Source organism: Enterobacter sp. 301B (assembly GCF_003850715.1).
GTDB lineage: Bacteria > Pseudomonadota > Gammaproteobacteria > Enterobacterales > Enterobacteriaceae > Enterobacter > Enterobacter intestinihominis.
Window position 1 is genome coordinate 114831 of the sequence record NZ_PQTC01000001.1, and the last position, 389774, is coordinate 504604.

Genomic DNA, 389774 nt, shown 5'->3' on the forward strand with positions numbered 1-389774 from the left:
AGTTTGCCGTGGCGAGCGTGGATGATGGCGAACTCCGGGCAACGGGCGGGATCCGTATTCTGGCCGATGGCGATCTGGGTCTGCTGGAGACGGCGGATCTGGTTGTCGTTCCCGGCTGGCGAGGGCTGGACGAACCCGTACCCGAAGCGCTCTGCCAGGCGCTCCGCGCGGCGCATGCCCGCGGCTGCCAGCTACTCTCGATCTGTTCTGGCGTTTTCGTTCTGGCAGCCTCAGGCCTGCTTGACGGGCGGAAGGCGACCACCCACTGGCGCTATACGCAAGCGCTGAAAACACGCTATCCCGCCATTACCGTGGTCGAAGATGTGCTCTACCAGGACGAAGGCGATATTCTCACTTCCGCCGGAAGCGCCGCGGGGATTGATCTGTGCCTGCACGTGGTGCGCCGGAATTACGGTATGGAAGTGGCAAACCGCGTGGCGCGTCGGCTGGTGATCCCGCCCCATCGGGACGGCTCGCAAACCCAGCAGCTTAGCCGACCGGTGGCTCAGTTGCGGGAGAGCCAGCGCCTCGGCCAGCTGTTTGATTATCTTCACCAGCATCCGGCTGTTTCCCATACCGTCGAATCGCTGGCCCTGCGGGTGGGTATGAGTCAGCGCACCTTTCTGCGCCGTTTCCAGGACGCGACCGGAACAACGCCCGCGCGCTGGTTATTGACTGCGCGATTGCAGCGGGCAAAAGATTATCTCGAAAACAGTCGGCTCAGCATCGACAATATTGCGGAACAAACCGGATTTGGACAAAGTGCCACGCTGCGCCACCATTTCCGGCAGCAATATGCGCTTTCACCCGCGCAATATCGCAAACAATTTTTACCGGTACGATAAACGGGCAAAAAAAAACCGCCATAATCTGGCGGTAAATGCTTGCATGGATAGATTTGTATTTTGGTATCTACGCTCCGGTATTCCATACCGGGATGTGGATCACCTGCAATCTACCACTGTGAGCCTCAACGAAGCATAAACGAATCGATTAACCCGCTTTGGTATTAATTTGCAGATAACGCATCAGCCCCTGCTCTGCACTCTGGCGGGCATCATCATTAATCGCTTCGAGATAAAACGCACGAGAGACCCCATACGGCGCCTGCTCGGATGGGTAAACAGCGAACTGGAAGGTTTTGCCCCTCGCCTTATTGGTACAGCCCAGCTCCCAGCGATCTTCACTTACCTGGGTGCTATTACATTCGACACGTCCGTAATCGCTGGTTAAATACGATCCGACACGGCTTTTTGCTGACTGAATATATTCTGGTTCTTCATTTGAATAGATGCTGGCCGCAGCACCCACCGCAACCACTACGCCCAGAAGTGATAGCACGATTATTTTTTTCATTTATTCGATCCAATCCTTAGCCAGAAAAATCTTATTGTAAATGATTTCCCAATAAATCTAGCTTCTCTTTTCATACCAGAAATGGGAGTTTACAACGGCGATATTGCTTTTAAGAATAGTCTTAAGTGAGTTTTATGGCGACCACAATTTTTGACAGTCTATTTTCTCAAATTTAAAGAGTCGAATAATTACTCTATGAAATTATCCCTACGATGACCGTAGCGTATTTTCGGGGGTAAAAGATGTTCAGAAAAGGCTTTTCGCTACTGCTGCTGATTAGTGCACTGTTCTCGGGGCAGATTATGGCGGAGCACAAAGGGCATGAATTTGTGTATGTGAAAAACGCCGACCATCAGCTTCGTCATGAAGCTGACAGCGACGAGTTACGCAGCGCGGCAGAGGAGTCTGCGGAGGGGTTGCGCGAGCACCATGCCTGGCAGAAATCGCGCAAACCGGATACCCACTCTGCGGGTTAGCTGCCTTTACGCTTCGGCAGGGTCTTCATCAAATCGTCAGGGCTGACGGAGGCCACAATGCTGCCCGGAGACGGCATTTTGAAGATGTGATTCTTCATCTTGCCGATAACGTGCATTTCACACGGACGGCAGTCAAACTTCAGCGTCAGTACTTCATCGCCATTCACCAGCTGCATCGGCGTCGCTTTCCAGCTTTTAATATTCCCTTTCGCCTGTTTCGGACAAAGGTTAAAGGCAAACCGCAGGCAGTGTTTGGTGATCATCACCGGCACATCGCCCTTCTCTTCATGCGCTTCATACGCGGCGTCAATCAACTGCACGCCGTGACGATGGTAAAACGCACGCGCTTTGTGGTTGTAAACGTTCGCAAGGAAAGAGAGATGCGTGTCCGGGTAGACCGGCGCAGGCACCGCTTCGGCCTTACGACTGCCGCGCGGATAGTTTGCCAGGCGTGCTTCATCCAGCATCTCAGCCGTTTCACGGCGGAACTGGTTCAGCAGGCTGTTCGGCACGAACAGCGCATCCGGCAGATTCACCTCAATATTGCGCGCATAATAAATGGTCTGCCCGAGCTTCGCTACGCCATCCTTGAGGTTGCTGAGCGCTTTCTCCGCATTGTTCGCCACCTCGAACAGGCCGTCGAGCGTATGCGTCACGCTGATGCCGTCTTCGCAGGTCATGGTCAGGATCAGCTGCTCTTCCCAGCCACCCAGCGCGATATCCACCGCAATGCGACGCTCGCTGGAGGTCTTGAGCAAGGCCTGCTGCCAGTTGTGATCCAGGTTACGGTTCAGCGCCGCATTCGGGCGGGCTTTGTAAAGGTCGGCAGGCATTTCGTTCGGCCAGACGCGATAACGATTTTCGCCGGTTTTCTCCACCGTATTGGCGCGAAAACCAACCACTTCACGTTTGATCATCACGTTGAGGCCATCGCCGTTCGCCAGCGGCTCTGTAACCTGAACGTCAAGATGATCCTTCGCCACTTTCAGCACTTCACCCACCGGCAGACCAATAAACTTCGGTGAATCGAACGCGCCAATATCCCCTTTGCGCGCATTAACGAAATAATCCGTACTGCCGCGGTGGAACGTTTTGTCCGTCGATGGAATAAAGAAATGCTCTGTACGACCGGCGGACGCGCGCGCCAGGTCACCGCGATCCTCGATGATGGCATCCAGCATCTGACGATAATGGGCGGTGATATTTTTCACGTAGCTCATGTCCTTGTAGCGGCCTTCAATTTTGAAGGAGCGTACGCCGGCATCGATCAGCGCGCCGAGGTTTGCCGTCTGATCGTTATCTTTCATCGACAGCAGGTGTTTTTCGAATGCCACCACGCGGCCCTGATCGTCTTTCAGGGTATACGGCAGACGGCAGGCCTGAGAGCAGTCGCCGCGGTTAGCGCTGCGCCCCGTCTGGGCGTGAGAGATATTACACTGCCCGGAATAGGCCACGCAAAGCGCACCGTGGATAAAGAATTCAATGGTCGCGTCGGTGGCCTGGTGGATATCGCGGATCTGGTTCAGGTTCAGCTCGCGCGCCAGAACAATCTGCGTAAACCCGACGTCTGAAAGAAACTTCGCCTTCTCAACGGTGCGGATATCGCACTGGGTGCTGGCGTGCAGCTCAATTGGCGGGATATCCAGTTCCAGAACACCCATATCCTGAACGATCAGAGCGTCAACGCCGGTCTGGTAAAGATCGGTAATTAGACGCTGCGCGGGCTCCAGCTCATCATCATGAAGAATGGTGTTCAGGGTCACGAACACCTTCGCCCCGAAACGGTGGGCGAACGGTACCAGTTCGGCAATGTCGCGCAGGCTATTGCTGGCGTTATGACGGGCACCAAAGCCTGGGCCGCCAATGTAGACGGCATCCGCACCGTGAAGAATGGCTTCACGGGCAATGGCGGCGTCGCGGGCCGGGCTTAGCAGTTCAAGATGATGGGGGTGCAGGCGCATACTTCGTCGTTATCCGTTATGGTCAAAATGGCGGCTATTGTAGTCAGAAGTCTGTGCCAGTGAAACCGTTTTGCAACGCTTTAGCGGGGATAATGGATCAGAGAGTGAAAATGCACCGTCCGAGTGCTGCTGTTACGGTACGCGTGCGGTTTATCGCCGACAAAACGCACGCCTGAATCAGCGTATAGAGTGCGCCAGACACCGTCGATATGCATATCCAGCTCACCGCTTATCACCACCACGTGTTCAATCACCCCGGCTTCGTGCGGCGTGGACTCACTCAGCGCGCCGGGCGACAGGGTGATGGAGAAATGGTCGAACTTAAGCTGTTCATCCCAGGGGAAAAGCGGTTTCACCACCATCGCCTGCTGCTGCGGATCGAACACCGCCTGCGGTTCGCTCTCTGGAGTGATAAACGCCGAAAAAGGTACGTTCAGCCCGGTGGCAATTTTCCACAAGGTTGAGACCGTCGGGCTGGACTCATTGCGTTCGATTTGCCCAAGCATCGCTTTCGACACGCCCGTCTCTTCCGCCAGTTTCGACAGGCTCCAGCCCCGCGCCTGACGCAGCGCTTTCAGTGTGGTTGCCAGGTGTTGAGTGATATCCATAGTTCCTCCCGTTGCAGCAAAGCATACCACTTGTACGCTATAGCGCACAGTGATACCTTATCCCGGACGTTATAACGCACAACGGAGTTCACATGCGATCGACTGCCTCTCTCTTTCCTGCCGTGCTGGCTGGTTTTGTTGCCGTTCTGGTGGGCTACGCCAGCTCTGCCGCCATTATCTGGCAGGCGGCTGCGGCGGCGGGCGCCAGTACACAGCAAATCGCCGGATGGATGACCGCGCTGGGGCTCGGGATGGGGATCAGCACGCTTGCATTGTCGTGGTGGTATAAAGCCCCGGTGCTGACCGCCTGGTCGACTCCTGGCGCGGCGCTGCTCGCCACCAGCCTGCAAGGCGTGACGCTGGCGGAAACCATAGGGGTATTTATATTTGCGAATGCGCTGATTCTGCTGTGCGGCATCACTGGCCTGTTTGCCCGGTTGATGAAACTGATCCCGCACTCGCTTGCCGCCGCTATGCTGGCAGGCGTGCTTTTACAGTTTGGCCTGAAGGCATTTAGCAATCTTGAGGGACACGTGCTTCTTTGCGGCAGTATGCTGGTCGCCTGGCTGGTGGCTAAAGCCGTAGCGCCCCGGTACGCCATTGTCGCCACGCTGCTGGTGGGGGTGTTCGTGGCCTGGGCTGGAGGTGACGTTGTCACGAATAAAATGACGTTATCGGTGATCATGCCGGAATTCATTGCCCCTGCGTTCACCTTCACCAGCCTGATCAGCGTCGGCTTACCCTTCTTCCTGGTGACCATGGCATCGCAGAATGCGCCCGGCTTCGCCACCATGCAGGCATCGGGCTATCCGCTGGCGGTCTCACCGCTGATCGTTGCCACCGGCGGGCTGGCGCTTCTGTTGTCCCCCTTCGGCGTCTATTCCATCTGTATCGCCGCCATCACCGCCGCCATCTGCCAGAGTCCGGACGCCCACCCGGATGCCAGTAAACGCTGGCTGGCAGCGGCGGCCGCAGGCGGGTTTTATCTGCTGGCGGGGGTGTTCGGCGGGTCGATTTCGGGGCTGATGGCCGCCCTGCCGCTGAGCGGCATCCAGACGCTGGCCGGGCTGGCCCTGCTCGGCACTATCAGCGGGAGTTTGTATCAGGCACTGAATCATGAAGCAGAGCGCGACGCGGCGATCGTCACCTTCCTGATGACCGCCAGCGGCGTCACGCTCCTGGGAATTGGCTCCGCTTTCTGGGGGCTGGTGCTGGGTGGGATCTGTTACGCTGTCTTCTCACGCCTTCGCCGCGCGTAGCTGTGACGGCGTGATGCCGGTCATGCTGCGAAAACGGTTACTGAAATGGCTGGCGGAGTTAAATCCGCAGGCCAGCGCGATGTCGGTGAGCGGCGTGGTCGTGTGCTGAATCAGCGCTTTGGCCTTCTCCATTCGGCGCTGCATGACGTACTGATGCGGCGCCAGCCCCATCGACTGGCGGAACATCCGCGCAAAGTGATACTCACTGAGTGCGGCCTGGCCCGCCAGTTCCGCCAGCGTTAAGGGTTGCGCCAGATTTTCCTCGATAAAGGCCAGCACGTTGCGCAGCACAAACGGCGATAGCCCGCCGGTCACCACCGGTAACTTCCACTGGACGCTGGAATAGTGCTGGACCAAATGCGTCAGCAATAAGGTCGACGCAGTGCTCAGGTTGAGCTGATTGGCGTTTTGCTGCCAGTCGCAGCCGAGCAAAAACTGGCGATAAAGGGCGGTGATTTTCGGATCGCTGCCGAAGATTTTTTCCTCCAGCGTCAGCGATAGCGGTCGTTTATCCCAGATTTTCTCCCCCACGTCCCGCAGGTGTTCATCGGTGCAGTAGAGGTGCACGAACGACAGGTCATCACGAATATCCCATGTGGATTCGCTCTCTTCCGGCATCAGACAAAAACGGTCCGGCCCGCCGCCATTTTTCCAGCCACCCGGCGTTTTTTGATAGCTTTCATAGCCATCCGCCACGTACAGGCTAAGGGTGTGATGGTTGCTTTTCACGGTGATCGTGTCGTGCTTGTTGTACCACGCCGCCAGTTGAATGCCAGTATTGAGCGCGACGGTTTCCCGCAGCACTGCATTTTTTTGGCGTAACGTTTCAAAGGTGTCGTAAACGAGAGACATGGCCGTAAACAGGTGATTAATCAGACTGTCAGTCTAAGAAGTGTTGCAGCCTGTTACCAGCCATTGTGCGAGAAAAAAGCGCAAGAATTTGCAAGTCCGGCGCAAGGCGATGAAAGCCGGGGCCCCCTTCTTTCGCCACACTGTTGTTTTTCGCGGTATGAGAAGAGAGACACCATGAACGCATTACTCTATGGGCTGGTTGTTGTTATCTGGGGCACGACCTGGATCGCCATTTTTTTACAACAGGGGCCGGTTGCAGCGCCGGTCTCCATTTTCTGGCGCTTCGCCGTGGCCAGCGCCACGATGATGATCGTCCTGGTCGCCCTTCGTCGCCTGCGCAGGCTGGCGCTGCGGGATCATCTCTATTGCATGCTTCAGGGTTGCTGCGTTTTCTGTTTCAACTTCTGGTGCTTTTATACCGCCGCCGCCCATATCAATACCGGACTTGAGTCGGTGATTTTCTCGATGGCCGTACTGTATAACGCCATCAACAGCTTTATCTTCTTCGGCCAGCGTCCCCCCGCGCGCTTCTGGACAGCGGCAGCGCTGGGGCTTATCGGGATCATTACCCTGTTCTGGAACGATCTGCTCGCCAGCGGCTGGAACGCGTCATTGCCTACGGGCATCGGGCTTTCCGCCCTTGGCACCTACGGCTTCTCGCTGGGGAATATGATCAGCATGCGTCATCAGCGAAACGGGCTGGAAACCATGACCACCAACGCCTGGGCGATGCTGTATGGCACCGTCGTGATGGGCCTTATCGCTCTCTTCAGGGGCGAAAGCTTTATGCCGGAATGGACGGTGAGCTATATGGGGGCGCTGCTCTATCTTGCTCTGTTTGGCTCGGTGATTGCCTTCGGCGCCTACTTTACGCTGGTAGGCCGCATTGGTCCCGGTAAGGCCGCGTACAGCACCCTGCTGTTCCCGCTGGTGGCGCTGTCGATTTCAACGGTGTACGAGGGTTACGTGTGGCATATCAACGGGATCGTCGGCCTGCTGTTGATATTGGGGGGAAATATGGTGATGTTTACGAAACCGGAAACCTGGTTCCGCCGCCTGCTGACGGCATAAAATAACGGCCTGCGTAGATGCAGGCCGTTTTTATTATTTTGCTGTCTGATGGACATCAAACATGGTGGCATCGGTCGCCATATCATCCACAACCTGTTTCAGTGTGGCGAATCCCAACGGCGTGTTCTCGTTGGCAAGCTCTTTACCTTCACCTTTACGAACAACTTTAACTACCGGTTTGTTCGTGGCGGCATCAATCAGCTCACCTTCAAAGAAAAGATGCGTATCCATGGTGCGATGGCCAGTTGCCATCTGCGTACCCGCAACCAGCAGCGCGACGGGCACCACTTCATAGAACTGCAAACCTTCTTTCTCTGAGCTCACACCCGTGATGGCGCCGCGGAAGATCAGGCTATGTTTGCCCGGCGTCGTCACAATTGGCTTACGCTGGCCAATCGCGTTTTTTAGTGTGTTATTGGTGTAACTCAACAATTCATCAAGCGTTTTTTGCCCAAGCTGTGTGGTTGGCTTTGGTGTCGGATAATAGGTTATCGGGGTCCAGATAATACTGTCGTAGTTCGCCGGATCATAGGAAGGATCGACCCAACGCAAGGTTGGTTTCCCGGTTGCTGATGTCATCTCCTGCAAGTCAGAGTAATCTTTTAAAAAGCCTGAATATTGATCGGGGGCTGCGACTTTTGACGCACAGCCAGAAAGGGCCAACAGGCCAGAAAGCACTGCAACTTTAAAAAAAGTGGAAGTACGCATGATGGAGTTCCGAGTTATCTGCAAGTATGCACTTGAAGTTATAACAAAAAACAGAGGGAAATGTTGTGGCAAAAAATGACGGGGAAGGCACAAATTGTGAAAATAGTGCCCGGACCGGATCCGGGCAGAAAAATATTACTGTTTTATATCTACCTGCCAGAACAGATGTTTGCCGAAGGGATCGATTTCATAGCCCGTGACCTCTTTTCTGACTGGCTCAAAAATGGTCGAGTGGGCAATCATAACCGCCGGCATTTGATCGTGCATCATCTGCTGCGCCTGCTTGTACAGCGCCACGCGTTTTTCGCGATCGGTTATCGATTTTGCTTCGGCAATCAGGTTATCAAACGGCTTATAGCACCATTTGGCCGAGTTCGACCCGCCGTTGGCGGACGTACAGGTAAACAGTGGTCCGAAGAAGTTATCCGGATCGCCCGTCGCCGTTGTCCAGCCCATCAGCGCAGCCTGATGCTCCCCGCCCTTCACGCGCTTCAGGTATTCGCCCCATTCGTAGGTCACGATTTTGGTCTGCACGCCTACTTTCGCCCAGTCCGCCTGGATCATTTCAGCCATACGCTTCGCGTTCGGGTTATACGGCCGCTGCACGGGCATAGCCCACAGATCGATGCTTACGCCGTTGGCAAATCCCGCCTCCTTTAACAGCGTTTTCGCTTTTTCTGGATCGTAATCGTAGTCTTTCAGCTCGCTGTCGGCACTCCAGACGCCAGGCGGCAGCAGGTTTTTCGCCGCCGTGCCGGTGCCGTGGAAGACCGCCTCAATGATGGCCGGTTTGTTAATCGCCATCGCCAGCGCCTGGCGCACTTTTACGTTATCCAGCGGCGGCTTTTGCGTGTTAAATGCCAGGAAACCGGTATTCAGACCGTCCTTGCTCATCAGGTTGATGTCTTTGTTAGCCTTCATACGCGGCAGATCCGCCGGGTTTGGGAACGGCATCACTTGGCACTCATTCTTCTCGACTTTGGCAAAACGCACCGAGGCGTCCGGCGTGATGGTGAACACCAGACGATCCAGCTTCGATTTTCCCTGCCAGTAGTCCAGGAAGGCGGTAAAAAGGATGCGGGAATCCTTCTGATATTGCGCCAGCTTAAACGGCCCGGTGCCAATCGGCTGCATATCGACCTTTTCAGGCGTGCCCGCTTTAAGCATGGCATCGGCATACTCCGCCGACAGGATGGAGGCAAAATACCACGCCAGATCGGCAACAAACGGCGCTTCCGGGTGCGCCAGGGTGAAGCGCACGGTGCGATCGTCAACCTTATCAATGGCGGTAATCAGGCTGCCGAACTCCAGACTTTCGAAGTTGGAATAACTGCCGTTGGAGACGTTATGGTAGGGATGATTCACATCCTTCTGGCGCATAAACGAGAAAATCACGTCATCCGCGTTGAAGTCGCGCGTCGGCGTGAACAGTTTATTACTGTGGAATTTCACCCCTTTGCGCAGGTGGAAGGTGTAGACCTTACCATCCTCGCTCACCTCCCAGCTTTCCGCCAGGCTCGGCACCAGTTCGGTAGTGCCCGGTTTGAAATCGACCAGACGGTTATAAACCGGTACGGCGCTGGCGTCCACGCTGGTTCCCGACGTGTAGAGCTGAGGATTGAAGTTTTCCGGCGATCCTTCGGAGCAATACACCAGCGTTTTTGCCGCGACGGTGGAACTGACCGTCAGCGCAGCAAGCGCCAGCGTTATCATTGTGAATGTGCTTTTCATCATTTATTCCTGTCTTTTTAATTCGACGGCTAATTACTTCTTTTGCCATTTCATAAATAACATTAAAGTGATGGCGCAAACACATGAAAAATAAATACAGAAGGAAACACTATGGGCTCAGAACTCTCCAGACAATTAACCCAACGCTTTTTCCGCTATCTCGCCATCACCAGCCAGAGCGACCCGAAAGTCAAAACCCTGCCCTCCACCCCGGGCCAGCACGACATGGCGCGGGAGCTGGCGAAGGAGCTGGAAACGCTGGGGTTAGACGATATTGTGATTGATGAGTTCGCCACCGTTACCGCCGTGAAAAAAGGCAATATTCCCGGCGCGCCGCGGATTGGTTTTATTACCCATATCGATACCGTTGAAGTCGGTTTATCCCCGGATATTCATCCACAAATATTAACCTTTACGGGAGATGATCTCTGCCTGAATAAAGAAAAAGATATTTGGTTGCGCGTAAATGAGCACCCGGAAATTCTGGCTTATCCTGATGAGGAGATTATTTTCAGCGACGGAACCAGCGTATTAGGCGCAGATAATAAAGCGGCCGTCACCGTGGTCATGACGGTGCTGGAAAACCTCACCGCTGAACATAAGCATGGCGATATTGTGGTGGCGTTTGTGCCCGATGAAGAGATTGGTCTCTGTGGCGCGAAAGCGCTGGATTTGAAGCGCTTCGACGTCGATTTTGCCTGGACCATCGACTGCTGCGAGCTGGGGGAAATTGTTTACGAGAACTTTAACGCGGCTGCGGCTGAAATTCGCTTTACCGGCGTCACGGCGCACCCGATGTCCGCCAAAGGGGTGCTGGTCAACCCGCTGCTGATGGCAACGGATTTCATCAGCCATTTCGATCGCCAGCAAACCCCGGAATGCACCGAGGGGCGCGAAGGTTATATCTGGTTTAACGGCATCCATGCCGGGCAAAACGAAGCGGTGCTGAATGCCAACATTCGTGATTTTGACAAAGAGGGTTTTGCCGCCCGCAAGCAGCAAATTGCCGATGTGGCAGCGCGGATTGCTGCGCAGCATCCCACGGCAAACGTGGAGTATCGCATTGAAGATACCTACAGCAATATCAGCAATGCGATTGGCGAAGACCGCCGCGCGATCGACCTGATGTTCGAGGCGATGGAATCGCTCGGTATCACCCCAAAACCGATCCCCATGCGCGGTGGCACGGACGGGGCGGCCCTGTCAGCCAAAGGCTTGCTCACCCCGAACTTCTTCACCGGCGCCCATAACTTCCACTCGAAGTTTGAGTTTTTACCGCTGTCGTCGTTCGAGGCCTCCTGTCGCACGGCCCTGCAACTCTGTCTGCTGGCCGCGCGTTAAGCGGGCTTGCGTGCGAGCATGGTGGCGAAGCGCAGCTTGATTCGGTTCCCGTTGGCATCGGTACGGTGGAGTTCCCCCACCTCTTCGTTGTACTTGATCAGCTCCCAGCCTTCGTAGTAGTGGCTCAGTTCACCGGTTTTGAAGGCAAACGGGAAGCCGACGGTGCACGGATAATCCTCCGTATCCATGGCGGCAACGATCAGGTTATAGCCGCCTGGTTTAGTGCAACGCTGCATATTGGCGATAAGACCAGGGATGGTTTTCGCTTCGAGAAACATCAACACGACGGTGGAAAGAATAAAGTCGTATTCGCCGTCAAAGGTCAGGTTGTTCAGGTCCTTTATCGCCGTTTGCAGATTCGCGATCCCTTCCGCCGCCTTAATGCGCTCGATGTTATCGATGCTCATCGGGTTTTTATCCCACGCCGTCACGTCATAGCCGTTGGCAGCGAGGTAGAGGCTGTTACGGCCATTTCCGCAACCGAGATCGAGCGTTTTTCCCGGCTTAACAATGTCCGCGCTGAGCAGCACCTCTGAGTGCGTGCGGGTCAGCCCATATTTCTCAGTAAAGTAGTTTTCATCGACAGTCATTATTTTTCCTCAGATTGCATAAGCAGTGCCTTATCAGCGCGCACCAGAAGTTTGCCCTGCATCAGCAAGATAAAAGTACGGACCAGCAGCATCGCGATGATGACGTTGGTGAAAATAAACAGGGGAACCGCGAGGGCATGAAAGAACCCTGACGGACTGCTCTGCCCCAGATGTAAACCGGTGGTCGCCAACGCCGACACCCCGAACGAGAAGCTCCAGAACGACACGTTGAACGGCTGCGACAGATACCACGGCATCAGACGCAGCATAAACAGGAGTTGCAACAGACCATAGCCGAAAAGCATTTTGGCGAAGGTGTCCGCTTCGCCGCCGTTGACGCTAAACCAGGCGCTACAGGCCACCAGGGCAGGCGCAAGCTGGATCCCGAGCGAAGTACGAAGCGCCGCGGGCAGTTCGCCCACGCTGCGCAGGCGTTGCAGAATGACCGGCTCGAGGCTCAGCCAGGAAAAGACCCCGGCACCAAGGAACACCAGCCCCGCATCGTGGAAACCCAGCGCACCGCAGGCCATGGCGCTGATAAAATTGTTCGCTACCGTCGGCAGATACAGTCCCGGCGTCGTGGCCTCTTCCGGATGCTTACCGCGCCACAGCCCGGCGCTTTGCCAGGCGGCATACGCAAGCTGGATCACCACGCCTACGCTAAACAGCACCAGCGACACCGGTCGGCACCACGGCACAAAGCCAATGGCCACCAGTAGCGTTGTGGCAGGAAACAGGCTGACAAAACTGCTCATTACCGGATGCCGCATCTCGGCCAGCACGCTATGTGGAAACCGTACCGCACGGGTAAGAAACGCCACGCTCAGCAGGAACCAGATCGCCACCGCCAGCGCCACCAGGATCTCGCCCGGCCAGCGGGTCACAGGCCAGATAGTACCGGCATAACGCCAGGCGAACCCCATACCTATGGTACCCAGAACCATACCGAAATAACCGGCGGGTAAGTTAAGAACGCGTTGGTTTTGGTTATGCATTTTTTTTAAACTTTAAAATGTATTTTAAATGCCATTTTAAGGGGTTTACCGTGCAGACGCCAGCACTTCGAAACGCCAAAAGTTTGCTACGTTTAGTGAATGGCTTTTCAGGGAAAACACGATGACAAAATACAGGCTTGGCAATGAAACGTGTCTCTGGCGCTGGCAGGATGGATCAACGCCGTGCACAACCCTACTCAGACAGATTATTGCCGCAAAGGATTTTAACGATGTGACCAGCGGGACAAAAGGTGGTTGGGTTGAGGATGAACACGCGCTCGCCCAGGACGGGGATTGCTGGGTTTATGATGAAAACAGCGTGGTGTTTGCCGGGGCCAGGATATCCGGCAACGCCCGCCTCACCCAACCCTGCATCGTAAGCCACCGCGCACACATAGGCGGCAACAGCTGGCTTGACGCGGCAGAGGTGAGTCATGGCGCGGCAATAAGTGACAACGTCACTATCCAGCACTCCACCGTACGCGGGGAATGCCGTATCGCGGGTGACGCGCGGGTGCTGCATAACAGCATGGTGATTGCAGCCAAAGGGCTGACACCCGACCGTGAGCAGATCCTGCAGATTTACGACAGAGCCACGGTCAGCCAGTCGCGTATTGTGCATCAGGCGCAAATCTACGGCGATGCCATGGTGACCTGGGCCTTTGTTGAGCACCGCGCGGAGGTGTTCGACCGCGCCATTCTTGAGGGCAACGCGCTTAATAACGTCTGGGTGTGCGACTGCGCCAAAGTGTACGGCAACGCCCGCCTGCTGGCCGGTTTAGAGGATGATGCGATCCCGACCGTGCGGTACAGTTCACAGGTCGCGGAAAACGCCCTCGTCGAAGGTAACTGCGTGATTAAACACCACGTATTGATTGGTGGCGAGGCGTGGTTACGCGGCGGGCCGATCCTGATTGATGACAAGGTCGTTATTCAGGGGCGCGCGCGTATCAGCGGTGATGTCCTGATTGAGCATCAGGTGGAGATGACAGACGATGCGGCGATCGAGGCGCTGGAGGGTGAAAGCATTCACGTCCGGGGAGCCAAAGTGATCAACGGTGACACGCGGATCACCCGGACGCCGCTGCTGGGGGCGCTATAGCGGGAATAACCTGGCGTACAGGTTTACGTCATCGAAGCGGCCGTTGAGCATTTCCGCTTCCCGCAAACAACCTTCCAGCGTAAAACCGTTGCGCTGCGCCACGCGGTTACTGTTATGGTTAGCCACGCGACACTTGATCACAAAGCGGCGGATCTCGCCGCGCTCAACATAATAGCGCATAAACGCCTGTAGCGCCTGAGAGAGAATGCCCTGTCCCTGATGCGCTTTGTCAAGCCAGTAGCCGATGTACCCGGCCTTATTCGCAGGCTCTATCGCGTTAAAAGAAAGCACGCCCACCAGCTCGTCCTTCATGAAAATCAGGAACATTTTGGCGTAGCCGCGCTGGTGCAGCATCTGGTTGCTCTGCACGTTACGGCGCGTGTCCTCTTCAGTGCCGACATGCTGCGCCCAGTCGAAGGCGGTTTGCAGCCAGGTTTTGTTTTTAATAACGAGGTTGTGCAGATCGGTGGTATAGCGCTCTTCGACGGCGCGAAGCTCGATTTCCTGGGTTACGGGGATAATTTCTGAAGACATAGTGCCTCTTAATTGCCGGGTGGCGCTAACGCTTACCCGGCCTACAAATGCGTCCGAATCAGGCCGGGTAAGGCGAAGCCGCCACCCGGCACAAACCCATAAGGACTAACGCATGATCCGATCGTCAACGTAGTTACGTTTGTCCGGCGCGGGCGGGAAATACTGGTACAGCCAGGTCTCGCTGATGGCGTCGCCCTGACAGCGCAGGAACAGACGCATATCGACCGGCTCGGTGGAGTCAGAGGTTGGGTACCAGTCAAACAGAATGCGATACCCGTCGAACGGCTCGACGTAGAGGATCTCCACCTGCTTCGCTTCACCGCTGGACAGGGTGATCACCGGCTCAATGCCCTTCGGTGCGGCGGCCTTCAAATCGCCCCCGACGAAGTCGATGGCAAAGCGACGGGCCCACACTTTCGGGTAATTTTCACCCGGCGCCCAGCCCTCCGGGAAGCCGCCCATACCGGTACGGGTAGCGTAGACGTTTGCCAGCGGTGAACGCACCGGTGGCTGCGCGCTCCAGTAGAGACGGTATTTGAAGTCCAGCTCATCACCCGCCTGCACCGGTTTTTCCGGCTGCCAGAAGCAGACCACGTTATCGAGCGTCTCGCCGGTTGTCGGGATCTCCATCAGAGCGATGGATCCTTTACCCCAGTTGTTGCGCGGCTCGACCCACAGGCTTGGTCGCTTGTTATACCAGCCCATGACGTCCTGGTAATGGGAGAAGTCCCGATCAAGCTGCAACAAACCGAAGCCTTTCGGGTTTTTATCCAGATAAGCGTTAAATTGCAGCTTTTGCGGGTTGTTCAGCGGTCGGCAGATCCACTCTCCGTTACCGCGCCACATTGCCAGGCGGTCTGAATCGTGGATCTGCGGATGAATGGTGTCGCACATGCGGCGTTCGTTGTTGCCGCAGCTGAACATGCTGGTCATCGGCGCGATGCCGAGCTGCTTGATGTCTTTGCGCGCATAGAGATGGTTTTCGACGTCCATGATCACCTGGCTCTTCTCACAGTGGATCACAAACTTATAGGCACCGGTAATGCTCGGGCTGTCCAGCAGCGCATAGACGGTAAAGGTGGTATCGCCCGGCTTAACGGTTTCAAACCAGAAGGAGGTGAAATCCGGGAACTCTTCCGGGGTGTCAGTAAAGGTATCCACCGCCAGCCCGCGCGCGGAAAGGCCGTACTGGTAGGTATCATCCACTGCGCGGAAGTAACTCGCGCCCAGGAACGAAACGATATCGCGTCGCGCCAGTTCGGGCGCTTTAAAGACGCGGAATCCGGCGAAGCCGAGGTCGCTCTGACCTTCAAGCTGTTTGGTATCCACGCCCGTATCGCCGTAGCTGAACAACTCTGGACGGAAGTGGATCTCACGCGCCTGAGAGGTGCTTTGATCCAGCGAGAACATGCGCACGCGGCGGCGGAATCCCATCCCCATATGGAAGAACTGGGCGTCCAGCTGGCGACCTTCAATGTTATTCCACAGCGACTGTTTCTCATCGTAACGGATGGCGTTGTACGCCTGCGGCGTCATGGTGGCCAGCGTTTCCGGCAGCGGACGCGGCGCACCACCCCACGGGGTTTTCGCCAGATCGTGCGCCATGGATTGCAGAACAGAGAAGTCAAAGCGACGGCTCTGACCGTCGGCAATGTCGGAGTCAGCAGCATACGCCGCCTGGGAAAACAGAGAAGCAAGGCCAGAAGTGCTGCTCAGGGCAGCCATTGCCAGGGAACCTTTGAGAAAACGTCTGCGATTCATGCCTGAGAAAACGTCCTTATGGTCGTGTGAATGAGTTTCGCGCGCAGCGAAATGACGGCAAGAAAGAACGCACAGCCTAAACAAAAACGGTTAAGAATCCAATTGTTGGCGGGTGATTATCTGAACAAACCGAGAAATATTTTCTGTCGACCAGAACGGCCTGAAAAAGGGGTAAAGTTATGTATAAAAGAGTCCCGGCTGGACATCAACAGCCGGGACCAACGAGGCGGTTATTTTACGCTGACATCGATACCCGGGAAGTACTTATCAGCCAATTTAGCGATCGTGCCGTCGGCACGTACTTTATCAATTGCGGCATCAAGCTGCTTTTTGGTGGCCTCATCCCCCTTACGCAGCCCAAAGCCGATCCCACTGCCGAGGATGGTGTCGTCCGACACCGGTTTGCCGATAAAGCCAAACCCTTTGCCCTGCGGCTTGCTGAGGAAACCTGCCTGCCCGGCCGCTGACATGACCAGCGAGGCATCGATGCGGCCATTCAGCAAATCCCCCCAGGCCATATTCTGATCTTTATAAGACACCACGGTGACACCGTGCTTTTCCCAGTGCTCTTTGGCGTAGGTTTCCTGAATTGAACCCTGGAGAACGCCGATGGTTTTGCCCTTCAGCCCTTCCGGCGTGGCCTCTACCGCAGAACCAGCTTTACCCACAAGCTGGGAGGGAATACGGTAGATGGGCTGGGTAAAATCAATGCTCTTATGACGCTGTTCGGTGATGTTCATCGCCGAGTTTATGGCGTCGAACTTTTTCGCCAGCAGACCGGGAATCAACGCATCAAACGAGGTTTCTACCCAGCTGCACTTCAGCGCGGCGGCTTTACAGATGGCATTTCCCAGTTCTACGTCAAATCCTTCCAGCTCCCCTGAGGCATTGCGGCTTTCAAACGGCGGATATTCCGCTTCCAGCCCGTATCGCAACTCGGTAGCAGCAAACGACGAGAATGAACACAGCAGTCCTATGCCGACAACTAACGCGCGTAATTTCATCTCAAATTCCTTAACGTGGTGTAACCCGACAAAGGGCCTGGGCACCTGCCCGTAACGTCGCCTCATCTTTCGCAAAAGAGAGACGGATCAGTTTATTGTCCGTGCCATCGGCATAAAACGCTGACAGCGGAATGGTGGCAACCCCGTACTCGACAATCAGCCTTTTCACCATCTCGCTGTCGCGCTCGTCGCTAAAGCCGCTGTAATCCGCAAGCAGGAAAAACGAACCGGCACTCGGAAGCAGCCTGAACGGTGAGTCGGCGAGCAAACTTTGCAGCAGATCGCGCTTGCGCTGATAAAACGCCGCCAGCGACAGCCAGGTTTGCGGATCGGTCATGTGTTCGGCAAACGCGTACTGCATCGGCGTATCGGCCGAGAACATTAAAAATTGATGGACCTTACATATTTCATCCATCAGCTCCGCGGGCGCCACACAATAACCCACGCGCCAGCCGGTGACGTGATAGGTTTTTCCGAAAGAAGAAATAATCACGCTGCGCTCCGCCAGTTGCGGGTGCGTCGCCATCCCGTGATGCGGTTCGCCATCAAAAACGACGTGCTCGTACACTTCGTCAGACAAAATGATGATGTCGGTGTGGCGCGTCAGCACTGCCAGCTGGTGCAGATCGGCGGCTGAAAACACCTGTCCGCTCGGGTTGTGCGGCGTATTGACGATGATCATACGCGTGCGTGGGGTAATAGCCGCGCGTACTTCATCCCAGTTCACGGCAAAATCCGGTACCGTCAGCTTAATAGCGATCGGCGTCGCCCCCTGCAGACGGACAATCGGCGCATAGCTGTCAAAGGAGGGCTCGAAATAGATCACCTCATCGCCAGGATGAACCAGCCCGCTGATGGCTGAGTAAAGCCCTTCGCTGGCGCTGGCGGTCACCAGTACCTCACTCGCCGGGTCATAGCGGGTGCCATAGAGCGTGGCAATTTTGTCCGCGATGCGCTCTCTGAGCGGTTGCAGCCCGGTCATGGAGGCATACTGGTTATGCCCTGACTCCATGGCGCGAGTGACGCCGGAGATAAGTTTTGGGTCGCAGGAAAAATTCGGCGCACCCTGAGAAAGGTTGATGGCGTTATGCCGGGCTGAAAGCTGGCCGATAACGGTAAAAATGGTGGTTCCTACATCGGGCAATTTGGAGCGGGTCTGCACCGGCGTTTTCAAAGTCATCCTCTGTCCCTTCTCGTGGTGAATGCATAACTATTCAAACAATAACTTGATTGCCGGGACAATCGAATTGTTGTCATAATAGCCATGACAAAAACGCATAGCTAAGGTGAGATATGTCGCGTCGTTCATTTCCGCTTAATGCCGTAGAGACGTTTATCGTGACCGCGCGTCACCTGAATCTTACCCATGCCGCGAAGGAGCTTTGTCTGACGCAGGGGGCGGTAAGCCGCAAAATTGCCTCGCTGGAAAGCTGGTTCGGCTTCCCGCTGTTCGAACGCCATGCTCGCGGCCTGCGTCTTTCTTCACAGGGAAGCGCCCTGCTGCCGGAACTGCAATCTGCGTTTGAGCACCTGCTTAACGTTGCTGAACAGGCGCGGACGCACCAGACCGTAATTCGTCTGAAAGCGCCTACCTGCGCGATGCGCTGGCTGGTACCGCGTCTGTTACAGGTCGAGCGCGAACAGCCGGAACTCCAGATTGCGCTGACCACTACCACCGATCATAACGTCAATTTCAAAACCGAATCCTATGACGCGGCGATTGTGTTTGGAACGCACATGAGCGCCGGCGTTCTGCTGTTCGAAGAGGCCTTAACCCCGGTGATGAGCCCGCTGCGGGCCGGTTCTGCGCTGGAAACACTCACCTTCCTTCACCCCACGCGGGACAAAACGGACTGGACGCTGTGGCTTGCGAAACAGCCGCGTCCGGCGCCAGCTATGCTCAAAAATCAACACTTCGAAACCATGGATCTGGCCATTACCGCCGCCATTCAGGGGCTGGGCATCGCCATTGCGGATGAAACGCTGGTGGAGGAGGACGTGCGCGCCGGACGGCTGATGCGGCCTTATGATACGAGCATAAAGACGGGGGCGAGCTACCGGCTGGTGTTACGCGACGCACCCGACCCGGGGAACGGGCTGGATGCGTTTCGTGCCTGTCTGCTCAGTCGAGGCTGACGTGGTGTTTCATTACCCGTTTGAAGAGGCTCATACGGGCACGCATAAAACGGTTTTCAAGCCAAAAACCTGCATGTTTATTCACACCGATGCGTAACAACACGTCCCGCCCTTTCCGGCAGGCGGGCCAGCGTATGGGCCCCACCAGGCTATCGCGTGCTCCCGCATCCCGGGCGAAGCTCACCCAGTAGTCCGCCACCTGAGCGGCGAAGGCCAGATCGCGTTCATTTACATACTGCCGCGAGGGTTCCACCTGCCCAAGGGTATCGAACACGTAGGGCACTTCGTTACCGTGCCAGGCGCCGTTGGTATACGTCGCGTGCTCCGCTTCGGCCACATAATCAAACCAGTATCGCCAGCACAGGCCGCCTGCCCGCTGCTGCGCCTGCATCACTACGTATCCCATGGTGGTAAAGGCCATGTCGCGGCAAACCTGCCTGCCGAGTTCCTCATCGCCCTTCACGCCCGGATAAAGCAGCTTGATCAGCCCCAGGCCAAAGCGCCGCTCGCGACGGAGCTTCTGGATCTGCCCGGCAAGATCGACCCCGAACACCGACATCACGCTGGCTTCGTCGCTGTTTGACCCAATCATCACCGGTACTGAATGCTGACGGGCAGCGAAAAAGACATCGAGCATGGCCTCAGGCAAAACGCAGTCACCCACGATGGGCGCAGGGGCGATATTCAGTGGCGAGGTCAGCGGCCAGAACGCCTCAGGCGGGATCGCGCGCAACTGTTCCGCGGTGGCATTTTGCAGGCCAAAATGGGCAGCAATCACTTCGCCTTTATGCATGGCCTGCTCGCGCGGGGTGTCGGGCAGCGTGTATCCGCTTTGCACAATGGCTTTATGGAACAGTCCTCCCGCAAGCGGAGAAGCCATCAGCGACAGCACGCTGCGCGCACCGGCCGACTCGCCAAATACGGTGATGTTCTCAGGATCGCCGCCGAACGCGGCAATGTTATCGCGCACCCATTCCAGGGCCTGGATCTGATCGAGCAGAGCAAAGTTATGCACCACGCGTTCTTCTTCCCCCTCAAGCGCCGGATGGGCAAAAAAGCCGAGGTGGCCGAGACGGTAATTAATTGTCACCACCACCGTGCCGCGCTTCGCCAGCGCCCTGCCGTTATACGGAGGCAGACCGCCAGCGCCGAGGGTAAATCCTCCGCCGTGCAGCCAGACCATCACCGGAAGCGGATCGGCGCGTGCGACTGGCAACCAGACGTTAAGGTACAGGCAGTCTTCAGAGAATTGGCCAGGATCGCCGCCGCCCAGCTCCTGACAGCTTTCGCTGCTCTGCCAGCTGGAGGCGGAGAACGCCGTCGCCGGACGCACGCCATCCCAGCGTGCAGGGGGGCGTGGGGAGCGCCAGCGCCACGGGCCAACCGGCGGTGCCGCATAAGGAATGCCACACCACACATGGGTATCGCCTTCAGTAGAACCAATTAGTGCGCCCTGGCGCGTTTCAACCACAGGGGCGGAGGGATTTTCCATACCAACCTTCTTTTTCCATCACACCCCTGCAGAGTAACGGTTTCAGAGCAAACCGCAACGCTGTTTGCTGCGCGCTTCCGCCTCCTCGTAAAGCGTAAACTCGTCGTACACCGCACAGCCGAGCGCGGCTTCGAAGGCATTGCGGCTGGCATTGCCGTGGCTGCGCGCCTGCGTTTCATTGCCAAGATTCGACTGGAAAATCCCCGCCGCGCTGACGGGCAGAAAATCCTCATAGGTGATCGGCTGCGCCACAACCCAGCCGCGTTCGATCAGCGGCTGCGGATCGTCGCCGGGACGAAACGCGTGGCGATGCGCCTCACCTGTCGGAGTCAGACGGTAGCGGAAATAAGCCAGCCCCTGACGGCGCAGGAACATTTCGCTGTCCGGGAAGGTGCTGAAGATCTCGCGCAGGTGAAGCTGATGGGTCAGGTTGTCTTTGCCGGTCCCGGCCTGATTTAACAGACGGTCGTACAGCTCGCGCCCTTTCGGCGTAAGGGCCACGCCCCGCTGCTCAATCTCACCGAAACGCGCGGTATGCGTACCCTTGTGTTCTCCCGCGAAAAGCACCGGCTCTTCCAGCGCCTTAAAGCTGGTCTGGCGCAGGAGGATCGGCACCTCGCGGCGCGGCGGGCCTTCAATCAGGATTTTCGGCTCAATGCCGTACTTCGGCATCAGCTCCTGTACCCGGTCGATATCCAGCGTGCGCGGCGTGAGATGGTTGATATGGCACCCCGGGAAACAGACCACGTCGGCTATCAGGCGATGTTCGTTGCTAAGCGCCAGATAGGTTTCCTGATCGACCGTCGCATGGCGATGCCAGCGGAAGGTTTCTAAGGCTTCCTGCACAAATTCGCGCGCCTGTGCCTCGGTAAAGTGTCCCTGCGCATCATGCAGGTCGATCAGATCCAGGCAGCGCGGCGTAAAGATGTTGCGCCGGGAGAGGATCTCTGCCGCCCTTTCGCGCAGCGCAACGTTTTCAATCAGCTCCAGGCGCAGCAGCGAGGTAAAAATGCGAAACGGATTACGGCAGAGCGCCGCATCGTCAGTCGGACGAAACGCCGTCGAGTGGACGGGCACGCCCGCCTGGGAGAGATCGTAGTAGCTGACCGGGTACATGCCCATAATGGCGAAGATCCGGCGCAGGGTGGAAAGCTCCTGCGCGGTGCCAACGCGGATCGCACCGTGACGTTCAACATTCAGGCGCGCCAGTTCGTCTGCATTTGCCAGTTGTTCATGTAAAAGTGGGTTATTTTCCAGAACCGCCAGGTTAACGTCCGCCACCAGTTCCAGCAAGGTGCCGTACTGCGGAACTTCCTGCTGGTACATCGCCGACATAGCCTGCGAAAAGTGTTCCCGAATATCATCAGCCGTGATGGTGTTCGCCATGATGTCATGCCTCCAGTGAATACTACCTGGAGTGTAGAGAAGCCCGTTCTTTTCGTTGGGAAGAATTTACAAATTGTGATCCAGGCAGACGAGTGGTCAAAGCATGGGCGTTTTCGAAAAACAGTTGTAACTCAAACAGATCAAATGTTAAAAATATTTTGCTATCAGGTTATCAAATTCAAACAACTTAACTTGTCACCCGCGTCGCTCTGTTTTTAACATCGCCTATGGAAAAAAATGGTCTGTTCAGTCAGCGCATACGCTTGCGCCATTTGCATACATTTGTGGCCGTCGCTCAACAGGGAACGCTGGGGCGAGCGGCTGAAACCCTTAACCTTAGTCAGCCTGCACTATCCAAAACGCTGAACGAACTGGAACAGCTTACCGGAACCCGTCTGTTCGACCGCGGCCGTCTGGGCGCTCAGCTTACGCTCGTAGGCGAACAGTTCCTGACGCATGCCGTTAAAGTTCTTGATGCCCTCAATACCGCCGGTCAGGCCTTAAACCGTAAAGAAGAGCAGGCCAGCGACATCGTGCGCGTGGGGGCACTGCCAACGGCGGCGCTGGGCATATTGCCTGCGGCGATCGGCCAGTTCCACCGCCAGCAAAAGCACGCCACGCTTCAGGTCGCGACCATGAATAACACCATGCTGCTGGCGGGCCTGAAGTCAGGGGAGCTCGATCTGGGCATTGGCCGGATGTCCGATCCGGAACTGATGAGCGGCCTGAATTACGAGCTGCTGTTCCTGGAATCACTGAAGCTGGTCGTGCGTCCGAATCATCCCCTGCTGCAGGATACCGTCACCTTAAGCCGCGTAATGGAGTGGCCGGTGGTAGTTTCCCCGAAAGGAACGGTTCCGCGTCAGAATGCGGAAGCGTTGCTGCAAATGCAGGGCTGCACGCTGCCTTCAGGGTGTATTGAAACGCTCTCGGCGTCTCTTTCGCGCCAGCTGACGGTGGATTATGACTACGTGTGGTTTGTGCCGTCCGGCGCGGTGAAGGACGATCTGCGACGCGGCGTGCTCACCGCGCTGCCGGTAACCTCACCCGGCGCAGGAGAACCCATTGGGATCCTGACGCGGGTAGATGCCCCGCTCTCTGAAGGCGCCCAAACGCTGTTAAGCGCCATTCGTAAGTCAATGCCTCTCTGATCCTAAACGCAGAACCCGCCGCGAGGGCGGGTCTGTCTTACTCAGAACGTTTCCCAGTTATCACCTGAGACGGCCGCCGCCGGGGTTAAAGGCGCGGGTTTTGCTGCGGTTGCGGCGGCTGTAGTCCGTCCTGCGCGCGCCCCGTTGAGACGAAACGCGCCAACGGCTTCCGTCAGACGCGCGCCCTGCTCTTCCAGCGAGGCCGCCGCCGCAGAGGCTTCTTCCACCAGCGAGGCATTCTGCTGCGTCACCTTATCCATCTCGGAAATCGCCTGGCTCACCTGAACAATGCCGCGGCTCTGCTCATCAGACGCGGCCGCAATCTCCAGCATAATATCGGTGACGCGTTTAACCGCCTCGACGATCTCATTCATGGTATTGCCCGCCGCAACCACCTCCCCGGAACCCTGATCGATAAGCGACACCGATTCATTAATCAGGCTTTCAATCTCTTTCGCCGCGTTCGCGCTGCGGCTTGCCAGGGTGCGGACTTCACTCGCCACGACCGCAAAGCCGCGTCCCTGTTCACCCGCACGCGCCGCCTCGACCGCCGCATTGAGCGCGAGAATATTGGTCTGGAACGCGATGCTGTTAATCACGGCGGTAATTTCAGAGATCTTCTTCGAGCTGGTGGAAATATTACCCATGGTTTTCACCACGCCGGAGACCATCTGCCCCCCGCGGCTGGCCTTACCGGAGGCATCTTCTGCAAGTTTACTCGCATGATGCGCGTTATCGGCGTTTTGCTTCACCGTCGCGGTGAGCTGCTCCATGCTGGCCGCCGTCTGTTCGATGGCCGCCGCCTGCTGTTCGGTTCGGGATGAGAGATCGGTATTACCCGCGGAGATCTCGCTGGTTCCACGGTAAATCTCCTCCGCCCCCTGCCGCACCGTGCCCACGGTTGTCACCAGCGCGTGCTGCATTGTTTGCAGATCGCGCGTCAGGCGGCCAATTTCGCTGCGCCCGGTCGGTTCGTCCGGCATGGTTAAATCGCCTTTCGCGATATTTTCGATACGCGTAGCGGCTCGCTGAAGCGGGTTTATCACCGTACGGCGCAGCACCACAAAGGTGATCACCGCCAGCGCCAGCGCCAGGCCAAACGCGCCGAACATAAACATCAGCCCCAGCCGGGTGCGGGTGTGAGCCTGCGCCGTCAGTGCGTTGGCGCGTTCGGTGCGGATTTTTATCGCCTTCAGCAGCACCGCGTTATAGGCATCATCCAGCGGACGCGCGGTCTCATTTTCATGGTTGATAATGGCTTCAAACATGCCGTTTTTGGCATATTTCAGCATCGGCTGCATACCGGCGATGTAGGCGTCATAGCGTGCTTTCAGATCGCCATCCAGCGCTTCATCAGCCTGAGTGCGAACGGTGCGCTTCATATAGGCGGCAAATCCATCCTGCGACTGCCTGATGCGGGTCTCAGCCTCAGCGATGTTTTGCTTCATCGCCTCCATCTCCGCGATGCGGCTCGCCGCCCCCGCGTGGATCATGTTGATACGGGCGGTGCGTAAATGGTTGGAACTGTTTGACAGACCGGTGCGCACCTGGATTTCTGCTGTGACATCCTGCTGATCGTTATCGGCCTGGAGCAGGAAATAGCCTGCCAGACCCGAGCTCAAGGCAAACAGGAGAATAATGCCACCGAGAATGGAGGAAAACAGCGGAACCAGCCGGATGTGATGCAAGAAACTCAGCTTGTGCTGCGCCTGCATCGATGTTGTGTTGTCCATGACCGTCGACTCTCTTATAGGTAAGATGCGTAAAAACACGCCTGTAAAAGAGTCATCGGCACAGCGGGGAATTAGATTACGCCTAAAAGCGCCAGACAGGTCACACTTTAGAGAAGATCAGGGAAGAAATGCCAGCGGGAAAAACCGCTGGCAGAATAATCAGTTGTCGCCGAAATGGATGACGGTACGAATGGATTTTCCTTCGTGCATCAGATCGAAAGCTTCGTTGATCTGCTCCAGCGGCAGGCGGTGCGTAATGAACGGGTCGAGCTGAATTTTGCCGACCATCGCATCTTCAACCATGCCCGGCAGCTGTGTACGGCCTTTCACGCCGCCAAATGCCGACCCGCGCCATACGCGCCCTGTCACCAGCTGGAAGGGACGGGTTTTAATCTCCTGACCCGCGCCGGCCACACCGATAATGATGCTCTCACCCCAGCCTTTGTGGCAGCACTCCAGCGCTGAGCGCATCACGTTGACGTTGCCGATACATTCGAAGCTGAAGTCCACGCCGCCGTCGGTCAGCTCAACGATCACGTCCTGAACCGGTTTGTCGTAGTCTTTCGGGTTGATGAAGTCGGTCGCACCCATCTCACCTGCGAGCTTAAATTTCTCCGGGTTGGTATCCACAGCAATGATACGCCCAGCTTTCGCCTGTACCGCGCCCTGGATGACCGCCAGACCGATCCCGCCCAGGCCGAACACCGCCACGGTATCACCCTCTTTCACTTTCGCCGTGTTATGCACCGCGCCGATACCGGTGGTGACACCGCAGCCGAGCAGACAGACTTTATCCAGCGGGGCCTGCGGATTCACTTTCGCCAGTGAGATCTCGGCGCACACCGTGTATTCGCTGAAGGTGCTGGTCCCCATGTAGTGATAGATTGGCTCGCCGTTATAGGAGAAGCGGGTTGTGCCGTCCGGCATAAGACCTTTGCCCTGCGTGGCGCGCACGGCCTGACAGAGATTAGTTTTGCCGGATTTGCAGAACTTACACTCGCCGCATTCTGCGGTGTAGAGCGGGATCACATGGTCGCCGGGCTTCAGGCTGGTAACGCCTTCACCCACTTCCACCACCACACCGCCCCCTTCGTGGCCGAGCACCGCCGGGAATACGCCTTCCGGATCGTCACCGGAGAGGGTAAACGCATCGGTATGGCAGACGCCGGTGTGAGTAATTTTGATCAGCACTTCGCCTTTCTTCGGCGGAGCAACATCAATTTCAACGATTTTCAGCGGCTGGCCTGGGCCGAACGCGACAGCTGCGCGAGATTTCATGATGTCTTTCCCTTGTTGTGAGGTGTGTGGGTTTATTTTAGATAAGAGCGCAGCAAATGGCCGACTTCCGCCATCCGCACTGCCCGCTGATCCGGGGTGGTCTCCCCCGTCACCAGCTCATCTTTGAGGTGAATTTCAACCATTTCACCCATCAGGCCATTGGCAGCACCCCGCACGGCGGCAATTTGCTGCAGAATGGCGAGACAGGGATCGCCCGACTCCAGGGCGCGTTCAAGGGCATCAACCTGGCCTCGAATGCGGCGGACGCGGGTCAGAATACGTTTTTTATCTTCGGGTGAATGCGGCATACGCCCTCCTGATACTATAGGGGGGTATGGTACCTCGTATGTTATTGCCCTGTAAACCACAAGAAAGAGACGCTGCAATGAGCACATCGCCGGCAAGGAACAAAAGATATTTAGGGTTTATTCTGGCCGCTACGAATCCTATTTAGCTCGTAATGTTAAAATTCAGCACTTATATGGCACGATGTGAACAGAAATAACATTCTCGTCACCTAACATACTGCTACAAACAAAATGGTGGTGTTAATGATTGTACTAAAGAGCTTTTTATTCTTTGTTGGCGCGGCGGTCGCATGCGCGCTTATTATACTTTGTCTTTGGGTTGATATGCGGTTTGTCGGCCATGATATTCCGGAATTATCACTGACCGAAATCATGCAGGAAACGGTATTAGCGACTATCGTGTTTCTCCATTTTCGTCTGGCGAAAATGGATGAATCCATGCGTTACTGTAATATACTGGTTGGCGGTTTTTTCCTGACGATGTTAATTCGTGAACTGGACGCGCTTTTTGACCTCATTTCTCATGGGAGTTGGGTGTGGTTCGCGCTGATTACCGCTCTGCTGGCTATAATTCGCCCCGTTATGCATTTTCGCACTACCCTGGAACAGCTGGCAAAATACACGCAATCCCCCTGGTACGGTATTCTGTTGAGCGGCCTGCTGGCTGTACTGGTCTTCTCCCGTCTCTTTGGAATGCAAGTGCTGTGGCACGCCATTCTGGAGCATGGCTATATGCGTGTCGTGAAAAACGCCGTGGAGGAAGGTTCGGAATCGTTCGGCTATATGCTGTGCCTGGCCGCATCCCTTGGCTATTACATTACCTTTCGCGCTAACGCACGAGAGAAATAGTCTCTTCCCGCTACGTAGACAGAGACGGCGAGGGAAATATTTATCCACTCCATCCTTAGGGCGTTATGGTGGACATGTAAGAAAGACATATCCTAAAAAGAGGTAATCAGGCGTCGATTTTAGCGAATTCTCTCTCACTCTTGCCATCAGCGTCTATCCTTAGACTATCAACAAAAGGAGGCTGGAATGTCTGATTTCGACACTGATAAAAATGCACAATACGCTGGCGATAAAGCCAAAAACAAACTTGATGAATTATCCGGCTCTGCACAGCAGCAGTTTGGTGAATTCGTTGATTCCCCTAAACATCAGGTGAAAGGTGCAGCGAAAAAATATGCTGCCCAGGCCAGTGATGCCGTCTCGGATGTTACTGAAGCCGTCAGAAATAACCCGTTAACGGGCTTAATCGCTGCGGGTGCGGTAGGCATCGTTCTGGGACTTCTGCTGGGACGGAAATAATTTCAGGCCCTCCGGGGCCTTTTCTTTTCCCCACGTTTTTCTCCCTCTCTTACCCCCTAATTTTGATAGTTCTTCTGAGAAATCCCCGAACTGCACGAAAAACTTGTACAATTTAGATGTACAGATTTGACCGGATAGTATAAATTCGATGCCAGTGATGTTACAAAATTGTTTGTCAACGGTGGAAAATTATGCGTCGCAACCATGCTCCCTCTACAGCAGAAAGCGCTATAACCTTGTATTTTAACAAGGATAACGTCCCAACACAGCAGGAAACCCTTGGTGCCATCGTCAGTGAGATCATCAAAGAAAATGTACAACTGAGCAGAATGACAATTTGTACAAAGCTGTTGCGCAGAATTGAAGAATCAACGTCTGACGTAGAGAAAGCGCACTATAACGGTTTGATAGCCCTCTTCTTCGAGCGTTAACCTGAACACTGTTTTTAACTTACTAAGTTAGTCATGCTGAGTGAGAATAGAGCATCTGGATGCGATGACTAACCCCATGCTACAGCCGCGTGTAGCAGAGTGAGATTAAGCTATGCATAGAACTAAATTTGAACGACTTAAGGATGACCTTATCGGTGAGGCCGTATTATCCATACTGAAAGAGAACGGACCTATTACCTTTGCGTCTCTTGCTAATCGCCTGCAGGCGATGGCTAACGTTGAATCAAATGATGAGCGTAAAAATGCATTGATTGCCGCTGAAGATGAAGTGCGCCAGCGTGTAACCGGCGTATCGCACGACCGGGGAAGAGTGATGGGCGATTATGATATTGGCCGCATGCGCTCTCTCTTTACTCACAACACGCTTCTGAGCCCAAATAAGAAACACTAATTTTAACCGAGACGGTGACCACCATGAGTAAAGCGACTATGCACCAGACGTATAATTTTGAAGCCCTGCACGATAAAGGACTGGCGGAACACTTTCTTAATGCTGGAAAGCATCTCAGTGGTGAAGTTGAAGTGTTAGGCTCGGCAATACGCTGTATTATGCTGACCGGTGACAACCTTTCGAATAAAGAGATCATCCTGCAACTGATTCACGCCCTTGAAATTACCGAGGAGCCTGAAGCCTGCGATGTCATTCGCAACACACTTGAAATTGTTGTCGGCTTTACGCGTGATGATATCTGAGAATACACTATTGCGACGGTGATTGAGTGTTTTTTACTGGTGGTCGAATACTGTAGTCTGTCGTACCACCAGCATAGCGAAGCCGTTAACTAAATAGCCGTACCATTCGATCCAACTCTTCTTCTTTAACCGCGTGGGAAAGATAATAACCCTGGAATCGCTTAACCCCTAACGCGACAAGTTTTTCAAATTTTTCTTCGCTATCGACGCCTTCCGCAACGCATTCGGTCCCCGTCATGTCGCTGTAAACCTGTATCGCTTTAATAATGCTATAGTCTTTGTCGTTAGCCACAAAGTGCTCAACAATATCGCGATCAAGCTTTAGTCCATCAACATTAATCAGTCTGATGGGCAACATAGCATGATATTTTGAAAAACAGTCATCCAGAAAAAGCCGACATCCCTCGGCGCGTAAACGCTGGAGTGTTTCGGGAATATTTTTATCCTTTGTTACGTCAATCGTTTCAGCTAGTTCAAAGACTAGTTTCCCGGCCCACTGCGGTTTGAGTAACATTTCGACGGCCTTTTTGGCCATCCCCGGCAGCGCGTTTCCCGAAGCAAGTTGAGGAGGAATGTTAACTGAAAAATAATATTTTCCATTGTATTTATTGATACCTGATACGGCCGCATGGATGACTAACGCTGTTAGCTTGAGCCATATTTCACTATTTTTTATCCCTCCCAGAAAATAGGCTGGCTTCAGGATCTCACCTTTTTTATGCCAGCGCAGCAGGATTTCAAATCCAACTCCTTTTTTATCACTATCAGTGATAATTTGATAAACCGCAAAGATTTCCCGTTTATGTAACGCTTGTAATATATCTATTTCCGTTTCCGAAAACACTTTTGTTTTATTTTTTACTGCACAAACCTCATCTCTGAAAACGCGAGAGTCGCTAAACCATACTCTGATAATATATAATTTACCCAAACCCACCTTGCGATGGGTATAAATAGTTTTATCTGACAGCCCTAACCTCTTACTCTGCTCTTTTATGGAAATACCCCGATAGAAATTCAGTAGCACGGTTAACTCGCGATGTGTTAACCCATGCAAATTTTCTTTACCCTCCTTGTCCGGTACGTTACGCAACAAGCGTGAAGGGCCAGCACGCTCATCTGTCTCATTTTTTACAAAGCCCATTATTTCTGTAATATTCTCTACCCTGATCGTGGAAAGCTTTTTTGTATTATTAACGAGACTTCTCAACGTTGCATTAAGCCATCGCTCAGGTAGTGCACCATACAGGGTGACCCTGCAAATAACTGGCAGTGCATTCAGAACGGATACCAAGCGCTTCAGGCTTTCAAGAAAAGTAGCAACGTCACGACCAAGGAAAACCGAAACCTCGGGCGATTGATTTTCCATCATTTTTTCAACGTCAACGGAACATATTTCATCCTCTTCAAAATGGAGTCGCGTGGCGTGTACGCCTCGAGATTTCAGAAGCAGGCTATACCCTTCAAAGGTGAAACCGCAGGCTGAAATAACAAACCGTTGCTTGTAGCAAGTACCTTGCACAGAAGGTAAATTTTGAGACATAACCTGCTCCTGAGAATACAAACATCATTCCCATATGTAATTAAAGCCAATATTCCTTGTCGCATTGAATAATTTTACCGCACCCCATTTGGTTAATAAACCGTTATCAATGTTATGCACATGAACATCTTTGCGTTAATCAACCGACTCATCCATATGCAGCATAAATATCATTTTCTTTTCATATAACAACAGTAACCAGGACTTTCTCAAGGTATAATGAAAATTCCGAAAAAGAAGTCCGGACACTTCTTCTCATCGGCTCAGACAAAAAAGAGAAAATGCTATGGATAATCACATCTCATCCAGAGCTTTGCTACATCGACGGGATGTCATTAAAAACAACCCGCGATTTAGTGAAGCTATAACAGAACATTACAGAATCAATGACGCCATTTATAAAAAACAACCCCTGTTCTACAAAACGATGCTTCAGGAATCACGGTTCAATATAATACTCTCAATATGTTGTTTTGTTTTTGGCAATCAGGCTGAGTCGGTCTCGGAGATTAAGGCACTGTGCTCACGCTATAATATCGCCAGCCCTAACAGCGTTATTGCAATCATCACCATACTTAAAACCACCGGGCGAATTAAGACCTGGCGCTGTACCGAAGATCGGCGAAAAACAAAAATCGCGCCTACGGAAAAAGGACTGGATGAGCTTAAACGCTATATGTCCGGGGCGTTCACGCCTGTTAGCATTCTTTATCCGACATTCAACATTAATGTTAATCTTCTGGACAATGGCACACTCAGGCACAACTTTTTCCGGCGCGCCGCAGAATACCTTTTCCGCGGATTAACATTCAGTAAAGTACTTCCGGAGGTGGGTTTATTTATTGATAAGGATGGTGGCCGGATGATTATGCTCTATCTCTATTTGCAGGCCATTAAAAACAAAACAGCATACGGTGCCATAATAGCTTATTCAGCCAGCACACTTGCAAAAGAATTTTTCGTCTCGCGTATTCACGTCAACCGCATTATCAAATCGGCACAGGAGGCTGGTTATCTTAAAGATCGCGGCGATGGCCGGATGTCCATTTACCCGGCATTTATCGAACTTGTCGAAAATTATGCCGGTTTATATTTTGCCTATGTCACACATTACATCAATGTGGTGCCAAAAGAACGACGCCATGCTGCCAACATGACGTCTACACTCTGATCTGACGGGCGTTCGGCTTGCTGAACGCCTTTTTTATCGCTCGCGCAGCGCCTCTTTTGCCTTATTTAACGGTTTCAGCAGATAATCAATGACGGATTTACTGCCGGTTTTGATATCAACCGTAGCTATCATGCCCGGAAACACCGGGAATTCCTTGCCCTGCCGGTTAGTCAGATGGTTACTGTCTGTACGGATATAAACGCGATAATAATAAACATCCCGTTTCACCTCGTCCTGAAGGGTATCCGGTGAAATCATCGTCACCTCCCCCTCCAGCCCGCCGTAAATGGAGTAGTCATAAGCGGTGATTTTCACCAGCGCTTTTTGCCCGGGATGGATAAACGCGACATCGCGCGGCGAGATTTTTGCTTCTATCACCATCTGGTCATCAAGCGGTACCAGGCTCATCAGTTTGCCGTTCGGCGGGATCACCCCGCCAACCGTCGTCACGTCAATGTCTTTCACGATGCCACGTACCGGCGCATTAAACGTTAAGCGGGTGAGTGAGTCTTCGCGCCCTTTCATCACCGAACGCTGCGCTTCGATTTCCGCGTTCGCTTTCGCCAGTTCTTCGCGGGCGCGAACGTAGTACTGGTTTTTCATCTCGGTGATTTTGCTCTCCAGCTCATTTTTTTGGCGTTCAAGGCGTAAGACTTCGACCTTACTGGCCGCCCCCTGCGTCACCAGCGGGCGCGTTAATGCCAGTTCACGCTGCACGAGATCCGCTCCCTGGCGTAAACCCGCCAGCCCTTTTTCAAGGCTTTCGCGACGAGACTGGTAAAGCGCCGTTTCCTGTTTAACCAGCTCAACGTCGTCATCCAGCTCTGCCGGGAATGTCAGCCCGGTGTCGTTCACTTCAGCATTCAGACGCGCGGCTGTCGCCATCGCAGCATTTAATCGAGACTCGCTCTCAAGCACGCTGGACTCGGTTTTCGTCCGGTCCAGTTGGGCAAGCTGTTGACCACGCTCGACGATATCGCCTTCGCGCACCATCAGACTGTGGATAATCCCCCCTTCCAGGGACTGGATCACCTGCTCGTGGGAGGACGGGATCACCTTGCCACTGCCCGTAGTGACCTCATCCAGCTGGAACAGGCTGGCCCAGGTAATAAACACCACCAGCAGGGCAAACAGCGACCATGCCACCAGCGACGATCGCGGCAGGCGGGGCTCCTTCAGTCGGCTATTAAAGCGGGAGAAATCATTCATGCCACGCCCTCCGTTTTCAGTTTAACCGTGCGCTGCGGCGCCTGCTGCGGGGCCATCCCGTGCTGGCGTAAAATGGCATCACGAGGGCCATCCATCACCACTTTGCCGTTTTCCAGCACGATGATGCGGTCAACCAGGTCCAGAATCGGCAGACGATGCGTCGCCACCACCAGCGTCCGGCGCTTACCGAGCCACTGGTGCAGATGCTGGATAAACTGCTTCTCGCTGACCTCATCCAGCCAGGCGGTGGGTTCATCCAGCAGCAGAATATTCGGCGAGGTGATCAGCGCGCGGGCCAGCAGCAGCGCCTGACGTTGCCCGCCGGAAAGCCCCATTCCGCCCTCGTTGATGATGGTGTTCAGCCCCATTTTCTGCTTGCGCACAAACTCCAGCGCGCCGCTATTGACCAGCGCCTGATGGATTTCCTCGTCTGTCGCCAGCGGATTACCCATCAGGATGTTGTCGCGTACGGAGCCGAAGAACAGCCTCGCCTGCTGACTGAGCAGCTGCATATCGCGGCGTACGTCAGCCGGGTCAAGATGATTGAGAGCAATATCGTCCAGCAAAATGCTGCCCTGCTGTGGCTCCTGCATTCCCGCCAGCAGGTGCAGCAAAGTGCTTTTCCCCGAGCCATTCCGCCCGAGCACCGCCACGCGCTCCCCGGCGCGAATGCGCAGTTTGCTGACGTTCAGCACGGTGAGCTTCTCTTCTTCGTCGTAATAAAACCCGACGTCGTCCAGCTGATAATCACCGCGCAGGTGGGCTTTATGCACTTTTTTGCCGTGCTGGGGATCGTCAATCGGACGCTGCATCAGGTCATCCAGTCCCTTGCGGGCCACCTTTGCTGACTGCCAGCGGGAGAGCACGCCGGAAATCTGCGACAGCGGCGCAATGGTGCGGGACGCCAGAATCGAGGTGCCCACCAGCGCACCGGTGGTCATGTCGCCGCTGATGACCAGGTAACAGCCCACCAGCAGCACCACGGCGTAGACGATAGATTGCACCTCCTGGGTCCAGGTCAGCAGCAGCCCCGTCAGCCAGCGCTGTTTCATGCCGACGCTGGCGGCAACGTCATTGGTGTTATTCCACTGGTTCTGGAACCGCTGCTCGGCGCGCATCAGCTTGATGTCCTCAAGCCCCTGCACCGCTTCCACCAGCGTGGCGTTACGAATCGCCGATTCACGCATCCCTTCGCTGGAGAGTTTTCCCAGCGGGCGCTGCACCAGCAGGCCGGGAATGAGCAGCAGCGGCACGGCCAGCAGCACCACCAGCACCAGCGGGCCGCCAATCATCCACAGAATGAAGACGAACAGCAGGAAGAACGGCAGATCGGAGATGGCTGCAATGGTGGTGGAGGTGATCAGCTCCCGCACCGACTCCAGCTCGCGGATCTGGGCGATAAACGACCCGGTCGATTTCGACCGTGCGCCGTTTTTAATCCGCAGGGCGTGGGCAAACACGCGCTCGGAAATACGCAGGTCGGCGCGTTTCCCTACCACATCCGAAATATGCACCCGCAGCATGCGCATGATGAATTCAAACACGATAGCGATCATCACGCCCCCAAACAGCACCCACAGCGTGGCCTCCGACTGGGACGGCACCACCCTGTCATACACCTGCATGGAAAAGACCATGCCGGAGAGCGCCAGCACGTTGGCGACCAGCGCCACCAGCATAATGTCGCTGTAGCGACGCCAGTCTTTCAGCGCCAACTGCCAGAACCAGTTTTTCTCATAGGGTTTGATGTAATCATCCACGCGCGCATCCGGCGTGGACTCCAGGGGACGCAGCACCATCAGCCCTTTTAACCGCGAACCGAGTTCGTCACGCGTCAGCGTCGTCTCCAGGCCGCCGTCGCCGCTGAACTGCACGCTGATGTTCCCTTCGTTGTCCATACGGTTGATGACCGCGATTTGCCCGCCGGTGAACTCCGCCAGCAGCGGTAAGCGCCACGGGTCGAGCGATACGGCTTCCGCCGCTACCCAACGCATCCCCAGCCCAAGCTGGCGCGCCATCTCCTCCAGCACCAGCTGGCGCGAAGACTGGCTTTCATGTTTAATCGTGACCCGAACATGCTCCGCCGAAAAATCCAGCCGATAATATTTCGCGATGATGAGCATGCCCTGCAACCAGGGTTCGTACTGTGGATGTGTCTTCATAATGCTACGTCCTGTTCAGGGCGATGATTTCGCACTGAAATGATACATTTGCGAGATGATTAGAAATCGAACGTTGCCTAAACGAGCCCGCAAAATAATCTTGTGAAATAGAGGGTTATGGCTATTAATGTAAAGAAACGCAAAAAGCCGCGAGGATCGCTCCCCGCGGCGTTGTTTTACGCAATTAACAGTTGATGATTTGCCAGCAGCGTCGCCAGATCCGTCTGCACGCCGTTCAGCGTCACCAGGGTGGTTGGCGAGAACTGGCCGCCCGTCCCGTCGAGGTCAACCTGGATCTCGGTGTTGCTGCCGTTCTGCACCACGCGGATGTAGTCAGCAATGTTGCCCGCGCTACTGTCCAGCGTCGCCACGCCGTTCACGTAGCTCGCCGAGCCGGTGCCGGTATAGCCGCTGTCGGAAAGCAGGTCGCGCAGATCGATGCGGTCCGTGTCTGCCGTCCCTTCCCAGGTACCGACGGTAAAGCCGTTCACCACATCGCTACCGTTGCCGCCCGTCGCGTCAGACGCGTTGATCAGCTTATAGAGCAGCGTGTCCTGACCGCCGCTGCCGATGTTGAAGGTGTCGTTACCGCCGCGGCCTTCAAAGAAGTTATCCGCGGTATTGCCTGTAAAGACATCGTCACCATTTCCACCAGCCAGCCCTTCAATGTTGACAAACCGTGCAGAACCAAAACCTGTATCTTGCATACCGGTCTTACTGAGATCGATATTCAGCGCTGTCGAACCAGCGAGCTTGTAATCGACAATATCCATTCCCCCTTCGGCGGTCCAGACGTTCACATCGGATACCACGCGGCTACCGCCGCCACCGTTATAAATATGCGTACCGGCCGTTGCGTATAGCGTGTCGTTGTAACCTGTTCCTACAATACCTACTGAATTGCTTCCATCCGTTGCGGCCTGGGCGCTATCAACGACTGCATCCCCATTTTCTGCGGTCAATACATAGGCATGGTTCTTCTCTACCGCTTTGAGTCCCGCCCAGGAAGCGTTGACGTTCTCGATGGTATTCGTTGTCCCGGAAGAGTCGAAACTGACGGACGAAACACCGCCAAAGTCATTAGCATTAGAAAGCAGTACAGCGCTGTAAGACTTGCTCGCATCAAGACCATAGAAATACACCAGCCCTGTCGAATCGTTCATGTTCACGCCGCCCTGCGGGTTAAGGACCTGTGAACTAACAACTTTACCGGTACTCTCGTCTACCAGCAGTACCGTATTACCATAGAAGGCGTTAATACCGTTGGCGTCAGAAATACGCAGAATGATGCTGGTTCCATCGTTGATGGTACTGGTATTTTCGATGTACTCCGTCTTGCCACCCGCCGCGCGGAACACGACTAAATCGCGATCGCCATCATAATCAAGGTCGAGCGCTAGTGCTCCCGTGGTGACGTTAGTGCTGCCCTGATTTGCGCCCGTTAACAGCGTTTGCGATGACCAGTTAACCTGCCCTGTACCGGCGTTCACACCATTGTTGAGCCAGAGCATGCCGATATTGTTGGCGTTAGTGGCAACTGTGCTGCCCGCTGCGCCCGCAATCTCGATCAGATCCATCTTGCCATCACCGTTCCAGTCCACCGCCAGCGAGGTCATGCTGTTTACGCTGTCGCCAAAGGTCTGAACATTCGACCCGGTTCCCACACCGTTAGCCGCCGCGGTTAAATTCCCGGCACCATCGTTGTAGAAAACGGCACTGGTGGCGTTACCCTGACCGGTTAGCCCTCCCACAAAGAGATCCATATAGCCATCGCCGTTAAGGTCGGCCCAGGTCATAGTGGTGTAATAATTACTCGTCGTCCCCTGATTTCCATAGAAAACCCCCGTCACAATCTGGGTATTGGTCAGCGTATAATTACCGTTTGCATCCACGCCATTGGTCGCGACCACCAGTCGGGTATTCGCACTGCTGGAGCCTCCGCCTGAGGTATAGTTGGTGCCTACCGTCCCGTGATACACAATGTCGACATAGCCATCATTGTTGAGATCCACGCCAGAGAGATCGCGGCTCATTTGCGCATTGTTATTGTTGGTCGATGCCACCCCATCCTGGGTTGTAGCGGTTTCAACATAAGCACCACTTTTGTCAAAGCCGATAATAGTGCCGTCCGTGTTCATTACGATTTGCGTATCATAGCCACCCGGTGCGTTGGAATCGTTTGGAGATCCATCGCCGTATACCATGTCGACAAATCCATCCCCATCAATATCAATGCCCATTACGCCGCCGTACCAACTCCATGTGTTGCCATTGACATCATTTGTCTGTCCCGCAACGCCATTAGAACCCACCTGGAAGGTGGTGTAGGTGCCGTCCGCATTGTATTTGAAAGACTGCTGGCCATTTGCATAACTGGTATCTGCACCGAGGATATCCATCAGGCCATCACGGTCAAAGTCGACAAATGTTGATTGCTGCTGTCTGTCCGGACCACTGATTGCGACGGAGCTGAATGAACCTAACGTCGTCGAACTGGTTGCGTTCTGGGTAAAGACCGTAGAATTGCTGAGGATCCTCCATGAGCCATCTTCAGCCAGAGTCAGTGCCGTGCCCGTATCCTGCGAAGAGGCTGCGGTCGAGGTAAAACTTATTTCCGGCGTCGGTGATACCGTCAGCTCGTTCGTGGAGTCATCCGGCGTGATCTGCGTGCCGTCAGCTTTGTAAAGTGCAGCCTTGACATCATATGTGCCTAGCGCCAGGGCGTCTGCGTCAGGGATCTGCACGTACCAGGTACTGTTCTTAGGATCAACAACGACAACGCCATTGCGAGAACTGTAAACCACATTGTTGACCGTCACTTCAACGTATTCACCATCGAGGATCTCGAAGTCAACGCGGCCGGTGATAATCGGCGTGGTATCCAGGGTATCCTGCACCTCTACATACATTTGCAAATCAACGGTGAAATCAAACACAGGTGAAGGTGTGGTTTCATTTCCAGCGGCATCGACAACGACCGCATAAAATTCCCCTTTTTCTCCATCTACCAGCGGATCCGTCAAGGCGAAGGACCAGGAAGTACCGTTTACGTCAGCCTCGCCAAGCAAGGTGCCGTCGGCGCGATACACACGCACCAGCTCGCCGGTCAAAAGCGAGGAAGACAACGTGCCGTTTAGCACAGGCAAACGATCGTCTGTTGTCGTGCCAGCACTAAACTCACCGCGTGATGAGCCTACCTCATCCGTATAGCTAATAATTGTCGCTGCGGTGTTAGACGGCGTCAGATCGACGGTAACCACCTGCTCAGCCGTTGCGCCTGTATTCCCCGCTAAATCTACAACCCGAACTTGATAGGTATGTTCCCCTTCAGGCAAATCGCGGATATCGATGAAGCTCCAGCGGTTGCCATTCATCGTGACATACTGCCAGGTCAAACCGTTATCGACGCTGATCTGCACATATTCACCGCTGGAAAGCGGCGCACCAATCGAACCATTAATAGTCAGTGACGTATCATTAGTCAGGAAGTCGCTGTCGCTATAGCCCGTATCGGTTGAAATACTGTCAATGCTGACGGTAATCGCACTATCAGGCGCCACCAGGTCCACGGTCACCTTCTGATATGCCGACCCACCAATGTTACCCGCGATGTCTATTACCCGCACATAGTAGTCATAGGTGCCGTTACCCAGCGTGCGGCCGTCCACGTAGTACCAGCTGTTGCCGGTAACGTTAACGTTCTGCCATGTGACACCGCCGTCGATGCTAATCTGGGCATATTCGCCGTCGGCCAGCGTTGCGCCGAGCGAGCCATGCAGCGTCAGGGAGGTATCATTGGTGATAAAGTCGCTGCTGCTCAGGCCGGTATCGTCGCTTATGCTGTCGATAGCGATCGTTTTGCTGGCGTCCGGCGCGACGGTATCAATGGTCACCACCTGGCTGGTGGTGGCGCTGATATTCCCCGCGTCGTCAATCACCCGCAGCTGGTAGTTGTAGTCTCCGTCGGCCAGCGTGCGGCCATCAACGTAGGTCCAGCTCAGACCGCTGACGCTCACGTCAGTCCAGGTCGCGCCACCGTCCAGGCTGATCTGCGCGTGGTCGCCGCTGCCCAGGGCCGCGCCGAGCGTCCCTTTCAGGCTAATCTGGTTGTCGCTGGTAATGAAGTCGCTGTCGGACAGGCCGGTATCCTGCGAGACGGTATCCACGGTAATGCTCGTCGCCGCAGGCTTCGTCAGATCGATTACCACGTCCTGGCTGTCCGTTGCCCCAACGTTCCCCGCGTTATCAATGACGCGCACCTGGTACGGGTACGTCCCGTCCGTCAGGGTACGCCCATCGGTGTAGCGCCAGGTGGTGCCGGTCACGGTCAGGTCAATCCAGGTTGAACCACCGTCCAGGCTGATCTGCGCCTTCTCGTTATTGCCGAGCTGCGCCGATAGCGAACCGTTCACCACCACCTGCTTATCGTTGGTGATGAAGTCACTCGCGCTCAGGCCGGTATCGTTTTGCAGGGAATCAATGCTGATCCCCATTGACGGTGCGGTGAGATCCACGGTGACGCTGTGGTTATCGCTGGCGCTGTTGCCGATGGCGTTGCTCACCTGCGCATTGATCACGTACGAACCGCCGTCCGCCAGCGCGGTCACGTCTGCGCTGCCGACCGTATAGCTCCAGGTGCCGTCATTTTGAACGGTAGCCGTGTAGGTTTTACCGTTAAGCGTAATGGTCACCGTCTGGCCCGCAGGCGCGTCGGTGGTGCCGCTGACAATTAGCGGCGTGCCGTGCTCGGCGGCGTTGACGATATCGTCCTGGGCAAAGGTGTTAATGACGATGGTCGGCACGTCGCCGTTCAGCGTCACGTCGTGTGTTGCGCTGCCCGGGTTACCCGCCTTATCGCTCACCGTAGCCGTAATGGTGTAATCCCCATCGCTCAGGCCGAGGAAGTCGCGGCCCGGCACGAAGACCGACCACGAACCGTCTGATCCAACGGTCGCCTGATAGCTGTGCCCGTTGAAGGAGACGGTCACCGTCTGGCCCTGCTCCGCGGTGGTGGTCCCGCTAATAGTCTGCCCCGCCAGCTGCTCGGCGTTGTTGACGATATCGTCATCGGCCACGGTGCTGATGGTGACGGCTGGTGCGACGGTATCGACCGTTAAGGTATGGGTCGTCTGGCCGCTGTTACCGGCTTTATCGTTGACCACGGCGGTCACCGTCAGCGCACCCAGGCTCAGTGCGGCCCGGTCTGCCGCCGGAACGTCCAGCGTCCAGGTGCCATCGCTGCCGACAAGCGCAGTGTAGGTTTTTCCGCCCAGCGTGACGGTCACCGTCTGGCCTGCTTCCGCGCTGGAAGAGCCGTGTACGGTGAGCGGCTGCTGAGCTTCCGCCGCATTCAGCACGTCGTCGCCCGACAACGTGTTCACGCTAATCACCGGCGCGGTGGTGTCCACGCTGATGGTATGCGTCGCCGAGGCGCTGTTCCCGGCGCTGTCCTGCGCCGAAGCAGAAACCTGGTAGCTCGCGCCGTCGGCCAGAGCGCCCACGTCGGCGGCCGGAACGGTGGTCTGCCAGGCGCCGTCGCTCTGAATGGTGGCCGTATAGCTCTTACCATTCAGGGTGATAGTGACCTGCGTACCGCTGGCGAACTGCGCACTGGAACCGTTGATAACCAGCGACGCGCCCGCTTCTGCCGCATTGATCACGTCATCACCGCTGAGGGTGTTGACGGTCAGCGCGACCGATGCGGTATTTACCACCACGTCATGGGTCTGAGTGCTGCTGTTGCCTGCGCTGTCGGTGATAGTCGCGCTGAGGGTTACGGTGCCGTCGGCCAGTGCGGAAATCACGCTGGCCGGAACGCCCACGCTCCAGTAACCGCTGGCGTCAACGGTGGTGGTGTACTGATTCGAACCGATGGTGATAATCAGCTTATCGCCGACGCTGGCGCCGGTTGCGGTGCCGCTGACGATCTGCGCCTGCCCGTGCTCCACGCTGTTGATGACGTCATCACCCGCTACGACGTTAAAGCTGACGGTCGGCGGCGTGGTATCAAGCGTAATCGCTTTACCCGCGCTGCCCGGGTTACCCGCGGCGTCACTCACGCTCACCTGCACGGTGTAGCCGTTATCCGCCAGGGCGGACAGGTCTGTGCCCGGCACGTTAACGCTCCAGACGCCGCCCTGCTGAACCTGCGCGGTGTAGCTGTTCCCGCCGAAGGTTACGGTTACCGTCTGACCGACTTCCGCCGTGGTGGTGCCGGAAATGGCCACGCCCGCAGCCGCTTCGCTGCCGTTGATCACGTTGTCGCCTGCGACCGTGTCAATCGTCACGGTTGGCGCGGTGGCATCTACACTGTATTCGCGGCCCGCCGAAGCGCTGTTGCCGTGCGCGTTGGTGATGCTCACCTGCACGCTGGCGTCGCCGTCTTTCAGACCCGCAAGATCCGAGGAAGGCACGTTCGCCGTCCAGTTGCCGTCGGCATCGACTTTGGCGGTGTAAGACTTGCCGCCAAAGGTGATGGTAACGATCTGGTTCTCTTCCACATTGGATGTGCTGCCGGAAAGCACCAGATCCGCGCCTTTCTCCGCCGCATTAATCACGTCGTCGGTGGCGATGGCATCGATGCTGATTGCCACGGCTGCCAGATCGACGGTGACGTCGTGGCTGATGGAGACCGGATTGCCCGCCGCGCTCTGGCCCGCTACGGTGACGGTCATCGTGCCTGCGGCCAGAGCGCCCACGTCTGCCGCCGGGATCGCCGCGGTCTAGGAGCCGTCTGCCAGTACCGACGCGGCATAGGTCTTGCCATTCAGGGTCACGGTGAGCGTAGTGCCCGCCGCCAGCCCATCGCTTGAGCCAGTGACGATAAGATTCTGACCATGCTCAATGCTGTTGATCACGTCATCGCCCGCCACGGTATCCACGCGCAGCCCCGGCAGGCTGGCGTCGATAGTGATATCGCGCTCGCCCGTTCCCGAATTGCCATGGTCATTAGTGACGGTCGCTGACACCGTTAAATCGCCGTTGCCCAGCGCCGTCAGAACCGACTCAGGCACGTTCACGGACCAGGTCAGATCGCTCTGCACCGTCGCGGTGTAGCTGTTGCCGCCGATGGTCACCGTCACGGTGTTGCCCGCCTCAGCGTTCGTTACCGTGCCGCTGAGGGTCTGCCCCGCAGCCACTTCCGCCGCGTTAATCACGTTGTCGCCCGCCACTGTGTTGATGGTGACGGTTGGCAGCGCGGTGTCGACAAGCAGGTTCGCGGTATTGCTCACGCTGTTGCCCACGCCGTTGGTGGCGGTCGCGCTCAGGGTGTAGTTGGCTTCGCCCAGGCTCGCCAGATCCGCCGCCGGAACGGTCAGGCTCCAGGTGCCGTCTGCCGCAGTTGTCGCCGTGTAGTTTTTACCGTTCAGAATTACGGTCACCACGGTGCCTTCCGCCAGGTTGGCGCTGGTGCCGCTGACGCTCAGGTCCTGCCCTTTTTCTACCGCGTTCAGTACGTTGTCATCGCTGATGGCGTTGAAGCTGACCGACGGCAGACCGGTATCGACGGTCACATTATGCGTGCCGCTGCCGGTGTTGCCCGCCGCGTCGGTGACAGACGCAGTGACGGTCACGGTGCCGTCGCTGAGGACTGAAATGACGCTGGCCGGAACGCCCACGCTCCAGTTACCCGCCGCGTCCAGCACGGTGGTATAAGTCTGGCCGCCAATCGTGACGGTGACCTTATCGCCCGCTGCCGCGCCGGTGGCGGAGCCGCTGACGATCTGCGCCTGATTGTGTTCAGCCGCGTTAATCACATCGTCACCTGCAACGGTGTGGATGGTCACCCCAGGAACGGTCACATCCACCGTCAGAGTGTGATCAACCGATGCCGGGTTACCCGCCTTGTCGCTGACTGAGGCAGTGACCGTCACGCTGCCGTCGGTTAATCCTGCCAGATCCGCCGCCGGAACGTTCAGCGTCCAGCTGCCGTTCGCGCTGACGGTTGTGGTGTAATCTTTGCCGTTCAGCGATACGGTCAGCGTCTGGCCTGCTTCGGCGGTGCTGGTGCCGGAGATTGCCAGGTCAGACTGCGCTTCCGTGGCGTTCAGGATATCGTCTGTGGCAATCGTGTTGATGGTCACGGACGGCGCGGTAGCATCCACGCTGTACTCGTGGCCCGCAGACGCGCTGTTGCCGTTCACGTTGGTGACGCTCACCTGCACGCTGGCGTCGCCATCCTTCAGGCCAGCCAGATCCGCTGACGGCACGGTGTAAGTCCAGTTGCCGCTGTCGTCCACGGTGGTGGTGTAGATCCTGCCGTTCAGACTGATGGTCACGGTCTGCCCGGCTTCCACGTTGGTGGTCGCACCGGACAGCACCAGATCCGCGCCCTTCTCCGCCGCGTTAATCACGTCGTCGGTGGCAAGCGCATTGATGCTGATGGCAACGGTAGCCAGATCCACGGTCACATCGTGGCTGATGGTGATCGGGTTACCCGCCGCGCTGTCGCCGGTAACGCTGATTTTCACGGTGCCTTCCGGCCACGCGCTCACGTCGGTGGACGGGATCGCCGCGCGCCAGGTGCCGTCTGCCAGTACCGTTGCCGCGTAATCTTTACCGTTGACGGTAACCGTCAGCGCCGTGCCCGGCGCCAGCCCGTCGCTGGAGCCTGAAACAATCAGGTTCTGCGCGTGCTCAATAGTGTTGATCACGTCATCACCCGCCACGGTATTCACGCGCAGGCCCGGCAGGTTAGCGTCGATAGCGATCTCGCGTTCGCCGGTGCCGGTGTTGCCGTGGCCGTTGGTGACGGTTGCCGTCACGCTCAGGCTGCCGTTGCCGAGTGCGGTCAGCACGTCAGACGGCACATTCACGGACCAGGACAGATTGTTCTGCACCGTTGCGGTGTAGCTGTGACCGCCGATAGTCACGGTCACGGTGTTGCCCGCTTCGGCATTCGCCACGGTGCCGCTCAGGGTCTGACCTGCCGCCACTTCCGCCGCGTTAATCACGTTGTCGCCCGCCACGGTGTTGATGGTGACGGTTGGCAGCGCGGTGTCCACCAGCAGGTTCGCGGTGTTGCTCACGCTGTTGCCCACGCCGTTGGTGGCGGTCGCGTTCAGGGTGTAACTGGCCTGACCGAGACCGGCCAGATCCGCCGCCGGAACCGTCAGGCTCCAGGTGCCGTCTGCCGCAGTTGTCGCCGTGTAGTTTTTGCCGTTCAGAATTACGGTCACCACGGTGCCTTCCGCCAGGTTGGCGCTGGTGCCGCTGACGCTCAGGTCCTGCCCTTTTTCAACGGCGTTCAGGACGTTGTCATCACTGATGGCGTTGAAGCTGACCGACGGCAGACCGGTATCGACGGTCACGTTATGGGTGCCGCTGCCGGTGTTGCCCGCCGCGTCGGTGACAGACGCAGAGACGGTCACCGTACCGTCGCTGAGGCCTGAAATCACATTTGCCGGAACGCCCACGCTCCAGTTACCCGCCGCGTCCAGCACGGTGGTGTAAGTCTGGCCGCCGATCGTGACGGTGACCTTATCGCCCGCCGCCGCGCCGGTGGCGGAGCCGCTGATAATCTGTGCCTGCTTGTGTTCAGCCACGTTAATCACGTCGTCGCCTGCCACGGTGTGGATGGTCACAGTCGGAACGGTGACGTCCACCGTCAGGTTGTGGTCCACCGACGCCGGGTTACCCGCCTTGTCGCTGACTGAGGCAGTGACCGTCACGCTGCCGTCGGTTAATCCTGCCAGATCCGCCGCCGGAACATTCAGCGTCCAGCTGCCGTTCGCGCTGACGGTTGTGGTGTAATCTTTGCCGTTCAGCGATACGGTCAGCGTCTGGCCCGCTTCGGCGGTGCTGGTGCCGGAGATTGCCAGGTCAGACTGCGCTTCCGTGGCGTTCAGGATATCGTCTGTGGCAATCGTGTTGATGGTCACGGACGGCGCGGTAGCATCCACGCTGTACTCGCGGCCCGCCGAGGCGCTGTTGCCGTTCACGTTGGTGACGCTTACCTGCACGCTGGCATCACCCTCTTTCAGACCGGTCAGATCCGAAGATGGCACAGTGGCGGTCCATTTACCCTCAGCGTCCACCGTGGCGGTGTAGTTCTTGCCGCCGAAGGCGATGGTGACGGTTTGATTTTCCTCCACGTTCGCAGTGGTGCCGGAGAGCACCAGATCTTCGCCCTTCTCGGCGGCGTTGATCACGTCATCGGAAGCGATGGCGTCAATGCTGATGGCGACGTTTGCCAGATCCACCGTCACATCATGGTTGATAGTCACCGGATTGCCCGCGCTGCTCTGGCCTTCAACGGTCACGGTGACCGTGCCTGCGGCAAGGGCACTCACGTCCGCAGAAGGGATCGCCGCACTCCAGGTGCCGTCTGCCAGCACGGTAGCCGCATAGGTTTTACCGTTTACGGTGACGGTCAGCGCCGTACCCGCCGTCAGGCCGTCGCTTGAACCCGTGATAATCAGATTCTGCCCGTGTTCGATGCTGTTAATCACGTCATCGCCCGCCACGGTGTCCACGCGCAGGCCCGGCAGATTCGCGTCTATCACGATTTCGCGCTCGCCCGTTCCGCTATTGCCCACGCCGTTGGTGACACTGGCTGACACGGTTAAATCGCCGTTGCCCAGTGCGGTCAGCACCGACTCCGGCACGCTCACGGACCAGGTGAGATCGCTCTGCACCGTTGCGGTGTAGCTGTTGCCGCCAATGGTCACGGTCACGGTGTTGCCTGCTTCGGCATTCACCACCTTACCGCTGATGGTCTGGCCGGTTGCCAGCTCCGCCGCGTTAATGACGTCGTCACCTGCCACGGTGTTGATAATCACGCCCGGCAGAACGGATTCCACGTTCACGGTGTGCGAGGTGCTGGTGCTGTTGCCGACGCTGTCCGTCGCGGAGGCCGACACGGTGTAAAGCGCTTCACCCAGTTGCCCCACCTCGTTCGCCGGAACGGTGGTGGTCCATTGGCCATTGGTAGCTACCGTGGCGCTGTACGCTTTGCCGTTCAGTATCACGGTCACCACCGCGCCTGTCGCCAGGCCGGAAGCCGTACCGGAGATCGTCAGATCCTGGTTTTTGTCGGTGTTGTTGATCACATCGTCACCGGACACAGTGTCAATGGTCAGCACCGGCGCGGTGAGGTTGACTTCAACCTCGTGCGTTGTGCTGTTGCTGTTTCCGGCTTTATCGGTCAGCGCCGCGGTGATGGTGTAATCCCCGGCGGCCAGAGCACTCACGTCCGCCGCAGGCACGCCCACGCTCCACCTGCCGGAAGTGTCCAGGGTCGCGGTGTAATCTTTGTTATTGATGGTGACGGTCACCACGTCGCCCGCCGCCGCACCGGTCACGGAACCGGTGACAATCAGCGCCTGCGCATGCTCGGCGCTGTTGATCACGTCGTCGTCGGAAACGGTGTTAATGGTCAGCTGTGGCACCGTGGTATCCACCAGCACATCGCGGTCCGCCGAGGCCGGGTTACCCGCCTTATCCGCGACGGCTGCCGTGATGGTGTAATCGCCGTCGGAAATCGCGCCGACATCCGCAGACGGTACGGTGACGCTCCAGCTGCCGTTCGCCTGTACGGTGGTGGTGTAGTCCACGCCGTTCAGCGTCACGGTCACGGTCTGGCCCGCTTCGGCGTTGGAGACACCGTTAACGACCAGATCCTGCTGCGCTTCGGCCGCGTTGATGATGTTGTTGTCGCTGACGATCTCGATGGACACCGTCGGCGCGGTGGCGTCCACGCTGTACTCGCGGCCCGCCGAGGCGCTGTTGCCGTTCACGTTGGTGACGCTGACCTGCACGCTGGCGTCGCCGTCTTTCAGGCTACCTAAATCGGCAGACGGTACGGTCGCCGTCCAGTTGCCGCTGGCATCCACCGTCGCGGTGTACAACTTGCCGCCGAAGGTGATGGTAACGGTCTGGTTTTCTTCCACGTTGGTGGTCGAGCCAGACAGCACCAGGTCCGCGCCTTTCTCAGCCGCGTTGATTACGTCGTCCGAGGCTATCGGGTTAATGCTGATGGCGACTGCCGCCAGATCCACCTTCACGTCATGGCTGATGGAAACCGGATTACCCGCCGCGCTCTGGCCGTCAACGGTCACGGTGACTGTACCTGCGCTCAGCGCGCCGACGTCAGCCGCCGGAATAGCCGCCGTCCAGGTGCCGTCCGCCAGCACGGTTGCCGCGTAGGTTTTGCCGTTGACGGTGACCGTCAGCGCCGATCCGCTCGCCAGCCCGTCGCTGGAGCCGGTGATAATCAGGTTTTGAGTATGCTCGATGCTGTTGATCACATTGTCGCCTGCCACGGTATCCACGCGCAGGCCCGGCAGGCTGGCATCAATCGTGATGTCGCGCTCGCCGGTGCCGGTGTTGCCGTGGCCGTTGGTCACGCTCGCTGTTACGGTGAGATCGCCGTTACCGATAGCGGTTAAGACGTCAGATGCCACGTTAACCGACCAGCTCAGATCGTCCTGAACCGTCGCGGTATAGGTGTTGCCCCCGATACCGATCGTGACAGTGTCACCGCTCGCCGCGCCGCTCACTTTCCCGCTCAGGGTTTGTCCGGAAGCCACTTCCGCTGCGTTAATCACGTCGTCGGTGGCAACTGCATTAATGGTGACCTGCGGCAGCGCGCTGTCGACCAGCACGCTATGGCTGGTGTTCGTGCTATTACCCGCGGTATCGGTCACGCTGGCCGTCACGCTGTAGCTCGCTTCGCCCAGTGCCGAGACGTTTGCCGCCGGAACGGTGACGCTCCAGTTACCGCTGGCATCGGTGGTGGCGGCGTAACTGATACCGTTCAGGGTTACGGTGATGCGGGTCCCGTCCGGCTGGTTGCTGGTGCCGGAGACCAGCAGATCCTGACCTTTCTCGGTCGCGTTGATCACGTCGTCAACCGCCAGGGTAGTGATGGCAATCACCGGCGCGGTCAGGGAGACGTCAAACGCGTGCGTCGCGCTGGTGCTGTTGCCCGCTTTATCGGTGAGCGTGGCGGAGATCGTTTGATCGCCGTTAGCCAGCGCGCCCACGTCCGCCGCCGGAACGCCCACGCTCCAGTTACCGGCACCGTCCAGCATGGCGGTGTAGTCTTTGCCGTTCAGGGTCAGGGTAATCACATCGCCCGCCTGCGCGCCCGTCACCTTGCCGGTGACAATCAGCGCCTGGCCGTGCTCGGCAATATTAACAATGTCGTCGCCCGCCACAATGTTGAAGGTAATCTGCGGCACGGTAGTGTCGACCAGCACGGACGCCCCCGCGCTGGCCGGGTTGCCCGCTTTATCGGACACGGTCGCCGTGACCGCCGCGCTACCGTCTGCGATCCCCGCCAGATCCGCCGCCGGTACATCCAGCGTCCAGCTGCCGTTTGCCTGCACCTGGGCGGTGTACTGATTGCCGTTGAAGGTCACGGTGACCGTCTGGCCTGCTTCGGCAGTAGACGTCCCGCTCAGGGTCAGGTCCTGCGCCGCCTCTGCCGCATTTAGCATGTTGTCGCCGCTGATGGTGTTGATGGTGACCGCTGGCGCGGCGGTATCGACGCTGAATGCCTGCGAGGAAGAGGCCGCGTTGCCGTTCATGTTGGTTACGCTGACCTGTACGCTGGCGTCGCCATCCTTCAGGCCGCTCAGATCGGCAGCCGGTACGGTGCAGGTCCAGTCGCCGTTGGCATCGACCATCGTGGTCCAGGTTTTACCCGCAAAGATAATGGTAACGGTCTGGCCCGCTTCAACGTTCGAGGAGGAGCCGGACAGCACCAGATCCTGGCCTTTTTCTGCCGCGTTCAGCACGTTGTCGTCCGTCACGCTGTTGATGCTTATCGCCACCGGGGCGAGATCGACATCCACCACGGTACCGATGTTCACCGGGTTGCCGGAGGTATCCTGCGCGCTGGCGCTGATGGTGAGCGACCCGTCCTCCCACCGGGAGACGTCCGCGGCCGGAACCGCAGCCTGCCAGGTGCCGTCCGCCAGTACCGAGGCGGAATAACTCTTGCCGTTGATGGTCACGGTGACGGTGCTACCCGCCGCCAGGTCGGTGCTGGTGCCGGAGATAACCAGGTTCTGCGCGTGTTCAATAACGTTAATGACGTCGTCACCGGCGACGGTATCAATGCGCAGGCCGGGCAACTGGGCGTCAATGGTGACATCCAGGGAAGACGATCCGGTATTACCGTGCGCGTTCGTCACGCTGGCCGAGACGGTCAGGTCGCCGTTGCCGAGCGCGGTTAACTGACTCTGGGTTAACGGCAGGCTCCAGGTGAGATCGTCCTGTACGGTAGCCGTGTATGTCTGCCCGCCGATGATAATGGTGACGGTATCGCCCGATGCCGCGTTCGATACTTTCCCGGTCAGGGTTTGCCCTGCGGCCACTTCCGCCGCGTTAACGATATTGTCGCCCGCGACGTTGTTGAGGGTAACAACCGGCAGCGAGCTGTCCACCAGCACATCGTGCGTGGCAGAGGCGCTGTTGCCCACAATATCGGTGACGCTCGCCGTCACGGTGTAATTGGCTTCACCCAGCGCGCTCACCGCAGAGGCGGGTACGGTAACGCTCCAGTTGCCACTGGCGTCGGTGGTGGCTGCATAGTTGATACCGTTCAGATTAACGGTGATGGTGGTTCCTTCCGGCTGGTTGCTGGTACCGGAAAGCAGCAGATCTTCGCCCTTCTCTGCCGCATTGATCACGTCATCCGCTGCCAGCGTATTAATACCGATTACAGGCGTGACTGTATTGACCACCACATCCACTGAACTGCTGCCGGTGTTGCCGGACCGATCGGTCACGGAGACGTTAATGGTCCAGGTGCCGTCCGTCAGCCCCTGAACGACGGACGCAGGCAGGCCGAGGCTCCAGTTGCCCGCCGCATCCACCACGGTGGTGTAGTCCACGTTATTGATGGTGATGATGACCAAATCACCCGCCGCCGCGCCGGTGACGGAGCCGCTCAGGATCTGCGCCTGTGAATGGGCCAGCTGGTTAACGGTGTTGGTGTCGGTGACGAAATCGTTGATGGTCACCTGCGGCACGGTGGCATCCACCAGCCCAACGCGGTCCGCGCTGCTGCTGTTGCCCGCCACGTCACTGACGGTGGCCGTGACGGTGACATTGCCATCGGTCAGCGCGCCAACGTCGGCGGCAGGCACGTTCAACTGCCAGCGACCGTCCGCCTGGACCGTGGTCTGGTAAGATTTACCGTTCAGCGTCACGGTGACCGTCTGGCCCGCTTCAGCGGTTGTGCTGCCGCTGAGCACCAGATCCTGCTGCGCTTCTGCCGCATTAATGATGTTGTCGTCGGTCAGGTTATCAAGCGTAATGGCTGGCGGCTGTGTATCGACAATCACCACGCGTGAGGCGTCCGCGCTGTTGCCGTTGACGTTAGTCACGCTGACGCTCACCTGCGCCCGCCCGTCGATCAGCGTTTCCATCGCGCTCGCCGGAACGGTCAGGCGCCAGGAGCCGTCCTGCTGCACCTTTGCGGTAAAGGTTTGATCCGCGAATTTCACCACCACGGTTTGCCCGGCCTCTACGCCCTGCGTCTGACCGGAAAGCGTGACATCCGCGCCTTTTTCCGCCGCGTTGAGCCTATCGTCAGTGGTTACGGTATCGATGGTGACGGCCACCGCGTTCAGGTCAAGCTCGATCGGGTGTTCAGCCGCCACGGTGTTGCCCCAGGCATCTTCCGCACTGACGCTGACGGTCATGCCTCCCGCCGTCCATGCCTGAAGGTCCGCCGACGGCACGCCAATCTGCCAGCTGCCGCTGGCGTTAACCGTGGTGACGTATTCAACATTATTGATGGTGACGGTGATCTGTGTGCCTTCGGCCAGATGAGTGCTGGAGCCGGTCACGGCCAGATCCTGCTGCTGTTCAATGGCGTTAATCACGTCATCGCCAGAGATCGTGTTCACGCGCAGGCCCGGCAGTTCGGCGTTGATGTTGATATCACGTTCGCCGGTGCCGGTGTTGCCGTGCGCATTGGTGACAGAGGCGCTGAAGGTTAACTCGCCGTCGCCAAACGCCTGAAGGTCGGCCGATGGGATGGTCACGCCCCATTTCAGGTCGCTGCCAACCGTCGCGGTGTAGCTCTTGCCGCCCACGGTGACAGAGACGGTATCGCCCGCCGCCGCGCCGGTGACGCGTCCGCTGAGGGTTTGGTCAACCGCCGCTTCGGCGTTATTGACCAGGTTATCCCCGGCAAAGGTGTTGAGGATCACCTGCGGCAGCGCGGTATCGACCAGCAGATTCGCCTCGGCGGAGCCGCTGTTACCCACGCTGTCGGTGCCGCTGACGCTCACGGTGTAAAGGGTATTCGCCAGATCCAGCACGTCGGAAACTGGCACCTGAACGGACCAGCTACCATTCTCAACGGTGGCCTGGTAGTTAACGTTGTTCAGCGTCACGGTGACAGCGCTGCCGTTCGGCAGATTACTGGTCCCGCTCAGGCTCAGAGGCTGCATGGCCTCCAGCGCATTCAGGACGTTATCCTGGCTGATGGGGTCAAGGGTAAATTCCGGCGGGTTGCCGCTGAGCGTAATGCCGTGCGTCGCGCTGCCGGTGTTGCCCGCCGCATCGGTCACGGAGACCGAAATGCTGTGGCTACCTTCACCCAGCGCGCCAATGACAGAGGCTGGCACGCCGACGCTCCAGCTGCCGTCCGCCTGGACGACACCGGTAAAGGTCTTGCCGCCAACGGTCACGGTGACAACGTCGCCCGCCGCCGCGCCGTTCGCCTGGCCGGAAATAATCTGAGCCTGCCCCTGCTCGCTGGTGTTCAGAATGTCGTCGCCCGCGACAGTGTAGATAGTGACCACTGGCGCTACGGTATCGACCGTGAAATCGGCGGTGGTGGAGGCCCCGTTACCCGCTTTGTCGCTGACGTTTGCCGTCAGGGTGTGCTCGCCGTTAGCCATCGCCTGTACTTCACTGGCCGAAAGCGTAACGGACCAGGTGCCGTCGCTGCCCACGGTCGCCGTGTGATTTTTGCCGTTCAGCGTGACCGTCACAATCTGGCCCGCTTCCGCATCGGTTTTTCCGGTCAGCGTCAGCGGCTGATTATGTTCAGCCGCGTTGATGATGTTGTCCTGGGCGATCGTGTCGACAGAAATCGCTGGCGCAGCGGTATCGACGCCAATCGTCTGGCTGCCGGTCACGGTGTTGCCCGCCGCGTCTTTGCCGCTGACGTTGACCGTCCAGGTACCATCGCCCAGCGCCTGCGCGTCAGCAGCAGGCACCTTCACGCTCCATGCGCCGTTTGCCCCCACTTCTGCGGAATAGGTTTTACCGTTCAGCGTGACGGTAAGCGCCGTTCCCTGCGCCAGGTTTTTGCTGGTGCCGGACAGCGTAAAGCCAGCGGCCTGCTCGCTGGCGTTGATCACGTTATCGCCCGCCGTGGTGGCGAGCGTCACGCTGGTATCCGCTGTAGAAACGGTTACGGTAATACTGCCCGCAGAGGTCGTTTTACTGCCGTCGATCTGGACGACGGACCAGGTATGTTCCCCCTCCGCCTGGGTCGGAAGTGTTACCGTCCAGGTGCCGTCCTTTGCGACCATGGTGCTGGCGATGGTGCTGCCGCTGCTGTCTTTAACCTGAATGGTCGCGCCCGGCTGCCCGGTACCGCTGAAGGTTGGGGTGTTATCATCCGTGACCTCTTTTGCACTCAGCACCCCCTGCTTGTCACCCGCGTTATCCGTCAGCAAAAATGTTGGCGTGGCGCTTTCGACTTCTTTCGTATTATCAATAACTTTTGTTTTGGTTTCGCCGTCACCGCCGTGAGCCAGCAGTGCGCCAATCGCACCGCCTCCCAACGCCGCTCCGGCAATCCAGCCCCACGGCGCATCGCTTAAGACGCTTCCCTGCTCCAGAAAAGGTTCAATGCTGCTAATGGGTGCAGCCTGGGCGGTTAATTCGGTGGCGGCAACGCCTGATGCTTCCCCGGCATCGGCAAATGAAATATGCGTCAACTCCTGGTTATCGTTAAATACCAGTTCGGAATGATTATGGGTTTCCGTGTCTTCGACAAAATAATTATTGCAGCGGATCACGCTGCCATCTTTCATATAAATGAGGAGGTCATTCCCCTGGCGGACATAACGCACCACGTCCTGAGCAGAACCCTGAATTTCAATCACGCTCGGCGATGAAATAGAGACCGAGAGATTCCCTTCACCGGTTAATTTCGTTTTTTCTGCCGTTTTTCGAATGATAACATCAACAACTTTTGCGTTACTCATATTCTTCTCCTTGCAGGTGCGCGTATTCCTGTGGTTATGTCCACCAGAGGGATGTAACTATCCCTGGGAAAAACCACCCATTATTGTCTGACTTATTTCGCGCAGAAAGGCGCGCCTTTTTTTAACTCAAATCAGGTAATTTCGCGGCAGCGTTTTTCTCTATTCCGATAAGCGGCATGAGATTATCCACCGCGGAGGCGTAATTAATCGCCGCGCTCCAGCCATCGTATTCAGCCATTATTTTCGCTGAGGTGGCAGACCAGACATCCTGCTCCACGCTGAGCAGATCGTTAATGCTGCGCTTGCTCAGGGTATATTCATTTTTGTAGACGTCGCGGGCGCGCAACGCATTTTCCAGCTGACGTTTTCCGGCCTCCATACGTCCTTGCGCCCCGGTCCAGTCGGCCTGTGCGACGGAGGCTTTTTGCAGGACATCAAAACGGGCCTGATCGACCTGAGACGATGCCATTGCCCTTGCGCCCTCGGCCTGACGGACGCGCGCCGAGACCGCGCCGCCCTGATAAAGCGGTGCATCAATATTGAGCTGGATCTGATCATCCCAGTACGCGCGATTATCAGACTCGTACCGGGTGCGGCCCCCTTTCAGGCTTAAGGTTGGCCAGTGCTGTGACTTCGCGGTTTCTACGCCGTACTGGGCTGAACGCTCCATGTTCTGCGCGGCCATCACCGTTGGGATCAGTGAATAATCAATTCGATTGAGAGAATCCGGCTCCACGGCCAGACCTCCCGGAACCGGTGAATAGCGTTCAGTCTGTATGCCAGTCAATACCGCCAGCCGCGCGCGGGCGCTGTTCAGTGACGCATTGTACTGCTCTACCGTCGCCTGCATTCCGGCAATACGGGTGCGGGTCTGAAGCTCATCAGAGGTGGAGCTTACGCCTGCATCGGCGCGGAGTTTTGCCAGCTGCTCAACGTTTTTAAGCGCCTGCACATTCTCTGTTGCCGCCTGTAGCAGATCGCTGTAGCGTTTCACTTCCACATAGCTGAGGGCCGTTTTTTCCGCGACGGCAGACATCGTGCTCATCAGCTGGTAGCGATAGCTGTCACGCTGAGCTGAAGACTGGCTGATGCTGTTATTGGTCTTGCCAAAATCGTACACAAGCTGCGTCAGGCTCAGCCCCCAGGCTGCGGAATTTCGCAACGAGCCGCTCGAATCGGTGGTCTGGCTGTGACCCGTACTCCCGTTCAAGGCTATTTGTGGCATCCAGCCACTACGCGCTTCGTCTATTTGTGCCTGGCCAATCCCCAGCTGTGCAGCCTGCTGACTCACCGACGGGTCGCGGTCAAGAGCGAAAAGAATACTTTCTTTCATCGTCACTGCCGCAACGGGAGATATTCCTACCAGACCGTTAGTTGCATGAGCCGCTGTCACCACCAGTGAAATTAAGGTCAGGGAAGCAGATAATCTGAGCATCCTGTTATTGCATTTCATCTTTATAATACCCCCGGACTTCAGGTGATGGCTAAATAATTACCAGGAAGAGGTACAAATAATTCACCCTATTTGCCCCACTCCTGTTTGATAAATTCCGCCAATAGTCGCCCACACCCATTTCAATTGAGATGAGAGCCGTTCAATCTCTTTTTTTCTTTTAAGAATTTACTTAAATATTTATTGATTCGCAGCATAACAAAATGTGATATGAGCGACCACATCCGTAATGTTAATGCGGTGTTACAAATAAGAAAAAAGATGGGGTTTCTGGACAAATGGCTATTAGATGCGTTTACGCTGAAACATATAAACCCTCTGTAATTTAAGGAAAATTCTGAAACACCCTGATGTACATTTTTGCGTTTATTTCATCTCGAATCAGACACAAAGATTTTCAAAGAACTGTCAATTTAAGTCATTCGCTGATTAATATTAAATTATTTTACTTTAAAAAGAATATCTAATAGATATAAGCACCAATTTATATTTATAATCTGGTTTTATATTCTTATTCGAACTCCTTATTCGGTAGCTTTAACCAAATTTCTATGTAAAACATAGCGTTAACATCAGGTCTAAACGATACATACATGTTTTTGATGACTGATTAATGCTAATTCAATATTCACCTTATTAAACTGTTTTTGGACAACATCCCCCTCCTGTTACGATTCCCTTTCCTGTAAAATGCTGTAAACTGCATAGTATTGCGACATTTTGCAGGATACTGCACCCATGCATAAAACCGCCAGACAGAAATATGTACTTGAAATTATTACTGAACAAGGCCAGGCCAGCATCACTGAGCTGGCAGAAAAGTTGCAGGTTTCGGCGGATACCATCCGTCGCGATCTGACCGATCTGGAAAAACAGGGACTGGCGCAAAAAAACCATGGCGGCGCCATCGCGCTGAATCTCTCGACGATGAACCGAGTTAGCAGGAATACCTTACTGCCTGAAATCAAGCAGCGGCTGGGTAAACAGGTTGCGCAGTGCGTACCTGCGGGCTCGACGCTTTTTCTGGACGCCGGAAGCACACTTCTGGCCGTTGCCTCTTTCCTGCAGGGACCGCTCACCATAATCACCCCTTCTCTTGATATCGCCCAGCAGGTTAGCGATCGGGAAGATATCGATCTGATCCTGCTTGGTGGAAAGTGGGATCAGAAACAGCGCCTGTTTGCCGGAAGCGCCACCCTTTCGCTGCTCTCTCGCTACCGGGCGGATATCGCCATCCTTGGCGCATGCGCCATTCATGCCGAGCTCGGATTGAGCGCCAGTCAGGAGGCGGATGCCGAGGTGAAGCGTGCCATGCTGGCCGCAAGCCAGGCGCACTGGGTAGTCGCCGACCATCTTAAACTCAACCAGTGCGAACCTTATCTGGTTTCAGGGTTATCCCAGATTCATCAACTGTTTTTAGATCGTCCCTGGGCAGAGCTCGGGGACCATAGCGCCGTGCAGGTTACCGTTTGCGCGCATTAACGTGGAGAAGGTCATGAATAAAGTGAAGACAATGAATATTGCGCTGATCGGGTATGGTTTTGTGGGTAAGACGTTTCATGCCCCGCTGATCCAGTCCGTCGACGGCCTGAAGCTGGCGGTGGTCTCATCCCGGGATGAAGAAAAGGTCAAACGCGATCTGCCGGACGTCCTCGTTGTTGCCACCCCTGAAGAGGCTATTCAGCACCCGGATATCGACCTGGTGGTTATCGCCTCCCCTAACGCGACCCATGCGCCGCTGGCCACCTTGGCGCTCAACGCCGGCAAGCACGTAGTGGTGGATAAGCCATTTACGCTGGATATGCAGGAAGCGCGAGACCTGATTGCGCTTGCGCAAGAAAAACAACGCCTGCTCTCTGTCTTCCATAACCGCCGCTGGGACAGCGATTTTCTCGGCATTAAGCAGGTGATTGAGCAAGGCAGTATCGGCAAGGTAAAACACTTTGAATCGCATATCGATCGTTTCCGCCCGGAGGTTCGCGTGCGCTGGAGAGAGCAAAATGTTCCCGGCAGTGGCCTGTGGTTCGACTTAGGCCCGCACATGATTGACCAGACGCTACAGCTTTTTGGTCTGCCGCTGTCGGTACAGGGCAACATCGCCACCCTGCGTGACGGTGCGGAAATTAACGACTGGGCGCACGTGGTGCTGAACTATCCTGAACACAAAGTGGTCCTCCATTGCAGCATGCTGGTGGCAGGCGGCGTTGCCCGCTTTACCGTCCACGGCGATAAGGCCAGCGTGGTGAAAGCGCGCATCGATCAGCAGGAAGCCCAGCTTCTGGCAGGCGTCATTCCGGGTAGCGAAAGCTGGGGTGAGGACAGCGACGCTATGGTGCTGTTTAATGCCCAGGGTGAAGCCAGCGCTATCCCTGCGCCAAAAGGCGACCAGCGGCAGTACTATATAAACGTGCGCGATGCCCTGAACGGCAAGATTGACAATCCGGTCCATCCGGTGGAAGCCCTGGCGGTGATGGCGGTGCTGGAAGCGGCGGTAAAATCTTCAGAAACGGGTACAACTCAGGAACTGGATTTAACGGCGCAGGAGCGCGCGCAACTGCAATAAGCCGCAAAAAAAATGCCCTGCGGGTTGGCAGGGCATTATCGGTCACTGACGCTTTTTCGGCATCATGCGCAGCAGCGTATTGTCTTTCCAGAAATAGTGATGCATCAGCGCGGCAAAGGCGTGCAAACCAATCACAAAATACCCCAGATTCGCCAGCGTTACGTGCCACGCTTTTAGCGTATCCACCAGGTCAAAATTCCCCTCCGCCGCATGCGGCATCGTCAGGCCAAACGCAAACCAGTCATTTCCCCGGTTATACATCATCACCATGCCGATCAGCGGCAGCGCAATAAACAGCAGGTAGATAACCAGATGCCCCAGATGGGACAGCCCGGTGATCATCGCTTTTGGTTTCGGTTGAATGGGCGGAGCCGGGAATTTCAGGCGGATAAACAGGCGCGCCACCATCAGCACCAGGATGCTGATCCCGCAGGAAACGTGGATCATATTAATAAGCGGACGATCGGTTCGCGGGAACCAGCCTCTGAATTCCATGGCGCAATAGGCCATAATAACTAACAGAAAAACCAGCCAGTGAATGCTGATTTGCAGACCCGTATATTTTGTGCGCATGTTGTTTCCCGATAAATAACAGTTATCGCGCCAACATAACCACCTTTCCTGAAAATGTGAACCCCCTTTTACGGAGGGCCGAGTATTCCCAGTTATTTGAAATCAGAAGCATTAACGTGCCTTCAGAATAACGGAGGGATTACAGCGATGCCCAGGTCCGGCTGTAAATCGCTGAGGCGTTTGCCTTCCGGCCGGGGCGAGGCGCAGGGATGCGCCGAGAGGGCGGGCTTTACAGGGATGTTACCTCCGCCCGTCCCCGATAAGCCGGAAGGAATAAGCCGAAGGGACCGCGAAGCGGCGATTTACCGCCGGGAGCACGGGTCGCCAGGGTGGTGGCGACTGAGCCACCCTGGCACGTTCACCGGTCATGTCGTTACAGAGTAGCAAGGAACATAAAGTGAACGGAATGACCACCAGAGCCGTATGTTCCCCTCACCCTAACCCTCTCCCCAAAGGGGCGAGGGAACTGCTCCGTGCACACATTATCTCGCATGGAGGGGGCTCCTGATTACGACTGTAAATAGACTACCTGCGTCTGCAAATACTCATTCAGACCGTGTTTGCCATCCGCCCCGCCGATCCCGGATTTCCGCCAGCCCGCATGGAAGCCCTGCATCGCTTCAAAGTTTTCACGGTTAATGTAGGTCTCGCCGAACTTAAGCCCTTTAATGGCTTTCATGGCGACATTCAGATCCTGCGTATATACAGACGAGGTTAAACCGTAGTCGCTGTCGTTGGCCATTTTCAGGGCCTCTTCCAGGGTGTCAAAAGCCACCACCGGCAGCACCGGGCCAAAGGTCTCTTCGTGCATGATGGCCATGTCCTGACGTACGTCCAGCAGCAGCGTTGGGGGATAAAAATACCCTTTACCCTCTGCCGCTTTACCGCCAAGGACCACTTTAGCCCCTTCCTGCACCGCGCGCGCCACCTTCTGCTCCACACGCTCCAGCGCGGCGGCGTTGATCAGCGGCCCCATGGCAATATCCGTTCGCTCAGCCGGATTGCCAAACTGGACGGCTTTCATTGCCTCGCCCAGACGATTCACAAAGCGGTCATAGATCCCCTTCTGAACATAGACACGTTCCGCGCAGTTACACACCTGTCCGGTATTGATGACGCGTGAATCCACAATGGCCTTCACGGCCAGCTCGAGGTCGGCATCGTCCATCACGATGGCCGGGGCTTTACCACCCAGCTCAAGCCCCACTTTGGTGATGTTTTTCGCAGCCGCAGCCATGATCTTTTCACCCGCCCCGACGCTGCCGGTCATGCTGACCATCGCCACTTTCGGGTTCCCGGCCAGCTCCTGTCCGACGGTTTCACCGCGGCCCAGCACCAGGTTGAAGACGCCTTTCGGCAGGCCAATCTCGTCGACGATTTTGGCAAACACAATGGCGTTGTTTGGGGTAAATTCGCTCGGTTTGATAACGATGGTGTTGCCGGTGATTAGCGCAGGAGCGAGCTTACGGGCAATCAGGAAGAAGGGAAAGTTCCACGGCAGAATGCCGGTGGTGACGCCAAGGGCGCGCTTAAACACCAGAATATTCTCGCCCGGACGGTCGCTCTGAATGATTTCCCCTTCATAACGGCGCGCCCACTCGGCCATATAGTCGATATAGTCAGCTGTAAAGTTAACTTCCACTTCCGCCAGCTGCTGGATCTTGCCCCCTTCGGCCACGATCAGCGCGCTGATTTCGCTGACGCGCTCGCGGATCCCGGCGGAAATTTTGCGTAGCCAGCTGGCGCGTTCAATGGCAGGCAGCGCCTCCCAGCCAGCCTGCGCGCGCTCTGCCGCGTCAATGGCCTTGCGGGCGTCCTCGGCGGTGCCATCGGGAATACGGGAAATGACCTCTTCCGTGGCCGGATTGATCACGTCAATCCAGGCATCACCCTGCCAGGCAACAAACTGTCCATCAATATACATAGGATGTTGTACGGGTACTGTCATAACCTGCTCCTGTAATCACACTGTTTTTAACAAGTAAACTTAATGTTAAAAACTATAATTACCGGGGCAATTGCCTACTCTATGAGTCTGTTTTTGTGAGATATCTCATAAAAGAAACGGGTCAGCCCGTTTCAAAAATCACAAATCGGCAACAAAGGCTGCCCGTTTGCGTAAAAGATGGCGCAAACGGGCAAGAGCATTACAGCAGAGAACGGCTCACCAGCGCGTCGGTGAGAATGACGTCGTTTCGCAGGATCTGCCACGCGGCGTCCACGTCGGCAGGGATATCGACATGGGCAATGAAATCACGTCCCGCCGGACCGTAGCCGTTGATGTCGTCCCTGAGTCGCGGAAATTCACCCAGCACCAGCGACAGGTAACGTTCTACCGGCCATAACCCCTCGACCGGGCCGCTGAACGCCAGACCGTCGTCACTGTTTTGCAGCACGGGCGTCAGGCCGGGATGACTCATCCATGCGGGCGCAGCCTCGTCGCGGCAAACGCGGGCAAACGTAGCCATTGTGCGACGCTGCATCGTCGGGTCCTGCACTACCAGCACCCGGGCGGCGTTCAGTCCGGACTGTTTCATCAACGCCCGGCTGAAGCGGGCGTTTTCGCCACAGTTGGTCGACTGATCCTCAACGTGAAGATGCTCAGCCGGAATGTTCCAGAATTCACGGGCGATGTCGGCCAGAATAGCCGCCTCAGCCCGCCCGGTGGTGGGTATCCTGTTATAGCGGGGGTGCTTAGCAATCGCGGCGTAGAGGAAGGTCGTCGAGTGACCGATCCCGCCGCTGATGATCAGAGGAACCCCCTGTTCAGCCGCGATTTTACAGGCAGCATCAATCGCGGGGATCACCGCGTTACCCGCCAGAATCACCAGATCAACGGGCTGGTTGTCCTGATAGTCGTCCTGAGCAAGCCACGCCCCAACGGTATTCACGGCGTCGAGTGTTGTGCCAGGCAGACAGGGGAAAAGTGCCATTGTCATCGTTACCTCCTTACAGCATTAATCTTTAGAGTACTTCACACAACGGGGTTGAAAAGGAGATCACTCTGAAAGCCGAGGTGCTCATTACGCTGCATATTTGTCATTTTGATGAAATAACCAGAAACATCCAAAAACAATTGGGTTGCACCCTGAGTTTGTGCTTTTGATTATCTGCCCTTCAACACATCCTGCCACAACAGCGTGCTGAAAAAGCACCAGTTGCTGCTTAACCCATCGTGTTCTGACCCGTTTTAGTTCTGGCTGACTTGCCAAACGTAACATCCAACCCTAAGTTGCTTAACAATTTCACAACCATTACACACCGACAGGTTGCACCTGAAGCGCGCCAGGTAACACCTCTATTATCATCCACGTGGCGGAGTTTTGAGTCATGACACAACATGAGAGCACGACAACGGTATTGCGGAAAAACAAAAAGGTATTAATTGCCAGTCTTACGGGAAGTTCTATTGAATGGTTTGATTATTTTCTCTATGGCACCGCTGCCGCGCTGGTGTTTAACAAGATTTTCTTTCCGATGGTCGACCCGGTAATCGGGCTGATCCTCTCCTATCTCTCCTTCTCGTTGACCTTTTTTATTCGCCCCATTGGCGGCGTTCTCTTTGCACATATCGGGGATCGTATCGGTCGCAAAAAAACGCTTGTCCTCACCCTTTCATTGATGGGAGGTGCAACCGTGATGATTGGCCTGCTGCCCACCTACGACATGATCGGGATGTGGGCGCCCGCGTTGCTGATCCTGATGCGTATTATTCAGGGGATGGGTATCGGCGGTGAATGGGGTGGCGCGCTGCTGCTGGCTTACGAGTATGCTCCAGAAAAACGCAAAGGCTTCTTCGGCAGTATTCCGCAGGCGGGCGTTACCATCGGCATGTTGATGGCGACATTTATCGTCTCGCTAATGACGCTGTTCAGCGAAGAGGATTTTCTCTCCTGGGGCTGGCGCATTCCGTTCCTGCTCAGTTCCGTGCTGGTAATATTGGGGCTTTGGATCCGGAAAGATATTGACGAAACGCCTGATTTCCAGAAAGTGAAAAAATCCGGTCAGGTTGCGAAAGCTCCGCTGCGCGACACCATAAAACACCACTGGCGTGAAGTGCTAATTGCCGCCGGGCTTAAGGTTGTTGAGACAGCACCGTTCTATATTTTCTCCACGTTTGTGGTGAGCTACGCCACTACCACCCTGACCTATCAGAAATCCCAGGCGCTGGAGGCAGTAACTCTTGGCGCACTGGTCGCCACTATTATGATCCCGCTGATGGGGCTGCTCTCAGACAGGGTTGGCCGCCAGCGTATGTACGCCGTCAGTGTCTTCGTGCTCGGCCTGTTTATCGTGCCCTGGTTTATGCTGCTGAATACCGGCACCACCTGGGGAATTGTGCTCGCGACCGTTATCGCTTTTGGCGTACTGTGGGCACCGGTGACGGCGGTTCTCGGCACGCTCTGCTCTGAAATTTTCAGTGCCAACGTTCGCTACACCGGTATCACGCTGGGTTATCAACTTGGGGCCGCGCTGGCGGGCGGAACGGCACCGCTAATAGCTACCGGACTGCTGGCGAAATACGACGGCGACTGGGTACCCGTGGCCTGGTATCTGGGCGTGACGGTCGCTATCTCCCTCATTGCAATTTTTTGTGCCAGCCGCATCAACCGTGAACGCCACCTTCAGGCGCAGCCGGAACAGCGATAATATTATTGCGGCTCCGTTCGCGAGCCGCACTTTTTCTTCATCATTCCCTCTACATTTGATTAACATACAATATTCGTATTCACTTGAATTATGATTTGCGTCAGCCGTAGAATCATTAGCCCGCTCACAATTCAACATTTTTAAAGGTAAACCCCGTTATGCGCCTGCCCCAACGCGATCCTTATGCTCCTCGCGAGTGGCAGCCACACGAGAAACCCGCTCTGCTGGGTTCCCCTTCCACCCCGGAACATCCGACGTCGAAACGGATCGCCTATGGCGTGGTCGGCCTGCTGGTGTGTCTGACCGGGGCGCTGGGTAACGCGGTCGTCACCGCCAATCTGCAAAATCTGCAAGGCACCTTCGGCGCCTGGTCGACTGAAATCGCCTGGCTGCCTGCCGTCTATGTCATGACCAACGTCTCCATCAACCTGCTGCTGGTAAAGTTTCGCCAGCAGTACGGTTTGCGCGCGTTTACGGAAGGCTTCCTGGTGCTGTATGTGCTGGTCACCTTTTTTCACCTGTTTGTGAACGATCTCAGCTCGGCGCTGATGGTACGGGCGGCACACGGGATGGTCGCCGCCGCGCTCAGCTCGCTCGGCATTTATTACCAGATACAGGCCTGGCCCGCGAAGCACCGACTCAAGGCGCTGACCATCGGCATTACCGGTTCGTCGCTGGCGATACCGCTGGCGCGGCTGTTCTCCACCGAGCTGTTGCAGCTTGATGAGTGGCGTGGGCTGTACTTCTTCGAGCTGGGTTTGGCCCTGATCTCACTGGCCTGCGTGATGGTGCTGAAACTGCCCCCGGGCGATCGACGCAAAGTTTTCGAGAAAAAAGATTTCATCACCTTCTTTTTGCTTGCGCCCGGTATGGCGCTGTTGTGCGCGGTTCTGTCGCTAGGGCGTCTGGAATGGTGGTTTGAAACACCGTGGATCGGCTGGGCGTTGGCTCTCTCGCTGGTGCTAATTGTCTGTGCAATCGTCTTTGAACATAACCGCAGCAACCCGCTGCTCAATACCCGCTGGCTGTCCAGCGGCAGCATCGTACGCCTGGGATTGATTATGCTGCTGATCCGCATCGTACTGGCGGAACAGAACACCGGCGTCATCGGCTGGCTGCAATATGCGGGCCTACAGAATGAACAGATGACCCATCTGGCGTGGTCTATTTTCGCCGGAATCGTCTGCGGTATCGTCACCAGCTGTCTGACGATCAAACCCACTAAGCTGGCCTGGCCGATTATCACCTCGCTGGCGCTGATGATTGTTGCTTCGCTGCTGGACAGCCAGTCCAACAACCTGACCCGGCCGGATCAGCTGATGTTCAGCCAGTTCCTGCTTGGTTTCGGCAGCGCTTTCTTCCTCGCCCCTGCGATGCTGGCCGCCATTGGCGGGGTGATCGCCGAACCACGCAATCTGGTCAGCTTTTCCGTGATGTTTGGCATGAGTCAGAACCTTGGTGGCCTGCTGGGTTCTGCAATCCTTGGTACCTTCCAGACCTGGCGCGAGAAGTACCATTCCAGCCTGCTGGCTGACCAGCTCACCACCCTCAACCCGCTGGTGAACGAACGCATTCAGCTTTACACCCAGATGTATAAAAGCCTGGTTGGCGACAGTTCCCTGTTGGGAACCCAGGCCATTATTCAGCTTCAGACGGTGACGACGCTTGAGGCAAACATTCTGGCTTACAACGATACTTATCTCCTGACGGCGAGCATTGCCACAGCCACGCTGGTCTGGATTTTATGGCGCTTGCTGCGCCTGCGCATCACCGCCCGTATGGCCCTTAAGAACGCCACTGGCAATAAGTAATGACTATTTTTCAGGAGAAGTTATGAGTCAGCAGGATGCCGCCAAAGAGCAGGCCAACACCCGCAAAAATGTACGCGTCGTTTCCATTTTCACCGCCGCGGCTATCGGCATTGTCGGGGTGCTGGTGATCCTTTATGCCTGGCAGTTGCCCCCGTTCACGCGTCATACCCAGTTTACTGATAACGCCTACGTGCGCGGCCAGACCACGTTCATCAGTCCGCAAGTCAACGGCTACATTACTGAGGTCCATGTTCAGGATTTTGTGCAGGTTAAAAAAGGCGACCTGCTGTTGCAGATTGATGACCGGATCTATCGCCAGCGTGTCCATCAGGCCGAGGCGCAGCTGGCAATGAAAATTGCTGCGCTGAACAACAACCTGCAACAGCGTAAAAGCGCGGAAGCGGTGATTGCCAAAAACGAAGCGGCACTGAAAAACGCCCGTGCCCAAAGTCTGAAAACCCAGGCGGATCTGAAACGCGTGAAGGATCTGACCGCAGACGGCTCCCTGTCCATTCGCGAGCGCGATGCGGCGCTGGCCAGTGCCGCCCAGGGGAGCGCCGATATCGACCAGGCGAAAGCAACGCTTGAGATGTCGCGCCAGGATCTACAAACGGTTATCGTCAATCGCGCTTCGCTGGAAGCGGACGTTGAAAATGCGAAAGCCGCGCTGGAGCTTGCGCAGATCGATCTGCAAAACACCCGCATTGTCGCGCCGCGTGACGGTCAGCTCGGGCAGATTGCGGTGCGTCTGGGAGCGTACGTCACCGCCGGGACGCACCTTACCACGCTGGTCCCGCCGCAGCACTGGGTGATCGCCAATATCAAAGAGACGCAGCTGGCGAATTTACGCGTCGGACAGCCAGTGAAATTCACCGTCGATGCGTTAAACGATAAAGCCTATCAGGGCCGCGTGGAGAGCATATCCCCGGCCACAGGCGTCGAGTTCAGCGCTATCACCCCGGATAACGCCACGGGCAACTTTGTTAAAATCGCCCAGCGCATCCCGGTACGCATTGAGGTACTCGGTGAGCCGGAGGCGTACCGGCTGCTGCGCCCTGGCATGTCGGTGCAGGTCACCATAGACACGCGGGAGGCGAAACAATGACGCTTCGCCCAATAGCCGGCCTGCTGATGATGGCTATCCTTGCGGGTTGCCAGTCGGTTGACGTAGAGCCCGCCAAATCGTCCCTGCACATCCCGGCCCAGTGGCGCGCGACGTCGGGGCCAACCAGCCCGACAGAGCAGCTCTGGTGGCGTAATTTCCACGACAGCAATCTGAATCACTATGTGGATCAGGCGCTGAAGAACAACAGCGACGTGCTGATTGCCCGCGAGCGGATTAATGAGTATCAGGCCCGGGTATACGCCGCCGACGGCAGCCTGTTCCCGTCGCTTGACGCGGGCGTGACCGGGACGCGCGCGCGCTCGCAGTCCGCCGCCACAGGCCTTCCGGTATACGGTACGTTGTACAAAGGCAGCCTGACCGCCAGCTACGACGTGGATATCTGGGGGGTAAACCGTAGCACCTCCCGTGCCGCCGAAGCGTCGCTGGAGGCACAAAAGGCGGCGGCCGCGGCGGCAGATCTCACGGTCGCAACGTCGGTGGCCTCCGGGTACGTCACTCTCCTGTCGCTGGATGAACAGCTTCACGTTACCCAGTCCACGCTGAAATCGCGTGAAGAGGCGTTCAACCTTGCTAAACGACAGTTTGAGACGGGATACAGCTCTCGCCTTGAGCTGATGCAATCGGATTCTGAGCTGCGCGCCACCCGCGCTCAGGTTCCACTGCTTCAGCACCAGATTGCGCAGCAGGAGAATGCGCTTAGCCTGCTGCTGGGCAGCAACCCGGGTAACGTTGCGCGCGGTGAAAGCTTTGATGCCCTGACGCCGCTGAAACTGCCCACCCAGTTGCCGTCGACGTTACTGAACCGGCGTCCGGATATCGTCCAGGCTGAACGTCAGCTGATTGCGGCGGACGCGACGCTGGCGGCATCGCGTGCCAGCCTGCTGCCGTCGATCAACCTCACGGCCACAGGATCGGTGCAGGATCGCACGCTGTCGGGATTGCTGGATAACCCCCTCCAGCTCTGGAGCGTGGGCGGCAGTATTCTTGCGCCGCTGCTGAACCGACAGGCGCTGAATGCACAGGTGGATATCTCTCAGTCTCAGCGTAATCAGGCGTTGTACAGCTACGAAAAAACCGTACGTAATGCGTTTGCCGAGGTGAATGACAGCCTTGATGCCATCACCCGTTATCAGGAACAGCTTAACGAGCTGCTGGCTCAGCAGGCGGTCGCGCAGGAGACGCTGCGGATAGCGCAAAACCGCTACCGCAACGGGTACTCTTCTTATCTGGATGTGCTCGATGCACAGCGCACGCTGTTCTCGGTGCAGACCAGCGTGGTACAGGTGAAAAACAACCTGCTGCTGGCGCAAATTGATTTGTATAAAGCGCTGGGCGGCGGTTGGGTCAGTGCGTGAAAACATGCCGGGTGGCGGCTACGCCTTACCCGGCCTACATTTCGCCTCTGGCGATACCCCCAAGGAGTCAATCTATGCAACAGCAGTGGTGTTCAGTAGATAATTACATGATTTCGTCGCTTATTCCTGAAGATGAAGTTCTCCAGAACGTTCTTGAAAACAACAAACGCGCCGGTTTACCCGAGCACGACGTTGCCGCAAATCAGGGGCAACTGCTGGCGCTGTTTGTCCGCATGACGCAGGCGCGTCGAATACTGGAAATCGGTACGCTGGGCGCGTATAGCTCAATCTGGATGGCGCGCGCCCTGCCGCCGGATGGAAAGCTGATTACGCTTGAAGCGGACCCGAAACATGCCGCTGTTGCACGCCAGAACATTCACCTTGCGGGACTCAGCGATCGTATCGAACTGATTACAGGCCCGGCGCTAAAGTCGCTCGAGAATTTCGGTGACGTCCCGCCCTTTGACCTGATCTTTATTGATGCCGATAAGCCAAACAATCCCGGCTACCTGGAGTGGGCGCTGCACTACTCCCGTCCCGGCACGGTCATAATCGGCGATAACGTGGTGCGCGACGGCGAGGTGGTTAACGGGCAAAGCGACGATGCACGCGTGCAGGGGGTACGGAAGTTTATCGAGATGACTGGAGATAACCCACGCTTAACCGCCACCGCGCTGCAAACGGTGGGCGTTAAGGGGTGGGATGGGTTTACGCTAGCGATGGTGGAACGATAAAAAAGCCGGGTGGCGGCTACGCCTTACCCGGCCTACATGTTCTCCCGTAGGCCCGGTAAGCGCAGCGCCACCGGGCAATGGTTTTAGCCGGAGATCTGCTCCATCGCCTGCAAGATACGCTTATCCGAAATGGGATACGGCGTACCGAGCTGCTGGGCGAAGAAGCTGACGCGCAGCTCCTCGATCATCCAGCGGATCTCCCGCACATCGTCATCATCGCGACGCGCTGGCGGCAGTTTGTTGAGCCACTGCTGCCACGCCTGCTGCACGTTTTCGACTTTCAGCATCTGCGCTCGATCGCGATGCGGATCGACCGCCATTTTCTCCAGACGCTTCTCAATCGCCTGCAAATAACGCAGCGTATCACCCAGACGCTTAAAGCCGTTGCCGGTGACAAAGCCGCGATACACCAGCCCCGCCATCTGCGCCTTCACGTCCGACAGACCCAGGGCCATGGTCATATCCACCCGCCCCTTCAGGCGCTTGTTGATATTGAACACGGCGGTGAGGATCTGCTCGACCTGTTTCGCAATCTCTACCACGGTGTCGTTCAGCTCCGCGCGCACCTTTTCATGAAGCTGAGCAAAGCCCTCTTCCGTCCAGACCGGACCGCCCGCCTCGTGGATCAGTTTGTCCACACCGCAGGAGATGCAGTCGTCGATCAGATCCAGCACCTTACCGTACGGGTTAAAGTAGAGCCCCAGCTTGGCTTTGTTCGGCAGCTTCTCGTGCAGATACTTAATCGGCGACGGGATGTTAAGCAGCAGCAGGCGACGCAGCCCGCGCCACATCATCTGCTGTTGCTCCTGCGGATTGTCAAAGAGCTTAATCGCCACGCTGTCGCGCTCATCCACCAGCGCGGGCCAGGCTTTCACCTTGTAGTTCCCGCGCTTCTGCTCATAGCTTTCCGGAAGCTGACCAAAGCTCCAGATGTGCAGCCCGCTCTGCTCAATACCGTCATCGGCCACCGCAGAGAGCGTCTCCTGGACTTTACCTTTCAGCGCTTCTTTCAGCTCCGTCAGAGAACGGCCTTCGAGCAGCTTTTTGTTTTTATCGTCCACCACGCGGAATGTGATTTTCAGGTGATCGGGCACCTGATCCCAGTTCCAGTCGTCGCGGTCAATGGTGGTCCCGGTCATGCGTCGGAACTCACGCTCCAGTGCGTCCAGCAGCGGCAGTTCCAGCGGCGTGACGCGGCCTAAAAACGCTTCGGCGTAGTTCGGCGCCGGTACAAAGTTGCGCCGCACTGGTTTAGGCAGGGATTTGATTAATGCAATGACCAGTTCGCGGCGCAGGCCGGGAATTTGCCACTCAAACCCGCTCTCATCCACCTGGTTTAACAGCGGCAGCGGAATGTGCACCGTCACGCCATCGGCATCCGCGCCCGGCTCAAACTGATAGGTCAGACGCAGCTTCAGGTTGCCCTGATGCCAGAAGTTCGGGTAGTCGAGCTTGCTGACCGACTCCGCGCCCTCTTTGATCAGCATGCTCTTTTCAAAGTTGAGCAGGTCCGGGGTCTCTTTGCTGGCTTTCTTCCACCAGCTGTCGAAATGGCGCGCCGAGATCACATCGTGGCTGATGCGCTGGTCGTAAAACTCAAACAGCGTCTCGTCGTCCACCAGAATGTCGCGACGGCGGGACTTGTGCTCAAGCTCTTCCACCTCGGCGCGCAGCTTGAGGTTTTCGCGGAAGAACGCATGGCGCGTCTGCCAGTCGCCTTCCACCAGCGCATGGCGGATAAACAGCTCGCGACTCAGCGCCGGGTCAATCTGGCTGTAGTTAACCTTACGCGCTGCAACCACCGGCAGGCCGTAAACGGTGACTTTTTCCGTCGCCATCACCGCGCCCTGCCCGCGCTCCCAGTGCGGCTCACTGTACGAGCGTTTCAGCAGGTGCTGCGCCACCGGTTCAACCCACTCAGGATCGATGCGTGCGGCAATTCGCCCCCACAGACGGCTGGTTTCCACCAGCTCGGCGACCATGGTCCACTTCGGCGGCTTCTTGAACAAACCGGAGCCCGGGAAGATGGAGAAACGCGCGTTGCGTGCGCCGGTAAATTCCTGTTTATCCGCATCCTTCATCCCGATATGAGACAGCAGGCCGGTCAGCAGGGCGATATGAATTTCGCGGTACTCCGCCGGTTCACTGTTCACCGGGATGCCAAGCTCTTTCACCACCTGGCGCAGTTGGGTGTAGATATCCTGCCACTCGCGCACGCGCAGGTAGTTCAGGAAATCCACCCGGCACTGACGGCGGAACTGATTCGAAGAGAGCGCTTTTTGCTGCTCGCCGAGGTAGTTCCACAGGTTGACGAATGCGAGGAAATCGGACTCTTTATCGTGGAAGCGACGGTGTTTTTCATCCGACGCCTGCTGTTTGTCCATCGGACGCTCGCGCGGATCCTGAATGGAGAGTGCCGAGGTGATGATCATCGCCTCGCGCACGCAGCCGTGCTTTTGCGCCTCCAGCACCATGCGCGCCAGACGCGGGTCGACCGGCAGCTGGCTAAGCTGGCGGCCCAACGGCGTTAGCTTGTAGGCCGTCGCCTGCTCGTCGGTAGTAATGGCCCCCAGCTCTTCCAGCAGCCGAACCCCGTCCTGAATATTGCGCTTATCCGGCGCTTCCACAAACGGGAAGGCGGCGATATCGCCCAGCCCCAGCGCGGTCATTTGCAGGATAACGGATGCCAGGTTGGTTCGCAGGATCTCCGGATCGGTAAACTCCGGGCGCGACAGGAAATCGTCTTCCGAATAGAGACGAATACAGATCCCTTCCGACACGCGGCCGCAGCGGCCCTTACGCTGATTAGCTGACGCCTGCGAAACCGGCTCGATCGGCAGACGCTGAACTTTGGTTCTGTAGCTGTAGCGGCTGATGCGCGCCGTACCCGGGTCGATCACGTATTTAATGCCCGGTACGGTCAGCGAGGTTTCGGCCACGTTGGTCGCCAGCACGATGCGGCGCCCGCTGTGCGGCTGGAACACGCGGTTCTGCTCGCTGTTGGACAGGCGCGCGTACAGCGGCAGGATCTCGGTATGGCGCAGATCGCGCTTGCTGAGCGCATCGGCGGTATCGCGGATCTCACGCTCGCCGCTCATGAAGATCAGAATGTCGCCAGAACTCTCGGTGCCCAGCTCGTCGACGGCATCGAAGATGGCCTGAAGCTGGTCGCGCTCGGTATCGTCCGCCTCTTCAACAATCGGGCGATAGCGCACTTCAACCGGGTAGGTTCGGCCTGAGACTTCAATGATCGGCGCATTATTGAAATGTTTTGAGAAGCGCTCCGGGTCGATGGTCGCGGAGGTGATGATGATTTTCAGATCCGGACGCCGGGGCAGCAGCTCTTTCAGGTAGCCGAGCAGGAAGTCAATGTTCAGGCTACGCTCGTGCGCTTCATCGATAATGATGGTGTCGTACTGCATCAGCAGACGATCCTGCTGGATTTCCGCCAGCAGGATACCGTCGGTCATCAGCTTAACCATGGTGTTATCGCTGACGTGGTCGCTGAATCGCACCTTGTAGCCGATGCAGCCGCCCGGCTCCGTTTGCAGCTCGTCAGCAATACGGTTCGCCACGGTGCGCGCCGCCAGACGACGCGGCTGGGTGTGACCGATCAAACCTTTCACCCCGCGGCCTAATTCCATGCAGATCTTCGGCAGCTGAGTGGTTTTACCTGAACCGGTTTCCCCCGCGACGATCACCACCTGGTGATCGCGCACGGCCTCAAGAATGTCCTGTTTTTTCTGGCTGACGGGCAGGTTTTCCGGATAGGTAATCTCCGGGCGTGCGGCTTCACGCAGCACAACTTTCCCTGCCGCCTGTTCAATCTCTTTGGCCATCTCCTGGTAAATGGCCTGTTGTGCATCAGGATTTTTAACCTTCTTAACGCCGTGCAGACGGCGCGCAAACCGCTGTTTATCGCGCAGCATCAGCGAATCAAGCTGTTGCATCAGCATCGGGAAGGATAATTTCTGTTGTTCTGTCATAGCGTTAACGGGCAGTGCACTGCCGGATAAAATCTCTTTTTAATGATTGCTATAGAGTACCACATCAGCGCTTTTCGCGCCTTATTCAAAAAATTCGAACATAGGCTTCGATATATTGCGCTATCCCTGTGGCAGGATTGTGAATAAAGTGTCAACAAGCAACGGGGCAACCCCCTCAATCAAATACAAAACAGGAATTTCCCATGAGCAAAGTATTAGTGTTGAAATCCAGTATTCTGGCAGGGTATTCACAGTCTGGTCAGCTGTCTGACTATTTCGTTGAACAGTGGCGTGAACAGCACAGCGCGGATGAAATCACCGTGCGTGACCTGGCGGCAAACCCAATTCCTGTGCTGGACGGCGAGCTGGTTGGCGCGCTGCGTCCGAGCGATGCGCCTCTTACCCCGCGTCAGCAGGAAGCCCTGGCGCTCTCCGACGAGCTGATTGCTGAGTTGCAGGCGCACGACGTTATCGTGATCAACGCCCCAATGTATAACTTCAACATTCCTACGCAGCTGAAGAACTACTTCGACCTGGTGGCGCGCGCTGGCGTAACCTTCCGTTACACCGAGAACGGCCCGGAAGGTCTGGTGAAAGGTAAACGCGCTATCGTCCTGACCAGCCGCGGCGGTATTCACAAAGATACCCCGACCGATCTGGTCGCACCGTACATGACGCTGTTCCTGGGCTTCATCGGCATTACCGACGTGAACTTCGTGTTCGCTGAAGGTATCGCTTACGGCCCGGAAGTAGCCACCAAAGCGCAGACCGACGCGAAAGCCGCTATCGACAGCCTGGTCGCAGCCTAAATTTTCCCCCTCTCACCGCCCGGTGGGAGGGTTTTTCTTTCCCCCGTATTTCGTTATCATCCGCACCCACTCTCCAGCCCGGCGGCCTGATGTCTGTCATAATCGATACGTTTATTGCACCACCCTGTCACGACGACATTGAGATCCTCTGGCAGGACGAGCATCTGCTGCTGATCAACAAACCCTCTGGTCTGCTCAGCCTGTCCGGGAAAAATCCGCAAAACCGCGATTCCGTCCACCACCGTCTGGTGCAAACCTTTCCCGGCTGCACGCTGGTGCATCGTCTTGATTTTGGCACTTCGGGCCTGATGGTGATTGCACGTAACAAAGCGATTAACGCCGCGCTTTGCCACCAGTTCAGCCAGCGCGCCGTGACCAAGGTTTACACCGCCCTGTTGTGCGGACATGTGGAACAGGACGAAGGGACCGTGGATGCCCCGATTGCCAAAGATCCGGCGCTGTTTCCGCTGATGACGATCTGTGCGCGCACTGGTAAGCCCGCTCGCTCCCGCTATCGGGTGATGGAACGTATTTACCAGGATACGACAATGCCGTTGACGCGGGTTGAGCTTACCCCGGAGACCGGGCGCACCCACCAGCTGCGCATTCACTGCCAGCAGTTAGGCCACCCTATTTTGGGGTGCGATCTGTATGGGGGTCTGGAATGGCCGGGGGCGGAAGAAACGCCCCGGCTGATGCTGCATGCAAGCGTTCTGAGTTTTATGCATCCGCTGAGCGGCGAGACCATGAATGCCCGTCACGCCGCGCCATTCTGAACGAGGTTTACCACATTAAATCGTCAGGGATTTTGAAGTCTGCGTACGGATCGTCTTCGTCCTGCTCTTCCTGACTCAGCGCGCTGTTTAGCACAATGCTGTCCGCATCGCGCTGGGCAATTTTATCCGCCACCACCGCCGGGATAATCGCGTAATCACAGTCGCCATTCGCGTTAATCACCAGTCGGGCAATCGCCAGACGACCGTTGATCAGCTGGGTTTGCGTCTGCTTATCGACGTCGATTTTTTTGATCAGGCTGCCATCGGTAAAGTTAAAGGTAATGTTGCCCTTCGCCACGGTGATGCGGTTCATCTCAATCAGCTGCTTCACCTGCGCCCTGAACTCTTTTGCCAGCACCGCCTGTTTTTGCTGTTCGCTCAGCTGCTTATCACGCTCCAGCTGGGCTTTCTTGTTCTCTTCAACAGCCTCTCTCGCCTCGCGAGCCTGGACGCGGGATTTTTTCGCCGTGCGCTGAACCTTCGCCATCTTTTTACTGCTGACTAAGCCCGCTTTCAGCATCTGCTCTTGTAGGGTGAGTTTTGTCATGATCGTTTAAACCGGTTGGAAATGTCGGGGGATTATACCTGAATCGCGCAGTTCATGAAGAACCCTCATGACGCAGTGAAATTAAGTCACTTCCCCTGCGCCAGTGGCTCAGGCATAAATTATGCATCGATAACGTTTAGGCAACATGAACTTAGGATGCATAACCAAATGAGTCAGGCTTTCACATTTACCCTTAAGCGCAGTTGCTTTGATGAAAATTATAACCCGTCAGAAAACACGCGCACCACCACCAACTTCGCCAACCTGGCGCGTGGCGAGAAGCGTCAGGAGAACCTGCGCAATACGCTGATGATGATCAACAACCGCTTTAACGCGCTGGCGAGCTGGGATAACCCGAAAGCCGACCGCTATGCCGTCGAGCTGGAGATTATTTCAGTCGATATGAATATTGGCGGCGATTTTACTTTCCCGGCCATCGAAATTCTGCAAACGACGATTGTGGATAAAAAGACCCACGAGCGCATCGAAGGCATCGTCGGGAATAACTTCTCATCCTATGTTCGTGACTATGATTTCAGCGTCCTGCTGCTGGAACATAATAAAGATCAGCCCCGTTTTACCCTCCCCGAGAATTTTGGCGAGCTGCACGGCAATATCTTTAAAAGCTTCATTCATTCTGCGGAATATCAGGCGAACTTTAAAAAAGCGCCGGTGATCTGCCTGAGCGTCTCCAGCAAAGACACCTATCGTCGTACCGGTAACCACCACCCGGTGCTGGGGTATGAGTACCAGCCGGACGGCGAGTCGCTAACGGAACAGTACTTCGCGAAGATGGGCCTCAAGGTTCGCTATTTCATGCCGGAAAACAGCGTCGCGCCATTTGCCTTCTTCTTCACCGGCGATTTACTGCGTGATTACACCAATCTGGAACTGATCGGCACCATCAGCACCATGGAGACGTTCCAGAAGATCTATCGACCAGAAATTTACAATGCCAATTCCGCTGCGGGACAGTGCTATCAGCCCGACCTGAATCAGCAGGATCACTCATTAACAAAAATCGTCTATGACCGTGAAGAGCGCAGCCGGCTGGCCATTGAACAGGGTAAATATACCGAAGAGCGGTTCATCAAACCCTATAAAACCCTTCTTGAGCAGTGGTCTCATCACTTCACGCTTTAATTTAATACGAATAAAAGGTTCTTCTTATGAAAACATTGCTCCCGACATCGACGGCTGGCAGCCTGCCGAAACCCACCTGGCTTGCGCAGCCGGAAACGCTCTGGTCGCCGTGGAAACTCCAGGATGAGGAATTACTGGCAGGGAAACAGGATGCGCTGCGTTTGTCTCTGGATGAACAGATTCGCGCCGGGATTGATATCGTCAGCGACGGGGAACAAACCCGCCAGCATTTCGTCACCACCTTTATTGAACATCTCAGCGGCGTGGATTTTGAAAATCGTCAGACGGTGCGGATCCGTAACCGTTACGATGCCAGCGTGCCGACCGTGGTAGACGCGGTGGCGCGCCAGAAACCGGTGTTTGTAGACGACGCGAAATACCTTCGCCAGCTGACGGACAAGCCGATCAAGTGGGCGCTGCCCGGCCCGATGACCATGATCGACACGCTATACGATGCTCACTATAAAAGCCGCGAAAAGCTGGCCTGGGAGTTCGCAAAAATTCTCAATCAGGAAGCCCGCGAGCTGGAAGCGGCCGGCGTTGACATTATTCAGTTCGACGAACCTGCCTTTAACGTCTTTTTCGACGAAGTGAATGACTGGGGCATCGCCGCGCTGGAGCGCGCCATTGAAGGGCTGAAATGCGAAACCGCAGTACATATCTGCTACGGGTACGGCATCAAAGCCAATACGGACTGGAAAAAAACGCTCGGCTCCGAGTGGCGCCAGTATGAAGAGGCGTTTCCAAAGTTGCAGACCTCAAAGATCGATATCATCTCGCTGGAGTGCCACAACTCGCGCGTGCCGATGGATCTACTGGAGCTGATCCGCGGTAAAAAAGTGATGGTCGGGGCAATTGATGTTGCCACCCAGATCATCGAAACGCCGGAAGAGGTTGCCGATACGCTGCGCAAGGCGTTGCAGTTTGTGGATGCAGACAAGCTCTATCCGTCCACCAACTGCGGCATGGCTCCCCTTTCCCGCCAGGTCGCCAACGGTAAGCTGAAGGCATTAAGCGCCGGGGCTGACATTATCCGTCGCGAGCTTGCCCGCTAACCTTCAGGTTTGCCAGTACAGCGGCGTACCGAACCGCTCTATATAGTAGTCAATCACCGCCCTGACGTTCAGGGGCGGATGACGCGCGTTCGGGTAAATCGCCGCAATCGTCAGTGGCTCCGTATTAATAGAACACTCCATTTCCGGCAGCAGTGCCACCAGCTCACCGCTTTTGAGCCGTTCGCTCACCATCCAGTCCGGGAATAGCACAACGCCCATGCCGCCCAGCGCCGCAATCAGGAGCGTTTCCGCGTTATTGGAAGTCATCAGCGGTACGATGGGATAGTGAACCCACGCCTCGCCCGGCTGCCGGATTAGCCAGCGGTTAGGCCCGGACGAGCCGCGGTAAACCAGACAGTGGTGACGGCTGAGATCGTCCGGCCCCTCGGGTGCGCCATGTTTTTGCAGATAGTCCGGCGAGGCCGCCAGATGGTAGAACTGCTGACCGAACACCCGGGCGTGAAACGAGGAGTCCGTCAGCACGCCGATGCGGAAGATAACGTCCGCGGCGTCGCGGTGCGGATCGATAAAATCGTCGGTGAGGGTCAGTTCAATGGAGAGACGAGGATAACGCGCCAGAAGCCCCGGCAGGCCCGGCGCGATGTGCCGTTGTCCGAAAAAGACCGGGCCATTGATACGCAGCGTGCCCGACGGCTCGCAGGCGCGTTCATCCAGCTCGCGTCGCGCATCCTCCAGATTTCCGGCCATCGCCCGGGCATAGCGCACAAAAAGATGCCCGCTCTCTGTGGGCATAATCGCCCGCGTGTTGCGGTAGAAAAGCTGTTGCCCGAGGGCGTCCTCAAGCTGGTGGATCATGCGGGAAACCTGCGACGCAGAAATTCCTTCCCGCCTCGCCACCACGGAAAAATTCTGCGTTTCATAAACGTCGATGAAGATCAGCAGCGCGCGAATGCTGATATGTCCGGCATCCATCATTAATGCATTTCCTGCACAGGTGTTTCCTGCATTATGGCATTTTTCTCAATGATGTTCAGACGTAATCTTCTCCGCCTGGAAAAAGGAGAAAAAGCGTTATGCACATTATTTTAATTTTACTGGTGATTGCCGGCGGCATGGGGCTGTCCGTGGAAGCCGGGCTGCTGGGGCCGCTGGGCGCGGAGGTGGGCGACCTGTGGGCGGCGTTCAGCATATTTAGCGTGGGAACCGGGCTGACGTTTCTGCTGATGCTGTTTTTCAGCCCCCGCAACAGTCCCTCATTTTTTGCGCAGCCGTCATGGCACCTGCTGGGCGGCGTGCTCGGCCCGGTCTACGTCATCATTCTCACCATTGCCACGCCAGCGATCGGTATTGCTATGACGATGATCGGCATTCTGGCAGGCCAGGTCTTTAAAAGCCTGATTATTGACCACTATGGCCTGCTGGGTACGCCGCACCGCAGGATCGATACAAAACGCATTATTGCGCTGGGATTTATCATCGCCGCGCTCATTCTCGTGGCTCAGGGGTAACGTTATGACAGTGATTATGATTATTCTGGCGGTGATTGGCGGCGCGACGCTGAGCATTCAGGCTGCCATTAACGGGCAATTAGGCAGCAGCGTGGGGGTATTCAAAAGCGCGTTTCTGACCTTTTCCGTCGGCGCGCTGGTAACCGCCCTGCTCATCTTCTTTTTTGAGCCGAAACAGGCGGTCAGCTTGATGGATGTGCCCAAGTGGCAGCTTCTGGGCGCCCTGTGCGGCGTGCCCTATATAGTGATTATGGTGCTCGCGGTGCAACGTATCGGCACCGCCGTTGCCACGGTAGCGGTGATCCTGGGTCAGCTGGCCATGAGCATGCTGATTGATAACTTCGGCTGGCTGAACAATGAAGCCATTCCGTTTTCAGCGAGCCGTTTCGGGGCCGTGGTCTGCCTGAGTATCGCGCTCTTCTTCATCTACTCAAGCAGTAAACCTCAGCCCGAAGAGGATTAACCGCCCTCTTTGCGGGTAAAGAACAGCGTCACCGTGGCGACGGTGACGCCAAATTTCTTCATCTCGGTTTTATTGAATAGGCGGGTGCTGTCCTGCAAATACATCCAGTCATCAAAGTGCAGCAACCAGGTTTTGCCGTCCGCCTTCACGTTCATGCTGTAGCGCCAGTTAAGGGCGTTGCCCGAAACCTGACCTGTCGCGACACCTTCTATGTCACCCGCCGTGCCTTCGTAACGATCGTGGCCAATGCGGCGGATATGCCAGACGCGCTTTTGCTTCTCGCCGTCGTCATAGACAAAATGCTCGTTCAGCGTCAGCGTATCGCCGATAACATCTCCGGCGATCTCGACGTGAAAACGGCGGATCTGCTTACCGCTGCGGTCCTGCACCATCCCCCACGCCTCGGTTTTGCCCTGGAAGTAGTGGAAAATATCAAGCCTTGGCTGCTGCTGACGATACTCGGTCACTTCTGTGCTGCACCCGGCCACCAGCATTGTCAGTGTAAGCGCCATTAACAGGAATCGTTTCATTGTGGTCCTCCGATTAACTGCTGACGCAGTTCAGGATACTCGGTGCGGGGATCGAGCCAGATCGCCAGAAAGCGCGAGCTAAACGCTGCCGACTGGCGCGGCCCGAGGGGCGTAAATTTTTTCTGCAAAGCCGTGGGGCGATACCAGAATTGCCCCTGACCGTTATTAACCACAAACGCGAGCTGCGTGCCGGGCGTGACGTCGGGCCAGAGCGCTTTTAGCATCCGCAGCCAGGCTTCACTCTGCGGCTCCTGCTGCAAAATGCCCTGCGCCTGCCACTGGTCACGGGTCGCCTCGACCAGGTCGTCGCCATCGATATCCCGGGCATAAGTGATAATCAGCGCGTTATCGCTGTCTGTTCCCGTATAGCTGCCGTCGGGCGTCAGCAGTTGAGAGGTATAAACGGTAAACGGCCCCCAGGTGAGGGTGGCATCGCCTACCTTGCGCCAGCTCAGCCAGTCAGTCGCCTGCGCGTTATAGGCCATAACGGTAAGCGCGAGCGCGAGTAACAGATGTCTCATTGTTGTCTCCCCATCAGCAGGTGGAAAAACAGCATCAGCACCAGCCAGCCCGGGATCATCCAGCTGACGACGATAAAAGTCGGCTCCAGGAACGTGATGGCCCCCAGACGCTCGCCAAACAGGTAGGCCAGCGGCCCCCCCAGGGTCGCCAGCGCCGTCAGCAGCCAGCCCGGCAAGGTGGTCGTGCGGGTCAGTTGCGTCCAGACGGTGGCAAACATCAGCCACAGCGCCACCATCCATAGCGGCATCAGAGACGTGCCAGTGAATGAAATCAGCCCCGTCAGCGCCCAGAGGGCGTCCAGCATCGCGCCCGACGCCGCCAGCACAAGGGCGTATACCCGGTGTGATGGCGGTAACAACAGCCAGGCAATCAGCGCCAGCGCGATCCAGATGACCAGCCCCTGCTCGCGAAACAGCACCACCAGCGTCCAGTAGAGATCAAACCCGATGGCCAGCAGAAAGACCTGCCCGTAGCGCTTCATACGCGTTCCGCAGTCAGTTGCACCACGCTGATGGTGCGGGCGTTAAACCCGGCTTCACAGTAGCCGAGGTAGTACAGCCACATCCTACGGAAACGGTCATCAAATCCGAGCTTTTCAATCTCCTGCCAGGCGTGAACGAAGCGCTGACGCCAGTGCGCCAGCGTGCGGGCGTAGTCCGGCCCCATATCGAAGAGGTTACGCACGACAAAATCGGTATGGCGGGTCATCAGTTCATTCATGGCGGTGATGCTGGGCAAAAAGCCGCCGGGGAAGATGTAGCGCTGAATAAAATCGACGCTTTTGCTGTAGTCGCGATAGCGCTGATCCTGAATGGTGATGGCCTGAATCGCCATCCGCCCGCCCGGACGCAGACGCGCCTGGCAGGTGCGGAAAAACGTTGGCAGGTAGCGTTGGCCGACGGCTTCAATCATCTCAACCGACACCAGCTTATCGTACACTCCGGTCAGATCGCGGTAGTCACAGAGCAGCACCTCAACGCGATCCTGTAAACCTGCCCGCGCGATCCGCGCGGTGGCCCACTGGTACTGCTCCTGCGATAGCGTGGTAGTTGTTACCCGGCAGCCATAATGACGGGCGGCATATTCCGCCATCGCCCCCCAGCCGGTACCAATCTCAAGCAGATGATCGTTTGCGGTGAGCGCCAGTTGGTCGCACAGCCTGGCCATTTTTGCCTGCTGAGCCGCTGCCAGATCCTGCTCTTCCCCGGTAAACAGCGCGCTGGAGTAAAGGAGTTGTTCATCAAGGAAATGGGCGTAAAAGGTGTTGCCCAAATCGTAATGGGCGGCAATATTTTCCCGTGCCTGCGCGCGGGAGTTGCGCCGCATCCAGTGCCGTAGCCGCTCTACCGGTTTCCCGAGCAGGCGAAACCCTTTTTCCAGTTCCCCGAGGATCTGGCTATTGCGCGCTATCAGCTCCAGCAGCGGCGTCAGGTGGGCCGTCTCCCAGTCGCCATCCATCCACGCTTGTGCCGCGGCGAGGCTGCCCCCGGTTAGAATGCGCCAGTAGACGCCCGGCGCGAGTACCTGCACCTCAGCGTGAAGCGCGGTGGAGGCATCGCCGAACTGGAATGTCTGCGCGCCTTCACGCAGCGTCAGCGAGCCGCCGCGCAGCCCGTTCAGCAGGCGAAAAAGCAGCCATCGCGCGACGCGGACGTTGCGCGGGATATCGGGTTCAAGCGCAAAGACGGGATCGGTCATGAGCGTTCACTCCTGCTTAGGGGATGGTTATGCAGCGGCACGCGCTTCAGCCACAGCCTGAGCGCCTGCCAGTAAATGGCGAAAACGGTTTTGAGGGTCATCAACGGGATCCGCGCCAGCAGCGACCGCAGCGCTGCGCGCGTCAGCGGCTCCCGGCGCAGCGTCAGAGTGGCATCAAACACCTTCGTCTCCTGATGGTTTTCGATATGCATGCGCAGCGTGCTGGCCGGACTGTTGAAGCGCCAGTGGTAGACCATGTCCATCGGATTAAAGGGCGAGACGTGAAACGCTTTTTCCGTCGGCGGGGCGTCCCGCCCCGCTACCGCGTAGTAGTGTCGTTCATTCCACGGCGTGTTGCGGACTTCGGCGAGAACCCAGCGCAGGGTGTCTTCCCTGTCATAGCAGTAGTAAAAATTGACCGGGTTAAAATGAAAGCCAAAATAACGCAGTTGGGTTAGAAGCATGACCCGCCCCGCCGGGCGTTCGCCGATCAGATTTTCCAGACGCTCAAGGACGCACTCTTTGAGCGGCGTGCCCAGCGGGTAGTCCGCATCATAAAATGCCGCGGGCGCAACGCGGTTACGGCGCACACCGACGGAGGGCAGCGCGTCCAGCTCATCGAGATCGAGCCAGGCCATAAAGACGCTATAGGTAAAGTGGTGCGCTTTTGGCGAAAGACGGCGATGGCGCAATGTGCCGTGGTAAAGGCAGCTGTTCATCTCAGTTGCCCTCCCCGGCCGCGATGGCGTTTACCACATCCAGCGCACTGCGTACCCCATCTTCGTGGAAGCCGTTGTACCAGTACGCGCCGCAGAACCAGCTCCGCTGGCGACCGTTTATTTCTCCGCGTCGGGCCTGGGCTTGCCAGCTTTGCGGGTTAAAAAGCGGATGCTCATAGACAAAGCGGCGCAGCACATAGCGTTCTTCCACCGGCGTTTCCGGGTTGAGGGTGACGCAAAACAGCGGGCTACCCGGCGGCAGTCCCTGCAAGATATTCATGTTGTAGGTGACGCAGGCGCTGGCCCGATCCTGCTCGCTGAGGCGGTAGTTCCAGCTCGCCCACGCGCGCTTGCGCACCGGCAGCCAGCGCGGATCGCTGTGAAGCACCACCTCGTTACGCTGCCAGCCGATATCACCCAGCACCTCACGTTCAGCCTGCGTTGGGCTGGCGAGCATCGCCAGCGCCTGAGCGGAGTGGCAGGCGAAGATCACCTGATCAAAGTTATCTGTTACGCCCTCACGCGTTATATCAACCCCGCGAACGTGGCGAATAACCTGCTGCACCGGCGCATTGAGGTGCAGCGTCAGGCGATCGCCAAGCTTGTCCATCATCGCGCGGATGTACTCCCGGGAGCCGCCCGGCACCACGTACCACTGCGGACGATGGGTAATGTCCAGCAGACCGTGGTTCTCGAAAAAGCGTAAAAAGAGCGGCAGCGGGAAGCGTTTCATCTCCTGTAGCGAGGATGACCAGATAGCCGCCCCCATTGGCAGAATGTAGTGACGGGCAAAAAAAGGCGTGAAGCGGTGCTGGTGCAGGAACGTCTCCAGCGTGGCGGACTCGCTGACGTCACCCCGGAGCGTCTGTTTCGCCAGCCGGTTAAAGCGCACGATCTCCTTCAGCAGCGTCCAGAAGGCAGGGTTTAACAGATTACGACGCTGGGCGAACAGCGACGTCAGCGTGTGGCCGTTGTACTCCAGCCCGCTCTGCGGGTTATGTACCGAAAAACTCATCTGCGTTTTTTGCCCGCTGATGCCCAGTTCGCTCAGCAGCCCCATGAAGCGCGGATAGGTGCGGTCGTTGTAGACAATAAAACCGGTGTCGATGGCAAAGTTGCCCTGCGGCGTGTCGACATCCACCGTTGCGGTATGCCCGCCCGGCGTAGCCTGCGCTTCAAACAGCGTGACCTGATGATGTCCGGCGAGCCGCCAGGCACAGGTTAACCCGGCGATACCGCTGCCGATAATCGCGATCTTCATGGTCGCACCATCCTGCGCAGCAGTGCGCGCTGAAGTATATCGGGCAGACCGGAGAGCAGGCGCAGCGCCAGGCTAAACCCGGCGGGAAACGCGATATGATCCTTCCCTTTTGCCAGACCGCGACGAATGGCATGGACGGCGTCCTCCACGCTGACCCGGCCCGGCATCGGGAAATCATTTTTTCGGGTCAGCGGCGTGTCGACAAAACCAGGTGAAACGACCGTGACGGCGATCCCTTTCGGCTCCCAGTCGAGGCGCAGCGTGTCGGCAAACCAGGTTAACGCCACTTTAGAGGCGCCATAGGCTTCGGCTCGCGGGAAGTGAAGCCAGTGCGCCATCGAACTGATCAGCACCACGCGGTTGCCGGATATCAGCTGCGGCTGCAACGCCGCAAGGCAGTTTACCGGCCCCATGAAATTGGTGGTCATGACCCGCGCCACCAACGCGGCATCCACCTCGCCGCGATCGAGATACTCGCAGGTTCCGGCGCAAAGAATCACCGTGTCGGCAGCACAGTCCGCCAGCGCCTGGCGACAGGCGTCCCTGTCTGTCATATCGAACAGGCGCACCGTAATGTTGGGGCTGTGCTGATGCACGGCTGCCAGACGTTGCGCATCGCGCCCGCAGGCAATCACCCGGTAGCCATCGTCGGCAAAAGATTTCGCCAGCCCGGCCCCGATGCCCGAGCTTGCGCCGGTGATCAGAACCGTTTTCATGATTTCACTCTCCGCTTCACGCCGCGTACGGCCCAGCCGAGCACCGGAAGATGTTCGTAAATCATCTCTCCGGCATCGTAGTAATCCCGCTGGCGAACAATGCGATCGTCGCGCATGTCTACCACAGAGCAGCCCGGCAGCTGGCGCATTGCCCCCCGGGCAATACGCGGGTGCGACCAGTGCATCATCCAGGTAACAACAAAGCGATCGCCCTGCTGCAACGGTGCATCGACGGTAAAGCGGCACCGCTGGACGTTAGCCAGCAGGTGAGTGAAATAGCGCTGAATCGCGAACAACCCGCTGTGTTCGCCAAAGGGATCGATAAGCGTGGCATCGGCGCGATAAATCTTTGCCAGAGCCGAAGGTGGCTGGGTATCCAGCGTGGCGTAATAATCAACGAATCGACTGATGACGGGCGGCAACGTGCTCATGGGTCACATCCTGGCTGTAAACAACGTAGCGAAATCGCATAATTAAAACTTACACAATTAGCGTTATTTGTCCAAGTTTGTGCAGATATATTTTTTATACCTCTTTTAATTCAGTATTTTAAAAACTTTCCCTGAGGTGCCAATTTGAGTCAAAAGCAGATTCTCACCGCCGTGCCGTTATTTTTTAGGGATAACCTTAAGGCAAAGGTGCCATTTATCTTCCAGACTTATCCTTTTAATTCATAAGGATGTCACGCGATGAAAAATTTACTGATGGCGCTCTTTTCCAGCCCGGAATCCTTGTTGCAGGTTATGAGTCACCAGGAAATTATCGAAGCCGTAGAGGATGGCGACCGCATCATCATCGATCAGGATGGAAACGCCTCGGTTAACTACAAAAGTAACGAGGTTCGGCAGGACTTTCTGCGCCATGTCAACGCGCTGAAGAGGGCCTGAAATGGGAACGGCAATATTCATGGTATTGATGGTATGCGGCTACTGGTACACCAGCCGCGATCTCTCAACACGGTTCAAAATTAAGCGTTCATTCGGCTGGGATGTCTATTTCCTTGTGGCGCTGTATGGCTGCATTTTCGTTTTACAGGGCGTGATCGCCACCGGCCTGCTCTGGCTGCTGTTGTTCGCCCTCTCGGCCGCCGACAACACGTTCCATTTCACGTCCGCAAAATACGCCGACTGGCAAATTGATTTTATGAACTGGAGCTTTTTAGGGATTCAGGCTCCGGTCGTGGTGATGCTGGCCTTTGCGATCCTGTTTTGTCTCTATCGTTCTAACTGGGCCGGCAGCGCGCGGCTGGACGGCGAAGGCCGGAAAAAGCTCTACAAGCGGCTGGCGCAATCGAGCGGGATTGAACAACTGCTCTATCAGTGCATGGAGGAAGGTGAACTTGCGCACGTCACGCTGAAGTCGCGGCGGATTTATATTGGCATGATCCATACCGCCACGCTGGAGTATGAAAAAACCGCCAATATCGTGCTTATCCCGATGCTGAGCGGCTACCGCGACGGGGAGAACATGCAGCTGTGTATTGAGCACAACTACAGCAAATGGTACGCCGAGCATGAGGTTACGCTCGACTCAGAGCCAAAAAGCGCTATGGATTTCCGTAAGGTGATCATGCTTGATCAGATCGAGAGTATTTCGCTGTTCGATCCGGCAAGTGCCAGCGCGCTGGCGATGCGTGAATAAAAAAATGGCGCCTTATTTCTAAGGCGCCAGGATTATGTGGATGAAACCTGAACTTATGGCGTTACGATATTGAACCAGAAGTCAAATTTGTCCATGTAGCTCAGCATCTCTTCCAGCTTCGCCCCGTTTCCGCTCACCTTCACGTCACCTTTATCCATCGCCTGCTTCAGCGTCTCTTTCTTAAGGATGATGTTGTTCAGCGTGGTGCGATCAAACGCGATAGTTGCGTCGGCATCCTTCGCCTGCGCGTTGGCGGTATGGTTCAGCACGCCGTTTTCCAGCTCCAGCTTGTATTTGCCGCCATCCTTACCGAGATCGACATTGAAGACCGCCTTCGCGTTACCGGCCCGCACCCCGTTGATGTGCACACCCAGGTAGTCGAAGAACATTTCCGGGGTCATCGCTCGCACGGTATCCGGGCTGGCGGTGTTCGGCGTCGGCAGCTTCTTCACGCCATTACGCAGTTCTTGCGCGCCGGTCAGGTAGAAGTTACGCCAGGTGCCCGCTTCCGCCTGGTAACCTAACTGCTCAAGCGCGTCGGCTTCCAGATTACGGGCAGCCTGGTTGTTAGGATCGGCAAAGACCACTTTGCTGACCACCTGAGCAACCCAACGGTAATTACCCTGCTGATAATCCGCTTTGGCTTTCTGCATGATGGCATCAGCGCCGCCCATGTACTGCACGAACTTCTTCGCAGCCTGTTCAGGCGGCAGCTCGTCGAGGGTTGCCGGGTTGCCGTCGAACCAGCCGAGATAAAACACGTAAGTGGCTTTGACGTCGTGGCTAACGGAGCCGTAGTAACCGCGGCTTGCCCACTGTTTCTCGAGCGATTCCGGCAGCTTAAATTCTGCGGCGATCTCATCGCGAGTCAGGCCTTTGTTGGCCATACGCAGGGTCTGGTCGTTGATGTAGCGGTACATATCGCGCTGGCCTTTCATCAGCTTGACGATATTCTCGTTACCCCAGGTCGGCCAGTGGTGCTGCGCAATAATCACTTCCGCGTCCGCGCCCCAGCGCTCAATGGCGGCGTTAATGTACTTAGACCAGGCCAGCGGGTCGCGGATTTTCGCGCCGCGCAGGGAGTAGGTATTGTGCAGAGTATGGGTCACGTCCTCTGCGGCCTCGATCATTTTCTTCTCTTTGACGTACCACAGCATCTCCGACGGAGCTTCTGAACCCGGCGCCATCATAAAGTCGTAGGTCAAACCGTCGATCACTTCTTCCTGACCGGTATGGGTAATGTAGTCGGTCGGCGGGATGAGGGTGACAGTACCCGCAGAGGTGGTGGTGCCAAGGCCTGCACCCACCTGGCCTTTTGCATCCGGCTTCAGCAGGTTGCCGTACATATAGCTCGCACGGCGGCTCATCGCGTTTCCGGCCATAATGTTTTCGGAAACCGCCTCTTTCATAAAGCCATCCGGCGCGTAGATTTTCACTTTGCCAGACTTGACGTCAGCTTCGTCAACCACGCCGCGCAGGCCGCCATAGTGGTCAACGTGGCTGTGGGTGATCACCACAGCGACGACCGGTTTCTTGCCGCGGTTTGCATAGTAGAGATCCAGCGCTTCTTTCGCCGGTTCAGCGCTTAACAGCGGGTCGATAACGGTAATGCCCTTCTCGCCCTCAATGATGGTCATGTTGGAGAGATCGAGATTACGGATCTGATACACGCCGTCGGTGACCTTAAACAGCCCGCCAATGTTGATCAGCTGTGACTGACGCCACAGGCTCGGGTTTACCGTATCCGGGGCTTTTTCACCCTCTTTGACGAAATCATATTTCGCCGGGTTCCAGATAACGTTCCCCTGCTCGCCTTTGATCATGTTTTGCGGCAGCGGGGCGATAAAGCCTTTATGGGCATTTTCAAAGTCGGTTTTATCGGCAAACGGTAATTTGTTATACAGGGCGTTATTAGCCTGCTGGGTTGTAGGAGTGGCATCCTGCGGCTGTACTTCCGCAAACGCGGAAAGCGACAGCGACGTCAACACACCGGCCAGCGCCAGATGTTTAGCGATTATCGTTAATTTCATTAAATGGCCTCATAGATTAATTGCGCCGCCAGCGATATTTAATTGTGGCGGATAATTTTAATGCGAACTCATTGAGGACCATTCTAACCAGAATACCTTCCCTTCATAGTCCCATATGGGACTGGTTATTTATCGATTCGTAATCCGTGGGCTATTGCTGCTATACTCGCTACCATAGCAGACGTTGCGGGGAGAGGCTTAGCGTGAATTTTCAGGATATCCATACCTATTATCAGCAACTCAATATTGGGCAATTTTTTCCGCAAATGCTTTGTGAAGGCGAGGTCTTAACCGTTGCCGCAAATAAAAAACTCACCGTTGAACCTGGCTATATTTATTTCTGTACTGAAGGGTCGCTGACGATATTAATGCCTGATGATGGGCTGAATATTGGCAATACTATTGAGTGTATGCCGATCGGGTTAATGGAAAGGTATTGTCCACTGGCGAAGTATGAATATCGCAGCAGTGCCAGGGTGAAACTGGTGAGAATATCCTGGGCCGACTTCGACCAGATATTTTTCCAGGGTGGGCCTGAGCGCATGCAGGCGCTGGCCACCATACTGACCTACATGTCGATATTCACCATCGACCTGCATAACGAACGCAGGCAGGTCACCAGCTACCAGACCATTAAACCCATGCTCTATCGCTATCTTTATCGGCAGGAAACCCACACGGGCGAGAATGAGGGTCTGGCGCTGTTTATCATCAAGCGCACTAACCTGTCGCGAACGCATGTCTTTCGCGTGCTGGCGGATCTTAAAGCCGGGGGCTATATCACCATGAAGCGCGGAAAGCTGGTGTCGATAGACCGTCCGCTGCCGGAGGCGTATTAAATTACGCCCCTGAAGCGAATGCTTCAGGGGCTGGCTGATTAACGCACCAGGTGCAGGAAGTGCAGATGTTTTTCATACTGGTCCAGAATATCGTTAATTAACTGCTCCTGGTTCCAGCCCATCACATCGTAATTTTGCCCACCTTCCTTGAGGTAGATTTCTGCCCGATAGTACCGGTGCTGTTCTGCCTGATTCTCATCATTCTCCATGGCCGCTAGCGCGAAGGTCGGCGAGTTATAGCCACGCAGCCTGACTTCATAAATGAAATTCAGCTCATTGCCTAAATCCACCTCAAGGCGAATACGATCGTCCGACGCGTCGCTGATATGGCTCTGCGTTCCCTGCTTATTCAGTTCATCCTGCACCAGCACCATGGCCGGTTTGATCACCTCTTCCATAAAGCGTTTCACCAGGGAGCGTTTAGGTAAGTAGGCGATGTTACGCAGTCTGCGCTGCCACGGAATGGGGTTACGGGCCGCTGTCGGCGCGATCGTGGCCATACTCAGGCTCTCGCGTTTGGTCAAATCGCGTCGGAGCGCCTTCAGCAACCCATAGATTGAGACCAGCAGGATCATCGAGAACGGTAGCGCGCTGGCGATAGTCACGGTTTGCAGCGCACTCAGTCCGCCCGCGAGCAGCAGCGCGATAGCGACTACGCCCATCAGCGCGGCCCAGAAGATGCGCTGCCAGACGGGTGTATTGGCCTCGCCGCCGGACGCGAGGGTATCCACCACCATCGCCCCGGAGTCAGCGGAGGTTACAAAGAAGACAATAACCATCGCCATGGCGATAAATGACAGCACGGAAGAGAACGGGAAATGCTCAAGGAAATTAAACAGCGCCAGCGCCACGTCCTGCTGGACGGTATTCGCCAGATCGGACGCTCCCTTGTTCATGATGAGGTAAATGGCGCTATTGCCGAACACCGTCATCCACATCAGGGTAAAGCCCGCCGGGACAAACAGCACGCCGGTCACGAACTCGCGGATGGTTCTGCCGCGGGACACACGGGCAATGAACATCCCGACAAACGGCGACCAGGACAGCCACCAGCCCCAGTACAGCAGCGTCCAGCCTCCCAGCCAGTTGCTGGATTTCGGTTCATAAGCGTACAGGTTAAACGTCTTGCTCACCAGCTCGGACAGGTATCCGCCGGTATTTTCCACAAAGGATTTCAGCAGGAGTACGGTTGGCCCCAGGCACAACACCAGCACCAGCAGCAGTACCGCCAGCCCCAGATTGAGCTCTGATAAAATGCGAATGCCTTTGTCCAGACCGGACACCACAGAAATGGTCGCCAGCCCGGTAATCAGGACGATCAGGATCACCTGCACGGTATCGTTGATGGGCACGCCAAAAAGGTGGTTCAGCCCGGCATTGACCTGTAAAACGCCGTAACCTAACGAGGTCGCCACGCCAAATACGGTGCCGATTACCGCGAAGATATCCACCGCATGACCTAGCGGGCCGTAAATACGGTCCCCGATAATCGGATAAAGCGCCGAACGAAGCGTCAAAGGCAGGCCGTGGCGGTAGCTGAAGAACGCCAGAATCAACGCAACGATGGCGTAGATAGCCCAGGCGTGCAGCCCCCAGTGGAAGAATGTCAGCCGCATGGCCTCTTTGGCCGCAGCGACCGTTTCAGGTGTCCCCACCGGCGGGGAAAGGTAGTGCATGACCGGCTCCGCCACGCCGAAGAACATCAGGCCGATCCCCATCCCCGCCGAGAACAGCATGGCGAACCACGAGTGGTAGCTGAAGTCAGGCTGGGAGTGGTCGGGCCCGAGTTTAATATCGCCGTAGCGGGACAAGCCGAGGAACGTCACGCTCATTAAAATCAGCGCGACGGCAAGAATGTAAAACCAGCTGGCGTTGGTGAATATTTGCTGTTGCAGTAGCTTAAAGTTTTTATCGGCAACGTCAGGGAAAATCGCGGCAAAGGCGACAAGAAGGAAAATTAACAAAGCAGATGTGTAAAATACCGCTTTGTTAATCTGGCTTTTGGACTGCTTTGGGATAGTGTCGTTTTCACTCATATAGTGTCTTCCATAAACGCATTGACCGCTCTGAATGAGAGGCGTGATCTGCGTCAGGGTAACAAAATCCCTTTATGAATGCAGGTCTGAAACGTTCAATTATACACTATCCCCAAAGGGTATTTGTTGCGCGTTAACGCATCCCTATGCCATTGCATTATTTCGCAGGCAAGAAATGGTTAATTATCCCGGCCAGCCGACTTGGGCCGTAAGTTCTCATCGAATACCAGCCGTTTGCGGCCGGGCTCTTCTTCCCGCAGCGGCTCTACCTGATGCAGCGTCTGCTTACAGCGATCCACCAGCACCTGATACTCCCGCGTGCCCTGCTTTTTCCACTCTATTTCCTGCGCGCTTAGCTCACGAATCGCTTTCGCCGGACTGCCAAGAATTAAGTGATTCGCAGGCATTTCCGCTTTGGCCTTCACAAACGCCGCCGCCCCGACGATGCTGTTTTCGCCGATCGTCGCTCCGTCCATCACCACCGCATTCATCCCCACCAGCGCATTACGACGGATAATGCAGCCATGCAGGATCGCGCTGTGGCCGATATGCCCGTCCTCTTCCACCACCGTGTCCTGCTCCGGAAAACCGTGCATCACACAGTTATCCTGAATGTTCGCGCCGTCTTTCACCACGATCCGGCCAAAATCACCGCGCAGGCTGGCGTTGGGGCCTACGTAAACACCTTTGCCGAGGATCACGTCGCCAATCAGCACCGCGGTCGGGTGAACATAGCTCTCTTCAGGCACGACCGGCGTCAGACCATCAATTTGATAAACAGGCATACCCTCTCCTTATGTGATATTCAGACCACCAAAACGCTGGTGATAAAGCGTGCCGGGCGCGGGCAGCTCGCCGACGGAGGTTTCCCCCTTCTCACTGACAAACGCCAGGGCTCCCGCTGCCACGCGCTGGTAGATGTTAATGCACAGCTGTCGCGCGCTCTGTCCCGCCCAGTGCGCCGGGAGTAACTCCTCCGGCAACAGCGGATCTTTCAGCACCACGCGACGATAAAAATGAATGAGTAACAGCTGGATCTGGAAGCAGCGTTCCGGGGTTAAATCCTCGGGCGACGCCTCTTTCAGCAGCGGCAGCAGCGGACGGAACGAGTTGATAAACGTTTCGTACATCGCGTTTTGTTCGGTCAGCTGCCAGCACTCTTCCACGCGGGATCGTAACGCCGCGCGTGACAAAGCCAGCGGCGAATGAGCTTCAAAGAAAATGACGTTTTCCGCCACGCCCGCGTCATGCAACAGCGACTGCACGTCCGCGAGGTTCTGCGACGGCGAGGCCATCAGGCTCGGCGCCAGCGTGCCGAACCCTTGCCAGATGAGCTGTTTTTTCACGTCCGCGAGCGTGGTTTTATCCAGCCCCTCGGAAAGCAGTAGCAGCCATTTACCATCCCACGCCGGCAATTCTGCACGGTAGATTTTATTTTCCGCGCGTCGGGTCAAACGCAGCCCCTTGTCGCTGAGACGGTAAAAGCTGCGGCGGCCAATGCGGGACACGTCCAGCCAGCCCTCTTTGTTGAGGCGAAACAGCGCGGTGCGCACAAAGCGCTCCCCGAATCCCATCCCTTCCAGCAGGGCCGCCAGGCTGCCGAGCCAGATCTCTCCGCCGCGATGGGAAAGCGCGTCGCCATACAGCGAGGAGATAAGCGACGTTCCGCTGACGGGAACAGAGCTGACTGCGTGCTGGATAAAGGCATCAAGTTTATTCATGTGATTCATTCTGTTGTTATTTTTTTCCTGGATGAATCATAGCATAGGAATTTGGGGTTTCCCCCTCACCCTAACCCTCTCCCAAAGGGAGAGGGAACTTAATACACCCTCTCCCTTTGGGCTGAGGGATCCCCAGTAATTTTTTTATGCAGAAGCAATAAAGTTGCTTTCTAAATGACTGAGGGCTGTCAGCGATGCCCTGGTCCGGCTGTAAATCGCTGAGGCGTTTCCTGCAGGCCGGGGCGAGGCGCAGGGATGCGCCGAGAGGGCGGCTTTACAGGGACGTTGCCTCCGCCCGTACCCGATAAGCCGGAAGGAATAAGCCGAGGGCACCGCGAAGCGGCGATTTACCGCCGGGAGCCCGGGTCGCCAGGGTGGTGGCGACTGAGCCACCCTGGCACGTTCACCGGTCATGTCGTTACAGAGTAGCAAGGAACATAAAGTGAACGGAATGACCACCACCTCCGTATATTCCCCTCACCCTAACCCTCTCCCCGGAGGGGCGAGGGGATTGCTCAGTGCTCGCATTAATTTGTGGGGAACCCTCAGCCCTTTGGGAGAGGGCTGGAGTAAGGGAAATTCAACCGTTGGCTGCTACTTTACGCAAATCAAACACCCGGCAGGCTTTACCCTCGGATCGCGGTATGCTGCCGCAGTTAACGATCATCACATCGGTTGAAATCCCCACCATCGATTTAATCCGATGACGCAGCTGATGGCAGACCTGACAACGCTGTTCATGCGTCAGCGTTAAGCTACTCTGTTTCAGCTCGACCTTCACCGAAAGTGAATCAAGATGCCCGCGGCGGTTCACCTCCAGCTGATAGTGCGGCGAAAGATGTTCGAACTTGACGATCTCCTCTTCAAGCTGTGACGGGAAGACGTTAACGCCGCGAATGATGAGCATGTCGTCGCTACGCCCGCTGATGCGATCCATCCGGCGCATGGTGCGTGCGGTACCCGGCAGCAGGCGCGTCAGGTCGCGGGTGCGGTAGCGGATCACCGGCAGCGCCTCTTTGGTCAGCGTGGTGAACAGCAGTTCGCCCTGCTCGCCGTCGGCCAGCGGCGAGCCGTCATTCGGGTTGACGATCTCCGGGTAGAAGTGATCTTCCCAGATGGTCGGGCCGTCAGCGGTTTCAAGACACTCCATCGCCACGCCCGGCCCCATCACCTCGGAGAGACCATAGATATCCAGCGCGGTAATGCCCAGCCGTTTCTCGATTTCGCGGCGCATCGCCTGCGTCCACGGCTCGGCGCCAAACACGCCGACGCGCAGGGAACAGGCGCTGGCATCACCGCCCATCTGACGCTCCAGCTCTTCGATCAGGTTCAGGCAGTAAGAGGGCGTCACCATGATCATATCCGGCTGGAAATCGCGGATCAGCTGCGCCTGCTTCTCCGTCTGGCCGCCGGACATCGGGATCACCGTCGCCCCCAGACGCTCTGCACCGTAGTGCGCCCCCAGCCCGCCGGTGAAGAGCCCGTAACCGTAGGCGACGTGAATTTTATCCTTCGCGCTGCCCCCGGCGGCGCGCAGGGAACGGGCGACGATATTGGCCCAGTTGTCGATATCATTCTGGGTATACCCCACCACGGTCGGCTTTCCGGTGGTGCCCGACGAGGCGTGAATACGCACCACCTGCTCCATCGGCACCGCAAAGGTATCGAACGGGTAGTTGTCGCGCAGATCCTGCTTGGTGGTGCACGGGAATTTTTGCAGGTCCGCCAGCTCGTTGAAATCGTCAGGGTGAACGCCCGCGGCATCAAACTTGCGTTTGTACATCGGAACGTTGTTGTAGGCGTGGTTCAGCGTCCACTTCAGGCGCGCGGTCTGCAACGCCTGCAATTCATCAATGGACGCGGTTTCGATCGGATCAAGCTTTGTTGTATTTATCATCGCAGGGTACTCACATTATTGTTCGCTCAAACACGCTCAAGGATCATGGCAATGCCCTGACCCACACCGATGCACATCGTACACAGCGCGTAGCGCCCGCCGCGTCGGTGCAATTCATTGCTCGCGGCCAGCGCCAGTCTGGCACCGCTCATTCCCAGCGGATGACCTAGCGCGATCGCTCCGCCGTTCGGGTTGACATGCTCCGCGTCATCCGGCAAGCCCAGCTGACGCAGCACCCCCAGCGCCTGTGCGGCGAAGGCTTCGTTAAGCTCAATGACGTCCATATCGGTGATACTGAGTCCGGCACGTTCCAGCACCTTACGGGTGGCGGGAACCGGGCCTAATCCCATCAGACGCGGCTCGACGCCCGCGGTCGACATGGCCACAATGCGGGTGCGCGGGGTTAACCCCTGGGCAAGCGCCATCGGCTCGCTGGCGATAATCAGCGCCGCCGCCCCGTCGTTGACGCCAGAGGCGTTCCCCGCCGTCACCACACCGTTCTTGCGAAACGGGGCTTTCAGCGCGGCAAGATGTTCAAGGGTGGTTTCGGCGCGCGGATGCTCGTCTACGCTCACTTCCGTTACCGCGCCTTTTTTCCCCGTTATCTGTACCGGGATTATCTCCTGCGCCAGAACGCCATTCTGCTGCGCCAGCGCGGTGCGCTGCTGGCTGCGCAAGGCAAATGCGTCCTGATCGGCACGGCTTATATTTAACAATTCCGCTACATTCTCTGCCGTTTCCGGCATGCTGTCAGTTCCGTATTGCTGATGCATGAGCGGATTCACAAATCGCCAGCCGATGGTGGTATCGAATATCTCCGCCTGACGCTGAAACGCCGCGGTGGCTTTACCCATCACGAACGGCGCACGGGACATGGATTCGACGCCACCGGCGATCAGCAGATCGCCATCCCCGGCCTTAATGGCGCGCGCCGCAAAGCCAAGGGCATCCAGACCGGAGCCGCACAGGCGGTTAATGGTGGTACCGGAAACGGTCTGCGGCAGCCCGGCCAGCAGCGACGACATGCGCGCCACGTTGCGGTTATCCTCTCCGGCCTGATTTGCGCAGCCGAAGATCACGTCATCTATGCGCTCCAGATCGAGCTGCGGGTAACGCGCCAGCAGCGCACGCAGCGGAACGGCCCCTAAGTCATCGGCACGCAGGCTGGATAATCCTCCACCGTAGCGACCGACCGGGGTACGCACACCCTCACAAATAAATGCGTTACGCATCAGGCTTCTCCTGTCACACTGCCGCCGGTGCGGTGGGATTTCCCGCGAAAAAGAGCGACGGTTTTCTGTTGTTGATTCTGAATTTCGATGTCGTAGACGCCGGTCAGTTTGCCCTGATGCTTCACCCGCGCGGTAGCGGTCAGCTTATCGCCGGCAAAGCCCGGACGCAGAAAATCGATGGCGCAGCCTGAGGCCACCGCCGCCAGCCCCTGACTGTTGCAGGCGTAGGCAAAGGCGGTATCGGCCAGCGAGAATAGCTGTCCGCCGTGGCAGGTTTTATGCCCGTTAAGCATCTGCGGGGTGATGGTCATGGTCACCACCGCGTAGCCCTCGCCCATCTCGATAATGTCCATCCCCATCGCCTGCGCGCAGGCGTCCCGTTCGTACATCGCGCGGGCGTTATGCCAGGCGTTATGACTCATAACTACTCTCCAGAAGCGCACGCTGGCGCAGCAGTGAACAGGGGCGATAACGTTCCTCGCCGTAGTGACGTTGCAGGTTCTCCAGCAGCGTTAACAGACGCTGCCAGCCAAGGCGCTCGCCCCAGGCGATGGGGCCGCAGGGATAGTTGACCCCTAAGCGCATGGCGGTATCGATGTCTTGCTCACTGGCGACCCCTTTTTGCAGGGCATCCAGCGCTTCGTTGGCAATCATCGCCACCGTGCGCCAGATCAGCAGGCCGGGGTAATCCGCAATCTGGACCACCCGTTTCTCCTGGTGCTGCAACCAGTAAATGGCTTTCTGCGTGGCGGCGTGCGGGTTGCCGGGCGCGGCGGCTATAACGGCCACATCACGCTCGATGCGGTCGACCACCACCACCGGACAGCCGTGGCGCAGCGCCAGCGACTGCGCGGTTTCACCCTGCGTTTCGATCAGCAACAGATCGTCAATTTCCGTGACACCGTCACTTCTTCGCTGTGCGCGCATCGGGCTGAAGCTGTGGCTGACCGGGGCGAGCCAGCTGACGGCGGGTTTGTCCTCCTGCCAGCGGTAAACGCCCTGCCCGCTTTTCTTACCCAGACGCCCCGCCAGCACCAGCTCCTGCTGCACCAGCGACGGCAAAAAACGACGCTCCTGCCAGAAGGCGTTAAATACGGAGCAGGTCACGGCAAAGTTGACGTCCTGACCAATCATGTCCGTCAGCTCAAGCGGCCCCATCGGGAAACCCCCGCTGTCTCGCAGGGCGGCGTCGATCACCTCGGGCGCTGCCACCTGCTCTTCCAGCGCGCGCCAGGCTTCCGAGTAGAAAGGACGCGCTACGCGGTTGACGATAAACCCCGGTGTGGACTGGCAGCGTACCGGCTGCTTTCCCCAGCTCAGCGCCAGCTCGCACAGCGCATCGGCCACTTCGGGTGAGGTCGCCAGCCCGCTGACCACCTCCACCAGCTTCATCACCGGGGCAGGATTGAAGAAGTGCAGCCCGGCGACGCGTTCAGGGTGGTTTACCTCCGCCGCAATCGCGGTAACGGAAATGGACGAGGTATTGCTGGCGAGTAGCGTCTGCGGCGGACAAACCTCTGCCAGCTGGGTAAACAGCGCCTTTTTCACTTCAAGCCGCTCGGAGGCCGCCTCGATCACCAGTTCGGCTTTCGCCAGAGCACCGATATTCGTCACCGGCGTCAGGCGGGCGAGGATCTGTTCCCCGGCGTCGGCAGAGAGTTTTCCGCGCGCAACGCGAGAGGACAGCCGCTGGCGAATGCCGTCGACGGCGCGGGAAATCGCCGCAGCGTCAATGTCGTACACCAGAACCGGATGACCGTGGCTGGCTGCCACTTCGGCAATCCCGGCGCCCATGGTGCCGCTGCCAATGACGGCGACCGTATGGATATTCACCATCTTATTTCCCCGTAAAGTTCGGCGCGCGTTTTGCCAGGAACGCGCTGACGCCTTCCCGGTAGTCGTCGCTGCGTCCGGCCAGACGTTGATAGTCGCGCTCCAGATCAAGCTGGGCGTCGAGGGTGTTGGTTTCGGCGGCGTTGATTGCCTGCTTGATCAAGCCCAGGCCATAGGTCGGCTGCGAGGCAAAATGCAGCGCCATCTGCTGTGCGGTGGCGGAGAGCTGCTCGTCGTCCACCACCTGCCAGATCATTCCCCAGGCCTGTGCCTGCTCGGCGCTGAGCTTGTCGCCCAGCAATGCCAGCCCCATGGCGCGGGCGCGTCCGGTCACGCGCGGCAGCAGCCAGGTTCCGCCGCAGTCCGGTACCAGCCCGAGCTTGCTGAAGGCCATCACAAAGCTGGCTGAACGGGCCGCAATCACCATGTCACAGCCGAGGGCCAGCGTGGCACCTGCCCCCGCCGCCACGCCGTTAACCGCGCAAATCACCGGCTTCGGCAGTTTTGCCAGGCGACGCACTAGCGGGTTGTAAAAAGTCTCAACGGACATGCCCAGATCCGGCGCGGGGCCGGTCGGGTCCACGTTACGGTCGTTGAGATCCTGCCCGGCGCAGAAACCGCGTCCTGCCCCGGTGATCAGCAGGCAGCGGATGGCGTCATCGCGCTCGGCCTGCTTCAGGCATTCGGAAAGCTGCTGGTGCATGACGTCGTTAAAGCTGTTCAGGCGCTCCGGGCGGTTCAGCGTAATGGTCATTACGCCCTGCTCAACATGGCTCAGAATAAATTCCACAATTAGCGTCCTTTAAAGTCTGGGGTGCGTTTTTGTAAAAAGGCGTTGATACCTTCCCGGCGATCGTCTGTGGCCGCGAGCAGCGCAAACAGCTGACGCTCCTGCGCCAGCCCGGCCTGAAGCGGCACTTCCTGCGACTGGCGAAGCGCCTGCTTCGCCGCCTGTAACGCCAGCGGCGAGTGGCGCGCCATCAGCGCCGCCTGCTTCAGGGCGTACTCCAGCGTCAGCGAGGCCGGGTAAACGTCACTGACCAGCCCGGCGCTGTGCGCCTGAACCGCCGTGATGCTTTCGCCCGTCAGCACCATTTTGCTGGCCAGCGATTTGCCCACGCTGCGGATTAGCCGCTGTGTGCCGCCTGCGCCCGGCATGATCCCGAGGGTGATTTCCGGCAGGCCAAAGCGGGCGTTATCACCGGCAATCACCACGTCGCAGAGCAGCGCCAGCTCACAGCCTGCCCCCAGCGCGTAGCCGTTCACGGCGGCAATCAGCGGTTTGGTGAAGGCGTTTATCCGCGCCCACAGCTGAGGGCGGATGTCGTTCAGGGTGGCGGGCAGGTCTTTCTCCGCCATTTCGTTGAGATCGGCCCCGGCGGCAAAGCAGCGTTCGTTGCCGTAAATCACACAGACGGCGATCTCCGCATCCGCGGCGGCGGCTTCAAGCTGCTCCGCAATTTGCGTGAGCAGCGCATTGTTGAGCGCATTGCGCGCCACCGGACGGTTAAGCGTCAGCTGCAACACGCGGCCATGACGGGTGACAATCAGTTCGCTCATGCCATCCCCTTCGCATCAAAATCGACGATAACGTCAGCGGTTAACGGCAGCGCCTGACAGCTCAGCACATAGCCTGCGGCCAGCTCGTCCGGCTCCAGGCTGTAGTTGGTCGCCATGTCCACCTCCCCGCGAAGCACTTTGCATTTGCAGGTGGCGCACACGCCGCCCTTGCAGGCGTAAGGCAGATCCGCCCCCTGACGCAGGGCCGCGTCAAGAATGCTCTCGTCGTCCGCCGTCAGGGTGATCTCCCTGTCGCGCCCGTCCTGACGGACGGTGACCTTCTGCCCGTCGGCCTGCACGCTGACTGTCCGTTTAACGGGGGTTCCCGGCGTGTTAAAGCGTTCAAGATGGATCGCTTTTTCCGGCATACCCAGCGCTTTCAGCGCCGCCTCAGCCTCGTCCATCATCGCCGACGGGCCGCAGATGAAGGCTTCATCGTACTGGCGGAAATTCACCAGCGTTTTTGCCAGCGCATGGAGCTTTTCCCCGTCAATACGGCCATGGAGCAGATCGCTGTCGAGCGTCTCCTGGCTGAAGATAGAGATCAGCTGCAAACGCTGCGGGTATTTATCTTTCAGGTCCGCCAGCGCCCGGCGGAACATCATGCTCTGGCTGCTGCGGTTACCGTAAATCAGGGTGAAGTGGCTGTGGGCTTCAGTGGCCAGCGTAGCGGACATAATCGCCAGCATCGGGGTGATCCCGGACCCGGCGGCAATCGCCAGATAGTGGCCTTCGCGTTCGGCCTGCGGCTGGTAGCCAAAATGCCCCTGGGGAACCATCACCTCCAGCGCCATGCCAGGTTTGATCTCGTCCCGGGCATAGCGGGAAAAACGTCCGCCCTCGATGGCTTTGACCGCCACGCTGATCTCACCGCACGCGGTGCTCCGGCAGATGGAGTAGCAGCGGCGCAGTTCATCCCCGCCAGGACTGGCTTTCAGGGTCAAATGCTGACCGGGACGGAAGCGGTACGCCTCCTGTAACGCCTGCGGCACCGCGAAGGTAATGGTCACCGCGTCGCGGGTTTCGGGTTCCACTTTTGCCACTGTTAATGAATGAAACGTTGTCATGGCAGCCTCAAATACATTTGAAATAGTCGAAGGGCTCACGGCAGGTATTGCAGCGGTAGAGCGCTTTGCAGGCCGTGGAACCAAATTCACTGATGAGCGAGGTATCGGTGCTCGCACAGCGCGGGCAGCTCACCTCCGCGGGAACGTGGGCATGGCAGCTATGGCCGACAGGCGGGCTGATGCCATATTCCCGCAGGCGCCTTCGGGCATCGTCGGTCATCCAGTCGGTGGTCCAGGCGGGCTCCAGTTGCAGCACAATATGTATCGGGGAAAAGCCGTTCCCGGTCAGAGTTTCGCGGATCGCCCCCAGCAGATGCTCCGTTGCCGGACAGCCCGAATAGGTTGGCGTGAAGCCGATGATCCAGCCTTCCCCCTGCGCCTTCACGCTGCGCACCATGCCTAAGTCGGTGATGGTCAGCACCGGCACTTCCGGGTCGGGGATCTGGCTTAACAGCGCCCAAATCTGCGGGATTTGGGCAGGCGCAATGTCGACGAGGCGTTGCATAGCGTTCTCCTTTACCACTGCTGGTCGGGGTAAACGCGCTGGAGATACTGCATCTCAGCCAGCATCGGTCCGAGGTGTTCAGTATGTAGCCCCTTCTTGCCGCCCGTGCGATACGCCACTTCCTCGGGCACGCGGAGGGTAGCTTCCGCCATCCCGGCAAATACTTCGCGCTCCCACGGTTCCCGCAGGGCGCGCGGATCAACCGCCACGTCGGTGTCAACCAGCGCCAGCTCGACGTCGTCGGCGTCGAACAATTCAGCCGTAAAGCGCCACAGGCTATCCACCGCCTCCTGCATTTTTTGTGCGGAGGTTTCTGTCCCGTCCCCCAGCCGCACCAGCCAGCCGCGGCTAAAACGCAGGTGATAGCGCGCCTCTTTAATGGCTTTTGCCGCGATGGCGGCAAGCTGACTGTCGCTGCTGTGGATCAACCGTTCGTACAGCGCTACGTTCCACGCATCCATCAGATACTGACGGGCAATGGTGTCGGCGAAGCTGCCGTTTGGCTGTTCCACCAGCAGCAGATTGCGGAACTGACGCTCATCGCGGCCATAGGCCAGGATGTCTTCATCACCCTTACCCTCCCGTTCAGCGGCGTAGGTCAGGAAATTGCGCGCCTGCCCGAGCAGATCAAGGCCGATATTGGCGAGCGCCAGGTCAATTTCCAGCTCCGGCGCATGGCCGCACCAGGCGCCCAGACGCTGTGAGAGCACCAGACCGTTGTCGCCCAGACGCAGGGCATAAGCAGATACGTTGTTCATCCCCAACCTCACATATGCTCAATGCCATCAGGGATGGTGTAAAACGTCGGATGGCGGTAGACCTTGCTTTCCGCCGGATCGAAAAACTCCCCGCTCTCTTCCGGCTGGGAAGCGACGATTTCACTCGCCTTCACCACCCAGATGGAACAGCCTTCGCTGCGGCGGGTATAGGCATCGCGCGCGTTTTCCAGCGCCATGCGGTCGTCGGCAGCGTGAAGGCTGCCCACATGGCGGTGCGACAGCCCCTGCTTCGAACGGACAAAAACTTCGTATAACGGCCAGTAAACATTGCTCATGGTTGATTCCTCTTATGCGGCCTGGCGGGCGCGTTGTTTTTCCGCGTGGGCCAGAGCGGCTTCACGCACCCATGCGCCGTCATCCCAGGCTTTACGTTTTGCGGCCAGACGTTCGTGGTTGCAGATCCCGCGCCCGTTGATCACCTCGTCAAATTCGTGCCAGTCGATTTCGCCGAAGCGGTAGTGGCCGCTCTCTTCATCGAAACGCAGGTCGGGATCCGGCACGGTCATGCCGAGCATCTCCACCTGAGGCACCGTGTTGTCCACGAAGCGCTGGCGAAGCTCATCGTTGCCAAAGCGTTTGATCTTCCAGGCGAGACTGCGGGCGCTGTTTGGGGAGTTGTCGTCGTTGGGTCCGAACATCATCAGCGCGGGCCACCAGAAACGGTTGATGGCGTCCTGCAACATCTGCCGCTGTGCTTCGCTGCCCTGCGCCAGCACCATACAGGCCTCAAAACCCTGACGCTGGTGGAAGCTCTCTTCTTTACAGATTTTCACCATCGCCCGGGCGTACGGGCCGTAAGACGTACGGCACAGCGCCACCTGGTTCACGATGGCCGCCCCGTCCACCAGCCAGCCAATGACGCCGATATCGGCCCAACTCAGGGTCGGATAGTTGAAGATGGAGGAGTATTTCATCTTGCCGTCGAGCATCTTTTGATAGATGTCCTCCCGGGCGCAGCCCAGCGTTTCCGCCGCGCTGTAGAGGTACAGGCCGTGTCCGGCTTCGTCCTGAACCTTCGCCAGCAGAATGGCTTTCCGGCGCAGCGTCGGCGCGCGGGTGATCCAGTTTCCTTCCGGCAGCATGCCGACAATCTCAGAGTGGGCGTGCTGTCCAATCTGGCGGATCAGCGTCTTGCGATAGGCATCCGGCATCCAGTCCTGCGGCTCGATCGCCGTCTCCTGTGCGATGCGTTGCTCAAAGCGTTGTTCTTGCGTCACATAACCACCTTTGTGATTCGTTAAATCACCACAAACAGCAAAATGGTGAATCATTTGGTTTCTTAAAAGTTACACAAAGGTTAAATATAACCCCAAGAAGCGTTTGTTTATTTTGTGACGATGCTCGCAAGCCTTTTCATGAAAGGCCGATTATACAAGGCTTTCGGGTGGTCAGGCTAAGCAATAGAGATCACAACGTTAACAATTCATTAAAACTCAGCTTGCTTTTTATGATTCGCGATCAAACTATTTATAGTGAAATCACGAAACACCTGGAGAGAAGAAATGCAGCAGTTAGCCAGCTTCTTGTCCGGCACCTGGCAATCAGGCCGGGGCCGCGAGCGCACCATCACCCACGCCATCAGCGGGGAAACGCTATTTGAAGTCACCAGCGAAGGGCTGGATATGGCGGCCGCGCGCCGTTACGCCATTGAACACGGCGGAGAAGCGCTCCGCGCAATGAGCTTTATCGAGCGCGCCGCCATGCTGAAGGCGGTGGCCAAACATCTGCTGAGCCAGAAGGATCGGTTTTATGCCCTGTCAGCCCAGACCGGCGCGACGAAGGCCGACAGCTGGGTGGATATTGAAGGCGGTATCGGCACCCTCTTCACCTACGCAAGTCTCGGCAGCCGTGAGCTGCCGGACGATACCCTGTGGCCGGAGGATGAGCTGATCCCGCTGTCGAAGGAAGGCGGCTTTGCGGCACGTCACGTGTTAACGTCGAAATCCGGCGTGGCGGTGCATATCAACGCGTTCAACTTCCCGTGCTGGGGGATGCTGGAAAAGCTCGCACCCACCTGGCTTGCCGGGATGCCCGCCATCATCAAGCCCGCCACCGCCACCGCGCAGGTGACTCAGGCAATGGTGAAAGCGATCGTCGAGAGCGGACTGGTGCCGGACGGCGTCATCAGCCTGATCTGTGGTGGCGCGGGCGATCTGCTGAACCAGCTCGACAGCCAGGACGTGGTGACGTTTACCGGGTCGGCCAGCATCGGGCAGAGCCTGCGCGTACATTCGAATATCGTCGCGCATTCCATTCCGTTTACCATGGAAGCAGATTCCCTTAACTGCTGCGTGCTGGGTGAGGACGTGACGCCGGAGCAGCCGGAGTTTGCGCTGTTTATTCGCGAAGTGGTGCGCGAGATGACTGCCAAAGCCGGGCAAAAATGTACCGCCATCCGCCGCATCATCGTGCCGGAAGCGCAGGTTGAAGCCGTCAGCCAGGCGCTGATTGCGCGGCTGGAGAACGTGGTCGTCGGCGATCCGGCCCAGGAAGGGGTGAAGATGGGGGCTCTCGTCAACAGTGAGCAACGTGCTGACGTGCAGGAAAAAGTCGAACATCTGCTTGCCTCGGGCTGCCAGATCCGTCTGGGTGGTAAAGCCGATATGCAGGCGGCTGGCGCATTCTTCCCGCCCACCCTGCTGTTCTGCCCGCAGCCGGACGAAACTCCGGCCGTTCACGCCACCGAAGCCTTTGGCCCCGTCGCCACCCTGATGCGCTGCCGCAACAGTGAACACGCCATGCAGCTGGCGCGGGCGGGCGGCGGCAGCCTGGCGGGAACGCTGGTCACGGCAGATTCAAACGTGGCGCGGCAATTTATTGCCGGTGCCGCGCGCGCCCACGGACGCATTCAGATCCTCAACCAGGAATCTTCGAAAGAATCCACCGGCCACGGTTCACCGCTACCGCAGCTGGTGCACGGCGGCCCAGGACGTGCGGGCGGCGGCGAGGAGCTGGGCGGCCTGCGTGCGGTGAAGCACTATCTCCAGCGCACGGCAATTCAGGGCAGCCCGTCCATGCTCGCCGCCATCGGCAAACAGTGGGTCCGTGGCGCGGAGGTGCAGGAAGATCGCGTTCATCCTTTCCGTAAATACTTCGAGGAGTTACAGCCGGGCGACAGCCTGCTGACCCCGCGTCGTACCCTGACGGAAGCGGATATCGTGAATTTTGCCTGCCTGAGCGGGGATCATTTCTACGCCCATATGGACAAAATTGGCGCGGCGGAGTCGATTTTTGGCGAGCGCGTGGTACACGGTTATTTCCTGATTTCCGCCGCGGCGGGGCTGTTTGTCGATGCCGGGGTTGGGCCGGTCATTGCCAACTACGGCATGGAAAACCTGCGCTTTATCGAGCCGGTCAAGCCGGGCGATACCATTCAGGTGCGCCTGACCTGTAAACGTAAAACGCTGAAGAAACAGCGCACTGCCGAGGAAAAACCGACTGGCGTGGTGGAATGGGCGGTGGATATCTTCAACCAGCATCAGCAGGCCGTGGCGCTTTACTCCATTCTGACGCTGGTGGCGCGCCAGCAGGGTGACTTCTGACGCACCTCTTTCATGCCGGGTGTCGCTCCGCTTACCCGGCCTACAACTACCTGACCGGGGTGTGATATCCCCCGGTCTTTTTTTAACCTGGCAAGACTGACAAACAACCTGGCAGATGCAGGCAAACGCTTTTCGTGCGCGCCTGTCAGGATAAGGCTGACACAACACAATAAACACAACAAGATGAGGTCTGCGATGGGAAGCAATTCTTCTTTTTTTGCCCGTAGAACGGCACTGGCCATGGCCGTTGCGCTCTGTTGCGCCTGGCAATCCCCTGTTTACGCTCACGGCAACGAGGCGCATATGGTCCCGATGGACAAAACGCTTCAGGCGTTTGGCGCGGACGTGCAGTGGGATGATTACGCCCAGATGTTCACCATCGCTAAAGACGGAGCCTTTGTGAAGGTCAAACCCGGCGCCAACACCGCCATCGTTAACGGCAAACCGCTGACGCTCCAGGTACCCGTGGTGATGAAGAACAATAAGGCCTATATCCCGGAGACTTTTATCAACGATGTCTTTCAGTCCGGTCTTGATCAGACATTCCAGGTTGAAAAACGCCCCCATCCGTTAAACGCGCTGACGGCTGATGAAATCAACCAGGCCGTAGCCATTGTGAAAGCCTCTGCGGATTTTAAACCCAATACCCGCTTTACCCAGATTGCGCTGGCGGAGCCAGAAAAAGCCAAAGTCTGGGACTTCGTGCTTAACGGCACGGCGGTGGATGCGCCCCGCCAGGCCAATATCATTATGCTTAACGGCAAACGCATCATCGAAAGCCGGGTGGATCTGAAGGACAAAAAGATCCTCCGCTGGGAGCCGATCAAAGACGCGCACGGCATGGTGCTGCTGGATGACTTCAATACCGTGCAGCAGATCATCAATGAAAGCCCGGAGTTTGCCGCCGTGCTGAAAAAGCGCGGCATTACCGATCCGAAGAAAGTGATCACCACCCCGCTTACCGTCGGCTTTTTTGACGGCAAGGATGGGCTGAAACAGGAAGACCGCCTGTTGAAAGTGATCAGCTATCTCGACGTGGGCGACGGTAACTACTGGGCGCACCCGATCGAAAACCTGGTTGCGGTGGTGGATCTTGAGCAGAAGAAAATCCAGAACATTGAGGAAGGCCCGGTCGTGCCGGTGCCGCTCACCCCGCGTCCTTATGATGGCCGTGACCGCGTTGAAACGGTGAAAAAACCGCTGGAGATTATCGAGCCGGAAGGCAAGAACTACACCATTACCGGGGATATGGTGCACTGGCAGAACTGGGATTTTCATCTGAGCCTGGACTCGCGCGTCGGCCCGATGATCTCCACCGTGACCTATAACGACAACGGCAAAAAGCGACAGGTGATGTATCAGGGATCGCTCGGGGGCATGATTGTGCCGTACGGCGACCCGGATATCGGCTGGTACTTTAAGGCCTACCTGGACTCCGGTGATTACGGCATGGGTACCCTGACCTCCCCGCTGGTGCGCGGCAAGGATGTTCCGTCTAACGCCGTGATGCTCAACGAAACCATCCCGGACTATACCGGTGCGCCAATGGAGATCCCCCGGGCGATCGCCATTTTCGAGCGTTACGCCGGGCCGGAGTATAAGCATCAGGAGTTAGGTAAACCCAACGTCAGCACCGAGCGCCGCGAGCTGGTGGTGCGCTGGGTCAGCACCGTGGGTAACTACGATTATATCTTCGACTGGGTATTCCACGAAAACGGCACCATCGGCATTGATGCAGGGGCCACGGGCATTGAAGCGGTGAAAGGCGTGCAGACGAAAACCATGCATGATGCCACCGCGAAGGATGACACCCGATACGGTACGCTGATCGACCATAATATTGTCGGCACCACCCACCAGCACATCTACAACTTCCGTCTGGATATGGACGTGGACGGCATCAACAACAAGCTGGTGGCCATGGATCCGGACGTCAAACCGAACACCGCTGGCGGACCGCGCACCAGCACCATGCAGGTGAATCAGTATGATATTGATACCGAACAGCAGGCGGCGCAAAAGTTTGATCCGGGCACCATCCGCCTGCTGAGCAACACCAGCAAAGAGAACCGCATGGGCAACCCGGTCTCGTATCAGATCATCCCTTACGCGGGGGGCACACACCCGGTGGCGACGGGCGCGAGGTTTGCCCCGGACGAGTGGATTTATCACCGCCTGAGCTTTATGGATAAACAGCTGTGGGTGACGCTTTACCATCCCGACGAGATGTACCCGGAGGGAAAATACCCGAACCGTTCCACGCATGATACGGGCCTCGGCCAGTACAGCAAAGATAACGAGTCGCTGAACGACCAGGATAACGTCATCTGGATGACCACCGGCACCACCCATGTCGCCCGCGCCGAGGAGTGGCCGATAATGCCGACGGAATGGGTGCACACGTTACTCAAGCCGTGGAACTTCTTTGACGAGACGCCAACGCTCGGTAAGAAAAAAGAGCAGAAATAACACGTTGACCGGGCACGATGCCCGGTTTTTCATTCGCTTTCTTGCTGAATACCACTCCCCGATTATAGTTAATGTTACTTCGCTTAATGCTTTTGCAACATCTGAAACATTTTGTAGATATCGAAGTATCCATGAACAACGCTATACATAACCGAGAGGTTTTAGGATGAAAGTCAATGAGATAGTAAGAAGCCTTGCGCTGGCCGGTTTTTTCATTTCCGCCAGTTCAGCCTGGGCCGCAGAAGCCCCTAAGGATGCAACCGCAGCAACTCAGCAGGCCAACAACGCACTCTTCAACCAGCTTCCTTTCTCCGATAACACCGATTTTACCAATGCCCACAAAGGGTTTATCGCCCCGCTACCTCAGGAAATTATCAAAGGGGAGCAAGGCAACACCGTCTGGGATCCACAGCAGTACGCCTTTATCAAGGAAGGCGATAAAGCGCCCGATTCGGTTAACCCGAGCTTATGGCGTCAGTCCCAGCTGATTAACATCAGCGGCCTGTTTGAAGTCACCGAGGGCGTGTACCAGATCCGTAACCTCGACCTGTCAAACATGACCATTATTGAAGGTAAAGAAGGCATTACCGTGGTCGACCCGCTGGTGTCGGCGGAGACGGCCAAAGTCGGGATGGATCTTTACTATTAAAATCGCGGCAAGAAACCTGTCGTCGCTGTTATTTACACCCACAGCCACGTTGACCACTATGGCGGCGTGCGCGGCGTGGTGGACGAAGCCGACGTGAAGTCCGGCAAGGTTAAAGTCTACGCGCCAGCCGGATTTATGGAGGCCGCCGTCGCGGAAAATATCATGGCGGGTAACGTCATGAGCCGCCGCGCCAGCTATATGTACGGCAACCTGCTGAAGCCGGATGCGAAAGGCCAGGTGGGTGCGGGTCTCGGCACCACCACCTCCGCCGGGACGGTGACCCTGATTGCCCCGACCAATATCATCGAGAAAGATGGTCAGAAAGAGGTGATCGATGGCCTGACCTATGATTTTATGCTCGCGCCGGGCTCCGAAGCGCCTTCTGAGATGCTCTGGTATATCGAAGAGAAAAAGCTGATCGAATCTGCGGAAGATGTTACCCATACCCTGCATAACACCTACTCCCTGCGCGGTGCGAAAATTCGTGAACCGCTGCCATGGTCGAAATACATCAACCAGGCAATTGTACGCTGGGGTGATAAGGCCGAAGTTATCATGGCGCAGCACCACTGGCCGACCTGGGGCAACGAGAATGTGGTTAACCTGCTGAAAAGCCAGCGCGACCTCTACCGCTACATCAACGACCAGACCCTGCGCATGGCGAATGAAGGGCTGACGCGTGACGAGATCGCCGCCAACTTCAAGCTGCCGAACTCCCTGGCCAATACCTGGGCCAACCGAGGCTATTACGGTTCAGTCAGTCATGACGTCAAAGCCACCTACGTGCTCTATTTAGGCTGGTTTGACGGCAACCCCGCGACCCTGGATGAACTGCCGCCTGAAGAAGCCGCGAAGAAATTTGTGGAGTATATGGGAGGCGCGGATGCCATCCTGAGTAAAGCTAAAACCGATTTTGACCAGGGCAACTATCGCTGGGTGGCTCAGGTGGTCAGCAAAGTGGTATTCGCCGATCCAAACAACCAGGCCGCACGTAACCTTGAAGCGGATGCCCTGGAACAGTTGGGTTATCAGGCTGAATCCGGCCCATGGCGTAACTTCTACCTGACCGGCGCGCAGGAGTTGCGTAACGGCGTGGTGAAAGGTCCGACCCCGAATACCGCCAGCCCGGATACCGTGCGCGCAATGACGCCAGAAATGTTCTTTGACTATCTGGCGGTGCATATCAACGGTGAAAAAGCAGCGGATGCAAAATCGGTGTTTAACATCGACCTCGGCAGCGACGGCGGCAAATACAAGCTGGAGCTGGAAAATGGCGTGCTGAACCACACGGCGAACGCCGAAGCGAAGGATGCTGACGCGACCGTGACCCTCAACCGCGATACGCTGAATAAAATCATCCTGAAAGAAGTGACGCTTAAACAGGCTCAGGATAATGGCGATATCAAAGTGACGGGCGATGCCGCAAAACTCGATGCCATGCTCGGTTACATGGATAAATTTGAATTCTGGTTTAACATTGTGACCCCGTAAAGGCATGCACTCGCGGGCGGTCTTTCCGCCCGCCACAGGGACATTCTCTCTCATGGAAAAAAGACACAACGCCACTCCGGAGCCCGCGACCTGGCCGACCCGTAACGCCATGGTTGTCCACGGGCTGGCCATGAACCTGCCGTGGCTCGCCTTCGTCAACGCGAGTTTTGCGCTAATGATCCTGCTGCGCAATTCCCTGTTCGGCCAAATTGATACCCTCTTACACGTCAGCCCACCTCTCACACAGATGATTGACGCTTCCATGCTGGGGGTAGTCATCCTTTCCGTGGCGTTGGTAATAATGGCCTGGCGCCACATCCGCGGCGTCAGCGCCGTGCTGTTAATGAGTAGCCTGCTATGGTCGATAAGTTGTTACTGGTTTATCAACGTGATACAGCTTCCTCATCCCTGGCCGATATTCGTTACCCTGCTGATGGCCGGTATGACCGCGCTCTATTTTCATCCGGTGGGGCTGGTGTGCTTTATCGCGCCGCTGTGGATCACCATGCCCGTTGCCAGCATGCTGCTGAATCAGGAGATGAACCTTCGCTTTGCCGGGCTGTGGGTGGTGTTCACGTTCATTCTCGTTTGCGGACGCTACATCCTCTTGAGCTGGTTTGAAGAGGCCTGGCGTCGCAACCAGCAGAATCAGCGTTTAATTTCGCGGCTGGATGCGCTGGCCCATCAGGATCCGCTGACGAAAACGGCCAACCGCCGGGCGATGGAGCTGGTGCTGGAAAACGCGGTGGAGCAAGGCAAACGCTTCACGGTACTGATGCTGGATGTCGACTACTTCAAACTGTATAACGACACCTATGGTCACCAGGCGGGGGACGCGTGTCTCGCGCGGGTCGCGGAGGTGCTGAACACCTCGGTGCGCACGCCAGAGGATGTGGTTTCGCGCTACGGTGGTGAGGAGTTCGTCGTGATCCTCTTTGACTGTGAAGAAAGCGTTGCTGAGAAAGTCGCCGCGCGGATCCAGGCTGGCCTGCGCACCGCAGCCATTGCGCACAGCGCGTCGAAGGTGAGTGAATGTGTGACGGTGAGTATGGGCATTGCCGGCTATACCCCAGGACTGGCCGGCCCGGAAATCATCGCCCGCGCCGATGCGGCGTTGTATCGGGCGAAGGAGTCCGGGCGGGATAGGTGGTCGCTGTAAGTTACGCCGGGTGGCGCTGCGCTTACCCGGCCTACAAAACCAACCTTTTCCTTGCTCCCGTAGGCCGGGTAAGGCGTAGCCGCCACCCGGCGTTTTTTTAATACCGCACACACACCGACTTAGTTTCGCACCAGCCGTCCAGCCAGTCGGGGCGGAAATCATTGCCCGCGCCGATGCGGCGCTGTACAGGGCGAAGGAGGCCGGGCGGAATCGGTGGTCGCTGTAAGTTACGCCGGGTGGCGCTGCGCTTACCCGGCCTACAAAACCAACTTTTTTCCTCGATCCCGTAGGCCGGGTAAGGCGTAGCCGCCACCCGGCGTTTTTTTAATACCGCACACACACCGACTTGGTTTCACACCAGCCGTCCAGCCAGTCGGGGCGGAAATCATCGCCCGCGCCGATGCGGCGCTGTACAGGGCGAAGGAGGCCGGGCGGAATCGGTGGTCGCTGTAAGTTACGCCGGGTGGCGCTGCGCTTACCCTGCCTACAAAACCAACCTTTTTCCTCGATCCCGTAGGCCGGGTAAGGCGTAGCCGCCACCCGGCGTTTTTTTAATACCGCACACACACCGACTTGGTTTCACACCAGCCGTCCAGCCAGTCGGGGCCGAAATCGCGCCCGGTGCCAGACTGCTTCATGCCGCCGAACGGCAGGTTGGCGTCTATCAGCGTGTGGCTGTTCACCCACACGGTTCCGGCCTGTAGCCTGTCGGTGTACTCCAGCGCTTTACTGATGTTCTGCGTCCAGACGCTGGCCGTTAAGCCGTATTCAGTGTCGTTCGCCAGCTGAAGCGCCTCTTCCCCGTCAGCTACACGGACCAGATTCACCACCGGCCCGAAGACCTCTTCACGCGTCAGTCGCAGATGATTATCCGGGTTGACCACCAGCGTTGGCGAAACGTAATAGCCTTTGCCGTCTGGCCCCCGGTTCCCGGCGATCAGCTCCGCATTGTGCGCCTTCGCCTCATCCAGAAACGCCTGGACCTTATCGCAGTGGGCGCGCGACACCAGCGGGTTGATAAACGCATCCGGCGACATGCCCGGCCCGACGCTCAGGGATTTCACGGCCTGTTCAAAGCCGCTGACCAGCGTGTCGAACAGCGGAGCTTCAATATATATACGTGAACTGGCCGCGCAGACCTGCCCCTGATTCAGGAAGCTGCCGGTCATCAGCCCTTCAATCACCCACGCCGGATCGGCATCTTTCAGCACGATGGCCGGGTTTTTGCCGCCCAGTTCCAGCGTCACGCCCGTTAGCGTATCCGCCGCCGCGCGGGCAATCTGCTTGCCCGTCGCCGTCGATCCGGTAAAGCTCACTTTGGCAATGCGCGGGTGCGAGGTCAGTGCCGCGCCACAGACGGCGCCACTGCCGGTCACCACGTTGAATACGCCATCCGGGATCCCCGCCTCGCTCGCCAGTTCCGCCACCCGTAACAGGGTGAGCGGCGTGGTTTCCGAGGGTTTGATCACGATGGAGCAACCTGCCGCCAGCGCGGGCATCACTTTCCACATGCCAATCATCAGCGGGAAGTTCCATGGCACAATCCCCGCCACGACCCCAACCGGCTCTTTACGCGTCCACGCCTGATAACGCGCGCCCTGCGGCAGTGGAATCGAGAGATCGAGGGTTTTACCGGCAATTTTGGTGGTCAGCCCTGCCGTGTAGCGCATCCAGTTCAGGGTGCAGCCCACCTCGAAGGCGCGGGAAATGTTAATCGATTTCCCCTGCTCCAGGGTTTCGAGCTGTGCCAGCTCTTCGCCATGCTGTTCCACCAGATCCGCAAACCGCAGCAGGATGCGTTCCCGCTCTGCCGGAAGCCGCCCGGCCCAGCTTCGGGCGACAAAGGCGCGCCAGCCAGACATCACCGCACGATCGACATCATCAACGCTGGCATCGGCGGTGGAGGCAATGACCTCTCCGGTCGCCGGGTTGTAGACGTTCAGACGCTTTTCGCTATCGGATGCCGCCTGACGCCCTTCGATCCACAGGCCGTGCTGGCGATCTAAAAACTGCTGCACGCCAGGCAGGACGGCGACGTGTGACTCGGACATAGGATACTCCTTCGTTATGCTTCGCAGGGTGTGTATGCAGTCTAAGAGGGGATTCGCATTCCTGCTTTTGTCTGTGTGACATTCGCTTTGCCAGCTGTGACAGGCTCCGCAAATCGTGATAATTCCCGCTTATATCGCTGTAACCGTTGAGTGTTCTTTCCTATAGTCAGCCTCGTAGCCCTGACAAAATGCAACATAAATGCAACAATGCGAAAACAGTGACGGTGCAGCGAGAAAATCAATGGCATGTGCAAGCGAACAGGACAATTTTCAGCAGTGGCTGGCGCAAATTAACCAGGTTTGTGGGCGCTTTGCGGCACGTCCGTTAGAGGGGGCGTTTCTCGGCGAACTGGAAACCAGCTACACCCAAAGTCTGAAGCTGAGCACGGTGACCGCCGCAGGCGTTAACCTGTTTCGCACCCGTCAGGAGATCAAAAACGGCAACGATGCCTGGTTCTACACCGTGTTTCAGCTGGAAGGCAGCGCCGGAATCGAACAGGACGACCAGCGCGCGCTGCTGAAAGCCGGGGATATCACGCTGATTGACGCCTCCCGCCCGTGCTCCATTTACTGGCAGGAGCGTTCCCGCCAGATTTCGCTGCTGCTCCCGCGACAAATCATTGAGCAACACGCGCGTTTTCAGGAAGTGAGGTGCGCGTTGCCCCTCTCCCGCAGTCTGCCTACCGTACAGCTGAGCTACCGACTGTTACAGGAGAGCATGGGCAATGCCGATCTCAGCGCCAGTGAAAGCGAAGCGGCGCTGGAGGCGATGGTGTGTCTGCTGCGTCCGGCCTTCCAGCAGCATGACGAGGTGCTGCCGCGCAAGGAGCGTCAGTTCCGCCACGTTCTGTCCCTGATTGACGATCATATTCAGTCGGAGGCGTTAAGACCGGAGTGGATAGCCTCAGAGAGCGGCATGTCCGTGCGTAGCTTGTACCGCATGTTTGCCGGGAAAGGGCTGGTGGTGGCGCAGTATATTAAGAACCGTCGCCTCGATTTATGCGCTCAGGCGCTGCGTTCCATCGGCGATGACGAAAAGCTGGCGGGCATTGGCTACAGCTGGGGCTTTACCGACCATAGCCATTTTTCCACCGCCTTTAAGCAGCGTTTCGGGGTTTCGCCGGGCGAATACCGTAAGCGTTACCGCTAGTTACTTTTTCAGCCATTTGCCGTTAATCCCCTTCACGTACTCACCCGGCTGCGCGCGGGCCACCAGCTTTTGCCCCGCCATTTTCGCCACCTCGTCGACGGGCAAATTATTGCTGTCAGCAAGCTGCTGGTAACTTTCCGTGCGTGCGGCGTTGATACGGTTCACCAGCGCCAGGGTTTCAGCGTCGTGCTGAACGGGCGCAAGATAGCCGCTCAGGGTTTCCCCTACGCGCCCCTGGGTGCGCGCATCGTTGAGCGTAAGCGTGGCGGCGTGAACGTTCATCCCCAGCGCCAGTAACATCAGAGCTAATCGTTTCATGGCATCCTCAGAACAGATCGCTGCGGGATTTCAGCAGGGCTTCGACGTCTTTATCCACCTTGATATGGATTTCATGCTCGATTTTCACGTTCATGTTGATGGTGATCGGCTCTTTGGGCGCCGCCACTTCAATGCGCGGCGTGCAGCCTGACAGCAGCGCGACGACGGCCACGGTGAGTACACCAGCCCTCTTTTTCATTGTTGTTCCTCACTTTCCTTGCCTGTCGAACCGCGGAGAAGGGGTATCGCCGCATGTTGCTCAAACCATGTTTGCAGATTGTCCCCAAAGCGCAGGCTGCGCCAGAGGGTAAAAATGTTCTCTTCATGGGTGTAATTCAGGTTAACGAAACTGCTTTTGCCCTCGACGCGGCTGGTGCCTTTAATGGCCGCCTGCATGGTTAACACACCCAGATTATCCACATTGAGTTTTGTCCACGACTGCGAAATTTCCATATAGCGGAGCCAGTTGATCGCCGCCCCGGCAACCACGTTGTCTTTCACAATGGCATCCGCCGTGTCCTGGTCGATGCGCAGCGTCATCGGCCCCGGGTTGGTCAGCCAGCCATCTTTAATGATCCATTTCTCATTGTCCAGCCAGAACGGCAGCGCGCCGCTCACCGGGCCGGACATGGCAAACTGCTTCGGATTTACCGCGCTTATCAGTTCGCTGGAGGAAATATTATCCACGCGCAGTAAAGCCGGATCGTGCTGCGGCATTCTCAACTGCTGCATGGTGATTTTCCCGCCGAGTGCTTCCACCTTCACGTTGGTGAGCAGGAGCGGGTTCGCTTCGGTCCAGGGATAATCGCCCTGAAGATCCGCGGTGATATTTCGGGCTGTGACCAGGTTTTTCACCTCGTCAATTCGTAACGTTACCGGTCCGCGCGTGCCCAGTGACCAGGTGCCCTGGCTTAAGCGGAACGGCAGAACAAAATCAACGCCGTTGATTTCGTTATCCGGCATCCACGCGCTGCCCGCTTTCAGCACCCCGTGCCCCCCGGCCTCAAACCCCTGGTCGGGGGCCGCTGAGAAAGCCACCTGCGCGTACATTTCGCCGCCGCGCAGGGTCATTTTCCAGTCTGGCGGGATCAGCGGCTGGAACACTGTAAGAGACTGTTTTGGCCACCAGGCCTGACCGCGGAGGCGTTCGCCGTCCCAGCGTCCATTCACCTGGACCGGGCCGATGTCATCCGCATGAAGATTCCCTTTAAACTGGAACACCGTCGGGTCTGTCCCGTCAACGCTGAAGGTCAAAACGGACGGCGGCAGCACGCTTCCGCCTGAAAAGCTTGTTTGCCCGGCATTGAGCGCGAGCGCGCCGCTAAAGGTGGGGTTATCCGGGTCCCGCGACCAGCGCACCGGGTGATCCAGCACCAGGCGTGGCTTGCTGACCAGCATCGTGCCGTACTGCAATTTGTCGAACCCCGTGGAAAGATCGGTCAGTTCGATAACGTTGTCGCGCCACTCCCCGGTTCCCCGGACATCCCAGCGCGCGTTCATCGGCGTGAAGTTCCCTTTACCCCAGTAGCGCCACTGCCACAAACCGTTGTCCGGTAAAAAGTCGTTAGCCTGGCCGTCCAGATGCAGCTCAAAATTGCCCATCTCGTTTTCATGCGCCCGCAGAATGGCTTGCAGGCGGCCGTCCACGCCCTTTTGCGTGAGCTTCACGCCCGCCAGCGGCCAGCGGATCTCATCGATATCCAGCGAGTCAATGATGCGTCCGCGCGAGCGCAATAGTGCGCCGGGTTCAAACGTAAGCTGCGGATCGTAAAGGCTGCCGGTCAGCTTCGCCGGGAGTCTGGCATACAGGATCAGATCGTTTTGCTTGGCTTCCCCGCTCAGGTGTAGCGGCATAGCGCTGTTTTCCATACTGAGCGAGCCGGGACCGATATTCAGTACCGCGTTGCCCTTACCCGCATCTCCCTGGGTCAGCACGTTTAGCCGCCCCGTGAAGGTGGCTTTTTCCAGCCCCTGCTGCCAGTTATCCACCTTCAGGCCGATGCGACCGCTCATCGGCATACCGGAGGCTGACCAGTTCCAGCGCCCGTCGCTGATGGTCAACTGCTGAGCGGTGATCTGCCACGGTAAATCGAGCAGCGGATCGGGGTTGTCCCGCGCCATAACCACCAGCTGGCCCTGTTTATCCTCCCAGTCCAGATCGGCATCGACCAGCGAGGATAACTGTGGCACGTTAAAGGTCGCGACCGTATGCCCTTTCACCGGTACGCCGTCCGGCACCAGCGGCAGGGTAAATTCACCGACCAGCTTCACGGGCTGCGACTGGTCCGGCAGCTGCACATCGAACTGGGTGATGGAGAGCGTCTGGCCGCGCAACTGCCCCTTAATGCTCACCTGCTCGCCTTTATAGGTGATGTCCTGGCGGGCTGGCGTGAGTGAGGCATGCAGCTCACCTTCCCACTGCTGCCAGGGAGAAAGGGTAAAACGGTGGATGGTCAGCCAGGTGTTGGGCAGGATGGCCTGCCACTGCGCCAGCGTTTTCGGCGCCACCGTAGACGGCGCCGATTGCGGTAATTTGCTCAGGCAGACAGAGTTAAGTTCAAGTGCGCCAATATCCAGATGCCAGCGGCTGGGGTGTGACAGGGTCACGTTTTCCACGCGGGCAATTTCGCACTCTTCTACCAGATAACGGAGATCGGGGATGATCAGGGCGTGGCGCGTGAGCCGAGGGCTTTTTTCAAACGCGATGCGTGCTCCAACGGGAAGCCAGATCCCGGCGAGCGTGGGCACCCACTGGGCGAGCGTCATCAGCAGCGTCAGCGGCACAAGAAATAGCAGCAGTAATAGCGCGATTGCGGCTTTGTATTTACCCTTCATGGGCAGTTAATATCCTGATTTTGCGAAATAAATAAGCCGTTCTTGCCGCTCATTGTCGCATGTTTAGCCAGTCAGTTGAAGGTAATGCCATTTTTAAGAGTAGATGCTCTACAATAATTCATAGAACTTATTGATTTCAATGAATTTTGAAAAATTGTAAGATAATTTTAAACATGCTAACGTGGTTCCAAAATCACTGGAGAAAGTCTTATGAAACTCGCGGTATATAGCACAAAGCAGTACGACAAAAAGTATCTGCAACATGTTAACGAGACGTACGGTTTCGATCTTGAATTTTTCGACTTTCTGCTGACTGAAAAGACGGCTAAAACCGCCCACGGCTGCGAAGGCGTGTGTATCTTCGTTAACGATGACGGTAGCCGACCGGTACTGGAAGAGTTGAAAAAACAGGGCGTGAAATACATTGCCCTGCGCTGCGCGGGCTTTAACAACGTCGATCTCGATGCCGCCAAAGAGCTGGGTCTGAAGGTTGTTCGCGTTCCGGCCTATTCTCCGGAAGCCGTGGCAGAACATGCCGTCGGGATGATGATGTCGCTCAACCGTCGTATTCACCGTGCCTATCAGCGTACCCGTGATGCCAACTTCTCTCTGGAAGGGCTGACCGGCTTTACCATGTACGGTAAAACCGCAGGCGTGATCGGTACCGGCAAAATTGGTGTGGCCGCCCTACGCATCCTGAAAGGATTTGGCATGCGCCTGCTGGCATTTGATCCGTATCCAAGCGCCGCTGCGCTGGAGCTGGGCGTGGAGTATGTCGATCTGAAAACGCTCTTCTCGCAGTCTGATGTTATCTCCCTGCACTGTCCGTTGACCCCGGAAAACTATCACCTGCTTAACCAGTCGGCGTTCGACCAGATGAAAGACGGCGTGATGATCATTAATACCAGCCGCGGCGGACTGATCGACTCTCAGGCCGCTATCGAAGCGTTGAAAACGCAAAAAATCGGCGCGTTGGGTATGGACGTGTATGAGAACGAACGCGATCTGTTCTTTGAGGATAAATCTAACGACGTGATTCAGGACGACGTGTTCCGTCGCCTGTCGGCCTGCCACAACGTGTTGTTCACCGGCCACCAGGCGTTTCTGACCGCCGAAGCGCTGATCAGTATTTCGGAAACCACGCTGGGGAATTTACAGCAGCTTGATAAGGGCGAAGCGTGCCCTAACGCGATCGTTTAAGACCGTCAGGCCGGGTGGCGGTAACCTCTGCCCGGCCAATAATAAGCCCATCAGAAAAATAAGCACAGGTTAACTATTAAGATGGCTAACGTTCATCGTAAATATAACAATCAAGGATATGACTGTTCCGGTGTGACCATATCAGAATGAGGCTCTGCTGAAGGCTGCGTGATTTGCTGCACTATCGTAACCAGTTGTTCAAAAACAGCTCTCATTTGCGTCGGGTAGGTTAAAGACAACCAGGTTGCCAGCACTGCTCCAGCCAAAAAGCCCAACTTCATACACCATCCCTAATAAATTCAGCGAGATACAAGCTTTAACGTATGTGTGGTGCCGGGTGCCTCCCGGTGAGTCGTTGGTCAGCCACCTTGACCCGCTACTGATTGCCTAAGCTACACGTGCTGTTTAGCCCCTCCGCACAGGGGGATTCACCACGCGAGAAAAATAACACAGTGCCCCGGCTGGTTTAGGGGATATTTCGTTTAAAAATAAATAATGACCATACAAAATTAATCTATAACTGTTTTCAGGAACCCTTCTACACTTTAAGCGGATATATCAGTAATAAGATTAATATAAGTCAGTTTTATTACGTCCCTAAATGCTGGGCTATTTACTTAGCCTTCACACATGTTGCCATTAGCAGAGGAGTCTGAAATATGGCATTCGTAACAACGAAAGATGGTGTCAGTATTTATTACAAAGACTGGGGTCCGAAGGATGCGCAGCCGATCGTTTTCCATCACGGCTGGCCGCTGAGCGCCGATGACTGGGATAACCAGATGCTCTTTTTCCTTGCAGAAGGCTTCCGCGTCATCGCCCTCGACCGTCGTGGTCATGGTCGTTCCGATCAGGTGAGTGAAGGTCATGATATGGATCATTATGCCTCCGACGCATCAGCCGTGGTCGAAAGCCTTGATTTGCGTAATGCCGTGCACGTCGGCCACTCCACCGGCGGAGGCCAGGTCGCCAGATACGTTGCGAAGTACGGCCAGCCTCAGGGGCGGGTGGCCAAAGCGGTACTGGTCAGCGCCGTTCCTCCGCTGATGGTAAAATCAGACACGAACCCCGGCGGTACGCCCATTGAGGTGTTCGACGGCTTCCGCCAGGCGCTGGCCGCTAACCGCGCCCAGTTTTACCTCGACGTCGCCAGCGGTCCTTTCTATGGATTTAACCGAGACGGAGCAGAGGTTTCGCAGGGAACAATCCAGAACTGGTGGCGTCAGGGTATGATCGGTAGCGCCAAAGCCCACTATGATGGCATTAAGGCATTTTCAGAAACCGACCAGACGGACGATCTCAAAGCTATCACCGTTCCCGTCCTGGTGTTGCAGGGTGATGACGATCAGGTCGTCCCGTATAAAAATGCCTCCCTTCTTCAGGATAAGCTGCTCGCAAACAGCGAGCTTAAAATCTATCCAGGCTTCCCGCATGGGATGCATACCACGCATGCAGATACCATAAATGCCGATATCCTGACGTTTATTCGCTCATAAAGACGTCGATTATCCATAAAACAACCGGGCACCACGCCCGGTTCTCTTTTGCGGCAAGAATTGAGCGACCATTTCAGGAAGAAACGCTTACAGGAGTTTGATTTTTACTTCATACCCCTCCAGACCTGTCATGGCCTCACGAGCGATAAACTCAATTTCAGATACTTCCTGCCCTGTTTTTTTTCGTAATTCTGCAATTTTTTTGGCTATAAGCGCTGAAATTTCTTCCTCTGCCTTTTGCGTCATTGCGTCAACTTTCATATTTACCTCTTGCGGCCGTTTACTGTTTCCAGTATCTAACTGGTTTTAACCATAACCCTATGTAAAGCGTAGACTATCTGCGTTACGTATGCTGCCTTCACCTTGAGATGAGGGGCAGATGGGGCCATTGCATTTAAATATGCATTTAGATTGCATTATTTGAATAAGCTGTTATTGTGCCAACGCCTTAGAGCACATAAACATAAGAAAAGATTTGACTCAAACTCGCCCCGCACCAGGGGCATTTTTTTTGCTCTCTATAAGCAAAAAACCCGCCATGAGCGGGTTTCTGCGTTATTCGGAAAGATTATTTGAAGACTTCTGCTACGGCCTGGAAGTTAGGGCCATGCTCTCGAGCAGCGATGATGACATAGTATTTCCCGCCCTTCTCATCTGCCAGTTTCGAGAGTTTTTGATGAAGATCTGAAGGTGAAGAAATTTGTCCACCTGAAGCCCCTACAGATACATTGCCCAGGTATTCAAGTTTGAAGTGGTGCGCTTCATCTTTGGAAATCATATCTGCCGCAGATGCGCCAAAGCTTGCAACTGTTAAAGCCAATACACTCCCTAATAGTGCTTTTTTCATATCATTCCTCCTGTTAATAAATCTATCTATTTAACATTAGCATCAAATATGGGAATGATCCGTGCCAATGTCGTAGATAGACTGAGCGATAAGCGTCGCCTTATTGAGCATTATTACCTGCCCTCTCTGACGCAACCTGCGATTACAGCAGGTTCATCTACTATACTGACCTGTGCAGTTAGCATTTATCTGCCCGGTTGCGCGTTAGGTAACCGAAACTTACCTGTACCATGACCATCAGGAGAACAATATGCACACGAGTAAAACCCTGAAAAGGCTGCTAGCCGTATCAGCAGTTGCAGCAATGTTCAGCACCGTTGGCGTACAAGCCCAGACGACAAGCGCCGCGCAAACTAACGCTGCGGGCCAGGCTCAACCGGACGCCAGACTCAGCTCCGGCGACGAGAAAGCGTTGAAGGACATGGCGCAGGCCAATATCAACGAAGTCGCCGCCGCCAGGCTCGCCCTGGACAAGGCCCAGACCAGTGAAGTGAAAACATTCGCCCAGAAAATGGTCGACGACCACGGCGCCGCCCTGACCAAAGTGCAGGCCGTTGCCCAGAAAAAGGGCGTAGAGCTGCCGACCGAGCCAGACGCCGCCCATAAAGCCCTGAACTCAAGGCTTGAAAACCAGCGCGGTGACGCTTTTGACAAAATGTATATGGAATATGCTGGCGTGAAGGACCACGAGAAGGTGCTGTCGAAGCTTAAGAGCGACGCCAGTAAAATCGACGATCCGGATGTGAAGGCTCTGGCCAACGAGCACACGCCAGTCGTTGAGCAGCATCTGAAGTCCGCCGAGCAGATGTCAACGCGTGCTGGCGCATCAGCCGATAAATAAGCGCGTCGGTGAAACGACTACTGCAAAATAAAGTGGGGCCCGCAGGCCCCACGCTTATTTCACCTTCCTGATGAATTATTCCGGCAACGCGTAGACAACCACCTGATCGCCTACCTGATCCTTCAGGATCGTGTTCCCGCCAGCCACGAAGGCCACATACTGCCGACCCTTATATTCATACACGGACGGGTTCGCTACCGCTGGAGCTTCTGCCTGATCGGACCACAGCTCTTCACCGCTCTCTACCGAGTAGGCACGCACTTTGGCATCCATTGAAGCACCGATGAAGATCACGCCACCCGCCGTCACTGCCGGGCCACCAATGGTAGGCGAACCCCAGCTTTCCGGCATGAAGAAGCCATACTGCTGTGAGGCGCCAACCGGACGACGCCATTTCACATCGCCCGTGTGCATGTCTATCGCCACGATTTCGCCAAATGGCGGCTGCCAGCACGGCATGCCCAGCCAGTTGCTCGCCACCAGCAGACGCATACCGTACGGGGCGCCTTCCTGTGGGGCAAAGCCGCTTTCGTTGCCGGAGTCTTTGTCCGCGTTATCGTAATCCTCACGGCTGTAGAGCTTCACGTACTGAACGATATGCGAGGTGTTGACGATGGCGATCTGTTTTTGCGGATCGAACGCCACCCCGCCCCACTGCACGCCGCCGGCGCTATCGGGATAGGTGAGCGTGCCTTCGCCTTTGGTGGTAGGCGGAGTATACATTCCCTCATAGGTCAGGTTATCCCACAGGCGAGAGCACTGGCCGCCACCGACGATATCCGCCAGCTTCCAGATTTCCGGCTTTTTCGACTGGTCGAGCAGCGGCGCAGGTTTGGTCGGGAACGGCTGTGTAGGCGAGAGAACTTCGCCCTGGACCGAACCATCACCCTGCGGAACCGGACGCTCTTCGATTGGCCATACGTCCTCCCCGGTCAGGCGGTTAACCACAAACAGGAAGCCCTGCTTGGTGGCCTGAACCAGCGCCGGGATCTGCTTGCCGTCTACGGTGATATCCATCAGCGTCGGGGCAGAGTTGATGTCGTAATCCCAGACGTCGTGGTGTACCCACTGACGGGACCAGACCACTTTACCGGTGTTGATGTCCAGCGCGGTGGTGGAGGTGCCAAGCGGAATTGCGTCGACGCGGTTGCCGCCCCAATAGTTGGGAGACGGCGATGAGACCGGGAGATAGACCAGCCCATTGGCCTCATCGGCGGACATGTGCGTCCAGACGTTGGCGGTACCGGTACGCTTGCGGATCTCTGCCGGTATCGCCTCAAAGGTCCATTCAAGCTTGCCGGTCTGGGCGTTGACAGAAAATACGGTACCCGGAGGCGCTTCGGCATAGGCCCAGTCTTTCCCGGCCCAACCCACCAGCAGATGGTTGCCGACGACGGTTGGCGGTTGCAGAACAGAGAGCGGATACTTGGCGTTAACGGTGTTCCACTGATTCAGATCCAGCACCCCGTTGTCCGCAAAGCCGCTGCACGGTTTGCCTGAATCGGCGTCCAGCGCAAAGAGCTTGCCGTCAACGGTGCCCATATAGACCATCTTCTGGCACGCCTCTCCCTTCACCGGATTTTTGGCCTGCCAGTAGGAAACGCCGCGGTTTTTCAGCACCGGCTGGGTCAGTGCCTTGCGCGACGATTTGGTGTCATAGTGCCACTTCTCTTTACCCGTGCCCGGATCCAGCGCAATCAGGCGATCGAAAGGGGTACCGATGTAGAGCGTGTCGTTAGCGAAAATGGGCGTTGCGGACCACACGGTCGCTGGCGTATCACCTTTACCATCCGAGACGTCGCCGGTATGGAACTCCCAGACTTTCGTTAATTTACTGACGTTATCCGCCGTGATCTGGGTAAGCGGGCTGTATTTCTGCGCGTTAAGCTGGCCGTGGAAGCTGTCCCAGGTTGGCGTGCCGGGCACCAGCGGCGTCGCTGGCTGGCTGGCCGAGGCGACTTTCTTTCCGTCACCGCTACCGGTTGAGGCATCGTCTGTGGTTTTTGTGGTTCCAGGCGCCTGCTGATCGGCCGCATCAATATTCAGTGATTCCTGGGTCCCCTGAGAGGCCTCAGCGGCTTTATCCTGCGCCTGCAGCGCGAACGGGGTGACCAGTAGCGCCAGCGCCGTCATGCTGACTTTTATGAAGGGATAATGCTTATCGTTATGCACGGGCGGCTCCTCAGGTTCTGACGGAATGGTTGTAACGGGCGGAATGTCTGCTCAGCATAATCAGACCAATCAGGCCGACCACCATGGCTGCCGTTATGATGTACTGGTGCAGCAGCGCGGCGGCAAAACCAATACCCGCCAACACCACCAGGGTGACAATAATCAGGAAAACACGCGCCCCGCGCCCCGATGCCGCACGTAACACAAAGATCAGTATCGCCAGCACCGCGCTGGCAATGGCCACGCCCAGTGCGCCAATGGTGTCTGTGACGCCGGTAAGCGGCGTCCACCAGGCGTATAGCGCCACCGCGAAGCCTATAACCGCGGCCAACAGCAGCAAAATAGTGCCGACGCGCGAAGATTGAGAATGCAACATACCAGGAATCCCCCTCTAAAAAATGCAAAATGGACCAACATTAAGGCGTTTTCGTGGATATATGTCCCTGCTGTTCGCGCGTGCAATGGCTATTAAAACAACGCGACGTGAAAAACGGCGGCATATTTCCCTAAACGTAACTGAGTATAGAAGAGGATTTTTTAAAGGGGCGTTTATCCGGAGAGTACCCTTCCTCACGTTGAGCCCATAAGGCAGTGTGTTTCGCTAAAAACGCTCGGGCGAGGTTTATTGTCTGCTTTGAGCGAGGGACAAACGCTGGGGTGTAAAAAAAATCGCCAGATGGGGTAGTAAAGGCTAGATTTAATTCAGGCATAACTGGTATGACCACATAAATAAGGCTCTATGAATGCGTTCAGTCATAATACCCGTAAATGAAGGTGGATTTCTGGCAGCCACAATTTGGGAAAGAAGCGATGCCAAAGCGATAGTGCTCCTTCATCCGGCAACGGCGGTTGTACAGGGGTTTTATAAGGGATTCGCAGAATATCTTTTTAACAGAGGATTCAACGTCCTCACATACGATTATCGCGGCACCGGCCTCTCTAAATCCGGGCTGGTCCGTACTTACCGCGTTTCGATGTCTGACTGGATCGACCAGGACGTCGGATGTATAACCGCCTGGGCTAAAGCACATTTTCCAGGGCTTAGCCTGTTGGCGGTAGGACACAGTGTGGGCGGGCATGCCGTTCTGCTTTCAACAGCCACCCACGCCCTGCAAGCTGCGGTCATTGTAGCCTCACATGCCGGGGTGACGAGCACCATCAAACGCACCACTGAAAAGGTGCGTGTCTGGTGCGTATTACGTGTTCTGGCTCCGATTCTGTGCCGTATTTTCGGTTACATGCCTGCCAGGCGCCTGGGGCTGGGTGAAGATTTACCGGCGCCAGTCATGCTTCAATGGGGGCGCTGGAGCGCAATGCCTGGATATTTTTACGATGATCCACACTGGAATGCACGCCAACGGGCTAGTGAGATCACCCTACCCGTGCTGGTAATGGGATTTGATGACGATCCCTGGGCTAACCGTGAAGCTATTGCGCGGCTGATGGAGCCGGTGCAACAAGCAAAAATAGAACGCTGCGAGATACGGCACGCAGAGTTTGGTCTTTCGTCCATTGGGCATATGGGATTTTTTCGTACGCGATGTGCGGAGAAATTATGGCCCGTCGTCGGTCAATGGCTGGAGAGTCAGTGCCCGGATTGAACGACGCGTGAACATGACCTTTCTGAGTATTCAACATATTAAAACCTGCCGGCATAAAAATTTGGAAATTTAACGGAAATGGTTAAGCTTCTTAGACACATGCTTAAGGGATAGTCAGGAAATGATTGTTAACTGTATGGTCTACCGTTCAGGCCACCCCGCCGAAACCGTAGATATTGAGGATATCAGCGAAATCATCCAGGATACCGATGCGTTTATCTGGCTGGGGCTTTGGCAGCCTGAACCTGCTTTTATGTACAAAGTCCAGGAGGAGTTCGGTCTGCACGATCTGGCCGTTGAGGATGCGCTTAATGCACATCAGCGGCCTAAAATAGAGCGTTATGGCAGCTCGGCATTTATCGTTGTAAAAACCGTCAGTGGACAGGACGACAATATTGAGTTTGGCGAAACGCATTTGTTTGTGGGCCGAAACTTCCTTATTACGGTGCGCCATGGTGCTTCAGTGAGCTATGCACCTATACGCGCCCGTGCTGCTGAGGCCCCGGACATGCTTTCGTACGGTCCGGCTTATCCTCTTTACTGTATTCTGGATTTTATTGTTGACAGTTATGCAGAGCTGACTGCGCGCCTCAACACCAAAATTGGTGATATAGAAGCGACACTTTTTCACAGTGAATTTGACCGTGAAGCTATTCAGGACGTGTATTCCCTCCGCCGTAATCTACTCGGGCTTCGCAACGCCGCTCAGCCAGTAGAAGAAATCTGTACAGAGCTTATCCGCATTCATGAAGAACTTATTCCAAAACCCCTCAGGGCGTATTTCAGAGATATTCAGGATCACGCAAGCCATGTAGTAACGGATGTAAATGACATGCGTGAGCTGCTAAGCAGCGCGATGCACGTTAACCTGGCACTGGTTTCAGTGCAGCAAAACGAAGTCGTGAAGAAACTGGCCGGTTGGGGGGCCATCCTCGTGATCCCGACGGTAGTCTTTAGCATGTATGGTATGAACTTCGAACATATGCCGGAACTGAAGACGCTCTTTGGTTATCCGGCTACGGTCGCTGTCACGCTGGGAGCCTGTGTATTACTGTGGCTTCGGCTCAAACGCTCTCGCTGGCTTTGATTGATAAGCGATCTGATAGTTTTTGGTGTCGTGAAGTACAGTAAAGCCTCACGCTTATGTCGATTATGCCACGACACCATACCCTATCCGTTATTTCCCCTGCATATGTCGGTACATTCCTGTTCACCGGGACCCGGTTGCTCAATCCGGGATCGCTCGCTCCACCGTTTATAAAATCCTGAAAAACGAGGCTATCACAGGGCAAGGTGACTCGTTATTCTAAATTATCAAACCACATCGATAATTATTATATTTGTTTATGATTCATTGAGCTCAGATGTGAATTTATATTGACGGACGTAAACATTATTTTTTCACACAAGGATGGTTAATATGAAAAGGGTTTTTATGACGGCTGCATTAACGGGTTTATTTGTCAGTAATAATCCGTATGCAGGAGAAAGCTATCTGGTCTATAACCCACATAATATTGCGGTATTTGAAGTGCGTTTCTTTAATGTTGGCGACGGCCCCTTTATGCCGGACTGGCCGAATGCGTCTGAGTCAACCTGGGATCTTGGCCAGCAACAAAAAGAAAAAATACTCGATGCTATGCGTTACTGGGCTGAGGTTATTACCCCCAGCCCAGGGCAACTGCCTGCCATTATCAATGTGGGGACGTTTAACGACGAGAATGCCGCAGGTTCCAGCGATTCAGTTACCGACGGCATTATAAGTCTGACGCAGTTGCAAGGCGCATTGAACGGTATTGATACCGGAGAGCTGACCTTTGGCTCCCACGCCCAGTTCATCATGGGCAAACTGGATTTTGATAACGTTCCCTATGTGCCCGCGCAATTGCCGCGCACTGGAAAGGCCGATCTGGTCAGCGTCGCTGTTCATGAGCTGGCCCATGGACTGGGAATATCCAATATGGTTACCGATCTGCAAGGAAGTGGCACATTCACGCCCGCTTTCGATACCGTGCCTTTTGGCTCCTGGACCAGCCATCTGCGCGATGACCGTGGCAATCCTGCCCGACCAGGGCAAGTAATATTGTGTAATGGATGCAATAACAGATGGGATCCACAAGGCTTTGATGTACGGCTTGATAAAGGCTATTTCACCGGCAGGCATGTGGATGAAGTCCTTGCAGGCGCCATGCCTGGCGTGCCGGTGAAAATGTTAGCAGACGACGGCTCGGTCGATGATAACTACATGAGCCATATCGAGCTGAAAAACAGCATGATGAGCCATCAGAACTACCGCAATTACACCACGTTTATGGAAGCGGAACTGGCGTTGCTGCAGGATATGGGATATCAGATTGACCGGCGTAACTTTTTCGGTTTTTCGCTATATGGCAACGGGCAAACGCTCGTTAACCGCAATGGCTATTTTCAGCGTAATCAGCAGGCGGATGGCTATCTGGCTGGTCAATACAATACCGCTAATCTGGGAGTTGGCCTGCATGTGTATGGCAGTAATAACCATATCTTTCAACAAGCGGACCTGTTGACGTCAGGGGCTGGCGGCGCGGGCATCCGTATAGATGGGCAAAATAACACCCTGAGCATCGATCCCGGTGTACGGATATACGCCGATGGCGTTAATGGCCGTGGGGTGATGTTTGCCTACGGTAAACAGCACAGCCTTATTCAACGTGGCGACGTTCAGGCACTGGGAGCCAGTGGCGTCGGTATCAGTTTTGATTTTGGCAATAACCTCCTGGGTAACGAGGTGGACTATCGCGGATCCTGGCTTCATATCGTGGACGGCTATTACGATGCGTTATTACCCGAGTTGCAGGGAGCGCTGGTAGACAATGCCGACATCAGCGGACGGGTTGCCGGTAAAGGCGCGGCGATTTATATATCACCGAACGCGCTGGTCGGTAATATAAATATATTAACGGGTGCCCGGCTGGAGGGTGATATTTATTCGGACTACGCCCAGCGGGATGACTATGGCCAACAGCGGTTAACGCTGCTTACCTTCGGTCGGAAGGCCAATGCGTACGGGCAAGCGACGGAAGCTGCCGATGCTGATTTCAGCTTTACGTACCGCGGAAACATTGAAGGTATCAATAATCTGGCACTGGACGCGCACGGAGGGAAAACCTCGCTTAATGGCGATTTCCAGATTTACAGCATGACTATCGCGCCAGGTGCCAGCCTGTCCGGCAACGCCAGCTATACGCTTAATGAGGAAGGCCGCTTTGTAAATAACGGGATCCTTGCGCCGGGTAATTCACTTGGGCAAATCAATATATCCGGTGCTTATCAACAGGGGAATACCGGGCAGTTGTTGTTGGAAGTCGACGGGCGCGGCAGGCATGATACTCTGCGAGTGGACGGTCACGCACAATTTGACGGTCAACTGACGTTTGCGCCGCAGCCGGACTGGTACGCAACAAACTGGCGTCTGAATACGCAAGATTTGCTAAAAACGGACGCTTCCGACGGCAATTTCAGTGCGGTGAACAGCGTGCTCCGTTCACCCACGCTAACGCTGCAAACAACGCCACAGGGAAAGAATGGCTGGCAGCTCTCAATGCTGCGCGCTTCAAACGCATACAGCCGGTATGCGCAGGACGCTAATGCGCGTCAGGTAGGGCAAGCGCTGGATAAAATTGTGGCGGAAGCTAAGTCGGATATACAACCGCTGTACCGTACTCTGGATTTCTCAGCCACTGATGGCGGGAGTATCAGCAATGCCTTGCCGCAACTTTCTGCGGGCGCCTACAGCGCCATGTTCGCAAGTTCCCTGCAGCGTGAACAGCAGATAGCGCGGATCGTTGGCGGGCCAAATCCTGTGGTTATGCCGAAGCAACTGACGGAAGGCGAATGGCGCAGCTTTGCCATACCCTTTGGCGGCGGCTTCTGGCAACAGCGTCAGGGTGACAGTGTAGGGTACGACGCCAGCAGTTATGGCATTGTATTCGGTGCTGAAAAACAAAACGATGAGAATCACAACTGGATTTATGGCTTTCATGGTGCGGTCAGCGGTCAGTCGGTGACGGTGAAATCACCAGAAACCGCAACCGGGAAAACCACTGCTTTCGATCTGGGTGTTCATGCTCGTTACGGCGCTGAAAGGTCCGAAGGAATGTATTTATTCGGCACTGGCCGATTGGGTATTGAAGACAGCTGGCTGGACAGAAACATTAATGTAGAAACTTACGGAGCAAGCCACCATGCCACCTGGACCGGATTGTCAGGTTCTGTTACGGCCGGCGGAGGCTATCGATGGGCGCTGAATAATAATGTGAACGCCGGACCGGTAACGTCATTGAATTACACCACATTACATCGTCCCGGCGTGAAGGAAAGCGGCAATGACGGCAGCCGACTGATGCTGGGTTCGCAGACCTTCGATTCTCTGAGATCAAGTATCGGGGTGAATGGTAACTGGAATGTACCCCTCGCTTCAGGGGCATCGTTCGCAGCTGAGCTGCAGCTCAGCTGGGATCATGAACTGCTTGATGGCAACGTAGTGCAACAAGCCTCTTTCGCCAACTATCGAAGCACAGGGTTTAGTTCCAGGAATCAGGTGACTGGTCGTGACACTCTGGGTGTTAAGGCAGGTATGAGCTATAAAATCAACGCTGATGTCGAATTGGGCATCGGGGTTGAAAGCGAAATGTTTCGTTCTGGCTATGACTCGATTGCAGGTAATCTTTCAGCCACCTGGCGTTTCTGATGTCTGAGGACGAGAAAATAATAGGACTGGCCCTGTCCCCGGCGTTGCCGGGGTATTCCTGAAGGCTTTTGATATCAAAAATGGCTTGTGTCGCCCTGGCCATGCTCACCTGAACCTTTAACCCGCTTAAGCTGGATCTCTTCACCACGTTGCCAGGCATCCGCTCCCTTAGCAACTGGGTGCGCCACAATATCCTTACGTTCTTCTTTGATGGCTTGCGTGCTCACGTCAAAGCGTCGATCTCTGTCCGCCAGAAGTTTAGGGTCTAACTGCCCTTCCCCGGTAAAGCCAATCATCAGTGCCGGAATGCCGAGCGGCAGCTTTTTATCGCGGTCGGTGTGCCAGGTATGCCAGGTCTTGCCGTAGGTATTCACAATTTTGCTCATCAATGCTTTGTCAGCCACTGCAGGTAAACCTGGAGCAATCAGGCTGCCGGATTTCACTTCATATTGATGGCTGTGCCACAATTTTTTTTCTTCCGGCGGCAGTGTGTTAAACAAACGCTCACTAATGATGTACTCAACGCCCATTAAACGGGCATCTTTGGTGTTACCGTCGTAGATCACCGCCTGCATCACGTCTTCATTCAACACGGTTACATAATGATGGGCTTCCATCTGGCCATTTTTATCCCCGCTATAAAAATGGAAACCGTCAAGGTAGGCACTCATTGCATCAATGGGCGGACGGGACTGGATAAGCTGAGCACCGGCTTCAAGCGTGCTCGTCCCGACGGAGGTTTTTACACCCGGAACAGGCGTATTTGAAGGGGTATTGTTCGCGCCACAACCCACTAACGTCAGGCTCGACAATAATAAAAGCGATAATGGTTTCATTGACCCTCCCTGTAAAAGTCACTTTACTGAAAGTAGTACATTCGCGCAGACACGCCAGGAGAGTTTTTATTAAACCATCCGGCAAACTGGCGTACGTTCCGTTTAAGAACACCATTTAAATACTGGCAGAAAGAGCATCAGAGATTTGTTTGATCAATTGCCATTTATATCAATGTCCGCTTCTGGCACAAAACAGCCATTAACATTCATCGAATTCTCAGTAAATCTGAATACCGGGTCGTATACCGCGGCGAAAGCATTTCACGCTTCATCTGCCATTGCTGCTGTATGCCCTGCCCGGCAAAATAAAGCGTACCCTTTCCATCTTTCGCGTTCAGACGATCCAGCACTTCCATCAGCTTTTCACTTCCGGCACGCGGCGCGCTGTTGTCAAACAAATTGAGCTGGGCAACGCCCTGGCTGAAGAAGTCCCCGAGCATAATGCCGGCTTTCTGGTAGCGGTGACCCTCCTTCCAGATTTTGTCGAGGCACTTTACCGCGGCGTTGATAATGTCGCGGGAGTCCTGAGTGGGTGTGAGAAGCGTCATTGAGGCACTGTTGCCGTAATAGGGTTCGTTCAGAGCGAACGGAGAGGTCTTTACGAACGCCGAGATAAAGCGGCAATACTGGTGCTCGCCACGTAACTTCTCAGCGCCACGGGCCGCATAGCTGCATATAGCCTGGCGCACCTGCTCGTATTCTGTCACGCGCTCACCGAATGACCGACTACAGACGATCTCCTGCTTTGTCGGTGCAAACTCTTCCAGATCGAGGCACGGCTCGCCGCGCAGCTCCCGGACCGTTCGCTCCAGCACTACATTGAAGTGCTTGCGGATAATCCACGTGCTCTGCTCTGAGAGATCCAGCGCCGTTTTGATACCCATCGCATTGAGCTTCTTGCTGATGCGCCTGCCCACGCCCCATACGTCCTCTACAGGCACGATAGCCAACAACCGGCGCTGGCGGTCGATATTGGATAAATCAACCACCCCACCCGTCTGCTGCTGCCATTTCTTCGCCGCGTGATTTGCCAGCTTCGCCAGCGTCTTCGTCTGGGCTATGCCAACGCCGACCCTCAGGTGCGTACGCTTCAAAACCGTTTCGCGGATCTCCTTGCCAAAATCAGTCAGGTCCCGGCAATTACGAACCCCGGTGAGATCACAAAAGGCCTCATCAATGGAATATATTTCGACGCGAGGGCTTATTTCTTCCAGCGTGGTCATTACCCGGCTGGACATGTCAGCGTAAAGTTCGTAGTTACTGCTGAAGCAAACCACGCCGGCGCGCCGGAACAGGTCTTTCTGCTTAAAGTATGGCGCCCCCATGGTAACGCCAGCGGCTTTGGCCTCTGCGCTGCGCGCTATCACGCAACCGTCGTTATTTGAGAGGACAACCACCGGTCGGCCTCTCAAATCTGGCCTGAATACCGTCTCGCATGATGCATAGAATGAATTCACATCACAGAGCGCAAACATATCAGCTGGCCGATTTAACAATAAAAGTGACCACACCAAAAATGTCCAGCGTGTCTTCACTGCCAACGATAATCGGTGAATAAGCGCTGTTCATCGGATTGAGTTGAACATTAGGCCGCAGTTGCAGGCGCTTAACGGTGAATTCCCCTTCCACCGCGGCGATGACGATATCGCCGTGCTCAGCCGTTCGGGAACTATCGACCACCAGTAAATCGCCGTCGCTTATTCCCCCTTCAATCATTGAATCACCCGCGGCTTTAACGAAATACGTCGAGCTGGGGTGGGCAACCAGAAGTTCATTAAGATCAATGCGCTGCTCCACATAATCGGCAGCCGGGCTTGGGAATCCGCACTGAACTAAATCACTGAAAAGTGGAAGCGCGATAATCTCACGCAGTTCTGTAGGTCTGATAAATTCCATTACGCATACCTCTAATACTGTTTTTATATACAGTAGTTTTGTTTTGAAGCACGCGCAAGGCAGCTGAACCGTAGCGACTGTTTAAACCTTCACCGTTTCGTTTGTAAGTTTCTCTCTGGCTTCAAATTATGGTTTTTGTAAATTTTACGATTAAACGCTTCGACTGCTCGTTTTAAAGGCTAAATGAATAGATTGTCATCAACATAAACAAGGTGAAGGGCGGCATGGCATTTCTTTAGCCGGAATGCCGTTTGACTGTACCCATATACAGTAGTATTTTTACGTGCAGACAGAATCGCACAATTAATATTCATAGGGAAAAAATAATGTTTGTTGAACTGGTTTATGACAAGCGAAACGTACAGGGGCTGGAGGGAGCCAGGGAGATAATTCTGGCTGAACTGACAAAACGTGTGCACCGGATTTTTCCTGATGCCAGCGTGACGGTTAAGCCAATGCAGGCGAATGGCCTGAATAGCGATGCCAGCAAAAGCGACCGGGAAAAGCTGAACCGTATGCTTGAGGAAATGTTTGAAGAGTCGGACATGTGGCTGACGCAAGAGTAACAAGGTTAACAAATACCAGCCCACCGGGGAAAAACCGGGCGCAATGCCCGGTTCTGTTTTCAGCCAGTAATGCCTTTAATCACTCACCCGCGGTTCTCCAGCATCGGTTCATTTCTCGGATCGTGCCCGCAAGATAAAAATGCCTCCCGGAATTTCTGCCCATTTTCTCGCGTTATCTTGTACAAGATACAGCTTTTGCATGTCGATCAAGTCATCTTATCCCTGCCCTATACTTTGAGTATGACATCCGACTGGAGGTTTCTATGTGTGGACGCTTTGCACAAGCCCAAACCCGTGAAGAATACCTGGCCTACCTTGCCGACGAAGGCGATCGCGACATCGCGTATGACCCGGCCCCCATTGGCCGGTACAACGTCGCGCCCGGTACCAAAGTCCTGCTGCTGAGCGAACGCGACGAACTACTGCACCTCGATCCGGTGTTCTGGGGCTACGCACCTGGATGGTGGGACAAAGCACCACTGATTAACGCACGTGTAGAAACCGCGGCCACCAGCAGAATGTTTAAACCTCTGTGGCAACATGGCCGGGCGATTTGTTTTGCCGATGGATGGTTCGAATGGAAGAAGTCAGGTGACAAAAAACAACCCTACTTCATCCACCGGGCCGACGGTCAGCCAATCTTTATGGCGGCGATCGGAAGCACACCGTTTGAGCGCGGCGATGAAGCCGAGGGATTTCTGATTGTGACGTCTGCGGCTGATAAAGGCCTCGTCGACATTCATGACCGCAGGCCACTGGTTTTGTCACCAGAAGCGGCACGCGAGTGGATGCGCCAGCATGTTGGCGGGAAAGAAGCTGAAGAGATAGCTTCAGATGGTGCAGTGCCCGCCGATAAGTTCGTCTGGCATGCGGTAACGCGTACAGTAGGAAATGTAAAAAACCAGGGGAGGAATTTGATAGAGCAAATAGAAATCAAATCTGATCTTAGTTAGACCTGCACTTTTTAGATGGGATAATAAAACCCTTCTCTCTATTGAAGTCAAAACCTTTGACAACTCCTGTCATTTTACGGGACAAATTATTTCCTTGCTGTAAATCAAATTCGACGACACAGGAAAAATTTGGATTGGCTAATCTAATCTGTATGGCCTCCCAGATGGCTAAAATAAGATTTGCTTAAAAGATCTACACGTGCCTTAATGATGCGGTTGGTTCGATGCAATGTGAATCTGACTTTTCCAAAGTAGTCCTCATAACCAGGTGCTATCTCTGATATCCCCTCCTCTTGAGTCCATACGTATGCCATCATGCGTTTCTTTTCATGAACTTGTAACTTTTAAGTGTTCAAGTGGAGTTTTTATGTCATCAAAAATGATAGGTCTTGTTAAGTGGTTTAACGATGATAAGGGCTTTGGCTTCATCTCCCCACTCGATGGAAGTAAAGATATCCTTGTTCACTCTTCTTCTCTACAGGGAGAGACATTCAAAACTCTTTTTGAAGGCCAAAAAGTTAAATTTGCTGTCATTGCCGGTACCAAAGGTCCGACAGCTGCAAATGTTACGCTTTGCGATAAATAACCCCCTCAATGACCGCTTAAGCTTCTGTGAATTAAATAATCAGAAGCGTCATTTATCGTTTGCGAATATCATTACAACAGGCCAGCATATTTACAGCACCGTCAAATTTGCTGACCGATGTGATGAAATGCAGGACTGCTGCATGAATAGTCTCAAAGCAGAAACTAACTGCTTATAAAATATTAAAGTGCGTAAGAGGTTAGGCAGCCTCCAAAAGCATCACTTCTTAGTTATTATATGAGATTTTTTAGTAATGTTGAGGGGATTTGAACAACGCGTTGCAGTAAGGGCAAACCAGTTGAGCTCCCTTTTGTACACGATTGTAACTATGCTCCGAGTCTCTTGTGCAGTTTGGACAAGGGCATTTGACTAAATAATTTCGGCGGAATTGCGTGTTTTTACGTGCAGACATAAGCTTCTCCAGTACAAATGGACTGCTACAGTACACGTTAAGGCAGAATATTGCTTGTTTTAATTTCGAAAGAGGTAACTAAACGTCAATAAATCAACCCCTTTCGAACAACCCCGGGCCATAAAACCCCCTGAAATACATGGTGATACATGAAAAAAGTAATTATTTTCTTTAATGGTAAACCAGGTAAAGTAATCACCGTACTTAAGGGCGTGACATCAATACGCGAACAATACCCTAATGGAGAAGGGATAAACCTTCCGATAATGTCAGCCGGTTTTCCCTCTTTAACAGGTGACCATGAAGTTGTCTATGTTGCATCAGATCGAGAGCTTACATCTCAGGAAATATTAGATGCAGCAAGGAAGTATCTATAAGCTTCAATATCTTCTACCAACACTGCAGATAACCTTTAGTAACAAGCATTATTAAAACAATTAGGAATTATCAGTATTGCCTACCTGGCGTAGGCTTTTTTTTCATTTAGCAGACGATACATTCCTGTCTAATGTCATATATTTTTTAGGACTCGGAACATTTTTTGATTCAAACAGTCTAAAAGATATACTCACAAAGGGGGCCTTTATGACAACGCTTATCATCTCTACTATCGTGGCAATGGTACTGGCATTGATGATTTTAAGTCTGATCAAGATCGGGATCAGCGTATCGAACAATCCTGATGAACTGTAATGTATTCAAGTTTCCATAACCTCTTTATTTACTGGGCAGCCTATTCACCTTTCCTCGCAGGCAGCGCCACTCCAGCCCCGGGTACGTTCCACAATTAATTCCCTCTCCATTGGCGCAGCAGGAAGCTGCCCAGTCGTTCGCCCTGATATATAAGGTCAGCCATAAGAAAGTTATCCTGCAAATTTCGCAGAATTTAAGGATTCATTTTGGGGAGGAATTTGGAGGAGTTTCGGGGAAGAAAAAATCGAACAAAAAACCGGGCATCGCGCCCGGTTCTGTTTCCACACTAAAAAGCCCTTAAACACTCAATCCACGATTCTCCAGCATCGGTTCGATCCTCGGATCGTGCCCGCGCCAGTTCCGGTAAAGTTCAGCTAAATCAGTGCTGTTGCCGCGCGACAAAATCGCCTCGCGGAATGTCTGTCCGTTTTCGCGCGTCAAACCACCCTGCTCGACAAACCACTGGTAGCCATCGTCCGCCAGCATCTGCGTCCAGAGATAGGCGTAATAGCCCGCCGCGTAGCCGCCGCCGAAGATATGGGCAAAATAGCTGCTGCGATAGCGCGGCGGTACGGCTGGAAGATCCAGCCCTTCTTTTTTCAACGCGGCGGCTTCAAAGGCTTCCACGTCTTCAATGGGCTCATGAATGCCGTGCCAGTTCATATCCAGCAGCGCGGCGCTCAGCAGTTCCGTCATGTCATAACCCTTATTAAACTGGGTCGCATTGAGCATTTTTTCCCGCAGCGCATCCGGCATCGGCTCGCCGGTTTGATAATGGCGGGCAAAGTGCGCAAACACCTGCGGATGGCTGGCCCAGTGTTCATTGATCTGCGACGGGAATTCAACGAAATCACGTGGCGTGTTGGTGCCTGAAAGCGTGGCATAGCGCTGGCTGGCAAACAGGCCATGTAGCGTATGGCCAAACTCGTGGAACAGGGTAATCACATCATCCCAGGAGATCAGCGCGGTCTGCCCGTTCGCTGGTTTTTGATAGTTGCAGACGTTATAAATCACCGGACGCGCGGCAAACTCGTAAGACTGCTCAACAAAATTCCCCATCCACGCCCCGCCCGCTTTGGAATCACGCGCGAAAAAGTCGCCGTAGAACAACGCCATGCCTTCACCCGTGTGGTCGAAAATCTCCCACACGCGAACGTCCGGGTGATAAACCGGAATATCGAAACGCTCGACAAAGCGGATACCGAACAACTGCGTGGCGGTCCAGAATACGCCATCTTCCAGCACGGTATTGAGCGCGAAATAGGGTTTGATCTGCGACTCATCCAGCGCGTATTTCGCTGAACGCACGCGTTCGGCATAAAACGCCCAGTCCCAGGCCTGTACCGTAAAACCGCCCTGCTCGTCGTCAATGACCTTCTGAATATCCGCCTGCTCCAGCGCGGCCCTGCTGCGCGCCGCAGGAACTATCCCGCGCATGAATTCGAGCGCGGCATCCGGCGTTTTCGCCATTTGATCGGCAATGCTCCAGCTGGCATAGTTGTCAAAGCCGAGCAGCTGCGCCTGTCTTGCCCGCAACGCGGTAAGCCGACGGATCAGGTCGCGCGTATCGTTTTCGTCGCCTTTTTGAGTGCGTTCCCAGCCCGCGCTAAACAGCTTTTTACGGGTCTCGCGCAAAGACAGCGCCGCCAGCGCGGGCTGTTGCGTGGTATTCAGAAGCGGGATCAGCCAGCGATCCGTCAGCCCTTTTTCTGCGGCAGCATGAGCCGCGGCAGCCATCTCCTCCACACTGAGTCCGTCAAGCTGGTGAACATCATCCACCACCAGCCCTCCCGCCTTATTCGCCGCCAGCAGGCGCTGGTTGAACTGGCTGGTCAGGGTGGCGGCTTCGGTATTCAGGGCTTTCAGCTCGGCTTTTTCATCGGCGTTCAGACGCGCGCCCGCAAGAACAAAGTGCTGATACGTCTCCTCCGTCAGCCGGCGGGATTCGGCATCCAGCGTGTCGCGATCCTGCCAGACGGCTTCCACGCGAGCGAAAAGCGTATCGTTTAGCCAGATATCGTTCGCCAGCCCGGCCAGTTCGGTGGAGAACTGCTCGTCCAGTGCCTGAAGATAATCGTTGGTGTGTGCGGACGTCATGGCGAAGAACACGCTGCTGACGCGCGACAGCATGGCCCCGCTCTTTTCCAGCGCCAGCACGGTGTTGTTGAAGTCCGGCACGGCGCTCTGCGCGATAATCGCGTCAATATCTGCACGCTTGAGGCGCATTGCTTCATCAAACGCCGGGCGATAGTGGCTGTCTTCTATCACATCAAAACGCGGAGCCTGATAAGGCAGCAGGCTAACGTCAAAGAAAGGGTTGTTGACCGACATCGTTTACTCCTGAGCACGGTATTTCTCACCAGAGTAGGCCAGCCTGCTCCGGCCTGCAATGGCGTCATACAAATGTTGCCTTAACGATGTGCCCGAGTGCGTGCTATGGTAGTACAACACAAAAAGCGTTGAGGAACAGTGAGATGATTATATTAGTTACCGGGGCGACAGCAGGTTTTGGTGAAAGCATCACGCGTCGCTTCGTCGCCAACGGACATAAGGTGATTGCAACGGGTCGTCGTCAGGAGCGTCTCCAGGAGCTGAAAGACGAGCTGGGCGACAGCATCCTGACCGCACAGCTGGACGTGCGCAACCGCGCCGCCATTGAAGAGATGATTGCCAACCTGCCTGCCGAATGGCGTGAAATCGACGTGCTGGTCAATAACGCTGGCCTGGCGCTGGGCATGGAGCCTGCCCACAAAGCCAGCGTGGAAGACTGGGAGAACATGATCGACACCAACAACAAAGGCCTGGTGTACATGACCCGCGCCGTGCTGCCGGGCATGGTTGAACGTAACCGTGGTCATATCATTAATATCGGTTCCACCGCAGGCAGCTGGCCTTACGCGGGCGGCAACGTCTATGGCGCAACCAAGGCCTTTGTACGCCAGTTTAGCCTGAACCTGCGCACCGACCTGCACGGTACCGCGATTCGCGTGACCGATGTTGAGCCGGGCCTGGTCGGTGGAACGGAATTCTCCAACGTGCGTTTCAAAGGCGATGACGCGAAAGCGGATAAAACCTATGAAAATGCGAATGCGCTGACGCCGGAAGATATCACCGAAACCGTCTGGTGGGTCGCGACGCTGCCGAAGCATGTCAACATCAACACGGTTGAGATGATGCCCGTCAGCCAGACCTATGCCGGACTCAGCGTGCATCGCGGGTAATTCACCCTTCCCGGCCTGCGGGCCGGGTATGTGATGACGGGTAAAAGAATGGTAGTATGTTCAGGTTAACTCTCTGAGAAATCACAACCCATGGCCGTTGAATCGCAACTTAATCCTACCCAGCCTGTAAATCAGCAAATTTATCGCATCTTACGCCGTGATATCGTTCGCTGCCTGATCCCACCGGGAACGCCACTCTCAGAAAAAGAGGTTTCGGTACGTTTTGACGTTTCCCGTCAGCCCGTGCGCGAGGCGTTTATTAAGCTCGCAGAAAACGGCCTTATCCAGATCCGCCCTCAGCGCGGCAGCTATGTAAATAAAATTTCGCTTTCGCAGGTACGGAATGGCTGTTTTGTTCGCCAGGCCATTGAGTGCGCCGTTGTGCGTCGCGCCGCGTCGCTCATCAACGATAACCAGTGCTACCTGCTGGAGCAAAACCTGCATCAGCAACGCATTGCCATCGACCGCAAACAGTTAAACGACTTTTTCCAGCTGGACGACGAATTTCACCAGAAACTGGCGCAGATCGCCGAGTGCCAGCTCGCGTGGGATACCGTCGAAAACATCAAAGCTACCATCGACCGCGTGCGCTACATGAGCCTCGACCATGTTTCTCCGCCAGAGATGTTGCTGCGCCAGCATCACGATATTTTCAGCGCACTGGAAAAACGCGACGTGGAAGCCGTAGATAAAGCGATGACGCTTCACCTCCAGGAAATTAGCGAGTCAGTTCAGTTAATTCGTCAGGAAAACCGCGAGTGGTTCAGCGAAGAATAAAACCTCGCCGCCCCCTTTCGGTTGCGGCGAAGTGATTAGCGGACCACTAACACCGGAATAGTGGCGTAGCGCAGGATAGTTTCAGCATTCGAGCCCAGCAGATGTGTTGTCATGCTCGGGTTTCTTGATCCAATAACAATAACGTCATATTTCCCCTCTTTGCTGAGCTGGATGATTTCATCGCGTACGTTGCCGAAACGTACTTCACAATCAATATTTTCTGGGGACATATCAAAGAGCCGTTTCAGTGCCTTCATCTTCTTATCCGACTCGGCGGTCATATACTCTTCGAACTTCTTAATATCGGCATTGAACCCCCGCAGTAACGAACGGCTGCTGTTAGGGAGAATATTGACCAGGGTGATCGTTGCGCCTTCCGATTTCGCGAGGTTGACCGCGTGGCGTACCGCTTTATCGCTTAGATCCATTTCAAACACGTCAACAGGCATCAAAATTTTCTTATACATAAGCCTGACTCCTTTTCCGATGAAGGGTTATTTTCTGCCTCCAGAATGGCATTGTGGATATAAACAAAGCCTAAACAATTGCGTCTGGAAACTATCAATTAAGGAAAATAACTGTCCGCTTTGTAAAGCGGTGTCCTGAACCGTCAACGCCATCAGGAAATAAGAAAAAAGTGTGAGCTTGATCAAAAGCAAATAATTTCGTTTAAGAGAGGCGTATTAATAGTGCCCCGTGAACGGCAGCCGTCGAATTAGCGCCGTAACGGATAAGTGCGAGAGGAGAAAATACCATGATGACATACGACCGTAACCGAAATGCAATCACCACTGGCAGCCGCGTCATGATTAGCGGCACAGGTCAGTTTGGCGTGATTAAAGCGATCCACAGCGACGGCCTTAATGCCGAGCAGGTGCGTCGTGGTAAAACGGTTGAAGTGGAAGGATGCGAAGGTAAGTTCGAACCGATTGAGCTGATTCGCCTGGGGATGCACTAAGCTGTGCCCCGACATGCCGCCGCGAACGGCGGCATGTCAAAGCGTTAAAGCCGGGCTGCGTACTCAGCAACCGTGGCCTTCGCGCCTTTTTGCAGCAACGTTTGATAGGCCTGCATGACGGCAGCCACGAATACCGTGTCTTTCGGCAGCTCGTTACCGAAAATAGCCTCAATGCCCAACAGCGCGCTAACGCGGCTTTCACCTTCAGCGCTACCGTTTACCGCCGCCTGAATCACCGCCAGCTGCGGATCGCTCACCTCAATCGCGTTACCCTGCTCATCCACACCGCCGACATAACGCATCCAGCCCGCCACGCCGAGGGCCAGCAGCGGGAAGGGTTTCTGGTGGACAAGGTGCCAGCGCACGGAATCGAGCATGCGCTGCGGCAATTTCTGGCTACCGTCCATGGCGATTTGCCAGGTGCGGTGACGCAGGGCCGGATTGCTGTAACGCGCAATCAGCTGGTCGGCATAACGACCCAAATCCACGCCCCGCACTTTCAACGTCGGCGCCTGCTCTATCAGCATCAGCGCATGCGCGGCTGCGCGATAATGTTCATCTTCCATGCAGTCGTTAATGTGCTGATAACCGGCCAGATAGCCGAGATAGGCCAGGAACGAGTGGCTGCCGTTAAGCATTCGCAGCTTCATCTCTTCAAACGGAATGACATCAGAAACCAGCTCCGCACCGGCCTTTTCCCACTGGGGACGTCCGGCAACAAAATTATCTTCCACCACCCACTGGCGGAACGGCTCGCAGGCGACACCTGCCGGATCGCGTACGCCAGTCAGCTGTTCGATTTTATCCAGCGCATCAGCCGTGACGGCGGGCACAATGCGGTCCACCATCGTTGACGGGAAGGTGACGTTCGCTTCGATCCAGTCCGCCAGTTCGCCGTCTACGGCGCGCGCGTAGGCACAGGTCACATTGCGCATCACGTGGCCGTTCTCCGGCATGTTATCGCATGACATCACGCTGAATGCCGGTAGCCCCGCCGCCTTGCGACGCGCCAGCGCCTCAACCACCACGCCCGGCGCAGATTTAGGCTGATTCGGGTTTTGCAGGTCTGCAACGATTAACGGATGATCGAACATCAGTTGTCCGGTTGCCGGGGAGTGGCAATATCCTTTCTCGGTGATGGTCAGGGAAACAATGGCGACCTGCGGCTCGCACAGCGCCGCCAGCACGCTTTCCAGCCCGTCGATCTGCGCATGCAGCGCGTTTTTGACGACGCCGACCACGCGCGCCGTCCACGCATCGGCAGACATCTCTGCCACGGTATAAAGGTTATCCTGTGCCTTCAGATCGGCGATCTGCTGTTCGCCGCCAATCAGGTTAACTTCGCAGTAACCCCAGTCGCTGCCCTGTTCTGCGGCGAGTATATCGGTGTACACCGCCTGGTGCGCACGGTGAAACGCGCCAAACCCTAAATGAACAATGCGTGCCTTGAGGCTGTCGCGATCGTATTGAGGATGCGTTGCCTTCGCCTGTAATAACCGGTTTTCCATGATTGAGACTCGTTAATTAATGAAAGCTGTGATCCACTGCCGCTTCCTTTTAAGAGCGGCAGCGCCTGCCGACTACACCAACTAGAATGGCAGTCGGAGTCAAAAAACGCTGCCATTAACCATACTGATACATCGTTTTCAGATCTTGATTTACATTAACTTTTCGCCATGTGGTGTGACATCAGTAAAAAGTTGTGTGACAGGTAACGCAAGATGTAAACCACTAGCGGCGTGAAGAGAGCGCGCCGTACGCTACCGAGTCCTTATGAGGAGCCTCCGCAGCATCTTCGGCTTCACTCAAATCGCGGTCGCGCACTTCCGGCATCAGCAACGCGGAGACCAGCCCAATCAGCGAGTACGCCACCAGCATCACCACAATCGGCCACCAGGACCCGGTCATGTTGCAGAAGATCCCCGCCAGCACCGGACCAAAGCCTACGGCTACCAGCCCGCCCGCCTCTTTCGAAATGGCCATGCGGGTAAAGCGGTTCCGCGAACCAAACATCTCTGCCATGGTGATGTTTTCCAGCGCGAACAGCCCGAGCACCGCAAAGTTATGAATAACGATGATAGAGAGCATAATCACGCCCGGCGCATAACTCTTATCGACGATAATCGACAGCATCGGGTAAGCCAGAATAATGGCTGAAATGTTAAGGAGGATATACGGCAGACGGCGCCCCACTTTATCGGACAGCCAGCCCAGCAGCGGGATGGAGAGGAAGCCGAGAATCGAACTGATCATCAGCGCATCGGTTGGGATCGCCTTATCAAACAACAGCGTCTGCACCAGATATCCGGCAAGGAAAGTCTGAATCAAACCTGAGTTGCCGGCCTGACCAAAGCGCAGCCCCGTCGCCAGCCAGAACGATTTACTCTTAAACATCGCGCCTAATGAGGTATCCTGCGCAGCAACCGGCGCAATGGTTTCAGCGTCGTTAACCTTCTCAAACACCGGGCTCTCTTTAAGGTTCATACGCAGCCAGATGGCGAAGATCATCACCACCACGCTGGCGAGGAACGGCACGCGCCAGCCCCAGGCAATAAGTTCTTCACGATCGAGGGCAAAGAACATCACGGCCCAGATCGCCGTGGCGCTCAGCGTCCCGCAGTTGGTTCCCATGGCCACCAGCGAGGAGATGATGCCGCGTTTACCCTTCGGCGCGTACTCCGCCAGCATGGTACCTGCGCCGGAGATTTCTGCCCCCGCGCCCAGCCCCTGAATAATGCGCAGCGTCACCAGCAGCACCGGTGCGAAAATCCCGATCTGCGCGTAGGTTGGCAGGACGCCGATTAAGGTGGTGCAGATCCCCATCATGGTGATGGTGATAAACAGCACCTTTTTGCGGCCAATTCTGTCGCCCATTCTGCCGAAGATAAATGCCCCGACGATACGCGCGATGTAGCCTGCCCCATAGGTCCCCATCGCCAGGATCAGCGCCATGGCCGCGGATTGTTCAGGGAAGAAAATTTCATGGAATACCAGCGCGGCGCCAAGGGAGTAAAGCTGAAAATCCATAAACTCCAGGGCGGTGCCCAGCCAGCCGGATACGGCGGCTTTCACCAGGTCTGACGTACTTCTTTGAGGTTGTGCTTGAGTCATAATGGCTATCTCTGCAAGGTAAGATGCGTACCACTGAGAGCCTGTCTTCGCAGGCTCTTAACCGCGTGAATTATTATTGGTCGAACGTGAGCAAGACTTTGCAGCACTGCCGCTGGTCTTTTTCAAACAGTTCGATGGCGTCTGTAACGTGGTGATAGTCAAATGTATGGGTGACCAGTTTTTCAGGGTCGATCAGCCCTTTTTCCAGCCAGTCAATGACCACCGGAAATTTGTTGGCATTCAGGCGCGAAGAGAAGATCGACAGCTCTTTGCCGGTGATCCCCTGTTGCACGATCTGGCTCGGGTCGCTGGAGAAGCCCATCAGCACGATGCGCGCCGCCGGAGACGCCAGCGTAATCGCTTCCTGCAAAATGGATGGATGACAGGCAGCATCGATGATTAACGTCGGCTTGATGCCTTTTTCATCCAGCGCGGCCTGTAACGAATGCTCGCTGTTGTTGAAGACCCAGTCTGCGCCGCTGCGTTGCGCCATCCCCAGCCGCTCATCAATGCGATCCACCACGATGACCTGCTTCACCTTGTAAACGCCCTTCAGCGCCTGCACGGTGACCAGCCCCATCGGGCCTGCGCCGTAGATCAGCGCCACGTCCTGTTCGGTGGGTTTCGCCTGCCCCGTCACGTTGGCGGCAATGGTGAAGGGTTCAACCATCACCGCGTGTTTGTCAGGGATCGCATCCGGAATGTGCCAGGCATTTTTCGCCGGCACGACGGCGTATTCGCTGAAGCCGCCGTCACGGTGGACGCCCAGCACCACCAGCGAGGTACAAACGTTCGGTTTTCCGACGGAACACGGGTAGCAGTGCCCGCAGCTGATCACCGGATCAACAGACACGCGCTGGCCCAGTCGGGTGCTCTCCACGCCTTCGCCAACCGCGTCTATTTCGCCAAAGAACTCGTGACCGATTACCCGCGGGTATTTCGCAAACGGGTTATGCCCGCGATAGATATGGCTGTCTGAACCGCAGATACCGGCGAGTTTAATTCTGACGCGGACGTCGCCTGCGCCCGGCAACGGGAGAGGACGCTCCTCAATCACCAGCGCATTCGGCTGTTGGATCACTACGCTTTTCATTATTCGCTCCTCGTTTACCAGTTCCAGAGGGTGCCGTCTTCCAGACGGGCCACCGGCAGACAGGCCGGTTCGTACGGGTATTTCGCTGCCAGCTTCTCATCAAACTCAATGCCCAGCCCTGGCTTGTCGCCCGGGTGCATATAGCCGTTATCGAAGCGCCAGCTGTGCGGGAACACTTCCAGCATCTGCTCTGAATACCCCATATACTCCTGCACGCCAAAGTTCGGTACCCACAGGTCAAAATGCAGTGCCGCGGCGTGGCAAATCGGCGACAGATCCGACGGGCCGTGTGAGCCGGTGCGCACCTGGTAGAGTGAGGCAAAGTCAGCAATGCGACGCATCCCGGTGATGCCGCCCGCATGGGTTATGGTGGCGCGAATATAGTCAATGAGCTGCTCTTCAATCAGCTGCTTGCAGTCCCAGATGCTGTTGAACACTTCCCCCACCGCAATGGGCGTGACGGTGTGCTGGCGGATCAGGCGGAAACACTCCTGGTTTTCAGCGGGAGTCGGATCTTCCATCCAGAACAGGCGGTACTCTTCAATACTTTTGCCGAACCGCGCCGCTTCGATGGGCGTCAGACGGTGGTGCATGTCGTGAAGGAGATGTTCACTGAAACCGAACTGGCTGCGCACTGCGTCGAACAGTTTGGGCGTGAAGTCGAGGTATTTCTCGGTGGACCACAGCTGCTCTTCCGGCCAGGCGCCCTTGGTCGCAGGCTCATACGCCAGCCCTTTGCCTTTAGCCATGCCGTAGGTGGTTTTCATTCCCGGCACGCCGCACTGCACGCGAATTGCCTTGAAGCCCATCTCTTTATGACGGGCATAATCTTCCAGCACGTCGTCAATGGTGTGCCCGGTGGTGTGACAATAAACCATCACCCCTTCCCGGGAAGCCCCGCCCAGAAGCTGATAGAGCGGCATGTTCGCGGCTTTCGCCTTAATGTCCCATAGCGCCATATCCACGGCAGAAATCGCTGACATGGTGACCGGACCACGACGCCAGTAAGCGCCTTTATAGAAGAACTGCCAGATATCTTCGATGCGGTGCGCATCGCGGCCAATCAGCTGAGGGCACAGGTGATCTTTCAGGTAGGAGGCAACGGAAAGTTCACGTCCGTTAAGCGTGGCATCACCCAGACCGACAATGCCCTCATCGGTGGTGATTTTAAGGGTGACAAAGTTACGCCCCGGGCAGGTGACAAATACTTCAGCCCCGACAATCTTCATAATCCATTTCCTTACATCGCTCGTTGTGATGCAGGAAATTTACGCAACTACACTACTACCATACAAGTATAATGATCGAAAAATCAGCGGATGATCACACTATGAGGACGACTATGCGCGTCCCCAGCCAGCCACGATGATCAACATGCCGCACAGGGCAATCAGCGCGCCTGCCCAGTCATACAGGCTTAGCCTGACGCCATCGACAACGCGCAGCCACAGCAGCGCGGTACAGACGTACACTCCGCCGTAGGCCGCATATACCCTCCCGCTGGCGGCCGGATGCAGGGTGAGCAGCCAGACAAAAAGGACCAGGGACACACCCGCCGGGATCAGCAGCAGCGCGGAAGCGCCCCGCTTTAGCCAGAGCCACGGCAAAAAGCATCCGATGATTTCACACAGCGCGGTCGCGAAAAAAAGCAGCGTCGTTTTGAACATTTTTCTCGTTTCGTGAGGATTGATTTAGACATCATACGCGATAATGCTCTCATCGTTCCCATACCTGCCGCGCGGGTATGACACCCTTTCGGATTGGTGTAGAATCCAACGGGGTAATCCGATTGTCTGCACCCGTTTAAAGGAAACGCTATGACTACATTAAGCAAACGCCTTTGTCTGACAGCCGCACTGGCGCTGTCCTCGTTCGCCTTCGCCGCAACGGCATCAGCCGAAACCAGCAAACTCATCATTGAGTCTGGTGACAGCGCGCAAAGCCGTCAGAACGCCGCCATGGACAAAGAACAATGGAATGACACCCGCAGCCTGCGTCAGAAAGTGAATAAGCGCGTGGAAAAAGAGTGGGATAAAGAAGACGTCGCGTTTGATGCCCGCGACAAATGCCAGCAAAGTGCCGACGTCAACGCTTACTGGGAGCCTAACACCCTGCGCTGTCTGGATCGTCGCACTGGCCGCACGGTAGCACCGTAATGTCGATGCCGTGTGACGTAAAGCTCCGTCCGCTGGAGCGCGAAGATTTACGCTTTGTCCACCAGCTCGACAACAATGCCAGCGTGATGCGCTACTGGTTTGAAGAGCCTTACGAGGCCTTCGTCGAGCTGTCCGATCTCTACGATAAGCATATCCACGATCAGAGTGAACGCCGGTTTGTGGTGGAGTGCGAAGGTGAGAAAGCCGGGCTGGTTGAGCTGGTTGAGATCAACCATGTTCACCGTCGGGCGGAATTTCAGATCATTATTTCACCGGAGCACCAGGGGAAAGGTCTTGCGTCGCGGGCGGCAAAGCTGGCGATGGATTATGGGTTTAACGTCCTGAATCTCTACAAGCTTTACCTCATCGTCGATAAAGAGAACGAAAAAGCGATTCATATCTACCGTAAGCTCGGCTTTATGGTGGAAGGTGAACTGATCCATGAGTTCTTTATTAATGGCGAATACCGTAACACCATCCGCATGTGCATTTTCCAGCATCAGCATCTGGCCGGGCATAAATCCTCCTCCGCCAACCTGCTTAAACCCACCGCGCAGTAACCTGCGCGGTTTTATTCTTAATAATATTCAATGCTGTTTTTGATGGTGTACTTGCGCTCAATGGCAGGTTTAACGCTGTCATCGGTGATCACCAGCTCACAGCTCACCGGGTTGTTGTGGCGATCGTAATCGCAACTCTGCTTTACATTGCCCATCGGTTTATCGTTCAACAGGCTTACCGCCGTATAATCCATGCGCTTACGCAGATCTTTCGACGGCATCGATTTGACCGATAAACGCTGGTCGCCGGAGACCGTGGTTTTACCGAGCGGGTAGCCGTCGGTATCATACTGGTACTTCACTTCCATCTCTTTGCTGTGCGCGGCAACCACAAACCCGTTATCGTCGGTGTCCCACGTCAGGCCGGCAGACGGCAGTTCCGCCAGCTGACATTTTCCCTGCAACTTCACCTTCTGCTGCTGGGTTTCCGCATCGACGTAGTAGTTAGCATCCAGCACCAGCGCAACGCCCGTGTTAGCCTCCAGATCGTGCAGTTCAAGGGTATCGAAACACCCCTCCGACGACATCGTTCCGGTCACGCGTTTAGAGACTTCACCCTTATCGTTCAACAGCGTCTGGGTAAAATCTTTCACCGGCCCGCGCAGAGGGTCAAAGTCAAACTCGTTCGAAAAGCTCGCCATCTCCGGCGTAAATGACAGCGGCGCGGTGTTGTTGTCACATCCCACCAGTACCGTTGCCAGTAGCGTTATCGCTGCGTATTTATTCACATCATTTACCGTTCAGAGAGAGATACAATCATATTAGCAAATACAGCAACTTACATAACAGCTCTTCATTTGACTCTTTACGCTGTATAAATCCGTCGTTTGCATTGACGAGACCTGCCAAAGTGGCTACTTTGGGCGCGGAAGATTCCACATTATTATAAAATTAGATTCTTAACTTTTCAGGTTAACATCATGATTTACGACTGTTTTTTGTACTATGACGAAGATATGTTGCTCGACATCAGATTACATACGCTCGCTGATGTCGTTGACCGTTTTGTCATTGTAGAAGCAACACACTCTTTTACGGGCATACCGCGAGAATTACATTTCGATATTACGAAGTTTGGCAAATTCAGAGACAAAATTATTTACGTGCCTTTTGACGCGCAGCCTATTTTAAACAGTGCTGACAATAACCAGGTTGATGCCTGGGCAAATGAAGCAGCGCTTCGCAACTCCATTATGAATGGGTTAAAAGACGCGGCAGACGACGATCTGATTCTGGTGTCAGACGTTGATGAAATTTTCTCTCCCGAGACGGTCAGGGCCATTAATCCACGCGCGCTCTGCACGACTATTCATCAAAACGTGTTCAACTATCAGTTTAATCTTCAGGTTCACAACATGGATGGTACGCCGAGAAAATGTACCTTGCCCCGCGCGACGTCCTATTACAACCTTAAGCATTTCTTCCACGGTGAGCCTGAATCTTTCAGAAACTGGAAGCGTGCACGCAAAGATAAAAACTGGTCATGGTTTAAATGGAACTGGCTAAAAATCAATAATAAGGTTGTGAAAGATGGCGGCTGGCATTTCTCCTGGGTAATGACCCCAGAAAGAATTTCCGAAAAAATGTCTACCATTTCTCATACCGAATACGATCTGCCGGAATTTAATAACCCGGAACATATTATGAAGGTTATCACCAACGCCGAAGATATCTGGGGACGAGACCGAAAACTGGTCAGGCAAGAGGTATCAAAACGCACCCTGCCTTCTTATCTGGTAGACAATCAGCACCATTATTCGCAATTTATTTTATGACGCAGGCGGGGCTCCAGGACAATTCAGAAAGACAGACCCAAAAACAAAAGCTTACCCTAACCCTGCTATGCTTACAGTCTACACAGTGAAAAGGAGCTACAGATGAAACGGTTACCCTGGATTACCGCCCTGCTGTTAATGAGTGCTTCACCCGCTATTCTTGCGGCCCCGGATTCCTGCGAGCGCGTGAAAAGCGACATTCAGCAGAAGATTATCAACAACGGCGTGCCGGAGTCTGGCTTTACCCTGAACATCGTCCCGAACGATCAGGCCGATCAGCCGGATGCGCAGGTCGTTGGGCATTGTGCCAACGATACTTTCAAAATTTTGTACACCCGCACCAGTAGCGGCAACTACCCGGTGAGCGGCGCAGGTACGCAGGAGAATGCGCCAACTGAGCCGCAATGATTTTCCTATTCAATTCCCCTGATTTGACGAGGATTAATATTTAATACCTCTAAATAAGTAACACTCCCCCCATCATTAGCCCGGTTGTAGTCACGGGTAAAAATAATTATTAACAATGATGGGGTGAGTCATGTCCGAAGTTGAACATCACGGCGGGATAAGCCGTCGAACTCTGGTTAAATCTACTGCCATAGGATCTCTGGCACTTGCCGCCGGTGGGATCGCATTACCTTTTGGTCTGAAAAGCGCCGCCGCCGCAGTGCAGACCGCTATTCAGCCAGCGGAAGATAAAGTCGTCTGGGGCGCCTGCTCGGTAAACTGCGGTAGCCGCTGCGCGCTACGTCTGCACGTTCGCGATGACGAAGTCTATTGGGTTGAAACGGATAATACCGGCGAGGATGTTTAAGGCAACCATCAGGTTCGCGCCTGCCTGCGAGGCCGTTCAATTCGCCGTCGCATTAATCATCCAGACCGTCTGAACTATCCGATGAAACGCGTGGGCAAACGCGGAGAAGGCAAGTTTGAACGTATCACCTGGGAAGAAGCGCTGGACACCATCGCCGCGAGCCTGAAAAGCGTGGTCGAAAAATACGGCAACGAAGCGGTCTACATTAACTACTCCTCCGGAATTGTCGGCGGCAATATCACCCGCTCCTCCCCTTACGCCTCGCTGGTGGCACGCCTGATGAACTGCTACGGCGGCTTCCTCAGCCACTACGGCACCTACAGCACCGCGCAGATCGCCTGCGCAATGCCCTACACCTACGGCAGCAACGACGGCAACAGTACATCAGATATCGAAAACACCAAACTGGTGGTGATGTTCGGCAATAATCCGGCAGAAACGCGCATGAGCGGCGGCGGGATCACTTACTACCTTGAACAGGCACGTGAACGGTCTAACGCACGGATGATCGTTATCGATCCGCGCTACACCGACACCGCCGCAGGCCGCGAAGACGAGTGGATCCCGATTCGTCCGGGCACCGATGCCGCACTGGTGGCAGGTATTGCGTGGGTGCTGATTAATGAAAACCTCGTCGATCAGCCCTTCCTCGATAAATACTGCGTAGGTTATGACGAAAAAACCCTGCCGGAAGGCGCACCTGCTAATGGTCATTACAAAGCCTATATTCTCGGCCAGGGTGATGACAGAACCGCGAAAACCCCGGAATGGGCGTCGCGCATTACAGGCATTCCTGCCGATCGCATTATTAAGCTGGCCCGTGAAATCGGTTCGGCAAAACCGGCCTACATTTGCCAGGGTTGGGGCCCGCAGCGTCAGGCCAACGGCGAGCAGACATCCCGCGCCATCGCCATGCTGCCGATCCTGACTGGCAACGTCGGCATTAACGGCGGCAACAGCGGCGCGCGCGAATCGACCTACACCATCACCATCGAACGTATGCCGCTGCCGGAAAATCCTGTGAAAACGCAAATCTCCTGCTTCAGCTGGACGGATGCCATCGTGCGTGGACCGGAGATGACCGCCCTGCGCGACGGCGTACGCGGCAAGGATAAGCTGGATGTGCCGATCAAGTTCATCTGGAACTATGCGGGTAATACCATCATCAACCAGCACTCTGATATCAACAAAACTCACGACATTTTGCAGGATGAGAGTAAGTGCGAAACGATCGTCGTTATCGACAACTTCATGACCTCGTCCGCGAAGTATGCCGATATTGTCCTGCCGGACCTGATGACCGTTGAGCAGGAAGATATCATCCCCAACGATTACGCTGGCAACATGGGATACCTGATTTTCCTCCAGCCGGTAACCGCCCCGAAGTTTGAGCGCAAACCCATCTACTGGATCATGAGCGAAGTGGCGAAACGTCTCGGACCGGATGTCTATCAGAAATTCACCGAAGGCCGTACGCAGGAGCAGTGGCTGCGCTACCTTTACGCCAAAATGGTTGCCAGAGATCCGCTGCTGCCGTCCTACGACGCGCTGAAAAAAATGGGTATTTATAAGCGCAAAGATCCAAATGGACATTTTGTGGCCTATAAAAAATTCCGTGACGATCCGGATGCCAATCCGCTGAAAACCCCGTCGGGGAAAATCGAGATCTACTCCAGCAAGCTGGCGGATATTGCGGCAACCTGGGAACTGCAAAAAGACGAAACCATCACCCCGCTACCGGTCTATACCTCAACCTTTGAAGGCTGGGACGCGCCCGAGCGCAGCAAATTCCCGCTGCAACTGTTCGGTTTCCACTTTAAAGCCCGTACCCACTCCAGCTACGGCAACGTGGATGTGCTCCAGGCCGCCTGTCGCCAGGAGGTGTGGCTTAACCCTGTAGACGCCGAGAAGCGCGGCATTAAAAACGGTGACACGGTGCGCGTGTTTAACGATCGCGGCGAAGTGCGCATTGCCGCCAAAGTCACCCCGCGCATCATGCCTGGTGTGAGCGCGATGGGCCAGGGCGCCTGGCATGACGCCAACATGAACGGCGATCGTGTCGATCACGGCTCCTGCATCAATACCCTGACCACACACCGCCCGTCACCGCTGGCGAAAGGCAATCCGCAGCACACGAACCTGGTGCAGATCGAGAAGGCATAAGGATTAACCGATGACAACCCAGTATGGATTTTTTATTGATTCCAGCCGCTGCACCGGGTGTAAAACCTGCGAGCTGGCCTGCAAGGATTACAAAGATCTGACCCCGGACGTCAGCTTCCGTCGTATTTATGAATACGCGGGCGGCGACTGGCAGGAGGATAACGGCGTCTGGCATCAGAACGTCTTCGCCTATTACCTGTCGATTGCCTGCAACCACTGCGAAGATCCGGCCTGCACTAAGGTCTGCCCGAGCGGGGCAATGCACAAGCGCGACGACGGTTTTGTGGTGGTGAACGAGGATGTCTGCATCGGCTGTCGCTACTGCCACATGGCCTGCCCGTACGGTGCGCCGCAGTATAACGCGGCTAAAGGCCACATGACCAAGTGCGACGGCTGCCACAGCCGCGTGGCGGACGGCAAAAAGCCCATCTGCGTCGAGTCCTGCCCGCTGCGCGCGCTGGACTTTGGCCCGATTGAAGAGCTGCGCAAAAAACACGGCCAGCTTGCTGCGGTCGCGCCGCTGCCGTCTGCGCACTTCACGAAGCCGAGTATTGTGATTAAACCTAACGCCAACAGCCGTCCGACGGGTGACACCACCGGCTACCTGGCAAACCCGAAGGAGGTGTGAGATGGGAAGTGGATGGCATGAATGGCCGCTGGTGATCTTCACCGTTTTCGGGCAGTGCGTGGCTGGCGCATTAATCGTGATGGGCTTCGCCTGGCTGAATGAACATGATGACAAGGCCAGAATACGCATCGTGCGCAGCCTGTTTTTTCTCTGGCTAGTAATGGGTATTGGGTTTATGGCCTCGGTACTGCATCTTGGCTCCCCGCTGCGCGCCTTCAACTCGCTTAACCGCGTGGGAGCGTCAGCGCTGAGTAATGAGATCGCGGCGGGTTCGATCTTCTTTGCCGTGGGCGGTTTCTGGTGGCTGGTGTCGGTTATCGGTAAAATGCCCCCAGCTCTGGGCAAAATCTGGCTGGTTGTCAGCCAGCTCCTGGGTGTCGTTTTTGTCTGGGCGATGACCCGGGTCTATCAGATCGATACCGTTCCGACCTGGTATACGGGCTACACCACGTTGGCCTTCTTCCTGACGATGGCTCTTACTGGCCCGATGCTGGCCGCGCTGCTTCTGCGGGTCGCAAACGTGACATACAAAAGTACCCTTGCCGCGTCTGTCAGCGTACTGGCACTCATCGCCTGCGTGGCGGTCGTCGTGTTGCAAAGCAATACGCTGGGGACGATCCAGAGTTCTATCCAGCAGGCTAACGCCCTGCTGCCGGATTATGGTTCGCTTCAGGTATGGCGCATCGCGCTGCTGGCGGCGGGTTTAGGCTGCTGGATCTGTCCACTTATTCGTCGTCAGGAACCGAAAACGCTCGGCCTGTTTGCAGGTTTCGTGCTGGTGGCGGTGGGTGAAATGATTGGCCGTGGGCTATTTTATGGTTTGCATATGACCGCAGGGTTAGCAATTGCAGGTTAACACAGGTGCGCGGGCTGCCCCCGCGCACAAGTAAGGAAAGTTGTAATGAATGACGTCTCACACCGCGAATCGTTCGCGTTCAGCGCCCGGGTACTGGGCGCGCTGTTTTATTTTGCCCCGGACAGCGAGCAGACCGCACCGCTGGTGAGTGCCCTGACCGCAGGTGACTGGGTGCAGGACTGGCCGCTGGCGCAGGAAAGCCTGCAGCCCGTGGCCAGTATGTTTAAGAACCCGTCGGACGAAGCGTTGAAAGACGCCTGGCAGCGTCTGTTTATTGGCCCGTATGCTCTGCCCGCCCCCCCGTGGGGCTCCGTCTGGCTCGATCGCGAGTCCGTGCTGTTTGGCGATTCGACCCTTGCATTGCGCCAGTGGATGCGTGAAAACCATATCGCCTTTGAGATGCAGCAGAATGAGCCGGAAGATCACTTCGGAACGTTGCTGATGCTGGCGGCATGGCTTGCCGAGAACGGTCGCGACACAGAACGCGACCAGCTTATGGCCTGGCATCTGCTGCCGTGGAGCACGCGTTTCCTTAGCGTATTCGTTGAAAACGCGGCCCATCCGTTCTATACGGCGCTGGGTAAACTTGCCCAGCTGACGCTGGCAGAATGGCAGTCCACTTTGCTGATCCCGATTGCAGAAAAAACGCTGTACCGATAACAGCTCCTGGCTTGTACATCCGTTGTGTAAGCCAGGTTCGGACATTTTTGCTGCAACGCAGATCCGGAACTGCTATACTGTATATAATTACAGTACTGGAGGTGCAAAATGGCTGTTGAAACAAAATTCGTGGTCGTAAGAAAAGGTGAAGAGAAAATGACTTTTGCCAGTAAGAAAGAGGCTGACGCTCACGACAAACTGCTCGACATGGCAGAAGCGTTCACCGACTGGCTGCTGCAAAGCGGAATGCAGATGGATGAAACGCAGGCGGAAAACCTTGGTCTGTATCTTGCCGAGCAGAAAGAGTCCGTGCAGCATATCCTGCGTACCAGCAAGCTTCCCGAGCTCAATGCTGCAACGGATAAAACAGCGCCAGAGGCGGATAGCAGCAAAAAAATCCGGGCCGTCAAAGCCGCCTGATCGTCAGAACGACTCATCACCTGTCCTGCTGCCGCGGGCCGGAAACGGCTCGCGGCTTAATAGTGCGGTAAATTATCACACAACTCTTGCAACTCGTTGATTAGTCTGGCCACATGGAAACCATCACAGACAGAATGATGAACCTGAACGGCGAAAGGCAACAAGACTTTTCCATCCTGGTTAAAGTATTTTCCAAACGTGAACATGGGCGCAAAAAAGTTCTGCATGTTAGCCACGTTGATATTAAAACTGGTAAAACTGACCCACGGAATATCCGATATGAAGAATATATTTTCCCGGTACTCTTCTTTGGGCCAGTAAGCAAGATTATCACCATAGCGAGAAACGTCTTCTGCATAAACGTTCTGAAAGTGATGAATATTCCCGTCGAAGTGACTCCATAATGATGAAAACGTCTCCGTCTCTTTATGGAAAAGGGTATAGCTGGGATGCACCTCATTCCATATTACAAGCTCATTATCCTTCATAGCCATACGGAACTCAGAATGGCGGTTAACGACTGTCGAAATAAGGGAAATAATCGAAGGATAAAATTTCCAGCCAACCTGTTTGATATGTTTCAGCAGCGCAGTGATATCCAGCTGAACCGTTTGGTTAATCGTGCATTGAGCAAAGCTCTGAAAGACTTCAAAATGTTCTTTCCTTGCCCAACTCGATAAGTTTACAGCCGTATATTCTGGCGTTATTTTTGTCATTTCTTTGCCTTAATTAAGCAGCGCTATATAAAATAGTAGCGTACCACAAACCCAGGAGCTGTATAGACCGTCGAGCAGAGGCTGCCTTAAATTTTCAACGTATCAATAACCGCTCTCAGCGCCGGGGACACGTTGCGGTGCGGGTAATAGAGGTAAAGCCCGTCCATCCGCAGGCTGTAGCGCTGTAAGACGCGTATAAGCGTGCCACGCTCCAGATCGTCAGCCACCAGCTCAACCGGGACATAGGCCAGCCCGAGTTCCAGCCGGGCCGCTTCAGCCTCCATGTAGCTGTCGGAAAAGGCCCATTGCCCCTCAGGCCGGTGCGTAACTCGCTTCCCGTCCTGAACAAGCTCCCATTGATAGTGGTTACCGTCGGCAAACTGGTAGGCAATGCAGGGATGAGCATCCAGATCGGCGGGCGTCTGCGGGAAACCATAGCGCCGAAAATGCGCCGGGGCGGCAACCACAGCCATCTCCATATCGGGCGTGATGCGCACCGCAATCATTCCTTGTCCCACCTCCGGTCCCAGCCGGACGCCCGCGTCGAATCGCTCGGCAATGATATCCACGAACCGGCTCTCATTCATCAATTCCAGACGGATATCCGGGTAACGCTGTTTGAAGATAGCGAGCTTTGGCAGCAGACATTTCTCGATGGCGTGCTGGCTGGCATTAATGCGCACCGTGCCGGACGGCGTCTGGCGGTAATGCGCCAGTCTGGTCAACCCGGTATCAAGCGCATCAAAGGCGGAGCCGGCGGTCTGGTAAAGCTGTTCCCCGGCGTGTGTCAGCGACAGCTTGCGCGTAGTGCGCACCAGAAGCTGAACGCCCAGCCGCTCCTCCAGCTCGCGAACCGATCGGCTGATCCCGGATTGCGCCAGCCCGAGCCGCTGTGCGGCTGCCGTGAAGCTTCCCTCCCGCACCACCTGGATAAAGAGATACAGCTCATTATAGTTTTCCCGCTTCGCCATCATGCCTCGTCAATTCATAACAAAATGATATTAATCCTAGCAGCTTTCGGCCTCTAATCAGCATTATTTCTGCTAACTATAATGGCCTCATTACAACAACACACGGTACCTCTTATGAAAACATTCACCCAAAAACTGTCCGTTGCGCTGCTGTTATGCGCATCATTAAGTGGAGTGACAACAATGAGTTATGCAGAAACGCTAAATCCTAACGCCCCCGTTTCGATGGTGACAACCTGGGATAAAACCTTCGCCGAGAGCAATAAAGTCAACCACCGCAAAGTGACGTTCCAGAACCGGTACGGGATCACCCTGGTGGGCGATCTGTACATTCCCAGGAACCACGGCGACCAGAAACTGGCGGCGATAGCCGTCAGTGGGCCGTTCGGTGCGGTTAAAGAACAATCCAGCGGTCTGTACGCCCAGACTCTGGCTGAGCAGGGGTTCGTGGCCCTGGCCTTCGACCCATCCTACACGGGGGAAAGTGGCGGCCAGCCGCGTAACGTTGCCTCCCCTGACATCAACACCGAAGACTTTAGCGCCGCTGTGGATTTCCTGGGGTTACAGAAAGAAGTCGACCGTAACCGTATCGGCATTCTTGGTATCTGCGGCTGGGGCGGTATGGCGCTGAACGCGGCATCCATGGATACCCGCGTGAAGGCGGTCGCCACCAGCGTAATGTACGATATGAGCCGCGCGATGGGTCACGGCGTGGGCAACGGGAAAGATCGCTATTCAGCGGCCGATCGTCGGGCCGTGTTGCAGTATCTGAACGCGCAGCGCTGGAAAGATGCTGAAAGCGGCACTTTCGCCCATGGCGGCCACGATATTAATGTCGATGAGAATGGCAAGGTGACGGCGGCCGAGCGCATTCTGCCGGAAGCACTGCCCACCGATCCGCATCCGGTACTGAAAGAGTTCTATGATTACTACCGTATGCCGCGCGGTTTCCATGCCCGTTCCGTAAACTCCACCGGCGCGTGGACTGCGACCATGCCGTTATCCTTTATGAATATGCCGCTGCTGAGCTATGCCGGGGAGATCACTATCCCAACGCTGATTGTGACCGGTGAAAACGCACACTCTCGTTATTTTGCGGAGGATGCGTTCAAGGCCGTCGGTAGCAAAGAGAAAGAGCTGGTGATTGTTCCCGGTGCAAACCATGTTGATCTCTACGATAACGTCGCAGGAAAAATCCCGTTCGCGCAGTTTGAGCAGTTCTTCAAAACCAGTCTGAAATAACACTTTAAGCCCCCGGAAATCACGGGGGCATCTCTTCTCATCGTCGTGAATGACACCTATGTCTACACTGAACCAAATCCCATCCCGCTACAGCGGGCGTGCACATTGGGACGGTATTTTTGCCCGTCAGTCTGCTCGTGGCATCTGTAATAAGGCATTATATTAACAGGGTTATTTTATTTAATTACAAAACCTCGAATATCTCCCGTTGAAATAATAATTAAGCAATATCCTGGTCAGTCGGCGACATCGCTTTGTTAGCTTGAGAAGTCAGGCAAAGCTCAAACTGGAGGTATTCTTTGCTGATTAAATTAAAGAAAGAACGAACGCATCAGGAGGATCGTCGTCTTGCACTCTGGCTGGCGACCTCCGCGGGACTGCTGAATGCCATTGCGCTGGGCGCGTTCGGCTTTTTCCCCTCTCATATGACGGGTAATACATCGCAGTTATCCAGCGAAGTTTCCTCCACCGATCTCAGTGATATTCTTTTTTTTGGCGCCATTATTCTGTCGTTTGTCACTGGCGCCATTGTTGCGCGGATTATTGTTATCTGGGGAATTATCCATAACGTCAGGCTGATATTCAGCCAGGTTTTATTTGTTGAAGGGCTATTACTTGCCGGGGTATCCCTTTATGAAATGTATTTTCACTCCTTCGCCACGAATCAGGAGATTATTCTTTTCCTGTGCGGTTTGATGGGAATTCATAACTCCACCTCAACTCAGCTTTCCGGCGGTCGGGTGAGATCCACGCACATTACCGGCACGCTGACCGATGCCGGCATTTCGCTGGCCTCCGTTATGGTCGCCATGCTGCGCCGGGATTATTCCAAAGACACGGCCGCGCAAAAGAGCCAGCTCAAAACCCATTTAACCACCCTTTTCTCGTTTATTACCGGCGGGATTGCGGGGCTGATCCTCTTCAGAGAGTTTGGATTCCACGCGATGCTGGCACTGGGCCTGATGCTGGTGTTTATCGCCGCCTTTTCAATCGTTCGTATCTCGTGGCGCGTTCGAAAGGTACGCGCCGCGCTTAGTCGATAGGGTGATCAGCACGCCTCAAGTGACGTTGTCACTTGAGGCGTGCTTCTTTAAGACTATTCTGCCTTCCCACTGACAGCCCTTACGCCATAAGGCTTAACTCAGGTTGTCACTAATTTCATAGGGTTACTGTTTTACCCCCTTTGCTGGAACCCTTCCGTTTCGCTTGCTATAGGTGAAGTACCCCTGCCGAAACATGGCATAACAACAGGCAACCGCAACAGGTGGTTGCTATAACGCATGCGCACAGGGAGACACACCGCAATGCACCCATTACTTAAACGTTCGCTGCTTTTTGTCGGCGCGATTATCGTGGTCCTCGCTCTCCTCACCTGGGGAATTGGACTGGAGACGATTAAGGCGCGCCAGGTTGACCTGCTCTACCTCGGTCAACAGCACCTGATTCTGGTCTTTTCATCAATGTTCTTTGCCCTGCTGGTGGGCATTCCAAGCGGTATTCTGCTGAGCCGTCCGGCGGCACGGGGTATCGCCGAATACGTGATGCAAATCTTTAACGTGGGCAACACCCTGCCGCCGCTGGCCGTTCTGGCGCTGGCGATGGTGGTGATTGGCATCGGTGATAAACCGGCCATTATCGCCCTCTTTCTCGCTTCTTTGCTGCCAATTGTGCGTAACACCTATGCCGGGCTGTGCTCTGTTCCCGCGTCGTTGCTGGAAGCGGCAAACGGCATCGGCATGACCAAATGGCAGCGCCTGCATCAGGTCGAAATTCCTAACGCCTGGCCGGTGATGCTTTCCGGTATTCGCATTGCCACTGCGATTAACGTCGGTACCGCACCGCTGGCATTCCTGATTGGCGCCAGCAGCTACGGCGAGCTGATTTTCCCGGGGATCTATCTGAATGACTTCCCGACGCTGATCCTGGGCGCGGCGGCCACCGCCCTGTTCGCCCTGATTCTGGATACGCTGCTGGCGGCACTGGGTCGACTACTGAGCCCGCATCTCGCGCGATAATTATAACAAGGAGCTTCTATGAGACTGTTTTCCGGCCTGACGGCGCTGTGCGCCGCCGCGCTCTTCACCAGCCAGGCGCTCGCCGCGCCGCTGATCCTGGCAACAAAGAGCTTTACCGAGCAGCACATTCTCTCGGCCATGACCGTACAGTATCTGCAAAAGAAAGGATTTCAGGTGCAGCCGCAGACTAATATTGCGACGGTGATTTCCCGTAACGCGATGATTAACAAGCAGATTGATATGACCTGGGAGTACACCGGCACGTCGCTGATCATCTTCAACCATATCAACAAACGCATGTCGCCGCAGGAGTCATACGAGACGGTGAAACGCCTCGACGCAAAGCACGGTCTGGTGTGGCTTAAACCTGCCGATATGAACAATACCTATGCCTTTGCCATGCAGCGCAAGCGCGCCGAGGCTGAACATATCAATACCATGTCTGAGATGGTGGCAAAGATTGAGCAGATCCGTAAAACCGATCCAGATAACAACTGGCTGCTGGGCCTTGACCTGGAATTTGCCGGGCGTAGCGACGGGATGAAACCGTTGCAGGCGGCCTACAACATGGAGCTGGACCGCCCGCAGATCCGCCAGATGGATCCGGGGCTGGTCTATAACGCGGTGCGCGACGGGTTTGTCGATGCCGGGCTGATCTACACCACCGACGGGCGCGTGAAGGGCTTCGATCTTAAAGTGCTGGAAGACGATAAAGGCTTCTTCCCGAGTTACGCCGTGACGCCAGTTGTTCGAAAAGACACGCTGGAGGCTAACCCGGGGCTGGAGGAGGCGCTGAACACCCTCTCAGCCCAGCTCAACAACGACGTTATCACCGAACTGAATAAGAAGGTGGATATCGACCATCAGTCACCGCAGCAGGTCGCCCGTGATTTCCTGCGTAGCAAACAGTTGCTGTAGGAGGCGCTATGGAGACGATTCACTATATTCTCGACAACTGGGACTATCTCTTAACCCTGACGCTGCAACACCTCTGGCTGGTGGCACTTGCCGTGGGCCTGGCGATTGTTATTGGCGTGCCGCTGGGTATTTTAATTGTCCGCCATAAATGGCTGGCAACGCCGGTGCTGGGGATTGCCACCATTGTGCTCACCATCCCGTCAATTGCGCTTTTCGGCCTGATGATCCCGCTCTTTTCGCTGATCGGTCAGGGCATTGGCGCCCTGCCCGCGATTACGGCGGTGTTCCTCTATTCACTGCTGCCGATTGTGCGCAACACCCACACAGCGCTCGACAGCCTGCCACCCGGCCTGCGCGAAGCGGGACGCGGCATCGGCATGACCTTCTGGCAGCGTCTGCGCTGGGTGGAAATCCCAATGGCGCTGCCGGTCATTTTTGGCGGCATCCGCACCGCCGTGGTGATGAACATCGGCGTCATGGCGATTGCTGCCGTGATTGGCGCGGGCGGTCTGGGCCTGCTGCTGCTTAACGGTATTGGCGGGAGTGATATTCGTATGTTAATTGCGGGCGCGCTGATGATTTGTCTTTTAGCGATTGTGCTCGACTGGTTGCTGCACCGTTTGCAGGTGGTACTGACTCCGAAGGGGATTCGATAATGATAAAACTGGAAAACCTCACCAAACAATTTTCACAGAAGCACGGCCAGACGTTTAAGGCCGTCGACAACGTCAACCTGAACGTGCCTGAAGGGGAAATGTGCGTGCTGCTCGGCCCGTCCGGCTGCGGGAAAACCACTACCCTGAAGATGATTAACCGTCTCATTACGCCAAGCAGCGGGACGATCCTGATTAACGGCGAAGACACCAGCGGGATGGACACCGTGACCCTGCGCCGCAACATTGGCTACGTGATCCAACAGATTGGCCTGTTCCCGAACATGACTATCGAAGAGAACATTACCGTCGTGCCGCGCATGCTGGGCTGGGACAAAGCGCGCTGTAAATCCCGTGCCGAGGAGCTGATGGATATGGTGGCAATGGATCCACATAAATTCCTTCACCGCTATCCGCGCGAAATGTCCGGCGGTCAGCAGCAACGTATCGGCGTCATCCGCGCGCTGGCAGCGGATCCTCCGGTCCTGCTGATGGATGAACCATTCGGCGCGGTTGACCCGATTAACCGTGAGGTGATCCAGAACCAGTTCCTGGAGATGCAGCGCAAGCTGAAAAAGACCGTGATGCTGGTGAGCCACGATATTGACGAAGCGCTGAAGCTGGGCGACCGTATTGCCGTCTTCCGTCAGGGGCGTATTGTTCAGTGCGCCAGCCCGGACGAGCTGCTGGCGAAACCCGCCAATGAGTTTGTCGGCTCGTTTGTTGGTCAGGACCGGACGTTGAAACGCCTGCTGCTGGTATCCGCGGGCGACGTCACCGACCAGCAGCCGACGATTACGGTACGCGAATCGACGCCGCTGCCAGAGGCCTTCGCCACCATGGATGACAACGATATTCGCGCCATTACCGTGGTTGATGATCTCGGCAAACCGCTGGGCTTTGTGAAGCGCCGCGAAGCGCGTAATGCCAGCGGCAGCTGCGGTGATATTCTGCATCCGTTCCGCATGACAGGTAAGGCCGAGGATAACCTGCGCGTGGTGCTTTCTCGCCTGTATGAGAGCAACACCAGCTGGATGCCGATTGTGGACGAGGACGGACGCTATAACGGCGAGATATCCCAGGATTATATTGCGGAGTATTTGAGCTCAGGGCGTACGCGCCGGGCGTTGAATATTCATAGCGAGAGTTAAGCATTCAGGCCGGGTACTGCCCGGCCTTTTTCCGCACGCATACCTTTTGCTAACCTCACGTTTTCCCGCCACAATATCGTATCGTCCCCGTTAATCACGACTTCATGCAACGTCTTCACGCATACCCCGACATCCGCGCGATGTTTCGCCGTCTCCTGATTGCTACCGTCACCGGCGTGCTGGCAGCGCTGGCCGTTGCGGTGTTCCGCCACAGCATGTATCTGCTGGAGTGGTTGTTTCTCAGCAACGAAAGCGGAAGCCTGGTGAACGCCGCTGCCGCGTTATCGCCCTGGCGGCGGGCGCTCACGCCTGCGCTGGGTGGTCTGGCCGCGGGAGTGCTACTGTGGGGATGGCAGCGCATGACGGCACAACGTCCCCACGCCCCGACCGATTATATGGAGGCGCTGGAGACGGGTGATGGCCAGTTTGATTACGGCGCCAGCCTGGTGAAATTCCTCGCCTCGTGGCTGGTGGTCGCCAGCGGCAGCGCCATCGGCCGGGAAGGCGCCATGATCCTGCTTGCCGCCCTCGCTGCCTCCTTTTTTGCACAACGTTGTACGCCGAAGTCCGAATGGAAACTGTGGATCGCCTGCGGTGCCGCCGCCGGGATGGCCAGCGCCTATCATGCGCCGCTGGCGGGCAGCCTGTTTATCGCAGAGATCCTGTTTGGCACACTTATGCTGGCCTCCCTCGGCCCGGTGGTGATTGCCGCTGTGGTGGCTCTGCTGACCACGCGCCTGTTAAGTCCCGGCGCGAATACACTTTATGATGTCCATCTCAGCGAGATGCTTACGGCGGTGGATTATTTCCTGATCGTTGGCGTGGGTCTGCTGGCTGGGCTGTGCGGCCCGCTTTTGATGTGGCTAATGGCTTTCAGCCATTCTCTGTTTCTGCGTCTCAAACTTTCACCGCCTTGGCAGCTGGCGCTGGGTGGTCTGATCGTCGGGCTGCTGTCGCTGCTGACGCCGAAGGTATGGGGGAATGGCTATAGCGTGGTTCAGGCGTTTTTGCAGTCGCCGCCGCTGCTGTCGGTAATTGCCGGCGTCTTTATCTGCAAGCTCCTGGCGGTGCTGGCAAGCAGCGGGTCCGGCGCACCGGGAGGCGTGTTTACGCCAACCTTGTTCGTTGGTATGGCAACGGGAATGCTGTTTGCGCAGATCTTTGCGCTGTGGTTTCCTGGCTCTGAGACGGCGATCCTGCTTGGGCTGGCAGGAATGGCGACGCTGCTCGCCGCCACAACGCATGCGCCAATCATGTCGGCCTTGATGGTATGTGAGATGACCGGGCAGTATTTTTTACTTCCCGGTTTGCTGGTTGCCTGTGTTGTGGCGTCGGTATTGTCGAGAACGCTACGCCACGACTCGATCTACGGCCAGCATACCGCCGAAAGCCGAGAGATCGATATAGTGCGCTAAATCGCGCTGCTCGGCGCGGGGCAGATAAGGCAGTTCGCCTACCAACGGGCCAGGCAGCTTTTTGCTCAGCACGTCGATGATTTCTGCGTAGTGCGCAAGGCCCGGGTTAATACGGTTCGCCACCCAACCAATCAGTGGCAGGCCGTCATTAGCGATAGCCTGCGCCGTCAGCAAGGCATGGTTGATGCACCCTTCCTGAATGCCCACGACCATAATCACCGGCAGCTGCTCCTGCACCACCCACTCGGAAAGGAGACGTAAATCGTTCATCAGGCTGCGCCAGCCACCGGTCCCTTCAACGACAACGTGGTCAACCTTTTCACTCAGATTTGCCAGGCCATCAGAAAGCAGACTGTAGTTGATAAGCCCGCTGTGAGCGACGCTGCTTTCCTCTTCGCTTAACGCGATAGGATTGACGGCATCATAAGGCAGTTCCAGAGACGAGACGCTTTGCAGAACCAGGGCGTCCTTATTGCGCAGCCCTTCTGGCGTCTCTTTACTGCCTTTTGCTACCGGCTTGTATCCTGCAACGCGTTTACCGCTTGCCGCCAGGGCCTGAAGTAACGCGCGGGATACGACGGTCTTCCCGACAGACGTATCCGTACCAGTAATAAAGAAACGCTTAAGCATGACTCATTCCACCTCTTGGGTATGCTTCAAAAAATATAAACCAGGTAAATAATTCAGTGGGGAAAGTCTACGGGAAGCGTGCGCTACCCGGCTTGAGATAGCGCAATTTTTCGTACATCTATGGAAAAGAGTTAGCCCTGAAGCAAACGAATCAGTAACGAGCCGTTGTACATCGCATCTTTTACCAGCGCGGCGCCAGCCATCGTACCCTGGTTGGAAAATTGCGTACTTTCGACCACGATGTTTTTACTGTACGCGGGAAGTGCCTGCTGGTTGATGCAGGCGGAAATTGCCGGAAAGAGGATATCCGCCGCCTGGCTGAGCGGGGAGCCGATCAGTATTTTTTGCGGGTTAAACAGGTTCACCATAATGGCCAGAATGCGCCCGACATTATTGCCCACGCCGGTAATGATGTCCTTCGCCAGCAGATCGCCCTGCCTTGCCGCAGTGCACAATGCCTCGACGCTCAACGGTTGACCGTGCAGCGTGGAGCTCATTGACTGGCTGAGCCGCACCTGCGCCAGCTCCAGCACGCTTTCGACGCTGGCAATCGTCTCCAGACAACCATGATTACCGCAATAGCAGCGTTTTCCGTACGGATCGACCTGCGTATGGCCAATCTCCACCAGGCTACTGCTGCCAGCATGCAACAGACGCCCGTCGGTGATCACACCTGCGCCAACGTTATGATCAATCACCACCTGAATCACGTCGCGCGCGCCCCGGGAGGCGCCAAACAACGCCTCCGCCATCGTCCAGGCGCTGATATCATGCTGAATGTAGACCGGCACACCGGTGTGGTTTTCCAGCACGTCGCCCAGCGGCATCTCTTTGACGTTTTCATAAAACGGCATGCGGTGCACAATGCCATTTTCGGTATCAATAATTCCCGGCAGGGTGATCGCAATCGCCGTTAAACGTTCAAGGCGCTGCTGGTGACGAATAAAGAACTGGTCGATGTGGGTCAGAATGGCATCGAGGAGTGGTTGCTCTGCATCGAGCGGGAGCTCCAGCCGGTCTTCCACCACCAGCTTGCTGCTGAGGTCGCGCAGCGCGAGGAAGATTTCCCCGCGGCTAATTCGCAGCGACAGGTAGTGCCAGGCTTCCGTTTCCACCACCAGCCCTACCGCCGGACGGCCACGGCTGCCCGGCTCCTGAATTTCTGTCTCCTGAACCAGATGGGCTTCCAGCATTTCGCGGACAATCTTGGTAATACTGGCGGGTGCCAGTTGTGCCAGGCGCGAAAGATCGATACGCGAAACCGGACCCAGCTGATCAATCAGGCGATAAACGGCGCCCGCGTTGGTCTGCTTGATCTGATCGATATGCCCTGGCTGACTATCAGCAACCACCTCGTACTCCCTTATTTTCGAGCTTCGAAATAAACTGAGGGCTATGGTGAAGCACTTCAATGGCTGACGTCAAATTTTTACTTAGCCATGTGATTTACTGCACATTTTCGCCTGCTTTTCCCTATAAATAACGCCCGTGAGAAGCGGTAATTAATTGTTCTTTGAAACGCTGTGCCGCATGGCTCTGTTCATGATGTTTAGACCACACCAGCCACATCTCCGAGACCGCATCCTGCTCGGCAATATTCACCCAGCGCATTTCCGGCAGTTGTACCCGTTTAAACGAGGCCGGAAGAATCGACACGCCAAGTCCTGCGGCAACGAGACCAATGATCGTCATGGCTTCCCCCACTTCCTGCGCGATAGTCGGGACAAGGCCATATCGCCGCATCAGACCAAGAATATCGTCATACAATCCGGTACCCACCTGTGGGTCAAAAAAGACAAAGGGTTCTTTCGCCAGTTCAGCCAGCGTGACGCTATGCTGCGCGGCGAGCGGGTGATCCCGGGGGATCATCGCCATCAGCGGTTCGCGGAGGATCACCTGCCACGCCAGGGTATCAGGCAACTGCGTGTTACGCATTAGCCCCAGGTCGAGCGATCCTTCATTAAGCGGCGATATTTGCTCCCGGGTATTTATTTCGCGCGTCTGAATATGCACATCCGGAAAGTTACTGCGAAACGAGGATAGCGTTTGTGAAACAGCGCTGATGAAGGGGGCCGACGAGGTAAACCCGATGCGCAGCTCTCCCGTCTCCCCGAGATGAAGCCGTTCCGCTCTGGCGGCGGCGTCCACCACCATACTCAGGATCTGTCGGCTATCGGCGAGAAACTGTTTTCCAGCCGCCGTCAGGCTCACGCTGCGGTTGGTTCGCGCCAGCAGACGCGCCCCAACCTGCTGTTCAAGGATCTGGATCTGTTGGCTCAGCGGTGGCTGAGAGATATTCAGCCTTGCCGCAGCCCGACCAAAATGGAGCTCTTCGGCGACGGCGACAAAATAGCGCAGATGGCGCAGCTCGATATTCATATTTTTAAAGTATCATTTGAGATTATTAATATATTAGACAGAATATTTACATTTTCCTACCCTAATCTTGTGGTCATACCCGTCACCAGAAACCACGGGGAAGTTTAAGCAAGGATTATGTGTGAGCCGTACAACGACCGTTGATATCGCGCCGGCCAGCGACATTGATGATTTACCCGCAGTACCGCAGCCGGTTCAGTTTATAAAACGTGGTACCCCCCAGTTTATGCGCGTCACGCTGGCGCTCTTCTCAGCGGGTCTCGCCACTTTCGCCCTGCTCTACTGCGTTCAGCCGATCCTGCCGGTCCTGTCGCATGAATTTGGCGTGTCGCCAGCCAGCAGCAGTATTTCGCTCTCCATTTCAACCGGGATGCTGGCGATCGGTCTGCTGTTCACCGGGCCACTTTCAGATGCCATCGGGCGTAAGCAGGTCATGGTAACGGCGTTAATGCTGGCCTCCGTGTGTACCTTGCTGTCCACCATGATGACCAGCTGGCACGGCATTCTGATCATGCGCGCGCTGATTGGGTTATCCCTCAGCGGCGTGGCGGCGGTCGGGATGACCTATCTCAGCGAGGAGATCCACCCGAGTTTCGTGGCCTTCTCCATGGGGCTGTACATTAGCGGGAACTCTATCGGCGGGATGAGCGGACGCCTGCTCAGCGGTGTGTTTACCGATTTCTTTAACTGGCGCATTGCGCTGGCCGTAATCGGCTGCTTCGCCCTCGCTTCGGCGCTAATGTTCTGGAAAATCCTGCCGGAATCGCGCCATTTCCGCCCGACTTCCCTGCGTCCGAAAACACTGTTTATCAACTTCCGTCTGCACTGGCGCGACAAAGGTTTGCCGCGACTGTTTCTGATGGGATTCCTGCTGATGGGGTCATTTGTCACGCTGTTTAACTATATTGGCTACCGGCTGATGCTCTCGCCGTGGCATCTTAACCAGGCATTGGTGGGTTTGCTCTCTGTGGCGTATCTCACCGGGACGTGGAGTTCGCCAAAAGCAGGCGCCATGACCGCGCGCTTCGGCCGTGGTCCGGTGATGCTGGTGTCCACAGCCGTGATGCTTTTCGGGCTGCTGATGACGCTTGTCTCTTCCCTGTGGCTGATTTTTGCCGGAATGCTGCTCTTCTCTGCGGGATTCTTTGCCGCGCATTCTGTTGCCAGCAGCTGGATTGGCCCACGCGCGCGCCGCGCTAAAGGTCAGGCTTCGTCTCTGTATCTGTTCAGTTACTATCTCGGTTCCAGCATTGCCGGGACTCTCGGCGGGGTGTTCTGGCATAACTACGGCTGGAACGGCGTGGGCGGATTTATCGCGCTGATGCTGTGCGCGGCACTGCTGGTGGGCGCGAGCCTGCATAAACGACTGCATTAACATTCAGCCCTCTTCGTGTTTAAATCGAGCCGATGCTAATTTTTGTCATCGGCTGATTCAGACACGAGGACTTCATGAAAAACAATAACTATCAACAACTCACCCGCACCTTCCAGCGTCTCTCCCGCTTCTCTCACCTCTCCTCCATCGCCAGCTGGGACATGTTTACCATGATGCCGCCCGGCGGCAGCGCCGCGCGCGGTGAAGCGCTGGCGGAGATGAGCGTCCTGCAACATCAGATCCTGACCGATAAAAAAGTGGGTGAATGGCTGGCGGCGGCGGCAGAAGAAGATCTGAACGACGTTGAGCAGGCCAACCTGCGTGAAATGACGCGCCACTACCAGCAGGCCACTTTACTGCCGGAATCGCTGGTAGAGGCCAAATCGCTGGCGGGCAGCAGGTGTGAACACGCCTGGCGTACTCAGCGTCCGGCCAACGACTGGCAGGGCTTTTCAGCCAACCTGAAAGAGGTGGTGAAACTCAGTCGTGAAGAGGCCCGCCTGCGCGCTGAGGCTAAAGACTGCACGCCTTACGACGCGCTGCTGGATATCTTTGAACCCGACATGACCAGCGCTCGCCTGGATGTGCTGTTCGGCGATCTGAAGTCCTGGCTGCCGGAGCTGCTGGCAAAGGTTGTGGAAAAACAGGCTCAACGATCGTTCGTTCCGCCACAGGGTCCCTTCCCCACCGCCACCCAGCGCGAGCTGGGCCTGGAAGCGATGAAAATGCTTGGCTTCGATTTTAACGGCGGTCGTCTGGACGTTAGCGCCCACCCGTTCTGCGGCGGCGTGCCGGAAGATGTGCGTATCACCACGCGTTACGATGAAGATGAACTGCTCAGCGCGCTTTTCGGCGTGATCCACGAAACCGGACATGCCCGCTACGAGCAAAACCTTCCGCGAGCGTGGGCCGGCCAGCCCGTTGCGCTGGCGCGCTCTACGGCGATCCATGAATCCCAGAGTCTGTTTTTTGAAATGCAGCTGGGCCGCAGTGAGGCTTTCCTGAAGCATCTGCTTCCGGCGGTCCATGCCCGTTTCGGCAGCCAGGCGGCATTCAGTGAAGAGAATTTTATTGCCTGGAATCAGCGCGTGAAGCCGGGCTACATCCGCGTTGATGCAGATGAAGTGAGCTATCCGGCGCATGTGGTGTTGCGCTATGAGATTGAGCGCGCGCTGATCAATGGCGAAATTGAAGTGGATGATATCCCCGCGTTATGGGATGAGAAAATGCAGGCCTGGCTTGGATTATCCACCAAAGATAACTACCGCAACGGCTGTATGCAGGACATCCACTGGACCGACGGCGGTTTTGGCTACTTCCCGTCTTACACGCTGGGGGCAATGTATGCGGCACAGCTGTTTCATGCCGCCAAAACTGCGCTGCCCGGGTTGCAGGCATCCATTGCCGGGGGCGATTTCTCGGCGCTGTTTGACTGGCTGCGTCAGAATATCTGGCAGCACGGCAGCCGTTTCAGCACGTCGCAGCTCATCACCCAGGCCACAGGTGAAGATCTGAATATCCGCTACTTCCGCGAACACCTGACGTCCCGCTACCTGTAAACGAACGCGCCGGGGGCCACCCCGGCGTTGTACATATGGTTACACGCCGATACCAATCACTCACGGAAACCCCGAATTTACAGGGATATAGTTATTTCAACGGCCCCGCAGTGGGGTTAAATGAAAAACCAAATTCGAGGGTATGAAAATGAAAAAAGTATTAGCTCTGGTTGTTGCCGCTGCTATGGGTCTTTCTTCCGCTGCATTCGCGGCTGAAACTACCGCCACCGCAGCGCCTGCGGCATCCACCGCTGCTCCGGCCAAAACGGTTCACCATAAAAAACATCACAAAGCGGCTAAACCAGCGGCAGCACAGAAAGCGCAGGCCGCGAAAAAGCACCACAAAAAAGCGGCAAAACCTGCGGTAGAGCAGAAAGCCCAGGCGGCTAAAAAGCATCACAAAAAAGCGGCAAAACACGAAGCGGCTAAACCTGCTGCACAGCCAGCAGCGTAAGAGTACAAGCTTAACCGTGCCCTTCGGGGCACGTTGGTAAACCGGCGCTGAACGGGATTGCGGTCAGCGCCGTTTTTTTATCCGGAGGGCGTATGCTGCGGCGCTATCGGTTTGAGTTCATTCTTATCCTGCTAATTTTATGCGCGCTCATCGCCAGCCACTTTTATCTTTCCTGAATGTAGCACGCTGATTTTACTCCCACTTTCTCGCCGTCGCGTCTATAGTATTTTCATAGGGTTCACTTTTAATAATCATAATTACCCCCACCAGAGTGTGATATGCGTAAATCTGTTGTGTTGTTACTGGGAACGTTTAGCCTTTTTGCAGGCTTTTCACATGCGGATGAGGGCGACGATGAGGCCATCAGCGCCAAAGAGGTAAAGACGCTGTTTTTTGGTCATGACGATCGTACGCGTGTCACCGATCCTACCGAAGCGCCCTGGGATGCCATCGGGCAACTGGAAACCGCCAGCGGCAATCTATGTACCGCAACTCTCATAACGCCACGCCTTGCGCTGACGGCGGGTCATTGCCTGTTAATGCCGCCCGAAGGCAAACCGGATAAAGCGATCGCCCTGCGCTTTGTCTCGCAGAAAGGGATTTGGCGCTACGAAATTCACGGTATTGAGGGGCGGGTGGATCCGTCGCTCGGGAAACGCCTGAAACCGGATGGCGATGGATGGATTGTGCCGCCCGGGGCGGCATCCTGGGATTTCGGGCTGATCGTTTTACGTTATCCGCCGTCCGGGATCGCTCCGCTACCGCTCTTTGATGGTGACAAAGACGCGCTCACCGCCGCCCTGAAAGCCGCCGATCGAAAAGTGACGCAGTCAGGCTACCCTGTTGATCACCTCGATTCGCTGTACACCCATACGGACTGCGTGGTGACGGGCTGGGCGCAAAACAGCGTGCTTTCGCATCAGTGCGATACGCTACCGGGTGATAGCGGATCGCCCCTGATGTTAAAAACCGTTAACGGCTGGCAACTGATTGGCGTTCAGAGTTCTGCTCCGGCAGCGAAAGACCGCTGGCGCGCCGATAACCGAGCGTTAGCGGTGACCGGTTTTCGCGACCGGCTGGAAGCCCTGGCGCAGCAGTAGGTCACTCAGGCCAGTTTAATCATGATCATGCCAGCGAGCAGTAATACCAGCCCTATCCAGCCTTTATGGTTTAAACGCTGCCCGAACATAATCCAGCCTGCCGCCAGGGTGGCGGCAATACCGAAGCCGCCCCACAGCGCGTAGGCCACGGAAAGATCGATGCCTTTCACCGCCTGCGACAGGGCGCTAAACGCCCCCAGAACCGCGGCAATCGATAACAAGCCGTAGGCTTTGCGACGAAAGCCGTCGGAGAACTTCAGAAAGACGTTCGCAATAATTTCCAGAACGATGGCGAAAGCCAGCCAGGCCGCGTGGATCCATTCAAACTGCTGCATGGGTCTGCTCCTTCTGCTGTTTGGCTGGTTTGCGCGTACCCGATTTAATCAGCACGATACCTGCGACCAGGGTCGTCAGCCCGGCAATTTTCATTGTCGTCAGGGTTTCATCAAATATCATGACGCTGAACAGCGTAATCAATAAAATACCAACACCTTCCCACAAAGCGTATGCCACGCCCAGCGCGATTTTTTTAACCGCGAAAGAGAGGAATATATAGGAAAGCGTAATCATGACCAGCATCAAAATAAATCCGGTGCTGCCGTCACTCACGCTCGCCCATTTCATCGACAAGGTGCCGGTAATTTCAGCAACGATAGCCAGAGCTAATAAAATCCAGTAAAACATGTTTTTCTCCTGCTTGAGAATATAATCCATCGAGGCTCGCTGCGAACAGCAAACCAAAAAAGTGGGAATTAAATCAGTTAGCTAAGCGCATAGCGCCAGCTCAGGCAGAAGACGTGACTATAGCGCGGAACGCCAGTGTTGTTCACCGGAAAGCGTGCAGAGGGAGGTAGAAAACAGAGCAGAGTTGTTTGAAAAATACGTCCTGAACAAATTGTCCATAAAATTACAATTATCCGCGGTGTTGCTTCTCGTCTTTGCGGATGAAAATTGTCCTCAGTAGTTGAACACGCCTGATTTGTATCATAAGCCAGGAATTTACTCAAAGCCTTTTCATTTCTTTACCCAGTCTGTTTGATTTTGGTTAGTTTTTTTAATCCGCTTTCCCCTCTATTATAAATAAAAAACTGTTCAGGAACGTCCATGGCCAAACCCATTATCACCCTCAACGGGCTTAAGATCGTCATCATGCTGGGCATGCTGGTGATCATTCTGACCGGCGTTCGTTTTGCGGCCGATATCATCGTGCCCTTTATCCTGGCGCTTTTTATCGCGGTGATCCTCAATCCACTGGTGCAGCGAATGGTGCGGCTACGCATCCCGCGTGTGCTGGCGATAAGCCTGCTTATCAGTATTATTATCGTTGCGATGGTGCTGTTAGTCGCCTATCTGGGAACCTCCCTGAACGAGCTGGCGCGGACGCTGCCGACATACCGCTCTTCCCTGGCGACCCCGCTGCTGCAAATTGAACCCTGGCTGCAACGCGCGGGTATCGAAGTCTCGGTTGAGGAACTGCTTAAATACATCGATCCGAATGCCGCCATGACGATTGTCACCAGCCTGCTGGCACAGCTCTCCAACGCCATGACCTCGATTTTCCTGCTGTTCCTGACGGTTGTGTTTATGCTGCTGGAAGTTCCACAGCTGCCTGCAAAACTCCAGCACATCATGGTGCGTCCGGTTGAGGGAATGGGTGCCATTCAGCGCGCGCTCGACAGCGTTTCACGCTATCTGGTGCTGAAAACGGCCATCAGCCTGGTGACGGGATTAGTGGTCTGGGGGATGCTCGCCGCGCTGGATGTGCGTTTTGCCTTCGTCTGGGGGCTGCTGGCCTTTGCGCTCAACTATATTCCTAACATTGGCTCCGTGCTGGCGGCGATCCCCCCTATCCTTCAGGTGCTGGTTTTCAGCGGTTTGTATGATGCCCTGATTCTGCTGGCAGGCTATCTGGTGATTAACCTTGTCTTCGGGAACATTCTCGAACCACGGATAATGGGACGCGGGCTGGGGCTTTCAACTCTTGTTGTGTTCCTGTCCCTGATTTTCTGGGGCTGGCTGCTCGGGCCTGTCGGCATGCTGCTCTCCGTTCCGCTGACAATTATTGTCAAAATTGGCCTGGAGCAGACCGCCGGTGGACAAAGTATCGCTGTACTGCTGAGCGACATGAGCCATAAGGCCGATTAATTGTCCATCGACAGCATAGGCTTGCCCGTTCTTCCCGCTTCGCGGTAGTTGCCCACTGCCCGCTGCCATTCCGACAGCGGGTAGAGGGTAACATCGCTGCACTGGCTGGCGCGCAGTTTAGGCCAGATGCGCCGAAACTCCGCCTGCCACGCCTCAGCGCTCAGCGCGTCCAGATAGTTACGAATGTGAAACCACGCCACGCGCGGCAACGGCCGCTGCTGCCGGAAGGTCTGCCCGGAGAGTAGCCCGTAGCAGACAAAGGTACCGGTTTCGGGCATCACGCTCAGGATCGCCTCCGCCAGGCTGCCGCCCGTGGCGTCGTACACCACCTCCGCTTGCGCGGCGGCAGCGTTGACGGCGGCCGTATCATCTTGCGCAATCGGGACGATCCCCATTTCAGCCAGACGTTGAGCGTGCACGGGCGAGCGATGGATCCCGTAAACCGCCTCTGCACCCGCCTGGCGTGCCCATTGCCCGAGCAGAACGGCGCAGTCAGAACCGGCAGCGGTGAGCAGCACCGTTTTCCCAATCGGAGGATAGCGGTCCAGCATCATCTGAGCGGCAAGCGGGTTGATATACGCCCGCGCGGCAAGAAGCGAGTCGATGTCGTCCGGGACGGGAACCGCATACGCCACCGGGCAGTCGACATAGCGCTGCCAGGTTCCCTGCCCCCGTAACGGCAGGACCCGCTTGCCCAGCAGCGCCGGGTAAGCGGCGGGCGTTTCGGTCACTATTCCGACCCCTTCATAACCGGCTATTGCGGGCAGCGGCGTGCGATGGCGATATGCCCCGGTGATGGGGATGAGATCGGAGGCGTTCACCGGAGAAAAAAGCATGCGCACACGTATCTCTCCCGGCTGTCGCGGTGACAATGGTGTGGTTTCCGCTTGCAGTACCGATTCAGGCTCACCAAACCGGCGATACCAGAGGGCCAGATTACGCATTGCGATCGCGCCATCCCATTTCCGGTGCGACATGTTTCAGGATGGACTCGATCACATGTGCGTTGTATTCCACGCCCAGCTGATTCGGCACGGTAAGCAACAGCGTATCCGCTTCCGCGATCGCTTCATCCTTTTTCAACTGTTCAATCAGCTTGTCTGGCTCTGCGGCATAGCTGCGTCCGAAAATGGCCCGCGTTTTCTCATCCAGATAGCCAACGCTGTCGCTCTCATTGCGGCTTGAACCGAAATACATCCGGTCGCGATCGTCCATCAGGGCAAAAATACTGCGGCTGACCGAAACGCGTGGCTGACGGGTATGCCCTGCCTCGGCCCAGGCCTGTCGGTAGGCACGGATCTGTTTTGCCTGCTGAATATGGAACGGCTCGCCGGTTTCATCATCTTTCAGCGTTGAGCTTTGCAGGTTCATCCCCAGTTTTGCCGCCCATACTGCCGTTGCATTGGAGCCAGCCCCCCACCAGATACGATCGCGTAAGCCCTCTGAATGCGGCTCCAGACGCAACAATCCCGGCGGGTTTGGGAACATCGGCTGTGGGTTAGGCTTCGCAAACCCTTCACCGCGTAATACATCAAGCAGTACCTCAGTGTGACGGCGCGCCATATCAGATTCGTTTTCCCCGTCCTGCGGCACGTAACCAAAATAACGCCAACCATCAATCACCTGCTCCGGGGAGCCCCGGCTGATACCAAGCTGTAATCGCCCGCCGGAGATGAGATCTGCCGCGCCAGCATCTTCCGCCATATACAGCGGATTCTCGTACCGCATGTCGATCACGCCCGTACCGATTTCGATGCGTTTGGTTTTCGCGCCTATCGCAGCCAGCAAGGGGAATGGCGAACTGAGCTGGCGGGCAAAGTGGTGCACGCGGAAATAAGCCCCGTCCGCGCCCAGCTCTTCAGCGGCGACAGCCAGATCGATGGACTGTAGCAGCGTGTCAGCTGCGGTTTGCGTGCCGGACTGGGAAGACGGCGTCCAGTGACCAAACGACAAAAATCCGATCTTTTTCATAGTGGGGTATCCTGATAAAGCATTGCGTTATCCCTACTCTACGCATTAACCGATGAGAATAAATGGTGATTATTTAACGGAATGCTTCAAATAAACTGACAGAAATACGCAAATCGCACGCTGCCTTCCCGCAGAGGAGGCATTCTCCTGGCATCTCAAAATGGGATATAGTGTGAACTGTTCTCTTTTTTAACAGGTAACATCAGCAATGGCTCTGATCCCCAAAAACTACGCACGGCTGGAAAGCGGCTACCGTGAAAAAGCGCTAAAAATTTACCCGTGGGTCTGTGGACGCTGCTCGCGGGAGTTTGTGTATTCGAATCTTCGTGAACTCACGGTCCACCATATCGACCACGATCACACCAATAATCCGGAAGATGGCAGTAACTGGGAGTTGTTGTGCCTGTTTTGCCATGACCACGAACACTCAAAGTACACCGAAGCGGATCAGTATGGCACCACCGTTGTCGCAGGTGAGGATGCGCAAAAAGACGTGGGTGTCGCCACGTTTAACCCCTTTGCCGATCTCAAGGCGATGATGAACAAGAAGACGTAATATCTGCAGCTTTACTGCCCATACCTGCCGTATGGGCAGTCAGAAAGATAAAGGTAATGTATTCCTGTCACAGATTGAACAAGGAGACGGCCTTAATATCGGCTTCAGGATTCACGCGTTTTACAACCTCTAAAAACGCAGCAAAGTTTTGATTAAACACCGTCAGATTATTATAAAACTGCACCTGTTTTTCACGGGTTCCCTCAAGATAGCTCACAGACCAGATCCGCCTGTTATTTACCACTGTCGAGCCCGGCTTAATTTTTACGATAGCCGCCAGCTCAATTTTACGGGTGACGCTATTTATGACCTCGTATAAATACTGCTCATCATAAAAGTAGGTTTTACCTGACGATCCGCCAAACCAGGAAGGATGGGTAGAGATTTTTTTCATTCCCCGGCTGTCGGCAACGATGCGCGTTGGATGCCGAATACGCCTGATGAAAAAGCGCATCAGCATAATCAGTGCCGTGAAAGACAGCACTACGAAAAGAAAATTAATGCTCTCCCGCATATTTCGTTACCTGCCACGCATAACTCAAAGTGGCGAAGTATAGCGTAGCCCTGTAGCTCAGGGAACGTACGCGATGCAATCGCAGATGGAACGGGAAATGCTCTTATCTCGCCACGCAATATGATGTGCGGATCTCCTCAGGGTTAAGTGATATTAACAATTGCTGCTAAGTTGTAAGTTTCTCCTTGCCGGACAGGACAAATCGGTTATCGTGCCTGGCAACTTTTTCAGCAATAAAAAACAGTGGGATGCGCTATGGCGATTTTTGATGGTCACAATGACCTGTTGCTTAATTTATGGCTTCATCATCGCCAGGATCCGGTAACGGCCTTCTTTTCCGGCATTGAGAACGGACACCTCGATTATCCGCGCATGCAGCAAGGCGGATTTTCCGGCGGGCTGTTCGCGCTGTTCGTGCCGCCGCAGGAGAATATCGCCCGCATGGCGCCGCACTACGCCAGCGAGCCGTGGCAACCGATCGACATTCTCTGGCAGCAGTTGACGATCCTCAAGCAGCTTATCGCACACTCCGATGGACGGGCGCGATTGTGCCTGAGCGCGGCAGATATCGAACGCTGCCGTCAGGATAAAGTGCTGGCGATGGTGGCGCATATTGAGGGTGCGGGCGGTTTTGACGGCGAGGGTGGCGATCTACAGGCTTTCTATGCCGCTGGCGTGCGCAGCATTGGGCTTTTCTGGAACATTGCTAACCGTTTTGGCACTGGCGTTAACGGGACGTTTCCCGGCAGCCCGGACAGCGGCCCAGGGCTTACCGCAGAGGGTATCGCCCTCATTAAGCACGCTAACGCCCTGAACATGCTGATTGACGTTTCTCATATGAATGAAAAGGCGTTCTGGGATACTGCTCGTCATTCCTCTTCACCGCTGGTCGCCACCCATTCCAACGCCCATACGCTGTGCCCGCAACCGCGTAATCTGACCGATCGGCAACTGCTGGCTATCCGCGACAGCGGCGGCGTGGCAGGGGTCAATTTCGGTAACGCCTTTCTGCGCGCCGACGGTAAACGCGATAGCGATACCCCGCTGAGCACAATCGTTCGCCATATCGACTATCTTATTAACATCATGGGCGAAGATCATGTTGCGCTGGGCTCCGATTTTGACGGCATCACGTTACCTGATGATTTGCATGATGTGAGTGGTTTACCGCGGCTAATCAGCGCGTTGCGTGACAGCGGCTATGATCAATTTGTGCTGAATAAGCTGCTGTGGGGCAACTGGCAAAAGGTATTGCAAAATGTTTGGCAACAATAGGTTACGTTGTAAACATTACGTTAATTCCTTACATCTTTCGGGTTGAGCTTTGCCCCACTGTGACGCATTATTTGATGACCATCACAAAACTGGCACAAACAATGGTGTTGGTGCTGCATTTTTAAAGAGGAAAAAACGATGTGGAAGAAACCTGCTTTTATTGATTTACGTCTTGGCCTGGAAGTGACGCTGTACATTTCCAACCGCTAATCGCTCAGCCCGCCATCCGTGCGGGCATTTTTGTTTTACTACCTGGCCTATCTTCATGTTTATTAAAGTCCTCGGTTCCGCCGCCGGCGGCGGTTTCCCTCAGTGGAACTGTAATTGCGCCAACTGTCAGGGTTTGCGCAACGGTACCCTTCAGGCGACCCCCCGCACCCAGTCGTCGATCATCGTCAGCGATAACGGCGAAGAGTGGATACTGTGTAACGCCTCGCCCGATATCAGCCAGCAAATTGCCCATACGCCAGAACTGAATAAGAAAGAGGTTCTGCGCGGCACGCATATTGGCGGCATTATTCTCACCGACAGCCAGATTGACCACACCACCGGGCTGCTCAGCCTGCGCGAGGGGTGTCCGCATCAGGTATGGTGTACGCCGGAGGTGCATGAAGACCTTTCCAGCGGATTCCCGATTTTTACCATGCTCCGGCACTGGAACGGCGGCCTGATTCATCATCCGATCGCACCGCTCACCGCCTTTAGCGTGGAAGCCTGCCCTGATTTGCAGTTTACCGCTGTCCCCATCGCCAGTAACGCACCGCCCTATTCGCCGTGGCGCGACCGCCCGCTACCGGGGCATAACGTGGCGCTGTTTATCGAAAACCGCCGCAACGGTCAGACGCTGTTCTACGCGCCGGGTCTCGGTGAACCCGATGACGACATCCTGCCGTGGCTTAAAAAAGCGGACTGTCTGCTGATTGACGGCACCGTCTGGCAGGACGATGAACTGCAGGCCGCTGGCGTCGGGCGCAATACCGGCCGCGATATGGGCCATCTGGCGCTCGGCGATGAACACGGCATGATGGCGCTGCTGGCCTCACTGCCGGCAAAGCGCAAGATTCTGATTCACATTAATAACACTAACCCGATCCTTAACGAGCAGTCGCCGCAGCGTCACGCCCTCACGCAGCAGGGAATTGAAGTGAGCTGGGACGGGATGACCATCACGCTTCAGGACTAACTATGCACATTCGTGAAACGCTCTCGCCGCAAGAGTTTGAACACGCCCTCCGGGCGAAAGGCGCCTACTATCATATTCACCATCCGTACCATATCGCGATGCATAACGGCGAGGCCAGCCGCGAGCAGATCCAGGGCTGGGTGGCGAACCGGTTTTACTACCAGACGACGATCCCGCTGAAAGATGCGGCCATTATGGCGAACTGCCCGGATCCGCACACGCGTCGAAAATGGGTGCAGCGGATCCTCGATCACGACGGCAGCAACGGTCATGACGGCGGGATCGAAGCCTGGCTACAGCTGGGGGAAGCCGTAGGGCTTAGCCGCGACGACTTAATCAGCGAACGCCACGTGCTGCCCGGCGTCCGTTTCGCCGTGGACGCTTACGTTAACTTCGCCCGCCGCGCCAACTGGCAGGAGGCGGCATGCAGTTCGCTCACCGAACTGTTTGCCCCGCAAATTCATCAGTCGCGTCTCGACAGCTGGCCGCAGCACTATCCGTGGATCAAAGAGGAAGGCTATTTTTATTTTCGTAGCCGCCTCAGCCAGGCCAGCCGCGACGTTGAACACGGTCTGGAGCTGGCGAAGAGTTACTGCGATAGCGCAGAAAAGCAGAATCGGATGCTGGAGATCCTTCAGTTCAAACTCGATATCCTGTGGTCGATGCTCGACGCGATGACCATGGCCTACGCGCTACAGCGTCCGCCTTATCACACGGTCACCGACAAAGCGGCCTGGCACACAACCCGACTGGTATAAGCATGCAAAAAAACTCCATCGTCGCCTTTCGTCGCGGCTATCGCCTGCAATGGGAAGCCGCTCAGGACAGCCATGTCATCCTTTATCCGGAAGGCATGGCTAAACTCAATGAGACCGCGGCCGCAATCCTCGAACTGGTCGATGGCCAACGCGACGCGGCGGCCATCATTGCCATACTCAACGAACGGTTCCCGGAAGCCGGCGGCGTGGATGACGACGTCGTAGAATTCCTGCAAATCGCTTATCAACAGAAGTGGATTATTTTCCGTGAGCCAGAATAAACCCACCGTCAATCCACCGCTGTGGCTGCTGGCGGAGCTGACCTATCGCTGTCCGCTACAGTGTCCTTACTGCTCTAACCCGCTGGACTTTGCCCGGCAGGATCAGGAGCTGACCACTGAACAGTGGATTGAGGTTTTCCGCCAGGCGCGGGCGATGGGCAGCGTGCAGATAGGTTTTTCCGGCGGCGAACCGTTGACGCGTAAAGATCTGCCGGAGCTGATCCGCGCCGCCCGCGATCTCGGTTTTTATACCAACCTGATCACCTCGGGAATTGGCCTGACGGAAAGCAAGCTCGACGCGTTCAGCGAGGCCGGTCTGGACCATATCCAGATTAGCTTCCAGGCTAGCGATGAAGTGCTCAACGCCGCGCTGGCGGGGAATAAAAAAGCCTTCCAGCAGAAGCTGGCGATGGCCAAAGCGGTCAAAGCGCGCGATTACCCGATGGTGCTGAATTTCGTCCTGCACCGGCACAACATCGACCAGATCGATAAAATCATCGAGCTGTGCATCGAACTGGACGCCGACGACGTCGAACTTGCCACCTGCCAGTTCTACGGTTGGGCGTTCCTTAATCGTCAGGGCCTTTTGCCGACGCGAGAACAGATCGCCCGCGCGGAACGCGTGGTTGCCGACTATCGGCAAAAAATGGCCGCCAGCGGCAATCTGACCAACCTGCTGTTCGTCACCCCTGATTATTACGAAGAGCGACCAAAAGGCTGTATGGGCGGCTGGGGGTCGATTTTCCTCAGCGTGACCCCGGAAGGCACGGCGCTGCCCTGCCACAGCGCGCGCCAGCTGCCGGTGGAGTTCCCCTCGGTGCTTGAGCAGAGTCTGGAATCCATCTGGTATGACTCTTTCGGCTTCAATCGCTATCGCGGGTTTGACTGGATGCCGGAGCCGTGCCGCTCCTGCGATGAAAAGGAGAAGGACTTCGGCGGCTGCCGCTGCCAGGCCTTTATGCTCACCGGGAATGCGGATAACGCCGATCCGGTGTGCAGCAAATCGCCGCATCATCATAAAATTCTGGACGCGCGACGCGAAGCAGCCTGTAGCGACATGAAAATCGGCCAGCTTCAGTTCCGCAACCGTACACGTTCGCAGCTTATCTATAAAACCCGGGAACTGTAGCGATAATGACCACCCGCATCGTGGAGCTGGCAGGCGGTTTACGCGCAACGCTGGTGCATCAGCCGCAGGCGACACGCGCGGCGGCGCTGGCGCGCGTGAGTGCCGGAAGCCATCACGAGCCACCGCGCTTCGCCGGTCTTGCGCATTTACTTGAGCACCTGCTGTTCCGCGGTAGCCAGCGCTATCAGGGCGACGATCGACTCATGGCCTGGGTCCAGCGTCAGGGCGGTAGCGTCAATGCCACCACGCTGGCTCGCCACAGCGCATTTTTCTTCGATGTGGCCGCCGATAACCTGTCCGACGGCATCGCACGACTGCGGGATATGTTGCAGGCGCCGCTGCTTTCATGCGATGACATACAGAGCGAAGTGGCGGTCATTGATGCGGAAAACCGGCTCATCCAGCAGCATGATTCCGCCAGGCGCGAAGCGGCGGCACGCCACGCGATGGAAGAACCCACAGTTTTTCGCCGTTTTCAGGTAGGTAGCCAGGATTCTCTGGGGCAGGACACGGGATCGCTGCAAACCGCGTTGCGCGACTTTCATCGGCGCTATTATGTGGCCGGACACCTGCAATTGTGGCTGCAAGGGCCGCAAACGCTGGATGCGCTGGCCGAGCTTGCCCATACGTTTGCGTCCGGTTTTGCTTCTGGTGGCATGCCTGAAACCGCTCCCCCGTTGCGTCTTAGCGCTGAGGGAGATTTTCAGCTGGCAGTGACAGAGCGACCCGCACTGTGGCGTTGTCCGTTAATTCGAAAAAGTGACAGCGTCACCTTATTTCGGGAGTTTTTACTGGACGACGCCCCCGGAAGCCTGATTGCCGGGCTGCGGGCGCGAGGGCTGGCAGAAGATGTCGCCCTGAACTGGCTTTATCAGGATAACGATAACGGCTGGCTGGCGCTAACGGTTGATAGCGAACGACCCGAGGAGATTGACCCGCATATTACCCACTGGCTACGGGCGCTACAGCAAACGACGGATGAGCAGCAGCGGCATTATTATCGGCTGGCACAGCAGCGTTTTAGCGCCCTGCCGACGCTGGAGCAGCTGCGCCAGCGGGCGTTCGGTTTTGCGCCCGGTGCGGCGCCCGTAAGTTTTTCCGCCTTTTGTGCCGATTTACTGGCGGCGCCCACCTCGTATCTGGCCTGCAAAAAAATTGAAACCGCTGAAATTATCGCCAGCCAGGGGTTTGCTCTGCCGCTTAGCCATTGGCGTCGCCAGCCGGTTGCAGATGATAGCCCCATCGCGTTTTCCTTCTACCCGCAGACTGCCAGGTATGTTACGCCAGCCCCGACGTCAGAAGCCGCTCCGCTGCTGCATTTGTCGGCGCAGACACAACCGCCAACGCTGATCCTGCGCAGGCCTTTTTATTCGTGCCTGGAACGGGCGCAGGGGGTGGCGATGGGCAAACAGTTACGCCCTCTTCTTGCTGAACTGCGCCATATTGACGGCAGCGGCGAGTGGCAAACGGTTGACGGTAGCTGGCAGCTCACCCTGCGGCTTCCTGACGCCGTAGCTACGGCGGAACACATCATCGGGGCGATAATCGATCGCCTCTCCCACCCCGCCCCGGCTCTTACGCCAGTGCCAGAAGGCATTGCCATCCGTGAGCTGCTTCAGCAATTGCCTGAACGTCTGGCATCGGATCCGCCACGGGACGGCTGGCTGGCGGCGCTAGTTGGCGGCAGCGTCGCACACGCGCACGGGTTAGCCCGGCAGCTTGGCCTGCTCCGGGCGCCGGTTAACGCTAAGCCGCCGCCATTAAGCGGTTGTCCCGGCGGGATCGAACACATTCCGCACGCCAGCGCGGATTCGGCGCTGCTGGTGTTTATTCCCCTGCCGCCGGGCGCGTCGCTCGCCGCGCTGCGGCTGCTGGCATTATGCTGCGAACCGCAATTTTTCCAGCGCCTGCGCGTGGAACAGCAGATTGGCTACGTGGTCAGCTGTCGTTATCAGCGTATTGCCGATCGCGATGGCCTGCTGCTGGCGTTACAGTCGCCTGACCGCTCTCCCGTGAACCTGTTGGGTTGCTGCAAACAATTTTTGCGTGAGCTGACGCTGTGCGATGTGACGGCGTTCAGCGTATTGCGACAGCAGCTGGCGACGCAAATCCGGTCACCGATGAATGCCAGCGCCACGGCAGTAGCCGCCCTGCGCCAGCGCTATGGTTTACCGGTGTTAACGCCGCAGGCTGTTGATGCCCTGCAACATGACGAGATAATCGCACTATGGCGCGAGATGACTCGCCATCGCCGTCGCTGGCGGGTGCTTTTCACGGGCTGACCGGACCCGCCGCTTTCTTCATATCCGTGGTTTTTAGTCAAAAAAAAGCCCCGTACTACGACGGGGCCAGGTTGCTTATTTCGCTGTTATTTATCCAGCGCGTAGGCAATCACGTAGTCACCACGATCCGGCGACTGGCGTGCACCGCCAGCAGAGATCAGAATGTACTGTTTGCCGGTTTTCGGTGATACATAGCTGATAGGTCCGCCCTGGCTACCCACCGGAAGACGCGCTTTCCACACTTCTTCCCCCGTAGAGGAATCAAAGGCGCGCAGGTAGTAATCCTGGGTTCCCGCAATGAAGACCAGACCGCCCTGCGTGGCCAGCGTACCGCCCAGCGTCGGCATACCGACAGGCATTGGCATACGCATTTTTACCCCAAACGGACCGGTATCCTGTACGGTACCGACCGGCACCTGCCAGACGATTTTCTGCGTTTTCAGGTCAATGGCGGAGAGAGAGCCAAACGGTGGTTTCTGGCACGGAATGCCCAGCGGTGACATGAAACGGTTTTTGTTGACCGAATACGGCGTTCCTTTCATCGGAACGGCGCCCATCCCGGCGTTCACGGCTTCACCGCCCGTGTTTGCCACCGCGCTCTGCGGATCTTGCTTAATCAGCTGAACCCACAGGCCCAGACGCATGTCATTGACGAAGTTATACTGGTTGTTCGGATCGGTGGACAAACTGCCCCAGTTCATTCCCCCCAGCGAGCCCGGGAAGCTCAGGGAAATATCGGTTCCCGGCATCGTGTACAGACCGTCATAACGCATTGATTTGAAGCTGATACGACAGGCCAGCTGGTCAAACGGCGTCGCCCCCCACATATCAGATTCTTTCAGGGTTTCTGCGCCAATCTGCGGCATCCCCACAGAGCGAGGCTGCGTTGCCGGGTACTGTTCACGTGGAATATCCGCTGGTTTTACCGGAACCTCTTTCACTTCAGTGAGCGGTTTACCCGTCAGGCGATCGAGAACGTAAATTTGCCCCGCTTTAGTGCCCACTACCACCGCGGGCTTGTTGCCCTCTTTCGTTGGGAAATCAACCAGGCTCGGCTGCATCGGGATATCGAAATCCCAGAGGTCGTTATGCACGGTCTGGTATACCCACTTCTCTTTCCCGGTAGTCGCATCCAGCGCGAGAATTGAGGTGGCGTATTTGTGATCTTCCGGAATACGGTCAGCGCCCCACAGGTCGACAGAGGAACTTCCCATCGGGATAAACACGGTATTCATCGACGCATCCCAGGACATAGGGGCCCAGGAGTTTGCGGAGCTGCGTTTGTAGTGTTCGCCGGGCTTCAGAACATAGTTCGGATCCGGATTACGCGGATCGAACGCCCAGCGCAGCTGGCCGGTGATCACGTCATAACCACGTATTACGCCGCCCGGCATATCGGTGCTGACGTTATCCGCAACGCGGCCGCCAACCACGACCGTGGTACCCGCCAGCGTCGGGGCCGACGTCAACACATAGGTTGGATCTGACGCGTCGCCCATTCCTTCATGCAGGTTAACGCTGCCGTTAGTACCGAAGTCCGGGCAGAATTTGCCGTTATCGGCGTCTAACGCGATCAGCTTACCGTCAATGGTATTCATCAGGATACGGCGCTGGCATGCCGCGCCCGGTGCGACCTGCGCTGGCAGAACCGGTGTGGAGCCGGCTACCGTTGGCTGTGCCAGCGGTTTGGTGGCATCAAAGTACGCCAGGCCACGGCAGCGCATCCAGATGGCAGACTTAGCGTTGATTTCCGCTTTCCAGATCTCTTTCCCGCTATCGGCATCCACGGCGATCACGTTGTTATGCGGCGTACAGAGGAAGACACGATCGCCTACCTGTAGCGGCGTTTGCTGATCTTCTGCGCCATTGCCATCCGGACTTTGCGGAATATCACCGGTATGGTAGGTCCAGACCGGTTTCAGGTTTTTCACGTTGTCACGGGTTATCTGGTCCAGCGCCACAAAGCGACTACCGCCAGCCGTATTACCGTAGTGATCCCAGTTCTGCTGTTTCGCCTCTTCTTTTACCGGCACCAGCGGGAGCTTTTCGCCGCTAAACGGCACGGTCGGATGGGGTTGAAACATCTGAACAAAGGTGACGCCCATGCCGATAATAAGGACCGCGCAGACCGCCATCGCCCCTTTCGTGGAGGACGGTTTTCCTTCACGCTTACGCAATGCAGGCCAGGTGGCTGCTGCCAGCACCATCAGCCCGGCGGGTACCATTAATCGGGAAACCAGCGGCCAGAAGTCGAGTCCGGCATCGAAAAATGCCCAAATCAGGGTGCCAAGAAACACCAGAGCAAACAGCCCTACGGCAGAGGATTTGCGGCGGAAAAACTGAATTGCAGAGAGCAGCGTGAAAACCCCGGCAATGAGAAAGTACCAACTCCCCCCCAGGGAAGCCAGTTTAAAACCGCCGATGGCAAAAAACAGCCCCGTCACAAGAAGTACCACACCCACCAGCAGGCACCACGGGCCTAACCAGCCCAATGGGCGGGGATTATTGTCTGACATAAAAATGAATCTCCTGATTACTTTATATAAAGCAGGGTTTTATTAACTGCCACGATGTTAAAACCCTGCACAACGCTAATTGTTCGTATGCGAAGCATAAATTAAAAAGAGACCGTAGACAAAATCTATTATGTCGGAAGAAATGAAAACCAGCGCAATTGCATGGGTTTAACAGGGTTAAAATAGCGAATATCGCTAACTACGTCACCGATGCTGGAATATATGACCAGCCGGAAGTTGCTTAAAGGATTAATATCAGGATTCCCCCAAGGCCGGTCTTATAGCGTCAGATTTTTACAGCTGAGCCTTCAAACAGAAGATTTAATTAAGCAATAACCATGAATAAGCACAGGGATAAACCTGAGTTCAGTTTCAGGAAGAAATTATCAATAATTTTAGAGCGTCTGGTGCGTTGAACATTCCGTCATTATCAGCACTGAAAATGTGACTTTCCGCATCAAAGCGGACTCACAGCGTGACAATACAAACACTATCAAATCACTTAATGAAGTCTTGAATCTCAGAAAAGCCAAACAGTAATTCACTGTGCTTTCACTACACGTTGACTTTACACCAAGACTAGCGCATATTTTACAGCACAAATTAACAAGACAATTTTTGGAGGACGTTTTCTATGCCAGCCCGTGATTATCCCGACAAGCGTGTTGCTCGCGGTGTAGCAAAGGAGGCCGATCTCAGGATGTTAAGTGCGCGCATCGATCCAGCGCTGATGGAGTACATCCGCATTACTGCGTATGAAACACGGAAAAGTAAGCAGGAAATCGTGGCGGAAGCGTTAGCACTTCACCGCCAAAGGAATCAGATTGCGTCATAAACACCAAAAGCCCGAAAAATCCCCCGGGCTTTTGCTGCTGTCTGGATTACTCCACCAGCGTATTTAACGTCTCCAGCGCCTCAGGCGGCAATACCAGATCGGCTGCCGCCAGGTTTTCACGCAGATGCGCCACCGAAGAAGTACCCGGGATCAAGAGGATATTTGGCGAGCGTTGTAGCAGCCATGCCAGCGCCACCTGCATAGGCGTCGCATCCAGTGAATCTGCCACCGCCTGTAGCCCGGAAGATTGCAGTGGCGTGAAACCACCCAGTGGGAAGAACGGCACCCAGGCAATCCCCTGCTGTGCCAGCGAATCTACCAGCGCATCGTCACCGCGATTCACCACGTTGTACATGTTCTGTACGCATACCACGGAAACCATCTTCTGCGCTTCAGCCACCTGCGAAGCGGTGACGTTGCTCAGCCCAATATGGCGAACCAGCCCCTGCTGTTGCAGCTCCGCGAGGGTGCTTAGCGGCGCGGCAATCGAGCCTTCCGCTGGTCCGTGGGCGCTAAACATGATCCGCAGGTTAACCACGTCCAGCACATCTCGCTTCAGGTTGCGCAGGTTGTCATGCACCGCCTGCGTCAGCTCCTGGGCGGAAAACGCCGGCAGCCAGGAGGCGTCCTCGCCGCGTCGGGCTCCGATCTTGGTCACAATCGTAAGGTCATCCCGGTACGGATGAAGCGCCTCGCAGATAAGCTGGTTGGTCACATGGGGGCCGTAAAAATCGCTGGTATCAATGTGATTTACCCCCGACTCTACCGCTTCACGCAACACCGCCAGCGCCGCATTTTTGTCTTTTGGCGGACCAAAAACGCCAGGTCCGGCAAGCTGCATCGCGCCATAGCCAAACCGTTTAACCGTACGCGTTCCGAGCGTGAATGTTCCGCATTTATCTATGCTGCTCATGCTGACCTTCCTCATTAAAATGATCCGGGTTTACAACAGGTTCCGCAACGAAACCATTAGTTAAGCAATAGTAAAATTAAAGTTTAAATTCGCTACGACGATAGTATTGATGTAACCCTGCCTCTTCTATTACGGATGACCGCCATGCTGAAAAATCTGCACGTGATTACCGGTATTATCTTTGCCCTCACCATATTCTGTCTGCTGCAAGTTGTCACGGGAGGGTTGTTCTACTCTGCCGTTAACAACGATCGTCACAACTTTCAGAACTCCGGGTTGCTTAATGCCCAGCAGGAGAGCCTGAGCGACAGTGTGAACACCCTGGTGAAAACGCGCGTTACCGTCACCCGCGTGGCGATCCGCTACCTGAAAAACCAGCGCGACCCGGCCTCTCTCGCGGCAATCAATACGCTGCTGGGCACCGCGAACGGTTCGCTGGCCAAAGCCGAAGACTATTACAAAAACTGGCAGGTGATTCCGCAGGTGAAGGGGCAAAATGCCGCGCTCACCGAAGAGATGCAGAAAGCCTGGAAGAACATGCACGAGGTAATGCGCTTGTCCATTGCGTACTTGCGCGCCGATAACTATCAGGCCTATGGCGACCTGGACGCCCAGCAGGCACAGGATGAGATGGAGGCGGTCTATACCCGCTGGCGCGCGGAAAACAACGTCCTGCTGAAAGCCGCCGCCGAAGAGAACCAGAACAGCTTTACCCAGATGCAGTGGACGCTGGCGGCGATCTTCCTGACCGTTATCGCCGTGCTGGTGGTGATCTGGCAGGGTTTACAGCACCTGCTCCTGAGACCGCTCAACGCCATCATGAACCATATTCGCACCATCGCGAGCGGCGATCTGACGCAAAACGTCGCGATTACCGGGCGCAACGAAATGGGCCAGCTGGCCGCCGGTCTGCATGAGATGCAACAGTCGCTGGTCAGCACCGTCAGCGCCGTGCGCGGCAGCACAGATTCTATCTACACGGGCGCAGGAGAAATTGCCGCCGGGAGTAACGACCTTTCCGCCCGAACCGAGCAGCAGGCAGCCTCGCTGGAAGAGACCGCCGCCAGCATGGAAGAGCTGACGGCCACGGTGAAACAGAACTCGGATAACGCTCGTCAGGCGACGCTGCTGGCAAAGAATGCGTCTGAAACCGCCGCACGCGGCGGCCAGGTGGTGAATAATGTAGTGCGTACCATGAATGACATTGCCGACAGTTCTCAGCAAATTGCTCATATCACCGGCGTTATCGATAGCATTGCCTTCCAGACCAACATTCTGGCGCTCAACGCGGCGGTTGAAGCCGCCCGTGCCGGCGAACAAGGCCGCGGCTTTGCGGTGGTGGCAGGCGAAGTACGGACGCTGGCCAGCCGCAGCGCGCAGGCGGCAAAAGAGATCAAAGGGCTTATTGAAAACTCCGTCAGCCGGGTGAATACCGGCTCGGAACAGGTGAGCGAGGCGGGTGCGACCATGAAAGAGATCGTCGCGGCCGTGACACGCGTAACCGATATTATGGCTGAAATCTCGTCGGCGTCTGACGAGCAAAGCCGCGGTATTGAACAGGTCAGCCTGGCGGTATCGCAGATGGACAGCGTAACGCAGCAAAACGCCGCGCTGGTACAGGAGTCGGCAACGGCGGCGGCGGCGCTGGAAGATCAGTCTGAACAGCTGCGCCAGGCCGTGGCGGCTTTCCGGCTGAACATGCAGGAAAACACCGCTCCGCGGTCAAAAAATACAAAAGCACCGCAATTGTTGCGTCCCGCCACGGTCAGTGCCTCAGGTGACACAAACTGGGAGACGTTCTAGGCCTTACTGTTAACGGCTGCGCTTGGCGTGACGTTCCCAGTTTTCCTGTTTCGCCTCATCGGATTTTCGGAGTGAAACATAACATGCCCCGCTGCCGCCGTGATGCGGCAGCGCCACGCAGAAAGCCTGCACGTCCTCGAACTCAGTTAACCAGCGGGCAAGATAACTGCGCACCACGTTCGGGTGCGAATTCTGCTCGCGGCCCTTCCCGTGAATGATAATCAGGTTACGTAAACCGTCGCGGCTGGCCTGGCGAATGAAGGCGTACAGCATCTGGCGGCAGCGTTCGGCGGGCTGACGCAACAGATTTAAGCTGGCCTGTCGGGCGTATTTACCCGAGCGCAGCTTGTCAATAACGCCCTGCTGAACGCCCTCGCGCTGGAACATCAGCGGCTCTTCAAGCGGCAAGAGTTCCAGGAAACCCAGTGTGAGAAAGTTGTCGAGCTGCTCGGTATCGATCTCCTGGCGAACCCGGGTATTACGGCTTTGCTGCCAGTGGATATCGGTGCAGCGTTTCAGGGGCTGGACATCCTCCATGGCGTCAAGAAAAAGTGATTTGTCGTCAGGGTTCATGGAAATCCTCCGGGCACATCGGGGCTTGTACTATACCTGCACCGGGCAGGGGCCTCAATAACCCTTACCGCAAGGGGCAAGATAAATATTAATCTGATGAATATATATAGCTACCATTAAAGTTATTTAAATATTACTTAACTAAAACTACAGCAGAGTTAAAATAAGTGATTTGCGTTGAAATTTTGTAAAACCAATGACGTGCCGCCTTTCTTTTTTCAGGAAAAATGTTATACCTAAATATACCTGCCTCATGGATATAATACCCAAGATTTACGAAAGGACGCACTGCTGTGTGTACTGTAGGGTCTGTCTGATGTCGGACAGGCTCTATTTTTTCTTTGGCAATTTCACGATAAAACTATTTTTCTCGCTTCCCTTCTGAATTGTGTAATTAATGATTCAGCCAGGGGCGTCTGGCGTGCATCACGGCGCTGAATTAAATAATAGGCCGCTCTGGGAAGTGTTTCCACAACCGGCAGCATGACCAGCCGGTGCGCCAGCAGCGGGTCGCAGCCCAGCTCCTGCGGCAGCACGCTCAGGAAGTCACTTTGTGCGACAAGGCTAATACAGGACGAAAAGGTTTCGCAAACGACGCCAATACGCGGTATCTGCGAGCGATGATGAAATATATCCTCAAGCTGCTTATAATAACTTCCCCGCGGCGTTGGCATTGTCCAGTTATAATGAAGAAGTTCATTAATAGAGGTAGCCCCCAACGCCGGATGTCCTTCCCGACAAAATACCGCAAAAGGTTTCTCAAAGAGTTTTTCAAACGTAAATTCGTGATCGTAAGGCCCCTGATAATAGGTGTTGATGGTAAAGTCCAGCTCACCCTGGCGTAATTCATTGATCATTGATACCAGCTGACCTTCCATAATCCGCACCTTGATCTGAGGATGCTGCGCATGAAAACGGGAGATAACGGCAGGCATCAGGCTGCGCGCCACGCTGGCACCCATCCCAATATTGATCTGCCCGGTCAGCTCCCCCTGACGCTGACGGATATCATCCTGCGCTGCGCGAAGCTCTTCCAGAATCAAATTAGCGCGGTGATAAAACCCTTCCCCGCACTCGGTCAGGGCGACACCTTTACTCCGGCGCACAAACAGCTGTGCCGCCATGCCCTCTTCCAGCTCTTTAATGGATTTAGTCAGCGCGGGCTGCGAAAGATTCAGCACCCGGCTGGCTCCGCGAATACTGCCCTGACGCGCCACTTCGACAAAAGTCCTAATTTGATGAAATTTAATCTGAAATGACATAGCCCGACCGATAACCGTTGTTTATCAGAGTAAAGAAACTGTCATCTACTTTAATGGAATTGGATGTGCGAGGGTAATTCTTGAACGGTTAAAACTGTGAAAAATCGCTTAGTGATAAGTAAAAACTATCACAGCGTGAAGCAGTTCACATATTTTAATGATGACAGGAAAAGATATGAACGCACTGGCGCAGTACATCCATACATTAGCCCCCCAACTGAGCGCATGGCGTCGCGATTTTCACCATTTCGCGGAATCCGGCTGGGTGGAGTTTCGCACAGCCGCGAAAGTCTCGGAGACCCTGGACTCGCTGGGTTACGAGCTGGCGATGGGTCGCGATGTCGTGGATGCCGAAAGCCGGATGGGGTTGCCCGACGACGCAACCCTGGCGCGGGAATTTGCCCGCGCCCGCGCGCAAGGCGCACCGGAAAAATGGCTCGCGCCGTTCGAAGGCGGGTTCACCGGCATTGTCGCGAACCTGAATACTGGTCGCCCCGGCCCGACGCTGGCCTTTCGCGTGGACATGGATGCGCTTGATCTGAGCGAAGCGCATGACGACAGCCACCGGCCGTACCGCGACGGTTTTGCCTCCTGCAACCCGGGCATGATGCACGCCTGCGCGCACGACGGCCACACCACCATTGGTCTGGGGCTGGCGCAGGTGCTTAAGCAGCATGAAGCCCAGCTCAACGGCACCATCAAACTGATCTTCCAGCCTGCCGAAGAGGGTACGCGCGGCGCCCGCGCTATGGTCGCTGCAGGGGCGCTGGACGACGTGGACTACTTTACCGCCATTCATATTGGAACCGGCGTTCCGGAAGGGACGGTGATCTGCGGCAGCGATAACTTCATGGCGACCACCAAATTTGACGTGCGCTTTACCGGCGTTGCCGCACACGCTGGCGGTAAACCGGAAGAGGGCCGTAACGCCCTGCTCGCGGCGGCCCAGGCCGCTATCGCGCTGCATGGCATCGCGCCACACAGCGAAGGCGCGTCCCGGGTTAACGTCGGAGTCATGCAGGCGGGCAGCGGACGCAACGTGGTTCCGGCTGATGCGTTGCTTAAGGTTGAAACCCGCGGTGAAAGCGAGGCCATTAATCAGTATGTCTTCGATCGCGCGCAGGCGGTGATTACCGGCGCGGCCGCACTCTACGGCGTAACAGCCGGGATAAACCTGATGGGGGCGGCGACCTCCAGTGCCCCCTCCCCGGCCTGGGTCGATTATCTGCGCGAACAGGCAAGCCAGGTGCCCGGCGTGACTCATGCCATTAATAAGGTCAAAGCGCCTGCGGGCTCCGAAGATGCCACGCTAATGATGGCCCGCGTGCAGCAGAACGGCGGCATGGCCTCGTATATGGTCTTCGGCACCGAACTGAGCGCCGGACATCACAACGAAAAATTCGATTTTGATGAGCAGGTGATGAACGTTGCCATCGAAACACTGGCGCGAACTGCGCTTAATTTCCCGTGGACGCGAGGTGTGTAATGCAGGAGAACTACGCTTTTATCGCTGATGCCATCGACACGCGATGTCAGACGTTTACCGATATTGCCGACGACATCTGGGATCATCCCGAAACGCGCTTTGAAGAGTTCTGGTCCGCCGAACGGCTTGCCAGCGCGCTGGAAGCCGAGGGCTTTACCCTGATGCGGGAAGCCGGAGGCATTCCCAACGCCTTTATTGCCAGCTACGGTAGCGGCAAGCCCGTTATCGCCCTTCTGGGCGAATACGACGCCCTGGCCGGGTTGAGCCAGCAGGCGCACTGCGCGACGGCGCAATCCGCCACCCCGGGGGCTAACGGCCATGGCTGCGGGCATAACCTGTTGGGTACTGCTGCCTTTGCCGGTGCGGTGGCGGTGAAAAGCTGGCTGGAACAGCACGGCGGCAGCGGAACGGTACGATTTTACGGCTGCCCCGGCGAGGAAGGCGGCTCCGGTAAAACCTTTATGGTGCGTGAAGGATTATTTGACGACGTGGACGCTGCCGTGACCTGGCATCCGGAAGCCTTTGCCGGAATGTTTAACGTCAGCACGCTGGCCAATATTCAGGCCGCCTGGCGGTTTAAGGGGATCGCCGCCCACGCCGCAAACTCCCCACATCTGGGACGTAGCGCGCTGGATGCCGTGACGTTGATGACTACCGGCACAAACTTCCTCAACGAACACATCATTGAAAAAGCGCGCGTTCATTACGCCATCACCGATACCGGCGGAATTTCGCCTAACGTGGTGCAGGCCCAGGCCGAAGTGCTGTACCTGATCCGCGCCCCGGAGATGGCCGATGCGCAGCAGATCTACGCGCGCATCGAGAAAATCGCCCAGGGCGCGGCGATGATGACCGAAACCACTGTCGAGTGTCGCTTTGATAAAGCCTGCTCCAGCTATCTGCCGAACCGTACGCTCGAAGCGGCCATGTACCGCGCATTGCAGCATTACGGCACGCCGGACTGGACGGAAGAAGAACGCGAATTTGCCCGTGAAATCCGCGCCACGCTCACGGCAAACGACCTGCAAAACAGCCTGAAAAACATTGCCGCAACGGGAGCCGAAGAGGGAAAAGCCTTTGCCCGACGCCATCACGAAACGCTACTGGTTGATGAAGTTGCCCCTTACGCCATCACCGATAACGTGCTGGCAGGCTCCACCGACGTGGGGGATGTCAGCTGGAAGATGCCTGTCGCACAGTGCTTTAGCCCCTGTTTTACCGTCGGCACCCCGCTGCATACCTGGCAATTGGTGGCGCAGGGGCGTACCTCTATTGCCCATAAAGGCATGCTGCTGGCCGGAAAAGTGATGGGCGCGACCGCGCTGCATCTGCTTCAGGATGCCGACCTGCTGCGAAAATGTCGGGAAGAATTCGAACAACACATAACAGAAAAACCGTACGAGTGTCCGATCCCGCAGGACGTGACACCGTCACCTTTAAAATAAAAAAAACACAACACAACACAACACAACACAACAACAGTCCCGAGGAACGCCCATGAGTATGTCATCCATACCTTCGCATTCCCCATCCGGTAAGCTCTATGGCTGGGTTGAAAGGATCGGCAATAAAGTGCCGCACCCTTTCCTGCTTTTTATCTATTTAATTGTCATCCTGATGGTCGCGACAGCCGTGCTGTCCGCCTTTGATGTGAGCGTGCGCAGCCCGGCCGACGGCAGCATGGTGGCCGTAAAAAATCTGCTCAGCGTGGAGGGGTTGCACTGGTTTTTGCCGAACGTGATTAAAAACTTCAGCGGTTTTGCGCCGCTGGGCGCCATCCTGGCGCTGGTGTTAGGCGCGGGTCTGGCCGAACGCGTGGGTCTGCTGCCCGCGCTGATGGTGAAAATGGCCTCGCACGTCAGCGCGCGTTATGCCAGCTATATGGTGCTGTTTATTGCCTTCTTCAGCCATATCTCGTCCGACGCGGCGCTGGTGATCATGCCGCCGATGGGGGCGCTGATTTTCCTCGCCGTTGGCCGTCATCCTGTTGCGGGCCTGCTGTCGGCGATCGCGGGCGTCGGCTGTGGGTTTACTGCTAACCTGCTTATCGTGACCACCGATGTGCTGCTCTCCGGCATCAGCACGGAGGCAGCAAGCACCATCGATGCGGCCATGCACGTCAGCGTGATCGACAACTGGTACTTTATGGCCAGTTCGGTGATTGTCCTGACGATTGTCGGGGGGTTGATTACCGATAAGATCGTTGAGCCGCGCTTGGGTAAATGGGAAGGCCGGAGCGATGAAAAGCTGGAGACGCTGAGCAAAGAGCAGCAGTTCGGCCTGCGCGTCGCCGGGATCGTCTCGCTGGCGTTCATTGCGGCTGTGGCGCTGATGGTGGTGCCGGAGAATGGCGTGTTGCGCGATCCGATCAAACACACCGTACTTCCCTCGCCGTTTATTCAGGGTATTGTGCCGCTGATAATTCTCTTCTTCTTCGTCGTTTCGCTCGCCTACGGCATCGCTACCGGTAAAATCCGCCGTCAGGGAGATCTGCCGCACCTGATGATCGAGCCGATGAAGGAGATGGCGGGTTTTATCGTGATGGTGTTCCCGCTGGCGCAGTTTGTGGCCATGTTTAACTGGAGCAACATGGGCAAGTTTATGGCCGTGAGCCTGACGGACGCGCTGGAGGCGGCGGGGTTGAGCGGGGTTCCGGCGTTTGTCGGCCTGGCGCTGCTGTCGTCCCTGCTGTGCATGTTTATTGCCAGCGGGTCGGCCATCTGGTCGATTCTGGCCCCCATTTTTGTCCCCATGTTTATGATGCTCGGCTTTCATCCGGCATTCGCCCAGATCCTGTTCCGTGTCGCCGATTCCTCAGTGATCCCGCTGGCGCCCGTGTCACCCTTCGTTCCGCTGTTTTTAGGCTTCCTGCAACGCTACAGACCGGAGGCTAAGCTGGGTACCTACTATTCGCTGGTTCTGCCCTATCCGCTTATCTTCTTAGGGGTATGGCTGGTGATGCTGGTGGCGTGGTATCTTGTCGGCCTGCCGATTGGACCGGGTGTTTACCCGAGGCTGAACTAAGGAGTACTGATGCTGAGATTACTCGAAGATAAGATTGCGACGCCGCTGGGGCCGCTGTGGGTTATCGCGGATGAAGCGTTCAATCTGCGCGCGGTTGAATGGGAAGAGCACAGCGACCGGATGGTTGAGCTGCTCAACATCCATTATCGCGCTGAGGGTTACGAGCGTATTACTGCCCATAATCCTGGCGGGCTGAGCGATAAACTGACGGCCTACTTCGAGGGCGATCTCAGCATTATTAATACCCTGCCAACCGCCACGGCGGGTACCCCTTTCCAGCGCGAGGTGTGGCAGGCGCTGCGTAATATTCCCTGCGGACAGGTAATGCACTACGGTCAGCTGGCAGAACAGCTTGGCCGTGCCGGTGCGGCGCGCGCGGTCGGTGCGGCAAATGGCTCTAACCCCGTCAGCATTGTGGTGCCTTGCCATCGCGTGATTGGGCGCAACGGCACCCTCACCGGCTATGCCGGGGGCGTACAGCGCAAAGAGTGGCTGCTGCGTCACGAAGGGTATTTTCTGCTGTAATTCCTAGGCTTTTTGTGCTTAATTTTCTTCCTGTTAGGTTCATAATCCTTAATCATTCTGTGGAATTTCAAGGAGATGGCAACACGCTGCCGTCTCTTGTCTTTATTGGGGGTTTGCCAGACTTACGTCCTTACCAAAAAGATGTTAAAATTGACCAATATCAATTAAGGCTTGAGCAAACCTATGATCCCGGAAAAGCGAATTATACGACGCATTCAGTCTGGCGGTTGTGCTATCCATTGCCAGGATTGCAGCATCAGCCAGCTCTGTATCCCGTTTACTCTGAATGAGCATGAACTCGATCAGCTTGACAATATCATCGAGCGCAAAAAGCCTATTCAGAAAGGGCAGACGCTGTTTAAAGCGGGAGACGAACTGAAATCGCTCTATGCTATCCGTTCTGGCACCATCAAAAGCTACACCATTACCGAACAGGGCGACGAGCAGATCACTGGCTTCCATCTGGCGGGCGATTTAGTCGGCTTTGACGCCATCGGCAGTGGCCATCACCCGAGCTTTGCTCAGGCGCTGGAAACCTCTATGGTTTGTGAAATCCCGTTTGAAACGCTGGACGATCTGTCCGGTAAGATGCCGAACCTGCGTCAGCAGATGATGCGTCTGATGAGCGGTGAGATCAAAGGCGATCAGGATATGATCCTGCTGCTTTCCAAAAAGAATGCCGAAGAGCGTCTGGCCGCCTTTATCTATAACCTCTCCCGCCGTTTCGCGGAACGTGGCTTCTCCCCACGCGAATTCCGTCTGACCATGACGCGTGGCGATATTGGTAACTATCTGGGCCTGACCGTGGAAACCATCAGCCGTCTGCTGGGTCGTTTCCAGAAGAGCGGAATGCTGGCGGTTAAAGGTAAGTACATCACCATTGAAAACGGTGAAGCGCTGGCCATTCTGGCGGGTCACTCACGTCACGTGGCATAACTCTCCCGGATATCTTATGCCAGGTCGATAAATTTTCATGATTATTGATCTGGCAAAAACTTCCCCCCTGTTTCATTCAAGATATATAGGTTACTCTTTTACTTACAGACTGTGGTGACAGTAGTAAGGAGACCTGTATGGCAAAGTATCAAAATATGCTGGTGGCTATCGATCCGAATCAGGACGATCAGCCAGCATTACGACGTGCTGTGTATTTACATCAACGGATTGGTGGCAAAATTAAAGCCTTTTTGCCGATTTATGACTTCTCATACGAGATGACCACCCTTCTGTCGCCTGACGAGCGCACCGCTATGCGTCAGGGAGTGATCAGCCAGCGTACCGCGTGGATCCGCGAGCAGGCGAAGTATTATCTGGAAGCGGGCGTACCTATCGATATCAAGGTGGTCTGGCACAACCGTCCTTTCGAAGCCATTATTCAGGAAGTGGTGGCCGGTGGGCATGACCTGCTGCTGAAAATGGCGCACCAGCATGACAAACTGGAATCCGTGATTTTCACCCCGACCGACTGGCACCTGCTGCGCAAATGCCCTTGTCCGGTATGGATGGTGAAAGATCAGCCGTGGCCTGAGGGCGGGAAAGCCGTCGTGGCGGTCAATCTGGCCAGCGAAGAGGATTATCACAATTCGCTGAACGAGAAGCTGGTGAAGGAGACCCTTCAGCTTGCCGACCAGGTTAACCACACTGAAGTCCATCTGGTGGGTGCCTATCCGGTTACGCCAATCAATATCGCCATCGAACTGCCTGAATTTGACCCGAGCGTGTATAACGACGCGATTCGCGGTCAGCATCTGCTGGCCATGAAAGCGCTGCGCCAGAAATTCAGTATCGATGAGAACATGACCCACGTAGAAAAAGGGTTACCGGAAGAGGTTATTCCGGATCTGGCGGAGCATTTGCAGGCCGGGATTGTGGTGCTGGGCACCATTGGCCGGACCGGTATTTCTGCCGCGTTCCTGGGTAATACCGCCGAGCAGGTGATCGACCATCTTCGCTGCGACCTTCTGGTTATCAAGCCGGATCAGTATCAGACGCCGGTTGAACTGGACGATGAGGAAGACGATTGACCCCAAAATGAAAGCCCGCCGGTAACGGCGGGCTTTTTTTATTGCGCTTCGCTCAACCGTTGCGCCGGTGCCTCGTCGCCAGCATTCATCCAGGGCGCGTGCAGAACCATGCTCGGCAGCGCCAGCTTGATCTCTTGCTGGTTCAGCCCCTCCAGAATACGAATATTGATCTCCTGCTGAATATCCATGTACTTGTTGTAATCAGCCGTATTAACAATATGGACCACCTCGAAGGTCAGGCGATCGCGATCGAAGCCCAGGAAATGGGCGCGGTCAAACTTCGTTTCCCCGACGTCGGTAATGATCTGTTTGACCATATCACCCACTGAACGCAGTTTTTCCGGCGCCGTGTCGCTGGCGACCCCGAAGGTAAAGACGATCCGGCGCGTTTGCATCCGCTTGTAGTTATGCAGCGTCTGTTGCAGCAGGATGGCGTTCCCGCAGACAATCTGCTCCCCGCTCAGGCTACGGATACGGGTGGTTTTCAGGCCGATGTGCTCTACCGTCCCGGCGACATCGTTAAACACCACAAAATCGCCGATTTCGAACGGCTTATCAAAACCGATGGAGAGCGATGCAAACACGTCGCTCAGGATCGTTTGCACCGCGAGGGCGATAGCAATACCCCCTACCCCAAGGCTGGCAACCAGAGCAGTGATGTTGACGCCCGCGTTAGCAAGGATAGACAGCAGCATCACTGACCAGACAATGGCACGGAGGATAAGCCCCGTGATCACCAGCGTCACCGGGTTTTTATGGCTTCCCGGCGCCAGCATGACGTGACGAAGCCACGACACCACCCCCTGATCCATCCACAGCGCCACCTGGATAGCGAAGACCAGGAACCAGGCGTGGCTCACGGTACCAAAGAGATGATCCGGTAAGTCGACGAAACGCAGGCTGAACAGCAGCGCCACGACAAAAAGCAGGAAGCGGCTGGTGCGGTTAAGCATATCCGTCAGGATAAAACGCATCCGGTTGGTGGTGGGATGCTTGTCGCCCCAGGTGGTGATCCCCTTCTTAACAAAGGCGATCAGGCGCGTCAGCAGCCAGTACACCAGCAAAGTTACAAAGACTACCGTGGCGACGCCAATCCAGAATGATGGCGTCATCATCAGCGCGATGATGTCAAAGCGGGACAGAAATTGCATTACACCTCCTCGTATTACACAAAGGGTAAAGTATAGACAGAGGAGAATGGCTGACCGCAGAAATAAGAAAACCGCCCCCAGGGGCGGTTTGACAGGATGAAGCGGAATTAAAGAGATTTCAGAATCGCATCCACGCTGGCCTTGGCGTCGCCAAACAGCATGTGGGTGTTATCTTTGAAGAACAGCGGGTTCTGCACGCCAGCATAGCCGGTGTTCATAGAGCGTTTGAAGACAATGACGTTCTGCGCCTTCCACACTTCGAGAACAGGCATACCCGCAATCGGGCTGCGCGGATCGTCCTGCGCCGCCGGGTTAACGGTGTCGTTGGCGCCAATCACCAGCACGGTGTCGGTGTCGGCGAAATCATCGTTGATCTCGTCCATTTCCAGCACGATGTCGTAAGGCACCTTCGCTTCCGCCAGCAGCACGTTCATGTGGCCTGGCAGACGCCCCGCCACCGGGTGAATACCAAAGCGAACCTTGATACCGCGCGCGCGCAGTTTCTCGGTGATTTCCGCCACCGGATACTGCGCCTGCGCCACCGCCATGCCATAGCCCGGGGTGATGATAACGGAATGCGAGTTTTTCAGCATCTCTGCGGTGTCTTCCGCACTGATTTCACGGTGTTCACCCACTTCCTCATCAGAACCGGTTGATGAACCGTCAGAACCGAAGCCACCCGCGATGACGCTGATAAACGAGCGGTTCATCGCCTTACACATGATGTAAGACAGGATCGCACCGGAAGAACCGACCAGCGCACCGGTGACAATCAGCAGGTCGTTGCTCAGCATAAAGCCTGCTGCTGCCGCTGCCCAACCGGAGTAGGAGTTCAGCATGGAGACGACTACCGGCATATCTGCCCCGCCGATAGACGCCACCAGATGCCAGCCGAAGGCTAGCGCGATGATGGTCATCACCAGTAACGCCAGCACCTGCAAGCCTACGCTTTCGGTACGCACGAAGACCACCAGCAGCACAAAGGAAACGACCAGCGCCGCCAGATTCAGCTTATGGCGGTTAGGCAGCATCAGCGGTTTGGAAGAGATCTTCCCGCGCAGTTTGCCGAACGCCACGATTGAGCCGGTGAAGGTCACCGCACCAATGAAGATGCCGAGGAACACTTCGGTCAGGTGGATGTTCACCAGAATCGGTTCCAGACCCGGTTCGTGGTACAGATAGCTGTTGAAGCCCACCAGCACCGCGGCCAGACCCACGAAGCTGTGCAGAATAGCAACCAGCTCCGGCATCTCGGTCATTTCAACGCGTTTCGCCAGACGAATACCAATCGCACCACCGATGATCATCGCCACCAGGATCCACGCCACGTTGCCGGTGTCCGGCCCAAAGATGGTGGCAATCAGCGCAATCGCCATCCCGGCGATACCAAAGTTATTTCCCTGCTGAGACGTTTCGTGTTTGGAAAGCCCCGCCAGACTGAAAATAAACAGGATTGCAGCAACAATGTATGCGGCTGTAACTAATCCTCCAGACATATGCTACCCCTTAGCCTTTACGAAACATTTTCAGCATGCGCTGAGTCACGGTGAAACCACCGAAAATATTGATACTGGCGATCAGCACTGCAATGAAGCTCAGGAAGCTGATCCAGCCGCCATGACCAATTTGCAGCAATGCCCCAACCACGATAATCCCGGAGATGGCATTGGTAACCGACATCAGCGGGGTATGCAGCGCATGGGAAACGTTCCACACGACGTAGTAACCCACCACGCAGGAGAGCGCGAAGACGGTGAAGTGGCCAAGGAACTCTTTTGGCGCGACGTCCGCCAGCCAGCCAAACAGGATAATGACCAGCGCCATGATGGCGTATTTGCGCCACGGCGACGCAGGTTTCGCTGGTTCTGCAGGCTCAGGCGCCGCTTTCGGCGCAGCCTGAGGCTGAGCGGAAACCTGTATCGGCGGTGCAGGCCAGGTGATTTCCCCTTCACGCACCACGGTCACGCCGCGCACCACCACATCATCAAAATCAACGGTGATGTTGCCGTCTTTCTCTTTGCAGAGCAGCTTCAGCAGATTAACGAGGTTCGTGCCGTACAGCTGAGAGGACTGGGTTGGCAGACGGCCTGGCAGGTCGGTATAACCGATCACCTTCACGCCGTTCGCGGTCGTCGTGACCTGATTTGGCACGGTATACTCACAGTTACCGCCGTTTTGCGCCGCCAGATCGACAATCACGCTGCCCGGCTGCATGGAATCCACCATCTCACGGGTGATCAGCTTCGGCGCCGGTTTACCTGGAATAAGCGCGGTGGTGACAATGATGTCCACCTCTTTTGCCTGCGCCGCAAAGAGCGCCATTTCCGCCTTAATAAAGGCTTCAGACATGACCTTCGCGTAACCATCACCGCTGCCCGCTTCTTCCTTGAAGTCCAGCTCAAGGAATTCGGCGCCCATACTCTGCACCTGCTCCTTCACTTCCGGCCGGGTATCAAACGCACGAACAATAGCGCCCAGGCTGTTTGCGGCCCCAATAGCGGCAAGACCTGCCACACCGGCACCAATTACCATCACCTTCGCGGGTGGTACTTTGCCTGCGGCCGTAATTTGACCCGTAAAGAAGCGACCAAACTCATGCGCAGCTTCGACAATGGCGCGATAGCCGGCAATGTTTGCCATAGAACTCAGCGCATCCAGAGACTGCGCGCGCGAAATACGCGGCACGGAATCCATCGCCATCACGGTGACACCGCGTGCCGCCAGCTTCTCCATCAGCTCCGGGTTTTGGGCTGGCCAGACAAAGCTCACAAGCGTGGTGCCCGCGTTCAGCAGTTCAATTTCACTCTCTTCCGGTGCGTTTACCTTCAGAATAATGGGTGATTGCCAGACCTCAGCACCGTCCACTACGTCCGCGCCAGCCTGAATAAAGGCCTCGTCATCGAAACTCGCCAGTTTGCCCGCGCCGCTTTCAATCGCGACGGTAAAACCCAGTTTAAGCAGTTGCTCCACCGTTTTTGGTGTTGCCGCTACGCGGGTTTCATTGGCTAACCGTTCTTTTGGTACCCCAATACGCATAGTTTTCCCTTCCATCGGTTTGTGATGATGGTTTGTCGATAATTGCCCGCGGTTCGTATCAATTTTCACCATCGCGATAACGACGGAGAATGATTAACCCCGGAAAATAAAACAGTAACAAACTTTCTATAACCTACTGAAAATAGCGCCCGTGATCTACCGCCAGAAAACACTATTTCTTATTTTATCTGTGAAAAATAAGCGATCGGGGTCACTGACAGAGATATTTACCTTAAATTCGCCTTCAGGACCGATAAATCGCGCAAGCGAAGCGGTAAAAACATGATATAGCGCCATAAAAGAACAACTCATTAACATTAAATTAACTTGTAAAAGTCATATGCTTAATCAGTTTTTCTTGTGAAACGCCTGTTTTTTCCACATATCACAAAATGTTATCGAATCAGGTCCTTTGCTGAGCACAGGCTGTGAAAAATGCCGCAGACAGCGACGGGTGTTAAATGCCATAATCGGGACCGTCTCAAATTAACAACAACACCAGTACATGGTTTGCGCAAGGCGAAGGATTATTTTTATGAAGCTTAAGAACACACTCCTGGCGTCCGCACTTCTTTCCGCGACCGCCCTGTCAGCGAATGCTGCGACAGAGTTGACGCCGGAGCAAGCGGCAGCGTTAAAACCTTTTGACCATACGGTCATTGTGGGTCGGTATAATTCCATTGGCGATGCCGTCGCCGCCGCATCAAAAGCCGCCGATAAAAACGGCGCTGCCTCGTTTTACGTTGTTGACCAGTCCGATCAGGGCAACAGCGGTAACCAGCGCGTGACTGTTGCGCTGTACAAAGAGAATGCCCCAAAGGCAGATGAACAGAAAAACCGCGTGATTAACGGCATTGTTGAACTGCCGAAAGATCAGGCTGTTCAGCTGGAACCGTATGACACCGTGACCGTTCAGGGCTTCTACCGCAGCCAGCCTGAAGTTAACGATGCCATCACCAAAGCCGCGAGAGAAAAAGGCGCTTACGCGTTTTATATCGTGCGTCAGGTTGATGCCAACCAGGGCGGAAACCAGCGCATTACCGCCTTCATCTATAAGCAAGATGCGAAAAAACGCGTAGTGCAAAGCCCGGATGCGATTCCAGCGGATTCAGAAGCCGGTCGTGCTGCGTTAGCAAAAGGCGGTGAAGAAGCGAAGAAAGTTGAAATTCCGGGCGTAGCAACGTCTGCGGCACCAAGCGCAGAAGTGGGTCGTTTCTTTGAAACCCAATCCACCAAAGGCGGTCGTTATACCGTTACGTTACCAGACGGCACGAAAATTGAAGAGCTGAACAAAGCCACTGCCGCGCAGATGGTGCCGTTCGACAGCATCAAGTTTACGGGCAACTATGGCAACATGACAGAAATCTCCTATCAAGTGGCGAAGCGTGCTGCGAAGAAAGGCGCGAAGTATTACCACATCACCCGCCAGTGGCAGGAACGTGGCAACAACCTGACCATCAGTGCCGATCTGTACAAGTAACAAAACGGTTTCATAAAGGCGGCGCAGTGCCGCCTTTTTTGTTACTTTTTTTCTGATTTCTGCCCCATGTCATTGCATGCATCCGTCACACTCCGTAAAATCCCGCGCCTTAGCGTGATCCACCATTTTTATGCGCCTTAGCGAAATAATTATTCTGGATTTGGACTTTTCATAACAGGAAGCCAATGGAAAAGAAACTTGGCCTGAGTGCGTTAACTGCACTTGTATTGAGCTCAATGCTGGGCGCGGGCGTATTCAGTTTGCCGCAGAACATGGCGGCCGTCGCCAGCCCGGCCGCATTATTGATTGGCTGGGGCATCACCGGCGTCGGGATTTTGTTGCTGGCGTTCGCCATGCTGCTGCTGACGCGTATCCGACCGGATCTGGACGGCGGAATATTCACTTACGCCCGTGAAGGTTTTGGCGAGCTGATTGGCTTCTGCTCCGCCTGGGGCTACTGGCTGTGCGCGGTGATCGCCAACGTCTCCTATCTGGTTATCGTCTTCTCGGCGCTCAGTTTCTTTACCGATACGCCCGAACTGCGCCAGTTTGGTGACGGCAATACCTGGCAGTCCATCGTCGGCGCCTCGGTGCTGCTGTGGATTGTTCACTGGTTGATTTTGCGCGGTGTTCAGACCGCGGCCAGCATTAACCTGGTGGCGACGCTGGCCAAGCTGGTGCCGCTTGGCCTGTTCGTCGTGCTGGCCTTCCTCGCCTTCCGTCTCGATGTCTTTACGCTCGATTTCAGCGGTATTGCGTTGGGCGTTCCCGTCTGGGAGCAGGTGAAAAATACCATGCTGATTACCCTGTGGGTGTTCATCGGTGTTGAAGGTGCCGTCGTGGTCTCTGCCCGCGCGCGTAACAAACGCGACGTGGGACGCGCCACACTGCTGGCCGTCCTGGCGGCGCTGGGCGTTTATCTGCTGGTGACGCTGCTGTCGCTCGGTGTGGTGGCCCGCCCTGAACTGGCGGAGATGCGTAATCCGTCCATGGCCGGGCTGATGGTGAAAATGCTCGGTCCCTGGGGTGATGTGGTTATCGCGGCAGGTTTGATTGTCTCCGTCTGCGGCGCGTACCTGAGCTGGACCATTATGGCGGCGGAAGTTCCGTTCCTGGCCGCCACGCACAAAGCGTTCCCGCGCCTGTTTGCCCGTCAGAATAAAAACAGTGCGCCATCGGCTTCTCTGTGGCTCACCAACATCAGCGTGCAGGTCTGTCTGGTGCTGATCTGGCTCACAGGTTCGGACTATAACACGCTGCTGACCATCGCCTCCGAGATGATTCTGGTACCCTATTTCTTAGTGGGCGCATATCTGTTAAAAATTGCGACCCGCCCGGCACACTATGCGGTAGGCGTAGGTGCCTGTATTTACGGTCTATGGTTATTGTATGCTTCCGGCCCGATGCATCTGCTGCTGTCCGTGGTGCTCTACGCGCCAGGCCTGCTGGTATTTATCTACGCTCGCCGTACGCATCAGCTTGATAATGCCCTTAAGCGCCGCGAAATGGCGTTGATAGGTTTGCTGTTAGTCGCTGCCGTACCGGCAACGTGGATGTTAATGGGATAGCGCCGCCTGTCCCATTGTTGAACTGAAAAGGAGATTACGATGGGACACACGCAGCAACGCCCAATATTGATCACTGGCGCAGGCCGTCGCATCGGCCTCGCCCTCGCCCATCACTTTCTCAATCTTCGCCATCCGGTTATCGTCAGTTACCGCACGGAATATCCCTCCATTGAAGGGCTACGACATGCCGGAGCCGTCTGCATTCAGGCGGATTTCTCCACGGATGAAGGTATTCTTGCTTTCGCGGAAAAAGTGAAATCGACCACCCCCGGGCTGCGGGCGGTTATTCACAACGCCAGTACCTGGCTTCCTGAAAAAGCAGGACATTCGCTCAGCGAAACGCTCGCCTGCATGATGCAGATCCACGTTAATGCGCCTTATCTGCTCAACCATGCCCTACAGGATCTGCTACGCGGACACGGCCATGCCGCAGGCGACATTATCCATTTCACCGATTACGTGGTGGAGCGAGGCAGCGATAAACACATTGCCTACGCGGCCAGCAAAGCCGCGCTGGATAATATGACTCGCTCGTTCGCGCGCAAGCTGGCCCCCGAGGTAAAAGTCAACGCGATTGCCCCGGCGATGATTTTATTTAACGAGGGCGATGATGCCGAGTATCGTCAGCAGGCGCTTAACAAATCGTTGATGAAAATTGCGCCCGGCGAGAAAGAGGTGATCGACCTGATCGATTATCTGCTGACCAGCTGTTACGTCACGGGAAGGACGTTTGCCGTGGACGGTGGCCGCCCGCTGCGCTAGTGAAAGCGGCTCCAGAAGAAGATGAGCACCCAGGCGCTGAGGCTCCAGCAGACCACCGCCCCGCCCAGCGCCAGGGGCAGACGCAGAAAACCGGTGAAGTACCACAGCGACAGCAGATAGATGAAATACGGGATGATTGACCACATCCCGAATACAATGGTGGCACGCAGCGCCTCTATACCCCGCTCAGAGGCCACAATATAGTGCGCGATTAACGCAAAGGTGGGAAACAGCGGGATAAGCCCGGCAATGTAGTAGTTCTTCGTTTTAGCCAGCACCCCAATCAGCAGCACGACCAGCGCACCCAGCGCGGCTTTGATCAACAGCCCCATTCTTTTCCCTTAACAATCAAATAACATTCCCGTGCAGGATAACGGAACTCCGGCTAATTATGAAAGATTAATGGAAGGTTAAGGTTGTGCGGTGTATGTTGACGTTTTTCGCGATGACAGACGTAGTATGAATAAGATTGTTTATGTTGAAGATGAACCCGAAGTGGGTCAATTGATCGCCGCTTATCTGGGTAAACATGATATTGAAGTGGTTGTCGAACCTCGTGGCGATCGCGCTGAAGACGTCGTCACCCGCGAAAATCCGGACCTGGTGTTGCTGGACATTATGCTGCCCGGAAAAGATGGCATGACGCTTTGCCGGGATCTGCGCGCGAAATGGGACGGCCCGATCGTGCTGCTGACCTCTCTCGACAGCGATATGAATCATATTCTGTCCCTTGAGATGGGCGCGAATGACTACATCCTGAAAACCACGCCGCCGGCGGTCCTGCTTGCCCGTTTGCGCCTTCATCTGCGTCAGCGTGCCAGCGCTGAGCGTGAAGCGCCTGCGCCCTCTTTAACGCCGCATAAGGCGATGCGGTTCGGCACGCTTTCTATCGACCCGGTCAACCGACAGGTTATGCTTTCCGGGGAGCTGATTGCGCTCTCAACCGCAGATTTTGACCTGCTGTGGGAGCTGGCAACTCATGCCGGGCAAATTATGGACCGGGATGCATTGCTGAAAAATCTGCGCGGCGTAAGTTACGACGGAATGGATCGTAGCGTTGATGTGGCGATTTCTCGCCTGCGAAAAAAACTGCAGGACAGCGCCACCGAGCCCTACCGCATTAAAACCGTACGTAATAAGGGCTACCTGTTTGCCCCGCACGCATGGGAAACCTGAAAAAAAACTACACAGTAAATTTCGAAAAATAACTTGCGATGCATAAGGATTGTTATCGGTATACGTCGTAAGTTTTCGATTATATGCATCGTTAGTCATGAAATATCCCTTGATCACATTCCTCTTACCTGTTCAATTTCGATGTGCATTTTTCGCGTAAACAAAAGTAGCTCTAATGTATTTCATTGCTATAGTACAATATATATTCAGCAGTTCAGGAACCATTATCGATCAAAAATCCGTCACTTAAATGCACATTGTGTTAAAAATGAACTTTACAATTGACTAAATTATTATCTTATCCTTATGAAAACAAAGGGGATATAGTTTGCATATAAATAATATCGATCTTTTTCAATAGCTTACGCGTTTGCAGAAATCTAATTCTCATGCTAAACCTTATACTCTCTCAATTATTTAATGAACGAGGTATAGCAATGTCATGGAGAGTCATTAGCTCGGTAATTTGTCCTAACACGGGAATCGTTTATTCAAGCATCTTGGGACTCAAGTTCTTGAAACTCATCATTTGGTATGAAAGCGATGTCTATTTGTACCCCGGCGATAGGATATATCCGACAAAGAATGGCGTCTTCATTAATGGCGTTTTCAAGCCAATATCGATATACAACATCTCCCCTTACAACGAGATGTTATGGAGTGAAATTAAAAACAAGATGGCCTGCCCATACAATCGAAACCAGGAAGAGGAGATATGTACCTACGCGGTGCATTGCAACGCGCGTAAGTGTCCGCATGGGTTTATCACGAATCCACTGATTGTCAGCACAGTCAAATCCAGACATTAACGAATGTTGGTAATGTTCAGGTTACAAAGATAAGTATCTTTGTCGCACCGTTTGCGCCGGATACCTCTCACTGGTAAACGCCATAAATAAAGCCACCCGCAGGTGGCCTTTGTCATTGTTATTCTGATTCACAAATACTCTCAATCGCAAATAAACTCGTATAGCGAAGCGTAAACGGATTACCCGGGCATTGATGGAATAAAGCGATGCCGTGTTTTATTACCTTTCGACGATTACCCCTTTTCAACGCATCATGCCTGACTTGCGCCCATAGCGACCCTGCTGGTAAAAGACGTGTAGTGAAGCCCCTGTTTCGGTGAAATTAATGAAGAAGCTGTTTGTTCAGTTTTATTTACTGCTGTTTGTCTGCTTTCTGGTGATGACCATGCTGGTCGGGCTGGTCTATAAGTTCACCGCAGAGCGTGCGGGCAGACAATCCCTGGACGATCTGATGAAAAGCTCGCTCTACCTGATGCGTAGCGAGCTGCGCGAAATTCCTCCGCATGACTGGGCACGTACGTTAAAAGAGCTGGATCTGAATCTGTCGTTTGATCTGCGTATCGAACCCATGAAGGATTTTGATTTAGCGCCGCCGGCGATGCAGCGTTTGCGCGACGGAGACATCGTCGCACTGGACGAGAAATATACCTTCATTCAGCGTATTCCGCGCAGCCACTATGTCCTGGCCGTCGGGCCAGTGCCCTATCTCTATTACCTGCACCAGATGCGCCTGCTGGATCTCGCCCTGCTGGGCTTTATTGCCATCTCGCTCGCTTTCCCTGTGTTCATCTGGATGCGACCGCACTGGCAGGACATGCTGAAACTGGAATCCGCCGCACAGCGTTTTGGGGAGGGTCATTTAACTGAACGCATACATTTCGACAGTGGTTCCAGTTTTGACCGTCTCGGTATTGCCTTTAACCAGATGGCCGATAACATCAACGCCCTGATTGCCAGCAAGAAGCAGCTTATCGACGGCATTGCGCATGAACTGCGCACTCCGCTGGTACGCCTGCGTTATCGCCTGGAGATGAGCGAGAACCTCACCGCCGCGGAATCGCAGGCCCTCAATCGGGATATTGGCCAGCTTGAAGCGCTGATTGAAGAGCTGCTGACCTATGCCCGCCTCGATCGGCCTCAGACGGAGTTGCACCTCAGTACGCCGGATCTTCCCGTCTGGCTACAGACGCATATTAACGATGTGCAGAGCGTTAACCCTCAGCGAAAACTGCTGACAGCCATTACCCCCGGCGCGTACGGCGCGCTGGACATGCGCCTGATGGAACGCGTGCTGGATAATCTGATGAACAACGCCATGCGCTACAGCGAAACCACGCTGCGCATAGGTTTAGATTTGCAGAGGAGCCAGGCAATTCTGTGCGTGGAAGACGATGGCCCCGGTATTGAGCCAGCGGAGCGTGAAAAAGTTTTCGAGCCGTTTGTGCGCCTCGACCCCAGCCGCGACCGTGCTACCGGCGGCTGTGGTCTGGGGCTGGCTATTGTCCGTTCTATTGCCCAGGCGATGGGCGGTTCGGTTCGCTGCGAAGCGAGCGAGCTGGGCGGGGCCCGGTTCGTCTTTAGCTGGCCGATCTATCACAACATTCCTCTTCCCGTACCTGCCTGAACTAAACCGCACGCTGGCCTGACCCGGCGTGTTGTGCTATATCAGTAGTATGTTGTAACTAATTAAGGACTATTATGGCGACTTACGATCTCATCGAAAGGCTTAACACCACATTTCGGGAAATAGAGCAGGCGTTACTGACCCTGACGGCGCAACTACAGGGCTGCCGCCTGTTGGCCGCCCGCGTCTTTTCCCTGCCCGAGGTGGCGAAAGGCGCGGAACACGACCCGCTGAACACCATTGAGGTAACGCAGCATATCGGTAAAGTGGCGCTGGAACTGACGTTGCAGCACTATCGCCGCCTTTTCATCCAGCAGCAGTCCGAAAATCGCAGCAGTAAGGCCGCCGTTCGCCTGCCCGGCGTCATCTGTCTGCAAACGGATACCGCAACGCGTGAAGCCATTGAGGCGCAAATTACGCATATTAATACGCTGAAAGCCGCCTTCGAGAAAATCGTGACCGTTGAGTCCGGGCTGGCACCGGCTGCCCGTTTTGAATGGGTGCATCGCCAGCTTCCGGGGCTGATCACCCTGAATGCTTACCGCACGCTGACGGTACTGCGCCACCCCGCCACGCTGCGCTTCGGCTGGGCCAACAAGCACATCATTAAAAACTTCACGCGCGACGAGATCCTGGCTCAGCTGGAGAAAAGTCTGAAATCGCCGCGAACGGTCGCCCCGTGGTCGCGGGAACAGTGGATTGAACGGCTGGAGCAGGAGTACCACAGCATTGCCTCCCTGCCGGCTGATACCCGTCTTAAAATAAAGCGTCCGGTGAAGGTGCAGCCTATCGCTCGTGTCTGGTATGCCGGACAGCAAAAGCAGGTGCAATACGCCTGCCCGACACCGCTGATTGCGCTCTACGATGCCGATCAGGGTGCGGTGGTGCCGGATATCGGAGAACTGCTAAACTACGATGCTGAAAACGTTCAGCATCGCTATAAACCCCAGGCACAGCCGCTACAGCTGATTATCCCGCGGCTGCACCTGTATGTGGCGCAGTGATTACCTGATGCTGCCCACCATCGCTTCCGGGCGGACCCAGGCATCAAACTCGGCGTCCGTCAGGTAGCCCAGCGCCAGCGCAGAGGCTTTCAGGGTAAGCCCCTCTTTGTGCGCTTTTTTAGCGATTTCGGCCGCTTTGTCATAACCAATATGGGTGTTTAGCGCCGTGACCAGCATCAGGGACTCATTCAGCAGCTGGCTGATTCGCTCGCGATTAGGCTCAATGCCCACCGCGCAGTGCTCGTTAAAGCTCTCCATGCCATCGGCCAGCAGACGAATCGATTGCAGTACGTTGTGGATCACCATCGGGCGATAGACGTTAAGCTCGAAGTTACCCGACGCGCCGCCCATGTTGACCGCAACGTCATTACCCATCACCTGACAGCACAGCATGGTCATGGCTTCGCACTGCGTCGGGTTTACTTTACCCGGCATAATGGAGCTACCCGGCTCGTTTTCCGGAATGCTGATTTCGCCGATGCCGCAGCGCGGGCCGGAGGCCAGCCAGCGCACGTCGTTGGCGATTTTCATCAGCGAGGCTGCCAGCCCTTTCAGCGCGCCATGGGTATGGACCAGCGCATCACAGGTCGCCAGCGCTTCGAATTTATTCGGGGCGGTAACAAACGGCTGCCCGGTGATCTTCGCCAGCTCTTCGGCCACGCGCACCGCGTACTCGGGATGGGTGTTTAACCCGGTGCCAACCGCCGTTCCGCCGAGCGCCAGCTCCGCCAGATGCGGCAGGCTGTTGTCTATATGCTTAAGATTGTGCTCCAGCATCGCCACCCAGCCGGAGATCTCCTGGCCAAGCGTCAGCGGCGTGGCGTCCTGCAGGTGCGTACGACCAATTTTTACAATGTCGCTGAAAGCCTGCGCTTTCTCGTTAAGCGTAGATTTGAGCACGTTGAGTTGCGGGATAAGCTGCTCGCGGATAGCGATGACGGCCGCCACGTGCATGGCCGTCGGGAACACGTCGTTGGAACTCTGGCTTTTATTCACGTCATCGTTCGGGTGAACCTTCCGCTCCATGCCGCGCACGCCGCCAAGCAGCTCGCTTGCGCGGTTCGCCAGCACCTCGTTCATGTTCATGTTGCTCTGGGTGCCTGAGCCGGTCTGCCAGATGGCAAGGGGGAATTCGTCGGGATGTTTGCCCGCCAGCACTTCGTCGGCGGCATTGATGATGGCGGAGGCTTTATCGGCATCCAGCAGGCCCAGATCCTGATTAACTTTGGCGGCAGCACGTTTGGTCAACGCCAGCGCCTGGATTAGCGAGACGGGCATTTTCTCTGTCGAAATGCGGAAATGCTCCAGCGAACGCTGGGTTTGCGCGCCCCATAGCTTGTCGGCCGGGACGTCGATGGCGCCCATGGAGTCTTTCTCGCGGCGATGCATTGTCATTACTTACTCCTTGATAACAAAGATGGGATTGCTCACATGCTTAAGAGATAAGTATTGATGACTTCTGAGAAACGTTATGGCGCTTTGTGCGCTCTTTTTGATGTCGGGTGGCGGCTGCGCCTTACCCGACCTACGAGAATGTAGGCCGGGTAAGCGTCAGCGCCACCCGGCAATTTACAGAATTACTTCACACACGCCGAACACTGGGAAGACTGGATCTGTTTGAAGAAGTCGTTACCTTTGTCATCCACAAGAATGAACGCCGGGAAGTCTTCCACTTCAATTTTCCAGATCGCTTCCATACCCAGTTCCGGGTACTCCACGCACTCCAGGCTCTTGATACTGCCCTGTGCCAGCACCGCTGCCGGGCCGCCGATGCTGCCGAGGTAGAAGCCGCCGTGCTTGTGGCACGCGTCCGTCACCTGCTGGCTGCGGTTGCCTTTCGCCAGCATGATCATGCTGCCACCGTTGGCCTGCAACTGGTCGACGTAGGAGTCCATACGGCCCGCCGTGGTTGGGCCTAACGAGCCGGAAGCATACCCATCAGGCGTTTTTGCCGGGCCTGCGTAGTAGATCGGGTGATCTTTAATGTACTGCGGCAGCCCTTCACCGTTGTCCAGGCGCTCTTTCAGCTTCGCATGGGCGATGTCGCGGCCCACGATAATCGTCCCGTTCAGGGAAAGGCGCGTTGAAACCGGATACTGCGAAAGCTGCGCCAGGATCTCCTTCATCGGACGATTCAGGTCAACGCGTACCGCTTCGCCCTCACCCGCTTTACGCAGTTCTTCAGGGATGTATTTGCCCGGGTTGTTCTCCAGCTTTTCGATCCAGATGCCGTCGCGGTTGATCTTCGCTTTGATGTTACGATCCGCAGAGCACGACACGCCCATCCCCACTGGACAGGATGCACCGTGGCGCGGGAGGCGGATCACGCGAATGTCATGCGCGAAGTATTTGCCGCCAAACTGCGCGCCCAGCCCCAGATTCTGCGCTTCGGCCAGCAATTCCTGCTCAAGCTGCACGTCGCGGAACGCCTGACCATGTTCGTTACCTTCCGTTGGCAGGCCATCGTAGTATTTGGTTGAGGCCAGCTTAACGGTTTTCAGGGTGCTTTCAGCAGACGTACCGCCAATCACAAACGCGATATGGTACGGCGGGCAGGCCGCAGTGCCAAGGGTGCGCATCTTCTCAACCAGATAGTTCTTCAGCTTGCCCGGGGTAAGCAGCGCTTTGGTTTCCTGGTAAAGATAGGTTTTGTTGGCTGAACCGCCGCCTTTGGCGATGCAGAGGAATTTGTACTCGTCACCGTCGACACTATAGAGGTCAATCTGCGCAGGCAGGTTGGTGCCGGTGTTCACCTCTTTGTACATATCCAGCGCCGCGTTTTGCGAATAGCGCAGGTTATCTTCGGTGTAGGTATTGTAGACGCCGCGCGCCAGCGCCGCTTCGTCACCGCCGCCGGTCCAGACGCGCTGGCCTTTTTTACCGGTGATAATCGCCGTGCCGGTGTCCTGGCAGGTCGGCAGAATGCCTTTCGCCGCGATATCAGAGTTACGCAGGAATTGCAGGGCAACGTACTTGTCGTTCTCGCTGGCTTCCGGGTCGCTCAGAATATCGGCAACCTGCTGCTGATGCGCCGGACGGAGCATAAAGGAAGCATCGTGGAAGGCTTGCTGCGCCAGCAGCGTCAGCGCCTGCGGGTCAACTTTGAGGATCTCCTGCCCTTCAAACTCAGAGACAGAAACGTAATCGCGGGTTAACAGGTAATACTCGGTCCGATCCTGACTGAGGGGGAAAGGATCCTGATAATGGAAGGGTTTATTCGACATTGTTCTCTCACTTACTGCTTCGGTCTGTTTATTCAGGGCAGATGTTCCGCTGCCCGGCTTAAAAGCGAGTCAGCTTATCCTACACAATTTTTTAACAAAAACTGAGACTAGTACGACTTTTTACATCCGCAGGTTACTTCCATTCGGTTTATTGCTTTAATACGCGAAGTTAATTCCACATATGAATCAGGGCTTGATAATGCAAAAACTCATCAACTCAGTGCAAAACTACGCCTGGGGAAGTAAAACTGCGTTAACGGATCTCTACGGTATCGCCAACCCGGACAACCTGCCGATGGCAGAGCTGTGGATGGGCGCGCACCCGAAGAGCAGCTCAAAAATTGAAGATGCCAGCGGCCAGGTGCGCAGCCTGCGTGATGTCATCGATGCCGACAAAGCCGCGCTGCTCGGCGATAAAGTGGCGAATCGTTTTGGTGAGCTGCCTTTTCTGTTCAAGGTATTGTGCGCCGACCAGCCGCTCTCCATTCAGGTTCACCCGAACAAAAAAGCCTCTGAGCTGGGCTTTGCCAAAGAAAATGCCGCCGGTATTCCGTTAGACGCCGCAGAGCGTAACTACAAAGATCCTAACCACAAGCCGGAACTGGTTTTCGCCCTTACCCCTTTCCTGGCGATGAATGCCTTCCGCGAGTTTTCCGAGATCATCTCCCTGCTGCAACCGGTCGCTGGGGCTCACAACGCGATCGCCCACTTCCTGGAAAACCCGAACGCAGAAGCCCTGAGCGCGCTGTTTGCCAGCCTGTTGAATATGCAGGGCGAGGAAAAATCCCACGCGCTGGCGGTGCTGAAAGCCGCGCTGAACGACCAGCAGGGTGAGCCATGGGACACCATTCGCGTAATTTCCGCGTTTTATCCGGACGACAGCGGCCTCTTCTCTCCGCTGCTGCTGAACGTGGTGAAGCTCAACCCGGGCGAAGCAATGTTCCTGTTCGCTGAAACCCCGCACGCCTACCTGAATGGCGTGGCACTGGAGGTGATGGCTAACTCCGATAACGTACTGCGCGCGGGCCTGACGCCAAAATACATCGACATCCCTGAGCTGGTTGCCAACGTGAAGTTCGTGGCGAAACCTGCTGCGGAGCTGCTTACTCAGCCGGTGAAAAACGGCGCAGAACTGGACTTCCCGATTCCGGTTGACGATTTTGCCTTCTCCCTGCATGACCTCAGCGCAGACGAAACCGCCATTGCACAGGAGAGCGCCGCGATCCTGTTCTGTGTGGAAGGCGAAGCGACGTTGCATAACGGTAGCGAGCGTCTGCTGCTTAAACCGGGGGAGTCCGCTTTTGTCCCGGCAAACGAGTCGCCTGTCTTCGTGAGCGGCACTGGTCGCCTGGCGCGCGTTTTTAATAAGCTTTAGGGACTTACTGAATTTTTTAACAACTCTTGCTAAGCTAGTAACAGGCGTTGTAACACTAGGCGGTTTTAACCGCCTGGTTTCATTTTAGGGATAATCGCAATGAAAAAATCGGTCGTAGCGGTAGGAGTGATTGTTGCTTTAGGCGTGATCTGGACGGGTGCTTCCTGGTATACCGGGAAACAGCTGGAAAGCCGTCTGGCAGAGATGATGGCACAGGCAAACAGCGAAATTAAGCGCAGCGCGCCTGAAGCAGGTCTGGAGCTGAGCTACCAGAACTACCAGCGTGGCGTCTTTACCAGCCATATGCAGGTGGTGGTGAAGCCGGTAGCGGGCAATCAGAACGCCTGGCTGAAACCGGGCCAGAGCGTGGTACTGGATGAAGTGGTCAGCCACGGTCCGTTCCCGCTGGCACAGTTGAAAAAGTTTAACCTGATCCCCTCTATGGCATCCGCCAGAACCGTACTGGTAAATAACGAGGTGACGAAGCCAATTTTCGATATGGCGAAAAATGAGTCGCCGTTCGAGATCAATACCCGCATCAGCTATGCCGGTGATACGCGTTCCGACATCGACCTGAAAGCGCTGAATTACGAACAAGGCACCGATAAAGTCGCCTTCAGCGGCGGTAATTTCCAGCTTGATGCCGATCGCGACGGCAAGAATGTCTCTCTGACCGGCGATGCCGCCAGCGGCCTGGTGAATTCAGTCAATGAATATAACCAGAAGGTCCAGCTTACCTTCAACAACCTGAAAGCCAGCGGCAATAGCCGTATGACCGATTTTGACGAGCGTATTGGCGATCAGAAGCTGAGCCTCGATAAGATCGCCATTGCGATTGAAGGTAAAGAGATGGCAGTGCTGGAAGGCATGGATCTGGACGGCAAGTCTGACGTTTCCAAAGACGGTAAAAGCATCAACACCCAGCTGGATTACAGCCTGAAAAGCCTGAAAGTACAGAATCAGGACCTGGGTACCGGCAAGCTGTCACTGAAAATTGGCAACATTGACGGTCAGGCATGGCACGAATTTAGCCAGAAATACAGCAAAGAGAGTCAGGCTCTGCTGACCGATGCCGCCCTGCAACAGAACCCGCAGGCGTACCAGCAGCAGGCGATGGCCGTGCTGTTTAATAACCTGCCGATCCTGCTGAAAGGCGAGCCGGTAATTACCGTTGCGCCACTGAGCTGGAAAAACGACAAAGGCGAAACCAACTTCAACCTGTCGCTGTTCCTGAAGGATCCGGCGGCCGCGACCGGCGAGCCGCAGACCCTGGCGCAGGAAGTTGACCGCAGCGTGAAATCGCTCGACAGCAAGCTGACCATCCCGATGGATATGGCAACCGAGTTCATGACGCAGATTGCGAAACTCGAAGGGTATGGTGAAGAAGATGCAGGTAAACTGGCAAACCAACAGGTGAAAGGCCTGGCGGCGATGGGCCAGATGTTCCGCATCACGAAGGTGGAAGACAACACCATTTCCACCAGCCTGCAATATGCTAATGGCCAGGTAACGCTCAACGGCGACAAAATGCCGCTGGAAGATTTTGTCGGCATGTTTGGTATGCCGACGCTGGGCATTCCGGCACCGGCTGAACCGGCAGCGCCGCCAGCAGTACCGCAGCAGTAAACGAAAAACCCCTCGCATGAGGGGTTTTTTATTGCCGGGCGATGTGCAGCAGAGATTACTTCACCGTCACTAACCGCGCCGCCACAATCTGATGGCCGGCCTGCACGTCCGTATTTTCAATACGCTGCATAATTCGGTCTGCCAGGGTGTACCCCATTTCACGAGCCGGCGTCGTCGCCCAGACGATGGGGAGATCGTCTAGCGCATTTTCACCGACATCCGCAAATGCCCCCAGCGCTACCTGATGGCCGAAGAACGTTTCTACCCCGCCCTCACCGCTCTGGCGTCCGGCGCGGATCAAGCCGAACCACGCCCCCATCGCAATCACATCGTTATAGCAAATCACCGCGCTGATTGTCGGGCTGTTGCGAAGCAACGTGCCGATGGCTTCGGCGGCTTTTTTCTGGCTGGATTCACACTCCACCACCCATTCGCTGTGAAACGGCAAGCCGGATTTGATGAGCGTGGAGCAGTAACCGCCCACCCGCTCGGCACGCGTCAGGGACGAGCTTTTACCGCCGAGCCAGGCGATGCGCTGATGGCCGCGATGAATAAGATGCTCGGTCAGCATTTGCGCGGCCTGCATGTTATCCGGCCGAAGGGTATCGGCTTCGTCGAGATAGCTGGCGCGTGACGCAACCACCAGCGGTACGCCTTTCTGCGCCGCGCGCTCACACAATTCACTGCCCACACCGGACGCGCCGGCCACGATCACCCCATCCACCCCTTGCGTCAGCAGCATATCCAGCCTGGAGAGCAGCTGCTCCGGTTCGCGCCCACCGTGGAGCAGGAAAACCATTCGCCCCTGCGCTTCAAGCGCCTCGGTAAGCCCGGCGGTCAGTTCTGCATAAAACGGCGACGCGAGGTCGCGAACAATCAGCCCTATCACCCCGCTTTGCCCACCGCGCAGCGCCGACGCCTGGCGATTACGCACAAAGCCCAGTTGCTCAACGGCCTCGTTGACGCGCTGACCCGTAGCAGGAGAGATGCGCCCCTTCCCGCTCAATACCAGCGAAACGGTGCTGACGGAAACCCCCGCCGCCAGCGCGACATCGTTGATGGTGATCTTTTTCGCTACAGCCATGTGGTGGCGTGACTCCTTGATAATGAGATCGCTAAAACGTTTTATCAATACGTTATCTTTATACTACCAGTAAAAGCCTGAGAATGTGATTTAGCGCGCACTAAAGTTTGATAAAACGTTTTATCTTCTCGCCCCATCGCGGTCGTTAAATCTCTTTCTACCATTTAAGGAGTCGTTTTATGACGACGAAAGCAGCACAAAAAATATCGCTGTGGGAGTTTTTCCAGCAACTGGGCAAAACCTTTATGCTGCCCGTGGCGCTTCTCTCTTTTTGCGGGATCATGCTGGGGATCGGCAGCTCGTTAAGCAGCCATGACGTCATTACTCTAATCCCTTTCCTCGGAAATCCGGTACTTCAGGCTATCTTCATCTGGATGAGCAAGGTCGGCTCTTTTGCCTTTAGCTTCCTGCCGGTAATGTTCTGTATCGCCATTCCTCTGGGTCTGGCGCGCGAAAACAAAGGCGTGGCGGCGTTTGCGGGCTTCGTTGGCTATGCGGTCATGAACCTTGCGGTTAACTTCTGGCTGACCGCCAAAGGGATCCTGCCCACGACCGACGCGGCGGTACTGAAAGCCAATAACATTCAGAGCGTGATTGGAATTCAGTCCATCGATACCGGGATCCTTGGAGCCGTGATCGCGGGAGTGATCATCTGGATGCTGCACGAGCGCTTTCATAACATCCGCCTGCCCGATGCGCTGGCCTTCTTCGGCGGCACCCGCTTTGTGCCAATCATTACGCTGGTTGTGATGGGTCTGTTTGGTCTGATCATCCCTCTGATATGGCCGGTTTTTGCCATGGGGATCACCGGTATTGGCCGCATTATCAACGGCGCGGGTGATTTCGGCCCGATGATTTTCGGTACGGGTGAACGTCTGCTGCTGCCATTTGGTTTACAGCACATCCTGGTTGCCCTGATCCGTTTTACTGAAGCAGGCGGCACTATGGACGTTTGCGGTCATTCCGTTAGCGGCGCGCTGACCATCTTCCAGGCCCAGCTGAGCTGCCCGACCACGCACGGCTTCTCTGAAAGTGCGACGCGTTTCCTCTCTCAGGGGAAAATGCCTGCCTTCCTCGGCGGCCTGCCGGGCGCTGCGCTGGCGATGTACCACTGCGCCCGCCCGGAAAATCGTCATAAAATTAAAGGCCTGCTGATCTCCGGCGTTATTGCCTGCGTGGTGGGCGGTACGACAGAACCTATCGAGTTCCTGTTCCTGTTCGTGGCACCGGTGTTATACCTCATCCACGCCGTACTGACAGGCCTGGGCTTCACCGTGATGGCTGTGCTCGGTGTAACCATCGGTAACACTGACGGTAACGTGATTGACTTCGTGGTATTCGGTATCCTGCACGGCCTGTCCACCAAGTGGTACCTGGTGCCGGTTGTGGCCGCCATCTGGTTCGCGGTTTACTACGGGATCTTCCGCTTCGCCATCACCCGCTTTAACCTGAAAACGCCTGGCCGCGATACCGATACGGCCACCAGCGTTGAACAGGCAGTGGCCGGTACCGTTGGGAAATCCGGATATAACACGCCGGCTATTCTGGCGGCGCTGGGCGGTGCGGATAACATTACCTCTCTGGATAACTGCATCACCCGCCTGCGTTTGTCGGTGGCGGACATGTCCAAAGTGGATACCAACGCACTTAAAGCTAACCGGGCTATCGGCGTGGTACAGTTAAATCAACACAATTTGCAGGTCGTCATTGGCCCGCAGGTACAGTCAGTGAAGGATGAGCTGGCAACCCTGATGCGAACCGTCGAAGCCTGATGCCTCGCCCCCCTCGTCATGAGGGGGTTTTACTTTACGGAGCACCGTCATGTTTGATTTTTCTACCGTCGTGGATCGACACGGCACCTGGTGTACCCAGTGGGATTATGTCGCTGACCGTTTTGGGGCTGCCGACCTGCTGCCCTTTACCATCTCTGATATGGATTTCGCCACCGCTCCCTGTATTACCGATGCGCTGCACCAGCGCATCAACCACGGCGTGTTTGGCTACAGCCGCTGGAAAAATGACGAATTTCTGGCTGCCGTGGCGCACTGGTTCCGGCAACGCTTTAACAGTCAGATTGATACCGAAACCGTAGTGTATGGGCCGTCGGTCATTTATATGGTCTCGGAGCTGATCCGCATATGGTCCGCGCCTGGCGACGGCGTGGTGGTTCATACCCCGGCTTACGATGCCTTTTATAAAGCCATTGAAGGCAACCAGCGTACCGTTGTTTCCGTGCCGATGCAGAAAACGGCGCGTGGCTGGGACGGCAATATGGCCGCGCTGGAAGCGGCGCTGGCAAAACCGGAAAACACGGTTCTGCTGCTGTGTAGCCCGCAAAATCCAACCGGCAAAGTCTGGACGCGGGAAGAGCTGGCCACTATTGCAACGCTTTGCAGCCGTCATGATGTGGCGGTAATCAGCGACGAAATTCATATGGACATGGTATGGGGCACGCATCGCCATACCCCGTGGAATGAGGTTGCACGCGGTAAATGGGCGCTGCTGACCTCGGGTTCCAAAAGCTTCAATATTCCGGCACTGACGGGCGCCTGGGGGCTTATCGCCGATGACGACAGCCGTAACGCCTATCTGAATGCATTAAAAGGGCGGGACGGACTCTCTTCCCCTTCCGTGCTGGCGCTGACCGCGCACATTGCTGCTTACCGGCAGGGCGAACCCTGGCTGGACGCGCTGCGGACCTATCTCGAAGAAAACCTGCGCTACATTGCTGACGAACTGAATGCTGCATTTCCGACACTCAACTGGCAACCGCCAGAGGCCACCTATCTGGCCTGGATTGATCTCAGCCCACTCGGTATTGATGACAATACGCTGCAAAACGTGCTGATTGAACAGCAAAAAGTGGCCATCATGCCGGGATATACTTATGGGGATGAAGGAAAAGGCTATGTGCGACTGAACGCTGGTTGTCCGCGTAGTAAGCTTGAACAGGGCGTTCAGCGCCTTATCGCTGGCATCAACAGTCTGCTGTAAATAATTTGCGCAACGGAATATTCCCTTGCGCAAATAGCTTTTTCCCCCGTTTTGTTTTTATAATATGGCGCACTTTAACCAGCAAAGAGTGCGACCATGATTGATACACGCCTGCCTTTAACTGATATTCACCGCCACCTCGACGGGAACATTCGTGCCCAAACTATTCTCGATCTTGGTCGCCAGTTCAATTTAACGCTTCCTGCCGAAACGCTTGAAACCCTGATCCCCCATGTCCAGGTGACGTCGAACGAGCCGGATCTGGTAAGTTTTCTGAGCAAGCTTGACTGGGGCGTGAAAATGCTGGCCTCGCTCGATGCCTGTCGCCGTGTCGCCTTTGAAAACATCGAAGATGCCGCTCGCAACGGCCTGCACTATGTCGAACTGCGTTTCTCTCCGGGTTATATGGCGATGACCCACAGTCTCCCCGTAGCGGGCGTGGTTGAAGCGGTCATTGAGGGCGTGCGTGAAGGTTGCAAAACCTTTGACGTTCAGGCGCGTTTGATCGGCATTATGAGCCGTACCTTCGGTGAAGCGGCCTGTCTTCAGGAGCTGGAAGCGTTACTGGCGCATCGCGACCAGATCACCGCCATCGACCTGGCCGGTGATGAGTTGGGCTTCCCGGGCAGCCTGTTCCTGTCACATTTCAACCGCGCACGTGATGCAGGATGGCATATTACCGTTCATGCTGGCGAAGCCGCGGGGCCGGAAAGCATCTGGCAGGCCATTCGTGAACTGGGTGCGGAACGTATTGGTCACGGTGTGAAAGCCATTGAAGATCGCGCGCTGATGGATTTCCTCGCCGAACAACGTATTGGAATCGAATCCTGCCTGACCTCCAATATTCAGACCAGTACAGTGGCGTCGCTGGCGCAACACCCGCTGAAAACCTTCCTTGAACACGGGGTGCTGGCTTCACTGAACACGGACGATCCGGCGGTTCAGGGCGTGGATATTATTCACGAATACAACATCGCCGCGCCGCAGGCCGGGCTGAGCCGCGAGCAGATCCGTCAGGCGCAAATCAACGGGCTGGAGATCGCCTTCCTGACGCCTGAAGAGAAACAGGCGCTGCGCGATAAAGTTGCTCAGTAGTCCTCTTTACTGCCGGGTGGCGCTGCGCTTACCCGGCCTACGAAAGCGTTTGGCACTTATGCCAGACAGAGCGTTGCGCGATGTTTGGCAGATTCGATCCCCAGCTCGATGAGCTCCATAATCTGGATTGCCTGGCTCGCCGGAACCGGATTTTCACCTGAACCGTTCAGCGCGTCACGAATTGCGGCGTAATACGCCGGATAGTTCCCAGGCTGGGTCAACACCGTCTCTTCAACCAGTACCTCACCCTCCGCACGCGTCACCACCCCGTCCCGCATGTCGTAGCCCCAGTCCTCCTGCGGTAAGCGTTCGCCATTTTTGAGGCGCTCTTCCTGCGGATCCAGGCCGAACTTCACATAGCTGCCGCGCGCCCCGTGAAGGATATAACGGGCCGATTCCGCCGCCGCAAGCATTGTCCCGTGCAGCACAATGCGCCGCTGCGGATAACTCAAAACGGCGTGGAAATAGTCGGTGGTCTGCGCCCCCGGCCTGAGCTGCGCTAAATCGACCGTCATGCTTACGGGCAGACCAAACAGATGAACGGCCTGATCGAGAAGATGCGGCGCTAAGTCATACCAGATGCCGCTGCCCGGTCCCGCCTGCTCGCGCCAGCGATCTCGCACCTGCGGACGATAACGATCGAAGTGAGACTCAAAAAAAGCAATTTCGCCGAGCGTGCCTTCGTTTATCAGCGCTTTGATCGTCAGGAAATCACTATCCCAGCGCCGGTTGTGAAAGACCGACAATAACCGACCCAGGCTTCGCGCCAGCGCATCCAGCTCGCGCGCCTGTGACAACGTCACGGTAAAAGGCTTATCGACAACGACATGTTTGCCAGCCTCCAGCGCCGCTTTCGCCAGGGGGAAATGGGTGTCGTTAGGGGTGGGAATGACAATAAGGTCAATATTAGGATCGTTAAACAGATGCTTAGGCTCCGTTACCACCGGCACGGCTGGCCAGTCGGCATGGACTTTGGTTTCATCGCTGCTTGTGATAGCCGCCAGTTCCATTCCCGGCGTGCCGGCAACCAGCGGCGCATGAAAGGTTTTGCTTGCGTACCCGTAGCCAATAAGACCGACGCGGATGTTTTCACTCATCGTATGCCCCCTCGCTGTGCGCTTATTTATCACTGGCCTTGTGCTTAACGCACAGATTAATAATGTGCCCTGTGAGTTAAAATAGCATCTCGCGACAGCTTTTTTTGTTACCTCGCATTAAAGTGTGTATATGGGGCCCGGGAATCGTTCCCAAAGCGCTTGCTCTGTCGAAAAGGCCGCTGTAACATTTGTAATCTGTATTTATGGATAAATTACAAACACAAAATATGTCATCAATAATTAATCGAATCATTGAATTAGCGGGATGGATTGTCCTTGGCGTTTCAGTCGTGTTGCTCGGCATTGCCAGCCATATCGATAACTACCAGCCGCCGGAGCCTGTTACTGTTGCTCAACAAAAGTAAGCCGCATCGTCATAAAGCGTGACACATTACGTCATGGAACGTATTGCCAGCCGTAATGAACGGGGTTACCCTTCTCTTCCAGGCATCTGCTGATGCCTGATTCTTCGCAAAGAAAACTCCTAATTTCGTCGCGTTACCCGAGTGGACAGTTTACGTCTTTATTAATCCGTTTATTATTCGAACGCATTACCTTTATGGGTATTACCCTTTTATATGGAAACTTATTAATATGACAGTTCAGGACTATTTATTAAAATTTCGCAAGATCAATTCCCTTGAAAGCCTGGAAAAACTGTTTGACCATCTGAACTACACGCTGTCGGATAATCAGGACATCATCAATATGTACCGCGCTGCTGACCATCGTCGCGCCGAACTCGTCTCTGGCGGTCGTCTGTTCAACGTGGGGGAAGTACCTAAATCTGTCTGGCGTTACGTTGTATAAGAAAGTAGCCTTCGGCGTGAAATGTTATATACTCTCCGCCCTGCAAATTTCTGTATAACATTTCGCGCAGACTATGGGAGAGCGTATGACCGCATTGCCTGGAGAGAGAATTGGGGGCTGGTTAATCGCCCCGCTGGCATGGCTGCTGGTGGCTTTATTAAGCGCTTCGCTGGCGCTGTTGCTTTACACCACTGCACTGGTTACTCCTCATGCTATCCAGACACTGATGTCTCAGAGCGCGCTCAATATTGCGACGTGGTTTGTGTCGTTCGTTTTCGCAATCGCGATGTGGTACTACACGCTTTGGCTGACCATCGCCTTCTTCAAACGCCGCAAAAGCGTGCCGAAACATTACATTATCTGGCTGCTGGTCTCCGTGCTGCTTGCCGTCAAAGCGTTCGCTTTTTCGCCTGTGTCTGATGCGCTGGCGGTTCGCCAGTTACTGTTTCCGCTACTGGCGACGGCACTTCTGGTCCCTTATTTCAAGCGTTCGACGCGCGTTAAGAAGACCTTCGTTAACCCGTAATAACCTTACAGTTAACCTGTTGTGGCCTGTTGTCGTTTATCCGATAATAGGCGGCTCTTTTATTTCAGGCTAAATAATGACCGATTACTTACTGCTCTTTGTCGGAACTGTGCTGGTTAATAACTTCGTACTGGTGAAGTTCCTTGGCCTGTGCCCGTTTATGGGGGTCTCCAAAAAGCTGGAGACGGCAATGGGCATGGGGCTGGCCACCACCTTCGTGATGACGATGGCCTCCATTTGCGCATGGCTGATTGATACCTGGATCCTGATCCCGCTGGACATGCTCTACCTGCGCACCTTGTCCTTTATTCTGGTCATTGCGGTGGTGGTGCAATTTACCGAAATGGTAGTGCGTAAAACCAGCCCTGCCCTGTATCGCCTGTTGGGTATTTTTCTGCCCCTCATCACCACCAACTGTGCTGTGCTGGGCGTGGCGCTGCTCAACATCAACCTTGGGCATAATTTCATGCAGTCGGCGCTGTACGGTTTTTCCGCGGCGGTCGGTTTCTCTTTTGTTATGGTCCTGTTCGCGTCGATTCGCGAGCGTCTGGCAGCGGCGGATATTCCCGCGCCGTTTCGCGGTAACGCCATCGCTCTGGTGACCGCAGGTTTAATGTCTCTGGCCTTTATGGGCTTTAGTGGTCTGGTGAAGTTGTAATGAGTGCTATCTGGATTGCCATCGCGTCCATCAGCGTACTGGGACTCGTCTTTGGCATCATTCTGGGTTATGCCTCCCGCCGGTTTGCGGTAGAGGACGATCCGGTGGTTGAAAAAATTGATGAGCTTTTGCCGCAGAGCCAGTGTGGGCAGTGCGGCTACCCTGGCTGCCGTCCTTACGCTGAGGCGGTGGGCGTGCAGGGAGAAAAGATCAACCGCTGCGCGCCGGGTGGCGAAGCGGTCATGCTTAAAATAGCTGCCCTGCTGAATGTCGATCCGCAGCCTGTCGACGGCGATGAACAGGCGCAGGAGCCCGTTCGTGCCCTTGCTGTTATCGACGAAGCCAACTGCATCGGCTGCACCAAATGTATTCAGGCGTGCCCTGTCGACGCCATTGTAGGCGCAACCCGCGCCATGCACACCGTTGTGGCGGACCTGTGCACCGGCTGTAACCTCTGCGTAGCCCCCTGCCCGACGCAGTGTATAGAACTCCGCCCGGTTGAAACGACGACCGAAAGCTGGAAATGGGATCTTCAGACCATTCCGGTTCGCAATATTCCTGTGGAACAACATGCTTAAGTTATTTTCTGCTTTCAGAAAAGAGAAGATCTGGGACTTCGACGGCGGTATCCATCCCCCGGAAATGAAAACCCAGTCAAACGGTACGCCGCTGCGTCAAATTCCGCTGGCGACCCGCTACGTGATGCCATTGAAACAGCACATCGGCGCGGAAGGCGAGCTGTGCGTGAAAGAAGGCGATACCGTCCTTCGCGGCCAGCCGCTGACCTTTGGTCGTGGACGTATGTTGCCGATACATGCCCCGACTTCGGGCAAGGTGGTGGCTGTTGCCCCCCATACCGTTGCCCATCCCTCGGCGTTGTCTGAGCTGAGCGTCATCATTGAAGCCGACGGGGAAGATCTCTGGATCGATCGTGACGGCTGGAGCGACTACCGTTCCCGCAGCCGTGAAGCGCTGATTGAACGCATTCATCAGTTTGGCGTAGCAGGTCTTGGAGGCGCTGGCTTCCCGACCGGCGCCAAACTTCACGGCGGCGGCGATAAAATCGAAACGCTGATTATTAACGCCGCCGAGTGCGAACCGTACATCACCGCCGATGATCGTCTGATGCAGGACTGTGCCGCGCAGGTGGTGGAAGGTATTCGCATTCTTGCGCATATCCTGCAACCCCGCGAAGTGCTGATCGGTATTGAAGACAATAAACCGCAGGCCATTTCGATGCTGCGTGCGGTACTAGCGGACAGCCATGATATCGCCCTGCGCGTGATCCCGACCAAATACCCGTCCGGCGGGGCGAAGCAGCTGACGCAGATCCTGACCGGAAAACAGGTCACCCACGGGGGCCGTTCGTCCGACATCGGCGTGCTGATGCAAAACGTGGGTACTGCCTACGCGGTAAAACGTGCGGTGATTGACGGCGAGCCATTGACCGAACGCGTCGTCACGCTGACCGGCGAGTCCGTCTCCCGTCCCGGCAACGTCTGGGCGCGTCTGGGTACGCCGGTGCATCATCTGCTGGAACAGGCTGGCTTCTGCCCGGGGAGCGAGCAGATGGTCATTATGGGCGGCCCGCTGATGGGCTTTACCCTGCCGTGGCTGGATGTGCCAGTGGTGAAGATTACCAACTGCCTGCTCGCCCCTTCCCCAACGGAGATGGGCGAAACGCAGAAAGAGAAAGGTTGTATACGCTGTAGCGCCTGCGCGGATGCGTGTCCGGCAGACTTGCTGCCGCAGCAGTTGTACTGGTACAGCAAAGGCCAGCTGCACGATAAAGCCCAGGCGCATAACCTGGCTGACTGTATTGAATGCGGTGCCTGTGCCTGGGTCTGCCCAAGCAATATTCCGCTGGTGCAGTACTTCCGTCAGGAGAAAGCCGAAATCTACGCTATCTCCATGGAAGAAAAACGTGCCGCTGAGGCGAAGGCCCGCTTTGAAGCGCGCCAGGCGCGACTGGAGCGCGAGAAACAAGCCCGTCAGGAACGCCATAAGCAGGCTGCCGTGCAGCCTGCGGCGAAAGATCAGGATGCGATTAACGCTGCCCTCGCCCGTGTGCGGGAGAAGAACGCGACTGCCGCTCAGCCGGTAGCGATCGTGGCTGGCCAAAAGCCGGACAATAGCGAAGCGATTGCCGCCCGCGAAGCGCGTAAAGCCGAAGCGCGCGCACGTCAGGCGGAGAAGGCGCAAAACGCCAAACCGGAAACCGACACAGACCCGCGTAAAGCGGCGGTGGAAGCGGCTATCGCCAGGGCAAAAGCCCGTAAAGCCGGTCAGCAGACAGTGGTGGTTGAACAGGAAGCGACCGATCCGCGCAAGGCGGCCGTTGAAGCCGCTATCGCCCGCGCCAAAGCACGTAAAGCGGCACAGCTTCAGCCTGCCGAAGAGAGTGAAGCGCCTGTCGACCCACGTAAAGCCGCCGTTGAAGCGGCCATCGCCCGTGCCAAAGCACGAAAAGCGGCACAGCAGGACGAACGGCCTGCGGCCGCCAACGACGATCCACGCAAAGCCGCAGTCGCCGCCGCGATTGCGCGTGTTCAGGCAAAGAAAGCCGCGCAGCAAGCCGTTAACGAGGATTAAATGGTTTTCAGAATTGCAAGTTCCCCTTATACCCATAACCAGCGCCAGACATCGCGTATTATGATGCTGGTGTGCCTGGCCGCGTTGCCAGGTATTGCCGTACAGTGTTGGTTTTTCGGCTGGGGTACGCTTTTCCAGTTAGTTCTGGGTTGCGCCAGTGCCGTCGCAGCGGAAGCAGCGATCCTGAAGCTGCGCAAAATGGAGGTGACTCGCATCCTGAGCGATAACTCCGCCCTGTTGACCGGCCTGTTGCTTGCCATCAGCATTCCCCCGTTCGCCCCGTGGTGGATGGTAGTATTGGGAACGGTATTTGCGGTGATCATCGCCAAGCAGCTGTACGGTGGGCTGGGCCATAACCCGTTTAACCCGGCAATGATTGGTTACGTGGTGCTACTGATCTCCTTCCCGGTACAGATGACCAGCTGGCTGCCGCCGCATGAGATCGCCGCCACGGTGCCCGGCTTTATGGATGCCCTGAACGTTATCTTTACTGGCCACACCGCGATGGGCGCGGATATGAACGCGCTTCGCATGGGCGTGGATGGCATCAGCCAGGCCACCCCGCTCGATACCTTCAAAACCTCCATGCGTGCCGGCCACAGCGTCGAGCAGGTGATGAAATCGTCTATTTACAGCGGCGTACTGGCGGGTGCGGGCTGGCAGTGGGTCAATCTGGCCTACCTGTTGGGCGGTGCCTTCCTGCTGCAACAAAAAGCGATCCGCTGGCATATTCCGGTGAGCTTCCTGGTGACGCTGGCCGTCTGTTCAACGCTCGGCTGGGTCATCTCACCTGAGTCACTGGCCAGCCCGCAGCTCCATCTGCTCTCCGGCGCGACCATGCTCGGGGCATTCTTTATTCTGACCGATCCGGTCACCGCCTCTACCACCAACCGAGGTCGTCTGATTTTCGGCGCGCTGGCGGGCTTGCTGGTCTGGCTTATTCGCAGCTTTGGTGGCTATCCGGACGGCGTGGCATTTGCCGTACTGCTGGCTAACATCACCGTTCCGCTCATCGACTACTACACGCGTCCACGCGTGTACGGTCATCGCTAAGGGTTACGCCATGCTAAAGACTATGCAAAAACACGGCGTCACGCTGGCTATCTTCGCCGCCGCCCTCACCGGGCTGACCGCGCTGGTAAATGAACTGACGAAAAGCACCATTGAAGAGCAGGCAATGAAGCAGCAAAAGGCGTTGTTCGATCAGGTGATCCCATCAGACTTCTATGATAATAACCTGCAAAAAAGCTGCTTTGTCGTGCAGGCCCCGCAGCTCGGTAAAGGAAGCCACCGCGTTTATATTGCCCGTAAGGGCGAGAACCCGGTGGGTGCCATCATGGAAGCCACCGCGCCGGACGGTTACTCTGGCGCAATTCAGCTGCTGGTAGGCAGCGATTTTTCCGGCACCGTGCTGGGTACGCGCGTGACGGAACATCACGAAACGCCGGGCCTTGGCGACAAAATTGAAACACGCCTGAGCGACTGGATTTTACACTTTGCCGGTAAGATGATTCATGGCGAGGACGATCCTGCTTTCGCGGTGAAAAAAGATGGCGGTGAGTTTGACCAGTTCACGGGCGCCACGATTACGCCCCGCGCGGTCGTCAACGCCGTCAAACGCGCCGGTCTGTATGCCGAAACGCTGCCCGCGCAGATCAATCATCTTTCCGCCTGTGAGGAGTGACCATGAGCCAGGTTAAAGAGGTTATCGTCCAGGGACTCTGGAAGAACAACTCGGCATTGGTACAGCTGTTGGGATTGTGCCCGCTGCTGGCGGTGACGTCTACCGCCACCAACGCGCTCGGGCTGGGGCTGGCGACCACGCTGGTGCTGACCCTGACCAACTTCTCCATTTCTGTTTTGCGCCGCTGGACGCCATCGGAAATCCGTATTCCGATTTATGTCATGATCATTGCATCGGTGGTCAGCGTCGTGCAAATGCTGATTAACGCCTACGCATTTGGCCTGTACCAGTCGCTCGGGATCTTCATTCCGCTTATCGTGACTAACTGTATTGTCGTGGGACGCGCTGAAGCCTTCGCGGTGAAAAACAACCCGGCAATTTCCGCGCTGGATGGGTTTTCCATCGGCATGGGCGCGACTGCCGCCATGTTCGTCCTCGGCTCTCTGCGTGAAATTCTGGGCAACGGTACGCTCTTCGACGGTGCGGACGCGCTGCTTGGCGGCTGGGCGAAATCGCTGCGTATCGAGGTGTTCCATACGGACACCCCATTCCTGCTGGCCATGCTACCGCCAGGCGCATTCATTGGCCTTGGAATGATGCTGGCGTTAAAATACCTGATTGATGAAAAACGTAAACGCCGCGCCGCTGAACGCAGCGTACAGGAAGGGATCCCCGAGAAAGCAGTATGAATAAAGAGAAACGCATTGCGATCCTGACGCGCCTGCGCGATGAGAATCCTCATCCAACGACAGAGCTGAATTTTAACTCGCCGTTTGAACTGTTGATCGCGGTGCTGCTCTCTGCGCAGGCCACTGACGTGAGCGTCAACAAAGCCACGGCCCTGCTCTACCCTGTCGCCAATACGCCGCAGGCTATGCTGGAGCTGGGGGTTGAAGGGGTAAAATCCTATATCAAGACCATCGGCCTGTTTAACAGTAAGGCCGAAAACGTCATTAAGACCTGCCGGATCCTGCTTGAGCAGCACGGCGGTGAAGTCCCGGAAGATCGCGCAGCGCTGGAAGCGTTGCCAGGCGTCGGGCGTAAAACGGCAAATGTCGTGCTCAACACGGCGTTTGGCTGGCCGACGATCGCCGTGGACACTCACATCTTCCGCGTTTCTAATCGCACCCGGTTCGCGCCGGGTAAAAACGTGGAAGAGGTGGAAGAAAAGCTATTAAAAGTGGTCCCTGCGGAATTTAAGGTGGATTGCCATCACTGGCTAATCCTTCACGGGCGCTATACCTGTATTGCACGTAAGCCACGCTGCGGCTCCTGCATTATCGAAGATCTCTGTGAATACAAAGAAAAAGTCTATCCCTGAAGGTACATCCACTTGTTACTGTTCAAGCCCTTAGATTAAACAAGGGCTCTGATATCTTCTCCCTTGGCCGTAATTTTCCCTCTCATTGTCCATAAAGTGTTGTCGATTCTGCGGATATTTAACACTCAAACAGGTTAATAGTTTTTTCATCACCAAAAATTTCTATACATCTGTGATCGCGATCACTCTGATAACTTGATGTTGGATTTTTGTTGTTAAAACCCTCTCCACGCCTTTGCCAGACAAGATCTCATCCATTACTCACCGCATATAAGACCAGTCATTTTTCAGAATATGGGCTATATCACTGCCTTTCACCCAAAATAGCAGAACATATCGCCATACAGCCATTCATCAGGGTCATTTACAGTGAAAAAAACCACCAATTCTCAACGGATGAAATTTAACGCTGCATAACATTTGCGTGAACCGATGATTATACCGCCACAGTTATATGTAACAGATTATTACAAACGTATTGCCAGATGGGGCTGGATAGTGAACATTACCCGCCGTTTCCCCTCCCAATATAACTATAAAGCGGATGGACTACGGTCATCACGCTATGAACACCCCCGTTAATATGGGATGTAAAAAAAGAGGTATATGTGTCTACTGCAAACAATAAACCAACAGATGAGAGCGTAAGTCTTAACGCTTTCAAACAGCCTAAAGCGTTCTATCTCATTTTCTCTATCGAATTATGGGAGCGTTTTGGCTACTACGGCCTGCAAGGGATTATGGCCGTTTACCTGGTTAAGCAACTGGGTATGTCCGAAGCCGATTCCATCACGCTGTTCTCGTCCTTCAGCGCTCTGGTCTATGGCCTGGTCGCCATCGGCGGCTGGTTAGGCGATAAAGTTCTCGGTACGAAACGTGTCATTATGCTGGGCGCCGTGGTTCTGGCGATTGGCTATGGTCTGGTTGCATGGTCCGGGCACGATGCGGGCGTGGTATACATGGGCATGGCTACCATCGCGGTAGGTAACGGCCTCTTTAAGGCTAACCCGTCCTCCCTGCTTTCTACCTGCTACAACAAAGATGATCCGCGTCTGGACGGTGCATTTACCATGTACTACATGTCCATCAACATCGGTTCATTCTTCTCTATGCTGGCAACCCCATGGCTGGCTGCGAAATTCGGCTGGAGCGTAGCGTTTGCGCTGAGCTTCGTGGGTATGCTGATCACCGTTGTGAACTTCCTGTTCTGTCGCAGCTGGGTTAAAGATTATGGTTCTAAACCAGACTTCGAACCCGTGCATATGGGCAAACTGCTGGCAACCATCGTCGGCATTGTGATCCTGGCCGCTGTCGCGACCTGGCTGCTGCACAACCAGGGTATTGCACGTGCCGTACTGGCCGTGGTTGCGCTGGGTATCGTGATTATTTTCGCTAAAGAAGCCTTCGCGATGCAGGGTGCGGCACGTCGTAAGATGATTGTGGCGTTCATCCTGATGCTGGAAGCGATTATCTTCTTCGTCCTGTACAGCCAGATGCCAACGTCCCTGAACTTCTTCGCAATCCGCAACGTTGAGCACTCCATCCTGGGTATCGCGTTCGAGCCGGAGCAGTACCAGGCACTGAACCCGTTCTGGATCATGATTGGTAGCCCGATTCTGGCTGCTATCTATAACAAGATGGGCGACCGTCTGCCGATGCCGCACAAGTTCGCTATCGGTATGGTGCTGTGCTCTGGCGCATTCCTGGTGCTGCCGCTGGGGACGAAATTCGCGACCGACGCGGGTATCGTGTCTGTTAACTGGCTGATCCTGAGCTATGCGCTGCAATCCATCGGTGAACTGATGATCTCCGGTCTGGGCCTGGCGATGGTTGCACAGCTGGTCCCTCAGCGTCTGATGGGCTTCATCATGGGTAGCTGGTTCCTGACGACCGCTGGCGCAGCCATCATTGCAGGTAAGATTGCGAACCTGATGGCGGTACCGGACAACGTTACCGACCCGCTGGTCTCCCTGAACGTCTACGGTACCGTGTTCATGCAAATTGGTATCGCGACAGCCGTAATTGCCGTGCTGATGCTGCTCACTGCACCAAAACTCAATCGTATGACGCAGGACGACGACAAATCCGCTAAAGCGACCAACACCGCGAACGCGTAATGTCATCGGGAAACGACTGAACAGAAGCCGCTAATTGATTAGCGGCTTTTTTTTTATCTGAACGCGCACTAACATAGCGGGAACCTCAGCAAAAAGGAGTTACCGATGAAACTGTTCTATAAACCGGGCGCCTGCTCTCTTGCTTCGCATATCACCCTTCGCGAGAGCGGTAAGGATTTCACGCTGGACGGCGTTGACCTGATGAAAAAGCGCCTGGAAAACGGGGATGACTTTTTTGCGATTAACCCAAAAGGGCAGGTTCCGGCCCTGCTGCTGGATGACGGTACGCTGCTGACCGAAGGCGTGGCGATTATGCAGTACCTGGCCGACAACGTGCCTGATCGTCAGCTGCTGACACCAACAGGCAGTATCTCTCGCTATAAAACCCTTGAGTGGCTTAACTACATCGCGACCGAGCTGCACAAAGGCTTTACGCCGCTGTTCCGCCCGGATACTCCGGAAGAGTACAAACCGACCGTACGTGCGTTACTTGAGAAAAAGATGCAGTACATTAATGACTCACTGAAAGACGATCAGTGGATCTGCGGTGCGCGTTTCACCATTGCTGATGCGTATCTGTTTACCGTTCTGCGCTGGGCGCGCGCGGTGAAGCTGAACCTGGAAGGATTAGATCATATTGCGTCGTATATGGAACGCGTAGCGGCACGCCCTGCGGTTGCAGCGGCGCTGAAGGCAGAAGGGTTGAATTAATCCGAGCGCGCTGTATTGCCGGGTGGCGCTGCGCTTACCCGGCCTACACTATCCCTGCTCTTACAATTGGGTTGCGCTGAAATAATGCTCGGGCTTCGCGATGCGATCCTGCGCCGCGACCACCTGGAGCTCATATTCCTGCATCGTCTTCGTCGCAATCATGATTTCATAAACGGCTGCGGTTACGTGCTCCAGCGCATCGCGCAGGCTTGCGCCCTGCAATAGCTTCACCAGCAGCAAACCGCTGGTCACATCCCCAACCCCGACAGGCTGACGTGTACCGAAATCCACCAGCGGTCGACTGATGTGCCAGGCTTCATCCTTCGTCACCAACAGCATTTCAAAACGGTCCTGGCTCAACCCTGCGCGTGCCAGGTGCTTAACCAGCACAATCTCTGGCCCCTGGGCGATGAGCTCGCGAGAGGCGCGTACAGCCTCTTCTACGCTGTTGACTGGATGCTCGCACAGGATCTCAAGTTCAATCAGGTTGGGCGCAATAATATCGCTGGCAGGCAATGCATGACGGACATGAAACTCCGCAACGCCCGGCGCGACGATGCAGCCTTTTTCCGGATGTCCCATCACCGGATCGCAGAAATATTTCGCCGCGGGGTTTGCCGCTTTCACCTGGCGCACAATGCCGAGGATATGTTCCCCCTGCTCCGCCGAACCCAGATAACCGCTCAGTACGGCATCGCAGCGTTTAAGCTGGTCGATATCCGCAATCCCCTGAACGATCTCCGTCAGATGCGACGGCGGCATCACGCAGCCGGTCCATTTACCGTACTGGGTGTGATTCGAGAACTGAACGGTATTGAGGGGCCAGACGTTGGCCCCGAGGCGGCGCATCGGGAATTCCGCAGCGCTGTTGCCAGCATGTCCAAAAACAACGTGGGACTGAATGGCGAGGATGTTCTTCATGTTGTACTTACCAAACCCTGTCAAAACAAAAGGGGCGTGGTTTCCCACGCCCCTGCGTACTTTTAATTACTTCCAGCAGACCAGACAGTAATTTTTCTTACCGCGACGCAGCAGCGTGTAGCGACCATAGAGACGGTCGTTCTCGGTAAAGGTGTATTCCGGATCGGCCTGTTTTTCGCCATTAATGGTGATCGCGTTAGAGGCGATGGTTTTACGCGCCTGACCGCGAGACGGCTGGAGCTCGGAGTCCACCAGCGCCTGCATCAGATCGGCGCCTTTTTCCATCTCTACCATCGGCACGCCATCCTGCGCCAGCTGTTCGAAGTCCGCTTCGCTTAAATCGCTCAGGGTCCCGTTGAACAGGCTCGCCGTAATGCGTTTCGCCGCTGCCAGACCTTCTTCACCGTGAACCAGTTTAGTCACTTCGTCGGCCAGCACATACTGGGCGCGCGGTGCTTTACCGCTGTTCTTGTCTTCTTCTTCCAGCGCATTGATTTCTTCGATATCCATAAAGGTGAAGAATTTCAGGAAGCGATAAACATCGGCATCCGCCGTGTTGATCCAGAACTGGTAGAATTTGTACGGGCTGGTTTTCTTCGGATCCAGCCATACTGCGCCGCCTTCGGTTTTACCAAACTTGGTACCGTCTGCTTTGGTGATCAGCGGCACGGTCAGACCAAACACCTGATTCTGGTGAAGACGACGGGTCAGATCGATACCGGAGGTGATGTTACCCCACTGGTCAGAACCGCCAATTTGCAGCGACACGCCGTGCAGCTTGTTCAGGCAGGCGAAGTCATACCCCTGCAACAGGTTGTAGGAGAACTCGGTGAAAGAGATACCCTGATCGTCACGGTTAAGACGCTGCTTGACCGCTTCTTTGTTAATCATCTGGTTAACAGAGAAGTGTTTGCCGATGTCACGCAGGAACGTCAGCACGTTCATGCCACCAAACCAGTCGTAGTTGTTCGCCGCAATCGCAGCGTTGTCACCACAGTTGAAATCCAGGAACGGTGCAACCTGTTTACGGATCTTATCCACCCACTCCTGCACGGTGTCTTCGGTATTCAGCTTACGCTCAGCGGCTTTGAAACTTGGGTCGCCAATCAGACCAGTCGCACCGCCAACCAGGGCAACAGGCTTATGACCCGCCATCTGGAAGCGTTTCAGGCATAACAATGGAACAAGATGCCCCAAATGCAAGCTGTCAGCGGTGGGATCGAAGCCGCAATAGAGCGCGATCGGGCCTTGCGCCAGTCGCTCTGCTAACGCTTCCTCGTCCGTCACCTGGGCCACCAGGCCCCGCTCTTGCAATTGTTTAATCAAGTTACTGCTTGCCATCAAATTCTCCATGTATAAACGACTGCACCTTTGCCGGTACACGACTTTTCGCCTGATGCGAAAGGACCATAGAATAAAGCGCCAGCGCGGTGTGCGCTAGCGCTTAAATCAACAAATTTTGGGGATTACGGTGCCAGTCGGTCTATTTTCCAGCCACCGTTGTCGCGCTGGTATAAAAAGCGGTCGTGCAGGCGGTGCTCACCGCCCTGCCAGAATTCCATCTGCTCAATGGGGATGCGGAACCCGCCCCAGAAACTCGGCAGCGGCACTTCACCCTGCTGAAACTTCTGTTTGAGTTCGAGGAATTTACTTTCAAGTACGCCGCGGGCCGAGATTCGGCTGGACTGTTTAGAAACCCAGGCGCCAATCTGACTGTCGCGCGGTCGGCTGTGGAAATATTTCACCACTTCGAGCGTAGAGAGGCGCTCTGCCTTGCCGGTAACCATCACCTGGCGCTCAAGCATATGCCACGGGAAGAGCAGGCTAATACGCGGATTATTTTCCAGGTGATGCGCTTTACGACTACCAAGGTTGGTGTAGAACACCAGCCCTTTCTCGTCATAATGCTTAAGAAGAACGATGCGTTGATACGGCTGACCGTTTTCATCAACCGTGGCAACGACCATCGCCGTCGGGTCGGCCAGTTTCGCTTCGCAGGCCTGTTTCAGCCAGCGTTCAAAAAGCACCAGCGGTTCGGCGGGAAGATCCTGGCGGCGCAGACCGCCTTTGGTGTATTCACGGCGCAGATGCGCAATTTGCTGTAGTTCGTCGTTATCTGACATGGCGTTAGCTGAAAGTGAGGTTGGGTGGCGCTATTGTGCGCGCCCCCTTCAAAAATCTCAACGCTTCGGATTTTCCAGCTGACAATTGTTCAGCACAATGCGGTCTCGCTTATAGACGGTGGCGCTGTCACCTTTTGACCAGAAGACGTAGATCCCATCCGTGTAACGCGCCCCGGAGGCGGACATCCCCTGCTTCAGCGTCAACAACTTATTGTCATAAACAAAGCTGGCTTCCTGGCGAGTGTTGTTCAGCTTCACCGTCAGCGGTTTTTCATCACAACGATATTCCAGCGTATCGGTTTGCATACGCTCAACGAACTGGTTATAGACGCTGCATCCGGTCATAAGAAAAGGTACAGCAATGAGAAGAAGTTTTTTCATGGGCAGATTCCGAAGACTATCCTGGTCCTGGAGGGCCTAACCGCCCTCCTGTTTTTCCCTATTTTACGGGTTATGCCTCCCGCTGAATTTCAGTTAACTCTGATTATGGCGCGGATTTGCCGGGAAAATAGCACCGAGGACGCTCGCCTCCCGCGCACCGGTTACGGAGGGTAAATTCCCGGGCAGACCGGCAACCGTACGCCAGGCAAGCCAGGCGAAGGCCAGCGCTTCCATGTCGTCTCCGCTGATCCCGGCTTCGTCAGTGGTCGTGACTTCGGTGCCCGGCAGCAGGGCGGCGAGGCGTGCCATCAGGAGCGGGTTGCGGCTTCCGCCTCCGCATACCAGCAGACGCTCGCACCCGCCGCTGAGCAACACCTGTTCAGAAATCGACACGGCGGTAAGTTCAGTCAGCGTAGCCTGCACATCCTGAGGCGCAAGGCCGGGGAAGCGTGCCAGATGACGTTCAAGCCAGCCGTAGTTGAAATACTCTCGCCCCGTGCTTTTCGGCGCGGGCAGGGCAAAGAATGGATCGCTTAACAGGGCTTGCAGCAAGGGAAGGATCACTTTCCCCTGGCTGGCCCACTGCGCGTCTTTGTCGTAGGGTTTACCGTTCTGACGCCAGATCCAGGCATCCATCAGCATATTACCGGGCCCGGTATCGTATCCACGCACGGGCTGCCCGGGAATGAGCATCGACAGGTTGGCAATCCCGCCAATGTTCAGAACCATTCTGCGCTCCACCGGGTGCGCCAGCAGCGCCTGATGAAATGCCGGAACCAGCGGCGCCCCCTGCCCGCCGAGGGCCATATCGCGACGACGGAAATCCCCCACCACCGTCACGCCGGTTTTTGCCACAATCTGGTTATTATCGCCAATTTGCATCGTGTGCGGCGCCTCGCCGACAGGTTCATGCCAGACGGTCTGCCCATGGCAGCCTATTGCCACGACATCCTGCGGATGAAGTCTTTCTTGCTGCATCAGAGCCAGTACCGCATCAGCAAACAGCGCCCCCAGACGCACATCCAGTTGGCCCAGTTGGGAAAGCGTCAGCTGTTGCCCCTGGCAGATGTTCAGAATCTCTTCTTTTAACGAGACCGGAATAGGCCAGGTCAGGCTTGCCTGCTGCGCCACCATGTTTTCATCAATGGCGGCCAGAACGACATCCACACCGTCAAGACTGGTACCAGACATCACACCGATATAGCGACCCGATTTCATGCGCTTTCCTTACGTTACATGGGCTAAGTGCAACCACTCCATCATAAATAACGCTGCTTTGCTATCCGGTGATAATATTTTTTAACAATCTCAGACCTGTAGCACAGACGGTTTTTGTTTATGTCCCGTTAAGCCCCGTTCAGGTAAAATTTATCTATTCGGCATGCAAAGATATGAACTGTGGTCAGGAATGCCATATAATTTAGCCATAACGGATGCCCCAACCGGGCGTTTTTTGGTGAACAGGAGAGTCAAATGATTTTACGTGTACTGGGCGTTTCGCTGATTGGTTTAACACTGGCGGGTTGTGTGAACGACAATTCACTCTCCGGCGACGTATATAGTGCTTCTGAAGCTAAACAGGTACAGAACGTGACCTACGGTACTATCGTTAATGCCCGTCCTGTTCAGATTCAGGGTGGTGATGACACGAACGTCGTGGGCGCAATCGGTGGTGCTGTGCTGGGTGGTTTCCTGGGTAACACCATTGGTGGCGGCACCGGTCGCTCTCTGGCTACCGCAGCAGGCGCAGTTGCAGGCGGCGTAGCGGGTCAGGGCGTTCAGGGTGCGATGAACAAAACTCAGGGCGTTGAGCTGGAAATCCGTAAAGACGATGGCAGCACCATTATGGTTGTGCAGAAACAGGGTAATACTCGCTTCTCTGCAGGCCAGCGTGTTGTACTGGCAAGCAACGGTAGCCAGGTCACCGTCTCCCCGCGTTAATATCCCGACGGATGCGGTCCTTTCGGGCCGCATCCATTTACAAAAACTATCATTTTAAAAAATGTATTTATAAAAATACATTCACACGGCGTATAATTAATTCCCTCTGATATTGTTCCTGCGCAAAGTATTTTTTATTTCCCTCCTTTAGACTCGTCTGATTCTCTTTTTCCTCTTTTTAATTTTTTAACATTCTATGCTTGCGAACTGTCGATTTGTAATGAACCGCTTTGTGGCCTTTGCACTTGGGTGCATTTTTATCATTGCCGTGTTACAAGGTTGTTTTATAAAACTTGTTGAATGGGTTCCTTCATTCTCTCCGCTATTTTTCCCAACGCTCACTATTTTTCTTCTGGTATTCCATCTGTTTATCGCCTGTTTTATGGCAATGAAATACTGGTGTGATAAAAAACGGCTATATCTCGTTCCGATTGCGTCAGCCTTTGCCGGTTCAGCACTGCTGATGGTGGGTACGCTATCCAGTTTTCCAGGCTGGTTGGATCTCTATCAGTTCAACGAGGCGAACTATAATGACGCGATGATCTTTTATATGTTCCGACACCTCTTAATGGCGGTGCTCATGATGGCCTCAGCCTTACTTTATACGCTTCGCGTTTCCCCCCTTTCACGAAGCACCCACATCGGTATTGTTGTCGGATCAGCGCTCTTTACGGGCTGCATGCTTTGGCTGGCGTGGTTCTATTCCAGCCATTCCACGACGTTAACCCTGGATCTTGTGGATAATGAAACCCGGCAGTTCATGATTCTCTGGAGCCAGACCATCAACATCATTTTGGTCATTCTTTGGGTTGTCACATTAATCACCCTGATGGTCGTGACCCGGATAAGAAATTTGTTCTGGGCGGGCGGCAATTTTTTATGCGTCTGTTATGTCGTCACGCTGTTAATGCTGTTGTTAGGTGGATACGTAGAAGATGTATCATGGTACCGCGCCCGGTTATTCGAAACTGTCGCGACATTAATGATTATTTTCATTTTGCTTTCCGACGTCTTTAATTTGTATCGTGACTCGCACGTCAAATACCAGCAGTCATATCAAAATTCAATCCGCGACCCGCTTACCCGTCTTTATAATCGCAGCTATTTTTATGATTCATTAAACTACGCCCTCAGCACTGCAACGGAGGCACACCCGGTATCGGTGGTAGTAAGCGACCTTGACCGTTTCAAGCGTATCAACGACTGTTACGGGCATTTGCAGGGAGATAAGGTATTACAGTTCGTCTCTAATCTGCTGACGGATTCCGTGCGCCCCCAGGATATCGCGGCCCGAATCGGTGGTGAAGAGTTTGTGTTGATGCTGACAAATACCCCTTCAGACGCCGCGAGGCAGGTGGCCGAGCGCATTCGCCTCAAGCTGAGCGGGTTTGATAAAGCCAGCAGCGGCGGTCATCTGCCGGAACCTATTACCATCAGCATGGGCGTATTCACCGCAACCTCGCCGGAAACCAGTGCGGAAACCTGCGTGGAGAGCGCGGATAAAGCCATGTATGAGGCAAAAGAGACAGGGCGCAACCGGGTGGTGGTGTTCAGATAATAAGAAAGGCCTTGATTTCGCAAGGCCTTTACGTTCGGTCAGTCGCGAGACTGCAGATCGTGGATGTTCTGCTCAAGACGGGCGATGAGTCCTATCAGCATCTCCAGCTCAGCGGGGGAAATACCTTCAAGGATCTCCCCACGCGTTTTACTGATGACAGCTTCCATCTCAGTAATAATCGGGGCCGCTTTTTCCGTCAATTTGATCCGCTTGGCGCGACGGTCGCTGGCGCAGGTTTGTCGGGAGATAAGTCCCTTCTCTTCCAGTTGGTCAAGAGTGCGCACCAGTGACGGCTGCTCAATGCCAATCGCTTTTGCCAGTTGGATCTGTGACTGGTCGGGCGGGAGCTGATGAATGTTATGCAGCGTAACCCAGTGCGTCTGCGTGAGTTCCAGAGGTTTCAGGCGATGGTCAATCAGAGCACGCCAGATGCGTACCAACCTTGCCAGATCAGAACCTAATGGCGATTCCAATTTCATCTCCTTATAATTAGCTTGCTAAGTGATTATAGTGATTTTAGAATAGTTTGCAGTATTTGTATTGCCAAAACAAATGCAATCACGGTATTCATCATTCCTGAAAGGATGATTTACACTGAACGGTAATGCGCCATCGCATTGAAATATGCCATTGTGGCCCTCACCCCACTGCAAAGGATCACTGCTTGTGACGTTCTTTTCCCTCTCCGCAGGGTTGCCCCTCCAGGATCTGATTGTCGGCGCATCGGTCTACTTTCCGCCACTGTTTAAAGCCGTGATGGTCGGTTTTGTGATCTGGCTCATTGCGCATCGTCTGCTGCGCGACTGGATGTATTCCGGTGAAATCTGGCACCCGATGTTAATGGATCTCTCCCGGTTTACCCTTTCCGTCTGTCTTGGCCTTGCCGTGTTAACCGTGTGGTGAGAATAGCATTGAAAACGTTAAAATATTTTTCCACTCTTTTCGTTTTAGCGCTGGCGCTTATGGCCGGCTGGTGGCTCTGGAATTATTACATGCAGTCGCCCTGGACGCGTGACGGCAAGATCCGCGCAGAACAGGTCAGCATCACGCCACAGGTGTCCGGCAGTATCAGCGCGCTGCTGGTGAAGGACAACCAGTTCGTTCATGCGGGCGATGTGTTATTCCGCATCGATGAGACCCCTTTCCACATTGCGATGCTCAATGCCCAGGCGCAGCTCGCAAAAGCTCAATCAGATCTGGCAAAAGCCAATAACGAAGCCGAACGTCGCCGACATCTGTCGAGGAATTACATCTCTGCGGAAGATCTCGATACCGCCAATATCAATGTAAAAGCCATGCAGGCCAGCCTGAAGGTTGCAGAGGCAACGCTGAAACAGGCCGAGTGGCAACTGACCCAGACCGTTGTCAAAGCTCCGGTGGATGGATGGATCACGAGCCTGTCGACCCGTGTGGGGGATTACGCCACCACAGGCCAGCCGGTCTTTGCCCTGGTAGATAGCCACTCTTTCTATGTTGTAGGTTATTTTGAAGAGACCAAGCTGCGGCATATCCGCGAGGGTGCGCCTGCCCGGATCACGCTTTACAGCGGTGCAGAAAAGTTACAGGGTCACGTTAGTAGCATAGGTCGGGCAATTTACGATCAGAGCGTGGAAACCGATTCTGGTCTGGTGCCTGACATCAAACCCAACGTACCGTGGGTGCGTCTGGCTCAGCGGGTGCCTGTTCGCGTCGAGTTAGAGCAACTGTCGAAAGACATTACTCTGGTCTCTGGCACAACCTGCACCGTCGCCATCGGATCGCGATGATGAACCTGGGAGCTTTCTCCTGGCGCAATACGCCGTGGATAAAAGCGACACGGCCGCAGTGGCGTTACGCGCTGCGTAACGGCATCGCCATGTGCCTTGCGCTTACGGTTGCCTATTATCTGAATCTGGATGAGCCTTACTGGGCGATGACCTCTGCGGCGGTCGTCAGCTTCCCTACCGTCGGGGGCGTTATCAGTAAAAGCCTCGGGCGCGTGGCGGGTAGCCTGCTGGGTGCGACCGCTGCACTGCTTCTTGCCGGCCATACCCTGAACGATCCCTGGCTCTTTCTGTTAAGCATGTCGGCATGGCTGGGGCTGTGCACCTGGGCCTGCGCCCATTTTACCAACAACGTTGCGTACGCGTTTCAACTGGCAGGTTACACTGCAGCCATTATCGCCTTTCCGGTCGTCAACGTGCTGGATACCACCGAGCTATGGGACATCGCCCAGGCACGCGTATGTGAAGTGATGGTCGGCATTCTGTGCGGCGGCGTCATGATGATGATCCTGCCCAGCACCTCGGATGGCACTACGCTTATCACCGCCCTTAAAACGATGCACGCGCGTTTGCTGGAACATGCCAGCCTGCTCTGGCAGCCTGATAGCAGCGATAACATCCGTCTAGCACACGAAAAGGTCATCGGCCAGATCCTGACCATGAACCTGTTACGCATCCAGGCATTCTGGAGCCACTACCGTTTTCGTCGCCAGAACACGCTCCTGAACTATTTACTGCACCAGCAATTGCGGATGACGAGTGCGATCTCAAGCCTTCGCCGGATGTTGCTGAACTGGCCTGCGCCGCCAGCCCATACCCGGGAAGTTATCGAGGCGCTGCTCGCCGCCCTTGCGCGTCCGGATGCCGATATCTATACCGTGGCCCGCATTATCGCGCCGCTCGCCCCAACGGATGAATATGATTACCGGCACCGCGCCTTCTGGCAGCGTCTGAACTATTTCTGCCGCCTGTATCTGCGCAGCAGCCGCTGGTTAAAAGCCGTCGAAAATGCCACGCCCGTCACCGAATTTTCCGTTCCCGGTAGCCCAGCTCTGGCGCGCCATACCGACGCAATGGAGGCGCTGTGTAGCGGTTTTCGTACGTTTTGCGCGTTGACGGCCGTGGGCGCATGGGCCATCACCACCCAATGGGATGCGGGCAGTGCAGCCCTGACGCTTGCGGCAATCAGCTGCGTGCTCTATTCCGTCGCAGCTTCCCCGTTTAATTCCCTGACGCTTCTGCTGCGTACGCTGGTACTGCTGTCGCTGTTCAGCTTCGTGGTGAAATTTGGTTTGATGGTGCAGATAACCGACCTCTGGCAATTTCTGCTGTTTCTGTTCCCGCTGTTAACCACCATGCAGTTGCTCAAACTGCAAATGCCAAAACTGGCCGGTCTGTGGGGTCAGTTGATTGTTTTTATGGGCTCATTTATCTCTGTAACGAATCCTCCGGTTTACGATTACGCTGATTTTCTCAACGATAACCTGGCGAAGATCCTCGGCGTGGGGCTGGCGTGGCTGGCTTTCGCCGTGCTACGCCCGGGCTCGGATGCGCGTAAAAGCCGCAGGCATATTCGTGAGCTGCGCAGGGGTTTTGTCGATCAACTGAGTCGCAGCCCGCATCTGCGTGAAAGCGAGTATGAATCGCTGGTTTACCATCATGTCAGCCAGCTGAACAACAGCCAGGATTCCCTCTCCCGTCGCTGGCTACTGCGCTGGGGCGTGGTGCTGCTGAACTGTTCGCACGTGGTGTGGCAGCTGCGTGCCTGGGAGACGCGTTCCGACCCGCTTTCGCAGGTCCGCGATAATTGTATTTCCATGCTTCGCGATGTGATGAGCGAGCGCGGAGTTCAGCAACGCCCCCTGAGCGTCACGCTCGCCGAGCTTCAGCGTATTTGCGACGCTCTGGCGCACCACCATCAGCCTGCGGCCCGCGATCTGGCGTCCATTATCTGGCGGCTGCACTGCTCCCTGTCACAGCTTGAACAGGCGCCGCCACCCGGAACAATTGGCGATCAGATCACCCCGCAGGCATAGCGCGCCCCGCCGCCGCCAAGCGGTTTAGGTTGATCGGACATGTTATCGCCGCCCACATGGACCATCAGCGCCTTGCCTTTGACCTCGTCAATCTTTTTCAGCCGGGGCGCAACAACCGGATCGGTGGCTTTACCGTCGTTATTCACCACCAGCACCGGCAGATCGCCGAGGTGCCCCATACCTTCCGGGCCTTCATGCTTACCAGAGTTGTGCGGATCCAGATGCCCCCCAGCGGCCTCAGCGGCTGAAGGTTTCCCCTCTTTCATTGCGGGTTGACAGCTGCCTTTGGCATGAACGTGAAAACCATGTTCACCGGGTGGAAGGGCCTTGAGATCGGGAGCAAATTCCAGCCCTTTATCGGTTTCGGTGATTTTCACCGTCCCGATGGACTGGCCTACCCCCTGAGAAGTGACGAGATTCATTTCAACTTCTTCGCTGGCTGCCTGCGCTCCTGCGCAAACAACCAGCGTGACCACTGCCAGAGCAAAACGCTTCATATGACCTCCACGGGTTATTTTTTGCACCTTAAGTCTATACCAGAGGCGCAGATTTCACCGGAAAGTCAGACTCCACGCACTCAGGGTACGTCGTAGCCCAGAGCCGCCTTGCGGATGCGGAACCACTGCTGACGCGACATATCCAGCTCTTCAGCCACCAGCGCAGCGCGTACGCGCTCAATTTTGCCGGAGCCGATAATTGGCAGCGGTTTAGACGGCAGGCGCAGGATCCAGGCGTAAACCACCTGCTCAATACTCTCCGCATTCAGTTCGCGGGCCACCGTTTCAAGTTCGTTACGCAGCGGCTGGAATGCTTCATCGTTAAACAGGCGGCCGCCGCCCAGGCAAGACCATGCCATTGGACGGATGCGCAGCTGTTGCAATTGGTCGAGCGTGCCATCCAGCAGCAGCGGCTGATGAACAGGCGAAATCTCCACCTGATTCGTCGCCAGCGTAAACGGCAGGCGAGACTGCAATAGCGCAAACTGTGCCGGGGTGAAGTTAGACACGCCAAAATGACGCACTTTGCCGCTCTGGTGTAGCGTCAGGAACGCTTCCGCAACCTCATCCGCATCCATCAATGGATCGGGACGGTGGATCAGCAGCAGGTCGATACGATCGGTGGCCAGGTTGACCAGTGACTGCTCAGCGCTTTTAACGATATGCGCGCTGTCAGTGATGTAATGCCCAAGTGCATGCTCCGGTTTTGCTGTGGTGGCAATACCGCATTTGGTCACAATCTCCATACGTTCACGCAGCGCTGGCGCACGCTTCAGCGCTTCGCCAAAAGCGGCCTCGCACTGATAGCCGCCATAAATATCAGCGTGATCGACGGTGGTGATCCCGAGATCGAGATGCTCTTCTATAAAGTCCGCCAGCTGGACCGGAGACATATTCCAGTCCATAAGGCGCCAGTAGCCCATAACGAATCGGGAGAATTCCGGGCCCTGCGGGGCAAGGGTAATACGCTGAACCATAACATTTTCCTCAAGGAAGTCATGTCACCAGTATACGCAATTACCCTGCTAAAACAGTGAAGGTTGCTGAGGTTCTTCGGTTTCAACCGCTTTGTTTGCACGAATTTTGCGCAGCAGACGTTGTCGGCATAGCCGTAAGACCTCCTGCTTTTGCGCGTCGCTGAAATTTTGCCAGTTAAAACGTTCATCGCGTGTGCGCATGCAGCCACGGCAGTATCCTCGTTCATCAACCTGGCAAATACCCCGGCACGGGCTCTGGACAGGGAAAAATTCCAGTTGCTCTGCCACACCTACCTCCAGAACGTCATTATTCCCTACAGTGAAGACCCTAAATGGCCTGCATGCAAGGAGTGTCCGTCACAAACAGGGCATTAAGGTTTCGCTAATCTTCCCTTCTTATACTCGCCGCATTGATATAACGAATGGTCTGGTCATCATGTGGCTCACTAAAAAGTTACACTGTAACGATACGAAATTTACCCTCGCCTGTGCGCTTTTCTTCACCGTGTTCAATGCGCTGTTTATCCAGCGCAGCTGGTCAATTATCGCACCTGCCCGTCTGCACGACGTGCTTTTTGCCGCCAGTGTGCCGCTGGTTCTGTTCTGCGGCTGGGTCATTGTTTTTAGCCTGCTGAATATTCCCTTTATTCGCAAGCCGCTCATGATTGCCCTGACCATAGGATGCGCCGCCGCGACCTGGTTTATGTACACCTATGGCGCGGTTATCGATCAGAACATGATTGTGAACGTGTTTGAGACTAACTCCCAGGAAGCGACAGCCCTGGTAACGCCGCAGCTGATCCTGTGGCTGGCCGTCGCGGGTCTGGTCCCTTCTGTCATCTTAGCCCTGACGCGCATTCGAACCGGAAAATGGTGGTATGCCCTGCTAACACGTTTCGCCGCTATACTCGGTGCGCTGCTGGTGATCATTCTCGTCGCGGCAGTGTTCTATAAAGACTATGCTTCGCTGTTCCGCAATAACAAAAGCATCGTCAAAATGGTCACTCCGGCGAACTACGTGAGCGCCGTTGTGAAGTACAGTAAAATGCGCTGGTTTGCCGGCGACCAGACGCTGGTCCGCATTGGCGAAGATGCCCATAAAGGGGCGCTGATTTCCGGCCAACGTAAGAAAACCGTGCTGGTTCTGGTGGTGGGCGAAGCCTCCCGCGCCGCAAATTACTCGTTAAATGGTTACCCGCGTGAAACCAACCCCGAGCTGAAAAAGCGGGATGTCATCAACTTCCCACAGGCCTCCTCCTGTGGCACGGAAACCGCCGTTTCCGTCCCCTGCATGTTCTCCGGCATGACGCGAAAAAAATATGACGCGGACCTCGCCCATCATCAGGAAGGACTGCTCGATGTGCTTAACCACGCCGGGTACAACCTGCTATGGCGCGACAATGACGGCGGGTGTAAAGGTGCCTGCGACCGCGTGCCGCACACGGATATGACCCAGTGGAAACTCGATCAGTTCTGTAAGGACAAATCCTGTATCGACGACGTCAACCTGTACCGCCTGGACAACGTGCTGGACGGAATAAAGCAGGATACCGTACTGGTGATACACCTGATGGGCAGCCACGGTCCGGCTTATTACAACCGTTACCCGGACCGCTTCCGGAAATTCACCCCAACCTGCGATACCAATGAAATTCAGGATTGCGATCATCAGTCGCTGATCAATACCTATGACAACTCGATTCTGTATACCGATAGCGTGCTCAGCCGAACCATCGACGCGCTAAAAGCCCGGAAGGCCAGTATGAACACAGCGCTCATTTACCTCTCCGATCACGGCGAATCGCTGGGCGAAAGCGGAATTTACCTGCACGGTACGCCGTATATGCTGGCCCCGGAGCAGCAAACGCATATTCCGTTTATGTTCTGGCTCTCCCCGGACTATGCGAAAAACTTCGGCGTAAACACAGATTGCCTGCGTAACCATGCTGCAAAAGAGGCAGTTTCACAGGACAATTTGTTTGCCACGGTTCTGGGCATGATGGACGTGAAATCAGTGGTTTATCAGCCGCAGCTGGATATTTTGTCGCAATGTCGTCGCTAAGCGGGCTTGCATTAGACCGAACGGTCTATTAGAGTAAGAGCATGAGCAGACATACAGAACACGATACACGAGAACATTTGCTGGCTACCGGCGAGCGCCTTTGCATGCATCGCGGGTTTACCGGTATGGGGCTGAGTGAGTTATTAAAAACCGCTGAAGTGCCTAAGGGATCGTTTTATCACTATTTTCGATCCAAAGAGGCGTTTGGCGTAGCCATGCTGGAGCGGCACTACGCCAGCTACCATCAGCGCCTGGCAGCCCACTTCGCCAGCGGCGAAGGTGACTACCGGGATCGTGTTCTGAACTACTATCAGGAAACGCTGACGCAGTTCTGTCAGCAGGGCATCATCAGCGGCTGCCTGACGGTAAAACTGTCTGCCGAAGTGTGCGATCTCTCCGAAGATATGCGCACCGCCATGGATAAAGGGGCCAGCGGCGTAATCGCTCTGCTGGCTCAGGCGCTGGAAAAAGGCCGCGATGAAACAACGCTCTCCTTCTCCGGTGATCCGCTCACGCAGGCACAGGTGCTCTATTCCCTCTGGTTAGGCGCCAACCTGCAGGCAAAAATGTCTCGCAGCGCCGTGCCGCTCGAAAGCGCGCTGGCGCATGTGAAAAACTGTATTACCGCGCCTGGCGTGTAGCCGGCGTTTTTATTTACCCTTTTACTAGTCGACTGGTCTACTCAGGAGCCATTATGTCCGCTGAAAAGCTATTTACCCCACTGAAAGTGGGTGCCGTTACTGCCCCAAACCGCGTGTTTATGGCCCCACTTACCCGTCTGCGCAGCATCGAGCCGGGAGATATCCCAACGCCATTGATGGGTGAGTATTACCGTCAGCGCGCCAGCTCGGGCCTGATTATTTCCGAAGCCACGCAGATTTCTGCCCAGGCCAAAGGCTACGCCGGTGCGCCGGGTCTGCACAGCCCGGAACAGATCGCCGCGTGGAAAAAAATCACCGCAGGCGTTCATGCTGAAGATGGCCGTATTGCGGTTCAGCTGTGGCACACCGGTCGTATCTCGCACAGCAGCATCCAGCCTGGCGGTCAGGCGCCCGTTTCTGCCTCTGCCCTGAATGCGAATACCCGTACTTCCCTGCGCGATGAAAACGGTAATGCTATTCGCGTCGACACCACCACGCCACGCGCGCTTGAGCTGGACGAGATCCCGGGTATCGTGAATGATTTCCGTCAGGCCGTCGCCAACGCCCGTGAAGCGGGCTTCGACCTGGTCGAGCTGCACTCTGCGCACGGCTACCTGCTGCACCAGTTCCTGTCACCGTCTTCCAATCAGCGTACCGACCAGTACGGCGGCAGCGTTGAAAACCGCGCGCGTCTGGTGCTTGAAGTGGTAGATGCCGTGTGTAATGAGTGGAGCGCAGATCGCATTGGTATTCGAGTTTCCCCAATTGGTACCTTCCAGAACGTCGACAACGGTCCGAACGAAGAAGCGGATGCGCTGTATCTGATTGAAGAGCTGGCTAAACGCGGTATCGCGTATCTGCACATGTCCGAGCCGGACTGGGCAGGCGGCAAGCCCTACAGCGAAGCCTTCCGCCAGAAAGTTCGCGAGCGCTTCCACGGCGTGATTATCGGGGCGGGCGCTTATACGGCAGAGAAAGCCGAGGATCTGATCGGTAAAGGTCTGATCGACGCCGTGGCCTTTGGCCGTGATTACATTGCTAACCCGGATCTGGTTGCCCGTTTGCAGAAGAAAGCCGAACTGAACCCGCAGCGCCCTGAAAGCTTCTATGGCGGCGGCGCGGAAGGTTATACCGACTACCCTTCACTGTAATCCCGCTTTGTACATTGATAGCGGCGACCTTTCGCCGCTATACTAAAACATCGTTTCTGTTCAAAAAGATAATCCATTCCACTGGTTAATGAGGAAATTATGCGCCTACTTCACACCATGCTGCGCGTTGGCGACCTGCAACGTTCCATCGATTTCTACACTAACGTTCTGGGCATGAAGCTGCTGCGCACCAGCGAAAATCCGGAATATAAATACTCTCTGGCGTTTGTCGGTTACGGCCCGGAATCTGAAGAAGCGGTCATCGAGCTGACCTACAACTGGGGCGTGGACAGCTACGAGCTGGGTACGGCTTACGGCCACATCGCGCTGGAAGTGGATAACGCGGCTGAAGCCTGCGAACGTATCCGCAGCAATGGCGGTAACGTCACCCGTGAAGCCGGTCCGGTTAAAGGCGGCACCACCGTGATTGCGTTTGTTGAAGATCCGGACGGGTATAAAATCGAACTGATCGAAGCTAAAGACGCTGGTCGCGGTCTGGGCAATTGATCCCGCAGGGCGCACTATGCGCCCGTTGTTTTGCTGCATCCCCTCTCAAAATTTGCCATAATGCGCACTGCTTTTTCCCCCTTGTAAGAGACCCTGATGTCCGATAACGCTCAATTTACCGGTCTGTGCGACCGTTTTCGTGGTTTTTATCCCGTTGTCATTGATGTAGAAACAGCCGGATTTAACGCTAAAACCGATGCGCTGCTTGAAATTGCCGCCATCACGCTGAAGATGGATGAACAGGGCTGGCTTGTACCGGACACCACGCTGCATTTCCACGTTGAACCCTTTGAAGGCGCAAACTTACAGCCAGAGGCGCTGGCCTTTAACGGTATCGATCCGACAAACCCGCTGCGCGGGGCGGTAAGCGAATACGAGGCGCTGCACGCCATTTTCAAAATGGTGCGCAAAGGCATGAAAGAGAATGACTGTAGCCGCGCCATCATGGTGGCCCACAACGCTACGTTCGATCACAGCTTCACCATGGCTGCCGCCGAGCGCGCCTCGCTAAAGCGTAATCCATTCCATCCGTTTGTGACCTTCGACACCGCCGCGCTGAGCGGCCTGGCGCTGGGGCAAACCGTGCTCTCTAAAGCCTGCATCACGGCGGGTATTGCGTTTGACGGCACCCAGGCGCATTCCGCGTTATACGATACCGAGCGTACGGCGGAGCTGTTCTGTGAGATCGTCAACCGCTGGAAACGTCTGGGTGGCTGGCCGCTGCCGATGGGCGACGAGGCCGATCTTCAATCGTAGACTGGGTAATTAACAGCCCCACAGGACAAAAAAAAGCGACCAACATAATGTGGTCGCTTTTTTATATTCGCAGAAAACTTATTCTGCGTCCGGCTCTTCGGTTTTATACTTCGCCGCAGTCTCTTTGATCAGCTGTTGCAGTTCGCCGCGCTGATACATTTCAATCAGAATATCACAGCCGCCAACCAGTTCACCGTCAACCCACAGCTGTGGGAAGGTCGGCCAGTTTGCGTATTTTGGCAGCTCAGCGCGGATGTCCGGGTTTTGCAGGATATCAACGTAAGCAAAACGCTCACCACAGGCGGACAGCGCCTGAACCGCTTGCGCGGAGAAGCCGCAGCTTGGCAGCTTCGGAGAACCTTTCATGTACAGGAGAATCGGGTTTTCAGCGATCTGGCGCTGAATTTTTTCAATAGTGGTGCTCATGTCTTGCTTCCTTTAACTTCTGTTACGGCATCAGTCTGACATTGTAGCGGGTCAGGCCGACATCGGAAAATAACATTTTTGTCACGTCTCATTATTTTATCCGCTATCGCGTAAAGTTGCATTGATAATGACGTTTAAGGCTGCGCGCCGTGCGGTTTTGCTTAAGGAGCGAACAAGAGTGCGACAGAATGGTGAATTTTTTTGCACTTGCTAACGAAACACATTTTTTGAATGAAAAATGCTATTAACTTATTCCGATTTTATGGATTAGAATCGACTGGTTTTGTAAATCTCATGCGGGTATGTATTTTGGCTCGCACTTATCAGGGGACTGCCCAGTGGCGCGGATAACTAAAATCTCGATGACGCTCTGTGCTTTACTGTTTACCACACTCTCATTTACGCCAGCGGCGAACGCCTCCGAACAGGCGCGGCATTCTGCTGTACAAAAAACGCATCTGGCAAAAACCACAGAACGTAAGAAAAAAACCACCAGCAAAACAGTAAAGAAGAAAACCACCGCTCACACCAAAAAGACCGCCTCCAGTAAAACCAAAACTCTCCGTTCCGGCACGCACAAAACCACTCGCACGACCGCCAGCCTGGTGAATGATAAATGCACCGTGCGCAAAGGCCATAAAACGAAATGCGCAAAAGTGACGAAGCTGGCTGACGTGCATAAAGCGCGTATGCAGAAAGCGCAAAAAACGGCGATGAATAAACTGATGGGGCAAATAGGTAAACCATATCGCTGGGGTGGCACCTCTCCGCGCACCGGTTTTGACTGTAGTGGGCTGGTTTATTATGCCTATAAAGATCTGGTGAAGTTTCGCATTCCACGCACCGCCAATGAGATGTACCATCTGCGCGACGCCGCGCCTGTAAACCGTGGCGAACTGCAAAATGGCGACCTGGTGTTCTTCCGCACCCAGGGACGCGGCACGGCCGATCACGTTGGGGTGTATGTGGGTAACGGTAAATTTATCCAGTCACCGCGCAGCGGTCAGGACATTCAGATCACCTCCCTCAGTGAAGATTACTGGGTGCGCCACTATGTGGGTGCGCGCCGAGTGATGACGCCAAAAACCATTCGCTAGACCCTGCCCTGCCGCCTCCGTGGCGGGGTAAGTTCCTCTTTTGCATACCCTTTCAATTTGCTATTCTGTCCTTGTTGTCTGTAGGGTTATTGGCAACGTATAAAACTATAAGGAGAGTAGCAATGTCGTTCGAATTACCTGCACTACCGTATGCAAAAGACGCCCTGGCTCCGCACATTTCTGCGGAAACCCTGGAGTACCATTACGGCAAGCATCACCAGACCTATGTCACCAACCTGAATAACCTGATCAAGGGCACCGATTTTGAAGGCAAAACGCTGGAAGAGATTGTGCGCAGTTCAGACGGTGGCGTATTCAACAACGCCGCCCAGGTGTGGAACCACACCTTCTACTGGCACTGCCTGGCTCCAAATGCAGGCGGAGAACCTACCGGTGAGCTGGCCGCAGCGATTAACGCCGCGTTCGGCAGTTTCGCGGATTTCAAAGCGAAATTTACTGACGCAGCCGTTAAAAACTTTGGCTCCGGCTGGACCTGGCTGGTAAAAGAGGCTGATGGCAAACTGGCTATCGTTTCCACTTCTAATGCGGGTACCCCTCTGACCACCAGCGCAACGCCGCTGATGACCGTGGACGTATGGGAACACGCCTATTACATTGATTACCGTAATGCGCGCCCGAACTACCTGGAACATTTCTGGGCACTGGTTAACTGGGAATTTGTTGCGAAGAACTTCGCCGCATAAGGGACACGCAGAAGGGGCAACCCTTCTGCGTTTTTATTTATTCCGCCGTACACACCGCTTCTGGCTGTTTACGCCCGGACATCAACACCAGCAGCAAGCCGAGTGCGGCGATGATCGCCCCCATCACCGGCACAAAGCTGTAACCTAAACCACCGGAAATCACCGCCCCGCCCGCTGCGGCTCCCAGCGCATTTCCCAGGTTAAACGCACCGATATTCACGGATGATGAGAGCCCCGGCGCCTCATGCGCAACACGCATCACGCGCATCTGCAACGGCGGCACCACGGCAAAGGTTGCGGCGCCCCACACCACCATGGCAACCGCGGCGCCCACTTCGTTACGCGCCAGCCACGGGATCGCCACCATGATGACAATCAGCAGCGTTAAAAAACCTTTCAGCGTCCCGCTGACGGAGCGGTCGGCAAATTTCCCGCCGAGATAGTTGCCAATCGAGAACCCGACACCAATCAGCACCAGCATCGCGGTAACAAAGAGTGGCGTTGCGTGGGTAATGTCGTGCAGCACCGGGGAGATATAGGTGTAGAGCGTAAACATCGCCCCTGCCCCCAGCACCGTGGTGAGCAGCGCGGACAACACCTGAGGACGCATCAGCACCGCCAGCTCTTTACGTACTTCCGGACGCTCACCGGCACTCCCTTTGGGCAGCGAGAAGAACAGCGCGACCATCGCGACCACGCCCAGTCCGGCGGTTGCGAGGAAAGACATACGCCAGCCGATGGCTTCTCCGAGCCAGGTGGCAGCGGGAACGCCGCCGATATTAGCGATGGTGAGGCCCATAAACATAGTGGCTACCGCGCTGGCCTGCTTATGTTTTGGCACTACGCTTGCGGCAACAACCGAGCCCAGCCCGAAGAAAGCGCCGTGGTTCAGGCTGGTCAGAATACGGGAAAGCATCAGCGTGGTGTAATCCGGCGAAATCGCGGAAAGCACATTTCCGAGAGTAAAAATTGCCATCAGGAAAATCAGCGCATTGCGTCGCGCGCGGTGCGAAAGCAGCAGCGTCATCAGCGGTGCGCCCACCATCACGCCGATCGCATAGGCGCTAATCAACATACCGGCCGCAGGGATAGAGACGTCCACACCCCGGGCGATAACAGGCAATAACCCCATCGGGGAGAATTCAGTGGTGCCAATCCCAAAAGCGCCAATCGCCAGGGCCAGCAGGGGAAAATTGATTTTCATGAAAAGACTCCGGATACCGTGCCGTTACCCGGCACAGAACAAAGAAGGCAAAAGCATGACATCAATCACAAAAAATGAGAAGTTAACATTTTGGCAAAAGATTTTTGCCGGAGAGGTAACAATAGCGGCAAGAGAGGGAGAAGACTCTCCCCCCTCCTGAATCAGTGCAGCGCAGCGGTTAAACCACCCGCAACAATCAGGGCAAGAACAACAATGGTGGTAAACAGCGAAAACTTCAGATCGGTACTCATCAATTTTTCTCCTTTTATTCACCCTACGAAAAGTGAGCTTGCTCATTTTTACACAGTTCAGGTCAAAAATCTTCCAGGATTTAAACGGATATCCACTTTACCTCTTCCCCTTTTCATCAAGATAGGACAAAATTCCACGCTAAATTTATTAGCGTACCGGCCACTGACCCCCTCCTGACGTCCTGTGTCGTTTTCCCGGCGTGTCGCAACTCATGTTTGCGTGATAAGGGTGAGAGAAGGCAAACGTTTACCTTCAATTTTTTCAGGAGCTTAGGATATGGTCTGGAGTGACATTTAATGGCAACAATTAAAGACGTAGCAAAACGCGCAAACGTTTCCACTACAACCGTATCACATGTTATTAACAAAACGCGTTTCGTCGCTGAAGAGACGCGTAATGCCGTCTGGGCGGCAATCAAAGAGCTGCACTACTCGCCAAGTGCCGTCGCCCGCAGCCTGAAGGTTAATCACACCAAATCGATTGGCCTGCTGGCCACCAGCAGTGAAGCGGCCTACTTTGCTGAAATCATCGAAGCCGTTGAAAAAAACTGCTTCCAGAAAGGCTATACCCTGATTCTGGGCAACGCGTGGAACAACATTGAAAAACAGCGCGCTTACCTGTCAATGATGGCGCAAAAGCGCGTCGACGGCCTGCTGGTCATGTGTTCTGAATACCCCGAGTCGGTCCTTTCCATGCTGGAAGAGTATCGCCACATTCCGATGGTGGTCATGGACTGGGGCGAAGCGCGCGCAGACTTCACCGACTCCGTTATTGATAACGCCTTTGAAGGCGGCTACATGGCGGGGCGTTATCTGGTAGAACGCGGTCATCGTGAAATTGGCGTGATCCCGGGTCCGCTGGAGCGTAACACCGGAGCTGGCCGTCTGGCCGGTTTCATGAAAGCGATGGAAGAGGCGCTGATCACCGTGCCGGAAAACTGGATTGTTCAGGGCGATTTCGAGCCGGAGTCGGGCTATCGCGCCATGCAGCAGATCGTCTCCCAGCCGCATCGCCCTACCGCTGTGTTCTGCGGCGGCGATATCATGGCAATGGGCGCGCTCTGCGCGGCGGATGAACTCGGCCTGCGCGTTCCGCAGGACATCTCGGTGATCGGCTATGATAACGTTCGCAACGCCCGTTTCTTTACCCCGGCGCTGACCACCATTCACCAGCCGAAAGATTCGCTGGGTGAAACGGCCTTCAATATGCTGATGGACAGGATCGTCAACAAGCGAGAACAGTCCCAGTCCATTGAGGTCCACCCGCGCCTGATTGAACGCCGTTCCGTTGCCGACGGTCCGTTCCGCGACTACCGGCGTTAATCTCTTTACGGGGCCAGCTACGCTGGTCCCCGCAACCACTCCCGGTTAAGCGTTTCGCTGTCTCCCAGATAATCCAGCAGCCAGGCCATGGCGGGCGAGACGTCGTTTTGCTGCCACGTCAGACAGCATGCAGCATCCGGGAAAGGGTTTTCCAGCGTCAGAGCCACCCACTCTCCCGCGTCGATGCGCGGGCGCGCAAAATGCACCGGCACCATGCCAACGCACAGCCCCGCGCTCAGACAGGTGGCTGACGACTCCCAGTCCGGCGCAACCACGCGGCGCTGATTATCCAGCAGCCAGGTAATGCGCTTGGGCAGCGAGCGGGAGGTATCTTCCAGCACCAGCGAGGGCCAGTTGCGTAAGGTGTCATCACTCAGCGGCCCGTCCAGCGCCGCCAGCGGGTGATCGCGCGCGACCACGCAGGTCCAGCTCAGCATGCCCATGTCGCGGAACGCGTAGCGCCCGCCAACCGGGATCGCCTGGGTTGCACCAATCGCCATCTCCGCCCTGCCGTCCGCCAGCGCATCCCATACGCCGTTGAACACTTCCTGCGACACACGCAGTTCGACGTCGGAAAAATGACGATAGAAATCGACGATCATCTGCCGGGTCCGCTCCGGCTTAACGATGTTATCCACCGCGATAGCGAGATGCCCGCGCCAGCCGTTGGCGATCTGCTGGCACTGCTCACGGGTGATCTGCATTTTTTTGATAACAGACCGGCCTTCCTTCAAAAACCACGCGCCGGCAGGCGTGAGCTCCACGTCGCGATGACGCCGCTCGAACAGCGGGACTGCCAGCCACGCTTCCAGCTGGCGCACCGTATAGCTGATAGCCGAGGGAACGCGGTGCAACTCCTGGGCGGCACCAGTAAAGCTGCCGTTACGCGCCACGGCATCAACCACTTCAAGGGAATAATCTGACCACATCTTTAGCCTGCAAAATTTTTGAATGCACCCGCCAAATATTAGCGTTTCACAAGCTGCTTTGCACTCCCTACACTCTGCGCCAACGTACACCTGCCTCCTCAGGAGAAAAACAGTGCAACCCAGGAAAGGATTTTTAGTCTGGCTCGGCGGCTTAAGCGTGCTGGGCTTTTTGGCGACCGATATGTATCTGCCCGCGTTCGCCGCGATGCAGGAAGATTTGCAAACCCCTGCCGCCGCCATCAGCGCCAGTTTAAGTTTGTTCCTCGCCGGCTTTGCTTTTGCGCAATTGCTGTGGGGGCCGCTCTCGGATCGTTTTGGCCGTAAGCCCGTCCTGTTGTTGGGGCTGGCGATTTTTGCCGTAGGCTGTCTGGGCATGCTGTGGGTCCGCGATGCCGCCTGGCTGCTGGCGCTGCGCTTTATTCAGGCGGTCGGCGTCTGCGCCGCAGCGGTGACCTGGCAGGCGCTGGTGACCGATTACTACCCCGCCTCACGCACTAACCGCATTTTCGCCACCATCATGCCGCTGGTCGGCCTGTCTCCGGCGCTCGCTCCGCTGCTGGGCAGCTGGATCCTGGCGCATTTCGACTGGCAGGCCATTTTCGCCACGCTCTTTGCGATCACGCTGGTCCTGATGCTGCCCGCGTTCGGGCTTAAACCTGCGCATAAAAAAGAGACGCATCCGGACGCGAAGCCCATCACCTTTACCTCTTTACTGCGGTCGAAAGCCTATCGCGGTAACGTGCTGATTTATGCCGCCTGCTCTGCCAGCTTCTTTGCCTGGCTTACCGGTTCACCGTTCATTTTGCATGACATGGGCTACAGCCCGGCGGCTATCGGCCTGAGCTATGTACCACAGACCATCGCCTTCCTGGTGGGTGGCTATGGCTGTCGCGCCGCGCTGCAAAAATGGGAAGGCCAGCAGATGCTGCCCTGGCTGCTGGTGCTGTATGCGCTAAGCGTGATTGCGACCTGGGCTGTCGGCTTTATTCCCGGCGCCGGGCTTGCAGAAATTTTGATTCCGTTCTGCGTCATGGCGATCGCTAACGGGGCCATCTACCCTATCGTTGTAGCCCAGGCGCTGCGTCCATTCCCGCAGGCGACAGGCCGCGCTGCCGCGCTGCAAAATACCCTGCAACTTGGCCTGTGCTTCCTGGCAAGTCTCGTGGTCTCTGCGTTGATTGCAACCCCGCTGCTCACCACCACCAGCGTGATGCTGGTCACCGTTGTGCTGGCAGGATTGGGTTATCGCATGCAGTCCTCCGCCCATCGCGAGCAGAGTGAAAACGCGCAGACAGAAACGTCGCACGCCTGATTACGCGGGAAACTATGTTAAAAACCAGTGATTAGGTTGCTAACAATTTTCTGTTGAATCACCAAATTTTGCGGCCTATACTGAATTTGGTTCGATTAAATACGATAAATATTAAGTGTTAACGGGAGCCGGAGCGCTCCCGTTTTACCATGGAAGGCATTTCGGCAAGGGTTATCTCCCTTCCTCTGTTCTACGTCGGATATTAGCCTCGCGGGCATTTACCGTGAGATTTCTCACAAACCAAAAAAGCGTCTACGCTGTTTTAAGGTTCTGATCACAGCAAGGTGATGGAGAAGCTATGAGTTCATCGTGTATAGAAGAAGTCAGCGTTCCGGACGATAACTGGTCCCGGATCGTCAGTGAACTGTTGGGACGTGCGGGCATTACGATTAATGGCTCATCCCCCTCCGATCCCCAGATTAAACATCCCGATTTTTTCAAACGCGTGTTACAGGAGGGATCGTTAGGGCTGGGTGAAAGCTATATGGACGGCTGGTGGGAGTGTGAGCGGCTGGATATGTTCTTCTCCAGCGTTTTACGCGCCGGTCTTGAAAATCAGCTCCCTCGTCATTTCAAAGATACGTTACGTATCGCCTCCGCCCGCCTGTTCAATCTGCAAAGTAAAAAGCGCGCGTGGATCGTCGGTAAAGAGCATTATGACCTGGGCAACGATCTTTTCAGCCGTATGCTCGACCCGTTAATGCAGTATTCCTGCGGATACTGGAAAAAAGCGACAACCCTGGAAGAGGCGCAGCAGGATAAGCTACAGCTGATTTGCGATAAATTGCAGTTGCAGCCCGGCATGCGCGTGCTGGACATCGGCTGTGGTTGGGGCGGCCTTGCCTGGTTTATGGCGAAACATTACGGTGTCAGCGTAGTCGGCGTCACGATTTCAGCTGAACAGCAGAAGATGGCACAGGAACGGTGTCTGGGTCTGGATGTCGATATTCGGCTTCAGGATTACCGCGACCTGAATGAGCAGTTCGATCGGATTGTTTCCGTGGGTATGTTCGAGCACGTGGGGCCAAAGAACTACAAGACTTATTTCGACGTCGCCGACCATAACCTGAAGCCTGACGGAATTTTCCTGCTACACACCATCGGCTCTAAACGCACCGATAACAATGTGGATCCCTGGATCAACAAATATATCTTCCCGAATGGTTGTTTACCCTCTGTTCGCCAGATTGCGAACGCCAGCGAACCGCATTTTATTGTGGAAGACTGGCATAACTTCGGCGCAGATTACGACACCACGCTGATGGCCTGGCATGAACGTTTCCAGTCTGCATGGCCTGAAATCGCCGACAACTATTCGGAACGATTTAAACGGATGTTTAGCTATTATCTGAATGCCTGCGCGGGTGCGTTCCGCGCGCGGGATATACAGCTGTGGCAGGTGGTGTTTAGTCGTGGGATTGAGCACGGCCTGCGCGTGGCCCGCTGAAAAATAACCCCGGGTAACCGGGGTTATTTTTTATTCTTCTTCCACGGCCTTTATTATCGCCGCCTCTTTCGCCGCCAGCACGCGCTCAACGGTATCCACGACCGCCTGGGTCTGCGGATCAATTTCGATATTTACGCGCTGCCCCAGTTTTTTTGCGCCAAGCGTAGTACGTTGCAGCGTTTCAGGAATTAAATGCACGCAAAAACGCGTTGGCGTCACTTCACCGACGGTCAGACTAATCCCATCGATGCCAATAAATCCTTTATAAAGGATGTATTTCATTAATGACGGATCCTGCACCTTAAACCAGATTTGACGGTTATTTTCCGAGGTCACGATTTTCGCCACTTCTGCGGTGGTCATAATATGGCCCGACATCAGATGCCCGCCAATCTCATCGCTGAATTTCGCCGCACGTTCAACGTTGACGGTATCCCCCACCACCAGCTCACCCAGGTTAGTGATGCGCAGCGTCTCTTTCATTAAATCAAAGCTTATCTGGTTACCGTTAATTTCGGTCACCGTCAGGCAGCAGCCGTTATGCGCTATCGACGCCCCGGTTTCAATGCCGTCGAGCATATATTCAGGCAGCTCAACTACGTGAGTGCGGAAATTCGGTTTTTCATCAATGGACACCACTTTGGCAGTGCCCTGCACAATACCAGTAAACATGCTTACAGCTCCTGTTCATTCCGAACGGCGATGACACCGTATAATCCCACCACAATAACAGTTGAAAAAACAGGTTGCCAGTGATGCGCAATTTCTGGCGATTTTTTCACTAGATAATTAGTTAAACCCCGCTACAATAGCTGGCATCCCTCTGTTTTTTCTTCTTGCTGCCAGTAACGGCGGCCTTTTTAGTCTCTCAAATAACTACAATACAAAGGTGTACACGTGCAGAAGTATATGATCGAAGCGCGTCAGTTATTGGCACTGGCCATACCGGTGATCGTCGCGCAGGTAGCCCAAACCGCAATGGGATTTGTGGATACGGTAATGGCCGGTGGTTACAGCGCCACCGATATGGCCGCCGTGGCGATCGGAACCTCAATCTGGCTCCCGGCCATTCTGTTTGGTCACGGCCTGCTGCTGGCGCTGACGCCCGTTATCGCGCAGCTTAACGGCTCCGGTCGACGCGACCGCGTAGCCCATCAGGTGCGCCAGGGCTTCTGGCTGGCCGGGGGTGTCTCCGTCCTGATTATGATCGTCCTGTGGAACGCCGGGTATATTATTCGCGCCATGCATAATATCGACCCGGCGCTGGCAGATAAAGCAGTCGGTTATCTGCGCGCCTTGCTCTGGGGCGCGCCCGGTTATCTCTTCTTCCAGGTGGCTCGTAACCAGTGTGAAGGGCTGGCAAAAACCAAGCCGGGCATGGTGATGGGCTTTATCGGCTTGCTGGTGAACATTCCCGTGAACTACATCTTCATCTACGGTCATTTTGGCATGCCGGAACTCGGCGGCGTGGGTTGTGGCGTGGCGACGGCTGCGGTGTACTGGGTGATGTTCGGCTGTATGCTCACCTACGTTAAACATGCGCGATCCATGCGCGACATTCGTAACGACACCGCCTTTAGCACGCCTGACTGGTCGATGATGAGCCGCCTTACCCAACTGGGTCTGCCCATTGCGCTGGCGCTGTTCTTTGAAGTGACGCTGTTTGCCGTTGTCGCCCTGCTGGTCTCGCCGTTAGGGATTATTGACGTGGCAGGCCACCAGATCGCCCTGAACTTCAGCTCTTTGATGTTCGTCCTGCCGATGTCCCTGGCTGCTGCGGTGACGATTCGCGTGGGCTTCCGTCTGGGGCAAGGTTCGACGCTGGATGCGCAAACGGCAGCCCGCACCGGGCTGGGCGTCGGCGTCTGCATGGCAGTCTGTACCGCGCTCTTTACCGTGCTATTGCGTGAGCAAATTGCCCTGCTCTATAACGACAACCCGGAAGTAGTGACCCTGGCCTCGCATTTGATGCTGCTGGCGGCCATTTACCAGATCTCTGACTCCATCCAGGTAATTGGCAGCGGCGTGCTGCGTGGGTATAAAGATACGCGTTCCATCTTCTTTATCACCTTTATCGCTTACTGGGTTCTGGGCCTGCCGAGTGGGTATATTCTGGCGCTCACGGATCTGGTGGTGGATCGCATGGGGCCAGCCGGATTCTGGATGGGCTTTATCATCGGCTTAACGTCTGCGGCCATTATGATGATGCTGCGCATGCGTTTCCTGCAACGTCAGTCGTCTGCGGTAATTTTGCAACGCGCTGCGCGTTAATGACACAGTAGCCGCCGGCTGGCGGCTACTTTCTCTTCACTTTGCGCGGTAATGAAGCAATCGCGTGAAATCAGAGAGAAAAATGCATTTTCCCTCTTGCCACCTTGGGGCTGTGCCGCTAATATTCGTCCCCGTTGTCACCGACAACACAATGCGTTCATAGCTCAGTTGGTTAGAGCACCACCTTGACATGGTGGGGGTCGTTGGTTCGAGTCCAATTGAACGCACCATTCTGCGTCCGTAGCTCAGTTGGTTAGAGCACCACCTTGACATGGTGGGGGTCGGTGGTTCGAGTCCACTCGGACGCACCATTTCAGTCCTGAAATGGTGCAAAAATCCTCTTCTGAACGTCTTAATTTTTCCCTTTATTGAATGACTTAACCTTTCTCCTGCTACGCTTATTCTATGGTTCAGAAACGCAGGAACGCTTTCGATGAAAAAAATCGCCATTATCGGCTCAGGCCCAACAGGGATTTACACCTTCTACTCACTTCTTACCAACGCAGCGCCCCTTTCGATCACCGTGTTTGAGAAAGCAGATCAGCCCGGCGTCGGTATGCCTTACAGCGATGAAGATAACTCCCGACTGATGCTGGCGAATATCGCCAGTATCGAAATCCCGCCCATTTTTATCACCTATCTCGACTGGCTTAAACAGCAAAATGCAGCCCATCTTGCCCGCTATAGCGTCGACAAAGACAAACTGCACGACCGGCAGTTTTTGCCCCGTATTCTGCTGGGTGAATATTTCCACGACCGTTTTCTCGCCGTCGTTGCCGAGGCGAAAAAGGCTGGGTTTCATATCGAGGTTCACCCCAACGCAGAAGTCACTGATATTAAGGCTGATGCAGACGGTGTGGTCCTATCAGTGAACGATGCCCCTTTCTCAAGGCGGTTTGATCTTGCAGTGGTCGCCACCGGTCACGTCTGGCCTGATGAAGATGAATCCACCCGCGACTATTTCCCAAGCCCATGGTCGGGGCTGATGGACGCGGATATCCGAGCCTGTGAGGTGGGGATTATGGGTACCTCCCTCAGCGGACTGGACGCTGCTATGGCGGTAGTAATGCAGCATGGTCGGTTTAGCGGGGAGCAGTTCGTTGTCAATAAAGGTAGTGAGGGGCTAAACATCACGCTGATGTCCCGCTCGGGCGTTCTTCCGGAGGCCGACTTTTACTGCCCTATCCCTTATGAACCGCTGTCGGTGTTAACGGAGTCTGTGGCAGAAAGCGAAATTGCCAAAGGCCCTGACGGGCTGCTTGACCGCATCTTTGCGCTGATGGTGAAAGAGCTTGAGCTGGCCGATCCGCGCTGGTGCCAGGCGATAGCGATCGGCACGCTGAATGCTGACACGCTTCGTGATGTCTGGTTTGAGGATCGTAAAAAGCATGGTCCTTTCACCTGGGCCGAAGCGAATCTGAAAGAAGTGGAGCGCAATAAGTGCGAGAAACGCACCGTTGCCTGGCGCTATACCGTGCTTCGTCTGCATGAAGTAGTTCAGGCCATTGTCCCTTCACTCAATGAACGTGACAGAGAACGGTTTAAATCCGGGCTGGAGCGTGTGTTTATTGATAACTATGCCGCCATTCCACCGCAGTCTATCCGCCGGTTACTGGCACTGCGCGAGGCAGGGATCATTAGCGTAGTCGCACTCGGTGATGATTACGACCTGGATATCGGCAGCGATCAGACCGTCATCACCACGAAAGAAAAGCGTTATCGCTTCGACATCTTTATCGATGCCCGCGGGCAGAAACCGCTCAGAAATAAGGATATTCCCTTCCCGACGCTGCGCAAACAGCTTGAGGAAACGGGGGATGAGATACCGGACGTGGGGGAAGACTACACGTTGCTGTCACCTGCGTCTCTGCGCGGACGTATCGCTTTTGGGGCGATCCCCTGGCTGATGCACGATCATCCGTTTGTTCAGGGTTTGTCTGAGTGCGCTGAAATTGGTAAAGCGATGGCGAAAGCGGCGGGGAATCCTGCATCTGGCGTGCGACGGAAGTTACCTTACACGGAGTTTTAACAGGGCTTCCCTGCCCTGCGGTGTCGGATTACTCGAAGAAGACTTCCGGGTTTTCCGACAACGACACGAAGGATTTAGTGTTCTTGTCCAGGGCAAGGATTTTGCCGCTTTCGATGTCATACACCCAGCCGTGCAGGCGAATGGCGTTGTTGCGCAGGCCTACCGCCACCGACGGATGGGTCTTGATGTTGCTCAGCTGAGCAAAGACGTTCTCCTGCACCATCGCATTCACTTTATCGATTGGCTGATCCCAGGTTTTCTTCTCAACCACCGCTTTTGCCGCATCAGAATAGCGCAGCCAGTGGGAAACGGCTGGCATCGGCTCCAGATCGGCGTTGTCAGCAATCGCCTTCATCGCGCCGCAGTTGGAGTGGCCGCAAATAACAATATCGGTCACGCCAAGGGCCACTACCGCGTATTCGATGGTTGCAGAGACACCGCCAGGCTCCGGCCCGAACGGTGGCACAATGTTGCCCGCGTTTCGAATGACAAAGAGCTGTCCTGGCTCCTGCTGCGTGACCAGTTCCGGAACCAGACGGCTGTCGGAGCAGGAGATAAACAGCGCTTTGGGATTCTGACTGGACGCTAAACTACGAAAAAGCTCTTTACGTTGCGGGAAAATCTCTTTTTGAAAGCTGAGAAAACCTTCAATGATATGTTGCATAGCCATTTCTCTTTTATCTGTTTTAGTTTAGGTATGATCGCGATCACACTCGTAAAATTTAACCACCGTGCCTTAGCGGAGACAAGCAATATATTTCTGGCCCGACCGCTGCACAATCTCATCTGCGTTCGCCGGGATGTTTTGCCCTTCAAAGGCCCCGTACAGTCGCTGGTACGTTTTCCCGGTCAGTCGACCGATCACCGCCTCAACGGTGCGGGCAGGCAGCGGCAGCATATTCGGATAACTCCACATAAACGACACGGCGTCCTTACCAGGCGTAACCTGCAAAATATCACCGGCCAGCAGCACGCCGTCGCCTGACTGCCAGTGCAGCACCGTGCCGCCTGCAAAATGCCCGCCCAGACGCAGCAGCGTCACCGACGGCATAATCTCCAGGGCGTCCTCCTCCCAGAAGCGTATCGCCGGACTGTCACGCATCACCCACTGCCGATCGCTGGCGTGCAGATAGATCGGCGCGTTAAACGCGGCGGCCCACTCCTGCATGGTGGTGTAGTAATGCGGGTGCGAAATCGCGATCGCGCTGATGCCCCCGAGCGCGTCAACTAACGCTCTGGTCGCCGGATCGAGGTTGGCGATGCAGTCCCACAGAACATTGCCCTGCGGCGTACGCAGCAGAAGCGCCCGCTGGTTGATGGCAAAAGCGGGAACGGTTTTGATGCTGAACAGCTGCGGCTCAAGCTGTTGCCATTTGTTGGTGTGCGTGGTCGTAAGGCTGTCGAAGTCCGTCCATGCCTGGCCCGTCACCGGGACATACTGGCGCTCATCGTCGCAAATCGGGCAGTTTTTGGGCTGTTCATCGTAAGCGGTACCGCAAGTTTTACAGAGTGTAATCATCGGCTTTCCTCAGCAATAAAGCACTGAGTATGGCAGGGATTATCCATATGTGCTGAGGGGTGCCTGGCCCGCTTTTTTTGACTTATACTGTGCCAGTATCAAAAACTGAATAACGCAGGTGGCACATGGAAATTGATCTCGATAACTTAGTCTTTAACGGGCTGGATGAAGCAGAAGAGCGCAACGCGGAACGTCTCGACGATGCGGATAAAAAAGCCCAGGCGATTGTCGCCGATGACGACTGCGGCGATGCCTGCAAGATCTGACGAGAAAGCACCGGAAGCCCCGGTGCTTTTTTTATGCATGAGGGTTTGACGCGCTATCAGATCTCCGGCGTTTTGCTAAACCCGGTCAGCATCAGGATCAGGCTTTGTTGAGATGACCCCGTCTCAAACTGATAGTGGTTTCCCTGACGATCGCCGCCGATATACCACGAGATTTCAGTTTTCCCTTCTGCCAGCGCCTTGCGCACCGCTTTATCCACGTCCACCATCCGGTATTCGCGGGAGTGGTTCAGGTAAAGCACCGCATCCGAGCGATAGTTGCAGGGCGGCCGTGAATGCCAGCTCACGGTGGCCGGATCCCAGTCGTTGCTCGCCGGATAGAAGAAGATTTGATCCGCGCCGTTGGTTTCCACTTTCCCGCCATAAATTCTCACGCGGTATTTAAACTGGGCAGGATCCTGTCCGGCAGGCAGCGGAGGAATGTTGAACTTCACCAGCGACAATGTTTCGCTGTTTTTCGTCCTTCCGCCGTTCTTCCAGTTGTCCTGCACCAGTAAGACCTGGGGATCGAGCTGTGAAAGTGCGGGTTCCATGCTGCTGAGCCAGACGTTGGCCTTCGCTTTTGAATAACCATACGGCACGGTGGTGCCGCAATCCATTCCGCGGTTCATGCACAGGTCGGTCATAAAGCGCGCGGCATCTTCCGTCCAGCCGTTCATGAAGTCAGCATGCGCCGTATACAGGCTCCCCCATCGCTCTTCACGTTCACTGCCATGCATGGTGGGGTCGAGGGAAAGCTGGACTTTGCTGGTATCCAGAGAGCTAATTGTCGGAAGCACGTACGCAATATTCATGTTCACCGTCGGGATCTTCACCGGGAAGGTGGACGGACACTGTCCTTTCGTATCGTAGGTGGCGTTAGCCAGGCCGTGGGCGGGCTTCAGGTTGGCCCCGTCCCAGCAGTTCGGGAACTGAATGCCGATATTAAACTGCACGGCATCCTTCGCCTTGCGTAAACCGCAGACTTCACCCGTTCTGGTGGTGTAGCCCTTGCCGTTGGCGCATAAAAAGGTGATATGTGGATTTGGCGCGGTGCCGTGATGATCGCCCGCCAGCAGCGACAGCCCCGCCGGGAACGGGTGCAGTGGCCAGGCGTCAACGTTCGATGCCTGATAATAGGTTTTTTGATAGGCGGGTTTGACCACCGTTCCGTCCGGTAATTTTAGCGACGGAGCCCAGTAGGCCGAGCTGTCTGCTTTGTTATCGCAGGTGGTCTTTTCCTGGGTACGCAGCGATTCACGGCTGGAGTAAGCATCCGTTTGCACGTTACCAAAAAAATCGTGCAGCATGGCCTCGTTGGGCATGCCGTACATCATAATGGCATCATCGCCGAGGGTATGGGAATAACTGCATACAACATGCGCCTGTGGACCAGCGTGTGCCGCCTGCATGGCAAGCAATAGCACGGTGGCAGAAAGCGCGGGGGTTAATACTGTCCGTTTCATTATCATCTCCATCTGAGAAAGGAGATAGTGGTAACAAAACGGCTATCGTTTACCGAGGATTAGCCAGGGCATTTTTCCCTTCATTCTCACTTTACACGCATCACGCACAGCTCATTCCAGTACATTTCGCGCGTCCGGCGAAGTTCAGCGTGACGTTTTAACATAGAACCACTCCGGGTCGATGTTGGCTACGTCCACGCCATAGAGGCTGGCGACAGGCAGTATTGACTCAAGAACACGTTGCGCGCTGTTCTCCGCATTCGCTGTTCGGGGCGCAAAAAACCGCCGTAACGTGCTTATCCATTTTTTCATCGTCATTACCCTTCTCGCTTAACCTGGACTCAGTTAAACACGCCTTCATCATGAAGAGGAAATAACAATAATGACTGTTGATATGCGGGATCTGAAAAACTCGCGAGACGCTTCGTCCTAACCGGCCAGCGCTTTAACCACCGTTTCCATCGCTTTGGTGGTCAACTCACTGCGCTTAACGCGCTGGTTCGCCAGCGCGGTACGTAGTACCCCGGCAATCACGATATGCTTGGGCTCCTGCCCTAAGTCACGCATCTCCAGAACGACCTTGCCTACCACCCGACACATCTCCTGGTACAGCGCTTCGTCTTTGGTCACATTGCCCATTGCCATCACTCCGTTGCCCTAAACCGTCAGCTTAAATCATTCGTCGGCTGGATACAAAAAAGAAGCCCGGCGTGTTGTTCGCCGGGCTTCGTCTGGAAAATCAGGCGATTAGTTGTTTACCGGGATGACCGCGCCTTTGTATTTGGTGCGGATCCAGTCCTGAATCTCTTTGGAGTGCAGCACGTTCACCAGCGCGACGATATCCTTCTTCTTCTCATCACCGCGATGAACGGTAATGATGTTGGCGTACGGGTTATTCTCACCGCTTTCAACCGCAATTGGATCGTGGACCGGATCCAGACCAGCATCAATTGCGTAGTTGGCGTTGATCACCACCGCAGCACCTTCGTCGTTGTTGTACATCTGCGGCAGCAGAGATGCCTCGACGTTAGGGGTGAATTGCAGCTTTTTCGGGTTCTCCACAATATCGCTGATGCGCGCGGTCACTTTATCGATGCCTGGCTTCAGTTTGATCACGCCCTCTTTTTCGAAGATGGAGAGAATACGCCCTTCCTCGGAAACCGCATCACGCATGATGATTTTGCCGCCTTCCGGCAGATCCTTCAGCGATTTGTATTTTTTTGAATAGATACCGATCGGCTCAATGTGGATTGCGCCTGCACTGACAAAATCATAATCCTTATCGCCCGCATGATCTTTAAGCACGCTGTTCAGGTAAGGGATGTGCTGGAAATAGTTGGCATCAATGTCATGCCCTGCCAGCGCCGTGTTTGGCAGAATGTAGTCCTGGAACGGTTTAATCTCCAGATCGATCCCCTGCTTCGCCAGAATCGGCTTAGCCTGCTCCAGAATTTCCGCGTGCGGGGTGTTGGACGCCCCCACGGTGAGCGTGTCCGCCCAGGAGGCAAAGCTCAGGGCGCTCAGGGTGGCTGCGGCGATCAGTGTCAGTGTCTTTTTCATGATGTGGTTCCTGTGTGTATTTATTAGCGTTTATCTAACAGTGAAGTAATGGCATCGCCGCAGAACTGGATAATGAACACGATGATCAGAATGGTCACCGTTGCCACCAGCGTGACGTCACCATGGTTGCGCTGGAATCCTTCCAGATAAGCCAGATTTCCCAAACCGCCGGCACCTATCACCCCCGCCATTGCGCTGTAGCTCACCAGCGCAATCAGCGTCACCGTCATACCTGAAACCAGTGCGGGTGAAGATTCCGGCAGTAAAACCCGAAACACTAACGTGCTCAGCCGCGCGCCCATCGAACGCGTGGCTTCAATTACCCCTTTATCCACTTCCCGCAGGGCAATCTCGACCAGACGGGCGTAAAACGGCGCGGCGCCCACAATCAGGGCGGGCAGCGCGGCGTTAGCGCCGAGAATGGTCCCCACAACGGTCTTGGTGAACGGGATCAGCAGAACAATGAGAATGATGAACGGAATCGAGCGGAACACGTTCACCACAATCGACATCACGCTGTAGACCGTGCGGTTGTGGAATAACCCGCCGCGGGCGGTTAAAAACAGCGCCAGACCGAGCGCGATCCCCAGAACAAACGTCGCCACGCCGGAAAGCGCGGTCATGTAGAGCGTCTCCTGGGTTGCAGCCCAAAGCTGATCCCACTTCAGGTGCGGAAAGAGTTCTTCAGCCATGCTTGATTACCTCGCCTTCAATATCGCTTTGCTTCAGGTCGGCGAGGATATTGTTCAGTTGTTCATCCGATGCCACCACGTGCACCCAGAGCTGCCCGAAAACACCGTGGGCGGTTTGCGTCATTTTGCCGTGCAGGATGTTAAACGGCAGGCCGTAGCGCAGGGTCAGTTCACCGACGATCGGCCTGTGCGTGCTGTGCCCGGTGAAGGTGAGCTTGATGACCGCGCCCTCCAGCTCATTTGCCAGTTCGGTATTGAAGGTCTCTTCCTCCGCGTACTGGCTCACCTGGCGGACAAACTGCCGGGTGATCGGCTGCTGAGGATGCGTAAACACGCTCAGCACCTCCCCCTCTTCCACCACCTTGCCGTTCTCCATTACCGCCACGCGGTCGCAGATTTTGCGCACCACATGCATCTCATGCGTAATGAGTAAGATGGTCAGGTTAAAACGACGGTTAATGTCCAGGAGCAGATCGAGGATCTGATCGGTGGTCTGCGGATCCAGCGCCGAGGTAGCTTCGTCACACAGCAGTACGTCCGGATGATTGGCCAGCGCGCGGGCAATGCCCACACGCTGTTTTTGCCCGCCGCTCAGCTGCGACGGGTAGGCATTCTCGCGTCCCTTCAGGCCGACCAGCTCCACCAGCTCGGCAACGCGAGCCTGAATTTGCGCTTTTGGCACACCGGCAATTTGCATTGAAAAGGCGATGTTTTCCTTCACCGTGCGCGACCAGAGCAGATTAAAGTGCTGGAACACCATGCTGATTTTCAGGCGTGCCTGACGCAGCGCTTCTCCCTTCGCGGCGGAGATATCCTGACCGTTAATAGTGACGCTGCCGGCGCTGGGCTTTTCCAGACCGTTCAGCAGACGGATAAGCGTACTTTTCCCGGCCCCGCTGTAACCAATGATCCCGTAAATCTGTCCCTGCTCTATCGTCAAATTGACGTTATCAACGGCTGTCAGCGCCAGCTTCCCGTTGTCAAAAACCTTCGAAATATTACTGAGTACGATCATTCTTATTCGTTATCCGTTACGCATATAGCGGTTTAGCAGTATGGATGTCCAAAAGATAGTAAACAGCCGTTATCAGCTTTTAAATGACCAAAAAAGAATTTCTTATAATGCGGCGGAATAAGCAGCGAACTGGCGGGTGAAAAGCATTTAGATGAATATCTGCAATAATTATCTGCCTTTTGCATATCAGGTCTCATTCATCCGACGAAATTGGTTAATTTTTCAGCACTATGTGCTGATATAGCCATCCTCACATCCGGACAACTTTACGTCTTGCTGTCTTTCCACCCAAAAACATAAGGATTATTCCTTTCTGTTCTAAAACCCAGTGAAACGTTCTTTATTGAGAAAATTTCGTGGTCCTATCATCCGGTCATCACCTCTTCACAGGACATGACCATGACGCTTTACCACTCCGTCACCGAACTAATTGGCCATACGCCACTCATCCAGCTGCACAAGCTGGATACCGGCCCCTGCTCGCTGTTTCTGAAGCTGGAAAATCAGAATCCAGGCGGCTCGATTAAAGACCGCGTCGCGCTGTCGATGATTAACGAAGCCGAGCGTATGGGGCAGCTACGGCCCGGCGGCACCATTATTGAAGCCACGGCGGGGAACACCGGCCTGGGGCTGGCGTTGATTGCGGCGCAAAAGGGATACTCGCTGATCCTGGTGGTGCCGGACAAAATGAGCCGCGAGAAGATTTTCCACCTGCGCGCGTTAGGAGCGCAGGTCGTGCTGACCCGTTCAGATGTGAATAAAGGGCATCCGGCCTACTACCAGGATTATGCCCGGCGGCTGGCGAACGAACTGCCAGGCGCGTTTTATATCGACCAGTTCAATAACGCGGCCAATCCGCTGGCGCACCGCACCACTACCGCACCGGAACTGTTTGAACAGCTTGACGGCCAGATCGATGCCATCGTCGTCGGCGTGGGGTCCGGCGGTACGCTGGGTGGCTTACAGGCGTGGTTTGCAGAACATTCGCCGCAGACGAAATTTGTGCTTGCCGATCCGGCCGGGTCGGTGCTGGCGGACCAGGTTGAGACCGGACGTCATCACGATGCCGGATCGTGGCTTGTTGAGGGGATTGGCGAAGACTTTATTCCTCCGCTGGCGCACATCGAAGGGGTTAAACGCGCCTGGCGCATTACCGATCGCGAGGCGTTCACCACCGCCCGCGATCTGCTAAAAACGGAAGGGATCCTGGCAGGCTCCTCCACCGGCACGCTGCTGGCGGCGGCGCTGAAATATTGCCAGGCGCAGACTACGCCAAAACGTGTGGTCACCTTCGCCTGCGACAGCGGCAATAAATACCTCTCAAAGATGTTCAACGACGACTGGATGCGCCAGCAGGGGCTGATTTCACGTCCGCAGGCAGGCGATCTCTCGGACTATATTGCCCTGCGCCACGATGAAGGCGCGACGGTGACTGTCGCCCCGGACGACACGCTTTCCACCGTGCTGGCCCGCATGCGCCTGTACGACATCTCCCAGCTGCCGGTGCTCGATAACAACAATGTTGTCGGCATCATCGACGAGTGGGACCTGCTGCGGCACATCGGGGGAGATGCCGATCGCTTCTCTCTCCCCGTGACGGCGGCCATGACGCGTCAGGTCGAATATCTGGATAAGCTGGCCCCGGATAGCGCCCTGTACACCATCTTTGACCGTGGCCTGGTGGCGATTATTTATGACGAAGACCGCTTTCTGGGTCTGATCACACGCAGTGACGTACTCACCACCTGGCGTAACCGCCTGACGAAATAAAAGGAGCAAAAGATGAAAAACCTGGCCACCCTCAGCGTTCACAGCGGTGAGTATCACGACACGCACGGCGCCGTGATGCCGCCAATTTACGCCACGTCGACGTTTGCGCAACCGGCACCGGGTGAACATACCGGCTACGAATACTCCCGGAGCGGCAACCCAACCCGCCATGCGCTGGAGACCGCCATCGCCGAACTGGAAGGCGGCACGCGCGGGTACGCCTTCGCGTCAGGGCTGGCGGCCATTTCCACCGTGCTCGAACTGCTGGATAAAGACAGCCATATCGTTGCCATTGACGACGTGTATGGCGGTACGTATCGCCTGATCGAAAACGTGCGCAAGCGCAGCACCGGGTTACAGGTGAGCTGGGTTAAGCCGGACGATATAGCCGGACTTGAGGCCGCCATTCGCCCGAACACCCGCATGATCTGGGTGGAAACGCCGACGAACCCGCTGCTGAAACTGGCCGACCTGGAGGCCATCGCAGACATTGCCCGGCGCCATAATGCGATCAGCGTGGCGGATAATACCTTCGCCTCCCCGGTCATTCACCGGCCGCTGGAGGCGGGGTTCGACATTGTGGTTCACTCCGCCACCAAATATCTCAACGGTCATTCAGACGTGGTTGCCGGGCTGGCTGTTGTCGGGGCAAATAAGGATCTCACGGAGCGTCTGGGCTATCTGCAAAACGCGGTTGGCGGCGTTCTGGATCCGTTCAGCAGCTTCCTGACGCTACGGGGGATTCGCACCCTCGCCCTGCGCGTTGAGAAGCACAGCGCCAACGCGCTGGCGATTGCGCAATGGCTGGAGCAGCATCCGCAGATAGAGAACGTGCTCTATCCCGGGCTGGAGTCACACCCCCAGTATGCGCTTGCCCGCAGACAAATGGCGCTGCCGGGCGGCATGATCTCCGTTGTGATTAAAGGCGATGCGCAACGCGCGACAGAGGTGATTCGTCATCTTACGCTCTTTACCCTGGCGGAAAGCCTGGGCGGGGTGGAGAGTCTGGTGAGCCAGCCCTACAGCATGACCCACGCCTCCATTCCACTGGCGCAGCGTCTTGCAAACGGCATTGTGCCGCAGCTGATACGCCTGTCGGTGGGGATTGAGGATGCGAAGGATCTGATCGCCGACCTTCAACAGGCGCTGGAAAAGTGAGCAAAAAACGGCGGGCGTTGCGCCTGCCGTCATAAGATGACATTAGGCCTTAACGCCTTGATAACAAACTTATGTGAATCTGCACAGAATGTTTTTGAAACGCTGTTTCCATTTTCCTTTTTACTGTGAATCAGCGTATAATGCGCGCCAAATCCCTGGTGAATGGTTTCAGCGCTTGGAATACAAAAAACAACGTACAACTTCTCCTCTCCTTCGTTGGGCTGGCACTCAGGCACACTTTCTTCTGCACGCTCATTTGATGTCACCTATTCTTAGTGCGTGTCATATACTCTTTCGCAACACAGGTTTGACTCCGCGGCGGTGCGCCCCCGGAGCGAGATTTCCATATCCTTCCCAACTTAAAGACTAAGACTGTCATGAAAAAGACGAAAATTGTTTGTACTATCGGCCCGAAAACCGAATCCGAAGAGATGCTGAGCAAAATGCTGGATGCCGGCATGAACGTGATGCGTCTGAACTTCTCCCACGGCGACTATGCTGAACACGGTCAGCGTATTCAGAACTTGCGCAACGTGATGAGCAAGACCGGGAAAAAAGCGGCAATCCTGCTCGACACCAAAGGTCCTGAAATCCGCACCATCAAACTGGAAGGCGGTAACGACGTTTCCCTGAAAGCGGGCCAGACCTTCACCTTCACCACCGACAAATCCGTTGTAGGTAATAACGAAATCGTTGCCGTGACCTACGAAGGCTTCACCAGCGATCTGTCCGTTGGCAACACCGTGCTGGTAGATGACGGCCTGATCGGCATGGAAGTGACCGCGATTGAAGGTAACAAGGTTATCTGTAAAGTGCTGAACAACGGCGATCTGGGCGAAAACAAAGGCGTTAACCTGCCGGGTGTGTCCATTGCTCTGCCAGCGCTGGCTGAAAAAGACAAACAAGACCTGATCTTCGGCTGCGAACAAGGTGTGGACTTCGTTGCGGCGTCCTTCATCCGTAAACGTTCTGACGTGGTTGAGATCCGTGAGCACCTGAAAGCGCACGGCGGTGAGAACATTCAGATCATCTCCAAGATCGAAAACCAGGAAGGCCTGAACAACTTCGACGAAATCCTTGAAGCGTCTGACGGTATCATGGTAGCGCGTGGCGACCTGGGCGTAGAAATCCCGGTTGAAGAAGTGATCTTCGCGCAGAAGATGATGATCGAGAAATGCGTTCGCGCGCGTAAAGTGGTTATCACCGCAACGCAGATGCTGGACTCCATGATCAAAAACCCACGCCCTACCCGTGCTGAAGCCGGCGACGTGGCGAACGCCATCCTCGACGGTACCGATGCCGTTATGCTGTCTGGCGAATCTGCAAAAGGGAAATACCCTCTGGAAGCGGTCGGCATCATGGCGACCATCTGTGAGCGTACCGACCGCGTGATGAAAAGCCGTCTGGATTATAACAACGACAGCCGTAAACTGCGCATCACCGAAGCCGTGTGCCGTGGTGCGGTAGAAACCGCCGAGAAACTGGAAGCCCCACTGATTGTCGTGGCGACCCAGGGCGGTAAATCTGCGCGTGCCGTGCGTAAATACTTCCCGGATGCGACCATTCTGGCGCTGACCACCAACGAAACCACCGCGCGTCAGCTGGTGCTGAGCAAAGGCGTGATCCCACACCTGGTGAAAGAGATTGCCTCTACCGATGATTTCTATCGTCTGGGTAAAGAAGTGGCTCTGGAACTGGTTGATTGTGGCCTGGCTCAGAAAGGCGACGTGGTGGTTATGGTTTCTGGTGCACTGGTACCAAGCGGTACAACCAACACTGCATCTGTCCACGTACTGTAATATTTCACGAACAAATTATTGTTTTGTTAAAAAGCGTCCTTCGGGGCGCTTTTTTTATTCCCGCCTTTAACCAGAACTATTCAAAAAGCAAATCGGGTTTTTCTATTTAATCGCGATTTATCTAAGATGAATCCGATGAAAAATGCCTTTTTTAACATAGCTTTTTCGTCAAAATTGCCGATTTCGTTGCTTCTTTGAGCGAACGATCAAAAATAGGCGTAATCCCATCAAAAAAATATTCTCAACCCAAAAAACTTTGTGTAATACTTGTAACGCTACATGGAGATTAACTCAATCTAGAGGGTATTAATAATGAATCGTACTAAACTGGTACTGGGCGCGGTAATCCTGGGTTCTACTCTGCTGGCAGGTTGCTCCAGCAACGCTAAAATCGATCAGCTGTCTTCTGACGTTCAGACTCTGAACGCTAAAGTTGACCAGCTGAGCAACGACGTGAACGCAATGCGTTCCGACGTTCAGGCTGCTAAAGACGACGCAGCTCGCGCTAACCAGCGTCTGGACAACCAGGCTACTAAATACCGTAAGTAATAGTACCTGTTAATAAAATGGCGCACATTGTGCGCCATTTTTTTTGCCTTCGTCAAACCTCTACTGAAGCGCTTTCTCTCCCTCGCCTTCCGTCACCGCCGCTGAGACACGACTGTTCTGAACCGACAGGACAGAATTGCTGGCTGACGAACCATTGCCTGCTGAAACGGCAACCGGGATCCCGGCTCTGCGCGCCAGAGCTTTGTCGATTAGCGTTTTATCGCTACCTGATTCCGCTGCGAAGGCGGTAAACGCCGCTGAGTGCGTGAACGGCACCGTCTGTGGGTTTTCGCCCTCAGCCTGCGCCAGCGGCCTGTGCACCTCGATATAACGTTTGCCGTCCGGCTCGACGGAGAACTTCACCGGCTCATTGATAATCTGCACCCGCGTGCCGACGCGCACTTGTTCAAACAACGCTTTGATATCCGGCGCGTTCATTCGCATACAGCCCGAGCTGACCCGTAGCCCTACGCTGTCCGGCGCGCTGGTGCCATGAATAAGATATTCCCCATTCCCGATGCCCAGACGCAGCGCAAAGCGCCCCAGCGGGTTATTTGGCCCTGCGGGTACCACAGGCGGCAGTTTAATGCCCTGCGCCAGTGAGCGCGCTCTGATGCCCGCTGTGGGGGTCCAGGTAGGGTTAGGGATTTTCTGACTCACACGGGTGGTGCTGACCGGTGTTTCCAGCCCAAGCTGACCAATACCCAGCGGATAGACCTGCACGATATTTTCGCCAGGCGGATAGAAGTAAAGACGCAGCTCCGCCAGATTCACCACAATGCCCTCACGCTCGGTGTCCGGGAGCAGCATCTGGGAAGGAATGGTAATGACCGTTCCTGGCGCAGGGTTTACCGGTGCAATGGTATTATTGGTTTCAAGGATAAGCTGTGCGGCGGTATTAAACCGACGAGCGATAGCCTGGAGCTTATTGTCGCCTTCCTGAATGGTGTATGTCTGATTTTGCCCAATCAGGCGGCTGCCTGCGGGCGGTAAAGGATAATCAACCGCCCTGGCTGAATTAACAGCACTGAGCGAACCAAGGAGTAATAGAGTTATTAGAGACGCGCGCTTCATGCTGAGATTCCTTATTCACTGACCAAACGTCAGAAAGCTGAAAAACCAGCGAGGTGGAAACCACCCCGCGAAACAGAATGAATGCTGTTCTGTCAGTTTAGCTAAGGATTGCGGCTTTGGCGCGTATGGCGCGGATCATCGCTTCCAGTCCCTGGGAGCGGGACGGGGTGAGGTGTTGGGTTAAGGCCATTTTTTCAAACCAAGGGCGAACGTCAAAGGCGACAATATCCTGCGCCGACATCTGGTGATAAAGAATAAATACGACGGCAATAAGCCCCTTCACAATGGCCGCATCGCTGTCACCCTGTAAATCGATTACGCCATCATCCGTCTGCTGCATCTGGATCCAGACCTGGCTCTGGCAGCCCTGAATGATGTTGTCCGGGTTATGCGCCTCTTCGCTGAGCGGCGGCAGGCGCTGACCTAGCTCGATAATATAAAGGTATTTCTCTTCCCAGTTTGCGCAACGCCCAAAGTTACGCAGCAATTTATCTCTGTCCGGCAAATCTGCCATCTCTCGCCTCTCCGTTAGCCAAGCAGCTGGTGAATACGTTTTAGTCCCGCCACCAGTCTGTCGACCTCTTCCGTTGTGTTGTACATCACCAGCGATGCGCGGCACATGGCCGGTACCTGATAATACGCCATCAGTGGCATCGCGCAGTGATGCCCGGTACGTACGGCGACGCCGTAATTATCCAGGAAACTGCCCACATCATAAGCGTGATGCTTGCCGAGGTTGAAGGCTATCACACCCAGACGGTCAGCAGGGCCATATAAGGTCAGATCCGGGACGCCGGCAAGCTCCTGCAAGGCATATTGCATCAGCAGCTGTTCGTACTCCTGAATCGCCGCCAGCCCCGTTTCAGAGACGTAGCTAATGGCCGCGCCCAGCCCGATGATCCCGCCCGTGTTTGGCGTGCCCGCCTCGAAGCGCCAGGGCGCCCGGGCGTAGGTTGTGCCTTCCGTCAGGCTGACGGTGGCAATCATTGACCCGCCCCCTTCCCACGGCGGCATGGCCTGGAGAATATCCTCCTTCACATACAACACGCCGATGCCCGTCGGACCATACAGCTTGTGCCCGGAGAAGACGTAGAAATCGCAGTCCAGGGTCTGAACGTCAACCGCATGGTGCATCACCGCCTGGGCACCATCAATCAACACTTTCGCACCGGCCTGATGGGCTTTGTCGACGATCAGCGCCACCGGATTTTCCGTCCCCAGCACGTTTGAAACGTGGGTCACCGCTACCAGCCGCGTTCTGTCGTCAAGCAGGGCGTCCAGCTGTTCAAGCTGAAGCGTACCGTCTTCGTTTAGCGGGATCACCCGCAGTTGCGCCCCCATACGCTCACAGAGCATCTGCCAGGGCACGATGTTAGCGTGGTGCTCCATCTGGGTGATGATGATGTTATCCCCCGCGTGCACCTGCGCATTGCCCCAGCTGTTAGCCACCAGGTTGATCCCTTCGGTGGTGCCACGCACGAACACCAGCTCTTCCGGCGAACGCGCGTTGAGAAACGCCGCAACCTGCGTGCGCACGTTTTCCATGCGCTGGGTCGCCTCGGCGCTCAGAGTGTGGATCCCGCGATGGACCGCCGCATAACCGTGGCGGTAAAACTCGGCTTCCGCATCCACCACTTGATTCGGTTTTTGCGCGCTGGCCGCACTGTCGAGATAGGCCAGCGGCAGACCATTCACTTCACGGGTCAGTACCGGAAAATCTGCCCGGACTTTCTCTACGGGAAATGTCATGCTTCGCCTCCAGGCAGCCGCTGACCGATACGGGCCAGCACCTGCTGCTTAAGTCCGCCATCGGGCAGCGCTTCCGTCAGCTCAGCCGCAAAGGCGTAAATAATCATCTTTTGCGCGGCCTGCTGGTCTATCCCGCGAGAGCGCAGGTAGAACATCTGCTCATCGTCAATACGCCCGACCGTTGCGCCGTGGCTGCATTTCACGTCGTCCGCATAAATTTCCAGCTGTGGTTTGGTGTCCACCTCTGCCAGACGTCCCAGCAAAAGGTTGTTGTTGGTCATCTGCCCGTCAGTTTTGATGGCGTGCTGCGCCACATTGATCAGGCCGTTAAACACCGCACGTCCTTTGTCGCTGACGATGGTTTTGTGCAGCTGACGGCTGTTGCAGTAGCCTTTGTTATGCTCAAGCCAGGTGCGCGTGTCGCACACTTCTGACTTCACCGGCATCGCCAGGCTGTTAATACGCAGCGTAGTGTTCTCACCGTTCAGTTGGGTGCTGGTATTGTGGCGCAGCACCGCGCCGCCAAGCAGGAAGCTGTGGCTGTAAGCCGCGGCATCCTGGCCCAGCAGAATATCGTTGTGGGCGAAGTGGTGACTGAGCGGATTCTCAAACGCCAGCTTGATATGGTGCAGCTGGGCGTTGGTCGCCACGTTCATCGTCAGACGCGAGCCGGTAAAATGGCGGGTGTCGTTCAGACTAACGTAATGCTCAATTACCGTCGCTTCTGCCCCTTCTGCCAGCTCGAGATGGTGGCGATAGTGGGCGGTGTTGATCTCGTCGCCCTCAACACCCTGGGTGATATGCATCAGCAGCAGCGGTTTCGCCGGGCGCTGGTTACGCTTAACGTGAATATGGGTGACAGACTGAGACAGGCTCTCAGTGAGGTGCAGAAAGACGTCAGGCTGGACCGGAGCACTCAACGACTGGCGCTCGTCGTTAATGGCGATATCGAACCCGCTTTCCTGTACGCTGTCGCTGAGTTCCTCACGAAACTGCCCGTCTACAAACACCAGACGCACGGCATCCACGCTCAGCGCCAGCACATCGCGCTGACCGGGGCTAACCTGCGCCAGACGGGTGACAAACTCGCCGTTCAGCAGGCCGTCCAGCGGGGTATATTTCCAGTTCTCATGCTTACGCGTCGGTAAACCGAGACGCAGCATCTGCTGGAGATGGTGCTGAGCCTGTTCAGAGCGCGCTCCACCCTGCGCTTCAAACAGCCGGTGCCACTGCTGGAGTGCATTACTGCTGTTCGGTAAGCCAGCCATAACCCTGCTCCTCCAGTTGTTTAACCAGCGTAAAGTCACCGGATTTCACAATGCGCCCCTGATAAAGCACGTGGACATAGTCCGGTTTGATGTAGTCCAGAATACGCTGGTAGTGAGTCACGATAATAAATGAGCGGTTACCGTCACGCAGAGAGTTTACGCCGTCGGCAACGATCTTCAGGGCATCAATATCCAGCCCTGAATCGGTTTCATCGAGAATGCACAGCTCCGGCTCAAGAACCGCCATTTGCAGAATATCGTTACGTTTTTTCTCACCGCCAGAAAAACCCACGTTCACCGAGCGGGTGAGCAGATCTTCGGGCATTTTCAGCAGCTTGATTTTCTCTTCCATCAGATCCTGGAAGTCAAAGCGATCCAGCGCCTCAAGTCCGCGATACTTGCGCACCGCGTTCAGCGCGGTTTGCAGGAAGAACTGGTTGCTGACGCCCGGGATTTCCACCGGATACTGGAAGGCCATAAAGATGCCCTCACCGGCACGCTCTTCAGGCGACATCTCCAGCAGATCCTTGCCGTTAAACTCAACGGAGCCGCTGGTGACCTCATAATCTTCGCGTCCTGCCAGCGTCGCTGAAAGCGTACTTTTCCCGGAGCCGTTTGGCCCCATGATGGCGTGAACTTCACCCGGTTTGACGTCAAAATTGAGCCCACGCAGGATCTCTTTCTCTTCCACGCTAACCTGTAAATCTTTAATGCTTAACATGTGCTTTCCTTAACCGACGCTGTGTTCAAGACTAATGGCGAGGAGTTTCTGGGCTTCAACGGCAAATTCCAGCGGCAGTTCAGAGAACACGTCCTTACAGAAGCCGTTAACAATCATTGAAATCGCATCTTCTTCACTGATCCCGCGTTGCAGGCAGTAGAACAGCTGATCTTCACCAATACGTGACGTAGTCGCCTCATGCTCGAGCTGGGCGCTGTTATTGCGGCATTCGACATAGGGGAAGGTATGCGCCCCGCAGTCCGCACCAATCAGCATGGAGTCGCACTGGGTAAAGTTACGTGCGTTGGTGGCTGTCGGCATGATTTTCACCAGCCCGCGATAGCTGTTCTGGCTGTGACCGGCAGAGATCCCTTTGGAGATGATGGTCGATCTGGTGTTTTTGCCGATGTGGATCATCTTGGTACCGGTATCGGCCTGCTGATGACCGCTGGTCAGCGCCACGGAGTAAAACTCACCGATGGAGTTGTCGCCGCGCAGAATACAGCTCGGGTATTTCCAGGTAATGGCGGAGCCGGTTTCTGACTGCGTCCAGGACATCTTACTGTTTTCACCCTCGCACAGCGCACGCTTGGTGACGAAGTTCAGAATACCACCGGTGTTGCCATCGCCCGGGAACCAGTTCTGTACCGTAGAGTATTTCACTTCCGCGTCTTTATGGATGATCACCTCTACCACCGCCGCGTGCAGCTGGTAGCTGTCGCGCACCGGCGCCGAACAGCCTTCGATATAGCTGACGTAGCTGCCTTCATCGGCCACCAGGATGGTGCGTTCAAACTGGCCGGTTTTTTCCGCGTTGATGCGGAAATAGGTCGAGAGCTCCATCGGGCAGCGCACACCTTTAGGCACGTAGATAAAGGTGCCGTCTGACGCCACCGCCGCATTCAGTGCCGCGAAGAAGTTATCGTTACTGGGTACCACGGTGCCAATGTATTTTTTCACCAGCTCCGGGTGATCGTGAATGGCTTCCCCAAAGGAGCAGAAAATTATCCCCTGCTCCGCCAGCTTTTCACGGTAGGTGGTTGCCACCGAGACGGAGTCAAAAATGGCGTCCACCGCCACCTCTTTACCTTCGCGCACGGGCACGCCGAGCTGATTGAAGGCCTCTTCCACCTCTTTACTCAGGAAGCTGTTCTGGGCACCGGTTTGCTGTACCGCGCCGGGCTGCGAGGCACAGGTATCATCGCAGCTGCCGCATGAGGGCGCGGAGTAGTAGCTGTAATCCTGATAGTTCAGCTTATCGTAATGCGCTTTCAGCCAGTGGGGTTCTTCCATCTCCAGCCACGCGCGGAATGCGCTCAGGCGAAACTCCAGCATCCACTCCGGCTCGTTACGTTTCGCCGAAATGGCGCGCACGACCTCTTCGTTGATGCCTTTCGCCAGCTCATCGGTTTGCAGCTGCGTGAAGAAACCCTCTTTATAGTTGAGGTGTCCGCCGCTCCAGGTGTTTACATCACTCGTTGCTTCAGTATTACGAGACATAGTACCGCCTATACCCCAAAGCTTTCGCCGCAGCCGCATTCGTTCTGGGCTTTCGGGTTATGAAATTTGAATAACTGGTTTAAACCTTCCCGAACGTAGTCGACTTCGGTTCCATCGATAAACGGCATAGCCTGTAGCGCGACGTATAACTTTGCACCGTCGGTTTCAAAGACCAGATCGTCCTTTTTGGGTTCGGTTACGGTATCCAGCACGTAGCCAAATCCTGCGCAGCCCGTCTGCTTAACGCCTAAGCGTACGCCGAGGATGTCGGGATTTTTTGCCACCAGCTCATGAATATGCGCCGCCGCCGCGGGCGTCAGCGTTAAGCCACGCCAGGCAAAATCGGCCGGATTGAAGGTTTCTGAATGCAGTTCCATAGGTCCACCTCATCTGATAAGCCACCAGGGCATAACACCATGTTAGTGATAACGATTATCACTTCAACCCCCTGCGAGCAGGGGCTTTGGGCTAAACCGCCCTTTTTGGCTACTTTCATTAAGCATAGACCCTGTGGCGGGATGCGGATGGGTGGGTTAGTTTTGTTCAATGCATTGATAAATAATGCATTTCATAAGAAAGGCGGTTAGGTGGCGGGCAATAATAAAAATTGTATTGAAAATACCTATTTTTGAGATAGCTATCTTCCAATAAGAAAGCGGGCTCGAAAAGACAAAAAGGCCCTGACGGACCCCTTAACATCAGTGATGGAACGAGACGGCGAAACCCTGTTCACGCCAGTGGTCGAGCTGCTCCTGTTGACGAGGCGTAGGTGCTTTACCGGTCCAGACGAAAATTTTTTGTCCAGGGAAAAGTTCCGGACGTGGAGAATCAATGGGTTCAGCCAGCACGTCGATATGCCAGCCCTTGTAGGCAAGACGGGCCGCTTCCAGCCACAAATGCGTACGGTCGTCGCACTCCCATCCAACCAGTAGCGCATCTTTACCTGCTTTTTTTCGTGATTCAACCAGGCTAGTAACGGCAAACTCAATCAGGACACCGTCGAGCAGGCTCGCCATATGACGCACCGTATTCTGATCCTGATTCATTCGCTGACGCACAGGGGTGATGATGTTATCTATCAGAACATCCATCGCATGGTCGCGGCGGAACTCACTGATTTTGGCGCGCAGTTTTGCCGGATTGGCATAGCGCAGAACGGTTAACATCTCTTCCTGAAACGATGCCCAGTTCCCATGCGTCATCACTTCTGTATTTTCAAGAAGCGCTTTTACTTTACCGACCGAAACACCCGTTTTCATCAGGCGTTTGATCTCTTCGATACGCAGGATATCTTCATCGTCAAACTGACGATGACCCCCTTCACTTCGCTGCGGCTTCAACAATCCATAACGGCGCTGCCAGGCACGCAGCGTAACGGGGTTGATACCGCATCGTTCGGCCACTTCGCCGATACTGTAATAGGCCATTAACTCCCTCACGCACAATACTTCCATACCTAACCAAACCAACCTTATCAGATTGTACAAATCATTTGTATAACTAACTCCTCGTTATGAGACAAGTGAATGGCTCAAAGAACCCCTCACTCGTTAATGTATTGTTGTATAAATTTAGCCGTACGTACAGGTCACTATTAAGAGTTACGTACAGGTTTTTATAAATCGTACTTTTTCTCGGGCCAAGCAATCGCCGGAATGCCCCCCAGACGCGGGTTGGCGAAAAGGTGTCCCTGGAACTGAGAAATCCCGGCGGATTCCAGCCACATCCACTCTTCAGCCAGCTCTACACCTACCGCACAGAACAGGATTTCCAGGGACGCACAGCATTTAATGATCGACTGAATGATCGCCTGACGCGGGCCGCTCTTGTGCACGTTGGCAATCAAATCACGGTTGATCTTGATTCTGTCCGGCTGGAACTGGGCCAGCAGTTGCAGACCGGCGAATCCCGCGCCAAAGTGATCGATGGCCACGCTGATCCCGGCGCTTTTAAGCTGTCTGACCGCGCTGGTGAACTCTTCGAAGCGCGAGATCGCCTCGCTCTCGGTGAACTCGACTACAATTTGCTCCGGCACAAAACCGTTCGCCTCAATTGCCGTCAGTAAAAAATCGACGGCGCCAGGAACATTGACCAGCGTCATCGGCAGCAGATTAATGGACAACGTTTGAGTCTGTAGGCCCAGCGCGCTGGCCATCGACAAAGCCACCTGTTTACTCTTCAGATCCGATTCGTACAGCGCCTCACGCGACAGGTGGGCAAAATAGCTTTCCGGGGACTCACCGGACGGCGTGCGGATCAGGGCTTCCCAGGAAACTACCTGCTGCATAAACGGATCGATGATAGGTTGAAATGCGAAACTACAGTCCGCGCCCTTTGCCACTACTGTCGGCTGGGAGGATAACGGCGTATTTTCGGTGACAAACTCCCAGGCGTCAGCCGGAGGCAGCTCAAAGTAGTTGGCTTTTTCAGTGGCCTCAACGAAGGTGCGGAAAAATTGCAGGGCGCGATCGTTATAGGTCAGCTGATAGCGCGTTGTGCCTTTATCGAGTACCTGTTGCAGCACTTCGTTGGTGTCGTACTGACGAAGGTCGAAGAGCTCCATACCCACATTGCCAAAACGTCTTGAAGGCCCGTGATCGCTCAACAATTCGACCACGTTGTGATGCCGTGGGTCACGGCAGATGAGCTCATAGATCTCCTTAACGTTATCAGCGGGCCCTTCAAGTAACTGAAAAAAGTGTGTGCCGTTAAACAGCAAAATCCCCGTCACATCGAACTGGCGATTTCTACAATTTGCAGCAGCGACCATGTCTTCCAGCGCTTTCACTGGAACGTCCTCGCAGATATGACTGCGGTAAATGATGGTTGTGAGCATGCTAATCCTGAAGATTGAGGGGGTGACCACGAAAACACGTGGGGAGAACTCTGTTATAGCACATTAATTTCCCAACAAATAATTTACATGTCAACGATTTACACGGCTTATTTGCGCCTTTCCCAAGCTTGTACAACTCTGCGACGCCGCTTTGGATTGTACAATATATTTTGTGAATCCCGCAGTAGATTGCACACATGTAAACGTCTGAAAAATAAACACTTTATAAAATATATTATAAAATATTTAAAAAATTGTACATTTTAAATGTACAGATTTGAAAATTATGTATACCTTAAATGTAACGTTACTGATTACAGAATTTTACAGGAGCGAAACATGCAGCAGAACGGATACGTCGCAGACTCAGCAACAGCGATTGCGCAGTACTTCGAAAAAGCCGCGCTTCCAACCCAACAGGAAACCCTGGGTCAGGTTGTTGTTGAAATCCTTAGCGATGGGCGGAATCTGAATCGCAAATCGCTCTGCACAAAACTGTTGAGTCGCCTTGAAAGGGCCAATGGTCCGGAAGAGGAACATCATTATCACCTGCTTCTTGGTCTGCTCTTCGAACGTTAATGTTATGAACAGCAGTGATGCGGACCGACTGATCGACCAGCTTATTGGAGAAGCCGCTCTTTCACTTTTGAAGGAGCGCGGTCCCGTGACGACCGAGGGATTGGTTCAGCGTCTGCGTAACATGCAAGCCTGTGAGACGGATCCCCAGCGGCGGGAGACATTAGCGAGGGTGATAGCTGAAATCAGCACAGGCACTGTCGCTTTTAAAGGTCGCAGAACCGCACAAGGACGAATACAGAGAGAGGGATCTCTCAAAAATAATCGAGACAATGTAGTGCCGTTATTTGGAAATGGAAAACCGTCCGATCCCAAAAAGATGCATTGACTACAACTTTACAGCAACGGTGAGAACAAATGAGACAAAATATTCAGCTTCAACCCGAATACCACTCCGCCTTTTTAGATAGCGCGTTGTCGGAGTATTTCCGTCACGCAGGCGATCGCTTTGCTGAAGAGTCTGCCATTTTTTCGACTGCGGTTCGTTGTGTTCTCGCTTCTGAAGGTCATCTGACCAACAAAGCGATCATTCTCTGGCTGATCCAGACGCTGGAAACTACCGACGATGTCGTTAAGGCGGATGTGATCCGCAAGACGCTGGAAATTGTTGTCGGTTATACCATGGACGATCTTTAACGCCTCTCCCTTCCCATCCCTACGGATAGCGTGTCATCGTCAATACTGACGAACAGACTGACGATGACATACCCTCTCTTCCCTGACGCCCTGTTAATCAAGCACACTGAATGTGGCATGGATCCTGCTTAGTCCGCTAAGGGACTGGGCTTTCCAGTAAACATTGCTTCATTTCTTAACAGGTCTGTTATTGATGAAAAAAATCTCCAGCGTCTGCCCTTACTGTGGTGCAGGCTGCAAACTAAACCTCGTCGTGAAAAATAACCGGATTATCCGTGCCGAAGCCGCTGATGGCGTAACCAATCAGGGCACGCTTTGCCTGAAAGGATTCTACGGCTGGGACTTTCTTAACGACACACGGCTGCTTACCCCCCGTCTGACGCAGCCCATGATCCGCTACAGCAAAGGCGAGTCCTTTACCCCTGTTACCTGGGAAGAGGCCATTCGCTATACTGCTCACAGGCTTAAAAGCATCAAAGATCAGTACGGCCCTCGATCCATTATGACCACGGGGTCCTCGCGGGGAACGGGCAATGAGACCAACTATGTGATGCAAAAATTTGCCCGTGCGGTGCTGAACACTAACAACGTCGACTGCTGCGCCCGCGTCTGTCACGGTCCGTCCGTTGCCGGTTTACAGGAGACCCTCGGCAACGGTGCCATGAGCAATTCCATTAACGATATTGAAAACTCAAAATGCCTGCTGGTGTTCGGCTATAACTGCGCCGACTCTCACCCCATCGTCGCCCGACGCGTGCTTAAAGCACGTGAAAATGGCGCAAAAATCATCGTCTGCGATCCGCGTCATATTGAAACGGCACGCATTGCCGATCTTCATCTTCAGTTGAAAAACGGCAGTAACATGGCGCTGGTCAATGCCTTTGGCTATGTCCTGCTTGAAGAGGAACTGTACGACAAAAACTACGTTGCCCGCTTCACAGAAGGGCTTGAGGCTTACCGACTGACGGTAAAAGATTACGCACCCGAGCAGGTTGAACATCTGACGGGCATTCCCGCGCGGGATGTTCGTCAGGCAATGCGCATGTTCGCGGCGGCGCCTTCAGCAACGGTAATGTGGGGAATGGGCGTTACGCAGTTTGGTCAGGCGGTTGATGTGGTGAAAGGTCTCTCCAGCCTGGCGCTGCTCACCGGCAACCTGGGCCGCCCTGCCGTCGGCGTAGGTCCGGTTCGCGGGCAAAATAACGTTCAGGGTGCCTGCGATATGGGCGTTTTGCCCAATATGTTCCCCGGCTACCAGGATGTCACTGACCCGGCAGTCAGACTGAAATTTGCCGATGCGTGGAAAATCAATGTCAGCCGGATGGACGATCGCGTCGGGACGCGTATCACCGAAGTGCCGCATCTCGCGCTGGAAGGTAAGATCAAAGCCTATTACATCATGGGGGAAGATCCGCTTCAGACAGAAGCCGATCTGGGCCTGGTCCGCCGCGGCTTTGAGTCCCTCGATTTTGTGGTGGTTCAGGACATCTTTATGACCAAAACGGCAGAGGTGGCTGACGTACTGCTCCCTGCCACGTCATGGGGAGAACATGCTGGCGTGTTCACCTGTGCCGATCGCGGCTTCCAGCGTTTTGGCAAGGCCATTGAGGCCAGCGGCAACGTCAAGCGCGACTGGGAGATCATCAGCCTGCTGGCCACGGAGATGGGCTATCCCATGCATTACGAGAATAACCAGCAGATCTGGGACGAAATGCGCGAGCTGTGCCCCCTCTTCTACGGCGTGACCTACGAAAAAATGGGCGAGATGGGCCATGTCCAGTGGCCCTGCCCAACCCTTGATCATCCCGGCACACCCTATCTGTACAGGGATAATCAGTTCGACACACCCACTGGCAAAGGCCAGCTGTTTGCTGCCCCCTGGCGCGCTCCGGCCGAGACACCGGATACGGATTACCCGCTGGTACTTTGCACGGTGCGCGAAGTCGGTCACTACTCCTGTCGCTCAATGACCGGGAACTGCGCGGCGCTGCAAAGCCTGGCCGACGAGCCGGGCCGGGTGCAAATGAACCCGGCCGACGCGGATGAGCGTGGGATCGCCGACGGCCAATTGGTCTGGGTACGTTCACGCCGGGGTAAAGTGATCACGCGCGCCAGCATCAGCGAGCGCATCAATGCGGGAGCAATCTATATGACCTACCAGTGGTGGATTGGCGCCTGTAATGAGCTGACGCAGGATAATCTAGACCCGATCTCCAGAACGCCTGAAACGAAATATTGCGCCGTGCAGATGGAGGCGATCGAGGACCAGCGCTGGGCGGAGGATTTTGCGGCTTCTGCATACCAGACCATGAAGACGCGGTTGATCGCTGCGGTTAACGTTTAAATACATTGCCGGGTGGTGGCTATCACTGCCCGGCCAGCTATCCGCTGACGTTTTACGCTATCTGTTCTGCATAATTATTTTCCAGGTAATCGCGAAGCAGGTTCGGACGGTTCTTTTTCTCCATCAGCCTTCTCAACAGTACGATCAGCTCGTAATCGCTTCGCAGATTAAATTTTTGCATCAGCATATATTTATGGGTAAAGACCGTTTTCTGACTCATCTCCAGCGCCTGAGCGGTCTGCACTACCGACAGCCCTCGGTAAAAATTGACCAGAATACGAATTTGTTGCCGGGATAACCCTTTATGCTGGCAGTCGAAGCAGTTATGTTTAGTCCATGTGTAACCCGGTAATTGCGTCCTGAACCACGCGATAAACAGTACGCCACTGATACGATCAAGCGATGCACGGCGAGGGAGAAAAATAATGTCCTGAAAGCAGGAGGGCAACGCCGAAAAGCGCAGTTCATCGTCGACAAACCCTAGCACAATCCCTTTTTGCCGGGCGAGTAACTCGGGAAAACAGGTCAGTGTTTCACCCTGGCATAATGACAGGACAATAATATCGGCCTGACTGACGTTTTCATGGGTCAGCGCCAGGTTAAATGTGATGGCACGATGAAAGTTATGTTTAAAAAAATCCTCGAAAAATTCATGTAGCCCAGCCTGAAAAAATAGATCGGTTTCCTGAATCAGAATATTTAACATAGCTCATACCAACGTCTTTAAAAAAGGCATATCACCGGCGCTCAGTTGTACTGCATCGTCATCACCACAACTGCACTGATGCTTCCCGGCGTGACGCCACCCGTCACGGATTTAACCGAGGCCTGCATAGCCATTGTCGCGGTTCTGTCGGCACCAATAGTTTGAGTCATGCCAGAGCCTGTTCCTTTAAGCGTACCCGTTTGGGCATCGCGCATGGCTATCGCCACATGCGTGGCCGAACCGCTGTTCATAAAATAGTCCGCGCCCGCCGCGGGATCGGGGCTGCCGGTAAAAGAGACGGTCACACTCTGCGTTCCCGTTGGGCACTGGGTGAACAGCAGACTAAATGGCACCGGATCCGATGTTGAGCCCGGCGTCGCCATATTGGTTGCCTGAATATTGCCCAGATTGACATCGAGGCTGTTACTCCCTCCATTAAATATGCACGGCGACGCAACGATATTTCCCGTCACACCGATGTTGACGCTATCAGCGGTGAAAGCCTTCCCGCTGAGTAAAGCCAGTAACAGCAGTGTCCCGTATATTATTTTCATCTTCGTACCTGCTACTGATAGGTCAAATTAAGGGTGGCGGAGGCATTTGCTGAACCTGACTCCACGCGGTTCAACGTCTGGTAATATCGGGCCGTTAACGGCAATGTCTCTTGCCCGCCGGCAGACTGCCGCAAGAATAGTCGGCTGTTCCTCACCAGCGGCACACCGTTATAGATAAGCTGCACCCCAACCCCTTTTGCGGTGCCGGCATTCCCCTGCCCGGTTAAGGCCATCACGCTGGTATTGGCGCTGTCCGGATTCTGTATTCCACTGAGCGAGACCGTAATATTGGTTCCGGCGGCGCAAGTTAAGCCCAGGTTTTGCGTGTTCTGTGCTCCCGCTGGCGTGGTGCCCACCACGTTGCCGAACGCCGAGGCGGGGATATCCCCGATCGGAAACGTCAGCTGTGACGTATTCACCGTGCACGCCATGGCATTAATGGTTCCGGCGGTGAGCTGCGTGGTCAGGCCGTCACGATAGATGCCGTCGCTCCCCTGAAGCGTCACGACGCCGATCGCCCCCGGGGTTAACGCCCCCGATGAGACCGGGCCAGTCACCACCAGCTCAATCCTCCCGCCATACCAGTCGACATAGGAGGTCTGCGCATTGTACGAGAACGTATTGCTCGGGTTTTCAAAATAGGCGTTAGAGGAAAAGCGTATGCCTATCCCGCTGACGTTAGTGTTGTAAACATGATTGCCGTAGCTGCTCAACGTGGCGCTGTTGTAGCGCATGCTGAATCCCAGCATCAGCGGATTAGCACATCCAGTAAGATAGGAACCGGTGGCTGTCGCCGCGCCGGAAAAGACCACCGTGCCGACAGGCGCATCACGCTGCACGTTAATCGTCCCCACGGACAGGGTTGACAGCTGCGGCGTGATGGTGGTGCACGTACCGGCACGGGCGAGGTTTCCCGCCGCGAGCAAACAGAGAAGCAAAATCACGATAAGCCATTTCATGTTAACGTTCCTGACGGCAGGAGGCGCGCATGTCAGCGATCCCACCGAATGTTGAGTGTGTCGGCAGGCTGAAATCAGCGCGGCATTGCTGGCTGGGCTGACTCCCCCATGTCGCGACTAACGTCCCCTCCTCGCGCATACCGGTTAAATAAACCTGACCGCGATCGCCCACAATAAAACTGCTGCTCTCATCACCGACAAGGGTGACCACCGCCCCAAACGGAACGGCGCGTTCGTTGTCGGTCAAGGTCATCAGCACCCGGCGACCTGACTTCGGCAAATAATCGGCTCTCACCACCGCTCCCCGTGTCGGCGTTACCGTGCGGGTGTTGATCTCCAGTTCGACATCCTCCGGCATATTTTCCGGATCGAGAGTGAGATCGTTTTTTCGATAGACCGAAAGGTTGCTCACGACCGTATAACCGCGAACATCTGTCCGTACACCGGGCTGATTGCGGATATCCACGCCGTGGGCGCCAGGCGCTTTAATTAAGGCGTTGGTCTCCCCCAGCGGCTGAGAAAGCGTGATGCCATCAGCATGGGCGAGAATGCCGCCTTGTAGCCCGTAATTCAGGCGTTCACTGTTTTTGTCATAACCATACCCCGCCGTGGCTTCGCCATAGGTGCCTCTGTAGTCCGCGTTAACGCTGCCGGTATAGCCCACGCCCTCTGTGCCGTATCCCTGCTGCACGTTCCAGTTCAGGGCTCGGTTTTCGAGAGCCACCCCGTTCAGACCGATGCTGTGTGTCATCCCGTTATTCCTGCTGGCGTTCATGCCATAGTTCGCCCATGTCTGCGGCAAAAATTTATCCAGCGGAATGCTGATGTTGAACGCCAGAAGCTGGTCGTGATCAGCGTTTTTTTGGTTGTCGCGGGTTTCTGACGCTGAGCGGACATTTTTGCTGTAGGTCCATGTCAGGCCATAGCTGATGTTGTGCCAGTAGTTGCTATAGCCGACGCTCCACGAAGCCATCGACTTACCGTCATTCCAGTAATCTTCCTGCGCCGCACTGAGGGTAAGCGCGCCCAGGTTGTCCCCTAGCGTCTGGCTCATCGTCAGCTCGGCACGGTTACGTCGCCTGTCCTGAAGCGCGCTGCTGTCGCCGTACGAATCGAGGACCTCCTGCATCCCGTAATAGCCGCGGGTCGAGTAGCGATACCCGGCAATCGAAAAGTTCGTCCCGGAATTAATAAAATTCTTGCTGTATCGGGCCCGCCACGACTGACCGCTTGTTTTCGCGGCATGCTCCGGCGTTGACCAGCCCTGGGTGAGGTCTGCGGATATCGCCCCGAAATCGCCCATGTTCTTGCCCACCCCCAGAGCCGCCGACTGGTACTTATCTGCCCCCTGAACGCCGCCATAGAGCGTGAGGCCGTAAGGGAGGCCGTAGATTCCGGTCAGTTGCCCGAAGGGGGTTTTCTCCACGCTACGGTTATACGATCGATACTGCCCGGCGGTAAGGGCATATTTCAGGCGCCCCTCCCGTTGCAGGACCGGCAGCGAAGCGTACGGCAGGGTGAAATGTTGCTCACTGCCATCGGCTTCGACGATCGTGACTTCAAGATCGCCCGCGCCGCCGGTGGGATACATATCCGCGATCTCAAACGCGCCCGGCGCCACATAGCTTTGGTAGATTTGATAGCCATTCTGACGCACCACGACCTGCGCGTTAGTTCGCGCAATACCGCGCACCACCGGCGCATAGCCTTTCAGGGAATCCGGTAGCATATCGTCGTCGGACGCCAGCTGGACGCCGCGAAAAGGCATGCTGTCAAAGACATCGGCAGGGGCGGAACTGTCTCCGAGCGTAAGCTGGGCTTGCAGGGGAATAATCGCGCGCTGCATCAAGGTATAGACATTGTCCCACTTATCCTGGCCGGACGCATCGCGGGACCAGGTGGTGTAGTTGCGTAACCGCCAGGGACCGACGTTGATCCCCGGTCGCAGGTTTGCATACTGACTGTCGCTGCGGGTGCCTGCCCCGCTTCTTGCCCGGCTGTTCGCGCCGCTCAGGCTGTAGTTGAGCATGGCCGCGGTAATGCCTTCATCCCACATCTCGGGCGGAACGTAACCTCTCGCTGGCAGATCTATGGCAGCCTGTGGGATGCTGATTGCCAGACGCTGGGCGCCAAACTGGAAGTCCGCGCTGGCCTGTGGAATCGCCTTGAGATCGGCGCATTCTCCTTGCCCGGCGTCGAGCTGCGGGAAAAGCGCCGTTTTCACGCCCCACGCTTTTAACTGCCTGATACTCAGGCACGGCTGCAACGTTTCACTGCCGTTAGCATCCTTCACTGCCATGAAACGAATATCCCGCGTTTCCAGCAGCCGATCGTCAAGAATAATATCAACGAGGTACGTCCCGGGCGCCTGCGAGCCGGATTCAAAGGCAGATAAATCCGCTTTTCCCATTCCGGGATTATCCAGTTCTACCAGTTCCGTATTAAACGTCTCACTGGCCCACAGTGTGGGAGAGAAACCCGCAAGCGCGAGGGCAATGAATATTGCCAGGCGCGCAGGCTGCACTGTATTAAATGCCGTTGTCATGACGAGCACCCGATTAATGCAAAGGGATCACAAACTGGCCCGGTGTAATTCGCCAGGATTGCCATAATCGTTAATGACTTTAAACGTCAGCGTATTGCCATTGGTCCCATTCGGTAACGGGAAACGAACTGAGCCTGAAGGCATTACGTACGTGACATCGTCAAGTTTTTTACCCCCGACCGTTATTTCATTGAAATTGATAACGTACGGCGTAGGGTTATTTACCTGCAGAGCATTTCCCGCACGATGCCAGGTTAATTTGTTGGTTTGTTCCTCAGGGGTAGACGCACGAAGGCTCTCTGGCCGATAAATAAGTTTGATCCGCGTTTTGACGGCAATTTGCAGCGAGTTCATCTGCTTTGAAGCTGATGGAATAGCTTTAATGTTCAGCCAGAATAAACTCTCCTGCCCCTGAGGCAGCGAGCCTGTCATGACAATACGCTCAAGGTTTTTTTGCCCGCCATCCAGCCGATACAGCGGAGGCGTAATAATAAAAGGCGCTTTACCGGATTGCCCATCCTGAACATCAATCCACGACTGGATTAAATAAGGAACGTCATCAGGATTGGTGATACTTATTGACGCCTCTTTTTTTGCCCCATCGAAAATAATGCGGGTGCCGCCAATAACTACTCCAGCACTGGCGGATGTTAACGTCAGCGATAACAGCGCCATCGCCAGGCCAGTTGTCGTTATAAAACGCATTTCAATACCTCATAAACAAGGGGCCGGGAAGCCCCCTGCTAATTACTGCCAATGACTTAGTTGTAAACCACTGAGAAGTTCGCGACCGAGTTAGCCGGGCCCGCGGTCACGGACGCTGCGGTGGAGATATACTGCGCGTAGAAGTTCAGTGTATTATCAGCCGTACTGCTGAGCGCGTAGGTATAGCTGTTGCTGCCGTACAGCGGCAGATCGGCTTTATCTGCAGTCATCAGGTTAATCGCTACCCCTGTGGCCGCCCCCGCCACGGACGTATCAATCGCCAGCAGGCTGGCGTTGGTTAAATCCGGCGTACCGTCAAAACGGACTTTTGCATTAGTGACCGTCACAGGACAGTTTTTCAAAATAATATTAAACTGCGTCGCAGCCGTTCTGGCTCCCGCCGTTGGGAATTCCGTTTTATAATAATCGCCCAATACCACCACCTGGTTCTGAGATGCCACATCTACGTCGCAGGCAGAATCCAGAATATTTCCGTTAAAATTAACGGTACCTGCCGCTGCAAATGCATTGGTCATGGTGAGTACAGAACCTGCCGCTAACATTGCCATCATCAATTTTTTATTCATAATTCTCTTTCCTGTATTACTTTATTTATTACCGATATTCAGTTGCAGAAATAAAACCCCTTTCGACGAATCAAAATTTATACAACTCTTTTTCTACGCACAATCGATTTTAGGGTCTAGCTGTAGACTCTCTTTTAACAAAAACAAAACAAATTACTTTGGAAATATCTTAACAATAAAGTCCCCGGTCTACTTTTAGACCTAAGTCAAAAATGTTTCAAATTCAACTAATTAACACTCATTAATAGGCAAGTCTATAATTAGACTCGACGAAAATATTCCCTGACCAACTGTTTTTTAAGATAATTCTTTATGTCGATCAAAAAATGATCGCATCAGTGTATGAGGCCTCTTATGAACACCCGTATTGCGCCCGTTTCAGGCAATGAAATAACAACAGTGCTTGGCGCTAAGCCTCTTAAGCACATTGAAAAAATAATCGATAATGTTTTGCCGCATACGGAAAGATGCATCATGGCTAAAGGTGAAGTCATCCATTATTATTCCGGTGATATCCGCCAGTGCTTTTTACTGTTACATGGCAGCGTGGCATTGCATCGTCGAGGTGACGGTATCGTCTTAAATTCCGAATCCGCACCTTTTATACTCGGCGTGAGCAGCCAGTTTTCTTCTGAGCACCTCTACGTCAGAGCGCTGGAAACTTCAGAGGTGGCTAGCGTTACGCTGGAGCGTTTTAATCACGTAGTCGCACAACAGAATTTATGGGAGTCCTTCTCGAACCTGCTGATCTATACCGCATCGCGCGTTTACGAACATTGTGCCCAGATATCGCAGATGTCGGCTTACGACATTATCCGCTTTCAGCTGGTAGAACTGATGCAGGAGCCGGAAGCCATAAGACAAAGCATTACCGCCGCAGCCTATATCAAAAGCCGCACCTATCTTTCACGCAGCGGCATTATGCGGATCCTGGCGGAGTTGCGGACGGGGAAATACATCACTATGGAGCGCGGCGTGCTAATCGAGATCCATCACTTACCCCGCAAGTACTGAGGTTGTTTTTATCTCTGGAGAAGGTGGAAAATAAGAGCGACACTATAGAAAGTACAGTCTCTTTCCAGGTTAACGCTATGTCTTCTGACAAACCATCGCATCGCGGCTCTCCCTATGCCCAGGAACTGATTTCCCACTTACAGCCGCACTGCGCCACGTATAAAACCGATCCCGGTGAGCAACTTGATCTCCAGGTTAACGGGCAGAGTATGTGTTATTTAATTCTCGAGGGCACAATCGCGATATACAGAAGAAGCGACGACATGATGCTTACCACCGCGCGCAGTCCCGCCCTGTTTGGCCTCGCTAACCTGACGGACATATATTTTAACGATTATCTCAAAACGGTGACGCCATGCCTGATCGGCGTGCTAGCAACCGATCGGGTGGCAGAAGTTATCAAAGAGAAGGCGTTATGGGGGCTGCTTTCTAATCATCTGATGTTTGTCTATAACCGCCTTTATCACAACGTCATGCCGAAAGGTGCGCCAACGGCTTACGAGATGATTCGTCAGCAGCTCATGATGCTGATGCAGGAAGATGACAACTACCGACGCAGCGTGACGGCGGAAAGGTACATCCGGGATAAAACCCGGCTTTCCCGCAGCGGCGTAATGCGGATACTGGCTGACCTGAAAACGGGCGGGTTCATCGAAATGGAAGAAGGCCGGCTCATTAAAATTAACAAACTGCCTGCCAAATACTGAGTTTCAGACACAAAAAAGGCCGCGCGGGCGGCCTTTTCTTCACTGCTCAATGGACGTGAACGCCCAACCGCCAGGCAAAGTAGATCTCTTCTTTCAGCTCGTTTGAAGAGAGCGCCAGCAAATCCGTAAATTCCAGCTCAAGTTGTTTCAGCTTTTTCAGGTACTGCGCCGGAGACAGATTGCTTTTATCGCGACGTAAATATTCAATTGCCAGCTGTGTTGGGGTTATTTCAGTATCCATGATGTCCTCGCTTATGTTCAAAACGTGACCAGTATATCACAATCAGGCGGCTAATTTTTGACCAAAAGCAAGACATTCGGAAACTTTACACAACGGCCGTCGTCAGTCTGGATGAACAACACAGGCGATCCTGCTCGTCCAGTATATCAATCTGCCACACCTGATGACGACTTCCGGCGTGCAGTGCGCGGCAAACACCGCGCACGCGTCCGCTGCGAACGGAGCGGATGTGGTTGGCATTGACCTCCAGCCCGACCACCTTCTGCTCCCCTTCCGTACACAGGTAACCCGCGACCGACCCCAGCGTTTCGGCCAGCACGACGGACGCACCGCCGTGCAGCAGGCCAAACGGTTGATGAGTACGACTGTCTACTGGCATCGTCGCTTCAAGTTCATTATCGCCAATGCGCGTAAACTGGATATCCAGCAAACCGACCATGTTTTCCGCACCCATGGCATTTAAGGCCTGCAGAGTGACCGCACGTTTCCAGATCATCCGATAATCTCCAGTAAAGCCTGCAAGGGATGGCGAACGCCGTTACCTTCCACCCGTTTCACCTGGCTGCGGCAGGAGTAGCCCGTCGCCAGACAGCGGTTACGCGGCAGGCGCTGCATTGCCTGGTGCCACGACAGCTCGTAAATGCCGAGCGAGTTAGCGTGGTTTTTGACTTCATGACCGTAGGTTCCGGCCATACCGCAGCAGCCCACGCTGACGCTTTCCAGCTTCGCGCCAAAGCGGGCGAAGATAGAAGCCCACTGGGCAGGCGCCGTCGGCAGCGCGGTCACTTCAGTGCAGTGCCCAAACAGGTACCAGGATTCTCCGCTGACCTCCTGAGGGGCCGTTTGCTTCAGCACCGAAGGCAGCCACTCATGCACCAGTAAGACCTGAAAATCACCGCGCTTATCGCCGAGCGTCTGCTTATATTCATCCCGGTAACAGAGCACCAGCGCCGGATCGACGCCCACCATTGGCATATCGAGCTGCGCCACGCGATTCAGGAAATCTGAAGTTTTCTGCGCGGTTTTCGCGAAGCGGGTCAGGAAACCTTTAATGTGCTGCGCCTTGCCGTTCGGCGAGAACGGCAGTACCACCGGCTGGTAGCCAATTTTCTCTGCCAGACGGACAAAATCAGCCACCACCTGCGCATCGTAATAGCTGGTAAACGGATCCTGCACCACCAGCACCACCTTCGCTTTCTGCTCAGGGCTTAATGCTTCCAGTTGTTCCAGGGTCATGTTCGCCGAGCGGTGCCCCACCAGCCGACGCTGGAGCGATGGCACCGACAGCAGCGGCAGATCCACCATGCCGATATGTTTTTCAGACAGTTTGCGCACCAGCGGCTGATTGATAAAGAAGTTAAAGGTTTTTGGCGCACGAGCCATTAGCGGCGCGTAACTCTCCACCGTTGCCACCAGATGATCGCGCATCGGGCGCAGATAACGCGTGTGGTACAGCTGGAGGAAGCGGGAACGGAATTCCGGCACGTCAATTTTAATCGGGCACTGGGTTGAACACGCCTTGCACGCCAGGCAGCCGGACATCGCCTCTTTCACCTCATGCGAGAAATCGTATTCGCCTTTATTCGCATGCCAGCTGTTGCGGGTCCGTTCGATGAGCCCGCGCAGGCTGGCGCGTTTTTCCGGCAGCTCCAGTTCCAGCTTGAGCGGGTCAATGCCGCGGTCAGCCAGCAGGCGCAGCCATTCGCGCACCAGCGTCGCACGTCCTTTTGGAGAGTGGATGCGGTTGCTGGTGATTTTCATCGACGGACACATCGGGCTTTTCAGATCGAAGTTGAAGCACAGCCCATTGCCGTTGCACTCCATCGCGCCGCGCCAGGAAGCGCGTACCGCAATCGGAATTTGTCGGTCATAGGTGCCGCGCTTGACGGCGTCTACCTGCAACATCGGCGCATCAACGCCCTCTGGCGGGCAGATTTTACCCGGGTTAAGACGGTTATCAGGATCAAAAGCGGCTTTCACCTTACGCAGCTCGGCGTAGAGTTGTTCGCCAAAAAACGCCGGGCTGTACTCGGCGCGGAATCCTTTGCCATGCTCTCCCCATAACAAACCGCCATATTTGGCCGTAAGGGCCACGACCTCGTCGGAGATCTCCTTCATCAGGATCTCCTGCTGCGGATCGCACATGTCCAGCGCCGGGCGCACGTGTAGCACACCCGCGTCAACGTGCCCGAACATGCCATAGCTCAGACCATGGCTGTCGAGCAGCGCACGAAACTCCACAATATAATCCGCCAGATGCTCCGGCGGCACGCAGGTATCTTCCGCAAATGGAATCGGCTTCGCCGCCCCTTTCGCGTTACCGAGCAGCCCCACCGCCTTTTTACGCATCGCGTAGATTCGCTCGATGCCGGAGAGGTCGTTACACAGCTGCCAGCCAATGACGCCGCCTTCCCCCTGTGCAATCAACTCGTCCAGACGCTGGCAGAGCGTGCTCACCTGGCTCTCAATCAGCTCTGCGTCATCCCCGGCGAACTCGACGATGTTCAGACCGAGCATCTCTTTATCCGGCACGTCGGTAATCAGTTCGCTCACCGAATGCCAGACAATATCTTCCCGGGCCAGGTTCAGTACTTTTGAATCAACGGTTTCCACCGACAGCGCCCGCGCCTCCACCATAAACGGGGCATTACGCAGCGCGGAGTCAAAGGAGTTGTATTTGACGTTCACCAGACGGCGCACCTTCGGCAGCGGGGTGATATCCAGACGCGCTTCGGTGATAAAGGCCAGCGTACCTTCTGACCCGGTCAGTATGCGGGTAAGATCGAACTGGCTCAGATCGTCATTAAAGACATGGCGCAGCTCGTAGCCCGTCAGGAAGCGATTGAGCTTCGGGAATTTGTCGAGGATCAGTTCGCGATTTTCACGGCAGCGCTCCAGCACGGTGCGATAAATCCGTCCGCTGGTGGTGCTCTCTTTTGCCAGCGTTTCAGCCAGTTCGACCGGCAACGGCTGGGTATCGAGAATATCGCCCCCCAGCAGCACCGCCCGCACACCCATGACGTGATCGGAGGTTTTGCCGTAGACCAGCGAGCCCTGCCCTGAGGCATCGGTGTTGATCATCCCGCCAAGGGTTGCGCGGTTACTGGTGGAAAGCTCGGGCGCAAAAAAATAGCCATACGGTTTTAAAAACTGATTCAGCTGATCTTTGATTACCCCCGCTTCCACACGCACCCACCCCTCTTCCGGGTTGATCTCAATGATGCGATTCATATAGCGGGACATATCAACGATGATGCCCTGGTTCAGCGCCTGCCCATTGGTGCCCGTCCCGCCGCCGCGCGGGGTAAAGACCAGGGAGCTGAAACGCTCCTGCGACGCCAGACGGGCGATGAGGGCCACATCGGCGGTAGAGCGCGGGAAAACGACGGCATCGGGAAGAAGCTGGTAAATACTGTTATCGGTTGCCATCGTCAGCCTGTCGGCATAATCGGTGGCGGTATCACCTGTAAAACCCTGTTGCTCCAGTGCCTGCAAAAAATTAAGCACCAGTTGAACGACGCCCGGTGCCTGAGAAATCTGTGGGATCATTGCTGTCGACCCTAATGAGAATAGTGTGAAATCGTTTGCGTTGTGTCTGGAAAGTTTTATCACATTTTTTTCTTATGTGCTTCGTAGAATTACGGGCAAAATCCGCCTGTTAAAAATCGCTGAAATCACTAATGATTAGAGAGATGCGGTTTATATTCCCATCAGCCTTGCTGGTGTTCATTTAAGGAAAGTTTCGTTTATGGTCAATCTTCGTCAGCCCAGGGATGTCGCACAGATACTGCTGTCGGTGCTGTTCTTAGCCATTATGATTATTGCGTGTCTGTGGATTGTTCGTCCTTTCGTGCTCGGATTTGCCTGGGCCGCGACCGTCGTGGTCGCAACCTGGCCTTTACTCTTACGTTTGCAGAAACTGCTGTTTGGTCGCCGCGGCCTTGCCGTGCTGGTGATGACGCTGCTGCTGTTCCTGCTGTTTATTATTCCCATTGCGCTGCTGGTTAACAGCCTGGTTGACAGCAGCGGCCCGGTTATTCGCGCGGTCACCAGCGGTGACATGACGCTGCCGGATCTCGCGTGGCTGAACAGCATTCCTGTTGTGGGCGCAAAACTATACAGCGGCTGGCACAGCCTGCTGGAGATGGGCGGTAGCGCCCTGATGGCCAAAGTGCGCCCGTACATCGGCACAACCACCACCTGGTTTGTCGGGCAGGCTGCGCATATTGGTCGCTTCATGATGCACTGTACGTTGATGCTGGTCTTCAGCGCCCTGCTGTACTGGCGCGGCGAGCAGGTTGCGCTGGGGGTACGCCATTTCGCCACCCGACTGGCAGGTAAACGCGGCGATGCGGCCGTGCTGCTGGCAGCCCAGGCCGTTCGCGCGGTGGCGCTCGGCGTGGTGGTCACAGCGCTGGTGCAGGCGGTGCTTGGCGGTATCGGGCTGGCGGTTTCCGGCGTACCTTATGCCACCATTTTCACCGTTGTCATGCTGATGACCTGTCTGGCACAGCTTGGTCCGCTGCTGGTGCTGGTTCCCTGCATTATCTGGCTTTACTGGACGGGGGACACGACCTGGGGCACGGTGCTGCTGGTCTGGAGTTGCGTGGTGGGCACCATGGATAACGTGATTCGTCCTCTCCTCATCCGCATGGGCGCTGATCTGCCGCTGATTCTGATCCTGTCCGGGGTGATCGGGGGGTTGATTGCCTTCGGCATGATTGGCCTGTTTATCGGTCCGGTGCTGCTTGCGGTAACCTGGCGTCTCTTCTCTGCCTGGGTGCATGAAGTGCCGCCACCCGGAACCGATCCGGACCTCATCTTAAGCGAACTTGAAGAGCTGGAAGATAAGAACGCGCAGTAATAACCTTTGCCGGGTGGCGCTAACCCTTACCCGGCCTACACTCTTCGCAGGAATACTTAAACGTTGCTAAACTATTTATTCTCTGCGCACTGGTCAGACCCGCCTTTTCATGCCTAAAACCGTCATTCTCTTCAAGAAATCTTTACCTCCCTTTAACTATTGAGACGAATCCGATCGACTCATAAAGTTGGCATGCCTACTATTAAGACACGGTTATAAATCAACACCTTGATTTATAAGCATGGAAATCCCCTGAGTGAAACAACGAATTGCTGTGTGTAGTCTTTGCCCATCTCCCACGATGGGCTTTTTTTTATTTAACTTATGCTGAGCGCACAGGATTTAGGCGTGTTTTAAACGAAAAAACCGTTCATTACAGACGGATGAATAGCGATGAAAGAGTTTTACTGTTTAGTTCCATTCGTCATAAGCATATGCCATTTTACTATCTACTGAATATCTTTCTCGTACCGCCAGGTGTTCCTTTTACTCTGAATTATTAGTAGCCTCTGCCCGTTCATCAGCGCGAGCACGTTCACGTTGTAATGAGCATCACCACGTTTAAGGCGGCTGACCACTCCAGGAGCAGCGCCTGCACCTTTTTCTTCTGTCAATAATAGTTATGTGGGTTATTTTCCCGCCATAAGAAAAAAGATAAACATCAAGGCAAGCACAGTAAATGATATAACAGCCAAACTGGCGTTCCTAAAAACGCCATCATTTAGCTTTATCTTTTATACTTTTTTCAACCTGAGCATGAAGATTCATGCAGTTTATATACCCTTCTCTACGCGCTGCGTTGACTTCCGTAGCGTGTCTTAACTCCATTGCTAACAACTTATCTTCCATGACAGAAAGGCGATAAATCAGGGCGCACACAATCATTAAAAGAATAATGAATAACACCGAAATATCTACAACCACTTAACCTCTCCAGTTACTTATTGAATCCTGAGTTCTGACGCTATGCACTGTAGGTCTTCGTTTTCCCTGCATTGCGTTGTCATGTAGCCGTTGCACAGGGAACTTAAATCAGACAGAGTCCGTATCTTCATTTAAATTTCATCTTTTATAGCTCATCAAACCTATCAGGCTATCTGGCGCAGTCCTGCAACCAGCAGACGGTGAGGAGTAGCTATATCAGTTCCAGGCTCAGAGCAAGGCGGCTAAGACTATTCTTATGCGAACTATTTTTTTAAGTTATTAGTGCTTTGTAAGTTCATTTTCTTCTTTTAATTGCTTGAAAGAGGACTCGCCTTTGTGGCCAGGCGAGTCCTGAATATTAATTTTTACAAATTTCACTCCTACTCAACATCTGCCATTCCCCCTCCAGCACCCGCGTCTCCCCGGTCACCTGCACGTTCACCACCTCGCGAATATCCGCCGAGGACGCGCCAACCTGTAGCTCAAATTCACCTGGCTCGACAATTCGCTTCCCGTCCCGGCGGGTGAAATTAAACATCTCCACCGGCAAGGTAAAGGTCAGGGTGGCGGTTTCTCCCGGTGAAAGCGTAACGCGTTGAAACGCTTTCAGCTCCTGAAGCGGACGAACCTGCGTCGCGACTTTGTCACGCACGTACACCTGTATTACTTCGCTGCCGCTGCGCCCCCCGATGTTACTGACATCGACGCTTAACACCACCTCTCCGTCGACCGGGACGTGGCTTTCAGCGAGACGCGCCGCACTCCAGCGAAACTGCGTCCAGCCAAGACCGTAACCGAACGGGTAAAGTGCGCCAAAATGGAACGCAAACGGCGTGCCGCCGCTTTTCAGCTTGTGGTTATAGTAGTACGGCATCGCCCCGGCGTTTTTCGGCACGCTGACTACTAGCCTGCCCTGCGGCTCCGCGCGGCCGGTTAAGATATCGGCAATCGCCCAGCCCCCTTCCTGCCCCGGCGCCCAGGCCATCATCAGCGCGGCCACCTTCTCTTCCAGCCCCTGAAGGTTATAAGGACGCCCGCCCGTCATGACGACAATTACCGGCTTGCCGGTTGCCACCAGCTCCTCCAGCAGCTGTTGCTGCACGCCCGGCAGATTCAGCGAATCGGTATCCGATCCTTCCCCCACGGTGCCGCTCTGGAATAGCCCGGCGAGGTCGCCCACGCAGGCCACCACCACGTCACTCTCTTTTGCCGCGCTCACGGCTTCGGGGATCAAATCCGTGCGTTGTGAAACCGGCGATTGCTGCATCGGTTTACCGCCGCTGTCGCCCGGGAACACCGGCGCACCCGCCATCCGTTTTTCGATAATGTGGCACCCTTTGGCGTAACGTATCTGCGATGCACCAAGGTACTGTTCCAGCGCCGCGCGCGGGGTTGTCACCTGCGAGGTCTCTTCAACCATATCGCTGATGATCAGGTGAACCGGGAAGCTGTAGCCGCTCAGCAACGCCAGCGGATCGTCCGCCGTCGGCCCCACTACCGCTACACGGGGTTTTCCGCCGAGGGGCAAAATGCCGTTATTTTCCAGCAGCGTGATCGATTTTGTTGCCACCTCGCGCGCCACCTGTCGGGTCGTCTCATTCTGCAAATCGATACCTTTTTCGTCGGCGTACGGTTTTTCAAACAGCCCGAGACGGAATTTTTCACTTAGCACGCGCGCCACAATCTCATCCACTTTCGCCATTGAGATAAGCCCACGCTCTACCGCTTCCGCCAGATGACGCGCGCAGTCATCCTTCGGCAATTCCACGTCCAGCCCGGCGTTAAACGCCAGCGCCGCCGATTCTGCTGGATCGTGAGAAATCCCATGGTGCTGGTGCAGCAGGCTGACGCCGCCGTAATCCGCGACAATAATGCCGTCGAAGCCCCACTGTTCACGCAGCACGGTGGTGAGCAGGAAATGGTCGCTGTGCCCTGGCTGATTATCGATGTCATGATAGGCCGGCATCACCGAACCGACGTTGGCCAGCTTCACCGCCATCTCAAACGGTAGCAGGAAGGTATCGTTTAGCTCGCTGAAACCCAGATGGACCGGCGCATGATTGCGCGCCCCTTCGCTGAAGGAGTGCCCCACGTAATGTTTCAGGGTCGCCAGCAGATCGCGCTTATCGCCCTGCAACCCCTTCACGTACGCCGTCGCCATCACCCCTACCAGCCACGGATCTTCCCCAAAGGTCTCTTCCGTCCGTCCCCAGCGCACATCGCGCGAGACATCCAGCACCGGGGCCAGCCCCTGCTGGCACCCGACAGACCGGGCCTCGTTGCCAATATGCTCCGCCGCGCGCTGCACCAGCGCCGGGTCCCAGGTGGAACCGTAGTTCAGCGACGACGGGAACAGGGTTGCATCTTTGCACAGCAGCCCCACCAGACACTCCTCATGAAACAGCGCCGGAATGCCGAGCCGGGTCTCCTCCATCATCATACGTTGCAGGCGGTTAGCGGCACGCACGCCGGTTTTTGCATCAACAATGTGCGTGCCGAGCGGACGGGTGATCTGCCCGACGCCCAGCTTCAGCCTTTCGCTGAGGGACGCCTGTTCGCTCACGCCGGCGAACTCATCGCTCAAATCGCTGCGCTCGCGGTGGCTGCCGTGTTCATCGAGGATCAGCCAGTACGCGTGCATCTGGGCAAATTTCTCTTCCGGCGTCATACGCGCCAGTAAATCAGCGACACGCTCGTGTACGGGACGTCCCGCGTCCTTGTAGATCACAGTCATGGTTTACTCCTGTAGTGCGGATTGGGTTACCGGGCTGAGCTGCCCCGCATCGTTTCGAATGTCTCGCTTGCTGGCCAGCTCACGGGCAATGGAATCCACCAGTCGGCTGTTGAGTTTGTAGATAGCAAGGAGCGCCACCATGCAGAGGAACAGCGCGCAGGGGATCAGGGTGAACAGGGCATTGATGGTTGCGAGGACGTGAGGCGCCTGGTTTGCCTGTCCGGGCGCGTAATCCACCATGCCCAGCACCCAACCGACTACCGCCCCACCCAGCGCCAACCCAAACTTGATGGCAAACAGGGCGGTAGAAAAGACCAGCCCGTCCAGACGGCGGCCGCTGCGGTGTTCTTCGTAGTCCACCACATCGGAGAACATGGTCCATTGCAGCGGCGTGGTCAGGTTCTGAATAAAACTAAACACAATATTCAGACCGAATATCAGCCACACCTGCGAAGGAGGAATGAAGAAAATCAACGCGCCAAAAATAACGAAAGAAATAATGGTCCACTGATAGGCACGTACGCGATCAAATTTCCCCAGCAGGCGTTCAGATAATAATGCGCCGCTTAAGGATGCCACCATGCCGGAAACAATAAAGGCAAAGACCAGTTCAGGGCGTAACAGAACATAGTTAACGTAATACATGGTCGCAGAGCCACGCGTCACGACGGCGGTTAACAGTAAAATATTAAACAGAAAAACAATTCGCCACTGGCTGTTGGCGGCCAGCAGTTTTAAATCCGTCAGCATCGAGCCGGAGGTGTCATTGCGCGGCGAGTAACGCTCCCGGGTCATAAAGAAGCAGCAGAAGAATAAAATAATACCCAGCAGCCCCATCAGGCTCATGGCATAGAAATAACCTTTTTGCACATTCCCCTGACCTAATAATGAGACCAGCGGCAGCGCGATGACCGTTACAATCAACCCGCCGATAAACGACAGGCCAAAGCGCCAGGATTGCAGCGAGTGGCGCTCGCGCGGGTCGAGCGTCAGCGCGCCGGGCATGGCGCAGTATGGGACGTTAATCGCGGAGTAGATCAGGCTCAGGATGGCATAGGTTACGCAGGCATAGACAATTTTCGCCGTCTGCCCGGCATCCGGTACGTAGAAGGTAATCAGGCAGCTCACGCCAAACGGAATGGCAAACCAGAGCAGCCAGGGACGAAAACGACCGTGGCGGGTCTGAGTGCGGTCCACCAGAGCGCCAATGCACGGATCGACAAACGCATCGATCACGCGCACCACTAAAAACATGGTGCCCATAATGGCCGCCGGCAAACCGAATACGTCCGTATAGAAATACGCGAGAAATAACGTTGCCGTTTGCCAGACCAGCGCGCTGGCCATATCACCTAGGCCATAACCTATTTTATCTTTGGTACGTAATACAGAGGAGATTGTCATTGTTATTTGCCTTTTTATCAGGTTAAAACGTATTTCAACCAGTCGCGCATCATCCCGACGGATGTACGCGGTAAGGCTCAAGTATTAGCAACGCCCTGCCCACTAACAATTGTCTAAATTAACAGATAAATTATGATATTTGGTTTTTTGCTTTATTTGTGATGGTGAGCATATTCGCAGGAAAATAAAAAAGGCGAGGACAGATATCCTCGCCTTTTTCAGGTTATGCAGGTTTTACTTGTTCAGCTCTGCCAGGCTCAGCCAGGTTTGCACCACGGTGTCCGGGTTCAGGGAGAGGCTATCAATCCCCTCATCCATCAGCCAGGCCGCAAAGTCTTCATGGTCAGAAGGACCCTGCCCGCAGATCCCGACATATTTACCCTGTTTCTTCGCCGCACGGATGGCCATGGAGAGCAGCGCCTTCACCGCCTCGTTACGCTCATCAAACAGCTCAGAGACGACGCCGGAGTCGCGGTCCAGGCCGAGCGCCAGCTGCGTCATATCATTCGAACCAATGGAGAAGCCGTCGAAGTGCTCCAGGAACTGCTCGGCCAGCAGGGCGTTGGACGGAATTTCACACATCATGATGATCTTCAGCCCGTTCTCGCCGCGCTTCAGCCCCTGACGCGCCAGCTCATCCACCACCGCTTTCGCCTGATCCACGGTACGGACGAACGGGATCATGATTTCCACGTTGGTCAGCCCCATGTCGTTGCGCACGCGTTTTACCGCTTCGCACTCCAGCGCGAAGCAGTCGCGGAAGCTTTCCGACACGTAGCGTCCGGCGCCGCGGAAGCCCAGCATCGGGTTCTCTTCTTCCGGCTCGTAGCGTTCGCCGCCCACCAGGTTGGCATATTCGTTGGACTTAAAGTCCGACAGACGCACGATCACGCGTTTCGGGTAGAAGGCCGCGCCGAGCGTGGCGATGCCTTCCGTCAGGCGGCCGACATAGAACTCTCTCGGCGAGTCGTAACCCTTCATCATCTCGCGGATTTCGTTTTGCAGCTTCGCGTCCTGGTCGTCAAACTCCAGCAGCGCGCGCGGGTGAACGCCTATCATGCGGTTGATGATGAATTCCAGACGCGCCAGGCCCACGCCTTCGTTCGGCAGGCAGGCGAAGTCAAACGCGCGATCCGGGTTACCGACGTTCATCATGATTTTCAGCGGCAGGTCCGGCATGGTATCCACGCTGGAGCTCTTCACGCTGAAGTCGAGGATATCGGCATACACGTAACCGGTATCGCCTTCGGCACAGGAGACCGTCACGTTCTGGTCGTCCTTCATGCGTTCGGTCGCGTCACCACAGCCGACTACCGCCGGGATCCCCAGCTCACGGGCAATGATAGCCGCGTGACAGGTACGGCCACCACGGTTGGTGACGATAGCAGCCGCTTTCTTCATGATCGGCTCCCAGTCCGGGTCGGTCATGTCGGTCACCAGCACGTCGCCAGGCTGAATGCGATTCATCTCGCTGATGTCGTGGATCACTTTCACTGGACCGGCACCGATGCGGTGACCAATCGCACGACCTTCCGCGACAATTTTGCCCTGCGCGTGCAGGGTGTAGCGCTCCATGACCTGACCGCGCGAACGGACGGTTTCCGGACGCGCCTGCACGATAAACAGCTTGCCGGTGTGTCCGTCTTTGGCCCACTCGATGTCCATCGGACGGCCATAGTGTTTTTCAATCTGCACCGCCTGCTTTGCCAGCTCTTCCACTTCGGCGTCGGTGAGCGAGAAGCGATCCCGCTGCTCCTGCGGCACATCTTCAATGGTGACCTGCTTGCCATGCTCTTGCGTCGGGGCATAGATCATGCGGATTTTTTTCGAGCCCATGGTGCGGCGAACCACTGCCGGACGGTTAGCCGCCAGCGTAGGCTTGTGCACATAGAATTCGTCAGGGTTCACCGCCCCCTGCACCACCATCTCGCCCAGACCCCACGCGGAGGTGATAAACACCACCTGGTCGAAGCCGGATTCCGTGTCGATAGAGAACATCACGCCGGAAGAGCCCACGTCGGAGCGCACCATGCGCTGTACGCCTGCGGAGAGCGCGACGCCGCGGTGGTCATAGCCCTGATGCACGCGATAGGAGATGGCGCGGTCGTTGAACAGGGAAGCAAACACATGCTTCACCGCCACCAGTACCGCCTCGTAACCCTGGACGTTGAGGAAGGTTTCCTGCTGTCCGGCGAAAGAGGCATCCGGCATATCTTCCGCGGTAGCGGAAGAGCGCACGGCAAAGGAGGCCTGCGCGTCGTCAGCGGAGAGCTGGTTGTAGGCGTCATGGATGGCTTTTTCCAGTTCCGGCTGGAAAGGTGTGTCGATGATCCACTGGCGGATTTGCGCGCCGGCTTTGGCAAGCTCGGTGACATCATCAATATCCGTTTTATCCAGCAGGTCGTAAATGCGCTGGTTTACACCGCTCTGGTCTAAAAACAGGTTAAACGCATCGGCGGTTGTGGCAAACCCGTTTGGTACGGAGACACCCATACCGGACAGATTTGTAATCATTTCACCCAGGGAGGCATTTTTGCCCCCAACTCTGTCTACATCATTCATGCCGAGTTGGTTATACCAAAGCACCAGCGGTGACGAGCCATTGTTGGACATCGAAACAATCCTTTTGTGATATTTGATCGGAGTAAGAAACACCTGACTACGTATTTATACTGGCATATTTATTTCCGCTAAAAAAACGGTGAATCGTGTAAGCAATTTAAATTTTCAACTTTTCGGACAGTTTCCCCGCACTCGCTAACCCGATGATTCCTATAGATTCCGGCAAAAACCATAGAAATAACGCCGCTAATCAGAAAATGAAATCCACTTTTCAGGAAAATCAAAAACACCATTTCATTTTAAATTCAGATAAGTTCTTTGCTGTGCAATTAACTTTTTTAATTTATGCTTTCAGGCAATTACGTACGCTATTCTGGGTGGATAAAATGGATAATGCTGTCGATCGTCACGTTTTTTATATTTCTGATGGGACGGCGATTACCGCCGAGGTGCTGGGACACGCGGTGATGTCGCAGTTTCCCGTGTCGATAAACAGCATCACGCTGCCGTTCGTGGAAAACGAGAGCCGGGCCAAAGCGGTCAAGGACCAGATCGACGCCATTTACCAGCAGACCGGTGTTCGTCCGCTGGTGTTCTATTCCATTGTGATCCCTGAGATCCGCAACATCATTCTGCAAAGCGAGGGCTTCTGTCAGGATATCGTGCAGGCGCTGGTTGCACCCTTGCAAAGCGAGCTGAAGCTCGACCCGACGCCGATCGCTCACCGTACCCACGGGCTGAACCCCGGCAACCTGACCAAATACGATGCGCGTATTGCCGCCATTGACTACACTCTGGCGCACGACGACGGGATCTCGCTGCGCAATCTGGACCAGGCGCAGGTCATTTTGCTTGGCGTGTCGCGCTGCGGTAAAACCCCCACCAGCCTTTACCTGGCAATGCAGTTTGGCATTCGCGCCGCCAACTACCCCTTTATTGCCGATGATATGGACAACCTGGTGCTGCCTGCCGCGCTCAAGCCGCTTCAGCATAAGCTGTTTGGGCTGACCATCAACCCGGAACGACTGGCGGCGATCCGCGAAGAACGTCGCGAGAACAGCCGCTACGCCTCAATGCGCCAGTGCCGAATGGAAGTCTCCGAAGTCGAAGCGCTGTACCGGAAAAATCAGATCCCCTGGCTGAACAGTACCAACTATTCAGTAGAAGAAATTGCCACCAAGATCCTCGATATCATGGGACTGAATCGCCGCATGTACTAATATGCTAGTACATTAATCCAGTTTCAGTTATTATCATGCCATCCTCGGGGCGACGTGCCCCGAACTTGAAATCAGCAGGGATTGGTTTAAGGTGATGCCCATCACTTCCCGGTAGTCTGCCGATGAAGCAAAAAATTTCTGAGACATTCCATGAACAAAACCGACGAACTGCGCACCGCGCGCATTGATAGCCTGGTCACCCCGGCTGAACTGGCCCGGCTGCACCCCGTTTCCGACGAGGTGGCGGACCATGTGACGGCCTCCCGTCGCCGCATCGAAAAAATTCTCAATGGTGAAGACAAACGTCTTCTGGTAGTAATTGGCCCCTGCTCCATCCACGACCTGGACGCGGCGATGGATTATGCACAACGCCTTCAGACGCTGCGCGGCACGTATCAGGATCGCCTGGAGATCGTGATGCGTACCTACTTTGAAAAACCGCGTACCGTCGTGGGCTGGAAAGGATTGATATCCGATCCCGATCTGAACGGTAGTTACCGGGTGAATCACGGCATTGCGCTGGCGCGTAAGCTGCTGCTACAGGTTAACGAGCTGGGCGTGCCGACCGCTACCGAATTTCTGGATATGGTGACCGGACAGTTTATTGCCGACCTCATTAGCTGGGGCGCGATTGGCGCGCGTACCACCGAAAGCCAGATCCACCGTGAAATGGCGTCGGCGCTCTCTTGCCCGGTGGGCTTCAAAAACGGAACGGACGGCAATACCCGCATCGCCGTTGATGCCATCCGCGCGTCACGCGCCAGCCATATGTTCCTCTCCCCGGATAAAAACGGCCAGATGACCATCTACCAGACCAGCGGCAACCCGTTCGGACATATCATTATGCGTGGCGGTAAAAAACCGAATTACCATGCAGAAGATATTGCCGCCGCCTGCGAAACGCTGGCGGAATTTGACCTGCCGGAGCATCTGGTGGTGGATTTCAGCCACGGCAACTGCCAGAAACAGCACCGCCGCCAGCTGGACGTCTGCGATGAAGTCTGCCAGCAGATCCGCAGCGGCTCGACCGCCATTGCAGGAATTATGGCGGAGAGCTTTATCAAAGAAGGCACGCAGAAGATCGTCGCCGGACAGCAAATGGTGTACGGCCAGTCGATTACCGACCCGTGCCTGAGCTGGGAAGACAGCGAACGGCTGCTGGAGAAGCTGGCTTCAGCCGTGGACACGCGCTTTTAAAATCCTGCCGGGTGACGCTGCGCTTACCCGGCCTACGGTACGTGCCCTTCTCCCTCTCCCCATGGGCTGAGGGTTCCCCACAAATTAATGCGAGCACTGAGCAATCCCCTCGCCCCTCCGGGGAGAGGGTTAGGGTGAGGGGAACATACGGCGGTGGTGGTCATTCCGTTCACTTTATGTTCCTTGCTACTCTGTAACGACATGACCGGTGAACGTGCCAGGGTGGCTCAGTCGCCACCACCCTGGCGACCCGGGCTCCCGGCGGTAAATCGCCGCTTCGCGGTGCCCTCGGCTTATTCCTTCCGGCTTATCGGGTACGGGCGGAGGCAACGTCCCTGTAAAGCCGCCCTCTCGGCGCATCCCTGCGCCTCGCCCCGGCCTGCAGGAAACGCCTCAGCGATTTACAGCCGGACCAGGGCATCGCTGACAGCCCTCAGTCATTTAGAAAGCAACTTTATTGCTTCTGCATAAAAAAATTACTGGGGATCCCTCAGCCCCATGGGAGAGGGTCGGGGTGAGGGCATCAGACCGCACCTCTCCCCCAAATTTGATCCCGTCACACAATTTTCATAAAAACGCTTGCCGTGAATTTGCAGTTTATTGATAATGATTATCATTGTTACATTGATTTTTATTTATAAACATTATGTCACCGACCGATAACAGCGCGGCAACGCCAGTAAAAACACACACAGCGCCGTCCCCTGCTCCCACCGATCGCCGAATCGACAGCAAAAGCCTGTTGGGTGAGGAGGGACGGGTCATTATCGAGCATGACGGCCAGCACTACCTGCTGCGCCAGACCAATGCCGGAAAACTGATCCTGACTAAATAATCCAGACAACACATTCGCCAGCCACCCAGGTGATCCCCAGGCAGCCAGCGCTTTTCAATTCTTATGGAGAGTTGCTATGCCACACCTGCAATCCGCGTCTTTACGCCCGTCTCTTCTGGCGCTGGCGATTGTCAGCACCCTGCCGGGCGTTGCGTTTGCCGCCGCAGACGATATCACCGTTACCGCCACCGGCAATGCCCGCAGCGCCTTTGAAGCCCCCATGATGGTGAGCGTGATTGACGCCACCGCCCCGGAAAACCAGACCGCCAGCTCCGCCGCCGACCTGCTGCGCAAGGTGCCTGGCCTGATGCTGGACGGCACCGGTCGCACCAACGGCCAGGACGTTAACCTGCGCGGTTACGACCGACGTGGCGTGCTGGTGCTGGTGGATGGCGTACGCCAGGGCACCGATACCGGACACCTGAACAGCACGTTCCTCGATCCGGCGCTGATCAAACGTATCGAAGTGGTACGTGGCCCTTCCGCCTTGCTGTACGGCAGCGGCGCGCTGGGCGGCGTTATTTCGTATGATACCGTCGACGCCAGCGATCTGCTGGACGCAGGTAAAAATAGCGGCTATCGCGTATTTGCTACCGGTGCAACGGGCGATCACAGCATCGGGATGGGCGCCAGCGCCTATGGCCGCACCGATACCCTGGACGGTGTGGTCTCCTGGTCCAGCCGCGATCGCGGCGACATTCGCCAGAGTGACGGCGCGAGGGCGCCAAACGACGAATCCATCAACAATATGCTGGCGAAAGGCAGCTGGAAAATTGATCCGGCTCAGACGCTGAGCGGCTCCCTGCGCTACTACAACAACGACGCGCAGGAGCCGAAAAACCCGCAGACCACGGATGCCAGCAGCAGTAACCCGATGACCGATCGTTCCACCATTCAGCGCGATGCCCAGCTTGGCTACCGCATTGCGCCAGCCGGAAACGACTGGCTGAACGCCGATGCGAAAATTTACTGGTCCGAAGCGCGGATCAACGCCCAGAACATCGACGCCAGCGGCGAGTTCCGTAAGCAGACCACCAAAGGCGGCAAAGTGGAAAACCGCACCCGCCTGTTTAGCGACTCCTTCGCCTCGCACCTGCTGACCTACGGCGGGGAATACTACCGTCAGGATCAACACCCTGGCGGCGCGACCACCGGCTTCCCGGACGCTAAAATCGACTTCAGCTCCGGCTGGTTGCAGGATGAGATCACCCTGCGCGACCTGCCGGTAACGCTTCTCGGCGGGACGCGTTACGACAACTACCGCGGCAGCAGCGACGGTTACGACGACGTGGATGCGGATAAATGGTCATCACGCGCCGGGTTAACCGTGAGTCCAACCGACTGGCTGATGCTGTTCGGCTCTTACGCCCAGGCCTTCCGCGCGCCAACGATGGGCGAGATGTATAACGACTCAAAGCACTTCTCTATCGGCAGCTTCTACACTAACTACTGGGTGCCGAACCCGAACCTGCGTCCGGAGACCAACGAAACCCAGGAGTTCGGTTTTGGGCTGCGTTTTGACGATCTGCTACTCGCCAACGACGCGCTGGAGTTCAAAGCCAGCTACTTCGACACCAAAGCAAAAGATTACATCTCTACCACCGTCGATTTTGCGGCGGCCACCACCATGTCCTATAACGTACCAAATGCCAAAATCTGGGGCTGGGACATGATGGCAACCTACGCCACCAGCCTGTTCAACCTCGACGTGGCCTATAACCGCACGCGCGGGAAAGATACCGACACGGGTGAATATATCTCCAGCATCAACCCGGACACCGTCACCAGCAAGCTGGATATCCCGGTGGCGCAAAGCGGCTTCTCCGTGGGCTGGATCGGCACCTTCGTCGAACGTTCAACGCACATCAGCAGCAGCTACAGCGAGCAGCCTGGCTACGCAGTAAATGATTTCTACGTCAGTTATAAAGGCCAGCAGCAGTTCAAAGGCATCACCACCACCCTCGTGCTGGGGAACGCCTTCGACAAAGCCTACTGGTCACCGCAGGGCATCCCGCAGGATGGCCGCAACGGCAAGATATTCGTCAGTTATCAATGGTAATTCCCTTCGGGGCAACGATTCAGAAGGATAAGATTATGGGTCACTACACACGCTGGCTTGAGCTTAAAGAAGAACATCCGGGTAAGTACGCCCGTGATATCGCCGGATTAATGCACATCAGCGAAGCAGAGCTGGCATTTGCGCGCGTTGGACACGACGCCTGGCGGCTGCGCGGTGAAATCCGCGAGATTCTGGCAGCGCTGGAGTCCGTGGGGGAAACCAAATGCATCTGCCGTAACGAATACGCCGTTCACGAACAGGTTGGAGCGTTTACTCACCAGCACCTCGGCGGTCATGCCGGGCTGGTGCTGAATCCGCGCGCGCTGGATCTGCGTTTGTTCCTCAACCAGTGGGCGAGCGCGTTTCACATTAGCGAAACGACCTCCCGCGGCGAACGTCAGAGCATTCAGTTCTTCGATCATCAGGGCGACGCTTTACTGAAGGTCTACACCACGGATCACACCGACGTTGCCGCCTGGGGCGACGTCCTGACCCGTTTTATCATTGCCGATAACCCCGCTCTGGCGCTGAAGGCTGTCGAAGCCCCCGCGCATTCCGACGGTGCAGATGCAGGCTCGGTGGAGAAAGAGTGGCGCGCCATGACCGACGTGCATCAATTCTTTAGCTTATTGAAGCGCCATAACCTGAGCCGCCAGCAGGCGTTTCGTCTGGTGAGTGACGATCTGGCCTGTAAGGTGGATAACAGCGCGCTTGCACAACTGCTGGAGACGGCGCAACAGGACGGAAACGAAATCATGATCTTCGTCGGCAACCGCGGTTGCGTGCAGATCTTCACCGGTGTGGTGGAAAAACTGACGCCCATGAAGGGCTGGCTGAACATCTTCAACCCAACCTTTACCCTGCATCTGCTGGAGGAGACTATCGCGGAGACGTGGGTTACGCGTAAGCCCACGGCAGACGGACACGTTACCAGCCTGGAGCTGTTTGCTGCGGATGGAACTCAGATCGCCCAGCTCTACGGGCAGCGTACCGAAGGCGAGCCGGAGCAGAGCCAGTGGCGCCGCCAGATTGACGCTCTGACGCCAGAAGGGCTGGCCGCATGAAAAACTGGTTTGCCCTGCTCTGCGCCCTGCCGCTGGTCGCCGTCGCCGCGCCGGAGAGAATTGTCGCCCTCGGCGGCGACGTGACGGAGATCGTCTACGCCCTCGGCGCGGAGTCTTCTCTGGTTGCGCGCGACAGTACCAGCCAGTGGCCGCAGGCGACAAAGGCGCTGCCTGACGTGGGGTATCTCCGCCAGCTGAATGCGGAGGGAATTCTGTCTGTACGCCCGACGTTGGTGCTGGCAAGCGACCAGGCGCAACCCTCTCTGGCGCTGAAACAGGTTGAACAGAGCCACGTCCGGGTGGTTACCGTTCCCGGCACGCCTGACCTGCGCACGATTGACGAAAAAGTGCGGGTGATAGCTCAGGCGACGCATCATGAGGTGCAAGGGGAAACCCTGCGCAACTCGCTGCGTCAGGCGCTGGCGGCTCTGCCCTCAACACCGCTCAACAAGCGGGTGCTGTTTATCCTCAGCCACGGCGGAATGACCGCAATGGCGGCCGGGCAACAGACCGGCGCGGATGCGGCAATACGCGCCGCCGGGTTGCAGAACGCCATGCAGGGCTTTACCCGCTATCAGCCGCTCTCCCAGGAGGGGGTAATGGCCAGCCAGCCGGATCTGGTGGTGATTTCGCAGGACGGCCTTAACGCGCTGGGCGGCGAACAAAATCTGTGGAAACTGCCCGGCCTGGCGCAAACGCCAGCGGGGCGAAGCAAGCAGGTGCTGGCTATTGATGACATGGCCCTGCTGGGCTTCAGCGTCCGCACGCCGAAAGCCATACAACAACTGCGTGCCAGAGCGGAGCAACTGCCCTGATGTCCCGGCGCATCACGTTATCGTTATGGCTTCTGGCGGGGTTGCTTACCGTCATGACGTTCATGGCTACCGGTTTTGGGGCGTTACGCCTGCCAGTGAACGTGCTGTGGAGCGGCAGCGATGAGACGCTACGCCAGATCTGGCTCACCATCCGTCTGCCCCGCGTGCTGCTGGCGCTGGTGATTGGCGGGTCGCTGGCGCTCGCCGGCTGCGTCATGCAGGGGCTGTTCCGCAATCCGCTGGCCGACCCGGGCCTGCTCGGGATCAGCAGCGGTGCGGCGCTGGCCGTCGCCCTGTGGGTGGTGCTCCCGCTCTCGCTGCCCGCGCTGGTGATGCTTTATGCCCCGATGCTGGCGGCATTTTTTGGGGCGCTGGCAGCCACAGGCGTGATCTTCCTGCTCAGCAAGCAGCGTGACACCTCTCTGTCACGTCTGTTGCTGGTGGGTATCGCCATCAATGCCCTGTGCGGTGCGGCAGTGGGTGTGCTTTCGTGGGTCAGCAATGACGCCCAGTTGCGTCAGCTTTCACTCTGGGGAATGGGAAGTCTCGGTCAGGCGCAGTGGTCAACGCTGCTCGCCGTGATCTCGCTGATGGTGCCTGCCGCTCTGGCGATCTGGCGTTGTGCCAGCGCGTTAAATTTACTGCAACTGGGTGAAGAGGAAGCGCATTATCTCGGCGTGGACGTTGCCCTTGTACAGCGAATATTACTGTTATGCAGCGCTCTGCTGGTCGCTGCGGCTGTCGCCGTCAGCGGCGTGATTGGCTTTGTCGGACTCGTGGTGCCGCACCTGATGCGCATGTGGCTGGGCGCCGATCACCGGGCAACCCTCCCCGGCACGGTTCTCGCGGGCGCTTTTCTGCTGCTGGTGGCGGATACGGTAGCCCGCACTCTGGTCGCCCCGGCAGAAATGCCGGTCGGGTTGCTCACCAGCATCCTTGGCGCCCCCTGGTTCTTATGGCTCATTTTTCGTCGTGGAGAACAGCATGGCTGAACGTTATACGGCTGAAAATCTGACTTTTACCCGGTCTGGCCGCACGCTGACAGATAACGTTTCGCTGTCACTGTCGCAGGGAGAGCTGGTTACATTGATCGGTCCCAACGGCGCGGGGAAATCCACGCTGCTGCGACTGCTGACCGGCTACCTGAAACCCGACAGCGGCGGCTGTTCGCTGGCGGGGAAAGCGCTGGATGAATGGCACCCGGAGACGCTGTCCCGCTATCGGGCAGTGATGCGTCAGCATACTCAGCCTGGATTTGACTGGCTGGTGGAGGAGATCGTTGGAATGGGGCGTGCGCCCTGGTCGCGTCAACCTGAACCGTCGATTGTGCGTGAGGTGATGCAGCTGACCGGTTGCCTGCCGCTGGCTGGCAGACGTTATCATTCCCTCTCGGGCGGCGAGCAGCAGCGCGTTCAGCTCGCCCGCGCGCTGGCGCAGCTGTGGCGTGAGGGAACGCCGCGCGGCTGGCTGTTTCTCGACGAACCCACTTCAGCGCTGGATCTCTACCACCAGCAGCATCTGCTGCGCCTGTTGAAATCGCTGACCCGGCTGGGTCATCTTCACGCCTGCGTGGTGCTGCACGATCTTAATCTCGCCGCGTTATGGTCGGACCGGATCCTGCTGTTACACAACGGCAGGATTGTTTCTCAGGGCATACCGGAGACGGTATTGCAGGCCGACGCGCTGGCGCGCTGGTACGGTGCGCAGGTGCACGTCGGCAGACATCCGGCGCACGCCGCGCCGCAGGTTTTTCTCGCCCCTTAGCTTGAGCAGCTCACTTCCAGTCGCTTGCCCCAGTCCGGCGGGCGGCTGACATAGTCATCCTCCCGGTCAGCAAACGGCGTGCGCAGGGCGATATGCAGCCGATGCAGCTCGGCATAATCCCCCTGCTCTGCCTGCTCAATAGCCCGCTGCGCCAGCCAGTTGCGCAACACCATCGCCGGGTTAACCGCCTTCATCCGCGCCTGGCGGGTATCGTCATCAATCTGTTCCTGCTGTAAACGCGCCCGGTAAGTGGCAAACCAGTCATCAAACGCCTGTCGATCGATGAACTCGTCACGCAGCGGTGAAGCGGCGCTCTGTTGCGCAGTCTGGCTTAGCATACGGAAGGTTCGGGTATAGTCGCTGCCTTCACGCGCCATGATGGCAAACAGCCCATTCAGTAGCGCGTTATCGCCTTTTTCCTGCGTCATCAGCCCCAGCTTGTTGCGCATTAACACACCATATTCCCGCAGCAAAACCTCCTGATAGGTATCGAGCGCATCGTTCAGGGCATCGACGTCGATAAACGGCGACAGGCTTTGCGCAAGCCGCTGAAGGTTCCACAGCCCCACCGCAGGCTGGTTGTCGAAACGGTAACGCCCCTGATAGTCCGAATGGTTACAGATGTAACCCGGTTGATAGTCATCAAGGAAGCCGTACGGACCGTAGTCAAACGTCAGCCCTAACAGGGACATGTTGTCGGTATTCATCACCCCGTGGGCAAAGCCGACGGCCTGCCAGCGGGCAATCATTGAGGCGGTGCGCGCGACAATATCACGGAACCAGAGAACATAGCGGTCCGGTTCGTTTTGCAGGTGCGGCCAGTGACGTCGAAGGGCGTAATCGGCAAGCTGGCGGACTTTATCCGGCTCGCGGCGATAGTAGAAGTGTTCAAAATGGCCAAAACGCAGATGGCTTTCCGCCACGCGGATCAGCATCGCCCCCTGCTCTATCGTCTCACGGGCCACCGGCGTGTCGCTGGTGACAATGGACAGCGCGCGTGAGGTGGGGATCCCCAGGGCATGCATCGCCTCGGAAGCCAGACTTTCACGAATGGTTGAACGCAGCACCGCGCGGCCATCCCCCATGCGTGAGTACGGTGTTAACCCTGCCCCTTTCAGGTGCCAGTCGAGCGTTTCGCCATTCGGCAGAACCTGTTCACCCAGCAGGATGCCGCGACCATCGCCGAGCTGTCCCGCCCAGACGCCAAACTGATGTCCGCTGTAGACCTGAGCCAGAGGCTTCATGCCCGGAAGCAGCGTTTCGCCGCCCCAGACACCGGCGCCCTTTTCTGACTGAAAAAGTGTCGAAGGGATGCCAAGCGAATCCGCTAATGCATCGTTATGCCAGATAAGACGCGCGTTCTGTAAAGGCGTGGGCTTAAGCGCGGTGTAAAAGCCGGGTAATTCATCGTGCCAGTGAGCAGTAAAAGACAGGGTCATAAGTCCTCCTGCTTTAAGTGTAGAGGGTTTCCCTTGACGTAAACACGGGCGAAGAAAGGGGTTATTGCTGAACGAGGGTCGTTACGCGTTCTGCCGGGACGGCAGGCCACAGGGTTCCCTGCATTGCGCCAAAATTGAAGGGCAGCACGCGTTGTAAGATGCCGTGATCGTCAATTCCCGAGACCATGACCGACTGACAATGCGGCGCGATCTGCCAGAGAATGGCGCGCATAAATGGCTCGAAAGAGAGCGCCGAGACGCGCTGATGAATAAAGTTTTTATCCAGAATCACCCGTTTGAACAGACCATCATAAACCGGTTTAAGGGATGCAGCCCCTGCACCAAAGTTAGCCAGCACTAAGGGGAAATGGATCGCCATTCTTGCAAGCATCAGATCGTCTTTCCCGTTATTTAAACCTGGATAGTTCTCATTAACAGTAAACTCAAGAAACGGATAACGATCAAGGATTGAAACAGCGTTCTCATTAGTTAATAAAAACTCAACAATTGCAGGTGTAATATTGATCCATGCAATTAACTGATGCTGAATAAAAAATAGCTTACAGGTATCCAGTAATTGCAGTTTTTCCTGAAACAGCACTAATTCATCTTCCTGAGAAAGATGAGGGATAACCAGTTCAGTCGGGATTCGTACGTCCGTACCCACGCCAGTAAAGTTAACCAAAATCTCTAAACCTTTAAGCAAACCTGCACTATCACGCGCCGGAAGGAGTAAAAGTTCAGACTGGTAAGCATTATCTAGCGTAATAATCATCGCCCTTGTCCTGCATTAAAGATGAGAGAGAACATCCTGGAGCAATTGCAGGCACAATTCCACTGTCTTGATTTTAATAAGATTAATTTCATTCTTTCAGTATTAATTTTCAGATTTTTCCCTGAATCTAAAATAATCTTATCCTGGTTATTGAATAATAGCCAGTTTTAGATAAAACAGGCACATGCTGACAAAAATAAGTGGGCAAAAATTTTACTTTAATCCACCCGCAAGAAAAGCCTGACGGCTATTTTCACCGCCAGGCCTTCCGCGCTGCATCTTTATGCAGCGGTTAAATACGCCTGGCCTGCCAGAAATTTTTACGCCAGTAAACATTATCGAGAGAGGAGCGCATCACGCCGCGGCTGGTCGAGGCATGAATGAACTGATTATCGGTGTCATAAATGCCGACATGAAGGCCGCTTTCACCGGAACCTGTTTTAAAAAAGACCAGATCGCCGGGCAGGAGCTCGTCTTTATCAATTTCAGTGCCGATTTTCGCCTGCATACGCGTTTCACGCGGAAGCTGTAGGTCAAATTTATCGCGGAAAGTCATTAGCACAAATCCCGAGCAATCCACCCCGCCCCGGCTCATCCCGCCGTAGCGATAAGGGGTGCCGCGCCAGTTGCTGAGCTGATCGTTCAGGCTGGCAATGACCGTAATGGAGTCAGAAAGCCGTGGGTTAGGCGGAGGTGCACGATGGCTGCTGCATCCTGCAAGAAATAGCGCCGCAACAAGGAGAAACCAGAATCGCATTTCAGACGAATCCTCTGCTTTTTTTGTTCTTTCGGTAATTTAGCGTGCATCTATGCGGCTGTGCAAGAAAGGTTACTCCTGCGTCGTGGAAATGAGCATCTTGTGGCCTTCAATATCCAGCCTCCGGAACGACATGTGGTAAGCACTCGCAAGATTGGAGGCCGTCAGCACGCTGTCGCGCGTTCCGCTGGCAATCAGTTTGCCACGCGCCAGCAACCACACCCGATGCGCGTGGCGCAACGTATGGTTTAAATCATGGCTGCTCATCACAATGGCGATGCCCTTGCGACACAGCGCGCTGAGCAGAGTATCCAGCGCTGCCTGCTGGGCAACGTCCAGTCCGCTCATCGGCTCGTCCAGCAGCAGCAACCGCCCGTGAGGATTTCCCACCGGATGAACCTGAAGGATGACGGCGGCCAGACGCACGCGCTGCCATTCGCCACCGGAAAGCTGGCTGGCCTGTCGGGTGAGCTTATCGTCTAACCCGAGCGCCGTAGCAACGTCATGGAGCAATGCTACCTGATTTTTATCAGGCAGGTGCAGCGTCAGGTAGTGCCAGACGGGCATTGCAAAGGGCGGAACCTGCTGCTGAACCAGATAGCTTCGACGGGAGGCGAGTGTAGAGGGTAGCCAGTTGACGAGCGATTGCCCGAGAAAGGTAATCTCCCCTTCCCCGCGGGTCAGCCCCGCCATGCGCGCCAGCAGCGTGCTTTTTCCGGCGCCGTTAGGCCCAACCAGGTGAAGGATTTCACCTGCGTTGACTGCGGCGGTAACAGGCTCAAGACGTCCCTTCCCGGCAACGCCTGTGAGCTGCATCAGCAGCGTCATTATTTCGCTAGCGCCAGCTTGATTGATTCCATCACGATAGGATCTTCAGGCGTCATGTCAGGCGAGAAACGCTGCACGACCAGACCGTCACGGCCAATCAGGAATTTTTCGAAGTTCCACAGAATATCGTCCGGATAGAGCGGCGCGCGACCTTTGCTCGCCATACGCTCATAGAAACCACTCTCTTCAGGCGCAACGGCGGTCGGCGCCGCGGCCACCAGTTTGGCATACAGCGGATGACGATTTTCCCCGTTCACATCAATTTTGCTGAACATCGGGAACGTCACACCATAGGTTGTGCTGCAAAAGGTCTTAATCTCCTCTTCGCTGCCCGGCTCCTGGCCCAGGAACTGGTTGCACGGGAAGCCGAGTACGGTAAAGCCGTCTTTTTCCCAGGCTTTATGAATGTTTTCCAGCTGTTCATACTGCGGCGTAAGGCCACATTTCGATGCCACGTTCACGATGAGCAGTACCTTGCCCTTGTAGCCTTCCAGCGTGGTTTTCTCGCCGTCAATGGTAGTCACTTCGGTATTCAGAATATCAGACTGCATAGCATTCCCTCAGGTTGACTTACAGGTTGTGTTTTAACGTCCAGCTTTTAATAGTAGCCAGATAAAGACCGGTGCGCCCAGCGTTGCGGTCACCACGCCTATCGGCAACTCAGCGGCCGTCAGCGCAAGCCGGGCGATGATATCGGCAATCAGCAGCGTTGCCGCCCCGGCAACCGCCGAGGCCGGAAGCAGGGTTCGGTGGTCCGTAATACCGCACAGGCGCAGCATATGCGGGATCACCAGCCCAATAAAGCCAATCGCCCCCGCCAGCGCCACGCTTACGCCCACCATCCAGCCGATAGCGATAACCAGCACGTTGCGCCAGAAGCCAATCGGCATCCCAAGCTGGCGAGCAGACGTTTCGCCCAGCGCGAGAATATTAAGCGGCTGCGCCTGGAACGCCGTCCACAGGATGACCGGGATCAGGAGCACCATCAGCCACCCCTGACGCCAGTCAACGCCACCAAATCCCCCCATCATCCAGTACATTAACTGGCGCAGATCGAAAGAGGTGGAGAAGTAGACGGCCCATGTCATCAGCGCGCTACAGATGATCCCCAACGCTACCCCGGCAAGCAGCAGCCGGCTGGTGGATAAATGGCGACGAGCAAAGCGCAGAAGGATAAGGGTTATCAACAGCGCGCCAAGGATAGCGCTGAGGCTAATCCCACAGGCGGAGAGCTCGCCTCCCCCCAGCATCACGGCGGCGATAAGCCCGACGCCTGCGCCATTCGACACCCCGAGAAGTCCGGGTTCCGCCAGAGGGTTTTCAAATAATGCCTGCATGATCGTGCCGCACAGCGCCAGCGCAGCGCCGACTAAAAGCACAGCCAGCGTCCGTGGCAGGCGGATCTGCCAGACAAAGAGCTGTCCCTCAGGCGTAAACCAGCTTTCCGGTCCCAGCCACCGGTCGCCCGCACACAGGCTGACGGTGGTGGCGACAATCATCAGCACCCCGAGCAGACACAGGCGGCGGAGATCGGAGCGGTGCTGAAGACGGGCAAGATCAAGCATAGACGATAGGTTATCCGGTTGAGATATCATTGATTTTACGGCGGGTTTAGCAAATAGCGCAAAGAAAAAAGGCCGCGTGAGCGGCCTTTTTAGTTAGTTCATATTACTCTGCTTTGGGCGTTGCGTTTTCGACACGGCTTTTTAACTTCTGTCCGGGTCTGAAGGTCACCACGCGGCGGGCTGTAATGGGAATATCTTCCCCCGTCTTCGGGTTACGGCCCGGACGTTGGTTTTTGTCTCGCAAATCAAAATTGCCAAAGCCGGAGAGTTTAACCTGCTCACCATTTTCCAGAGCACGACGGATCTCTTCGAAAAACAGCTCTACCAGCTCTTTGGCATCCCGTTTGCTAAGCCCAAGCTTATCAAACAGATATTCTGACATTTCAGCTTTTGTAAGCGCCATAGGTTCAATCCCTCAATGATGCCTGGAATCGCTCTTTTAATGCCTCTACACATTTGGCGACGGTAGCGGCAATCTCCTCTTCTTCGAGTGTACGGCTGGTATCCTGAAGGATAAGGCTAATAGCGAGGCTCTTGAAACCTTCTGCTACGCCCTTGCCGCGGTACACGTCAAATAAGTTTACGCCAACTACCTGATTTACGCCAACTTTCTTACATTCGGCCAAAATATCTGCTGCGGGCACATTTTCAGCGACCACAACCGCGATATCACGGCGGTTTGCTGGGAAGCGTGAGACGTCCTTTGCCTGAGGAATGACGCGGTCTGCAACCGGGTTCCACTCCAGCTCGAATACGATGGTACGACCATTCAGATCCAGCTTACGTTCCAGCTCCGGATGAACAACCCCAATAAAACCAACACGTTTGCCGTCTAAATAGATCGCCGCACTCTGGCCCGGATGCAGGGCTGGAATCGCTTCTGCGCGGAATTCAATTTCGGATAATTTACCGGTCAGATCGAGAATCGCTTCCAGATCGCCCTTCATATCGTAGAAATCAACCGTCCCTTTTGCCAGGTCCCAGTGCTCTTCATAGCGGTTACCGCTGATGGCGCCGGCCAGCATGAGATCCTGACGGATGCCTAAATTGGCCTGAGTATCCGGTACAAAGCGCAAACCGCTTTCGAAAATACGCACGCGGTTCTGCTGACGGTTCTGGTTATAAACGATAGTACCCAGCAGTCCCGTCCACAGGGACAGACGCATCGCTGACATCTCGCTGGAGATCGGGCTTGGCAGGATCAGCGCTTCCTGACCCGGGTGGATCAGCTGTTGCAGCTTAGGATCAACGAAGCTGTAGGTGATCACTTCCTGGTAGCCTTTGTCGTTCAGCATGGTTTTCACACGCTTCAGTGACAGATCGGCTTCGCGATGGCTGCCCATCACCAGACCCGCCTGCACCGGCTCGTCAGGGATATTGTTGTAGCCGTACACGCGGGCCACTTCTTCCACCAGATCTTCTTCGATCTCCATGTCGAAACGCCAGGATGGCGCAACGGCTTTCCACTCATCCTGACCTTCAGTCACTTCGCAGCCCAGACGCGTCAGAATGTCGGTCACCTGCGCATCGGCAACGTGGTGACCAATCAGACGATCCAGCTTGCTGCGGCGCAGAGTAATGGTCGCACGCTTCGGCAGCGCCGCTTGGTTGGTCACATCGATAACCGGACCTGCTTCGCCGCCGCAGATGTCGATCAGCAGGCGAGTCGCACGCTCCATCGCTTTGTATTGCAGCGCAGGATCCACGCCACGCTCATAGCGGTGAGAAGCGTCAGTGTGCAGACCGTGACGGCGTGCGCGGCCGGTGATGGAGAGCGGGCTGAAGAACGCGCATTCCAGCAGGACGTTTTGCGTCTCGTCGTTGACGCCAGAGTGCTCGCCGCCGAAGATCCCGCCCATCGCCAGCGCTTTGTTGTGATCGGCAATTACCAGGGTGTCGGCGTTCAGTTTCGCTTCGCTGCCGTCCAGCAGAACCAGGGTTTCGCCCTCTTTCGCCATGCGCACAATAATACCCCCTTCGATACGATCTTTATCGAAGGCGTGCATTGGCTGGCCCAGCTCCAGCAGAACATAGTTGGTCACGTCAACCACAGCGTCGATAGAACGGATACCACAGCGACGCAGTTTCTCTTTCATCCACAGCGGGGTTGGCGCTTTAACGTTGATGCCTTTCACCACGCGACCGAGGTAGCGCGGACATGCGTCAGGGGCGTCAACCTGAATCGGCAGCACATCACTGATGGTTGCCTCAACCGGAGCGATGTCCGGCTCGTTCAGTTCGGTCTGGTTCAGAACGGCCACGTCGCGGGCTACACCGATGATGCCTAAGCAGTCGGCACGGTTTGGCGTCACGCTGATTTCGATGGTGTTGTCATCAAGCTTCAGGTATTCGCGGATATCGGTACCCACTGGTGCATTCTGCGGCAGCTCGATAATCCCGGAGTGATCGTCGGAAATGCCCAGCTCGGAGAAGGAGCACAGCATGCCTTCAGACGGCTCACCGCGCAGCTTAGCCGCTTTGATTTTGAAATCGCCCGGCAGTACCGCGCCGACGGTCGCCACGGCTACCTTCAGGCCCTGTCGGCAGTTTGGCGCACCGCAGACGATATCCAGCAGACGGTCACCGCCCACATTGACTTTTGTTACGCGCAGTTTGTCGGCGTTAGGGTGCTGGCCACACTCAACCACTTCACCTACCACGACGCCGGTAAAGGCGCCAGAAACAGGATCCACGCCATCAACTTCCAGACCCGCCATGGTGATCTGGTTAGAAAGCGCGTCGCTGTCCAGCGTGGTGTTAACCCATTCGCGTAACCACAGTTCACTGAATTTCATTGTTCTTTCCTGCCCTTATTTAAACTGTTTGAGGAAACGCAGATCGTTTTCGAAGAACGCACGTAAGTCGGTTACGCCGTAGCGCAGCATGGTAAGACGCTCCATGCCCATACCGAACGCAAAGCCGGAGTATACTTCCGGATCGATACCTACGTTGCGCAGTACGTTTGGATGCACCATGCCGCAGCCCAGCACTTCCAGCCATTTACCGTTTTTACCCATCACGTCAACTTCCGCAGAAGGTTCAGTGAACGGGAAGTAGGACGGACGGAAACGAACCTGCAAATCTTCCTCAAAGAAGTTGTTCAGGAAATCGTGCAGCGTGCCTTTCAGGTTGGTGAAGCTGATGTTTTTATCAACAATCAGACCTTCCATCTGGTGGAACATTGGGGTGTGGGTCTGATCGTAGTCGTTACGGTATACGCGACCCGGCGCGATGATGCGGATCGGTGGAGCCTGCTCCTTCATGGTACGGATCTGAACGCCAGATGTCTGAGTACGCAGCAGACGGGTGGCGTCAAACCAGAAAGTGTCGTGGTCAGCGCGTGCCGGATGATGGCCAGGAATGTTAAGGGCATCGAAGTTGTGGTAGTCATCTTCAATTTCCGGGCCAGTCGCCACGGTAAAGCCGAGCTCACCGAAGAAACTTTCAATACGATCGATAGTACGGGTAACCGGATGCAGACCGCCGTTTTCGATACGGCGACCCGGCAGAGAAACGTCAATCGTTTCTGCCGTCAGACGCGCATTCAGTACTGCGCTTTCCAGCTCGGCTTTACGTGCGTTCAGCGCCTGTTGTACCTGCTCTTTGGCTTCGTTAATCACTGCACCTGCTGCCGGGCGCTCCTCTGCTGGCAGTTCACGCAGGGTAGTCATCTGAAGGGTCAGATGCCCTTTCTTGCCCAGATATTCGACGCGGACATTGTCTAACGCGGCAACATCTGAGGCCTGGTTAATGGCGGCCGTTGCACTGGCAACCAGCTCTGCGAGATGTGACATGGTTTTCCTCATTATGTCGGTGCAGACACCGAATTGTTGGACGTAATCTCTCAAATTCAGGCACAAAAAAAGCCTCCATCGGGAGGCTTATCTGGCGCTGTTTTTCGTTTCATCTTTCACGCGCTAGCCTCCTGAAGTCAGGTGCTAAAGTAAAAGAAGAAGCGGAAAATAGCAGCATTCATGCTTGCGTTACCTTGTAGGGTAAAAACCGTTAAGACCTTATTGAAAAGCCTGGACGGGTAAATGTCAATCTTCTGATAAGGCGATATGAAAAGAGGGAGCAAAGCCCCCTCTTTCAACTGGCTTATGCCAGTGCTGCTTTCGCTTTTTCGACCAGAGCGGTGAACGCTACTTTGTCGAATACTGCGATGTCAGCCAGGATCTTACGGTCGATTTCAACAGAGGCTTTTTTCAGGCCGTTGATGAATTTGCTGTAAGAAATACCGTTCTGACGTGCTGCTGCGTTGATACGCGCAATCCACAGTTGACGGAACTGACGCTTACGCTGACGACGGTCACGGTAAGCGTACTGACCTGCTTTGATAACAGCCTGGAAGGCAACGCGGTATACGCGTGAACGCGCACCGTAGTAGCCTTTAGCTTGTTTCAAAATTTTCTTGTGACGTGCACGTGCAATTACACCACGTTTTACGCGAGCCATGTGTGCTCTCCTGTATCTATTCTAAGTTAAAAAAGTTAAACGTTAACGACTTATGCGTACGGCAGGCACGCGATGACCAGGCCCAGATCGCCTTTAGAAACCATGGCTTTTGGACGCAGGTGACGTTTACGCTTGGTAGCTTTCTTAGTCAGAATGTGACGCAGGTTAGCGTGCTTGTGCTTAAAACCACCTTTACCGGTTTTTTTGAAGCGCTTAGCAGCACCGCGTACGGTCTTAATTTTTGGCATTTTAATAACTTCCACTTCGCATTGTTAAATAAACGAAACATAGGCGAACAAAACCTATGGGGCCCGAAGGCTCCACAGATTTTGCTGCTTGAAGGCCTTACTGTTTCTTCTTAGGAGCGAGCACCATGATCATCTGGCGGCCTTCGATCTTCGTTGGGAAGGATTCGACTACTGCCAGTTCACTCAGATCTTCACGGACGCGGTTAAGCACTTCCATACCAATCTGTTGGTGGGCCATCTCACGACCGCGGAAACGCAGCGTGATCTTGGCCTTATCGCCATCTTCCAGAAAGCGAATCAGGCTGCGGAGTTTTACCTGATAATCGCCATCGTCGGTACCAGGACGGAATTTGATTTCCTTAACCTGGATAACTTTTTGCTTCTTCTTCTGTTCCTTAGAAGATTTACTCTTTTCATAAAGGAACTTGCCGTAGTCCATAATACGACAAACTGGCGGTTCGGCGTTAGGGCTGATTTCAACTAAATCTACTCCAGCTTCTTCAGCTTTTTCGATCGCTTCTCTCAGACTCACAATCCCCAGTGGTTCACCTTCAAGATCTGTTAAGCGAACTTCCTGGGCGCGAATCTCGCCATTGATACGATTCGGACGTGCCGTTTGAACTCGTTTTCCGCCTTTAATACCTTATTCCTCCAGTTGTTGAAGACTGCGGCTGCGAATCTCTTGTTGCAGCTTCTCAATCACTTCACTTACGTCCAGGCTCCCCAGGTCTTTACCACGGCGGGTGCGAACGGCAACTTTGCCTGCTTCCACCTCTTTATCACCACAGACCAACATATACGGGACACGACGTAAAGTGTGCTCGCGGATTTTAAAGCCAATCTTCTCATTTCTCAAGTCTGCTTTTACGCGAATGCCCGCATTTTGTAGTTTCTGCGTCAATTCTTTAACGTAATCCGCCTGAGAATCGGTAATGTTCATCACAACTACCTGCACTGGCGCAAGCCAGGTTGGGAAGAAGCCCGCGAACTCTTCAGTCAGGATGCCGATGAAGCGCTCCAGTGAACCGAGAATCGCACGGTGAATCATAACCGGCACCTGACGCTCGTTGTCTTCGCCAACATAAGAGGCGCTTAAACGCTGCGGCAGGGAGAAGTCCAGCTGTACCGTTCCGCACTGCCATGCGCGATCGAGGCAGTCATACAGGGTAAATTCAATTTTTGGACCGTAGAATGCGCCCTCGCCCAGCTGGTATTCGAACGGAATACCGTTCTCTTCCAGCGCCACGGCGAGATCCGCCTCTGCGCGATCCCATGTCTCATCGCTACCGATACGTTTTTCCGGACGCGTTGAGAGTTTGACCACGATCTTCTCGAAGCCAAAGGTGCTGTACATATCGTAGACCATACGAATACAGGCGTTAACTTCATCACGTACCTGATCTTCAGTACAGAAGATATGCGCATCATCCTGAGTAAAGCCACGAACACGCATCAGACCGTGCAGCGCACCTGATGGCTCGTTACGGTGGCAGCTACCGAACTCCGCCATACGCAGCGGCAGATCGCGGTAGGATTTCAGACCCTGGTTGAAGATCTGAACGTGGCCCGGACAGTTCATTGGCTTGATGCAGTATTCACGGTTCTCAGACGAAGTGGTGAACATCGCATCTTTGTAGTTGTCCCAGTGGCCGGTTTTTTCCCACAGCACACGGTCCATCATGAACGGGCCTTTCACTTCCTGATACTGGTACTCTTTCAGCTTGGAGCGCACGAACGTTTCCAGTTCACGGAAGATTGTCCAGCCGTCGTTATGCCAGAACACCATCCCCGGCGCTTCTTCCTGCATATGATACAGGTCAAGCTGCTTACCGATTTTACGGTGGTCACGCTTAGCCGCCTCTTCCAGGCGTTGCAGGTACGCGTTCAGGGCTTTCTTATCGGCCCATGCGGTACCATAGATACGCTGCAACATTTTGTTGTTGCTGTCGCCACGCCAGTAGGCGCCTGCGATTTTCATCAGTTTGAAGTGATGACAGAAGCGCATATTCGGCACGTGCGGTCCACGGCACATGTCGACATATTCTTCGTGATGGTACAAGCCAGGCTTGTCATCATGAGCGATGTTTTCATCAAGAATCGAGACTTTATAGCTCTCGCCGCGCTTCACGAAGGTTTCACGCGCTTCATGCCAGCTGACTTTCTTCTTGATGACGTCATAGTTCGTTTCGGCGAGCTCATGCATACGTTTTTCGAGCGCGTCGATATCTTCCTGTGTCAGGGTGTGGTCAAGGTCAACGTCGTAGTAGAAGCCGTTGTCGATAACCGGGCCGATCGCCATTTTGGTGTTGGGCCACAGCTGCTTAATAGCATGACCTAACAGGTGCGCACAGGAGTGACGAATGATCTCCAGACCTTCTTCGTCTTTCGCTGTGATGATCGCAAGCGTTGCATCGCTTTCAATCAGATCGGACGCGTCTACCAGCTCACCGTTTACGCGGCCTGCAATGGTTGCTTTTGCGAGTCCAGGACCGATATCCAGGGCAACATCCATTGGGCTTACAGCGTGGTCGAAATGGCGTTGGCTGCCATCAGGAAGAGTAATTACAGGCATTTTATATCCTTATTTGCAGTGATGCCCCACACATAAGAGCATATACAAAGAAAATAATCGTGATTAAACAGTAGATTACGAAACCATCTGACCAACAATCGTCAAATTGGTTCGTCATCATGCACCTGCCGATTCAGATAAATGCGGATTTACGGCAAGCAGCGTAATGGTAACACTATTAACAGGGCGAATGCACCTTCCCGCGACCGATTTGAACCGCTCATCCTTATGTCTGCGTTCATGAACTTTTGTTGACGGGGGCTCGCAATCCGAAAGTGCTGAGCTATTCTTGATCTGGTCCTTAAACATCGAAGGGGTATCACATGAATGTATCGAGCAGAACCGTTGTGATATTGAATCTACTTTCCGCTGCTGGTCTGGTATTGATACTGGCCGACAGATTCCACTGGTTTTAAGCCGAACCGCTGTTCTGGCATAACCTGTTGTCCCGGGTAAAGCGCTTTCTGGCGCAGACTTTGGTAGACTAAGGGTATCAACTGACAAGGATTGGGTTATGCCAACAAAAAGATTTGCCGTTAAGCACTGGAAAATGGTCGTGGTGTTAATCGCTATTTGCGGCGCGATGTTGCTGCTGCGTTGGGCCGCGATGATCTGGGGCTAATATTATGTCAGCGAAAACGTGCCGTGAATTTACTGAATAAATCTTAACTATCTTTACGATAATTTATGGTCCAAAACCGGTACGTCATAATCCGGTTTTCGCCAGGCTGTGACAGCGTATATATTCCATCACATGTGGCAGTTGAAATATCAGGACCACTCACCCGCCACCAGCTTGTGTACATCAAATGCATCATTCATTGACTGGCCGGTAGACTGGGAGCCAGGGGCAATGTTGGAGCCTGCTTCAACATCAGAGGCTTTAGCGATCCCGACTGGGCTGTTAACGTCACTGGCAGGTTGCGTCATATTATCAGCAGCAAATACGCCAAATGAAAGTGCGGAAAGCACCAGCGCTGCTGTAGCGGTTTTGATTTTTTTCATAATTCTGTTCTCATACTTAATTAATGCAGAAATGCCTGAGGCGAGTTTTTTGCCTGTGCCGTAAGTGTAGATCTGGATCACACTTTTGCCTAGTCAAATTATTTATCAAATCGTGTCAAATAAACTGAATAAGGCCTGGTCGCCTAATTATGGAGAAATTATGAAGACGAAAGCATGCCTATTATTTCAAAACGCCGTTTAATATAAATAAGCACAGTTTCAAAAAATAAAAAACAGGCCGAGAATAGTCCCGGCCCGAAGAAATTACATTTTATAACCTAAAGAAATCGTGGTTCGGCGATCGGTATGTTCCGGCGCGGAATCAGGCGGTGAAGAGTTCCAGGTTACGTTGTACGCCACCTTGAGTCCAAAGTGTTCGTTGATAGCCACGTTCAACGCACTTTCAGAGTTCAGCGTTGTATCTTCAGCACCAAACACCGACACACCCTGGGTGAATTTAGCGTTGTCAGTCATTTGCCATGCGTAGGTGCCCGATGCATAACCCAGCGGCTGGGTTTCATCTTCGCCGTTGGTGTACTCGTCGTAACGGACACCCGGACCGAATTCAAAACGGAGGCCGTGCACCGGTCCATTCAGGAACTGACGACCATAACCCGCAGTCATGACATCGCGCTGGCGATAGCCGTTGTAGCGGTCAGTAAGCCAACTCGCCTGCCCAAACAGGTAGTCATAATCTGTCATGTTGTAACGGCTACGCCCACCTACCGCGTATTTCTCAGAGGAGCGTTCATCGTTAGCAGACGTGTTGCTGGCATTGCCCCACAGCGACCAGGCCGTGGTGTTGCCGTACCAGGTCAGGGTGCTGTCTGCGGTCATGGAGGAGCTTTTCGTGTTACCGGATTGCGCCAGATACCCGGCATTCACGTTACCTTCAAAGGGTTTTTTGGCAGTGGAGGGATCGTCCATGACAGTAAAAACGGTATCATCGGCGGTTGCATTCAGTGACGCAAATACGCCACCCGCCAGCATCAGTGCTGCGGGTACTGTCTTCAAAAGCTTCATTTATTTTAGGAGTCCGTACAACATAAAAAGAGACCGTCACGGTCTCGGAAACTTTCTTGCGGATCAATGACAAGGCGACCATAGAAAGGTAACAAATTATAAAAAGCCGCAAATAACATAGCAATAATTTCTTCTTTCATTTTTTGAATAAGAACGATCCCAAAACGCGATTTAATGTATATACCCGGCCAAGGTTTTTTGTCAGCATTCATTTTTAAAATCATACTGTTATTTACGTTGCCTTCCTGCCAAACGGTGCCAGGCTTAAAATAACCCATGATAAAAGGAGGTCATGATGGCTTCGATTTACACGCTGACGCTCTCCCCTTCCCTCGACTCTGCGACCATGACGCCGCAAATCTATCCGGAAGGTAAGCTGCGCTGTAGCGCGCCGGTGTTTGAGCCGGGCGGCGGCGGCATTAACGTGGCGCGCGCAATTACCCATCTCGGCGGAAAAGCAACCGCCATCTTCCCCGCTGGCGGCGCCACGGGTGAGCATCTGGTTGCGTTGCTGGCAGATGAACAGGTTGCCGTAGATACCGTTGACGCCAGAGACTGGACCCGGCAAAACCTGCATGTCCATGTTGAATCCAGCGGCGAGCAATATCGTTTTGTGATGCCAGGGGCGAAGTTGAGCGATGATGAGTTTCGTCAACTGGAAGAGAAAGTGCTGACCATTGAAAGCGGCTCATTGCTGGTGATCAGCGGTAGCCTGCCGCCGGGCGTCAAAACAGAAAAGCTGACGGCACTGGTTCAGGCGGTGCTCCAGCGCGGCATCCGCTGCATTGTCGATAGCTCAGGCGATGCCCTGAAGGCGGCGTTAGAGCCCGGACAACTTGAACTTGTCAAACCTAACCAGAAAGAGCTCAGTGCGCTTGTCAATCGCGAGCTCAACCAGCCTGATGACGTGCGTACTGCCGCAGAAGAGCTGGTACGCACGGGCAAAGCGCATCGCGTTGTAGTCTCTCTCGGTCCTCAGGGTGCGCTGGCCGTCGACAAGACGGGCTGCGTGCAGGTTGTTCCACCGCCGATGAAAAGTCAGAGTACCGTGGGTGCCGGTGACAGTATGGTTGGCGCGATGGTGCTGAAGCTGGCGCAGGGCGCTTCGCTTCTGGAGATGGCACGCTATGGCGTCGCGGCAGGGAGCGCTGCCACCATCAATCAGGGAACCCGTCTGTGTTCGCTTGCGGATACTCAGAAAATTGTCGATTACCTGGCGAGAAGCTGAACGTGCTTCCCCTTCCCGTGGAGGGGGAAGTCGCCAAATATGGCTTATCGACTATGCTAAGAAAACTTTCAGGATAACAACGAGGTGAATTATGAGCAGTGGTGATATCACCCGCTACGTCGTAACCGTCAATATTCATGAAGCATCGCTGACCGAACTGAATGAACTCAACAACGCTTTCACGCGGGCGAATTTTCTGCTCACGCTGACGGACGATGAGGGCAATATTCACGATCTCGGCTCGCTGGCCTTTGGCCTGATAAGCCCGCTGAGTCAGGAGGAGGTGAAGGCGCTGGCCAGTAGCCTGGTGGAAAGCGTGACTGACAAAGCCACGGAAATTGATGTGGATAGCTGGGAAAACTGGCATAAAAAAGAGCAATAAGTGCCCTGTACAAAATTAAACCGCTCAGTTGTGCGTTAGTTCCTGTTTTTTTATAGCCGTTTTGCGCTAACTTTATGATCTGGCAGACAACATGGGAGAGACATCATGTGGCAGGCTATCAGTCATCTTTTAAGTGAGCAACTGGGTGAAGGTGAAATTGAACTGCGTAACGAACTGCCAGGCGGAGAGATCCATGCCGCATGGCATTTACGTTACGCCGGGCGCGATCTCTTCGTAAAATGTGATGAGCGCGAATTGCTCCCCATTTTTACGGCCGAAGCCGATCAGCTTGAGTTGTTATCGCGCAGTAAAACAGTCAACGTTCCACAGGTTTTAGCCGTTGGCAGCGATCGTGACTACAGCTTTCTGGTGATGAACTATCTTCCGGCGCGCCCTCTGGATGCGCACAACGCCTTTATTCTCGGCCAACAGATCGCCCGTTTGCACCAGTGGAGCGATCAACCTCAGTTTGGGCTCGATTTCGATAACGACCTCTCAACCACCCCACAGCCAAACGCGTGGCAACGCCGCTGGTCGACTTTTTTTGCCGAGCAGCGCATAGGCTGGCAGCTGGAGCTGGCCGCTGAAAAGGGACTAGCGTTCGGCAACATCGACGCGATTGTTGAACACATTCAGCAGCGTCTGGCTTCGCATCAGCCTCAGGCTTCCCTTCTGCACGGTGATTTATGGTCGAACAACTGCGCGCTTGGGCCTGATGGTCCCTATATATTTGACCCGGCCTGCTACTGGGGCGACAGAGAATGTGACCTCGCGATGCTGCCGTTGCACCCTGAACAGCCGCCGCAAATTTATGATGGCTATCAGTCTGTCTCGCCGTTACCTGCGGGTTTCCTTGAACGTCAGCCGGTTTATCAGCTGTACACCTTGCTAAACCGGGCGATTTTGTTTGGCGGGAATCATCTGGTGAATGCCCAGCGAGCGCTGGATCGTATCCTGGCGGCATAGCGGGAGGGGGCGGCAATACGCCCCCTTTGACATTACAGGAAGCCGAGCAGTGTAAAGAAGAAATACCCGGCCACAATGATAATAACCGGCAGGATATAGAGCGGGAAAAACTGCACAAAAATGGTATGACGCGGAACGACAATGCGCGATTCGATCTGCTCGCGGCTCATCCCGTCAGGGACTTTCGCCTTCTCAAGTATCAGCTGATCTTCCACCCCTTCGCGTAAAAAGCGGGTCTGGCGACTCATGCGTGCGCCGGAGGCCTGCAACGCCATCGCGATAAAGATCAACGCATAGATTATCCAGAACCCGACATTCAGCTGGTGGTGAAAATCCGGGGTGGGCGAGTTGAACCAGAAGACGTTCAGGAATGGGGTGTTAAACCGCATCATCTCAATCATGACGTGGGCAAAATCAAGCATGACGGCATTAATGCCCGGCTGTTTTTCGCTGTGATCGTACATAAATTTAAGTACGGAGATCAGCGTTGAAATCAGGGCGGGAATGAAAATAACCCAACCAGCAATACGTTTTAAGACTGCGATGCGTCCAGCTTGTTGATACGTCATTAGTTCCTCTTCATAAAGACGCGTTATTTGTGCCTAAGTCTACCTGCTGTCGGTCATTTTCGCCCGATCTTTGAATGCAATATGCTAAATTGCTTGTGCTTAGCACCGTTCGTCTTACCCCCAAGATAAGGAGATGTTGTAATGTCGACACCGCGCCAGATACTTGCCGCTATTTTTGACATGGATGGATTGTTGATTGATTCCGAACCCCTGTGGGATCGGGCTGAACTGGACGTGATGGCCAGCCTCGGCGTCGATATCAGTCGTCGTAATGAGCTTCCCGATACCCTGGGGCTGCGCATCGATATGGTGGTTGACCTTTGGTATGCCCACCAGCCATGGGTTGGCCCGGATCGCGACGAAGTTACGGCGCGCATTATCAACCGTGCTATCTCCCTTGTAGAAGAGAATAAGCCTCTGTTACCGGGCGTACGCGACGCTATCGCCCTGTGCAAGGCGCAAGGGCTGAAAGTGGGGCTTGCCTCTGCCTCACCTCTGCATATGCTGGAAAAAGTGCTGACGATGTTCGGGCTGCGCGACAGCTTCGACGCGCTGGCCTCGGCCGAAAAGCTTCCTTACAGCAAGCCACATCCGCAGGTGTATATGGACTGCGCCGCGAAACTGGGGCTGGATCCGCTTACCTGTGTGGCGCTGGAAGATTCGGTTAACGGCATGGTGGCGTCCAAAGCCGCACGTATGCGCTCCATCGTTGTGCCGGCTGAAGAAGGCCGACACGATCCCCGCTTTGCCCTCGCGGATGTCAGGCTGACGTCTCTTGAAGAATTGACTGCCCGCCATCTGCGCGGAGAGTAACGCTCTTTCAGGCAGCTTCGGCTGCCTGCATCACAAAATCAAAACAACGTTTTACTTTATTTGCTTTTCTCATTCCAGACTCCTATCCTTACGTGCAGAATGACAATAACCTGACTTCTGAGGCGCGTATGATACTGGATGCTTTTACTCTGGCAGGAAAAGTGGCGATGGTGACCGGGTGCGATACCGGTCTGGGGCAAGGCATGGCCATTGCCCTCGCCCAGGCAGGATGCGATATCGTGGGGGTAAACCGCAAGGTTCCTGACGAAACGGCTGCGCGCGTCACGGCGCTGGGACGGCGCTTTATCGCAATTCGCGCCGATCTCGGCAAGCATGAGAGTATTCAGAGCGTCGTGGATACCGCCGTCACAGAGATGGGCCGCATCGATATTCTGGTTAACAATGCCGGCACCATTCGTCGGTGCGATGCGCTGGAATTTAGCGAGAAGGACTGGGACGAGGTCATCGATCTCAATCTGAAATCGGTCTTTTTCCTCTCTCAGGCAATAGCGAAACAGTTTATCGTGCAGGGTCAGGGCGGCAAGATCATTAACATTGCCTCCATGCTCTCCTTCCAGGGCGGCATTCGGGTGCCGTCCTATACGGCTTCGAAAAGCGGCGTCCTCGGGCTCACCCGCCTGCTGGCAAACGAATGGGCGCCGCTAGGTATTAACGTGAACGCTATCGCGCCGGGTTATATGGCGACAAATAACACCCAACAACTTCGCGATGATGAGCAGCGCAGCCAGGCGATCCTCGACCGTATTCCGGCGGGCCGCTGGGGACTTCCGGAGGATTTACAGGGTCCGGTGGTGTTTCTGGCCTCGGCGGCGTCGGATTACGTTAACGGCCATACCCTTGCCGTAGACGGTGGCTGGCTGGCGCGCTAACCGCCGGTTTGTGACAAAGAGTTACACCGTCACCTCTTTCACACACTGTATAAAAACCCTATACTGTATGGATTGACAGTTTACCGGGTTTTATCATGACGGCGGAAGGCCACCTGCTTTTTTCACTTGCCTGTGCAGTGTTTGCTAAAAACGCTGAACTGACCCCTGTGCTGGCCCAGGGGGACTGGTGGCATATTGTCCCTTCTGCCGTGCTGACCTGCCTGCTGCCGGACATCGACCATCCAAAATCATTCCTTGGTCAGCGGCTGAAGTGGATTTCAAAACCCATCGCCAGAGCCTTTGGTCATCGCGGGTTTACCCACAGCCTGCTGGCCGTATTTGGCCTGCTTACACTCTTCTATTTGAAGGTTCCCGAGAGTTGGATAGTCCCGGCGGATGCCATTCAGGGCATGGTGCTCGGCTACTTAAGCCATATCCTCGCCGATATGCTGACGCCAGCGGGCGTTCCGCTGCTCTGGCCCTGCCGCTGGCGTTTCCGCCTGCCAATCCTCGTGCCGCAAAAAGGCAACCAGCTGGAGCGCGTTCTGTGCATGGCGCTGTTTGCCTATGCCGTCTGGATGCCGCAGACATTGCCCGAAAATGGTGCAGTGCGCTGGTCATCGCAGATGATCAACTCGCTGCAATTTCAGTTCAATCGTTTTATTAATCACCAGATTGAGCATTAAACCGGCAATACAATCACTTTTGTCATAAACCATTCCATATGGATATAAGCGCCACATCACACTTCTGATAACCTTGCGCCAACAGGTTCGGTAAAAACCGACCGTATAATAAATCAGGAGAACGGGGATGAATTTTCCACTCATCGCGAACATTGTTGTGTTCGTCGTATTGCTATTGCTTCTCGCCCAGGCTCGCCACAAACAGTGGAGCCTGGCGAAAAAGGTACTGGTTGGTCTGGTCATGGGCGTGGTGTTTGGCCTGGCCTTACACGCTATTTACGGCTCCGACAGCCCGGTACTGAAAGATTCCATTCAGTGGTTCAACATTGTCGGTAACGGCTATGTACAGCTGCTGCAAATGATCGTTATGCCGCTGGTATTCGCCTCAATTCTGAGCGCCGTAGCCCGGCTGCATAATGCTTCTCAACTGGGTAAAATCAGTTTCCTGACCATTGGCACCCTGCTCTTCACCACGCTGATTGCGGCGCTGGTGGGTGTGCTGGTTACCAATCTGTTTGGCCTGACTGCTGAAGGTCTGGTGCAGGGTAGCGCTGAAACCGCGCGTCTGACGGCGATTGAGACCAACTACGTGGGTAAAGTGGCCGATCTGACCGTTCCGCAGATGGTGCTCTCCTTCATTCCGAAAAACCCGTTTGCTGACCTGACCGGTGCAAGCCCAACCTCCATTATCAGCGTAGTGATCTTCGCTGCGTTCCTGGGCGTGGCTGCGCTGAAGCTGCTGAAGGACGATGCGCCGAAAGGCGAGCGGGTTCTGACTGCCATCGATACCCTGCAAAGCTGGGTAATGAAGCTGGTGCGTCTGGTCATGCAGCTGACGCCGTACGGTGTCCTGGCGCTGATGACCAAAGTCGTGGCAGGTTCTAACCTGCAAGACATCATCAAGCTTGGCAGCTTTGTGATTGCCTCGTACCTCGGTCTGGGCATCATGTTTGTTGTGCACGGCATCCTGCTGGCGGTGAACGGCGTTGGCCCGCTGAAATATTTCCGCAAAGTCTGGCCGGTGCTGACCTTCGCCTTCACCAGCCGTTCCAGCGCGGCATCGATTCCGCTGAACGTGGAAGCACAGACACGTCGTCTGGGCGTACCCGAGTCTATCGCCAGCTTCTCGGCCTCCTTTGGCGCCACCATCGGGCAGAACGGCTGTGCGGGTCTCTACCCGGCGATGCTGGCCGTGATGGTTGCCCCAACCGTGGGTATTAACCCGCTGGATCCGGTCTGGATTGCGACGCTGGTCGGTATCGTGACCATTAGCTCCGCCGGTGTTGCGGGCGTGGGCGGCGGCGCGACCTTCGCTGCGCTGATCGTTCTGCCTGCGCTGGGGCTGCCGGTAACGCTGGTTGCCCTGCTTATCTCTGTTGAACCACTGATCGATATGGGTCGTACCGCGTTGAACGTGAGTGGTTCAATGACCGCCGGTACCCTGACCAGCCAGTGGCTGAAGCAGACCGACAAAACGATTCTCGACAGTGAAGATGATGCCGAACTGGCACATCGTTAATCACTGCTGAAATAAAAAAACCGCCATCGGGCGGTTTTTTTATGGCTGTTATTCTTCAACCTCTTCATCCTGGCGGGTCTGCATTGCCCATCGCTGCGCCGATTCCGGCACCGTAAACGCAGGGGAGCGACGGAAGTGCTCGCCAATCAGCACGAAGGCAACGTATTTACCCCGCAGCATCCAGACATCGCGAAAACCATCCACCTTCAGGGCATGGTCTGGCGGCGCGGGCTCAACGCGGGGTACATAGCTAATAACCTGGCGGTTTTGTTGACGAAGAGGTTTCATAAGCGACGGGTTCACTAAAGCAAATTCTTAAAGCAGGAAATTTCTATCATAGCCGATTCTCCCCCCGCCCGTCGCGCCTGACGTATCGCAGATGGCTCCTTTCGCTAATCAATATCTGAAAACGCTTAGTTCGCCTGCTATTTCTTAACATTGTTCTATCCTTAATAGGGTTTTTAGGAATGAACAAAGGAGAAGCGTGCAATGTCGAACAATGATAAACCACATCAGTCACCCATTCATGGGACTGAAGAATCTCAACCGGGAATGGACTCACTTGCCCCAGCCGACGGCTCACACAAACCATCACCGGGTCCTTCCGCACCGGGTGAACAGCCTACCGCCCCGGGCAGCATGAAAGCCCCGGAAACGGAAAACGAAAAGCTGAAATCGCTCGATCCTCACCGCAAGGGCGGTGAAGGCCATGCGCTGACCACGAACCAGGGCGTTCGCATTGCCGATGATCAGAACTCCCTGCGCGCCGGAACGCGCGGCCCGACGCTGCTGGAAGATTTCATCCTGCGCGAAAAAATCACCCATTTCGACCATGAGCGTATCCCTGAGCGTATCGTCCACGCTCGCGGCTCCGCGGCGCACGGCTATTTCCAGCCGTACAAGAGCCTGAAGGAGATCACCAAAGCAGACTTCCTTTCCGATCCGAACAAAATCACACCGGTTTTTGTGCGTTTCTCTACCGTACAGGGCGGCGCGGGTTCGGCCGACACGGTGCGTGATATCCGCGGCTTCGCCACCAAATTCTATACCGAAGAGGGCATTTTCGACCTCGTCGGGAATAACACCCCGGTTTTCTTCATACAGGACGCGCATAAGTTCCCTGACTTTGTCCATGCGGTAAAACCAGAACCACACTGGGCCATACCGCAGGGACAAAGTGCGCATGACACATTCTGGGACTACGTCTCCCTGCAACCGGAAACCCTTCACAACGTGATGTGGGCGATGTCTGACCGGGGGATCCCGCGCAGCTATCGCACCATGGAAGGCTTTGGTATTCATACCTTCCGTCTGATTAACGCTGAAGGTAAAGCGACGTTTGTGCGTTTCCACTGGAAACCGGTCGCGGGGAAAGCGTCGCTGGTGTGGGATGAAGCGCAGAAGCTGACCGGACGCGATCCGGACTTCCACCGTCGCGAACTGTGGGAATCCATTGAAGCCGGTGATTTCCCGGAATACGAGCTGGGGTTACAGCTGATCCCGGAAGAAGACGAGTTCAAATTCGACTTCGACCTGCTCGACCCGACCAAGCTTATTCCTGAAGAGTTGGTGCCGGTTCAGCTGGTGGGTAAAATGGTGCTTAACCGCAACCCGGATAACTTCTTCGCGGAAAATGAGCAGGCAGCGTTCCACCCGGGCCATATTGTGCCGGGGCTGGACTTCACCAACGATCCGCTGCTGCAGGGTCGTCTGTTCTCTTACACCGATACGCAGATCAGCCGTCTTGGTGGACCTAACTTCCATGAGCTCCCAATCAACCGTCCGACCTGTCCGTACCATAACTTTCAGCGTGACGGGATGCATCGCCAGGATATCGATACCAACCCGGCGAACTACGAGCCGAACTCCATTAACGATAACTGGCCGCGTGAAACCCCGCCGGGGCCAAAACGTGGCGGATTCGAGTCGTATCAGGAGCGCGTGGACGGAACAAAAATTCGCGAGCGCAGCCCGTCATTCGGCGAATATTACGCTCAGCCTCGCCTGTTCTGGAACAGCCAGACCCCGATCGAACAGCAGCACATTATCGGCGGCTTCAGCTTCGAGCTGAGCAAAGTGGTGCGTACCTACATTCGCGAGCGCGTGGTCGACCATCTGGCGCATATTGATATCCAGCTTGCTCAGGGCGTAGCGAATAATCTCGGCATTACGCTGACTGACGAGCAATGCCATGCTGCACCGCCTAAAGACGTGAACGGGCTGAAGAAGGATCCGTCCCTGAGCCTGTACGCGGTACCTGGCGGGTCGATCAAAGGCCGCGTAGTGGCTATCCTGCTGAACGATAAACCGCGCGCCAGCGACGTGCTGGGGATCATGAGGGCGCTCAAGACTCAGGGCGTACATGCCAAACTGCTTTACTCACGCATGGGTGAAGTGACGGCCGATGATGGCTCCGTCCTGCCGATTGCCGCGACCTTTGCCGGGGCACCGTCCCTGACGGTTGATGCGGTGATTATGCCGTGCGGCGACGTTGAGAGTCTGCTCGGTAACGGTGATGCCGCCTATTATCTGCTGGAAGCCTATAAGCACCTGAAGCCAATCGCCCTCGCAGGCGATGCGCGGAAGTTTAAATCGCTGCTGAAGGTACCGGATCAAGGGGAAGAAGGCTTTGTCGAAGGTGATAACATTGACGATGCGTTTATGACCCGGCTGTTTGACCTGCTCGCCGCGCACCGCGTGTGGTCGCGCAGCAGCAAGATTGACCAGATACCGGCGTAAAAAAAACCGGGTGGCGCTACGCTTACCCGGCCTATATTTCGACTGATGTTGTAGGCCCGGTAAGGCGAAGCCGTCCCCCGGGCTTTATTTTGCTCATAAATCCCTGAACGTCCCCAGACGATACCCACGCTCGGCAATCGCATACTTCAACGACGCCGACGTTAGCACGTTCAGTTCCGCCAGACGCGGCCAGCAGTAGGCGCTCTTACGTACGATGTTATCGACAAACGCCGGATGCGCCATTACCTCAAGCGAGCGCTCCCCTTTTGCGGCGGAGGCATCCAGCACCTTCAGGAACAGCGCTTCGTCGATATCGTCGCCATAAAATGCGCTGCTGAACCCCTCCGTTGACGTCACCGCAACGTCCTGCAGTCCGCGCACCTCCCGATCCACGCGCATCGCCACGCCTTTACGTTGGGCAAATTCTGCCACAAGCGGGAAAATCGCCGGGATCATATGCACATGATGATGACTGTCGATATGGGTGGGCTCGCGGCCAAACACATCCACAAAGCGGTTAAACTGGCAGTCCAGCTCGCGGGCAATCTCATCAAGCGGCAAAGCGTCCTGCTCCGCCATTTCCCAAATCCATTTACCCAGTTGCCCGTCGCGCGTCAGCCCCGGCATCGGTGAAAGGGGCAACCCAAGCGTCAGCACAAAGTGCATGCCCACGCCCAGTTCGTGCAGCTCACGGCTTAACTGCGCCGCATGTTCCACCGCCTCACCGTTGATGAGCGCTGTTGTAGAGGTCACGACGCCCCGGCGACAGGCTTCGATAATGCCGTAGTTCTGCCCTTTTGACAGGCCGAAATCATCGGCATTGACGATCAGCAGGTTTTCCATCGCGCCTCCTCTTAACGGTGTGTGAGTTTCAGTTTCTCAACCGTTGCAGCAAAGTTTGGCAGCCATTTCTCATGCGCCAGGATCATCTCACTCGCGAGTTTTTCAGCGTCACGGTCAGAATGCACCAGCGGGCTCAGGTTCAGCGCCAGCAGCACGTCATTCAGCTCGCCGCTCAGGGCCGCATTGCTCGCCGCCACTTCAAAGCCTTTAATGGTGTGAATCAGGCCCATCACCTTATCGTCGAAGTGGGTAATGCGGGGATGCGGTTTTGCACCCTCGCGCCCAAGGATGCAGGTCATCTCCACGGCCCAGTCTGCCGGGATATTGTCGATGTGCCCATGATGCGGAACGTTCACATAGTGCTCGGCCTGCTTGTCATTGTAAATGGCGTTGATCACTTCACACGCGGCATCTGAATAGTATGCCCCACCGCGCTGCTCAAGCTCTTTCGGTTTGACGTTCAGGTTCGGATCTTTATACAAATCAAAAAGCTGCTTCTCTACTTTCTGTACAACCTGAGCGCGTGCGCCACCTTTGTAGTATTCGCCCATTTCAATCGCCAGCATCTCTTTCTGCTTGAAGTAGTAAAGCAGATACGAGCACGGCAGCAGATTCAGGGAGCGGATCAGCCCTTCGCTGAACGGCAGATCGAAGATGTTTTTCACCGAGGCCGCGGTCAGGCGACCAGAGGCAACGCCATCAAGCAGCTCCGCAAAGCGCGATTGCCCGTTCACAATCACATCTTTGATAAAGACCATGTGGTTCAGGCCGAACAGGTCAATGGACAATTCATCGTTATCGGTTAGCGCCAGCACATCGCGGATGAACATCTTCATGCCGATCGGAATATTGCAGACGCCGATAAAGCGTTTGAAACCGGTGTGACGATAGACTGCCTCGGTGACCATCCCGGCCGGGTTGGTAAAGTTAATCACCCACGCGTTCGGGCAGATCTCCTCCACGTCTTTAATGATGTCAAAAATGACCGGAATCGTACGCAGACCTTTAAACAGGCCACCTGCCCCGTTGGTTTCCTGGCCCAGATAACCGTGGCTCAGCGGAATACGCTCGTCCAGCTCACGCGCCTTCAGCTGGCCGACGCGCAGCTGGGTGGTCACGAAGTCAGCATCTTTCAGCGCCAGGCGGCGCTCCAGCGTTTTATGCACGGTTAAAGGCACGCCTGCTTTTTCAACCATGCGTTTGCACAGTTCAAAAATAATATTTAGCTTCTCCTGACCTTCTTCAACATCCACCAGCCATAATTCGCTGACCGGTAATTCATGATAACGTTTCAGGAAACCTTCAAGTAATTCCGGGGTATAGCTGCTGCCGCCACCAATGGTAACGACTTTTAATTTCTTTTGCATAAATTCTCCCTTAGCTTATCAGGGTAATCGCCTGCAAGGTATAGCGTACTCTTCCCGCTATTTGGGCAAGCCATTACGTCAATATTCCTGGCGGATAAACCGCCGAAAGTTAATTAATTACCGTTAAATTTTTGCGGTAACTGTTCGGTGTGAATGAAGTCATTTTCTTAAAGGTTTTAATAAACAGGCTGGGGCTGCTGTAACCCGATTCGTAAGCGATATCGGTGACAGAGTAGTTAGTAATTTCCAGCTGTTTTTTGGCAAAATTGATGCGGATTTCATTAATAATTTGAACAGGCGTTTTACGGTAATAGCGCTGCGTGGCGCGCGTTAAATATTCCTGCGATTTACCCGACAGCGCCACCATGTTTTCCAGGGCGTTATCGCTGAACTGTCCTTTATCGTGCATCAGCTCCACGGTACTGCGCAGCCACTGAGGAATATCATCCACCACCTGCTGTTCTTCACGGTGATGGCGAAGACGGTTCATGACGTAGAACGTCACGGTTTCAATAAATTCATCCAATTCATTGTCGCGGAAATTCAGCGAGGCGATAACCGTTTCAATCCAGGTCATAAACTCATTTTTAACGCGATCCACCTGTGACGCCACAAAGCAGAACGGCACCAGCGGCAGATAGTGCTTCTCGAAGAACCGCCTGCTCACCCCTACGTTAAGAATGCGCGTCGCACCAACCTCATAAAAGCTCTGGTGATAGGACCCCATCGGCAGGAAGACGAAATCGCCACGCTCAAGCAGGACGCGCTTACCGTTAATCTCCTGATAGTAGCGGCCGGTCAGAACAATCGTGAACTCGTAGTAGTCATGCTGGTGCAGACCGCTGGCGCTCTCCGTTTTGTTGTAAATCACCACGTGAAAATTCTTGCCATTAAACAGCTGCTGCTCATGTGCGGTTTTGATTTCCATCGTGCTGACCTCCTGGTGCCTGTTCAGACTTACTGCATCTTCTCGTGAAGCTCGATGAGCTCCGCTACCATCTCGCGCGCCAGCATGGAGGTCATCAGGTGATCCTGCGCATGTACCAGCACCAGACTCACTTTCATCTTCCCTTCGCCCTGGTCGCTTTCGATGAGTTTCGTCTGCACCAGATGCGCTTCGTTTAACGCCGTACGGGACTGCTCCATCATGGTTTTCGCGGCAACAAAATCGCCCTGCTTAGCCTGCTTAAGCGCCGCATACGCCAGGCTTCGCGCCTGCCCGGAATTGATGATGAGCCCCATTACCACCTCTTCCAGATCGTTCACTGCGGTTTCTTCGGCAACGATACTCTCTAAATCTAACATCTTTAAGCTCCTTTACGCTGGCGCGGGTTGCCCCGCGCCGTGCAATTTTAGAATTTCAGTGCGAGGGCGATATCCTCCTCGCTCTCTTCTTCATCGATAACCGTTGCAGCCTTGTTCGCAATCGCCACGAACGGCATGTAGAGCAGGGTTGCAATCCCGAGGTTGAATATCGCCAGCAGGAAGGCGGCCACGCTACCGTTGGTGTTGAAGAACGCGCCCAGACCAGCTGGCATCGTCCACGGCGCAATGTTGGTCACCGGCGGGATAATGCCCAGGTAGTATGCCGTCAGCGTAATCGCGGCCAGCAGCGGCTGAACCAGGATGAATGGAATGAACATCAGCGGGTTCATGATAATTGGCAGACCAAACAGGATCGGCTCGTTAATCTGGAAGATGCCTGACGGCAGGGCCAGCTTCGCAACCTGACGATGGTCGGCGCGGCGAGAGACAATAAAGACCGCGATGATCAGACCCAGCGTCGCCCCGGTACCGCCCAGGAAGATATAGGAGTCAAGCATCGGCTTCGCCCACACATGAAAGGTTTTACCGGCCGCCAGCGCCGCATCGACGGAGCCGTACTGCTGGTAAAGCGCGACGTTTTCCAGTGCCCACGGGGTCATAATACCGCTGTCCAGCGCCGCCAGTGCCAGTGAACCATGCACGCCGAAGAACCACAGCAGGGAGGTAAAGATGACATACGCCCAACCGACCACGCTGCCCATCGACGCCAGCGGCGTTGAGATAGAGTCCATAATGATCTGGTGGAAGTTAGTCCCCCAGTGAGAGAGCGCCCAGGCAATAATCCCCATGATGGAAAGAATAATGAAGCCCGGTATCAACGCGGAAAATGAACGAGAAACGGAGGCCGGAACGCTATCCGGCAAGCGGATAACCCAGTTGCGGCGAATAATAAAGGTGAACATTTCGGCCACCACCAGTCCGATAATAATACCGGAAATGATGTTTGCCCCACCCAGCCAGTTGGCGCCCACGGCGTAAGCGTCGCCCACACTGTACGGCGTGACGGTCATAAACGCGGCAATGGACAGTAAGCCCGCCGCCAGCGGATCCACTTTACGCTCTTCCGCCAGCGCCATTCCGATAAAGAAAGGTGCCATTAGCGACATAATACCCAACGTACCGTTGTATACGTTGCCGCCAATGGCTTTTAAACCATTAAGGGTTTCAATAGTGGAAGCATCTAACCTAATTCCTAATGAATAAAAAAAGGAACCTTCTCCAAAGCTGAGAAAAACGTTGTTAATTAAAACGAACATTGCCCCGGCTAATGTCAACGGCATTAATTTAATAAAGCCGTTCTTAATGGCATTAACGTGAGGCTGCTTTCCTATTTTAACAGCAAAAGGAAGGAGTACCTTTTCAAGTGAAGCGATGACTTTACTCATAGGAAAATACCCTTAAATGCCGCAACGACCGTTACGGCGTATTGTGTGTGAAATAACTCTTTGACGGGAAAAATAAAAAATTAATTAGCAGCTTTTTTAATCGCCGCAACAGCAGCTTTTAATACACCTAAACCATCGATCTTGCCGTATAAAACGGAATCGATCACTTCGACCGGCTTATTAGGGAGCAAACGTTGAATTTCTGGCAGCATATAAGCGATTTGCGGCCCGAGTAAAATTACATCTGCTGTCTGGCCCTTTTCGCCCGCCAGCGTTTCCGGAAACGCCTCAATCACCACAGGGACTTCATATTTTTCGGCCTGCGCGCGCATTTTTGAAACCAGCAGCGAAGTGGACATGCCCGCAGAGCAGAACAAGTAGATATGTTTCTTTTCCATGATAATTTCCCTCTTATTGGTCTGACCGCCGTCGCGCTATCACTCGACTCGCTATCCTGGCTGACGGGCAGTGTGCTGAACATTGTTTGTCGTTGAAGTGAGTATACGCAATGGTACAGGGAGGGGATAATTCTGGATAGACTCAAATTGTCTCTCATTGACCTGGCTTGTTGACTACCTTCACATTTCAGGCAAATATTTCGCGCTAAGAAATAAGATTTACGTATGCATAAAAAAACCGGCCATCAGGCCGGTTTGTTAACACTTTCAGGCAAGCGCGGTTACTGCGCCTTAGGTGCCTGTGGATCGGTGTCGTATTCAGCGCAGGTCTGGTAACCCGAATTGATCACGTGACCGGTATCATCCAGGGCGACAAAGTAGGTTTCTGCCTTACCATTACGTTGACCCAGAATATAGGTCTGGCAGGTGCCACGCGCGTGGATCATAGTGACTTCTGAAGAAGGTTTACCGGCAATGGCTGCAACCTGGGAACGCGTCATGCCTTTTTTGACGTCTTTTACCACTGGCTGTGTGAACTGATCTGTGGTGCGATCGTAAGCTGTACACCCAGCCAGCATAGTCAGTACCGCCGCTGCGCTTAAAATTCCTGCTACGTTCTTGTTCATATTCCGTCCTCTTGTTTATCAGCGTGTTAACTAAGCATGGGATAAAAATTACTATTGTTCAACTTTGCGAGTTACGCCAGACGAATTTCGGAAAATTCTAATAAAACAACGATAAGCTGCTAAATCGCTGTAAAACAGTACACTCAAAACTGTGATCCTTGTCGTTTCCCCGACAAAGGGTTAGTTTTAACAGATCACACTTTCTGTTTGGTTCTGCATAGGGAGGGCGTAATGGCTCTGCAACAAGAAATTATTCAGGCGCTGGGCGCGAAACCTGCGATTAATGCCAATGAAGAGATCCGTCGTAGCGTTGATTTTTTGAAAGCTTACCTGTCCGCACACCCTTTCCTGAAGACGCTGGTACTGGGTATCAGCGGCGGTCAGGACTCCACTCTGGCCGGTAAACTAAGCCAGATGGCCATCACCGAGCTTCGTGACGAGACCGGTGACACCGCACTGCAATTTATTGCCGTACGTCTGCCGTATGGCGTGCAGGCCGACGAGCAGGACTGTCAGGATGCGATCGCCTTTATTCAGCCGGACCGAGTTCTAACCGTGAATATTAAAGGTTCGGTGCTGGCAAGCGAGCAGGCCTTGCGTGAAGCCGGTATTGAACTGAGCGATTTTGTTCGTGGCAACGAGAAAGCCCGTGAGCGCATGAAAGCGCAGTACAGTATCGCAGGGATGACCAAAGGGGTCGTCGTCGGCACCGACCACGCCGCGGAAGCCATCACCGGTTTCTTCACCAAATACGGCGATGGCGGCACGGACATCAACCCCCTCTTCCGCCTGAACAAGCGTCAGGGTAAGCAACTGCTGGCGGCGTTGGGCTGCCCGGAGCACCTGTATAAGAAGGCGCCAACGGCAGACCTGGAAGACGATCGCCCTTCCCTGCCGGATGAAGCCGCGCTGGGTGTGACCTATGACAACATCGATGATTATCTGGAAGGCAAAACGCTCGACGAAGGTACCGCAAAAATTATTGAAGGCTGGTATCTGAAAACCGAGCACAAACGCCGTCCACCCATTACGGTGTTTGATGATTTCTGGAAAAAGTAAAAGCAAAACGGTAACTCAGTTTTGCAGGCCGGGTAAGGCGTAGCCGCCACCCGGCTCTTTTTTAACCACCAAACACCTGCTACACTGTATGCCTGAACAGTATATGGAGCAGTATGTGAGCAGGCGTCAATCCGCCCCGCGTCTTGAGTTTGAAGCGGCGGCTATCTACGAATATCCCGAGCATCTTCGCCCCTGGCTTGAGGCGCTGCCTAAACAGCCTGGCGTCTATTTCTTCCACGGCGACAGCGACACCATGCCGCTCTATATCGGCAAAAGCGTAAATATCCGCAGTCGGGTGATGTCGCACCTGCGTACGCCGGACGAAGCATCGATGCTCAGACAGTCCCGGCGGATCACCTGGATCGAGACGGCAGGTGAACTGGGCGCGCTTCTGCTCGAAGCCCGGCTCATCAAGGAACAGCAGCCGCTGTTTAACAAACGCCTGCGCCGCAACCGCCAGCTGTGTTCCTTGCAGGTTAACGCGGGAAAACCGCAGGTCGTTTATGCCCGGGAAGTGGATTTTTCGCATGAACCGAATCTTTACGGTCTGTTTGCCAACAAACGTGCCGCACTGCAAACTCTGCAATCCCTTGCTGATGAATTACAGCTTTGTTACGGCCTGTTAGGACTGGAAGCGACTACCCGCGGTCGCGCCTGTTTCCGCTCCGCGTTGAAACGCTGCGCCGGGGCGTGTTGTGGAAAAGAGAGCGTTGAAGAACATCATGCCCGGTTTATGGCTGGCCTGGCCTCAATCAGCGTCAACTGCTGGCCGTGGGAAGGCGCGGTGGCGTTGAAAGAGACCCGCGATGCGATGACGCACTATCACGTCATCCGCAACTGGCTCTGGCTTGGCGCGGTTGAAAGTCTGGATGACGCTGCCGCCCTGCTGCGCACACCTGCCGGGTTCGATCAGGATGGCTACAAAATTCTCTGTAAGCCGCTGTTAACCGGTAAATATGAGATAGTCATGCTCAATGACCCGGCAGCCAGGTAATTTCACTGAACAGCAGCGACCCCTTCGTTTCCAGTAGACGGAGGGTATGGCTGCCCTCTTGCCAGCTGGCGCCCTGATCGGCGGTCAGTAATTTATCGCCCAGTTGCCAGGCGCCGCTTAATACGAACGCCACGCCACCGCGTGATGCGAAGGTAGTGAACGTTCGGGTAGCAACGCGCACCTTTGCCTGGCAGTGCTCCCGTCGGGTCATGACATTGAAATCCATCGACATCTGCCCCTCCGTGAGCACGGCTTTCACCGTCAAATCGCCCGCAAAGCCGTAAGGCTGATGGTGTTTCAGGGTATGGCAAAACGCCCTCCCCGCATCCAGCGTCACCTCGCCTCCTTCCAGCAGCGTAATCACCCGGTCAACGCCCGGAAACGCGGAGAATTCGCCGTTACTGGCGATGGAGGCGATGCTGGCCCGCCAGGAAAAATCCCGCGTCGCGGGAGGGAAACAGCAAATCTCACGCGTCTCGCCCGCGCCGTTACGCCAGAGACTGACGGGTATTTTACGGATATCAAAGAATTCCATGACCACTCCTGAAGGACGCACCGTGCGCCAGGGCATTTTCACAGACGTATTATCGGCAACGGTAAGGCCAGACCTTAGGCATGGGGCAAAAGAAAAACCGCCGGTCCTGTCCACAGCGTTTTCGCTTGTGTAGACAGGAGCCCGGCGGTCTTAAGAGAGTGAACCGATTATTCGGCTGGTGCAGGCATTTTACCTTCCGGCGCTGCACGTTCTGTCAGACGCTTCTCAAAATTGGCATTAAATTGCTTTTTCTGTTCCGGCGTCAGAATGTTGTAAATCTTGTTCTGGGTTTCCATGTGGGCCAGCATGCGCGCTTTATGCTGCTCGGCCATTTTGTCGATCTGCGCTTCTGCTTTTGCTTTGTCGAAGCTGTCGCTGGCAATGATGTCATGCATCGCGCGGCGCTCTTCCAGCGGAGGACGTTTCATCTGGTCACGCTGACTTTTCCTGATGTCGCGGATCTGCTGCTTCTGCGCATCGGTCAGGTTCAGATCTTTAAACATCATCATCTCATGATGCATACCCGGCTTGCCTTTATGATGCATCATCATTTTGCCTTCTGCCGGCGCGGCGGTAGTGGTCGCGGTATCGGCGGCGAACGCCATGCTGGTAGCGCCCAGAGCCAGGGTAGAGGCAACAAACAGTGCAGTTAATTTACGCATAATGTCTTTCCTTACTTTCAGTTATTCTTCGGCGCTATGCCGTGTTGACGAGATTAACTTTACGGGGTTTATCGTCAATTAGTCAGAGCAACGGTAAAACAATGAAAGTATAAAAAACACGTTTTCGCCAATTATGGAGAAATTAAGGAAAAAGCGTGGAGAGATGAAACAAAAATATTCAACAGGATGATTTTAAAGAGATTGTGGAGGAGTATAGCGAAGTACCGTTTAATAATAAAGCAATTCTCCAGGAATATTCCGCAAACACTACCAGAGCGCTTTTAACGTTAAGAAATTAATTCTTCGTTTCCCCTCCGGTCTGCGCGAGGGGAGACGATCAGGGCATTTTTTCCAGCATCAACCCGGCTCGTAAACCAAACGCGACTGACGGGTTAGGAAATAAAACATATTCCGTGGGGTTCTGTACCGCATAGCGCGTCTCACCATCTTCCGCCAGCAGGACGCCCTGGCGAAACGGCGTGAAGTTCAGCGTATGGGGCGCCATATGAAGCTGGAAAGCTTCACTTTGACGCGTGATCTGCTGTACGACCCGATAGCGCACGACGGGTTCCCGGGTGGGTTCCGGTGCAACCCCTGCGAACAACGCCCGAAGCGCCTGATGCGTAGGGGCAAAACGCGTCAGGTCGTTTTGCCCGAACGGCAGCGCTTTTCCCAGCTCCAGCGTGCAGGACAGCGCGCCGAAATTCTCGCAGGTGAAGTGGGTAAACGTGCCGCCCGGCGTCTGGTGGAAAACCAGCGCTTCCAGTCCCGCGTCGCCAAGCCAGGTCAGAAACGCCTCATCCCACGGCTGATGGCGCTGCGGTAACACGCCAAAACGTACGTGGTACGAGGCGCGGATGGCGGTATGCAGATCGAGGTGCCAGCGCGTTTCCCCCGCCCCGGCAAAAAACGCCGTGACCACCTTCTCCAGCCATTGCGCACGTGTCGTTTCATCACTCTGTGGAAATTGCGCCCAGCGGCCACCAAACATTCGGTTGATGTCGCTCACGAGATACCGTTTGTTTTGCGCCAGCGCAGGCGGATTTCCCAGTACCACCAGCAGACGGCAGTGCAGCGTGATCTCTGCGCGACACAGCGCGCGCAGCAACAGATCGACAATCTCCACAGGCGCGGTTTCATTCCCGTGAATGCCGGTAGAAAGCAGCAGCGACAGGTTATATTGCCCCGTCGGCGTCAGTTCAAGCACGCCCGGCCCCAGCCATCGCCAGTGGAACGAGGGGCCTTCCCCCTCGTGCCGCTCCGGTGTCTCTTCAGCCAGCGTCAGCGCCAGAAAGTTTTCCATATCGTCTCCTTAGCGCTGGAACGGATAAACCGATCCCAGTTGCAGGATGGTTGATAATGCATCCAGCGCCTCGCGGCCTTCGCGCAGCAGCTGCGGATCAACCAGATCGGCCTGAACCAGACGGTCACGATAGTAGCGGTCCACCCAGTCATTGAGGGTATTGAACAGCGTGTCGTTCATCATCACCGACGGATTCACGGCCTGCATTTCCTCCGGCGTTAACACCACGCGCAGTCGCAGGCACGCCGGTCCCCCGCCGTTGGCCATACTTTCCCGCAGATCAAACACGCGCAGTTCATCAATCGGGTTATCCGCCTGCACCAGTTCGCTGAGATAGCGCCAGACACCCTGATGGTTGCGGGACTCCTGCGGCAGCACCAGCATCATGCTGCCGTCATCCCGGCTCAGCAGCTGGCTGTTGAACAGATACGTTTCGACCGCATCCTGCACGCTTACCGCCTGCGTGGGCACCTGAATCGGCATAAATCCCGGCACGCGTTCGCGCAGCGTGGCCAGCAACTTTTCCTGATGGGCAAACGCCTGCTCGTGGCAGAACAGCACCTGACGGTTGGAAACGGCAATCACGTCGTTATGAAACACGCCCTGGTCGATCACCTGCGGATTTTGCTGGGCAAAAATCACCTGAGTAGGATTAACCTGGTTCAGCCGTGCAACCGCCTGGCTTGCGGCTAAGGTTTGTCTCGCCGGATAACGAACCGGCGCGGCGTGGCCGCCCTCTTCCCGTCCATAGATAAACAGCTGCAAACCCGGATCGCCGTAATCGCCACCCAGACGGTTGTGGTTTGCCGCCCCTTCGTCGCCAAACATCGCGACCTGCGGCAGCGCCGAATGCACCTCAAAATGCGCATCATGATTAAAAATGGCGCGCAGCACACGCCCGGTGGTCTCCGCTTCGCTGGCGCGGTGGAATTTGTTGTTCAGGTTAGCGACAGTCAGATGCACTTTGCCGTCCAGCGTATCCGCCGACGGCGCGACGGTGGCGGCATTCGCTACCCACATTGAAGAGGCTGAACTGGCCGCGGAAAGCAGCTGTGGGGACTGCGTACCGGCTTTTTCAACCACCTGTTCATCCGTACCGCTGAAGCCCAGCTGGCGCAGCACGGCCACGTTCGGCCGCTCCTGCGGCGGGATCACCGCCTGCGGGAAACCGGCATCGGACAGCGCCTTCATTTTCAATAGCCCCTGCTTGGCCGCCAGCTTCGGGTTTGAGACCTGGAAACGGTGCTTCGTCGAGGCTTCATTGCCGAACGACAGCCCAGCATAGTGGTGCGTCAGCCCCACCAGCCCGTCAAAGTTAACCTCACGCGCTTTCATGGGCGTCACCCTCTGTAAAATCCAGCCCCGGATTCAGCGTCTCCGGCAGCGTCAGCGCCGGGGTTTCCAGGCTTGCCATCGGCCACGCGCAGTAGTCGGCGGCATACCAGGCGCTGGCGCGATGGTTGCCCGATGCCCCTACGCCACCAAACGGCGCGGTGCTCGCCGCGCCGGTCAGCGGTTTGTTCCAGTTCACGATCCCGGCGCGCGCTTCCAGCAGCAGCTGGTCGAATTTCTCGCGATGCGGGGATATCAGGCCGCTCGACAGGCCGTAGCGGGTGTTGTTGGCCATCTCGATCGCCGATGCAAAATCGTCATAGCGCCAGACGCACAGCAGCGGGCCAAAGACCTCTTCATCCGGCACGTTGCTCGTCGCACTCATCTCAATAATCCCCGGCGTCAGCAGCGATGTGCCCGGCTGAACCAGCTTCGGCTCCAGCAGGGTTTTCGCCCCGCGCGCCACGTGCTCCTGCCACGCTTTCAGCACGTTCAGCGCCGCCTGCCCGGAGATCAGCCCGCCGATAAACGGCTGCGGCTCGGTATCCCATTTCGCGGGAACCAGACGCCCGCTCACTTCCACCAGACGCTTAAGAAACGCATCCCCCTGCGCGCCGCGTTTAACCAGCAGGCGGCGGGCGCAGGTGCAGCGCTGTCCGGCGGTAATGAATGCCGACTGAATGGTCAGGTGGACCGCAGCATCGATATCATCCGGATCTTCCACAATCAGCGGGTTGTTACCACCCATCTCCAGCGCCAGAATTTTTTCCGGCTGCCCCGCCAGCTGACGATGCAGCTGATAACCCGTTCCGGCACTGCCGGTAAACAGCAGACCGTCAATGTCGCTCAGCGCACTCAGCGCCTGACCGGTTTCACGCCCGCCCTGCACCAGATTCAGCACGCCCGGCGGCAGCCCCGCCTGCTCCCAGAGTTTTACTACTGCTTCTCCGGATAAGGGGGTTAACTCACTCGGCTTGAAGATGACGGTATTTCCCGCCAGCAGCGCAGGCACAATATGCCCGTTCGGCAGATGCCCGGGGAAGTTGTACGGGCCAAACACCGCCAACACCCCGTGCGGACGGTGGCGCAGCGTGGCGGCGCCGTCCGGCATCCCGGTATGCTGCTCACCGGTGCGGGCGTGGTACGCCTTCACCGATATACCGATTTTATTGATCATCGCCGTCACTTCTGTTGTTGCCTCCCAGCGCGGCTTGCTGGTTTCGCAGGCAATGATGCGGGTCAGCTCTGCTTTATTGGCCTCCAGCAGCGCAGCAAATTTCTCAACCAGCGCCTGGCGCTCGGAGAATGGCCGTTTCGCCCATGCCGGAAACGCGCGGCGTGCAGCCTGGCAGGCCTGCTCAACCTGCCCGGCGCTGGCGTCGCTCCCCGACCAGAGCACCTCCTGGCCGACCGGGTTAGTTTTTGACCGCGCATCACCTTCGCCCGTTACCCAGTCACCGTTAATCCATAGAGTCATGCTGTTTTCTCCTCAGGGCAGAGCCGCACCAGGCGAACCGTGTCGCCAGCGTTACATTTCAGGGCATCCAGTTGCGCAGCCGTCAGTACCAGACGCTCGCATGTTGGGTTGGTTCGCACCAGCATGGCGCGGAAGTTGGCGTAATTCTCGTTCGAGACCAGGCAGGCTGGCCACTCGCCCGGCGCGGGCTGGCCTTCTGAAACCTCAACCAGGCGGCTTTTACGGATGGCGCGTACGCGGTCAATATCGCATTCCAGCGTTGGACCGCCGTCAAAGATGTCGACGTAATTGCGGTAGCGAAAACCCTCTTTCTCCAGCACTGCACGGGCCGGGGCGGTTTGCGGGTGAACTTCGCCGATCACCGCCTGCGCTTCCGGCGTTAAGAAATGGGTATAAATAGGATGCTTCGGCATTAACTCGGCGATAAACGCCTTCTGACCGGTACCGCACAGGTAATCCGCCCGGCTAAATTCCATGGAGAAGAAGCGTTCGCCCAGGCTCTCCCAGAACGGCGAGTAGCCCGTCTCATCAATTACGCCGCGCATCTCCGCGACCACTTTTTCGTTGAAGCGGTCGCGAAAGGCGGCCATAAACATGAAGCGCGATTTGGAGAGCAGATAACCGTTACCCTCTTTGCGCCAGTCCGGATCGAGAAACAGGGTGCAGAGTTCGCTGGCGCCGGTATGGTCATTACAGAGAAAAAGCGTCGGCAGCGCGTTGTAAACGTTCAGCTCTTTCGAGGCGTGGACCATCGTGCCGACGCGGTAGTTGTACCACGGATCGTTGAGCCCGACGGCCACCTCGATGGCGCAAATCCCCGCCACGGTTCCCGTGTCGGTCTCTTCCAGCACGAACACATAGCCCTGTTCGCTTTTTGGCAACGTCCCCTGCCAGGTTTGCAGGGCGCGCTCAATGCGCGCCGACAGCGTTTTTTCATCGGCAGGCAGCGAGGTCAGCCCGCCCCCTGTCTTACCGGCAAGCTGCATAAGCCCGGCGAGATCGCCGTGCGCAACGGGACGGATGACCATCATGATGACACCCCGGACTTCACCTGTTCGCAGGCCAGCGCAAAACGATCTAACCCGGTTCTGACCTCTTCCTCACTGACGATCAGCGCAGGGGCAAACCGCACCACGTTAGCGCCGGCAATCAACACCATCACGCCCTGCTTTGCCGCTTCCTGTGAAATCAGCTTCGCTTTGCCAGCAAACTCAGGGGCAAGCTCACAACCTATCAACAGCCCCAGACCGCGGATCTCTTTGAACATGCCGGTCTGGTTATTGATGGCGGTAAGACGCTCAACAAACCACTGGTGACGCTGCTTCACGCCGCTAAGCACCTCAGGAGTGTTGATGATATCCAGCACCTGTCCGGCGACAGCGGTTGCCAGCGGGTTACCGCCGTAAGTGGTGCCATGGGTGCCCACGGTCATCACGCTGGCGAATGTATCGGTGGTCAGCATCGCCCCCACCGGGAAGCCGCCGCCGAGCGCTTTAGCTGTTGAGAGCACATCCGGGGTCACGCCATAGTGCATGTAGGCGTACAGCTCACCCGTACGGCCCACGCCGGTCTGGACTTCGTCAAAAATCAGGACCGCGTTATGCCGATCGCACAGCTCGCGCAGCCCTTGCAGGAACGCTTTCTGGGCGGGCATGACGCCGCCTTCCCCCTGCATGGGCTCGACAATCACCGCACAGGTGGTGTCGTCAATCAGCTCGCTGGCAGAGTGTAAATCGTTATACGCCGCATGACGGATATCCGGCGGCAGCGGCGCAAAATCCTGAGAATATGAGGGCTGACCACCCGCACTGACGGTAAACAGCGTGCGGCCATGGAAGGCATTTTTAAAGGCTACGATGCCGCTCTTGTGCGGGCCGAATTTATCGTGCGCATATTTGCGCGCCAGCTTCAGCGCCGCTTCGTTCGCTTCCGCGCCGGAGTTACAGAAAAAGACTTTTTCTGCGAAAGTGGCGTCGATCAGCTTCTTCGCCAGACGTAACGCCGGTTCGTTGGTATAACCGTTGCCGGTATGCCAGAATTTCGCCGCCTGATCATTCAGCGCCTGCCGCAGCGCCGGGTTTGCATGCCCCAGCGCATTCACCGCAATCCCACCCGCAAAGTCGATATACTCTTTGCCCTGCTGATCCCACAGGCGAGAGCCTTCCCCACGTACCGGAATAAAAGCCGCCGGAGCGTATACCGGCATCATCCATTCATCAAAATTTTCACGCGTAACTGACAGAGACATAGCGACCTCATCCGGTAAATAAAAGGTTGTTTAAATGTTAAATAATTGAGTGTTTGCACTGTGAATGTAGATTGCAGCGTTCATGCCAGCCAGCGATAAAAATGCATAAACGGATTTGGGTAACAGAATATCAATGAGTTACAATATGAATTTATTCACTATTAGTGCATAAATAGTGAATATTTTTACAGCAAGCGGCGCTTTGCCGCACGAAAACAAGAAAGAGTATGCACATGCCAAATATAATTCTGGAATTGTGATCGCTCGCGAAATTTATCGGTCCTTTACGCCCTGTTCGAGGGCAAAACGCGTCGAAATGGTGCAAATATTGCACCGTCGGCATTATCTGTCGCAGTAATTGGGCGAAGCGGATAACAGACGACGTAAATTCTGCTACCATCCTTGCACTATTCACCTTGCATTGGCAGCGACTATGAAATTTGTCTCTTTTAATATCAACGGCCTGCGTGCCCGCCCTCACCAGCTCGAAGCGATTGTTGAGCAACATCAGCCAGATGTGATCGGCTTGCAGGAGACAAAAGTTCACGACGATATGTTCCCGCTCGAAGAGGTAGCGAAGCTGGGCTATAACGTTTTTTACCACGGTCAGAAAGGCCACTACGGCGTTGCGCTGCTGACCAAAGATACGCCGGTGTCGGTGCGTCGTGGCTTCCCGGGTGACGATGAAGAAGCACAGCGTCGTCTCATCATGGCTGAGCTGCCTTCCCCGCTGGGTAACATCACTGTGATTAATGGTTACTTCCCGCAGGGTGAAAGCCGCGACCACCCGACCAAATTCCCGGCCAAAGCCAAATTTTATCAGGATCTGCAAAACTACCTTACGACCGAACTCAACAAAGATAATCCGGTGCTGATCATGGGGGATGTGAATATCAGCCCGACTGATCTGGACATTGGCATTGGCGAAGACAGCCGCAAGCGCTGGCTGCGCACCGGGAAATGTTCCTTCCTGCCGGAAGAGCGCGAGTGGATGCAGCGCTTGCTTGACTGGGGGCTGGTGGATACCTTCCGCATCGCTAACCCGGAGACGCAGGATCGCTTCTCGTGGTTTGACTACCGCTCTAAAGGCTTCGATGACAACCGGGGCCTGCGTATTGATCTGCTGCTGGCGAGCGCCCCCCTGGCCGAACGCTGCATCGAAACCGGTATCGACTATGATATTCGCAGCATGGAAAAACCGTCCGACCATGCGCCGGTATGGGCAACGTTCAAGCTGTAATCCTCAGTGAATATTAAAAAAATCAGTCTCCTGTGCGCCCTTCTGGGCGCATTTGTTTTGATCGTTGTTTTGCTTCCTCCGGGCATGCTCTCCCTCGACACGTTAAAAATACACCAGCAAACGTTGCTCGATCGTGTGGAGCAGGCGCCCCTTCAGAGCGCACTGATCTATTTTGCGGTTTACGTTCTGGTCTCTGCGCTGTCGATACCCGGGGCTGCGCTTCTGACGCTGCTCGGCGGGGCGATTTTCAGCCTGTGGGAGGCGACGCTGTTGGTGTCATTGGCCTCGACGCTCGGCGCCACGCTTGCCATGCTCGTCAGCCGTTATCTGCTGCGTGACTGGGTGCAACGGCGCTTTGCCGCACAGATGAACACGATCGATGTGGGGATGGTTCGCGATGGCGCGCGCTACCTTTTTGCCCTGCGCCTGATGCCGTTGTTTCCGTTCTTTCTGGTCAATTTGCTGATGGGGCTAACCCGTATCCAGGTGCGTCACTACTGGTGGGTCAGCCAGCTTGCGATGCTACCTGCCACCGTCATTTATCTGAACGCCGGACGCGAGCTGGGAAAACTCACCACGCTGCGCGATATTCTGTCGCCGGGACTGCTGTTCGCCTTTACACTATTAGGGTTATTACCGCTGGTCACTCGCTGGCTGTTTTCCCGTTACATCCCTTCGATTAAAAAGTGAGGCATTATGCGCCGGGTGCGTTTTTGCGCGTTTCTGACGAGTCTGCTGCTGGCAACCTCTGCCTTCGCCGCAGAAAGCTGGCAATCCATTCAGCAACAGGCCACCGGGCAGACCGTCTGGTTTAACGCCTGGGGCGGTGACGAGGCCGTTAACCGCTACCTCGACTGGGTGAGCGGCGAGATGAAAACGCACTTCGCCATTAACCTGAAGATCGTTCATCTGGCCGATGCCGCCGATGCGGTGAAGCGGATCCAGACGGAACAGGCCGCAGGACGTAGCAGTAACGGGTCGGTGGATCTACTCTGGGTAAACGGGGAAAACTTCCGCACGCTGAAGGAGGCAAACCTGCTGCTCATCGGCTGGGCGCAAACCCTGCCCAACTGGCATTACGTCGATACCCGTAAACCGGTCACGGAAGATTTTGCCATCCCGACCGATGGGGCGGAATCCCCATGGGGCGGCGCGCAATTAACCTTCATCGCCCGTAAAGCGAGTATGCCGACGCCGCCGGCAGATCCCCACGCGCTGCTGGCTTACGCTCAGCAGCACCCTGGCAAGGTGAGCTATCCGCGACCGCCGGATTTTACCGGCACGGCGTTTCTTGAACAGCTTCTGCTGGCATTGACCGCCCATCCGGAGGCGTTAAAAAACGCGCCGGACGGCACCTTTGCAGAGATCACCGCGCCGCTGTGGAACTATCTTGATACGCTACATCCCCTGCTGTGGCGCGAAGGGAACGATTTTCCGCCATCGCCTGCGCGCATGGATACGCTGCTGGCCAGCGGCAGCCTGAACCTGTCGCTCACCTTTAACCCCGCTCATGCGATGCAAAAGGTGGCGAGCGGTGAACTGCCTGCCGACAGCTACAGTTTCGGCTTTCTCAAAGGCATGATCGGCAACGTCCATTTTGTCGCTATCCCGGCAAATGCCAGTGCGAGCGCAGGGGCGAAAGTGGTGGCAAATTTCCTGTTGTCACCGCAGGCGCAGATCCGCAAAGCCGATCCTGCCGTCTGGGGTGACCCGAGCGTGCTGGATGGTGCCAAACTACCTGCGAAAGCGGCAAAACAGCTTCATGCCTTTACCCCTTCAGGCACGCCTGATGTGCTTCCCGAACCGCACGCCGCCTGGGTTAACGCCCTGGAGCAGGAATGGCTTCGCCGCTACGGAACCCACTAAGCGGGCTGGTCTGGGCGGCAATGGCGGTCATCTATCTGCCACTGCTTCCCGCCAGCGGCATGCTGCTGGCCCCGGCGTTTTCTCTCAGTAACTGGGCGGCGCTGTTTGCCGACCCGCAGCTGCCGCAGGCGCTGGCCGCTACGCTGGTATCAACCCTCATCGCGACGCTGGGTTCACTGTTTATCGCCCTGAGCCTGCTTGCGCTTCTCTGGCCGGGTGATGGCTGGCAGCGCCTGAGCACCCGTCTGCCGTGGCTGTTAGCCGTGCCGCACGTCGCCTTCGCCACCAGCGCGCTGCTGCTGTTTGCGGAAGGCGGTCAGTTTTACCGGATCTGTACAGTCTGTTCGCCGCAGCTTGACCGCTACGGTATCGGGCTTGGCCTGACGCTTGCGGTCAAAGAGAGCGCGTTCGTTCTGTGGGCAATCTACGCCGCGCTGCCTGAAAAGCGCCTCGCACAGCAGAAAATTGTCCTGCATACCTTCGGCTACGGACGAATGCAGGCGCTCAACTGGCTCGTCCTCCCGGCTATCGCCCCCGCGCTGGGCGCCGTGATGCTGGCGGTGCTCGCCTGGTCGCTTTCCGTGGTGGATGTGGCGATCGTGCTCGGGCCGGGCAACCCACCTACGCTGGCGGTGCTGGCCTGGCAGTGGCTCACCCAGGGCGATGCGCAGCAGCAGACAAAAGGAACGTTGCTGTGTCTGGTGTTGCTCCTGCTGCTGGCCGCACTTGCCGCGGTGGGATACAGCCTCTGGACGGCTTGGCGGCGCGCCCAGCCTGACGTCTCGGGGGTACGTCGCGCTTCGCATACCGCGTTGCCCGCACGGACGCTGGGCGGGTTACTGCCGCTGTGCGGCGTGCTCTGTGCGCTGGTTCTGCTGATGCTGGCACGCCGGGGCGACATCGGCCCCGTCAGCGACAGCCTTTCACTGGGACTGCTGTCCAGCCTGACAGCGCTGGCCATCCTCATGATCTGGCTTGAGTGGGGACCCCAGCGCGGCGCGGTGTGGATCTGGCTGCCGCTTGCCCTCCCGGCGCTGCCCCTCGTGTCCGGGCAGTATGCCGTGGCGCTGTGGCTGGGCATCGACGGCCAGTACGCTGCGGTGCTCTGGAGCCATATGCTCTGGGTTCTCCCGTGGATGCTCCTGGTGCTGCAACCGGCCTGGCGCAGGCTCGATCCCCGGCTTATCCTCACCGCCAGAACGCTGGGCTGGCGACAGGCGAAAATTTTCTGGTTAGTGAAATGTCCCCTGATGGTTCGTCCGGCCCTGCTGGCCTTTGCCACCGGCTTTTCCGTGAGCATGGCCCAGTACATGCCCACCCTCTGGCTGGGAGCGGGTCGTTTTACTACTCTGACGACGGAGGCGGTCGCCCGCAGCAGCGGCGGCAGCGTTCCGATCCTCGCCAGCCGGGCGCTGGGTCTGTTGCTGTTGACCAGCAGCGTATTTGCCCTTGCCGCGCTGCTCGCCCGGTTCGTGGGCCGTCACAGACAAGGATTACGTTAATGCTGAACGTGAAAAATCTCACCATTGCGCCACTCTTACGTGAGGTCAACTTCCGCGTCCCGGCAGGGGAGATTCTCACGCTGATGGGACCCTCCGGGAGCGGGAAATCGACCCTTTTCGCCTGGATGGTGGGCGCGTTATCCGCTGATTTTAAGGCGCACGGCGAGCTGTGGCTGAACGATCGTCGCTGCGATATGCTCCCCGTGGAAACGCGCGGGATCGGCATTCTGTTTCAGGATGCCCTGCTGTTTGACGCCTTCAGCGTGGGGCAAAATCTGATGCTGGCGTTGCCGGCGCACATTGCCGGACGCGCGCGGCGCGACGCGGTAGAACAGGCTCTTGAATCTGCCGGGCTGGCAAACCTCTACGCCAGCGATCCGGCGACCCTTTCCGGCGGCGAGCGCGCCCGGGTCAGCCTGCTGCGCGCCCTTCTCGCCCAGCCGCAGGCATTGCTGCTCGACGAACCGTTCAGCCGACTGGATAAAACGCTCCGCGCTTCATTCCGGGCGTGGGTATTCGAAACCACTCGCCAGCGCAAGATCCCGATGGTGCTGGTCACGCATGATGAGGAAGATATCCCGCCCGGCGGAGAGGTGATTGAGATTTCTCGCTGGCAATAATGTGCTAACGCAATGTTTTTGGCTTCAGGAGAGACGACAATGCCACCCTCTTTTAATGACGTCAGGTTTTTCGATGAAACGTGTTTCTCAACTGACCGCGCTGGCTCTGATCTGCGGCCTCGCCTCACTCTCCTCCATGGCGGCTGATATGCCCCACTCCCTCACGCTGGACCAGCTCCAGGCGCAAAACGGCGCGGTAATTGATACGCGCATCAGTGCGTTCTATAACGGCTGGCCGCAGGCGCTGCGCGGAACGTCCGGGCATGAACCCGCCGCGCTTAATCTCTCTGCAGGCTGGCTTGGGGCAATGAGCGATGAACAGCTCAGCGGCTGGGCAAAACAGCATCGGCTTACGCCTGACATGCCGGTTGCGCTCTATGGCAATGATGATGACAACCAGACCGTCAAAACGCGGCTGGAAAAAGCGGGTTTTACCCACGTTTCCATCCTGAGCGATGCCCTGCAACAATCCGACCGTTTGCAACGTCTGGCACATTTTGAACAGCTGGTTTATCCGCAGTGGATCCACCTGTTGCAGCAGGGCAAACCCGTTACTGCCGCACCAGCCGGAGAGTGGAAGGTGATCGAGGCTGGCTGGGGTGCGCCGAAGCTTTATCTCCTGAGCCACATTCCCGGCGCGGGCTACATCGACACCAATGAAGTGGAAAGCGAACCGCTGTGGAATAAGGTCGCTGACGAAAAGTTGAAAGCGATGCTGGCGAAGCACGGGATCCGTCACGATACCACCGTCATTCTGTACGGTCGCGACGTATATGCCGCCGCGCGCGTGGCGCAGATCATGCTCTACGCGGGCGTGAAGGATGTGCGAATTCTGGACGGCGGCTGGAAGGCATGGTCAGACGCCAGCCTGCCCGTTGAGCGCGGAACGCCTGAGAACGTGAAGCCAGCCCCTGATTTTGGCGCGCCGATCCCGGGCCAGCCCCGGCTGATGGTGGATATGGAACAGGCCCGGGGAATGCTGCACCGTCAGGATGCATCCCTGGTGAGCATTCGTTCCTGGCCAGAGTTTATCGGTGAAACCAGCGGCTACAGCTATATCAAGCCAAAAGGTGACATTGCCGGTGCGCGCTGGGGCCATGCGGGTAGCGACGCGACCCACATGGAAGATTTCCACAATCCGGATGGCACCATGCGCAGCGCCGATGATATTGCCGCCATGTGGAAGACGTGGAATATCCTGCCGGAGCAGCACGTTGCGTTTTACTGCGGCACTGGCTGGCGCGCGTCTGAAGCCTTCATGTACGCCCGCGCCATGGGCTGGCAAAACGTTGCCGTCTACGACGGCGGCTGGTACGAATGGAGCAGCCATCCGCAGAACCCGGTCTCCACCGGGGAGCGTGGACCGGAGAGCGCACGCTAGCGGGGGAGTGACCTCAGCGTCACGTAACCGCTCCAGATGCGCGTTGTGGTGGTCAGCCAGCACAACGCGCCAAACGCCCAGGCAAACAGCGTGAAGTGTGCCGGAAACAGGCAGCACAGCACAAACAGCGCGATGGTCTCCGTTCCTTCCGTTAATCCTCCAATGTAATAAAGCGACTTGTGCGCGTAGCCGGGGTTGTCGATATTATGCTTCCCCGCCAGCGCGGCAAAGGCCAGGAAACTGCTGCCCGTCCCCATAAACGCGAACAGCAGCCAGGCGGCGGCGATCGCATTGTCAGCCGGAGCGGCCAGCGCGAAGCCAAACGGTACCAGCGCGTAAAACAGGAAGTCGAGGGCGATATCAAGAAATCCTCCCGCATCCGTCAGGCCACGGCGACGCGCCAGCGCACCGTCCAGACCATCCAGCAGCCGGTTCAGCACAATGGCGACCAGCGCCGCCAGATACCAGCCCAACGCCAGAAACGGTAACGCCAGTACGCCAATCGCAAACCCGGCGAGCGTTAACCCATCAGGCGTAATAAACGGTTTATCCAGCGCGGCGGCCAGCTGATTTAACCCGGGCTTCAGCCGTGGATGCAGATGTTTATCCAGCATGCGGTTTACCTTTAAACGTGGCACATAGGCCCTGAGCCGGGATATCCAGCGCGGCGTTAAAGCGGGCGGAAAGGTTCTGAAAGGCAATCAGAGCCGTCATTTCGGTGATAGTCTCTTCGCTAAAGTGGCGCTTCAGCTGGTTTTTGATATTTTCATCCACCTGAGGCGGCGTGGCGGTGACCGCTTCCGCATAGGCCAGCGCCGCGCGCTCCTCTTCGCTGAACAGGGTGGAATTTTGCCAGTCGTTGACGGCCTGCACTTTATCCAGCGCCCCGCTCCGCTCGGCCAGACGCAGGCTGTTGGCATCAATACAAAATGCGCAGTGGCAGATCTGCGAGACCCGCGTCATTAGTAACGAACGCAGAACCGGCGTCAAACGCGCCTTGCGCCGCTCCAGATAGCCGACAAATAGCGCTACCAGCCAGAAAAGACGCGGCATACGCCCCCACCAGCGCGTGGGGTTCAGCACCGCGCCGAAGTGTTTTTTCTGCATGGCAGCAATGGGCTTGAGGCTGACGGGAAGGGTTTCCATGGGCGCAACCCAGGCGGCTGTCTCTTTCACCTGATTCTCCTGATGACTGGACTCTTTGGCAGGGCACGATAATATGTCGTTTTTCGCTATTAATTATTGACGAACATGCTGAAAACACTCGATGTTGTTGCGGCCATCCTCGAAAAAGAGGGCAAGATCTTGCTGGCGCAGCGTCCCGAACATGCCGATCAGCCAGGAATGTGGGAATTTGCGGGCGGAAAGGTTGAAGCCGGTGAGACCCAGCAGGAAGCGCTGATCCGCGAACTACGCGAAGAGCTCGGCATTGAAGCCGTGCCCGCGCGGTATGTGGCAAGCCACCAGCGGGAAGTGTCGCAGCGGCTGATCCACCTCCACGCCTGGCACGTGCCGGAATTTAGCGGCGAGCTGAAGGCGCACTACCACTCGGCGCTGGTGTGGTGCACGCCAGAAGACGCGTTCACGTATGATTTAGCCCCGGCGGATATACCGCTCCTGGAAGCGTTTATTCTTTTACGCGACGCCAGACCAGCGGGTTTGTACTGAGGGTGCGTTCATCACGCTGGCACTGCAACAGCACGCCATCCGCCCTGACCACTGCGCCTTCGGAATAGTTTTGATCCTGATAGATACAGCACTGATTACACGGCTGCGCACGCTGGCCGCCAGCGCTAAAAACCTCTGGCGGCACGTTAACTTCGACATCCGGGCGAATGCGATCAGCCTGTGCCCCGGCGGACACCATCAAACATAACGCGACCATTGCGAAACGGTTCATAGACTTAATTTCCTTTGCATCGTTTATATCTATAACGGTAGATCCTGACGGGATCTTTAATTTATCTCGTCATCGCTTTTGGTTATGACGCGCGCCTTGTCATTAATTTCCCTTTCGGCCTAAATTTCTGCTTGCCTCTCAAAGCGGTGCGGGTGGTATAGTCAAAAAAACGACACAAAACATCTCCGCCACACGCATAAATTATTATAAGAGGTTCTTATATCTATGGATCAGACACGCTCTCTGGAAAGCTTTCTTGCCCATGTTCAGCAGCGCGACCCGCACCAAAGCGAGTTTGCCCAGGCCGTTCGTGAAGTCATGACCACCCTGTGGCCCTTCCTTGAGGAAAATCCGCGCTACCGCCAGATGGCGCTGCTTGAACGTCTGGTGGAGCCGGAGCGCGTCATCCAGTTCCGCGTGGCGTGGGTGGACGATCGCAATCAGGTACAGGTCAACCGCGCGTGGCGCGTGCAGTTTAACTCCGCCATTGGGCCGTTTAAGGGCGGGATGCGCTTCCATCCCTCGGTGAACCTGTCGATTCTGAAATTCCTCGGCTTCGAGCAGACCTTTAAAAATGCGCTCACTACCCTGCCGATGGGCGGCGGTAAAGGCGGGAGTGATTTCGATCCGAAAGGCAAGAGCGAAGGCGAAGTGATGCGCTTCTGCCAGGCGCTGGTCACTGAGCTCTATCGCCACCTTGGGCCGGACACCGACGTTCCTGCCGGGGATATCGGCGTGGGTGGTCGTGAAGTGGGCTTTATGGCCGGGATGATGAAAAAGCTCTCCAACAACAGCGCCTGCGTCTTTACCGGCAAAGGTCTGTCGTTTGGCGGCAGCCTGATTCGTCCGGAAGCGACGGGTTACGGTCTGGTCTATTTCACTGAAGCGATGCTTAAGCGTCACGGGCTGAGCTTCGAGGGGATGCGCGTGGCGGTCTCCGGCTCCGGCAACGTGGCGCAGTACGCTATCGAGAAAGCGATGGCGTTTGGCGCGCGCGTAGTGACCGCCTCCGACTCCAGCGGCACCGTGGTGGATGAAGCTGGCTTCACAGCAGAAAAACTGGCGCGTCTGTGCGAAATCAAAGCCAGCCGTGACGGCCGCGTGGCGGATTATGCCCGAGAGTTTAGCCTGACCTATCTGGAAGGTAAACAGCCGTGGGGTGTGCCGGTGGATATCGCCCTGCCGTGCGCGACGCAAAACGAGCTGGACGTGGATGCCGCCCGGACGCTGATTAGCAATGGCGTGAAGGCGGTAGCGGAAGGGGCAAATATGCCCACCACCATTGAAGCGACCGATCTGTTCCTGGACGCGGGCGTACTCTTTGCGCCAGGCAAGGCGGCGAACGCGGGCGGGGTGGCAACATCCGGTCTGGAAATGGCACAAAACGCCGCGAGAATGGGCTGGAAGGCGGAGAAAGTGGATGCCCGTCTGCACCACATTATGCTTGATATTCACCATGCCTGCGTGGAGTACGGCGGTGAGGCTTCACAGACCAACTACGTGCGCGGCGCCAACATCGCCGGGTTCGTGAAGGTGGCCGATGCGATGATCGGGCAGGGTGTGATTTAGTTTCGCTGCATTCTCGCCCTTGCAGGCCCGGTAAGCGTTATCGCCACCGGGCTTTTTTCAGGCCGCAGAGCTGCTTTTTGCCGGGTGGCGGCTTCGCCTTACCCGGCCTACGGTTTAAGCGGTGGTATTTTTGGCTGCGCTTTTTTTCTTTTTGAACGGTTTCTTCGCCCCGCCACCCGGGGCAACCATCCCCCGGAATCGCTTCACTGGCGTGCTGCGCGCCTGATCAATCAGCTGATAAAGCGTCCCCACCAGCGGCTGCATAAAGTCCTGGTAACGGCACTGCTTTTCGCTGATCTGCGTCAGCACTGACTCCCAGTGCGCGGTCATGTCCGGTCTGGCGGCCAGCTCTGGCAAGGAGTGAATCAGTGCCCGGCCCGGCTCTGTCGAATGGATATAGCGCCCTTTTTTCTCGAGAAAACCACGCTTAAACAGCAACTCGATAATCCCCGCGCGGGTTGCTTCCGTACCCAGACCGTCGGTGGCGCGGAGGATCTTCTTTAGATCTTTATCCTGCACAAAACGGGCGATCCCGGTCATGGCCGAAAGCAGCGTCGCATCGGTGAAGTGGCGCGGCGGCTGGGTCTGACGTTCAACCACTTCGCCTTTTTCGCACAGCAGTTCATCGCCTTTGGCTACGACCGGCAGCGGCGTGCCGTCGTTCTCTTCGTCACGCTCTTTGTTGCCGAGCAGCGTGCGCCAGCCCGCTTCCGCGAGGAAACGCGCTTTGGCGATAAATTTGCCTTTGGCAATTTCCAGCTCAATAACGCACTTGCGGAAAACCGCGTCCGGGCAGAACTGCATCAGATACTGACGCGCGATCAGGTTATAGACCTTTGCTTCGTTGTCGGTCAGGTTGACGTTGCTGGTGCGCGCCGTCGGGATTATCGCGTGGTGGGCATCGACTTTTTTATCGTCCCAGCAGCGGTTATGGGTATCCGGGTTTACCGCCGGTTGCGGCAACAGATCCGGCGCATGGACACCAATGGCATTCATCACCGAGTAGCGTCCGGCGAAGTGTTCCTCCGGCAGATAGCGGCTGTCCGAACGCGGATAGGTGATCAGCTTGTGGGTTTCATAGAGCTTCTGGCAGATATCGAGCACGTTCTGCGCGCTCAGGCCAAACTTTTTCGCGGCCTCGATCTGCAACGCCGAAAGGGAGAACGGCAGCGGTGCGGGCTCTGATTCCCGTTTGTCGTTATAGCTGGTAACGATCGCGGGCTGGCCGGTAATGCGGTTAACCACGTGCTCCGCCAGCGGACGATGTAGCAGCCGCCCCTCTTCGTCCTGATATGACTCACAGGCATCGCTCGGCTGCCAGACGGCGGTAAAGCGTTCGTCTTTCGGCGTGACGATATGCGCTTTGACTTCGAAGAAGTCTTTGGCGACGAAATTTTCGATCTCTTCGTCGCGACGCACCACCAGCCCCAGCACCGGGGTTTGAACACGCCCAACAGAGAGTACGCCCTGATAGCCCGCATTGCGTCCCAGGATGGTGTAGGCGCGGGTCATGTTGATCCCGTACAGCCAGTCCGCGCGAGCACGCGCCAGCGCGGAGACACACAGGGGAATAAATTCGCTGTTGGCGCGCAGGCGCGAAATCGCGCGCTCCACCGCCTGCGGGTTGAGGTCGTTAATTAAACAGCGCTGCACCTGCTGGCGCTTTTCCGGTGCCAGCTCCAGGTAGTCCAGCACTTCGTCGACAAGCAGTTGCCCTTCCCTGTCCGGGTCACCCGCGTGGACCACTTCCGTCGCCTCATGCAGGAAACGCTTAATGACGTTGAGCTGTTTGGTGACGGAAGGACGCGGTTGCAGACGCCACTTTTCCGGCACGATCGGCAGATCGTTGAGGTTCCAGCGGGCGTAGCGGCTGTCGTAGACATCCGGCTGCGCCTGTTCAAGCAGGTGACCGATACACCAGGTGACCACCTGCCCGTTACCGCATTCGATAAAGCCATCGCCTTTGCGATGCGGCTTGGGCAGCACGTCGGCGATGGCTCGCGCCAGACTCGGCTTTTCGGCAATAAACAACCGCATCGAATTAACGGATCTCAATCATCGGGCGGCCACCGCGGGCGGTCACCAGCTCGCCAATGGCCGTCAGGGTGATGCCAAACTCGGCCGCCGTTGCCTGAACGTCAGCTTCTGCTTCCGGCGTCACCGCCAGCAGCAGGCCGCCGGAGGTTTGCGGATCGCACAGCAGATTGCGCCACGCTTCCGGCATTTCGCCCATTAAATGGCCATAGCTGGCGAAGTTGCGCTGCGTCCCGCCCGGAACGGCGCCCTGAGCAATGTACTCTTCCACGCCCGGCAGCTTCGGCACATCCTGATACCAGACCTGCGCCTGCACGCCCGCGCCCTGACAGACTTCAGAGAGGTGTCCCAGCAGACCAAAGCCGGTCACGTCGGTCATGGCCTTCACGCCGTCGATATTGGCGAATGCCGCACCGGCAAGGTTCATCTGGCACATCACTTCCGTTGCCAGACCAATATGCTCGGGCTTCAGCAGGGATTTTTTCTCGGCGGTTGTCAGTACGCCAATGCCCAGCGGCTTGGTGAGGAACAGCTTGCAGCCCGCCTGCGCGGTGCTGTTGCGCTTCACGCGTTCGGTCGGCACCACGCCGGTGACGGCCAGGCCGAAGATCGGCTCCGGCGCATCGATAGAGTGACCACCGGCCAGGGCAATACCCGCCTGCTGGCAGGCAAAGCGTCCGCCTTCGATGACATCGCGGGCAATCTCCGGCGGGAGGGTGTTAATCGGCCAGCCCAGAATGGCGATCGCCATAATCGGCTTACCGCCCATCGCGAAGATATCGCTGATGGCGTTGGTGGCCGCAATGCGTCCGAAGTCGAACGGGTTGTCGACAATCGGCATAAAGAAGTCAGTGGTGCTGATAATGCTGGTGCCGTTACCTAAGTCATAAACCGCTGCATCGTCACGCGTTTCGTTACCGACAAGCAGGTTCGGGTCGACAAACTTCGCCTGTTCACTGTGCAGGATGGTCTCCAGCACTTTCGGGGAAATTTTACAACCGCAACCGGCTCCGTGGCTGTATTGCGTTAAACGAATGGTTTGCTCGCTCATGGACGTCTCCTGTCATCTCAATCGCGCTATGGTAGCGCTCATTCCATAAAGAGGTAAGTATGACTGTCTGAATTCTGCGGCGGATGCTCAGAATCCAGACAGTTTAGCGCGTGTAATTAAAAACGGCTGACGAAAGGCGTGGTGTCCGGCACGCTAATGGTGCTGGAGGCTTTAAGCTGCGGGGTGCCGAGATAGAGGAAGCCGACAATTTTATCGTGTTCACCGCAGGAGAAGCCTTCCCGCACGGCGGCGCTCTCGGTCAGCGGCCCGGTACGCCAGATGCCGTTAAAGCCCTGCGCGACGGCGGCCATCTGCATTGCCATTACCGCGCAACCGGCAGACATCTCCTGCTCCCAGACCGGCACTTTATGGTCGGCCTGGCATTTTGCGACTACCGCGATGATCATCGGCGCACGGAACGGCGCGTTGCGGGCTTTATCAATCCCCTTCTCATCCTGGCCTGCGGCAACCGCCCCCTGCTCCAGCAGCTGGCTGAAGCGGTCGCGCCCTTCGCCTTCAATAATAAAGAAGTGCCACGGCTGCAATGTGCCATGGTCCGGCGCACGCATTCCGGCACGCAGAATGTTTTCCAGCTGCTCGCCGACGGGGGCCGGGTCGGCCAGGCGGGAAGCGCTACGACGGTTAACAAGCAGTTCAAGTGCGTCCATTGGTTAACTCCTTTCGTGAAATTTACTCACAAAATTAACACGACAGCAGAATTTGTTACAGCGTGGCAGGCGATTCCTGCTGACAAGTGGCGGTTGGGTCATTACGATAACCGCACATTACCGTCCTGTGGCGACGGAAACAGTCCTTTTCTGGTTAGGGAGAATACATGCGAACCCTTTGGCGAATCTTTGCCGGTTTCTTTAAATGGACGTGGCGACTGCTCAACTTCGTCCGCAACCTGGTGATGAATATCTTCTTCATCTTCCTGGTCCTGGTATGCGCAGGTATCTGGATGCATCTCAGCAGCGCCAGCCAGGCGCAGAATTCGACGCGCGGCGCACTGCTCCTCGATATCACCGGGGTGATTGTTGATAAGCCATCGACCAGCAATCGTCTGGGCGTGATTGGCCGCCAGCTGTTCGGCGCGACCTCAGACCGCCTGCAGGAAAACTCCCTGTTTGATATCGTCGACACGATCCGTCAGGCCAAAGACGATCGCAACATTACCGGTATCGTGCTGGATCTGAAAGATTTTGCCGGAGCCGATCAGCCTTCGATGCAGTACATCGGGAAAGCGCTGCGGGAATTCCGCGACAGCGGTAAACCGGTCATTGCCGTCGGCGACAGCTACACCCAGGGGCAATATTATCTGGCGAGCTTTGCTAACAAAATCTGGCTCTCTCCGCAGGGCACGGTCGATCTGCATGGCTTCGCCACAAATGGTCTGTACTACAAATCGCTGCTCGACAAGCTGAAGGTCACTACCCACGTCTTCCGCGTCGGGACCTATAAATCTGCCGTGGAGCCGTTTATCCGTGATGATATGTCCCCTGCCGCCCGTGAAGCGGACAGCCGCTGGATTGGCGAGCTGTGGCAGAACTATCTCGGCACCATTGCCGCTAACCGTCAAATGACCGCTGAGCAGGTCTTCCCGGGCGCGCGCGGTGTGCTGGAGGGCCTGCGCAAAGTGGACGGCGATACAGCGAAATACGCGCTTGATAACAAACTGGTCGATCGGCTGGGTTCCAGCGCTGAAATCGAAAAAGCGCTGACCAAACAGTTCGGCTGGAGTAAAGAGGACAAGAACTACAGCGCCATCAGCATGTATGACTACGCCGCGAAAAAGCCGGATGACAGCGGTGACAGCATCGCCGTGGTGTTTGCTAACGGGGCCATTATGGACGGTGAAGAAACGCCGGGGAACGTCGGCGGGGACACCACCGCGTCGCAGATCCGCGATGCGCGTCTGGATCCGAAAGTGAAGGCGATTGTCCTGCGGGTGAACAGCCCTGGCGGCAGCGTCAGCGCCTCCGAGGTGATCCGTGCTGAGCTGGCCGCCGCGCGTGCCGCGGGCAAGCCGGTCGTGGTCTCGATGGGGGGCATGGCGGCTTCAGGGGGGTACTGGATCTCGACGCCAGCCAACTACATTGTGGCTAACCCAAGCACGCTGACCGGCTCGATTGGCATCTTCGGCGTGATCAACACCGTAGAGAACAGCCTGGATTATCTCGGCGTTCATACCGACGGCGTTTCCACCTCGCCGCTGGCGGATGTGTCCGTGACTAAATCTCTGCCGCCTGAGGTGTCCGAGATGATGCAGCTCAGCATTGAGAGTGGCTATAAGCGCTTCATCACGCTGGTGGCGGATTCCCGTAAAAAGACGCCAGACCAGATTGACCAGATCGCGCAGGGCCACGTCTGGACCGGCCAGGATGCGAAGAGCAACGGTCTGGTAGACAGCCTGGGTGACTTCGACGATGCCGTGAAGAAAGCGGCGGAACTGGCGAAGCTCAAGCAGTGGCACGTTGACTATTATCAGGACGAACCGACGTTCTTCGATATGGTCATGGACAGCATGTCCGGCTCCGTCCGCGCCATGCTGCCGGAAGCGCTTCAGGCGTATCTGCCGGCGCCGGTGGCGACGGCGGCTAAAGCCATGAAAGCGGAGAGCGATAAGCTCGCGACTTTCAACGATCCGCAAAGCCGTTACGCGTTTTGCCTGACCTGTGCGAACGTGCGTTAAAAACCGTCCCCTCTTCCCGTTAAGAGGGGATTTTTTCTTTTGAAGAACAAGAACTCATTACCATGCAGAAGAAATCAATATATGTCGCCTATACCGGCGGTACCATCGGTATGCAGCGCTCAGAAAATGGCTATATTCCGGTTTCTGGCCATTTGCAGCGCCAGCTGGCGCTGATGCCTGAATTCCACCGTCCGGAAATGCCGGACTTTACCATCCACGAATATGAGCCGCTGATGGACTCCTCCGACATGACGCCGGAAGACTGGCAGCATATTGCGGACGATATTAAAGCCCATTACGACCAGTACGACGGCTTCGTGATCCTGCACGGCACCGACACCATGGCGTTCACCGCCTCGGCGCTCTCCTTCATGCTGGAGAACCTGGGCAAGCCCGTCATCGTGACCGGTTCGCAGATCCCGCTGGCGGAACTGCGTTCAGACGGGCAGATCAACCTGCTTAACTCCCTGTACGTGGCCGCTAATTACCCGATCAACGAGGTAACGCTGTTCTTCAACAACCGACTGTACCGCGGGAACCGTACCACTAAAGCGCACGCTGACGGCTTTGACGCGTTTGCCTCACCTAACCTGCAACCGCTGCTGGAAGCGGGGATCCATATCCGTCGTCTGGGCACGCCGCCCGCGCCAAATACTGCAGGCGAGCTGATCGTTCACCCGATCACCCCGCAGCCGATTGGCGTGGTGACGATTTATCCGGGTATTTCCGCCGACGTGGTGCGCAACTTCCTGCGCCAGCCGGTGAAGGCGCTGATCCTGCGCTCCTATGGCGTGGGTAACGCCCCGCAGAACGGTGAGTTCCTGAAAGAGCTTCAGGAGGCGAGCGATCGCGGGATTGTGGTGGTGAACCTCACTCAGTGTATGTCCGGTAAGGTCAATATGGGCGGCTACGCCACCGGCAACGCCCTGGCGCACGCTGGCGTGATCAGTGGTTTCGATATGACCGTTGAGGCAACGCTGACTAAACTTCACTATTTATTGAGTCAGGATCTGGATATTGATTCCATTCGCCGCGCCATGATGCAAAACCTGCGCGGTGAACTGACGCCGGACGAATAAGGAGTTCCCATGAAGCAACGCGCCCTGTTACTGGTCGATTTGCAAAATGATTTCTGTGCGGGCGGTGCGCTGGCCGTCGCGGAAGGCGACAGCACCGTCGACGTCGCGAATTCGCTGATTGAGTGGTGTAAGGCTCGTGATGAAGCGGTGGTGGCGAGTCAGGACTGGCATCCGGCAAACCACGGCAGCTTTACCAGCCAGCACAACGTTGAGCCTTACAGCCAGGGCGAACTGGACGGACTGGCGCAAACCTTCTGGCCCGATCACTGCGTGCAGCAGACGGAAGGCGCTGAGCTGCATCCGCTGCTGAACCAGAAGGCCATCGACGCGGTGTTCCACAAAGGTGAAAACCCAACCATCGACAGCTACAGCGCATTCTTCGATAACGGTCACCGCCAGAAGACGGCGCTGGACGCATGGTTACGCCATCATGAGATCACCGAGCTGATTGTGCTGGGCCTGGCGACGGATTACTGCGTGAAGTTCACCGTGCTGGATGCGCTCCAGCTGGGCTATACCGTGAATGTCATTACCGACGGCTGTCGCGGGGTGAATATTCAGCCGCATGACAGCGCCCAGGCGTTTATGGATATGGCCGCAGAAGGCGCAACGCTGTATACGCTGGCTGACTGGATGGAGACGCAGGCGTAAGCTTTTTTAGCCGTGTGGCGGCTTCGCCTTACCCGGCCTACTTTCTCTGGTTTTGTAGGCCGGGTAAGCATCAGCGCCACCCGGCAAAACCCCCTCCCCGATCTCCCATAAAGTGAACTCCCTCGCATCACAAGCGAAGCGGCGATGGTATTCTCTTCAGGCTGTTTTTTCGCCACGCCTTTTCTGTGGCGTGGTTATTTTTATTCAGTCAAAGAGGAACTTATATGAAACGTTTGCCCTTGCTGGCAGCATTACCCTTGCTTTGCGCGTCACTGGCTTCCGCCGCGCCCCTGATGTGCGTGGGCTACTTCAATGGCGGTGGCGATGTTACCGCCGGACCGGGTGGCGATATCAATAAACTCGATGTCCGTCAGATCACACACCTCAACTACTCGTTTGGTCTGGTCTATAACAACGAGAAAGACGAGACCAACCCTGCACTGAAAGATCCGGCAAAACTGCATCAAATCTGGTTATCACCCAAGGTGGCATCCGACCTGGCGTTACTTCCTCAGCTTCGTAAACAAAACCCGAATTTAAAAGTGCTGCTTTCCGTTGGCGGCTGGGGCGCACGTGGTTTTTCTGGCGCAGCGGCTACCAAAGAGAGCCGCGCGGTGTTTATTCGCTCCGCACAGCAGATCGTCAGTCAATACGGCCTGGACGGGATCGATCTCGACTGGGAGTTCCCGGTCAACGGCGCGTGGGGACTGGTCGAGAGCACCCCAGCCGACAGGGATAATTTCACCGCGCTGTTAAAAGAGATGCGTGACACGTTTGGTATGAAAAAACTGGTCACGATTGCGGTGGGCGCAAATGCAGAAAGTCCGAAAAGCTGGGTGGATGTGAAGGCCATTGCCCCCCTGCTCGATTACATCAACCTGATGACCTACGACATGGCGTACGGGACGCAGTATTTTAACGCGAATCTGTATGACTCCAGCGCCTGGCCAACGGTGGCTGCCGCAGACAAATACAGCGTTGATTTTGTGGTGAATAACTATCTGGCCGCCGGCCTTAAGCCGCAGCAAATGAACCTCGGAATCGGTTTTTACGGTCGTGTACCGAAGCGCGCCGTTGAACCGGGTATCGACTGGAGTAAACCGGACGCGCAAAACAATCCGGTCACCCAGCCCTACTTCGGGCCGCAGGAACTGGGCCTGTTCAAATCGCTTGGCTATGACCTGACCAAAGATACCTACGTGAAATACAACGATATCGTCCGCAAACTGCTAAACGATCCGCAGAAATGCTTTACCGAGCACTGGGACGAACAGGCGAAGGTGCCGTGGCTGTCGGTAAAATCCGCCGACGGGAAGGCGCTGTTTGCGATCTCCTATGAGAACCCGCGTTCCGTGGCGATTAAAGCAGATTACATCAAGGAGAAAGGTCTCGCCGGGGCGATGTTCTGGGAGTATGGCGCGGATGACAACAACCAGTTAGCGAAGCAGCTGGCGGAGTCGCTTGGGATCCCGCACTAAGGTGTAGTGTGCCGGGTGGCGGCTTCGCCTTACCCGGCCTACATGGGAGCTTTATTTGAAGGTTGCAATCGGCTTCGGCGTGATGCCGAAGTCTTCTTTCAGTTCGCGCTTACTTTTCATCACCATCTGACCGTTAGTGTCGATGGTCATGTGCTGGGCGTTGGTATTGTGACGCGCCTGCCACAGCATCACCAGCTGCAAGCTGTTCTCTTTTTGCTCAGGTGTGAGCGCCACACCGTCCGGCCATTTTCCCAGCTCAACGGCCGTCACCAGGCGCTGATAAACCTCCGGGGTCATGCCTGCAATCATGTCATCAATATTCACGATCTCTCCCTTTCAAAGGAATAATTTGCTGAATCGTTTTTTCAACCCTTGGTCTGGTCGCCGTTTTCGTCATCGGTAAAGCTCATCGAAGCCGAATTTACGCAGAAACGCTCCCCCGTCGGCTGCGGGCCATCCGGGAAGACATGCCCGAGATGGGCGTCGCAATTCCCACAACGAATTTCGGTGCGCACCATGCCGTGCGAGGAGTCCGTCAGATAGCGGATCGCATCATCGCTGACAGGCTCGTAAAAGCTTGGCCAGCCGCAGCCAGAATCGTACTTAGTCTGGGAGTTAAACAGCGGTGCATCACACACCAGGCAATGGTAGACGCCTTCCCGTTTATTGTGCAGCAAACGCCCGGTAAACGGCGGTTCCGTGCCGTGATTTTGCGTTACGTAAAACTGCATCTCTGTAAGGTTTTTTTTCAAATCGTCGGGGTTATGTTGGTTCGACATATGCTTACATCTCGCTGTTGAAACAGACATCTTTTAACCCAGATTCTAACAAAACATTAACACCCGCGCGTGCACTTTTGATCTAAACTTATGTGTCGCGAAAAGGCGGTCAGGCAATTGTGATCAATTTCACATTTTAATCCTGCGAGGCCTTTAAAATTCCGGGCGCAGCCCCCATGTGGTTGCTAGCTCAAAGGGAAAGTGAGGCGAGTCAGTCGCACAAACGTTAGTCACAGGATTGATTTGTCGCAATGATTGACACGATTCCGCTTGACGCTGCGTAAGGTTTTTGTAATTTTACAGGCAACCTTTTATTCACTAACAAATAGCTGGTGGAATATATGACTATCAAAGTAGGTATCAACGGTTTTGGCCGTATCGGCCGTATTGTTTTCCGTGCTGCTCAGAAACGTTCTGACATCGAAATCGTTGGTATCAACGATCTCCTGGACGCTGAATACATGGCGTACATGCTGAAGTACGACTCAACTCACGGTCGTTTCGACGGCACCGTTGAAGTGAAAGACGGCCACCTGGTTGTTAACGGCAAAACCATCCGCGTTACTGCTGAGAAAGACCCAGCTAACCTGAAATGGAACGAAATCGGTGTTGACGTTGTAGCTGAAGCTACCGGTATCTTCCTGACCGACGAAACTGCACGTAAACACATCACTGCGGGTGCGAAGAAAGTTGTTCTGACTGGTCCTTCCAAAGACAACACCCCAATGTTCGTTCGCGGTGCAAACTTCGAAACTTACGCTGGCCAGGACATCGTTTCCAACGCATCCTGCACCACCAACTGCCTGGCACCGCTGGCTAAAGTTATCAACGACAACTTCGGCATCATCGAAGGTCTGATGACTACCGTTCACGCTACCACCGCTACTCAGAAAACCGTTGATGGCCCGTCTCACAAAGACTGGCGCGGCGGCCGTGGCGCGGCTCAGAACATCATCCCATCTTCTACCGGTGCTGCTAAAGCAGTAGGTAAAGTACTGCCAGAACTGAATGGCAAACTGACTGGTATGGCGTTCCGCGTTCCAACTCCTAACGTATCCGTTGTTGACCTGACCGTTCGTCTGGAAAAAGCTGCTTCTTACGAAGAAATTAAGAAAGCAATCAAAGCTGCTTCCGAAGGCCCAATGAAAGGCGTTCTGGGTTACACCGAAGACGACGTTGTTTCTACCGATTTCAACGGCGAAGTGTGCACTTCCGTGTTCGATGCTAAAGCAGGTATCGCACTGAACGACAACTTCGTGAAACTGGTTTCCTGGTACGACAACGAAACTGGCTACTCTAACAAAGTACTGGACCTGATCGCTCACATCTCCAAATAAGTTGAGATGAGTGCTTGATCCTAAAAGGCGACTTCGGTCGCCTTTTTTATTGTTTTTAGACAGAGGATTGCTTAATGATTAATAAAATTTTTGCACTTCCGGTAGTCGAACAACTTACCCCTGTGCTCTCCCGCCGTCAGATTGACGGCGCCGATATCATCGTCGTCGATCATCCGCGCGTTAAAGCCTCCGTAGCGCTCAATGGCGCCCACCTGCTCTCCTGGAAACCAGAAGGCGAAGAAGAAGGCCTGTGGCTGAGCGAGGCCACCTCGTTCAAAAAAGGGGCGGCGATCCGTGGCGGCGTACCGATCTGCTGGCCATGGTTTGGTCCGTCAGCGCAGCAGGGATTGCCGTCTCACGGTTTCGCCCGTAACCAGCAATGGACGCTGAAAGCCCACAACGAAGATGATAACGGCGCGGTGTTGACCTTTGAACTTCAGGCAAATGATGAAACGCGCGCCCTGTGGCCACATGAATTCACCCTCTATGCCCGCTTCAAGCTGGCTAAAACCTGCGAGATTGAACTGGAAGCGCACGGCGAATTCGAAACAACGTCCGCCCTGCACACCTATTTCAACGTAGGCGACATTCAGGCCGTTAAGGTGAGCGGACTTGGCGATACCTTTATCGACAAAGTGGACAACGCGAAAGAAGGCAGGCTGGACGACGGCGTTCAGAGCTTCCCGGACCGTACCGATCGCGTGTATCTGCACCCGGAAGCCTGTAGCGTCATCCACGACAGCGCGTTGAACCGCGGCATTGACGTGGTTCACCACCACCATAGCAACGTGGTGGGCTGGAACCCGGGCCCTGCCCTTTCCGTCAGCATGGCAGATATCCCGGATGACGGTTACAAGACCTTCGTGTGTGTGGAAACCGCGTGCGTGACCGCCCCGCAGAAAACCAGCGAAGAAAAACCGTCCCGCTTAGGCCAGACGATCAAGATTGTGAAGCGCTAATATTTATCAGGCACCATAAAAAACAAACGGGGCGCAAGCGCCCCTTTTTAATACCCGAAAAAACAATAACTTATATTCAAATCAAGCATTTACCACCTCAACGAAACCAACCAAAACCCCTCTAAATCAATCCTGTGTGGTCAAAATGTGGATCAGTGTTTTTTGTTTGTGGTCACTTTGGGGCAGGGATCAATCGAGATTAACCAGTGGGTTTAACGTCACTGCATCGGCAAGGTGATCGGGTGAGAAGTGCGCGTAAACCATCGTCTGGTTAATGCTGGAATGGCCCAGAATACGCTGTAAAACGAGGATGTTGCCGCCGTTCGCCATGAAGTGACTGGCAAAGGTGTGGCGGAAAACATGTGTGGCCTGCCCGGCTGGAATTTCAGGGGCAACGCGTTTAAGTGTCTTGCGGGCAAGGTCGTAATCAATGTTTGGGAAAAGCAACCGGCCTTCGCCCCCTGTGATCTCCTTCGCCAGTTCGGCTGTAATGGGAACGGTTCGGTGCTGCCCGTTTTTGGTTTCGGTGTAAGTGACACGATCGCTGTATACGCGATCGCGTGTGAGTCTGGCCGCTTCATTCCAGCGAGCACCCGTTGAAAGGCATAGCTTTGCAGCTTTCAGGTTGTCGCCCTCTAAAGCGGAGAGGACGCGACGAATCGCGTCTTTGGTAAGGAAGCCTAACTCGGTTTGAGGTAATTTCAGTTCGCTGAGTTCGGTTAATGGATTTTGATCGTGAAATAAACCCAGCTCCCGCAGCTTGTTGAACATCGCTTTTAGATCGCGGTGCTCGTTGTTGACGGTCTTTCGGGCAATACCATCTGTAATACGCTTCGCCCGGTACTGTGCAAACGCTTCGGGTGTAACGTCGATCGCACGCGGGAAACCTAACCGGCGATCGGTGGCCTTTAGTTTTACGTGGCGGTTTTCGCCATCTTTCAGCGTGCTGCCGCAGCGATCCCACCAGAGAGCTATCAGGTCTGTAAGTGAACTTCGATCCCTGGGTTTATCAACCCATTCTTTGTTGTGATGGGTTGCGATAGCCCATCGTTCATATTGCTGGGCCTCAGATTTGGTAGCGAATTTCTTACGGATTCGCTTACCGCTACGTCCCTGTGGCCGTACATCTACCATCCAGCCATCATTACCCAGTGATTTAATCGTCATGTAAAAACACTCACCCTAAGAAACTAACAATCTCGCTGCAAATACCACCGTTGCCCCAATTTTTATAAATCCTGTAGATAGTTAGCCAGCCTTCTGGCCTTTTTGGGGGCTGGAGATGTTGCCTGGCCCATCAGGGGAGAGAGCCGGGGATATTTGTCCCGATTCAGGTGCGATCTGGTCAGTCATTAACCAAAGTGTGTATTTCGTAAAGCGGGGGTGCTGAGTAATCATCATAAGAAATTCACTGCCGATACTTTTAGTCCTCCCTGTTTCATAACGCTTTGTATTGCCAGCAGGTACGCCGGTTATCTGCTCAAACTCATCCCGGCTCAATCCTTCAGCTTCACGGATGAGTCTTAATTTTTCGCCTACGTCGCTTGACATGGTACGTATTTGTCCCCTAATCTTTGCTCAAGGGTACTTATTTGTACCCACTTGAAACCAATCTAAACCGATCCTAAAGGATAGCCCATGACGACAACGCGGAAAAGCACCACTGAAAAGGCTGCGTCTTCAAAGGTGCGTAAAATCACAGATTTACCAGTCTGCGGCACTAAAGAACGCGAAGCCATGACACTGGCTCTTGCGTATCTGACTGAGAAAGGCATCAAGCCACGCATGACGCTGAAAGAGTTTGCAGAGTTTTACGGCATGGAACTGCGCCAAGTGCAAAGCGATGCTGAGCGCAGATATCTGCCACTGGTGCCAAAAGCAATGCCTGGCCGCAGAGAGTTGTTACAGGTCAACATGGTGGCATATTACGCCCGCATGTATTTGGACGGCTTCAACCATCTGGATAAAGCCTCTGCTTTTTAGATGGGAATAAGTCGTAAACCCAATCTGTTCATTGGTGAGTTAAAAAATGAAAAAGCGCTATTCACAACATGGGTCACATGCTGGAAGCATCCCGGGTTTGGTTCAGGTAAGTAAAAACGTTTATGTCTTTAACGGCTTCACTATCCGTAAATCACCGCGCAATGCTTTTAACAGAAGTAATTCATACCTGATTAATAAGCGGGATGATAACGCCAATATTGATAATTATTATGGCCGTGACTTTGCCTTAGCTGAAGCAATGCGAACAATTGAACGGCTGAATAGTGGCAGGAATCATGAAGGTTGAAATGATAATAGGCCTTTCTATTTTTGCTGTGCTTGTTGTGTATCTAATTCAATTCCTGATCAGACAGCGAATAGAAAAAGCAAACCAGCAAAGAATAAAGGCGCTTGCAGAATATAAAGCCCGCCGTGAAGAAGTTGAACTAAAAGCCCGTAGGCAACTGTAGCAGGTACACGATATGAACGATAACGCCCCATCACTTGCCAGCCTGTTAAAGCATGGTTGCCAGGTCACGCATTACCGCAACACACGCGGCTGGATTGAATGCCCGGACGGGCGTTTCTTTAAACCGGAACCGAATAAGGTGCGTTTCATTAAAGGCATGAGTAAGCCTTTTGTTTATACGAAGAAGATAAACAAAGGCTTATTTAGCGCTTTAGCAAGGTTGTTTAGGAAACTGCTTTAGTCATTAAGTAACAGATAAAACTTTTTCTACCTGTCGTCACTTTATTAAGTGATGGCGCATTCACTCACCCAAAAAAGGGGTATCTATGTTTAAGTTCGAATTAGGTCAGCAAGTGACAATTAAAGCCAGCGGTGAGAAAGGCACCGTTGAGGCTTGCGCTAAATATATTTCAAGTGGCAATTCCTATTACATCCATTACCGCGCGGCTGATGGTCGTGCGGTAACTCAATGGTTTGAAGAGCGCCATATTGAAGACGGCACAGCGTGTAAGTCATGTGATTGCCCGCTGTGCTATCTCCTCCGCCCACTTCCGCAGGTGACTCATTTCACCTTTGACTTGGACTTGGCGAAGTAAAACCAACAGCACCGGGAAACCGGTGCTTATCCGGGGCGTTACTTGCGAGTGACGCGCCTGATAAGCGGTAGTGATGGGAGATAGGATTATGAATATCGGACAAGAGAAACCAGTATCCGGGCGTCAGATGTTCCTTGAACAGCGTGCCCGTTTGCAGTCGAGCATTTCAGTTTCCCGCACCAATGACACGGCGAGCCGTTTCAACCGCCTGGGCGAGACTCAGAAAAAGGTGATCATCCTGCTGGCAAACGAAGCCGCGCAGCGGTTTAAAGATCTGCCGTCGCTGACTCATTCCCACCTCACCATGCCTTTCGAACAGTTCAGCTCTCAGGACAAAGTGAGCCTGATGTTGGGCATTAAGCGCCTTGCCGAGCTGGCTGCGGCGTTGCCGTGGGAGTTTCCCGATCATGCTGCGCCGCGCCTTGAAATGCAGGCGTTACGCGAATCACCACCACCCGCGCCGGATGGCGCAGTCAATTAACCACTGAATGATTAACCAGTAGTCAGGCGCATCACCGCGCCGGGCTTCCTGCACCCAGGAGAAAGCAAGATGAAGCATGTAATGATTGATATTGAAGCCATGGATAACAAGCCAACTGCGGCGATTGCGTCTATTGCTGCGGCAATCTTTGACCCTATGTCAGGTGGAGTTTCCGCCTCAATGTACTGCCGCATTGCTATTGAAAGCAGTGAGGCTTTCGGCGGAACACTGGGCGCTGAAACAATCAAATGGTGGTTTAAGCAGTCGGGAGAAGTACGAGCGGAAGTAATCAAAGAAGGGGCTTACTCCCTCCCCGTAGCTCTTAGCGAACTAAATATGTTTATCCTGGAATATTGTGATCTGGCGAGCGTGAAAGTTTGGGCGCGCGGTACTGATTACGATATGCCGATTATCTACAACGCAATGCGCGCTGTAGATTTAAAACTGGTCTGGAATTTTTGGAATGTCCGCGACGTTAGAACGGTTGAAGAGGTTGCGCTTACTGTCTGTGGGTATGCCTCAAATCGGCTTGTCGATTCTGAAAAGCATAACGCTGCCGCTGATGTGTGGAATCAGATCGCTCAGCTCTCAGACAACCTAAAAAGCCTCGCAGCCAAAGGCGCTATGGGGGCGGCATTATGATCCGTTCCCTCCTCAAATGGCCCGGTGGCAAAAGCCGCGTGATGCCTGAATTACTGCTGCATTTACCAAAGGCTAGTTGCCTTGTTGAGCCTTTTGTTGGCGGCGCTTCAGTGTTCCTCAATACCGATTATCGCCGCTATATCCTTGCGGATATCAACCCAGACCTGATCCGCCTTTATCGTGAGGTCAAAAGCAATCCTGAGCTGGTGATTGATCTTGCCCGCCCGCTCTTTGCGACCGGCAATTCCAAAGAGGAATACTTACAAAACCGCCGCATTTTCAACGGTACAAAAGGCTTGCTTGATGTGGCCCGCGCGGCTTTGTTTCTTTACCTCAATCGCCACGGTTACAACGGCGTGGTGCGTTACAACCAGGGCGGCGGTTACAACGTGCCGTTTGGTCAGCACAAAACCGCGCCTTACTTCCCGGAAGCGGAGATCCGCCAGTTTGCCGAGAAGGCCAACGACACCAAAGCTATTTTCCTGTGCAGCTCGTTTCAAAACACACTCAAAGTGATGGTTGGAACGGATGAAGCCATCTACTGCGATCCGCCGTACCTGCCTGCAAGCGAAACTGCCAATTTCACCCAATACCACACCGAGCCATTCACCGAGAAGCATCACCGCCAGTTAGCGGCGGATCTGCTGGAGGTTAACCAAAAATATGGCGCGCCGGTTGTCATTTCCAACAGTGACACCGACACCACCCGCGAGATTTACCACCGCTTCCACCTGCATGAAATCGACGTGCAGCGCTCTGTTAGTACCGACGCCAGCAACCGCCAGAAAGCCAAAGAAGTGATCGGCACTTTGGGCGTCGTTGAAGGATGCGGAGATGAATCCGATAGCGATGTGCTCCCCGGATATTGGGAATCAGAAGAAAACCCGATTCAACTGTGAGAAGCCTTTTATGACTGCCTATTACAACGAAATCGATACCTTTGCCGCGCAATGGCTGCGCAATCTGATTGACGCCGGGCATATATCCCCCGGCGTCGTTGACACCCGTTCTATTGAGGAAGTAACGCCAAATGACCTTAAAGGATTTAAACAATGCCATTTCTTCGCAGGGATCGGCGTCTGGTCTTACGCCCTGCGCCGGGCTGGATGGGCAGACGATCGCCACGTCTGGACAGGTTCATGCCCGTGCCAGCCTTTCAGCCAGTCAGGCAAAAGAGCGGGGATTACTGACGAGCGGCACTTATGGCCCCATTTCCACTATCTCATTGAGCAGTGCCGCCCTGAAGTCATCTTTGGCGAGCAGGTTGCAAGCAAAGATGGCCTGGCGTGGTTCGACATTGTACAGGCTGATCTGGAAGGTGCGGGATACGCCGCAACAGCTTTCGATCTCTGCGCTGCGGGCGTCGGTGCCCCGCACATCAGGCAACGGTTGTATTGGGTGGGCGACGCCAACGACGAGAGCGCACAGAGATACCGGCAACCTTCAAAACTCATTCTTCCGGAAGGACGGGAGAATGCGGAACGATACGCTGTATCGTCAGATCTGGCTGCACACGTTTGGTCTTCATGGGGAGCCAACAAGGGCGCAGATGAAAAAGTTAGAGTTATTCCAGCCTGTTATGGCTCGTCTGCTGATGGGGTTGCCGGAGTGGTGGGACGATTGCGCGCCTACGGAAATGCAATCTGCGCGGAAGTTGCAACAACCTTCATAAGCGCTTACATGGATGCGGTGCAATGACCACCGCAGCCAGTGGGCGCAGAGACCCAACACCGCCCCCTCCGTATCCGGGTAGCGCACCAGACGCCACCCGGTACGATTACGAATGGCAGAAGCCGAAAGCTGCCATTTGTGTAGATAAGACTCCCGTTGTTGATCTAGTCGAATTGGGTCAAGAACAGGAGTTTTTGGCGTGGGTGAAAGTCACCCTTGCGCCGCTACCCCGCTTTATTCGCCTGCGTCTGGCTTCCCGCATTGACAGTATTCACACCATGAAGGGCAGGCACATCGCCCGTCTTGCGCTGCGCGATATCATCCGCAGGGATCTGCCGCCTATCAACATGGTGAATGAGCAATACGCTATTGCGATGACCGATGAGGCTAAATCTCAGGCCGATACAGCATTCAAAGGGTTAAACCCGCTTTACCACACGTTTAACACTCTGCATGGATTGGTTGAGCGATTTAATCACCTGCCGGACTTCACGCCGGAAGATGTTGAGTTACTGGCGCAGGATATCGCTATCTATATGCGATCTGCGCTGAGTGAGGTTCACGAAACGGTAGATACGCAGAGTGATCGCAAATATGCCGGATACCTTTACACCGAAGCGGCTATCCTCGCGCGGCTTTTCTTCCTGACGCCGCCGAGCTGGGCAAAGTATTGCCGGGGTGCGCTGTTTATTGATGAGGCTACTACCGGCATTAGCAAGATGCTGGATGATCGCTACTGGCACCGTAACCTGAAAAAGTACGCCGCGCGTTGGCGTGAGCACCTGCATATTGCTTTTGGTGATGTAAAGCGGGGCGCTGCACCGTATTGCAGCAAGCACCACGTTGATGAGTGGGATGCCAGACGCAAACGCAGCCGCGCGATCATGGCCCGTCTTGAGCTGGAAGACCAGGAAACCAAAGAGCGTATTTCTCTTATTGATCAGATCGATAAGAGCATATCTAACCCCGCATTGCGCCGCGTTGAACTCATGACCCGTATCGGCGGCTTTGAAAAAGTTGCTACCGAAAGCGGCTATGCGGGTCAGTTTTTTACTCTGACTGCGCCATCCAAATACCACGCATATACCGTCTTCGGTCATCGCAATGCCAAATGGAACGGTGCCAGCCCAAGAGCCACGCAGCGCTATCTTAACAGGGTATGGCAACAGATCCGCGCTGAGCTGGCCCGCCGTGAAATTCCGGTATTTGGCCTGCGGGTGGCTGAGTCTCACCACGATGGTACGCCGCACTGGCATGGCCTGTTGTTCTCTTTGCCTGAGCATTCCGCTGAACTACTGGAAGTGATGGAAGACTACGCGACCCGTGAGGATGCGGAAGAGTTGCAGGGCAAGCATGGCAACCAGCCGCGTTTTGACATGAAACCGATAGATCATGAAATCGGCAGCGCCACCGGCTACGTGGTGAAGTACATCAGTAAGAATATTGACGGCTACGCGCTCGACGGAGAAACCGACGACGAAAGCGGCAGGCCACTGAAAGAAACGTCAAAACATGCTACCGCCTGGGCGTCGTGCTGGGGCATTCGTCAGTTTCAGTTTTTGGGCGGTGCGCCGGTATCTGTCTGGCGTGAGCTGCGCCGGTTCCGCAATCAGGAACAGGCCGACAAGATAAACCCTCTGTTTGCTGAGCTACACCGCGCTGCGGATGCTGGCGACTGGCAGCAATACACTCAATTGCAGGGCGGTGCACTGGTTGCCCGTCGTGATCTCCCGCTGCGTATCTGGTATCAGCAGAAGGATGAGCCGAATGATTACGGCGAGTATCTGGATCTTATCAAAGGTCTGGTGATGCCTGCCGCTCACATTCCACCGATTGAAACCAGACTGCATACCTACCGCATTGTGCGTAAGAAACCGGAGATATTAGACGACTCCGGCCAGGCCGTTGACTTTGATTTTGACCTTCGGGGCGCGTCCGCGCCCTCTAGGACTCGTGTCAATAACTGTACTGAGGTTAAAAAACAGACAAATTCAAGGGGTGAGAATCCGCCACCAGTTGAGCCTGAACAATATGAAATTGGTCAAATGACCCGCGAGCAGAAAAAACGGCTCAACGAAAGCCTCAGAAACTTCAAACCAGAACGGCAAAAATCACCTGCCGATGTGTTTGAGTCTCTTGCCTGCACTATAACCGCGTCAGATTGCGATGAGGTTGATCAGGCGCGGGCTGAGAGTTACATGAAAGTGGCCGCAGCTATCCGCAATGAAGTGCCAACCCTTAAAAACAGTACCGTGCAGCCTGTGCCTCTGACGGAATCCCTTAAATATCAGCTTTCAGCCTGGGGTATAAAATCGGAACTCGATATTCATGCTCTCCGGTGCGGGGCAGCGCTGTCTTTTGGTGATCAGCTGGTTTACCTGAAAGGTGGCTATCTGGTAGAAGAAACCAAAGCGTCATATTGTAGGGCGAGGAACTGTAATGCTGAATTAACTCCGGATGATAAGGCATACGGTAACGAGGGGCTGTGTCTGACATGTACGGCGAAGTTGATCGGAACGGCAGCAATCGAACAGCGTCGTGACGATGCCGAACAAAGGCAAAAAGCAGAAAGAAAACAGGAGAATGAAGCGCTTCTGGGAAGGCTTAAGGTTGCGCTCATCAACAGGGGGCTGCATGGGAAGGTATCATGATGATGATTTTGAACGGGAAGACGATTATCAGAGTTGGCTTTATTATCGCGAGTCCTCGCATGAAGAACGTGAGCTACGACGGAAACTGGCACGTTCAAATGAAATGCAGGCCAGCAATAATACGGAGCCAGTGATCCCGCCAGTCGACTGGCCGGTAGCGGATGTATTTCGTGACTATCCTGAGCACCAGGCGCGCGTTGCGGCGGCAGAAAAGAAATACTTTGAATCCAGAAAAACGCCCGATACTGAAGATGAAAGCGACAATCATTAATACTGTGTTTTCATGGCAATCGGTATGGCTGGCGTAACGCGTTACGCCGGGAATAGCGATTCTGCGGGTGCGGGCGGCAAAGAGTCCGCCAGCGCCACAAAGTGGCGCTCAATGGTAAATGAGTCAGGCTCAGGTCATGGCATTGCATGTTGTACGTTTGTGTTGTACATTTAACGCGTACATCAAAGGAGGTTATATGCGAACCTATACCACATCTCAGGCCCGGCAAAATATTGCCGAGGTAATGGAAGCTGCTACGGCTGGCGAGCCTGTAGAAATAACTCGCCGCGATGGCTCTGCCGCTGTGCTTATCAGCCGGGATGATTTCAACGCGTGGCAGGAAGCAAAGCTGGATGCTGAATTTGCCGAAATTATGGGGCGGCACGGTCGTACCATTAAGGCGCTGGCCGACAGATGAAATGGATTAGCGCTCAGGAGGTGATAGCGTTTCATGACCGTCTGCTTGCAGCTTTGCCGGGCGTTCAGGGAATGCCAGAACCGGGAAGAGCAGAGGCGATCATTTATCGTGTTCAGAACCAGCGCTACTATGAAGACGTTGAGGATATTCACGAACTCGCAGCGATGTATCTCGTCGCCATTTCGCGTGGTCATATCTTCAATGACGGCAATAAGCGCACCGCCTTTTTCGTTGCGATGGCTTTTTTAAAGCGCAATGGTATTGATATCCGTGATGAAGGTAATGAACTGGAAGAACTGACCGTATCCGCAGCGACGGGTTCACTAAGCAGTGGCGATGTTGCTAATGTTTTGCGCCGACTATCCATCAATCCCCACTGACCTGAGAAGCTGCCTTTTAAAGGCGGCTTTTCTTCCCTCCGGGCCTCTTTTCTCTGTTGCACAATAGTGCACAAATTTGCACAATTTTTTTGATGCTGTTTATGCCCTTTCCGCCCTGTGGCGGCGCGGTCTGGCTCAGGATCGGAAAATGCACAAAAAACGAAGTAAATGTCGTGCGCAGGTGACGGGGGAACAGCCCACGCGACGGAGGGTCGGGAGGTGATGCCTTTAATTGCCATTCTTCGGCCTTTTTCGCCTTCTCAGCGCGTTTTCTCGCTTCCGGGTGTGAGCGGGATCGATTG

364 protein-coding genes, 2 tRNA genes, 1 other RNA gene, 3 pseudogenes and 1 other annotated feature (1 of these 371 only partly in view) are annotated in these 389774 nt (G+C 55.4%); of the genes and pseudogenes, 189 read left to right on the plus strand and 181 right to left on the minus strand.

The features are described from left to right. Positions 1 to 845: the 3' portion of a transcriptional regulator FtrA gene (ftrA, locus tag C3451_RS00560; RefSeq protein WP_045622760.1), read on the plus strand. Its footprint begins 151 nt before the window's first position; 845 of the gene's 996 nt are visible here — the last part of the coding sequence; its start codon lies beyond the left edge, outside the window; its stop codon occupies positions 843 to 845. Between the two features lie 148 nt (positions 846 to 993). On the opposite strand, the gene C3451_RS00565 is transcribed toward ftrA, so the two are convergent. Next, positions 994 to 1356, minus strand: coding sequence for a hypothetical protein (locus tag C3451_RS00565; RefSeq protein WP_015570547.1), 363 nt, complete (start codon positions 1354 to 1356; stop codon positions 994 to 996). Positions 1357 to 1598: 242 nt separating this feature from the next. On the opposite strand from C3451_RS00565, the gene C3451_RS00570 reads away from it, so the two are divergent. Continuing rightward, positions 1599 to 1832, plus strand: coding sequence for a DUF2554 family protein (locus C3451_RS00570; RefSeq protein ID WP_023300086.1), 234 nt, complete (start codon positions 1599 to 1601; stop codon positions 1830 to 1832). Here the strand turns inward: C3451_RS00570 and C3451_RS00575 are convergent. After that, the gene (locus C3451_RS00575; RefSeq protein ID WP_045622761.1) at positions 1829 to 3793 is read right to left on the minus strand and encodes a U32 family peptidase; all 1965 of its coding nucleotides are present in this window, start codon (positions 3791 to 3793) and stop codon (positions 1829 to 1831) included. The genes C3451_RS00570 and C3451_RS00575 overlap by 4 nt on opposite strands. An 80-nt stretch (positions 3794 to 3873) precedes the next feature. Then, positions 3874 to 4401 (minus strand): XRE family transcriptional regulator, encoded by a 528-nt coding sequence (locus tag C3451_RS00580; protein ID WP_045622763.1) that lies wholly within the window; start codon positions 4399 to 4401, stop codon positions 3874 to 3876. Positions 4402 to 4493: 92 nt separating this feature from the next. Between C3451_RS00580 and C3451_RS00585 the strand changes: the two genes are divergently transcribed. Then, positions 4494 to 5660: a benzoate/H(+) symporter BenE family transporter gene (locus tag C3451_RS00585; RefSeq protein WP_045622764.1), complete on the plus strand. Its 1167-nt coding sequence runs from the start codon at positions 4494 to 4496 to the stop codon at positions 5658 to 5660. On the opposite strand, the gene C3451_RS00590 is transcribed toward C3451_RS00585, so the two are convergent. Then, positions 5640 to 6512 (minus strand): AraC family transcriptional regulator, encoded by an 873-nt coding sequence (locus C3451_RS00590; protein WP_124304193.1) that lies wholly within the window; start codon positions 6510 to 6512, stop codon positions 5640 to 5642. The genes C3451_RS00585 and C3451_RS00590 overlap by 21 nt on opposite strands. A gap of 174 nt (positions 6513 to 6686) precedes the next feature. On the opposite strand from C3451_RS00590, the gene C3451_RS00595 reads away from it, so the two are divergent. Then, positions 6687 to 7583 carry an EamA family transporter gene (locus C3451_RS00595; protein WP_063139085.1) on the plus strand — a complete coding sequence of 299 codons (897 nt, stop codon included), beginning with the start codon at positions 6687 to 6689 and terminating at the stop codon, positions 7581 to 7583. Between the two features lie 33 nt (positions 7584 to 7616). On the opposite strand, the gene C3451_RS00600 is transcribed toward C3451_RS00595, so the two are convergent. Together C3451_RS00600 and C3451_RS00605 are read right to left on the minus strand one after the other, a co-directional pair. Then, positions 7617 to 8291: a DUF3313 domain-containing protein gene (locus C3451_RS00600; RefSeq protein ID WP_022648086.1), complete on the minus strand. Its 675-nt coding sequence runs from the start codon at positions 8289 to 8291 to the stop codon at positions 7617 to 7619. A 135-nt stretch (positions 8292 to 8426) separates the two neighbouring features. Then, positions 8427 to 10022: an ABC transporter substrate-binding protein gene (locus C3451_RS00605; protein WP_045622768.1), complete on the minus strand. Its 1596-nt coding sequence runs from the start codon at positions 10020 to 10022 to the stop codon at positions 8427 to 8429. A 111-nt stretch (positions 10023 to 10133) separates the two neighbouring features. Between C3451_RS00605 and pepT the strand changes: the two genes are divergently transcribed. Beyond that, complete coding sequence (pepT, locus tag C3451_RS00610; RefSeq protein WP_045622770.1) at positions 10134 to 11363, plus strand: peptidase T; 1230 nt, start codon at positions 10134 to 10136, stop codon at positions 11361 to 11363. On the opposite strand, the gene tehB is transcribed toward pepT, so the two are convergent. Both tehB and tehA read right to left on the minus strand, forming a co-directional pair. Further along, positions 11360 to 11953 carry a tellurite resistance methyltransferase TehB gene (gene tehB, locus C3451_RS00615; protein WP_023300079.1) on the minus strand — a complete coding sequence of 198 codons (594 nt, stop codon included), beginning with the start codon at positions 11951 to 11953 and terminating at the stop codon, positions 11360 to 11362. The genes pepT and tehB overlap by 4 nt on opposite strands. After that, complete coding sequence (gene tehA / locus C3451_RS00620) at positions 11953 to 12948, minus strand: dicarboxylate transporter/tellurite-resistance protein TehA (protein ID WP_045622772.1); 996 nt, start codon at positions 12946 to 12948, stop codon at positions 11953 to 11955. Before tehA ends, tehB begins: the two co-directional genes overlap by 1 nt. 121 nt (positions 12949 to 13069) lie before the next feature. On the opposite strand from tehA, the gene ydcK reads away from it, so the two are divergent. After that, on the plus strand, positions 13070 to 14050 hold the full coding sequence (gene ydcK, locus C3451_RS00625; RefSeq protein WP_045622774.1) for a YdcK family protein: 981 nt from the start codon (positions 13070 to 13072) through the stop codon (positions 14048 to 14050). Here ydcK and rimL read toward each other — a convergent pair. The 4 genes from rimL to C3451_RS00645 all read right to left on the minus strand — a co-directional run bounded on the left by rimL (position 14045) and on the right by C3451_RS00645 (position 18529). Further along, on the minus strand, positions 14045 to 14584 hold the full coding sequence (gene rimL, locus C3451_RS00630) for a 50S ribosomal protein L7/L12-serine acetyltransferase (RefSeq protein WP_045622776.1): 540 nt from the start codon (positions 14582 to 14584) through the stop codon (positions 14045 to 14047). The genes ydcK and rimL overlap by 6 nt on opposite strands. A gap of 105 nt (positions 14585 to 14689) precedes the next feature. Further along, positions 14690 to 16345, minus strand: a complete 1656-nt coding sequence (locus C3451_RS00635; RefSeq protein WP_063139086.1) for a glucan biosynthesis protein — start codon at positions 16343 to 16345, stop codon at positions 14690 to 14692. A gap of 230 nt (positions 16346 to 16575) precedes the next feature. Further along, positions 16576 to 17349 (minus strand): ABC transporter substrate-binding protein, encoded by a 774-nt coding sequence (locus tag C3451_RS00640; RefSeq protein WP_045622780.1) that lies wholly within the window; start codon positions 17347 to 17349, stop codon positions 16576 to 16578. Between the two features lie 10 nt (positions 17350 to 17359). Further along, a complete protein-coding gene (locus C3451_RS00645) occupies positions 17360 to 18529 on the minus strand; it encodes a pyridoxal phosphate-dependent aminotransferase (protein WP_032624285.1) in 1170 nt (389 codons plus the stop codon). A gap of 113 nt (positions 18530 to 18642) precedes the next feature. On the opposite strand from C3451_RS00645, the gene C3451_RS00650 reads away from it, so the two are divergent. Continuing rightward, positions 18643 to 19485 (plus strand): LysR family transcriptional regulator, encoded by an 843-nt coding sequence (locus C3451_RS00650; protein WP_045622782.1) that lies wholly within the window; start codon positions 18643 to 18645, stop codon positions 19483 to 19485. Here the strand turns inward: C3451_RS00650 and C3451_RS00655 are convergent. Next, positions 19472 to 20977 (minus strand): carboxylesterase/lipase family protein, encoded by a 1506-nt coding sequence (locus C3451_RS00655; protein WP_063139087.1) that lies wholly within the window; start codon positions 20975 to 20977, stop codon positions 19472 to 19474. The two genes, C3451_RS00650 and C3451_RS00655, sit on opposite strands and share 14 nt — an antisense overlap. 42 nt (positions 20978 to 21019) lie before the next feature. Then, positions 21020 to 22363, minus strand: coding sequence for a VOC family protein (locus C3451_RS00660; RefSeq protein ID WP_045622786.1), 1344 nt, complete (start codon positions 22361 to 22363; stop codon positions 21020 to 21022). A gap of 227 nt (positions 22364 to 22590) precedes the next feature. Here C3451_RS00660 and C3451_RS00665 point away from each other — a divergent pair, with 227 nt between their 5' ends. Beyond that, positions 22591 to 23514: a LysR substrate-binding domain-containing protein gene (locus C3451_RS00665; protein ID WP_022648073.1), complete on the plus strand. Its 924-nt coding sequence runs from the start codon at positions 22591 to 22593 to the stop codon at positions 23512 to 23514. 41 nt (positions 23515 to 23555) lie between these two features. On the opposite strand, the gene C3451_RS00670 is transcribed toward C3451_RS00665, so the two are convergent. From C3451_RS00670 to C3451_RS00680, 3 genes are all read right to left on the minus strand, one after another. After that, the gene (locus tag C3451_RS00670) at positions 23556 to 25247 is read right to left on the minus strand and encodes a methyl-accepting chemotaxis protein (protein WP_045308096.1); all 1692 of its coding nucleotides are present in this window, start codon (positions 25245 to 25247) and stop codon (positions 23556 to 23558) included. A gap of 159 nt (positions 25248 to 25406) precedes the next feature. Then, positions 25407 to 26525 carry an S-(hydroxymethyl)glutathione dehydrogenase/class III alcohol dehydrogenase gene (locus C3451_RS00675; protein ID WP_017693450.1) on the minus strand — a complete coding sequence of 373 codons (1119 nt, stop codon included), beginning with the start codon at positions 26523 to 26525 and terminating at the stop codon, positions 25407 to 25409. A 32-nt stretch (positions 26526 to 26557) separates the two neighbouring features. Beyond that, positions 26558 to 26833: a metal/formaldehyde-sensitive transcriptional repressor gene (locus C3451_RS00680; RefSeq protein WP_003857256.1), complete on the minus strand. Its 276-nt coding sequence runs from the start codon at positions 26831 to 26833 to the stop codon at positions 26558 to 26560. A gap of 243 nt (positions 26834 to 27076) precedes the next feature. On the opposite strand from C3451_RS00680, the gene C3451_RS00685 reads away from it, so the two are divergent. From C3451_RS00685 to C3451_RS00705, 5 genes are all read left to right on the plus strand, one after another. Next, positions 27077 to 27682 carry a hypothetical protein gene (locus C3451_RS00685; protein ID WP_023300068.1) on the plus strand — a complete coding sequence of 202 codons (606 nt, stop codon included), beginning with the start codon at positions 27077 to 27079 and terminating at the stop codon, positions 27680 to 27682. Positions 27683 to 27868: 186 nt separating this feature from the next. Then, positions 27869 to 28141, plus strand: a complete 273-nt coding sequence (locus C3451_RS00690; RefSeq protein ID WP_003857263.1) for a CsbD family protein — start codon at positions 27869 to 27871, stop codon at positions 28139 to 28141. 191 nt (positions 28142 to 28332) lie between these two features. After that, the gene (gene ycgZ / locus C3451_RS00695; RefSeq protein WP_003857265.1) at positions 28333 to 28572 is read left to right on the plus strand and encodes a regulatory protein YcgZ; all 240 of its coding nucleotides are present in this window, start codon (positions 28333 to 28335) and stop codon (positions 28570 to 28572) included. A gap of 112 nt (positions 28573 to 28684) precedes the next feature. Continuing rightward, positions 28685 to 28984, plus strand: coding sequence for a hypothetical protein (locus C3451_RS00700; RefSeq protein WP_045622789.1), 300 nt, complete (start codon positions 28685 to 28687; stop codon positions 28982 to 28984). A 38-nt stretch (positions 28985 to 29022) separates the two neighbouring features. Then, positions 29023 to 29286, plus strand: a complete 264-nt coding sequence (locus tag C3451_RS00705) for a biofilm development regulator YmgB/AriR family protein (protein WP_022648069.1) — start codon at positions 29023 to 29025, stop codon at positions 29284 to 29286. An 85-nt stretch (positions 29287 to 29371) separates the two neighbouring features. On the opposite strand, the gene C3451_RS00710 is transcribed toward C3451_RS00705, so the two are convergent. Continuing rightward, positions 29372 to 30829 carry an EAL domain-containing protein gene (locus tag C3451_RS00710; RefSeq protein ID WP_045622790.1) on the minus strand — a complete coding sequence of 486 codons (1458 nt, stop codon included), beginning with the start codon at positions 30827 to 30829 and terminating at the stop codon, positions 29372 to 29374. Positions 30830 to 31115: 286 nt separating this feature from the next. Between C3451_RS00710 and C3451_RS00715 the strand changes: the two genes are divergently transcribed. Then, the gene (locus C3451_RS00715; RefSeq protein ID WP_045622792.1) at positions 31116 to 32000 is read left to right on the plus strand and encodes a hypothetical protein; all 885 of its coding nucleotides are present in this window, start codon (positions 31116 to 31118) and stop codon (positions 31998 to 32000) included. A 33-nt stretch (positions 32001 to 32033) separates the two neighbouring features. Here the strand turns inward: C3451_RS00715 and C3451_RS00720 are convergent, their stop codons facing one another. From C3451_RS00720 to C3451_RS00735, 4 genes and pseudogenes are all read right to left on the minus strand, one after another. Continuing rightward, positions 32034 to 33209: an HlyD family type I secretion periplasmic adaptor subunit gene (locus C3451_RS00720; protein ID WP_022648066.1), complete on the minus strand. Its 1176-nt coding sequence runs from the start codon at positions 33207 to 33209 to the stop codon at positions 32034 to 32036. Continuing rightward, positions 33206 to 35371: a type I secretion system permease/ATPase gene (locus C3451_RS00725; RefSeq protein ID WP_045622794.1), complete on the minus strand. Its 2166-nt coding sequence runs from the start codon at positions 35369 to 35371 to the stop codon at positions 33206 to 33208. Before C3451_RS00725 ends, C3451_RS00720 begins: the two co-directional genes overlap by 4 nt. A 176-nt stretch (positions 35372 to 35547) precedes the next feature. Further along, positions 35548 to 53556: pseudogene (locus tag C3451_RS00730) on the minus strand (Ig-like domain-containing protein). Positions 53557 to 53677: 121 nt separating this feature from the next. Beyond that, entirely contained in the window at positions 53678 to 54991 is a 1314-nt protein-coding gene (locus tag C3451_RS00735; RefSeq protein WP_233169832.1) for a TolC family outer membrane protein, read from the minus strand. A 756-nt stretch (positions 54992 to 55747) separates the two neighbouring features. On the opposite strand from C3451_RS00735, the gene C3451_RS00740 reads away from it, so the two are divergent. Both C3451_RS00740 and C3451_RS00745 read left to right on the plus strand, forming a co-directional pair. After that, the gene (locus C3451_RS00740) at positions 55748 to 56491 is read left to right on the plus strand and encodes a DeoR/GlpR family DNA-binding transcription regulator (RefSeq protein ID WP_022648061.1); all 744 of its coding nucleotides are present in this window, start codon (positions 55748 to 55750) and stop codon (positions 56489 to 56491) included. A 13-nt stretch (positions 56492 to 56504) separates the two neighbouring features. Then, positions 56505 to 57572: an oxidoreductase gene (locus C3451_RS00745; RefSeq protein WP_038416023.1), complete on the plus strand. Its 1068-nt coding sequence runs from the start codon at positions 56505 to 56507 to the stop codon at positions 57570 to 57572. Between the two features lie 42 nt (positions 57573 to 57614). Here C3451_RS00745 and cybB read toward each other — a convergent pair whose 3' ends face one another. The 3 genes from cybB to C3451_RS00760 all read right to left on the minus strand — a co-directional run bounded on the left by cybB (position 57615) and on the right by C3451_RS00760 (position 61084). Continuing rightward, a complete protein-coding gene (gene cybB / locus C3451_RS00750; protein WP_022648059.1) occupies positions 57615 to 58145 on the minus strand; it encodes a cytochrome b561 in 531 nt (176 codons plus the stop codon). Positions 58146 to 58653: 508 nt separating this feature from the next. Then, positions 58654 to 60093 (minus strand): aldehyde dehydrogenase, encoded by a 1440-nt coding sequence (gene aldA / locus C3451_RS00755; RefSeq protein ID WP_045622264.1) that lies wholly within the window; start codon positions 60091 to 60093, stop codon positions 58654 to 58656. A gap of 199 nt (positions 60094 to 60292) precedes the next feature. Beyond that, positions 60293 to 61084, minus strand: coding sequence for a YdcF family protein (locus C3451_RS00760; protein ID WP_074142885.1), 792 nt, complete (start codon positions 61082 to 61084; stop codon positions 60293 to 60295). A 391-nt stretch (positions 61085 to 61475) separates the two neighbouring features. Here C3451_RS00760 and C3451_RS00765 point away from each other — a divergent pair, with 391 nt between their 5' ends. The 5 genes from C3451_RS00765 (at position 61476) to C3451_RS00785 (ending at position 67821) form a co-directional block, all read left to right on the plus strand. Then, positions 61476 to 62795 (plus strand): MFS transporter, encoded by a 1320-nt coding sequence (locus tag C3451_RS00765; RefSeq protein WP_032624298.1) that lies wholly within the window; start codon positions 61476 to 61478, stop codon positions 62793 to 62795. 164 nt (positions 62796 to 62959) lie between these two features. Beyond that, the gene (locus tag C3451_RS00770) at positions 62960 to 64606 is read left to right on the plus strand and encodes an MFS transporter (RefSeq protein ID WP_100148810.1); all 1647 of its coding nucleotides are present in this window, start codon (positions 62960 to 62962) and stop codon (positions 64604 to 64606) included. Between the two features lie 22 nt (positions 64607 to 64628). Further along, positions 64629 to 65711 (plus strand): HlyD family secretion protein, encoded by a 1083-nt coding sequence (locus C3451_RS00775; protein ID WP_032624299.1) that lies wholly within the window; start codon positions 64629 to 64631, stop codon positions 65709 to 65711. Beyond that, positions 65708 to 67087 carry an efflux transporter outer membrane subunit gene (locus C3451_RS00780; protein WP_045622266.1) on the plus strand — a complete coding sequence of 460 codons (1380 nt, stop codon included), beginning with the start codon at positions 65708 to 65710 and terminating at the stop codon, positions 67085 to 67087. Before C3451_RS00775 ends, C3451_RS00780 begins: the two co-directional genes overlap by 4 nt. 74 nt (positions 67088 to 67161) lie before the next feature. After that, positions 67162 to 67821: an O-methyltransferase gene (locus C3451_RS00785; RefSeq protein ID WP_023306151.1), complete on the plus strand. Its 660-nt coding sequence runs from the start codon at positions 67162 to 67164 to the stop codon at positions 67819 to 67821. Between the two features lie 83 nt (positions 67822 to 67904). On the opposite strand, the gene hrpA is transcribed toward C3451_RS00785, so the two are convergent. Beyond that, on the minus strand, positions 67905 to 71807 hold the full coding sequence (hrpA, locus tag C3451_RS00790) for an ATP-dependent RNA helicase HrpA (protein ID WP_045622269.1): 3903 nt from the start codon (positions 71805 to 71807) through the stop codon (positions 67905 to 67907). 203 nt (positions 71808 to 72010) lie between these two features. On the opposite strand from hrpA, the gene azoR reads away from it, so the two are divergent. Both azoR and C3451_RS00800 read left to right on the plus strand, forming a co-directional pair. Continuing rightward, the gene (azoR, locus tag C3451_RS00795; protein ID WP_045622270.1) at positions 72011 to 72616 is read left to right on the plus strand and encodes an FMN-dependent NADH-azoreductase; all 606 of its coding nucleotides are present in this window, start codon (positions 72011 to 72013) and stop codon (positions 72614 to 72616) included. Positions 72617 to 72705: 89 nt separating this feature from the next. Next, a complete protein-coding gene (locus C3451_RS00800) occupies positions 72706 to 73392 on the plus strand; it encodes an RluA family pseudouridine synthase (RefSeq protein ID WP_038416018.1) in 687 nt (228 codons plus the stop codon). 7 nt (positions 73393 to 73399) lie between these two features. Here C3451_RS00800 and C3451_RS00805 read toward each other — a convergent pair whose 3' ends face one another. Then, positions 73400 to 73939 (minus strand): DUF2058 domain-containing protein, encoded by a 540-nt coding sequence (locus C3451_RS00805; protein WP_022648048.1) that lies wholly within the window; start codon positions 73937 to 73939, stop codon positions 73400 to 73402. Positions 73940 to 74107: 168 nt separating this feature from the next. Between C3451_RS00805 and C3451_RS00810 the strand changes: the two genes are divergently transcribed. Then, positions 74108 to 75082 (plus strand): DUF1852 domain-containing protein, encoded by a 975-nt coding sequence (locus C3451_RS00810; protein ID WP_022648047.1) that lies wholly within the window; start codon positions 74108 to 74110, stop codon positions 75080 to 75082. Between the two features lie 26 nt (positions 75083 to 75108). Further along, complete coding sequence (locus C3451_RS00815; RefSeq protein WP_045622272.1) at positions 75109 to 76137, plus strand: methionine synthase; 1029 nt, start codon at positions 75109 to 75111, stop codon at positions 76135 to 76137. Between the two features lie 3 nt (positions 76138 to 76140). Here the strand turns inward: C3451_RS00815 and C3451_RS00820 are convergent, their stop codons facing one another. Then, positions 76141 to 77073 (minus strand): LysR family transcriptional regulator, encoded by a 933-nt coding sequence (locus C3451_RS00820; protein ID WP_022648045.1) that lies wholly within the window; start codon positions 77071 to 77073, stop codon positions 76141 to 76143. 98 nt (positions 77074 to 77171) lie between these two features. On the opposite strand from C3451_RS00820, the gene C3451_RS00825 reads away from it, so the two are divergent. After that, positions 77172 to 77606 (plus strand): DMT family transporter, encoded by a 435-nt coding sequence (locus C3451_RS00825; RefSeq protein WP_003857304.1) that lies wholly within the window; start codon positions 77172 to 77174, stop codon positions 77604 to 77606. 4 nt (positions 77607 to 77610) lie between these two features. Then, the gene (locus C3451_RS00830; protein ID WP_022648044.1) at positions 77611 to 78069 is read left to right on the plus strand and encodes a DMT family transporter; all 459 of its coding nucleotides are present in this window, start codon (positions 77611 to 77613) and stop codon (positions 78067 to 78069) included. On the opposite strand, the gene C3451_RS00835 is transcribed toward C3451_RS00830, so the two are convergent. From C3451_RS00835 to C3451_RS00870, 8 genes are read right to left on the minus strand one after another with little or no spacing between them, the layout of a single operon-like run. Further along, a complete protein-coding gene (locus C3451_RS00835; RefSeq protein WP_023300045.1) occupies positions 78066 to 78599 on the minus strand; it encodes a DUF3833 domain-containing protein in 534 nt (177 codons plus the stop codon). The two genes, C3451_RS00830 and C3451_RS00835, sit on opposite strands and share 4 nt — an antisense overlap. Further along, positions 78596 to 79120, minus strand: a complete 525-nt coding sequence (locus C3451_RS00840; protein ID WP_045622274.1) for a hypothetical protein — start codon at positions 79118 to 79120, stop codon at positions 78596 to 78598. Before C3451_RS00840 ends, C3451_RS00835 begins: the two co-directional genes overlap by 4 nt. Then, complete coding sequence (locus tag C3451_RS00845) at positions 79117 to 79602, minus strand: DUF2878 domain-containing protein (RefSeq protein WP_023300043.1); 486 nt, start codon at positions 79600 to 79602, stop codon at positions 79117 to 79119. The genes C3451_RS00840 and C3451_RS00845 overlap by 4 nt, the downstream gene beginning before the upstream one ends. After that, positions 79599 to 80819, minus strand: coding sequence for a cyclopropane-fatty-acyl-phospholipid synthase family protein (locus C3451_RS00850; RefSeq protein ID WP_045622276.1), 1221 nt, complete (start codon positions 80817 to 80819; stop codon positions 79599 to 79601). The genes C3451_RS00845 and C3451_RS00850 overlap by 4 nt, the downstream gene beginning before the upstream one ends. After that, entirely contained in the window at positions 80816 to 81538 is a 723-nt protein-coding gene (locus tag C3451_RS00855) for a DUF1365 domain-containing protein (protein ID WP_045309111.1), read from the minus strand. Before C3451_RS00855 ends, C3451_RS00850 begins: the two co-directional genes overlap by 4 nt. 1 nt (position 81539) lies before the next feature. Further along, complete coding sequence (locus C3451_RS00860; RefSeq protein ID WP_045622278.1) at positions 81540 to 82799, minus strand: FAD-dependent oxidoreductase; 1260 nt, start codon at positions 82797 to 82799, stop codon at positions 81540 to 81542. Then, positions 82796 to 83515, minus strand: a complete 720-nt coding sequence (locus C3451_RS00865; RefSeq protein ID WP_045622279.1) for an SDR family NAD(P)-dependent oxidoreductase — start codon at positions 83513 to 83515, stop codon at positions 82796 to 82798. Before C3451_RS00865 ends, C3451_RS00860 begins: the two co-directional genes overlap by 4 nt. After that, positions 83512 to 83946 (minus strand): nuclear transport factor 2 family protein, encoded by a 435-nt coding sequence (locus tag C3451_RS00870; protein WP_045622281.1) that lies wholly within the window; start codon positions 83944 to 83946, stop codon positions 83512 to 83514. Before C3451_RS00870 ends, C3451_RS00865 begins: the two co-directional genes overlap by 4 nt. A 258-nt stretch (positions 83947 to 84204) precedes the next feature. Between C3451_RS00870 and C3451_RS00875 the strand changes: the two genes are divergently transcribed. Both C3451_RS00875 and C3451_RS00880 read left to right on the plus strand, forming a co-directional pair. Further along, on the plus strand, positions 84205 to 84402 hold the full coding sequence (locus C3451_RS00875) for a hypothetical protein (RefSeq protein WP_022648035.1): 198 nt from the start codon (positions 84205 to 84207) through the stop codon (positions 84400 to 84402). A 1-nt stretch (position 84403) separates the two neighbouring features. After that, positions 84404 to 85156 (plus strand): hypothetical protein, encoded by a 753-nt coding sequence (locus C3451_RS00880; RefSeq protein ID WP_022648034.1) that lies wholly within the window; start codon positions 84404 to 84406, stop codon positions 85154 to 85156. A gap of 53 nt (positions 85157 to 85209) precedes the next feature. Here C3451_RS00880 and C3451_RS00885 read toward each other — a convergent pair whose 3' ends face one another. Further along, positions 85210 to 87186, minus strand: a complete 1977-nt coding sequence (locus C3451_RS00885; protein ID WP_045622282.1) for an alkyl sulfatase dimerization domain-containing protein — start codon at positions 87184 to 87186, stop codon at positions 85210 to 85212. Positions 87187 to 87389: 203 nt separating this feature from the next. On the opposite strand from C3451_RS00885, the gene C3451_RS00890 reads away from it, so the two are divergent. After that, entirely contained in the window at positions 87390 to 88025 is a 636-nt protein-coding gene (locus tag C3451_RS00890) for a helix-turn-helix domain-containing protein (RefSeq protein ID WP_045622284.1), read from the plus strand. Between the two features lie 38 nt (positions 88026 to 88063). Here C3451_RS00890 and betT read toward each other — a convergent pair whose 3' ends face one another. From betT to paaA, 14 genes are all read right to left on the minus strand, one after another. Then, a complete protein-coding gene (gene betT / locus C3451_RS00895; RefSeq protein ID WP_045622286.1) occupies positions 88064 to 90061 on the minus strand; it encodes a choline BCCT transporter BetT in 1998 nt (665 codons plus the stop codon). A gap of 179 nt (positions 90062 to 90240) precedes the next feature. Continuing rightward, positions 90241 to 90846 (minus strand): phenylacetic acid degradation protein PaaY, encoded by a 606-nt coding sequence (gene paaY / locus C3451_RS00900; protein ID WP_023300036.1) that lies wholly within the window; start codon positions 90844 to 90846, stop codon positions 90241 to 90243. A 9-nt stretch (positions 90847 to 90855) separates the two neighbouring features. Then, on the minus strand, positions 90856 to 91791 hold the full coding sequence (gene paaX / locus C3451_RS00905) for a phenylacetic acid degradation operon negative regulatory protein PaaX (protein WP_032622213.1): 936 nt from the start codon (positions 91789 to 91791) through the stop codon (positions 90856 to 90858). A 571-nt stretch (positions 91792 to 92362) separates the two neighbouring features. Then, on the minus strand, positions 92363 to 93679 hold the full coding sequence (paaK, locus tag C3451_RS00910) for a phenylacetate--CoA ligase PaaK (RefSeq protein WP_023300034.1): 1317 nt from the start codon (positions 93677 to 93679) through the stop codon (positions 92363 to 92365). A gap of 26 nt (positions 93680 to 93705) precedes the next feature. Next, positions 93706 to 94911 (minus strand): 3-oxoadipyl-CoA thiolase, encoded by a 1206-nt coding sequence (gene pcaF, locus C3451_RS00915; RefSeq protein ID WP_045621703.1) that lies wholly within the window; start codon positions 94909 to 94911, stop codon positions 93706 to 93708. Beyond that, entirely contained in the window at positions 94911 to 95333 is a 423-nt protein-coding gene (gene paaI / locus C3451_RS00920) for a hydroxyphenylacetyl-CoA thioesterase PaaI (protein WP_023300032.1), read from the minus strand. The genes pcaF and paaI overlap by 1 nt, the downstream gene beginning before the upstream one ends. Continuing rightward, complete coding sequence (paaH, locus tag C3451_RS00925) at positions 95323 to 96747, minus strand: 3-hydroxyacyl-CoA dehydrogenase PaaH (RefSeq protein WP_045621701.1); 1425 nt, start codon at positions 96745 to 96747, stop codon at positions 95323 to 95325. Before paaH ends, paaI begins: the two co-directional genes overlap by 11 nt. 1 nt (position 96748) lies before the next feature. After that, the gene (paaG, locus tag C3451_RS00930) at positions 96749 to 97537 is read right to left on the minus strand and encodes a 2-(1,2-epoxy-1,2-dihydrophenyl)acetyl-CoA isomerase PaaG (protein WP_108367520.1); all 789 of its coding nucleotides are present in this window, start codon (positions 97535 to 97537) and stop codon (positions 96749 to 96751) included. Then, positions 97537 to 98304: a 2,3-dehydroadipyl-CoA hydratase PaaF gene (gene paaF / locus C3451_RS00935; protein WP_045621700.1), complete on the minus strand. Its 768-nt coding sequence runs from the start codon at positions 98302 to 98304 to the stop codon at positions 97537 to 97539. Before paaF ends, paaG begins: the two co-directional genes overlap by 1 nt. After that, positions 98301 to 99371: a 1,2-phenylacetyl-CoA epoxidase subunit PaaE gene (gene paaE / locus C3451_RS00940; RefSeq protein WP_032676250.1), complete on the minus strand. Its 1071-nt coding sequence runs from the start codon at positions 99369 to 99371 to the stop codon at positions 98301 to 98303. Before paaE ends, paaF begins: the two co-directional genes overlap by 4 nt. 7 nt (positions 99372 to 99378) lie before the next feature. Then, complete coding sequence (gene paaD / locus C3451_RS00945; RefSeq protein WP_045621698.1) at positions 99379 to 99876, minus strand: 1,2-phenylacetyl-CoA epoxidase subunit PaaD; 498 nt, start codon at positions 99874 to 99876, stop codon at positions 99379 to 99381. Positions 99877 to 99887: 11 nt separating this feature from the next. Then, positions 99888 to 100634, minus strand: coding sequence for a 1,2-phenylacetyl-CoA epoxidase subunit PaaC (gene paaC / locus C3451_RS00950; RefSeq protein WP_045621696.1), 747 nt, complete (start codon positions 100632 to 100634; stop codon positions 99888 to 99890). 8 nt (positions 100635 to 100642) lie between these two features. Beyond that, a complete protein-coding gene (paaB, locus tag C3451_RS00955; protein WP_003857353.1) occupies positions 100643 to 100930 on the minus strand; it encodes a 1,2-phenylacetyl-CoA epoxidase subunit PaaB in 288 nt (95 codons plus the stop codon). Positions 100931 to 100942: 12 nt separating this feature from the next. After that, positions 100943 to 101872 (minus strand): 1,2-phenylacetyl-CoA epoxidase subunit PaaA, encoded by a 930-nt coding sequence (paaA, locus tag C3451_RS00960; protein WP_032624863.1) that lies wholly within the window; start codon positions 101870 to 101872, stop codon positions 100943 to 100945. A 285-nt stretch (positions 101873 to 102157) separates the two neighbouring features. On the opposite strand from paaA, the gene paaZ reads away from it, so the two are divergent. The 4 genes and pseudogenes from paaZ to C3451_RS00980 all read left to right on the plus strand — a co-directional run bounded on the left by paaZ (position 102158) and on the right by C3451_RS00980 (position 109965). Beyond that, complete coding sequence (paaZ, locus tag C3451_RS00965) at positions 102158 to 104197, plus strand: phenylacetic acid degradation bifunctional protein PaaZ (protein WP_124304194.1); 2040 nt, start codon at positions 102158 to 102160, stop codon at positions 104195 to 104197. Positions 104198 to 104392: 195 nt separating this feature from the next. Continuing rightward, positions 104393 to 106666 carry a primary-amine oxidase gene (gene tynA, locus C3451_RS00970; protein ID WP_045621692.1) on the plus strand — a complete coding sequence of 758 codons (2274 nt, stop codon included), beginning with the start codon at positions 104393 to 104395 and terminating at the stop codon, positions 106664 to 106666. A gap of 166 nt (positions 106667 to 106832) precedes the next feature. Continuing rightward, positions 106833 to 108806: pseudogene (locus tag C3451_RS00975) on the plus strand (alkyl sulfatase dimerization domain-containing protein). Between the two features lie 52 nt (positions 108807 to 108858). Further along, positions 108859 to 109965 carry a GGDEF domain-containing protein gene (locus C3451_RS00980; protein WP_045621690.1) on the plus strand — a complete coding sequence of 369 codons (1107 nt, stop codon included), beginning with the start codon at positions 108859 to 108861 and terminating at the stop codon, positions 109963 to 109965. A 551-nt stretch (positions 109966 to 110516) separates the two neighbouring features. On the opposite strand, the gene C3451_RS00985 is transcribed toward C3451_RS00980, so the two are convergent. Further along, positions 110517 to 112016, minus strand: coding sequence for an aldehyde dehydrogenase family protein (locus C3451_RS00985; protein WP_022648012.1), 1500 nt, complete (start codon positions 112014 to 112016; stop codon positions 110517 to 110519). Between the two features lie 241 nt (positions 112017 to 112257). Between C3451_RS00985 and feaR the strand changes: the two genes are divergently transcribed. Beyond that, positions 112258 to 113166: a transcriptional regulator FeaR gene (gene feaR / locus C3451_RS00990; protein ID WP_023300024.1), complete on the plus strand. Its 909-nt coding sequence runs from the start codon at positions 112258 to 112260 to the stop codon at positions 113164 to 113166. Here feaR and C3451_RS00995 read toward each other — a convergent pair whose 3' ends face one another. The 3 genes from C3451_RS00995 to C3451_RS01005 are packed head-to-tail and all read right to left on the minus strand — an operon-like array spanning position 113167 to position 116319. Further along, positions 113167 to 113484: a YdbL family protein gene (locus C3451_RS00995; protein WP_022648010.1), complete on the minus strand. Its 318-nt coding sequence runs from the start codon at positions 113482 to 113484 to the stop codon at positions 113167 to 113169. Positions 113485 to 113491: 7 nt separating this feature from the next. Continuing rightward, positions 113492 to 113683, minus strand: coding sequence for a YnbE family lipoprotein (locus tag C3451_RS01000; protein ID WP_003857369.1), 192 nt, complete (start codon positions 113681 to 113683; stop codon positions 113492 to 113494). Next, positions 113680 to 116319 (minus strand): YdbH family protein, encoded by a 2640-nt coding sequence (locus C3451_RS01005; RefSeq protein ID WP_045621688.1) that lies wholly within the window; start codon positions 116317 to 116319, stop codon positions 113680 to 113682. Before C3451_RS01005 ends, C3451_RS01000 begins: the two co-directional genes overlap by 4 nt. 210 nt (positions 116320 to 116529) lie before the next feature. Between C3451_RS01005 and C3451_RS01010 the strand changes: the two genes are divergently transcribed. After that, a complete protein-coding gene (locus tag C3451_RS01010) occupies positions 116530 to 117519 on the plus strand; it encodes a 2-hydroxyacid dehydrogenase (RefSeq protein WP_003857375.1) in 990 nt (329 codons plus the stop codon). Between the two features lie 659 nt (positions 117520 to 118178). Continuing rightward, on the plus strand, positions 118179 to 119015 hold the full coding sequence (locus C3451_RS01015) for an alpha/beta hydrolase (protein WP_022648007.1): 837 nt from the start codon (positions 118179 to 118181) through the stop codon (positions 119013 to 119015). Between the two features lie 87 nt (positions 119016 to 119102). Here the strand turns inward: C3451_RS01015 and C3451_RS01020 are convergent, their stop codons facing one another. Continuing rightward, positions 119103 to 119276 carry an addiction module toxin, GnsA/GnsB family gene (locus C3451_RS01020; RefSeq protein ID WP_022648006.1) on the minus strand — a complete coding sequence of 58 codons (174 nt, stop codon included), beginning with the start codon at positions 119274 to 119276 and terminating at the stop codon, positions 119103 to 119105. Between the two features lie 307 nt (positions 119277 to 119583). Continuing rightward, positions 119584 to 119862, minus strand: a complete 279-nt coding sequence (locus C3451_RS01025) for a DUF1471 domain-containing protein (RefSeq protein ID WP_003857380.1) — start codon at positions 119860 to 119862, stop codon at positions 119584 to 119586. Positions 119863 to 120112: 250 nt separating this feature from the next. Here C3451_RS01025 and C3451_RS01030 point away from each other — a divergent pair, with 250 nt between their 5' ends. Further along, the gene (locus C3451_RS01030) at positions 120113 to 120703 is read left to right on the plus strand and encodes a DUF4142 domain-containing protein (protein ID WP_022648005.1); all 591 of its coding nucleotides are present in this window, start codon (positions 120113 to 120115) and stop codon (positions 120701 to 120703) included. A gap of 75 nt (positions 120704 to 120778) precedes the next feature. On the opposite strand, the gene C3451_RS01035 is transcribed toward C3451_RS01030, so the two are convergent. Both C3451_RS01035 and C3451_RS01040 read right to left on the minus strand, forming a co-directional pair. Next, positions 120779 to 122875: a pyrroloquinoline quinone-dependent dehydrogenase gene (locus C3451_RS01035; protein ID WP_022648004.1), complete on the minus strand. Its 2097-nt coding sequence runs from the start codon at positions 122873 to 122875 to the stop codon at positions 120779 to 120781. A 10-nt stretch (positions 122876 to 122885) separates the two neighbouring features. Further along, positions 122886 to 123251 carry a hypothetical protein gene (locus C3451_RS01040; protein ID WP_124304195.1) on the minus strand — a complete coding sequence of 122 codons (366 nt, stop codon included), beginning with the start codon at positions 123249 to 123251 and terminating at the stop codon, positions 122886 to 122888. A gap of 367 nt (positions 123252 to 123618) precedes the next feature. On the opposite strand from C3451_RS01040, the gene C3451_RS01045 reads away from it, so the two are divergent. The 3 genes from C3451_RS01045 to C3451_RS01055 all read left to right on the plus strand — a co-directional run bounded on the left by C3451_RS01045 (position 123619) and on the right by C3451_RS01055 (position 129205). Beyond that, entirely contained in the window at positions 123619 to 124476 is an 858-nt protein-coding gene (locus C3451_RS01045; protein ID WP_038415997.1) for an alpha/beta fold hydrolase, read from the plus strand. Positions 124477 to 124597: 121 nt separating this feature from the next. Further along, positions 124598 to 125563 (plus strand): magnesium and cobalt transport protein CorA, encoded by a 966-nt coding sequence (locus tag C3451_RS01050; RefSeq protein ID WP_045621684.1) that lies wholly within the window; start codon positions 124598 to 124600, stop codon positions 125561 to 125563. A 333-nt stretch (positions 125564 to 125896) separates the two neighbouring features. Further along, positions 125897 to 129205 (plus strand): autotransporter outer membrane beta-barrel domain-containing protein, encoded by a 3309-nt coding sequence (locus tag C3451_RS01055; protein WP_045621682.1) that lies wholly within the window; start codon positions 125897 to 125899, stop codon positions 129203 to 129205. A gap of 74 nt (positions 129206 to 129279) precedes the next feature. Here the strand turns inward: C3451_RS01055 and C3451_RS01060 are convergent, their stop codons facing one another. From C3451_RS01060 to C3451_RS01070, 3 genes are all read right to left on the minus strand, one after another. Continuing rightward, the gene (locus tag C3451_RS01060; RefSeq protein WP_124304196.1) at positions 129280 to 130041 is read right to left on the minus strand and encodes an OBAP family protein; all 762 of its coding nucleotides are present in this window, start codon (positions 130039 to 130041) and stop codon (positions 129280 to 129282) included. A gap of 206 nt (positions 130042 to 130247) precedes the next feature. Next, positions 130248 to 131516, minus strand: coding sequence for a Y-family DNA polymerase (locus C3451_RS01065; RefSeq protein WP_032671166.1), 1269 nt, complete (start codon positions 131514 to 131516; stop codon positions 130248 to 130250). A gap of 1 nt (position 131517) precedes the next feature. Further along, positions 131518 to 131937 carry a translesion error-prone DNA polymerase V autoproteolytic subunit gene (locus tag C3451_RS01070; protein ID WP_045621679.1) on the minus strand — a complete coding sequence of 140 codons (420 nt, stop codon included), beginning with the start codon at positions 131935 to 131937 and terminating at the stop codon, positions 131518 to 131520. A 326-nt stretch (positions 131938 to 132263) separates the two neighbouring features. Between C3451_RS01070 and C3451_RS01075 the strand changes: the two genes are divergently transcribed. From C3451_RS01075 to C3451_RS01085, 3 genes are all read left to right on the plus strand, one after another. Beyond that, complete coding sequence (locus tag C3451_RS01075; RefSeq protein WP_006808847.1) at positions 132264 to 132503, plus strand: DinI family protein; 240 nt, start codon at positions 132264 to 132266, stop codon at positions 132501 to 132503. Between the two features lie 263 nt (positions 132504 to 132766). Next, positions 132767 to 133456 carry an SOS response-associated peptidase gene (locus tag C3451_RS01080; RefSeq protein WP_038415993.1) on the plus strand — a complete coding sequence of 230 codons (690 nt, stop codon included), beginning with the start codon at positions 132767 to 132769 and terminating at the stop codon, positions 133454 to 133456. A gap of 367 nt (positions 133457 to 133823) precedes the next feature. After that, the gene (locus C3451_RS01085) at positions 133824 to 134042 is read left to right on the plus strand and encodes a cold-shock protein (protein ID WP_022647994.1); all 219 of its coding nucleotides are present in this window, start codon (positions 133824 to 133826) and stop codon (positions 134040 to 134042) included. A 247-nt stretch (positions 134043 to 134289) separates the two neighbouring features. Here the strand turns inward: C3451_RS01085 and C3451_RS24470 are convergent, their stop codons facing one another. Next, positions 134290 to 134454, minus strand: a complete 165-nt coding sequence (locus C3451_RS24470; RefSeq protein ID WP_213083702.1) for a YnfU family zinc-binding protein — start codon at positions 134452 to 134454, stop codon at positions 134290 to 134292. Between the two features lie 149 nt (positions 134455 to 134603). On the opposite strand from C3451_RS24470, the gene C3451_RS01090 reads away from it, so the two are divergent. Then, entirely contained in the window at positions 134604 to 134831 is a 228-nt protein-coding gene (locus C3451_RS01090) for a hypothetical protein (protein WP_071788017.1), read from the plus strand. Between the two features lie 208 nt (positions 134832 to 135039). Beyond that, positions 135040 to 135147: a YnaM/YnfT family protein gene (locus C3451_RS24745; protein WP_022647993.1), complete on the plus strand. Its 108-nt coding sequence runs from the start codon at positions 135040 to 135042 to the stop codon at positions 135145 to 135147. 297 nt (positions 135148 to 135444) lie between these two features. Here C3451_RS24745 and dcp read toward each other — a convergent pair whose 3' ends face one another. Beyond that, on the minus strand, positions 135445 to 137478 hold the full coding sequence (dcp, locus tag C3451_RS01095; RefSeq protein WP_045621677.1) for a peptidyl-dipeptidase Dcp: 2034 nt from the start codon (positions 137476 to 137478) through the stop codon (positions 135445 to 135447). A 143-nt stretch (positions 137479 to 137621) separates the two neighbouring features. On the opposite strand from dcp, the gene ydfG reads away from it, so the two are divergent. Next, positions 137622 to 138368: a bifunctional NADP-dependent 3-hydroxy acid dehydrogenase/3-hydroxypropionate dehydrogenase YdfG gene (gene ydfG, locus C3451_RS01100; protein ID WP_022647991.1), complete on the plus strand. Its 747-nt coding sequence runs from the start codon at positions 137622 to 137624 to the stop codon at positions 138366 to 138368. Positions 138369 to 138458: 90 nt separating this feature from the next. After that, on the plus strand, positions 138459 to 139145 hold the full coding sequence (locus tag C3451_RS01105; protein WP_045621675.1) for a GntR family transcriptional regulator: 687 nt from the start codon (positions 138459 to 138461) through the stop codon (positions 139143 to 139145). A 35-nt stretch (positions 139146 to 139180) separates the two neighbouring features. Here C3451_RS01105 and C3451_RS01110 read toward each other — a convergent pair whose 3' ends face one another. Then, complete coding sequence (locus C3451_RS01110) at positions 139181 to 139612, minus strand: universal stress protein (RefSeq protein ID WP_023300013.1); 432 nt, start codon at positions 139610 to 139612, stop codon at positions 139181 to 139183. Between the two features lie 287 nt (positions 139613 to 139899). Between C3451_RS01110 and ydfZ the strand changes: the two genes are divergently transcribed. Continuing rightward, positions 139900 to 140103 (plus strand): putative selenium delivery protein YdfZ, encoded by a 204-nt coding sequence (ydfZ, locus tag C3451_RS01115; protein ID WP_003857405.1) that lies wholly within the window; start codon positions 139900 to 139902, stop codon positions 140101 to 140103. A 44-nt stretch (positions 140104 to 140147) separates the two neighbouring features. On the opposite strand, the gene C3451_RS01120 is transcribed toward ydfZ, so the two are convergent. From C3451_RS01120 to C3451_RS01140, 5 genes are all read right to left on the minus strand, one after another. After that, the gene (locus C3451_RS01120; RefSeq protein WP_045621673.1) at positions 140148 to 141611 is read right to left on the minus strand and encodes a mannitol dehydrogenase family protein; all 1464 of its coding nucleotides are present in this window, start codon (positions 141609 to 141611) and stop codon (positions 140148 to 140150) included. A 223-nt stretch (positions 141612 to 141834) separates the two neighbouring features. Further along, complete coding sequence (locus C3451_RS01125; protein WP_045621671.1) at positions 141835 to 143214, minus strand: MFS transporter; 1380 nt, start codon at positions 143212 to 143214, stop codon at positions 141835 to 141837. A gap of 73 nt (positions 143215 to 143287) precedes the next feature. Further along, positions 143288 to 144307 (minus strand): Zn-dependent oxidoreductase, encoded by a 1020-nt coding sequence (locus C3451_RS01130; protein WP_045621670.1) that lies wholly within the window; start codon positions 144305 to 144307, stop codon positions 143288 to 143290. A gap of 14 nt (positions 144308 to 144321) precedes the next feature. Next, positions 144322 to 145536, minus strand: coding sequence for a D-mannonate dehydratase ManD (gene manD / locus C3451_RS01135; protein WP_022647986.1), 1215 nt, complete (start codon positions 145534 to 145536; stop codon positions 144322 to 144324). 111 nt (positions 145537 to 145647) lie between these two features. After that, the gene (locus C3451_RS01140; protein ID WP_022647985.1) at positions 145648 to 145974 is read right to left on the minus strand and encodes a YnfA family protein; all 327 of its coding nucleotides are present in this window, start codon (positions 145972 to 145974) and stop codon (positions 145648 to 145650) included. Between the two features lie 150 nt (positions 145975 to 146124). Between C3451_RS01140 and C3451_RS01145 the strand changes: the two genes are divergently transcribed. Both C3451_RS01145 and speG read left to right on the plus strand, forming a co-directional pair. After that, the gene (locus tag C3451_RS01145) at positions 146125 to 146463 is read left to right on the plus strand and encodes a DUF1283 family protein (protein ID WP_045621668.1); all 339 of its coding nucleotides are present in this window, start codon (positions 146125 to 146127) and stop codon (positions 146461 to 146463) included. Further along, positions 146463 to 147023 carry a spermidine N1-acetyltransferase gene (gene speG / locus C3451_RS01150; RefSeq protein ID WP_023300006.1) on the plus strand — a complete coding sequence of 187 codons (561 nt, stop codon included), beginning with the start codon at positions 146463 to 146465 and terminating at the stop codon, positions 147021 to 147023. The genes C3451_RS01145 and speG overlap by 1 nt, the downstream gene beginning before the upstream one ends. 17 nt (positions 147024 to 147040) lie before the next feature. On the opposite strand, the gene C3451_RS01155 is transcribed toward speG, so the two are convergent. Next, positions 147041 to 147751: a YnfC family lipoprotein gene (locus tag C3451_RS01155; protein WP_045621666.1), complete on the minus strand. Its 711-nt coding sequence runs from the start codon at positions 147749 to 147751 to the stop codon at positions 147041 to 147043. A gap of 192 nt (positions 147752 to 147943) precedes the next feature. On the opposite strand from C3451_RS01155, the gene C3451_RS01160 reads away from it, so the two are divergent. The 7 genes and pseudogenes from C3451_RS01160 to C3451_RS01190 all read left to right on the plus strand — a co-directional run bounded on the left by C3451_RS01160 (position 147944) and on the right by C3451_RS01190 (position 154339). Next, the gene (locus tag C3451_RS01160) at positions 147944 to 148798 is read left to right on the plus strand and encodes a benzoate transporter (protein ID WP_045621664.1); all 855 of its coding nucleotides are present in this window, start codon (positions 147944 to 147946) and stop codon (positions 148796 to 148798) included. Between the two features lie 102 nt (positions 148799 to 148900). Beyond that, positions 148901 to 149206 (plus strand): DUF1161 domain-containing protein, encoded by a 306-nt coding sequence (locus C3451_RS01165; RefSeq protein ID WP_045621663.1) that lies wholly within the window; start codon positions 148901 to 148903, stop codon positions 149204 to 149206. Between the two features lie 130 nt (positions 149207 to 149336). Continuing rightward, positions 149337 to 151775: pseudogene (gene ynfE, locus C3451_RS01170) on the plus strand (selenate/tellurate reductase subunit YnfE). Between the two features lie 10 nt (positions 151776 to 151785). Beyond that, positions 151786 to 152403 (plus strand): DMSO/selenate family reductase complex B subunit, encoded by a 618-nt coding sequence (locus C3451_RS01175; protein WP_022647979.1) that lies wholly within the window; start codon positions 151786 to 151788, stop codon positions 152401 to 152403. A gap of 1 nt (position 152404) precedes the next feature. After that, on the plus strand, positions 152405 to 153259 hold the full coding sequence (locus C3451_RS01180) for a dimethyl sulfoxide reductase anchor subunit family protein (RefSeq protein ID WP_124304197.1): 855 nt from the start codon (positions 152405 to 152407) through the stop codon (positions 153257 to 153259). Between the two features lie 45 nt (positions 153260 to 153304). Continuing rightward, positions 153305 to 153919: a Tat proofreading chaperone DmsD gene (dmsD, locus tag C3451_RS01185; protein ID WP_032624331.1), complete on the plus strand. Its 615-nt coding sequence runs from the start codon at positions 153305 to 153307 to the stop codon at positions 153917 to 153919. 108 nt (positions 153920 to 154027) lie between these two features. Further along, complete coding sequence (locus tag C3451_RS01190; RefSeq protein ID WP_022647976.1) at positions 154028 to 154339, plus strand: YebG family protein; 312 nt, start codon at positions 154028 to 154030, stop codon at positions 154337 to 154339. Between the two features lie 56 nt (positions 154340 to 154395). Here C3451_RS01190 and catA read toward each other — a convergent pair whose 3' ends face one another. Further along, positions 154396 to 155055, minus strand: coding sequence for a type A chloramphenicol O-acetyltransferase (gene catA, locus C3451_RS01195; protein WP_045621658.1), 660 nt, complete (start codon positions 155053 to 155055; stop codon positions 154396 to 154398). Between the two features lie 86 nt (positions 155056 to 155141). Next, entirely contained in the window at positions 155142 to 156026 is an 885-nt protein-coding gene (locus tag C3451_RS01200) for a LysR family transcriptional regulator (protein WP_023306110.1), read from the minus strand. Positions 156027 to 156140: 114 nt separating this feature from the next. Between C3451_RS01200 and C3451_RS01205 the strand changes: the two genes are divergently transcribed. The 7 genes from C3451_RS01205 (at position 156141) to clcB (ending at position 163420) form a co-directional block, all read left to right on the plus strand. Beyond that, positions 156141 to 157268, plus strand: a complete 1128-nt coding sequence (locus C3451_RS01205) for an alpha/beta hydrolase (protein ID WP_072050125.1) — start codon at positions 156141 to 156143, stop codon at positions 157266 to 157268. Between the two features lie 299 nt (positions 157269 to 157567). Beyond that, positions 157568 to 158311: a YoaK family protein gene (locus tag C3451_RS01210; protein ID WP_045621656.1), complete on the plus strand. Its 744-nt coding sequence runs from the start codon at positions 157568 to 157570 to the stop codon at positions 158309 to 158311. A gap of 261 nt (positions 158312 to 158572) precedes the next feature. Then, positions 158573 to 159283: an osmoprotectant ABC transporter permease OsmY gene (gene osmY, locus C3451_RS01215; protein ID WP_022647971.1), complete on the plus strand. Its 711-nt coding sequence runs from the start codon at positions 158573 to 158575 to the stop codon at positions 159281 to 159283. A gap of 18 nt (positions 159284 to 159301) precedes the next feature. Continuing rightward, entirely contained in the window at positions 159302 to 160201 is a 900-nt protein-coding gene (gene osmX, locus C3451_RS01220; RefSeq protein WP_017694085.1) for an osmoprotectant ABC transporter substrate-binding protein OsmX, read from the plus strand. Positions 160202 to 160209: 8 nt separating this feature from the next. Beyond that, a complete protein-coding gene (gene osmW, locus C3451_RS01225) occupies positions 160210 to 160857 on the plus strand; it encodes an osmoprotectant ABC transporter permease OsmW (protein WP_022647970.1) in 648 nt (215 codons plus the stop codon). Then, positions 160857 to 162005: an osmoprotectant ABC transporter ATP-binding protein OsmV gene (gene osmV / locus C3451_RS01230; RefSeq protein WP_022647969.1), complete on the plus strand. Its 1149-nt coding sequence runs from the start codon at positions 160857 to 160859 to the stop codon at positions 162003 to 162005. Before osmW ends, osmV begins: the two co-directional genes overlap by 1 nt. Positions 162006 to 162109: 104 nt before the next feature. After that, complete coding sequence (gene clcB / locus C3451_RS01235; RefSeq protein WP_124304198.1) at positions 162110 to 163420, plus strand: voltage-gated ClC-type chloride channel ClcB; 1311 nt, start codon at positions 162110 to 162112, stop codon at positions 163418 to 163420. Here the strand turns inward: clcB and bioD are convergent. The 3 genes from bioD to C3451_RS01250 all read right to left on the minus strand — a co-directional run bounded on the left by bioD (position 163355) and on the right by C3451_RS01250 (position 166429). Beyond that, complete coding sequence (gene bioD, locus C3451_RS01240; RefSeq protein ID WP_045621651.1) at positions 163355 to 164050, minus strand: dethiobiotin synthase; 696 nt, start codon at positions 164048 to 164050, stop codon at positions 163355 to 163357. The two genes, clcB and bioD, sit on opposite strands and share 66 nt — an antisense overlap. 131 nt (positions 164051 to 164181) lie before the next feature. Further along, positions 164182 to 165402, minus strand: a complete 1221-nt coding sequence (mlc, locus tag C3451_RS01245; RefSeq protein WP_022647966.1) for a sugar metabolism global transcriptional regulator Mlc — start codon at positions 165400 to 165402, stop codon at positions 164182 to 164184. A 121-nt stretch (positions 165403 to 165523) separates the two neighbouring features. Further along, positions 165524 to 166429 (minus strand): LysR family transcriptional regulator, encoded by a 906-nt coding sequence (locus C3451_RS01250; RefSeq protein ID WP_022647965.1) that lies wholly within the window; start codon positions 166427 to 166429, stop codon positions 165524 to 165526. Between the two features lie 121 nt (positions 166430 to 166550). On the opposite strand from C3451_RS01250, the gene C3451_RS01255 reads away from it, so the two are divergent. The 4 genes from C3451_RS01255 to C3451_RS01275 all read left to right on the plus strand — a co-directional run bounded on the left by C3451_RS01255 (position 166551) and on the right by C3451_RS01275 (position 170917). After that, positions 166551 to 167804, plus strand: coding sequence for an MFS transporter (locus tag C3451_RS01255; protein ID WP_045621649.1), 1254 nt, complete (start codon positions 166551 to 166553; stop codon positions 167802 to 167804). A gap of 74 nt (positions 167805 to 167878) precedes the next feature. After that, positions 167879 to 169363, plus strand: coding sequence for a carboxypeptidase M32 (locus C3451_RS01260; RefSeq protein WP_045621647.1), 1485 nt, complete (start codon positions 167879 to 167881; stop codon positions 169361 to 169363). A 148-nt stretch (positions 169364 to 169511) separates the two neighbouring features. Further along, positions 169512 to 169817, plus strand: a complete 306-nt coding sequence (gene asr, locus C3451_RS01265; protein WP_022647962.1) for an acid resistance repetitive basic protein Asr — start codon at positions 169512 to 169514, stop codon at positions 169815 to 169817. 278 nt (positions 169818 to 170095) lie between these two features. Then, positions 170096 to 170917, plus strand: coding sequence for a serine protease (locus C3451_RS01275; protein WP_045621645.1), 822 nt, complete (start codon positions 170096 to 170098; stop codon positions 170915 to 170917). A gap of 5 nt (positions 170918 to 170922) precedes the next feature. Here C3451_RS01275 and mdtI read toward each other — a convergent pair whose 3' ends face one another. Together mdtI and mdtJ are read right to left on the minus strand one after the other, a co-directional pair. Further along, positions 170923 to 171252, minus strand: a complete 330-nt coding sequence (gene mdtI, locus C3451_RS01280; protein ID WP_022647960.1) for a multidrug/spermidine efflux SMR transporter subunit MdtI — start codon at positions 171250 to 171252, stop codon at positions 170923 to 170925. Beyond that, entirely contained in the window at positions 171239 to 171601 is a 363-nt protein-coding gene (gene mdtJ, locus C3451_RS01285) for a multidrug/spermidine efflux SMR transporter subunit MdtJ (RefSeq protein ID WP_032624865.1), read from the minus strand. Before mdtJ ends, mdtI begins: the two co-directional genes overlap by 14 nt. 420 nt (positions 171602 to 172021) lie before the next feature. Here mdtJ and C3451_RS01290 point away from each other — a divergent pair, with 420 nt between their 5' ends. Continuing rightward, a complete protein-coding gene (locus C3451_RS01290) occupies positions 172022 to 173062 on the plus strand; it encodes an AI-2E family transporter (protein WP_003857467.1) in 1041 nt (346 codons plus the stop codon). Here the strand turns inward: C3451_RS01290 and C3451_RS01295 are convergent. Both C3451_RS01295 and C3451_RS01300 read right to left on the minus strand, forming a co-directional pair. Continuing rightward, positions 173059 to 174006, minus strand: a complete 948-nt coding sequence (locus tag C3451_RS01295) for a zinc-dependent alcohol dehydrogenase family protein (protein WP_032622195.1) — start codon at positions 174004 to 174006, stop codon at positions 173059 to 173061. The genes C3451_RS01290 and C3451_RS01295 overlap by 4 nt on opposite strands. Then, complete coding sequence (locus C3451_RS01300; RefSeq protein WP_022647957.1) at positions 173999 to 175033, minus strand: LLM class flavin-dependent oxidoreductase; 1035 nt, start codon at positions 175031 to 175033, stop codon at positions 173999 to 174001. The genes C3451_RS01295 and C3451_RS01300 overlap by 8 nt, the downstream gene beginning before the upstream one ends. Before the next feature lie 208 nt (positions 175034 to 175241). On the opposite strand from C3451_RS01300, the gene yajD reads away from it, so the two are divergent. Beyond that, positions 175242 to 175589, plus strand: coding sequence for an HNH nuclease YajD (gene yajD, locus C3451_RS01305; RefSeq protein ID WP_038415976.1), 348 nt, complete (start codon positions 175242 to 175244; stop codon positions 175587 to 175589). 67 nt (positions 175590 to 175656) lie between these two features. On the opposite strand, the gene C3451_RS01310 is transcribed toward yajD, so the two are convergent. After that, the gene (locus C3451_RS01310) at positions 175657 to 176103 is read right to left on the minus strand and encodes a hypothetical protein (RefSeq protein ID WP_045621643.1); all 447 of its coding nucleotides are present in this window, start codon (positions 176101 to 176103) and stop codon (positions 175657 to 175659) included. 255 nt (positions 176104 to 176358) lie between these two features. Between C3451_RS01310 and C3451_RS01315 the strand changes: the two genes are divergently transcribed. From C3451_RS01315 to pqqF, 7 genes are all read left to right on the plus strand, one after another. After that, a complete protein-coding gene (locus tag C3451_RS01315) occupies positions 176359 to 177378 on the plus strand; it encodes a dipeptidase (protein WP_124304199.1) in 1020 nt (339 codons plus the stop codon). A gap of 138 nt (positions 177379 to 177516) precedes the next feature. After that, a complete protein-coding gene (gene pqqA / locus C3451_RS01320; RefSeq protein WP_002905689.1) occupies positions 177517 to 177588 on the plus strand; it encodes a pyrroloquinoline quinone precursor peptide PqqA in 72 nt (23 codons plus the stop codon). A 55-nt stretch (positions 177589 to 177643) separates the two neighbouring features. Further along, complete coding sequence (gene pqqB / locus C3451_RS01325; RefSeq protein ID WP_023306096.1) at positions 177644 to 178561, plus strand: pyrroloquinoline quinone biosynthesis protein PqqB; 918 nt, start codon at positions 177644 to 177646, stop codon at positions 178559 to 178561. A 2-nt stretch (positions 178562 to 178563) separates the two neighbouring features. Further along, positions 178564 to 179319 carry a pyrroloquinoline-quinone synthase PqqC gene (gene pqqC, locus C3451_RS01330; protein ID WP_023306095.1) on the plus strand — a complete coding sequence of 252 codons (756 nt, stop codon included), beginning with the start codon at positions 178564 to 178566 and terminating at the stop codon, positions 179317 to 179319. A gap of 2 nt (positions 179320 to 179321) precedes the next feature. Then, a complete protein-coding gene (pqqD, locus tag C3451_RS01335) occupies positions 179322 to 179600 on the plus strand; it encodes a pyrroloquinoline quinone biosynthesis peptide chaperone PqqD (RefSeq protein WP_003857508.1) in 279 nt (92 codons plus the stop codon). Beyond that, positions 179587 to 180729: a pyrroloquinoline quinone biosynthesis protein PqqE gene (gene pqqE / locus C3451_RS01340; protein ID WP_023299985.1), complete on the plus strand. Its 1143-nt coding sequence runs from the start codon at positions 179587 to 179589 to the stop codon at positions 180727 to 180729. Before pqqD ends, pqqE begins: the two co-directional genes overlap by 14 nt. Before the next feature lie 5 nt (positions 180730 to 180734). Beyond that, positions 180735 to 183011 carry a pyrroloquinoline quinone biosynthesis protein PqqF gene (gene pqqF / locus C3451_RS01345; protein WP_124304200.1) on the plus strand — a complete coding sequence of 759 codons (2277 nt, stop codon included), beginning with the start codon at positions 180735 to 180737 and terminating at the stop codon, positions 183009 to 183011. Positions 183012 to 183097: 86 nt separating this feature from the next. On the opposite strand, the gene C3451_RS01350 is transcribed toward pqqF, so the two are convergent. Beyond that, the gene (locus tag C3451_RS01350; RefSeq protein WP_124304201.1) at positions 183098 to 185527 is read right to left on the minus strand and encodes a glucose/quinate/shikimate family membrane-bound PQQ-dependent dehydrogenase; all 2430 of its coding nucleotides are present in this window, start codon (positions 185525 to 185527) and stop codon (positions 183098 to 183100) included. Positions 185528 to 186161: 634 nt separating this feature from the next. Between C3451_RS01350 and C3451_RS01355 the strand changes: the two genes are divergently transcribed. Next, positions 186162 to 186362: a hypothetical protein gene (locus tag C3451_RS01355; protein ID WP_022647949.1), complete on the plus strand. Its 201-nt coding sequence runs from the start codon at positions 186162 to 186164 to the stop codon at positions 186360 to 186362. A gap of 46 nt (positions 186363 to 186408) precedes the next feature. Here C3451_RS01355 and C3451_RS01360 read toward each other — a convergent pair whose 3' ends face one another. Further along, positions 186409 to 187275 carry an aldo/keto reductase family oxidoreductase gene (locus C3451_RS01360; protein WP_023299981.1) on the minus strand — a complete coding sequence of 289 codons (867 nt, stop codon included), beginning with the start codon at positions 187273 to 187275 and terminating at the stop codon, positions 186409 to 186411. 144 nt (positions 187276 to 187419) lie between these two features. Here C3451_RS01360 and C3451_RS01365 point away from each other — a divergent pair, with 144 nt between their 5' ends. Then, positions 187420 to 189078, plus strand: coding sequence for a methyl-accepting chemotaxis protein (locus C3451_RS01365; protein WP_063139237.1), 1659 nt, complete (start codon positions 187420 to 187422; stop codon positions 189076 to 189078). Positions 189079 to 189087: 9 nt separating this feature from the next. Here C3451_RS01365 and smrA read toward each other — a convergent pair whose 3' ends face one another. Beyond that, on the minus strand, positions 189088 to 189651 hold the full coding sequence (gene smrA / locus C3451_RS01370) for a DNA endonuclease SmrA (protein WP_023299979.1): 564 nt from the start codon (positions 189649 to 189651) through the stop codon (positions 189088 to 189090). Between the two features lie 350 nt (positions 189652 to 190001). Continuing rightward, positions 190002 to 190913, minus strand: coding sequence for a LysR family transcriptional regulator (locus C3451_RS01375; protein WP_045622847.1), 912 nt, complete (start codon positions 190911 to 190913; stop codon positions 190002 to 190004). 175 nt (positions 190914 to 191088) lie between these two features. Here C3451_RS01375 and C3451_RS01380 point away from each other — a divergent pair, with 175 nt between their 5' ends. From C3451_RS01380 to uspE, 6 genes are all read left to right on the plus strand, one after another. Further along, positions 191089 to 192399, plus strand: coding sequence for a M20 family metallo-hydrolase (locus C3451_RS01380; protein ID WP_045622845.1), 1311 nt, complete (start codon positions 191089 to 191091; stop codon positions 192397 to 192399). After that, the gene (locus tag C3451_RS01385) at positions 192399 to 193844 is read left to right on the plus strand and encodes a M20 family metallopeptidase (protein ID WP_022647943.1); all 1446 of its coding nucleotides are present in this window, start codon (positions 192399 to 192401) and stop codon (positions 193842 to 193844) included. Before C3451_RS01380 ends, C3451_RS01385 begins: the two co-directional genes overlap by 1 nt. 52 nt (positions 193845 to 193896) lie before the next feature. Further along, positions 193897 to 195423, plus strand: a complete 1527-nt coding sequence (gene abgT, locus C3451_RS01390; protein ID WP_045622841.1) for a p-aminobenzoyl-glutamate transporter — start codon at positions 193897 to 193899, stop codon at positions 195421 to 195423. 9 nt (positions 195424 to 195432) lie between these two features. Further along, complete coding sequence (gene ogt, locus C3451_RS01395) at positions 195433 to 195948, plus strand: methylated-DNA--[protein]-cysteine S-methyltransferase (protein ID WP_045622839.1); 516 nt, start codon at positions 195433 to 195435, stop codon at positions 195946 to 195948. Positions 195949 to 196131: 183 nt separating this feature from the next. Further along, positions 196132 to 196884 (plus strand): fumarate/nitrate reduction transcriptional regulator Fnr, encoded by a 753-nt coding sequence (gene fnr / locus C3451_RS01400; RefSeq protein ID WP_045622838.1) that lies wholly within the window; start codon positions 196132 to 196134, stop codon positions 196882 to 196884. A 137-nt stretch (positions 196885 to 197021) separates the two neighbouring features. After that, positions 197022 to 197972 (plus strand): universal stress protein UspE, encoded by a 951-nt coding sequence (uspE, locus tag C3451_RS01405; protein WP_003857535.1) that lies wholly within the window; start codon positions 197022 to 197024, stop codon positions 197970 to 197972. A 38-nt stretch (positions 197973 to 198010) separates the two neighbouring features. On the opposite strand, the gene C3451_RS01410 is transcribed toward uspE, so the two are convergent. The 3 genes from C3451_RS01410 to pntA form a co-directional block, all read right to left on the minus strand. Next, positions 198011 to 199123 carry a mechanosensitive ion channel family protein gene (locus C3451_RS01410; protein ID WP_022647940.1) on the minus strand — a complete coding sequence of 371 codons (1113 nt, stop codon included), beginning with the start codon at positions 199121 to 199123 and terminating at the stop codon, positions 198011 to 198013. A gap of 107 nt (positions 199124 to 199230) precedes the next feature. Then, positions 199231 to 200619 (minus strand): Re/Si-specific NAD(P)(+) transhydrogenase subunit beta, encoded by a 1389-nt coding sequence (gene pntB, locus C3451_RS01415; RefSeq protein WP_022647939.1) that lies wholly within the window; start codon positions 200617 to 200619, stop codon positions 199231 to 199233. Between the two features lie 10 nt (positions 200620 to 200629). Next, positions 200630 to 202159, minus strand: a complete 1530-nt coding sequence (gene pntA, locus C3451_RS01420) for a Re/Si-specific NAD(P)(+) transhydrogenase subunit alpha (RefSeq protein ID WP_023306087.1) — start codon at positions 202157 to 202159, stop codon at positions 200630 to 200632. Between the two features lie 535 nt (positions 202160 to 202694). Between pntA and ydgH the strand changes: the two genes are divergently transcribed. The 3 genes from ydgH to folM all read left to right on the plus strand — a co-directional run bounded on the left by ydgH (position 202695) and on the right by folM (position 205969). Next, entirely contained in the window at positions 202695 to 203639 is a 945-nt protein-coding gene (ydgH, locus tag C3451_RS01425; protein WP_022647937.1) for a DUF1471 family protein YdgH, read from the plus strand. Positions 203640 to 203824: 185 nt separating this feature from the next. Beyond that, entirely contained in the window at positions 203825 to 205207 is a 1383-nt protein-coding gene (locus C3451_RS01430) for an amino acid permease (protein ID WP_045622836.1), read from the plus strand. Positions 205208 to 205246: 39 nt separating this feature from the next. Further along, positions 205247 to 205969 carry a dihydromonapterin reductase gene (gene folM, locus C3451_RS01435; RefSeq protein WP_022647935.1) on the plus strand — a complete coding sequence of 241 codons (723 nt, stop codon included), beginning with the start codon at positions 205247 to 205249 and terminating at the stop codon, positions 205967 to 205969. Here the strand turns inward: folM and C3451_RS01440 are convergent. Beyond that, complete coding sequence (locus C3451_RS01440) at positions 205966 to 206301, minus strand: GlpM family protein (protein WP_022647934.1); 336 nt, start codon at positions 206299 to 206301, stop codon at positions 205966 to 205968. The genes folM and C3451_RS01440 overlap by 4 nt on opposite strands. Before the next feature lie 127 nt (positions 206302 to 206428). On the opposite strand from C3451_RS01440, the gene rstA reads away from it, so the two are divergent. From rstA to tus, 4 genes are all read left to right on the plus strand, one after another. Next, positions 206429 to 207145, plus strand: a complete 717-nt coding sequence (gene rstA / locus C3451_RS01445) for a two-component system response regulator RstA (protein WP_032671147.1) — start codon at positions 206429 to 206431, stop codon at positions 207143 to 207145. Between the two features lie 437 nt (positions 207146 to 207582). Continuing rightward, positions 207583 to 207954 carry an anti-adapter protein IraM gene (gene iraM, locus C3451_RS01450; protein WP_023299972.1) on the plus strand — a complete coding sequence of 124 codons (372 nt, stop codon included), beginning with the start codon at positions 207583 to 207585 and terminating at the stop codon, positions 207952 to 207954. Between the two features lie 325 nt (positions 207955 to 208279). Next, on the plus strand, positions 208280 to 209578 hold the full coding sequence (rstB, locus tag C3451_RS01455) for a two-component system sensor histidine kinase RstB (protein WP_045622834.1): 1299 nt from the start codon (positions 208280 to 208282) through the stop codon (positions 209576 to 209578). Between the two features lie 74 nt (positions 209579 to 209652). Further along, positions 209653 to 210582 carry a DNA replication terminus site-binding protein gene (tus, locus tag C3451_RS01460; protein ID WP_022647930.1) on the plus strand — a complete coding sequence of 310 codons (930 nt, stop codon included), beginning with the start codon at positions 209653 to 209655 and terminating at the stop codon, positions 210580 to 210582. Here tus and fumC read toward each other — a convergent pair whose 3' ends face one another. Continuing rightward, the gene (gene fumC, locus C3451_RS01465) at positions 210583 to 211977 is read right to left on the minus strand and encodes a class II fumarate hydratase (RefSeq protein ID WP_045308487.1); all 1395 of its coding nucleotides are present in this window, start codon (positions 211975 to 211977) and stop codon (positions 210583 to 210585) included. Positions 211978 to 212159: 182 nt separating this feature from the next. Continuing rightward, positions 212160 to 213806 (minus strand): class I fumarate hydratase FumA, encoded by a 1647-nt coding sequence (gene fumA, locus C3451_RS01470; RefSeq protein ID WP_022647928.1) that lies wholly within the window; start codon positions 213804 to 213806, stop codon positions 212160 to 212162. A 199-nt stretch (positions 213807 to 214005) separates the two neighbouring features. Between fumA and manA the strand changes: the two genes are divergently transcribed. Beyond that, the gene (manA, locus tag C3451_RS01475) at positions 214006 to 215181 is read left to right on the plus strand and encodes a mannose-6-phosphate isomerase (RefSeq protein ID WP_032624354.1); all 1176 of its coding nucleotides are present in this window, start codon (positions 214006 to 214008) and stop codon (positions 215179 to 215181) included. Between the two features lie 99 nt (positions 215182 to 215280). Beyond that, a complete protein-coding gene (locus tag C3451_RS01480) occupies positions 215281 to 216807 on the plus strand; it encodes a YdgA family protein (RefSeq protein ID WP_022647926.1) in 1527 nt (508 codons plus the stop codon). A gap of 55 nt (positions 216808 to 216862) precedes the next feature. Here the strand turns inward: C3451_RS01480 and C3451_RS01485 are convergent, their stop codons facing one another. Next, a complete protein-coding gene (locus C3451_RS01485; RefSeq protein ID WP_124304202.1) occupies positions 216863 to 217891 on the minus strand; it encodes a Mal regulon transcriptional regulator MalI in 1029 nt (342 codons plus the stop codon). Positions 217892 to 218070: 179 nt separating this feature from the next. Here C3451_RS01485 and malX point away from each other — a divergent pair, with 179 nt between their 5' ends. The 3 genes from malX to add all read left to right on the plus strand — a co-directional run bounded on the left by malX (position 218071) and on the right by add (position 221980). Then, the gene (gene malX / locus C3451_RS01490; RefSeq protein WP_023299967.1) at positions 218071 to 219663 is read left to right on the plus strand and encodes a maltose/glucose-specific PTS transporter subunit IIBC; all 1593 of its coding nucleotides are present in this window, start codon (positions 218071 to 218073) and stop codon (positions 219661 to 219663) included. A gap of 49 nt (positions 219664 to 219712) precedes the next feature. After that, complete coding sequence (locus C3451_RS01495) at positions 219713 to 220885, plus strand: MalY/PatB family protein (RefSeq protein WP_045622832.1); 1173 nt, start codon at positions 219713 to 219715, stop codon at positions 220883 to 220885. A gap of 96 nt (positions 220886 to 220981) precedes the next feature. Further along, positions 220982 to 221980, plus strand: coding sequence for an adenosine deaminase (add, locus tag C3451_RS01500; protein WP_022647922.1), 999 nt, complete (start codon positions 220982 to 220984; stop codon positions 221978 to 221980). Between the two features lie 56 nt (positions 221981 to 222036). Here the strand turns inward: add and C3451_RS01505 are convergent, their stop codons facing one another. Next, positions 222037 to 223077 carry an oxidoreductase gene (locus C3451_RS01505; protein ID WP_023306015.1) on the minus strand — a complete coding sequence of 347 codons (1041 nt, stop codon included), beginning with the start codon at positions 223075 to 223077 and terminating at the stop codon, positions 222037 to 222039. Between the two features lie 239 nt (positions 223078 to 223316). Here C3451_RS01505 and blr point away from each other — a divergent pair, with 239 nt between their 5' ends. The 12 genes from blr to gstA all read left to right on the plus strand — a co-directional run bounded on the left by blr (position 223317) and on the right by gstA (position 233496). Further along, entirely contained in the window at positions 223317 to 223442 is a 126-nt protein-coding gene (gene blr / locus C3451_RS01510; protein WP_151884424.1) for a division septum protein Blr, read from the plus strand. A gap of 229 nt (positions 223443 to 223671) precedes the next feature. Beyond that, complete coding sequence (ydgT, locus tag C3451_RS01515; RefSeq protein ID WP_000217941.1) at positions 223672 to 223887, plus strand: transcription modulator YdgT; 216 nt, start codon at positions 223672 to 223674, stop codon at positions 223885 to 223887. An 85-nt stretch (positions 223888 to 223972) separates the two neighbouring features. Beyond that, the gene (locus C3451_RS01520) at positions 223973 to 224413 is read left to right on the plus strand and encodes a DUF2569 domain-containing protein (RefSeq protein WP_015570663.1); all 441 of its coding nucleotides are present in this window, start codon (positions 223973 to 223975) and stop codon (positions 224411 to 224413) included. 76 nt (positions 224414 to 224489) lie between these two features. Next, positions 224490 to 225071: an electron transport complex subunit RsxA gene (rsxA, locus tag C3451_RS01525; RefSeq protein ID WP_022647920.1), complete on the plus strand. Its 582-nt coding sequence runs from the start codon at positions 224490 to 224492 to the stop codon at positions 225069 to 225071. Next, on the plus strand, positions 225071 to 225649 hold the full coding sequence (gene rsxB, locus C3451_RS01530) for an electron transport complex subunit RsxB (RefSeq protein ID WP_015570664.1): 579 nt from the start codon (positions 225071 to 225073) through the stop codon (positions 225647 to 225649). Before rsxA ends, rsxB begins: the two co-directional genes overlap by 1 nt. Beyond that, positions 225642 to 227663: an electron transport complex subunit RsxC gene (gene rsxC, locus C3451_RS01535; protein WP_063139236.1), complete on the plus strand. Its 2022-nt coding sequence runs from the start codon at positions 225642 to 225644 to the stop codon at positions 227661 to 227663. The genes rsxB and rsxC overlap by 8 nt, the downstream gene beginning before the upstream one ends. Then, positions 227664 to 228716, plus strand: a complete 1053-nt coding sequence (gene rsxD / locus C3451_RS01540) for an electron transport complex subunit RsxD (protein ID WP_045308482.1) — start codon at positions 227664 to 227666, stop codon at positions 228714 to 228716. A gap of 10 nt (positions 228717 to 228726) precedes the next feature. Beyond that, the gene (gene rsxG, locus C3451_RS01545; RefSeq protein WP_022647917.1) at positions 228727 to 229347 is read left to right on the plus strand and encodes an electron transport complex subunit RsxG; all 621 of its coding nucleotides are present in this window, start codon (positions 228727 to 228729) and stop codon (positions 229345 to 229347) included. Positions 229348 to 229349: 2 nt separating this feature from the next. Next, complete coding sequence (locus C3451_RS01550; RefSeq protein ID WP_003857592.1) at positions 229350 to 230036, plus strand: electron transport complex subunit E; 687 nt, start codon at positions 229350 to 229352, stop codon at positions 230034 to 230036. Continuing rightward, complete coding sequence (gene nth, locus C3451_RS01555) at positions 230033 to 230668, plus strand: endonuclease III (protein ID WP_015570668.1); 636 nt, start codon at positions 230033 to 230035, stop codon at positions 230666 to 230668. Before C3451_RS01550 ends, nth begins: the two co-directional genes overlap by 4 nt. Before the next feature lie 608 nt (positions 230669 to 231276). Further along, entirely contained in the window at positions 231277 to 232785 is a 1509-nt protein-coding gene (gene dtpA / locus C3451_RS01560) for a dipeptide/tripeptide permease DtpA (protein ID WP_023299961.1), read from the plus strand. A gap of 105 nt (positions 232786 to 232890) precedes the next feature. Next, positions 232891 to 233496, plus strand: a complete 606-nt coding sequence (gene gstA / locus C3451_RS01565; RefSeq protein ID WP_045622827.1) for a glutathione transferase GstA — start codon at positions 232891 to 232893, stop codon at positions 233494 to 233496. A gap of 60 nt (positions 233497 to 233556) precedes the next feature. Here the strand turns inward: gstA and pdxY are convergent, their stop codons facing one another. The 5 genes from pdxY to anmK form a co-directional block, all read right to left on the minus strand. Then, complete coding sequence (gene pdxY, locus C3451_RS01570; protein WP_022647914.1) at positions 233557 to 234417, minus strand: pyridoxal kinase PdxY; 861 nt, start codon at positions 234415 to 234417, stop codon at positions 233557 to 233559. Positions 234418 to 234483: 66 nt separating this feature from the next. Continuing rightward, complete coding sequence (tyrS, locus tag C3451_RS01575; RefSeq protein WP_022647913.1) at positions 234484 to 235758, minus strand: tyrosine--tRNA ligase; 1275 nt, start codon at positions 235756 to 235758, stop codon at positions 234484 to 234486. Positions 235759 to 235883: 125 nt separating this feature from the next. Next, positions 235884 to 236540, minus strand: a complete 657-nt coding sequence (pdxH, locus tag C3451_RS01580; RefSeq protein ID WP_003857601.1) for a pyridoxamine 5'-phosphate oxidase — start codon at positions 236538 to 236540, stop codon at positions 235884 to 235886. Positions 236541 to 236597: 57 nt separating this feature from the next. After that, complete coding sequence (gene mliC, locus C3451_RS01585) at positions 236598 to 236927, minus strand: C-type lysozyme inhibitor (protein ID WP_087878561.1); 330 nt, start codon at positions 236925 to 236927, stop codon at positions 236598 to 236600. 87 nt (positions 236928 to 237014) lie between these two features. Continuing rightward, complete coding sequence (gene anmK, locus C3451_RS01590; RefSeq protein WP_023306005.1) at positions 237015 to 238139, minus strand: anhydro-N-acetylmuramic acid kinase; 1125 nt, start codon at positions 238137 to 238139, stop codon at positions 237015 to 237017. A 255-nt stretch (positions 238140 to 238394) separates the two neighbouring features. On the opposite strand from anmK, the gene slyB reads away from it, so the two are divergent. Together slyB and C3451_RS01600 are read left to right on the plus strand one after the other, a co-directional pair. Continuing rightward, on the plus strand, positions 238395 to 238862 hold the full coding sequence (gene slyB / locus C3451_RS01595; protein WP_022647910.1) for an outer membrane lipoprotein SlyB: 468 nt from the start codon (positions 238395 to 238397) through the stop codon (positions 238860 to 238862). Between the two features lie 196 nt (positions 238863 to 239058). Next, on the plus strand, positions 239059 to 240420 hold the full coding sequence (locus C3451_RS01600) for a GGDEF domain-containing protein (RefSeq protein ID WP_038415948.1): 1362 nt from the start codon (positions 239059 to 239061) through the stop codon (positions 240418 to 240420). 38 nt (positions 240421 to 240458) lie between these two features. On the opposite strand, the gene slyA is transcribed toward C3451_RS01600, so the two are convergent. After that, positions 240459 to 240899, minus strand: a complete 441-nt coding sequence (slyA, locus tag C3451_RS01605) for a transcriptional regulator SlyA (RefSeq protein WP_032623345.1) — start codon at positions 240897 to 240899, stop codon at positions 240459 to 240461. Between the two features lie 187 nt (positions 240900 to 241086). On the opposite strand from slyA, the gene C3451_RS01610 reads away from it, so the two are divergent. From C3451_RS01610 to C3451_RS01620, 3 genes are read left to right on the plus strand one after another with little or no spacing between them, the layout of a single operon-like run. Then, on the plus strand, positions 241087 to 241323 hold the full coding sequence (locus C3451_RS01610) for a DUF1656 domain-containing protein (RefSeq protein ID WP_063139235.1): 237 nt from the start codon (positions 241087 to 241089) through the stop codon (positions 241321 to 241323). Positions 241324 to 241325: 2 nt separating this feature from the next. Beyond that, positions 241326 to 242186, plus strand: coding sequence for an HlyD family secretion protein (locus C3451_RS01615; protein ID WP_045622850.1), 861 nt, complete (start codon positions 241326 to 241328; stop codon positions 242184 to 242186). Next, complete coding sequence (locus C3451_RS01620; protein WP_045622849.1) at positions 242186 to 244219, plus strand: FUSC family protein; 2034 nt, start codon at positions 242186 to 242188, stop codon at positions 244217 to 244219. The genes C3451_RS01615 and C3451_RS01620 overlap by 1 nt, the downstream gene beginning before the upstream one ends. Here the strand turns inward: C3451_RS01620 and sodC are convergent. From sodC to C3451_RS01635, 3 genes are all read right to left on the minus strand, one after another. Further along, positions 244198 to 244716, minus strand: a complete 519-nt coding sequence (gene sodC / locus C3451_RS01625; protein WP_022647904.1) for a superoxide dismutase [Cu-Zn] SodC — start codon at positions 244714 to 244716, stop codon at positions 244198 to 244200. The genes C3451_RS01620 and sodC overlap by 22 nt on opposite strands. 80 nt (positions 244717 to 244796) lie before the next feature. Next, positions 244797 to 245693 carry an aldo/keto reductase family oxidoreductase gene (locus C3451_RS01630; RefSeq protein WP_023299952.1) on the minus strand — a complete coding sequence of 299 codons (897 nt, stop codon included), beginning with the start codon at positions 245691 to 245693 and terminating at the stop codon, positions 244797 to 244799. Between the two features lie 48 nt (positions 245694 to 245741). Continuing rightward, positions 245742 to 245981, minus strand: coding sequence for a DUF1289 domain-containing protein (locus C3451_RS01635; protein ID WP_023299951.1), 240 nt, complete (start codon positions 245979 to 245981; stop codon positions 245742 to 245744). A gap of 148 nt (positions 245982 to 246129) precedes the next feature. Between C3451_RS01635 and eptA the strand changes: the two genes are divergently transcribed. The 5 genes from eptA (at position 246130) to rnt (ending at position 250810) form a co-directional block, all read left to right on the plus strand. Then, positions 246130 to 247755 carry a phosphoethanolamine transferase EptA gene (gene eptA / locus C3451_RS01640; protein ID WP_045622825.1) on the plus strand — a complete coding sequence of 542 codons (1626 nt, stop codon included), beginning with the start codon at positions 246130 to 246132 and terminating at the stop codon, positions 247753 to 247755. A gap of 41 nt (positions 247756 to 247796) precedes the next feature. Continuing rightward, positions 247797 to 248396, plus strand: coding sequence for a TetR/AcrR family transcriptional regulator (locus C3451_RS01645; RefSeq protein WP_022647900.1), 600 nt, complete (start codon positions 247797 to 247799; stop codon positions 248394 to 248396). A 53-nt stretch (positions 248397 to 248449) separates the two neighbouring features. Next, positions 248450 to 249547, plus strand: coding sequence for an alkene reductase (locus C3451_RS01650; RefSeq protein WP_023299948.1), 1098 nt, complete (start codon positions 248450 to 248452; stop codon positions 249545 to 249547). Positions 249548 to 249646: 99 nt separating this feature from the next. Beyond that, positions 249647 to 250054, plus strand: a complete 408-nt coding sequence (gloA, locus tag C3451_RS01655; RefSeq protein ID WP_022647898.1) for a lactoylglutathione lyase — start codon at positions 249647 to 249649, stop codon at positions 250052 to 250054. Positions 250055 to 250150: 96 nt separating this feature from the next. Further along, a complete protein-coding gene (gene rnt / locus C3451_RS01660; RefSeq protein ID WP_003857625.1) occupies positions 250151 to 250810 on the plus strand; it encodes a ribonuclease T in 660 nt (219 codons plus the stop codon). A 78-nt stretch (positions 250811 to 250888) separates the two neighbouring features. Here the strand turns inward: rnt and grxD are convergent, their stop codons facing one another. Next, positions 250889 to 251236 (minus strand): monothiol glutaredoxin 4, encoded by a 348-nt coding sequence (gene grxD, locus C3451_RS01665; protein ID WP_003832760.1) that lies wholly within the window; start codon positions 251234 to 251236, stop codon positions 250889 to 250891. A 338-nt stretch (positions 251237 to 251574) separates the two neighbouring features. Here grxD and C3451_RS01670 point away from each other — a divergent pair, with 338 nt between their 5' ends. Beyond that, positions 251575 to 252333, plus strand: a complete 759-nt coding sequence (locus tag C3451_RS01670) for a C40 family peptidase (protein WP_023299947.1) — start codon at positions 251575 to 251577, stop codon at positions 252331 to 252333. A gap of 122 nt (positions 252334 to 252455) precedes the next feature. Then, positions 252456 to 253037, plus strand: a complete 582-nt coding sequence (gene sodB / locus C3451_RS01675) for a superoxide dismutase [Fe] (RefSeq protein ID WP_017693553.1) — start codon at positions 252456 to 252458, stop codon at positions 253035 to 253037. A gap of 37 nt (positions 253038 to 253074) precedes the next feature. On the opposite strand, the gene C3451_RS01680 is transcribed toward sodB, so the two are convergent. Continuing rightward, entirely contained in the window at positions 253075 to 254241 is a 1167-nt protein-coding gene (locus C3451_RS01680) for an MFS transporter (protein WP_045622824.1), read from the minus strand. A gap of 161 nt (positions 254242 to 254402) precedes the next feature. Further along, positions 254403 to 254492 (minus strand): YnhF family membrane protein, encoded by a 90-nt coding sequence (locus tag C3451_RS01685; protein ID WP_003857632.1) that lies wholly within the window; start codon positions 254490 to 254492, stop codon positions 254403 to 254405. A 297-nt stretch (positions 254493 to 254789) separates the two neighbouring features. Here C3451_RS01685 and purR point away from each other — a divergent pair, with 297 nt between their 5' ends. Then, on the plus strand, positions 254790 to 255815 hold the full coding sequence (gene purR, locus C3451_RS01690; RefSeq protein ID WP_006809011.1) for an HTH-type transcriptional repressor PurR: 1026 nt from the start codon (positions 254790 to 254792) through the stop codon (positions 255813 to 255815). 17 nt (positions 255816 to 255832) lie between these two features. Here the strand turns inward: purR and punR are convergent, their stop codons facing one another. Further along, a complete protein-coding gene (punR, locus tag C3451_RS01695) occupies positions 255833 to 256744 on the minus strand; it encodes a DNA-binding transcriptional activator PunR (protein WP_022647895.1) in 912 nt (303 codons plus the stop codon). Positions 256745 to 256856: 112 nt separating this feature from the next. Here punR and punC point away from each other — a divergent pair, with 112 nt between their 5' ends. Beyond that, positions 256857 to 258056, plus strand: coding sequence for a purine nucleoside transporter PunC (gene punC, locus C3451_RS01700; RefSeq protein WP_045622822.1), 1200 nt, complete (start codon positions 256857 to 256859; stop codon positions 258054 to 258056). Between the two features lie 298 nt (positions 258057 to 258354). Next, the gene (gene cfa, locus C3451_RS01705) at positions 258355 to 259503 is read left to right on the plus strand and encodes a cyclopropane fatty acyl phospholipid synthase (protein ID WP_124304203.1); all 1149 of its coding nucleotides are present in this window, start codon (positions 258355 to 258357) and stop codon (positions 259501 to 259503) included. A 30-nt stretch (positions 259504 to 259533) separates the two neighbouring features. On the opposite strand, the gene C3451_RS01710 is transcribed toward cfa, so the two are convergent. Beyond that, a complete protein-coding gene (locus C3451_RS01710) occupies positions 259534 to 260175 on the minus strand; it encodes a riboflavin synthase (protein ID WP_022647892.1) in 642 nt (213 codons plus the stop codon). A gap of 225 nt (positions 260176 to 260400) precedes the next feature. Here C3451_RS01710 and mdtK point away from each other — a divergent pair, with 225 nt between their 5' ends. From mdtK to C3451_RS01730, 4 genes are all read left to right on the plus strand, one after another. Continuing rightward, complete coding sequence (mdtK, locus tag C3451_RS01715) at positions 260401 to 261774, plus strand: MdtK family multidrug efflux MATE transporter (protein WP_032622176.1); 1374 nt, start codon at positions 260401 to 260403, stop codon at positions 261772 to 261774. Positions 261775 to 261927: 153 nt separating this feature from the next. Further along, a tRNA-Val gene (locus tag C3451_RS01720) sits at positions 261928 to 262004 on the plus strand. Positions 262005 to 262008: 4 nt separating this feature from the next. Next, positions 262009 to 262085, plus strand: a tRNA-Val gene (locus C3451_RS01725). A 122-nt stretch (positions 262086 to 262207) separates the two neighbouring features. Then, the gene (locus tag C3451_RS01730) at positions 262208 to 263803 is read left to right on the plus strand and encodes an FAD-NAD(P)-binding protein (protein ID WP_045622821.1); all 1596 of its coding nucleotides are present in this window, start codon (positions 262208 to 262210) and stop codon (positions 263801 to 263803) included. Positions 263804 to 263831: 28 nt separating this feature from the next. Here the strand turns inward: C3451_RS01730 and C3451_RS01735 are convergent, their stop codons facing one another. After that, the gene (locus C3451_RS01735) at positions 263832 to 264467 is read right to left on the minus strand and encodes a carbonic anhydrase (RefSeq protein ID WP_022647889.1); all 636 of its coding nucleotides are present in this window, start codon (positions 264465 to 264467) and stop codon (positions 263832 to 263834) included. A gap of 72 nt (positions 264468 to 264539) precedes the next feature. Beyond that, entirely contained in the window at positions 264540 to 265322 is a 783-nt protein-coding gene (locus tag C3451_RS01740) for an MBL fold metallo-hydrolase (RefSeq protein WP_045622819.1), read from the minus strand. A gap of 125 nt (positions 265323 to 265447) precedes the next feature. Here C3451_RS01740 and C3451_RS01745 point away from each other — a divergent pair, with 125 nt between their 5' ends. Next, entirely contained in the window at positions 265448 to 265588 is a 141-nt protein-coding gene (locus C3451_RS01745; protein WP_003857665.1) for a hypothetical protein, read from the plus strand. A 56-nt stretch (positions 265589 to 265644) separates the two neighbouring features. Here the strand turns inward: C3451_RS01745 and C3451_RS01750 are convergent, their stop codons facing one another. The 6 genes from C3451_RS01750 to C3451_RS01770 form a co-directional block, all read right to left on the minus strand. Next, the gene (locus C3451_RS01750) at positions 265645 to 267051 is read right to left on the minus strand and encodes a DUF1996 domain-containing protein (RefSeq protein WP_124304204.1); all 1407 of its coding nucleotides are present in this window, start codon (positions 267049 to 267051) and stop codon (positions 265645 to 265647) included. A gap of 144 nt (positions 267052 to 267195) precedes the next feature. Continuing rightward, positions 267196 to 267363 (minus strand): hypothetical protein, encoded by a 168-nt coding sequence (locus tag C3451_RS24290; protein WP_045622815.1) that lies wholly within the window; start codon positions 267361 to 267363, stop codon positions 267196 to 267198. 117 nt (positions 267364 to 267480) lie between these two features. After that, positions 267481 to 267690 (minus strand): fumarate hydratase FumD, encoded by a 210-nt coding sequence (gene fumD, locus C3451_RS01755; protein WP_003857676.1) that lies wholly within the window; start codon positions 267688 to 267690, stop codon positions 267481 to 267483. A gap of 108 nt (positions 267691 to 267798) precedes the next feature. Further along, positions 267799 to 268611, minus strand: coding sequence for a MetQ/NlpA family ABC transporter substrate-binding protein (locus tag C3451_RS01760; RefSeq protein ID WP_003857677.1), 813 nt, complete (start codon positions 268609 to 268611; stop codon positions 267799 to 267801). Between the two features lie 23 nt (positions 268612 to 268634). Then, complete coding sequence (locus C3451_RS01765) at positions 268635 to 269303, minus strand: methionine ABC transporter permease (RefSeq protein WP_017384621.1); 669 nt, start codon at positions 269301 to 269303, stop codon at positions 268635 to 268637. After that, the gene (locus C3451_RS01770) at positions 269296 to 270318 is read right to left on the minus strand and encodes an ATP-binding cassette domain-containing protein (protein WP_045622813.1); all 1023 of its coding nucleotides are present in this window, start codon (positions 270316 to 270318) and stop codon (positions 269296 to 269298) included. Before C3451_RS01770 ends, C3451_RS01765 begins: the two co-directional genes overlap by 8 nt. A gap of 399 nt (positions 270319 to 270717) precedes the next feature. On the opposite strand from C3451_RS01770, the gene C3451_RS01775 reads away from it, so the two are divergent. From C3451_RS01775 to lpp, 4 genes are all read left to right on the plus strand, one after another. Continuing rightward, positions 270718 to 272088, plus strand: coding sequence for a cystathionine beta-synthase (locus C3451_RS01775; protein WP_045622811.1), 1371 nt, complete (start codon positions 270718 to 270720; stop codon positions 272086 to 272088). A 12-nt stretch (positions 272089 to 272100) separates the two neighbouring features. Continuing rightward, positions 272101 to 273246 carry a PLP-dependent aspartate aminotransferase family protein gene (locus C3451_RS01780; protein WP_045622809.1) on the plus strand — a complete coding sequence of 382 codons (1146 nt, stop codon included), beginning with the start codon at positions 272101 to 272103 and terminating at the stop codon, positions 273244 to 273246. A 377-nt stretch (positions 273247 to 273623) separates the two neighbouring features. Further along, on the plus strand, positions 273624 to 275045 hold the full coding sequence (pykF, locus tag C3451_RS01785; RefSeq protein ID WP_015570703.1) for a pyruvate kinase PykF: 1422 nt from the start codon (positions 273624 to 273626) through the stop codon (positions 275043 to 275045). Between the two features lie 312 nt (positions 275046 to 275357). After that, positions 275358 to 275594 (plus strand): murein lipoprotein Lpp, encoded by a 237-nt coding sequence (gene lpp / locus C3451_RS01790; RefSeq protein WP_001082307.1) that lies wholly within the window; start codon positions 275358 to 275360, stop codon positions 275592 to 275594. 60 nt (positions 275595 to 275654) lie between these two features. Here lpp and C3451_RS01795 read toward each other — a convergent pair whose 3' ends face one another. From C3451_RS01795 to C3451_RS01840, 9 genes are all read right to left on the minus strand, one after another. Further along, the gene (locus tag C3451_RS01795; RefSeq protein ID WP_038415919.1) at positions 275655 to 276668 is read right to left on the minus strand and encodes a L,D-transpeptidase family protein; all 1014 of its coding nucleotides are present in this window, start codon (positions 276666 to 276668) and stop codon (positions 275655 to 275657) included. Positions 276669 to 276765: 97 nt separating this feature from the next. Continuing rightward, positions 276766 to 277182 carry a cysteine desulfuration protein SufE gene (gene sufE / locus C3451_RS01800; RefSeq protein WP_003857730.1) on the minus strand — a complete coding sequence of 139 codons (417 nt, stop codon included), beginning with the start codon at positions 277180 to 277182 and terminating at the stop codon, positions 276766 to 276768. Positions 277183 to 277196: 14 nt separating this feature from the next. Beyond that, positions 277197 to 278417 carry a cysteine desulfurase SufS gene (sufS, locus tag C3451_RS01805; protein WP_045622808.1) on the minus strand — a complete coding sequence of 407 codons (1221 nt, stop codon included), beginning with the start codon at positions 278415 to 278417 and terminating at the stop codon, positions 277197 to 277199. Then, entirely contained in the window at positions 278414 to 279685 is a 1272-nt protein-coding gene (sufD, locus tag C3451_RS01810) for a Fe-S cluster assembly protein SufD (RefSeq protein WP_045622806.1), read from the minus strand. Before sufD ends, sufS begins: the two co-directional genes overlap by 4 nt. Next, positions 279660 to 280406, minus strand: a complete 747-nt coding sequence (gene sufC, locus C3451_RS01815) for a Fe-S cluster assembly ATPase SufC (RefSeq protein WP_022647874.1) — start codon at positions 280404 to 280406, stop codon at positions 279660 to 279662. The genes sufD and sufC overlap by 26 nt, the downstream gene beginning before the upstream one ends. 9 nt (positions 280407 to 280415) lie before the next feature. Beyond that, positions 280416 to 281906 carry a Fe-S cluster assembly protein SufB gene (gene sufB / locus C3451_RS01820; protein ID WP_045622805.1) on the minus strand — a complete coding sequence of 497 codons (1491 nt, stop codon included), beginning with the start codon at positions 281904 to 281906 and terminating at the stop codon, positions 280416 to 280418. An 8-nt stretch (positions 281907 to 281914) separates the two neighbouring features. Further along, positions 281915 to 282283 (minus strand): Fe-S cluster assembly scaffold SufA, encoded by a 369-nt coding sequence (gene sufA, locus C3451_RS01825; protein ID WP_022647873.1) that lies wholly within the window; start codon positions 282281 to 282283, stop codon positions 281915 to 281917. A 321-nt stretch (positions 282284 to 282604) separates the two neighbouring features. Continuing rightward, complete coding sequence (locus C3451_RS01835; RefSeq protein ID WP_023299929.1) at positions 282605 to 283333, minus strand: MerR family transcriptional regulator; 729 nt, start codon at positions 283331 to 283333, stop codon at positions 282605 to 282607. A gap of 188 nt (positions 283334 to 283521) precedes the next feature. Next, positions 283522 to 284742: a diguanylate phosphodiesterase gene (locus C3451_RS01840; RefSeq protein WP_045622803.1), complete on the minus strand. Its 1221-nt coding sequence runs from the start codon at positions 284740 to 284742 to the stop codon at positions 283522 to 283524. 339 nt (positions 284743 to 285081) lie between these two features. On the opposite strand from C3451_RS01840, the gene ycgZ (C3451_RS01845) reads away from it, so the two are divergent. From ycgZ (C3451_RS01845) to fdhF, 4 genes are all read left to right on the plus strand, one after another. Then, positions 285082 to 285321, plus strand: coding sequence for a regulatory protein YcgZ (ycgZ, locus tag C3451_RS01845; protein ID WP_022647869.1), 240 nt, complete (start codon positions 285082 to 285084; stop codon positions 285319 to 285321). A 4-nt stretch (positions 285322 to 285325) separates the two neighbouring features. Next, complete coding sequence (locus C3451_RS01850) at positions 285326 to 285646, plus strand: hypothetical protein (RefSeq protein WP_032622175.1); 321 nt, start codon at positions 285326 to 285328, stop codon at positions 285644 to 285646. Between the two features lie 29 nt (positions 285647 to 285675). Next, positions 285676 to 285954, plus strand: a complete 279-nt coding sequence (locus C3451_RS01855) for a biofilm/acid-resistance regulator YmgB/AriR (RefSeq protein ID WP_022647868.1) — start codon at positions 285676 to 285678, stop codon at positions 285952 to 285954. 193 nt (positions 285955 to 286147) lie between these two features. Further along, a complete protein-coding gene (gene fdhF, locus C3451_RS01860) occupies positions 286148 to 288298 on the plus strand; it encodes a formate dehydrogenase subunit alpha (RefSeq protein WP_045623650.1) in 2151 nt (716 codons plus the stop codon). 52 nt (positions 288299 to 288350) lie between these two features. Here the strand turns inward: fdhF and C3451_RS01865 are convergent, their stop codons facing one another. Genes C3451_RS01865 through C3451_RS01890 form a run of 6 tightly spaced genes read right to left on the minus strand, consistent with a single transcriptional unit; the run spans position 288351 to position 294354 of the window. Further along, entirely contained in the window at positions 288351 to 289004 is a 654-nt protein-coding gene (locus tag C3451_RS01865) for a LuxR C-terminal-related transcriptional regulator (RefSeq protein WP_045623652.1), read from the minus strand. A gap of 41 nt (positions 289005 to 289045) precedes the next feature. Then, complete coding sequence (locus tag C3451_RS01870; protein ID WP_022647865.1) at positions 289046 to 289558, minus strand: fimbrial protein; 513 nt, start codon at positions 289556 to 289558, stop codon at positions 289046 to 289048. 11 nt (positions 289559 to 289569) lie between these two features. Further along, positions 289570 to 290517 carry a fimbrial protein gene (locus tag C3451_RS01875; protein ID WP_045623653.1) on the minus strand — a complete coding sequence of 316 codons (948 nt, stop codon included), beginning with the start codon at positions 290515 to 290517 and terminating at the stop codon, positions 289570 to 289572. 1 nt (position 290518) lies between these two features. Next, positions 290519 to 293062 (minus strand): fimbria/pilus outer membrane usher protein, encoded by a 2544-nt coding sequence (locus tag C3451_RS01880; RefSeq protein ID WP_045623654.1) that lies wholly within the window; start codon positions 293060 to 293062, stop codon positions 290519 to 290521. A gap of 27 nt (positions 293063 to 293089) precedes the next feature. After that, the gene (locus C3451_RS01885; RefSeq protein ID WP_022647862.1) at positions 293090 to 293767 is read right to left on the minus strand and encodes a molecular chaperone; all 678 of its coding nucleotides are present in this window, start codon (positions 293765 to 293767) and stop codon (positions 293090 to 293092) included. A gap of 56 nt (positions 293768 to 293823) precedes the next feature. Next, positions 293824 to 294354 carry a fimbrial protein gene (locus C3451_RS01890; RefSeq protein ID WP_022647861.1) on the minus strand — a complete coding sequence of 177 codons (531 nt, stop codon included), beginning with the start codon at positions 294352 to 294354 and terminating at the stop codon, positions 293824 to 293826. 354 nt (positions 294355 to 294708) lie between these two features. Between C3451_RS01890 and C3451_RS01895 the strand changes: the two genes are divergently transcribed. Both C3451_RS01895 and C3451_RS01900 read left to right on the plus strand, forming a co-directional pair. Further along, positions 294709 to 295368, plus strand: coding sequence for a winged helix-turn-helix transcriptional regulator (locus C3451_RS01895; RefSeq protein WP_022647860.1), 660 nt, complete (start codon positions 294709 to 294711; stop codon positions 295366 to 295368). A 77-nt stretch (positions 295369 to 295445) separates the two neighbouring features. Then, positions 295446 to 296075, plus strand: coding sequence for a helix-turn-helix domain-containing protein (locus C3451_RS01900; RefSeq protein WP_023299922.1), 630 nt, complete (start codon positions 295446 to 295448; stop codon positions 296073 to 296075). 46 nt (positions 296076 to 296121) lie between these two features. Here the strand turns inward: C3451_RS01900 and C3451_RS01905 are convergent, their stop codons facing one another. The 3 genes from C3451_RS01905 to C3451_RS01915 all read right to left on the minus strand — a co-directional run bounded on the left by C3451_RS01905 (position 296122) and on the right by C3451_RS01915 (position 299865). Beyond that, positions 296122 to 296316: a YdiH family protein gene (locus C3451_RS01905; RefSeq protein ID WP_003857766.1), complete on the minus strand. Its 195-nt coding sequence runs from the start codon at positions 296314 to 296316 to the stop codon at positions 296122 to 296124. Positions 296317 to 296401: 85 nt separating this feature from the next. Continuing rightward, complete coding sequence (gene menI, locus C3451_RS01910) at positions 296402 to 296812, minus strand: 1,4-dihydroxy-2-naphthoyl-CoA hydrolase (RefSeq protein ID WP_023305978.1); 411 nt, start codon at positions 296810 to 296812, stop codon at positions 296402 to 296404. Next, on the minus strand, positions 296809 to 299865 hold the full coding sequence (locus C3451_RS01915; RefSeq protein WP_063139232.1) for an FAD-binding and (Fe-S)-binding domain-containing protein: 3057 nt from the start codon (positions 299863 to 299865) through the stop codon (positions 296809 to 296811). Before C3451_RS01915 ends, menI begins: the two co-directional genes overlap by 4 nt. Before the next feature lie 199 nt (positions 299866 to 300064). Between C3451_RS01915 and ydiK the strand changes: the two genes are divergently transcribed. Together ydiK and rprA are read left to right on the plus strand one after the other, a co-directional pair. After that, positions 300065 to 301180 (plus strand): AI-2E family transporter YdiK, encoded by a 1116-nt coding sequence (ydiK, locus tag C3451_RS01920; protein WP_022647856.1) that lies wholly within the window; start codon positions 300065 to 300067, stop codon positions 301178 to 301180. Positions 301181 to 301389: 209 nt separating this feature from the next. Beyond that, positions 301390 to 301497, plus strand: an RNA gene (gene rprA, locus C3451_RS01925) — antisense sRNA RprA. Between the two features lie 400 nt (positions 301498 to 301897). Here rprA and C3451_RS01930 read toward each other — a convergent pair. From C3451_RS01930 to ppsA, 4 genes are all read right to left on the minus strand, one after another. After that, positions 301898 to 302104 carry a hypothetical protein gene (locus C3451_RS01930; protein ID WP_022647855.1) on the minus strand — a complete coding sequence of 69 codons (207 nt, stop codon included), beginning with the start codon at positions 302102 to 302104 and terminating at the stop codon, positions 301898 to 301900. Positions 302105 to 302462: 358 nt separating this feature from the next. Then, on the minus strand, positions 302463 to 304838 hold the full coding sequence (locus tag C3451_RS01935; RefSeq protein ID WP_124304205.1) for a glycoside hydrolase family 3 N-terminal domain-containing protein: 2376 nt from the start codon (positions 304836 to 304838) through the stop codon (positions 302463 to 302465). Between the two features lie 3 nt (positions 304839 to 304841). After that, positions 304842 to 306242 carry an MFS transporter gene (locus C3451_RS01940; RefSeq protein WP_038415905.1) on the minus strand — a complete coding sequence of 467 codons (1401 nt, stop codon included), beginning with the start codon at positions 306240 to 306242 and terminating at the stop codon, positions 304842 to 304844. A 234-nt stretch (positions 306243 to 306476) separates the two neighbouring features. Then, a complete protein-coding gene (gene ppsA / locus C3451_RS01945; RefSeq protein ID WP_023305974.1) occupies positions 306477 to 308855 on the minus strand; it encodes a phosphoenolpyruvate synthase in 2379 nt (792 codons plus the stop codon). A 335-nt stretch (positions 308856 to 309190) separates the two neighbouring features. Between ppsA and ppsR the strand changes: the two genes are divergently transcribed. The 8 genes from ppsR (at position 309191) to C3451_RS01985 (ending at position 317758) form a co-directional block, all read left to right on the plus strand. Further along, positions 309191 to 310024, plus strand: a complete 834-nt coding sequence (gene ppsR, locus C3451_RS01950; RefSeq protein ID WP_017384644.1) for a posphoenolpyruvate synthetase regulatory kinase/phosphorylase PpsR — start codon at positions 309191 to 309193, stop codon at positions 310022 to 310024. A gap of 150 nt (positions 310025 to 310174) precedes the next feature. Continuing rightward, on the plus strand, positions 310175 to 311221 hold the full coding sequence (gene aroH, locus C3451_RS01955) for a 3-deoxy-7-phosphoheptulonate synthase AroH (RefSeq protein ID WP_022647851.1): 1047 nt from the start codon (positions 310175 to 310177) through the stop codon (positions 311219 to 311221). A gap of 646 nt (positions 311222 to 311867) precedes the next feature. Beyond that, positions 311868 to 312056 carry a hemin uptake protein HemP gene (gene hemP / locus C3451_RS01960; RefSeq protein WP_022647850.1) on the plus strand — a complete coding sequence of 63 codons (189 nt, stop codon included), beginning with the start codon at positions 311868 to 311870 and terminating at the stop codon, positions 312054 to 312056. A gap of 76 nt (positions 312057 to 312132) precedes the next feature. After that, positions 312133 to 314115 (plus strand): TonB-dependent hemoglobin/transferrin/lactoferrin family receptor, encoded by a 1983-nt coding sequence (locus tag C3451_RS01965; protein WP_045621454.1) that lies wholly within the window; start codon positions 312133 to 312135, stop codon positions 314113 to 314115. 35 nt (positions 314116 to 314150) lie between these two features. After that, positions 314151 to 315179, plus strand: a complete 1029-nt coding sequence (gene chuS, locus C3451_RS01970) for a hematinate-forming heme oxygenase ChuS (protein WP_032624871.1) — start codon at positions 314151 to 314153, stop codon at positions 315177 to 315179. Further along, on the plus strand, positions 315176 to 315994 hold the full coding sequence (locus C3451_RS01975) for a hemin ABC transporter substrate-binding protein (RefSeq protein WP_045621453.1): 819 nt from the start codon (positions 315176 to 315178) through the stop codon (positions 315992 to 315994). Before chuS ends, C3451_RS01975 begins: the two co-directional genes overlap by 4 nt. Beyond that, positions 315994 to 316986: an iron ABC transporter permease gene (locus C3451_RS01980; RefSeq protein ID WP_023299913.1), complete on the plus strand. Its 993-nt coding sequence runs from the start codon at positions 315994 to 315996 to the stop codon at positions 316984 to 316986. The genes C3451_RS01975 and C3451_RS01980 overlap by 1 nt, the downstream gene beginning before the upstream one ends. Continuing rightward, positions 316979 to 317758 (plus strand): heme ABC transporter ATP-binding protein, encoded by a 780-nt coding sequence (locus C3451_RS01985; protein ID WP_045621450.1) that lies wholly within the window; start codon positions 316979 to 316981, stop codon positions 317756 to 317758. The genes C3451_RS01980 and C3451_RS01985 overlap by 8 nt, the downstream gene beginning before the upstream one ends. Here C3451_RS01985 and selO read toward each other — a convergent pair. The 14 genes from selO to thrS all read right to left on the minus strand — a co-directional run bounded on the left by selO (position 317755) and on the right by thrS (position 330397). Beyond that, positions 317755 to 319197, minus strand: a complete 1443-nt coding sequence (gene selO / locus C3451_RS01990) for a protein adenylyltransferase SelO (RefSeq protein ID WP_045621448.1) — start codon at positions 319195 to 319197, stop codon at positions 317755 to 317757. The two genes, C3451_RS01985 and selO, sit on opposite strands and share 4 nt — an antisense overlap. Positions 319198 to 319258: 61 nt before the next feature. Beyond that, on the minus strand, positions 319259 to 319972 hold the full coding sequence (locus C3451_RS01995; RefSeq protein ID WP_045621446.1) for an EAL domain-containing protein: 714 nt from the start codon (positions 319970 to 319972) through the stop codon (positions 319259 to 319261). Positions 319973 to 320264: 292 nt separating this feature from the next. Continuing rightward, positions 320265 to 320729, minus strand: a complete 465-nt coding sequence (locus C3451_RS02000; RefSeq protein WP_015570730.1) for an NlpC/P60 family protein — start codon at positions 320727 to 320729, stop codon at positions 320265 to 320267. Between the two features lie 72 nt (positions 320730 to 320801). Next, on the minus strand, positions 320802 to 321557 hold the full coding sequence (gene btuD, locus C3451_RS02005; RefSeq protein WP_045621443.1) for a vitamin B12 ABC transporter ATP-binding protein BtuD: 756 nt from the start codon (positions 321555 to 321557) through the stop codon (positions 320802 to 320804). Then, positions 321557 to 322108, minus strand: coding sequence for a glutathione peroxidase (locus C3451_RS02010; protein WP_045621441.1), 552 nt, complete (start codon positions 322106 to 322108; stop codon positions 321557 to 321559). The genes btuD and C3451_RS02010 overlap by 1 nt, the downstream gene beginning before the upstream one ends. A gap of 33 nt (positions 322109 to 322141) precedes the next feature. After that, positions 322142 to 323122, minus strand: coding sequence for a vitamin B12 ABC transporter permease BtuC (gene btuC / locus C3451_RS02015; protein ID WP_124304206.1), 981 nt, complete (start codon positions 323120 to 323122; stop codon positions 322142 to 322144). 103 nt (positions 323123 to 323225) lie between these two features. Continuing rightward, positions 323226 to 323525, minus strand: a complete 300-nt coding sequence (gene ihfA, locus C3451_RS02020; RefSeq protein WP_003857805.1) for an integration host factor subunit alpha — start codon at positions 323523 to 323525, stop codon at positions 323226 to 323228. A gap of 4 nt (positions 323526 to 323529) precedes the next feature. Beyond that, a complete protein-coding gene (gene pheT, locus C3451_RS02025; protein WP_045621440.1) occupies positions 323530 to 325917 on the minus strand; it encodes a phenylalanine--tRNA ligase subunit beta in 2388 nt (795 codons plus the stop codon). A 15-nt stretch (positions 325918 to 325932) separates the two neighbouring features. Further along, positions 325933 to 326916, minus strand: a complete 984-nt coding sequence (pheS, locus tag C3451_RS02030) for a phenylalanine--tRNA ligase subunit alpha (RefSeq protein ID WP_045621438.1) — start codon at positions 326914 to 326916, stop codon at positions 325933 to 325935. Between the two features lie 62 nt (positions 326917 to 326978). Beyond that, positions 326979 to 327103, minus strand: a sequence feature (Phe leader region). Next, positions 327054 to 327098, minus strand: a complete 45-nt coding sequence (pheM, locus tag C3451_RS24420; protein WP_001386830.1) for a pheST operon leader peptide PheM — start codon at positions 327096 to 327098, stop codon at positions 327054 to 327056. (Overlaps the previous feature by 45 nt.) 117 nt (positions 327104 to 327220) lie before the next feature. Next, on the minus strand, positions 327221 to 327577 hold the full coding sequence (rplT, locus tag C3451_RS02040) for a 50S ribosomal protein L20 (protein ID WP_000124850.1): 357 nt from the start codon (positions 327575 to 327577) through the stop codon (positions 327221 to 327223). Between the two features lie 50 nt (positions 327578 to 327627). Then, on the minus strand, positions 327628 to 327825 hold the full coding sequence (gene rpmI, locus C3451_RS02045; protein ID WP_001124225.1) for a 50S ribosomal protein L35: 198 nt from the start codon (positions 327823 to 327825) through the stop codon (positions 327628 to 327630). Between the two features lie 97 nt (positions 327826 to 327922). Further along, complete coding sequence (gene infC / locus C3451_RS02050; RefSeq protein ID WP_059443439.1) at positions 327923 to 328465, minus strand: translation initiation factor IF-3; 543 nt, start codon at positions 328463 to 328465, stop codon at positions 327923 to 327925. Between the two features lie 3 nt (positions 328466 to 328468). Beyond that, positions 328469 to 330397, minus strand: a complete 1929-nt coding sequence (gene thrS / locus C3451_RS02055; protein WP_006809077.1) for a threonine--tRNA ligase — start codon at positions 330395 to 330397, stop codon at positions 328469 to 328471. Between the two features lie 323 nt (positions 330398 to 330720). Here thrS and yncL point away from each other — a divergent pair, with 323 nt between their 5' ends. After that, entirely contained in the window at positions 330721 to 330813 is a 93-nt protein-coding gene (gene yncL, locus C3451_RS02060) for a stress response membrane protein YncL (RefSeq protein ID WP_071785204.1), read from the plus strand. Between the two features lie 98 nt (positions 330814 to 330911). Next, entirely contained in the window at positions 330912 to 331019 is a 108-nt protein-coding gene (gene yniD / locus C3451_RS02065) for a small membrane protein YniD (RefSeq protein WP_003857815.1), read from the plus strand. A 149-nt stretch (positions 331020 to 331168) separates the two neighbouring features. Here the strand turns inward: yniD and C3451_RS02070 are convergent, their stop codons facing one another. The 3 genes from C3451_RS02070 to C3451_RS02080 all read right to left on the minus strand — a co-directional run bounded on the left by C3451_RS02070 (position 331169) and on the right by C3451_RS02080 (position 332703). Next, positions 331169 to 331402, minus strand: a complete 234-nt coding sequence (locus C3451_RS02070; RefSeq protein WP_045621459.1) for a hypothetical protein — start codon at positions 331400 to 331402, stop codon at positions 331169 to 331171. Positions 331403 to 331666: 264 nt separating this feature from the next. Then, a complete protein-coding gene (locus C3451_RS02075) occupies positions 331667 to 332425 on the minus strand; it encodes a YdiY family protein (protein ID WP_045621435.1) in 759 nt (252 codons plus the stop codon). Positions 332426 to 332430: 5 nt separating this feature from the next. Continuing rightward, a complete protein-coding gene (locus tag C3451_RS02080; protein WP_022647832.1) occupies positions 332431 to 332703 on the minus strand; it encodes a hypothetical protein in 273 nt (90 codons plus the stop codon). A gap of 17 nt (positions 332704 to 332720) precedes the next feature. Here C3451_RS02080 and pfkB point away from each other — a divergent pair, with 17 nt between their 5' ends. From pfkB to C3451_RS02095, 3 genes are all read left to right on the plus strand, one after another. After that, positions 332721 to 333653 (plus strand): 6-phosphofructokinase II, encoded by a 933-nt coding sequence (gene pfkB / locus C3451_RS02085; protein WP_022647831.1) that lies wholly within the window; start codon positions 332721 to 332723, stop codon positions 333651 to 333653. A gap of 91 nt (positions 333654 to 333744) precedes the next feature. Further along, a complete protein-coding gene (ghoS, locus tag C3451_RS02090) occupies positions 333745 to 334035 on the plus strand; it encodes a type V toxin-antitoxin system endoribonuclease antitoxin GhoS (protein WP_003857822.1) in 291 nt (96 codons plus the stop codon). A 105-nt stretch (positions 334036 to 334140) separates the two neighbouring features. Next, positions 334141 to 335001, plus strand: a complete 861-nt coding sequence (locus C3451_RS02095; protein WP_045621434.1) for a fructosamine kinase family protein — start codon at positions 334141 to 334143, stop codon at positions 334999 to 335001. 32 nt (positions 335002 to 335033) lie between these two features. Here C3451_RS02095 and C3451_RS02100 read toward each other — a convergent pair whose 3' ends face one another. Continuing rightward, positions 335034 to 335570, minus strand: coding sequence for a YniB family protein (locus C3451_RS02100; protein ID WP_063139223.1), 537 nt, complete (start codon positions 335568 to 335570; stop codon positions 335034 to 335036). A 141-nt stretch (positions 335571 to 335711) separates the two neighbouring features. Here C3451_RS02100 and hxpB point away from each other — a divergent pair, with 141 nt between their 5' ends. The 4 genes from hxpB (at position 335712) to tcyP (ending at position 339478) form a co-directional block, all read left to right on the plus strand. Beyond that, the gene (hxpB, locus tag C3451_RS02105; RefSeq protein ID WP_022647828.1) at positions 335712 to 336383 is read left to right on the plus strand and encodes a hexitol phosphatase HxpB; all 672 of its coding nucleotides are present in this window, start codon (positions 335712 to 335714) and stop codon (positions 336381 to 336383) included. A gap of 128 nt (positions 336384 to 336511) precedes the next feature. Continuing rightward, positions 336512 to 337273 (plus strand): 2-dehydro-3-deoxy-D-gluconate 5-dehydrogenase KduD, encoded by a 762-nt coding sequence (kduD, locus tag C3451_RS02110; protein WP_045621432.1) that lies wholly within the window; start codon positions 336512 to 336514, stop codon positions 337271 to 337273. Positions 337274 to 337368: 95 nt separating this feature from the next. Continuing rightward, positions 337369 to 337959 (plus strand): metal-dependent hydrolase, encoded by a 591-nt coding sequence (locus tag C3451_RS02115; RefSeq protein ID WP_015570742.1) that lies wholly within the window; start codon positions 337369 to 337371, stop codon positions 337957 to 337959. Positions 337960 to 338086: 127 nt separating this feature from the next. Then, positions 338087 to 339478, plus strand: coding sequence for a cystine/sulfocysteine:cation symporter (gene tcyP, locus C3451_RS02120; protein WP_022647826.1), 1392 nt, complete (start codon positions 338087 to 338089; stop codon positions 339476 to 339478). A gap of 48 nt (positions 339479 to 339526) precedes the next feature. Here the strand turns inward: tcyP and cedA are convergent, their stop codons facing one another. After that, positions 339527 to 339766 (minus strand): cell division activator CedA, encoded by a 240-nt coding sequence (gene cedA, locus C3451_RS02125; protein ID WP_022647825.1) that lies wholly within the window; start codon positions 339764 to 339766, stop codon positions 339527 to 339529. Positions 339767 to 339967: 201 nt separating this feature from the next. Here cedA and katE point away from each other — a divergent pair, with 201 nt between their 5' ends. Beyond that, on the plus strand, positions 339968 to 342217 hold the full coding sequence (gene katE / locus C3451_RS02130; RefSeq protein WP_045621430.1) for a catalase HPII: 2250 nt from the start codon (positions 339968 to 339970) through the stop codon (positions 342215 to 342217). 93 nt (positions 342218 to 342310) lie between these two features. On the opposite strand, the gene chbG is transcribed toward katE, so the two are convergent. The 7 genes from chbG to osmE form a co-directional block, all read right to left on the minus strand. Then, positions 342311 to 343060, minus strand: a complete 750-nt coding sequence (gene chbG, locus C3451_RS02135) for a chitin disaccharide deacetylase (protein WP_045621428.1) — start codon at positions 343058 to 343060, stop codon at positions 342311 to 342313. A gap of 11 nt (positions 343061 to 343071) precedes the next feature. Further along, positions 343072 to 344427 (minus strand): 6-phospho-beta-glucosidase, encoded by a 1356-nt coding sequence (locus tag C3451_RS02140; protein ID WP_045621427.1) that lies wholly within the window; start codon positions 344425 to 344427, stop codon positions 343072 to 343074. Positions 344428 to 344536: 109 nt separating this feature from the next. Then, on the minus strand, positions 344537 to 345382 hold the full coding sequence (gene chbR, locus C3451_RS02145) for a transcriptional regulator ChbR (RefSeq protein ID WP_269808161.1): 846 nt from the start codon (positions 345380 to 345382) through the stop codon (positions 344537 to 344539). Between the two features lie 2 nt (positions 345383 to 345384). Continuing rightward, positions 345385 to 345732 (minus strand): PTS N,N'-diacetylchitobiose transporter subunit IIA, encoded by a 348-nt coding sequence (gene chbA, locus C3451_RS02150; RefSeq protein WP_022647820.1) that lies wholly within the window; start codon positions 345730 to 345732, stop codon positions 345385 to 345387. Positions 345733 to 345779: 47 nt separating this feature from the next. Continuing rightward, positions 345780 to 347138: a PTS N,N'-diacetylchitobiose transporter subunit IIC gene (gene chbC, locus C3451_RS02155; RefSeq protein ID WP_045621425.1), complete on the minus strand. Its 1359-nt coding sequence runs from the start codon at positions 347136 to 347138 to the stop codon at positions 345780 to 345782. Between the two features lie 80 nt (positions 347139 to 347218). Further along, positions 347219 to 347542 carry a PTS N,N'-diacetylchitobiose transporter subunit IIB gene (gene chbB, locus C3451_RS02160; RefSeq protein WP_225303350.1) on the minus strand — a complete coding sequence of 108 codons (324 nt, stop codon included), beginning with the start codon at positions 347540 to 347542 and terminating at the stop codon, positions 347219 to 347221. Between the two features lie 275 nt (positions 347543 to 347817). Beyond that, complete coding sequence (gene osmE / locus C3451_RS02165; protein WP_022647818.1) at positions 347818 to 348162, minus strand: osmotically-inducible lipoprotein OsmE; 345 nt, start codon at positions 348160 to 348162, stop codon at positions 347818 to 347820. Between the two features lie 231 nt (positions 348163 to 348393). Between osmE and nadE the strand changes: the two genes are divergently transcribed. Next, positions 348394 to 349221 (plus strand): ammonia-dependent NAD(+) synthetase, encoded by an 828-nt coding sequence (gene nadE, locus C3451_RS02170; RefSeq protein ID WP_022647817.1) that lies wholly within the window; start codon positions 348394 to 348396, stop codon positions 349219 to 349221. Positions 349222 to 349336: 115 nt separating this feature from the next. Next, positions 349337 to 350215 carry an excinuclease Cho gene (gene cho, locus C3451_RS02175; RefSeq protein WP_032624399.1) on the plus strand — a complete coding sequence of 293 codons (879 nt, stop codon included), beginning with the start codon at positions 349337 to 349339 and terminating at the stop codon, positions 350213 to 350215. Here the strand turns inward: cho and ves are convergent. The 7 genes from ves to C3451_RS02210 form a co-directional block, all read right to left on the minus strand. Beyond that, positions 350193 to 350750: an environmental stress-induced protein Ves gene (gene ves / locus C3451_RS02180; RefSeq protein WP_022647815.1), complete on the minus strand. Its 558-nt coding sequence runs from the start codon at positions 350748 to 350750 to the stop codon at positions 350193 to 350195. The genes cho and ves overlap by 23 nt on opposite strands. 167 nt (positions 350751 to 350917) lie before the next feature. Continuing rightward, entirely contained in the window at positions 350918 to 351412 is a 495-nt protein-coding gene (spy, locus tag C3451_RS02185) for an ATP-independent periplasmic protein-refolding chaperone Spy (RefSeq protein ID WP_022647814.1), read from the minus strand. A gap of 337 nt (positions 351413 to 351749) precedes the next feature. Beyond that, positions 351750 to 352715: a succinylglutamate desuccinylase gene (gene astE / locus C3451_RS02190; protein ID WP_045621423.1), complete on the minus strand. Its 966-nt coding sequence runs from the start codon at positions 352713 to 352715 to the stop codon at positions 351750 to 351752. Positions 352716 to 352724: 9 nt separating this feature from the next. After that, entirely contained in the window at positions 352725 to 354050 is a 1326-nt protein-coding gene (astB, locus tag C3451_RS02195; protein WP_045307971.1) for an N-succinylarginine dihydrolase, read from the minus strand. Next, entirely contained in the window at positions 354037 to 355524 is a 1488-nt protein-coding gene (astD, locus tag C3451_RS02200; RefSeq protein ID WP_045621421.1) for a succinylglutamate-semialdehyde dehydrogenase, read from the minus strand. The genes astB and astD overlap by 14 nt, the downstream gene beginning before the upstream one ends. After that, a complete protein-coding gene (gene astA, locus C3451_RS02205) occupies positions 355521 to 356555 on the minus strand; it encodes an arginine N-succinyltransferase (RefSeq protein WP_022647810.1) in 1035 nt (344 codons plus the stop codon). The genes astD and astA overlap by 4 nt, the downstream gene beginning before the upstream one ends. After that, a complete protein-coding gene (locus C3451_RS02210) occupies positions 356552 to 357772 on the minus strand; it encodes an aspartate aminotransferase family protein (RefSeq protein ID WP_022647809.1) in 1221 nt (406 codons plus the stop codon). The genes astA and C3451_RS02210 overlap by 4 nt, the downstream gene beginning before the upstream one ends. A 433-nt stretch (positions 357773 to 358205) precedes the next feature. On the opposite strand from C3451_RS02210, the gene xthA reads away from it, so the two are divergent. From xthA to C3451_RS02240, 6 genes are all read left to right on the plus strand, one after another. Beyond that, the gene (gene xthA / locus C3451_RS02215; RefSeq protein WP_045621420.1) at positions 358206 to 359012 is read left to right on the plus strand and encodes an exodeoxyribonuclease III; all 807 of its coding nucleotides are present in this window, start codon (positions 358206 to 358208) and stop codon (positions 359010 to 359012) included. Positions 359013 to 359018: 6 nt separating this feature from the next. Next, positions 359019 to 359702, plus strand: a complete 684-nt coding sequence (locus C3451_RS02220; RefSeq protein ID WP_045621419.1) for a TVP38/TMEM64 family protein — start codon at positions 359019 to 359021, stop codon at positions 359700 to 359702. A gap of 15 nt (positions 359703 to 359717) precedes the next feature. Then, positions 359718 to 360878: an ABC transporter substrate-binding protein gene (locus C3451_RS02225; RefSeq protein ID WP_240034210.1), complete on the plus strand. Its 1161-nt coding sequence runs from the start codon at positions 359718 to 359720 to the stop codon at positions 360876 to 360878. Further along, a complete protein-coding gene (locus C3451_RS02230) occupies positions 360851 to 362380 on the plus strand; it encodes a thiamine ABC transporter permease (RefSeq protein WP_124304209.1) in 1530 nt (509 codons plus the stop codon). The genes C3451_RS02225 and C3451_RS02230 overlap by 28 nt, the downstream gene beginning before the upstream one ends. Then, on the plus strand, positions 362380 to 363000 hold the full coding sequence (locus C3451_RS02235) for an ATP-binding cassette domain-containing protein (protein ID WP_045621417.1): 621 nt from the start codon (positions 362380 to 362382) through the stop codon (positions 362998 to 363000). The genes C3451_RS02230 and C3451_RS02235 overlap by 1 nt, the downstream gene beginning before the upstream one ends. A gap of 73 nt (positions 363001 to 363073) precedes the next feature. Next, on the plus strand, positions 363074 to 364381 hold the full coding sequence (locus tag C3451_RS02240; protein WP_032624875.1) for a rhodanese-like domain-containing protein: 1308 nt from the start codon (positions 363074 to 363076) through the stop codon (positions 364379 to 364381). Here C3451_RS02240 and C3451_RS02245 read toward each other — a convergent pair. Together C3451_RS02245 and C3451_RS02250 are read right to left on the minus strand one after the other, a co-directional pair. Then, the gene (locus C3451_RS02245) at positions 364378 to 364995 is read right to left on the minus strand and encodes a CDP-alcohol phosphatidyltransferase family protein (protein ID WP_032624407.1); all 618 of its coding nucleotides are present in this window, start codon (positions 364993 to 364995) and stop codon (positions 364378 to 364380) included. The two genes, C3451_RS02240 and C3451_RS02245, sit on opposite strands and share 4 nt — an antisense overlap. After that, a complete protein-coding gene (locus tag C3451_RS02250) occupies positions 364985 to 365557 on the minus strand; it encodes a carboxymuconolactone decarboxylase family protein (RefSeq protein ID WP_023299893.1) in 573 nt (190 codons plus the stop codon). The genes C3451_RS02245 and C3451_RS02250 overlap by 11 nt, the downstream gene beginning before the upstream one ends. Positions 365558 to 365632: 75 nt before the next feature. On the opposite strand from C3451_RS02250, the gene C3451_RS02255 reads away from it, so the two are divergent. Beyond that, positions 365633 to 366049, plus strand: a complete 417-nt coding sequence (locus tag C3451_RS02255) for a pyrimidine (deoxy)nucleoside triphosphate diphosphatase (RefSeq protein ID WP_022647800.1) — start codon at positions 365633 to 365635, stop codon at positions 366047 to 366049. Here C3451_RS02255 and C3451_RS02260 read toward each other — a convergent pair. Further along, positions 366009 to 366281 (minus strand): YnjH family protein, encoded by a 273-nt coding sequence (locus C3451_RS02260; protein WP_045621416.1) that lies wholly within the window; start codon positions 366279 to 366281, stop codon positions 366009 to 366011. The two genes, C3451_RS02255 and C3451_RS02260, sit on opposite strands and share 41 nt — an antisense overlap. Before the next feature lie 225 nt (positions 366282 to 366506). Between C3451_RS02260 and gdhA the strand changes: the two genes are divergently transcribed. Continuing rightward, entirely contained in the window at positions 366507 to 367850 is a 1344-nt protein-coding gene (gene gdhA / locus C3451_RS02265; protein WP_023305947.1) for an NADP-specific glutamate dehydrogenase, read from the plus strand. Between the two features lie 114 nt (positions 367851 to 367964). Here the strand turns inward: gdhA and C3451_RS02270 are convergent, their stop codons facing one another. From C3451_RS02270 to C3451_RS02280, 3 genes are all read right to left on the minus strand, one after another. After that, positions 367965 to 369887 carry a DNA topoisomerase III gene (locus C3451_RS02270; protein ID WP_124304210.1) on the minus strand — a complete coding sequence of 641 codons (1923 nt, stop codon included), beginning with the start codon at positions 369885 to 369887 and terminating at the stop codon, positions 367965 to 367967. 4 nt (positions 369888 to 369891) lie between these two features. Continuing rightward, positions 369892 to 370935 carry a selenide, water dikinase SelD gene (gene selD / locus C3451_RS02275; RefSeq protein ID WP_017384682.1) on the minus strand — a complete coding sequence of 348 codons (1044 nt, stop codon included), beginning with the start codon at positions 370933 to 370935 and terminating at the stop codon, positions 369892 to 369894. 116 nt (positions 370936 to 371051) lie between these two features. Further along, positions 371052 to 371603 carry an NAD(P)H nitroreductase gene (locus C3451_RS02280; RefSeq protein ID WP_045621414.1) on the minus strand — a complete coding sequence of 184 codons (552 nt, stop codon included), beginning with the start codon at positions 371601 to 371603 and terminating at the stop codon, positions 371052 to 371054. 167 nt (positions 371604 to 371770) lie between these two features. On the opposite strand from C3451_RS02280, the gene sppA reads away from it, so the two are divergent. The 4 genes from sppA (at position 371771) to C3451_RS02300 (ending at position 376835) form a co-directional block, all read left to right on the plus strand. Then, a complete protein-coding gene (sppA, locus tag C3451_RS02285; RefSeq protein WP_023299888.1) occupies positions 371771 to 373627 on the plus strand; it encodes a signal peptide peptidase SppA in 1857 nt (618 codons plus the stop codon). Positions 373628 to 373689: 62 nt separating this feature from the next. Next, a complete protein-coding gene (gene ansA / locus C3451_RS02290) occupies positions 373690 to 374706 on the plus strand; it encodes an asparaginase (protein WP_023305945.1) in 1017 nt (338 codons plus the stop codon). 9 nt (positions 374707 to 374715) lie between these two features. Then, positions 374716 to 375357 (plus strand): bifunctional nicotinamidase/pyrazinamidase, encoded by a 642-nt coding sequence (gene pncA, locus C3451_RS02295; RefSeq protein WP_045621413.1) that lies wholly within the window; start codon positions 374716 to 374718, stop codon positions 375355 to 375357. 224 nt (positions 375358 to 375581) lie between these two features. Then, positions 375582 to 376835, plus strand: coding sequence for a glycoside hydrolase family 18 protein (locus C3451_RS02300; protein ID WP_124304211.1), 1254 nt, complete (start codon positions 375582 to 375584; stop codon positions 376833 to 376835). A gap of 51 nt (positions 376836 to 376886) precedes the next feature. Here the strand turns inward: C3451_RS02300 and C3451_RS02305 are convergent, their stop codons facing one another. Then, entirely contained in the window at positions 376887 to 377159 is a 273-nt protein-coding gene (locus tag C3451_RS02305) for a YeaC family protein (protein ID WP_022647791.1), read from the minus strand. A 41-nt stretch (positions 377160 to 377200) separates the two neighbouring features. Then, the gene (gene msrB / locus C3451_RS02310; protein WP_022647790.1) at positions 377201 to 377614 is read right to left on the minus strand and encodes a peptide-methionine (R)-S-oxide reductase MsrB; all 414 of its coding nucleotides are present in this window, start codon (positions 377612 to 377614) and stop codon (positions 377201 to 377203) included. A gap of 341 nt (positions 377615 to 377955) precedes the next feature. On the opposite strand from msrB, the gene gapA reads away from it, so the two are divergent. Together gapA and C3451_RS02320 are read left to right on the plus strand one after the other, a co-directional pair. Next, complete coding sequence (gapA, locus tag C3451_RS02315; RefSeq protein WP_006809136.1) at positions 377956 to 378951, plus strand: glyceraldehyde-3-phosphate dehydrogenase; 996 nt, start codon at positions 377956 to 377958, stop codon at positions 378949 to 378951. Between the two features lie 74 nt (positions 378952 to 379025). Next, positions 379026 to 379910, plus strand: coding sequence for a D-hexose-6-phosphate mutarotase (locus C3451_RS02320; RefSeq protein ID WP_045621410.1), 885 nt, complete (start codon positions 379026 to 379028; stop codon positions 379908 to 379910). Positions 379911 to 380099: 189 nt separating this feature from the next. Here the strand turns inward: C3451_RS02320 and C3451_RS02325 are convergent, their stop codons facing one another. Further along, positions 380100 to 381077: a tyrosine-type recombinase/integrase gene (locus C3451_RS02325; RefSeq protein WP_124304212.1), complete on the minus strand. Its 978-nt coding sequence runs from the start codon at positions 381075 to 381077 to the stop codon at positions 380100 to 380102. An 81-nt stretch (positions 381078 to 381158) separates the two neighbouring features. Beyond that, a complete protein-coding gene (locus C3451_RS02330) occupies positions 381159 to 381461 on the minus strand; it encodes a helix-turn-helix domain-containing protein (RefSeq protein WP_124304213.1) in 303 nt (100 codons plus the stop codon). An 87-nt stretch (positions 381462 to 381548) separates the two neighbouring features. Here C3451_RS02330 and C3451_RS02335 point away from each other — a divergent pair, with 87 nt between their 5' ends. From C3451_RS02335 to C3451_RS02390, 13 genes are all read left to right on the plus strand, one after another. Next, entirely contained in the window at positions 381549 to 381893 is a 345-nt protein-coding gene (locus tag C3451_RS02335; protein WP_124304214.1) for a hypothetical protein, read from the plus strand. A gap of 46 nt (positions 381894 to 381939) precedes the next feature. Further along, complete coding sequence (locus C3451_RS02340) at positions 381940 to 382200, plus strand: DUF4761 family protein (protein ID WP_124304215.1); 261 nt, start codon at positions 381940 to 381942, stop codon at positions 382198 to 382200. Then, positions 382190 to 382363: a hypothetical protein gene (locus C3451_RS24295; RefSeq protein WP_192894884.1), complete on the plus strand. Its 174-nt coding sequence runs from the start codon at positions 382190 to 382192 to the stop codon at positions 382361 to 382363. The genes C3451_RS02340 and C3451_RS24295 overlap by 11 nt, the downstream gene beginning before the upstream one ends. Positions 382364 to 382375: 12 nt before the next feature. Next, positions 382376 to 382603: a phage filamentation protein Fil family protein gene (locus tag C3451_RS02345; protein ID WP_124304216.1), complete on the plus strand. Its 228-nt coding sequence runs from the start codon at positions 382376 to 382378 to the stop codon at positions 382601 to 382603. Positions 382604 to 382688: 85 nt separating this feature from the next. Then, positions 382689 to 382958 (plus strand): hypothetical protein, encoded by a 270-nt coding sequence (locus C3451_RS02350; protein WP_124304217.1) that lies wholly within the window; start codon positions 382689 to 382691, stop codon positions 382956 to 382958. 88 nt (positions 382959 to 383046) lie between these two features. After that, positions 383047 to 383439: a hypothetical protein gene (locus C3451_RS02355; RefSeq protein WP_124304218.1), complete on the plus strand. Its 393-nt coding sequence runs from the start codon at positions 383047 to 383049 to the stop codon at positions 383437 to 383439. Between the two features lie 81 nt (positions 383440 to 383520). Further along, the gene (locus C3451_RS02360; RefSeq protein ID WP_192894885.1) at positions 383521 to 384081 is read left to right on the plus strand and encodes a 3'-5' exonuclease; all 561 of its coding nucleotides are present in this window, start codon (positions 383521 to 383523) and stop codon (positions 384079 to 384081) included. Beyond that, a complete protein-coding gene (locus tag C3451_RS02365; RefSeq protein WP_240034208.1) occupies positions 384078 to 384980 on the plus strand; it encodes a Dam family site-specific DNA-(adenine-N6)-methyltransferase in 903 nt (300 codons plus the stop codon). Before C3451_RS02360 ends, C3451_RS02365 begins: the two co-directional genes overlap by 4 nt. Before the next feature lie 10 nt (positions 384981 to 384990). Next, the gene (locus tag C3451_RS02370; protein ID WP_124304220.1) at positions 384991 to 385779 is read left to right on the plus strand and encodes a DNA cytosine methyltransferase; all 789 of its coding nucleotides are present in this window, start codon (positions 384991 to 384993) and stop codon (positions 385777 to 385779) included. A 176-nt stretch (positions 385780 to 385955) separates the two neighbouring features. Continuing rightward, positions 385956 to 388403, plus strand: coding sequence for a replication endonuclease (locus C3451_RS02375; RefSeq protein WP_124304221.1), 2448 nt, complete (start codon positions 385956 to 385958; stop codon positions 388401 to 388403). Further along, entirely contained in the window at positions 388387 to 388674 is a 288-nt protein-coding gene (locus C3451_RS02380) for a hypothetical protein (protein ID WP_124304222.1), read from the plus strand. Before C3451_RS02375 ends, C3451_RS02380 begins: the two co-directional genes overlap by 17 nt. A gap of 196 nt (positions 388675 to 388870) precedes the next feature. Next, complete coding sequence (locus C3451_RS02385; protein ID WP_006117881.1) at positions 388871 to 389092, plus strand: type II toxin-antitoxin system Phd/YefM family antitoxin; 222 nt, start codon at positions 388871 to 388873, stop codon at positions 389090 to 389092. Next, positions 389089 to 389472, plus strand: a complete 384-nt coding sequence (locus C3451_RS02390; RefSeq protein WP_124304223.1) for a type II toxin-antitoxin system death-on-curing family toxin — start codon at positions 389089 to 389091, stop codon at positions 389470 to 389472. The genes C3451_RS02385 and C3451_RS02390 overlap by 4 nt, the downstream gene beginning before the upstream one ends. A 16-nt stretch (positions 389473 to 389488) precedes the next feature. Here C3451_RS02390 and C3451_RS24475 read toward each other — a convergent pair. After that, positions 389489 to 389774 (minus strand): hypothetical protein (locus C3451_RS24475; protein ID WP_240034209.1); only part of this gene is annotated, 286 nt, incomplete at its 5' end.

Coding starts and splice junctions, on each gene's coding strand:
- C3451_RS01050 (WP_045621684.1), top strand. CDS start 124,598: ATGATTGTTAACTGTATGGTCTACCGTTCAGGCCACCCCGCCGAAACC.
- C3451_RS01290 (WP_003857467.1), top strand. CDS start 172,022: ATGGCCAAACCCATTATCACCCTCAACGGGCTTAAGATCGTCATCATG.
- C3451_RS01840 (WP_045622803.1), bottom strand. CDS start 284,742: ATGCTCACAACCATCATTTACCGCAGTCATATCTGCGAGGACGTTCCA.
- rsxD (WP_045308482.1), top strand. CDS start 227,664: ATGGTTTTCAGAATTGCAAGTTCCCCTTATACCCATAACCAGCGCCAG.
- rsxC (WP_063139236.1), top strand. CDS start 225,642: ATGCTTAAGTTATTTTCTGCTTTCAGAAAAGAGAAGATCTGGGACTTC.
- catA (WP_045621658.1), bottom strand. CDS start 155,055: ATGACAAAAATAACGCCAGAATATACGGCTGTAAACTTATCGAGTTGG.
- paaX (WP_032622213.1), bottom strand. CDS start 91,791: ATGAATCACATGAATAAACTTGATGCCTTTATCCAGCACGCAGTCAGC.
- C3451_RS02140 (WP_045621427.1), bottom strand. CDS start 344,427: ATGCAAAAGAAATTAAAAGTCGTTACCATTGGTGGCGGCAGCAGCTAT.
- ydfG (WP_022647991.1), top strand. CDS start 137,622: ATGATTATATTAGTTACCGGGGCGACAGCAGGTTTTGGTGAAAGCATC.
- rstA (WP_032671147.1), top strand. CDS start 206,429: ATGAATAAGATTGTTTATGTTGAAGATGAACCCGAAGTGGGTCAATTG.
- C3451_RS00685 (WP_023300068.1), top strand. CDS start 27,077: ATGATTGTACTAAAGAGCTTTTTATTCTTTGTTGGCGCGGCGGTCGCA.
- ydgT (WP_000217941.1), top strand. CDS start 223,672: ATGACAGTTCAGGACTATTTATTAAAATTTCGCAAGATCAATTCCCTT.
- punR (WP_022647895.1), bottom strand. CDS start 256,744: ATGTGGTCAGATTATTCCCTTGAAGTGGTTGATGCCGTGGCGCGTAAC.
- yniD (WP_003857815.1), top strand. CDS start 330,912: ATGCCAACAAAAAGATTTGCCGTTAAGCACTGGAAAATGGTCGTGGTG.
- C3451_RS02390 (WP_124304223.1), top strand. CDS start 389,089: ATGAAATGGATTAGCGCTCAGGAGGTGATAGCGTTTCATGACCGTCTG.
- pqqB (WP_023306096.1), top strand. CDS start 177,644: ATGTTTATTAAAGTCCTCGGTTCCGCCGCCGGCGGCGGTTTCCCTCAG.
- C3451_RS01205 (WP_072050125.1), top strand. CDS start 156,141: ATGAAAACATTCACCCAAAAACTGTCCGTTGCGCTGCTGTTATGCGCA.
- C3451_RS01010 (WP_003857375.1), top strand. CDS start 116,530: ATGAAACTCGCGGTATATAGCACAAAGCAGTACGACAAAAAGTATCTG.
- sodC (WP_022647904.1), bottom strand. CDS start 244,716: ATGAAGCGTTTTGCTCTGGCAGTGGTCACGCTGGTTGTTTGCGCAGGA.
- C3451_RS01125 (WP_045621671.1), bottom strand. CDS start 143,214: ATGACTCAAGCACAACCTCAAAGAAGTACGTCAGACCTGGTGAAAGCC.
- C3451_RS01065 (WP_032671166.1), bottom strand. CDS start 131,516: ATGTTTGCGCTCTGTGATGTGAATTCATTCTATGCATCATGCGAGACG.
- C3451_RS01295 (WP_032622195.1), bottom strand. CDS start 174,006: ATGCGTAATCTGGCCCTCTGGTATCGCCGGTTTGGTGAGCCTGAATCG.
- hrpA (WP_045622269.1), bottom strand. CDS start 71,807: ATGACAGAACAACAGAAATTATCCTTCCCGATGCTGATGCAACAGCTT.
- C3451_RS24745 (WP_022647993.1), top strand. CDS start 135,040: ATGACAACGCTTATCATCTCTACTATCGTGGCAATGGTACTGGCATTG.
- thrS (WP_006809077.1), bottom strand. CDS start 330,397: ATGCCTGTAATTACTCTTCCTGATGGCAGCCAACGCCATTTCGACCAC.
- sufB (WP_045622805.1), bottom strand. CDS start 281,906: ATGTCTCGTAATACTGAAGCAACGAGTGATGTAAACACCTGGAGCGGC.
- speG (WP_023300006.1), top strand. CDS start 146,463: ATGTCGATGCCGTGTGACGTAAAGCTCCGTCCGCTGGAGCGCGAAGAT.
- hxpB (WP_022647828.1), top strand. CDS start 335,712: ATGTCGACACCGCGCCAGATACTTGCCGCTATTTTTGACATGGATGGA.
- sufD (WP_045622806.1), bottom strand. CDS start 279,685: ATGGCTGGCTTACCGAACAGCAGTAATGCACTCCAGCAGTGGCACCGG.
- C3451_RS01520 (WP_015570663.1), top strand. CDS start 223,973: ATGACCGCATTGCCTGGAGAGAGAATTGGGGGCTGGTTAATCGCCCCG.
- C3451_RS02010 (WP_045621441.1), bottom strand. CDS start 322,108: ATGCAGTCTGATATTCTGAATACCGAAGTGACTACCATTGACGGCGAG.
- rsxA (WP_022647920.1), top strand. CDS start 224,490: ATGACCGATTACTTACTGCTCTTTGTCGGAACTGTGCTGGTTAATAAC.
- C3451_RS00595 (WP_063139085.1), top strand. CDS start 6,687: ATGAACGCATTACTCTATGGGCTGGTTGTTGTTATCTGGGGCACGACC.
- slyB (WP_022647910.1), top strand. CDS start 238,395: ATGATTTTACGTGTACTGGGCGTTTCGCTGATTGGTTTAACACTGGCG.
- C3451_RS01905 (WP_003857766.1), bottom strand. CDS start 296,316: ATGGATACTGAAATAACCCCAACACAGCTGGCAATTGAATATTTACGT.
- pheT (WP_045621440.1), bottom strand. CDS start 325,917: ATGAAATTCAGTGAACTGTGGTTACGCGAATGGGTTAACACCACGCTG.
- C3451_RS01160 (WP_045621664.1), top strand. CDS start 147,944: ATGATTTACGACTGTTTTTTGTACTATGACGAAGATATGTTGCTCGAC.
- C3451_RS00865 (WP_045622279.1), bottom strand. CDS start 83,515: ATGAAAACGGTTCTGATCACCGGCGCAAGCTCGGGCATCGGGGCCGGG.
- C3451_RS01915 (WP_063139232.1), bottom strand. CDS start 299,865: ATGATCCCACAGATTTCTCAGGCACCGGGCGTCGTTCAACTGGTGCTT.
- C3451_RS01600 (WP_038415948.1), top strand. CDS start 239,059: ATGCTTGCGAACTGTCGATTTGTAATGAACCGCTTTGTGGCCTTTGCA.
- pncA (WP_045621413.1), top strand. CDS start 374,716: ATGAAGCAACGCGCCCTGTTACTGGTCGATTTGCAAAATGATTTCTGT.
- C3451_RS01935 (WP_124304205.1), bottom strand. CDS start 304,838: ATGACTGTGATCTACAAGGACGCGGGACGTCCCGTACACGAGCGTGTC.
- rpmI (WP_001124225.1), bottom strand. CDS start 327,825: ATGCCAAAAATTAAGACCGTACGCGGTGCTGCTAAGCGCTTCAAAAAA.
- C3451_RS02095 (WP_045621434.1), top strand. CDS start 334,141: ATGTGGCAGGCTATCAGTCATCTTTTAAGTGAGCAACTGGGTGAAGGT.
- C3451_RS02235 (WP_045621417.1), top strand. CDS start 362,380: ATGCTGAACGTGAAAAATCTCACCATTGCGCCACTCTTACGTGAGGTC.
- C3451_RS02210 (WP_022647809.1), bottom strand. CDS start 357,772: ATGTCTCTGTCAGTTACGCGTGAAAATTTTGATGAATGGATGATGCCG.
- C3451_RS01440 (WP_022647934.1), bottom strand. CDS start 206,301: ATGGGGCTGTTGATCAAAGCCGCGCTGGGTGCGCTGGTCGTGCTGCTG.
- C3451_RS00570 (WP_023300086.1), top strand. CDS start 1,599: ATGTTCAGAAAAGGCTTTTCGCTACTGCTGCTGATTAGTGCACTGTTC.
- paaK (WP_023300034.1), bottom strand. CDS start 93,679: ATGATAAATACAACAAAGCTTGATCCGATCGAAACCGCGTCCATTGAT.
- C3451_RS00805 (WP_022648048.1), bottom strand. CDS start 73,939: ATGACAAAACTCACCCTACAAGAGCAGATGCTGAAAGCGGGCTTAGTC.
- C3451_RS01975 (WP_045621453.1), top strand. CDS start 315,176: ATGAAAAACTGGTTTGCCCTGCTCTGCGCCCTGCCGCTGGTCGCCGTC.
- C3451_RS01710 (WP_022647892.1), bottom strand. CDS start 260,175: ATGTTTACTGGTATTGTGCAGGGCACTGCCAAAGTGGTGTCCATTGAT.
- C3451_RS01765 (WP_017384621.1), bottom strand. CDS start 269,303: ATGGCTGAAGAACTCTTTCCGCACCTGAAGTGGGATCAGCTTTGGGCT.
- C3451_RS00880 (WP_022648034.1), top strand. CDS start 84,404: ATGGGAACGGCAATATTCATGGTATTGATGGTATGCGGCTACTGGTAC.
- uspE (WP_003857535.1), top strand. CDS start 197,022: ATGGCAAAGTATCAAAATATGCTGGTGGCTATCGATCCGAATCAGGAC.
- C3451_RS01770 (WP_045622813.1), bottom strand. CDS start 270,318: ATGATCGTACTCAGTAATATTTCGAAGGTTTTTGACAACGGGAAGCTG.
- C3451_RS00655 (WP_063139087.1), bottom strand. CDS start 20,977: ATGGAAAATCCCTCCGCCCCTGTGGTTGAAACGCGCCAGGGCGCACTA.
- C3451_RS01060 (WP_124304196.1), bottom strand. CDS start 130,041: ATGAAACCATTATCGCTTTTATTATTGTCGAGCCTGACGTTAGTGGGT.
- C3451_RS02270 (WP_124304210.1), bottom strand. CDS start 369,887: ATGCGGTTGTTTATTGCCGAAAAGCCGAGTCTGGCGCGAGCCATCGCC.
- C3451_RS01165 (WP_045621663.1), top strand. CDS start 148,901: ATGAAACGGTTACCCTGGATTACCGCCCTGCTGTTAATGAGTGCTTCA.
- pqqD (WP_003857508.1), top strand. CDS start 179,322: ATGCAAAAAAACTCCATCGTCGCCTTTCGTCGCGGCTATCGCCTGCAA.
- C3451_RS01075 (WP_006808847.1), top strand. CDS start 132,264: ATGTTTGTTGAACTGGTTTATGACAAGCGAAACGTACAGGGGCTGGAG.
- C3451_RS01110 (WP_023300013.1), bottom strand. CDS start 139,612: ATGTATAAGAAAATTTTGATGCCTGTTGACGTGTTTGAAATGGATCTA.
- osmV (WP_022647969.1), top strand. CDS start 160,857: ATGATAAAACTGGAAAACCTCACCAAACAATTTTCACAGAAGCACGGC.
- paaZ (WP_124304194.1), top strand. CDS start 102,158: ATGCAGCAGTTAGCCAGCTTCTTGTCCGGCACCTGGCAATCAGGCCGG.
- C3451_RS02360 (WP_192894885.1), top strand. CDS start 383,521: ATGATTGATATTGAAGCCATGGATAACAAGCCAACTGCGGCGATTGCG.
- C3451_RS01940 (WP_038415905.1), bottom strand. CDS start 306,242: ATGACAATCTCCTCTGTATTACGTACCAAAGATAAAATAGGTTATGGC.
- C3451_RS01735 (WP_022647889.1), bottom strand. CDS start 264,467: ATGCAACATATCATTGAAGGTTTTCTCAGCTTTCAAAAAGAGATTTTC.
- C3451_RS00850 (WP_045622276.1), bottom strand. CDS start 80,819: ATGACCGATCCCGTCTTTGCGCTTGAACCCGATATCCCGCGCAACGTC.
- C3451_RS01650 (WP_023299948.1), top strand. CDS start 248,450: ATGTCCGCTGAAAAGCTATTTACCCCACTGAAAGTGGGTGCCGTTACT.
- C3451_RS01760 (WP_003857677.1), bottom strand. CDS start 268,611: ATGAAAAAGACACTGACACTGATCGCCGCAGCCACCCTGAGCGCCCTG.
- C3451_RS00640 (WP_045622780.1), bottom strand. CDS start 17,349: ATGAAATTACGCGCGTTAGTTGTCGGCATAGGACTGCTGTGTTCATTC.
- C3451_RS01880 (WP_045623654.1), bottom strand. CDS start 293,062: ATGACAACGGCATTTAATACAGTGCAGCCTGCGCGCCTGGCAATATTC.
- abgT (WP_045622841.1), top strand. CDS start 193,897: ATGAGTATGTCATCCATACCTTCGCATTCCCCATCCGGTAAGCTCTAT.
- fumD (WP_003857676.1), bottom strand. CDS start 267,690: ATGGGCAATGTGACCAAAGACGAAGCGCTGTACCAGGAGATGTGTCGG.
- C3451_RS01350 (WP_124304201.1), bottom strand. CDS start 185,527: ATGTCAGACAATAATCCCCGCCCATTGGGCTGGTTAGGCCCGTGGTGC.
- ydgH (WP_022647937.1), top strand. CDS start 202,695: ATGAAGCTTAAGAACACACTCCTGGCGTCCGCACTTCTTTCCGCGACC.
- C3451_RS00585 (WP_045622764.1), top strand. CDS start 4,494: ATGCGATCGACTGCCTCTCTCTTTCCTGCCGTGCTGGCTGGTTTTGTT.
- C3451_RS02355 (WP_124304218.1), top strand. CDS start 383,047: ATGAATATCGGACAAGAGAAACCAGTATCCGGGCGTCAGATGTTCCTT.
- fnr (WP_045622838.1), top strand. CDS start 196,132: ATGATCCCGGAAAAGCGAATTATACGACGCATTCAGTCTGGCGGTTGT.
- C3451_RS01835 (WP_023299929.1), bottom strand. CDS start 283,333: ATGGCCTATTACAGTATCGGCGAAGTGGCCGAACGATGCGGTATCAAC.
- aroH (WP_022647851.1), top strand. CDS start 310,175: ATGAACAAAACCGACGAACTGCGCACCGCGCGCATTGATAGCCTGGTC.
- tcyP (WP_022647826.1), top strand. CDS start 338,087: ATGAATTTTCCACTCATCGCGAACATTGTTGTGTTCGTCGTATTGCTA.
- C3451_RS01750 (WP_124304204.1), bottom strand. CDS start 267,051: ATGAAACGGACAGTATTAACCCCCGCGCTTTCTGCCACCGTGCTATTG.
- manA (WP_032624354.1), top strand. CDS start 214,006: ATGCAAAAACTCATCAACTCAGTGCAAAACTACGCCTGGGGAAGTAAA.
- C3451_RS00875 (WP_022648035.1), top strand. CDS start 84,205: ATGAAAAATTTACTGATGGCGCTCTTTTCCAGCCCGGAATCCTTGTTG.
- C3451_RS00670 (WP_045308096.1), bottom strand. CDS start 25,247: ATGGACAACACAACATCGATGCAGGCGCAGCACAAGCTGAGTTTCTTG.
- dmsD (WP_032624331.1), top strand. CDS start 153,305: ATGAATGACGTCTCACACCGCGAATCGTTCGCGTTCAGCGCCCGGGTA.
- C3451_RS00840 (WP_045622274.1), bottom strand. CDS start 79,120: ATGAGACATCTGTTACTCGCGCTCGCGCTTACCGTTATGGCCTATAAC.
- C3451_RS01175 (WP_022647979.1), top strand. CDS start 151,786: ATGACAACCCAGTATGGATTTTTTATTGATTCCAGCCGCTGCACCGGG.
- selO (WP_045621448.1), bottom strand. CDS start 319,197: ATGACCCTGTCTTTTACTGCTCACTGGCACGATGAATTACCCGGCTTT.
- xthA (WP_045621420.1), top strand. CDS start 358,206: ATGAAATTTGTCTCTTTTAATATCAACGGCCTGCGTGCCCGCCCTCAC.
- C3451_RS00885 (WP_045622282.1), bottom strand. CDS start 87,186: ATGAAATTAACGATAATCGCTAAACATCTGGCGCTGGCCGGTGTGTTG.
- C3451_RS01365 (WP_063139237.1), top strand. CDS start 187,420: ATGCTGAAAAATCTGCACGTGATTACCGGTATTATCTTTGCCCTCACC.
- C3451_RS00635 (WP_063139086.1), bottom strand. CDS start 16,345: ATGAATCGCAGACGTTTTCTCAAAGGTTCCCTGGCAATGGCTGCCCTG.
- sufE (WP_003857730.1), bottom strand. CDS start 277,182: ATGGCAGATTTGCCGGACAGAGATAAATTGCTGCGTAACTTTGGGCGT.
- C3451_RS01200 (WP_023306110.1), bottom strand. CDS start 156,026: ATGGCGAAGCGGGAAAACTATAATGAGCTGTATCTCTTTATCCAGGTG.
- C3451_RS01430 (WP_045622836.1), top strand. CDS start 203,825: ATGGAAAAGAAACTTGGCCTGAGTGCGTTAACTGCACTTGTATTGAGC.
- ghoS (WP_003857822.1), top strand. CDS start 333,745: ATGAGCAGTGGTGATATCACCCGCTACGTCGTAACCGTCAATATTCAT.
- C3451_RS02320 (WP_045621410.1), top strand. CDS start 379,026: ATGATTAATAAAATTTTTGCACTTCCGGTAGTCGAACAACTTACCCCT.
- ydfZ (WP_003857405.1), top strand. CDS start 139,900: ATGATGACATACGACCGTAACCGAAATGCAATCACCACTGGCAGCCGC.
- C3451_RS00860 (WP_045622278.1), bottom strand. CDS start 82,799: ATGAAGATCGCGATTATCGGCAGCGGTATCGCCGGGTTAACCTGTGCC.
- betT (WP_045622286.1), bottom strand. CDS start 90,061: ATGAGTGAAAACGACACTATCCCAAAGCAGTCCAAAAGCCAGATTAAC.
- C3451_RS00580 (WP_045622763.1), bottom strand. CDS start 4,401: ATGGATATCACTCAACACCTGGCAACCACACTGAAAGCGCTGCGTCAG.
- C3451_RS01740 (WP_045622819.1), bottom strand. CDS start 265,322: ATGATTACACTCTGTAAAACTTGCGGTACCGCTTACGATGAACAGCCC.
- nth (WP_015570668.1), top strand. CDS start 230,033: ATGAATAAAGAGAAACGCATTGCGATCCTGACGCGCCTGCGCGATGAG.
- C3451_RS00680 (WP_003857256.1), bottom strand. CDS start 26,833: ATGCCGCATTCACCCGAAGATAAAAAACGTATTCTGACCCGCGTCCGC.
- C3451_RS02000 (WP_015570730.1), bottom strand. CDS start 320,729: ATGCGATTCTGGTTTCTCCTTGTTGCGGCGCTATTTCTTGCAGGATGC.
- selD (WP_017384682.1), bottom strand. CDS start 370,935: ATGAGCGAGCAAACCATTCGTTTAACGCAATACAGCCACGGAGCCGGT.
- ppsR (WP_017384644.1), top strand. CDS start 309,191: ATGGATAATGCTGTCGATCGTCACGTTTTTTATATTTCTGATGGGACG.
- ydcK (WP_045622774.1), top strand. CDS start 13,070: ATGACAAAATACAGGCTTGGCAATGAAACGTGTCTCTGGCGCTGGCAG.
- C3451_RS00745 (WP_038416023.1), top strand. CDS start 56,505: ATGAATAAAGTGAAGACAATGAATATTGCGCTGATCGGGTATGGTTTT.
- C3451_RS01480 (WP_022647926.1), top strand. CDS start 215,281: ATGAAAAAATCGGTCGTAGCGGTAGGAGTGATTGTTGCTTTAGGCGTG.
- C3451_RS01000 (WP_003857369.1), bottom strand. CDS start 113,683: ATGAAAAAGAGGGCTGGTGTACTCACCGTGGCCGTCGTCGCGCTGCTG.
- paaC (WP_045621696.1), bottom strand. CDS start 100,634: ATGAACAACGTATCTGCTTATGCCCTGCGTCTGGGCGACAACGGTCTG.
- sufC (WP_022647874.1), bottom strand. CDS start 280,406: ATGTTAAGCATTAAAGATTTACAGGTTAGCGTGGAAGAGAAAGAGATC.
- C3451_RS01070 (WP_045621679.1), bottom strand. CDS start 131,937: ATGGAATTTATCAGACCTACAGAACTGCGTGAGATTATCGCGCTTCCA.
- osmY (WP_022647971.1), top strand. CDS start 158,573: ATGCACCCATTACTTAAACGTTCGCTGCTTTTTGTCGGCGCGATTATC.
- C3451_RS01780 (WP_045622809.1), top strand. CDS start 272,101: ATGAAAAACCTGGCCACCCTCAGCGTTCACAGCGGTGAGTATCACGAC.
- C3451_RS01980 (WP_023299913.1), top strand. CDS start 315,994: ATGTCCCGGCGCATCACGTTATCGTTATGGCTTCTGGCGGGGTTGCTT.
- C3451_RS02245 (WP_032624407.1), bottom strand. CDS start 364,995: ATGCTGGATAAACATCTGCATCCACGGCTGAAGCCCGGGTTAAATCAG.
- C3451_RS00565 (WP_015570547.1), bottom strand. CDS start 1,356: ATGAAAAAAATAATCGTGCTATCACTTCTGGGCGTAGTGGTTGCGGTG.
- C3451_RS02340 (WP_124304215.1), top strand. CDS start 381,940: ATGAAAAAGCGCTATTCACAACATGGGTCACATGCTGGAAGCATCCCG.
- pfkB (WP_022647831.1), top strand. CDS start 332,721: ATGGCTTCGATTTACACGCTGACGCTCTCCCCTTCCCTCGACTCTGCG.
- C3451_RS01850 (WP_032622175.1), top strand. CDS start 285,326: ATGAACAGCAGTGATGCGGACCGACTGATCGACCAGCTTATTGGAGAA.
- chbG (WP_045621428.1), bottom strand. CDS start 343,060: ATGGAAAACCTGCTGATCGTCAATGCCGATGATTTCGGCCTGTCAAAA.
- rnt (WP_003857625.1), top strand. CDS start 250,151: ATGTCCGATAACGCTCAATTTACCGGTCTGTGCGACCGTTTTCGTGGT.
- C3451_RS00845 (WP_023300043.1), bottom strand. CDS start 79,602: ATGAAGCGCTACGGGCAGGTCTTTCTGCTGGCCATCGGGTTTGATCTC.
- C3451_RS00740 (WP_022648061.1), top strand. CDS start 55,748: ATGCATAAAACCGCCAGACAGAAATATGTACTTGAAATTATTACTGAA.
- C3451_RS01870 (WP_022647865.1), bottom strand. CDS start 289,558: ATGAAAATAATATACGGGACACTGCTGTTACTGGCTTTACTCAGCGGG.
- C3451_RS01315 (WP_124304199.1), top strand. CDS start 176,359: ATGGCGATTTTTGATGGTCACAATGACCTGTTGCTTAATTTATGGCTT.
- C3451_RS00855 (WP_045309111.1), bottom strand. CDS start 81,538: ATGAACAGCTGCCTTTACCACGGCACATTGCGCCATCGCCGTCTTTCG.
- iraM (WP_023299972.1), top strand. CDS start 207,583: ATGTCATGGAGAGTCATTAGCTCGGTAATTTGTCCTAACACGGGAATC.
- C3451_RS00675 (WP_017693450.1), bottom strand. CDS start 26,525: ATGAAATCTCGCGCAGCTGTCGCGTTCGGCCCAGGCCAGCCGCTGAAA.
- fumC (WP_045308487.1), bottom strand. CDS start 211,977: ATGACAATGCATCGCCGCGAGAAAGACTCCATGGGCGCCATCGACGTC.
- C3451_RS02255 (WP_022647800.1), top strand. CDS start 365,633: ATGCTGAAAACACTCGATGTTGTTGCGGCCATCCTCGAAAAAGAGGGC.
- pdxY (WP_022647914.1), bottom strand. CDS start 234,417: ATGAAGAACATCCTCGCCATTCAGTCCCACGTTGTTTTTGGACATGCT.
- C3451_RS01550 (WP_003857592.1), top strand. CDS start 229,350: ATGAGCCAGGTTAAAGAGGTTATCGTCCAGGGACTCTGGAAGAACAAC.
- C3451_RS01730 (WP_045622821.1), top strand. CDS start 262,208: ATGAAAAAAATCGCCATTATCGGCTCAGGCCCAACAGGGATTTACACC.
- C3451_RS01005 (WP_045621688.1), bottom strand. CDS start 116,319: ATGAAGGGTAAATACAAAGCCGCAATCGCGCTATTACTGCTGCTATTT.
- pykF (WP_015570703.1), top strand. CDS start 273,624: ATGAAAAAGACGAAAATTGTTTGTACTATCGGCCCGAAAACCGAATCC.
- feaR (WP_023300024.1), top strand. CDS start 112,258: ATGGCATGTGCAAGCGAACAGGACAATTTTCAGCAGTGGCTGGCGCAA.
- astB (WP_045307971.1), bottom strand. CDS start 354,050: ATGAAAGCGCGTGAGGTTAACTTTGACGGGCTGGTGGGGCTGACGCAC.
- C3451_RS00600 (WP_022648086.1), bottom strand. CDS start 8,291: ATGCGTACTTCCACTTTTTTTAAAGTTGCAGTGCTTTCTGGCCTGTTG.
- C3451_RS01180 (WP_124304197.1), top strand. CDS start 152,405: ATGGGAAGTGGATGGCATGAATGGCCGCTGGTGATCTTCACCGTTTTC.
- C3451_RS00810 (WP_022648047.1), top strand. CDS start 74,108: ATGAGTCAGGCTTTCACATTTACCCTTAAGCGCAGTTGCTTTGATGAA.
- paaY (WP_023300036.1), bottom strand. CDS start 90,846: ATGCCTGTTTATCAAATTGATGGTCTGACGCCGGTCGTGCCTGAAGAG.
- add (WP_022647922.1), top strand. CDS start 220,982: ATGATTGATACACGCCTGCCTTTAACTGATATTCACCGCCACCTCGAC.
- ihfA (WP_003857805.1), bottom strand. CDS start 323,525: ATGGCGCTTACAAAAGCTGAAATGTCAGAATATCTGTTTGATAAGCTT.
- aldA (WP_045622264.1), bottom strand. CDS start 60,093: ATGACAGTACCCGTACAACATCCTATGTATATTGATGGACAGTTTGTT.
- C3451_RS01250 (WP_022647965.1), bottom strand. CDS start 166,429: ATGAATATCGAGCTGCGCCATCTGCGCTATTTTGTCGCCGTCGCCGAA.
- menI (WP_023305978.1), bottom strand. CDS start 296,812: ATGATCTGGAAACGTGCGGTCACTCTGCAGGCCTTAAATGCCATGGGT.
- C3451_RS01040 (WP_124304195.1), bottom strand. CDS start 123,251: ATGTTGCATTCTCAATCTTCGCGCGTCGGCACTATTTTGCTGCTGTTG.
- C3451_RS01485 (WP_124304202.1), bottom strand. CDS start 217,891: ATGGCTGTAGCGAAAAAGATCACCATCAACGATGTCGCGCTGGCGGCG.
- C3451_RS00645 (WP_032624285.1), bottom strand. CDS start 18,529: ATGACTTTGAAAACGCCGGTGCAGACCCGCTCCAAATTGCCCGATGTA.
- C3451_RS00605 (WP_045622768.1), bottom strand. CDS start 10,022: ATGAAAAGCACATTCACAATGATAACGCTGGCGCTTGCTGCGCTGACG.
- C3451_RS01995 (WP_045621446.1), bottom strand. CDS start 319,972: ATGATTATTACGCTAGATAATGCTTACCAGTCTGAACTTTTACTCCTT.
- C3451_RS01795 (WP_038415919.1), bottom strand. CDS start 276,668: ATGAAGCGCGCGTCTCTAATAACTCTATTACTCCTTGGTTCGCTCAGT.
- C3451_RS00775 (WP_032624299.1), top strand. CDS start 64,629: ATGAGTCAGCAGGATGCCGCCAAAGAGCAGGCCAACACCCGCAAAAAT.
- asr (WP_022647962.1), top strand. CDS start 169,512: ATGAAAAAAGTATTAGCTCTGGTTGTTGCCGCTGCTATGGGTCTTTCT.
- C3451_RS01045 (WP_038415997.1), top strand. CDS start 123,619: ATGCGTTCAGTCATAATACCCGTAAATGAAGGTGGATTTCTGGCAGCC.
- pntB (WP_022647939.1), bottom strand. CDS start 200,619: ATGTCTGGAGGATTAGTTACAGCCGCATACATTGTTGCTGCAATCCTG.
- gapA (WP_006809136.1), top strand. CDS start 377,956: ATGACTATCAAAGTAGGTATCAACGGTTTTGGCCGTATCGGCCGTATT.
- paaI (WP_023300032.1), bottom strand. CDS start 95,333: ATGAGTCATAACGCCTGGCATAACGCCCGCGCGATGTACGAACGGGAC.
- ogt (WP_045622839.1), top strand. CDS start 195,433: ATGCTGAGATTACTCGAAGATAAGATTGCGACGCCGCTGGGGCCGCTG.
- dcp (WP_045621677.1), bottom strand. CDS start 137,478: ATGTCGGTCAACAACCCTTTCTTTGACGTTAGCCTGCTGCCTTATCAG.
- gstA (WP_045622827.1), top strand. CDS start 232,891: ATGAAACTGTTCTATAAACCGGGCGCCTGCTCTCTTGCTTCGCATATC.
- osmW (WP_022647970.1), top strand. CDS start 160,210: ATGGAGACGATTCACTATATTCTCGACAACTGGGACTATCTCTTAACC.
- C3451_RS01355 (WP_022647949.1), top strand. CDS start 186,162: ATGCCAGCCCGTGATTATCCCGACAAGCGTGTTGCTCGCGGTGTAGCA.
- sufA (WP_022647873.1), bottom strand. CDS start 282,283: ATGGAACTGCATTCAGAAACCTTCAATCCGGCCGATTTTGCCTGGCGT.
- C3451_RS01140 (WP_022647985.1), bottom strand. CDS start 145,974: ATGTTCAAAACGACGCTGCTTTTTTTCGCGACCGCGCTGTGTGAAATC.
- azoR (WP_045622270.1), top strand. CDS start 72,011: ATGAGCAAAGTATTAGTGTTGAAATCCAGTATTCTGGCAGGGTATTCA.
- yncL (WP_071785204.1), top strand. CDS start 330,721: ATGAATGTATCGAGCAGAACCGTTGTGATATTGAATCTACTTTCCGCT.
- mdtI (WP_022647960.1), bottom strand. CDS start 171,252: ATGCAGCAGTTTGAATGGATCCACGCGGCCTGGCTGGCTTTCGCCATC.
- C3451_RS01080 (WP_038415993.1), top strand. CDS start 132,767: ATGTGTGGACGCTTTGCACAAGCCCAAACCCGTGAAGAATACCTGGCC.
- tehA (WP_045622772.1), bottom strand. CDS start 12,948: ATGCATAACCAAAACCAACGCGTTCTTAACTTACCCGCCGGTTATTTC.
- C3451_RS00710 (WP_045622790.1), bottom strand. CDS start 30,829: ATGTCTCAAAATTTACCTTCTGTGCAAGGTACTTGCTACAAGCAACGG.
- chbA (WP_022647820.1), bottom strand. CDS start 345,732: ATGTTAGATTTAGAGAGTATCGTTGCCGAAGAAACCGCAGTGAACGAT.
- chuS (WP_032624871.1), top strand. CDS start 314,151: ATGGGTCACTACACACGCTGGCTTGAGCTTAAAGAAGAACATCCGGGT.
- C3451_RS01380 (WP_045622845.1), top strand. CDS start 191,089: ATGAACGCACTGGCGCAGTACATCCATACATTAGCCCCCCAACTGAGC.
- rsxB (WP_015570664.1), top strand. CDS start 225,071: ATGAGTGCTATCTGGATTGCCATCGCGTCCATCAGCGTACTGGGACTC.
- C3451_RS00575 (WP_045622761.1), bottom strand. CDS start 3,793: ATGCGCCTGCACCCCCATCATCTTGAACTGCTAAGCCCGGCCCGCGAC.
- C3451_RS01855 (WP_022647868.1), top strand. CDS start 285,676: ATGAGACAAAATATTCAGCTTCAACCCGAATACCACTCCGCCTTTTTA.
- pqqC (WP_023306095.1), top strand. CDS start 178,564: ATGCACATTCGTGAAACGCTCTCGCCGCAAGAGTTTGAACACGCCCTC.
- C3451_RS02070 (WP_045621459.1), bottom strand. CDS start 331,402: ATGAAAAAAATCAAAACCGCTACAGCAGCGCTGGTGCTTTCCGCACTT.
- C3451_RS01385 (WP_022647943.1), top strand. CDS start 192,399: ATGCAGGAGAACTACGCTTTTATCGCTGATGCCATCGACACGCGATGT.
- C3451_RS00870 (WP_045622281.1), bottom strand. CDS start 83,946: ATGAGCACGTTGCCGCCCGTCATCAGTCGATTCGTTGATTATTACGCC.
- folM (WP_022647935.1), top strand. CDS start 205,247: ATGGGACACACGCAGCAACGCCCAATATTGATCACTGGCGCAGGCCGT.
- btuC (WP_124304206.1), bottom strand. CDS start 323,122: ATGCTTGATCTTGCCCGTCTTCAGCACCGCTCCGATCTCCGCCGCCTG.
- cfa (WP_124304203.1), top strand. CDS start 258,355: ATGAGTTCATCGTGTATAGAAGAAGTCAGCGTTCCGGACGATAACTGG.
- C3451_RS02230 (WP_124304209.1), top strand. CDS start 360,851: ATGGCTTCGCCGCTACGGAACCCACTAAGCGGGCTGGTCTGGGCGGCA.
- fdhF (WP_045623650.1), top strand. CDS start 286,148: ATGAAAAAAATCTCCAGCGTCTGCCCTTACTGTGGTGCAGGCTGCAAA.
- pntA (WP_023306087.1), bottom strand. CDS start 202,159: ATGCGTATTGGGGTACCAAAAGAACGGTTAGCCAATGAAACCCGCGTA.
- gloA (WP_022647898.1), top strand. CDS start 249,647: ATGCGCCTACTTCACACCATGCTGCGCGTTGGCGACCTGCAACGTTCC.
- C3451_RS00720 (WP_022648066.1), bottom strand. CDS start 33,209: ATGAATGATTTCTCCCGCTTTAATAGCCGACTGAAGGAGCCCCGCCTG.
- smrA (WP_023299979.1), bottom strand. CDS start 189,651: ATGAACCCTGACGACAAATCACTTTTTCTTGACGCCATGGAGGATGTC.
- C3451_RS01025 (WP_003857380.1), bottom strand. CDS start 119,862: ATGAAAAAAGCACTATTAGGGAGTGTATTGGCTTTAACAGTTGCAAGC.
- C3451_RS00815 (WP_045622272.1), top strand. CDS start 75,109: ATGAAAACATTGCTCCCGACATCGACGGCTGGCAGCCTGCCGAAACCC.
- anmK (WP_023306005.1), bottom strand. CDS start 238,139: ATGAAATCGGGTCGCTATATCGGTGTGATGTCTGGTACCAGTCTTGAC.
- spy (WP_022647814.1), bottom strand. CDS start 351,412: ATGCGTAAATTAACTGCACTGTTTGTTGCCTCTACCCTGGCTCTGGGC.
- astD (WP_045621421.1), bottom strand. CDS start 355,524: ATGACTCTATGGATTAACGGTGACTGGGTAACGGGCGAAGGTGATGCG.
- C3451_RS00785 (WP_023306151.1), top strand. CDS start 67,162: ATGCAACAGCAGTGGTGTTCAGTAGATAATTACATGATTTCGTCGCTT.
- C3451_RS02075 (WP_045621435.1), bottom strand. CDS start 332,425: ATGAAGCTTTTGAAGACAGTACCCGCAGCACTGATGCTGGCGGGTGGC.
- C3451_RS02345 (WP_124304216.1), top strand. CDS start 382,376: ATGAACGATAACGCCCCATCACTTGCCAGCCTGTTAAAGCATGGTTGC.
- paaE (WP_032676250.1), bottom strand. CDS start 99,371: ATGACAACGTTTCATTCATTAACAGTGGCAAAAGTGGAACCCGAAACC.
- C3451_RS00760 (WP_074142885.1), bottom strand. CDS start 61,084: ATGACAATGGCACTTTTCCCCTGTCTGCCTGGCACAACACTCGACGCC.
- C3451_RS01630 (WP_023299952.1), bottom strand. CDS start 245,693: ATGGTTCAGCGTATTACCCTTGCCCCGCAGGGCCCGGAATTCTCCCGA.
- grxD (WP_003832760.1), bottom strand. CDS start 251,236: ATGAGCACCACTATTGAAAAAATTCAGCGCCAGATCGCTGAAAACCCG.
- tyrS (WP_022647913.1), bottom strand. CDS start 235,758: ATGGCAAGCAGTAACTTGATTAAACAATTGCAAGAGCGGGGCCTGGTG.
- C3451_RS00820 (WP_022648045.1), bottom strand. CDS start 77,073: ATGATGGATGCCGGACATATCAGCATTCGCGCGCTGCTGATCTTCATC.
- btuD (WP_045621443.1), bottom strand. CDS start 321,557: ATGACGCTGCTGATGCAGCTCACAGGCGTTGCCGGGAAGGGACGTCTT.
- sufS (WP_045622808.1), bottom strand. CDS start 278,417: ATGACATTTCCCGTAGAGAAAGTCCGGGCAGATTTTCCGGTACTGACC.
- rplT (WP_000124850.1), bottom strand. CDS start 327,577: ATGGCTCGCGTAAAACGTGGTGTAATTGCACGTGCACGTCACAAGAAA.
- C3451_RS01275 (WP_045621645.1), top strand. CDS start 170,096: ATGCGTAAATCTGTTGTGTTGTTACTGGGAACGTTTAGCCTTTTTGCA.
- ves (WP_022647815.1), bottom strand. CDS start 350,750: ATGGAATTCTTTGATATCCGTAAAATACCCGTCAGTCTCTGGCGTAAC.
- C3451_RS24295 (WP_192894884.1), top strand. CDS start 382,190: ATGAAGGTTGAAATGATAATAGGCCTTTCTATTTTTGCTGTGCTTGTT.
- C3451_RS01310 (WP_045621643.1), bottom strand. CDS start 176,103: ATGCGGGAGAGCATTAATTTTCTTTTCGTAGTGCTGTCTTTCACGGCA.
- paaH (WP_045621701.1), bottom strand. CDS start 96,747: ATGGTGAATATCCATACGGTCGCCGTCATTGGCAGCGGCACCATGGGC.
- C3451_RS00690 (WP_003857263.1), top strand. CDS start 27,869: ATGTCTGATTTCGACACTGATAAAAATGCACAATACGCTGGCGATAAA.
- C3451_RS00660 (WP_045622786.1), bottom strand. CDS start 22,363: ATGGCGAACACCATCACGGCTGATGATATTCGGGAACACTTTTCGCAG.
- C3451_RS00700 (WP_045622789.1), top strand. CDS start 28,685: ATGCATAGAACTAAATTTGAACGACTTAAGGATGACCTTATCGGTGAG.
- osmE (WP_022647818.1), bottom strand. CDS start 348,162: ATGAACAAGAACGTAGCAGGAATTTTAAGCGCAGCGGCGGTACTGACT.
- tehB (WP_023300079.1), bottom strand. CDS start 11,953: ATGACTGTCGATGAAAACTACTTTACTGAGAAATATGGGCTGACCCGC.
- sodB (WP_017693553.1), top strand. CDS start 252,456: ATGTCGTTCGAATTACCTGCACTACCGTATGCAAAAGACGCCCTGGCT.
- C3451_RS01680 (WP_045622824.1), bottom strand. CDS start 254,241: ATGAAAATCAATTTTCCCCTGCTGGCCCTGGCGATTGGCGCTTTTGGG.
- ansA (WP_023305945.1), top strand. CDS start 373,690: ATGCAGAAGAAATCAATATATGTCGCCTATACCGGCGGTACCATCGGT.
- rstB (WP_045622834.1), top strand. CDS start 208,280: ATGAAGAAGCTGTTTGTTCAGTTTTATTTACTGCTGTTTGTCTGCTTT.
- C3451_RS24290 (WP_045622815.1), bottom strand. CDS start 267,363: ATGAAAAAATGGATAAGCACGTTACGGCGGTTTTTTGCGCCCCGAACA.
- C3451_RS01885 (WP_022647862.1), bottom strand. CDS start 293,767: ATGCGTTTTATAACGACAACTGGCCTGGCGATGGCGCTGTTATCGCTG.
- C3451_RS01105 (WP_045621675.1), top strand. CDS start 138,459: ATGGCCGTTGAATCGCAACTTAATCCTACCCAGCCTGTAAATCAGCAA.
- ycgZ (WP_003857265.1), top strand. CDS start 28,333: ATGCGTCGCAACCATGCTCCCTCTACAGCAGAAAGCGCTATAACCTTG.
- C3451_RS01745 (WP_003857665.1), top strand. CDS start 265,448: ATGGAAATTGATCTCGATAACTTAGTCTTTAACGGGCTGGATGAAGCA.
- C3451_RS02100 (WP_063139223.1), bottom strand. CDS start 335,570: ATGACGTATCAACAAGCTGGACGCATCGCAGTCTTAAAACGTATTGCT.
- C3451_RS02325 (WP_124304212.1), bottom strand. CDS start 381,077: ATGACGATTAAATCACTGGGTAATGATGGCTGGATGGTAGATGTACGG.
- C3451_RS00985 (WP_022648012.1), bottom strand. CDS start 112,016: ATGTCCGAGTCACACGTCGCCGTCCTGCCTGGCGTGCAGCAGTTTTTA.
- katE (WP_045621430.1), top strand. CDS start 339,968: ATGTCGAACAATGATAAACCACATCAGTCACCCATTCATGGGACTGAA.
- fumA (WP_022647928.1), bottom strand. CDS start 213,806: ATGTCGAATAAACCCTTCCATTATCAGGATCCTTTCCCCCTCAGTCAG.
- C3451_RS02385 (WP_006117881.1), top strand. CDS start 388,871: ATGCGAACCTATACCACATCTCAGGCCCGGCAAAATATTGCCGAGGTA.
- paaB (WP_003857353.1), bottom strand. CDS start 100,930: ATGAGCAATGTTTACTGGCCGTTATACGAAGTTTTTGTCCGTTCGAAG.
- C3451_RS00995 (WP_022648010.1), bottom strand. CDS start 113,484: ATGAAACGATTAGCTCTGATGTTACTGGCGCTGGGGATGAACGTTCAC.
- C3451_RS00825 (WP_003857304.1), top strand. CDS start 77,172: ATGCACATTATTTTAATTTTACTGGTGATTGCCGGCGGCATGGGGCTG.
- C3451_RS01900 (WP_023299922.1), top strand. CDS start 295,446: ATGTCTTCTGACAAACCATCGCATCGCGGCTCTCCCTATGCCCAGGAA.
- C3451_RS02080 (WP_022647832.1), bottom strand. CDS start 332,703: ATGGGTTATTTTAAGCCTGGCACCGTTTGGCAGGAAGGCAACGTAAAT.
- C3451_RS01895 (WP_022647860.1), top strand. CDS start 294,709: ATGAACACCCGTATTGCGCCCGTTTCAGGCAATGAAATAACAACAGTG.
- pqqF (WP_124304200.1), top strand. CDS start 180,735: ATGACCACCCGCATCGTGGAGCTGGCAGGCGGTTTACGCGCAACGCTG.
- paaF (WP_045621700.1), bottom strand. CDS start 98,304: ATGAGCGAACTGATTGTCACCCGTCATGGCCGCGTGTTGCAGCTGACG.
- astE (WP_045621423.1), bottom strand. CDS start 352,715: ATGGAAAACTTTCTGGCGCTGACGCTGGCTGAAGAGACACCGGAGCGG.
- C3451_RS01375 (WP_045622847.1), bottom strand. CDS start 190,913: ATGTCATTTCAGATTAAATTTCATCAAATTAGGACTTTTGTCGAAGTG.
- C3451_RS01360 (WP_023299981.1), bottom strand. CDS start 187,275: ATGAGCAGCATAGATAAATGCGGAACATTCACGCTCGGAACGCGTACG.
- C3451_RS00705 (WP_022648069.1), top strand. CDS start 29,023: ATGCACCAGACGTATAATTTTGAAGCCCTGCACGATAAAGGACTGGCG.
- cybB (WP_022648059.1), bottom strand. CDS start 58,145: ATGCGCACAAAATATACGGGTCTGCAAATCAGCATTCACTGGCTGGTT.
- C3451_RS01505 (WP_023306015.1), bottom strand. CDS start 223,077: ATGAGTGAAAACATCCGCGTCGGTCTTATTGGCTACGGGTACGCAAGC.
- C3451_RS01685 (WP_003857632.1), bottom strand. CDS start 254,492: ATGAGTACCGATCTGAAGTTTTCGCTGTTTACCACCATTGTTGTTCTT.
- C3451_RS01260 (WP_045621647.1), top strand. CDS start 167,879: ATGAAAAACAATAACTATCAACAACTCACCCGCACCTTCCAGCGTCTC.
- clcB (WP_124304198.1), top strand. CDS start 162,110: ATGCAACGTCTTCACGCATACCCCGACATCCGCGCGATGTTTCGCCGT.
- malX (WP_023299967.1), top strand. CDS start 218,071: ATGACGACGAAAGCAGCACAAAAAATATCGCTGTGGGAGTTTTTCCAG.
- nadE (WP_022647817.1), top strand. CDS start 348,394: ATGGCTCTGCAACAAGAAATTATTCAGGCGCTGGGCGCGAAACCTGCG.
- rsxG (WP_022647917.1), top strand. CDS start 228,727: ATGCTAAAGACTATGCAAAAACACGGCGTCACGCTGGCTATCTTCGCC.
- astA (WP_022647810.1), bottom strand. CDS start 356,555: ATGATGGTCATCCGTCCCGTTGCGCACGGCGATCTCGCCGGGCTTATG.
- purR (WP_006809011.1), top strand. CDS start 254,790: ATGGCAACAATTAAAGACGTAGCAAAACGCGCAAACGTTTCCACTACA.
- C3451_RS00830 (WP_022648044.1), top strand. CDS start 77,611: ATGACAGTGATTATGATTATTCTGGCGGTGATTGGCGGCGCGACGCTG.
- yajD (WP_038415976.1), top strand. CDS start 175,242: ATGGCTCTGATCCCCAAAAACTACGCACGGCTGGAAAGCGGCTACCGT.
- C3451_RS00835 (WP_023300045.1), bottom strand. CDS start 78,599: ATGAAACGATTCCTGTTAATGGCGCTTACACTGACAATGCTGGTGGCC.
- manD (WP_022647986.1), bottom strand. CDS start 145,536: ATGAAGATTGTCGGGGCTGAAGTATTTGTCACCTGCCCGGGGCGTAAC.
- C3451_RS24470 (WP_213083702.1), bottom strand. CDS start 134,454: ATGTCTGCACGTAAAAACACGCAATTCCGCCGAAATTATTTAGTCAAA.
- C3451_RS02115 (WP_015570742.1), top strand. CDS start 337,369: ATGACGGCGGAAGGCCACCTGCTTTTTTCACTTGCCTGTGCAGTGTTT.
- C3451_RS01410 (WP_022647940.1), bottom strand. CDS start 199,123: ATGCAATTTCTGTCCCGCTTTGACATCATCGCGCTGATGATGACGCCA.
- hemP (WP_022647850.1), top strand. CDS start 311,868: ATGTCACCGACCGATAACAGCGCGGCAACGCCAGTAAAAACACACACA.
- C3451_RS02280 (WP_045621414.1), bottom strand. CDS start 371,603: ATGGACGCACTTGAACTGCTTGTTAACCGTCGTAGCGCTTCCCGCCTG.
- eptA (WP_045622825.1), top strand. CDS start 246,130: ATGTGGCTCACTAAAAAGTTACACTGTAACGATACGAAATTTACCCTC.
- bioD (WP_045621651.1), bottom strand. CDS start 164,050: ATGCTTAAGCGTTTCTTTATTACTGGTACGGATACGTCTGTCGGGAAG.
- C3451_RS02365 (WP_240034208.1), top strand. CDS start 384,078: ATGATCCGTTCCCTCCTCAAATGGCCCGGTGGCAAAAGCCGCGTGATG.
- C3451_RS01030 (WP_022648005.1), top strand. CDS start 120,113: ATGCACACGAGTAAAACCCTGAAAAGGCTGCTAGCCGTATCAGCAGTT.
- C3451_RS00715 (WP_045622792.1), top strand. CDS start 31,116: ATGGATAATCACATCTCATCCAGAGCTTTGCTACATCGACGGGATGTC.
- C3451_RS01300 (WP_022647957.1), bottom strand. CDS start 175,033: ATGAAAAAGATCGGATTTTTGTCGTTTGGTCACTGGACGCCGTCTTCC.
- osmX (WP_017694085.1), top strand. CDS start 159,302: ATGAGACTGTTTTCCGGCCTGACGGCGCTGTGCGCCGCCGCGCTCTTC.
- C3451_RS00980 (WP_045621690.1), top strand. CDS start 108,859: ATGGAAAAAAGACACAACGCCACTCCGGAGCCCGCGACCTGGCCGACC.
- C3451_RS02260 (WP_045621416.1), bottom strand. CDS start 366,281: ATGAACCGTTTCGCAATGGTCGCGTTATGTTTGATGGTGTCCGCCGGG.
- pcaF (WP_045621703.1), bottom strand. CDS start 94,911: ATGCGTAACGCATTTATTTGTGAGGGTGTGCGTACCCCGGTCGGTCGC.
- C3451_RS01965 (WP_045621454.1), top strand. CDS start 312,133: ATGCCACACCTGCAATCCGCGTCTTTACGCCCGTCTCTTCTGGCGCTG.
- C3451_RS01890 (WP_022647861.1), bottom strand. CDS start 294,354: ATGAATAAAAAATTGATGATGGCAATGTTAGCGGCAGGTTCTGTACTC.
- C3451_RS00665 (WP_022648073.1), top strand. CDS start 22,591: ATGGAAAAAAATGGTCTGTTCAGTCAGCGCATACGCTTGCGCCATTTG.
- C3451_RS01145 (WP_045621668.1), top strand. CDS start 146,125: ATGACTACATTAAGCAAACGCCTTTGTCTGACAGCCGCACTGGCGCTG.
- ycgZ (WP_022647869.1), top strand. CDS start 285,082: ATGCAGCAGAACGGATACGTCGCAGACTCAGCAACAGCGATTGCGCAG.
- C3451_RS01985 (WP_045621450.1), top strand. CDS start 316,979: ATGGCTGAACGTTATACGGCTGAAAATCTGACTTTTACCCGGTCTGGC.
- gdhA (WP_023305947.1), top strand. CDS start 366,507: ATGGATCAGACACGCTCTCTGGAAAGCTTTCTTGCCCATGTTCAGCAG.
- C3451_RS00780 (WP_045622266.1), top strand. CDS start 65,708: ATGACGCTTCGCCCAATAGCCGGCCTGCTGATGATGGCTATCCTTGCG.
- rimL (WP_045622776.1), bottom strand. CDS start 14,584: ATGTCTTCAGAAATTATCCCCGTAACCCAGGAAATCGAGCTTCGCGCC.
- ydiK (WP_022647856.1), top strand. CDS start 300,065: ATGGTCAATCTTCGTCAGCCCAGGGATGTCGCACAGATACTGCTGTCG.
- pheS (WP_045621438.1), bottom strand. CDS start 326,916: ATGTCACATCTCGCAGAGCTGGTTGCCAGTGCAACGGCCGCCATTAAC.
- pepT (WP_045622770.1), top strand. CDS start 10,134: ATGGGCTCAGAACTCTCCAGACAATTAACCCAACGCTTTTTCCGCTAT.
- C3451_RS02330 (WP_124304213.1), bottom strand. CDS start 381,461: ATGTCAAGCGACGTAGGCGAAAAATTAAGACTCATCCGTGAAGCTGAA.
- mdtJ (WP_032624865.1), bottom strand. CDS start 171,601: ATGTTTTACTGGATTTTATTAGCTCTGGCTATCGTTGCTGAAATTACC.
- C3451_RS00650 (WP_045622782.1), top strand. CDS start 18,643: ATGTCGCGTCGTTCATTTCCGCTTAATGCCGTAGAGACGTTTATCGTG.
- C3451_RS01495 (WP_045622832.1), top strand. CDS start 219,713: ATGTTTGATTTTTCTACCGTCGTGGATCGACACGGCACCTGGTGTACC.
- kduD (WP_045621432.1), top strand. CDS start 336,512: ATGATACTGGATGCTTTTACTCTGGCAGGAAAAGTGGCGATGGTGACC.
- cedA (WP_022647825.1), bottom strand. CDS start 339,766: ATGAAACCTCTTCGTCAACAAAACCGCCAGGTTATTAGCTATGTACCC.
- chbC (WP_045621425.1), bottom strand. CDS start 347,138: ATGAGTAAAGTCATCGCTTCACTTGAAAAGGTACTCCTTCCTTTTGCT.
- C3451_RS01015 (WP_022648007.1), top strand. CDS start 118,179: ATGGCATTCGTAACAACGAAAGATGGTGTCAGTATTTATTACAAAGAC.
- tus (WP_022647930.1), top strand. CDS start 209,653: ATGGCGACTTACGATCTCATCGAAAGGCTTAACACCACATTTCGGGAA.
- C3451_RS01875 (WP_045623653.1), bottom strand. CDS start 290,517: ATGAAATGGCTTATCGTGATTTTGCTTCTCTGTTTGCTCGCGGCGGGA.
- slyA (WP_032623345.1), bottom strand. CDS start 240,899: ATGAAATTGGAATCGCCATTAGGTTCTGATCTGGCAAGGTTGGTACGC.
- C3451_RS00735 (WP_233169832.1), bottom strand. CDS start 54,991: ATGCTCAGATTATCTGCTTCCCTGACCTTAATTTCACTGGTGGTGACA.
- msrB (WP_022647790.1), bottom strand. CDS start 377,614: ATGTCGAACCAACATAACCCCGACGATTTGAAAAAAAACCTTACAGAG.
- C3451_RS02350 (WP_124304217.1), top strand. CDS start 382,689: ATGTTTAAGTTCGAATTAGGTCAGCAAGTGACAATTAAAGCCAGCGGT.
- C3451_RS01865 (WP_045623652.1), bottom strand. CDS start 289,004: ATGTTAAATATTCTGATTCAGGAAACCGATCTATTTTTTCAGGCTGGG.
- C3451_RS02240 (WP_032624875.1), top strand. CDS start 363,074: ATGAAACGTGTTTCTCAACTGACCGCGCTGGCTCTGATCTGCGGCCTC.
- C3451_RS01120 (WP_045621673.1), bottom strand. CDS start 141,611: ATGGAAAACCGGTTATTACAGGCGAAGGCAACGCATCCTCAATACGAT.
- C3451_RS00800 (WP_038416018.1), top strand. CDS start 72,706: ATGTCTGTCATAATCGATACGTTTATTGCACCACCCTGTCACGACGAC.
- C3451_RS01090 (WP_071788017.1), top strand. CDS start 134,604: ATGAAAAAAGTAATTATTTTCTTTAATGGTAAACCAGGTAAAGTAATC.
- C3451_RS01085 (WP_022647994.1), top strand. CDS start 133,824: ATGTCATCAAAAATGATAGGTCTTGTTAAGTGGTTTAACGATGATAAG.
- C3451_RS00590 (WP_124304193.1), bottom strand. CDS start 6,512: ATGTCTCTCGTTTACGACACCTTTGAAACGTTACGCCAAAAAAATGCA.
- C3451_RS02370 (WP_124304220.1), top strand. CDS start 384,991: ATGACTGCCTATTACAACGAAATCGATACCTTTGCCGCGCAATGGCTG.
- C3451_RS01190 (WP_022647976.1), top strand. CDS start 154,028: ATGGCTGTTGAAACAAAATTCGTGGTCGTAAGAAAAGGTGAAGAGAAA.
- C3451_RS01055 (WP_045621682.1), top strand. CDS start 125,897: ATGAAAAGGGTTTTTATGACGGCTGCATTAACGGGTTTATTTGTCAGT.
- C3451_RS02300 (WP_124304211.1), top strand. CDS start 375,582: ATGAAACGTTTGCCCTTGCTGGCAGCATTACCCTTGCTTTGCGCGTCA.
- lpp (WP_001082307.1), top strand. CDS start 275,358: ATGAATCGTACTAAACTGGTACTGGGCGCGGTAATCCTGGGTTCTACT.
- C3451_RS00725 (WP_045622794.1), bottom strand. CDS start 35,371: ATGAAGACACATCCACAGTACGAACCCTGGTTGCAGGGCATGCTCATC.
- C3451_RS01130 (WP_045621670.1), bottom strand. CDS start 144,307: ATGAAAAGCGTAGTGATCCAACAGCCGAATGCGCTGGTGATTGAGGAG.
- pdxH (WP_003857601.1), bottom strand. CDS start 236,540: ATGTCAGATAACGACGAACTACAGCAAATTGCGCATCTGCGCCGTGAA.
- paaD (WP_045621698.1), bottom strand. CDS start 99,876: ATGCAACGCCTCGTCGACATTGCGCCTGCCCAAATCCCGCAGATTTGG.
- C3451_RS01020 (WP_022648006.1), bottom strand. CDS start 119,276: ATGAAAGTTGACGCAATGACGCAAAAGGCAGAGGAAGAAATTTCAGCG.
- C3451_RS00765 (WP_032624298.1), top strand. CDS start 61,476: ATGACACAACATGAGAGCACGACAACGGTATTGCGGAAAAACAAAAAG.
- C3451_RS01620 (WP_045622849.1), top strand. CDS start 242,186: ATGAACCTGGGAGCTTTCTCCTGGCGCAATACGCCGTGGATAAAAGCG.
- tynA (WP_045621692.1), top strand. CDS start 104,393: ATGGGAAGCAATTCTTCTTTTTTTGCCCGTAGAACGGCACTGGCCATG.
- sppA (WP_023299888.1), top strand. CDS start 371,771: ATGCGAACCCTTTGGCGAATCTTTGCCGGTTTCTTTAAATGGACGTGG.
- C3451_RS01775 (WP_045622811.1), top strand. CDS start 270,718: ATGACGCTTTACCACTCCGTCACCGAACTAATTGGCCATACGCCACTC.
- C3451_RS02335 (WP_124304214.1), top strand. CDS start 381,549: ATGACGACAACGCGGAAAAGCACCACTGAAAAGGCTGCGTCTTCAAAG.
- ppsA (WP_023305974.1), bottom strand. CDS start 308,855: ATGTCCAACAATGGCTCGTCACCGCTGGTGCTTTGGTATAACCAACTC.
- C3451_RS02380 (WP_124304222.1), top strand. CDS start 388,387: ATGGGAAGGTATCATGATGATGATTTTGAACGGGAAGACGATTATCAG.
- C3451_RS01645 (WP_022647900.1), top strand. CDS start 247,797: ATGAGCAGACATACAGAACACGATACACGAGAACATTTGCTGGCTACC.